Source organism: Thermococcus litoralis DSM 5473, assembly GCF_000246985.2.
Taxonomy (GTDB): domain Archaea; phylum Methanobacteriota_B; class Thermococci; order Thermococcales; family Thermococcaceae; genus Thermococcus_A; species Thermococcus_A litoralis.
Genome location: NC_022084.1, coordinates 1628548 through 2074197, shown reverse-complemented (window position 1 = coordinate 2074197; position 445650 = coordinate 1628548). Strand labels below are relative to the sequence as shown.

The window sequence follows — 445650 nt, the reverse complement described above, 5'->3', positions numbered from 1 at the left end:
CTGAGTTCGAGAGTGCGCTGTACCATATAACTAACTAGTTCTTCCTCAACCCTCATTATGTCCCACAAATCCATCCATGCTGCCTCAAGCTCAAGATGCCAGTATTCGGTGAGATGCCTCCTTGTTCTGCTCTTTTCAGCCCTAAAGCTTGGAGTTAAGCTCCACACCTTCTCAAGTCCGAATATTGCTGCCTCGAGGTAAAGCTGAGCTGACTGGCTGAGGTAGGCTTCTCTATCAAAGTACTTCAGCTTGAAGAGAGTTGAACCACCCTCAACTGCGCCGGTGACCAGAATTGGGGGGAACACCTCATACCATCCATCTTGAAGGAGCCACTCCCTTGCCGCCTGCATTAATGTACCTTTAACTTTCATGATATCGGCTACCTTAGGTGAGTGAAGGTGAAGATGTCTCACATCTAAAAGAAACTCATCGCTTGCATCTTTCGTTATCGGGAAGAACTCAACGTTTTGAATGATCTCTATCTTATCCGCCTGAATCTCCACTCCAGTTGGAGCCCTTGGATCAACCTTAACAACTCCCTCGATTATGACGCTTGACTCTATTCCAACCTGCTTTGCTTTAGTATAAGCCTCTTCGCTAAGCTCTTTTGTGAAGACTGTTTGCATTATGCCGCTTGAATCCCTAAGTACTATAAAAACCTTCTTACCTACCTCTCTCTTTCTATAGACCCATCCAGCAAGCCTTACCCTTTCTCCTTCCATTTTGGGCTTTACATCTGCACAATAAACCTTCTCGATCATCATAAAACACCCCCAATCTTGCTTGAGTTTTTAACCTTGGCTTTATTAATCTATCCCAGAAGAGTCAATTATTCCAGAGAGATTTTGCAAGGAACCTTTTGCCTTTAACCTCAAATACCACAGACATGGTTATCACATCCCTAGAATGCAGATGAATATTTAAAACCTTCGCCTCTTTCTTTGCCATTTTGCCATAGGGTTTAAATAACTCAAGCATCATAAAGTTAATCCCCACAGGGAGGTGGTAAGAGTGAAAGCCATCGTGGCCGATTATGCCCTCGATGTTGAGAGGATTAAAAAGAACGTTGCCGTTCTTATAGAGGAGGACAAAATAGCCGGAATTGTTCCCCGTGAAAAGCTTAATGAGTTTGACGTGGATGAGACCTTTGGGGGAAGTGGGTATCTTCTCATGCCCGGGCTTGTCAATGCTCATACTCACGTTGCAATGAATAAGTTTAGAGGATTTGGCGATGACATGCCCCTCGACAGGTGGCTTAAAGAGGTAATATGGCCAATGGAAAAGGAATGGACTGAAGAGGAAATCTACAAATGGGCACTAATAGGGATTGCCGAGGCAGTAGCAAACGGATCAACCGTAATAAACGACCACTACTTTTTTGCATGGAAAATAGCGGAAGCGGCTGAAAAGCTGGGCGTTAGGGCTTTTATCGGGCAGACAATGATGGATCTTGTTGAGATGCCCATAGCGGAGCCTGAACTGGGATTTAAGTTTTTCAAACGATGGAAAAAAAGCACTCTTGTGAAAGCAACGCTTGCCCCCCATGCAACGGACACCGTTTCAAGAGATTTGCTAGCGGAAGTCAAAGAGGTTGCAGAGAGAGAAAATGCATTAGTTCATATGCACGTCTCTCAAAGCAGAGAAGAAGTCCTTCGGGTCAAGAAAAGGGAAAAGATGCTACCGGTTGAATATCTAAAGGAGTTGGAAATGCTGGGAAAGAACTTCATAGGGGTTCATGGTGTTTATCTTTCAAAAGACGAAGTTAAAATTTATGCAGAGAGCGATGCAGCCCTTGTCCACTGTCCTACGAGTTTGGCAAAGCTTGAAGGGGAAATTGCCCCTATAATAGACCTGTGGGAGCTCGGCGGAAGAATTGCCCTCGGAAATGACTGTGCCGTGTCAAACAACTCCCTTGATATGATACTCGAAATGAAGTTTGCGGCAATACTCAACAAGGTGAAGAGAAAAGACCCACAAAGCCAACTGCGAAGGAAGTATTTTACTGGGCAACCGTTGGAGGGGCTGAAGCACTGGGACTAAAAGCTGGCCTCATAAAGGAAGGCTACTTAGCGGACTTAGTTCTGATAAACACAAAGAAGCTCCACTTCTTGCCAAGGGAAAACGTTCTTTCGCACATTGTTTACTCGGCAAAGGGGAGCGATGTGGAGAAGGTATTTGTGGGAGGGGAGCTGATATACGATCAAGGGAGATTCCTAAAAACAGAAGAGATTGAGAGGTTGCTCAACGACTAAAGAAGGTTGTCAAGGAAGATATTGACGTAAGCTATTACATGCGAGGTTAGATAGCTCTTCTTTCCCACACTAACTTTTTCCGCTATTCCTTCAAGAAAAGCTTCATCCTCTCTTGCTAACCCTTCGTGATCTCCAAGAACAAAGGTAACATTGCCTTTGAAGTTTACTCTCTCAATCGGCTTCCCTTCTTCATGAAGGTAGTAGAGGGTTGAATTCTTAATAGTTCTCCTTATGATGTCTTCAAACCTTAGATTGCTTACATAAACCCCTGGAAGGACGGGATATTCCTTTGCAGGCTCTTTTATGCCCTCGCCAACTTTTAGGGCTTTTATGATTATCTTCGCAAGGCTTATTTCGTCGGGATTTATTGTCTTAGGCTTGATTTCACTCCCCTCAAATCTGATGGTCTTTGGGGGATCGGGGGGTCCGTTGAGGTTGAGCCACACTCTAACGTTCTTCCTAAACCCATGGGAAAGAAGAAACGCTGAATTTAAAGACCTGCAAAGTAAATCAATCCTCCCACTCGTCCCCGGAAGGTCTTTCAGGCTAAAATCCGCTCTTGTATGGGCCTTGTTGGCCTTTATGATGAAAGTCCTCACGAGGGACACCTGAATGCAAGAAGAAAAGAAGGGTTAAAAAGGTTCACTCTAAAGCTTGGAGAAGCTTTTCGAGGAACATCTTTTCTGGGTAAGCACCTTCGAATGAAACCTTATCCTCGCCGTTGACCCTTATGACGACCTTTGGAACTGCCATGACGCTGTACTGGTCGGCCCACTCGGGGAATTCTATTGCCTCAATCATGTCTCCAAGGATTTTGCCTTTTCCTGCAAGTGAGTTCTCAATTGCAAACTTATGTGCCATTCTAACAGCCATTGGACAGTAGGGGCAGGTTGGGGTTACAAAGACGTATATTTCAACGTCTTGGTCAATGTTCCTTACTGCTTCTTTGGTGTCCTCCATGAGGTCGGTTTCGCCTTTTGAAACGTCAACAATATCCTCTAAGAACGATCCAAACTCATGTCCTGCTGGAAGGCCAAAGTACCTAACTCCAAAGTCTTTCCCATCTTGGGTTATTATGGTTACTGGGGCTTTATCGATTCTGTACTTCTCGGCAAGCTCTTTTTCACTGTCAAAATCATGCACTTCATAGCTTATAAGGTCGCTAAGCTCGCTAATTTCTTCAACAAGCTGTTTCAGCTGGTCACAGTATTGGCAGTGCTCTTTCCCTGTGAAGACGATAATCTTAACCGGATTAACGAGCTTTGAAAAGAACTCCTCTTTAATTATTTTCTTGTCCCCATCACTAATAAGCGCCATTTCCATACACCTCCAATCAGTTTCAAACTAAAGCTTTTTAACCTTTGGATGCAACATATCTACGGAAACTTTACAAATTTAGAGTTTTCAACCAAAGGTTAGGATGACGGTATATAAACTTTACGATACAGATTTGGGTAGGTGGGCAACATGTCTGAACCAGATATATTTTACATCTTAGGGAACAAGGTGAGGAGGGACTTACTCAGCCACTTGACATGTACCGAATGCTACTTCAGCCTGCTCAGCAGCAAGGTTAACGTTTCCTCCACTGCTGTTTCAAAACACCTGAAAATAATGGAAAGAGAAGGGGTTTTGAAGTCCTATGAAAAAGAGGAAGGGTTTATTGGACCTACAAGGAAATACTACTCCATAGCCGTTTCAAAAACGTTTCTTGTAACTGTCACACCCAATATATTCTGGTATAAAAGCTTGGATTTAGATTCTCCAGAGAGATTTGAAAGATTTGAAATCAGGCTTGATGAACTTAACAAATCCCCAAAAAGCTTACACTCTATGGTAACAGCTTTTATAGATGCAAACAAAAAGTTGGATCAGATAGTAGAGGCTTTGAAAACTATTGAGAGCTACAGAAACAATCTCATGAAGAACATCAAAGAGAGGTATTTGAAAGAAATCGGCGACATGACCCAGCTTGCTATACTCCACTACCTGCTTCTCTATAGAAAAGCAACAGTTGAGCAGTTAAGCGATGTTTTGAACCTCAAAGAGAGGGAAATTAAGGAAAAGGCCGAAGAACTCTCAAGGGTAATACCGTTAAACATAAAAGAAAACCTTATAGAAATTGATGAGGAAGAGCTCAAGAAAAAAGAAGTAAAGTGAGGGGATCGCTATGCCAGAGAAAATCAGAATCATCGTAAACGAAGATAGATGCTATCTTTGCGGTGGTTGTGCCGGTGTTTGTCCAACCCTTGCGATAAGGGTGTCCTCTTCAAAATGGGAGTTCTTCCAAGATAAGTGTATTTCTTGCAGAATATGTATAAACGCGTGTCCCGTGGGAGCTTTAAGCGCTGAGCCTCTGGAGGGAGAGCTATGAGATACGACGTCGTTGTTGTCGGTTCTGGTATCGCCGGTCCAATAGTTGCCAGGAACGTTGCTAAAGCCGGCTTCTCAGTCCTTCTCATCGATAAAAAGCCTGCCATAGGCACTCCAAAGCAGTGCGCCGAGGGAATAAGCATCAAGGTCTTCGACAAGTACGACATCCCCTACGATAGGAGGTACATCAACCGCGAGATTTACGGTGCTAAGCTCTACTCCCCGAGCGGCTACGAGCTGGAAATGCGCTACAAGGAAGTCAGCGGAGTGATCCTTGAGAGGAAGGTCTTCGACAAGATGCTGGCTTATTACGCGGCTAAAGCTGGAGCCGATGTTCTCGCGAGGACCGAGGCACTCGATGTCATAAGAAAGGATGGGAAGATTGCTGGAATCAAAGCCAAGCACGAGGATGAGCCTGTTGAGATTTACGCCGATATCATAGTTGCGGCCGACGGCGTTGAGAGCACCATAGCGAGGAAAGCGGGCATAAACACCTACGCTCCGCCGCATGAGTTCGACTCAGGCTACGAGTACGAGATGCTCATAGAGGGCTTTGATCCAGACTTGATTCATCTCTGGTTCGGCAACGAGGTTGCACCGAGAGGCTACGTATGGGTGTTCCCGAAGGACGAAGACAGGGCCAACGTCGGCATTGGCATCAACTCGGACAATCCAAAGACAGCTAAATACTACCTCGACAAGTGGCTCGAGGAAAACAACATTCCAGCAAAGAAGCTCCTTGAAATAAACGTAGGTGTTGTTCCCGTAGGAGGCTTTGTCAAAGAACTCGCTAAAGATAACGTGGTCGTTGTAGGGGATGCCGCTAGACAGGTAAACCCCATGCACGGCGGCGGAATGGCCGAGGCAATGGAGGCAGGAACGATAGCGAGCAAGTGGATCGTTAAAGCACTCGAGGAGGAAAACATCTCGCTCCTCCAGAACTACACCAAGGAGTGGTGGGAGAAGGATGGAAAGAGGCTCGAGAGGGTTCTTAAGGTAAGGCGCGTTACGGAGAAGCTTACGGATGAGGATCTCGACCTCTTCATACAGATCCTCAGCGGTGCCGATGCTGAGAAGATAGCCGGTGGAGACTACATCGAGGTCATCAAAGCTCTCTTGAAGCACCCGAAGGTTCTGATGAGCAAGAGAAGGATAGCGCTCCTCAAGGAACTCTTATGATTCTAACTTTTAAGTTATAACCTCTAACTTTTACCTTTTCTCCGATTTTTGTAGCAGTTCATATCAAGGCATACCTCGTATTCCCTGTTGCGTTCCTTGATCTTCACTATTGGGGCATTTCCGCACTCAGGACATGTTTTTCCCGTTGGAATTATCTCGCCCCTTTGGAGAAGGGGATAAGTAACGTCACAGTTAGGCCAATTGGAGCAGCCCACAAATCTTTTTCCTGTTTTTCTATTATATCTAACCACTAAGTCGCCGCCGCATTTAGGACACTTCCCCACTATTATAGTGTCCATAGATTTTCTCTTTTCAACAGATTTTTTGATGCTTTCCTCTTCTTCGGCAGTTAGTTCTTTTGTATCGGTGTTTTTCTTATTCTTTTTGTTTTTCTGGCTCTCTAAAAATGTTTCCAGAAGTTTTCTCCCTATTTCTCCCTCTTTCTTTTTGAATTCCTTTAGAATTCTTACTAAGGCTTCCTTGGATTCCTCAATGACCTTCTCCTTGCTTATTTTGTTCTGCATTATCTGTTCCATTTTTTCTTCGAACTCTCTCGTTAGTTCAACGCTTACTATATCAGGGACATTGTTTTCCAAGGCTTCTATCACCTTCATGCCGAGAGGGGTCACCTTTATCTTTTTCTTGCCCTCTATGTATCCCCTTGAATATAGAGTTTCTAGGATTTGAGCCCTTGTGGCCTTAGTTCCAATGCCTAGGTCTTCCATTTTCTTGATAACGCTTGCTGGAGAATACCTTGCCGGAGGTTTGGTTTTCTTCTTCTCCCTCTTTATCTGAATAACTTTAACTCTCTCTCCTTTCTCAAACTTTGGAAGCAAAACTTCATCAAATTTAACATACTTGCCGTAAATCTTCAGCCATCCCTCTTTAACTGTTCTCGAACCGCTGAGGATAAAGCGGTGGTTGTTTGAATTTATGATTACTTTCATACTCTCCCTTACGGCAGGATCAGCGAATGCAGCTAGGAATCTCCTAACTATTAAATCGTAAAGATTTTGCTCATCTTTGCTTAGATCTCCAGGTTTAGGTAGCTCACCGGTGGGATATATTGCCGGGTGAGCAGGATCATCTTTTTTGCCTTCTACGGGTTTTAAAACTCCTTTACCCAAAAGTTCATGAGCATGAGGTTTGTAGTCCGGAATTTTGGCAAGGTTATGGATAATCGATTCATAGTTCAAGTTTTTTGGAGCTTTTGAGACGAGGTTCTTGGATAGGAACAATTGTGAACTACAACACCATTAGCGATGAAGTTATGGTATGTATTAACGACAAGATCATAAACCTTGCCTCGGTAGTGGAACTTCTCAATGGATTTTATTCCGAGTATATAAACGTCTCCGGTTGCTATTCTGCGGAGATCTTGATCGATTAAGTATCTTACAATACTCCGAAGCTTGTCGAGGCTGATTCTTCTACCGTGAGCGGTTTGGTTTGACATATCAAAACTCTTCCATAAGGCATTGGTTGATAGTATTTTTCCTTCCCAACTTTTTACCTTAATGAGGCTATAATGGTGCGAATAAGGTTTTCTTTCCCTAATAGCGGTATCTTTAACACTCTCCAAATCGCGTCTTTTGATCCTCAAGCGATCTTTCATTATCTCATAAAACCTTTGAGCATCACGTGAATATATTTTAAGCTCATAAGCTATAATGCCACCATTCTTATCTTTCTTTTCCCAGAGATATGTACCAACTCCAAGAAACTGCCACATCAGTTTGACTGTGTATATCGCTTCTCGGTTTTTAGAGGTAAGAACTATCTGAGGGGAAAGGGATTTTTTGCTTCCAGTTTGCTTTGTACCAATGTGGGAGTCAGCATCATAATAACCTGCTAAAAATGCTGCCATCCATTCAGGTCTTGCCATTATTATTCCAGGAATTCTGAAAATTTCTGTTTTGTTTCCAGAAGGGCAGCCAAGCAGCTCAAGAAGTCTTGTTAACGACTTATTATTGATTGCAATTATGCGGTATTTGGGATTAAACGCGAAGGATAGTCCCAAGGAGTTTGTAACACTTTTAACGGCTTCTATTGTATCTTTTGTTCTTTCTTTTGCAGAGATCGTTATCTCTCCTCTTCTGTTCAAATGACCGTCACCTACTACAAGACCAAATAAGTACCAAAAGTCCTCACTAAATTCGAACGCAATCGGAGTGGTAGCTGTGCTATAAGAGAACCCTTTAAATGTCCTCCTTAGTTCAGAATCAGAGATGATACCTCTCTGTAGTAAGAACTTAACAAGTGGAACCGGTATTTTGCCTCGCAGATATTTATAATATGTTGGTTCTTTTATTCTGAATTTCCGCAGGATTTCTGTTTTCAAGCTTGCACTTTTTACTCTTTTCTTTATAATCTCCCCAAATTCTCGGTCGTAGATTATGTAGTCCTTCATGGAGACAGCGCTTTCAAGGAGGAAATCCAAAAGTGTTGGAGGTTCCTCATTCTCGGGAGGTTTGTCTCTATTTATGAGAAGAACAACTTGGTCATCCTCTCTTAGTTCTTCAGCTGGGACAAACATAAGCTTATCATCTCTATACACTAACACTGGATGATCTGCGGTGAGATATAGTTCTGTCCTGTCAGTTAGTGTGACCTTGTACATTGGCTCATCCGCGTCCCTCTCCAAAAGCTTATAACCGGCTTTTGATAGTTTTAGATCAAAATCAAGGGCAAAAACCTCTCCTTCTTTGGGTAGCTCCCTTATTCTCTTAATTCCTTGGGGAGTTGGTATTAGGGAATCAGGATGTAGACAATAGCCTTTTTCATACAAGCTTTGTGCTATGTCCAAAGTCTTCTTTGGGCTGTAGCCGAAGGCAGAGTAAGCTTCCCTCTGAAGTGTCCCAAGGTCAAAGGGATGAGGAGGATTTCTCTGTTGCTGTTTTATCTCCACTTTCTCTACAAATGCGGGCCCTTTTTTAGCCTCTTCAACGATTTTCTTGGCCTCTTCCTCATTAAAAATACGATCTTTCTCGTAGAGGGCTGTGTACTGTTGGCCGTTTTTTTCGAGAATCATTTTTATGACCCAGTACGGCGTGGGAACGAAATTTGCTATTTCCCTCTCCCTTTCAACCAAGAACTTCAACGTCGGCCCTTGAACCCTTCCCGTGCTTAAAACTATCCACTTGCCGCTGGCTTTTCTTATAGCCGAGCTCAATGCTCTAGAGAGGTTTACTCCCCAGTACCAGTCAAGGATATGCCTCGCTATTCCTGCATCTGCCATTCCAAAGTTAATCGTCGGCTCTAGGTTATACCACGCTCTTAGCAGGTCTTTTTTCGTAAGTGCAGAAAACTTCATTCTCTTGGCTTTTGAAGGATCAACGCCGCAGGCATATTTTAACGCCGTATACCCTATTACCTCACCTTCGGTATCGTAGTCACACGCAACGACAAACTCATCCGCTCTCTTTGCAAGTTCTCTAAGGGCTTTTATGTAATCCTTAGCGTAGCTTTTTCCCTTTTCTGCAACATAAACGGGGACCCATTCTATATCAAAAACCGGGTAGCCGTAAGTTTTTTCCTTCGGAGCGAGAGAGAAGAGGTGTCCAACGGCTGGAGCAACTATTATCTTTTTCCCATCCCTTGTCAGCTCATAGTAGGGAACTTTACCGATGGTCTTTCTTATTGGTTTCTTTTCGGCAAGTGCATAGGCTATTTTTCTGGCTACATTGGGCTTCTCTGCAATTATGAGCGTAGTCATGATACCCCTCTCAATTCCTTTAGAAGGGTGGTATAAGAATTTTTTGGAAGTTGTGGGCCGGCAACAGAGGCCCGCGTTCACTTTTCGCGCGGGTGGATGCACCGGCCCTGTGGGCTCGGCGTGAGCACGCTCCGCTCATAGAGCCCGATACCTTGCGGAGGCGGGTTTGACCGAGCCCATGCGAGGAGACTAATTGTCCCCTCGCTGTCGGCATTCTAAAATATGAATGAAAGGTTAAATTCTTTACGCTGTTGTTATTAAGATCACACCAGCAACGGCCAGTACTAATCCTAGGATTATCTTGGCGTTTGGCGGCTCTTTTAGAACTGCTATCGCAAGAAGAGAAGATATAATGGGATTTACAGCACTTACTGGGGCAGAGATTTGGGAGCCGACTAGGCTTACAGACTTAACAAATGCGTATTGCCCAATTATCAATCCAAGCAAAGCTGCTCCCGAGAGTATTGCAACTTCCCTCCGGGTAATTTCCCTAAGTTCCTCCGAATATTTAGGCAGAAATGCACTAATCCCAAATGCGGCAAATATCATTCTAATACCAGCTAAAGAGAGAGGAGAAACTTGTGAAGAAAGAAAATCGAGCAGTGTTATTGCAATACTCCATGAAATGGGTGCTAAAAGGGCGAATAAGAACCCTTTGGTATCCAGGTGCTCTTCAATCTCTCCCTTTCTGACGATGACAATTGCCAAAAATATGAGGAATGCTCCAATGGTTATCTGAGCATTTATGCTCCTACCTAAAAACAACCAGGCCCATAATATAGTCCAAAGGGGATATGAGGCGGTTATCGGGACTGTTCTTGATACCCCCATCAACCTGAGGGCACTGAAGTAGAAATAATCCCCTATAACAAAGCCAAACTGTCCAGAGATAAACGCAATCACAAGAACCTGCCAATTGAGAGATAATATCTCGGCATAGTTTCCAGTGAACAAGAACAAACAAGCGTAAAAGAGTGCCGTAATATAGAGCCTAACTATATTAACGGTGACTGCACTTTTGTTTCTCATTCCAATTTTCACTAGAACTGAAGCAGTTCCCCATCCAAATGCCGAAATCAGCGCGAGTAATGCTCCGAGTAAGGTGTTCATGTTGAGAAGAGAGACCACTTAATTTAAAAACTTAACGTTTCGAAAATTATCTTAACTCCCACACCATAGGGCTTAAAAATCCCAGATATTAAAAATAAAGTAGTGATGATCTCGGCAAATCTGAGCGTTGCTATGATGACGATCTTGAGTGCTGATCTCATCTGATCCTAATTTCGGTGTTTCTGAGCTTTATTGGTATGTTATGTTCTGCCGATACTTCTTTTGTTACTTTTTCTAGGGTTCTCGTGATATCCTCACGTACCCTTTCGTCGGAGACAATTCCTAGGAGTGTGCTCCGTTTGTCAAAACTTGCTTCGAGATCAACAAGTACTGTTCCATTTTTAAACTCCCAATCAAGGTTCATCCACCTAAATACTGAATTTGGAAGCTCTGTGAATTCTCTTTGCAGTCTCTTCCTCAACTCTTCTATTGCCGGTTCCACTTTGCTCTTTAACAATGCCTCTTCAGCTTCTTTCTTCTTCTCTTCGGTTATGTAAGAGAGTTCCTCAACTCCAGCCTCTTTAAGGAGTTTTTCTATCTCTTTTTCTAGCTCTTCTTTTTTGCTCATTATCTGCTTGGCCTTGCTTGAAACTTCCTCCTCTTCTAGATGAAGCTCCACTCTGTGGACGGTCACATATTTGTTCAACGCCTTTCCGATTTCTCTTGCGTGAGTCCTTAGAATTCTATTAACAATCCTCTCTGCTTCTTCTTTACTAACTCCCGAAGCTTTTCCCCAGAGCGTCAGGTTAATTTCATGCTCACTTCTTCCCTTTATGTCCAGGAGCATCTTATCAATATCAATGCCTGCACTTTGAATATCCTTGAAAATCACTCTGGCGTAAGTGGAAAAGTAAGGCTTGACGCTCTCATGTGCTTCCACTATTATGTTGCTTTCAACCTTGCGTGGAATGACAACCTCCTTTTTCTCTTCTTTCTCTTCTTCTGACTCTCCAGGAGCAGTTATTTTTGCCTGAGCGTTGCTTAAGATTGGCTTAAGCCCAGCTTTTCTCCAGATTATCGGAAGGTGCTTGTTGGCGAAGTATAATACCCTTCTCTCTAAGATTTCCCTTGAGCTCTTGTCCCTCTCGCTTGTTCCATGGATGTTTACGTGAAGGTAGATTACCCCAGAGCCCACTTCCCCGGTTATTCCAACTCTCTCTACAGAAACTCCGTTTAAGTTCTTTATCTCCTTTAGAATCTCTTCGGCATATTCTTGAAGAACCGGCTTGAAGATTTCCCCTCCCACCACTTTAACATCAATTTCTGGGGCACTAGGTTTCTTTTCAATTTTGGGGGCTTTTTCAAGGGGTTTCTCCTCCTTTTTTGGAGGGGCTTCTTTTTTAATCTCCTCTTGTACCTTCACTTGAGGTTCTGTTTTTGCTTCCTCTTTTTTTCTCTCAAGGGCTTTCTCTAGCAATTTCTCTTTTTCTAGTACCTCGGCACTCTCGATTTTGTTCTCTCCAAATATTTTTTCAAGCTCAACTTTCGGAGTTGAATTGTAGATTTCCAAGTTGTCAGTTATTGAAAGCTTCAAGGATATCTCATCAAGCCCGTATAAGTCCACTACGAGAGGATAGTCTATTATTCTCTTCAGAGTTTCAACGCTATCGCTTCCGATTAACTTTTTCTTGGAGTTTAGGAGGTCTATTTGAGCTGCTAGAAGTTTTTTTCTGTCCAGCAAAATCGTGGCATAGTATTTTTCTTTTTCATCTTTTGTGAACATCTTCAGAAATAGCCCGCTAAACTCCTGATTGGAGAAAGCATTGTAAATTAAATCAAGCAGTTCTTGTTTTTTGGTGCATACAATGTTCTCTTCCAGCGGTGTGATATTTGGAAGCTGCATCTCTACCACCATTAGATATATATATCAAAAGCTGAATAAAGGTTTAGGAAACCACCACAATTAAAGTCCATCTGAGCATATATTTAAGCATTATTGTCCTTATAAGGTGAGCACCATGAGAGTATTAATACTCGGTGGAGGAACGATAGGGAGAAGCATTGCACAAGTGCTTAAAGGTGAATTTGACATTGTTATTGTAGAACAGGATGATATTAGAGCGAAGTCTCTTAGCGAAAGTGGATTTCACGTTATTCATGGCGATTTCTCCTATACTGCATCTTTGTTGAAAGCTGGCATTAATAAAACGGACCTTGTCATAATAACTACAATGGACATAAGCAAGATAAAGAGAACAATACAGACAATTAAAAACAACAACCCAGAAGTGCCGATTTTAGTTCTTCTCCCTGATGATATAACCGCTGAAGAGCTGGCATCTCAAATAAAGGAAGAATTTGAAAATGAGGTCAAAATAGATTATGCCATCTCTCCAAGAGAAGCAATAATCAAGGCAATTGTTGAAATGGTAGAGGATATTGGAAAAAGGAAAAACGCCGTTTTACTTGCCAAGAAACTCTCAGAGGTAAAACAAAAGACGGATTCACTCTTAATAGTAATGCATGATAATCCCGATCCGGATGCCATGGCTAGCGCCGCTGCTCTCCAAGTCATAGCCCAAAACATGGGGCTAAAGGCGACTATTGTTTATGGAGGAGAAATAACACACCATGAAAACAGAGCTTTTGTAAACCTTCTCGGCTTGGATATGAGGAAGGTTTCTCCGGGTTCTTATGAAATTAAAAGATATTCTGCCATAGCGTTAGTTGATTGCCAGCCAAATGGAAATTTGAGCATTTTGGACGATGAGGATCTTAAGAAAATAGAGATACTCGTTGATCACCATCAGCTTCTCCAAAATCTGGAAGAAAGGCTTCCCAAGAATGCATTTTTTGATATTAGACCGGAAGTAAATGCCACATCCTCGATAATGGTGGAATACTTAAAACATCTCAACATAGAGGTCAATGAGCTACTCGGCACCAGCCTTTTCTATGGCATCTACATAGACACAAAGAAGTTCTCAAAGCTTAACCATACCGATCTTGAAGCACTAGCCTTTTTGGCAGGGAAAGTGGATTATGACATTTTGGAAAAGATAGAATCTCCAGACATCTCAACCGAGACCGCAGAGGTCTTAGCTAGGGCAATCCTAAACAGAAAAATGTACAAGAACATCGTCATCTCAAACGTGGGCTTTATAACCAACAGAGATGCCATCCCTGAATCTGCAGACTTTCTACTTAGGCTAGAAGGGGTTAATACCGTTCTAGTCTTTGGAATAGTTGATGATAGGATTGAAATCTCTGCCAGGACAAGAGATGTGAGAGTAAACGTTGGCAAGGTTCTAAAGGAAGCTTTTGGAGACATAGGCAGCGGTGGAGGGCATCCGCAATCAGGGAGAGCGAGAATTCCATTGGGGATATTCAAACTCGCTAAGGACAAGGATTCGCTCTTAAAATTGGTAGAAGAGGCAATAACAGAGAAATTCTTAGAGGCATTGAATGCCAAAGAGAGCTAGTCTTTCTTAGCTTCTATTAATATTATGTCCCCAATTGCAGTTACCCTTTCATAGGGGATTCCAACTTTTTCTCCCGGGAGTCCAAGCGCTAATATTTTTCCCTCTCCCTTGTCGATCTCTATCAATACCTCATCAACGTAACCGATGTAATATCCTTTGGTGTTGTATATCTGCTTCCCATAAAGCTTCGACAGCCTCATTACCATATCGCTCACCATTTAAAATTGGGAGTTTTTCCTTTTAAATTTTCTTACTCATCCTTGCAGTGTTTTCAAGGAAAGATTTGAGGAAAATGACTACAGTTGCAATAACAGTTCCTGCAACTCCTACCAGCACAATGCTTATTGCCGATCCTTCAATTTCCGAGATTTTGGAGTTCATGAAAAGTAAATTTGCGAGTATGAATCCACCGAAATAAGCAAAAGGAACTATGGACACATCAAGTGTGCTTTCTGCAGAAACAAGCCCCATAACAAACACAACAGCCACCAAAAGGGAGAAAGAGTAAAGCATGGAAAACTCCACTTTAAGCCAGAGGATATAAAGGATGAGGGTTAAGAAAAATCCCACAAGAAAGGCATATCCACTTGCTCTTACTTTTCCTTTGAGAACCCCAAAACTTCCACCTAGAAATAACCCAGCAATGTAAATTGGGATAAGGGTATCCATCGCAGTGTAGGGAGGATAAAAGAGGACTATCAGTAAAAAGCTTAGAGTCACTCCAAGGCCACCATACCCCAGAGAGGAAAGGATCTTCTCCTTCACTTTACTACCTCCACTTTAACTTTTGAGCCGTCCTTTAGATTAAGCTTCTCCCTAAGGCATACGGGGGCTATTATCTCTGCGACTCTTGGTGGATGTATTGTTCTGGAAGGAACAACTATCGCCCCTTCGATTCCATTTATCCTAACTCTATAAGCCTTCACATCTCCGAAAGTTCTACCTCCTTTGGTGAAACCGGGGATTATTATGGGTTCCACATTATAGAGGGCATCGTAGATCGTCTTTGGGAAGATTATCAGAAGATTTAGAGTCCCTGGATAAGGAGTGAAGCCGAGATACTCCTTTATTCTATCTTTGTACTGCTCCACATAATATCTTCCCTCTCCAATCCCGGAAACAACTTCTCCCAAGATATATTTTCCGTATAAGATCTTTCCGATCTCATCAAATATCTCTTCAAGAAGCCCCAATCCATCGGGAGTTACCTCTACAAAAGTTTTCTTTCCAGAAACCTCTCGCTTTAAATAGCCCATTTTTTCCATATTCTCGAGCTTTCTCATTACGGACTGGGGAGAAATCTCTATCTCCTTTGAAAGTTCCCTTAAGGTAATTTTAACTTTATCCCCAATAGCACCTTTCCTGGCAAGGGAAATGAGCAGTTTAATTTCTTCCATTTTCAGCACCCTTAGAGAGTTTATCCGCAATTCTCAGGGGTTTAGGATAGCCGTTTTCGTTAATTATCTCAACAATCTTCTTTGCAGAGTCAAGGTCAATTAAATTACCAACACTTACATAAGCTTTTCCCACCCTCACAAAATCCTTTGTACCATGCAAAGGACGTTTTGCAACTCCTATCGTGGGTTTGTTGATAAGCAGACCTATATGTGAAGCCAGGCCGTATCCCCTCGGATGTGCTTTTCCGTGCCCCTCCACGAGGAGGACATCAAACTCTTCACCCTTTATCAACAACAAAATTGGTCTTGTTTCTCTCAAGAAAAAGTAGGTGGGGATGTAGGGAAAATTTACCTCCGTTTCGATAACTTTTGTTTTTAACACTTGGCAGGAAGGGAAAGAGCATAAAACAAAAGCTCCTCTCGCTTGGTTTCCCTTATACGATACATCAACCGCAGCAACCCTCTTAACCTCTGAGATATCCAACGGCTTTTCTACGATTTTTCTGCTCAGCTTTCTTTGAATTTCTGCAATCTTTTTAAGGTTCATTTCTCCACTCCTCAAGCTTCTTTTCTAAATCCTTGTTAATCTTTGCCCTTGTTAAATCTTCAAGGGTCCTTTCCAGAATGTATCTTGCTTGATCTTGCTTTTGCCTTATGTTTACGAGACCCTTTGGATACTCGAGAGTAACAAGCTCATCGTAAACCTTTTCCATGAAAGCGTAAACTTCCTGAGCCTTTTCTAAGTCTCCCTTTAGCAGGAGAGTTAGAAAATATCTCCTTAGCTCCCCAATGAAGTCCCCAATTCCAAGGGCATAGTCTGCCTCAGGAATTCCAATCTCTCTCGGAGATGGAAACTCTTTTCCAAGGAGATAGCAGTAGAAAAGTAATGCCTCAACATACTCTTGATGTGCGCTCTGAACGTAGCCTGTGAAGTAAAGGTCCTCATGACCTTTAAGCTTCTCTTTTAGTTCTTTAACGAGCTCTTCGGCTTTTTCCAGCCTCTCCTTTGCAGTCTCGATCTCTCCTCTATGTAGGGCTTTTATTGAGTCTCCGCTCACTCTTACGATTTCTCTGGTAAGCTTGAGTGCTTCCTCTCTCAGCTCATCCTTTTTGTCAAGAACTTCTCTTATCTCTTCTATTATTTCAGAAATGTTCACCCTCATCACCAGAGAAATTTTGATTATCGGAATAAAAACCTTCGTATGTGGGCTTGGCTTATCCTACCGCCCTCATCGTTAGCCTTTCGGCAACCTCAAGCGGCCCCGGAGGCCAAGCCCTGTGCGCCCGGCATCGTCCCCCAGATTCACAGCTGCCCAGACGCTCCTCCGGTCGGGCTACCGGGCGTGTCGGATGCCGTTATAATATTCCACCTGTGAAATTTTAACTTTTCTCTTCTTAATAACTGTCAGTTATATATTGGCCCCAATATCATGCCGAAAAATATATAAAGGCACCTTCAGACTATGCACGTAAGAATTCATTTGGGGTGATGATCATGGTTGAAAAGAGGAGGAACATCATTGTTGAAGAGCTCGTAAGGACTCCCGTTGAGATGCAGAAGGTAGAGCTTGTAGAGAGGAAGGGAATAGGGCACCCAGACAGCATAGCCGATGGAATAGCAGAAGCCATCAGCAGGGCGCTCTCAAGGGAGTACATAAAGAGATATGGAATAATACTTCACCACAACACAGACCAGGTTGAGGTTGTAGGTGGAAGGGCTTATCCAAGGTTCGGTGGCGGAGAGGTGATAAAGCCAATATATATCCTCCTTTCTGGTAGAGCCGTTGAGTTTGTTGATAAGGAGATGTTTCCAGTTCATGAAGTTGCTATCAAAGCAGCCAAGGAGTACTTGAGGAAAGCAGTTAGACACCTAGATGTAGAAGAGCACGTAGTTATTGACTCGAGGATAGGGCAGGGAAGCGTTGATCTGGTTGGTGTTTTCAACAAAGTTAAGGAGAACCCAATCCCCCTTGCAAACGACACCTCCTTCGGTGTAGGGTATGCACCATTAAGTGAGACTGAGAAGATAGTCCTTGAAACTGAGAGGTTACTCAACAGCGAAAAGTTCAAAAAAGAATGGCCTGCTGTTGGAGAAGACATTAAGGTAATGGGGCTTAGGAAAGACGATGAAATCGACCTAACCATTGCCGCCGCCATAGTTGACAGCGAAGTTCAAAATCCACAAGAGTACATGGAAGTTAAGGAGGGAATATACAGTGCTGTTAAAGAGCTCGTTTCTCAATACACAGACAGAAAGGTCAACATTTACGTTAACACCGCCGATGATCCGGAGAAAGACATTTACTACATAACCGTTACGGGAACTTCAGCAGAGGCTGGAGATGACGGTAGCGTTGGCAGAGGAAACAGAGTAAACGGTTTAATTACTCCAAACAGGCACATGAGTATGGAGGCAGCAGCCGGTAAGAATCCGGTCAGCCATGTAGGTAAGATTTACAACATTCTTGCCAATTTAATAGCCAATGACATTGCCGAGCAAATAGAAGGTGTACAAGAGGTCTACGTGAGAATTCTAAGTCAGATAGGAAAGCCAATTGATGAACCCCTCGTGGCAAGCATCCAAGCAATTCCGAAGCCAGGCTACAAAGTGGAGCAGTTCGAAAGACAAGCCTATGAAATAGCGGATGAGTGGCTTGCAAACATAACAAAAATCCAAAAAATGATATTGGAAGACAAAATTAACGTCTTCTGATTTAACTAGTGCTCTTTTTCATCTTTTCTTGCATAAGAATTCTCAAGATTCTAGCCTCTTCAAGCAATAGCTTTTCCTTTTGCTTCTTTATGATTTCAAGCTTCTTTTGCAAAAGCCTATCATCCCTCATAGGAAATCACCAGAATGTATACGTCTTCCTTCCTTAAAAACCTTCCGCTTAATGCCTAAGTTTACATCGACAAAAGACGTAAAAAACCATATCTTTAAAAACCTTGGGTTAATAAATTAGATAGAGGTGAGAGAGAATGATAATTGCCGTGAGCGGGACACCCGGAGTTGGAAAAACAACTGTGGCAAAACTTCTGGCTGAGAGATTAGGTTATGATTACGTAGATCTCAGAGAGTTTGCCTTAAAACATGGTGTGGGCGAGATGAGAGGGGAAGAACTTGAGGTCAGCATTGATGAACTTGCGTATTATGTCGAGAGAGAGCTCAAAGGCAGAGATGTAGTACTCGATGGACACCTAAGCCACCTAATGCCAGTTGACCAGGTTATAATCCTCCGTGCCCATCCGAAACTAATAGGCGAACGTTTAAAGGAGAGGGGATACAGCAAGGGGAAAATAGCCGAGAATGTTGAGGCAGAGCTCGTAGATGTGTGTCTTTTAGAGGCTATAGAGGAGAACGAGAACATTATAGAGGTCGACACCACAGACAAATCCCCGGCGGAAATAGTGGAGGAAATCTTAGACCTTCTCAATAGGGGAATAAAAAGAAGAATCGGTATCGTTGACTGGACTAAAGTCTATGACGAAATAATTCCCTACCTAAAACTCGGAGGTGATGACGTATGGGTGTAGGGCTGTGGATTAGAACGGGAATTTTAATGGCATTCCTTACCGGCCTACTAATGGCTATAGGCTATGTTCTAGGCAACGAAACCGGAATGCTCTTTGCTTTTATCTTCGCTTTAGTTATGAACTTCTTCAGCTACTGGTACAGTGATAAAATCGTTCTCACATGGTATAGGGCAAGAATCCTGGAAGAGGACGAAGCCCCAGAGCTCTATGAGATAGTGAAAGGTCTTGGCCAAGAAGCAGGAATTCCCACGCCAAAAGTGGCAATAGTGCCAACTGAAACACCAAACGCCTTTGCAACCGGCAGGAATCCAAAGCATGCTGTGGTGGCAGTCACTCAGGGGCTGTTGAGACTCCTAAATAGGGATGAACTTGAAGGAGTAATAGCCCACGAGATAAGCCACATAAAGAATAGAGACATACTCATCCAAACTCTAGCGGCAGTATTGGCTGGAGCAATAATTATGGTGGCGAGATGGGCCGGATGGATGCTCTGGCTCGGAGGATTTGGAGGGAGAGATAGGGATAGAGATGCAGGGAGTGCCTTGGGAGCAATACTGCTAATAGTTTTAGCCCCAATAGCTGCAATGCTTATTCAAATGGCAATAAGCAGGGCAAGGGAGTACTTGGCAGACGAAACCGGAGCCAAGATAAGCGGAAAGCCGTGGGCATTGGCAAGGGCACTGGAGAAGATTGAATACGCAGTTTCAATGAGACCCCTCAAAGACGGAAACCCAGCAACGGCACACATGTTCATAGTAAATCCATTCAGAGGAGTTAGCTTTGCAGAGCTGTTCTCAACACACCCGCCAACTCAGAAGAGAATCGAAAGGCTCAGGAAGATTGCGGAAGAGATGGGAATTGCCTTTTGATTTTATTTCCATTTTCTTTGAAGTCATCGAAATTGATTTATGTTTTTAAAGTGTAAATTTTGTTGATGATCAACATGAAACGATGGGCGCTACCGGCTCTTGTGGTAGTGTTGCTTTTCTCGGCATATTACACCAGCACACTTAAGAATGATTCTAGGGATAACTCTCAAACGTGGGACGAAAACGACCTCTACCTCTGGAGGACAAAAATTGAACACTTAGCCATAAATTCAAGCTATGGAATTGGTGTAGTATGGCTTGGAAAGGACAGCATTGCGAGGGACAACTACATCCACATTGCAATAAGTCCCTATGGGGATAAAGAAGCCCTTATGAAGGCTATTGAAAAGGAAGGCATCCCTCTTGAGGCCGTTAAAATAGAAGTCCGGGGAGAATACGACGAGGATTTCACAAAACCCGAACCTCCCTGTCCCGTAAACTATACCCACAACCGAGCGGAGGACGTTGAAGGGGACGTGAGAATATACACAAGCTTTGGAACAAGCGGAATGTACTATCTCAAACTGCTTTCATGTGAAGAGGAGGGAAACAAGTTAAAGCTCACCTTCAAGCTGTGGAAGTGCAATCCTGCATCCGTTGTGTGCACTTTAGACCTCACGTTTCCATCGTTTGAAATCAAGTTTTTGAAAGACTATCAAAGAGTTCAGGTAATCGTTCTGGCAGATAGTGGAGAGGGAAAAAGAACCGGCGTTTATACGTTTGACCTTTCTCACAAGCCTCTTTGGGTTCTTTATGAAGACTCCAAGAAAAGAGAGGAGATGTATATCTATAGAGACGGGTGGATTAGAGTTCTTTTTGCTCCTCCATCAAGAGAAGCACTTGAAGGCATTGGCAGTCCTTACATCCAGCTTTATCCTTGGGAACTTTTTAGAAGGTATGGATACAACCAGACGAGGCTTAATCAGGAAGTACTAGCAATTGCAGAAGGAAAAGGGTATTCCTGGGATGAAAAAGAGCGGCTGATATTTGTTTACGTTCCAGACTTTAGTGAAGAAACTCTGCAAAAGGTGAAAGAAGATTTTGGGGAGTATGTTCAGGCAGTAGTGCTAAGGAGTGAATAGCTATTCAATTTCTCGATACTGTTAAGATAATAAGCTATAAGAGTTGAATCAAAGCTTAACTTTTGTCTCTCAATATTAATCTCTCGAAACAATGACACTTTGGAAGGAAGAAAAATAAGTTTGAGCTCTTGAAGTCACGAATTTTGAGGATACACCATGGCAAACTTAACACCCACAAATAGGGGCGTTATTAGAAAAAGAGCGGCATTTTTAAGCTGGGAATTCAAGAGGTAGTAAAATTCAATTCCGAGAGACAGTAAAAGCAACAGCAAAAATATTCCATAAATTACTACCTTCTTAACACCGTAAAGATGCAGACCAAAGACGAGAAACACTGAAAAGAAGATTGGATTAATCGGGTTTGGTGGATAAAATCCGGAATGAAGTAGAGTTACCATTATCCCTGCTGTTCCAGTAAAAATATAGAGGAGAGTGAGGATTTTTCTGTTCATTTTTAGTCCCACCATTCGTAGTATTCACAGGTATATGTTACAGATTCACAACAAGATGTTACCGCAGACCCTAGGCCAATAGAAATTAAACAAAGAACACATCCTGCACATGTTACCTTAGTTGGATCAATTATACATGCAGCACAGTCTATTGAACAACCTGTTGCTCCTGTAGCTATTGCAGCAACGCATACCCAGTTATAATCCGTACAATGCCGACAGCTACACTGTCCAAAATAAAGCCCTTGGGAAGACAAGTCAGGACAATCACTGTCAGTGTGACACGATATATCAGTACATACCGGAGACCAACCATCCATTGGTTCTACATTCCCATCCTTGCTTTTCTTTAATGTGGTAGCCAGTATGAATACTCCTTGATACGTTGTTCTCTCGAATTGAATTCTTGCTCCCACAGTCTTGATGTCTTTTACATAAATCATAAATTTGTTGTCTTCTAAGGGTATTAGGATAGCTGTTCTTTGTACTAGCCCATCATTAGTATATAATAGAGAAGCTTTAACACGTGCTTTTGAAAAATCAGTATTTTTGAGTTTTTCTTTTAATATTGAATTTTTCTCAGCTGTTCTTAAAATATCCCTTAAAGCAACTTCCTTTGCAACTCCAACTAAGTCGTCTACAATTACAGCTTTTCCCGTGGGAATTTGTCCACATGTTTTTGATTGTTCATGGACTTGAACTGTTAATTGAGGGGGGTTAGGAGTTGCCGTAGCAAAGGTACTTACTAAAAATACAACCAACATCATGCTAAATATTTTTTTCCATACTTCTTGCATAATGTACACCCCCCATATATCATTTATATAAATTGCACTTCGTATATTTAAGATTTTCCCTTTAAAGAGTAATACTGTTAGGATAGCTGTGGTATCACCTCCTGAAGCCATTCAGTAACATCACCCGGAGGCCTACCAAACCTATAAGCTTTCCAGTCTTTACCCCTGAAATTATTCCAAAAACGCTTTGTTCTTTCCTTAAACGTAAATAATGGTTTCAGTCCTCATGTTCCCCTTCTTTTTCTGAGGTATTGCCAGTAACTTAAACCTGACACCCCACAGCTTATCCTAACAGTATCCAATTTTTCGAGAGAAAGCCTTAAAAACTCTCTTCCCAGCTCAGAACGATGACCATGAAAAAGCTCAGTGACGTTTTCAAGGAACTTCTAAGGGAGAAGGACATAGATAAAGTCGGGAGCCTCTCTAGAAGAGTCCCTAAAAGGTCTTCAGAAAAACCGCTCCAAGAAATTGCCCTAGCCCTTCTTGAAGAAAAAGGGGTAATCGTAAAAGTAAGGGAGCCCACGACAATAGCATGGGACTTGGAAGGGAAGCCCACAAGAGGAGCGCTTTTTGCATACATACCTCTGAGCTCTTCTCATCTCGAAAAGTTTGAAATCATAATTACCGATAAAGACCTCAAGGAAAAGCTTTCTCAGCTTAGCTACCCTTATTTCATAATCGATCTCATGCACTGGGAGAAGCACACGGAAAAAGAAAAGAAGAAGGTTGCTCTTCAGGCGTCTCAAAGCTACGGGGTTATTAGGGACTACCTTTGGGGTGAACGCTTGGCTCTTACGTGGGTCAACGAAGAGTTCAAGGAAATGGCGAACTTTCCGTTAGACAAGATAACTGCCTACGAGGGGCCGACGTGGGAGTTCCTTCGCGAAAAAGGCATAGAAAAGGTTGTACTTCTCGATCCGTGGGCCGAGAAAGACCTGAGCAAAGAGGACTTCTCAGCAGGTGCCTTTATAATCGGCGGAATCGTCGATACCGGCGGAACGAAGAAGAAAACCACTCCAAAAATAGGGGAGGAGCTCGAAAAGAGGGGCATAAAAGTCCTGAGGAGAAAAATCTCACTAAAAGGGGACATAATTGGTGTTCCCGACAGGATAAACCTTATCCTTGAAATCCTGCTCAAAATGGTTGTGGAGGACAAACCTATGGACGATGCTGTTTTGGAGGTTCAATCGCCTCTCCACGCAAAGTGGAGGCTGAGGAAGGAGCTTCCAAAGCACAAGAAGAGGTTCTTAATAGACGGAAAGAAGTTTCTGGTTGTTGAAAAAGAGCTCTTTGATGAGTACTCAAAGTGGCTCAATATAAGGTGGGAAGACTTCGTTCAGGTCTTGAGGGAGCTCGGCTTTGTAGCCCTTGAAAGGAAGAGAATCCAGCATCTTAATAAGATCTCAACTCCCAGGCTAATCAACGGCAAGCTCTACCGGGTTATTCTGCTGAAAAAGGCCATGATGTTGTGCTATAACTGCTGAGATGTTTTTGTTTTTATTTCCGAAAACCGTATAACTTACGCCCCCGTAAGTAACTTACGGTACCACAATTTCAAAAAGCACCTTAAAAAGTAAAAAGTGTCAGAAGAAGAGGATAACAGCATCCCCAACTACTGCCGTCTCTACCTCTTCACCTTCGCTGAACACTGCCTTTCTGATAACGATGTCCTCCTTGTTAAGCTCAACCTTTTGCCCGTCCACTTCGAACTCGATCTTTCCTTGTTCCTTAAGTGCCCTTGAGACTTCTTCTGCATTTTCTTTGAGGTAAGCGGTTATCTTTGGCACGAGCTTTCCATACTTTGGCCCAACGGTCTTGAAGTTCGGCTTGATCTCTATAATTCTCTCCTCAAGCTCCGGCTCACCCTTGATTATTTCGAGCTTTTCAATGTTCATCGTTCCGGAGATGTCCTTTTCAAGGGCTTTCAGCATCTTGTAGCTGTCAGTTGCATAGATAGCCACGTGTTTAAGCTTGGCGTTCAAAGCTAAGCCGTGGGAGTTCTTGTATCTCCTCATTGCTCCAATTATTTCGCTGGCAAACTTCCCAAGCTTTTCTGCTTCTTCGTCTATTCTGTCCTCCCTATAAGCGGGCCAGCTGAGGAGGTGCACACTTTTAGCTCCAACTTTATCCCTAAACATCTCCTGGTAAAGCTCCTCCGTTATGTGCGGAGCGAAAGGCGCAAGTAAGAGTGTTATGTTGTATAGGAGCTCATATAAAGCAGCTTTAGCCTTTAGCTTGCTTTCCTCGTCCTCCCCGTAGAGGCAGTGCTTTATCATCTCGATATAATCATCCGCAACCTCGTGCCATACGAAAGTCATAAGCTCTCTTGTGAGAAGGTTGAAGCGGTACTTTTCAAGCTCTTCTGTCGCAAACTTTATCAGTCTGTGCAGTCTTGAGAGTATCCACCTGTCGAGAGGTTCGAGCTCTAAGTCCTTGTATTTCTCATAGTCAAAGCCCTTGATGTGTCTTTCGGCAAAGCGGAAGATGTTCCACAGCTTCTGGAGGAAGCGGTAGTTGTAGTCGACGATCTCCCACTTGAAGGGGTGGTCCTCTCCCGGAGGTGCCAAAGCTGTCCATAACCTTAGGGCATCTGCTCCGTACTTTGGAATCACTTCCTCTGGTGAGACAACGTTACCATAGCTCTTGCTCATCTTTCTTCCATCCGGCCCAGCTACCATACCGTTGATAAGGATGTCGTGCCAAGGTTTCTGCCCGGTGAGCATATAAGTTCTGAAGATGGTGTAGAACGCCCAGGTTCTTATGATATCTGTTCCCTGTGGTCTTAGTGAAGTCGGGAAGTTGTGCTTGAACCACTTTTCATCCCTTTGCCACTTGCTTATGACCAAGGGGGTTATGCTCGAATCTACCCAGCAGTCGAGAACGTCTTTTACGCCCTCCAGGTTTGTGCTTCCACACTTTGGACACTTTTCTACAGGGGGCTTGTTAAATCTCGGATCTACTGGGAGGTCTTCCTCTCTTGCGGGAATTATCTCGCCACAGTCCTTACAGACCCAGAAGGGGATTGGGGTTCCAAAAACTCTCTGCCTGCTTATTACCCAATCCCAATCCATGCTCTCTGCCCAGTCCTTGAGCCTTAGGAACATGTCCTCCGGATACCACTTAATCTGCTCTGCCACTTTAACTATTTCATCCGTGAAGTCCTTCACCTTGATGAACCACTGCTTCTTTGGTAACAGCTCAATTGGTGCCATACATGAGCTTCTTTCCGTGTGCCTCAATACACGGTGATGTACTTTTTCTTTCTTGTAGAGAAGACCCATTTCTTCAAGGTCTTTTGCTATTGCCTCCCTAGCTTCTTCAGCCGTTAATCCCTTGTATTTGCCAGCGTTTTCGTTCATTCTACCGTTTTCATCAATCGCTATAATCACGGGCAAGTTGTAGCGCTTCTGCCACACTACATCCTGCTCATCACCGTAAGTACAGTTGTAGACAGCCCCTGTACCAAAGTTTGGATCTACATCCTCATCCGCTAATATGGGCACTTCCCTCTCGAATATCGGGAGCTTTACCTTCTTGCCAACCTTATCTTTATAGCGCTCATCCTCAGGATGCACGAATACGGCTACACAAGCGGGCATGAGTTCTGGTCTTGTGGTGGCTATTGGTATGTAGTCGTTCTCTCCAGCTATAGGAAGCTTGATGTAGTAGAGGTAACCATCCTCCTCCACGTAGCCTACCTCTGCCTTTGCCAAGCTGGTTCTACACCTTGGGCACCAGTAAACAGGGTGCTTGTCTTGGTAAAGAAGACCCTTCTTGTAAAACTCGAGGAGGGATTTTTGCACTAAGGCTTTGTAGTCATCGTCCATCGTGTGATACTCCAAATCCCAATCTGCAGAGTAGCCTATGCGAATAAACTGATTTCTCATTGCCTCAATTGCCTGCCATGTCCACTCTATACACTTCTTGAGAAACTCCTCTGGCTGATCTTTACTTATTCCAAACTCCTTCTCCACTTTAAGCTCCGTTGGAAGGCCATGGTTATCAAAGCCCTGCGGGAAGAGGACGTTGTAGCCTCCCATTCTCTTATACCTTGCCACGATGTCAATCCAAGTATGGCTCAGCACGTGGCCCAAGTGCAGAGTACCGCTCGTGAAGGGCGGCGGGGTATCTATGGAATAAGCCGGCCTCTTTTCATCGAGCTCGTATTTGTAGATTTTCTCCTCAAGCCAGAACTTCTGCCACTTTGGCTCTATCTCATTTGGATCGTAGGTCTTCGGGAGCATTTCTATCACCTCTTTTGAAGATGTTTAACCTATCAAAAGCGTACCTTAAAAAGGTTAATCCTTCCAGCGGTGGTGAGAGAAAGTTCACTAACCAGAAAAGGAAGAACCGTTTTTCAATAAATTCAGCAATCGGTATGGCGATTGACGATATGCACCACCAGAAAATAAAACAAATTTGGAGTTTAAAAAGTTTACTTTTTCTTTCCGAAAGCCTCGCCCCTTTAGGGCGAGGATGCAGTAATTGGAAAACCAGCCTAAAGGCAGGAGAGCACTCTACCAGAACACTTAAATACTAAACCATACTACTAAATACAGGTGAGTGGAGTGGGAGTAATCACTATTTCCGTTGATGATGAGGTCGAAAAGAAATTTAGAGAACTCGTGGCGAAAAAATACGGGAAAATCCGAGGAGCATTGGGAGTTGCTGTGACTGAAGCTATGAAGCTCTGGATTAAAAAAGTTGAGAGCGAGGAAAATGAAGCGGACGGTAACCGTTAAGCTCCAGCCCTCAAAAGCCCAAGAAGAAGCCCTCAAAGAGTTAGCCCAAATTAGTTCCAAAGTCTGGAATAGAGTGAACTACTTGAGAAGACAGGAATTCTTTGAGGGGAAGCCGATAGACTTCAACAAAACCGAGAAAATAGTCTATGAAGAGTTTAAATCCGAAATAGGCTCTGCAACAGTCCAGCAAATAGCGAGAAAAAACGCTGAAAGCTGGCGTTCGTTCTTCTCTCTCATAAGGAACAAGCGGAACGGGGAACTACCCAACTGGTTCAAACCCAAACCCCCAAACGATGTTAAGGACAAAGGCTTAATCGTCCTCAGAAATGACCAATACAAGATTGAAGGGAATAAACTAATCCTCAAAGGCCTTGGAAAGTTCAAAAAGCTGAAAGTCCAGTTCAAGGGGAGAATACACTTGAAGGGAAAGCAGGGAAGATTGGAAATAACTTACGACCCAATAAGGCGGAAATGGTATGTCCACATCTCATACACTGTGAAGAAGAGACTTCAAGAGGGAGAATGGGTTGAACTCCCAAGACAACCCTTAGGAAACCTTTCAGCAGGCATAGACTTGGGAGTAAACAATTTAATGGCCGTTTACGTTGAAAACGGGGAGGGTTTCTTAGTCAATGGAAGACCGCTCAAGAGCATTGCCTTCTACTGGCAAAGAAGAATTGCTGATTACCAGTCCAAACTCAACAAGTCTGGAGCTAAAAAGAGCAGAAAGCTCTCAAGAATGCACGAGAAGGCGAAACTACAGGCAAAGCACTACATTAACACGGCAGTAAGGCAGACCGTTGAGAGGCTCTACCAGTTGAGAGTTTCCAGAATAATCGTTGGCTATCCAAAGGGCATCAGTAGGAATTCTGATAAGGGTAAAAAGCAGAATTATCTTCTCTCTCACGTCTGGCGATTTAACTACATTATTAAACGTCTAAAAGAAGTTGCTGAGGAGTATGGTATTGAGGTTATAATCACGGATGAGGCTTTCACTTCAAAAACGTGCCCCGTTTGCGGGAGGCCCCACGAGGGGGCAAGATTTGTTCGTGGATTATTTAAGTGTCCCGCAACGGGGCTTGTGTTTAATGCGGACTTAGTTGGAGCGTTTAACATTTTGAGAAAAGTAGTGAAAACGATAACCCCGAGCCTCTCGGGTTTGTCGGGAGGTAGGGGTAATTGGGGGAAGGCCCTCCCAGAGGGGTCGAAGACCCTCTTTAGTTTGGGTTTGAATGAGACCCCTCAAACCTTCCCGTCATTGGCAAGAGGTTAAGCCAAACCCTCGCCATTCACGCCGGGGAGGAGGTCAGTTAATCCCAACAAGCCAGTATCTTCTGTCATTTGGGGCAAGTTCCCTCTTTAAATTCCCGTAGATTCTAACTTCGCTAAAGTGCCCTCTTGCTAGAAGCCTCATTTCTCTTGGGGTGTAGATTTGGAGCTCGTCATCAACGAAAAACGCTTTAGTGTCTCCATTTGGCTTAATTATCTGCACGAGCCTCTTGAAGCGGAGCTTTTGGAAAGCTGGCTCTACCTCACGCCAATCTGTAATTACCAGCTTTTCTTCACCTTTTTGCTCGTCCCACACTATTGGGCCGTTGCTCCCTTCATAGAACCAGCATGGAAAGTCTGCGATGAACACTCCTCCTGGCCTAAGAGCTTTAACAACACCATTAAATAGCTTCTTAAGGTTCTCCTCATCGAAATACATGATGCTGGAGAAGAACATTGTAATAGCATCGAATTCATTCTCGAAGGTTATTTCAAGGGCATCTCCCTGAAAGAACTCAACGTCTAAACCTCTTTCTTCGGCTTTTCGTCTTGCAACTTTAAGCATTTCTTCATGCAGGTCTAAGCCAATAACATCATAGCCCCTCTCTGCGAGCTCAAGGGTTGGAATCCCCGTTCCACAGGCCAAATCGAGGATTCGCTTCACCTCTCGCTTTGCATCGTTTTTGAATATTTCCTCAACAAAGTCGATCTCCATCCTAACTCTCTCAGCCCTTTTTCGATAGATGGCATCGTAATACTCCGCCAAGACCGTGTAGAGCTCGTGCATAGGAGCCACCAGTAAATATTACCTTTTGCCTTTAAAAACTGTTGAGGAACCCTAGCTAAAAAGTTATTAACCTCTTAGCCGAATGTTAAATGGTGGTGTAAAATGGGAGTTGAAGAGCACAAAGCCAAAGCACCCAAAAAGTTCAAGTTCGCCGTTATAACCGTCAGCGACACGGCAAGTCTTGGAAAGAGGGAAGATCTAAGCGGTTATTATATCATTGAGGAGCTAAAAAAGGAAGGAAATGAAAACGTTTACTATGCGGTTGTACCAGATGAGAAGCTCAAGATAATAAAGGCTGTAATTGAAGCCCTCGAAAAGGCGGATGTTGTCATTACCACCGGGGGAACCGGAATCACAAGGAGAGACGTGACGATTGAAGCCTTAAGACCCCTCTTTGATAAAGAGCTCGTTGGCTTTGGGGAAATCTTCAGGCTAAAAAGCTACGAGGAAGTTGGAACTGCAGCGGTTCTAAGCAGGGCAACAGCCGGAATAATAAGAGACAAGGAGAGCAAAGTTGTCTTCTGCCTGCCTGGAAGCTTAAACGCAGTGAAAACAGCACTTGAAATTATCAAAAAGGAAGCCTATCACATACTCAAGCATGCGAGGGAGTGATTATAAGTTATAACTTTTAACTTAAAAGTTAGAAGGTGATAAGATGAGAGAATTCAAACAGCTCACCCCTTACAGAAAAGCCCTTGAAATGATGCTAAACGACTTAAAAGAAATTGAAGAAACTGAGGAACTTCCTCTTGACGAAGCTCTCGGAAGGGTGCTCGCTGAGGACGTTGTTTCGCCAATAGATTTGCCTCCCTTTGACCGTTCTGCCGTTGATGGATATGCCGTTAGGGCTGAAGATACATTTCAGGCGAGAGAGTACGCTCCAGTAGAGCTTGAGGTTATTGATGAGATAACAGCAGGGATGGAAAGCGAAAAGGAAGTTACAAATGGAAAAGCTGTGAAGCTAATGACAGGCAACAAAATGCCAAAGGGAGCCAATGGTGTCATAGAGCAAGAAAAGGTGAAGCGAGAAGGGAACAAAATCTATGTCCTCAGACCCGTTGCGCCCGGACAAAACGTTGCTTTCAAAAGTGAAGACGTGAAGAAGGGAGAGGTCGTCCTGAAGAAGGGACGTATTCTAAGACCTCAAGACCTCGGAATGCTCAAAGGCCTTGGGGTTAAAACTATCAAAGTAAAAAGAAAGCCCAGAGTCGGGATAATAGTTACAGGTGATGAGCTTATAGAAGAGTTTGATGAAAAAGCCTTGAACAAAGGAAAAATCCTGGAAAGCAACTCCGCAATGGTGAAAGCCCTTGTAAGGCAGTACTTTGGCAAACCTGTCTTTTATGGTGTGCTTCCGGATGATGAAGAACTAATTGGAAAAACAATCGAGAAAGCTAAAAAAGAATGCGACCTCGTTCTCATAACCGGAGGTAGTGCCTTTGGGGAGAAGGACTATGCTCACAAGTTTGTTAATCTGCTCTTCCATGGATGTACGAACAAACCGGGAAGGCCGATAGGGTATGGAGAGAGGGTCTTTGTCATGAGCGGCTATCCTGCAGCTGTCTTTGCCCAGTTCCACCTCTACGTCAAATACGCCCTTGCAAAGCTTGTCGGAGCTGATTACAAGCCACTAAAGGTCAAAGCAAAGCTCAAGGAAAAAGTCCCCTCTTCCCTCGGCAGATATGAGTTCGTGAAGGTTTACTACGAAAACGGCGAAGCTGTACCGATTAAGAAGAAGGGAAGCGGAATAATGAGCGCAATAGTTGAGAGCAATGCTTACCTCGAAATCCCGGAGGACAGCGAAGGGTATAAAGAGGGAGAAGAGGTTTGGGTTACGCTTTATTAATCCTCTTTTTTTATAATCAAGCAGAAATTCTTTTAATCTTTTGCAGCAAAAGATATGGTGGGATAGAGATGCAACTCATTGATGAACTTCGTAAAGATTTTTATCCTTTCAGAAACAAATGCATGGGCATTTTGCTTTATGGTTCTCATGCCAGTGGAGAAAGTACAAAGAGAAGTGACATAGATGTATGCCTTGTTAGACCAGAGAGAGGGACTTACGAAAAAATTCTGGAAAAGCTTGGGGGCAAATATGACATAAAAGTCTTTGAGGAGCTTCCGCTGTATATTCAGGTAGAGATAATAAAGAACCACAGAGTTATTTATGGCGATAAACTTGAGCTTTCAGAGTATTTTTATAAATTTAGAAAACTCTGGATGGATATGGAGCATAGAATAAAGGAGAACCAGTTCTCTAGTGTTAAGGAAAAAGTCCTACTCAGGAGGAGATTCCATGAGAAGGCGAAGATACTTAGAAAAGCTTGAAAGACTTGAGGAGGAATATGAGTTTATAAAATCCCACGAGATGAAAGATGAAGTTACTAAACGGGCTCTCCTATATTCTCTTCAGATATGTGTGGAAATAGCCATGGATATCGTGGCAATGCTCACCCGGGATATGGGCATAGTGGTAGAAGACGATTATACAAACATCGAAAGACTCAGAAAGGAGGAGGTTCTCACGGATGAAGAAGCTCAGCTTCTGAAAAAGTATAATGGGCTTAGAAACGCAATAGTTCATCGTTATGATCATTTAAATCTTGAAATTGTTAAAGAAGGACTTAAAAGGATAGATGAACTCTATGAGATTGTTATCAAGCTCGTTAATACATATGAAAAAATTGAAGAGAGTTAGCTCTTCATAACCATCCACACAAGGATTGGAAAGACTAGCGTGGCATCTGCCCATATCTCCACGTAATCTGCCTTTGCCTTTATCTTGCCCCAGCTCACGCCTTCACTTGGGGGAGCTCCGCTTAAAGAGCCGTCCCACGGAATTGCGGTGGTTATGTAGATTGCGTAATCTGTTCCGCCCCTAAAGAGGTTTGCGTTGATTATGGCGTGCTTTGGATAAGCCCCACCCAGAATTATTGATGCGGTCTCCTTTGCGGTAATGGCGAGGTTGTTGAGCTTCACTATGTCGTTGGCTACATCTATTATAAGCTCTCTGTCGCCTCTCTCCTCTTTGAAGAAGTAAAGCATATCCCCAAAGGAACCATCGGTCAAAGCAGGACAGAAGATCGGAATGTTGTTCTTGTATGCCCAGTAAAGGATGCTCTTTTCCTTTTCTTTGCCCAGCTTTTCGTCCATATATCTGCCGAGCTCGTAGATAACCTCACTCGCGGTTAAAGGTCTCTTCTCTTCCCTTTCAATCTCCAGGAGCCTCTCAAAGAACGGAATCATGTACTTCTCGAACTCTATATAACGGTCATTGGGCACAAAAATGTTGCCAATTCTGTTTATTCCCTTCTGTCTCATCTCGGCATCGTTGACGTTCCAGTCTCCAAGGATAAAGGGTTTCAGGGCTTTTATGAAATCCTCCTCCACTCCTCCAGCGGTGGTTACAATTACATCAACCTTCTTATGCTTCACAAGATAAGCTATAACCTCCCTCAGGCCAGAAGAAACTATGTTGGATGTGTAGCCAAGGAAAACTCTAACTTCTTCCCCGTTTTTTCTCTTTTTCTCCACTTTCTTCCAGATTTTGATAGCTTTTCCCAAATGTGTTGCTTGAAAGCCTATTCTTTCGTAATAATCAATGACTTCCTCTAAACTGCTCACGTCCTCAAGCCATGGACCGATGACAGGAATTTCCTCGATTCCCTCGGTTGATGACTCCTTAAGAACGGACTTTCTTGGATCCAAATCTCACACCTCCAAGGAGCATTGAAAAAAGAACTTAAAGTTTTTGCCCTACTCGAGTGATTTTATAACCTCCAAAAATCTCTGCACTACCTCTTTGGGAGCATCTTTCTTGGGGCTTCTCTTCATTCTCGGCAGCTCTCCATGTTTATATCTCTCAATCCACTCAAAAACCTGCTCAAGGGCTTCCTTAAAGTTGCTTACAGGTTCAAAGGGTTCATCAAGGTAATAAATTTCCTCGTTTTTGAGGTCGTATATCAGAACTGCCGGGTAAAGGGTGCCATCCTTGCACGGGCATTCAGAATCTATGCTTACTTCAATTATGAAATCTCCCACCTCAAGAAGCCCCTCCTCTTTTAAGGTTTCTTTCCATCCGCTCATACGTTTTATGAATTGGTTTTCAAGTTTTAAATTTAACCATCAAGCATTTAAGCTCTCTCATGTATTTTGTAAGGGTGGTGAGATGAGAATAATAGCGGTAACGGACATTCACGGGAGAGGAAACAAGGTTAAAGAGCTTTTAGAACACAGCAAGGAACAAGAGCCTGACCTTATTCTAATAGCCGGTGATATAACCCATTTCAGGGGTAGAGAAGCAGCTTATAATATCCTGAAGGAATTTATTAACTTTGGAAAGCCCTTCTATGCAGTTATGGGGAACTGTGATGGGAGGGATGTTCTTGAACTGCTTGAAGAACTCCACATCAGCCTTCACGACAAAAGGGTGGAGTTTAATGGTGTCGGCATTGTTGGAATAGGAGGCTCAAACATAACGCCTTTCTCGACAATATGGGAGTTCAGCGAAGAGGAGATTTGGGAAATTCTGACCAAAAATTACCAAGATGGCGATATAGTGCTTTCTCACGTTCCGCCTAAAAACACCAAGGTTGACAAAACCTTTGTGGGAACACATGCCGGAAGCAAGTCGCTGAGAAAATTCATTGAGGAAAAGCAGCCTCCACTGGTTATATGCGGTCATATACATGAGGCAATTGGAATAGACGAGATCGGAAAAACCATAATTGTAAATCCAGGTCCTCTGTCGAGGGGACACTATGCCACAATAGATTTTGATGAAGAAAAGAAAAAAGTAAAGGATATAACGCTCGAGAAGTTTTAATGCATGGAAAACTTTTTAAGTTGACTCTAAAGATAAAAATCGGGATGGGCCGGTAGCTCAGCCTGGGAGAGCGACGGCTTCGCAAGCCGTAGGCCGCGGGTTCAAATCCCGCCCGGTCCACCACTATCTTTCTAAGTTTTACAGTTTCACCTCCACTCCATCAATTTCGCTGTTGATTGATTTTTTGACATTAAGAAAGAAACTTTTACCCTTCTTTCTTATCTCAACGACAGTAGTTGCAACTTCCTCTAGGAGCGGGAGGATATTGGGAGTATTCTTCTCTAACAGCTCAGTATTAATGAAGTAGTAGCCAATTCCCTTGGGATTTCCAGTATACCCCAGAACGATATTCACAATAGACAATGCTTCTGTTCTTGAATTTATTACAAAGAAAAGTTTATCAAATCCCAAAACTAGGCTTACTATTTTATCCCCCACATCTAGAATTGACTTAACAATGCCAAATGCTTCCTTTTCCCGAACAACAGGCTCTCCAAAAGAAAGTCTTGTAATAACATTCCCCACGTGCAACCGTCCCCCAATTTTGATAACTCTAACATTGTCTAGTAAGCCAGAGTTTAGCCCTTGGAGTTCCATCTGGCTCTTATACAGGTAGAGCGTATCGAGAATGTCCACAACAACCACACCATAATCTTTTTTGTATGCCCAATTTAACAAGATTTAACAAGTGAGCAAATCCTATATGAGGAGGTGTTGATGAGTCGTGTTCGATAAGTACGTTCTCTCCAAATAGTATTGACTCCCAAACTCTTCTAATAACTTCCCTCATGACGAGCCACCTTCTCATATTTACTGTTTAATAGTTCTTAAAGATTTAGGAACAAAAAGATTAGCCGTAACGCTTATGCAACAGTAGTTTGGTAGTAGCAATTAACAAAAATCCAAACCTCTGAAGCAAAACTTTTTTAGGTGCTTTGCCTTCATGCACTAAGGTGGTGTTCATGGATAAGTATGAAGTTCTTCAAGACCTAATGAGAAGAAGGGGCTTTGCGTGGGGTAGTTTTGAAATCTATGGTGGAGCGAGAGGTTTTTATGATTACGGTCCCTTGGGAGCTACAATAAAAAGAAAAATCGAGAAGAAAATCAGAGAAGCCTTTATAAGGGAGGGCTTCTTTGAAATTGAAACTCCCGATATCACGCCGGAGGAGGTTTTTATCGCCTCTGGTCACGTGGAGAAGTTCGTTGACCCGTTAACCGAGTGTAAAAAGTGTGGCTCAAGGTTTAGAGCCGACCATTTGGTTGAAGAATCCCTTGGCATAGATACAGAGGGGCTCAGTGCAAAACACCTGACACAGCTCATAAGGGAGCACGGTATAAAGTGCCCCGAATGTGGCGGAGAGCTCAGCGATGTGTGGTACTTTAACTTGATGTTTGAAACTTACATCGGACCTTACAAGGATAAGAAGGGTTATCTGAGGCCCGAAACTGCCCAGGGAATATTCGTGAACTTCAAGAGGTTGAACAACTTTGCAAGAAACCAACTACCATTCGGGGTCTTTCAGATAGGAAAAGCCTATAGAAACGAGATTTCCCCAAGACAGGGGATGTTGAGACTCAGAGAGTTTACTCAGGCGGAGGTCGAGATTTTCTTCAATCCCAATGAGACCGAGCATCCGCACTTTGATGAAGTTAAAGACGAGATCGTCAGGCTTTATCCAATAGAACACCAGCTTAAAGACCTAGGCATGATCGAAGTTACCCTTGAAGAGGCTGTGAAGAAGGGCTACGTGATGAACACATTCTTTGCCTATTACATGGGCATGGTAAAGAGAATTCTCCTCGACATAGGCATTCCCGAGGATAAAATCAGGTTCAGACAGCAGTTGCCAGAGGAGAGGGCGCACTACTCAAGCGACACATGGGATGTGGAGATTCACAGCGAAAGGTTTGGATGGATTGAGTGCGTTGGTATAGCCTACAGGGGAGACTACGATCTAAGCAGACACATAAAAGAAAGCGGGGCAGATTTAACAGTTATGATCCACTACAAAGAACCCAAGATAGTTAAAAAGCTTAAGGTTTCCCTCAATATGAAAAAAGTTGGGCCTAAACTTAAGAAAGATGCAAAAAGGATTGACCAGAAGCTCCAGGAGATGAGCCAGGAAGAGCTCAAGAAAATAGTGGAAGGGCTTGAGCGGATTGGAAAGGTTATCATTGACGGCTATGAACTTGAAAAAGACGACTTCCTCATCAAAGAGGTTGAAGAAAAGATAACCGGCGAAAAGATAGTGCCCCACGTCTTAGAGCCGAGCTTTGGTATCGATAGACCGTTTTACCTGCTCCTTGAGAACTCCTTGGCTATGGACGAAGACGGAAGAGTTTATCTCAAGATAAAGAAGGACATGGCACCGATAGAAGTTGCCGTTTTGCCCCTCGTGGCCAAGGAGCCCCTAACGAGCATAGCCTATGACATCTTCAGAACCCTGCAAAAAGAGGGGTTCATAGTTGTCTATGACGAGAAGGACACCATTGGAAGGAGATATGCAAGGTACGACGAGATAGGAACGCCTTACTGTGTAACAGTGGATAACCAGACGCCTGAAGACAACACCGTAACGATAAGGGACAGGGACACGAGGGAGCAGATAAGGGTGAAGATAGAGGAGCTTCCAGAGAAGCTGAAGGAGATGATTTTTGGAAGCTGATTCCAATCCTTTTTTCTCTTATAAAATGAAACCTCGTGAGTTATTATGGCTAACAAAATCCACCTCCTCTACAAGCGCATTCCAAACAGAATTCTTGAGAGGGATGATGAGCTTATTGCGGACTTAGGAGATATAATCGTTGCGAAATCTAAGTTTGAAGGAATGCTAACTCCGCTTTTTGTAAACGGCGTTAAAGTTATAGAGAACGGATACACCATGATATATTTTGCCTTTATTGGCGAGAACTATGATATACTGAAGGTTTACGATAAGGAAGGCAACTTTAAGGGGTTATACGTCGATATCCTATCTTATACAAAGCGAGAGGGCAACACCTTGGAGATGCTGGATTTGTTCTTGGATATTTTCATTTTCCCCAATGGGGAGATCTTCCTTCTTGACGAGGACGAGCTTGAGATGGCACTTCTCTATGAGCTTATAGACAAAGAAACGTTTGACTTCGCATATTCAAAAGCGAGAGAGATCATAGAAAAATTCGAAAAAGGCTTGTTCCCTCCGGATGTTGTGTGGCGGTATTCACTTTCTTCTCCAAAGGATGATCAAGACTAGTCCTATAGCTACCAGTAAGCTTACGTAGGTGAGATTCTCTTCTTCTTGTGGGGATGGAGCAGAAGGAGATGAAGTGTTCAACACCAGAGAAGACCATGTTGAGCTTGTGGTAGTGTTTAATCCTTCTTTCACTGGTCCCACAATTTCATAGTTTTCCGAAGGAAAAATCAATGGATACTTATCGACTTTGAAAGGTTGCTCTATAACACCATCACCATTTTCATCGGATCCACTATAAGAATCCCAGTAGTTGCCCAAAAATCCTTCAAAAGTCTCGTTACCAAACCTATAAATGACTTTTGGAGAATTAAATACCGCAGGAGCCTCACTGGATTGTTCCATCTTAACAAATGGAGAAATATGAACGTAAAGAAAACCCACTCCTCGCCTGGCTTCGTCTTCACTTGTAAATGCCTCTAACCCATAGAAATCATTGAGAAATATTCTATTTTTCTGTCCCCAGATATAGAGACCATACACTTCTGCCGCATACTCCATACCACCACTTGAAGGAAGGTAAATTGTATTTCTAATTATCTCGTTGCCGCTGGAGCGATCTAGATAAACCGCTGCTCCTTTACAGTACCCACCAAATGCTGCTGATGGAAAGCACTTGACGGAGCTTACGAATCTATTGCCATAAATCGTGGAGTTCTTGACCATTATCAGATACACTCCGTATATGTTTGAAAAGAGGTAGGAATGGGGGACAAAGGAGTTATTTATTATGTGCAGGTTTCTTGAATAGTCAGCAAAAATTGCTCCACCTTTACAATCAGCATCCCCAGCAAATTTGCTTTTCCAATAACAGTACAGATTTCCCTTGAATGTGCTATTGGCGATCGTAATGTTCTCGGAGTTGATGATTTTTATTCCATAGCTGCATCTAACTATTCTGATATTCTCAATCCTGACGTTTTTTACATTCTCAAGAATTATTCCCGGACGCTTGTTCTCTCCCACTATGCTCACATTTTTTATTAAAAGGAATGCGCTGGTGTTTTTGATTAAAATAGCGGTGTCATTGGTGGCATTTATGAAGAGATTTCCAAGAAGGTATGGATCACCTGGAGTTCCAGAGCCAGGGAGTTCTTTTAGGCTCTCATCCCCAACAAATGTCAGCTGAGCTGCACTTGCTAAGGGAAGAAAAAGTAGCATAACAAGAAAAATTACCAGCACCCTCATTGAGCCCCCTCACCTTTAAATATCTTTCTCTTCCCAAATACTTTACGGTGATTGTAATGATAAAAAACGCCAAAGAAGGAGTGATAATCCAGATATATGTGCAACCAAATGCGAAGAAAACCGAAATTGAAGGCGTAGATGAATGGCGAAAAAGGCTGAAGGTCAAGGTAAAAGCTCCCCCTGTGGAGGGAAAGGCAAATAAGGAAGTAGTGAAGTTCTTCTCAAAGCTGCTTGGGACGGAGGTTGTCCTTTTGAGGGGAGAGACAAGTAGGGAGAAAGATTTGCTAGTTAAAGGGCTCACTGCAGAAGAAGTGAAGGAAAAACTTGGGATTTAACGGTAGCGCAAAAAGGCAATGTAATAAAAAGCTATCCCAATTAGAATGACTCCAACAACAAAGAGGTAGAGGGCTTCTTCAGGTTTCTCACTTACGCTGACCGAGTAGCACCCATCTGAGATGAGGTAATCTATGTTCGCTTTTCTAACAAAAACTTGTTCTCCCCTTGCGGTGAATATCTCTTCTCCCTTTTGGTAAACTTTCAAAAACCCATTCTGGACGCTTACCTCATAACTTCCTAGTTTTCCAAAGCTGCCCTCACAAAAAGTTCCAGAGAGAGTTTCGCTAGGGTAGAGAAAGAAAGCAATAATTAAAACCAAACCCAGAGCAATTAGATATTCTTCAGGTTCCATGAGAAAAGATCTGTAAAAGGTTATAAAAGCTTTGGCTTCACTTCAAAATCCCAAGGCTCTTGTTGGTCTTTTTGATGCTCTCCCATTTATCTGCGAGCTCAAACATTGCTCTTATTGCATCAACGTTTTCTGGAACGACGTCGCTTTCTTGATGCACCGCTTGAATGTAGAATAGCCTGTTGCCCTTCACGCTTATGCTCTCCTTCCACACCGCTATCTCGTAGAGGTTGTTCCACTCCCTGTGCAGATCCCTTGCAAACTCTATCAGCTGGGCTGTGCTGTCAAAACCTCTTTCCTTCTCAAAGAGCAGAACTCTCGTGGTGTTTTCGAAGATGTCGATGACGTCTTCCCTTGTAAGAGGCTTTTTGAGCTCTACCATTACGCTGTGGACGTGCATTAATGTGGTTGGCACAACAAATGCCATTGTCTCGATGTTTATTGGGATAACCGTCTGAACATCCGGTCCGTGATGGGATGGAACCTCTACCGTGGGCTTTATGGCATTAATGGGACCTCTCTTGACATCATTTGGATCCGCAGCCCTTCTAATCATCACGGCGTAGACGTAGTTGATGTAGTCCTTTATTGCGTTGAGGGTTCTCGTTAAGCCTGTGGTGTTGCAAGAGACAACTCTAACATAATTTTTGCCCAAAGCCTTTTCATAGTTTGCCTGTGCAACGAAGGAAACCTCCGCAACCTCCGCTTTCTCTCCCCCTTGAAATATCGCCTTAACCCCCGCTTTCTCGTAGAGGGCTTTGTTTTTCTCACCCATTCCTCCGGGTGTGGCATCTACAATTACGTCTACTTTTTCGAGCAGATCCTCAAAAGTGCCCGCTACCTCGAATCCAGCCTTTTCGAATCTAGGTAAAAATTCACTGGATGCTGCATAGACAGGTATTCCGAGCTCTTTAGCACGATAAGCCTCAAAGTCTGGCTTCGTCTTTGTAACTCCTATTAGCTCCATATCATCTTGTTTTGAAACTGCGTAAGCAACCCTCTTTCCTATAGTCCCGTAACCGTTGATTCCTACCTTGACTCTCATTTTCTCACCCCAAATTATCTTAAAAGAGTGAAATACTTAAGCATTGTTTTCACTGGGAGTGAAAAAAGAAATCAGAGGTATTTCTCAAAAAACTGCAAAACCTTTTCCTTATACTCCTCAGGCATAAGCTGAATCGTCCTTACGTGTGCCGCTTCAGTGATCCAAAGCTCAACATCCGGGTTTATCTTCTTGTTCCTTTCGTAAAACTCTTTAATTTCTTCGACCTTGACTATTGGATCTTTTTTGCCCGCTATCAAAAGGAGGGGCTTCTTGACTCTGTCGGCATATCCTATTGGGTTTACCTCCTTAGCACCGGTGATAATCTTTGATATGGGCTTCACAAAGTAGTAAAGCCATTCGGGCAGGTTTGCGAAGTACTTCAGGCTTCTGGCTCCTGTCTTGTCAAGATACATAGGGGGGCTGTCAGCAACGGCACAGCAGACTCTTTCATCTTCTGCAAGAGCCCTAATAGCCACCATAGCCCCCATGGAGTAGCCTATTAAACCAATGCGCTTGGCGCTGCTGGGTTTCTCTTTTTTAAGCCAGTCAATTGCGGAGATAAGGTCTATAAGCTCTTTGTCTCCTACGGTAGTGTATTTGCCTTCACTTTCTCCGTGGGCTCTGAAGTCAAAGGCCAGAACGTTATAGCCGCTTTTTGCGAGGGTTTCTATCATTGGAATTATGTAAAAGCCCCACCTGCTTGAGGTGTAACCATGGAGGGGAATTATAGTCTCTTCGCTTCCTCTATCTATCCACCATCCTTTGAGCTTGAGTCCGTCGGAAGTCGGTATTGTTACCTCTTCGTACTCAATCTCAGCGTCCTTAGGCGTCCAGTTCTTGATCTCTCTGGGAGGAGTGACCATCTTATAAGCCACTACAAAGATAAAAGCAAAAAACAAAATCAAGGCAAGGAGAATTATTTCCAGGATCATTTCTTGCCCACCTCAAGTTTTTCATGCTCCATATCATTGGCATTGCAACCAGCACCATGATAGCTCCTATTGGGAATAAAACCCTATAGTTTCCTCCCGCTAGATCAACGATAGCTCCACCTATTGTTCCCGCTAGCAGTACTGGCAAAGAGCGTGTTGCTTCAAAGAACCCATAATATCTTCCGGTGAAGGCCTCCTTTTCATACTGGGTCAGCAAATCTCCGATAACGGGATATGATGCCACCATCAGTATTCCCCAGCCAAGTCCAGCAAGTGCGAGTGCTATCACTATTTGAGTTTGGGTTTTTATGAACCATCCCCACAGCTGGGGTAGGGCAAATACAATCCCACCCACTATGATGCTCAATCTCCTTCCGATTTTGTCATAAATTAAACCTCCGGGCAGAGCTCCAAGCAAGACAGTCACATTGAACAGTGCCATTAAATAAAGGCCGAGTGAAGTAACGGCTTTTACGTTTTCTTCACTTGCACTTCCGTGGAGGATAAAAGCAAGTATCCCATAGAGGAATATAGCCACAAACTCAAAGCTCATCCACCAAAGAGTCTGGGCAGCATAGAATTTAAGGAAATCCCTGTTCGTAACGATGCTCTTGAGGTAGTTCACCAGGCTTTCATCTTCCATGATTTCAGGTGCCTTTGGCTCTCTAACTACGAAGTAAACGAACAAAGCAGCCCCTATGAGGAACAGTGATGTTACAATGAAAGGTATCTTAAGGTAAGGGGTTTGAGCTAGAGCCTTTATGCTCTCACTTTCGCCCGTTTCTGCCACTGCTTTTGCTATCAAAAACCCGGCTAGTCCAAAAAGGAAGAGATTGCCTGCCCATTCAAATAAGGTTATGACTCCACTGGCTTTTCCTCGCTCTCCACTCTCTATGGTGTCTGGCATTAAAGCTCTGAATTGAGCTGTGTAGATGTGCATGGAGAAGTAAAATACTGCCAATGTAAGCGCAAATCCTGCCAGAGGAACTCCAAGGGCATAGCTTGTATAGATCATTAACACCGCAATGCCAGCAAGAAGACCTCCTATCATTATGAAAGGCCTTCTCCTCCCGTGTTTTGATCTAAGGGTATCGCTGTAATAGCCAAGCAGAGGTGGGATTAGAATCCCAATGAATCCTTCGAGGGCTAATATCGTGCCTTTAATGAAGGCTGATTCTGTATAGCTGGAAAGTAAGGGGAAGGAGAGCCCCTTGTTTAATGCCCATCCTGTGCTTCTGCTGAAGCCCAACAGTGCCAATCCTATTACAACACCCCAGCTAAACTTTTTCCTCTCCATTCTCATCACCTCAGTCCATATCTGGTATCAGCTCATAAACATCGCTAACTTTTCCTTTTATGTCTCCTCTTTTAACGAATTGAACCGTTATAGTGGCTAATATGAAGAAAATTGCTGCAAAGGGCAGCAGAGTACTGTAACCAATGACATCTAAAAATGCACCTGCTAAAGGCGGAGCTACAAGGTTTGCCGCTTGGCTGAAGAAATAATATAACCCGGTGTAACCTCCAAGCTTCTCTTCCGTAGTCATGTCGACGACCATTGGGAGGGAGTTAACGTTTATCATCGCCCAGCCAATGCCGCCAAAGAAGAAGAGCACCATAAATTTAAGCACCACGGGGTCTGTAAGAGCGCTGCTCTGAGGTTTTGAAGCCTCTCCCAGAAGATAAGCCAATATCATTACAGCTGTTGTAAGCACTAAGCCCATGGTTATTGTTTTCTTTCTTCCTATCCTTCCTCCGATGAATCCAGCTGGAATTGCAAAGAGCATGAAGCTGAGGGAAACAACGCCCATCATGAACGCTCCAGTGCTTTCTTCAATCCCAAGATGGTACTTGGCATAGCTCGTGAAGAACGTCTCTACTGAGTTAAAGGCAATGAACCAAAGGAATATCGAGAGCAGAATGAATAGGAGGCTCTTTTCTTTACTTGCAAATACGTCCTTGAGGTTCTCTTTGAGTTCACCAAAGCTTTTCTTTGAGGTCTCCTTTATGAGCTTCTTGAGGTCTATCTTCTCTCCCGGGATGCGGTATTCTTCGGGCTCCGGTACAAAGAAGACCACAAGGAGGTTGGCAATGAGCATTATTGCCGCTCCTGCAAAGAACGGGTAGGCGTAGTTTATGTCATAGAGAAGCTTCCCACCAAAGTAAGCCAAAAGCGCTCCAATGCCTCCCATAAAGTTTATGATTCCATTTGCTTGGCTTCTCTTTTCACTTGGAGTTATGTCTGGCATGAAGGCTATTACAGGAGAACGGAAAAGTGCCATGAAGAAGTTCATGAAGACTATCGTACCCATGAAGAGTGCAAGGTTCTCATACCTCCTTGCCACCGGAATAAGTGCAAAGAGCAACGCTGCTGAAGGAGCTCCAAGTAGGATGTAGGGCTTTCTTCTGCCGATCCTTGTTCTTGTTTTATCGCTCAAAGCACCGAGGAAAGGCAACAGCAGTACCGCAAAGAGGTTATCGATGGTCATGACGAAACCAGTAACAGTCCTGCTCATCCTAAATGTGTCTTGAAGGAAGATCGGGATGTATGCATTGTACAGAGACCATATTATACTTATTCCAAAGAACCCAAATCCGAGCAGGAAAATGCGTTTATAGTTGAACTGGACCATTTAATCACCTTCTTAGTACATCAGCGCATTAATGCTGTACGTTAAGGAAGGTTATTATTCTTTCGGTTCATCTAACTTCTAAGTTATAACTTATATCTTATAACTGCCAAGATTTATAACTTCCAAGCTCGTAGATAATGGCATGCCGGTGATAAGTATTGCAAATCAAAAAGGTGGAGTAGGAAAGAGCACCACTGCAATAAACCTTTCAGCTGCATTGGCACTCAAAGGAAAAAGAGTTCTTCTCGTTGATATGGATCCTCAAGGAGCAACGACAGTCGGACTTGGGTTTAGAGATGCTACTCCAACTATCTACAACGTGATCTTAGACAAGGTGGACACTGAAGATGCAATAATCCCCACTGAAATAGAAGGCCTTTATTTAATCCCAAGCAACATTGCACTAAGCGGTGCTGAAATTGAGCTCAGCAGCCAAATAGGGAGGGAGTACATCCTAAGAAACAAACTTGCTAAAATTAAGGATGATTACGACTACGTCATAATAGACACCCCTCCCTCCCTCGGCATTTTAACGATGAACTCCCTTGTCGCCAGCGATGAAGTGATAATACCGATTCAGGCAGAATACTATGCTCTAGAGGGAATCGGTCTCCTGCTAAAGGCGATAAAACTTGTTAGGGAAAGATTGGGTATTCCCCTCGAGATTAGAGGGTTCTTAATCACTATGTTCGATAAAAGAACCAATTTATCCAAGGAAGTCAGGGAAGAAGTAAAGAGAATATTTGGAGAAAAGGTGTTCAGAACTATGATCCCAAGAAACGTAAAGCTGGCTGAAGCGCCTTCCCATGGAAAGCCGATTTTTCTATATGCGCCTGACAGCAGAGGTGCTAAGGCATATATGAAGCTCGCCGAGGAGGTTGATGGTGTATGAAGAAGAAAAAAGCCCTTGGAAGGGGACTGGAAGCAATAATCTCCGAGCCGATGCCCAAATTAGAGACTCCCCAAAAGGAGGAGATAAATGGGGAAGCACTCGAAAGAAGTTTGCAGGAGGCTTTAAAAAATCCAAGGATTACCTTGTGGTCTCCCGAAGCTGCGGCAGTGCTTAGATATCTGAGGAAAACTATTCCCGAATTCAGCATCTCAAACGAAGCAAGCAAGCTTTTGGAAAAAGCAATAAGGGAAAAGTATCCAGAGATATGGAGTGTAGTTGAAAAGAGATTGAAAGAGCTTGAATAGCTCTTCCTTCTAACTTTTAAGTTGTAAGTGAGAACTATGATAATAGCCCACAGAGGTCTTGGGGAACCTGAGAATAGCATGCTTTCTTTTAAAAGAGCTGTTAAAAGAGGATTTGGGATAGAGTTCGATGTTTGGAAAACTGCAGATGGGGAGCTCGTAAGCCTACATGATCCAGAGATAATCGTTGATGGGGAGAAGCACTCCGTAAAGGAACTCACTTTTAAAGAACTCAAAGCACTTGCACCTTTGGGAGTTCGTATAGCGAAGGTAGAAGAGCTATTCAGAAAATTCCCCAATGCCCTCTTCAATGCAGATGTAAAGGATGCAGAGGCAGTTGAAGATTTACCAGAGCTTATTCGCAATTACGAAGTTGAAAAAGCGATAGTATCAACAACAGAGGTCGAGATACTCAAAGCTTTGAGGGCTCGTGATAAGGGGCTAAAGTTGGCTTTTTCCATAATAGAGCGAAGCAGCGTTCCAAAAGTGCCCTTCCTAAAACGAAGTCTTGAGATATTTGCCCTCCATGTCCCGATAGATGGAATATCTTATGTGGGCTTTGCAAACTTCAGGACTCTTTTAAAATGGGTCAGGGGTATGGGAATAAAGATCGGTTTCTGGAGCTATGAAGCGGATGAACTAAGATACCTACCTTTGCTGATTGATTTAGGAGATTATTTCATCTCCAACAATCCAGTAGAAGTTAGAACCCTTTTAGCTCGTCTGAAGAAAAGTTTTTAACTCCTATTAGATTACCTCCGGTTTGGCGATAAGACATGTCCCACTGGGATACCGAGAAAGTATTGGTTATTGGGCATAGGGGAGGAATAGGTAAATACCCAGAAAACAGCCTACTTGCGTTTGTTGAAGCAATAAAAGCTGGAGCGGATGGAGTAGAACTCGATGTTTGGCTAACTAAAGACGGCAGAGTTATAGTTATGCATGACGAGAGCATAGACAGGACATCAAATCTAAGGGGGAAGCAGAAGGAAATGACATTAGATGAGCTCAAGAAAGCGGACGTTGGGCAGGGTGAGAGGATCCCGACGCTTGAAGAGGTTTTTGAGGTCATTCCGAGGAATGCGCTTGTGAACGTTGAGCTGAAGGACAGAGACGCCGCCCGCGAGGTTGCTAAAATCGTAGCAGAGAACAATCCTGAGCGGGTGATGGTGTCATCATTTGATATAGACGCCCTCCGCGAGTACAGAAAATACGACGATGAGACTACTATGGGCCTCCTCATAGACCGCGAGGAAGTGGTGCCTTTAATCCCGAAGCTCAAGGATGAGCTCAACCTCTGGTCGGTGAACGTTCCCATGGAAGCGATACCGCTCATAGGGCTTGAAAAGACCCTCCAGGCCCTTCACTGGATCCGCTCCCTGGGCCTGAAGGTTGTTCTGTGGACTGAAAACGACGTTCTCTTCTACAAGGACGACAACCTCGCCAAGCTCAAGGGGCTCTTTGAAGTGGTCATAGCGAACGACGTGGTGAGGATGATTGATTACTTAAGAAAACTTGGACTTAGGTGAAAACTTTTTAAATTTTTGTTCTTACCACTATCTATGATTCGCATGGACAAACTCATTATCCTTTCACTGCTGGGGATTGTTCTGATGGTAGGTGCGGCTATCACACCCCCTACAAGGTGTGGAGCACCTCCGGAAATTTCAGTGTTTCCTAACTTCGAGGAGTTTAGTGAAGAGCTAGAAAAGCTGAACATCAGCGAGCCTTTGCATATACCCAGTGAGCGTCTGGTGTTTGTTTGTCGAATTGAAAATGATTGGGCACTAAACAGGACTGTGGATACACTCAACGGATTTCCCCACAGTTGGATAGAACTGGAGGACGGATACGGTCATACGTATGTTTTAGTCCCGAATGGAACCTCCCTTCTTGAGGTACTCCCAGACTCTTGTATTCCTGTGGGAAAAGCGACACTAAAATCTGAAACCCTAAACAGAAAGGAGCTGGAATCTAGCCTTAGGGCATACATTGAGCTGTATGAAGTCATATCCGATACTTCTGATCGTGAGTTTATCGGTACTCGCATACTCGACATGAAGTCTCTTCTCTCGTCCGAAGAAGAGGGAACATCAAACGCGACGTGGGCGGAGGTAATCATCCTCTACTCCTGCAAAAGGAACAGCAACGTGCCGATCATGGCAATCCTGTGGCTCGGAGTCGTTCTGACGGGAATTGCGGGAGTGGTGGTAATATGGAAGGAAAGAAGGCCTTAATCCTTGCGATGGTTCCATTTATATTTTTCATACTTCTCGGTTCGATATTCCTCGGTGTTTACTCCAGGGAGGCTTTCCTCGCACGTGAGCAACTCCTGGCTATGGATGAACTCGAAAAGTTCGGTGACAGCGATGTATCGGGAGGAGGGCACTGCCACGTGGTCCATGTATATGTCACAGTAACAAGGCGCGAAGAGGCTGTAAGACTAATTAACGTCCTTACTAAGCTGAACATCTCAGTTAGATCAGACCGAATTGATCAAAGGTACGTCAACATGTATGGAAACCTTAGGCTTGGGGATATAAAAAGGTTTGAGCGGATGTGCAGGGAGAATGGATGGGTGGTTTCTTACTTCAACAATTCTAAAGCATGCTTGGAGAAGGTTTTGGAGCTTCAGAAAGAGAATGAGATAATTCTCGAACACATCAACGATCTCAACCCGGAGAGCCAGGAAATCCTTCTCAATGTCCTTGAGAGCAATAAGAGGAAAATCGAAGAGATTGAGAAGAACATGAATAACGTTGCTGACCTGAATATTTACGTTGATACTAGTCTGCCATACACACCTGTGGAATTCCATGGGCTTTCAGTCCTCCTTGCGGTGTTCGGCCTTATCTCTGCTGGTGTATATCTAATGTGGAGGTTTTTCTTAGAGGTATGACGGCATGAACTCTCATTACTCTCCAATGCTGGAATGGTTCGTAATTGTAGTTTTCTTTCGTGGTTCTGATGATATGACCTCCTCCCCGCCCTAAAGGGCGAGGCTTGATTTAATTTCTTCTTCTCTTGTTCCACATAGAAAACATCGGTTGCGGAAACCCTAATAAGTCCCGATGCTCTCTATTCTCCTTAGGTGAGGCATGGTGGAAAAGTTCGTTCTTTCTCTCGATGAGGGTACGACTTCCGCCAGGGCAATAATCTTCGACAGGGAGAGCAACATCCACGGAATAGGCCAGTACGAGTTCCCCCCAGCACTATCCAAAGCCTGGATGGGTCGAGCACAACCCCGAGGAGATATGGGACGCCCAGCTCAGGGCGATAAAAGATGCAATTCAGAGCGCTAAAATAGAGCCGAATCAGATAGCGGCGATAGGAGTTACCAACCAGCGCGAGACGACGCTTGTATGGGACAAAGATGGCAAACCGCTCTACAACGCAATAGTCTGGCAGTGCAGAAGAACCGCTGAAATGGTGGAGGAGATAAAGCGCGAATACGGGACGATGATAAAGGAGAAGACCTGCCTCGTTCCCGATGCCTACTTTTCTGCCTCGAAGCTTAAGTGGCTCCTTGACAACGTTCCAGGTTTAAGGGAGAAGGCCGAGAGAGGCGAAGTGATGTTCGGAACGGTCGATACCTTCCTCATCTACCGTCTCACAGGAGAGCACGTTACGGACTATTCCAATGCCTCAAGGACGATGCTCTTCAACATTAAGAAGCTTGACTGGGACGATGAACTCCTTGAGCTCTTTGACATTCCCGAGAGCGTTTTACCCGAGGTTAGGGAGTCTAGTGAAGTTTACGGTTACACAAAGAAGGAGCTCCTCGGCGCTGAGATTCCCGTGAGTGGAGATGCCGGAGATCAGCAAGCCGCTTTATTTGGCCAAGCTGCCTTTGAAGCCGGAATGGTCAAGGCAACATATGGGACGGGCAACTTCATACTGGTGAACACTGGAAAAATGGTGCTCTACTCGGACAATCTACTCACAACTGTTGCTTGGGGTCTCAATGGAAAGGTGAGCTACGCTCTTGAGGGCAGCATCTTTGTGACAGGAGCAGCGGTGCAGTGGCTCAGGGATGGGATAAAAATCATAAATCACGCCTCCGAGACAGAGGAACTCGCCACACAGCTCGAGAGCAACGAGGGGGTTTACTTTGTCCCGGCCTTTGTTGGTCTTGGAGCGCCTTACTGGGATCAGTTTGCAAGGGGTGTAATAATAGGCATAACCCGCGGTACCGGGAGAGAACACTTAGCGAGAGCTACTCTTGAAGCTATTGCTTATCTTACGAGAGACGTTATCGAGGAAATGGAAAAGCTTGTCCAGATTAAAGAGCTTCGTGTTGATGGAGGAGCTACATCCAACAACTTTCTCATGCAGTTCCAAGCAGATATTCTCAATAAAAATGTCATAAGGCCGGTAGTAAAGGAGACCACCGCACTAGGAGCCGCATATCTCGCCGGCTTGGCAGTTGATTATTGGAAAGACCTTGAGGAGATAAAGGAACTCTGGAGGGCTGAAAAAGTCTTTGAGCCAAAGATGGATAAAGAAACAAGAGAGAAACTCTACAGGGGCTGGAAAGAGGCAGTGAGGAGGGCACTTGGATGGGCAAGGATTGTTGAAACTCAGTAAGCTATTCATCACAAATGTCCACTAATTCAATGTTCATCCATGTTCTCTCTTTTTATGTCCAAAGCTGTTCTTTCCTTTTCGTTGAGTTGGACTAAAGCTCAGAGAAAGCTTTAAAATGGTGAAATTCTTATCCTAAGCTAAATTGGGGGATGAAGTATGAAGACCAGAGTTGCCATAATAGGTGCTGGAATAAGTGGTGCGAGTATAGCGCGCGTCTTGAGCAAATATGAGAACCTGGAAGTTCATCTAATAGAGAAGAACGCCGACGTAGGATGGGGCGTGAGCAAAGCAAACACCGCTTTGATACACGGTGGCTACGATGATGACCCAGAGAAATATCCCATGAGGGCAAAGCTTTGCATAAAGGGTAACCGCCTCTGGCATGAGTGGGTAAAAGAACTTGAGATTCCTCACATCTGGAATGGTGCACTGATAGTTGCCCTAAGGGATGAAGACTTCAAGGAACTTGAGGGGCTCTTAGAGAGGGGGAGAAAAAACGGAGTTCCTGAGATGATAATTGTAGACAAAGAAGAGCTTTTCCATCTGGAGCCTAACCTGAATCCAGAGGCTCTTGGTGGGCTTTGGGTTCCTATAGTTGGTCAGATAGGCCCAATACCAGCGGTTATTGCAATAGTAGAGAATGCCGTGGCAAATGGAGTGAAGCTTCACCTGGAAACAGAGGTTAGAGGGATAAAAGTTGAAGGAGGAGAAGTGAAAGGCGTTGAAACTAACAACGGCTTCATTGAGGCGGATATAATCATAAATGCCGCAGGGCTGTATGCGGATGAGATCTCCAGAATGGTAGGAGTGAATGACTTTGAGATTCACCCAAGAAAAGGCGAATACTGGATTTTTGATGAAGACATACCCGGCCCAAGAAGGGTTCTCTTCCCCACACCAACGCCAAAGAGCAAGGGTGTAGTTGTTACCACGGAGATAAGCGGTCATCTGATGATAGGGCCGAATGCTCAAGATTTGCCAAAAGAAGAGAAGGAAAACCTAGCAACAACTAGGGAGGGACTCGAAGAGGTCTGGAAGAAAGCCAAGGAGCTCTGGCCGAACTTGCCTCCAAGGAGCAAGGTAATAAGGACATTTGCCGGATTGAGGCCTGAACCTACAGGAGGGGACTTCATCATAAGGGCGGAAAAGGAAGTTTGGGGATTTATCAACGTTGCTGGCATTCGCTCTCCAGGTTTAACGAGCGCTCCGGCCATAGCGTACGAGGTTGTGGAGATCATCCGGCGTGACCTCGGAATTAATCTCGTGGAAAAGGGGAAGTGGAACCCGTACAGGAAGAAGATAACGCACTTCTTCATGCTCCAGCCGGAGAAGGCGAACGAGCTGGTAAAGGAGAACCCCTCCTACGGAAAGATAGTGTGTAGATGCAACCATGTCAGCGAAGGAGACATCCTTGAGGCCATCGAAAGGATGAAGTTCATAGGCGTCAAAACTCCCAGCATCGACTCAATCAAAGTAAGGACAAAAGCCACAAGCGGGACATGTCAGGGAAGCTTCTGCAGGGTAAGAATAGCCAGAATACTAGCGAGAGAATATGGAGTAGACCTTTGGAACGTGACCCTCAAAGGAAAGGGAAGCGAAATTGGTATTGGAGATGTAAAGGTTCTCCTTAGGGGTGAAGTAGAGTGATCTATGACACCATAATTATTGGTGGAGGTCCAGCGGGTTTAGCCGCTGCAGTTAAGGCAAAGAAGCTCGGCCTAAAAGTTCTTCTGTTAGATGAAAATGAATTCTTGGGAGGTATTTTGCCTCAATGCATACACCCCGGATTTGGATTGCACTACTTCAAAGAGGAACTTACCGGGCCGGAATTTGCACATAGGTTTATCAGAGAGATAAACGAACTGAACATAGAGCACTATACCAATGCATACGTTCTTGAGATTGAGAACTACTCCGACTTGGAGAAGAAGGTTGTCTTTTCTTCTCCGGAAGGCGTGAAGGAGGTGTGGGGGAAGACAATAATTTATGCTGCCGGGGCAAGGGAAAGGCACGCTTTCGAGATAGGCATTGTGGGAGATAGAGTTGCAGGCATTTATACGGCTGGAGAGGCTCAAACTTTAATGGACATTTATGGTGTAATGCCCGGAAAAGAAGTGGTTATAGTTGGCTCTGGTGACGTTGGCTTAATAATGGCGCGCCGCTTTGCCTTAGAAGGAGCAAAAGTAAAGGCGGTCATTGAGCTCATGCCCTACCCCGGCGGTCTTGCAAGGAACGTTATGATTCTCAGAGACTTTGAAATTCCTCTTTACTTGAGTCACAAGGTCGTGGAAGTTAGAGGAAGGAAAAGAGTGGAGAAAGTAAAAGTAGTTAAAGTCGATGAAAACCTGAAAGAAATCTCAGGGAGTGGATTCTGGATCGAATGTGATACACTGCTTATTTCAGCAGGGCTAATACCAAACGTGAAGCTTCTCAAAAAGATAGGGGCTCAAATAGACCCCCTAAACGGAGGACCTATAGTTAATGAACTCCTAGAAACCACCATCCCGGGAATATTTGTGGCGGGAAATGCCCTCTTGATAAACGACCTCGTGGATTACGTAGCGGAACAAGGGGAGCTGGCAGCTTTAGGTGCCAAGGAGTTCATCGAAAACCAAGGAATTCCCTCAAGAAAGTGGATAAAGCTGAAAAGAGGCTCAAATGTCAGAATTTTGGCTCCACATTACATAAGCGGGGAGAGGGACGTTTATATTTATGCGAGGGTCTCCAGACCAATGGAAAACGTTAGAGTAACTTTTCCAGAAATCAGAAAGGAACTAAGACTTCCGGTGGTTAAACCCTCCGAGATGCTCAGAATAAAGCTCAAAGCCGAGGAAATACAAAAAGCCGGGAAAGAGATAACCATGGAGGTGGAGAAGGGTGAGGTATAAGCTCACCTGCATAGTATGCCCCATGGGATGCACAGTTGAAGTGGAAGTCGAAAATGGTAGAGTTAAAGAAGTAAGCGGTCACAAATGCCCCAGGGGAAAAGAGTGGGCAATTGAAGAGGTCATAAGCCCAAAAAGGGTTGTAATGAGTGTAATAAAGGTTAAAGATGGCAAGCTGCCCACGGTGAGTGTTAAGACCGACAAGCCAGTTCCCAAAGACAAGATACCCGAGCTTATGAAACTGCTTGCAAAGATTGAGGTTAAAGCACCTGTAGAGGTTGGTCAAGTAATCTTAGAGAAACCTCTAAATTTGGACATGAAAGTAGTCGCAACCAGAGAAGTCGATTCAGCTTGATCTCTTCATTTTTTAATCCATTCTGGAGTTAAATAAGAATAGGAAAGGCTCAACTCAACTAAGGAAATTGCTGTTTTCGTTCTATTTGAGTTGCTTTCTATTGTGGTAGTGGTTATATTAACGAGGAACCTCACTGGAAGGGTGCCATTTACCCACAGCTCTCCGGTAGAGTTCCAGATGTAAACGTAGTCTTTGTCTTCCTCTTTTCTGTTGTATCTGATGGTAAAAACGTAGAGCTCATCCTTCCTTCCAACAAATTCAGCGGTCCCGTTTTTAAGAAAAACCGATAAGGTCATGAGTGGCCAGCCAAAGTAGTCCTTAAGGAAAGATGTCGTGTTCTCTGTAGATACAAGCTCTTCGAGGGGATACTCTTCAGTTACGTTTTCAAGCACTCCCTCTTCATCCCGTCTAAATCTATAACTGTGGTATTTTCCATCAAATACAGCAACTCTGTAAATCTCTCTTAACTCTCCGTTTGGGCTGTAGGTTTTCCACTCCTCAAAGCCTTCGTTCCTCTCTAAGCTCATGCCTCCGGTTATATTTTGGATAAACATTAACCTGGAATCTTCAATCTCTGAGATATGAGCTTGATATTGATATTCTCCAACTTTTTTAATCGCTTCGACTATTTCATCTGTTGTGGGAGCTCTTTCATAGAAAAGGCATCCGGAAAAGAAGAAAACAAGAAGTAAAGGAAAAATTAGTTTCTTCATTCAATCACCTTTTTGATCCATTCAGGTCTTTTGTAGGTGACTAGGTAAACTCCATCTCCTTCTGCAATTTCAAAGTTAGTCGCATTCTGAAGCATGTCTCGGATTGAATAGAGGGGGTTTCTCGCAAGGTTTGGACCTTTTAATATCTCATATTTTAATTCTTCCGGACTTTTTATGTATGTCGGACCTTTTTTCAGCTTTTCAAAGTACTCTTGAATTGTCATGTTTGCTTCGCTACTTTGCACTATTTTATTGTTCCTTTCTATCGCAAAGGAAAAGTACATAAAATCTCCGAGAAGAGTCCAATTTAAGTAAGAAACTTCATTGTTGCTCTGAATTGTAATTAGTTCCCAGAATGCCTCCTCTCTGTCATAGTTAAAGCCACCCCGAGAATGGATTGTGGTGTTGCTGAAGTTACTTATAACGACATAATCCACTGAGTACATATACTTATCAACGTCTTCGATTTCCTTAATAATCACCTCCGGCGTCGGTTCCTTTTGCATACATGCAGAAGAGCTCACTACTACAAAGAGGATTAAGGGTACAGCCAGAGGTTTTTTCAAATATCTCACCGAAATGTGTTACGCATTTAAAGATATATATATTTTTCGGTAGAAAAATTGGAAAATTTAAAAATCATCCAGTAACCTCAGCAACCCACTCTGGAGGCTGGTAAGTGTAGGCTATTTCAAACTCTATCCTAGCATTTGATGTTGTAGTGCTTTCTTCTAAGCCTTCATAGCTTGTTGTTCTTGTTATCTCTATTTCCCCTTTTGTGGGCAAGTTATTTTGGAGCCACAATTTTCCCGTTCCTTGGATCATTATAACTTTCTGCACAGAATTAATGCTTGCTCGTTCCTCCTTTGTGAAAGTAAACGTTACAAGTAAAACTATTAGAGCTTTCGCTTGCAGGAGGAGTAGAGGCTTGTGTTGTAGACTGTGTAGAGCTCTCTTTTGAAACACAAGCAGAAGTACTGACAGCTACAAGAATAACCAAAATCATACTAAAGAGTCTTTTCATATCATTCACCAAACTTATCTTAGCTTCTTGAGTATTTATCTTTTCTCATCGATTTAATAAAGAAAAAAGAAAAGTCAGCTCTTGGATTTTAAGAGTTTTGAAGTCTCCCTCAGCTGGGCATATCCAGACTCTAAGTAGGTATCTCCTTCCCTAATGTATCCATCTGCATAGGCACTCCAGGCTCTGTTTAGATGTCTTTCGGCTTTGCTAAAACTTGTCATGATTTCTCCATAGAATTTGATTCCTTTTATCCTAAGCGGCTGGGCTTTTTCCGCAAATGTTTCCAACGTCTCTAGCACTTTTCCTAGTCTCTTCCTGGCTTTTTCGAGGTCTGTCTCTTTCTCCTTAATCACTGTTTCTATCTCTGTAAGTGCGTTTTCTAAAATCTTCTTAAGCTCTACTTCTCCTCCTTCTCCTTTAGTAATGTTTCTGTGAAGTTCTTCCTTCTCTCCCTGTCTTCTAAGGACTATCCCAGCACCCATGATAAATAATGCCCCACCAACTGCAAACCAGAGTGGTGGATTTCTGGCGGAAGCTATAGCTCCTGTGATTAAACCGGCTGTGAGCATAACATTCCCAACTAGCTTCTTCATGTTCATCACCTCATGGTTGTAATACCCCAGCAACTGTGAGCACTGCGAAGAGTAGGGTCATAGCGGCTTCTCCAACCATTAATCCAGCAGCAAATGGGAGCACTTTTTCAACTATGAACTCATAGCCCTTCTTCCTCTTTGCAATCTCGTTCACAACACACCCAATTCCATAGGGAATGATGTAAAGCATTGGAAGGTACATTGAAAGTCCCACGAGAACACCAAGTCCTGGGATTCCACTGAGTGAGAGGACAAAGCCAAGTAATCCTCCCGCTATGAACTTGTCTATTGGAACATTTCCACCGAGCACTGCATCTACCATTGATTTGAGAGCCATTGCCTGAGGTGCTGGAACTTTGTCGTTTCCAATTCCATAGGCATTCCATATAAGGCCGACAACTGTTAGAGCGATTATTGGGCCGAGCCAGGCAGTTAAGAGCTCAACTTTTTGCTGTCTTGATGGAATAGCACCCACCATATGACCAGTCTTAAGGTCTTGCATCATATCTGCAGCACCTGAAATGGCAACACCAACAGTTGCTCCCATTAGTATGGTGAGCGGCACGTTCTTGTGGGTCAAATAGAGAAGTATCATAACCGAGACTAAGGAAAGACCCGATACTGGACTCCAATCAGTCATTCCGGTGGACATTGCTACGAGAAGTGAGGCTATAAAAATCCATGCAACACCGATGAGAGCTGTGAGGAGGCTCCTACCAAGTCCAAGGCCTCCAAGCTTGTATGCTGTTATTAAGAGTAAAGCAAATGCCAAAATTGCTCCACCAATTAGATAGTATATTGGAAGCTCCTCACTATTTCCATTTTTGTCTTTCACTCTGCTCGCCTGTGCAAGGCTCTTCATTGCAACAGCAATTACCGGAAGTGAGAGTATCAGTCCTGCTATTGAACCACCAAGAAGCATTCCTATACCAAGGGGTCTTGTCATAGTTCCATAAACGTAACCGCTTATAGCACTACCTTGAACATCAGCTGGAATCCATCCAAGGGCTTTAACCACTGGTGTTATGATGTAGTAGGAGAGTATACCACCAGCAAGAACTATCAGACCGTTTCTTCCAGTGATTAAACCCATACCAAATACCATGAGTGAGAGGGCTATAGTTAGGTTAATCCATTCTGGAAGGTGGAGCACTGAGCCAAGGTCAACGACCTCGGGTATTATGTGGGGTAGCCCAAATAGAGGGAACTGTTGAATGAGATAAACTAGGGCACTGAGAATCATACCAAAGAACAGCAATCTTGCCTTCTCTATACCGCTACCGGGAGTTTTGAGTATTGTAGCCACTGCAGTACCTGTTGGGAATCTAAGCCTGTCTATCTCGATCATTTGCTTCCTGAGTGGAATTATGAATGTTATACCCAAAATTGCTCCAGCGGCTGTTGCCAGGAAGAAGTACAAGGTGTTTATCTCCTGGTGAAGGCCCATTATGTAAAGTGCCGGTATTGTGAATATGACACCAGAAACGGAGATATTTACTGCTGAAGCAATTGTCTGGACTATATTATTTTCAACGACCGTACCCTTCTTGAGTAGTCCTCTAAGAATGCCCCAACCAACAATTGCCGCTATTGCAGAGCCTCCAGAGGTAAAACCCATAATCATTCCGGCGTAGGTAAAGCTTGCGGCCATAAATGCTCCCCAGAGAACCCCTAAGATTATGGCAACTGGTGTTACTTCTCTATAGCTTTCTTCCCTCTTTGTAACGCTCTGCCCGACATACCTTTCCATTTTCAACCCTCCGTACATTTTTGTACATGTGGTCTATTCTATATACCAGAGATACAAAAGCAAGACATTCTGCCTTTTTTGCACATATAAAGTTTTCTAGATCGATTATATTCGCTAACGAGAATTATAAACCAAAATAACTTACAAAAAAGCAACTATGTTGTACTTTTATCATAGGGCATGCAAAGAGCACAAGACGCAAGGAAGGGATTCATGAATGTATTTTCATAAACCATGGATGGTCAAGAATTGCTGTTATTTCAGAAAAATTTTCAAATAAAACAGAAAATTCCGAAAATTATTAGGAGAGCTTCCTCAGAGAGAACTAAACTTTTGAAGGAATATCCTTAGGTCTGTTTTAAAGGGCTCTTGGGAGTTCCTTATCTCCTCTTCCAAAGATTTTACAAAAGAGACTTCATCTTGGGCTTTTGAACTTATCTCCTCAACTTTTCTCTTTAGCTCCTCGTAGTACTCAATATATGGCCTCACCTCAAAGAGAGCTCTCTCTATTTTTTCTTTCATGCCTTCACCTCCTAACGAACCAGTACCACCACGCTCTTTCGAGGTCTTCCCTTTGTCCAAGCATTATAAAATACCTAATGAGGGCTATGTTAATAAAAATCAGCAATATCGTGAAGATGTAATACGAGGGGATTGCAAGGCTTAGAAATGCAAAATAGTCCCACAGAAAGTGGAGCAGTATTGCAAGGGCAAAATAGCTTGAAAGGCTTTGGATTTTCCCCTCCGCCTTCAACCCGTATCCAACGCCAACTATTGCACTCCAAGTGGCATGGGCGAAAGGTGTTAAGAAAGCTCTCACAATGGTGGTCCCAACCCCAAAGCCAATCCCGTACAAGAAATTCTCGGTAGCTGCAAATCCCAATCCCGCTGCAACACCGTAAACCACGCCATCCATTATTCCATCCATTTTCCCTGCCTTAAATGGAAGCCTAATGGCTAGAGCTTTTGCAGGCTCTTCCACAATGCCGGCCACAAGCGCCATATAAAATGCGGTTGCTGGTAAGAGAGCATATCCAAACTCTCCTTGTACTAAAAAGGCCTCTAAGAGCATTGCAACGCCAACAGAGAGAGTAGCTCCCAAGATAAATGTTGCCATAACATAGCGTTTTGGCTCGGGTTCATACTTATCCTCGTGATAGAAATACCAGAGCAGTGCCAAAGCTGGAGCATAGGCGAAGAATATTATAGCACTCAATACATCCATATAATCACCAGAAGAAATTTGGTTCTTTTTGATTTTAATCCTTGCGGTCAAATTCTTTGGAGTGCTCTGATTAGGTCTCCAAGCTTTCCAAAGTCCAGGAGCTCTTTGTCTAGGGGGACAAGAACCTTAAAATTGAAAAGATTGACATCTCTAAGAAAGGGAGAAACGATTTCCCTGAGAATATCGTTTCCATATGCCCATGGAGAAAAAGCTGGGAGCACTATTAGAGGCTCACCCACTAAAAATATCGGAACTTTTATTAATGCTCCAACTTCATCCCTAAGCCTTATTGCAGGATGCTCATGTCCTATTATAAACTTCTCCCCCTCGACAAGCTTGTGACCGTGAACTATTTTCCACTTCCCGATTTCAAGCTCATCAACGACCTCTACACCAAGTTCCCTGATCCAGCTTATCCCTACGTCATGGTTACCCCTTACAACAACTGTTTCCTCCACAAGAGGAATTACCTCCTCAAAAAACGCCTTGAGCTCAAGTTTTTCTCGCTTGAGGGGAATGAACGAATGCTTGAGGTCGCCGTCTATTATCAATCGTTTTGGTCGTTCTTCTTTGAGAAGGGCAACAGCGGAATTAACCATCTGTCTGAAGGCTTTTGGAAGATAGATGCCTTCTTTTGCCATGCTTTCTTCATACCCAATGTGTAGATCCGCTATTATGATGGAATTTTTAATTTTAATTGCCTTCTGAGGAAGGAGCTTATACATGGTTGGAACTACTCCTCAGAATTTTTAAACATATTGAATTTTGTTAGGCTAACCGAAAAATATTTAAATTTGGGCTGAGAGCTAAAGCTGGTGATAGTATGGCTTATATAGGATTTGCAAAGACAGATCTAGGCCCTTACGAGACCTATAGCAGAATATTAGAAGAACTGGAGCGAAGGGGCTTTAAGATAAAGTTTTCCAAACATCATTGGGCAGGAGACATGCCATTTGGTCTTGTTATAGTCGAGAGTGACAGAGGAAACATAGCGATAAGATGGGCACTTGGAAAAACCTTTGAGCTCAGAATTGAGGAGGTAAGTGATGAAGACCTTAACGAATTCATTGATGATACCCTAGAATATATAAGCGGGGATTAGCTTCTCTCGCTTTTTATCCTCTCTATCACATCAAAAATGCTCCAGAGATCTTGGATAACGTGAAGGTGCGGAATTTGATCTAAGATTTCTTTGGTAACGTATTTTGCCGTTGGAGGGAAATAGTACCAAACGTACTCCGTGTTTTCGTCTCCCCTTCCAATAAAGCGCCATGGTTTATCATCAATCCATACAAAAATCTCGTTTCCATATCTCTCTCTAACAAGCTGAAATGCCTCGCAGAGCGTCATCTCCCTTCCAAAAATTATCACATCATCAAAAAGTTCGTAAAAGCCCCCTATTTTCAGTCTGTATTCCTTCATGCCATCTAAAAAATCCTCCGCAGAAAAGGATATCACTATATGCCCCTCTTCCTTAAGCTTTTTCAGAAGTTCTTTTGAATCGTCAATTGGTTTTGAAAGTTTTGCCCTCTCCTCAAACCATGTACGAGCGAATTTGGTTTTGAAAAACCTTGGCTGTTTTATTTTGCCGGTATGCTTTCCAAATTTAGGTCTTTCAAAGTAAAGCTCTATCTTAGTGAGAATTTTAGCGAGTACCCCTTTAAAAGGGAGCCAAGGGAAGTGTTTTTTTAACGCTCTTCTAAATGCCTTCTCTATGACTGAGTAGCTGTCCACAAGCGTTCCATCAAAGTCGAAAGCTATTATCATTATTGAATCCCCCTTGTTATTCTGCCACTAGCTCAATGAATACTATTCCCTTTAAGTTTTGCCCTCCACAAAGCATATATTTTAGTGAAACAAAATATTCAGATGATAATTTCAAAAAGGTGGTGAACATGGGTAAACACTACATTCCAAACTCGGCACACAAGGAGGAAATGCTTAGAGAGATTGGCTTTAAGAACATTGAAGATCTCTTCTCTGATGTTCCGAAAGGCTTTGTCAAAGAATTTAATCTTCCAGAAGGCAAGAGCGAATATGAAGTTTTCCTTGAGATGAACGAGATTCTCAGCAAAAACAAGACTGTCCTTGAGATGCCAACTTTTCTTGGTGCTGGGGCTTACTTCCACTATGTACCAGCTCATGTAAAGTACCTCATAGAGAGGAGCGAATTCATAACTTCCTATACCCCCTATCAAGCGGAGATAAGCCAGGGAATGCTGCAGGCACTTTTTGAGTACCAGAGTTTGATCGGAGAGCTGGTCGGACTGGAGATTGTAAATGCCTCGATGTATGACTGGGGAACTGCACTCGGTGAAGCGGCAAGAATGGCAGCGAGGGTTAAGAAAAAGGACAAATTCGTGGTTCCAAAGCATCTTCATCCGGAAAGAGATAAGGTTCTCAAGACCTTTGTAGAAGGAGCGGACATGGAGATAGAATACGTAAAATGGAATGAAAAGGGACAGATTGATCTCGAGGATCTGAAGGAAAAGGTTAAAGATGCCGCCGGAGTTTACGTTGAGCTTCCCAACTTCTTTGGGATAATCGAAGAACAGGTAAAAGAAATTGGAGAGATTGCTCATGAAAACGATGCTCTATTTGTTGTAGGCGTAGACCCAACGATTCTGGGAGTAATAGAGGCACCAGGCAACTTAGGAGCTGACGTTGTGGTTGGTGAGGCGTCTTTCCTCGGAAGTGCATTAAACTTCGGAGGCCCAAGAGCGGGTATATTCGCCACTAAAAATGAAAGAGCCCTCGTAAGACAGATGCCAGGAAGAATTATTGGAATGACGAAAGATGCAGAAGGCAAAAGGGCTTTTGTCATGACACTTCAAACAAGGGAACAGCACATAAGGAGGGCAAAGGCAACATCAAACATTTGTTCAAACGAAGCTCTTGTAGCAGTTGCAGCTGCAATTCACCTAGCTTCCCTTGGGCCAAAGGGAGTGCAGAAGCTTGGAGAAATAATCCTGAAGAACACGGCGTATTTCAAGAAGAGATTAAGTGAAGTCGCTGAAATACCGTTTGATGCAATCAACTTCAAGGATATTCCAGCTAAATTCGAGATTCCCTACTCGGTAATTCATGAGAGACTCCTCGAAAAAGGAATACACGGTGGTTTCTACCTAAAACCACACTTCCCGGAGCTCGGCGAGAGTGCCCTATTGGCAGTGACTGAAACAACCAGGAAAGAATGGATAGATGCACTCATAGAGAATGTTAGAGAGATAATAAACGAGGCGGAGCTGTGAGGTGGTAAAGATGTTCAGGCAGGCTAAATGGGATGAGCCTCTAATTTTCGAACTCTCAAAGCCTGGAAGAATCGGCTTTACTCTTCCAGAACCTATTGAGGATGTTGATGTTCAAATTCCAGAAGGCTTAAGGAGGAAAAGCCTTGAGCTTCCGGAGCTTAGTGAACCGGAGATAGTCAAACACTATACAAGATTAAGCGAGATGAACTATGGCGTGGATTCCGGCATATACCCACTCGGCTCTTGTACTATGAAATATAACCCAAAGATAAACGAAGAATTTGCCAACCATCCTAAAGTGGCATTCATACATCCCTACCAAGATGAAAGAACTGTTCAAGGTGCCCTGCAGATAATGTGGGAGCTCGAGCAGTGGCTTAAAGAAATCACTGGAATGGATCGCTTCACCCTTCAGCCGGCTGCCGGTGCTAATGGTGAGTTCACGGGAGTCATGATAATCCGTGCCTATCATCTCGACCGTGGAGAGACCCAAAGGACTGAAATGCTTGTTCCCGATTCAGCTCACGGTACAAATCCAGCCTCAGCAGCGATGGCTGGCTTTAAAGTCATTGAGATACCCTCAAACGAACAGGGCATGGTAGACTTAGAGGCTTTAGAAAATGCTGTAAGCGAGAGGACAGCAGGAATAATGCTCACAAATCCCAATACTTTGGGAATTTTCGAGGAGGACATTTTGGAGATAGCAAAGATAGTCCACAAAGCTGGAGGATTACTGTACTATGATGGTGCAAACTTGAACGGAATTCTCGGAAAGATAAGACCAGGAGACATGGGCTTTGATGTTGTCCATATAAACCTTCACAAGACGTTTTCAACGCCTCACGGAGGTGGCGGCCCTGGAGCAGGGCCTGTCGGTGTAAAAGAGCATCTCGTAGACTATTTGCCAGTGCCATTAGTGGAATTCGACGGAGAAAAATACTATCTAAACTACGATCTACCAAAGAGCATTGGGAAAGTTAAGGAGTTCTATGGAAACTTCGCAGTACTTGTTAGAGCGCTTACATACCTTAAGATGATGGGAAGAGAAGGACTTAGGGAAGTTGCTGAGGTTGCCGTGTTGAATGCCAACTACCTCACACAAAAACTAAAGGGCACAAGAGGATATGAGCTACCTCACAAAGAACTTAGGAAGCACGAGGTGGTATTTTCAGCAGAACCCATGAGGAAGGAGACGGGTGTAAAGACCTTAGATGTTGCTAAGAGATTGCTCGACTTTGGACTGCATGCGCCGACGATTTACTTCCCACTCATAGTGCATGAAGCATTAATGATCGAGCCAACAGAAACTGTCAGCAAAGAGGAATTAGATGCTTACGTTGAAGCACTCAAGAAGATCAGCGAGGAGGCATACACAAACCCAGAAATCGTCAAGAGTGCTCCACATAACACGGCAGTTAGGAGAGTTGATGATGTGCTCGCAGCTAAAAAGCCAGTTATAACGTGGAGAATGTACAAAGAGCTTAAGGAAAAAGGAGAAGTTGACTACTGAGTTCCCTTTTTTCTTCTCCTTTTCCAAAAACAATATAAACCCCCTTTAGCTCTCTTCTTTGGGGGTTCTATGGAAGTTGAAAAGCTAATCAAAAAAGCCGAGGAGCTCAGTCAAAAGTATGGAATACCTTACTACGAGGTGAGAATAGCCAGAATAAGTGCAACCCATATTGAAATGCAGAACTCTCACTTTGAGGACATCTCTTCAAACATGGAAATTGGGATTGGTGTTAGAGCTTTTGACGGTTCTTGGGGTTTCTCATCGGCAAATGACATTAGAAGGGCAGAAAAAGCCCTTGAAACTGCAATGAAAATTGCAAAAGCCACAAAGGGGAACTCAAAAATCTATGTTGGAGACCCGGTTAAGGATGATGCGGAAATAAGTGTTAAGAAGCCATTTTCTGATGTGGATTTGGAAGAGAAAATAACCCTTCTAAAGGAGCTGGATTCTCTATTGGTGGAAAAAGAGCTACCCAACAGAAGGATAGCCTACGGAGATGGGGTGAAAGAGCAGTTCTACTTTAACTCCGTGGGAAGTGAAATCAGAACAGTAGTTCCCAAAATACGTTTGAGCTTCTCTGTCACTGCAAAAAAAGGCAATGACATGCAGACCTACTGGAAGGTCTTTGGAGGCACTGTGGGATGGGAAATGATAGAAGGGATAGACTTCAACTACTGGACGTCTTTTGTCAAAAATAAAGCCAAAGAACTTTTAAACGCATCCCTGCCCCCCTCGGGAGAGTTTGACGTAATAGTTGACCCCGAGCTTGCCGGAGTTTTCATTCACGAAGCCCTTGGGCATGCAGCGGAGGGAGATGCCGTTAAAAACGGGGAAAGCATACTGGAAGGAAAACTTGGGAAAGAGATAGCCGTTGAGGATCTCACCGTTGTAGATGATCCCACTTTGCCGGGAAAATTTGGCTCATACATCTACGATGATGAAGGGATTAAGGCGAGAAGAGTTGAGATAATAAAAGATGGGGTTCTCAAAGAATATCTCCTCGACAGAGAAACTGCGGCTTTCTTTGGGCTTGAGCCTAACGGTCATGGAAGGGCACAGAGCTACAACTATCAGCCCCTCGTGAGGATGAGCAACACCTATATAGAGCCCGGAGACTGGAGCTTTGAGGAGATGGTTGAAGAGGTCAAAAACGGGCTCTACCTCATAGGAGACAAAGGCGGGCAGGTGGACATAGCTAACGGAACCTTCATGTTCGGAGCAAAGGAAGGATATATAATCGAGAACGGGGAGATAAAGACCCCCATAAGAGATGTAGCGCTCTCGGGCAAGATTCTAGACGTCCTCAAGAACATAAGAGCCATAGGGAGAGACCTCAAAATCGAGTTCCCCGGCTACTGCGGAAAAGGTCAATGGGTATCCGTTGACGACGGAGGACCCCACGTTTTGACGAGGGCACTAGTGGGAGGACTTCTCTGATCCCCAGATTTTTATCTCAATTCTGCCCCAGCTCTTCCATCCACTTTCTCCAAATGCCACTATGTAAACATAATAATTCTGACCAACGTGGGTGTTTTTAGTATTGATTTCCACCTCGAAGGTCGCATTTTTCTCCGGGGAGATAAAAAGCTCTCTCGGAGTTATCTCGACGCTTATGTTTTCAATATCTCTAAGATTCTCTGCCATATGGCTCCAGCTTCCACTCATACTGGGAGTTCCCAGAAAGGCCTTTATCTTTACTTTCCCTGCATAGTAGCACGTTATGTTGCCCACTTTGTACTCCTTGGCGAAGAGTTTGCCTCTAATTCTTATAGTGGCATTGGGAGGCATTAGAAACGCTGGAGTCTGCAGCACTTTGCCGTCGAGTTTTTCAAAAAGGAGATTATTCGCGTTGAACTCCCCATAACCCGGATGAACAACTGGACACGAGAAGGATGACTCCAAGGAACTGCTCTGAGTACTTTTAGAGGTCTCATTCATCTCCAAGCATCCTGCTACAACAACCACGAGAACCAAAATCAACCAAGGAAGTCTCATTGTTTTCGCCAGTATAAATTTTACACAAAAATCTTTAATAGTCTTTTCTGGCTTATGAAAGCCGGGTGGAAAAATGATAGATGAGCTGATTAAAATCCTAAACCGCGAGAACGTCGAGTGGGAAGTTTACTGGGAGATTGGTAGGGGAAGTTCATTTAAAATTGAGAAGTGTGAGCTTGAGAGAGCCCAAAGGAAATACCATTCTGGCATTGGCCTTAGGGTGGGATACAACGGAAAACAGGGCTTTTCTTATATTACCGGGCTAACCCACTCAAAAGAAGACCTTGAAAAGTTTGTTAAAAAGACCATAAAACTTGCAAAGGTCGGAGAGGTAAAGTTTTACGGATTCCCCGAAAAAAAGTCCATTAAAAAAGTTAGCGGGATTTACGATAAGCAGATAGCGAAGCTGGAGTTTGAAGAAGCTTTAGAGCTAGGAAGAGGGATCTCTAAAAAAGAGAGCGAGCTGAGAGATAAATATGGAAGAAGCTATACTTTTTCGGGGAGATTGGCTTTTGGTGTGGCAAAAGACGGCATAGTGAATTCAAACGGAATCGAGATGAAAGAAGAAGGCACAGCAATGAGCTTTAGCGTTTACATCGTTAGAAAAGATGGAAAAGTTGGAACTGGGGATTACTACAAAGCCTCAAGAACTATGATGGACTTCGAAAGAGAGCTTGAGAAAGGGCTCGAAAAGGCTATGCAGGAGGTTGAGCTAAGCTACAATGCAAAACCGCTGGAGTCTTTTGATGGAGAGCTCGTTCTAGAGCCGCACTCAGTTGCATCAATCCTTGGACTGTTCATTTCAAACCTAAGGGGGGACAACGTATATCACAGAAGGAGCAGATTTAACAAACTGGGTGAAAGCGTTGCAAGTGAAGCATTCACCCTCATTGATGATGCCACACTGGAAGGCAAAATCGCGAGCTACTCTTTCGATGGCGAAGGAAATCCTTCTCAGAGAACTGTTCTGGTTGAAAGTGGTATTTTAAAGAACTTTATCTTGGACGAAACATATGCAAGGCTCCTTAAAATGGAGAGCACGGGAAATGCCGTGAGAGACTTTAGGACCCCCCCTCACATAGGGACGAGCAACATAATCGTGGAGGGAAGAGAAGAGAAGCTCGAGGACTTTGAGGGAGTTGTAATAAAGAAAGTCTTTGGCGAGCACACTGCAAACCAAATAAGCGGAGATTTTTCACTAACGGTTGAGCTTGGCTATGTTGTCAAAAACGGTGAAGTTATTCCATTCAAGGACAACATGTTTGTGGGAAACGTTTTTGAGTTTGTAAAGTCTATAACAGCAGTAGGGAAGAAAAAAGAGGAACTTGGGGCTTTTATATCTCCCAGAGTGCTTGGTGTGGGAAGAATTGTCTGAAGAAAAGGTTTAAGTTATTCAATTACATATTTTTTGTTTGGTGATAGCATGAGAGTTCTGGAAGAAAAGCCCGTAAAGATTAAAGTAGTTAGAACAAGAAGAGGAGCTCTTCTCCACATGATAGAAATCTCAAAGAACCATTTCTTCCTTGAACAGAATCCGCTTAAGGATTCAAAGTACGGTGTAGCTTATAGGAAAATAAAGAACAAGTTCCCCGAATTCTATATGTTCTGGGAGATCAAGAACAACCGGTACACAGGAAGACTTTTGGTAGGTTCTTTCCTTGAAAAAGAAGAAATAGACGAATTCATTACGCTGGTCGCTCAGACAGATGAGTTCAAGAAATTTGAGCACATACTTGAAGAAATCGAAGAGGAGGAAGAAGAGGAAAAGGAGGAAGAGACAACTATTTAGCCGGCTTTCTTCCCACGACAATAACATAACCGGTATAGGGGCTTTCAAAAATCTTCATTGACTCCCAGGCATTTTTCAGACCCTTTAATCCTTCTTTTCTAAGTATCTTCAGGAATATTTTCACCTCTCCCCAGAAACCAACCTCTTTTCTAATTTCTTTCATCCACTCGGGAATTAGATGGGATTTGTCAAGTACAACAACATCTATAAGACTAGCTTTCTCAAAAAGCCTTCTCCACTCGTCGGGAGTTTTCGGCTCTTCTCCCTCAATCTCCTTAAGTTTTAGCTTCAGTTTTTCGGGTGCATTCCCTCTCCAAGCAACGTCGTGTATTCCCACACAGCCATTTGGCTTAACTACACGAACCATTTCCTTTAATGCAACTTCCTTGTTAAGGAGACAGAGCGTGCACTCTGAAATGACAACATCAAAAGTGTTATCTGGAAAAGGCAATTCGTGGGCATCTGCTAAGATGAAAGTAGTTCTACCTTCCAATCCTCTCATTTTTGCTTTCTTCTTTGCTTTCTCTATCATTACAGGAGAAACGTCAATTCCCACGACTTCACAACCAAAGGTTTCCGCTAAAAAGCATGCAGTTTCGCCAGTGCCGCATGCTACATCCAAAACTTTGGATTTTTCATTAATGCCGCAGAGTTCTGCTAACTCTCTTGTAATTTCCAATCCGCCGGGATGAAGGATTTCAATTCCCAAATCTTCTTCCTCTAAAATTTCTTCCAAGCTCATAACTCATCGAAAAGGATAAGGCACAAAAGTTTATACGTTTAGCGGCTCAGGGGTTGACCATCATCACAGTTCAGATACCCTAGAGTTCTTCATCGCCTACTCTAAATCTAGAAGAGGCCTTATAAAAATTATTGGAGAAGCCGAGAAGTTAAATAAAGAAGAAACATCAGGCATTCTTCCGTTTTTCTTCCAGGTATTGCTTTATTCCCTTTGCGGCTTTTCTTCCGTCGCCCATTGCCAGAATTACCGTGGCTTCTCCCCTTATAGCATCCCCACCAGCAAAAACACCAGGGATGTTGGTCATTAGGTTCTCATCGACCTTTATTACTCCGTATTCATCAGCCTCTATTTGTGGAAGTGTCATCCTAAGGAGCTTGCTTGTTGTTTTACCTATTGCTATTACAACCGTGTCTGCCTCAAGTGTTACTGTTTCTCCGGTGGGCACGATTTTTCTCTTTCCTCTTGCGTCTCTCTCTTCAAGGGGTTTCATTTTCATGAACTTCACTGCCTTCACTCTTCCGTTTTCGTCGCCAATGAACTCAATTGGATTGAGGAAGAACTCGAACTTGACCCCTTCCTCCTTAGCATGTGCAACTTCTTCAACTCTCGCCGTAACGTCTTCCTCTCCCCTTCTATAAGCTATTGTGACCTCTGCTCCAAGCCTCCTTGCGGTTCTCGCTGCATCCATTGCAGTGTTGCCAGCTCCAATAACTATAACTTTCTTGCCCACTTTGATGGGGGTGTCGTATTCTGGGAATGCATAGGCTTTCATGAGGTTGACCCTTGTTAGGAACTCGTTCGCTGAATAGATACCATTCAGGTTTATTCCAGGAATATCTGGAAGTTTAGGAGTTCCAGCGCCGGTTCCTATGAAGATAGCATCGTACTCCTCAAGGAGTTCATCGAATGTTACAGTCCTCCCTACAATGTAGTCAGTTTTTATCTCAACGCCAAGTTTTTTGAGTTTTTCAAGCTCCTTTTCTATGGTGTCATTTGGCAATCTGAACTCGGGGATTCCGTAAACCAGAACCCCTCCCGGCTTATGGAGGGCTTCAAATATTGTAACCTGGTAGCCCTCTTTTGCCAGCTCAGCGGCACAAGTAAGCCCAGCGGGTCCAGCCCCAATAACGGCAACTTTCTCCTTCTTCTTTTCAATTTTTGGAATAATTTCCTGAAGCAGTTCCTCATCTATGCCTTTTTCCCTTGCATAATCCGCCACAAAACGCTCAAGCTTTCCGATGTTTATGGGCTCGCCAACTTTGCCCATAACACACGGAGCTTCACATTGGTCTTCTTGAGGGCAAACTCTACCGGTAATTGCGGGCAAAGTATTGCACGCCCAGATAACTTCTAATGCCTCTTTAACGGCTTTTTCTGGATTATCCTTGTTCTCGCGGAGCTTCCTTATGAAACCGGGAATGTCTATGTGAACGGGGCATCCCTGAGTGCAGGGGGCGGGATTACACTGGAGACATCTTTCCGCTTCTTTAACGGCAAGTTCAAACGTATAACCTAAATTAACTTCCATAAAACCTTTAAGCCTTTCTTCCACAGGTCTTTCTGGAGTGGGGACTCTTTCCTTGATAAGCGCCATCATTGAACACCTCCTTGTTGGAGTTTAGCAAGGTAATCCTCCAAAGCCTTCCTTTCTAAGTCAGTATAGAACCCAGACCTAGCAATAAGCTCGTCCCAGTTTACTTCATAAGCATCAAAGCTTGGACCATCTACACATGCAAATTTAACTTCCCCTCCGACGGTAACTCTACATGCACCGCACATTCCAGTCCCATCAACCATTATGGGGTGAAGATCAACTTCCATGGGCATTCCATATTCTTTAACCACTTCAAAAATAGCCTTCTGCCCTCCTGCGGGTCCAACCATGAAGACTAAATCTGGCTTTTCTTTTTCAATGAGTTCCCTTACCTTTGCTTGTCCCCTTGTGACGAGTTCTTTGGATATTTCTGGCATTCCCATGCCTTCTCTAAGCGGGAAGCTCACTACTACATGTTTTGAAACTGCATTTTCCAACTCTTCTTTAAGGAGAACCATGGGTTCTGGAGCTATGTGAAGGGTTATTACCTCGTTTCCAATTTCCTGCCACGCTTTGGCTATTGGGTAAACCTCTACTATCCCAGTCATCATCCCTATTGCCAGAATCTTCCCAAATTTTTTCATCGGCGCTGGGTTTCCAAGGGGGCCGGCTATGTTCAATATTTTGTCCCCTTCTTTTAGTTCCACGTTCATTCTAAGAGTGGTCTTTCCTCTTATGAACACTACCAGTATTATCCACCCTTCCTCAGGATCCCACATCACGGGGGTTAGGGGGATCCTTTCACCGTTCTCGAATGCCCTAACTACTACAAATTGACCTGGTTGGACTTTTCTAGCTATATGTGGAGCGTGAATCTTATACAGGACATTCTTGGCAGCTATTTCCCTCTTTTCCAATATCTCGTACATAATGAACACCTCCGTACATGAGTTCAGATTTGATCATCTACTTTTGTTCAAAACTTAAGGTATTTATAAAATTATTGTAAACCAAAGGTTGAGAAGCATACTAACAGGAGAAAGGCTAAGGGGATAAACACTCACAAAAAAGACTAATAGGGATAGAAAGAAGCAAAGACAACTTATCTTTTTCTAGCAAAGGTTATGTAGCCCGTATGGGCAAGCATGGTAGTTCTTGGCCTTATACATTCTTCCTTAACTTCCTGCTCCCTCACCAAACACTCAATTGTCTTCGGCTTCGTAAAGTGAGCTTTATGCTCCCCCAACTTTTTATACAGTCTGTCAACCTGATTTATGCAGGGAGTGTACGCAACAAAAAATCCTCCTGGCTTTAGAGCTTTTATAGCATGTTCCACAACGTTCTCTGGCTGTGGAAGATCTAGGATGATATGATCAACATTATCCTCATCAATTCCATCATAGATGTTCTTTAGCTTTATCTCGACCCTATCCGCAAAACCTGCCCACTCTATATTCCTCCATGCAAGCTTTGCGAAATCTTCCCTCACTTCATAGCCAATTATTTTTCCCTGAGGGCCAATAATGTTGGCTAAAAAAAGCGTTAATGCCCCACTCCCAACCCCCGCTTCCACTATGACATCTCCAGGGGAGATTCCAGCAAATGCTACTATTTGGGCGGCATCTTTGGGATGAATTATCTGGGGACCTCTTTTCATCTTGTCGATGTAGTCTATTATTCTTGGCTTGAGAACCCTAAATTGATATCCCTTATGAGATTCGACAAAAGTCCCAAACTCTCTCCCTAAAAGCTCGTTTAAATCTATTTTGCCCAGATCTGTATGAAATTCTCCCTCTTTTACCGTTATAAGATACCTCTTTCCCCTAGGATCAAGCAGCACAACTTTATCTCCCTGTTTTATCATTTTAACCACCAAACTACTCCTCTATTTCAAGCTTGTAGAGAGTTCCCTCTTTTTGAATCCTTACTGAGTTGCTTGCGAGCTCCCTTAAAACAGCAATTTGCTGCTTATCCAAGATATCGCTATTCACAAAATAAATAGAAGTCCAGTCTTCAAAGGGGAGCGTGCTTCTTGTAAACAAAATTGCTCTAAGTGCCTTATCTTTGCCAAAGTAGATATACTGAGATATGCCAAGGGTTATTGAATACTCAACTTTTGTTGAAGGAGAAAAAAGCTTCATCAGAGCATTGTAATAATTCCTCATGAACTCGGAGATCTCATATGTAACCGGCATCTCTTCAACTACAGAGGCGTAGCTTGTTCTACCAGGACCTATTCTTATTGCCCTTATTTTCTTTGTAGACTCCATTAAACTCTTATATTTTTCGGGAGAGCTTTTTCTTAGATAATCCCTAAACAGCAGATCACCTACACCAAAAAAGTCGTCTATCAAGATATCATGACTGGAAAATGAAGGTATAATTTCTCCCCATACCAAGTCCCCGAGAGGATAGAAGGAAGGGTATTCCACGAGAATGAAATCGCCAAGTGTGGAGTGTTTTTTTAAAAACTCAGCAAGTGAACCGACCTCCATACTCTCACCAAAGGATTTTTAACACCAGGGCTTTTAAACTTTTGTAGGTGTTCAAAATGGGCAAGTTCGTAATATGGGCAAACGAAATAGATGCCAGAATTTCGAGAAAATATGGCAGGGAAGTTCCGAAAAATCTTGCAGTGGAAAGGCCAAATATAGACGAAATAATAGATGCGGCCAAAAGTCTTGGGATTACGGTTATCGAGGTAAATAGAGACGCTCTTAATCCAAGGCTTGCAGGAGTAGACGATGAACTACGAGTCAAAGGCAGGATCATAGTAGAAAGCAAGCATGGAAAATCGAAAACTCTAAAACTAATAGCCCAAAAGGTTAGAGAATTTAGGAAAGCACGCAAGAAAAAGTAACTTTACTCCTCTGTTTCTACAACTATTGCAGTTGTTGTGTCAATTACGCCGTCTATGTTGTGTATATCGTGGAGGATTTTTCTTGTAAGTTCTCCCAAGTCTGAAGCATTAATCTCCACTATTGCATCGTACGGGCCAGTGACAGCATCGGCTTTTAAAACTCCTGGAATTGCTTTTATTTCTTCTATTACCTTCTCAACTTTCCCAATCTCGACTGTTAACAAAATGTATGCCCTAACCATTTACATCACCAGATTTTGTTGTCATTCTTTGTTAGAGACGTTCTATAATTTAAGGTTTTCGCATTTATTTTTAGCACACTCGGCAAGAATTGTTTCGTGGTTGGGTGCAAAAACATTGCTAAATAGAAAGAAACAACCAAGTTATATTGTGTTGTTTGCTGCACAATAAGTATCATGGGCGTAGAAAAATTTATTAGAACTCTATGATAGAGATATCAATGACCTACTTTGTGGAGGGAAGTAGATGAAAAAGCAACTAGCAACCATATTAGTCTTGGGTGTTTTGATTTTTGCCGTAGTGGCAAGTGGCTGTATCGGTGAATTCTGAACACGTTCCACTTTCGCATATGTCTAAGTCTTTCATCCAGAGTTCTTCCCGAAAGCTCATACACCCTTTCAAAGGTCCTCTTAAGAAATTCTTCGAGGTTTTCTTCATCAATCAGCTTTGGAAGTGGATCTTCTGCATCTCTCAGGAGGTTGCTGTCAAATTTCCTTATAAGGACACTAATGTGTTCTGCTTTCTCAACTTTTTTGGAAAAATATGCATCCAGCATAAAGCGTTTTCCCTTTACCTCGAAAACGATATATGGCACCTCAATCTTCATGAAAGACAATATCTCAAAAAGCTATATAAACGCTTTTCTCTTATGTGGACTGATGGGCTATGAGGGTGGAGGAGCTTAAATCACTGGGAGTCGATGAGAGAGTTATAAGGCTGATACGCGAGAGGGGTATAGAAGAACTGTATCCTCCTCAAGCGGAGGCTTTAAAGAGTGGTGTGCTTAACGGGAAAAACCTGATTTTGGCCATCCCTACAGCCTCTGGAAAGACCCTTGTTGCGGAAATAGTGATGATAAACAAGATTCTCCGCGAGGGAGGAAAGGCCGTATACCTTGTCCCCTTAAAGGCACTTGCCGAGGAAAAGTATAAGGAGTTCAAGTTCTGGGAAAAGCTTGGAATTAGGATAGCAGTGACAACTGGGGATTACGACAGTGCAGAGGAATGGCTTGGGAGATATGACATTATAATAGCAACATCAGAAAAATTTGACTCTCTGCTCCGTCACAAGTCTCCTTGGATAAAGGACGTCAAGCTTATAATCGCAGATGAAGTTCACCTTCTCGGCTCATACGACAGAGGAGCTACCTTGGAGATGATTCTCGCTCACTTAAGGGATAAAGCCCAGATTTTAGGGCTGAGTGCAACAATTGGAAATGCCGAAGAGCTTGCGGAGTGGTTAAATGCTGAGCTAGTGGTGAGTGAATGGCGTCCCGTAAGCCTAAAAAGGGGTGTTTTTCACCATGGACAGCTTTTCTGGGAAGATGGGAGTATTGAAAAATTCCCAAGTCAGTGGGATTCTCTCGTTATTGACGCTTTAAAAAAAGACAAACAGGTGCTTGTCTTTGTCAATACCCGAAGAAGTGCCGAAAAAGAAGCCCTTCTATTAGGGGGGAAAGTCCAGAGATTTTTAAGCAAGCCCGAAGAGAGGAGATTAAAGCAGATAGCGGATGAACTTGAGAGCACTCCAACCAACGAGAAACTTAAAGAGGCTCTGAAGAAAGGAGTAGCCTTTCATCATGCAGGCTTGGGAAGAGAAGAGCGCTCCATTGTGGAAGAAGCCTTTAGAGAAGGACTTATAAAGGTGATTACAGCCACCCCGACCCTGTCCGCTGGCGTAAATTTACCCGCGTACCGCGTCATAATTAGAGACACAAAGCGCTATTCTAACTTTGGATGGAGCGACATTCCCGTTTTGGAGATACAGCAGATGATGGGAAGGGCAGGAAGACCTAAATACGACAAAGAGGGGCAGGCAATAATAATTGCAAAGACCGAAAAGCCAGAAGACCTAATGAAGAGATACATCTTTGGCAAGCCAGAAAATCTCTTTTCAATGCTCTCAAATGAAGCCTCCTTCAGGAGCCAAATTCTTGCCCTAATAACAAACTTCGGAGTTAAAAACTTTAGAGAGCTAATAGAATTCTTGGAAAAGACCTTCTACTATCATCAGCGGAAGAACCTTGAAGCCCTCGAAGGAAAGGCCAAGGATATAGTCTACTTCCTACTTGAAAATGAGTTCATCGATATTGACCTAAACGACCAGTTCATGCCGCTCCCATTCGGAATAAGAACTTCCCAGCTGTATCTTGATCCATTAACGGCTAAAAAGTTCAAAGATGCCTTTGAGAAGCTTGAGACGAATCCAAACCCGCTAGGAGTTTTTCATCTTTTGGCTTCCACCCCTGATATGGCGTCATTAAGGATAAGACGTAAAGAACAGGAGGATATCCTTGACTATGCCTATGAGATGGAGAGCTACCTCTACCAAAACATTCCCTATTGGGAAGACTACAAATTTGAGAAGTTCCTTGGAGAGGTAAAAACAGCAAAACTTCTCCTTGACTGGATTAACGAAGTTCCCGAGGCAAGAATCTTGGAAACTTACGACATAGACACAGGAGATCTCTACAGGATACTGGAACTGGCAGATTGGCTTATGTATTCCCTAATTGAATTATACAAGCTTTCCAGCCCCAAAAAAGAGATTTTAGAATTCTTAAAGCAGCTTCATTTAAGAGTGAAATATGGAGTTAGAGAGGAGCTTCTTGAGCTCACAAGCCTTCCAATGATAGGCAGAAAGAGAGCAAGAGCCCTATACAATGCAGGATTTAAGAGTATAGAAGACATCGTAAAAGCAAAGCCCAGTGAACTCCTAAAGGTGGAGGGAATTGGAGTTGGAATCTTGGAAAAGCTATATCAACACTTTGGAGTGGAACTTCCAAAAGTCAAAGCAAAGAAAAAGCAAGAAGAGGAACGTTAGATGAGTTTTTCAAATGAGGGGCGTGTTTAGTTTCACCCCCTGTTATTTAAACAGTATTTGACTCTGAGGAGGATTTTCAGACCATAACACATTACCCCAAGCAAAATTCGGGTTACAGTAGTCTTTTTCAGAAAACAGGGGATCCTACTGCCAAACCAAGTTGTAAACGCACCCCAGAACCCCTCATGAGGATTCCTATGCCCGTACTCTTCTTCAGAAAACACTCTATCTCTCTTCTTACTACCAAAACCACCTGGAGGGTTCTTAGTTTTCTTAACAATCGGCCGATAACCCTTTTCCACCACAGTGTTCAGAACTTTCTTTGAATCATAAGCCCCATCAGCATAAAAATTCCCAGAACCCTCCGGCAGGAGTTCAATCAGCTCGTTCTCAGAAGTCGTGATCTTCACAGCAACCGGATACAGTAAACCCGGCAGGATTCTCGTTATTGCCTGAACTTCTATCCTGTCCTTTTTTTATTTGTGATAATGGTTGAGTCTGCTTGAGTGCTGGCGTAGGGTAATTTCTGGAGTTTTTTCAGGAGGTGGTTTGTCAGTTCTTCGAGGTTCAGTTTTTTCTCCCAGTTGTGGAGGGTTGAGTAGTGAATGTTTGCTCCGAAGAATTTTCTGCCATAGTGCTGGGCGTCTCTGAGGGGTAGGTTGTAGTATTGTTTGAAGAGGAGTATTGCCAGTATTGTTTTTACTGGAAATTTTTTGGATTTTGGCAGGTTCTTCAGCTTTCCTTCTGATTCGAAGTCTGCTAAAACGTCGAGGATTATGAATGCCACGCTTTCAGGGTCTTTGAGTCTGTGATCCCATCTGGGGATCACGGCAACCACCTGAAAGAATTCAGCAAAAACCCTAATAAAAGTTACTATAAACACGCCCTGGTCTCAAATTTTATTATATTTTGTTATGAGCTATAAGTTATAACTTAGACTTGATAAGTTATGAGTTTGGGACAAAAGAACACATTATCTTTCCATTCTTTTAACGCCATCCTTCGTACCAACAAGAACGATATCCGCGATATCTGCAAAGATGCCGTTTTCGACAACTCCAGGGATGTTGTTCAGCTCGATCTCCATGTCAAGAGGGTCCTCGATTTTTTCAAATTTTGCATCAAGGATAAAGTTCCCGTTGTCAGTTATCACAGGCCCGTCTTTTTTAACGCCCATCCTAAGCTCAGCCGTTGCATTGAAGACTTCAAGTTCCTCCTTAATAGCTCTCCATGCTGCAGGGATGACTTCTATGGGGACTGGCATTTTCTGGCCGAGATATTCCACAAGCTTGCTCTCATCAACGAGCACTATAAACGTTCCAGCCCTATACTCGATGATTTTTTCCATCGTTAATGCCGCACCCCTTCCTTTGATGAGATTGAGGTGAGGGTCGACTTCATCAGCGCCATCTATAGCTAAATCAATGGCATCAACTTCATCAAGGCTCACAACGGGAACTCCGCTCTCAAGAGCCAAAAGGCGTGATTGATGTGAAGTAGGGATGCCATAAACATCTTCAAGTTCCCCAGTCATGAGCTTTTTTCCAAGCATTTGAATAAAGTAAGCCGTTGTGGAACCTGTACCTAACCCGATTATCATATCATCGTCAATATATTTTAGGGCTTCCTTAGCGACCATTCTTTTCATTTCTTCCATCCTTCATCCCTTCGTTATGTTGTAGAGGAGGGATTGGTTTGAGTAAAATTTCGGTTCAGGCTGCAGGATGAGGTTATAGCTAAAGATCGTGAAGTACAGCCAGAACAGGAAGAATCCCCAAAAGCCCTTTCTAAGCAGAACTCTCTCATCTTTTAGCTCATCTGGAAGATCCTTAACGAGAGCGATGACTATCTTTGGTGAGAGCAGATAAATCAGCAAACCTGCGATGTAACCCATTTGAGCTTGAGTTGACAGGATTCCACTCACTATCCCTGCTATTGTTCCAATTGCGTAAAATATGAGCGACATCTTGTTTTCAGCATTCACCCTCTATCACCTAAAACTTAGTTTAAGGATTCATTTAAAATACTTTCCATTACTCCTCAAAGTTCTCTAGCAGTCGCTCCCCTTTTTCAGTGAGCTTATAGTAAACCCTTCTTCCCCTCTTGTACGCCTCTTCTATCAAACCAAGGGCTTCGAGTTCTTTTATGTGCTGATAAACTGCCTGATACTTCATTGGCTTTTCGAGGTTCTCCCAGATTTCATAACCATACATGGGCTTCTCTCTTAGGAGCTTTAGAATTTCCAGCTTTGTCCCACCAATTGAAAAACGCTCCCTCTCTTCTACATAGTAGCTTTTTAATCCCGAGCCCGTAACTATCAAAGCCACTTTGTCTCCTTTTTCAAAATACCCGCTTTCATGGAGCTTTACTAGGGCCGGAATAACAACGGCTGAAGAATACTCGGCAAAAACACCCTCCTTGGCAAGAGCCCTCTCTCCAAAATCAAGCTCATCTTCACTTACAACCACGGCTGTTCCATTGCTTTCTCTAACAGCTTTTATTGCAAGTTCCTTGTTTATTGGGTCTTTGACATATAATCCAAGGGCTTTGGTAAACTCCCTTCTGCTTTCTTTTCCCAATATCTCAGCCGCTATTGGAGAGCAGTTTTCAGTTTGTACTGCAATTAGTTTGGGGAGCTCTTCAATAGCCCCAATTTCTAAAAGTTCCCTAAATCCCTTGTAGATGCTGTAGATGTTGCTTCCACTTCCCGTTGGCACAATTACGTGGGTTGGGTTTATTTCTTCCCATAGCTCAAACGCGAGGGTTTTCTGTCCTTCAAGCCCGATTATATTGTTTTCAGGAGTTATGTCATAGAGACCATTTAACCGGGAGAGCTCTCTAGCATATTCTATACACTCATCCACGCTGTCTCCATAGCGAATTATCTTAGCACCAAAAGCTATCATCTGAATGAGCTTTCCCTTGTCAACTTTTTGGGAACAACAACAAAGGCCTCTTTATTGGCCCTAGCGGCGTAAGCTGCTAGGGAAGCTGCTGCATTGCCATCGCTGGCAACTATGAATCCATTACCAGCATATGGCAAGCCATATGAAACCCCTACAGTAGCAAGCCGATCCCTAAATGAGCCTGTTGGATTCCTCGTCTCGTCTTTAATAAAAACATCTATCCCGAGCTCTTCACTGAGTTTTGCTCTAACTAAAGGTGTCCCGCCTTCTTTTAGGGAAATTATCCTGGTTACATTGGGAAGTAACTCTTTGTACCTCCATACCCCTTTCTCTCTGTTTTTCCATCTTTTGACATCTACTTTAGAATAATCATATGACACCTCAAGGAAAGCCCCACATGAACATCTTGGGGTATTATCTGCTTATACTCTCTTCCACATTTGGGACACTTTATCATCATCACCCACCAAAAAATTAAAAATCACTTGAGCCTGATGGCGTCAAGGTTATTCGGGGCCCTTGTAGAAAGACCAAACTTCTTATGGATGCTTGAAGCCAAGTCAAGGCACTTCTGAGGCTCTCCGTGAACTGTTATCACCCTTTCTGGTCTCGGCTTTACCCTTGCCACATAGCTCATTAACTCCCTTCTATCGGCGTGACCTGAAAATCCGTCTATCGTGTGGATTTCCATGTTTACTTGGATAACTTCCGTCTTTCCACCTTCACCGACTGTTGGTATTTCCCTCAAGCCTCTTTGAACCTGTCTTCCCAAAGTCCCTTCTGCCTGGTAGCTTACGAATATTAGGGAGTTCCTAGGATCTGGGGCAAGATGCTTAAAGTACTCCACGCTAGGCCCACCAACCAACATACCAGAGGAAGCTATGATTATTGCCGGTTCTTCACTCTCAATTATGTCCTTCCTTTCGTTTGCATTTGCGACCGGTTTGAATATCTCGTTTAAGAACGGATTATAGCCTTCGTGGAATATCTGATTCCTGAGGTTCTTGCTTAAATATTCGGGATATGCAGTATGGATTGCCGTTGCCTCCCATATCATGCCATCCAAATATATTGGAACGTCCAAGCCCCCTACCCTCGCATAATCTTCAAGGGCTATCATTATCTCCTGAGCCCTTCCAACGGCCATTGCAGGGATAAGAACCTTTCCTTTGCGCTTGATCGTCTGAAGAATAACCTCTATAAGCCGTTTTTCAGCCTCTTCTCTCGGCATCTGATAATCTCTGCTTCCTCCATAAGTTGATTCCATTATTAGAGTCTCAAGTCTTGGGAATTTTGCGTTTGCTGGCTCAAAGAGCCTTGTTGGAATGAACTTGAAGTCTCCAGTGACAGCTATGTTGTGGAGACCGTTTCCAACGTGAAGGTGAACTATTGAAGAGCCCAGAATGTGACCCGCATTGTGCAGGGTAAGTCTCAAATCCGGTGAGATGTCCCTAACTTCTCCATAATCAAGGGTTATTGTGTGCTTAACAACCTCTTTTATGTCTCTCATTCTGTAAAGCGGATCAATACCGTTGCTCTGCTGTATTTCAATGAAGTCCTTTTGAAGAAGAACCATTAAATCTCTCGTAGGCGGAGTTGCATAGATAGGCCCATCAAATAGGTTGTACCTGAAGAGGTAAGGCAACAAACCAGAGTGGTCAAGGTGTGCGTGGGTAATTATTATCGCATCCAAAAGTCCTTCTTTAAGAACGTAAGTAAATTCTGGAGCATCAAAGTGCGGGAATCCCTTCTTGGGGTCATTTAACGCCGCAACGTTAACACCAAAGTCAACCAGCACAAAACTCTCATTTGTTTGGAGCAAGAGGGCACTTCTTCCAACTTCCCTAAATCCTCCAAGCCCCGTTATCCTTATCCAGTCGCTCTTAAGTTCTGGCTTCCTATAGATGTTTCTCCCAACCTGCCTTAGGAATTTTCTCCTATCTTTACTCTCAGACTGCAAAATTCCCCTAATAGAGTATATGGTCTGGGATTGCAGAGGGGGCGTTCTAACGACTTTTGGCGCCCAGTAAACTTTTTGGGTTATCTCTCTAAGAGTCTCCCCATTCTTTCCAATTACAAGTCCAGGCTTTTTAGCTTCAATTATTACCTCACCAACAGAAGGATCGAAACTTATATTCGTTATTTCCGCTTCTGGCGGAACTATCTGCTTAATTAACTCCTCAGCCTTCTCTGGAGGAAGAAGAACATCTGGATCAGGCCTAACACTAATCCTCTTCTTGAGAACCTTTGCAAGGTTTTTTATAAGATCTCCATCCTGCATTACAACTTCAGGGTTTTTCACATAAATAACCAGCTCCGGCCCCTCAAATTCAACTTCAGTTATCCTGGCTTCTCTAGGCACCATTTGGTTAATAATCTCCCTAATTTCCTTTAGAACTTCATCAACGTTTGTTTCTCTTTTTATCACACCAATCACCCCTAGAATCAAAGCTTCTTAATGATCTTCTCGACTTCTTCTTTAGAAAGCTCGCTATAGCCCTCTTTTGTAATAACAACAACCATTATACCATCTCCAGTAAAGACATCCCTTTTTATTGCGGTATTTATAGCCTTTATGGCCAATTTAACGCCTTTTTTAACATTCATCTTTTCATCGTATTCGTTATCCAAAACAGAGTAAGCAAACTCCATACCAGAACCTGCAGAAACATATTTATCTTCGGTAATTCCTCCAGCCATATCAATCGAATAAAGACCTGGCTTCTCGTCGTAACCTGCTACTAAAAACCAGCCAAAATAGGGGAAGTACCTTCTTCCACTTAAGATGTTAGAAGTCAGCGTTGCCAATGCCTTTGTGCTCATCTCCCTGCCAACTCTCGCTCTGTAAAGCTTTGCTTCTGCCCTTAAAAGCCTTACAAGGCTCAGAATGTCTCCTACACTTCCAGCTCCTGCTAATGCCAGATGGTCGTCTATTTGGAATATCTTGCTAACTCCCTTGGATAAGACCATGTTGCCCAGTGAAGCTCTCATGTCCGCAGCTAATACTACCCCATCCTTACAAACAATGCCTACTGTTGTTGTCCCTTTAATTTTGTCCAAAGCCAACACCCCTTTAGGATATTCGTTTTGCCTGAGAATAGAAACAAATGTTACAATGGGGGTTTGACTGAGGGAGTATTTAAAGTTTTCGCAAAGCAATATGAGTTGCTCCCTTTCAGATGGGCAGCTAAAAGAAAAAGCTTTTTATTCCATGAATTGTTTTACAATAGTGTAACCCTCAGGAGGTATGATAAAATGGGTGTCGAAAAAGTTCCCAAATACGACATACCAGTAAAGAAAGTCGAATATGTTTTTATTGAGCTGGATAAGATGAAACCTCACGAGCAGCTCGTCCAAAAAGAGCTTGAGGCATTTATTGAAAGCGTAACAGGCTCCGGTATTTTCTGGAAGCCAATGCTTTTGGCAAAAGTTCCCGGGGAAGATATGTACCTCATCGTTGATGGTCACCACAGATGGGCGGGCTTAGAGAAACTCGGAGCAAAGAGGGCTCCTTCTGTAATTCTCGACTATTTCAGCGATGATGTTAAAGTATACACCTGGTATCCGGCGTTTAAAGGAGACCTCAACAAAGTTCTGGAAAGATTAAAAGCAGAAGGCCTGGAAATAATTGAGGACGAAGAGGCTGAAGAAAAAGCCGAAAAGGGAGAAATAGCTTTTGCTCTTGTTGGCAAAGAGAAGAGCTTTGCCATCCCAGGAGCACTTGATGAACAGAAGAAGGTCAGCAAAGTGCTTGATGAAATGAGTGTTGAGGGGGAGATAGAGCTTATTTACTATGGTCTCAAAGAAGATGCTAGAGAAGATATGGACAAGGGCGAAATTGACTATGTCTTCATCAGAAAAGCCCCAAGCAAGGAAGAGGTCATGGAACTCGTAAAGAGAGGGGAAGTCTATTCTCCAAAGACAACCAGACACGTCCTACCATTTATCCCAGATAAAATTGACGTAAAGCTCGAGGATCTCTTCTGATGTTCTCTCTTTTTCTTTCATTCTGCTAGGGCTTTAAGCAACGCTTATATACATCCATACATAATCACAAAAGGGTGTATCTGTCTTGAAAGTCAAGCCGTTTCTTGTTGAAAGATTTATGGGGGAGTATGAACACCAAGTAGAGGTAAACATTGCAGAAACGTGTGTGCAGCCCTTCACTCTAGGAGAATTCCTAGAATTTGTAGGTGAACCAGATTTTCTCGAAAAGATCAAAGATTTGAAACTGACTTATGGCTACGTTGAGGGGCTTCTGGAGCTAAAAGAGGGCTTAAGCAGGTTTTATCAAAACATAAAACCCGAGAACATCTTTGTAACACACGGCGCAATAGATGCAAACTTTCAGGTTTTTTACAGCCTCGTTGAGCCCGGAGATACTGTTATCTCTATATTCCCTACCTACCAGCAACTTTATGGTGTGCCAGAATCATTTGGGGCTAAGGTGAAGTTTTGGCATCTCTATGAAGAGAAGAACTGGACACCTGATCTTGACGAGCTAAACGAACTGATAGACAAAAATACAAAGCTCATAGTAATAAACAGCCCCAACAATCCAACAGGAGCCCTCTTGGACGAGAAAATGCTGAAAGGAATTGCCGAGATAGCCGAAGATGTAGGGGCTTACGTTCTAAATGATGAATCCTACAGGGGGCTTTACATTGATCCAAAAGATCAGGTGCCGTCGATAGTGGATATCTCAGACAGAGCAATAGCAACGAGCTCTTTCTCAAAGCCTCTATCTCTAACGGGTCTACGCCTTGGATGGATAGCCACATCCAGTGAAGAGGTTGCTAAGGAATTAACCCTTCATCGGGATTATACCACGATAAGCATTAGCATTCTCATAGAAAAATTAGCCGCCCTTGCAGTCAAAAATGCGGAAAAAATATACAACCGCAACATAAAGATACTCCGCACGAACTTTAAGCTCTTGGAGGAGTGGATAAAAGAAGAGCCCCTGATAGAGTGGATTCCTCCCAAAGCTGGCACCGTTGCCTTTTTGAGATACAACCTTGAGATTCCATCGGAAGAACTTGCCATAAGGCTCATAAAAGAAAAGAGTACGTTCCTTGTCCCCGGATCGTGCTTTGGAATAGAGAGGCACCTCAGAATTGGCTACGGGAACCCAACGGAGGTTATGATAGAAGGGCTTAAACGCTTTAAAGAGTTCCTAAGGGCTTTGGAGGCAAGTTAAAGTGATTGATATTGCCAAAGAAGTTTTAGAAGCAGAGAAGAGGATTGGAAAGCACATAAGAGAGACTCCCTTGGAATATTCCCCATTTTTAAGCAAGAAAGGAGACGCAAATGTTTATTTGAAGCTTGAGAATTTTCAAGTAACGGGGTCGTTTAAAATACGAGGTGTTCTTAACAAATTACTCTCACTGAGCGAAGAAGAGAAAAGAAAAGGACTTGTTACAGCATCTAGCGGAAACCATGGAGTTGCGTTTGCCTATGCTACCAGCTTCTTAGGTCTTAGAGGAATTGTTTTTCTTCCAGAAAACGCATCCCCTGCAAAAGTTCAAGATATAAGGCAATATAGTGTGGAAATTAGGTTTTATGGAAACGATGTTGTCAAAACAGAGGAATTCGCTAGAAAGTTTGCCGAGAAAAATGGGATGATCTACGTACCTCCCTACAACGACCCGAAAATCATAGGTGGTCAAGGCACTATAGCCCTTGAACTAGAAAGACAGCTTGAAAACATTGACGTTGTTTTAGCCCCTGTTGGCGGAGGAGGTCTTATTTCCGGTATTGCCGGATATCTAAAGGAAAAAACCAAAAACATAGAAGTAATAGGAGTTCAACCAGAGAATTCTGCCGTTATGTATCATTCAATAAAAGAGGGAAAAATCGTTGAAATGGAGTCAAAGCCTACGTTGGCAGACGGCACGGCTGGAGGAGTCGAGAAAGACTCCATAACATTTGAACTCTGCAGGAGATACGTGGATGATTTCGTTCTGGTGAATGAAAATGAGATAGCAAAGGCGATTGTTTTAATGCTGGAGAAGCACCACATGCTAATTGAAGGAGCAGCGGCACTTCCAGTTGCAGCCTATTTAGAAGAGTTAGAGCGTTTTAGAGGCAGAAATATCGTTTTGGTTATCAGTGGGTGCAGAATAAGTTTGGACACCCTTAGAAAAGTCTTGGGATGTTGATAGGACAATGCCCTTTCCAAAACTTTTTATCCATCACGCCTTATATTCTTTCAATCGATGATGAAGGATCAACCGACTGAAAGATGAGGAAGTCTAGCCTATCTGAGATGCATCCGGGGGATAAGGATGTTGAAGGCATTGATATTTGACGTTGATGAAACGCTTGTTTATTATGAACACTACAACGATAGGGAATGGTTTGAAAAATGGGGGAAGAAAGAGATAGAAAAACTTGGGATAAGCGTTGACTACGAAACGTACAAAAAAATGGTTAAAGGAGAACTCCCAAGGAGCTGGGTCGAAAAGCTTGGAGTTGATCATGTAGAATTCTGGAAAGCCATAGACAGAGCAAAACTCGACTACAGAAAATGGGCCGCAGAAATGGGATTAATAAAAGCCTTTCCCGATGTGGATGCTTTGGAGAATTTCAAGCAAATGGGATTAAAAATGGCAGCTGTTAGCAATGCTTCTCAAGATTGCACGGAATTCGTGCTGGAGCTTTATGACTTGAAGAAATATTTTGATGTCATTCTTGGAAAAGACTACAGATATTTGGATGGTGCTAAGCCGAATCCGTATCTAATCAAAAAAGCCCTCGATGCCCTCGAAGTTCTTCCAAGTGAAGCTTTGGTTGTGGGGGACTCTGCATCGGATATCTTAGCAGCCCACGGTGCTGGTGTTAGTGCCGTTCAAGTGATGAGGTTCGGGAAAATAGAGGGGGCAGATTATTACGTGAAAGATTTGAAAGAACTTGTACAATTAGTGAGGTCATTAATGGATAAGGATTTATAAAGGAACTACCTAATTTATAATGCCCCTGCGCGAGGACCCACCTAATTAATGAAGGTGGGGGCGATGCGGGGGCAACAGCTCGGCCATAGCGAGGTCCCCACGGGAGAGCCTTCCGCGTCACGGAGCCCCATGACCGTGGGTAACCCTGGCCGAGTACACTCTTCTGGCCCGCCTGGGTTAAGCCGCTTGAGATTGCCTTATGGCTTCAATGAGAGCGGTCGTTACGGGCGGGCCACATTTCCATTTTCTAACCTTAACTTCGGTTAACCTCTTGATAATTGGTCACAAATTTCTAAAAAGAGCATAATTACGGTTAAGATGAAAAATTCGTAGAGCAAAGTTTCATCAAAGTTGGTGGTTCCTTTTTGTAGGGGTGGTTTGGATGGGATTTTTGAAAACGTTTCGTTTAATTGTGAATTCCAACTTTAGAGAACTAGCCTATAAGAGTTTACATTGTAAAAAGACACCCGAAGGGCGTCAAAGTAGGAGAAACTTCCCTAAGACAGCTAGTATTTGTGGAATTCCATCCCAAGAGAGCTTTTTAGAATGAAAATCCCTAGTAAAAGGGCAATTTAGAAGGAACCACAAACCTTGATCAAACTTCGCGCAGGCAAGCAAACTTTTGGAAAAAGTTTGACCAAAAGAGTTCCCTTCTTACTAACAGGCAAAAACCAGTTGTGCACTACTCAAAAGCACTTTTTAGAGGGGGTTTACTTCCTAAATACACACTTTCAATCAGGTTTCAATCCAATTTTAGCGTCCACAGAACACTTTCCTGAGTGAAACCCTCATAAAAGAGCAATGTAAATAAGAAACCCAACTCATTTAGTGTAAATCCTTAGAAAAGCACCTAACATTCCGCCAGCGCTTACGCAGGTAAGGGCTGTTATGGTGGGCCCGCGGGGATTCGAACCCCGGACCTCCACCTTGTCAGGGTGGCGTCATAACCAGTCTAGACCACGGGCCCGCCCTAAAAGTTATGGTGGACCGGCCGGGATTTGAACCCGGGGCCTCCGCCTTGCCAAGGCGGCGCTCATCCCAGGCTGAGCTACCGGCCCACTCGAATCTTTTACACAGTTCCATATGCCTAAGATGGGTTTTTAAGTTTTACGGTGCACTCCTGTTTTTAATTTCTCTAATGAAATGGTGACAAAATTTCAGATAATTATCTCTGAACAAGCATACAAAAGTGTCTTTAATTGCATAAATCCTTCTCAGAAGAGCCCAGAGTTCAGTGAAAACTAATTTTTCAGTAGATCAAAAACTTTATATAGCTTTTCTGATTAAGCAAAAAGTGGTGAAAACTATGTGGCATCTTTTGTACCCAATGAGAACTTTTTTGATAGTTTCAGGGCAGGAGAATGAGATAAACGTGATGGCAGTTGACTGGTTAACGTATCTCTCCACAAAGCCGCCGATTATCGGAGTATCTATCCACCCAGCCCATTACACCCATGGCTTAATAAAGAAGTACAAAGAGTTTGTGATTAGCGTTCCCACGATAAACATGCTCAGAGACGTTTTGATTGCCGGGAGGAAAAGCGGTTCAGAAAAGCTCAAGAAAATGAGTGTAACCTTTATTCCTTCAAAGAAAGTAAAAACGCCAAGCATAAAAGAAGCCGCAGCAAACATCGAGTGCAGGGTTGTCGAGGAGAAGTCCTACGGTAATTATACCTTCTTTGCCGCGGAGATAGTTAACTTCATCCAAAACGAAGAGGCGTTCAAAAACAACCAGCCGGACGTAAAACTCGGGTTTATGGCACATTTAGCCCCCGGAACGAACAAGTTCGTGGTGTTTGATGAGGAAATATATGAAATCCCAACCAGAGAGCTTTAGTAAGGTTAAAAAGTGAAAGGGCGATCACTTGCCCCCCTTCATCCTCTCCTGCAATTGATAAAGCTCGGCTATCCTCTGTAAGGTATCTGCATCCTCCGGTCCTTTATCCTCTCTTAGCGCAACGTATCTCGGGAACCTTAATGCAAAGCCGCTCTCGTACTTGGGGCTCTTCTGAATCTCCTGATAAGCCACTTCGATCACGATCTTAGGCTCTATTTCAACGAACTTGCCGTGTTCCTTTTTTATCAAGGGCTTAAGCATCTTTGTGAACTCTATTAGGTCTTCATCAGTAAATCCGCTCCCGACTTTACCAACCGGGACAAAATCTCCCCTTATGGGATCGTATGCACCTAAAAGGAACGAGCTCAAGACTCCACTTCTCCTCCCTTCGCCCCATTCCGCGCCTATAATAACTAAATCGAGATTCTCCATTGTTGGCTTAATCTTCAGCCACTTCTTTCCTCTGTTACCGAGCTCGTAAACTGAGTCGAGCCTTTTTGCCATTAGTCCTTCATGACCTAGGTCAAGGGCTCTGTGATAGAACTCCTCGGCCTCTTCTGGATTCTTTGTTATCAAATTCTCAGCGATTTTTATCCATTCGTTTGTGGTCACAATGCCCTCAAGGGTTTTCCTCCTCTCTATGAACTGAACGTCTATCATGCTTTTGCCATCAACGTAAAGAACATCGAAAAGGTTGAGCTCGAGGGGTATTTTTTCAATCATCTCATCTATGTTGTACTTCCTTCTAAATCTCCTCAGCACGTACTGGAACGGTCTCGGTCTTCCTTCCTCTCCAACGGCAACAAGTTCGCCCTCTACGATAACTTTCTCTGGCTTTAGAGACTCTTTAATCCTCTCAACGACCTCTGGGATTGATCTCGTGACATTTTCAAGACGCCTTGAATAAACGATAACCTTCTCTCCGTCCTTGTGAACCTGAACCCTCGCACCATCATATTTAATCTCAAACTCCGCCTCTCCACCCATTTCTATCAAGGCCTCTCTAACGTTGGCTACCATCTGGGCGAGCATCGGCTTAATTGGCTTCCCTACTTGGATTTTTACTTTCAAAAGCCCCTCGTCTCCCTCAAGCTTTGCTACTTTAGCCACAAACCCGAAGTCACTTGTAAGCATGTAAGCCCTCTCAACAAGCTCAACCTTTACCCTAAACGCCTCTGCTATTGCATCCCTCAGCAGTCCCTCCGCAACTCCCGTCCTCATAGTCCCAAGTATCGTCCTTGCCAAATACTTCCCTTCCTCTGGAGAAGCATCCATGAAGAGATTGGCGAGGTATTTCAGCTTTCTATCTTGACTTCCTTCGCCAGTGGTTTCGGCAACTTTAACTAAAGTGCTGTAAACCCTTTTTATTGTAAGCGGCTGGGAGAAAAAGCTTTTTTGCTTCCTCCTTTGAAGAGCGAGTGCAACACTTTCCCCCAAATCTCCAGTATCTTTTACGGAATTTTCTATCTCGTCACTATTTATTCCAGTGGCCATAGAAACGGCTCTTATCAATAGCTTCTCACCTACGCCAAGCTCTCTCTCGTCCCAATCCGGAAAGACCTTTCCAAGGATTAAATAGGGAACAATTTCCAACAGCTCTGGGTCTTCAACTTTCTTTAAAAAGTCCGCTACAAATTTTGTCTTAAGGGTCTTTAGGGTTGTTTTTTCAAGTCTTTTATACAGTTCAGCAAGCTCTTTGTATAGCATCAACACCACCATATTGAAGTATCGCCTCAAAAGATAAAAAGATTAGTCTCTCTGCATTGGTCTGAACCTCAGGAATTCAAAAAATATCGTTGCCACAAAGCCACCAGCAAATATAAGTGGGAGAGGATATCCACTTTTTTCAAAAGCAAATAAGAATGCAAACCCTCCAGCAAACCCAGATGCAAGGAGAGCCATTTCTCGCTGGTTGCTTTTGTTCAAGTATATTGCTAAAAGAAGGGAGAGGATTGAGAGAGTAAGATAAAACGGGTTCATTTCCCATCCCCCACCCATCTTTCAACACTAGGCCTTTGGGTGTAAACATCACATATGTGGTACTCGTCTATGGAAAGATCATCTAAGAGAAACTTTACTTTCTCTACCTCATTTTCCTTCAAAAGAGCAAATAAGCTCTTTCCCAGCATGATCATTGATGATGGCAGGTGAAGAGCCTTATCAATTTCCTTAGCAATTTCCAAGAGCTCACCAGAGAGCAGACCCGTACGCTCAGCAAACCCTCTAGCCTCTTTCATCAAAACATCAACCTTAGGATTTGAGAGAAGTGCGTTAAGGGCTTTCTCTCCCTCTTTCTTAATTAATCTAATAAAGTCGCTGTCAAGCACCTCTCTTGTGGATAGCCTTCCCATCGGCACTGCCAGAACCTTGTATCCTTCAAAAAAGATGTTATCTACTATTCCAATCCCTGGTGCACCGGGTTTTATCCTAATTTCTATCCCCCCATGAATTTGGGCTATAACATCCCCTAGTCCGCCTTTGTGAATGACCTCATGCTTATGGGCTATTTGAGCGGCTTGGAGAAAAGTTTTCTCTTTAAAGGCAAACGCCAAAGAAAGGGCAGTACCAAGAGCCCCACCGGCACTGTTTCCAAAACCATGACCATTTGGAAAGTCAAAGTACTGCCAGATTTCAACCTCTCCGATAAAATTCTCCGGGACAATCTCATTAGCGACGGAGTAGCTGATAATGGCATTTTCTTTTTTAACGGGTTCTCCATTAAAAGCAATGTGTATATGCTTCTCTAAGCCTTCCTCCAAGCTTACAAAGACGTTTGTTCCTTTGCTTAAATTTATGCCGGCTCCAAGTGAACCGGCTAAAAGAGGTTCTTCATTGAATTTGGGAACAAAAAAAGCTGTAATGTGTGCAGGAACGAAAGCCCTTATTAGCATTTTCTCACCCCTCTGAACACTTATACATCATGCTTTTAAATGTGAGCCTAAGTCTAGACTGTTAGGGCAAGTGCTGGAATATAATGCCAGAAACCTTTTTAGATTTTAGGATAAAATTTGAGTAAATTTGGTGGTACCAATGGACAGATTGTTCGATCGCGTAATTGTTAGACCACCTGGAAAAAGCTATGTGAATTGTGTTTCAACAAACCCCGAGCATGAAACTATTGATGTCCGCTTAGCTAAAAAGCAACACAGAGAATATGTTAAAATCCTGAAGGAGTATGGAATAGATGTCATTGAGCTTGAACCTCTTGAAAGCCACCCAGACAGCGTTTTTGTTCAAGATACGGCAGTTGTAGGGGTTAAGTCAAATGTTGCAGTTATCAGCAGGTTTGGGGAGCCAAGCAGAAGAGGGGAAGAAGAGAGCATTAAAGAAGTTCTGGAAAAGGAAGGATTCGAAATAAAGGCTATCAAAGCTCCAGGAACCTTAGAGGGAGGGGACGTTTTAGTAACGGATCAAGGTATTGTGTTTATCGGACTTTCTCAAAGAACCAACGAAGAGGGGATAAGTCAATTTGCTCGCTATTTTCCTCATGTAAAAGTTGTTGCTATTCCAATTACAAAAATATTCCATCTTCTCTCGGGAGTAAGTTATTTAAGAGATAAAACAGTTGCAATATCCCCTCAGGTTGTCGATGTGGATTATTTCAGAGGATTTAAACTTATCACGATACCAGAAGACGAGCTATACGCAAACAATATGCTGTATCTCGGCGATAAGAATGTTCTAATACCCGAGGGATATCCAAAAACAAAAGAGAAATTGAGAAGAGCAGGGTTTAAACCTGTTGAGGTGGATGTTTCCGAATTTTGGAAAGGGGATGGAGGTGTCACCTGTCTTAGTTCTCCGTTTTATACAGTTTTATAATAGATGATCTCACATTGAAAGCAAAGTTTTCAAAGAAAAAAAGTTCAATTGAAGAAGAAAAAGATAAAAGAGTTCACTCTTCAACAACGTATATTGGCACTTTTCCGTGCGGAATGCCGTATTTCTTGCCGTACCATTCGCTGAGGACGTACCATGCAGCTATTAAAATGACTATACCTATTGGGAGTAAAATTGGCCAGCTGTGGATTCCAATAGCAAAGAGGAGGTAAAGTATTACTCCACTTCCTGCAGCGGTTACTGCATATGGAATTTGAGTATTAACGTGGTCTATGTGGTCACTTCCAGAAAACATTGAACTCATGATTGTTGTATCGCTTATTGGTGAACAGTGGTCACCGAAAATACCGCCTGCAAAGACGGCACCTATTGATGCATACAACACTGGGCCGATTTGTCCACCTGTAATTTGGTATGCCAAGGGGATTGCGATTGGCATTAAAATACCGAATGTTCCCCATGAAGTTCCCGTTGTAAATGATATGAACATTGCAACCAAGAACACTATAAGCGGAACTATACCTGCTGGGATGTTTGCACTGGTGGCTAAGTTTACCACATAGTCTGCTGTTCCAACAGCGCTTGTGGCGCTCTTGATACTCCACGCAAGGACTAAAATTGCAGTAGCCATCATCATTTGTTTCATACCTTGTACAATTGCCGTCTCAGCCTCTTCAACTGTCATTTGCTTCCTTCCGAGTACTAATACTAGTCCAACAAGCACCATGCTAAATGATCCCCATAGAAGTGCAGTTGCAGCATCAGAATTTGAGAGTACCCCCATCAAGCCCTCCTCTGCGTATGTGGCACCTCCACCACCGGTGTACCACATTCCATAGAGTGTTACAAAGACAAGGCTGAAGATGGGTAAGATAAAGTTCCAGACGTCCCCTCCTTCTTTGGGTGCTCCCAAGTCTACTTCGGTTGTCATCAATGGCTTTGCCCCATCACGGAGGACTTTACCCGTTGTTCTAGCCCTATACTCGGCATGGAGCATTGGGCCATAGTGTCTGTGAGTATAGGCCACAGTGAGTACTAGGATTATTGCCAATATTGAGTAGAACCTGTAGGGAACACTAGAAAGCCACGCTGCGTATGAACCGAGAGTAATTCCAAGGCTATCAAAGGACTCGCCAATAAGTCCTATCTCGTAACCAATCCATGTAGAGACCAATGCCAATCCCGCTACAGGCGCTGCAGTAGAGTCATCGATGTAGGCAAGCATTTCTCTTGAAACTCTTGCCCTATCTGTTATTGGTCTCATTGTGTTACCAACAATGATTGTGTTGGTATAGTCATCAAAGAACACAAGAACACCAAGGAGCCATCCAAGTACTGAAGCTGCTCTGCTGTTATTAACTCTCTTTGTCAAAGCTCTTGCGATTGCATGAGCGCCTCCTGATTTGTAAATCAATCCAACACCAGCACCGATCAGAAAGTCAAAAACCAATATCGTTGCGTTCCAGCTGTCTGTCACATTCTCAATAACCCACTGCCAAGTTGTTATAGTACCCGTTACTGGATTCCATCCGGAGGCCATAACTCCGCCAACCCAAACACCAGCAAATAAAGCGAACAAGACTCTTTTGGACCATATAGCCAATATAATAGCTACCAGCGGTGGTAGCAGAGACAGCACTCCAAAGTCTGACACCATTTAACACCTCCATACATATTTTTCGTAAGCTCAAATTTTTCGAACTCTTTATAAGTTTTTCGCAAATATTGTTGTATTTTTGGTAATTTTCGAATTTTTTTGTATATCCAACATCCCATATCTAAATATACTCGAGACAAATTAATGTATTACTTTGTTCTTTACTGCATGCTAACGGTATGTTGTGTTTAACATTATACAATACCGCTCTCATACCATAAAAACGTTTTCCTAACGTTTTTCGATGACTTTTGAAAATTCCCACAAAAGTTATCAGGTTAAAGGGGATAATAACAAAAAAGAATTCGAAGTAAAATTACAAGGTTAAGATAAGCCCTCTAATGTTTCTTTCAGCTTTTTAAAGTCTTTTTCAAGCTCTTCTCTAAGCTGGGGTTTATAAAGAGCCACCGCTGGGTGGTACATTGGCATAATGACAATCTTCCCAAAAAGGGTTCTGGCTTCAAGTACTTTTCCATGCATTTTACTTATGGGCTCGGGCTCAAAGCCAAATTTCTTAAGAATGTAAGCCATTGAATGCCTCCCCAGGGGAACTATGACTTTCGGCCGGATTATGTCTATTTGCTTGTCCAAATATGGAGAACAAGCCTTGATTTCCTCTTCCGTTGGATCTCTATTATTGGGAGGTCTGCACTTTACAACGTTAGTAATGTACACCTCCTCCCGCCTAAGCCCAATACTTTCTAAAAGCTCATCAAGCACTTTCCCGGCTCTTCCAACAAAAGGCAAGCCCTTTTGATCTTCCCAGTAACCCGGGGCTTCTTCAACAAACATTATTTTAGCATCATAACTTCCCGAGCCGGGGACTGCGTTTGTCCTTAATTCTCCCAATGGACACTTTTTACAAGCTTTTATCTTTTCTTCAAGCTTTTTCATGACTTCATTTTTTCCCATGCCTAACACCCAGTCTCTCTTGAGATAAATAAGCCGTTAAAAGTTCTTTCCATGCCGTGTAGTATCCTTTCTCATAATCATCCCTAAATTCATGCTGGAGTATGCTCTCAAAATGTTCAAGGAGTTTTTGAGCTTTTTCATTGTCCGGATTTCTTACAAGCTGGACTATCAGGGAATCAGTGTCATTGTCCTTTAACGCAGATAAAAAGCCATTTATAGCCTTGCTGTATCCCCTACCCCACTCGTCATCTCCCACTATCTTCTCAAGTTTGTCCAGATGAGCTTTCGCCTTGGTGTAGTCCCCCCTCATCAGCGCTCTGAGGAACATTTCCATTCTCATCTCCCGTGCTGGCATTTTTCACCACCATCTTATGTGGGAGTCTTGGTGTTTTTAACCCTTTTCAAGGGATCGGGCGTGTTTATAGTAACCTTTATTAGGGTTTTTGCTGAATTCTTTCAGGTGGTTGTCGTGATCCCCAGATGGGATCACAGACTCAAAGACCCTGAAAGCGTGGCATTCGCAATTCTTGACGTTTTAGCAGACTTCGAATCAGAAGGAAAGCTGAAGAACCTACCAAAATCCAAAAAATTCCCAGTAAAAACAATACTGGCAATACTCCTCTTTAAACAATACTACAACCTACCCCTCAGAGACGCCCAGCACTACGGCAGAAAATTCTTCGGAGCAAACATTCACTACTCAACCCTCCACAACTGGGAGAAAAAGCTGAACCTCGAAGAACTGACAAACCACCTCCTGAAAAAACTCCAGAAATTACCCTACGCCAGCACTCAAGCAGACTCAACCATTATCACAAATAAAAAAAGGACAGAATAGAAGTTCAGGCAATAACGAGAATCCTGCCGGGTTTACTGTATCCGGTTGCTGTGAAGATCACAACTTCTGAGAACGAGCTGATTGAACTCCTGCCGGAGGGTTCTGGGAATTTTTATGCTGATGGGGCTTATGATTCAAAGAAAGTTCTGAACACTGTGGTGGAAAAGGGTTATCGGCCGATTGTTAAGAAGACTAAGAACCCTCCAGGTGGTTTTGGTAGTAAGAAGAGAGACAGAGTGTTTTCTGAAGAAGAGTACGGGCATAGGAATCCTCATGAGGGGTTCTGGGGTGCGTTTACAACTTGGTTTGGCAGTAGAATCCCCTGTTTTCTGAAAAAGACTACTGTAACCCGAATCCTGCTTGGGGTAATGTGTTATGGTCTGAAAATCCTCCTCAGAGTCAAATACTGTTTAAATAACAGGGGGTGAAACTAAACACGCCCTCAAGGGATCGCACATGTGAGGGGATACTCATAAATATTCTAGCAGTGTAGATGATAATAGTAGAGATCACATTACAGAACTTTTGGTACACCTATGAAAGTAAATCTTCATATTTACGCAAAAGTTTTTATACTCCATACTTGTAAAAAACTTGTAGAGGTGATTAGAATGGAAGAGATAACAGAGGGAGTACCTAGTGGGGAGAGAGAATTTGGGGAGCTTACTAAGGGGGTTCGCGATCTCATCGAATACCCCGAAATAAGCGAGGAGGAATTTCACGAGCTCCTTACAAAAGCCAGTAAGGATTACGGTGGACCTCTCCCCCATAGAACCTGGTCTCTCTGCCCCGAGACTAGAAAAGTTGTCCCTGCTGTGGTTTGGGAAAAGGATGGAAAAGTATGGATAACGAAAAAATGCCCAGAGGGCATGATAACTGATGTTTATTATGAAGACGCCGAGATGTATAAGCGTTTTGAGGAGTGGAGGTATGACTTTAAGATAAAGAGCTACAACGTTGAGAACACCGGTGTAAACTGTCCCTTTGATTGTGGTCTCTGTCCAAGGCACAGCTCTCATACTAACTTGCTCAACATAGTTCTGACAAATAGATGTAATTTGAGCTGCTGGTACTGCTTCCCAGGATATGAAGAGGCACTATTCAAGTTTGGTGGTGAAGTTAAGCTTGCAAAATTCGAAGAGATTGCAAAGATGTTTTCCTTTGAACATACAGTGCAGATAGAGGGATTTATGGGGGAGTATTCAATTCCCGAGAACCTATATGTTTTAACTTACAATAATGGAAAGGCCGAATGGACAAGAGTCACAAAATTCCTCAGAAGAAAACACTCGGGAGAAATAATGGTCATAAAGACGAGAACTGGAAGGGAAATAAGAACGACGCCAGAGCATAAGTTCTTTATATATGAAAACGGAAAGATAGTAAAAAAGAGGGCTGATAAACTTAACGTCGAAGATGATCTGATACTACTATGGAATCTTGAAACTGATGAGAGGGGAGAATTTGAAATAAACCTCTTAGAAGCTTTTAAATCATTACCAGAAGAAGAAAAGGAAAAAATATATGTCAGAGGGATATCAAAGCTGGATCTTTTGCCGCTCAAAGAGGAATACGGAGATATAATTTATCAGTGGAAGAAGAGTGATTCTATGCCTCTTTCGGCATTCTATAAATTGGGCATAACTGAAGGGGAGTTTAGACTCGGCAGGGATGCCACAAGTAATGAGCTTCCTTCTAAACTCAGAATAACCCCCGAATTTGCAAAGTTGATAGGATATTTTGTCTCGGATGGTAATTATACCAACAAGGATTTGAGAATAACTGTTGGGCATAAGGATGTTGAGGAAGAAATAATTTCAATACTCAACTTCCTCAACCTTCCATACAGCATATTGGAATGGGAAGGAAAAGCTAAGCAGATAGTTGTAGGTAGTAGGTTAATGCGGCTTGTCTTCAAGTATGTACTGGGAATCCCTGAAGGAGCACCCAATAAGAGGTTACCCAAGAATTTCCTGAACTTCCCGGTTGAAGCAAAGATAGCTCTACTTAGTGGACTCTTTAATGGAGACGGATATGTAGTAAGAGGAGACAAAGTTCTGCATATGGGATATGCAAGTGTTTCTAAAGGGCTTATTAGGGACATGCTATACTTACTGGCCTCCTTAGGGATATTCGCGAGGGTTTACATGGTTCCAAAAGAGAAAATGAATGGGGCAAACCACGACCTCTACAAGATATATATAGCGGGAACCGACCTTGTAAAACTTGTCGAAATGCTTGATCTGAGAGAAGGGCATCGTAAAAAGTTAAATAACATAGGAGACAGAAAGCCCTCCAAAGTCAAGAAGGTTTCAGACTTTTACATTGACACAATTAGCGAGATAAAGGTTGAAAACTACGAGGGATACGTATATGACCTTGAGGTTGAGAATGAGAGCCATTCATTTGTAGCATCTGATGGAATTCTAGTAAGCAATTGTTTCTTCTACGCCAAGGAGGGTCAGCCAATCTATGAGCCCACTCTCGAGCAGATACGCATGATGCTCCGCAATGCAAAGAAGGAACAACCCATTGGAGCTAATGCCGTCCAGTTCACTGGAGGGGAGCCAACACTGAGGGATGATCTCATAGAGATCATAAGGATTGCAAAGGAAGAAGGCTACGACCACGTTCAGCTTAACACGGACGGCATAAGGTTTGCCTTTGAGCCTGAGCTTGTAAGGAAGATTAGGGAAGCAGGCGTTAATACCCTATACCTAAGCTACGATGGAATGACTCCAAAAACAAATTGGAAGAACCACTGGGAGATTCCGTTAATCTTCGAAAACGTGAGAAATGCCGGCGGGCCGGGAATTGTTCTCGTGCCCACAACCATAAGAAACGTAAACGATCACGAGCTTGGAGATATAATTAACTTTGGCCTCAACCACCTCGATATAGTCAGAGGAGTCAACTTCCAACCGATTTCCCTTGTGGGAAGAGTTCCAAAGAAAGAAAGACAGCGCTTCAGGATTACCATTCCCGGAGCAATAAAGAGAATAGAGGAACAGACAAACGGTGCCATAGCAAAGGAGGACTGGTACCCAATACCAATTGCCGGGCATATTGCAAGGTTTTTTGAAGCATTTGCCGGTAGAAAATACTATATGACATCCCACTTTGGCTGTGGAGCTGCAACATATGTCTTCCTCGATGAGGACAGAGTGATCCCAATTTCGAGATTCCTCGACGTTGAGGGATTAGTGGAGTTCCTTGAGAGCAAGGCTGAGGAGATTGAAAAATGGAAAACTCTAGGAAAGCTTCAGAAGCTCAAGCTTGGGGCGGAGATATTCCTCAAGTTCAGGAGCTTCTATGACGAAAAATACGCTCCAAAGAGCTTTGATGTATTAAAGATCATGAGAGAAGCGTTCACCCACGGAACTTACGAGGCACTTGGGCAGTTCCACTACAAGACACTCTTCCTCGGAATGATGCACTTCATGGATGAGTACAACTACGATGTTGAAAGAGTAGAGCGCTGTGTAATTCACTATGCAATGCCCGACGGAAGGATTGTGCCCTTCTGTACCTTTAACGTAATACCAGAGCTCTACAGAGACAAAGTTCAAGCCCAATTCAGCTACACTTGGGAAGAATGGAAAGCCCTCCACCCAGACTGGGAGTACCAGAAGGACAAATACGTGAGAACCAAGGAGTTCATTGAAAAAATGAAGGGGAGTGAGCTCTATAGAAAGACTTACATCGACATAAAGAACTACTTCGGGTGATGGGGGATGATAAGGGTAGATCTTAAATTCGGCAAAATAACCCCAGACGAAGCCAGAGAGATGCAGTACAAACTCTCACTAGATCTAGCGGTCTACAGGGTCTTTATCAATGGATATTCCAAGAACGGGTATGTGATATTTGACGAAACAAAACTTCCAAAAGAAAAGCTTTTGGAGATGCTCAAGCCATTTGAACCAGAAGTCATCAGCGAAAAGGAGCTAACCCCACAAGAGCTCATCGAAAGCAGTTTGAGCTGGAAGAATACAATTGCTGCATAATTTCTCTATTCTAAAAATTTTAAAAAGTTAGAGGAGCTTTATTTTTATTTTTCCTGCAACATCTGGTTCTTCCAGTTTAAACGAGACTATACCGCTAAATGAGGACAGATCAATAATGTTCCTGCCGCTTTTTATTCCAATAAACTCTTCATAAGCCCTCTCGGGTGGGAGGGAAAGATCGTACTCGTATATCGCTAGCCTGTTATCCTTGCTTGAGGTTATTATTAGCTCGGCCTCTTCATATCCGTCGAGAGGTATCCCCCCAAAGGCTCTTGCCCCAAAGAGCTCACCTACTTTTGCCAGAGCGGCAGTGTTGAGGGAGATACTGAGAGCTGGAGGCTTTCTATGAATTACATCTTCGTCAAGAACAACAATATCTCTATTACCGGTATCAAACGGCGTAGCCTCTAAGGCTCCCGTATTAGGGGTGGTGTTTGTCCCTAAGAGTATTTTTCCAAAGGCTTTCTCTATGCTGGTTATCCTTGCACCAAAAACGCCCACCACCTTAACCATTGGAGGAGCCACATAAAGGAGCAAAGAGGGAGCATTTATGGTGTTTGTAAATTTTGCCATAACCCTACTCTCCTCATCAACTGGTCTGTAGATCGCATCATGATGGGCATTGTAAGCTATCAGTATCCCTCCCCCCATTGGGAGAGCGTTTGTTCTCATAGGGGCATAGAAGCTTGGAAAGTCCAGCAACCTAAAGAATGTCATCTCCTCACCGTTAAGGGGATTGCCCACAAACATTCCTCCCCTCACAAAGGCAAAAACCCTGTTGTATGCGCTTTCCATGTCACCCAGAACTGGCCTCACGGGAGGATTTCCGTCTACAGAGCTAACAGCTACTGGAAAATCTTCCCATTTTCTTGTAATCAGATCAAATGCATGCAGCTCTCTCACTCCCCAATCAAAGTTCTTTCCAACTCCGAAGAAGACGGTGTCATGTACAAGAGTCCCCTTAAGGCTTGGATTTTCATTGAGAAGCTTTGCTTGCCTAGTTTTCCTGTCAAGTTCGTATATGCCGAGGTGTGCATGCCCGTCTTCCCTTGCTATAAGGAGCTTGTCCTCATAGGGGTCGTAGATTATATCGCTCACTTCTCCCGCCCAATCTGTTTTGTGGTGGATAGAGTCTTTCCACAGAAGCCTTACTTCGTCGTTTTCCGTATCGTATTCGTGAACGTGAGAGTATTTGTTGACAAAACTTATTGTCGATTTCTCGTTCTTTCCTTCATAGACTGCCGGGGCATGAACCCAGCCCCCAAAGTAAATAAACTCATCAACAGTCTCAACCGCATTGTAGGTGTCTCCTCCCGAAGTTGGTCCTTCACCAACGAGGTCAAACTCGTATACCTTCTTTGAGTCTTCCCGTATAAAATGCGCCTGAGCCTCAAATGCCACCGTGAAGTACAAAACGCCGTTGTGATACCTCAAACCAAATATTCCACCACTTCCCCATTCGGGACCATAACGAGGTGGAAACCTGTTTAGATGTTTTAGGATTCTCACGAATATCACCGTTAAGAGTTGTATCTCTAAGATTTAAAACATTGTGCAACTCAGGAGAAACCCATCTACCATCTTTTGCCATTTTTTCAAAAAATTTGTCAAAAAACTTAAATTTTGTGCATTCTTCATGGAAATGGTGAGCAAAATGATACCAAGAACTATGAGTACTCAACATCCCGACAATGTATTTATACCTTTTTTTGCTCATGACGCTGCCCTTGGAGGAGAGGATGAAGTGGTTGAAGCGTTCTATGCTTTCAGCGTTCTTGGAGTAGACGAGCAGATGTGGGATTTCGAAGGAAAGGAGGTTGACGAATTCGTTGTAAAGAAATTACTGGAAAAATATGGAAGCTTTTTCAGAAAAAGAAAGCTTGGCAAGGACTTTAGGATCACACCCCGTGTGCCAAATCCAAGTGTGGAGAGAGCAGAGGCAAAGCTTTTGCTTGAAACGCTTGAAAGTATTCCCAGATCCGCCGACTATGCAAAGTTATTTTACGGAGAGGAAATCGCTCCAATTTTTGAAGTTATATTACCCATGACAACTTCTTCTGAAGAAATCGAAAGGGTGTACGAGCTTTACAGAAGGTATATCATAGGAAAGCAGTACAAAAGGGTGTACGACGTTAAAATCTACGAGTGGATTGGAGAATTTTATCCAGAAGAGATAAACATAATTCCCTTATTCGAGACAAAAGAGGCCATTCTGAACTCCCACGAAATCCTGGAGGAATATCTGACCGGAAAAAACTTTGAGTACCAGAGGGTATTTTTGGCCAGAAGCGACCCTGCAATGAACTATGGTCTCATAAGTGCGGTAATGTATGACAAATATGCTTTATTCAAACTCCAAGAACTTGAAGAAGAACTAAGCATCCCCATATATCCAATAATTGGTGTCGGTGGAGTCCCTTTTAGGGGACATTTCACACCCAAGAATGTTGATGCAGCAATGGAAGAATACCCCAGCGTCCAGACCTTTACTGTCCAAAGTTCATTTAAATATGATAATGAGCCTAAAGAAGTTATCAAAGCTATTGAAAAGGTAAACGATACAAAAAGAAAAGAAACGCCAGCAATTGATGAGAGGATATTTGAGATACTCGACAAATATGAAGAAGAATACACCAAGGAACTTAAGATTCTCGCCCCATATATACGAGAGGTTGCAAAGGCTGTTCCCTCAAGAAGGAAAAGGAAGCTTCACATAGGGCTCTTTGGGTATTCAAGAGAGGTCAATGGAGAAGCCCTTCCGAGGGCTATAAAGTTCACGGCATCTCTGTACTCTCTCGGAATACCTCCAGAAATCCTAGGATTAAGAGCGCTAAGTGAAAAGGAGCTGGAGACAATAAGTGAACACTACAGGGGGCTTTATAATGATATATCTTTTGCGTTAAGATTTTTTAATCCAAAAGCGGCTTCCCATTTCAAATTTTTGGAGGATATAGCTAAAATGCAAAAAGAAATGGGCATAGAAAAGGATGAAAGGCATCTAAGCATAACCACTCAGATACTGAATGGAAAAATTGAAGAGAGCCTTGTGGTAGAGGCGGCTGGTATCAGAGGATTTCTCGGCTAAGCAGTGCGATTTTTCTTCATTCTTTATGTTTCTGCACGGAGTGTTCTAGTAAGTTCTGAGAAAAATTTAAATACCTTTAGTTACTTAAATATACATCGAGAGCAAAAGGAAGGAGGGGTGAGGGACATGGCGAACATGATAATCCCCTTCCCACAACTGGAGAAGATTCTTGAGAAGACATGTGAGCTTGCACTCACAAAGCCAAGAGCAGAGGAAATGATGGACATAGTGGAGAAGAAGCTTGCTGACCTCTTTGAGGTTGCCTATGAGAACGCAATAGCGGAAGGGAGTGACACAATAAAGCTCAGGCACCTGCCACTTACCAAGGGCTTCAAGAACTCAATGAACCTTTTCAGAGCCGTAATCAGGGATGAGAAGGTTGAGATCGAGCCTATAAGAAAGTTCGTACTTGCAAGCATACCTGCCGAAATGCCCCTAGAAGAGGAGTTAGTCGATGAACTCCCTATAATTACTGGAACGCTCTTCGTCCTCATAGGGAGGGTTATCAAAGCTCTCCACCCGGAGATAAGGAACGTCTATCCTGAACACATCGAGGAAGCCAAGAGAGTGTTGGATTATACGCTTTGAGTTTTAATAACAGATAGACAATGAACCTACATCAAATTTTTTAAATTTTCAATCCAAGATTTTTACATGGGTGATGCAGACAAAATAAAAGTCATGATAAGTTCAACAATAATTGATCTAAAAGACGATCGAAAAGCTATTTTGGATGTTCTTAGAAAATATCCCTTTGTACACCCTATAGGAGCTTTTCCAATTTTATACCCCGTTCCAGGGGTGACTCCTGAAATTGGCACAATACAAATGGCTAGAGATTGTGACTTATTTATATTGATTCTTGGGGGCAGGTATGGTTACGTAACTCCACACAATAAATCAGCGACAGAGATTGAATTTGAAGCAGCATATTTTTCTGACCCCACCAAAATATTAGTTTTTGTGAAAGATGTGCCACATATAGAACCAGCTCAAAGGGTATTTATCCAAAAGGTGCTAGATTATACGCGAGGCTACTGGAAGCACAAATATAAAACTCCTGAGGAACTAAAGAATATTTTTGAAAATGCTTTCAATACCTGGATCTCAAAAAGAATTCATGGTTATGCATCAAAACCGATAGAATTTAAATTTGTTTATTTAGTCCTCGATGCACTTTCACAATATCATGTTGAAATTGAATATCAAGTTACTAAATCTGATATCGGATTTTCAGTTAAGAATAATGAGAAGAAAGAGTATGTTTTATATGTTTCAAAAGACGAAATTCGCCAAAATTTCTGGCGAGCATTGGATGAAGTAGTTTCGAAATTGCTAACATTTTTATACTATAGCCAAATAAATAATGTGTAGGCTCACTAATCTTAGTGGGGGGTATATAGCAGTGTCTCAAGTTATAATTCTTAATGACCTAGATCTTCTGATATTTAAGAACAAAATTCGAGATAGAACCCTAAATGGGGAACCTTTACAAAAATTGCTAAGAGTATTAGGCGTATTAGCAGGGGCAAAGATTTTATCACAACTTTTTGCAGAAGATATCACCCTTATAACCCCACTAAGTGCCACATATACGGGAAAAACATATCGATCTGATTTAACTGCAGTGATCATAACCAATAAAGATGACTACGAGGCCTTAGGGGAGGGATTATCTGAAGTTTTCCCTATTAGCTATAGAGGCTATTTAGATTTAGAAAGGATTTATGGAAAATCTGGCTTTACCTCCAAGGTACGAGGTGCAATTTTACCTGATGTTCCGACAGAAGTCGACATTTTAATTATAGCAAAAAGTGTATTGGCTTCAGGATGCTCCTTGATTGCTCTCACAAAGAATGCTTTAGCAAAGTATAATCCTCGTATAACAGTTATCATAGCAATATTTTATTCTAAAGAAGGATTAAATGAACTAATTAGAGAACTCCCCAATACATACTTATTTGTAATAGGGGACGCAGATAAGCTTAGAGAAGACGGAATGTTAGTTCCTGGAGTTGGGATGATAGATGAAAGACTAAAAACTTAAAAAGTATTTAGAGAAATTTCTCCATCCAGCCGACTATTAGCTCCAACCTCTTCACCCTGTGCTTGGGCTTTCCTTTTCTTGAGAGGTCGTGGTTCTCGCCTGGGAAGATTGCGAGCTCAACAGTTTTGCCAAGGTACTTAAGGGCGGTAAAGAACTGCAAAGCCTCGGGAAGCCAGCAGCGGTAGTCTTCCATTGAGTGTATTATTAAGAGAGGAGTCTCGACGTTTGGTGCGTACTTTAGGGGGCTCTTCTCCCAGTAACCTTCGGTGTTGTTCCAGGGATCACCGCCTATCTGATCTGGAGCAAAGTAGTAGCCTATGTCCGTCGTTCCAAAAAAGCTCGTCCAGTTTGAGATTGACCTTTGGGTTACAGCGGCTTTAAAGCGGTTGGTGTGTCCAACTATCCAGTTCGTCATGAAGCCGCCGTAGGAGCCGCCGGTTACTCCTATCCTCTCCGAGTCTATGAAGTCGAACCTTCTCAAAGCCTCGTCCACGACCTCCATTATGTCCTGGTAGTCCCTCTCACCGTAGTGCTCCCTTATGTCAGCAAAATCCTCCCCATAACCGTCGCTTCCCCTTGGATTGGAGAATATTACAACGAAGCCTTTGGCGGTTAAAACGTGGAACTCGTGCATAAAGGAGTAGCCGTAGGCAGTTTTTGGCCCCCCGTGGATTTCAAGAACTGCCGGGTACTTTTTACCTTCCTCAAAATCTACGGGCTTCATTATCCACGCATCTATCTCAACGCCGTCGCTCGCTTTGACTTTGAAGTGCTCCGGCTTTGAGAGCTTGTACTCCCTTATCCATGCGTTAAAGTCGGTGACTTTCCTCTCCTTTCCATCTCTGAGAATGTAAAGCTCCGTTGGAGTTGTTGCATCCTGAGTAATGAAGGCTATATACTCCCCGATGCCAAAGGTCTCAACACTTCTATCTCCGCCGATTACACGCTCTATCTCTCCATCGAGGTTGACACGGAAGAGGTTTGCCCTTGGGCCGTCTGTGGCTATGTAGTAAACCCAGCCGTCCTTGTAAACAAGCGGGTTCCGAGAGGGGCCTCTTACATCGCAGTTGAGAGAGTTGTAAGCCGAGCGGTCAAGCTTTGCCGTGAGCTTTTTGACCTCTTTCGTCTCGGGATTGAAGTGATAGATGTGAGTGTTCGTTGGAATGCCTCTCTCAAGAGTGTTCGTTCTAAGTATAAACGTGCCGTCTTCAAGAGGAACTAAATCACCAATGCGCCACTTTGAATCGGTCAGCTTTTCGACCTTCTTGCTCTTAAGATCAACAACAAAGAGGTCACTTATCATGGGCTTCTTTCCTCTATCCTCCTGGGCAACAAAGTAGATTTTGCTTCCATCTTTGCTCCATTTTAGAGTTTGAACGTTAAGGTTTCCTCTCGTCAGCTTCCTCTTTTTCCCGCTCTCAACATCGACAAGATATATGTGGTTCCGCTTTCCATAAATCCAGCCAATGCCGTTGAACCAGAAGGGGATTTCCTTGATTATGTGCACGTCGTCCTTTTTCTTTTTTCTCTCGATCTCCACTGGGGTTATAACGGCGAGTGTTTTGCCGTCAGGTGAAAACTCATAGTCATTTATTCCAAATTTAAACTTCGTGAGAAGCCTTGCCTCTCCTCCGGTGGTCGGGATTAAGTAAAGCTCAGCCTCCTTGCTTTCCTTGTGCCTTTTGGATGTGAAAGCCATGAACTTACCATCTGGCGAAAAGCGCGGATTCGAGTCTTTTGGTCCAGAGGTGAACTGCACAACCTTCCTACTGTCATAAACATAGATTTTTGAGAAGTAGTCGTCTTTTTCTATGCTGATTTCGCTTACCGTAAAGGCAACTTTTCTTCTGTATACATCAAGTCCACCGACAAGCTTAAACTTCCCCAAGTCTTTGATATCAATCTTTTTCATTAAAACCACCATATTAATTAGGCTCTTTTCGTATAAAAGCTTAGCGTTTAAATTGATATCTTAATGAAGTATAGGTTTTTAAACATCCCGGCTTTTTCATTTGTGGGGATGAAAAAATGACCGTGAAAGTGAGATTCGACAAAGAAGTGAGAGACTATGCTAAAAGTGAGGGTGTTAAGGATTCAACTCTAAAGCTCACTGAAACCGCTCTCGCTGAGGCTATTGAAGAATTCCACCGAAGAATGATAGTTTTAGCTGGGGATACAATGAAAAAAGCCACTTTGGCTGGAATTCTTGCCGGGGCTTCTGCTAAAATAATATCCTCAATTCTTGAAGAACTTATGGGGAAAAAGCTTAGGGATGAGAGCGAGGATAAGGTGGAAGTTCTTTATGCAACCGATGCCCTTGGACAGGAAACTTTTGGAAGAAAGAGGTATGAAGAATTTAGAAAGCATTTTGATGTTCTTGCCGGAGAAAATGTAAACGTTACCGCCGTTACTTTTAAACACACCCGCGATATTCTTGGGAGAACTTATGACCTGCTTGTTCTTGATCTCAGCTATGATTTCTCTCCCAATGATCTCGGTAGGATAATAGAGACTGTTAGGGGTGGAGGAGTAATATTCATCCTTGCCAACCCATTTGAAAAGTGGAAAAACATGTGGACTGGCTTCCACAAGAGCCTCGTTACTCCGCCCTACACCATAGATGACGTGAAAAAGAGGTTTAACAGGAGACTCATCAGAAAGTTTGAAGAGCACGAAGGAATTTACATCCTAAACGCCGAAAACCAAAAAATTCTAAAGGGTCCAAAAAACGAGAAGAGTCAGGCAAAGCTCCCTGAAAGGGAAAAGATCAAAATACCAGAAGAGATAAAATTTCCAAAGGAGCTCTATGAGCTCTGCCTCACAAACGGCCAGGTTGAGGTTCTTAAGGCCCTCGAAGAGCTGATAGAAAACGATGGGATGGTCGTCCTAACGGCGGATAGAGGAAGAGGAAAGAGTGTCAGCGTTGGTATAGGTTCTGTTGGTCTTGCGGTGAAATCAAAGAAAAAGCGCGTGAGGATTGTTGTCACGGCCCCAGAGCTCGAAAACGTGCAAAGCTTATTCCGCTTTGCGAAGAAAAGCCTCCAGAAGCTCGGCTACAAGCCAAAGGTCATAGAAGAAAACGGTCTCATAAAGGAAATATACGCCAAGGGAATTGGGATAAGGTATTATCCCCCAACTCAAGGGTATAGAATGAACGCAGACGTTTACGTAATTGACGAAGCCGCTGGAATTCACGTTCCGATCCTCCACCAATACCTCAAAAAGCCCAAAGTAATTTACTCCTCCACAATCCACGGATATGAGGGGGCGGGAAGGGGTTTCTCTGTCAAGTTCCTAAAAAAGGCCGAGGAGAAGAGAGAGTTCAAGGAGATACATCTCTCGGTGCCGATTAGATACGAGAGCAACGACCCGATTGAGAGGTGGCTCTTTGACGTTCTCCTGCTGGATGCCGAGCCTGTGGAGCTAACTGAGGAAGACTACGAGCTTATTAGGAGAAAAGAGGTCTACTTTGAAAAGCCCGACCTCGATGACTGGTTTGAAAACGATAGAGAAGATTTGAGGCACTTCGTCGGTATTTACGTTCTTGCTCACTACAGAAACAGACCGAGCGATGTAGCACTTTTAGCCGATGCACCACACCACGAAGCGAGGGTTTTGAGACTCAAGAATGGAAAGATAGTCTGTGCCGTGCAGATAGCCAAGGAAGGGGGAATCCCAAAGAAGGATATAGACAGAATGGCAAAGGGATACAAGCCGAGGGGGAACATAATCCCCGACATGATGGTGAAACACCACTATGCAAAAGAGTTTGCGAAGTTAAAAGGTTATAGGGTGGTTAGAATAGCCACGCACCCAGATGCGATGGATATGGGTCTTGGAAGCAAAGCACTCGAACTGTTAATTCAAGAGGCCGATAGAGAAGGCCTTGACTGGGTAGGGAGTGGATTTGGAGCTAGTGAAGAGCTCATAAGGTTCTGGATAAGAAATGGGTTTGCGGTAGTGCATCTAAGCCCCTCGAGGAATCCCGTAAGCGGAGAATACACTGCAATAGTGATAAAGCCAATAAGCAAGAAGGCTCAAGAGATAGTTAAGAAAGCCAACGATGAATTTAGAATTAGGCTTACGGAGTGGCTTGGGGACACGCATAGAGATTTGGAGCCCGAGATAGCGAGGTGGCTCTTTGAAACACCTTTTGGAGAGAGCGTCAACTACCCAATAACCCTAACAGATGTGCAGAAGAAGAGGCTTGAGATGTTCGTGGGTAAAGTCTTAACTTATGATACCGTTCTTGATGCAGTGAAGCCAGTGGTAAAGCTTTATTTCTTGGATGGCTGGATGAAGCCTTATCTCGATGAGAGACAAATCCACCTCCTCATCTATCGTGTTCTTCAAGCCCATACATGGGAAGAAACTGCCAAGTTCATCGACAGAAGCCCAATGTTCACGATGATAGAAGTTAGGGACATAATAAGGGGGCTCTGGTACTACTACAAGCACATACTCAAGTAGGCTCAGCTTCGTCGATCCCGGGCATCAGTACCCCAAAGGCCAATCCACATCATCGCCTAAGAAAAACTCCATGAGCAGTTTAAAAATCCATCTCAAAGGACGTTTAGATACTTATGCACCTGAAAGCTTAAACCAACGTTTTCTCTTCCCATTATCTTTGCAGCGATGTTGTAAAGCTTCATAAGCTGGTGTTGGGAAATATCAATCGGCTCTTTGGGCTGTATGGCAAGGGGGGCTAAGTTTTTCAACAGCTCTGCGTACCATCTCACGTTTTCTTCTTTTGTGTCTTTTGTGACCACGAGCTTTGCATAAGTTTTTGCCCCTGCTTTCTTAAGTATCCTAATGCTCTCCACTTCTCTGAGCACCAGCTCCCGCCAATTTTTACTTGCTTTGGCGGTCTCATCTTTTATATCAACACTCGCATAATCTACAAGATGGGCAACTTCTTCTACTCTTTCTGGCCTGCTTCCATTGGTCTCTAAGAAGTTTTTAAATCCCAAATCGTGCATTCTCTCCATGAGGGCGTAGAGGTTCTTCGTCTGCAGAGTTGGCTCTCCGCCGGTGTAGCTTATTGAGTGTATATCTCCGGTGTCTAGCTTTAAGATGACATCAACAACTTCTTCAAGCTTTGCAGGGTTGGGCTTGTACTCAAACTTTCCAGTAAACGGCTTCACTTCGTAGCGCCATCTTGGAACGTTAGAAGCGAGGATATAGCCTGCGGAGTCGCACCAGATGCATCTAAGGTCACAGCCAGCGAATCTAACAAAAATCTGCCTTCTACCAAAGGCACTTCCCTCTATGCTTCCCCCCTCTCCTTGCCAGCTGTTGAAGATTTCAGCTAAGAACATGGAATCACCTAAAGCTCTATGCCCCTCACCTTGTCACTCACGTATCCTTCAAGTATTTCAATCTTGACGCTTCTATTTTCTCCAGTTAGATCTGCCATAAGCTCTACTCCTCTAGCGTAGTCCCAAAGTCTTCTTTTTGCTTCTTCATCAATAGCCTCGCACATAATAATGATCTCCCTCGGATCCTCTTTGCTTGCTATTTCTATGACCTTCATAGCATCGCTAACGGTAAAGAGCCCCTTTTTCTTAAACAGCATTTCCCTCACCTACACGTACTTCATCAAAATAGAGACAGCCTCTTCCAGGACATGTCTATCTTCGGCGTCTACAACGTTCTCTAAGTAATAGAGACCCTTTATATTAAGAATTATGTAAGCCTCGTCTCTATCCAAGCCAAGGTCGTAAGCTTCATAGTAAACCCTTTCCTCTCCCAGGGCTTCGTTAAGCATTTCAACGAAATAGTTTATCTCATCCGTCGTTAAGTCCTCCCATCTGCTCTCCATTTCGTCAAAGTACCTCTCAAGGGTTCTTAGGGTTTCCAAATCAACTTTAAGCGTCCCCTCTACGTATGGGAACTCCCCAACCCTGAATATCTTCACGCCTTCTTCGTCCCTTATGCCCACATAATCCCATAGGAGAACTCCCTCTATGACATTGACTCCATATCTGCTCGCGAGATATGTGAACCTTTCCATAGCCTCTTCCATATCCTCCAAAAACTCCTCTTCATTGGTGAATCTAACTACCTTACTTACCGTTCCAGCCATACTTTACACCTTGAAAGTTCATCATTCCCTAAGGGTTATAAGTCTTTAGGGCTAATATTTATTGCCCGAGGAGTATTGGGTTGCGATGACCTCGGGACCCCCAGGGGGGCGACATCCCTAACGCCCCCCTACTAAAGTTTTTAAAACTTTGGCTGCATTAATAACTGGTGGTTATTTATGGTTATCATCCCCAAGCCCATCGATCCACGGGAAATAAAGAAGCTTAGAAAGGAACTCGGCATAACACAAGAAGAGCTTGCAAAAAAAGCGGGGGTTACGCAGGCTTATATAGCAAAACTTGAAAGCGGTAAAGTTGATCCTAGATTATCTACTTTCAATCGAATTCTCCAGGCTTTGGCTGAGTGTAAAAAGGCTCGATTTAGGGCCAAGGAAATAATGTCTTCTCCCATAATAGGGGTCAAACCATATGAAACGGTTGAAAACGTTGTTAGGCTAATGAACAAACACAACATTTCCCAAGTTCCCGTAATAGCGGGCAACAAGGTGGTAGGTTCTGTTACGGAGAAGATTCTCGTTAGGAAGAGCTTTGAATACGAAGACCTGCTTTCAAAGAAGGTTCTGGAGATTATGGATGAGCCTTTTCCAATAATAAATGAGGATGAAAGCATTGAAGTCGTAAAGTACCTCCTCGAGGAGCATCCAGCAGTTATAGTCCAGAACAGAGAAGGCAAGCCCGTAGGAATAATAACCCGCTCAGATCTGTTCAAAATAAAGTAAGAAGTCAGCTCGAAGAAGGCACAAGGGTAAACTCGAAGAGAAGTTCACCAGTTGTTGCATTGTAGACCTCAACAGTCCATTGAACGACGTACGCATCATCTGGGAATGGGAATCCCAAATTATTGGCTGGAAATGCTCCTTTTTCTATGTATTTCTCGGGATTGTCCAAGATCATTACTTTGGAATACTCTTCTACACGATACTTGGCATCTGGGATAGTATCAGGATCTCCCCAGTAAACTAGTGGGCCCTCTTCGTGGCCAAAGAAGCCTACATCGAGATCATTCGTGTACCATGTGAAGTGAACAGCAATCCAAGCCCCCTCTGGACTTCCCCACCCAAATGGGAAGTTCCAGTCCTTTGACCACTTAACAACCATCCAGGTGCTCTCATTTACTGGACTATCTCCTAGATAATACTCTTCCCATCCAACGTAAATCCTTGCTTTGGGATTTATCTCGTTTGGGACTGCCGTAATAACTTGAGCATACATCGCAAGCAGAAGTGCCAAAATCCCAAAAACAACTACCTTCCTCATTAGACCACCCCCAATGGATTCTCAGCGTTGTTAAAATAGCATTGAAAATATTTAAGGCTTCCCGCAGAAAAAAGAGAGAAAACTGGGCAAGACTTTTTTAGATCAACCGTACATAACTTCGTGTGAAGCTATCTGCTGAGCTAATCTTTCCTCTGAACCAAGAACTTTTTCAACAGCCTTTATAAAGTCCTCATGAGTTACGTATTCTCTTCTCGCCCTGATGGCAAACATTCCTGCTTCAGTTACAATTGCCTTAAGATCTGCACCGCTTGCCCCTTCTGTCATCTCCGCTATGGCTTTGAGGTCAACGCCCTTAAGGTTCATCTTTCTCGTGTGGACTTTAAGGATCTCCCATCTTCCTTTGAAGTCCGGTAGGGGAACTTCTATTAGTCTATCGAATCTTCCCGGCCTAAGTAAAGCTGGATCAAGAATGTCAGGCCTGTTTGTAGCGGCAATAACCTTAACATTGCCCCTCGGATCAAAGCCATCTAGTTCAGCCAAGAGCTGCATTAAAGTTCTGTTAACCTCCCTCTCTCCACCGGTTGTTTCGTCCAATCTTTTTGCACCTATTGCGTCTATCTCATCAATGAAAACTATTGACGGTGCTTTTTCTCTTGCCAATTCAAAGAGCTCGCTGACTAATCTAGCACCCTCTCCTATGTACTTCCTCACAAGTTCACTACCAACGACCCTTATGAAGGTTGCATTTACCTCGTGAGCTAGTGCCTTTGCCATTAGGGTCTTTCCACAGCCGGGGGGACCGTAGAGAAGTACCCCTTTAGGTGGCTCAATCCCCACCCTTTCAAAGAGCTCAGGGTGCTTGAGTGGAAGCTCTATGGCCTCTCTTAGCTCCATAAGTTGCTTTTTCAGTCCACCTATATCATTGTAGGTAACCTTAGGCCTCTCAATTACTTCAAAACCCAACACAGATGGGTCTTTTTGGGATGGTAAGAGCTCTATAACCGCCATTGTTCTTTGATCCAAGGCAACTCTGGCACCAGGCTTTAGCTTCTCCCTTTCTATCCACGGTGCAATTCTCACAACGAATCTTGGGCCATTGTAGTTTTGAACAATAGCTCTGTCTTCATCCAAAAGCTCAATTAAAGTACCAGCAAAGGCTGGAGGTTGCCTCATTCTGGACATCTCCATCCTTAAGCGTGAAAGCTCCCTCTCAAGTCTCTCCTTATCAGCCTCAAGTGTTCTCACTTGGAGTTCAAACTGTCTTATTCTACGCTTGAGATAGTAAACGTAATCGTCATACCCCTCCTCGTGCTTCACGTTGACATCTTCAACATCGCTCATAATCTAAACCCTCCTGTATATAACTATGAAGAAGAACCTTATTAACTTACCCATACACTCTCCCTGTGAGTAGGAATTCTGAAGAGCTTATAAACTTTTGGTTTATGAATGCCCTTTCAAAAAACGAACTCCTTTCTATAGACAAAGCGCCCATTTTGACCTTAATTTTGGTCGATCGCATATTAAAACGGAAAACTTCACCTTCGAATTGTTCGAAAGGTTTAAGTAATCTTTTGTTATTATTTGTACTCGGACGTTTAGGGAGGTGGTATGATGGTGAAGGTAAGGTTTCTAGGGCATGCGGCATTTGAAATAGAGGGAGAAGGAAAAAGAATACTAATAGACCCATTCTTGACCGGGAACCCAAATGCAGCAGCAAAACCTGAGGACTTTGATAAGGTTGACCTGATTCTTGTAACCCATGCACACGGAGATCACGTTGGCGATGCAGTAAAAATTGCCCAAAAAACTGGGGCAAAGATAGTAGCAATGTACGACATAGCCAATTATCTTGTAGAAAACAACAAGGGTATAACGACAATAGGAATGAACTACGGCCCAACTGAGGTTGAAGGAGTCAAAATAATTCAAGTTCCAGCATGGCATTCAAGCAGCGACGGAAAATACAGCATTGGAAACGCCTGCGGATACATCATAGAACTTGAAGGAAAGAAAATCTACCACGCTGGAGACACCTACGTTTTCAAGGACATGGAGCTCTTCGCTGAACTTTACGGAATAGATCTTGCCTTGCTTCCAATAGGGGGACACTTCACGATGGGGCCCAAAGAGGCGGCAAAGGCCGTTGAACTCCTCAAGCCGAAATACGTTATACCAATGCACTATGGAACTTTCCCACCAATAGCTAGGGATCCAGAAGAATTCAAAGAGCTTGTTGGGGACAAAGCAGAGGTCATTATACTAAAACCAGGAGAAGTCTTTGAGCTTTGAAAAACCTTTTAAACTTTCTTTTTTTAGCTTCAATGTGGTGAGTGTATTGAGGATTAAGTATATCACATTAACAATCATTACAGCCCTAATACTTGCCTTTTTCATAGCCATCCCGATTTATGCCCAGCAGGAAGAGAATAGACCTGAGTACGACTTGATAATAGTTAGAAACGATGACTTTATAGATTATATTACCGTCCAGCCCTATGCGAGACTTCTTAACATTCCTGTTCTTCCCGTTAATCCCCAAAAGTTGGATGAGAAAACATGGGCTCAGCTTTATTCATACATCCAGTTAGGGTGGAAAAAAGTCCTGATAGTTGGGAACTCAAACGCGGTTAGCAAGGAAGTTGAGGACGAGCTCCTTAAGATGGGGTACAGCGTTACGAGGATAGGAGGGGATGTGAGGACTGAAACAGCGGAAAAATTAGCTGTTCACTTTTACCCTCAAGGGTCAAAAGCAGTGGTTCTGGCTAGTGCTTTGGATTACGGCTCTGCCCTTGCTGCATCAAAGTTTGCAATGGAATATAATCTACCACTCCTATTAACTTTAGAAAACGATCTCTCAGAGCACGCAATCGCGGGATTAAACTATCTAAAGCCAAACCTTGTTATTCTGGTTGGAACAGGATTGAATGAGACTATTGAAGTAAAGCTGAAAAATATGGGATATGAAACTTACTGGCTCGGAAAGAACGTAGAAAAGCCTCCCGTGTCCCCTCCAGAAGAGCCATCTCCATACAGGTATTCTCTCATAGGTGCCATACTATCACTAACAATTGCCCTCCCGATAACACTGTACTGGGCAAAGAAGAAATGGTATTCCCACAAGATCCCCGTGGAAGTGCTGACAGAAAAGGAAAGGATTGTTGTAAAAGCCCTGATAGAACAGGGTGGAAAAGTAAAGCAAGAAGACCTCCCAGAGCTTACCGGCTACTCAAGACCAACAGTGAGCAGAATAATCCAAGAGCTTGAAAAGAAGCAGCTGGTTGAGAGAGAGAAAATCGGCAAAACCTTCATTGTCAAGCTTGTGAAGGAAATAGACCTTAAGGAATAGAGGTCAGAAAGCCCTACCGCTCATCACATCTCAGCGTCCTGACTTTTCTTCATCCCCTATATAAATGAAGGAAAGAACAAAATCAGGCCTTTCTAAAAAGATGCCCATGGGATTTGTTTATATGCCTGATGTAATCCTTGCTCTTTCTAAAGACCATCCCGCATCTTGGACATCTAAAAAAGATCTCCCCGTCCCTGTCCTTGATTTTTATTGCCTTAAGCACCGCCACTCTCCCCCACCCCCATGCTCTAATTTAGTTATTGATTTTTAAGCTTTATCCCCCTATTAAAGCCATATCCTGTTCCCTTTTACTTTCAGGTAACCCATTTTCTGCAGTTCTTTTAATATATCCTCTATTGCCTCTTCGTCAAAGTATATGTTTATCTTCTCTCTCCTCCCTTCTACGGTTAATGGCTCATGTTCCAAGAGGGTTTCGATTAATTCCATTTTTGTATCCTTCTTTTCGGCTATTGTTAGTATTGTATTTGCCAGCACAGATTTTCCAATTCCCACGAACATTGCCTCAACTAAAGATTCCTCGGTAGCATATTCCTCCGCTATTTCCAAAGCCCTCTTTATCAGTTCTTCCTCAATCTCAAGAACTTCAACAAAGTACTTTCTCATAAAGGAAAGCTCAGTTGTAAGGGTTGCATCGAGCTTATCTTCTATCTCCCCCAGCACGTCTTCAAGCTCATCAATGTTAAACCTGAGCTCAATTTCAAGTTCATCAAGTTTGGGCTTTTTAACAAGCCTGAGCCTCTCTTCCCCCTCAACATATCCGTTCTCTATCAAGGCGGTTATGAGCGTCAGCTTGGGAATATTTACCTCATCAAAGAGCTCCTTAAATTCTTTCTCTTCTCCGACATTCCATTCATCCATAAGGGCATCAAAAGTTGCTCTTATTTCTTCGAGAGTATCCTCAAGTACTTCAATACCCTCAGATTTCCTAATCAGCTCACTGAACTTGTCTTTGATTACAATGAGGTAGTGAAGCTCCCATCCAAGCTCTTCCCGGGTTTTATTCATTATCCCCTCTTTACTGAGTTCCTTCGAAAGCTTCATCATATCCTCTTTACTAAGCACCTCAAATCTCACGTTTATCCACCAAAAATAGAAAAGGGTTCCCAAGTTATAAACCTTGAGCTTAGATAACTTTTACAATTCTCTCCGCCCAAGGAGAGATTCTAACCTTTATGTAGCCTTTAAGCCTCTCATCAACTTCCCTGTCTCCAGTATAAACCCTAATCGCCCCTTTAACTTTCGAAGGAGTTGCCACAACAATAATATTTTCCTTTGGTATATGCTTCAAAACTTCCGGAGAGAACTGCTGGTTGCCCCTACCAAAAAGAAAGTTCAAACCCCCTACAACAGTCACAATAATTCTTGGGTTTCTATGGAGGTATTCCAGCAAATCTTTTTCCTGGGCGTCTTTCACGAGGAGCTTCGCTTTCCCGTTTTTTATCTCAACTATATCCACTCCTAAGAGTGTCCCGTCTATTCCAAGCATGTCTTTGAGCTTTTTTATCGTTGAGCCAGCTCCCAGAAAGTAAACCCCATCCTCAAGCTCCTCTACAATGGCCTCCACTATAGCATCAAGTTCTTCCTCTTCATCAAGTGGGATAGTCTCCTTTGCTCCCTGTACAAGGGTCTCCACATAGGGAGTTAAGGCTTTTCCATAGGGCTTTGCTTTTACTTCATCGTGCCTGTACGCATTCTCATCGAGGTCGAGAATTTCCCTCTCCACAAGCCTTGCGTTTCCTTTTGCGAACGCAACAAGAAGTTTTGCAGCATCTTCTGGAGAGGTGGCAAAAACCCCTGAGAACATCTTAACTCCGGTTGGAATTCCAAGAATGGGCTTTTCCTTGTCTATTGCTTCATATATATCCCTTGCCGTTCCATCCCCCCCTGCAAAGAGCAGTATATCTACATTGTCCTTCATCAGCCTAGCGAGTGTTTTTGTATCTTCCTTTGTGGTATCCGGAATTTTAACTCCCGATATTTCTCTATATTTGATCTCTCTGTGCTTAATAACTTTATAGGGAAAGCTGAACTCTTTAAGGGCATCCTCTCCTAGTCCATCAGGCCCTGTTAAAAATTCAACATCGACATCATAATGAGAAAGCTCATTCAAAAAAAGCTTTGTAAAATCAAGCGCCACAGGCTTTGCTCCTCGCTTTATGGCTTCCTCTACAACCCCATCAGTACCTTTAAGGGCAACTCTACCACCCATTCCAGCTATTGGATTCACTATCAAGCCTACTATCATTTTTCTCACCTTTATCTCATGTATTTCCTTGCAAAGACCGTCAGGAAGACAGCCCACATGAACATTCCAAAGAGGGCTTCAATTGAAGCAATTACCCTCCCAATGCCTATTGGATGAAGATCTCCATAACCAAGGGTTGTTGCCGTCACTACACTAAAATATTCGTAGTCAAGGAAGCTCTTCAGGGGCACACCAGAGCTTGTGACGCTTCTTGTGAAATAAAAGAGAGTCGGAAATACTAGATTGACCATAAATATCCAAATAACAATTGGCCTTTTCCAATCTGTTCCGTATTTGCACGTCAAATCAGCAAAAAACCACTCAAAAAGTCCTTCCAGAAGATGGATATAGTGTTTTATCTTGGTTCCAATTCTACCAGAGGGAATGCGAGGAAATCTTATCCCAATTCCAAGCTTGGGCAGGTATGCAATGTACCTTCCCATCTTTTGCTTTCTTCTAGCGAGCATCTCCAAATAGTAATATTGATCTGCCTTCTCTTTATCTCCGCTTTTTTCCCATGTGATCCTTGCCAGGCGGTAGAAAAATTCCTCCATTGTTGGATTGTTGAAGCTGCATCCTTCAAGAATCACGAACCCCCTCACACTCAACTCTGCCAGAAGGTTTGGAAGTACCGTTAAGTTCCATGTTGTATCTCCATAGAATACAACGCCCCTAAAGACCAGATTATTGTAAATTGTGGTGTGTACAAACTCAGGAACTTTTAACCTCCCACCTCTTATCTCCACGTGTCCCGGAACTTCAAGGTTTTCAAGTTGAAGGACCCCATCAAAGTTTCTGATGAATACCCTCACCTGCCTCTTAAACCTAGGACTGGGATCAAATTCTACATTTTTTATGAGAAAGATCTTTGCCTTTACATGCTTCCTTGATATTCCAGATAGGTTTATTCCATGTTCCTCTAAAAGTTCCTTAAGCAGGGGGTACCTAGAATTTACCCCTATCCTTCTAACGTTTTTGAGGTCTGAGAATTCTATTCTCCCGTGAATTGTTTCCTTTTCCCCATATTCTTCCTCACCTGATATAGCTCGCTCCGCATACTGAACGGAATTCATCATCAAATATCGAACCGTGCTGTTCTTCACAGAAATTGAGTTCTCAAACTTGATATCAAGAATATTAAACCCAAAAAAGACAGAGTTCTTTACCCATACTGTTCCTAGAGACGATGCCAGCAGTATAACCCTCTCAATCTCGCAGTTGAAAATAGATAGTCCTTTTAGGTTGGAATTTTCAACGATAAGCGTCTTTATCTTCGAGTTCTTAAAGACGAGAGGCTTCTCACTTGTTAGGTTAGAAATTTTAGCCTCATACAGCTGTACACCTTCAAAGTACCTAACTCCCCTTTCCAGTTTCCTCTTAAAGGCCCTCTCTTTAATTTCTTTTATTTTTTCTCCATAAAGCAACTCACCTTCATCAAAAGGAATATGGAGTGAGCAGTACTTTGAACGCGCTAAAGACTTTGTTTTGCATTTTTCACCATTTTCAAAGATATACTCGCACATGATCCCACCGAAATTACTCCTTAGCTATCACGATATCATCAAGACTTTTTAATCTTACTTTTTTCACGGATTCCTCGATTTTTGTAGGGATTTCTTTGATGGGTTTAAGGATTATTGCCTCAATTTGTGAAAAGCCCAGCTTTTTCCTAGCGTAAGCTCTGTGGTGACCGTCCAAGATATAATAGTTTCCCTTGTGCTCTAGAACTATAACGGGAGCATCGTAACCGTGAGCTATCTCTTGAAGCACTACTAACAGCTTTTTCTCACTCAGTTCCCATTGGGTCGGTATGAGAACATCAAGGGGGAGATACTTATGCTCTAGTTCAAACGGTACACCATAAAGGACTTCATTTTCTTTCTTTATCCTCTCTGCTCTTTTAAATGCCTCTTCTCTGGTCATAAGTCTAATCACCTTTAACTCCCCTAACCACTATAAATGCCCCAAAGTTCTTTAGCTTATCGCTGAACTTTTGGTCAAGCTTCTCAGCAAGCCCCAAAAAGGGGAAAAATGAAGGAAAGTATATAATCCCTCTGCTCTCCACATCTCTGAAACCCACCTCCTTCATTAGCCTTTCAAGCTCCCTTGGTGTATAAAATCTTGCATAGCGGTATGCCGTTTCCACGAAAAGACTTTTTAAGCGCTTGAAGAGAAACCATAAACTTCTACCGTTCATTGTGCCGATGATCGCTTCTCCTCCAGGTTTTAAAACACGATAAATTTCCCCAAGAGCTTTCTCGGGCCTATGTATAAATTCAAACATTGTAATGCTCAAAACTAAATCAAATGTGTTGTCTTCAAAGGGCAACGAATATGCATCTGCCCTAATGAACTTAACATTTGGGAGCTTTTTTCTTGCTATCTTTAGCATTTCTTCACTTACGTCCACTCCAACAACTTCAAACCCTCTTTTATAGAGCTCCAAGGTATAATTACCAGTTCCGCATCCAAGGTCAAGGGCTTTTCCGCTTTTGGTTTTTATCATAGAGAATACTAACCTTTTTTCCGTTTTATCAACATAGCGCCCGACTTTAGTCTTATACCACTCATCGTAGCGGGGGGCGATTTTATCGAAGTATTCCACGTTATACACCCAGCTTGCTCTCTATTGTAAGCTCTTTATCTACTCTGTCATCGATCCTTACACTTATCACAACTCTCTGAGCTCCAGTTTTAAATATTGCTTCGTGACACTTCTTAATGAGAGCGAGTATTTCATCAATGTCTCCTTCAACAACCGTTCCCATTGGGCACGTCATGTACTTTAATCCGCTTTCTTTGATCACTTCAAATACTGGCTCCAAATACTTCCCTACACTCGGTGTTTGCGTACCAAGAGGGAAAATACAAATTTCAGCTACCGCCATGTTATATCACCGGAATTCTTCTCTCTTTCTTTCCCTATTCCATATGTAGTCTAAGAGAGGCCTTATCCTCTCCCAAACCTCCTCAATTCCCCCATGTCCGTTTATCTGCACGTAAACTCCTTGTCCCTTGTAAAATTTAATGATGGGCTCCATGTTGTTGATATAAATGTCGTACCTCCTAGAAACGATCTCCGGCTTGTCGTCCTCTCTCTGAACAACCTCACCTCCACAAATATCGCATTTTCCAGGGATTTTTGGTGGGTTGTATTTTATATGGTACACAGCCCCACAGTTTTTGCATATCCTCCTCCCGGAGATTCTCGTTATGCTTTCCTCCTTTGAGATGAAAATGTCTATCGCTAGGTCTATCCTAATGCCGTGATCGTAGAGGAAGTTCTCAAGGGCTAATACTTGCTCAGCCGTTCTTGGGTAGCCGTCAATGATGAAGTTTTCCCTCTTTCTCCTCAATCTTGAAAGCACGAGGGTGTTTATAACGATATCAGGCAAAAGCTCGCCCCTTTCTATGTATTTCTTCATCTCCAAGCCAAGGGCGTTTCCTTTGTTTATCTCTGCCCGGATTATATCACCGGAGGCTATGTAATCGAGGCCGTATTTCCCAACGATTCTCCTCGAATGTGTCGACTTTCCAGAACCCGGAGGCCCAAAAATCAGAATGTTCATTCGATCACCAATATGGATATATACCTCCAGTGCATTAAAGTATTATGGTGATGTTTCATGCCCAGACTCTCAACCGGATTTGTTAGGGCGAGTGGGTATGCAAACAAAGTTAGAAAAGTTCTCTTCGCCTTAACACGCGGTAAGCTTAACCCCGAGGAAGTTGTAAGAGCGTCAGCCCAGCTAAACCAATACCTCTTTGATAAGCTCCAAGAAATGGGCGTGAAAAAAGAAGACGTCGTAAGAATTTCGATAGAGTTCAACATCAAAAATGGAGAGATAGAGTGGTACTATGACACGCTGAGAATCGAGGTCTACAAGAAAGAGGAAGAGGAAAAGCTTGCGGAGGCTATGAGAGAGGTTGAAGAAAGCGAAAAAGCCCTAGAGATTGCGATAGAGGAGTTGAGCAAACTTTCGGAGAAACTAAGAGAACTCAGCGATGAAATTGCCCAAACTATCGAGAGGCTCAAAAGGGAGCATACATCCCTAAAACTCGAGTTCGAAAAGTAGCTATTCTTCGTATCCTTCACTCTGGTAGCTTTTTCCCTCCATTTTTATCACATAATCTGCTGCATTCTGAAGTGCAATACTAAACCCAGGTTCAACTCCTATAACTACAGTCTCCTTGCCTTTTCTCTTTGCCTCGTTTATTATCGGGAGAAAGTCCGCATCCCTCGTAGCCAAGGCTATGATCTCTATATCACTGTTGTATATCAGCTCCATCGCCTCAATGGCAATCCTCACGTCTGTATCTCCGGCAACTATTATGGGCTCAAATCCTTGGTTAACAACTGCCTCAATAAGTCCCTGAGGAGCGTATTGATTTAAGACAACCTTAGCTACTCTGATTTTCCCAATCTTCTCAAGTGCCTCCTTAATATTTTCGAGCTTAATCCCAAATTCCTTTCTTAGTATATTAGGGCCATCTATTATCAACCCTATGCTCTTTTGGGGAGTTTCAACTTTTTCTCGCTTTTCTTTTTCCTTAGGCTCTCTTTCTTCTCTTTTCAGTATTCTGAACAGTGCTGTTCTCATCTACCTCACCCCTTTCAAGAATAATTACGTAATCCGCAGCATGTTTTAAAGCGGCACTAAACCCAGGCTCAATTCCAATTATGGCGGTTTCTTTTCCTTTTTCTTTTGCCTTCAAAATTATCGGAAGAAACTCCGCATTTCTCGTTGCCAAAGCAATAATATCAATGTTTGGATTGTATATTTCCCTCATAGCCTCGACGGCAAGTTTCACTCCAGTTTCTCCAGCAACGATTATCGGTTCAAAACCTTGATTTGCAACTGCTTCAATAAGCCCCTGAGGAGCATATTGGTTCAGAATGACTTTCGCTACCCTTATATTGCCGAGTTCTTCCAATGCTGCAACAATATCCTCAAGGTGCACATTGAATTCCTTTCTAAGGATATTTGGCCCATCTATAAGGAGAGCAATCCTCTTTCCTCGCTGAATTTTCTTCCTCATCATTGCAATACTCTTAACTCCTTCTTTTGTCATCGATACTATCCTCTCCCAATTACTAGGCATCGTTATCACCGCAATCATTATGAAGAGTATACATGGAACAATATAACTTTAAAGTATAAAAAACTTAAGGAAAAGGCCAGACGAAAGGGTTATAATCGATGAAAGTCTAGTAAAAAACATGAGCAGAGTCCCTTTCTACCTTAAGGAAAGGCTTGACGAGATAAGGCAGAGGGTATTGTACGAAACCTATGAAGCCCAAAAGCTCCCAAAATGGGAACAGGTAGTCCTTACCTGGATTGCACTCTTCTCCTTCTGGATAGTGATAAGTGGAAATGCACGGATAGAGAATTTATTCATCGGAGGGATAGCAACCCTGGTGATTTCTCTCTTCATGTATGAAATGCTCACCGAGGATATAAGGCAGACGGGTCATATTGTAGAGAAGATTCTTTATATAGGTCTCTTTGTTATTCCCCAGTACCTTTTTATCATGGCATTCCGGTTAATCGAAAGCAACTTTAAGGTAGCGAAACATGCTATATTAATGGACATAAACCCGGGAATAATAAAGATCAAGACCGACCTGCACTCAAATACTGGAATAACAATTTTAGCAAACTCCATAACCCTCACTCCCGGGACTTTAACCCTCGACGTCGACAAAAAACTCGGGGAAACTTATCTTTACGTGCATTGGATAGATGTTGAAACGCTCAACAGAGAGGTTGCGGGTGAAAAGATTAAGGGGGACATCGAAGCATGGTTGAAGAAAATCTTCTGGTGAGTCCTTTTGGATGGGGTGCAGTAGTGCTAGTGATTACCTCTCTGGTTTTATCGTATCGCGTACTGTTTGGCCCAACCTTAGCTGACAGAATAGTCGGCATAAACACCATAACAACAAAAACAGTTATTATACTAGCCATTTTCGGATTCATAGCAAAGGAGTACTTCTTCTTAGACCTTGCAATCGTTCTTCTCATGGTTAACGCTGTCGGAGGACTGATATTAGCAAAGTACATGGAGGGGGCAAAGTGATAGAATACCTCCTTCTTCTCCTTGGAGAGTCCATAATGATATTCGGAACTCTCGGGATACTCCGCTTTCCCGATGTGTATACTCGTCTTCATGCGGCAACAAAGTGCGACACCGGCGGAGCAATGAACATTCTCATAGCCTTAGCAATTGCTTCAGAGGCTTCCCTGCTGATTAAGCTAAAATTTCTCGTGCTGGCGTTTTTAATAGCCCTAATAAACCCCATGGTCTCCCATGCAATAGCGAGAGGAGCCTATAAGTATGGAATAAAACCAAAAGTTGTGGTGGATATGTATGCCTGGGATAATCCTTGATGTACTTCTTTTGACCATGATCCTCCTATCCATCGCCGTGGTAGAGGAAGAGAACCTAGTTAGCGCAGTTGTTAAATACGCCTTTCTCAGCCTAGCCTTTGTTCTTGTGTTGAGCCTTTTAAAGGCCCCCGACGTTGCCCTTTCTGCCATTGTTGTAGGGGCAGTTGTCATAGGCGTGTTTCTCTTTACGATTCGGGAGGTGGAAAAGTGAAGCGATTAGTTGCCATTCTTTTACTCCTAGCTCTTGCTTATGTTTTCACCGGCTTGGATTACTCCAAAAGCGAAGGGGGAAGCTACGAGTACTACATAACCAACTGGAAAGAAGTTGGAATTCCAAATCTCGTAACGGCAATCTTGGCTGATTGGAGAGCATACGACAGCTTAGGAGAAGCAACGCTTCTTTTTACCGCTGTAGCTGGGTTTTACATCCTCCTAGGAGGGAAGAAAAAATGAAAATGAGCCTAATAGTGCGAACTACGACAAAGCTCATAAGCCCGTTTCTAGTGGCTTATTCCGCTTATCTAATGGTCTATGGTCATTTAAGCCCGGGAGGAGGATTCCAGGCGGGGGTTATATTAGCGGTCAGTATTATCCTTTTAATAACCTCTCACGGTTACAACAGGGTTAGAAAAACCTTCAAATTCTGGGAGGTTCAGCTCATCGAAGGGGTCTCGGGGGAATTTTTAGCCCTCCTAGCAACAGTGGGCGTATTCTCCGGTGGATTTTTCTACAACTTTTTGCGAGGAGGAGAGCTCGGCTCCCTTATAAGCGGTGGAATAATTCCCCTATTCAACATAGGCGTGGCATTAAAGGTTGGAGCGGCATTTACGTTCATGTTTTACATCCTGCTGAGGTGGGTAGAACGTGATTAATCCCGAACTTGCTGGAATCATAATAATCCTCATAGGACTCTATGGTCTCATGACAAAGGAAAACCTAATCAAGATAGTCCTATCCATAAACGTGGTCTCCATAGGGCTTGTCCTCTTCTTTATTGGAACTGGCTATGTAGAGGGTGGAGACGTTCCAATAATGCCCAGGGAAAAAGTCGTTGATCCTTTACCCGCTACCCTTATGCTGACCACTCTCGTTGTTGATGTTGCCATAACTTCCCTTGCGTTGGCATTAATCCTAAAGATGAGGAGGGAAGAAGAATGATTCCTCTTATCGTTGCGTTTCCACTTATTATGGCATTTTTAACCTCCATCCTTCCAGCCCTAAGGAGAGAAAAGTTCTCCAAGTATTTGTTCCTGATCGGCATGCTGTCCCCGTGGCTTATTCTACCCCAAATAATCAATGATATCCCTTCCAATGAAGTTGTCGGAAACTGGAGCAGAATCTCTGGCATTGAAGTTGCCGTAGATACTTATAACGTCCCCTTTATAGTGGCAGAGCTCATTCTCTCGGCTTTTGTTGCCCTCTATGTGTGGGGCTATTACCCAAGAAAAATTGAAAACAAGGCCTATGTACTCATCCTCCTTCTTCATTCGGGACTCCTAGGAGCTTTTATAAGCAGGGATCTCTTCAATTATTACATCTACATGGAGATAGCATCGGTAGCAAGCTTTGCCCTTGTGGGAATTTCAAAGGAGAAAGGAGCAAGAAGGGCGGCTTTCAAATACGCGGTCTTTTCCCTTCTGGCTTCATACATTTTCATCTTGGGGATAGGGATTATCTACCTGAAAACAGGCTACCTGAACCTAGCCCTTATAAAAGAAAACCTGAGAATGTCGAGAGAGATTAACGCAGCTTTAGCACTATCTTTTACATCTCTGCTCTTGAAGAGTGGCATCTTCCCTCTGTACTTCTGGCTTCCAGACGCTCATTCTAAGGCAGACGCTCCAGTAAGTGCCTTGCTTTCCGGCCTTGTAGTCAAAGCTCCTGCATACGGGATGATTCTTCTCACATTGACGTTCCCAATCAATAGTTTCGTGCAAAAAACATTGCTTGCTCTGGCGTTCCTTTCTATGTTTTTTGGCATAGTAATGGCAATCTTACAGAAAAACTCCGAGAGGCTTTTGGCGTATCACACTGTATCCCAGATGGGATATGTACTTCTCGGAATAGCCCTCTTAAATCCTTTGGCCGCAGCTTACTATGCCTTAGCTCATTCTCTCTTTAAGGGAGGCCTTTTCTTAAGTGTAGGAAGCTTAGCGGAGCACTATGAAACTCGGGATTTGGAAAAACTATCGTATAGGAATAATAAGATTTTAATGCTTGCAATCATTTTGCTGAGCCTTGCTATCGGAGGTGTTAGTCCCTTTATCGGAGCATTTGGGAAGGCTATGCTAATTGAGAACCTCAAGGGATTTCTGAAATATGCTTTTTATGCGGGAGGAATCGGCACTCTGGTGTCGTTTACAAAGCTTAACTATTATCTTTCGAAAAAAGGAGAAAAAATTGAAATTCCCAAGAGAAAAGAAGTGATTTCATTGTCTCTTGGGATCCTAACACTTTTCGGAGGCATCTACCTCTATCCGCATCTCAGCGTCCTCAAAGACTCAATCAGCCTCGCCATTGCCATCTTTATCTTTTACCTGCTCAGGAAGCTGGGAGTCTTTGAGGTATCCCTTAGGGCTTTTACACCGGAGCAATTCAAAACCCTGGGCAAAGAGATAAATGCCTATATGCTCCTCTTCACTGCTGTGTTGCTATTGTTTTTATTCAATTTCCTTTAGCGAAACTTCCATAACCTCTTCAATATTTTGCAGTTCTGCGATAAGCTCTTCTTTGCTTATATCCATCTGACTTACATCAACAACTGCAACTATTGCTCCAAGACCAATTTGCTCCATTTCCTCAGCTTCGCTGAATAGGATGTTAATCCTATGCCTCCCAAGAGTGCCGGTGATTTTAGCCAGAACCCCCGGTTTGTCCTTAACAACGAGTTCAATCTCTACAAGCTCTTTTCCCGGAAGGGCTATCCTTTCGAGGTGAATTTCATTTAGATCGGTATCAATTTCCACTAAGAAGTAAGCGTCTTTAACAAGCCCTACTTCATATGCCCATTCCAGCGGTATCTCTATCTTTCCGTTCTCCTTAATCCTTAAAATTTCATAGTGCCTCATGAGGATAACTAATGCTTCACAAAATAAAAAGCTTCTTCCCTTTTAGAAAAATTTTTTAATAAAGGAAATACCAGAAAGGGTGGAGGTGCACTCGTGGAAATTGGCGTAATTGGGTATGTGTTCATTATAATCGCAATTGCAAGGCTTTTTGCTGAGATATTTGAACACTTAGGATATCCTGGTTTTCTCGGAGAGATCTCAGCAGGGCTACTTTTAGGAGCCTTTCTAACTTCAATGCCCAGGGAAGAGCTAAACCTTCTCGCAGAACTTGGTATATTTTTCCTAATGATGTACGCCGGATTGGAGCTCACTCCGGAGGAAGTTCATCTCGGCGGTAAAAAGAGCCTTCCCCTTTACATCCTGACCTATGCCTTGATGACCTTCATAACCCTCCCTTTCACAGATTATACAATCTCCCATGAGAATCTTATAGTAGGGTCAATACTCTCCGTTGCCTCTGCCCCCATAGTTCTAAGATTGTCCAGATTTTTTGGAGGGGATTTTCTGCATATAGCCCTATCGTATGCAGTAATAAGCGAAATTGGAGCCCTTGTTAGCCTGTATCTCCTAGTTAACTTTGAAGTTTATCACTTAACGTATTTCGGCTTACTTGTTGAACTATTAAAAGATGGGCTGTTCTTAGGAGTCCTCCTTGGAATAAACTATTTCTTAAACGTCAAGCACAAGGTATTGATAATTCGAGCACTCAGGAATTTAAAGAGTGATGAAGCAGTTTTTGGCCTGGTAATGATCCTTGCAACTTCAATAGCACTTGCCAGCGAAATGATCGGACTTCACTTCAGTATTGGCGCCTTTATCGTTGGACTTTTGCTTCACAGCGACTTAATGGGAACCAAGCAGTATAAGAGGGTGCACACAATAATATCCGGTGTAACCTACGGTATTTTTGCCCCAATCTTCTTTGCATGGAGAGGAATAAACTTTGAAACTGAATTTTCAGTGGAAGTGGTTTATTTCTTTATCCTAGTTTATATTATCAGACTCCTCCTGACCATGGGGTTCACCTGGAACAAGGATATTAGAAAAACGATAGTAAGGGCAAGCGGAATAGCGAGCTTTGGAGTTCTTGGACTGCTTGTGGGTGAGCTAGGATACGAATATGGAGTGTTAAGTCAGCACCTCTATGCACTGGCATCTTTGGCCAGTATCTTGGGAATGTTCGTCTCCACGACACTTGGAAGAGTTCTCTCGCCTAAAAATTCCTAGCTTTTTCTAGCCTATTTTTGGTTTTAGATCTTTTCAAGACGTTCTAAGGAGATATGGAACAATCTGTCCCTTTTTACAATTATTCTGGGCAAAGGCGAAAGGTTTATAAGCAAACCTACATGTAACACCAAATTGACAGCAGAATTCTTAGTTAAATAAGCTCAAAATCATGATTAACCAGAAAATATATGAAAAAAGAGGAGGTAAACCGGTATGAGCTGGACAACTCCAAAAAAAGCCATTTTACTCGCTGCAAGTGCTGAGGGGGGAACAAAATTAAACGCATTTGATAACGCTTTACTCAAAATGGGGATTGGAAACGTCAACTTGGTAAAGCTCAGCAGTGTCATTCCAGCCCACATCGAGTGGATTGATGAGCTCCCCAAAAATATTCCAATAGGAATGCTCCTCCCCACAGTTTACGCTCACATAGAAAGCGACGAACCAGGATCAACAATTAGCGCTGCTCTTGGTGTGGGGATTAGCGAGGACAACACGGGAGGACTGATCTACGAATACAGCGGCTACTGCACCAAAGAAGAAGCCGAAAGAATGGTAAAGAAAATGGTAGAAGAGGGCTTTAGAGTTAGGGGCTGGAAACTTAAGGAATTCAAAGCTGCCGTTGCCGAGATAACGGTTAAGGATAAACCTGCCGCTGCCGTTGCAGCCGTTGTTATGCTGCCTTATTGATCTTTCAATTTTCCAAAAAGTAGAGGGAGGTGTTGTGGATGGAGGGAGGTGAAGGCGATGGCTCAAGTAGTCGAAACCCCAATAGGGATGCACGTTGTTTTGGATCTCTACGAATGCGATCCCGAGATACTGGACGATATGGAGAAAATAGAAGAGATACTCACCAAGGCTGCTGAAGTAGCGAATGCGACTATTATTGATAAACGCTTCCACAAGTTTTCTCCTCAAGGCGTTTCTGGTGTGGTTGTCGTTTCTGAGAGCCATATAGCAATTCACACATGGCCTGAGCATGGCTATGCTGCCGTTGATGTTTACACGTGCGGGGATCATACGATGCCCCTTAAGGCGAGTGAGTATATTATCAAAGAATTAAAATGCAAAAAACCAACTGTTGTAAAGCTCGATAGGGGGCTTCTCTTTAAGGAGTGATCTCTTTTCTTTTATTATCCTCCTCAAATCTGATTTTTTGTTGAATATTAAGCAAATTGGAGGCAAAAGTTTAAAAGACATCTGATAAGCTTTCAACCGAGGTGAGCATAATGGAATTCATCGAGTGGTATCCCAAGGGATATGGCGTGGGATTTAAAGTTGTTTCAAAAATAACTGAAGTAGAGAGCGAATATCAGAAGATAGAGCTTTATGAGACTGAGGGTTTTGGAAAACTTCTTGTAATTGATGGTACCGTTCAGCTCGTTGAACATGGTGAGAGAAGTTATCACGAGCCATTGGTTCACCCTGTCATGCTCGCTCATCCAAATCCAAAGAAAGTTCTTGTCATAGGAGGGGGAGATGGGGGAACTTTAAGGGAAGTGCTTGAGCACAAGACCGTTGAAAAGGCAGTTATGGTGGAGATAGACGAGAAGGTTGTTGAGATTTCAATGAAATACTTGAAAATCGATGGAGGGCTTCTAGAGAGAGCTCTCAAAGGAGAAGAGCCGAGAGCGGAGCTCATAATAGGAGACGGCGTCGAATACATGAAGAGCCACAAAGATCACTTTGACGTCATAATCGTGGACTCAACGGACCCCGTTGGCCCTGCAAAGTTGCTGTTCAGTGAAGAGTTCTATAGAAATGCGTACGAAGCTCTGGGAGAAAAAGGTTTGTATATTACACAAGCTGGAAGCGTTTACCTCTTCACAGACGAGCTGCTTGATGCCTACAAAAACATGAAGAAGGTCTTTGACAGGGTTTACTACTTCAGCTTCCCCGTGATAGGCTATGCCTCCCCCTGGAGCTTCCTAGTTGGGGTTAAGGGCGACGTAGATTTCACAAAAATTGATTTAGATAGAGCTAAGGACCTCAACTTGCAGTACTATGATCCAGAAAGGCACGAAACTCTGTTCCAGATGCCGAAGTACGTTAGAGAACTCCTTGAGGGCAAAGCCTGAACTTTAGAGTACTTTTTTTGCTTCTTTTTGGAAATTTTCCATAAATTCTTCCATTTTGGAGAGAATGGAATTTAAGGCTTCTTTTGGTGCTTTGGCTTTGTAGATATAACCGAGCCATCCTCTGTTTACCATCTCCCTCTCCACCAGTCCAAGTTCAAGAAGGTGCTTGAGCTTTTCCCTGACAATTCTCTCGGATAAATCAAGCTTTTTTGCAATCTGTCTTGGCGTTAGCTGCTCCTTTAAGAGAAGGGAATATATTTTAATCTCCGAGCTTGTAAGCTCGAATTTTTCAAGGGTTTTTGTGAACGCTCTCAATAGCTCCTCCATTTCCATCACTATGAAGGTTTTTCTTCATACGTATTCACAATTTAGTGAAAACACTTATAAACCTTTCTGGGAAGGTGTTGAGTGGTGATGGTATGCTAAAGGCCGTAATAAAAAACACCAGGATAGTCGATGGTAAATCGTTCATAGGAATGGGCCTGCTCGGCTTGTTAATGAACTTTAGGCATAATCCCGATTTCAAAGGTGCTATTATACTTGTAATTTCATTAATATTATATGTTGCATACGCATTTGCCATAAACAATTGTTTCGATGTTGACACCGATTTAAAAAATCCCCAAAAGAGGAACAAAAACCCAGTGGCAAGTGGGGAACTTAGCTTTAGGATGGGTATTATCTCTTCAGCCCTAATTGCAGCTCTGGGAGTGTTATTTGCGTTTTTCCTTAGTTATAGAGAGTTCATGATCTACATTTTAATGTTGTTGTTGGCTACTTTTTACTCAGCACCGCCGAGACTTAAAGCAAAGCCCATCGTAGATGTAGTATCACACGGGATATTTTTCGGAGCAATGCCCTTCATTTATGGTGCATACTTCGATGGGATTTTAACAAAGTATGAAATTGCAATAGCGATAGCTCTTCTTCTGTATTCATTCGCAATGGAGCTCAGAAACCATCTTGAGGACTATGAAAGCGATTTAAAAGCAAATTTAAAGACTACTCCAATTGTCATTGGCAAGAAATTATCTGAGAAGCTTATATTGGCGTTTTCGGGTCTTTCAATAGCTCTCCTCTTAACACTTCTCAACATCCCCTTTGGAGCCCTTGGGATAGCGATTGTAGGAGTTAGGGCGAGTTATAGACTCTTTGATGTTGTTGTCGTTTTTCTGCTACTCTTTCATGCTTTGAAAGCATTGCTGGGTGTATAGTATGAACAAAAAACGGATATTTGCTCTAATTGCACTTTTAATTTCACTTGCGTATCTATACAAGAGCATTAACCTTATCGAGCTTGAATTAGCCCTAAAAACTTCATCCCATGAGTACCTTCTTGTGGCTTTTATGCTTTCTGTTTTTACCATTATCTTATCTTCTCTTAGGTGGTATCTGTTCTTAAGAGAGGTTCAGGAAACGAGCTTCAGGAAAACTCTAAGAGCCTTTTTAAGTGGATATTATCTAATGACAATTCTCCCACCAAGTGTGGGGCATATTGCAAAAGTCAAGCTCGTTGGGGGTGATTACTTCAAAGCCCTCTCTTCTCTCCTAATTGGACTGAGCACAGAACTGGTAGTGGTCTTTTTATTTGCCCTCATTTTTATCGGCTTCTTGAAGATTGGAATCCTCGGATTAATCATTATCTTGGTTGCCCTAATCTATGAAAAGGGCATTTACAAAGCTCTTGATTCTTTATTGGGTTTTTGGGAGATTTTTGGATTAAAAGGATTGGTGTCAACCCTTAGGGGTTATTTGGAGAGAATACATAAGGGATGGAGCGGAGCAAAGGAAAACAAGGCGATTTTTCTACTCTCGTTTTTGCTTTCTGTGGTGATAATTCTCCTTCAGGTCTATGGAATCATCGTAGTTGGAAAGGCATTTAATTTGGAAATTTCAATGAAACAGGCTTTATATGGGTTTTTAATGAGCGTGCTCTTTGCTTCGGTTAGCGGTATTCCAGCGGGATTTGGGGCAAACGAGTTTGGACTTGTTCTTGGAATCGGCACCTCAACAAAAGCTACTGTAACGGCTTTTATTTATAAATTCCTCTTTCAGTACGTATACTCAATATTGGGTGCAGTTCTGTTTTATGGAGCATTAGATGAAGGTGGTGAACATGAAGGTAGCATTGGTCAGTGACTGGTATTATCCCAAAATTGGGGGAGTAGCGGCCCATATGCACAATTTGGCCATAAAGCTCAGAAAAAGAGGGCATGAAGTAGCGATAGTTACAAACAACAGAACCACCGGAAAAGAAGAGGATCTTGAGAGATATGGAATAGAACTTATAAAAATTCCCGGGATTGTGAGCCCTATTTTGGATGTAAACTTAACATATGGGCTAAAGTCCTCAGAAGAGCTCAACGAATTTCTAAAGGACTTTGATGTAATTCACTCTCACCACGCATTTACCCCCCTCGCTTTAAAAGCAGTTAAGGCCGGAAGGGCAATGGGAAAAGCCACTCTGCTCACAACACACAGCATCTCTTTTGCCCATGAATCGAAGCTCTGGGAGGCCTTAGGATTCACAATTCCTCTTTTCACAAGCTATCTAAAGTATCCCCACCGAATAATAGCGGTGAGCAAGGCTGCAAAGGCTTTTATAGAGCATTTTACTTCAGTTCCAATCTCAATAGTGCCCAATGGGGTTGATGATAAACGTTTCTTCCCTGCGAAGAATAGGGAAGAGATAAAAGCCAAGTTCGGACTTGAGGGCAATATAGTGCTCTATGTGAGCAGAATGAGCTACCGCAAGGGGCCCCACGTGCTTTTGAACGCCTTTTCCAAAATAGAAGATGCCACCCTTGTAATGGCAGGGAGTGGAGAAATGCTCCCCTTCCTAAAAGCCCAAGCCAAGTTCTTGGGGATAGAAGACAGGGTTGTATTTATGGGATATGTGCCGGATGACGTCCTTCCAGAGGTTTTTAGAATGGCAGATGTATTTGTACTACCATCAGTATCTTCGGAAGCATTTGGCATAGTTGTCCTTGAAGCCATGGCTTCTGGAGTACCAGTTGTAGCTACAGACGTCGGTGGGATACCCGAAGTAGTTAAAGAAAATGAAGCCGGCCTTCTTGTACCTCCAGGAAATGAACTTGAGCTGAGAGAGGCAATCCAGAAGCTTTTGAACGATGAAGAGCTAAGAAAGCAGTATGGAAGCAAGGGAAGAAAGGCTGTTGAGGAAAAGTATTCCTGGGATAAGGTCGTTGTGGAAATAGAAAAGATTTATGAGGAAATTCTCTCAAATATCCAGAGGGGAAATTCATGAGAATGGAGAGGCTGACATGGGAAGAATTTGAAATGGCAAAAGCCAAAGCATCCGCTATTCTTCTCCCCGTGGGCAGTGTCGAAGCTCATGGAAAGCACTTACCTTTAGGCACTGATGTCTTTGCCCCCCTTGAAATTGCAAGGAGAGTTGAAAAAAAGCTGAAGGATAAAGGAATAGAAATCCTGATAGCGCCTCCGATCTGGTATGGACACAGCTTTGTGCTGAACGTTTACCCCGGGACGATAAACGTGAGGGCAGATAGTCTGAGGAGATACGTTAGGGATGTGATGAGTGAGTTCGCAGAGGAGGGTTTTAAAAAGATAATCCTCTTAAACGGGCACGGCGGAAACGTTTATCCGCTCATAGAGGCGAGTGAAGAAGTTGCAGAGAGCTACGACGTCGGGATTATCCTAATAAACTGGTGGATGGACTTCAGAAAAGAGATACTTGAAATATGCTCTTCCCAAGGGCACGCAGGAGAAGATGAGACCTCAGTAATGCTTGCAATAGCACCGGAACTCGTCAAAATGGAGAAAGCAAAGGGCGAAAAGAGAAGTACGCCGGTTAGAGTAATAAGAAGAGATGTAGGGCTTGAGCTTTTCCCAGACGGAGTCAATGATAATCCGCAAGGAGCAACAAGAGAAAAGGGAGAAAAGATTTTGGAGGTAGTTAGTGATAAAATAGCAAAAATCCTGGAAGGAATGTTATGAAAGAAGTTTTAAAAGAGATTGATACAAGGATAAAAAGACTCGAAGCGGAAATAGAGCTAGCCGAAAGCAGGTTGGAGTTTCTCGACAAAATAGGGGCGAGCTCCAGATATAAGCTCCTCGAAAAAAGGCAGAGAATTAGCGAAATGTATGTGCTCTTCTTCATGCTCTGGGGGTTTATAGGGCTAGTGCTCCTTCTATATCTCAAATACAGGTACGCAGAAATGCTGCCATTTTCACTAACTCCCTATATCCTCTTGATGGTGTTTTTCATCCTTTTGCCTGCTGGATACTATGCAATCTCTTCCAGAAAGCCCGAGGAAGAAACCCCAATTGACTATCTTAATAAAAGAGAAAGGATGGCACGCCTGCTTATAAATCGCTTTTACAAGCCTCTAAGAGAAGCCCTTGAAGAAAATGATAACGTCAAGCTAAAAGAGCTGGCGGACAGTATAAGCATGGGAGAACTCGCCAGAGCTGCTGAAGAACTCAACGAGGGCAACCCAAAAACCATGGCATATGCCCTCTACATCTACCTTGCCAGAGATACCGTAAGCTCCGAAGAGATCCAAGAAGCATTGGCACTCGTAAAGAACAAACCTCTAAAAATTCTGCTCTCAACACTCCTGAAAGAAAGCTCGAGCAAGCAATGAAAGGTTTTTAAACTCAAGGGAAAAAGAAAGAATAACCGATGATGGCAACAGGGTAGCTACCGAACTTGATGTGGAAGCCGTTCCAGTCTGAGGTTATTCACACGGCACTAAAAGGACAGGGAGCTTTGAGTCCCTAACCACCCTTTCTGCCGTGCTTCCAAGAAGGAGGTCTTTTAGAACGCTCCTACCCTTCTTGCCCATAACTATGATCGAAGAATCTTTGGCCAGGGCAGTGCCCAATATAGAATGCGAGGCTATTCCCGTGAGCACCTCAGTTTTTACCGGAACGCTAAACATCTTCGCAAATTCTGCCAGTTTTGCCTTTGCGTTTTCAATGTTCTTTTCAAGGTCTTCTGGCTTTCCATAATCCACTACGTGAATAATAACAGCTTCTTCGATTAGCTCCTCAAACATCTTTGCCGCATTTACAACTTTTTCAGAACATTCAGAAAAGTCCAAAGCAATCAAGGGCCTCTTGAAAATCTCTTTACAATTTGAGAGACATTTAATTTTCTCCTCTTCCTCATCCCATTCGTATTTTACAACCAAGACAGGTTTTTTAGTTGCCCTAACAAGGTTTGAGGCAGTGCTGCCTAGGAGCATTTGCCTGAGGATGTTTTCACCTTTAGACGGCACAACAATCAAATCCACATTGTTCTCCTGAGCTATTTCAGCTATTTCCAATGAGGGTATTCCAATTTTCACGATTGGTTCAACGTCAATTCCCTTTGCCTTCATTTCCTCGGCAAGCTTATTTAGCTCCTCCTCGTCTATTTTCATAAGCTCTATTGCCTCTATATCCGTAGCTGTGATATCAACTATATGAACTAGATAGAGCTTCTTAGCACCGACTTCAAACAGCTGGGGAATGCACTCTCTAAGGGCGTGCATAGAGACCTCAGAGAAGTCCGTTGGAAAGAGCACCTTTTCAAACATGCGACCACCAGATATATATCGTCATGAGGGTATTTAGCTCTTTAGGAAGGAAAACATTATATTTGAAGAGGCATATTTCATGGATGGTGATACTATGAAGAGGGTGCACATTTTTGACTGGCACAAGGAGCATGCAAAGAAAGTTGAAGAGTTTGCAGGCTGGGAAATGCCCATCTGGTACTCGAGCATAAAAGAGGAACACCTTGCCGTTAGGAATGGAGTCGGAGTTTTTGATGTTTCCCATATGGGAGAAATCTTCTTTAGAGGGAAGGATGCGCTCAAGTTCCTTCAATACGTGACCACAAACGACATTTCCAAACCTCCTGCAATAAGCGGAACCTACAGCTTGGTCCTCAACGAAAGGGGAGCGGTGAAAGATGAGACCCTAGTGTTCAACATGGGAAACGACACTTACATGATGATCTGCGACAGCGATGCCTTTGAAAAGCTCTACGCATGGTTCACCTCAATTAAAGGGGCAATTGAGCAGTATACAAAGCTCGATTTGGAGATAGAGAACAAAACCTATGATATGGCAATGTTCTCGGTTCAAGGGCCAAAAGCAAGAGACCTTGCCATGGATCTCTTTGGAATTGACATCAATCAGCTCTGGTGGTTCCAGGCTAAGGAAGTCGAGCTCGATGGGATTAAGATGCTCCTCTCAAGAAGTGGCTACACTGGAGAAAACGGCTTTGAGGTTTACTTTGAGGATGCAAATCCATATCATCCAAACCCGGAGAAGAGAGGAAAGCCAGAGAAAGCCCTATACGTATGGGAGAAGATACTTAAGGCTGGACAAAAGTACGGCATAAAGCCCGCTGGACTTGGTGCTAGGGATACCCTAAGGCTTGAGGCAGGTTATACCCTCTATGGCAACGAAACAAAGGAGCTCCAGCTTTTGAGCACTGACATCGATGAGGTAACTCCTCTCCAGGCAAACCTTGAGTTTGCAATCTTCTGGGACAAGGAGTTCATAGGTAAGGAGGCACTGCTCAAGCAGAAGGAAAGAGGCCTTCCAAGCAAGATGGTGCACTTCAAGATGGTGGACAAGGGCATTCCAAGGGCAGGGTACAAGGTATACGCAGACGGCAAGGGGATTGGAGAAGTTACAAGCGGAACGCTCTCACCTCTATTGGGGATCGGCATAGGTATAGCATTCGTTAAGCCAGAGTATGCAAAGCCCGGAATAGAGATAGAGATCGACATAAGAGGGCAAAAGAAGAAGGCGCTAACCGTTGCTCCACCTTTCTACGACCCCAAGAAATATGGAGCATTTAGGGAAGAGTGATTTCTATTTCTTTCCTATTATTATTCCTCCCACTATGAGGATTAAGCCAACTATGGTTGTTGGAGCTATTTCTTCTCCCACCAAGAAGTGTATAAAAAGAAGGGACAAAAAGGGAACAAGATAGGCTAAGTTTGACTTTCTAAAGGAGTGCAAAAGCTCTAACGGGACTTCCTGAACCGTTTTTGATTTTTAAGGGAACTCCAAAGAAAGTAAACTCTTTTCCAATGAGTTTTTCGAGGTTAGCCAAATTCTCGAAAATGAGAATTTCATTGGAGAGCAGAATTTTATGCACTTCAAAGCCCCCTATGGTTGGATTGTCGATTCCTACGGCTTTAATGCCCTTTTCCACCAGATATCTTGCTCCCTCTTCACTAAGGTAAATGTCTTTTCCTCCAGTGTAGAAGAAGACCATCTCTTCTACCATTTTTATGTCTCCGGGCTCTATGTTTCCCTGTAGGTGAGAAACGTCAACAACTACTCCCTTCCCAATGAACTCCTCCAGCGGCACTTGATCTATTGTCTCTCCGTAAGCAATGAAATGCGCCGGAGCGTCAACGTGCGTCCCGCTGTGCTCCCCAAGAAAGAGGGCGTTCATATAATAGCCGTCCTTCTCGATAGTAGCCCATCTTTTCACCTCAACCCTCGGGTCGCCCGGATATATGGGAGTCTCTTCGCTGAGTTCAAGGGTTAAATCAACTATCATCTAACCACCTCCAAGTACAATGTTAGGATTTCATCACTTGGCATCTTTATCAGTTCGCAAATGACAAACCCAGCTTTCAGCAGATTCAAAACAATCCAAGAGCCCACAAAATAACCCAAGATGTGAGGCCTTCCACCAATGTTTCCCTTAAAATTGGTTAAGAAATATCTCTTTGAAATTTCCTCATCAAGCTCAACATCCCATAGAGCTAAGATTTCGTTTATTATCTCATCTTTATGTTTCAGAGCATAGTTTATCTGCACTTCATTGTATCCAATGGATTTCCTAAGCTCTTCCAAGCTTAAATCGTCTTTTAAAACCAGAGGAAAGAGTGTTGCAATACCCTCGTGAACCGCAAGCTCTCCAACAGTTAAGCCTTCCACACTCCACTCTCCTAAGTGCTCACTTCTAACGAGATGTGCATATTCATGAGGAACCAGATAATCGAGAGCTTCCAAAGCGCTCGTACCACTCAACCTCCCCAGAGCTTCATACATCTCGAGACCCAAGAATATATAGGGCTTGTTTGCCTTCTTTGCTGTTCCCCCGATGCCGTTCAGCCCAACTAGAAGATAAACATCAAAATCTTCCTTTGGAGGGCAGAGCTCAACACTTCTCTCAAGCAAACTTTCAACTTTCTCAAGTCCACCATCTTTTAAAAATCGCTCGGCTATTTCCAGCGAAATTCTAAAATCAACGTGTTTTAGAAGTTCTCTAGCTTCTTCCGGCTTGATTCTGTAAATGTTTTCAAATATCGGGTCAAACACATGCTTGAACTTTGAGTAATAACACTCCCAAGTATCTTCTTCAGAGTCAGTTAAGCACTCCCTAAGCTCCCTCACCCCAAGTACAATTCGCATAAGCAACCACCAGTTGCCTCAATAATCACCTTTTTAACTCTTTAACCTTATCCTCAAAAGGTGATTGTATGGACTGCACAAAAGATTATTGCGTAAAGGACATTAAACTTGCACCAGAAGGGGAGAAAAAGATAGACTGGGTTTCAAGGTTTATGCCCGTCCTCCAGCATATAAGAAGGGAATTTGAGAAGGAAAAACCCTTTAAAGGAGTTAGAATTGCTGCAACCCTTCATCTTGAAATGAAAACAGCCTTCTTGCTCTTGACTTTAAAAGCCGCAGGAGCAGAGGTCTCAGCAGCGGCAAGCAATCCATTGAGCACACAAGACGATGTTGTTGCAGCTTTGGCAAAGAATGGGGTAAAGGTCTACGCCATAAGAGGAGAAAGCAGGGAAGAGTACTACGAGTTCATGCACAGAGCATTAGACATAAGGCCAAACATCATCATAGACGACGGAGCGGACATGGTTTCAACGGTCTTAAAGGAGAGACAAGAGCTAATCCCCGAAATATGGGGGGCTAGTGAAGAAACGACCACTGGTGTGATAAGGCTGAGGGCAATGGAAAAGGACGGAGTGCTCAAATTCCCGATTATAGCAGTTAATGATTCATATACAAAATACCTCTTTGATAACCGCTATGGAACGGGCCAATCAACATGGGACGGAATAATAAGGAGCACAAACCTCCTTGTTGCAGGTAAAAACGTCGTGGTTGTCGGCTACGGGTGGTGCGGAAGAGGAATTGCGATGCGTGCAAGGGGACTGGGAGCTACGGTTATAGTGGTCGAGGTAGACCCTATTAGGGCATTAGAGGCAAGAATGGACGGGTTTTTGGTTATGCCGATGAGTGAGGCTGCTAAAGTTGGAGATATTTTTGTCACCTCAACCGGAAACATAAACTGCATCCGCAGGGAGCACTTTGAATTTATGAAGGACGGGGCAATCATGGCAAACGCCGGTCACTTTGACGTGGAAATCTCAAAGCCCGATTTAGAGAGCTTGGCAGTAGAGATTAGCCATCCAAGGCCAAACATTACTGAGTACAAACTCAAAGATGGAAGAAGGTTATATCTCCTAGCAGAAGGTAGACTTGTTAATCTAGCAGCTGCTGATGGACATCCAGCAGAGATTATGGACATGAGCTTTGCTTTGCAGGCGAAAGCAGCAGAGTACATCAAGAACAACCGTGGAAAGCTTGAACCTAAGGTCTATGTCCTTCCAAGAGAAATCGACGAAATGGTCGCAAGGATTAAGCTCAATGCAATGGGCATTGAGATTGAAGAGCTAACCGAAGAACAGAAGAAGTACTTGGAAAGCTGGGAGCATGGGACTTAATCCTATATTTTGTTGCCTCTGGTTTCCATTTTCTCTATAGAAGTTGTTGCTTAAAAAGAAACCGAGGTTTGGAGATGGAAAAATTCAAACTAACCCCACTCGGCCGAGTTCATAAAGACGGCGAGACTTTCCTCGAAATCTACCCAGAGTTCGCTGAGGCTCTTGAAGGCCTTAACGAAGGTGATTGGATAAAGCTGATCTTATGGTTCCACAAGAGCGACACCCCGGAGAAGAGAAAAACATTGAAAGTCCATCCTCGTGGAGATCCAAAAAACCCGCTAAGAGGAGTTTTTGCAACTCGCTCGCCAGTTAGACCAAATCCAGTTGCCATTTACACCGTGAAGATTGTTAGGATAAAGGGGACAAGAATCTTTATCACTGAGATAGACGCCTTTGATGGTACTCCTATAGTGGATATAAAGCCCTTCGTGAAAGAGCTTGACTGTCCGAAAGGGATTTAAGTTTCTTTTGTTATCTCTCTTTTTGGGTGTTGGGTTTGATATATAAGGCAAAGTTCGGAACCCCCGAAAAAGGGTGGGTAGTCCTAGTTCACGGCCTTGGAGAGCACATTGGAAGATATGGCAAGCTAATAAAAACGTTAACTGAAGAGGGCTTCGCCGTCTATACCTTTGACTGGCCTGGCCATGGAAGAAGTGACGGGAAAAGAGGTCATGCGAGCATAGAGGAGGCAATGGAGATAATTGATTCCATAATTGAAGAACTAGGCGAAAAGCCCTTCCTCTTCGGTCACAGCCTTGGCGGATTAACCGTGATAAGATACGCCGAGACAAGACCTGATAGGATAAGAGGAGTTATAGCTTCCTCTCCTGCCCTCGCAAAAAGCCCGAAAACACCAAGCTTCATGGTCGCCCTCGCCAAAGTTCTCGGAAAAATAACTCCCAGTCTGACGCTTTCCAATGGTCTTGACCCGAAGCTCCTCTCTAGAAATCCCGAAGCAGTTAAACGCTACGTCGAAGATCCCCTAGTCCACGACAGGATTTCGGCAAAGCTTGGTATGAGTATCTTTGACAACATGGAGCGTGCACACAAAGAGGCCCATAAAATAATGGTGCCTGTACTTTTGCTTGTTGGCACGGGGGATGTAATAACCCCTCCAGATGGAGCAAGAAAGCTCTTCGCGGAGCTTAAAGTGGAGGACAAAGCACTGAAAGAATTCAAAGGAGCTTACCACGAGATTTTTGAAGACCCCGAATGGAGCGAGGAATTCCACAGGACAATAGTGGAGTGGCTCGTGGAGCATTCCAGGGGAGACTTGGAATGGGCGTCAGCAGAGAGAGCATCTTCTATTATGGGGGACTAATCCGTTCTGGTCAGCCGTAACTACAAAACTCCCCATAAAAATATTTAAAAATTTCGCCCTACAAACCTCAACAAACTTTACGATTTTAACTATTTACGAAACAGCCCCTCCTCACACTCCCGTGGCTCGGGACGACATGGCTAATCTTCACAGTTCTTGCCCTTATACACCGCTTCCGGGAGAGAGCTTGGGGCCTCTATCGGAAATACGGAGGCAATTTTAAAGCGTATCTGATCGTTGGTATGCTCTCCGCCTACCTAGTGGAAGTACTTGCCGTAATCAACAACCTCAAACTTCCTCCCGAGGAGAAAATACTCCTCAACCCCGATCCGCTGACCGACCTGTATCTCGCTTTCGCTACTACTTCCCCTTCGTTCTGTGGCTCTACGTTCTCCTCGTCTACGGCTCCTAAAAAGCCATTCCAGTACTCGTGGCGGAGGACTGCCTGAGGAAAAAGAGCGTGGAAGAAGCTCACCTTCGGCCTGCTGGTGAAGTTTGCGGCATTCATCTCTGCAGGAGGGTTGATAGGGTTTTCAGAGTTGTCCTGTAGCGTGAAAGCCAGCACTTACCACAATCCTTTTATAGAGCGAGGTAAAAGGAATCCAGTAAGAGGCTCGCTTTGAGGTCCGATATGGTATGCACTCTCGGGTGGCTTCGATGCTCCTCGACACATTTTCATCTTTCCTCAAACATTGGGACGGAAGTACAAGTAGTTGGATAGAGTACATCAAACAGTATCCAGAGCTTTTTGAGAAGATTAGATGGGACTATGAAAGATACAAAATGAACTGGCAGGAATTTTTAGGGCTTCTTTTAAAGAGAAATGTTGATGAGCTCAAACTCGCTTACAGAGCTCTCTTAAATTCCCTTCCCAAAGTTGAACGGAAGATTAGAGAGTACTTTGAGGTCAAGGATTACAACATTGTCATTTACGTCGGCCTCGAAAACGGAGCCGGCTGGGTAACAGAATTTATGGAGAAGCCATCAATTCTCTTCGGCTTAGAAGCAATAGCCGAGCTTAATTGGTACGACAAGCTCGAGGGATTAATCGTCCACGAGTTCGGTCACTTAGTTCACTGGCTTTTAAGGGGAGAGGATATAGAGAAACTTGAAGACGAGCAAATATTCTGGCTTTATACAGAGGGCTTCGCCCAGCGAATTGAGGATTTAATAATCGAAAGGCCTTGGCACTTTGAGGAGGATGGATGGTTCGAATGGTGTGAAGAGAACGAAGCCCTCCTCAAGCGGGAGTTTCTAAGGAGGATTAAAGAGAAAGAGCCCTTAAATCCATTCTTCGGCTCATGGTATGTACTCTTTGGAAAGCAGTTCCTGGGCTACTATTTGGGTTATAAATTTATTCGCTGGCTTGAAAGGGAGTATCCTCTTGAAGAAATTGCAAAGCTTGAAAAAGAAGAGATCAAAAGCAAAATCCTAGAGTTTCTACGCTAAATGTTTTCCCTTAAGTCAATGATGTGCTCCAACTCTGGCCCGGTCTTTATAAGGCCCACTGGCACCCCGACTTTTTCCTCTATTTCTGCAATGAAGTCTTTTGCCCTCTTTGGAAGCTTGTCAAAATCAGTCACTCCAAAGGCTTCCTTATCGTACTTGTCGAGCATAGTCACTGCCAAAATTGTCGCACCGTTGATCTTTGCAGAATACCTTGCGAATTCAAAGTCAAACCACCCTACTCTCCTTCTCCTTCCGGTAACTGTGCCGTACTCGACCAATCCCAGTCTATCGGCCTCTTCTTCGCTCATCTCCGTTGGGAACGGCCCTGCCCCAACTCTCGTTGGAAAGCTCTTGAAGACCACTATAACATCATCAACCCTTGTCGGGCCTATTCCAACGTCGCTTGCTATAGCCGATGCGGAGGTGTCTTTTGACGTAACGTAGGGATAAGTGCCGAAATAGAGGCTTAAGCCAAACCCCTGCGTTCCCTCAACCAAAACGAGCTTTCCATCGTCGAGGGCATCGTTAACTTCAGCCGCAACGTCTGTTAGGTAGGGCTCAAGTTCCTTGATGTCCTTTACCTGCCTAGCCTTCCTTAATGCCCTATCCGCATTCGCTGGACCACAGCCAGAGCCGGTAGTTCCTATCTTTCCATGGAGATAGCCGTTTGTCCTGTCAAGTTCCTTATGCTTTGGCTCTATTACAGTACAGCGATAATCGATGCCCACTCTATTTTTAACATTGAAATCTTTCAGGTGCTCAAGTTCATGGAAGAAAACCTCTAGATCCACCAAAACCCCAGCCCCAACCAAAAGCCTTGCATCTTCGTTCATAAAACCCGTGGGAAGCTGTCTTACTGCATACTTCTTTCCGTTTATAAAAACGCTGTGCCCTGCGTTTGTTCCTACTCCTCCCCTTGCTATGACCTCTGGTTTATCGTGCATAGCAAGATAAGCGATTATCGACCCTTTCCCTTCATCTCCCCATTGACCACCAACAACAATGTAGCTTGGCATGGCTCCTTACCCATAGTTAAGAGAATGACACCTTTAAAACAGTTTCGATTAAGCGATGAGATAAAAATTGACACAAAAATGCCAAATTTTGGTTGCGGCGAGTTCCCTCCTCACGTTATGAAAATAACTTCCTCCTTCATTACTTCCCTTACTGTTCTTGCGTCACACAAATACCGAAGCGGCTAAAATTAAAAGAGCAAGCATCAAGACAACCTTTCTCATATGCTATCACCCTGAACATAAAACCCAACTTCTGTATAGTTGCCGCTCTCAATGCCATAGCTCCGCGGATAAGCTGTGAAATCCTTTGCCAATTTTCTTGTACAATACCTATCCACTCCAGCTATTACAGCTATCAGGTTCCTCTCGTTCCAAGGGTTCTTTACAATTTCCACAACTCCTAAGGGGTAAGCCTGGAAGGTTCCGCTCACTTTTCTAAGCTCTCTATAAACTTCGTTCTCAATATCAAATCCCGCAAAACTCTCAAAGCCCGTTGCATTTTTCGCTAAAACCCACATGCCATTAAAAACGAATTTTATGGGGAGAAATGTTAAGTTCTTCACCAAGCCGTTGGCAGTAGGCCCTCCAACAAATATGAGATTCGTCCTCAACTCCTCTTCACCAAGCTCGTTTTCCGCTTTTACTATAATTTTTGGCTTGCCATTATAGAGCTTCCATGTGTCGTCCTTCTCAATAAGCTCCTTAAGCATGAAAGCGGTTTCTTTATCGTATTCTATTCCAGTTGGGTCTGGATTTTTTGCTCCGTAAACGATTATAATTTTTCCCTCTTCATAACCTCTATCAAAAAGCCATAGGCCACTCAAAGGCACTCGTTTTTTGAAATATTCACTAACATTCTCCGGAGTTGCCCAGCTTTTCATGTGCTCGATTAATATCGGAATGTAATCCTCAAAGGTTTCATTCGAGTCTTTAGAGTTCTCAAAATTTCTAAATTCCCTTACCAAATCATCAACCAAATAGAATCCAAGCGCATGATCCCTCAAAATGAAGTATCTGGGAAGATCATGAACAACGTTAGGCTTAAGAGACATTAGAATGTAGTTTGTAAGCGCTTCAACAAGGTTCTCGGAGATGTACAGGTAGTTTGTATCAAAGTGTGGATCGTAGGTTGTATAGGCCAACTCACTCCTCACCTGAAGGAGGTAATAATCCAACTCTGAAAACTCAGTGAGATATTCTGAAATAAGGGGATTAACAAATGAATGGGAATACTCATGAGTGGCGATATAGAGGTAAAAGATTTCAGCATATTGCTCGGGCATAAAACCCACATAACCAAAGTAATAAGCAGTGTCTCCAACAGCCTTGCTCCCGGGATGGACTCTTAAAGAATACGAAAGAGCTATATGAAAGGTTTTGTACTGCTTTCCAAAGAGTTCTTCAAACTTTTGGAAGATGTCCTGCGTGAGAGCTTCCCTTGCTGGTTTTAAAGCTTCTTCATATTCTCTCTCATGTTTTTTGTAGAATTCCATGAAGTTACTTTCCTTGGCAAAACTTATCAGAGACCTGTAGAACTCGCTCAAAGTGAAATCATTCTCGCTCATGTTGCCGAGATAGGGTTTTGAAACTAGAGAAGCTGCGAATTCATTTATCGAGTAGTCCCTTCTATAGTAAGGCAAATCCTGTGGAATAGCTTCTCTAACCGAATAAAGGGCTGGATGATTTTTATAGGGAGCAAAATAATCCAAAACATCGTTGATATAGCTTTGAGGGGCGATTATAAAGGGATCATTTCCATTAAAAGCGAGAATATATACAACAGCGAAAAGCTCAAGGTTCGGGTTCACCTCTATAATAACCTTTGGCTTTTCTGCGGCCGTTGGAGTGGCAGCGATAAGAACGAGAAGGCATAAAATTAGTGAAGCCTTTTTCATGCCACCACCATTTGTTTTTGTCATGAAAAGTTAAAAAAGATTTGCTCTCATAAGTTGCTAATCCTTGAATAACCTTTTGACAAGGAAAATTAAGGGTATCAACAGCATAAAACCAGGACCACAAATTTCTCTACTTGTAGTTGTTTGTTCAGGGGTTGCCGAAGACAGTACAAAGCTCTCCTTAGTGTTCAAAGAGGACTGTAGCTGTGAGCAATTTTGATTGTAGTACAAGAATTCTCCGTGGGCTATTAATGGAACAAAATTGATGGAAGCATTTTCAAGGGCAAGAGAAGCATTTTGGAACTCAAATTTTGATGGGATAAGTTTTGGGGATATCTCAGAGAAAACAACTTGCACATCTCTTCCAATACTCTCTGAGCCATTGACTGGAAATGCGAGGATCACATTCTTTGCGGATATAGCCAAAGAATCAGTTAACGCAACACCATTACTCGAAAAGTCTTTCGCCCATGAAAGCCCTCCGCTTTCATCAAGGAGGAGAGTTACAAAATTCCCGCCAATAAGACACTGCCCATTTAAGTTGCAATCAACATCATTGATTTTTATCGACCAAAATATGCTCTCACTTATCTTTTCAGGAAGATTCAGCGGAAGAAACTCATGCGTCCAGATAAGGTGGCCTTCTCTATCCAGCTTTATCACGAAGTATTCTCCAATCCACGGAGCGTGCTGGGAGCCAGAAACTCCTGCAACCACTGCAGAGGCATTGCTCACCTCAACTTTATCCGCAAATTCATCGCATCCGAGATCAATAGCTCTCTGCCAAAGGACGTTTCCTTCAAAATCAAAAGTACCAATCCATGCGTTATAATCCTCCCCTGGAGCAAAAGTATACCCAACAACAAAAATCTTGTCTTCACTTGCAGTTACTCCAGAAAACTCCAAGGAACTCTGATTTTGTTTCATAGCTTTTTTGACCCATTTAATTTGGCCTTCGGGAGTTAATGCTGCAACAACATTCCCAAAAACAAAGATTATCTCCCCAGTGGGAGCCACAGAAACATCAGTTACATTTAGTTTTTTCATCCATAAGAGATCCCCCGTCTGGCTAAACTTTGCAATAAACCCCTTTCCAGCCACTACTAAATCTTTTTCACTCGTGAAAGCGATCCTATGAATTTTAATATCCCTGCGTGCTGTCGTTATTGCCCACAAGGGTTCTCCTCGAAGATTAACACTTAAAACACTGCTCCCTACTGCAAAAACTCTACCGTCAGAGGTTGCAAGCACATCTTCAAAGCTTTCTCCATAGTTCCCTATCCAACAGGATGAAGCTGAAACATTTGAAAGAAAGAACAATAGGAGAAAAATCAAAATCGATAGGCGCTCCATGATCACATCCCCCTTATTCTTTAGCAAAGTACTGGGAGGGAGATTCAGCAAGGGCAAAACACCCCAACGATGCCTCTATCTCCACTTTTGCCTTCATCATAGGAAGGTCTCCACTAATCAATTATTGAGCACTCTAGCGATATAAAATTTACCATCGCATAGAGAAAAATAAATGTGATTCCAACCTTTCTTTTGAAAGTCCTACCTCTGAAGGGGATTTTCTCGGAAACAAAGGTTATAACCCAACACACCTCTACCATATAGGGAACCCAAGATGATTGCCGCTGTGCTCGCCGGAGGAAAAGCAAAGCGTTTTGGGGAAGAGAAGCTACTCTACAAAGTTAGTGGGAAGCCTCTGATACTCCACGCCATAGAGAGCGTTCTTAAAGCGGAAGGGATAGATGAAGCTGTGATAGTAACTTCAAGAGAGAAAAAAGAAGTCTTTGAAGAGCTTGGCTTCAAGGTTATCGTTGACGAACTTGAAATCGGCCCAGCTGGAGGTGTTTACACCGCTCTAAGGAAACTGGGCGACGTTTTTGTAATAGCAGGAGATATGCCATCCATAAAGCCTAAATTCGTTGACTACATCATAAAGAGGTTCTATGAGCTTAGGCCTCTTGCCTGCGTCCCAAAATGGGAAAATGGCTACCTAGAGCCCCTCCACGCTGCATATTCAAAAAACTTCCTGAAAATACTGGAGGAGCAGATAACCAAAGGCAGATATATGCTTAACGAAGCAATAAGGCTCTCTAACTCATGCTACATAGAAATAGAGCCCCTTCCCAAAGAATGGCGCGAGAGCTTCTTTAACGTAAACACCAAAAGCGATTTAAGGAAGATTAGAGGCTCTTCGAGAGTATAATAACGCTGTCAAGCACTTTGGGCTTGAATCCTTCCACAACTTCTTTTCCAATTATCGTGCGGAGCTTTTTGAAGCCAAGCTCCTTTGCTCTAGCAAGCAAAAGGGGAAAATCCTCTCCTTTGCCCCACAAGTAGCCCGTAACAACAGAGCTATCATAATAGACCTCCTCGAGAACATAATAAGACCTTCCCAGCCTTCCGCTCTCGAAATAAACCCTATCATCTATCCCTGCTATTTTATCTTTGAATGCCACGAACCAGTGGTGGTAAGAGCTTTGGAACTTTCCCGCGACCATTTCCAAGCCTTTAACGTCCTCCCACGAGAATTCAAACACCTCAGGCTCTACCCCAATGCTGGGAAAAGACTTAAGGTCAAACTCCACAAAGCTTGCACTGTAAAGGACATCCCTTATGCCGAGCTTTTCATAGAAGCCGATTGCCGATTTTTCCGGGATTACTGTAACCAGTTCACAGTCTTTCTCACGGGCTAACTCTTCGATAAATCCAACAATAGCTCTGCCCACACCTTTGCCTCTGAAGCTTTTATGCACCTCAAGCACATCTATATGGGCGATTTTTCTAATTTTGCTCCCTATGAGCTCTTCACTGATTAAGACTTCCCCGTTCCCTATTATATTGCCATTTTCTTCCGCAACTATGGGAAACTGCTCCTCTAAAAGGAGGTTGTTCATGTGGATTGCACAGGTTTCGATGCTCATCCAAGGGCCGCCGTGGAGATAACGCTCCTCTATGCTGAGTTCTTCGTAACTCGCTTCTTTACCTTCGCTTTTCTTTATCCACCTCTCAACTCCGGAGCAGTGAACATCAACTATACCTCTGCAGTCATCAAGCGTTGCAATCCTAACTTTCATAAAAACCACCAAAAAAAGAGAAAATTAAAGCTCCGCCTCGCTCAAGAACTCAAGAAGATCCAAAAGCCTCCTGTCCTTTATCTTCGTAATGTAGTCACTAACCTCCTCCCTTCCGATTTTGCCATCCTTGTACAGGGCGACAGCCTTTACTCCTTCAAAGAACTCCTTCATTTCTGGGAATGCTCTAGCAAACATGTCTATGTTGTTGTAAATCTCCTCAAACCTGTCCTCCAGCATCATCTGCCACACTACATCTATTAGAGCATCAAACGCAACGTCAAAGTACTCGCTGTCCCTTCCATAGAGCATTGCATAGAGGCATTCATGCAGGGCTGCCTCATAGTTGTCTTCATCCTCAAATATCTCCTCAAAGACAAGGTGTATCTGAGATTTCAACCTCTCGTCTAGGTTTTGTGAGAGAAGCTCAGCAAGCTCGGCCTTTGCTTTTGCTATCTCCCCCATCTCAAAGGTTATGTAAGCTTTGTAAATCCTTATCTGCTTAACATCCTCCTCTTTTCCAAGCTCCTCCAGGGCTTTTTCTGCCTTGTCCATGAGCTCCAATGCTTTTTCGTACTCTAAAAGCTCCTCATGAATGAGCCCCATGTTGTGGTATACTTTTGCGATGTTCTCCAAGTTGCCCTTTTCAGTCTCTTCTTCAAGCAGTCCTCTGTATAGGTCAAGCGCCTTTTCTAATTCACCCAGAAGGTAATATAAATCGGCAAGATGATATTTAACCTCAAAGGTATCCTCTTCTTCAGCGAGCTTCTCAAACTCCTCAACCTTGTCAACATCCAGAAACTCTAGGAAATAATAAACCACAAGCTTGTACAGCTCATAATCTCTACATTCTAAGGCGAGCTTTTCAGCTTTCTCAAGAACCTCTCGCAGCTCCTCTTCACTAAGCTCATCGGCCTTGTAATATAGCAAACTTGCCAGCTTTTTACAGTCTTTCTCCTGAATTGCCTTAAGTATCTCTTCCATTTTACTGCACCTCAAGAAAATTAGGCAATAAAACCTTTTAACCTTACGCATAAGTTGTCCCAATTCCTCAGCTTGTAGCATCTTTACTTTTCTCTGAAAGCTTTGCCCTTTAGAGGGGATGCAGTAATTGAAGACCAACCTTTAAAGAACCGAAACTTTTTTAAACTTTGCAAAGTAATAAGATCTCGAAGAGGCCAAACTTAGAACCCGATGAGACAAGGGGTTTAAGTGTCCCCTTCAAGCTAAGGGGGAGTGGACGCCGTAAGGCGTCCTTGAGAAACTGCCCTTTAGAGCAGTCGAAAACTGGAGGTTCGCCTCTCAAACCATAACCCCAATCCGCTTTGCGATAGGGGTAACGGGGGCAAGACGTGTCCTCGGGCCGAGCCGAAACCGGCAGCGGGAGTAGGTGATGGGCCCGTAAACCTTCCTGCTATTGGCGAGGGGTTAACTCGTTGGAAGCCTCGCTTTTCAAGGCGGGGTGGAGGTCAGAACAAAACATAAAAAGGCTTATGAGGGTTGAAGCTCTATACACCGATGTAGAACTCAACTCTCCAGCGAGGGATTGAAAATGAAGAAAATCCTAAGCTTGCTTTTTATCTTTCTGCTCTTTTATCCTGCTCAGGTTGAAGGACTTGAACGCTTGAAAGTTATTGAAGGAGAGTTCACAAACCCTCTTCACGCAGAAGTTTCACCCAGCTATAGAGCCGAATGGGTTGATTTCATCTTTTTGTCCAATGAAAGCTGCAACGTCTCGGCGAGCTATAAGGTTTACCAATATGGAGAGGTCGTAAAAGAGGGAACCGCAAAAATCAAATGGCTTAAAGGAACTCTTTACATAACAGTCCCTCTAGAGCTTTACGATGAGTTTATCGTTTATCTCTCTCCAAACTTCTCCTGTGAGGTAAAACCTGTAGAATATAGGGTTATTGCTGGACTAGACCTCAACAAGCTTAGAGACATCAGCGTTAAGGTTGGGAAAGCGATTGAGTTGCAATGGAATGGCACTGTATCCGAGAACTCTTCCTCAAAGCTAAGATTCAATGCCTCAGGGAGGCTTTTAGGAATTGATGTAAAGCTCTACAATTATAAGGGAAAGGAGGTTTCGGGAATAGTAGAATGGGAAAATGGAACAAGAAACTTCACAGTACCAGTAAAGGATGGGTGGACATGGATACCTGGTGAAGATATACGTGGAGAGGTAACACTAGCCTTAAACCTCCCACCCGGAACTGGAGTAAGTGCAACCGCTTATTATGCTCGGGAGAGGGAGCAAATTAACGGAGACCTCTTGATTAAAGACAAACAAAACCACACAGATCTTGATTACCCCTTCGGAGCTATGCTGTGGGACAGAGGAGGTATCGAGACATGGTTTGAAGCAAAAGGCGAAGGAGATGTCTTGGTCTTTGACTTCGGCAACGAAAAAATATCCAGAATATCAATAAAACGCAACGAAGTCTGTGCTGAGCTCTACACCCTATATTATGGCAAAAAGAAGCATTGCTCTCTGCTCCCAATGAAGAAAATACACAACTTAAAGGTATCTTTGATTAGAATCCCCGACGGAAGGCGGCTCCTGCAGATTAAGGTTGATGAAGTTGTCTTCAGCGAAATGGTAAATTCCCCAATTAGATTCTGGTATTTTGGAAATAATCTCTCCCTGATAAGTCTTGATGCATCTTTGCACAGAAACCCGGACTACTATGTAGTGCCACCTAATGAAAGAAAAACGGATATTGCCCTTGGGATTTCAACATTGGCACTGGTATTTGCCATAGCATTGTGGACACGTGAGAAAAGGAAGCAAGCGTCATGAGAATACCTTTTAAACTATCTCGCCAATCACAAATCATGCTTGAAGTGATTTTCCTCGGCACTGGTGGCATAATGCCCAACAAAGAAAGAAACGTGCCCTCTATAGCGTTAAGATACAATGGAGAGATTATTCTTTGGGATATTGGGGAGGGAACTCTAAGACAGCTGAACATAGCCAAGCTGAGCCCCATGAAGATTGAGAAGATTTTCATAACCCACTTCCACGGTGACCACTACCTTGGTCTGATGAGCCTTATTCAAACAATGACCCTCTGGAACAGGGAAAAGCCCCTCCACGTTTACGGTCCGAAGTACACCTTCGAGTTCATTCAAAACTACCTAAAAAGTGGATTTTTCAGGCCAAGCTTTGATATACATGTCCACGAGCTCGGAGAGGCAAGGCTGAAGTTTGGAGACTATGAAATATGGAGCTTCAAGGTGGAGCACGGCGTCCCTGCTTTAGGCTATGTTTTCAAGGAGAAAGACAAAAGGGGAAGCTTTGATCTTGATAAAATTAGAGAACTCGGCCTAAAGCCCGGTCCCTGGATGAAAGAGCTTGAAACCAAAGGAAAGATTGAGATTGATGGCAAGGTTATCCACCTCGAAGATGTGACTGGAAGTCCCAAGAGAGGTGCGAAAGTCGTTTATACCGGCGATACCGAGCCCTGCGAGAGGGTGAAGCTCTTTTCTGAAAAGGCGGATGTTTTAATTCACGAAGCAACTTATCTTAGTGAAGAGGATAGGGGGGAGAGCTATCATTCGACAGTTCCAGAGGCCTGCGAAGTTGCAAAAAAAGCAAAAGCTAAACTTCTAGTTCTCTTCCACAGAGCCCCCAGATATACGTACGAAGAGTATAAGCAGGGGGCGGAAAAACTTTGCAGGCATAGATTTATAATACCCAAAGACTTCGATGTGCTTAGGATTGGTGAAGAGCATGAGCTATCTTCGCTACGTTAAGGTCATAGGGACAATGCACGTTTCCCCAAAGAGCAGAAGAGAAGTCAGAAAAGTTATATTAGAAGAAAAGCCCGATGCAATTGCTATCGAACTTGACAGGCAGAGATTTTACTCCCTCCAATCCTCGGAGAGGATCACGTTTAAGGAAGCAGTAAAGCTCGGAAAGAAAGCCCTCTTGGGATACATCCTTATGAAGGTTGAGGAAAAGATTGGAGAAGAATTTGGCATGAAGCCCGGAGGAGAAATGATGGAAGCAATCCAGACAGCATCTCTTCTCGGAGTTCCGCTGTATTTAATCGATGAAGACATCCAAAGTATCATGGGAAAGCTTCTCAGAGCACCTTTGAGGGAAAAGATACTCCTCTTACTTGAGAGCTCCTTGGTTTTTCTTCCAATTGCTCCAGAAGCAGAAAGTCAAGAGGATATAATGGAGAGTTATAAGGTGATGATGCACAGATTTAAGCTCCGCTATCCCTACCTTTTTAGGATTCTCGTGGAAGAAAGAAATGAGATAATGGCAAGGAACCTAAAAGCAATTGTTGATGAGCTCAAGAGGAGAGGAGTCAAAAAGCCAAAAGTAGTAGCGGTGGTAGGTCTTGGGCACAAAAAAGGCATAGAAAAGCTTTTGAATTCTTACAGAGAAGAGAAGAACTTTTATACAATAACAACAAGATTATAGTGGGTGATATCATGGAAAGACAACACTTAAAATGCCCTCTATGCGGAGGAACAAGCTTTAAAGTTGAAGAAGGAAAGCTGGACAGCAAGTGGGGCTTTACAGCGCATAAGGTGAAGATAGTCATCTGCGAAAACTGTGGTTATGTTATGATGTTCTACAAAGGAAGAACGATATGGGACTTTGATTAACCCATGAGATATTTTTATTTTAATCTATCTATTTTCTAAATTTTGGCTTTTAAAATTGAAAATCTCAGTATCACTAAAACCTCAATTTAAACTGGCGATACCACGCTTTTGGACTTCCGATTGCAAGATAAATTGTATATTTCTCTACAATATCTTCTTCTCTAAGAAACTTGTCTATGTGGTATTTAAGCGTCTCCGGATTAGCTTCAAAAAATCTAAGTAAGACATCACATTCTCCTCCGATATATTCCGTAACTTCGTATATCCTCGGGTTCATAACTGCTTTACTAAGAAATTCTCTGATATTTTCCATTTTGGCATGTTTTTTAAATTTAACTAACACATCGGCATATGCAACATCGGCAGCTCTAAGTAATATCAACGCTATTATCTGCAGAATACCCTCCTCTTGTAACCTCATCCTGCGTCTTCTGATTGTTGTAACAGATACACCCAACTTCTCGGCTATTTTAGTATCACTCATTCTGCCATTTTCTCTCAATAACTGGTATATCTTAATGTCGAGGCCATCAAGTTTGTCTTTTAAAATACGTCTTAAAACAACGCTTTCATCTTCATACATAATATTAAATGTCTCAGTAGTATTTTAAAAGAATTTCGCTAAAGAGATAAAAGAAACGTCACAAATATTCTCACTGAGTCAATGACCTCTTTGATTTCAATATGTTCGTTAACGACATGCGCAAGGTTTTCATTTCCTGGACCGAATGTAATTGCCTTTATCCCTCTAGCTCCAAAGAGTGCCATTTCAGTAAAGCCGGTTTTGACTCCTGCTTGAGGTTTCACGCCAGTAATTCTTTCAGCGGTCGCAGAGAGCAAGTCCAAAAATCTTCCTCCGTTCTTTAACACATATGGCGGCTCGATATCCTCAACAACAATTTCGTAAGAAATGCCCAATTCCTTGCTCTTTTGCTCTATGAAATTAACCAGCTCATCGTAAGCTTCGTTTATATTTTCGTCTGGTAGAACTCTTCTGTCTATTGAAAAGCAGAATTCCTCAGGAATAACATTTGTTTTGCTGCCTCCCTTTACATAACCCCCTAGCTCCATTGTTGCTCTCCTTGATTTAGGATCATGGAAATCATATTCAGATACCCTCGAAGTAATCACTGGCTTTAGTTCCTTTAGTATGGAGTTAGCAAGCAGTATTCCCTTCTCGAATGCATTTTCTCCGAGCCAAGGCCTAGATGCATGGGCTGCTTTGCCTTTAACTTTCACCTGTAGCCATAAACCCCCTTTACATCCGATGTCTATGCTTTTCAGCAATGTTGGTTCGGTAATTATTGCATAATCCGCCGTAACAAGGTTTTCCTTCAAGAGATATTTAGTCCCAAGAGACGTCGTTTCTTCATCTGGAACTAGCGATGCGTTTATTCCAATATTCAAGCTGTCTTCAAATTCGCTGAGAATCCTCAATGTGCTGATAATACTTGCAATACCACCTTTCATATCGCTTGCTCCCCTGCCATATAATTTGCCGTCTACGATCTTTCCGGAGAATGGATTAAACTGCCAGCCCTCACCCGCGGGTACTACGTCATAATGTCCGTTAAAGTGTATTGTTGGACTTCCTTTTTTCAGTTCAGCGAGAAGGATATACCTTGGATACTCCTCGGGATTCTCTATGAACTCCTTCGCAAAGCTGTTTGGCACCTTTACAATATTTGTCCTTATACCTCTTTCCTCTAAGTAATCCTTGGCTTTCATAACAAACTCTTCGTAATTTTCTCCAGGTGGGTTTTGGGTTGGTATTTTCACGAGCTCTTTAAGTATCTGTACTATCTTATCTTTTTCTTGTTCGATTTTTTCGAAAACTTTCTTTTCAGTTTCACTAATCACAGCCCTGCCCCCTTATACTTCATAAGTACAAAAATAAAAACAGAACTCAGAAGGGACCTAGATTTATCATTACTGCAATATAGACCAAGATTATTGCTGCTATTGAGAGCTTGATTACAAGGGGTACTGCGTATTTCAGCCACCTATCGTATGGAATCTTTGCCATTGAAATTGTCGCCATGACAACTCCGCATGTTGGGTATATAATGTTGGTTATTCCATCACCAAACTGGAATGCAAGTACTGCAACTTGTCTTGTGACTCCCACTACATCGGCCAACGGAACCATTATAGGCATCGTAGCCACTGCTTGCCCGCTCCCTGAGCAGATAAGGAAGTTAATTAAGGTCTGCACAAAAAACATTCCTACACCTATTAATCCAGCTGGAAGGCCTGCGAGTGGCTGGGACAATGCATATACTATGGTGTCAAGAATCCTTCCGTCTCTCAGCACTACTGCTATTGCCCTACCAAACCCTATAATCAAAGCCCCATACGTAAGTGAAGAAGCTCCTTTTATGAAGTATCTGACTATTTGGTTGGGCTCCATTCTTGCTAAAATTCCTACGACTATTGCACCCACAAGGAATAATGCCGAAAGTTCATCTATGTACCATCCATACTTTAGAACACCCACTACTAAAACTGCAAAGGTTCCTAGGAACCCCAGCAGAGCTAGCTTTTGAGAGGAGGTTAGAGTAACTTCCTCCAATTTTTGAGTCGTTTCAAATTCTTCATAGGGAACATCTGCAACGATACTTGCTTCTGGGTTTTTCTTGACTTTTGAAGCGTAAGACATCACGTGGTGGATCGTGATTGCCATAAACACGAGCCACACTATAATCCTGAACTGCATACCCGAGAATAGCGGAAGTTCTGCTATTGTTTGGGCAACACCTATGGTGAATGGATTCATGAAAGCCCCTGCAAAGCCTGCCGCGGCACCAAGGAATGATATCGAGATTCCCACAACCCTGTCGTATCCCATAGCAACTGCAAGCCCAATCATCAAAGGCACAAAGGCTAGTGTCTCTTCTGCCATTCCGAAGACTGACCCGCCTAGTCCAAAAAGGATCATCAATGCTGGTATAAACAGCTTCTCTTTACCCCTCATCTTTAATGCCGCCGCAGAAAGCCCTGCCTGCAGTGCACCAGTAGCCTCAGTAACGCCAATTAAACCCCCAATTATGAATACAAAGAATATTATGGGGGCAGCTTCTTGAAGTCCCTTGACTATTGAGAGAAACATCTCCCACGGCCCAATAGGGTTGCCTTCCACATAGTGAAACGTATCAGGGACAATAACTGTTCTCCCATTTACTTGCGTGCGCTCGAATTCTCCTGCTGGGACAACCCATGTAGCTATTGTTGCCAGAACTATTACTACGAATATTATCACATATGCATCTGGAACCCACCTTTTCTTTTTGCTGGAGCCACAATTATTTTGCCCTTTGCACCCCATCTTTCCACCACCTTACAACAAAGTAACTTAAAAAATAATGAAGAAAACCATATGTCAGTGACTGATCCAGTGTTTTGGGGTAAACTGATCTGGAGCAATACTCGCCTTAATGCGCATAAGCAGGTAGTAAATTATTGCTGTGAAAATATATGATTGTACTGGAGGTATCCCTAATGCCATTTTTTGGTTATAATAGCCAAATATCAGACCACAGATTAATGCTATAGTAGCGATTATGTTCCATCCTTGTTTTTCTTCCCACGTTTCTTTTCTCAGTATAAAGAAGTCAGTCGTCATAATTGCTGCAATTGGCGGGAAGAGCAATGACATGAAGAGCAACCAATTCATGTATCTCTCAAGAATGCCTGCTAATGCAAGAACTATTCCTAAAACACCTACGAACACTGTGAGAATTTGTTGTTGTTTACGTTCTGTGACATTAACCATATTTCCTATAGCCAATGCAGGACTATAGACATTTACTAACTGTGTAGTCCATTGCGCAAGAAAAGTTAGGAAATATGCCCAGAATGGATACCCCAGTATAATCATGACTTGAACAATGTCCCATGAACCAACCCCTACTGCCATTATTGCTCCGGTTAGCATTAAGATAAATCCAACTAGAATCACGAGAGATGGTACTAAGATTGCATTCTTCCAACCAGGTTTTGCAACCCTTGCATAGTCTGAGATCATAACCCACTGACAGACATTTACTCCAATTATTGTGGACAAGGCTGTACTTATTGGCATAGTTTCTTTTGGTATCCAGTTAAGTATACCCTCAACTCCGTAGGACTTAATGGCGAGATATATTCCCAAGCCAAAAATTAGCATGCCTACTGGGACTCCTAGGTAATCTACTATTTTTATAGACGTATATCCTAGTACTGCAGGAAGCATAAAGACAATTCCTAATGCTATTACCATCAACGCCCATTGAAGTTTTTCTGTTGTGTAGTCAATTCCAAATCCTGCACAAAAGGCATTAGCTGCTATAGCGGTTTGTATAGCCCACCATCCTAGTCCTAAGATTATTAGGATCAGCGAAATTAAAATTCTTGACTGGAGAGCACCAAAGCTCTGTCTTGCAATAACGCCAGCTGGGAGACCTGTCTTTGAACCAATATAGGAGTTAATTGCATTCCCTACCCAAGTTATTAACAAAGCTATTGCCAATAGCAAAGCTACTTGCTGGACTCTAAATGCCCCTACTAGTCCTGCTCCGACCATCACAACTGAGAGTGTAAACTCACACCCCGCATATACTATTGCAGGACTTAGCCAAGACTGCCGCTGTTCAAGGGGTATAGGCTTTGTAGGTATGTCATAACTAAACTCCTCTCCCATTTTTGTCACCTCCAAATTCTAAAAGACAGATGCGCATTACTCCGCCCTCTTTTGATTTATTTTAACGAGTTTATGCCTACAAACTAAGCAATAGTTGTCTTTCATATCCTGAGGATTTTTTCAACCTTCTCAACTGAAAATAAGGATTTTAATTTCTCCTTTATATCTCTCAACGTCATGTACTATTCCTCCCTTGTTAATCTACAATTATTAACTCTCTTTCAGCTTCAGTAAGTCTAACACCTTTTTTATTAAGCACAACAACATCATCTTCAATTCTGATGCCAAATTTTCCATGCAGGTAAATGCCAGGCTCAATTGTAAATACCATCCCTTCTTTGAGAAGTTTCGTATTTCCTGGGGAAATATAAGGCTCTTCGTGAACATCTATTCCTAATCCATGTCCTGTTCTGTGAATAAAATATTTGTCATACCCATATTTTGCTATAACATTCCTTGCAGCTGAATCTATATCTCCTGCGGTTATTCCTTCCTTAACTTGTTGAAAAGCAGTTTCTTGAGATTCTTTGACAATTTCGTAGACTTTTTTAACTTCTTCCGATGGAGATCCTACAACTACAGTTCTTGTTATGTCAGAACAGTATCCAAGATACTTTGCTCCATAGTCAAATATTACTACGTCCCCCTTTCTAATTTTTCTGGTTGAGGGAGTGTGATGTGGATTTGCTCCATTTGGTCCAGATGCGACAATTGGATCAAAGGAAACACCATCAGCGTCAAACTCATTTTTCATCATGTACTCTATCATATTTGCCAATTCTTTTTCGGACTTTCCTTCTAGCTCTTCATCCATGAGCTTGTAAAACATTTTATCAGCTATTTTTGCTGCTTTTTTAAGTACTTTAATCTCATCTTCATCTTTTATTTCTCTTAGTTCTGATATTACTGGGCTTAGTGAATATAGAGAATACTTATCGAGTACTTTCTGCACTTTTAAAAATGTGCCAACTGGCATTGTATCATCTATCAATAATTTTTCGCTTTCTTTGAATGTCTCTCTAACCTTAGTGGCAAATATTTTGTAGGGATTTTCACTGTCACTCCAGAGGATTACTTCACCATCGAACTCTGAGAGCTCTTCTTCATATATCTGTGGAGCGATTACTGTTGGAGAGTCTTGTGAGGGAACAATAAGCACAAAAAGCCTCTCCAAGGTTCCAAGAGGGTTCAAGCCAGTCAAATAATAAAAATTAGAGCCGGGGACTATGAGAGCCCCCTCAAACCCCCTCTTTTTTACATGAGATTGAAAATTATATATTCGTCGTTTGTAGTTCATGTTTTTTGCCCCCTTTCCTCACGTAGCTTCCTTCTTAGCTGTTCTGTTGCTTGCCAGTCAATCTCTAATTTTTCAGGGTTTATAACAACACCATAAACTTCTTTTGCAGTATCTAAGGTTATTAACTCGTCTTTGTAGTCTTCGAGGACTAATTTTGGATCTCTTTCAAGTGGATCTCCCCATCCACCTCCACCTGATGTCCTAATACTTACTAAATCACCTTTCTTGAATACTTCTGCAGAAATCCTACGAACTTCTTGGGCTTTTCCATCTTTGTAGATTATCACTTTATTACCTGGTCCCGGGAGTCCTCCATCAACACCCCATGGAGGAAAGTCATGTCTGCCAACCTGAATGGTAACTAAGGCTTGACTGTTTAAAATCCTGTACTCTCTAATAACTCCAAAACCTCCTCTGAACTTTCCATGACCAACGCCGTCTTCGGTATTAAGCATATACCTCTCTACGAGGATCGGGAAGTTTCTCTCGTATACTTCTGTAGAGGCAATATATGTTTCTCCATCTCCACAGGCTACCAAACAGCTTGTTCCATCCATATCATATCCTGCACCCCATCCTCCTGGCTGAGGTTCTACTATCGCAAATGGCTCTCCTGTTCTGTCATTTACTCCTCCAACAATCGTGGCTATAATTGAAAGGAAGTGTCCAGCTGTTAATTTATCTGGAACATGAGGAGCAAGAGCCTTCCAAACTAAATCAGTAGCAAAAGCGATTGCTTCCCAGTCAGTGGAGGTGGGCGCTGGCTTAGTTGGATGGAAGATAGTACCTTCGGGAGCTATTACTTCTAAAGGCTTAAAGAATCCTCCAGTTGGATATGCATGGGGGTCTGTAACAGCCATATAAACCTCCCTTACTCCAGATACTGTTGCGGGGAATGGGGAGTTTATTGGACTCATGACTTGCTCGGAACTTCCGGTGAAATCGACAACAACTTTTTCATTTGTAATTGTGACTTTTGCTCTAACGTATACGGGCTCGTCAGTACCAGCAATCGCTGCATCAATGTAGTCCTCGGCTTCAAATTTTCCCTTAGGAAGTTCTTGTAATTTCAATTTTGCGTATCTTTCACCATCTTCTAATATTTTTTTCATAGCGAGCTTTACGTTTTCAAATCCATATTTATTGATAAGAGCTTCGACTCTCTTTGCAGCAACTCTCATAGAAGCTGCTTGTGCCTCCATGTCACCATAGGTATAATCTGGTAGTCTAGAATTCTCGAGAATTATGTCTATCACGCTCTTGTTAGGCTTTCCTTCTTCATACAGTTTTACACATGGGAGCTGCAATCCCTCCTGATATATCTCTGTTGCATTTGGATTCCAGCTTCCAAAAGCCATTCCTCCTACTTCAGTCCAATGTCCTTTGTTAAGTATTAAACCCAAAAGTTCGTCTTTGTAGAACATAGGCATTATCAAAGTAACGTCGTTCAAATGAGTTCCTGACTTGTAGGGTACATTGCTTACAAAAACGTCTCCTGGATAGATCTCATCCCCCCATTTCTCAAGCACTTCCCTAGCTGCGAAGTCAAGTACTCCAGAGAATGCTGGAACTCCAGGAGCTTGGGCCACAAGGTTTCCTTCCGCATCAGTCATTCCAACAGCAAAGTCATAAACCTCATAAATTACCGGACTTTTTGCCGTTCTAGCAAATGCCCAAAACATTTCTTCATTAGCAACGATTAGTCCATTTTTTATTATTTCTAAAGTAAAAGGATCGATACTCATCCTTTTCACCCCCTTCTACTTGTAATTATAATGTTGCCATATTTGTCTTTCACAAACTCCTGGAAGTCCAAAACAAGGACAGTTGAAGTTGGATCCTCCAAAATTGCCGGTCCTCCTATCGTTACACCTGTTGGGATTTTTTGTCTGTCAAAAACTGGAAGTACTGAATAATCTCCATTGATGAAAACTTTTCTATCTTCTTTGATAGCATCTTCTGGGTGCCCTTCAACTAAGTTTTCGTAAATCTTGGGTCTCTTAACTTTCACAACCCCCACACTGTGGAAGTTAACTATTTGAACTGGGCTTTGCGGAAGTCTAAAATCATAAGCCCTCTCATGATACTGATGGAATCTTTCAATTAACGAGTTCAGACCTTCTTCTGACAAATCTGTAGTGTGTACTGGGACTTTTACGGTATGCTCCTGTCCCTTATATCTCATATCAGCGTAATGGAAACTTATTACTTCTTCTCTTGGAATACCTTCCTCTTTTTCAAAAACATTAAGTAGTCTTTCGTCGGCATTTGAAAATAGGTCTTTTATGTCTTCTAAGTTTTCGGAATTAACTTCAACTACGTGGGTAACAAGAACATCATGCCTTATATCTGTCAAGAGCATTCCCCAAGCAGAGAAAACTCCTGGTGGTATCGCGGGGATCACTATTTTGTTAATTTCTAAGTCTTGAGCAATAAATGGAGCGAACATAGGCCCTGAACCACCATGAGCAATTAAAGTGAAGTCTCTAGGATCATAACCCTTCTGTACAGAGATAATTCTTATTGCATTTGCAGCATTTTCGTTAGCTATTTTGATTATTCCCTCTGCTGCTTCTTCTACAGAAACATTAAAGTGATCAGCTATCTTTTCTTTTACTACCTCGATTGCTAGATCCCTATATATTCTCATCTCTCCCCCAAGGAGGTAGTTCGGATTGATCAAACCATTTATAACATATGCATCGGTTACAGTCGGTTGATCCCCCACCTTTTCCATAACAAGCTGGTCCTGGATCAGCTCCCATGGCCTTTGGCCCGACTCTCAGATTTCCAACTGCATCTATCCATGCAATACTGGTTCCACCATTACCTACTTCTTCAATCTCAATAACAGGAACTTTTACTGGATAACCTGGGTTAAATCTGTCTCTTCCCACATGATATTCACTGTGCACTTTTGGAGTTAAATTCTCTACAAGGCTAGCTTTGGTTGTTGTACTACCTCCATCAAGCACTATTACGTTCTTTTCCCCAACAAGTTCTGCTATTGCTATCCCTCCTATAACTCCTGCAATTGGTCCTGACTCAACAGCGTAGATTGGATATTCTTTTACGAAATCAAAAGAAGCCATTCCACCGTTTGATAGCATTGAATAGAAAGCTCCTTTGAAGCCCATGTCCCTTATTGCCCTCTCAAGGATGTTCAGATATGCTCTCATTTTAGGTTTTACGAATGCGTTTAAAACTGCAGTGTTAGTTCTCTCGTATTCATACCACTCTCTTGTTATCTCGTGAGAAGTTGTTATTGGTATGTCAAATCCTTTTTTCTCCAACTCTTCTTGAATTATTTTTTTAGCCTCTATTTCATGAGTTGGATTTGCGTAGGAGTTTAAGAAGCTGATACATATGGATTCGACCCCTTCTTTCAGAAGCTTTTCGAGACCTTGTCTCACATCTTCTGGGTGAAGAGGTTCTATAACACCCCCATCTCCACCAATTCTTTCTCTGACTTCTACAGTAAGACGTCTAGGAACGAACGGTTCAGGTTTTTTGTATCTGAAGTTGTAAATATCTCTTCTATTTGCTCTTTGGAGAATTAAAACATCTCTATGTCCTTTTGTAGTGAAAAGACCAACCTTAGCTCCACTACGAGTTATAATTGAGTTTATCACAAGGGTCTGACCATGTAATACCATGCTTACTTTTGACATATCTAGTTTGCTCTTTTCAACTGTATTAAGAACCCCTTCTGCCGGATTTTTTGGTGTTGTTTCGCCTTTTACCCATACAAAATCTCCAGTTTCGTCGTCATAAGCGACTAGATCTGTAAACGCCCCTCCAATGTCAACTCCCAATCTATACATGGCATTTCACCTCTTGAAGAGTACATCATTATGGCATTCAAACTATAACAGTAGATAGTAAATATTTAAACTTTTTTAGTTAAATTTTTGCATTATTTAACGTTTCATTAAAGAATATTGCTTAATATTGTGTCAAAATTTGTACATCGATATATGACAAAATTATGCACAAAAGCCTTTTAAAGAGCATTAATGGATACATATGGCGGGTGATATCAATGAGTTATGAAGTACATCATTTAAACGAGATATGGGATGCTGCCAAAAATGAAGCACTCGAAATTTTCAAGAATGATCATATTCAGATTGGAATATTATTACTAACCCCAAACACTCGGTTACCAGAAACAGGATTCAGTGTACACGAAAACTTTCATGAATTTGCGTACATAATAGACGGAGAAGTTATATTTGGAACACCTAAAAAGACAACATATCTTAAAGCAGGTGATTTTATGTATAACAGACCTGGTACTCCTCACTATACTGAAAATGCTTTGGATGTCTCTGCAAAGATTTTATGGTTCCTGGTCCCAGATAGAGTTTAATTAGGGGGAATAACATGGAAAACAAAGTTGCAGCAAGTACTAGAAAATATTTATGGGCCAAAAAAGAAAATGCTGAACAGTATATCCCATATCTTAAAGAATTTGAACAATATTTGAGTCAATACTATAGCTATGCCTTGAGGTATAGAATCATCAAGCCACTCATTAATATCTCAAAAAATATTGGAAACTTACTAGAAATTACTGAAGAAGACGTTAGGACATTTTATTGGCAGTATGACAGAAAAACTAGGAGGAGACATATTTATGCATATCGACGGTATAAAGAATTTTTACAAAATAAAAAACCATGATCTTAGATATCACCTCTAGAATCATACTACCACCACTAAGAATAAGAGATGAAACAGTAAATAGGAGGAAATCAACTATGAGGGAAAAAGTTCCACGAATTGGATTGATCGTAAATGGCCCTAATGTTCTTTTGAAAAGATTCAATGTCAAGATAAAAGACATCTCATCACGTCTACTAAGCTTTGGAAAAATAGGAAAAGTTGTTCTTAGTCACAACATAAATCCCAAACTAATAGAAACTATCCTTGAGTCAGGTTTAGAACCAGTCATTATTAATGGAAGAGTAGATGTAGCTGTTGCTGTAGAAGCTATGAAAAAGATATCTTGGCATTGGCAATTAGAGATGCTCATTTTTTACCTCTTGTAATTGAAGCTAAAAAGGTAGGGAAAGATGTTATTGTCATTACCCCACGACTAAATGAACTAAGTGATGCATTACAAAATACTGCAGATATAATCATAGAGCTTTTTAAAAATCCTTTTGGAGATCCTAAAAGTCCTAAAATAAGTGTGAAGTATGTTGCAGACTAACTATATAAACTAAAACTTAATGATTCAATATCCCCTGACTCCCTTAAACTTTATATTCCCCTCGTCCAAATTTTTCTTGGGGTTGGATAATGAGGGAAGAACTGAAGCGCATGCTTAAAGTTGATATTCTCGACATTGAATACGAGGGAGACAAAGTGATCGTTTATGTTCCCAAGGATCAGGTCAGGATAGCCGTGGGGAGTGGAGGAAGCGCTGTAAAGGCAGCAGAGCTTGTACTTGGCAAGAAAATCGAGATTAGAGGTAGATGAGCAATGGCACTTGGGTTTAGGAAACAGGAGCTCGAAGACTTAGCCATATCTTTCATTGTTCTTACCCTTGTTTTTTCCCGATTTGAGCTTAGATTAATCCCCTATGTTGCCCTTGGAATATTTACGGCGTTTGTATTCCACGAAATCGCCCATCGACAGGTTGCAAGGAAGTATGGATACTACGCAGTTTATAGAAGATGGGACACAGGGATCATGCTGGCTTTGCTCTTGGGGATACTAAACAAGCTTCTAGGCCTTAGGTTCATTTTCGCAGCAGTTGGGGCCGTTCAAGTTTACTCTCTCTATGCGGGCTGGGAGGATAGAGAGATTTATGGAAAGATAAGCCTTGCCGGGCCTGTAACGAACATATTGGTGGGAGTATTTGCACTCGTTTTACTGCTATTTGGAAAATTTTCCGGTATTTTGTGGGCTTCCCTATACTATACGGCCTTCATAAATCTCTGGCTGGCATTCTTTAACCTTCTACCGATTCCTCCTTTGGATGGCTATAAGGTTTTAAGGTGGAATCCCGGCTACTGGGGAGTGGCTATAGGAGTAGCATTCCTTCTCCAGTCCCTCCTTTAGTTTCACTCTTGGTGATACAGGAGGGAAAGATTAAAATACAACAAGTCCAATCGTCTAACGGGGGTGAAAAAATGAAGTATAAGGAACCCTTCGGTGTTAAGCTCGATTTTGAAACCGGGATCATTGAGAACGCAAAGAAAAGCGTTAGAAGGCTCAGCGACATGAAGGGCTACTTCATTGATGAGGAAGCCTGGAAGAAAATGGTGGAAGAGGGAGATCCAGTGGTTTACGAGGTCTATGCAATAGAGCAGGAAGAAAAAGAGGGGGACCTCAACTTTGCAACTACTGTTCTTTACCCCGGCAAAGTGGGGAATGAGTTCTTCATGACCAAAGGCCACTATCACTCAAAAATAGACAGGGCAGAGGTCTATTTTGCCCTTAAAGGCAAGGGTGGTATGCTGCTTCAAACACCCGAAGGAGAGGCAAGGTTCATCGAGATGGAGCCAGGCACTATAGTTTACGTTCCTCCATACTGGGCTCACAGAACTATAAACACCGGGGATAAGCCGTTTATCTTCCTCGCACTGTACCCGGCAGATGCGGGCCATGACTATGGAACAATCGCCGAAAAAGGCTTTTCTAAGATAGTGGTTGAAGAGAACGGAAAGGTTGTTGTCAAGGACAACCCCAAGTGGAGGATGTAATCCCTTTTTCTCTTTTTTGAAAGCTGGATAAAATGTCCAATAGAAAGTGAGACCTTTGAATATGTAAAAGATTTTTATAGGCTTAAAACATATCCCTTTACGGTGGTGTTGATGACTTTCGATAAGAAGAAAATTGAGGAGATTAAGAAGGCCGAGCAGGAATGGGAAGAAAAGACCGTAAAGCCGTTCATTCAAAAAAGACCTGAAAGAAAGGAGAAGTTCATGACAGACGACGGCTTTGAAATTAAGAGGGTCTACACACCTGCAGACCTCGAGAACTGGGACTATTTGGAGAAGCTAAACTTCCCCGGTCAATATCCGTTCACTAGAGGAGTTTATGCTACAATGTATAGAGGGAGACTCTGGACGATGAGGCAATATGCCGGTTACGCAACCGCTGAAGAGTCAAACAAACGTTACAAATACCTTCTCGAGCAAGGGCAGACCGGTTTGAGCGTTGCCTTTGATTTACCAACCCAACTTGGCTACGATTCCGATCACCCCATGGCTGAGGGAGAAGTGGGAAAAGTAGGCGTTGCTATTGATTCTCTTTGGGATATGGAGATTCTTTTCGATGGAATTCCTCTCGATAAGGTCTCCACATCAATGACAATTAACGCCACAGCTGCCAATCTTTTGGCCATGTATATTTTAGTTGGTCAAAAGCAGGGTGTTCCCCAGGAACAGCTCAGGGGTACAGTCCAAAACGATATTCTTAAGGAGTACATAGCGAGAGGTACCTACATCTTCCCACCCCAGCCCTCCATGAGACTAACAACCGATATTATAATGTACTGTGCTGAAAACGTTCCAAAATGGAACTCGATAAGCATAAGCGGTTACCACATCAGAGAAGCCGGGGCAAATGCGGTTCAAGAGGTTGCTTTCACACTAGCGGATGGTATTGAGTACGTCAAAGCGGTGATAGCAAGGGGCATGGATGTTGACAAGTTCGCTCCAAGGTTGAGCTTCTTCTTTAATGCCCACAACAACTTCCTTGAGGAGATAGCCAAATTCAGAGCCGCAAGAAGGCTTTGGGCAAAGATTATGAAAGAGAAGTTCAACGCCAAAAACCCAAGATCAATGCTCCTAAGGTTCCACACGCAAACGGCTGGTTCAACTTTGACTGCCCAGCAGCCTGAGAACAACATAGTAAGAGTTGCTATCCAAGCCCTTGCAGCAGTTCTTGGAGGAACCCAATCCCTGCACACCAACTCATACGACGAGGCTTTAAGCCTTCCAACCGAGAAGAGCGTTAGAATAGCCTTGAGGACACAGCAGATCATAGCTTACGAAAGTGGCGTCGTTGATACAATAGATCCTCTCGGAGGAAGCTACTACATCGAATGGCTTACAGACCACATAGAGGAAGAGGCCATGAAGTACATCGAAAAGATCGAAGCTATGGGCGGCATGATGAAGGCCATTGAGAGGGGCTACATCCAGAAGGAGATTGCAGACTCAGCCTACAAATACCAGAAAGAGATCGAGGAAAAGAAGCGCATCATAGTTGGAGTAAACGAGTTTGTCGTTGACGAGCCAATAGAGGTCGAAATCCTCAAGGTAGATCCAAGCATTAGGGACAAGCAAATAGAGAGGCTAAAGAAGCTGAGAAGCACAAGAGACAACAAAAAGGTTGAAGAGGCCCTAGACAAACTCAGGAAGGCTGCAGAGACCGAAGATGAAAACCTAATGCCCTACATCATTGAGGCGCACAAGCACTTGGCAACCCTCGGCGAAGTCACTGATGTTCTAAGGGAGGTTTGGGGCGAATACAGGGCTCCACTCATCTTCTGATCTACCCCATTTTCTTTTCTAAATATACCACAACAGCAAGGAGTATCACAAGTGCTCCAATTATAAGATATACCTCCCTTGACTTCAATTCACTAACTTCAGCCCCTCTGCCTGCTTTTTCAAAGTTTAGCGTGACATTACCTTCCCCAATCACTGCTAGAGCTATGAAGTCCTCATAGCTCCTTACGCCGACTTCTCCGTCAATAACCTTGCCCTTCTCCTTAAAGGCCCCCTTGAAGTTCGTTGATAAGGGATCGAAGTTTTCTTTTTCGTTGTTTAGGGTAAAGTAATACACCCTCAGCTCCACATCCTTATCTGAGGAAAGGGAGAACTTCAGTTTCTGACCTCTGAGAGGAGTGGCATTTATTATGAAAGTTCTCAGCCCTTCGCCGAATTCCCTTCTCCTAAGCTCGAAAGTAACGTTCCTCAGCTCGTTGAGATAATCCGACACCAGCAGAACTCCCTCGAAGTAGCCTTCTCCTTCAACCATTATCATAAACTCGCTCTCATTGAACACTATGTAGTCGCTTCTCCCCCTCTCTTGCGTCGAGGATGCTATGATCTTTCCCGAAAGGTCTAGGAGATGAACTCTAAGGTCTTTTCCTTGCCGTATGTACCTCCCATAGAGGATGGCAATCTTCTCTCCGTCCCATGGCTCAAAGGCAAAAGGAGGTGTTATCTCGTTCCCCATTACCCTATAAGGCAACCCTACATGGTGGTGTTCACTTGTATAATTGACCTTGGCAAGCCAGTTGTCGCCGTAAACCGGGAGTATCCCCATTCCACTGACCTCCAGCTTTAAGGGAATCTCGATGTCGTTAACTATCACGCTGAAGTTGATGGGCTTATTGAGCATGAAACCCTGCGGTAGGCTTGGAAGCTTTAAAACTAGCGTTACCTGGGCATTTTGGACCACGTCGAGCTCCTTAACTTGAGTGTCACCATAGTAGAAGTAGCCCTTTATAGAATCCGGCAGACCTCTAATGCCAAAGTGCACCTTTCCGTTGCCAACAACAGTTATAACATAGCTCACGCTTCCTCCAAGTATGCCCTTGGCGTAAGAATTGACCGCTTTTGCGCTCAGCCCTGCCCTTAATGAAATGGGGAAAGTTGCGGAGTAGGAGCTTGAAGAGACCCCAACGGTCAAAATTTGAGCATCTTCCGGTACTTTAAACTCAAGATAAACCTCTTCGTTAGGTTTTATTGTAACATCCGCAAAGTAAGGCTCCCCTACGATAACGGAGTTCTGGTAGATAGATACCCTTCCCGAGAACGCAACTTTTCCATCGTTCCTCAGCCATATCTTCAGCCTGTCTTTCCCTTTCTCTGCTCTCACAAGAGATATCCTCGGCATTTCGAAGTAGAAGCTCTCCTGCTTTACTACGCCATAGTCAATCAAGATTGTGCCTTGAGTTGCATCCGTGTCAAAGACCACTTCCCTCTCTTCCTTTGAGTTAAGGTAAACCCCCTTCTTGTCGAAGGTCATTCCACTAACCAGAAGCTTAACGGTGACGTTAACGGGATCCCCATGGCTTCTCAGAAGAACATGAAGATTTTCATCCTTCCAGATGCGCTCAATCGTTACGAGTTCCTCAAGAGAGACTATCGCCATTGTTTTTGAGAACTTAGCCTCCTTCAGCATTAAGGTTAGCTGATTATATGAGGGGGAAACCTTCAAAGTTAGGCTTTCTCCGGGTTTGAGGACAATAGGCTGCTCCGCTATCTCCATCCCTTGAGCAAGAACCACCAGGGTGTCGTTGATTTCGTAATAACCCGTATTCTTAACCTTCACCTTTACATAGGCATCAAATGCTTCCACGAGGGACACACTGAAGTCCCTCTTTTTCAGAACCTCAACACTGGAGTAGCTACCGCTCAAATGAAGCTTGAGGATAAAGGTGTTCAAATCCAAGCTCCCAACGGTGTAGTTCACTCCTTCAAAGAAAACACTCTCGCCAAAATGCACTCCTTTGATTAGGCTTGTGTTTTCACTCTCTAGCAATAGAGAAACCAGGTTTGGATTGTTTTGGGACACATCAAAGGTTAGGGTGGTGTTATCAACTATCAAAACCTCATCTATTCCCAGCTCAACCGATAGGGCAAGAGCATTTCCGGCAAAGAGGAGAAGCATGAAAAGTGGTAAGACTTTCCTCATGGCTCATCCCCCATACTCCTTCCTGTATAATCCCACGAGAGTAAAAATAAGGCTCAGCAGGATAACACTAATGAAAAACAGAGCGCTCATAGTTGGATCTCCTTTGTAGGTGTCCAATCCAGTGTGGAGCGTAAAGCCCCTCTTTAGCAAAACCCCTATCTGATAGCTCAGGTTAAAGCGCTCTGGGTTGTCAAAAAAGGGCAACTGTGGAAGTATGAACTGGGCAGTAAACACCAGTCCAAAGCTTGCAAGAGATGCATAGAGAGGTCTTGAAAGAACTACCGAGAGGAGCATCGAAACCGCTCCAAGGCTTCCAAGAACGAGAACTGTAACCCCAAGGGCAAATAGGAAGTCGTCAAAAGTCGCCCTAAACCCTTCAAAGCCAGACTTGTAGAGGAGAACCATGTAAACCTGCATCACAAAGTATGGAATGCCAAAAATCATGAGTACGGCAGTAATTCCGGAAAAGAACTTGCCAAAGACTATCTCACTCTTCTTTATCGGCTTTACGAGGAGAAGCCTTATCGTGCCCCTGTCAATTTCACTTGCGAGCAAATCGCTCATGACAATAATAACGACCAGCTGGCCAATCACACTGGCCCAGAAGTTTATTAAAAACTGAGAAACGTTTATCTGGAATGAAATCTCTAGGGCTTTTGCACTGTATTCAGTTATCTCCTCGTGGGTGAAGAAGTAGACTATCACGGGAAGAAGCATCAACGCCAGCATTACCTTAAGTCTCCTCGATTTTAAAAGCCTATAAACCTCGTTTTGATATAGAACGCTAATCACTTTCCTCACCTATGCTGAACTTTTCCATAAGAATCCTCTCAAGCGGACTTGTGTGGGGTCTGAAGAGCTTTAAGCGAATGCCCTGAGAGGTAAGATACTTCGGGAACTGCAGGAAAAACTCATCAAGAAACCTAGGATCCACTTTAACCCTAATTATGTTCTCCTCCTCCCATACTTCCCTAACGTATGGCTTTTCCTTTAGGAACTCAATTGCTGTCTTGTTGTCCGAAGTGGAAACATCGTAATCGTTCTCCTCTATCTCCGTCAGCTCACTTATCTTCCCCTGGGCTATTAAGCGACCTTGGTTGATTAGCCCCACGTAGTTGCACATCTTCTCAACTTCGCTCACTATGTGTGAGCTTACGAAAATAGTTTTCTCCTCCTTTGCAAGGGAGAGGATTTTCCCTATGAACTCTATTCTTCCCAGAGGGTCAAGGTTTGCCGTGGGCTCGTCCAGTATTAAAAGCTCCGGATCACCAATTAGGGCTGAAGCAAAAGAAACTCTCTGCTTCTGCCCCGAGGAGAGCTCCTTTATCTTGTTCAATGCCAACTTACCAACCCCAACGTACTTCATGAGCTTCTTCGCTTGTTCTCTCGCTTCTTCCTTTTTTAAGCCGGAGAGCCTGCCCATATAAGTCAGAAAGTCAAAGATCGTCATATCATCATAGGCTATTGGAGTTTCGGGCATATAACCAACATTTTTCATTATTTCAACTCTATTTTGGGGCATCTCAAGGTTAAAAATTCTAATTTCTCCATATGTAGGCCTTAACGCTGCCGTGAGCATTTTAATAGTGGTGGTTTTACCAGCACCATTGGGCCCCAAAAAGCCATAGACAACTCCTTTAGGAACTTTAAGGTTCAAATGATAAATTATATTTCTTTTTCCGAAAAACTTTGTGAGATCTTTGGTTTCTATGACATATTCCATCTTCAACACCAGACTGTAGATAATGATCTTAACCAATAGATAATAGTCTAAAAGGAGTTAAATGTTTTTGGGTGTAGAGCTATTTTCGGAAGATTCTTTTGCAGTTACAGTTTCTTTATTTAGAGATTGTCCTCTTATAGTTCCCACTTTTCAGTTATGAGTTATAACTTCTTAGTTATAAGTCATGGCTAAAGCTAAAACGTTCTAAGGAAACTTTGCGAGGCAAAATTTCATCAAAGTTGGGGGTTCCTTTTCGTAGGGGTGGTTTGGAGGGGATTTTTGAAAACGTTTCGTTTAAGTGCAACTTAGAAGGAACCACGAACCTTGATCAAACTTCGTACAGGCAAGCAAACTTTTGGAAAAAGTTTGACCAAAAGAGCCCCCTCCATTTGTGCAAAGCACTTAACATTCCGCCAGCGCTTACGCAGGTAAGGGCTGTTATGGTGGGCCCGCGGGGATTCGAACCCCGGACCTTCGCCGTGTGAGGGCGACGTCATAACCAGGCTAGACCACGGGCCCGCCCTAGCAGCCACTCATATCTCTCCAAGCTTTGCTTATAAATTTTTCTTAGCCATATCTTTAAATACCCACCAGCTTACCTCTTCTCGGTGAGAATATGCTAAACACGATGGTTTTGATAAGGACAGACAACTTCGACAAAGCACTAATAGCGCTGGCAGACCTCGTTAGGTATGCCGGGATGGAGATAAGGGGAAAGCCAAGGATAATACCTCCAGCCCTCTCCGATTGGGCATTTGAGAAACTTGTGGGAGAAAAGCCCAAGAAGAAGTACCGCGCCCATGTTGTAGCACAGATAGATCTGCCTCCTTCAAAGGCAATAGGCAGATTAAGGGAAATTCACCCCCCAGCACACATAATAGTTATCCCTCCGGATTCACCCGTTCATAGGGAGCTCCTCAAAATGTGGGGGACTTTTGAAGTGCTGAAGGGGTTTTATCCTCCTAAGAAATCCAGAAAGGGAGAAGAAAGCGAGGAGTAATCACTTCTTTTTCTTCTTCTTGATTCTTATATTCGCGACGTCTCCAAGGGTCGGCTCGTAGTCCTTTGGAATTGTAACCTTTTCCTGCACGTTCTCCTCTACTCTTTCAATTAGGGTTATCCTAAAGTATCTTTCGAGCTTTTTTGCCTCCTCTATGGTCGGCATGTACTCCCCATGGGCTATTCTCCTAAGGAGGTTGGTAGAAAGGCCCACTTTGTGGGAAAGTTCTTCATAGCTCAAACCGCTTTTTTGAATAGCCTCCCTAACCCTCTCTGCATAATCCTCAACAATATCCTCCGTGTAAAGCGGCCTTTGCCTCCTTGGGGCTGGTTTTGGCTTTGGTCTCGGCGTGTAAGTTCTCCTCGGCTCTCTTCCAGTGGGCATTGGGCTCCATGTTCCGGGTTTTTTCCTACCGTACTTTTGATAGCATTTTCCACAAACCAAGAGCTCTGCACCCTCTATTTTTATTGTATGCCCCTGTCCCCTAATCTCTGCCCCACAGATTTCACAAATCCTTGGTTTGGCTTTTGCCATTAAAATCACCTTCAGTGCTCTCTACTCTGAGTTAAGGATTAGATTTTATAAACCCATCTGATAACCTAACACCGATGAACATGACAGATGAAATCAAAATAGAGAAGCTAAAGAAAATGGATCAAGAAATCCTCGAGACCCTCGTCGGGATCTACATGAGGGGCTATGAAGGCATGAGAGAATATGGTGGAGAGGGAGAGAGCTATGCTAAAAGGTATCTTAGATGGTGCTGGAGCAAAGCCAGCGATGGCTTCTTTGTGGCAAAAGATGGTGATAGAATAGTGGGATTTATCGTGTGCGACAACGACTGGCACAGCAGATATGAGAATAGAGTGGTAGGGGCTATACACGAGTTTGTGGTTGATAAGGGCTACCAGGGAAAAAGCGTTGGCAAGAAGCTTATGGAAAAATGTCTGGAGTATTTGAGCAAATACAACGACAGAATAGAGCTGTGGGTCGGAGAAAAAAACACCAAAGCAATTGAATTCTACAAAAAGCTCGGCTTCAAAATAGCGGGAAAGAGCGGCATATGGATAAGAATGGTAAAAGACCTAAAAGAGAAAAAGTAGTCATTTTATCGGAGGTCTGAACTTGTAGCCGTAGAGGATTATTCCGTCCTCTTCGAACTCCCTAACCTTTCTCGTGACCATTTCTACTTCCATGCCAAAGTCTATCTCCTCTGGGTCAACATCTGTGAGCTGTGCTAAAACCACCGGTCCCTCTTCGAGCTCGACTAGGGCTATGGGGTATGGCTTGTAGTATTCGTAGCCGCTTGGTGGGTTTCTCACTATAGTCCAGCTTACCACTTTGCCCTTTCCACTGAACTGGAACTCCTCTATCTCTTGACTTCCACATTCTGGACAAACAGGTCTCTTTGGAAAGTGAACGTGACCGCAGCTCTTACATTTACCTCCAATGAGGCGGTATTTCTCTTTAAAGTGTCTCCAATAACGGGCAACCTGCATTGGCCTCCCCATCTTCAAACCCTCCTCAATATGGTTACGGTTATGTTTGAACCCGTTCCACCTATGTTTTGGGTTAACCCAATCTCTGCATCAGGCACTTGGTTTGGAGCTTCTCCTCTAAGCTGCCACACTGCTTCTACGGTTTGATAAACTCCCGTAGCTCCCACAGGGTGTCCTCTAGCTTTTAGTCCACCGAGTGTTTGAATTGGGTAGTCGCCATCTATTGCTATCTGCCCTTCTTTTGCAAGCATTGCGCCTTTTCCTCTCTCAGCAGCACCTATTGACTCCAGGCTTAAGGCGGCCATTACGGTAAAGGCATCGTGAACCTCGAAGAAGTCTATGTCTTTAACTTCAATACCGGCCATCTTATATGCCCTTTCTGCAGCAACCTTTGCCGCTCTGAGGAACAAGAACTCCTTTCTGTTTGCGAGGTTTATTGTGTCAATTGCCCTTCCCATTCCCGCAACCTCGACCATCTTCGCTTTATCTACGAACTCCTTGGCCTTCTCCTCGGTGGTTATTATAACTGCAGCGGCTCCATCGGCTATTGGGGAAGCATCAAAGAGCTTCAGTGGATCGGCTACATAGGGGCTCTTCATAACGGTTTCAACTGTTATTGGCTTTTTGAACATTGCATATGGGTTTTTGGCACCATTTGTGTGAGCGTTAACTGCGAAGAGGGCTAAATCTTCCTCAGTGTAGCCGTATTCCTTCATGTAGAGCCTCATGGCAAGGGCGTTCAATGCTACAAAGCTCACACCATGGAAAAGCTCCCACTCTGCATCTGCCGCATAGGCAAGATATCTCGTAGCGTCGCTTGGCCATGCATCGGTCATCTTCTCAACACCTACAACGGCAACAACATCTTCAAGACCGCTCATAACAGCTTTTACTCCCTCTTGGACTGCAGCTCCACCGCTTGCACACGCTGCCTCAACTTTAACTGCTGGAATGTTGCCAAGACCTGCCCAATCAGCTATTAATGCCCCAAGGTTTTCCTGTTCAACAAATGAACCAGAAGCCATGTTGCCAACATAAAGTGAATCCACCTTATCAACGCCTGCATCTTCCATAGCATTGAGCAAAGCTTCAACGGCTAAATCCCTTAGGGCGAGCCTCCAGTGCTCTCCAACCGGAGTCAATCCCACACCAATAATCACTGGCTTCCTCATTTTAACCACCTCACAAGATGTACTTACCTCTGTGCTTTGCATATAAGGCATAATCGATGTATTTCTTCCTGTTTACGTAATCCATGGTCTTTGGCGCTAGGTCTCTCTTTTCTTCAATTGCATCCTGCACCACTAAGCTGAATGCATCGCTACCCGCACCGCTTCCAAAGCTTACCCAGAGAATCCTGTCTCCCGGCTTCGCTATGTCCAAAACCGCTGAAATGCCAACTAACGTAGCGCCGCTGTATGTGTTTCCTATTATTCCACTTAACAATCCCGGAAGGACTTTTTCTTTGGGGATTCCGAGAATCTTTGCGACTGTTAGCGGAAACTTAACGTTTGGCTGGTGGAAGACAGCGTAGTCAAAATCGCTTGGCGAATAGCCCAGCTCTTCCATTAAGCCCTTTGCGGCGCTTATTATCTGGTGGAAGTAAGCGGGCTCTCCAGTGAACCTATTCCCGTGCCTTGGATAGTGCTCGTGCTGTCTTCTCCAGAAATCTGGAGTGTCGGTTACGTAGGAATAGCTTCCCTCAAAATAGGCAACCGTCTCAGAGCTTTTCTCACCAACGATATAAGCGGCTCCTCCGGCGGATGCAGTAAATTCTAAGTGATCACCAGGTCTTCCTTGAGAAGTGTCGGCACCAATTGCCATTGCATATTTTGCCATTCCACTCCCAACAAAACCGATAGCTGCTTGCAAGGCTTCAGTTCCGGCTTTACATGCAAATTCGAAATCTGCGGCATCTAAATCCGGAGTTGCCCCAATTGCCTCAGCAATAACGGTTGCAGAAGGCTTAACAGCATAGGGCTTGGATTCGGTTCCAAACCACAATGCCCTAATTTCTCTTGGGTCGATTTGAGCTCTTTTAAGGGCATTTCTTGCCGCTTCAATCCCTATTGTTATGGCATCTTCATCCAAATTGTTTACGGACTTTTCCTGAATGGGGAAGCTGCTTACTCCCCAAACCCTTCCGATCTCCTCGTTTTTAATTCTATACATTGGTACATAGGCACCATAACCAACAATTCCGACATCCTTTATTGGCTTCAGCAGTCTTCTCATTGGGCATCACCTTTCCAAAAGATTAGCTTAAATGTGTTCTCTCGAAGGTTAAGGGTGTACATTATAAAAGCCTTTCGGTAAATGTGTAACGTTTTTTCGACAATTAGCGATAAGAGCATATCACTGAGTAGGTTTAAAAGCTCAACTCTTTTATACTTCTTCAACAAAGAATAAAAAAGGTGATGCTCATGAAAGCATACATAAGCGAAAATGTGCAAGGTATTTACGCCTTTAATGAAGAAGGCAACCTAATAGGAAAAAGAATCTTCACGGAAAAACCGGAGACTGCACTGGACAGGCTCCTAAAGGGAGAGGTTACAGAAGACCTCACTGCCCTCTTGGAAGAATTGAAAGAAAAAGGATACTCAAATTTTGTGTTTGAACACCCAGAGCTAAGCAGAAACGTGAGGGAACTCGGCTTCGAATCCGAATTTGAATTCCCCAACTTAGCCGGAGAGAGGCTCAGAGAAAACCCGGAGGAGTTTTTGGGAAAAGAATGGTTCGAGAGATACTTCACTGTGGGAGTGGCTTTAACTAGAATTAGAATACAGGAGCAGAGCGGTGCAAGGGATAAAATGATAATTCAGGCTATAGAAGCGTTAGATGACATTGACAAGGTCATAAACCTTCTCGTCTCTAGACTAAGGGAGTGGTACTCGCTTCACTTCCCAGAGCTTGATGAACTTTTGCCCAAACACCCCCAGTACGTGAGTTTTGTTAAGAGCATTGGACACAGAGAGAACATCACAAAAGAGAACCTAGAATCCCTTGGATTGAGTGAAAACAAGATAGCAAAGATTCTCGAAGCAAAGGAGAAAACTATGGGAGCATGGATGGATGAGAAGGACATTAGGGTTATCCAAGACTTAGCAAAAGAAATTGACGATCTGTACAAGCTGAGAAGTGAGATCGAAGATTACATAGACAAAGCAATGGACGACGTTGCTCCAAACTTAAAAGCCTTGGTAGGGGCAAAATTAGCTGCAAGGCTGATAAGCCTCGCTGGAGGATTAAAAGAACTCGCAATGATGCCTGCCTCAACGATTCAAGTTCTCGGTGCAGAGAAAGCCCTCTTCAGACACTTAAGGAGCGGTGCAAAGCCGCCAAAGCACGGGGTAATCTACCAGTATCCAGCTATTAACAAGTCCCCATGGTGGCAGAGGGGTAAAATTGCAAGGGCTTTAGCAGGTAAATTGGCAATAGCTGCTAGAGTGGATTACTTCTCCGGTGAATACATAGCTGAGAAGCTCAAGAAGGAGATTGAGGCAAGAATCAAGGAGATCAAGGAGAAATACCCCAACCCACCAAAGCGCAAGGAGAAGCCCAAGAAAGAGAAGAAAAAGAAGAGGTTCAAAAAGAAGGAAAAAGGGAAGAAGTTTAAAGGAAAAGAGAAGAAGAAAAAGAAAAGCAAAGAGGGAAGCAGAAGGAGGTGAGATAAATGAACGTTAAGAAGCACAAATTCCCCGGCGTTTATGTCGTCATCGAGGATGATGGGAGCGAGAGGATAGCAACTAAAAACCTAGTGCCCGGTCAAAAGGTTTATGGTGAGAGGGTTATCAAGTGGGAAGGAGAGGAATACAGGATATGGAACCCAAATAGATCAAAACTCGCCGCTGCGATCCTTAATGGGCTTAAGAACTTCCCAATAAAGCCCGGAACCAATGTATTATACCTCGGAATAGCAAGCGGTACGACAGCTTCACACGTAAGCGACATCGTTGGCTGGGAAGGAAAAATATTTGGTATCGAGTTTTCACCAAGAGTCCTCAGAGAGCTAGTCCCCCTTGTGGAGGAAAGAAGAAACATAGTGCCCATTTTGGGCGATGCAACAAAGCCCGAAGAATACAGGGCTTTGGTGACAAAAGTAGATGTGATCTTTGAGGATGTTGCCCAGCCAACGCAAGCCAAAATACTCATAGACAATGCAAAAGCCTACCTCAAGAGCGGCGGCTATGGAATGATTGCCATTAAGAGCAGAAGCATTGATGTCACGAAGGAGCCGGAGGAGGTGTTCAGAGAAGTTGAAAAGGAGCTCAGCGAATACTTTGAGGTCGTGGAGAGAATCTCTTTAGAGCCATACGAGAAGGACCACGCGCTGATAGTCGTGAGAAAGCCTTGAGCCTTTCTCTAATTTTTAGTTCTGCATAACAGCTCAAAGATTCACCTCACGTCCATTCCTCGGAACAAGGTATATGCGACCCCCATTGTAATCAATGCAAAAAATGTAAGCAATAACATGTGCCAAACAACATTTATTTGCACTCCCAAGAAAGATGCCCGCATCAATTCTGCTGCATATGTTAGTGGATTAAATTTCGCAATTTCTGAAACAAGTGGGGGGAGGTAGTCTGGAGGATAAAATATACCGCTAACAGCTATTATTGGGGTTGTTATTATTCTATTAAACATAGTTAGCTTGTCTGGTGTTTTCACAACTGTACTGACACAGAAAGATAAAGATGAAAATATCATTGAAGTCATAACCACAGAATAAAGAAACAAAAATGGAGTAATATAAGAAAAGGTTATCTCCTCTATTATTATTGGAATTGAAATTAGCCCCAATACTATGGCGGTTGATGAAGAAATTATAACAATTGAAAGTACTCTTGAGAGAAAATACTCCCTTCTAGAAGAAAAGCTTAAAATTTGCTCTAACATTCCATTGTATTTATCTGTCCAGAGCATCGATCCACACAATACCGAAAACTGCAGAGTGTTTATCAAGATAGCAGCAGGTATAAAAAAGGTAGAATAGCTTAAATATCTGCCATACATTGGTATAGGCTTTACAATCTTGTTGTATGCAAGTGAAACTATAAAGATATAAATGAGGGTCGGGAGGAGTAAACTAAAAAACAGATGGGGTCTTAGATCATAAGTTGTTCTTATATTTCGATATATTAAGCGTTTCATTTTTAATCACCTTAAGATACGCCTCTTCTAAATTTTCTGACCGAGTTTCTCTAATTAGAGACTTCGGAGATGCAATTGTTAGTATTTGTCCTTGATGTATAATTGCAACCCTGTCACATAGTTTCTCCGCTTCCCATAGGTTGTGGGTAGTAAAAAATATAGGTATCTCTAGCTGCCTCAAAATATTAAGAAGCTTATGCTTCGATTCTACATCCAAACCTATTGTGGGTTCATCAAGAAACAATAAATCGGGCTTATATACCAATTCTCTAGCTATTTGAAGTCTCCTTCTTTGTCCAATTGATAATTCAACAGCCTTTTTGTTTGGTTCTAAATCAAATTCATTAATAAGCTTTAATGCTCTTTCTTTTGCTTCATCTTTGCTTAATCCTTTTAAATATCCATAAAGCCAAATATTTTCAAATACTGATATATAAGGTTCAAAGCTAATTCTCTGTTGAACATAGCCAATTCTTCTTCGTTCTTCTACTGAAAGTTCGCTTGGTTTTTTTCCAAAAATTTTAACAGAGCCCCTGTTTGCATTTAAGATACCAAGAACTATTCTGATAGTGGTCGTTTTCCCAGCACCGTTAGGCCCAATAAACCCAAATATTTCACGTTTAACTTCAAAGCTTATCCCTTTGAGTACCCATTCACTGTTAAACCTCTTCCATAAATCTGAAACTGAAATAATTCTCATGACTTCCCCCCGATTGATTTAAGTATTTTCTTTTTCACAGGCAAACTTGAATACTTCAAGATTACATCCAAAGCCTCATTAAATACTCTGCATACTATTGGATCGGGGTATTCCTCTTCTAATTCATAACTCCTAAAGCCTATTCCCGGACAAACACCGCCACAAAGAGCATAATATCTGCAAGATCTACATTTTTGCAGGATACCCAAAGATGCCAACTTTTTGTATATATTCTCCCAGTCTTTGTACATGCGTTCTGAGGAAGATAAAATCTCTTCTAGTGATTTTTCTCTCAAAGATCCTAATTTCCACTCTGTCATCCTGTCACATGGAGTAATTGTCCCATCAGGTTCGATGTTTATATATGCAATATAGGGGACACAATGAAATGAGAATTGTTCGAACTCTTTGCTGTCCTGAAGTAACTCTATGTTAAATGAACCCGTAATACGAAATTCTGAATTTTTTTTATTGTAAATAGACATTAATCGCAGTGACTCCTCAATGAACTTTCGAATTTCTTCAGTATTTGGTCGAAAGTAAGTCCAATTTGCAAATCCGCATCCAACAGGCATTATCAATGTTGGGATCCACATAGAAACACCCAAATTTAACAAAAGGTCGACAAAATCTTCCATTCTTTCTATTAAATGTCCTCTCAAAGAGCTGGCTACAGCCACAGTGATGCCACTATTAGTTAATTCCTTAATTGAGGCAATAATTTTCTTATAGGCTCCCGGAACGCCAACAAACGGATCAACGTCTTGTTCGCTGATACCATGTAGTGAAACCTGAACAACAAGATTGTCAATCTCAGACAATTTTTTAATAATCTCCGGAGTTAAAAGAGTGGCGTTTGTATAAACACGTAGAGGGAATGCATATTCCCCTGCATACTGAATTAGTTGAAGAGCATCCTTTCTTAAGAACGGCTCTCCTCCTGTAAAAAATAGATAGCTCACACCATACTCAGAGAGCTGATCAATAATATCTGCCCATTTCTCAGTTGGTAGTTCTTTACGAGAGTTCCATCTGTTATCTCCTTGGAGGCAATGTTTGCACTTGAAGTTGCACCTATATGTCAAAGTTAGAAGCGCCCTGGTGCACATGCTAAACGGATAAATTTTTACAGGCTTACTTTCATACCTCTTGCTAAAAGTGATTATCCCCAAGTTGTACATTTCTAATAATGTTTCAGCAACCTTTTCTTGGGGTATCCCCAAGTCGTTAGAAACTTTTTCACACACTTCGTCAACTGTTAATTTATCTTTTGAGACTCTCATTAGAACTTCCTTGAAAACGAAGTCTCCATAATAATAGTCCTCATGATATCTAGGATCGACAAAGTAATAATTCCCTTTATACTCGTGAAGGCGCAACGGTCTAAGAAGAGATACGTACACCATTTTTCCTGCCTCCACTTCCTTGGTATAAAAATTTAAAATCAGAAGGTGGAGTTCGTAAAGGGTTTCTTTATACCTTTTACAAACTCCTTATGGTAGACTGAGATTCCTATATATTGGTGTTCTCCCGCATGAAGTCCCTTAGTATTCAACACACAACTAAATTTTCTTAATTGTTTAGGGTGGTTTCTTGCTTTCATAGTAACCACCAAAGTAAAATTAACGTTATTGTTTATTTCTTTTTCTACAACTTTTAGTTAAAAACAAAAAATTTGATATTCCTTAAGGAAGTTAGGAATAAGCCTCACAAAATTTTAAGAAAGAAAAGAATCAAAGCAGTGGGTTCCTAAACTTTTTGCCTGGGTAGTATGCAACTCCCTCAAGCTCTTCCTCAATTCTAAGGAGCTGGTTGTACTTGGCGTTTCTATCACTCCTTGCTGGAGCACCGGTTTTAATCTGGCCTGCATTGAGGGCAACGGCTATGTCGGCAATCGTTGAATCTTCCGTTTCGCCGGAGCGGTGGGACACAACAACTCCATAGCCCGCTCTAAAGGCAAGGTAAGCGGCATCAATAGCTTCGCTGAGTGTTCCAATCTGGTTTACCTTGAGGAGCAGAGCGTTTCCAGCGCCCATCTCGATGCCCTTCTTAAGCCTCTTGACGTTTGTAACGAAGATGTCATCCCCAACGAGCTGAACCTTCTTACCCAGCTCCTTTGTGACCATTGCAAAGCCCTCAAAGTCCTCTTCTTGGACTGGGTCTTCTATTGAGACTATTGGATAGGTGGAGATGAGATCCTTGTAGAGATCAATAAGCTCTTCTCTCGTGTATTCCCTGCCCCCAACGACATAAACGTTCTTCTCTTCCTCGTAGAATTCACTTGATGCAACATCAAGGGCAAAGGCTATCTCATCTCCAACCTTATAACCGCTCTCTTCAATTGCCTTTACGAGGGCATCTAAAGGCTCGGTTACCTCTTTCATCGGCGGTGCAAAACCGCCTTCATCACCAACGTTAACGGCCAACTTACCGTATTTCTCCATGAGAATCTTCTTTAGGCTGTGATATGTCTCGCTTACCATTTGAATGGCTTCTCTAAAGCTCTTCGCACCAACTGGCATGATCATGAACTCCTGAAAATCCAAATCGTTACCCGCATGTGCGCCTCCGTTGATAACATTGCTCATCGGAACGGGCAAAATGTAGGCGTTTGCTCCCCCAAGGTAGCGGTAGAGAGGCATTCCAAGGCTATTGGCTGCGGCTTTTGCAACGGCTAAAGAGACACCAAGAATAGCATTTGCACCAAGGTTGCTCTTGTTCTCTGTGCCATCGAGCTCAAGCATGAGCATGTCTATGTCTCTCTGAAGCGTAACGTCCATGCCAATTAGCTCGGGAGCGATTATCTTGTTAACGTTCTCAACAGCCCTCTTAACACCCTTTCCGTGGTATCTCTTTCCGCCGTCTCTAAGCTCTAGAGCCTCGTGAATTCCCGTTGAGGCACCGCTTGGCACTGCTGCCCTTCCCATTGCAACTGGGGTGTAGACGTCAACCTCAATTGTTGGGTTTCCTCTTGAATCCAAAATTTCCCTTGCCACAATTCCAGTAATTTCAAAGGGGTTTTCCATTGCTTTCACCTCGGGTGATATTTGGGGTTTCTCTTTAAAGCTTTTTCACATGAGTGGTGGTGTATTCATGAATTTCTTTTTAGAGCACGCGTTTCATGCAAAAGATGATAAAACCTTCCAAAAAAGAACAACTACGATATCTCATTTTGAAGAAGAAATCAGGTAAAAGAAATCCTCGCCCGACAAAGAAATTTCTGAACCCAAGATACTGAGATTGGGGGATTTAACGACGCTGAACTTGTAAACTCCCTTATTAAGTTCCCACCTAAAAACGCTAGTAACACTCTCCTCAAGAAGACCAAGAATTTCCAAGAATCTTTCTTCTAAGGTCTCTCGATTTATAAAGTACACTGCAAAACGAGTTTCATTTCCCACAAAACTCGCAATGTTGCGAACAAGTCTTCTAGCATCCTGAAGATCAAGGGACACAAAAAGCTTGTGAATACCCAAAACTGGATTGCAAACAGGTTTCTTTGGAACAACTTTCTCATAAACTTCTCTATATGCAGCAAAGTCTAAAGAGTATCTCCTAATTTCAACTTTTCCCAGAACTTTCCCAATATCTTTATTTCCACCAATTTTTATAACAGAGACTTTCAATAAATCCTCAGTTGGAAGCCCCGCGATTTTAAGCCTTGTTATGTATTCCGGAAAAGTATCAGCAATGTCATCAATTATAACTGGAATATCCCTTTTCAAGCACCCGCTTATCATGAGGTACAACAAGAATTCAGGCGATGAGATGGGAGTATACTCAACTAGTACAGTTTCTCCAGGCTTAATCCCAAGCAATATTGAATCCAATGTTATCCTTTTCTTATCTCCATTCATACAAATCCCTTTGCTTCTTTGCGATTTATGGCTATTAAAACGTTTCGGTTTCTTGGGAGATACTGTCAGGATAAGCAGTGGGACGTCAGGTTTAAATCCCAGACAATATCTCACTCTGGACTGCAATCGACGTCTCCCTCGATGATAATGGAAGGTATGTTTAGAGCAAATGAAAGGGCGTTTCGTGAAAGCAAGTGAAGTCGAGCACAAATATCCCCCACTGCTGGCGCTGTAAGAGCCCATTGATATCCGTGCCACCAATAGGTGGTTCCTCAAAGTTAGCAAGGTCAAAGACCAGACAATATCCGAGAGTGATAAGTAAAGTTACATGGTATCCAGATTGAGTAAAAACGCGCTATGACAACGGCGTAATGAACAACAGAGACAGGTGTATATCGAGGCAGAGATACTGGGAGTTCCGCTTCCCATATGGAGCGATGGAAAAGATATATACGCTGTTGGAAGCTTTAAAGAGCTTATGGAACTCACAACTGCTATTGAAGTAAAAGGCGAGCACATAGATTTTCTCCCGGAAATATGAAGAGAAACTCAAAGTGATAGAGGAAAAACTCAGCTCCGAAGACCTCCACAGACCCTACGTGGATGCGTTCGTAATAAAAGTCAATGGTAAAAAGATGCGCCGTGTAAAAGATGTGGTAGATGTTCGGTTTGACTCAGGAATAACCTCATGAGCTTCACTCAGATATCCAAGGCACGAAAAGCTCTTTGAAGAGCTCCAGCATGCAAAAGACCAGCTGAACACTAAAGAAGCCGGAGTTGCAAAGGTAGAGTGCAACATAATAGTCAACCAACCTTTATCAAATTGGGACCGTTCTGGTTAGCCATTTTTGTAAAGTTTGTAAACTCACTACGGCTAACCTTCCCCACTCCCATCTTCATTGGCTGGCTTTCGGGGGGAACGGAAACTCCCCACATCTTCAAGGCTTCCAGCAATCCCCATTCGGGCATCAGCAACAGAGGTATTTAAAGATTTCGAGGTAGAAGCAAAATAAGAATTAAGAAGATAGAGGGTTAATGTCTTCACTTTTCCAAAAAGAGGAATCTCATTGTTTCTTTTTTGTCTTTATCTTTTGCACAGATGTAGCCGATTCTTCGTTTCCTTGAATAGCCTATCACTATGTCCTTCCCATGGTAAAACACGATGTCATTATCCCAGATATTCTTTTTTAACTCTTTGATGGCTTTTTCGTTTAGTCCTTCTTTAAAAACAATGCAGGTTCCGTTCTTACATTCCCATACCTCAGTTTTCTCTGGCCACAGAAGGTTGAGCCTTAATGCATAGCTTAGAACTTCCTCCTGAAGGCTTAATTCGGGAAGAACTCCTTTAGAGCGGTTGTGGTTGAGTACCATCATGAGTCCCCTAGTTAAAGCCCATAGAGGAAAGTCGTTCTCCTCGTAGTCCCCGCCGAGATTGATGTAAGGGTTTGCATAAAGGAATTCGGGAATTCTGCGCTTCCACATCATAAACTCGGCAATCCTAGTGAGCCTTATTATCCTGTTGGAGATGACACGGTAGTCCTCAAACCACCTTATGTCATTGCCCCACTTGAGGTTCACACGTCTGAGCTTCCCAAGCCAGATGTCCTCGCTGAGCTTCGTCTTAAACAGGCTGTTCTCCTTCGCATATTCATAGGCTTTAAGAAAAATCTCGTAGGCTTCCTTAACGTGTTTGAACTTCCTTAATGCAAAGTTATAAACAGTAGCCTCGCTGAGCTTCCAGATGATATCCTGGATGGAGCCTATTGGGTCTTCAGCATTTCCACTTGCAACAAGCTCCCACTCCTTTTTAGCCTCCTCATGGAACTTCCTGCCCTTTTCATCGAATTCCCTCAGTGTTTTCTGGTACTCCTCCCAGTAATCAACCTCCTTAGGCTTAGGGAACTTGTCCAGGACTTCTATGAGCTCCTCTGGAACTTCAAAGCTGTGGGATTCGAGATAGTTCCTGATGCGGAGAAGAACTTTTGCCCTAAGCGGGAGCGTTTCTCTGGAGAGAATGGAAAGAGCTCGGGACAAAGTATTCTTTGGAATTGGCATGGACTTCTCCATGAACGACCAGAGTTCGTGGAGTGCCTCAGCTGTCTGAAGAGGGTGATAAACGTCTGGATCCTCTGTCAAGCTCAGAGAACGCTCCATGCTCAGTTTTTTGAGCTTTTCAAGGAACTTCCACGTTTCTCTCATGCCCTCCTCTTCTCCTCTTGCAAAGAATAGTTCAAAGGCGCGGGAAAAGTTTCTTGTTAAGAGAAGGATGTAATAACCCACACTCGCTTCATCCATCCCTCCAGAAAAGAGGGCTTTTGCCCATATTCTTGCCGTTGTAAACTCGGCACTGATGGTTGCAATCTGTTCGTCGAGGGTCACACTATGGACTACGCTGGGCTTAGAAATAGGAGGAATATTAAGTTCCTTCAGAACCTCCTCCGGCACTCTGCCCTTTAGGTGTTTTCGGAGGGTTGTGAATGCCTCCCTTACGAGGTCAGAAGAAACAGGATAACTACCTTTAGATAGCGCTCCTAACCTCTCCAAATCCTCCTCGGAGATTTTTTCGTTTTCCCTGATTCTCTGAAGTATCCTGCATAGGAGTTTCGCAAGTTCCAGGTGATGCTTTAAATATGGCTTTATGCAGTCCTGGAGGTTTTTCCCAGTCTTTGTTAAATGCTCCTCAAGGAGTCTGAGGTAGAAGCATGCCTCTGAACAAAGTTCCCACTCCTCAGCACCAAAAAACCCTATAACCGCATGGATAATGTCTTCTTGAATTCCTGATATCGGGTGCTTGCCCTCTCCTTTGAGGAGCTCCTCAAGGTAAATCTTTGATTTGACGTAGTTACCTAATACCGCCTGCATGCGTAGAGTGTCCATATGCATTTTTATCCTCCTCTACCCATGTATGAACGCCACGTAAAGGTTTGACTTATACATCCGGTAAACGGAGACTATGCCAGGCTGACCTTCCAGATTGCGGTAGTAGCCGTCCCTTATCAGTGAGGTGACCCTAAAAACTGTGGTTCCCTTTGCCTCCCATTTTGTCAGATCTGAAGGGATTTTTGTGCTTTTTACATAAACAAAATCAGGCCCCTTTGCGTTTGACCTTGGTGTTATGTTAACAGTGGAAGGCCCATATGCTTCGGGTTTTATTATTGCGAGGTATGCCACTGCCTCTCCTGTTGCCTCAATAATGAACCGGATTCCTTTCAAAGCCGCCAGCTCCCAGTTACCTTCCTTTAAATTCTTTACAGTAGCGTTAAGAGCAAGTTTACCCGAAGGAACCTCAACAATAACACCAACCAGTTCCCCAACGGTGACTTTGAAATCCTTGACATGTGTAAAATCCTTCACGTAAATCCTCTTAGGAAGACCGCCGTGAAACTCTCTTTCATAGATGTGGATTGTTTTTTCATCTTTTTTCGCTCTTCTATGTAGTTGTAGAAGTACTGATAAGCGCTGTCGAGCTTTTCACGAATTTCATCGCTGTATTCATAAACAGTATATGCGGCGGCGATGCCCGCTACTATTATTGCCATTGCAAGCAGAGCGGATGGGGCAGTTAGAATGAGAGAGCCTACAGAGAAAACTTCCACGATTTCCGAAAGAACCGAGCCAACTGAAGTGGTACTGACGGGTTCACTTGAGAAATCTGCGGGGAGTTCCTCATTTTGTCTCTGCTTTTTTGAAGGAACTTCCGAGATATCCACAACAACACCACTTATGAACTCTTCCTTAGTTAGATGGCTTTCAATGAATGCTTTGACTTCTTCGGGAGTTTTCAGCAAAGAGTTCTCGGCTATGCTCACTTTTGCTGGAACTCCATAAATCTCGACTTCATACGTTCTTACACCTGCTGATGCCCCCTGAACTGCATCCTTGGTGGCTAGTGCTGGGTTTACAACTAATCCGAATAGCAGGAAAATAAAAACCACACCGGCTGTTCTTTTCATTTAACCACCGTAATAATTTTTAAAATTTATACTTATAAAAATTACTACTCTTTGGATGATTCCGGAAGCCCTAGCATTTAACTTTGCAATTCTCCAAGATGTCTTATGCCCTCTCTCAGGTGCTCAATTTTCGTTACAGGCTCAATGAAAAATTTAGACCAGTCACCCCTGCTATACACCGTTATTTCTATCCTATGCTCCCCCTGAATGACGTGCCTCCCTTCCCTGAGCTTCCCAAGATAATGTCCTGCAACGGAATTAGGATGCCTGGAGAGGAGCACAATTTTATCGTTCTCAAGGTTGCGAAGGCCGGTAATCAACCTGTATTCGTCTCGTTCCGCGAGCTCACTCTCCGTGGGGTGGATAAGGCTGTCTCTTATGTGCGTTACGACTTTTCTCACGTGGGAGTAATCCTTAAGCCCTTTGATCTCTACCTCAACCCTTGGATCGTACTCACCAACCGCTCTCAGGAAGACCTTGGCCCCAAGAACATTTCCCCGCCAGGAATCCACTTCGAGCTTTGCCTTGTGAAACGTACCTTCTATTACTCCTTCGGAGAGGTTTAAGGTGCCAATAAAGTAGGGGGTGAAAGCAACTTTACGTGGGAGCAACTTTAAAAGTTCTTCCGCTTTTTCATCTTCCGGAGAGAATATCCTCTTTTTCAGTTCTTCAATATCCCCCTTTCCGGTAAAGAGTCCAATTTTGGTCTCCGGGTCATAGCTTATGTTGAATCTGCTTTTTTCGGTTTTCAGCCAGAGTTCAACATGGTTAGACCACGTTACCCTGTCCATTCCTCTGATGTCAAGAACCCCTCTGAACTTTCCAACATAGCAGTTCCTGCCCTTTATCACATGGAAGCCCTTAACATCTTCTACAAGACCGAATTCGAGAAGATAGGGATTGATAAGGCTCTCAAGTCTGCAGTTTACCCTTCCGAATCTGAGCTGGTAGTTCAGAACCCTCCTCGCGGCGAGGAGGAAGGCTCTAAACTCGGTGTCTTTGGACTTGGCAGTTCCGACAACCTTCTGGAAGTGCTTCATGAGCTTCCACGGAATGGGCTTTCCGGCAAGGATGAGCTTCGATACTTCGGCGAGGTATTTTGCGCGCTTGAATCTCTCATATGCAAGGAATTTCTTTAAAAAGGCAGGAATACTCTCGTCCAACTCTTTTAAGTATATCTCAACCTCCTGATAGAGCCTACCACACTCTAAAACCCTCTCATAATCTCCAGTGGAAAAATAGTAGAGGACGGCGGCGTTGATGAAATACTCCAGATCCTCAAGGTCTTCTCTGGTGTAGGGCTTGCCCCTTTTAATTTCTGCCGAGAGCTCAGCGGCGGCCTTAAAAAGCCCCTCGGCGAGCGCTTTAAAATCCTCCATCAACATCACCTCAATACTTTGAGCAATCCACAAGCCCACTTCTATCATACCATCCTATGAAGATGACGCTTGGATCACTGTTGAGTACCTCTTTCAATTTTTCCAGTATTACTAGAACCGAAACATAGCCTCTTTTCTCTTCCGTGTATCTTTGTATCTGACAATATCCTCTCTTAAGCTGCCCGTTCGGGCTTCTCCACCACTTGCCTTTGGCTTCCCATGGAACTTCTTCTGAGGGGAGCTCTACTCTGAAATCAGGCCCAGCTTTTCCATTTTTGCTTACTACTACAATTTTACCCTTGTATTTTTCCTGTATAACCTGTACTGCCACGAGCTCCCCAGCTATTGCTGGGAGCATGTGATCGATGAAATGAACAAAGTTTCCTTTTTTCAGAGTACTTACCGCTGGCTCAAGGGAGGGTATTGTAGAGTTTCGCAGGAGCACTTCAATGGTGCTTGCACTGAGAGCTATTCTTCCAGTAGTTTTGAAGGATCTCTTTCTAAAAGTGTTGCTGACTTCTCTGATCTCAATGCTATATCTTGTGTTTTTAATTTTCTCGTATTCGTTTTTAACCTTGTCCTCAATGTCGTCTCTGTACTCAATTATCAACACCAGAGCAATTAGAGCAGGTACTCCAATAAGGATAAGCGTAGTGCCTCCCACAGCAATTGCAGGAATTTCTACCGGCAAAGGGGGCAAAGCAAATTGGGGCATTATGGGAGCTTTCGAGGAGCTCGGGTAGCCGTTCAGTTCCAACGTGGAGGCATAGTATCCACTAAGGGAACTCCCATTAAGATAGCTTTCAAGCATTGAGATGACTTCCCCCTTAGTGGGAACTTTTCCATCTTCTCCAGGAAACGCAAAAACCACAAAAGAGATTCCCTGCACACTAACATGGTATACGGTTGAACTATCTGTTTCATTACTGTGCTGAGTTGCATCCTTGGTGGCTAGTGCTGGGTTTACAACTAATCCGAATAGCAGGAAAATAAAAACCACACCGGCTGTTCTTTTCATTTAACCACCGTAATAATTTTTAAAATTTCTACTTATAAAAATTACTACTCTTTAGACGGATACTGTCGGGGATAAGTTGTGGGGTGTCAGGTTTCTCTGACACTGCTTTAGAATAAAGAAGTCGAAAATGACGAAAAAAGGAAAGAGCTTAAGAAAGCTCAAAAGCCTTTTCAAATTCCCTATCCACAGGTTCTGCAGAAGTCAAAAGGCTAACAAGCACCATGACAACTGCTGAGACGAGTGCACCACTTACGTAAATGTACTCCCAGTAGCTGAAGCTCACTATCCCGGTTATTCCAACAACCGCCGTTAATGAACCCGCTATCATTCCAAGTAAAGCTCCTTCCTTCGTAGCCCTCTTCCAGTAGATTCCGAGTATCAGTGGCACGAAGACTCCCGAGGTATAGATGTCGTAGGAGTATATGAGAAGCTCAACTATTCCCTGAATCGTAAGCGCTGCCACAAGTGCCAAAATGCCTATGACTATTGTAGTCACTATTGAAAGCTTTAGCAACTTTTTATCCTCTGCTTCTGGTTCTATAAAGCTCTGGTAAAAGTCTTTAACTACGTGAGAGGTTGCTGCTGATAATAAGGAATCGGCCGTACTCATCACTGCAGCGAGGATTGCAGCTACGAATATCGCTCCCACTCCGCTTCCAAACACTGTGATCACTAGTTTCGGCACTGCAGTCTTTGGCGAATCTATTATCGCTTGAGGATCACTCGAAAGAGCCAATGCAAGCATCCCTGCAAGAGCTGGAAGAAATGACAAACCCATAAGCAAGATTCCACTGTAAATTGCTCCCATCCTTGCGGTTTTCTCGTCCTTTGATGCAAAGAGCCTCTGGTAAAAGTCCTGCCCTATTAGAGTATACATGACCGTCGCTGCTAACGTTAGGGCAAAGAGTGAAACCCCAAGTGACATGAAGTTGAAGTATTCTCCGCTTGCTTGAGGCAGATTTGGGATTGATGAAAGACTCACTTTTAAGCCTTCAAATCCGCCTACTTTGCTCAACCCAAGAACCACTGCAACCAAAACGCCAATGCTACCAAGTATTATTTGGATAAAATCTGTCAATGCCACAGCCCATAACCCTGAGAAGGCAGTGTAGGCTATGAAAATTAACGTGGCAAATACTGCTCCAGCAGTTCCCGGCAATCCTATGGCTTCAAACACTGCCGATGCTGCCCACACCTGCGCTCCAAGTATGCCCACAAGGGCTAAAAGCGATAGCGTTGCTGCCAAAAGCCTTATTGCTTTACTCTTATAGCGCATCTCCAAGACGTCTGGGACTGTGTACAAGGCCAAAGCACGCATAGGCTTTGCAAGGGTCAACCCCCAAGAGAAGAAGCCCCAGGCCGCAGGCAAAACCGTACCAAATTCCTCCTAACCCGTAGGTGGCTCCCCAGCTAGCTCCTCCAAGGATGAAAGCCACCACCATAGTGAGTGGCTGCCAGAGTTGCGGTAGTTAATGCTAATCCAAGCCTTCTCCCGGCCACCAAAAAGTCGGCCGAGGTTTTAATGTACTTCCTTGCATACGCTGAAACTCCTAGCATTGCTCCCATGTACAAAACAAGTGTCGTCCAAACTACGCTCATTTTTCTGCACCTCTTGAAAGTACAAACCAAAGAGCTTTGAAAGATATTTAAAGTTTTTGGAAGAAAAATCGACAAAATGACAACGAAGGTAGCTAGTAGTAGAAGCCTAAGTCAAAGTTCTAAGCACCAAAAACAGAATCAAAGTCATTATCGTTAACACGATCGTAACACCTATTCCCTCTTCCTCTCTGAGTCTGTAGTGGGCTAAAATGGCATTTGCCATTATTGCAGGAGGCATCGATGCCTCAACCAGCACCGCATAGAATATTTCAGGGCTTGTTTTTAGGGTTAAAACTACAAAAACAAACGGTATAGCTATTCTAAACGTCCCTACTTCAAGAAGCTTTCTCCATTCAAACTTCTGGAGGTTTATGCGAGAGCCGAAATAAATCAGGATTAGGGGAATGCTCCACCAACCGAGTTTGTTCATTCCGCTCAGCAGTTGAGGGGGAAGCCTAATCCTAAGCAGTACAAGAGTGAGGGCAAGTATGTTGGCACTGGTGGGTGGAAATCTGAGCGCTCTTATGATGCTTTCTCTAAGCGAGGCTTTTCCACTCGAATAATGTGCAGCAACGAACGTCGCTATTGGAAGGACTATTAAAGTATTCGTACTTGCATAGATAATTGCAGGAGTTAAATCATCTAAAAACAGGCTCGCTATCGGGAATCCCATTGCGACTGTATTTGGATACGTTGAGAGTATCATCAAAGCTCCTTGCCACTTCTTATCCTCTACAAAAAACCTCGCATAGAGGAAAGACGCCCCAAGACTGAGGGCAATGACTAAGAAGACATACAAGAACACAATCTTGATTTCCACGAGATAGGCGATATCCTTCGAGGCAACGTTTGAAAAGACATAGAATGTTAAAAGCACCTGGGATGCAAACTTATTCAAGTGAGCAAAAGGCTTCTCAGATTTTATTATCCTCCGAAGGACTAGCCCAGTGCCTATTAAAGCAAGCATTTCGTAAATGTTCATGCTCTTAGATAAAAAGAAGGTTTAAAGAATTTTTCGCTTAGCTGTTCATTTTCTCCTCTTTTTCAGGTACTCCTCGTACAGCCTTCTTAGATCTTCAAGCTCCTCAAGGTCTTCAAAAAACCCGAGCTTTTCATAAAATGTCTTTAAATTCTCGATGCTCCTAAGTGAGCTCTTAAATTCTTTGGCAAGGATGTTCTCATCAATATTCACACCAAACTCTTCTTTCAATCTTTCTTCGAAATCATCCCCAAGCTCAAAAATATCCTCCCCATGAACTCCAAAAAGCAAATAAGGGATATTAAACAGCTTAAAAGCCGCCAGAAGATATCCAAGTCTTTCTAAGTCTGGTTTATTGGATGAGGGTATGTAAAGGTACTCAAGTTTTTCATTAAAATAAACCACAAGGTACCATGATTCCGGAGATAGGAGGAACATTTCTGCCTTTTCCTTCCTTACTCTTCCCATGTTAATCACTCAGCCAGACGCTGTCTTCTCCAAAGTAGTTGAGCTTCACTACAAAGAGCTTAAATGGTTCCTCCCTTTCGTTTACGACCCAGTGAAGTGTCTTTGGCTTTACAAGGTATATATCCCCTGGTTTGGCTTCGTATTCCTTTTCCCCGATACCCAGCTTTGCCTCACCGCTGATTATGTAAAAGAGCTCGTACTGCCTCTCATGATAATGCTTTGGAACGGTTTGCTTTGGCTTTATCTCAACTATCTGGGCGTAGCTGCCTTTCGGGAGTTCACCCTCAAACAGCGGTGCCTTCCTATACGTGCCCCTATCAATAAACTCCCTGATCTCTGCCCTCATTTCAATCCCCAACTGTACATTCCGAAGTTATGTTTAAAAATCCTTCATTTAATCCCCAAACATGATTGTACTTGGAGTGCACGATGGACACGATGCAGGAGCAGTGCTGTTCAAGGGAGAAGAAATCTATGCCGTAAACGAAGAGAGATTAAACCGGATAAAAAAGTACCGTGGATTTCCAGAGCTGAGCATAAAGAAAGTCTTAGAAATGGGAGAAGTATATCCGGAAGAGGTGGAGGTAATAGCGGTAGCGGGTATTTTCAGGAAGCAATCGAGATTGTTAGAGCTTGAGAGAAATCTCAAATCCATATTTGGTAAAGATTTCAAGAAGAAAGTTCTTTTTGTTGAACATCACCTTGCCCACGCTTCTTCTGCTTATTTCACCTCTGGTTGGGGAAAAGCGTTGGCGTTAAGTATAGATGCCGCAGGAGATGGACTAAGCTCTTCCATTTATGTGGCAAGAGATGGTGAGATGATAAGAATAGCCCAGAGCACCTATTTAGACTCTCTCGGAGATTTCTATGCATCGGTTACTGAACTTTTGGGCTTTAAACCGATGAGACATGAAGGAAAAGTCATGAGCTTGGCAGCCTATGGTAAGCCAACTTACGATCTCTCCCATATAATAGAACTTAACGGGCTGAGCTTTGAGAACAAGCTGAAAGTAGTTGGGATTGAGGCTACAAAAAGGCTCGCCGAAGTTTTCAACTATCCTCTATCTAAGGCTAAAGAAATCGCCCAGGAAATGAAGAGAGGCAAGCTGGATGGAGAACTTCAAAAGAGGGCAATAGAGATAGCCGCCTCTGCTCAAGCGCATCTTGAAAAGATTATCGACGAGCTTGGGTTAAAACTTAAAAGTTATAACTTAAAACTTGCCTACGCTGGGGGAGTTGCACAAAACGTCAAGGCAAATGCAGTTTTGAGGAGGCATTTCCCCGACCTATGGGTATTTCCAGCAATGGATGATTCTGGATTAGCTTTTGGTGCTGCAGCCTTCGTCAAAGCCCAGTTTGAAAGGCTCGATAGGAAATGGAAGCCCTTTAAGCTTGAGCATGTTTACTTGGGGCCTTCCTACGATGAAGGCAAAATTGAAGCCCTCTTAAGGGCAGAGAGTCTGAAATTTGAATATCGCGAAGACGTAGAGGGATTTGTTGCAGAAATGCTTCTTGAAGGCAAAATGGTGGGCTTTTTCCAAGGAAGAATGGAATACGGTCCAAGAGCCCTAGGCAACCGCTCCATCCTCGCAGACCCAAGAAGCAAAGATGTTGTAAAAAAGCTCAACGTACCATTAAACAGAGACGTCTTCCAGCCGTTTGCCCCTTCAATGCTGGAGGAGAGAATTGAAGACTACCTCAAGGAGCCTTATCCAAACAAGTTCATGACAATGAGCTACAAGGCAACGGAAAGAATGATTGATGAAGCCCCAGCGGTTGTACACGTTGATAAAACAACAAGACCCCAAACTCTTCTTAAGGAGGATAATCCGCGCTACTACAACATAATAAAACACTTTGAAGCAGAAACGGGCGTTGGCATGGTTCTAAACACGAGCTTTAACATGCATGGGGAGCCGATAGTTTGCTCTCCAGAGGATGCCCTGAAAACTTTCAAAAAAGCCAGGCTCGATGCCCTGGTTTTGGAGAACTTTGTTGTATATCAGTGAGCTATTCTATTCATCGTTGCCAAATATTTCATGTCGGTAAAATTATAAACATCAAGGAGAAATCTCACTGGTGAAGATTATGGCGCTGAGCGATAGGCTTGAGATGGTGAACCCTTCTGAAATAAGAAAGCTTTTTGATCTTGCCCAAGGCATTGAGGGAATAATTTCACTTGGAATTGGAGAGCCAGACTTTGACACGCCAGAACACATAAAGGAATACGCAAAGGAAGCCCTTGATAAAGGACTAACGCACTATAGCCCAAATATAGGGATTTTGGAGCTTAGAGAGGCAGTTGCAGAGAAGTTCAAAAAGCATAATGGAATTGACGCAGATCCAAAAACCCAAATAATGATAACAGTTGGCACTAACCAGCAGATTCTAATGGGACTTGCAACCTTCTTGAAAGACAACGAGGAAGTTCTCATTCCCTCCCCAATGTTCGTTAGCTACGCCCCTGCAGTTATTCTAGCGGGAGGAAAGCCCGTTGAGGTTCCCACTTATGAGGAAAACGAGTTCCGCCTAAGTGTCGATGAGCTCGAAAAATACGTGACCCCAAAAACAAGGGCTTTAATAATAAACACTCCAAACAATCCCACGGGAGCAGTATTAACGAAGAAAGACCTCGAAGAGATAGCGGACTTTGCAGTTGAGCACGATCTAATGATCTTAAGCGATGAAGTTTATGAGTATTTTGTCTACGATGGGGTCAAAAACTACAGCATTGCTTCTCTGGACGGCATGTTTGAGAGGACAATAACCATGAACGGGTTCTCAAAGACCTTCGCAATGACCGGATGGCGCTTGGGCTTTTTAGCTGCCCCAGAATGGGTTGTGGAAAAAATGGTTCGCTTCCAAATGTACAATGCAACTTGCCCCGTAACCTTTATCCAGTATGCGGCTGCAAAAGCCCTAAGGGACGAAAGAAGCTGGCAAGCGGTAGAGGAGATGCGCAGAGAATATGAGAGGAGAAGAAACCTTGTTTGGAAGAGGCTGAACGAGATGGGTCTGCCAACGGTTAAGCCAAAGGGAGCCTTTTACATCTTCCCAAGGATTAAAGATACCGGTTTGAGCAGCAAGGAGTTCAGTGAGCTGATGATAAAAGAAGCAAAAGTGGTTGTAGTTCCTGGAAGCGCATTTGGGCAGGCCGGAGAAGGCTATGTGAGGATAAGCTACGCCACAGCGTACGAAAAACTTGAGGAAGCAATGGACAGAATGGAAAAAGTGCTGAAGGAAAAGAAGCTTGTTTAACACCCTCCTCAGCAATCTTTTTATCTTTTCTGTCTCACTTTGATGGGGATGAAAAATGCTTCCAGGAAAAGTTCCTCCAGAAGTGCTTGAAAAAATTGTCTTTAATCTTCTAGGGGTTGAGGATGAGAGAGTTATAATAAAATCTGGTGTGGGCATTGATGCGGCTGCAATCGACTTTGGGGAGAAGGTTCTCGTTGCATCAAGCGATCCCATAACGGGGGCGGAGAAGCATATAGGCTTTTACGCAATAAATGTGAACGCAAACGACGTTGCAACGTTTGGAGCCAAGCCGAGATGGTTCTTGGCAACAATCCTGTTGCCGGAAAATGCCGATGAGAACCTCCTCAAGGAAATAATGGAAGACATGCATAGGAGTGCTGAAAAGCTTGGCATTTCAATAGTCGGAGGTCACACAGAAGTGACGATTGGACTAAACAGGCCTATAGTCATTGGAACAATGCTTGGCGAAGTCAAAAGGGAGAAACTTGTGAGATCAAACGGTGCAAAGGCTGGAGATGCCATAATCTTGACCAAAGGCGCTGGAATCGAAGGAACCTCAATCATAGCGAGCGAAAGGGAGGAAGAGCTAAGAAAGGTATTTGGAGATGAGCTAGTAGAGAGAGCAAAGAGATTCCTTGAGAAAATCAGTGTGGTAAAAGAGGCATTAATCGCTGCAGAAATTGGGGTTCATGCTATGCATGATCCCACAGAGGGAGGAATAGCCAATGGATTCCACGAGATGGCAGACGCCGCTGGACTGGGATTTAGGGTTTACCACGATAAGATTCCCATAGCAGAAGAAACCGAAAAGCTGTGCGAATACTTCAACTTAGACCCTCTTGCTCTGATAAGCTCAGGCTCTCTTTTAATCGCGGCACCAAAGGAGAAAGCCAAAAAAATCGTAAACGCAATACAAAAAGAGGGCATTGAGGCGGCAATAGTTGGAGAGTTCCTGGAAGACAAGAATACAAAGGTTCTTGTGAAAGATGGAAAGGAGACCCCACTAAAAAGACCAGAAACAGACGAAATCTGGAAAATCTTTTAAAGGTCTTTTTTCTTACTATTTATGGTGGTTACATGGCCGATGTGGAGATGGCTAAGACCCTTATCAAAGTTGGTGGGATTTTAAGTGTCATAGAGCCCTTCCTCATAGCAGTTCTCCTTTTGCTCACGATAATAGGGATTTTGCTCGCAATACCGTTCGCTATCCTCGGCTATTGGATATTCAAAAGATCAGAAGAATGTGTTGAGCTCATTGAAAACAAAGAATACAAAAAGGCAAAAGATAAGCTTTTAGTTCCGGCAATAATTGCCCTTATTTTAACCAGCAGAGTTGGTGGGATTTTAATGCTCCTGGGCCTAGTACTGCTGCCTTCAGAGAGCACTACCTCAGCTTCCTAACCTTCCCACCCTTTATGTCTATTCGCCCTTCCTTCTCCAGCATTCTCAAAATTTCTTCAAATGCCTTTCCATTCATCACGTTTATTATCATGGTGCCCTTTTCGGTGGGTATCTCCATGGGCATTGCTTTGAGAAACGCCATGGTTAAGTCTTCTTTGGGGACTTTCTCGTTACCAAGGGCATTTAATATCTCGTTCGCAACTATCCCTCTTGAGATAAGGGCAAAATAAGCCCCCATAATCATCTCTTCTTCAAAGTACTTCGCGGCTATGTGCATAGCTCGGTTGATTTTTTCTATTTCGAGCTCCCTAATCTCTATCTCATACTCGGGGACAAGGTCAACAAACGCAAACTGCTTCGCTATCTTCTCAATTTTCTCAAGGTTTTTTGCAATTTGATACGGGAACCTGAACTGGAATTTGAGTTTTGTAACATCAACGTTTTCTTTTAACCTTGCCTTGTTCTCTTCAACGACGACTGCATCGTTTTTAAACAGCTGATCAAGAACGTCCCCCATCCAGTAGCCCTCTTGAAGGAGATGCTCTATTTCTTCACCCTCCTTAAGATGCTCAAGGGCATGGTTTATCTGCTCCTTAAACGTGAGAAAGCCCTCAAGAAGAATCTCCTTTTCTTCACCTTCAAAAGAGCTTATAGCGTTGTTTATCTCCTCCAGTGTCCCTTCAATCATGTAGCCAATAAATGCCTCGTACCCAAGTCTTTCCATAACAGCAAACTTGATTCCTTCCCTCTTAAGCTCGTTTAAGAAGGCTTCTTTCACAACTTCATTCCTTGTGACCAACCTCATGTGACCACCAGATGGAAAAGGCTAAAAGTCATTTATAGTCTTTTTGTATAGGTGGGAACATGACCGAAGAAAAACCACTTTTGCTGGACAAAACCCTCGAAACGTGGAAAGGTAAACGCGTAGCCTTAGCAGTCAGCGGAGATCATTCTTTTACTGGAGTGCTAAAAGATTTTGATGAGGAGGTAATAGTCTTAGAGAACGTTGCCGATGTGGTGGGCAACCGGGGAAAAGCCTTGGTGGTAAAGATAGATGACATAAACTGGATAATGCTCTTAGAGTGATAAAAATGAGGGCAGTTGCGTTTGTAGGGTTTAAAAAGAGCGGGAAGACAACCACGGTAGAGAGAGTCGCAAGAGAGCTCAAGAAAAGAGGATACAAAGTGGGAATAGCAAAGAGCATGCACACGAACTTTGATAGAAAGGACAGTGACACCTGGAAATTAAAAAGAGTAACTGATTATGTAATTGTGAGGGCTCAAGACACAGATGCCCTCCTTTTTGAGGCAAAGGACTTAAATGCCCTATTATCCGCAATACCAGAGGTTGATTTCCTCCTCCTTGAGGGCTTCAAAGATGCCAAGCATTTGCCTAAGATAATATGTGCCAAAAGTGAAGAGGAAGTGAAAGTATTAAACGATGGGCTTGCGATAGCCGTTAGCGGTGTTATATCAAGCGAAGCCAAAAGCATTGAAGGGCTTGAGGTAATAAACCCTCTTGAAAATCCCGAAAGGCTGGCAGATGTAATAGAGGAAAAAGCGTTTATGCTGCCGAATATTAACTGTGGATTGTGTGGGCTTGACTGTTACGAGATGGCAAAGCTCATAGTAAAAGGCGAAAAGAGCACAGAGGATTGTGTCGTATTGAGTTCAAAACCAAAGGTCATCGTTAGGGTTGATGGGAAGGAGCTTCCAATGAAAGACTGGGTTCAGGAGCTTGTTGAAAAGACCATTAAAGGCATGCTCTCCGCCATGAAAGGATACAAAGAGGGGAGGAAAATAGAGATTATAATCGAAGACTAAATTACTTCAACATTAATTTCTTTTATCTGGCCGTTTTCGAGAACAAATGCCCTATATTCTCCAGTGTTATTTACTATCAACCATATGTTTCTCCACAAGTCCATGCCTTTCAAATCCCTAGGAGAGGGATATGGGGGACAGTTAAGGTGGGAGTGAAATATCCCAATGACTTCCTTTCCTTCCTCTTCAGCTTTTTCAAGAACTTTGAGCGTTTCCAAAGGGTCTATTTCAAAGCCTACTGGAGAATTTAACCGATTCTCTGCAAAGACCACATAGTCCACAAAGGCATCTTCCCCTTTCATCGTCCCTATCAAAAATCCGCATATTTCAACTTTGCTCTCTCTGGCCTTGGTTAGAATTTCCTTCAAATGTGCACGTTTTATAAAAAGACTCCTCATGAGTGCTTCTTTTCCTCAGGTCTTTAAATCTTTTTTGTTCATCAATGAATAAATCAGTGCAGAAAAGCTTATAAATATGTTTACAATCATCAAGATTTGGTATTCCTGTATTATCACTCAAAGTGATACAAGAGGTGAAAAGCATGCTCGCGAGAATAGTCTACTACAAGAGGAATTCCATTCCCGAAGAGGAGATAGTTGTGGTTAGCAAAGTAGAGAAAGCCCTCGAAATAGCGAGAAGGAAGTTAGGGATAGAAGTTGTAGGATTTGAAGTCGAAATAATTTGATCACGATCGCCTTCTTCTTACCTTTTATTCTATGTGAAGGCTCTTATCATAGCCCCACTCATAGAGATAGCCTACCCTTTCAAGTTTTCCTTCAGAGTACTCATAAATAAGCGGCACTCCGGTAGGGATGTTAAGCTTCAAAACCTGCTCTTTAGTTAGCTTTTCTATGTGCATGACTATTGAGCGTAAGCTGTTTCCATGGGCAGAGACAAGTACGTTTTTTCCCTTTTCAAGCTCCGGGATTATCTTTTCTTTAAAATAAGGAATTGTCCTCTCGGCAGTGTCCTTAAGACTCTCCCCTCCAGGTGGGGCTATGTCGTAGCTTCTCCTCCACAACAAAACCTGCTCTTCTCCGTAGATTTTCTTTGCCTCATCCTTGTTAAAACCCTGCAGTTTGCCGTAATAGCGCTCATTGAGGTGCCACGACTTATAAACGGGGACGTAATTTTTCCCGTGTTCTCCATATACTATACCCCAGTCTTTCATTTTTCCGTTTTCATGCTCTATCTTTGGAACGCCGGAGGTGTTTTTGCTCATAACGAGCATTGCAGTCTGAATTGCTCTGACAAGTTCTGAGGTAAATACCACATCTATCTTCCACTCTTTTAGAAGTTCCCCAGCCTTTAAAGCTTCCTCAATTCCCCTTTCGCTCAAAGGCACATCAACCCAGCCTGTAAAAAGGTTTAGCTTATTCCACAGACTTTCACCATGTCTTATTAGTATAAGTTTGCTCATTAGGTTCACCTAAAAATTGTTGGTGAACTGGTATAAAGCTCTTTCTGTTCAAGGATGAGCAACAGCAGTTTTCCTTTTGACCATTGAAACTCGTAGTGCCACTACACTGGTAGAAGATTAAAATTATATAGGTGAATGCCCAATCATAAATAGCCATAGCAAAGGAGGGGCTTACATGGAAAGGAGGCTCTACAGAAGTAGAAAGAACAGAATGCTCTTCGGAGTTTGTGGGGGATTGGGGGAATACTTTAACGTAGACCCTACCCTTGTCAGGATACTCTTTATAATCCTGCTCCTGGGAAGTGTGGGAACTGCAATATTGCTATACCTTCTTTTAGCTATTGTAATACCTGAAGAACCTGAAAATGGAGGTGAGTTAAGTGGAAAAGAGGCTCAAGAGGAGTAAAAAGAATAAAATATTTTTGGGAGTTCTTGGAGGAATAGCCGAATATATCGACGTTGATCCAACTATAGTGAGGGTACTCTTCATCCTTCTCTGCCTCGTTGAGCCAGTTTTCATCCTGGCGTATTTCCTAATGGCTATAGTTATGCCCGAAGAAGAGGAAGAAGCAGTAACTGCAGAAAAAATTCCAGAAAAGATCGAAAAGCTAGCTGAAGAGGCTGGAGAAAAAGTTGAAGAACTGACCAAAAAAGCTCCAAAAGTAGAGAAAAAAGACGACACAAAGCTTTTTGGAATCGCTCTTGTCCTTTTAGGGGCAGTGCTCCTCTTAAAGGTTTTCATACCGTTTCCAATCTTCGGACTGAGAGAGATAGTTGCATTGCTTATCCTCTTACTCGGTCTATACCTGATAGCGAGGGGATGAGAAATGAAAAAGCTTCTTGGGTTATTTTTAACCTTTTTGGGTCTGTTGATTCTTTTAAAAAGCATTAGACCAGAGGTGTACAACTACCTTCTTCCATATGCTCCCTACATCAAAAAGGCATTCTGGGGAGTAGTACTCATCGTTGCAGGGCTTTATGTGCTAATCAAGAACAAAACTGCAAGAACAACCTTAGCGTTAGTCTTTATCTTATATCTGGCGCTATTCCTCGTAGCTCCTGGCTCATACTATTCATGGAGATTTTCCTTCAAAGATGCCGGAGAGATAAAGACACTTGGAAAATTTAACTCCTCGGAGATAGTAATAGAGAACATTGCCGCAGAGATAACAGTAGAACATGGAACAAATGGGATAGAGGTTCTAAGCAATCTGCCGGTGAAGATAGAAGAAGGCGAGACCTTGAGAATTTCATGTGCCGAGTGTGGAGAGTACGAAAATGGAAAACTCTTAGTAAAAGTCGGAGATAGTAAGATAACATCCTTAGCCCTAAGGAACACAGTTGGAGACGTGAAGGTTGATTTGGGAGAAATTTCTTCGCTTACATTGGACAATGTTGTTGGTGACGTCACAATTTCAGGGGCATTTAGCTCACTCGTTGCGAGGAACTTCATTGGGGATATGGAAGTAGAACTGGAGAGATGCCCGGAAAATGAGGAGTACTGTTCCCAAATTGGAATATACAGGGGAAGCGGAGAGATCAACATTTCTCCTCCAGCTGGCACCAAGGTAGTCCCCATGATTGAAGGCTCTCTAACTTCACTAACCATAAACAAGGGATTTGAAAGCGGGGAGAAAACATTAAAACTGATAGTCAAAAACTTCATTGGAAAAATAGTCGTGGAATGATGGCTATGGACAAGTGGAGAGTCGTCAAGGCCTTTTCCCTCGGCTCTCTGCTCGAAGCAACAATACCCAAGCCGGGGAACGTAAACCGATATAGAGACTTTGAAGACCTTACTCTGTACCATTTCCTTTTTGCCCATACAGCTGTCATGGATGTTCTTTTTGAGGCTGCAGAGAAGGGAGAATTAATTAGGAAAGGCAAAATTTCACCAGCAGAAGTTGGAATAGGAGCGCTGATAAGAAAAGCCATTGAAAACTCCAGGAAAGCCCAAAACTCAAACCCCAATTTTGGAATAGTCACCCTCGAGGTTCCATTTGCAATCGCACTAACTTGGGCAGGGAGCATTGATGCAGAAGAAGAGGCTAAGAAGCTTATTGCATTCTCCTCCCCCCAAGACAGTGTAGAGTTTTACAAAGCCATAAGAACCGCAAACCCAAAAGGAATTAAGAGAGGTGTAAAATATGACGTTTACGACGATGCCTCCTTTGAAGAGCTTCTCAGAGATGAAATAAACCTCAAAAAACTTGCCGAAATTTCAAGCGAGAGGGAATTAATTTTTAAGGAATGGCTCACAGGTTATAGGATTAGCTATTCAACTTTTTACAGGCTTAAAGAGCTAACCTCAAGACTTTCACTTGAAGAAGCCACTATCAAAGCATTTCTAGAGCTTCTCTCTCGCCATATAGACACTCTAATCGTAAGAAAAGCCGGAGTTGAGGAGGCGAAGCTCGTCCAAAAGAAAGCAAAAGAAACCCTTTCCGGAAAACTCACTCTTGAAGAGTTTGATGAATTCTTAAGGGAAAAGAAGGACCTAAGAAACCCTGGAAGCTTGGCAGACATAATGGCGGTTTCACTTGGCTTGCTAATCTTAAGCGGCTACTCCCTTAGTCTTTGATAATCTTAACTCTTTTTGCCCCTCCAAGACCCAAACCAAGGACTTTTGAGTCAATTACAACGGCATCTTCCCCAAATTCCTCGACAACCTTAACTTTGAGTCCGGAAATTTCAGAAACTGCATCCTCTCCCCCAAACTCCTCGTTGACCTGTGCTTTTAAAAACTCGTAAGCTTCCTTTCCAAAGAGCACCAAATCCGGCTCGAATCCATCCATCTTAAGCTCGTTAGCCTTCTCTTCAACAGCACTTAAAACCCTGATAAGTTCTCCTCTCATCCAATTCACCATAATATAATTGGAAAAAGAGACTTAAACTTTTTCCCTAATAATCTCATAAGAGTAAGTAACTTCCGTCCCGCTGAGCTTGAGATGGGCTGAAGCGGAGCAGTACTTTTCTTGGCTAAGCTCTATAGCCCTCTTCGCTTTTTCCTCATTTACATTCCCATAGATTTTATAGTGGATGTGAACTTTAGTGTAAATTTTTGGATGTTCTTCTCTCCGTTCTCCGCTTATTTCAACCTCAAGATCCTCAAGAGGCTCGCGCATCTTTTGGAGTATCATCACTACATCTATGGCCGTACATCCAGCCACGCTGAGAAGGAGTGTCTTCATCGGCGATATGCCTTTCTCCCCGAACAGTATCTTTCCACCTTCTTCTGTAAGCGCTTCAAATTTGGAATCCCCTATCCACCTAACCTTTCCTTTCATAAAACCACCACCATAGAATGGCAGGAAATTTTTAAATGTCTTTTGTGAACCTATGGTGTATGTACATAAGGCCCTTCGATCCTTGGAAGTCAAAGCTCTGCACATGCCCCTTTAAGTATACCCTTAACATTTACACGGGCTGTGATCATGCATGTGTTTACTGCTACATAACTTCTTACATTCCTAGGGCCTTTAAAGTGAGGATAAAAGAAAACCTCCTCCCAAACCTAGAAAGGGAACTCCGAAAATTTAACAGGAAATTTATAGTAGCCCTCTCCTACTCTTCAGACCCTTATCCAACAATAGACAAGGATTTGGGAATAACCCGAAAGGTGCTTGAACTCTTCAAGAGATACGATATCCCATGCTTAATTTTGACGAAATCTAACTTATTCGAGAGAGATTTGGACATTTTGAGAACCCTGAAGTGCGCTGTTGGAATCACAGTCACCACGGTAGATGAGGAAAAAGCGAAACTTCTAGAGTCAAACGCACCCTTGCCGAGGGAAAGAATCAAGGCATTGAAAAAAGCAAAGAAGGAAGGTATTCCTGTCTACGCTCGAATCGACCCGATAATACCTTTTTACACTTGGGAGGACTTTGATGAGACCCTTGATGCATTGAGCTTTGTGTCCCACATAACTGTGTCAACTTTAAAACTCCGAGCGGATTCTTGGAAGAGAATGGAGGCAAAGCTCCCTGAGCTAATGAAAAAGCTCGCACCCCTTTACAAGAAAGGGGAAAGAATAGGTGGTTATTATTACCTGCCAAAAGACATAAGATTTAAGATTCTAGAGGAGGCGAGAAAAAAGATAGAAGCGAGAGGCATAACCTTCGGCTCCTGCAGAGAGGGTTATTATTCCTACCCCAGCTGCGATGGTTCTCATCTGGTATTACAGCTCCTCCACGGGGAGATCTATTGAATTGTTTTTAGGATCTAGAAGGCCAAGTTTTTTCTTTTTGTATTCAAGAGCTTTCTTTACAAGAGCCCTAAAAAGTGGTTCCATCTCGTCAAGGTACTCAGCCAGCCACTGAACTCCTATTGCAAACCTTCCTTCCACTTCAATGGCCTCTATTATTCCATCCTCTGCATATGCCACCGGTTTTACATCATTTCCAAGTTTCTTAATAGCCTGGTGATGGAAGCTGTTAACCCCTATAAAAACCTCGCTCGTGGACTCAACATTCAGGTTTTCCCTAAGTATCTCAAAGAGCAGAGAATCCAGCTTTATCCTCACTTCATGAACCTTTGCAGCGGGATGTACCAAGAATTTTCCGTTTTTAAGCCAATTGTGCCTTATGGCTTTTGGGATTTCGCTAACGTCTTGATACAAACTACCTCCTAGGGCAACATTTATCGCCTGTGCTCCCCTACCTATTCCCAGCATGGGCAAATCTTTCTCTAAGGCGGCTTTAATTAATGTAAGTTCAAATTCATCCCTCTGTATATCAAGCCATTCTATTTTATCAGAGAGAGTGTCCCCATAGTACTTTGGGTGAATATCAGGACCTTCGGGAATTATAAGCCCATCTATCGCCTCGATAACATCTGTTATTCCCAAAAGCGGTGGAATTGCAACAGGTATCCCACCGGCTTCTCTAATCCTTTTGACGTAAGTGTCGTTTATGGTAAGGGCACCGGTTTCCCAGTCAAAGGAAGCCACAATTCCAATGATCGGTTTCATTTTCCCACCTCCAACTAAACTACATCTAGTGCCTAAATAGTTTTTCTAAAAATCACTATTCTAAAATTTCTAAGAACACAGTATGGCTTTCATCCACCTATAACCATGCGTCTATAGTCATGATTAGAAATATGCCAGAGTAAATCTTTCTAATTGGTAATTCAACAAAGAAAGTCCTTTAGAATAGTCTATTAGTTTTATTGAACACAAATCAAGACATTATTTAATTTTTCAACCACCATATTATCCGATAATTACTCCCAGAACCCCTCCTTTTTTGAATTTTATCTCTTCTATATCTAAAATTTCAACATTTTCCTTCTTGAGGCCTTCTTCTTGGAAATATTTCTCTGCAAAGACTTTTACATCACTTTCGTCATCTGCCAGCACAAGCAGAGATACATACCTGACCCCCTTTCCAAATTCGGGAACTTCTTGACTTATTTTGGCTTTAACTTTAAACACTCTTGTCATGGTATTTACATCATCATGGATCCTTAAATACTTTACTCAAAGTGGAGATACAGCGAAATAGAATAAGAAAGAAAATTTGATATTTGTTTCACTCTTCTTCAGCATCCCATAGAGCCAACCCATTTTCTCGGGGCTTTCTTATTAGAGGTTCACCAAGGAGCTCCTGAATGTAAACTTCAGCGACAAAAACTTCCCCCTCAATCAAGTGGCCGCCAAATAGTTTTCCCTCTTTATCACCTAGACTCACGTGAATATGGGCAAAGGGCTCATCGTCTTTTATGCTTATATTTCCCAAGGCAGATACCAGTTCGTAGGTTCCTTCTAACTCAATTACCTTGTATTGTCCCTTCTCCTCTTCAAAATATCCGATTTTTGGATTTTTGAGGGTTCCAATTGCACTGATAGTTCCAATCAACACGTTGTGCTTTTTTGCAAATTCATTTACAGCACTCAAAAACTCCTTTCCTTCAGGTATTCTAAACAGAAAGTTTCTACCCCTTGAAAACTTCATCTCAACCACCCCCTAAATTATGGAGCAGGGTAACTTAACTTTTTAGGTAAGAATACTTAAACACTCAATGTAATTTCGGCATAACTCCTCGGATCCTCCCAAATCCTCACCTTTATCTTCTTCACGTTCTCCCCCGCTTTTTCCGCTATCCTCTCGGCAAACCACTCCGCAATATACTCGGCTGTCACGTTTGGCTTGTTGAGGATTACAACTTCATTTTCAGGAAGCTCCAAATGTTTGCCGTTTTTTTCCACAACAACGTATCCATCCCTCTTGTCAGTTACCCAGTATTCACTGATGAGTATTTTATGATCGAGGAGCTTTATAAGATTGCTCAAATGGTTAAAGTCGAATATCATGCCGTTTTCGTTTAGCTCTCCCCATATCTCCACGTCAACATTATAAGTATGCCCGTGAATTCTAAGGCATTTGCTCTCATAAGGCAAAGCCAAGAAATGGGAGCTGTCAAAGTCTTTGTGCCATCCGATTTTTCTCTCAACTATTTTGAACATAGGCACCACCATAAATAAAAAGCAAGAAGATGCTTTTAATATTTTTGAATGAATCTAATACCTCTCACATCTTCTCTATTCAGCGTGTGTTTTTCAAGAATATGTTGCTTTAGTTCCTCTAAGCTTTTTGCCTTGTAACCGCAGAAGGGACACACGAACATTTGGGTATTTTCCATGTCTCTTCCCCCCGGAAGATTTTAGCGTCATTATAGTATAAATACCCTCCGGAATTCTTTACTACTTTAAGTGGTATTTTTGAAAAGGATGTGCCTACTTTATCTTCAACTTTTACTCGAATTTGTTACTATAAAGTGAGTTGGTGATATTTACAATATATTACAATTTGAAAAACACAAAAATAAAAAATAAATTTATTACTATTATAAGTTGCTTATTATTTAAAATTTAATAGAAAGTTTAACATTATTATTTTTGTGAATTACAAAACACAAATTTTTTACGACTTAAAGTTGTATAAATGGAAGTTTGTGCCTGCATTAGGGCGTTTGCCCTAGAAACATGGTTTCACAATGTTTGGGGAGTTGTTCTTGTATAAGCCGGAGTTATCATTAATTTTTCCCTTTACAACGACAAGTGGTAATAATTAATAAATATTCAACATGTCAGCGTATAATAAAGCGTGCGGAGCATCTGCATTAACTCCTGATCAAGTTGACCAAGTTCAAATGAGCCTACAACAATAGCTATAATCATGGTATCTCCAACTCGGACTGGTCTTTTTGGGAATCCCACAGCTTCTAGCACACACTTTTCAAGTTTTGAAAGGGATGTAACTGGAATTACAAGCTCAAGTTCTCTCGTCTTCTGATTTTCCCTAATAAATGGACGAAGGTTGCTTCTAGTTATACATGCCTCCTTAGCCTTGACTTTTAGTATTTCCACCGCTAGGGGTACAAGAGAGGGATATTTAGTGCTAATTTCGAAAAAACCCGTATTTTTTGACTCCATGTCACTCACCTCCGAAGTTTTGAGTAATACCACCTAAAAGGTTTCAGAATTTCATCTTTTTCCCATGGTGTCAACCCTAGAAATAGCTTTTGGCTCCTTATGAGGTTGTCAGCTCCCACGTGTCCCACCGTTAGGATTATCGTCGGCATTCTTTTTAACGTTTGTTATTTTTACCACTATACATAATTGTCATATAAGGCACATTATATCCAAAACTCGTGCACAAAGAAGAACATCAAAAACAAAGAAAAGCGAAAAATTTCAAGGCCCTTTATTTTCCCGCAGGGATCTCCAGAGGCCAATCACGAACGCTGGTCCAAGCAACAGTATTGGCGTAACTATACTGTTCATGTAGATGTAGAAGGACAACGCCCCTAATCCAAAGGAGACTATGTTCAAGAGGAGTATCATTCTCGCATCTCTCTTCCTGTCCTTTCTCATTATATCAGAACTTGCCTGCTCTATTGACCAAAAGGCCAGTAGTATGTATCCAAGCGCTGCTGGGAGGGCCAGTATTCTTGATATACCTCCCGAAAACGCTGCTATAAATAGGATAACAAGCGAAGCTCCAGCATAGAAAATAAAACCGAGTATGTCCAACACGTCTTATCACCTCATATTATAACACATCAGGAGTTTAAAAGCATATCTAATAGTGTACATCAACTCCAAAACAGAAGTGAGTGTCACGAAAAGCTAAATGTATGATTAGTAAGTTTTATTATTTTTGCATTAGGTAAAAATTTGCAAAATTTTACTTTAATAAAATGTAATTTACGTGCAATTTAATGTTTTAAAGTTATGTTACTCTAAGTTTTATCAACTATAATACTATTTTAAATTGTATTATATTAAAAATCATTAAAAGTAAAAAATTCGAGTCAAAGTTTGAAAGATAACATGAAACAAAGTAGTTTTATATTTATAAAACATTTAGATACTTATCGTAAGGATTTAATAAAAACGCTTTTTAGATGTTTAAACCATGATTAGCTCCGATTTGACCCCATATACTAACTAAACAAAGCTATAACACTTTGCCATCTATCTCTTGCTCTCTCAATCTTTCTTCAAAAACTCGTCAATGGGTCTAGTGAATCGTATTCTTCTCAAGAGCACTGAAGAAGAGAACCATCTATTACTTCTAAGCTTTGTTTCTTTTTCTAAAAACTCCAAAACTTCATCTAGGCTGTCTGTCTTCAAAACAGGTGGAGAATTAAACATTGCCCTAACGCTTTCCCTAACAAACCATACACCAACTGGTATCTTAAAGCCGGGATAAATCTCTCTAAGAAGTATCGCAGTGGCTTGCCGTTTTATTCTCTTCAGATATTCGAGAGTCGCAAGCATGCTTGCGTAGTAACAGCCACCTATGCTTGGATAGCTTGTCCTCCCGTGGTAATCCTCGTAATCCCCTTCGATAACAACATTATCCAAACCTGGATTCCAAGTGGAGCCGGGCCACCAAGCCTCCATCCATTCATAACTCCATTTTGCTGGGTATAAAATGGCAATAAAGAGATTCTCGTGAACTCGATATCTAAACACAAGGATCTCATTTAGTGGATTGTATTCTTTTATCTCCTTGATGAGCTTTTTACAGAGCACGCTATCCACGGCAGTAATGCTCCACCTTGTGGGGACGAGTCTTCTCTGTTTTTTAATTCCAAATGCACCGGTGCTGAATATCTTCTGTATATATGAAACAGGTAATCCCGATTCATAAAGGCTAACAACGGCATCAAATGCCGGCAAATCTGTATCATCATAGACTTTCTCTACAGGCCTTGGAATTGAGGGATTTCCAATGACCTTCATGTTTGCAAGGGGCGATCGTGGTCCCTGCGGTGGCTCTTGCTCACTGAACGTCATGAAAGGCCTCGGTGGTTTTTTAAGGGCAAGTTCAATATCAACGGGCTTGGAACTCATGGCCAAAAGTCTTAACTCCTCTATAAGTCTGTCTTCCGGCTTTTTGACGTTTGCTATTTTGATCCCCGTGATCAGGCTCCAGCGATATTCGAGAATATCCTCTATTTTTCTATTAATCCACATCTCAGGAAAATCAAAAACGCTCGTATCCCCCATCAAGGGAGGTGTCGCCGGTCCTATTCTCACGTATGGATAACCAATTCTACCAACAAAGACCGATGGAGGCGTTGAACCTTCAATAACTTTTGAAGAAACAGAGCGCCTAATTCGTAAAGTGGCCCGAGCTCTTGCTATTGCGGGGCAGTATGCAAGGCCGCACCATCCTCGGCCTCTGCACAATATACATAAACTAGGATCCAACTTCATCCACTAGCTACCCGTATCTACATAGATTCAAAGATATAATTAAAGATTATCACCGCATAGATTCAAAGATAAGAAACGAGGATATGGAGCCGGGACCGGGATTTGAACCCGGGACCTGCGGATTACGAGTCCGCCGCCCTACCGAGCTAGGCTACCCCGGCACACCCAAGTGTGATGATAAAAGAGAAATTTATAAGCTTTTTCATACCAGTTCTCTGCCCGTAGTGGTCATGACTAGCTTTCCATGCTTTACCCCTTTCAGGCTAATTAGCCTCTCGGCTATTCTCTTTATCCTGCTAGCTTTTCCCTTAACTACAATGACCTCGAGGCAATTGTGCTCGTCCATATGAACGTGAAGGCTTGAGATAATTTCATTCACATAATCGTGCTGCATGTCAAGGAGTTCTTTCACCACATCGGCCTCATCATGGTTGTAAACAATGGTTATAGTTCCGGCAACTTCCTTATCCCCTTCCTCCCACTCGTGTCTAACTATGAAATCCCTCACCAAATCCCTAATAGCCTCACTTCTGTTAGCGTATCCCTTTTCCTCTATAATGGCATCAAACTTTTCTAGGAGATCTTCCGGCATCGAGACACCAAAACGGATTATCCTCACTACAATCACCACTGTATTTTTATATCCCAGATATTTAAATTTTGGCAAAAGAAAAGTAGATAAGCATTGAGAGATAATGATAAAACATGGGGAAAAAATTTGTTGTTGATGCCAAAAAAATTCTCATTGGACTCTTCTTGGCGTATTTAATCCTCCTTTTCTGGAGCATGAGAGCTGTACAGCCTCCTCCGCAACAGATCACCCAAAGAGACCAGGAGATATATGAGATTGCCTCAAAGCTGGGGTTTCTTGATGATGGGAAGTTAAGCGAAGAAGAGAAAGACATAGCAAATAAAATATACCCTCTCTACAAATACAGGAGTACACTGCTTGATGAAGTAGAGACCGACAACTTAATTCTCCTCGCAAATTTAAGCGAAAGGGTCAGCAGAGTTCTTGAAGAAGTTTCATACCCCCTAAGAGATGACATGATTCGTTTTCTTTTTTCAGAAAGCCCCTATACGCTTGAGGAATTCTCTAAGAAGGTAACAATATTTGAGGATCAGGTAAGCGAATTCCTTGAAACTTACAACCAGTTGCCACCTAGGATTAGAAACGGCATAGAAAACTCTCAAAACATCTACGCCGCCCGTACGTTGCAGAATTATATTGCCCTAATAAAGGATCTTCACATGGCCCTCTATGAACTTCCCCCTGACGTGAAAAACGCTATAGACAACATGAATGGAATAATAGATGGATTCGAGCCTTATGAGATAGAAGAATTTCTTGAAAGCCTTGGCTCAATAGAGAGCTACCTAATCACCAACCAAACCTTTAGGGAGTGGTTCATAGAAAACTCGGCGAGATTTGAAATCACTAAGGTAAATCTCAGTTGGGAAGTTTTTCAAAAAGAGCAGAAAAGCGATAAGAAAGCTCCTAAAATATGGGGAACTATAGAAAGTGAAGGGGAGAAAGTTAAAGTTGCGTTTACAATAAGGGACAATGTGAATCCCCGAAGGAGCTCGTTATTAATGTGGAGGAGAAGGAATACAAAGTCAACATTAAAACGCAATCCCTTACCTACAGCTCAATAATAGAGTTTCCCCTGGAATGGGGGGAGTATAACATAACGATAAAAGGGAGGGATTATCATGGGAATTCCAATTCAATCCGAGTGGAGTTTTCCCACTACCCAGAAATTTTTGAGATAAAATTTGATGGAAGCGGCGAATGGTTTCAGAATGCCCATCCTTACAGCAGGAAAGAGCTGGAGCACATATGGCGATCAGCGGCTACTTACAAACCCCTCCATATATACAAGATCATTTATCCGGATTTGGGGTTTGATAGGTATGGGAAGATTAAGATGGGAGAAGCCATGAAATTCTTTTATGAAAGAGCTAAAGAAGACTTCTTCCGATTTTACAACAAACCTTTGCCTTTTTACTCCATAACCCCCCTACACATAGCCTATTTTGTAAACAGCTACGTCCACTCCTACGATTTGCCCGTAATAAAAACCCTAAGATCAGGCATATGTGGTTACGATGGAGAGACTCAAGTTGTTCTCATGAACAACCTTTTCATGGACTTCAACCTCAAAGCGTGGGCACTTCAGATTCCGGCAAGCATTAGCGGATGGAAGCTCGATCACTCAGAGATAATAGTGATATGGGATGTGCCCCTTTTGGTCGGAAGCAACTATAGAGCCCTTTACGTCCTTGGAAAAGATCCTTACATATCAAATGAGGACCTTTTTTATCCATATGATCGGGATTGGTTTAGGAGATACTATGACGATACGGTAGAGATGATGGTTCTTGGGATACTTCCTTACAGACCCGATGTTACTGCAGTGGAGGATTTTTACAAGCGCTTTAATATATCTGTAACCCCAGCGTATCCCTACAAAAACCTCATGGAAGAGCTGATCACAGGATATGAGTTCTTTGCCTCCTACGTGACTTTCAACATAAGCGAGCAATATGTGCAGAGGTTGCTGGAGATGGTAAAGGAAGGGAACTTGAGCGTTTTAGATGAACTTAACAAGCTCGAAGCGGCAAGAGCTTTATGGTACAGACTGGATGGACACAACCTCTATTATGGTCCAAAATACACCCCAGACTACGTAACAGTAACAAAAGATGGAAAATTCTACTATGTTCACAAAAACCGCTCTAAAGCTTTTTCCACATCGTAAGGGTGATCAAGAACTACTACCCCTTCTTTTCTTAACGCTTCGAGATGCTCAAGATCAATTTTGCGCGGATAGATTTTAAAGATTTCCCCGTTAGGGGCTTTGGTTTCCACAACTGGCTTGGAATCTGTTGGGATTAGTATTAACGGCACTCTACTTTTCAAGGCTTGAGATGCACAGCATGAAAGCAAAGAGTCTGCTATGCCCAATCTTATCTTTGCAACCGTGTTTGAAGTTGCGGGGGATATTACAAAGACGTCAAATTTACCCAGATTAAAAGCGCCACATGAAGGAAACGAATGCCCCTGTTTGGATTCCCTAACGAGAGGAAAGCTTCCTATCCTTTCGAGAACTCCATACATTCTGGCTACCTCTTCTCCAGCCGAGGATAGGAATATTTTGATCTCATGCTTGTCCTTTAATTTTTCTAGTACCTCAATACTTTCCAGAAGCAAGTGCCCAGCCCCACTGATTCCCCATGCCACTCTCACAACTCTTCCACCACTTGGATGTTGAGAACAAAGTTTTAAGCATTTTTGCTAAACTTCCCTGGTGGACAGAATGGAGATTCCAAACTATGGAAGGATAACCGCACGAACAGTTATATTTGACTTAAATGGAACACTAGGCCTTGAAGGAAAAGTAAGGGAAGAGGTAAAGGAGCTTTTAAGGAAACTTGGCGAAAAATACGAGATCGTTGTTCTAAGCTCCGATACATTTGGGACTCTGGAAGACGAGTTTAAGGGCATGAAGGTTAAAATAGAAAAGGTCAAAGATGGCAACGAAAAGCTCCAGAAAGCATTAAAATATGAACCCTACATTGGAGTTGGCAACGGCAATAACGACGTCAGAATGCTTGAGAATGCCGAGCTTGCCATATGCGTAATAGGGGAAGAAGGAGCCAGTGTCGAGGCATTGCTGGCAAGTGATATAGTGGTTAAGGATGTTAAAGATGCTATTAATCTGCTGCTAAATGAGAAAAGGTTAATAGCAACGCTTAGGGGTTGAGGAGTTTAGTTAATTGTACAATAATTCCGGAAAGTTATAAAGGTAATCAGGAGTAGTTAAGAGAGGCGGATGATGAGAAACTCTGGCGGAGTGATGAAGAACCCTATGAGCGCTGACGCTTCTTTCTCTTCTTTTTTGGGAGTAATCTAACCTTACTCCCGCAGTCGGGACATATGTTTTTTGGCAGTTGAGTTTTGAACTTTCTCCCACACCCAATGCAGACGTAGCGCCATTTTATGACCTTTTTTATTCCACGCTTCAGCGTTCTAAACTTTAAGCCGAGAAGTGTTGCAATGTTTTGAAGGTTGTAGTCATCGGTAAAAATCTCTCCCTTGAGTTCATAAGCTAAGGCCAAGATTTCAATATCTGCTTCGCTTAACTCTCCAAGCTCCCCACTCTCTAAAGCTTTCTTCTTAACAGCCTCTATGCTCCCCCTTGAGGGGACGAGAACCTTAACCTTTCCCGCACTAATCAAGCTTTCAATGAATACCTTGGATTCCGGGTCTTTAATCTCTTCAAGCACCTTTGGGCTTGTAACACCTTCAACATCAACCCCTTGAATGAATATTGCAGCGTCTATAACAAGCATGGTGTGTAATTGGAGAAAAGGGTTAAAGGGTTATCGCTTTATTATTGGGTGGTGGAAACAATGAGAGTAGACCTCAACTCTGACCTTGGTGAAAGCTTTGGGAGGTATAAGCTGGGTCTTGATGAAGAGGTTATGAAGTACATAACATCGGCAAACGTTGCATGCGGCTGGCATGCTGGCGATCCAATGGTAATGAGAAGAACTGTAACACTTGCCAAAGAGCTGAACGTCGCTGTTGGGGCACATCCGGGTTATCCAGACTTAATGGGTTTTGGAAGGAGGTACATGGACATAACGAGGGAGGAGGCAAGGAACTACATTCTCTACCAGGTCGGGGCATTATATGCGTTCGTGAAGGCCGAAGGGCTGGAGCTCCAGCACGTTAAGCCCCATGGAGCACTTTACAACGCTCTGGTTAAAGACGAAGAGCTTGCAAGGGGAATCCTAGAGGGAATTGCAGATTTCGACAAGAAGCTTATTTTCGTTGGGCTCTCAATGTCAAAGCCATTGGAGATTGCAGAAGAGATGGGGCTAAAAGTAGCCCACGAAGTGTTCGCCGATAGGGCATACAATCCAGATGGAACCCTCGTCTCAAGAAGAAAGCCGGGAGCAGTTATTCATGATAAAGAGCTTATAGCCGAGAGAGTAATCTCAATGGTCAAAGACGGGGGTGTTAAAGCTATTAACGGCGAATGGGTTGAGCTCAAAGCGGACACAATCTGCGTTCATGGAGACAATCCTCAAGCTGTTGAGATAACAGCATACATAAGAAAGCGCCTCGAAGAAGAGGGAGTGAAAGTCGTTCCTATGGGAAAGTTTGTTTAGGCTCCTGAAAAGTTTAATAATGAATCAACACAATAACATCTGCGGGGAAGGAATATGCCGAACATTGTTGATGCCATATATGAAAATGGAGTATTTAAGCCAGTGAAGAAGGTAAAAGCTCCAAAGAAAGTCAAGCTAGTCATAATAGATGAACTCGAAAAAGACATTGAAGAAGTATTTGGGATTATACGTGAGAAAATAGATCTCAAAAAGCTTAGAAAAGAGTGGGATCGAGATGTATCTAGTGGATACTGACATAATAATTGATATCCTTCGAGGAGTAGCTGGATCAAAGGAATTTTTACTAAAAATCTCGAAGGAAGGGATACACATTTCGACAATAACAATCGCAGAGATATTTTCAGGAAAAGAAACCAGAGACGTCGTTAAAAAAGAGAAGATACTGAGATTTCTATCCCACTTTAATGTAATTCCACTTGACGAAGAGATAGCAATCCTCGGGGGCGAGCTTCGAAGAGATTACCAAGTAGGTATTGCTGATGCATTAATAGCCGCCACTGCACTACGAAATGGACTAACAATTGTAACCTACAACACAAGGCATTTTGAAAAGATTTCTGGGCTGAATATTCTAAAACCTGACTATAGGTGATTTCTATGTTTCCAATTTTTAAACCGGCTGGCGATTCAGCCATAGCAATAATTTTTGGCGATGAAATCGATGAAGAGGTTAATAAAAAAGTCCATGCCGTTGCGGAAGCAATTGAGGAAGCAGCTCCAGAGTGGCTCATTGAAGTTGTGCCAACTTACACAAGCGTTTATATCTACTACGACCCCCTCAAAGTCTCATACTCTGAAGTTCTCGAAGCCGTAAAGCCCTTCCTTTCTGCGGAGTCCAGAGAGGAGAAAAAGAGAATCATCGAGATACCTGTTGCCTATGGAGGAGAGTTCGGCCCGGACATAGAGTTCGTTGCGGAGTACAATGGACTAACGGTTGAGGAAGTCATTGAGATACACTCAAAGCCCCTCTATAGAGTTTATATGCTTGGATTTCTACCAGGGTTTGCTTATCTTGGCGGGATGGACGAGAGGATTGCAACACCAAGGCTTGAGAAGCCGCGCTTAAAAGTTCCAGCCGGGAGTGTGGGCATAGCTGGGAAGCAAACGGGATGGTATGCCATAGAAAGCCCTGGAGGATGGCGCTTAATTGGAAGAACACCCTTGAAAACCTTTGATCCTTCTAAAAGCCCGCCAAGTATAGTAAAGGCTGGAGATTACGTTAAGTTTGTGCCTATAAGTGACGAAGAGTTCTGGGAGATTTATAAGCAAGAATGGGGCGAGAACAATGATAGAGCTTGTTAACGTTCCTTCGCTAATGACAATCCAAGACTTGGGAAGAACAGGCTATCAAAAGTTCGGAGTGCCGGTAAGTGGGGTTATGGATGAGGTCTCTGCCAGATTGGCAAACTATCTCGTAGGGAATGAGGATAATACACCTCTGCTTGAATTTGTCCTGAGGGGACCAACCATAAGGTTTCATTTTTCAGCGGTTTTCGCCATAGGAGGAGATGTTGATGCAAAACTAAACGGCATCCCTATTAACCCCTGGGAGAGCTACTGGGCAAAGAGGGGCGATGTGTTGGAGGTAGGAACTCTAAAAAGTGGCATGTACGGCTACATAGCCTTTGCCGGAGGGATAAAGTGTGAGCCAATTCTTGGCAGCTGCTCCACCTATATAAGGGCAAACTTTGGCAGGGCATTGAAAAGCGGGGATACTCTAAGCTTGGGCTACGCAATTTTAACCGAAAAGGAAGGCAAAAAGCTTCCGAAGGAGTTTGTGCCGAAATATTCGAACGAGAGTGAAGTTATGGTGATTTTAGGGCCACAAGAGGAGCACTTTACAGAGGAAGGCATTAAAACATTCCTGAGCTCAACTTATGAAGTAACAGCTGAGTCCGATAGGATGGGGTATCGCCTAGAAGGGCCGGCAATAGAGCACTCGGAAAAAGGTGCCGATATAATCACCGATGCCATTCCCCTCGGCTCTATTCAAGTCCCAAAAAGTGGCAAGCCGATAATAATGCTCGCTGATAGACAAACAACTGGAGGATATGCAAAGATTGGAGTTGTTGCTAGGATAGATGTTCCAAAAGTAGCTCAAACAAGGCCGGGAGGAAAGCTCAAATTTAGAGCCGTTAGCGTTGAAGAGGCTCAAAAGAATTTGAAAAGACGCGAGACAATCATGGAGGCCATAAAGATGTTCCTCCTCGGGAAGCTGAGGGCTTACAAATTGAAAGTGTTTGAAGAAGAGCTAATAGCCTTCACAAAAGTAGAAAAGAAGAGGTAGTCACTCTTTTTCCCGCATAACACGGGCAAGTTTGTATTTTTTCCCATCACATTCAAAATCCCCAAGAATTTCAAGAATTTTGACACTATCACCTTCAAAAAGCCCCTCGGGTCTAACAAGGTTTTGCTTCTCCGGATCACTGCAATCCACAAAGCTCAGCTTTATCTTTGATCCGACTATTGCAATTCTTGGCTCTATTGCTATTTCTATTGCCGGTTCCACTACTTCTACCACTCTTACTTTCCCCTCATGGAGGGGACAGGAGTGCTCTATGTTTCTGACCCTTACAACTTTGTACCTCCTTCCAGGTTCGAGGTTGCCTACACAGACCCTTGCCAATCTGCAGCTTTTACATGGATCTGCTGGGCCGTAATAGATGAACTCTGCCCCGGGTTTTGCAAGCTTTTCTCCAACCAGCGTGATTACCATTTTAACACCTCCTATGAAGGATAATCATATTACACCCGTTATTTTAGCCGCTTTCTCAGCCGCCTCCCTTGTGAGGCCATCTTTACCCAAAATCGTGTACCTCTCGGGCCTAATTGTGTGGGCTATTGTTAATGCCTCCACAATGTACTCTGGATCAATCCCCAACTCGTATGCATTAGTAGGTGCCCCAACCTTCTTTAAGGTTTCCCTAATCTTTTGCCACTTAAGGCCATGCAGATAAGCCATTATTATTGTTCCCACCCCACACTGCTCTCCATGAAGGGCAGGCTTTGGAGCTATTGCATCCAATGCATGGCTGAAAAGATGTTCCGCACCGCTTGCAGGTCTGGAGGAACCGGCTATACTCATTGCTACACCGCTTGAGATCAATCCCTTTATCACCTTTCTCACGCTTTCCTCGTTGCCCAATCGTATAATGTCAGCGTTCTTGATAACCATCTTTGCGCTCATAAGAGAAAGCGAAGCAGCGTATTCACTGAAATATTCTCCCTTAATTTTATGGGCCAGCTCCCAGTCCTTTACCGCTGTGAGGTTGCTTATCATATCACCAACTCCAGCTGCAAGGTACCTATAGGGAGCGGTTTTTATAACCTCAACATCTGCAATAATCGCTACAGGGGGTCGAGCCTTCACTGAGGTTTTGGTGCCGAGATCCTTTATTGAAGCGTTTGCGCTTGCAATGCCATCGTGAGAAGCAGTTGTAGGAAAGCTTATGAAGGGAATATCGGCCTTAAAAGAAGCCAGCTTTGCTACATCTATTATACTTCCTCCTCCAACACCGATAACCCAGTTTATGCCCTCATTCCGTATCACGTTGAGGGTCTTTTCAACTTCCTTCATTGAAGCTTCCTTCACTATCAGGCCCTCTACTTCAAAAAAATCCTTTAAATGCTTTTCCACATCTTTTCCGGCGATTTCCTTAGTTTTTGGACCGTAGAGAATTAGAGCCTTTTCACCCAATTTGAGCCGCTTGGCAACTTGGCTAACCTTATCCTTAAGGTTTTCACCAAGAAGAACCTCCCTTGGTAGCTCCATTAAATGCATGATCATCCCCCTTCTATTCTTCTCCCTCAGAGCTTAAAAAATAATTGGAGGAAAAAGTTTTAACTAATCCCGGAATATTCATTCAGGTGATTAAATGGGTATTGGAGAGATCTTTCAGAGATATTTCATAGACCCAATAAGGTATAATCAAGGCTACAACGTTGTGAACACCCTTACATATGCAATAATTCTTGGATTGGCGGCCCTTGGGGTTTACAAGGTTCTTAAAAAACTTGGCATAAAATATGACAACGCGTTCTTTAGGGCTTTAATCCCCTACATGATTCTGGGCGCCTTTGGGAGGGCTCTTACAGATGCGACGATAATACCTAGGACTTATCTCACAGTTACGCCGGGTATATATTTTCTCGTGTTTGCAATAACCTTCTCCGCTCTTTTAATAACCCACAAATTCTTTGAAGACTGGAGAAAAGTTTTCCTTTACTTTGGATGGACCCTCGTTGGTGGGGAAGTTCTGCTCCTGCTTTTTAATCTGGACAAAGTAAGCTTTAACTTCGAAGTTTTAAAGTACTTCATACCCTTTGCATCGCTTGCCCTGGCTGTGGTTTATCTCCTTTCCAAGAGGATAAGGCTCGTGAGAGAAAACTCCTACCTTTTCTATGCCCACTTCTACGATGCAACGACAACGTTTGTAGGGGTTGATTTTCTCGGCTACTGGGAGCAGCACGTGCTGCCGAGGTACCTCATGAGTCTAACCGGAACTGCCGCAGTTATGTACCTTTTGAAGTTTTCCGTTTTAATAGTCGCCCTCTACCTGATGGAAGAGCTTCAGGAGAGCGAAAGCGAGAAGGAGCTTATGGATTTTATAAAGATGGTAATGTTTATCCTCGGCTTTGCCCCTGGAACGAGAAATCTTTTGAGAATGCTTATGGGGGTTTAGATATGTATGAATGGAATGAAATAGCCCTAAATCTCGCAAAGGATATTGAAAGAGAAGTAATGCCTCTCTTTGGAACAAAGAAGGCTGGAGAATTCATCGGGTTTAGCCCGAGCGGGGACAAAACTAAACTCGTAGATAAAGTTGCAGAAGACGTTGTTCTGGAGTATCTCAGACCCCTTGGCGTAAACGTAGTAAGTGAGGAGATTGGGAACATAGAGGCTGGAAGTGAATACACTATTGTTGTCGACCCCATCGATGGTTCTTTCAACTTTATCCAAGGCATCCCTATCTTTGGATTCAGCTTTGCAGTTTTCAAAAATGAAAAACCCGTCTATGCTATGATTTACGAGTTCATCACAAAGAACGTTTATGAAGGAATTCCCGGTGAGGGAGCCTATCTAAACGGGGAGAGAATACGAGTTAGGCATTTAAATGAAAAGTCCATCTCAATAAGCTTCTACACAAGAGGTAGGGGAGCGAGGCTTGTTGAAAAAGTTAAGAGAACGAGGGTTTTAGGTGCTATAGCAGTTGAGCTTGCTTATCTCGCTAGAGGTTCTCTAGACGGTGTAATAGACATAAGGAACTATGTAAGGCCGACAGACATAGCAGCAGGTTACATAATCGCAAAAGAAGCTGGAGCTATTATAACCGACGATAGCGGAGAGGAAATAAAGTTTAGATTAGATGCAAGGGAAAAGCTCAACATAATAGCGGTAAATGATAAGAGACTCCTTAAGCTCATACTTGAAGTTATTTAATAAACGGCGAAAGATTTAAAAACAAAGTACAAAGAGGTATATGCGGAAGTGCCGGGGTGGCTCAGCCTGGTCAGAGCGCCCGGCTCATAGGGCTGCTCCCCTTCGGGGGAGCCTGGGAAACCGGGAGGTCGCGGGTTCAAAGCCCGCCCCCGGCACCATTAAAATTTTTCTTGGTGTTCTTATGCTGCTCACAAACCATGCCAAGGAGAGAATAATCAAACGCCTTTCAAAAAGCAGAAGATATGAAAAAATTTACTCGACTCTTTTGGATTTCATTAAAGGAGCAGAAAAAATTGAGGTTAATGATAAGATCGTTATATTCACGGATAAAAGAAAGTCTCTCGTGTGCTCCAAACTGGAATGGAGAAAACTCCCTACTGAAGAAATTTTTGAGAAAGTCAAAGACATTGAAGAAACCTACGAGTGCGTATTTTGGGGAGACAAAAAGATTGCAAAGAAAACAACTCCAAGGAAATTTTTAAAGGAAATTCCCGATGGCACCTTTTACTTCTACATAAACAGGGAGAAGAGAGTTATCTATGTGGGAGAAGAAGAACCTTTGCTAGCCATAACACTCAGGCCTGCAAAAAGGAAAGAGAGGGATTATGTGGGAATTACGAATATCTCCCCAAAGGGTTCCTCTTGAATAAGCTCGACTTTTCCCATGTTTGCTAAAAACAGCAAGTAAAGGAATGTTCTTGCTATTATCTTAGGAGTTGGGTCAAATATCAGCTCCCAGAAGGATATTTTCTCCTTTGTTTCTTCGTAGAGCTCTTTGACTATTGCATAAAGCCTGTTCACGTGCTTCTCTATGTCCACTCTGAAGTCATCAACAACGAATATCTCTTCTTCAATCTCAACTTTCTTTTTCTTCCTGGGTTTTTTCTTTTCTGCCTCTTCCAGTGCATCCATGAGGGCTTCAATGAGATCGTCAAGCGTATAATAGCGCTCCACTCTTCTCAAAGGAGGTACATAAGGTTCCACTTCAACCCTTATCCTTTCTTCTTCCTTCTCTTCTTCCTCTTCCTCATTACCGTAAAGCAGAGCTTCAGTTTTCATCCTAAGGAGGATGGAAGCAGCTAGAATAGCTCTGGCAGATATCCTTAAGTCGAGATCCTGCATCTCCCTAATCCTCTCGATGTACTTCTCTGTGAGATCAACTATGTCTATGTTCCAAGGGTCTACCTTACCCATTGTGACGAGCTGGAGGAGGATGTCAATGGGGGTTATCTCTTCCTCTCTTTTGTGTTCCATTTTCTTTCACCTAGATTGCGGCGTTTGCATTCTTCGCCCTTGCCTTCTCTAAGTATTCCATCGCTTTCTCCAAGCTTAGGCTTACAACCCTTGAAATTCCGTTGCGCATTGATACCCCTATTATCTTGTCCGCATTAGCCATCATGACGTCTCTGAGGGTTATTACTATGAACTGGCTGTCTTTAGAGGCTTCTTTTATTAGATCAGCGACCCTCTTTACGTTTGCATCGTCAAGATGGGCATCGATTTCGTCAAAGAGATAGAACGGGGCTGGCTTAAAGTGCTGAATTGCAAAGACAAAAGCCAATGCTGTCAATGCCTTTTCTCCACCGCTCATTGCCTCTATTCTCTTTACTTCCTTTCCAGCTGGCTTTGCCTCTATGTCCAGTCCACCGCTGAAGGGATCCTCGGGATTTTCGAGTATTAACCTAGCCTCTCCGCCGGGGGAAAGCTTTGCAAACAGCTCTGAAAAGTTCTTTGCAATGGCATTCAGCGTTCTCATGAAGACGTTCTTTTTCTGCGCCTCTATTTCATTTATGAACTCGACGATGCTGTCTTTTTCCGCCTCAAGTCTTTCTCTCTTTGATCTGAGCTCAAGGTAACGCCTCTCTACAACTTCATAATCTTCAATTGCTTTCATGTTCACAGGCTCAAGCCTTCTAATTTCCTCTTCCATCTCATCTATTTCCTCTCTGAGCTTCTCCAAGTCGAGTGGGATTTCTTTAACAAGCTTAACGTCATGATGCTTAAGCTCTCTGTTCTTCTCCTGGAGCTGGGCTTCGTATTGAGCGATTCTTATCTTGAGTGAATTTGCCTCAATTCTGAGTTTTTGCAGGGTATCTCTGAGCTCCTCCTTCTTTTCTCTTAACTGCGAGATTTCCTCCCTAAGTTTTTCTCTTTCATCCCTAAGATGCTTAAGCTCCTCTTTCACTTCCTCCTCTGCCTCTTGTAGCCTCTTAAGCTCTTCTTGCAGTTTGGCAATGTCTTCTTCGTTTTTGCTTATGCTGGCCTTGAAGGCGTTTATTCTGTTTATAAGCCCTTCAATCTCTTCCTCCAGATCAGCTTTTCTTGGAATTAGCTCTTCGTTAATCCTAATATCGAGGTTTTCAAGCTTTGATTCAACTTTGCTGAGCTCCTCTCTAAGGGCACTGAGCTCGTGCTCTACTTCCCTTATCTTCTGGTTAAGTTCTCTTGCCTCTGGGTTGTCGAGTGCTTTTCTCAGCTTTTCCCTCTTCTTCTCAAGTCTCTCTATTCTTCCGCTGAGCTTCGCGAGCTCACCTTTTGTCTGATGAATCAATCCTTCAAGCTCTTTTATTCTCCTTTCACCTTCTTCGATTTCCTCTTTTAGGGCATTATCTTCATTGAGCAGTCTATCCATTTCCTTTTGGAGAACCTGGAGATCTTTTGAAAGGTCGCTCTTTTTCATTCTCAGCTCAAATAACTCTCTTTCCAATCCCTTCTGCTCAATTTTGAGAGCATTTATCTGGGACTCCAGAGAGTCTTTCTCTCTTTCCAGAGCCTCCAAACGTTTCTTTATTTCATCGGTATTTATCCCAAGCTTCGCCTTTGGTCTGTAATAACCTCCGACAATTGCGCCACTTCTCTCTAAGAGCTCCCCCTCAAGGGTAACCATTCTAACCTTTCCAATTCCAACCTCTCTGGCTTCATTCATATCGGTGACTATCAAAGTATCCCCAACGGCAAATGAAACAGCGTTTCTGAATTTCGGATTGTATTCAATAACGTCCATAACGGAGGTGCCCTTTGAAGTCTCAGTAAGTTTGCGCGGCTTTATTTTATTTAATGGAAGAAACGTGAGTCTTCCAAGCTTGTTTTTCTTGAGGAAAGTTATTGCTTTCTCTGCAACTTTATCATCCTCAACAACCACGTTGTCAGCATGAGAACCGAGGGCGACTTCAACAGCAGTGAGGTAGCTCTCATCCTTGACCTTTATAAGCTCCGCCAGAGAGCCGTAAATTCCGGGGATGTTCACTTTCTTCAATGCCTCAAGTGTCCTATTGCCGCTGATTTCTCTTTGCGCCTCGGCTTTTATAAGTTCTTCATTTACTTTTTTAATCTCGGGAAGGATTTTCTCCAGCTTTTGCTGCTTTTCTTCGAGCTCCTTCTCAAGTCTTCTCAGCCTGCTGGTGATTTTTTCCATCTTACCCTCTACTTCTGACAGCTCGGCTTTTTTCTTTTCGATTTCCTTTCTGGTTTCCTCAATCTTACTCTTAAGTGCCAATCTTTTTGCAGAGTATTGAGCATTTTTGGTCTTGATTCTCTCTATCTCATCGTTCATCTTTTCGATTTCACTTTCTTTGAGGTAGTACTCCTTTTTTGAGTCTTCAAGTTCTTTTTCAACTTTGTCGAATTCCTCCTTAGCTATTGAGAAGTTTTTGTCTATTTCTGCCAGCTTTAGAACCAGTTCATTCCTTTCTTTCTCTTTTTCCTTTATGTCTTTGAGAAGCTTTTCTTTCCTCTTTTTCCATCTTTCTATTGCAGATTTGCTCTTTTCAATTTCCTCAGAAACTGCCTTAAGCTCTTCCTTCGTTTTCACGAGCCTTCTTTGACTTTCTTCAATTTCTCTATTCGCTATCTCAATGTTTCTCTTTGCCAGCTCTATTTTGGAATTAACTTCACTTATCTTCCTCGTTACTTCAAGAATGCCATCTTCACTTTTCTCTTCGAGCTCTCTTTCAATCTGGTTAAGGGTTCTTTCCTTTTCGATTATTTCCTTTGCAATCTCTTCCAGCTTTTTGCTGATCTCATTTATTTCTTCTTCGATTTCCTTGTCTCTTTTCTGGCTTTCTGCAATTAAATTCTCAAGTCTTTTCACTTCTCCCACAAGCAAAGTTGTCCTGGCTATCTCCAGCTTTTCTTTTAGGTCTAAGTACCTTAAAGCATCGTTCCTTTCTTTTTCGAGCTTGTCGAGCTGTGTTTTCACTTCCCTAATTAGAAGATCAACCCTAGCTAAGTTCTCTTCTGCTTGCCTTAGTTCTTCCAGAGCTTTCTTTTTCTTCTCATCGTATTCCGCTACTCCCGAAATCTCGTCTATTATCATTCTCCTCTCAGTTGGGCTCATTTTAATGAACTTGGTTATGTCACCTTGGAGAACTAGGTTGTAGCCATCGGGAGATATCATTGCAGCGCTCAACAAATCGAGGATATCACTTCTGCTGGTTCTCTTTCCGTTAAGCCAGTAAACACTTCTCCCGTCTGGATAGACGCGCCGCTTTATGACTACTTCGTCCTCATCTATTGGAAATCCTCTATCTTCGTTGTTGAAATATATCGCAACCTCGGCATATTTGGCCGGCTGTTCTTCCCTCGTACCGGCAAATATTAGGTCACTTATCCTTGTTGCACGCATTGCCTTCGCCGATAAACCTCCGAGAACAAAGAGAATAGCATCACCGATATTGCTTTTGCCGCTTCCATTGGCACCAACTATCGCTGTGAACCCACGAGAAAAAGGAACTACAACCTTTCTGTTTCCATATGATTTGAAACCTTTCATCTCTAGTCTCTCTACATAGGGCATATTTAACACCTAAGCCGAGTTAAGGTAAAACGTAGTTATATACCTTTCTCCGCCTTAGGAGAGCATGCCTTCAAGCTCAAGAATCTTTTTTTGTCGCAAATAGACCACAGGAATGCCGTTTTTGCGGAGCTTTCTCTTTAATGCTTTGTCATTGGTGCATACTATCACATTTGGGGTTTTTAGTGCAAACTCAAGTATCTGCTGGTCTATAGGTTTTTCTCCAAATCTGCCTATCTCCACAATATTGAACTTTTCAGCCAGTCTTTTGGCCATTCTAACAGCTATGAGATCTTTTCCTTTGACCTTGCGTTCTATTACACTGAGTTCGTCAAGAACAACGTTCGGAATGAGGATCTCAAACTTCACATCGAGGATTCTATGAAGCTCGCCCACTATATCAACTCCAAACTGACCGGGGATTAAAAGAAAATTCGTGTCTGGAATAACAATCCACTTCCTCATAAAATCACCAAAAAAGGGAAAGAATCACTCCCTTATGAAGCCATAGCCGATAAGTCTCCACCTTGAGCCTACCTGTCTGCTAATTGCAACTCTTTCTCCAGGCTCTGCACATATCGGGATTTGGAGCTTGAGTTCAATCTCGTCTTTGCTTAATCCAGTTACGAGACCCATTGTTCTTGCTGTCCCTACGTTGAGGAGGAGTATTTCCTTCCTCTTTATCGGCTCTACTTTAAGTTCTTCTTCTGTCCCAACTACCCTTTCAAGGAGGTGCACTTCTAACCTAAGATCCTGCCAAACCGGTGGAAGCTTTCCTGGCTTTCCGACAACATTACCTGCCATTAAATCTCCCTTAGTCAAGAAGGGATCAAGCTTAGTGCCAACTCCCACCAATCCACCGGGGTATGCCTCCTCTACAAATCTTCCGCCCGCTTGGAGGGAGACTATCTCAGTGGTTATGGGCTCATATTTTATCCTTCCATGCTCCTCATAGGGAACCCCGGGTCTTATTTCGATCTCATCTCCAACTTTGAGCTTTCCTTGAATAATTGAACCCCCAATAACCCCACCAACAAGCTTTTCGGGAGGAGTTCCAGGTTTATTGACGTCAAAACTTCTCAAAACGAGCATTCTTGGAGGTTTGTTTGGATCCCTTTTGGGTGTTGGAATGAAGTCCTCTATAGCCTTTATCAGCACGTCTATGTTTGCTCCGTGAAGGGCGGAGATTGGAATTATGGGAGCATTTTCCGCTACAGTGCCCTTGATGAACTCCTTGATCTGTCTGTAGTTTTCCATGGCTTGTTCCTTCGTTACGAGCTCAATCTTGTTTTGGGCGATTATTATGTTCTTGTTTCCTACTATCTGCAATGCCATTAAGTGCTCTCTCGTTTGAGGTCTTGGGCACGGCTCATTTGCGGCAATAACCAAAACTGCACCATCCATCAAAGAAGCCCCAGCCAGCATTGTGGTCATCAAAGCCTCGTGGCCCGGAGCGTCTATAAAAGAAACTCTCCTCTCGAACTCAGTTTCAGCACCACAGTATGGACATTTTGGAGAAGTAGAATACCTTCCACAGCTTGGACACTTTCTTATTTCAGCATCGGCAAAACCTATCTTAATTGTGATACCCCTTCTAAGCTCCTCGCTATGTGTGTCAGTCCAAATTCCGGTTAGAGCTTTTGTTAGTGTTGTCTTACCGTGATCAACGTGACCGACCATACCGATATTAACCTCAGCCTGCTTAAACTTCTTCTTTGCCATTTTTCCTCGCCTCCAAAATTAAGGGTTTATTCTCCCTTATTAACCTTACCACAAGGACTTTTAAATTAATCGATGACAATTAAAGATTAAAGAATGGAGAAGGAAGGTTCATGGATAGACAATTTTAACGTTTATTTGAGCAATTTCGGGGCTTATTGTGTTGCCCCTAACGGTTTTCTTCCTCCTTTCTCCCCTCTCTTGAGGCCTAAATCCAGGACCTCTTGAAAGGAGAATTCTAACCCTTCTTGGCCCATGAACGTCAGGCCTCATTGGGAAGCCATCTTTGTCAGTTCCACCGGTTATTTTAAGCTTAACATCTGCTGGAATTTCACTTCCAAAGATTTCACTCAAATTAAGCCCTAACTCCTTAGCCTCTATTTCGTCTCCTATTCTAAGTCCAATCAACTTATCTGCCTCAGCTCCAGTAATTTCGACCTGCTTTGCGATACCACTCTTTGGATCGGATATTACAAGCTTAAATGTTGCCATTTCCTCCCACCTCCACTTTCATTAGCGGGATTCATTGGGTAAACCCCTTGTCCACCATGGGCTAAGCGGCTTCATTTAAAAAGGTTTCTTCAACAAGGGCGTGTTTATAGTAACCTTTATTAGGGTTTTTGCTGAATTCTTTCAGGTGGTTGTCGTGATCCCCAGATGGGATCACAGACTCAAAGACCCTGAAAGCGTGGCATTCATAATCCTCGACGTTTTAGCAGACTTCGAATCAGAAGGAAAGCTGAAGAACCTACCAAAATCCAAAAAATTTCCAGTAAAAACAATACTGGCAATACTCCTCTTTAAACAATACTACAACCTACCCCTCAGAGACGCCCAGCACTACGGCAGAAAATTCTTCGGAGCAAACATTCACTACTCAACCCTCCACAACTGGGAGAAAAAGCTGAACCTCGAAGAACTGACAAACCACCTCCTGAAAAAACTCCAGAAATTACCCTACGCCAGCACTCAAGCAGACTCAACCATTATCACAAATAAAAAAAGGACAGGATAGAAGTTCAGGCAATAACGAGAATCCTGCCGGGTTTACTGTATCCGGTTGCTGTGAAGATCACGACTTCTGAGAACGAGCTGATTGAACTCCTGCCGGAGGGTTCTGGGAATTTTTATGCTGATGGGGCTTATGATTCAAAGAAAGTTCTGAACACTGTGGTGGAAAAGGGTTATCGGCCGATTGTTAAGAAAACTAAGAACCCTCCAGGTGGTTTTGGTAGTAAGAAGAGAGATAGAGTGTTTTCTGAAGAAGAGTACAGGTATAGGAATCCTCATGAGGGGTTCTGGGGTGCGTTTACAACTTGGTTTGGCAGTAGAATCCCCTGTTTTCTGAAAAAGACTACTGTAACCCGAATTTTGCTTGGGGTAATGTGTTATGGTCTGAAAATCCTCCTCAGAGTCAAATACTGTTTAAATAACAGGGGGTGAAACTAAACACGCCCTTTGAGACCACAAGGTTTTTAAAACCGAATTGGTGTATAGAGAAATGAAACTCCAAGCGCGGGGGTTGCCGAGCCTGGTCAAAGGCGGTGGACTCAAGATCCACTCCCGTAGGGGTTCCGGGGTTCAAATCCCCGCCCCCGCACCAAAATTCCTTTTTAGTTTGTTTGAAGTCCTTGTCACACTTACAAATATCATGCAAAATGTTTTAATTCATTTGTGAGTTTTGAAAAGTTTTTTAATAGATCTGTCATTTTTGTTAGTACTTTATTTATAATCTACACTTGAGCTCAATTTGCTTTGATATTTATCAAATATTTGATTGGCACTAAATATTTTACAAAAATTGTGACAAAATTTAAAAGTAAATAAAAATATCCTCGACGTTATGACGAACAAGTATGCAAAAAGGGTTAAATACTTAGTAATAACAACAATATGACGAAAATCTATTGGAGGGTTTAAATATGTTGCAAAGAATCTCTTTTGGGAAAAATTTGGCGTTTGGATTGATTGCTTTGGTGACCCTGTCTTTAGTGGCAGGGTGTATTGGAGGAGAAACTCAAGCCACAGGAGCCCAAACTAGTGCTCCAGCAGAAACGTATGAGCTCAAAATGGCTACGTTCTATTTAGCAGGTGATCCAGGGTTTGAAATAGCTCAACATTTCGCCGATGAAGTCGAAAAAATGTCCAATGGCAGAATAAAGATTGAAGTTTATCAGGCTGGAGAACTTGGTTTCCCAGTGACTGAGATTGTGGACTCAACTGCTAACGGTGTAGTTGACATAGCAATCTTTTACAGCAGCTATTTAGCTTCTCAAGACCCAGTATTGGCTCTTGCGGGAGGTAAACCCGGACCTATCTCAAACCCATATGAACTCTTCTATCAAGTAAAGGCCGTTGAAGACCTTGTTCAAAAGAGCTTTGAAAAGTTCGGTGTAGTATATATCGGCCCCATGATCTATGGAGAACCGGAAATTCTAGTGTCAACTAAGCCCATAACCAAGCTAGATGATGTCAAAGGTATGATACTAAGATCTTCAGGTCTAGCTGCAGTATTTTACAACACTCTCGGTGCCCAAGCTATGATGATGGCATCTGGTGAGCTCTATCAAGCCCTTCAACTTGGAACTATAGACGGGCTTGAGTGGACAGACTATGCGGCAGATTACAAGATGGGCTTCCACGAAGTGGCTAAATATATTGTGGAGCCTACAAAAGGTGTAAACTTGCACAGTGAAGCTGCAGTACATGCATTCTTGATCGTAAACCCCGAGGTATGGAACAAACTTCCAGACGACCTTAAAGAAATTATTAAAGTGGCCAACATGGAGACATATCTCTGGGGCAGCTACTATGTTAATACATTGAACAGAGAATACAGACAAAAATGGATTGATGCAGGGGCAACCCTTGTTAAGCTACCACCTGAAGACAACCAGAAGATAATTGAAACTGCTGTACAACTCCACATAGAGTATGCTAAGAAGAGTCCAGAAGCCCAAGAATACGTTAAGAGACTTGTTAAGGTTTGGAGAGACTTAGGATACGAAGAGTGGGCCAATGCATTGGAAGCTGCATTAGGATAAAGCTCAAAAGAGGTGGCTGACCGTGGATCCAATAAGTAGGCTTAATTCCAAACTTTCTTTTTTTATTATGTATTCCACCTTACTGATAACATTTGTAGTGGTTTACGAAGTAGCTACAAGATACTTTCTTAACATGGCAGACTCTCGTGCAATATTCGTCTCAGTATGGCTCTATGGAATCCTTTTCACATTAGGTGGGGCATATACTCTGCATGAAGGCGGTCATGTCTCAGTGGACATAGTTTACAGAAAAGTGCCAGAAAGGGTTAGGAAAGTGCTTGATATCATAGATATTGGAGTAGTTATGGTAAGCGGAATAATATTGATTTTGGTTGGAGCTCCTATCGCATGGAGATCTTTCATGATCAGAGAAGTAGATTCTAGTTTGGGAATAGTTTTTGCGCCTCCCATATGGTGGTTTAAGTGGGTCGCAGTAATATCGGTAGTTCTCATAACGCTCCAGACCATCCCAATGTTGCTAGAAAAGATTAAACAATGGGAGGTGAATCAACATGGCTAGTACCCTTATGCCGTTTGTAATGTTCCTGTTCCTATTTGGGCTTATATTGTTGAATATCCCCGTAGCTTTTGCGTTGTTCTTCACGTCGATAGTGTTTGGACTGATCTTCTGGGGATGGAATGGTTTATATGTTACGTTTCAAGGAATATGGAGCCTGATGAATAATTGGGCTCTTGTGGCGTTGCCCTTGTTTGTGTTCATGTCTGCAGTTCTTGAAAAAAGTGGGATTGCGGATGAATTGTTTACTACGTTCTATAAGCTTTTGGGTAGAATAAGAGGTTCTTTAGCGGTAATAGCAATTATTCTGGGTTATACAATTGGAGCAATGTCAGGAGTCATAGCAGCAGCAATAGCCAGCTTGGCACTTATTATATACCCTCTCATGGTTAGACACGGATACGACAAAAAACTTGCCATAGGTTCAATATTGGCAGCAGGTACATTACCACAAGTTGTTCCGCCGAGCTTTAACATGATCGTTTATGGTTCTGTTGCAGGAGTGTCTGTAGGAAAGCTCTTTGCCGGAGGACTTGGAGTTGGGACGGTAATGGCTATCATATTCAGTATTTACGTACTAGTGTGGAGCCACTTAAACAAGGACAAAGTACCAGTGTTTGAAGCTGGGGAGATTACACTTAAGGAAAAAATAGCTTCGCTTAAGTATCTCATTGGGCCGCTTGCTATAATATTTGGAGTTTTAGGTTCAATATTTACAGGAATAGCAACACCAACAGAGGCTTCTGGTGTTGGAGCATTCCTAAGTTTGGTGTACGTCTTCTTAAGGGGGCAAGTTAACCAAGAAGGTCATAGACGAAGCCTTGATTGTCACTTTAAAAGTCACCTCAATGGCATGCTGGATAATGGCAGGTGGTTCGGCATTTAGTTCAGTTTTCAGTGGAATAGGTGGGAAAAAGTTAGTGGTCGACCTGCTCCTCTCTCTCCCAGCGGCAAAGATCACTGTGCTAGTATTCTCACTGGCCCTAATCTTCTTCCTTGGAATGTTCGTGGATCCAGTTTCCATCATCATGATCATGACTCCAATATTAACTCCAGCAGTAACTGGGCTAGGATACGATCCCTTATGGTGGGGTGTAGCATTTACCTCAATGCTCCTAGTGTCATATCTAACTCCTCCAGTGGGGCTTGGACTCTACTACTTTAAAGGAGCCATTGAAGAAGTCTCAATGGATGAAATTTACCGGGCAGTGATACCATTTATCGTGTTGCAAGTGATAGCAATAATCGTCATAATTCTAAAGCCAGGAATAGTTCTTTGGTTTATAAACATTTTATTTAGGACCTAAGTTTAATATTTTTCATTTTTTGTTTCTGATTTTGGACACTATGTTTTTGTTTTTCCACTATAATAAAGGCTTAAAAAACAAACCCTCCTAGTTCTTGTGGTGAGAGCGATGATAATCTACGAACCGATAATGCTCGCGATGCCCCTTGCCGAAAAAATTAAAGATCAAATATTACAAGAAAAGGAAATCCCGGATGGAGAGAGTCTTCGAAAAATATTGGTCTCTCTTGGTCTCGAAGAGGTGTGTTTGGGAAGGGGACTTGCCCTATTCCGCTCTAAATACGTTCTCGCCCTTTTGATCCCATCTGCAAAGTACATAACCGTGGATGTATTCTCTTCCTCCGGAGATTTAAGCGATGCCCTGCAGCTCATGATGTATTACGACAAAACACTCAATGCTTACATAGTTGATATAATACCGGCTAATGACCTCGAATTTGAAGGAAACATTGGTTTAGAGCCTGTTATAATAGACGCAGAGACCTTTGAACTAAAGAGCATTCCTGTTTTGGGATATTTTGAAAAGGAAAATGGGGATATCTTCCTTGTAATAAGTGAGAAAACCTATGATGCATGGAAAGAAAGCGGTAAACTTGAAGTGTGCCCTGTATGTGGAGCTGATGGACTTGTGTGGCAGAAAGATGTTGCCTACTGTAGCTCCTGCGGCTTTGGGGTAAAGGTGGTGAAAAAATGAGCAGAATTGTTAAGGAGATGCTTGTTAGGTACTCCAAACTAGCTCACGAAAGAGGGCTAACCGCGGCATTTGGAGGCAATTTAAGTGTTCTTTTTAACGGAAAAGTCTTCATAAAGGCAACTGGGTCTGTTATGGATGAACTTACGCAAGAGCAAATAGCCGTGATTGACCTTGATGGGAACGTTCTAAGCTTAGTAAAGCCTTCTTCAGAATGGAAGCTTCATGTTGAAAGCTACAAGCGGAGAGGGGATATAAGAGCTATAGTCCATCTCCATCCCCCTTATTCGATAGTTGCATCTACGTTGCTTAGTGAAGAACTCCCCATAATAACACCCGAGGCTGAGATATATCTAAAAAAGATTCCCATAGCTGAGTTCAAACCAGCTGGGAGCTGGGAATTGGCTAAAGAGACTGCAAAGTATCTAGAACATTATGATGCAGTTATTTTGCAGAATCATGGAATAGTAACCGTCGGAAAAAGCTTAAGGGAAGCTTATTACAAAGCGGAATTGGTAGAAGAAAGTGCAAAGCTATGGTATCTAAAAGAAAAAGGCAAGCAAATCATTTAATCTGCTCCAAAGCGCCCAATACTTCCCAGATTATAGTTCTCGTGTGCATTGGCATGTTTGGATCCTCGCTAATCTCCTCAAGAATAGCGATAGCATCCGCGGCTCTCACGGTTGGATCTTTGCTGGCATCCATTAGGGCTTCAATTGCTTGTTCAGCAGCCCTCCTAATATTCCTCGGGACGATCGTATCCTGAACAACCTGCTCTTTCAGAACTTGGATAATCTGTTGGATCCTTTCCTCGCTCATTTCCATCACCTCCAATTTAAGTAAGAATTCGTAACTAAAATTTTCCCACCATATATTGCACATTGGTTATTAAAACCTTTTCGGTTCTTTTAGTACTCTACACCCTTTCTGGCAACCACTCCCTTAGTATAGGGATGTTTTATTTCCCTCATTTCCGTTATATAGTCTGCTAATTCATAAAGCTCTACCGGACAATATCTGCCTGTTAGGACAAGTTCAGTATTTGGAGCTTTTTCTTTTATGAGCTCTTTAACCTCTTCGATTTTTATCATCTTAAATCCCAAAGCTACACATATTTCGTCTAGAATTACGAGATCCCATTTGCCACTTTTAACAACTTCCTTAGCTCTTTCTAATGCTTTTTTTGCAGCTTCAATCTCTTCTGGCTCAGGTTTTCCGTGAACGAACTTTGGTAAACCATAGGATTCAACAACAACCCCGCATTCTTGGGCTTTTCTCTGTTCGCCATAGACATTAACTGATTTCAAAAATTGTATCATAATAACCCTTCCTCCGTTTCCAAGCATTCTTAATGCTAAGCCAAAGGCAGCTGTGGTTTTTCCTTTTCCGTTTCCTGTGTATATGTGTACCAACCCGAGTTTCTCTTTCCAGTCAACCATTTTAGTCACCAAAGAAACTTGGTGTTGGAGTATTTATCCATTGCGGAAGAGCTTTTATTTTTCGGGCGTATTCTTATTGGTGGTCTGTATGAAAGCTCCTGAACTTGGCATCAAAATTGGAGTTTCTGAACATGGAAAGAAAAACTCAATAAGTGATGTTAAAGGCGTCAAAGTTGGTCACGTCACGCTAATCCAAGGCGAAGGAAAACTTATCCCGGGTAAAGGGCCTGTAAGAACGGGAGTGACAGCGATAATCCCCCATAATGGGAATATCTATAAGGAAAAGCTTCTGGCAAATGTTTTCGTTATGAACGGTTACGCCAAACCAGTTGGCTTAGTTCAAGTGCAAGAACTGGGAACCCTTGAGACGCCGATAATACTAACTAACACTCTAAGCATCGGCACTGCTGCTGATGCCCTTATAGATTACATGCTTGAGCAAAATGAGGACATAGGAGTGAGTACAGGTTCAGTTAATCCAGTGGTCATGGAATGTAACGACTCCTACCTAAATGACATCAGAGGTAAGCACGTCAAAAGAGAGCACATATTTGAAGCAATTGAAAACGCAAAAGAAGACTTTGAAGAAGGTGCCGTTGGCGCTGGAACTGGGATGAGTGCCTTCGAGTTTAAGGGAGGTATTGGCTCTTCTTCTAGGGTTGTGCATATTGAGGGGAGAAAATACACCGTTGGAGCTTTGGTTTTGAGTAATTTTGGTAAAAGAGAGGATTTAACGATAGCTGGAGTCCCCGTAGGGCTGGAGCTGAAAGACTGGCCCGGAAAAGGGGGAGAAGGGAAAGGAAGCATAATAATTGTTGTTGCAACCGATGCTCCCCTAACTTCGAGACAACTCTATAGGATTGCCAAGAGGGGCACCTTAGGGTTGGCAAGAACTGGGGGTTATGCATACAATGGAAGCGGAGATATAGTTTTTGCCTTTTCGACTGCCCAAAGGGTAAAACACTACCAAAAAGATCCACTAAGCATAAAAGCACTCCCTGATAGCATCCTGTCACCCCTCTTTAAAGCTACAGCTGAGGCCATTGAAGAGGCGATAATTAACTCCCTTCTCCAGGCAAAGACCATGAGCGGAAGAGACAATCACATCCGCTACGCTCTTCCCAAAGAAGAGCTCATAAAAATAATGGAAAAGTATGGAAGGTTAGAAAAAAGCTGAGGTGGAAGCATGAGCATTAAACATCTCTTTCCCGGATTAAAGAATTTTAAAGCTTATTTGAACACGGCAAGTGCTGGATTTTTGCCCTTAACTGCTCTCAAAAGAATTATGGATTTTTCGTCTTATTTGGTAGATTTCAAGGAAGGGGCTGACTCGGTGGACTTTTTAGACAGAGAGATCATGGAAAAAGTCCTCGAAGAGGGAGCAAAGCTTTTTCATACCAGCAAAGAGAATCTAACCCTAACAATCCAGACAACAGAGGGGCTGAAGAGATTACTCTTATCGCTGGAGCCGAGAAAGGGCATGAATATTGTCTCCTTTGATATGGAGTTCCCCTCACTCGCCTGTCTTCTTAAAAGCTATGCAAAAAAGCACCGTCTGGAGCTCAGGATTGTCAAAAACAGAGGTGGCTGGTACTTCATTGAAGATGTTGAGAAAGCTGTAGATGATAGCACCTTTGCAGTAATCGGGAGCAGTGTCCAGTGGATCTCGGGCCAAAGGATGAACCTAAAGGAAATATCCAAAATTGCCCACGAGCATGGGGCATGGCTCATAGCGGATGCTGTTCAGCATGCTGGTGGTTTGGTATTATATCCAGAAAGAGAAGGAGTCGATGCCTTTGTTGCTGGGGGTGAGAAGTGGTTACTTAACCCCTCTATTGGTTCTGGGATTATGTATATCTCCAATGAACTTATCGAAGAAGCCTCCCCACTAGCCGGACTGTTGAATATGAAGCCCCCTATGGGAGAGTGGTCATCGTGGTGGGGAATGCCCGAAAAGAATCCTTGGGGAAAATTCGAGCTTAAAAACGATGCGAGAAAGCTTGACTTTGGTGGTGGTCCGCCTTACCTTATGGCAACAGCTCTCTGGGGAGCCCTTGAGTTGATAAATGCCCTAAACATAGAGAAAATTGAGAAGCACAACACCAAGCTCGCAGGAAAGATTAGAGATGAAGCTCTGAGCTTGGGGTTAGAGGTTATTGGTAACGAAAACTGGGAAAACTCGGCAATAGTTACAATAAAAACAGGCTTGAGCTATGAGAAAGAAGAAGAAATTTACCAACAGATGATCGCTGAAGGAATAAAGGTCAGTCACAGGGGAGCGTTGGGTCATTACGGTATACGGGCTTCTCCTCACTTGTACAACGAAATGGAGGATGTTGAGATATTTTTGAATTCCCTCGTGGATTATCTTTCTAAACTTTGATCTCCTCATATTTTTTCTTCATTAACAGAGCATCGCCCTCTATGTTGGGGCTCTCGCTTATAACGACTCCTTTGACCCTGAACTCTTTTAAAACCCTTAGCAAATCCTCCCACTTCATATCGCTTTCCTGCAGGTTCAAATGGTTCCTCTCACCCTTTTCGGAGTAGTTTATTCCACTTATGTGAATATGCATGTTATCTAAAGCCTCTCTTCCAAGTTCCTTCTCGATGAGTGACAGTATCTCCCTCCACTCTTCAGCACTGTTGTACTTTCCTTTGTTTCTCGCATGGCAATGGGCGAAATCTATGGCTGGTAAAACTTGTTCAACATCCTGGCTTAGCTTTATTATTTCTTGGAGGCTTCCAAACTGGGTTGGCTTTCCAGTCAGCTCTGGCCTTATCCACACGTCTATTCCTTTGTCCTGTAAAACTCTCACAATGTCCTTTATTTCGTTCTTAATTTTCTCATAAACCTTAGATGGATCTTGTTTTAAGTAATAACCTGCGTGGAACACCACACTCCAGCCTCCAGCCTCGTGCAAACGCTCGGCACTCTGGATTATCCTCCTTTTGCTTGCTTCTACTTTCGCTTTCTCTGTTGCGTTTAGGTTTATGTAATAAGGCGCATGTGCCGTGAGAAGAACATCGTTCTTTTGTGCGACATATTTTATTTTTTTGGCCATTTCGGGTTTTATATTAACTCCTCTCACAAACTCAAGCTCCATTGCATCTAAGCCAAGCTTTCTAACCTGTTCTATGCCAGAGATCGTTGAGGGCTTTGGTGTTGAAAGAGGTATTCCGGCTGTTCCGAATCTCAGCCTGTCAATCTTTATCATTTTCACCACCCAGAATTAGGTAATCCTAAAAATATAAAAACTTTAACTCCTCTCGATTTTTTCTCCCAAGATGCGTTCAAGTTTTGAAATGCTTTTTCTAAGCTCTTCCTCTAGCTCATGTATCTGCTTCTTGAACGACCTTATTTTCTCTTCCTTTTCTTGGATTTTTTTCTTTAGCTCCTCAATTTCCCGTTTTTTGGCTTCTTCTTCACCTATGAAAGTTGAGAGTTTCTCTTCGATTTTTGTTAATCTTTCTTTCATGGCATTTAGCTCTTGAGACTCCTTTACCAAATTTGTCTTAGCCCATTCTGCAGTTTTCTTATACTTTTTGTCAAGATTGTCTTTAATTTTATCGAGCAACTTTAGAAACTCTTCTGGATGATGAATGGCATAGGCAGAATCCTTTAAAAATTCTCTCGCAGTCGCATCTGGCATTCTCATTCTTTTTATTGGTTTTTGAAGCTTGGAAACCTTAGAACGGATCTTTATTTCTTTTTGCGATATTTCTCTTCTGAGCTTTTCTTCTGATTCTTTAAGGGCTTTAAACTCTGGCTTATTTTCGAGCTCCTCAATCTGTTCCTGAAGCCTTTTTAACTGCGTCATGAGATTTTCTTTTGAACGTTCCTCTTCTTTTATGTGGCTTTTAAGATCTTCCAATTCTTTTAGCAGCTCTTTAGCCTTCACGTTTTCAATACCAACTTTATTTATTTCTTCAAGGTATGCGGAATACTCCTTAGATAGGGACTTTAAAAGGGCGTTTATTTCGTACACTTCCTTCTCAAAGACCAAGAGTAAATGCCGCCCATGAGCAACATGAAACTTGGAGATTTCTGGCAGTATCTTTTTGACATCTTCAATGTTTTCTATCTTTTTCACCATATTTCGAAGTGCAGTTATGTATCTCTCCTTCTCAACCTCTACAATTCTTGCTAATCGGGGGTCAACCTTTTTGGGCAACTCTTTCTGCTCAAGCTTCTCAAGATTTTTGAGAATTTTTGAGACAATCTCCTTAGAGGTCTTTGTGTATTTTTCCGCTATTTTTTGTCTTTGTTTTTTGACATCTTCTTTTATTTTTTCATACTCCCGGAGTGCTTCTCTCAGTTTCAACTTTCTCCCATCCTCTTACTTTATCCCTTAGATACATTCCGACAAGGGTTGCAAGGGCTATATCGGCAATTGCTATGAGCCCTTTCTTCAGGAATTCAATTGAAGCAAAGGATACTATTGAGAGGGCATAGAGTGTAGTAACGTCAATTGTTATCCACAATGCCGGCAACAGCAAAATGCCGCTTATGTAATACCATATATGGTAATCCCTTCTCAGGTAAGAATGAACGATCTTGCCTATCATTAAAACGCCCAGTGAAACGATAAATGGGGTGTTTATGGCATTTAGAAAGATAACTGCTCCTAAGAGCTCCGTCCCAGGATACCTACCGGTTAATTGGAGTGCAATGCTTTCTAAGTTAAGATAAGCGTTCACTGCTCCAGCGAAGAGGACGAATATTGCTGCAACAGCAGAAACAAACTGTATAAATCCCTTGGTTAGGAAGTTCCCTAGAACTTCTCTTATTCGGAAAGCCTTTGCGAAGAAGTATCCTCCTATGAGAAAGAGTATTAACCCGGTAACGGTTGACGAAATTATTGCAACACTCTGTTGATATTTTATAGAAAGCAACCGGGCAATGCCATAAATAAGTAATATCATTCCAGGGAGTCCAAAGAATATTTTTGCTGCTTCAGGATCACTTAAGATTTCTTTTAGATAGCGATACAGAATGTAATACGTTGTCTCAATGCTTTCGCTTTGTTTTACTACAACCCTGCGAGTGCTTATGATAGGAATTCTTGAAGTTATTATGGGGAATATTTGCTCATCTTCTGCTCCATCTGTCACTGGTATAACTCCATCAGCGGGAAAACGCTTAAGAACCTCTTCTAACTGTTTTTGTAGTTCCAGATCGCTCTTAACACCTACATCTGGATGCCCTGTAATGAGTGCTACTTCAACATCTTCAAATTCTCCCCTTTCTTTGAGCTCGTCGTATAGCTTTACTGCAGCATATAAAACGTTGGCATCGCTGTCTTCAGGATCGGCAAGGCTAAGTTTCAGAGCGGCATCTATACATGCATCCCTTCCAATAACAGGTCCACTAACCCCAGCTTTTTTTCCAAAATCATCATCTCTATCGATGGCAAGCACCAATACTTTAATCTTTATCCCCCCGGACTTTCTCAAAAACTGATTTTACCTTATCCTCCATTTTTCTATCCTTGTCCCTTCTGTCATCAATTCTTATCGTTGTTGAAACTCTCTTTGCACCTAGTGCAAACATTGCTTCATGAGCCTCTTCAACTATCTTTAGACCCTCTCTGAGAGTTGGGACTTCAATGATTGTGCCCATAGGAGTCAATTGATATTTTACTCTCTTCCCCTCTAAAAGCTTTACTACATGGGCGATATATTTGCTTAAGCTTAGTTCTCCCAACGGAACAATGACAAATTCAATAATCACTCCCATTTTCGACACCTGGCTAAATTAGAATCGACGATTTTTTAAGCTTAACGGTGGAAAGCCTTATTTTACCCAATGAACAAAAGAGTATTGGTGAGAGAGATGTATAAGATAAAAGATGAGTGGGGAGAATTTCTAGTTAGGCTTGCCAGAAAAGCCATAGAGGAGTACTTGAAGTCTGGTAAGGAAATAGAGCCTCCTAAGGACACTCCTCCAGAACTTTGGGAAAAAATGGGAGTTTTTGTAACTCTTAACAGGGTAGGTGTTCTCCCTACGCAGGCATTACGTGGGTGCATAGGTTTCCCATATCCAATATATCCCTTAGTCAGAGCAACTATAAAAGCTGCTATTTATGCAGCTGTTGATGATCCGCGATTTCCTCCCGTAACACTTGACGAACTTGATAATCTAACGATAGAAGTCAGTGTTCTAACTCCTCCAGAGCCGGTAGAGGGGCCTCCTCACGAGAGACCTAAAAAGATAAAGGTTGGAAGGGATGGGCTTATCATTAAAAAGGGGATTTACAGCGGGCTTTTGCTTCCTCAAGTTCCTATTGAATGGGGATGGGATGAAGAGGAATTCTTGAGTGAAACATGCTGGAAGGCAGGCCTTCCACCGGACTGCTGGTTGGATGAAGATACAGAAGTTTACCGTTTTACGGCGGAGATTTTTGAGGAAGAGTATCCTAACGGGCCTGTGAAGAGAAAGCCACTTCCATAGCGTTGTTTATCTCATTATACCTTCTTTTGGAGATTTTTGTTGAATTTAAAAGGGGTAATGACCAATTACCTAAATACTTTCAGGTTCTAAATTAGACTAAAGAAGCATGGAAGGTGTGCGAATTGAAAAAGTTGATAACCCTAGGAATTGTGTTTTTGTTTTTAGCTGGTGTAGGGGGTTTTACAACTGCTCAATCTCTAACAAGGGATGCAAAACAAGAAGCTCTTGCTATTCTAAGTAAGGATTCCAGGAATACTCTCGTAAGTGCTACTTTTGAAGGAGGGGATGGTCAAATTTTTATATCCAATATTGACAAGCTGGAATTCCCAATAGAGGGAAATTCATACGTAATTTTAAGTTCTGGAATCGCAAGTAACGCAGTTAACGGCAACATTGGATCAACAGGAGGAATCTCAGTACCGAATGGACACCCAGTGTTTGGAACTGAAATAAATGACGTCGCAACTTTAACCATTAAGCTAAAAGTTCCTGCTAATGCCAAAACCTTGTCTTTCAAGTGGCTCTTTGGTTCGAATGAGATTCCATGTTGTGTGGATGAGTATAGGGATTTCTTTAGGGCATATGTTATATTACCCGATGGTTCTACTAAAGACATGGCTCTTTTGCCTAATGGGAATATACCGTATGTGGGGGATGGAATTCAAAACTATACATCTCCAGACCCAACCGTCGATATTAATGAAGTCACATCAATCTACACAGCGAGTCTAGATGTAAGTAAGTATAGAGGAAAAGTAATAACCCTGGTATTTCAAATAGCTGACGAGGATGATTACTCGGTAGACACTTTCGCATTCATTGACGACTTGAAATTTATTGGGGGTAAAGGAAAGGCGGATAAAAGGAGTTACATAATGATGATCCAGATCTGGAGCAAGTACTTTTTTAACAAATACGATCAGTTTGCAGCGCTATATGCAAAAGCGGAGGAAATTGGGGTCAGTAATGAAACTTTAAAAAAGGCGTTGGAACTCCACCTTAATGCGACCGAGCAGATGCTCTATGCTTGGCACACTGATGATCTTGAGAGCATAAGGGCAAAGATTTGGAAACAGTATGTGCCTTTACCCAGAGTTTATGCAGTAAGAAGAGCGTATCTTTATGAGAGAGATGTGATAAGCCTATTAGAAAGTGCCATCCAAGAAATAGAGTCTTAATTTTTATTTTTTCAATTTTGCAATGAAAAAGCTGTTACAGTCGTGTAAATGAGTGAAACTCCTAAAAACCTTATCTCCAATCTCAGTGACCCCCTTCTCTCCCCATGAGAATGGATAATCGACAAGCTCAAAACCTACCTTATTCATGGCGTACTTTATGTTCTCCTCATTTTCATCGACTCTTATTGAGCACGTGGAATATGTCATTTCCCCGCCTTCTCTTAGATTTTTGTAAGCGTTTCTTATCATAGCTTTTTGAACCTGAATAACCTTCTTTATCTTTTTCTCATCAAAGCGCCATTTAACTTCCGGGAATTGTCTGTATGTTCCAGAAGAAGAGCAGGGAGCATCGAGAATTATCTTGTCAAATGGCTCTTTATCTTTAAATTTCATCCCATCTGCGTGCACAAGTTTGACGTTTTTGACGCCAAGAACTTTCATTTTTGCCTTCATTTTTTGGAGCCTTTCGGCGGAATAATCAACGGCAACTATCTTTCCAGTATTTTCCATTAAATGGGCCACGTGGAAGGTTTTGCTTCCCGGGGCAGCGGCAAGATCTAAAACCCTCTCACCTTTTTCAGGAGCAAGGACGTGGGCAACATAAGCACTAGCAAGGTCTTGAATAACAAAATAGCCTTCTTTATACCAATCCAAGCGGGTTATAGGTGTTTCGTATTCCAAAATCTTTAGAACGTCATCAACTGGGGTTCTTGCCGTTCTAACGCCATGTTCTTCCAAATATTCCGCAAGTTTGTCTATGTCAGTTTTTAATGGATTGACTCTAACGTAGTATCTTTGAGGTCTGTTATTGCTCAGCAAGAGTCTTATCGCACTTTCATAGCCGAGAAGGTCAATTACGTATTCAACATACCAGCGTGGATGGGAAAATTTTACGCTTAGATACTCTATCCTATCCTTTTCTTTAAGCTTTTTTAGAGCTTTTTCCAGATCGAATTTTTCTGTCTCTCTGAGAACAGCATTTACAAATTTTGCTCTGTTTAAGTCATATTTTTCCTTTACAACTCTAACCACTGAATCAGTGGCTATTGCTGGATTAACACCCTTAAACTTCATTTCAAATATACCAATCCTAAGAAGGTTCGCAAGGTAGAGGTCGAGATCCTCGATTCTGGTTCCTTTGAGGAGAGAATTCGCGATAAAATCTATTTTCTTCCTCCATTTTTCAATTTCAAAAACGTAAGCATGAGCCAAACCTCTCGCCCTTTCTCTGTCCTTCCCGCTAACCCTCTTGAAAACTCTCTCCAAAGCATTTTTTGATGAAAGCTCACGCTCCTCTATGAGGGTCAGTATATCTGCAATGAGTTCGTGAAGGGTTATTCTGTAGAACAACTCCATGATTTTCGATTTGGATGGGGGTTTAAAAATTTGGCGGAACTTTTATTTAATTTGAACTCCAGTTTATATCTGGTGGTATTTATGATACTGGACACTGATTACATAACAAAAGATGGCAAGCCTATAATCCGAATTTTTAAGAAAGAGAACGGGGAGTTTAAAATAGAACTTGACCCTCATTTTCAGCCCTATATATATGCTCTTCTCAAAGATGACTCCGCTATTGAGGAGATAAAGGCAATAAAGGGCGAGAGACATGGAAAAACTGTGAGAGTGCTCGATGCAGTGAAAGTCAGGAAAAAATTTTTGGGAAGGGAAGTTGAAGTCTGGAAGCTCATTTTCGAGCATCCCCAAGACGTTCCAGCTATGCGGGGCAAAATAAGGGAACATCCAGCTGTGGTTGACATTTACGAATATGACATACCCTTTGCCAAGCGTTATCTCATAGACAAGGGCTTGATTCCCATGGAGGGAGACGAGGAGCTTAAGCTCCTTGCCTTTGATATTGAAACGTTTTATCATGAGGGAGATGAATTTGGAAAGGGCGAGATAATAATGATTAGTTATGCCGATGAAGAAGAGGCCAGAGTAATCACATGGAAAAATATCGATTTGCCGTATGTCGATGTTGTGTCCAATGAAAGAGAAATGATAAAGCGTTTTGTTCAAGTTGTTAAAGAAAAAGACCCCGATGTGATAATAACTTACAATGGGGACAATTTTGATTTGCCGTATCTCATAAAACGGGCAGAAAAGCTGGGAGTTCGGCTTGTCTTAGGAAGGGACAAAGAACATCCCGAACCCAAGATTCAGAGGATGGGTGATAGTTTTGCTGTGGAAATCAAGGGTAGAATCCACTTTGATCTTTTCCCAGTTGTGCGAAGGACGATAAACCTCCCAACGTATACGCTTGAGGCAGTTTATGAAGCAGTTTTAGGAAAAACCAAAAGCAAATTAGGAGCAGAGGAAATTGCCGCTATATGGGAAACAGAAGAAAGCATGAAAAAACTAGCCCAGTACTCAATGGAAGATGCTAGGGCAACGTATGAGCTCGGGAAGGAATTCTTCCCCATGGAAGCTGAGCTGGCAAAGCTGATAGGTCAAAGTGTATGGGACGTCTCGAGATCAAGCACCGGCAACCTCGTGGAGTGGTATCTTTTAAGGGTGGCATACGCGAGGAATGAACTTGCACCGAACAAACCTGATGAGGAAGAGTATAAACGGCGCTTAAGAACAACTTACCTGGGAGGATATGTAAAAGAGCCAGAAAAAGGTTTGTGGGAAAATATCATTTATTTGGATTTCCGCAGTCTGTACCCTTCAATAATAGTTACTCACAACGTATCCCCAGATACCCTTGAAAAAGAGGGCTGTAAGAATTACGATGTTGCTCCGATAGTAGGATATAGGTTCTGCAAGGACTTTCCGGGCTTTATTCCCTCCATACTCGGGGACTTAATTGCAATGAGGCAAGATATAAAGAAGAAAATGAAATCCACAATTGACCCGATCGAAAAGAAAATGCTCGATTATAGGCAAAGGGCTATTAAATTGCTTGCAAACAGCATCTTACCCAACGAGTGGTTACCAATAATTGAAAATGGAGAAATAAAATTCGTGAAAATTGGCGAGTTTATAAACTCTTACATGGAAAAACAGAAGGAAAACGTTAAAACAGTAGAGAATACTGAAGTTCTCGAAGTAAACAACCTTTTTGCATTCTCATTCAACAAAAAAATCAAAGAAAGTGAAGTCAAAAAAGTCAAAGCCCTCATAAGACATAAGTATAAAGGGAAAGCTTATGAGATTCAGCTTAGCTCTGGTAGAAAAATTAACATAACTGCTGGCCATAGTCTGTTTACAGTTAGAAATGGAGAAATAAAGGAAGTTTCTGGAGATGGGATAAAAGAAGGTGACCTTATTGTAGCACCAAAGAAAATTAAACTCAATGAAAAAGGGGTAAGCATAAACATTCCCGAGTTAATCTCAGATCTTTCCGAGGAAGAAACAGCCGACATTGTGATGACGATTTCAGCCAAGGGCAGAAAGAACTTCTTTAAAGGAATGCTGAGAACTTTAAGGTGGATGTTTGGAGAAGAAAATAGAAGGATAAGAACATTTAATCGCTATTTGTTCCATCTCGAAAAACTAGGCCTTATCAAACTACTGCCCCGCGGATATGAAGTTACTGACTGGGAGAGATTAAAGAAATATAAACAACTTTACGAGAAGCTTGCTGGAAGCGTTAAGTACAACGGAAACAAGAGAGAGTATTTAGTAATGTTCAACGAGATCAAGGATTTTATATCTTACTTCCCACAAAAAGAGCTCGAAGAATGGAAAATTGGAACTCTCAATGGCTTTAGAACGAATTGTATTCTCAAAGTCGATGAGGATTTTGGGAAGCTCCTAGGTTACTATGTTAGTGAGGGCTATGCAGGTGCACAAAAAAATAAAACTGGTGGTATCAGTTATTCGGTGAAGCTTTACAATGAGGACCCTAATGTTCTTGAGAGCATGAAAAATGTTGCAGAAAAATTCTTTGGCAAGGTTAGAGTTGACAGAAATTGCGTAAGTATATCAAAGAAGATGGCATACTTAGTTATGAAATGCCTCTGTGGAGCATTAGCCGAAAACAAGAGAATTCCTTCTGTTATACTCACCTCTCCCGAACCGGTACGGTGGTCATTTTTAGAGGCGTATTTTACAGGCGATGGAGATATACATCCATCAAAAAGGTTTAGGCTCTCAACAAAAAGCGAGCTCCTTGCAAATCAGCTTGTGTTCTTGCTGAACTCTTTGGGAATATCCTCTGTAAAGATAGGCTTTGACAGTGGGGTCTATAGAGTGTATATAAATGAAGACCTGCAATTTCCACAAACGTCTAGGGAGAAAAACACATACTACTCTAACTTAATTCCCAAAGAGATCCTTAGGGACGTGTTTGGAAAAGAGTTCCAAAAGAACATGACGTTCAAGAAATTTAAAGAGCTTGTTGACTCTGGAAAACTTAACAGGGAGAAAGCCAAGCTCTTGGAGTTCTTCATTAATGGAGATATTGTCCTTGACAGAGTCAAAAGTGTTAAAGAAAAGGACTATGAAGGGTATGTCTATGACCTAAGCGTTGAGGATAACGAGAACTTTCTTGTTGGTTTTGGTTTGCTCTATGCTCACAACAGCTATTACGGCTATATGGGGTATCCTAAGGCAAGATGGTACTCGAAGGAATGTGCTGAAAGCGTTACCGCATGGGGGAGACACTACATAGAGATGACGATAAGAGAAATAGAGGAAAAGTTCGGCTTTAAGGTTCTTTATGCGGACAGTGTCTCAGGAGAAAGTGAGATCATAATAAGGCAAAACGGAAAGATTAGATTTGTGAAAATAAAGGATCTTTTCTCTAAGGTGGACTACAGCATTGGCGAAAAAGAATACTGCATTCTCGAAGGTGTTGAAGCACTAACTCTGGACGATGACGGAAAGCTTGTCTGGAAGCCCGTCCCCTACGTGATGAGGCACAGAGCGAATAAAAGAATGTTCCGCATCTGGCTGACCAACAGCTGGTATATAGATGTTACTGAGGATCATTCTCTCATAGGCTATCTAAACACGTCAAAAACGAAAACTGCCAAAAAAATCGGGGAAAGACTAAAGGAAGTAAAGCCTTTTGAATTAGGCAAAGCAGTAAAATCGCTCATATGCCCAAATGCACCGTTAAAGGATGAGAATACCAAAACTAGCGAAATAGCAGTAAAATTCTGGGAGCTCGTAGGATTGATTGTAGGAGATGGAAACTGGGGTGGAGATTCTCGTTGGGCAGAGTATTATCTTGGACTTTCAACAGGCAAAGATGCAGAAGAGATAAAGCAAAAACTTCTGGAACCCCTAAAAACTTATGGAGTAATCTCAAACTATTACCCAAAAAACGAGAAAGGGGACTTCAACATCTTGGCAAAGAGCCTTGTAAAGTTTATGAAAAGGCACTTTAAGGACGAAAAAGGAAGACGAAAAATTCCAGAGTTCATGTATGAGCTTCCGGTTACTTACATAGAGGCATTTCTACGAGGACTGTTTTCAGCTGATGGTACTGTAACTATCAGGAAGGGAGTTCCAGAGATCAGGCTAACAAACATTGATGCTGACTTTCTAAGGGAAGTAAGGAAGCTTCTGTGGATTGTTGGAATTTCAAATTCAATATTTGCTGAGACTACTCCAAATCGCTACAATGGTGTTTCTACTGGAACCTACTCAAAGCATCTAAGGATCAAAAATAAGTGGCGTTTTGCTGAAAGGATAGGCTTTTTAATCGAGAGAAAGCAGAAGAGACTTTTAGAACATTTAAAATCAGCGAGGGTAAAAAGGAATACCATAGATTTTGGCTTTGATCTTGTGCATGTGAAAAAAGTCGAAGAGATACCATACGAGGGTTACGTTTATGACATTGAAGTCGAAGAGACGCATAGGTTCTTTGCAAACAACATCCTGGTACACAATACTGACGGCTTTTATGCCACAATACCCGGGGAAAAGCCTGAACTCATTAAAAAGAAAGCCAAGGAATTCCTAAACTACATAAACTCCAAACTTCCAGGTCTGCTTGAGCTTGAGTATGAGGGCTTTTACTTGAGAGGATTCTTTGTTACAAAAAAGCGCTATGCAGTCATAGATGAAGAGGGCAGGATAACAACAAGGGGCTTGGAAGTAGTAAGGAGAGATTGGAGTGAGATAGCTAAGGAGACTCAGGCAAAGGTTTTAGAGGCTATACTTAAAGAGGGAAGTGTTGAAAAAGCTGTAGAAGTTGTTAGAGATGTTGTAGAGAAAATAGCAAAATACAGGGTTCCACTTGAAAAGCTTGTTATCCATGAGCAGATTACCAGGGATTTAAAGGACTACAAAGCCATTGGCCCTCATGTCGCGATAGCAAAAAGACTTGCCGCAAGAGGGATAAAAGTGAAACCGGGCACAATAATAAGCTATATCGTTCTCAAAGGGAGCGGAAAGATAAGCGATAGGGTAATTTTACTTACAGAATACGATCCTAGAAAACACAAGTACGATCCGGACTACTACATAGAAAACCAAGTTTTGCCGGCAGTACTTAGGATACTCGAAGCGTTTGGATACAGAAAGGAGGATTTAAGGTATCAAAGCTCAAAACAAACCGGCTTAGATGCATGGCTCAAGAGGTAGCTCTGTTGCTTTTTAGTCCAAGTTTCTCCGCGAGTCTCTCTATCTCTCTTTTGTATTCTGCTATGTGGTTTTCATTCACTATTAAGTAGTCCGCCAAAGCCATAACGCTTCCAATTCCAAACTTGAGCTCTTTCCAGTCTCTGGCCTCAAATTCACTCCATGTTTTTGGATCGTCGCTTCTCCCTCTTCTGCTAAGCCTCTCGAATCTTTTTCTTGGCGAAGAGTGTACAGCTATGATGATTATCTCTTCCTCTGGAAACGCATCTTTAAACGTCTGAATTTCATCTAGAGACCTCACTCCGTCGATTATAACTGCCTTGTACTTCTTTAGTAGTTCTTTTACCTTTGGGATCGTTAATTTTGCCACGGCATTGTCCCCAAGCTCCTGCCTAAGCTGAATGCTCACACTGTTCATACCTTCGGGAGTTCTTGGGATCCCTCTCTTATCAGCTTCTTCCCTCACAATATCCCCCATAGAAACGTGAGGCACTCCGTACTTTCCAAAAATTTTCACTATCTGGCCTTTCCCAGAACCAGGCATTCCTACTATACAGATTATCATTGCCCACACCCATCTAAAGCTAATTGATTTAAAAAGGTTGCTCATTTGAAGGGCGTGTTTATAGTAACCTTTATTAGGGTTTTTGCTGAATTCTTTCAGGTGGTTGTCGTGATCCCCAGATGGGATCACAGACTCAAAGACCCTGAAAGCGTGGCATTCATAATCCTCGACGTTTTAGCAGACTTCGAATCAGAAGGAAAGCTGAAGAACCTACCAAAATCCAAAAAATTTCCAGTAAAAACAATACTGGCAATACTCCTCTTTAAACAATACTACAACCTACCCCTCAGAGACGCCCAGCACTACGGCAGAAAATTCTTCGGAGCAAACATTCACTACTCAACCCTCCACAACTGGGAGAAAAAACTGAACCTCGAAGAACTGAAAAACCACCTCCTGAAAAAACTCCAGAAATTACCCTACGCCAGCACTCAAGCAGACTCAACCATTATCACAAATAAAAAAAGGACAGAATAGAAGTTCAGGCAATAACGAGAATCCTGCCAGGTTTACTGTATCCGGTTGCTGTGAAGATCACGACTTCTGAGAACGAGCTGATTGAACTCCTGCCGGAGGGTTCTGGGAATTTTTATGCTGATGGGGCTTATGATTCAAAGAAAGTTCTGAACACTGTGGTGGAAAAGGGTTATCGGCCGATTGTTAAGAAGACTAAGAACCTTCCAGGTGGTTTTGGTAGTAAGAAGAGAGATAGAGTGTTTTCTGAAGAAGAGTACAGGTATAGGAATCCTCATGAGGGGTTCTGGGGTGCGTTTACAACGTGGTTTGGCAGTAGGATCCCCTGTTTTCTGAAAAAGACTACTGTAACCCGAATTTTGCTTGGGGTAATGTGTTATGGTCTGAAAATCCTCCTCAGAGTCAAATACTGTTTAAATAACAGGGGGTGAAACTAAACACGCCCCTCAAATAGAAACCCTTTTAAACTCCTACAAAGTAATGAGGCCTCGAAGAGGCCAAATTTAATAACCCGATGAGATGAGGGGTTTCGCGTTACCACTCCGCTTGGAGTGGTTTAGACACCGACAGGCGTCCTTGAAGAACTGCCCTTTAGAGCTGTCAAAGATTGAAGGTTTAGCCTCTGAAACCATAACCCCGAACTGCTTGCGGTAGGGGTAACGGGCACAAGACCGTGCCCTCGGGCTGAACCGAAAGGCGGTAACGCCGAGTAGGGAATGAGTCGCCCGTAAACTTCCCTGCCACTGGCAAGGGGTTAGCTCGTTGGAACCCTCACCGTTCACGGCGGGGAGGAGGTCAGGGTTACTGCTCGTTTCATTTTTCCTCGCTTTCGACTTTTTTAATCCAGAGTTTCATTGCTTCGGTTACCGCAACACCTAAAGCCCCTCTGATTTTCCCGTATTTTTTCTCCACGAGTTCTCTGAATTTCTTCTCGACTTCATCATCAACGGAGATGGTTATTACTCCCACGTAACTCCCCCAGTATTTAGTAGTATGGTTTAGTATTTAAGTGTTTTGGTGTAGTGCTTTCCGCCCCGAGGCTGGTCTTTCGATTACTTCATCCCCCGCCATAAAGGGCGAGGCTTTCAAAAGAAAAAAGTAAAAATTAGAAAGCCAGGATTTGGATAAAACGCTTGGCATCGTCGCACATATAGACGTTGTTGAAGTAAACGTAGCTCTCTGCCTCGTTCCACTCTTTGACTTTTTTGGCTATCGCCCTTAACTCTTCTTCACTGTATTTGTGTTTGTATATTATCCTTCCTTCCTGATAAGCTCCGTGAAGGCGGTAGTAATTGATCACTCCCCCATGAGTGGGTTCCCATATTGTAGGGTCTGCGACATCGATGAGATCAAACTCCCTAACGAATTTCTTTATCCCCTTTCACTCCAGCCTCTAAGTTCAACTGCAATTTCAAACTCTTTTCTCTCTATCTGCTCAAAGAATTTCTCTGCATTAGCAAAGCTCTCTTCACTTTCTTTAAAGCTTTTGGGAAGCTGAATCAGGATAAACCTTGCTCCTAACACCTCAGCTTCTTTAAGTGTAAGCTCCCAGTATTTAAAAACCTCCTCTGTTGGTCTTAGCAATCCTACATTCCCAGACAGCTTTACATTACTCCGTCTCCAAATGGGACTGTTTGGAGGATGTGTTATACCCTGAAATCCCTTAATAGAAAACACAAAATCTTCCGGGGCCTCTTTTCCCCATTTTTGGAGGGTCTTTTCCTGTAAGATCTTGTAAAAAGTTTGCTGAACTTCCACAGTGCTGAAGTCTTCAAAATATCTCTTCTTGGCCTCACAAAAACCACATGTTCCGACGAGTATCATGGTAAAGAATAAAGAAAAGGTAATTAAATACCTTTTTCCCTAGCTTCGGGAGGTTCTTCTATAAGGTTGTCACTGTACTTGTCGTAATCAGCAATGAGGAATTCATCGCTCATGGATAGTGCCTTTACAGCTTTTCTTCTCCTGGGAACTTTTTACCTGGACAGACGTCTACACAGAGAGCACAGAACATACAGCGGGAAACATAGTGCCTTATTTTCCTAAGCTCCGGGATCCATTCCATGGCGTTTGCAGGGCACACCATTATACACAGCCTGCACCCAATGCATCTCTCGGGATCGTAGTGCAGCTTCCCTCTAAATCCTTCTGGAACAGGGACGGGGGGATATATTTTTACTTCCCCTTTTTGGATCTTTTTAATGAGCGATGTTACGTCTTTTGGAGCGTGCTTTACTGGAAATGGGTTTGTGAACGGCCTCTGAAGCATCTGTTTTATCATTAGGAACATTGCTTTTGTTGGCATTTCACATCACCTCCGCCCATATCAGTAAAAGTCCAAGCAGGGCTATTATGTTCACATATACCCAAAAGATCCTCGATGCCTGCTCTATCCTGAACCTCGCGAAGGATGTCCTGACCAGCGTTACTGCTAGAACATAAAGCACCAGCACTTTGAAGAGGAACCACAGACCTTCAGCTATATAGAGCGCAACTCCCGAGAGATTCAAGCCAAAGAGGTAGCTTAATGTGAAGGGGAAGAACAAGACCACCTCTATTGCTATCATAGCAAAGCCCCTAACTGCATCTGAAAGGTAGAACAAGGCAAGATTTCTCCCGCTGTACTCTGCAAGCATACCTTCTGCTATTTCTGTTTCAGCCTCTGCTATATCGAACGGAAGCTTTGCAAGCTCTGCTGGAGTTACCCATAGGAATGCTATCAAGAGCAATAGAACTCCCAATCCTCCCAAAGGACCTACAATGCTCCATACGGGGGTAGAGGCTATTGTGCTCAACGAAAAGCTTTTGTAAATTAGAGCAAAGCCCGTTATAACTATTGCAAAGGGCATTTCGTAGCTCATCATTAGAACCATTTCTCTCTGTGCTCCCACTGAAGAAAACGGGCTGCCTGAGGCAAATCCTCCAATAGCCATTGCAAGCGCCTGGAGAGTTAGGAGGTACAAGATGACTACCAGATCACCGTATCCTTCTAAAGGCGCCTTTAAGATGCCGAATGGGATATAAAGGAGGAGAGTCATTGATGAAGCAAATGCCAAGATAGGCATTGCGTTGAAAATCCATCTTACTGCGTTTTCCGGTACAACGGTTTCTTTAAGGAGAAGCTTTCCAACGTCCCAGAAGGGCTGTCTTATTGGAGGCCCTATTCTCGATGTCATTCTTGCAGATACTCTCCTGTCAATACCTTTGTACACCAACCCAAGGAATACTCCTATTATTGGCATTCCTATAGCATAAAAGAGAGTTTCGGGGGTCATTTTCTCACCCCCAGCTCCTTTTCGAGTTTCCTAGTTTTTTCTACAGCTTTCTTGTGTAAGTAGGAGTAGTCAAGAATTCTTCCGCTCGAATCCTTCACGACGGCCACCCTATCGTTACAGCACATACACGGGTCTATGTAAGCCACAACCACCGGAATATCTGCCACTTCTGCTCCAAGCAACAATGGGGCCCATGAATTTATGTTGTTGTAGCTCGGCGCTATGACCTTCCAAACCGCTGGACCATCCCTTTTTCCATCATACTTGAAGTAGTGGATAACTTCTCCTCTTGGAGCTTCATGTGCTCCAATTGCCTCTCCCTCGGTCTTTTTGATCTTGTTAAGCAATGCTACGTAGTTTGGAATTGCAAGTATCTTTCCTTCTGGAAGGTTGTCAAGACAGAATTCTATTATATCCAAACTCTGCTCAATCTCGTAAAGCCTCACCATTGTAATATCGTAGGCATCTCCCCCTGCTTCTCCAACTATGTCTTGAGGAACAACCGCCTTAATGTCCATATCCGCATAAGCATCGTATGGAATATCCTGCCTAATGTCCATCCTTAAGCCAGCTGCTCTGGCTGTTGGCCCGACTACGTTGAGCTTTAATGCCATCTCCTTTGAAAGCTGTGCAACTCCCCTTGTCCTTGCCTTATAAACTGGATCAGACAAGAAGACTTCCTTCATGTGCTCTGTGAACTCCCAGTAATAGGTTATCATGTCTCTCAAGGCTTTTATGTGGCTCTCTTTCAAATCTCTCCTGACTCCTCCAATCATATACATGGAGTAGTTTATCCTGTTGCCCGTAATGGCTTCAAGAACATCAAGGACTTTTTCCCTTCCCTTCCATGTCCAAAAGAGGAGCGGATCAAAGCCTATCTCGTGTGCTATAACTCCAAGCCAGAGGATGTGAGAGTGAATTCTCTCAAGCTCGGCTATTATTGTCCTTATGTACTGAGCCCTTGGGGGAGCCTCAATGCCTAAAGCCTTTTCGCTGCCAATGACGAATGCATAAGGGTGAGATATCGAGCATATTCCACATATTCTTTCCGAGAGGTACAAAGTTTGTATTGCATTCCTTTTCATTCCCATGTACTCAATTCCCCTGTGGGCAAAGCCCCTCTTAACGTTAACCTTCACTATCTTCTCTCCCTCAACCTCCGCCTCTACTCTTATTGGTTCTTTTAATGCCGGATGAATTGGACCAATGGGAACGTAGTAAGTTGTTTTAGCCATTCTGCTCACCCCTCTGCTTTCTAATTTCTTTTACACTTTTATGCGTGTGTTTGATCATGTCTTCAACCCCATACTCATCTCTTCTCCATGGATACTTTCCTTCAGGCCAGTCATCAGGTAAGAAGAGGTGTCTCTTGTTCTTAAGCCCCTCAAACTCAATACCAAGCATCTCTCTGATTTCTCTTTCGTTAGTCTCTGCACCGATCATGAGATCCGTTATCGTGGGGAGAACAAGGTTGCTCTTCGGGAGGTCAAGCTTCATTACTATGCTCACTTCACCCCATGGGTGGGAGTGGAAGACCCCAAAGGAGTATATCATCTTGATTACCTCGCCAACGTCTTCTCCGGCTATAAAGTGCAAATGGGGATAGTCTATTTCGAATATTGCCTCAACTGCCTTCCTGAAAGCATCTTTGTTAACCTCCATCCAGATTTCCTGATAAGTTCTAGGCCTTTTAACACCCATTTTGTATTCCTTTATCTCATAGTTTAATATCGCATCTCCAAGTTTTTCCTTTAACCTCTCAAGGATTTCTTCAGCGGTTAGTGTCATTTCTCCTTCCCCTCCAGCTCCTTTTCAAGCTTCTCAATCTTGAGCCATGCTTTTACAATTCCGTCTATTATTGCCTCTGGCCTGGGAGGACACCCCGGAACATAGACGTCTACGGGTATTACCTCGTCTATTGGTCCAGCTATGTTGTAAGAGTCGTAAAAGACCCCTCCCGTGGTTCCGCAGTTTCCTATTACAACAACGGCCTTTGGGTCGGGCATCTGTTCGTAAATACGCCTAAGCTTATCAGCAAAGTCTCTTGGAATAGCCCCCGTGACAAGTAAAACATCTGCATGTCTCGGAGAACCAACGAGTTTTATTCCAAACCTCTCTGCGTCATATCTCGGAGTAAGCACAGCCACTATTTCAATATCACATGCGTTACATGAACCCCCCGAAGCATGGAAGACCCAAAGAGAGCGCTTAAAATTGGTCAGCTTGCCCATATTACACCCCTCCAATTAGTATGAATGTTATTATAGCCCCAATGCCAAGATACCACAAAATGTAATCCCTCATGTCTCCTGTGTGGATTGCTTGGAGTACTTTATAATAGCCTTTCAAAGCCTCAATGAATCCCCAATAGATGTCTCCAGCCTTTACCTGAACCTTTTCCTTTGTAGGCTCTGGATTACCGCTCAAATAGGGCTTTGCCTGTTCGGTATTCTTCTTATACGAGGGGTTGCCTCTAGAGTATATCAGATAGGCTATTATGCCAAAGAGGGCTAGGAATAGCAGCCATAGGAGTGGATTCCAAAATCCCGAAGGGGTAGTAAGTGTAAAGCTCATGCCAGACCACCCCAGCTATGGTATTGAGCAAAGTTAATTAACGCATCAACAGCCGGATAGACAAGCTTGTCAAGTACCAAGTTCGGGAAGAGACCGAAGATTATACAGAGCGCTGCTAGGATTATCATTGCAATTACCATTGGCTTAGGAACTTCTCTTGTACTCTCGAACTTTTCAAGCGGAGGACCAAGGAAGGCTGATGCAAACACCTTGACGAACGAAGCTAGAGTTAAAACACTGGTAACCATTGCAAACACTGTTAAGAGTGGATTAAGCCGGTATGATGTCTCATATATGAGAAGTTTGCTTGCAAATCCGTTAAACGGCGGCAAGCCAGATATTGCAGCGGCTCCTACCATGAAGCTTATTGCGGTTATAGGCATCTTCCTAGCCAAGCCTCCCATCTCATTAAGGTTCCTCGTTCCCGTAACGTAGAACAGAGCTCCAGCGGTCATTAGGAGTAAGCTTTTGTAGATTATGTGGTTTATTATGTGGAACACTCCACCAGCCATGGCATCTCTTCCGAACTCAGCGAGCTTTGAAGGATCATGTAAGACTGTCAAACCAACACCGACACCAAGAAGCATATAGCCGGTCTGAGATATAGCGTGGTAGCTCATTAACCTCTTAATGTCCTTCTGCACCAGAGCCATTGTAACGCCTATGAACATTGTAAGCACTCCTAGGATAGACATGATCCATCCTACTCTTGCCAGATCTACTACAACGTTTGCAAAGAGCGTGAAGCTCACCCTAAAGAGGGCATAAAGGCTTGCGTAAGTCGCTACCAGGAGGGGTGGGTTTATTCCTGCAGGAACTTCTGTATATGCATCCGGCACCCAGTAGTGCATTGGGACAGCACCACATTTCATTGCAAAGGACGTAAAGAGCAATCCAAGCGCAATCATATCAACCATGTTAAAGGACACGTTCTTGGCTATGTATGCGAGGTTTAAGTTTCCGTACTGTCCATAGAGTATACCTATTGCAAAGAGCACCATTAGAGAAGCTACAGCACTAACAATAAGGTATTTTATTCCTGCTTCGCTTGCTTCACCGCGATAGTTCCTAAATCCTACTAATGCAGATCCCGCTATACCGGCTATTTCTAGGAACACGAAGAGGTTGAAGAGATCTCCCGTAAGCACCATGCCAAGGATTCCCACCTCAAGGAGCATTAACAGGGTGTAGTATTTTTCAAGACCTGTTTCTCTCTCTACATGGCTGTAGGAGTAGAGAGCCCCTATAAAACTCATCAGCGTTGCGGATATTGCCATAAAGGCACTCATAGCGTCTACTTCAAACATGATCCTTATTGGAACAGAGTAACCAGAAGGCAACACGAGGGTTGGCTTGTCTGCTCCAAAGACGTAGACCATTATTCCCCCGGTAACCACTTCCTTGGCAAGCAGGAGGGAGAGTATTACAGTTATGCCGGTTATTATAATTGCCCATATTGAGACTTCCTTGTAGTGTTTCTTAAATAGGGGTGCTGTAAATGCTCCAAATAATGGAACGGCAATCATTAAGGCAGGTAAGTGCTCAATCATCCTCTCAACCTCCTTATCTTGGTAACGTCGAGAGTTCCATAGTGTTTGTAGATGTTAACGGCAAAAGCCAGCATTAGAGCGGTTACAGCAACACCGATAACTATGCTCGTAAGCGTTAGTGCCTGTGGCGTTGGTAAAACCATTTTTCCTGCAGCTTCAGGCGGTGCCTGAGTATAGATTGGAGCGTAGCCACCTTTTACATAACCTAACGCAACAATGAACATATTTACTGCTCCTTCAAGGATTTCAACGCCAATTACGACCTTTATGAGGTTCCGCTTGAATCCGATTGTGTAAAAGCCGAGGGCAAGCAGCACTGCAACTACGATAAACGGGAAGTTCACAAAGACGCTACCATTCATCTCTCTCCCTCCTCAGTATAAGGAAGAATATCAGAACTATACTTGTAAGACCGGCTAATACCTTTGTTCCTACAAAGATGTTTAGGTATGAAAGCGTTCCACCGGTGTTGAGATAACCCGGATTGATTCCTTTAGGTGTTGGTGCTCCAAAGAGGAATCCGCTGTCTGCAATTACGTTTTTCAAGAACGTATATCCCATAAGGCCTAATGCACCAATTCCCAAGAATCCCAAAGCTCCAAGGCTTTCTAACTGACTTAGAGGAACCTTATCGAAGAGTTCCTTGACCTTTTCTTTGTTGTTTGCCACTATCAGCAGAGCTAAGCCGCTTGCAAATACCGCCCCGCCTTGAAAACCTCCACCAGGTGTTAGATGACCATGTAGAATGATATACGAACCAAATACCAATATTAAAGGTGCTAAAATTTTTGTTGTTGTTCTTATGATTGCGGTGGTCATTTCTCCTTCCCTCCGTAGTGTCTTAATGCCATTAGAACGCCAGAAACTGCGGTGAAAAGGACTGTTGCCTCTCCCAGAGTATCAAAACCTCTGTAGTCAAATACAACACTCGTAACAACGTTGTTTGCAGAGGCTTCTTCTTGGGCATGCTCTATGAAGTAAGTGTCCATCTCCGCATGAGGAGGTTCTCCAAAAGGTCTCAAGCTTATAGCTGCAGCCAGAAGGAAGATTACGAACGATAAGAAGGCAAATAATCCGAGTGCTCTTCTCATTCTACCACCTCCTCATCGGTGGTGTTCCTGATAGCGAGAAGGTACATTGCTGTTGTAAGTCCGGCTCCAACACCTGCTTCTGCTATAGCAACATCTGGAGCCTGTAGAACGTAGAACTCCACGGAAAGAGCTAGGCTAAAGACTGCCATTGCTATTACAGCAGCAATTAAGTTCTTGAACCTAATGGCAGCTATTGAGCTTCCTATTAAGCCGATTGCAATGAAGATTTGCAGAATCCAGAAAAAGTTTTCAAAGTTCATAGTATCCCTCCAGTTCATCTATTACGGCACCATAAGGTCTTATCCCAGATTTTCTAGCTGCTCTACCAATTGCATGGGCTCCAACTGGGTTTGTTAGTACTAAGAAGATCACCACAAGTGCTGAGTGGATTCCTATTGTAATCCACCTTGCGTCATGGTTTGGAAGCCACCTGTAAATTGAGTACACTATCGTTGCTAGGACTATAAAAATCGTTCCAAAGGTAGTGCATTTTGTCGAAGCGTGGATCCTTGTGTAAACGTCTGGAAACCTCAATATTCCAACGCTGGCCAATAGATTAAATCCAACTCCAATTGCAAGGAGTATCGCCAAAACTCCTTCTATCATGCCAATCCCACCCTTCTCTTTACTAAGTACCTCGCTATATACAGAGTTGCGATATAGCTAAGAACAGCATAAACAAGTGCAACATCGATAATCACCGCTTGCTCCGTAATTACCCCATATAGAACCATAGCACCGGCAGTCGTGGTTGTTAAGGCATCCAACGCCACAACCCTGTCAGGAATTGTTGGGCCAAGTAGCATTCTTATCATCGTTAATGTGGCTGAAAGGAAGAGCAGTATCATTGCCCCCATAAACAAACTTTCAGGCGTCATTCCGCAATCCTCCTTGCCCATTTTGGTAAGTATCCACAAAGTTCTTCGGGAGTTGGCTTTTCTTTTCCAGGCGGAACGTTAATCCAGTGCACGTATAGGTTCCCTTCATCGTCAATTTCCAAAGTAAACGTTCCAGGAGTGAGGGTTATTGAATTTGCAAGAAGAGTCCTGCTTTCATCTTTAGTTAATCCCGGGGATATTTTCACTATTCCTGGCCTTATCTTTCCTGTTATAACTCTGTAAGCAACGTCAAGGTTTGCCTTTGCCATGGCATAAAAGAACGGTCCTACTGCATAAATCAGAAAAAGTACCCATCGTTTTGGATTAAAGAAATAATCAAGTCTTTCGTCCATTATGTTTCTCGTTGCGTAGCCTATGAGAGCCGCTATTACAATTCCCGCCACTAGCTCTGCCGGACTCCATAGTAAAACACTACCGGAACCTGCTGTTAAGATCAGGTACACAATCAACGACCATAGGAAAGATGTCGTAAAGGGCATTCTCCCACCTCAACTTTAGGTTTTAAACCTTTTAAGAGCATATTTCAAACTATCTCCATTATCTGCTTGTCCAAAATCCATTAAATACGTTTCTTTAACAAAAGGTTAAAAACATGTAATTTGACAAATATAAAGGTAACAAAGCTTTACATAAAATAGAACATGAAAATACAAAAATGTTCAAAAAAGTTCAGTGATGTTAAAAATCTGAGAGTTATGGCAATAAATGGACATAATTTTCAGCTAAAAACCATAAAAGTAACAGAAAAAAGAGATAACGTTCACTCTTCGTATTCTTCTATTGCACCAAAGCGACATACCGTTGCACATATCCCGCATCCAACACACTTGTTGGGGTCGATTTTATGCACTTTCCCGGGAGACCCTTCAATAGCATTTTGAGGACAGTTTCTGGCACATAGTGTACATCCCTTACATTTCTCCGCAATTATGCGATACTTCTTTGTTTTTCCTCCCTGTTTGGCAAGCATTTCTTCAATTTCCTCATTTTTGAGCCATCTGAGGTTATCGTCGTATTTATCGTAAGTAGCCAAGAGAAACTCATTGCTCATCTCTAGTGCATTTACCGGACAGACGTCGACACACTGCTGGCAAAAGACACATCTTCCCAGCCAGAGGGTCACCTTTTTGAGTTCCGGCACATATTCAAACACTCCTGCTGGGCAAACGGTGATACAGAGCTTACAGCCTATACACTTATCCACGTGATAAATTAGTTTCCCCCTAAATCCCTCTGGAGTTGGAACTGGATCACTCTGAGGAAATGGGTTTGTTGCAGGCTTTTTGAAGAGGTTGCTTAAAACTACGGAGAGAGTTGGGGGAATCTTCATGCAATCACCCCCAGAACGTCTATGACCAACAGCAATACGCCTATTAGACTCATTGGAAGTATCCTGCTCCAAAACATGCCAACTGCCTGGGTAATCCTGAGTCTTCCGGTTATAGCTCTAAATACGCTCATACTAACAAAAAGCACTGCAAAGACTTTAAGCGTATGGAATACTAAGTCAAGAACCATTGCTGCAATACCGGTTAAACCGATGTATCCGCTTATACCCCATGGGAAAAAGATAGCCACAACCAAACTGGCACTCGCGAATTCTTTTAGAGCATTGCTTAGCTTGAATAATGCCAAATGTCTTCCGCTGTATTCCGCCATGGGGCCTTCTGCTACTTCCGTTTCTGCCTCCGGAATGTTGAAGTAACCAACTTCAATCTCACTTGCAAGCCAGAGCAGGAACACTAGAAGGAGAACAAATGTGCCAACAACTGCCAAAGGAGTACCAATTTCCCAGATGTTGTACTGATAAAATGTTCCCAGGCTAAAGGGTTTTTCAACTCCGAGTTTGCTTAAGCGCCAGAGTATTGCAAAGAGCCCTAACATCATAGGCACTTCCCTGGAAGCAAGCATAATTATCTCTCTCTGAGCCCCTATTTGTGCATATGGGGAACCTGAGCTAACGGCACCGATTACTCTTATGAAAGCTATGAGACCAAGTAGATAAATGAAGACTATCACGTCACCCTTCGTTGCTAAGAGTGGCTCAAATCCAAGAGGAGTGTAAGCCAATAGAGCTATTGAAGATGCTAAAGCTAATACCGGAGCGATTTCAAAGAGTTTGTTGGCGTCTCTTGGGATTATTGACTCTTTACTTACCAGCTTTAGGAAGTCATAGAACGGTTGGAGTATAGGAGGACCCATTCTTCTCTGCATTCTAGCAACGAGCTTTCTATCCATTCCTTCCCAAAGGAGAGAAGCGGCGGAGACGTAAAGGTAAATCGCTATTAACCCTATAGTTGAATAAACGATATTCATAGCCTAACACCCCCACAAGAACCCCCAACAGGTTCTGGTTTTGCCTTTATGTTGGGATTTATTTCTCTTGTTTTCTCAATTGAAGCCTTGAGAAGATCTTTTTCTGTAAGAACTTTTTTCTTGCCGGTTTTGGCATCTATAACGGCTACTCTATCTGTACAGCTCAAGCAGGGATCTATTGACGCTATTGCAACCGGCACATCAGCAAGCTGTTCTCCTACTAGTGCTCTCGCAACCGCAAAGAGGTTTGGAAAAGTGGGTTCTCTCATTTTCCACCTTTCTGGAATCTCACTTCCAGGGTTGGCCATCACATAGTGGATGAGCTCCCCTCTTGGAGCCTCATACCTACCGATGCCCTCTCCTTCCGCTTTTTTAAGCCGGATCAAAGCTACGTTATCCTTCGGAAATGCCTTTATTTTTCCCTCTGGCATTTGATCCAAAGCCCTCTCTATGAGCTCCATACTCTGCCACAGTTCTCCAATTCTGACGACCATCCTATCAAACACGTCCCCCTTGACAACTCCCGTGAATTCCTTTGGAGTTATTGGTTTAACTCCCAAGTCTGGATAAACTCCCAGCTGCTCATTGTACCTAACGTCCTTTTCAACGCCACTTCCCCTTGCTGTTGGACCTTGAGCGCTGTACTCAATGGCTATTCTCTTTGGTATAACTCCAGCATCCCTAAGTCTAGCTTCAACAGTTGGATCATAGAGGAATATCTCCTCAATCTTTGGCATGACTTCTTCGCGGTAGTATTTTATCATCTCCAGAATCGCCCTTTTGTGCTTATCCTCTATATCCCTCCTCACGCCTCCAATTGTGTTCATAGAATAGTTTACCCTGTTCCCCCCTATTGCCTCTAGGAGATCCATAACCTTCTCCCTGGCAAGCCAGCTTAGGTGAAGGACAGTGTCATAACCTATAGCATGCCCTACAACTCCAAGATTGAGCAAATGAGAGTGGATTCTTTCCAATTCTCCTATTATCACCCTTATGTATTCGGCTCTCTCTGGTACCTCTATCCCCGCCATTTCTTCGACTGCCCTAGAATACGTATAGTTGTGAGAAAAGGAACATATCCCACACATTCTTTCAGCAAGGTAAAGTATCTGGATGTAATTCCTTCTCATGCCAATCCATTCTAGTCCTCTCAAGTTATATCCCAGTCTTACATCAACATTTACTATTCTCTCTCCATCAAGGGTAATGATGAACTTTTCAGGTTCTTCAAGTGCTGGGTGAATGGGACCAATTGGGATTTTAACCCAATATTCAACTCTATTCTCCATTTTTAACCCTCCTTTTTCATTTTGTAAGGATGACCTGCGTTCTTTATCATTTCACTGCTGATACCTTTCTCATCTTTTCTTAAAGGATAAACGCCCTCTGGAAAGTCTTCTGGTAAAAACAGCTTTCTTGGATCGGGTATCCCCTCAAAGAACAATCCCAAAAACTCTTGAACTTCTCTTTCATAGGGAAGTGCACTTGGAAACACATCTGTAACAGTGGGAAGTTTTGGGTCATCTTTGGGGCATTTAGTTCCAACTATAAGAGAAATACTAGGAGTCTGCTCGTAAAATAGTTCGAGATGATATTTAGCCTCTAAGTAATCTCCTCCATCCCTAGCTATTATTATGGAAAACTGTGCTTTAGGATCAATTTCCTTGATAAGCTTCATAAGGCCTTTAAAGTTCTCTCTTCCGACGTTTATCCAAACCCTCTTTCTTGGATGGGGAAGTTTGTTTTCACGAACTTCTCCCTCAGCATTAGGGAATTTTGTTAAAATTATCTCTAAGAACTCTTCAGGAGTCATTCTTTCTCACCTTCTATCTTTTTTATGAGCTTTTCTAATCCTAAAACCACACCATAAAGTATTGCCTCTGGTCTGGGTGGACATCCCGGAACAAAAACGTCCACAGGGATATGTTTGTCTAGGGGGGCGTTTGTAAAGGGACTCTCAAAAAACACGCTGCCACCAGTTGGGCATGCTCCTATAGCAACAACAACTTTTGGATCAGGAGTTTGTTCGTATATCAATTTAACCCTTTCAAGGCTTTGATCTGTAACTGGACCGGTTACCAATAGGATATCCGCATGTCTCGGTGTTCCAACAAGTTTTACCCCAAACCTCTCCGCATCGTATCTAGGTGTGAGAGCGGCTATTATCTCAATGTCACATCCATTGCATGAACCGCTGTTAACGTGAAACACCCACGGCGATCTCCCAAGATACTTACAGAGTTTTGAAATTTTTTTCTCAAGCATTTCTCTCTCACTCATAGCTTCACCCCCCAATGACGAGCGCTCCAAGCACTATTGCTACAGTGAGCAATAGGTATGCAACATAATCTGTAAGAAGACCAGTGTGCTCCCTTCTAAACACCAAAAACATTCTGTGGGTTCCTCTTATCAAACCCCACATTACATGTCTCCCTGTAAAATGACCTCTAAGGTGCTCAAAATGAGGGATAACCTTGTCCTGATCCTCACCACTGATGTATATCTTCGTCCCATCTCCTGCTCTCCTAGTGCCAGTGCTAACTTTTTCCGCCCATTTCATGAGTAAGTAGCTAATCACCAGGCCAATTAAGAAAGCATAAATGAAATAGAGAGCATCCCAATAACCGAACATTTCATGCACCTCCAATGAATTTTAAGAGAGCAAGTATGTACTCACCATTGAGTTGTTCAAGCATTTTCGCAGCCGGTATCATTATTTTGTCGCTTATTTGCCATGGAAACAACCCCATCACGATTATTGCTACCACTAGGATCAGCATTGGAAGTAACATACTCTTTTCTGGTTCCTTTGAGCCCCTTACTCTCTCACTCTCTTTGCCCAAGAACGTGAAGAGCACTTTAGTATATGCTGCAAGAGAGAACACCGTGCCAACAACGGCAATAGCAGCCAAGATCGGATTATACATGGCGGAGCTTTCATAAATGATCCACTTGCTCGCAAACCCATTTAGCGGTGGGAGACCTATTATCGCAGCTGCTCCAATTATAAAGAAGAACGTCGTCAACGGCATTCTTTTTGCCAGTCCACTCAATTCATTAAGGTTCTTTGTGCCAGCTTCATGGATAACAACTCCCGCCACAAGGAAGAGGAGGGCTTTTATCAATGCGTGGTTCACTATGTGATATATCGCTCCAGCCAGCGCTAATTCCCCTGCTCTAGTGCCATAAGCGAGGACTCCGATTCCAATTCCAAGCAAAATATATCCTATTTGACCTACACTTGAGAAGGCAAAAAGCCTCTTCATGTCAGTCTGCACTACCGCCATGGCATTTCCCACAAGAAGTGTTAAGCAAGCAAAGAACACTATAACCCAGCCAATTACGTCCATATTGATTGCGGGAGCATTGAATGTTCTCAAGTATGTGTGCAATCCGGGATTGAAAATGCTGAATATTATCCTTGCTATAGCGTAAACTCCACCAGCTTTGATGACTAATCCCGAAAGCATTGCAGAGATTGAACTCGGAGCTGCCGGGTGTGCATCAAGCATTGCAGAGATTGAACTCGGAGCTGCCGGGTGTGCATCAGCTAGCCACATGTGAACCGGAACTGCACCACTCTTAAAGAGCAGCCCACCAATAAGGAAAGCCAAAGCCACTTTTGCCACAAGTGTTGGATTTTCGGCTATTTTTATGGCGAGATAGCTCATTGTAAGCGTTCCATACTGACCATAAAGCAAGGCGATGCCCAAGAGAATAAAGGAACTTGCCAATGAACCAACGAACATATACTTAATACCTGCTTCAATTCCTTCCCATGTGTCGTTTCTGAAGGCAACTAAAGCATAGCTTGCAATGCTCATTATCTCCAAAAATACGTAGAAGTTGAAAATATCCCCGGTAATAACAATTCCCAGCATTCCTAGCTCTAAAACAAGCACTAGCGTGTAGTACTTCTCTAGGCCAGTGTCATGCTTCATATATCCGAGAGAATAAACTATCGCCAAAAAGCCTACAAAAGTTATTGTTAAGGCTAAGAGTGCCCCAAATAAGTCCACTTCCCACACGATCCTGATCGGGAAATTCACTCCCCGACCAATTGGATTATCGCTTCCAAGGGTATAGAGAAGGATTTCATTGTTTCTCCATACTGTGTAAAATACTTTAGCGGCAACTGCAAATGTAGCGCCGCTGATGATAACCGCCCAATACTCCTTGAGTTTCTTCCCAAGTAAGCTAACTATTGGCATTGAAAATGCCCCAAATAGTGGAAGTATAACCAGAAACGGGAGCGTCATCCTCTCAACCTCCTTAACTTGTTAACATCAAGTGTTCCGTAGTGTCTGTAGGCGTTTATTGTCAGTGCCATTGCCAATGAAAGCACACAAACTCCAATGACTATGCTTGTGAGCACCAAAGCCTGCGGTATTGGACCAACCATTGGAGTGCCCTTTAATGTTTCATACCCGGTGTAAATTGGTGCTGTGGGTAAAACTCCGTTTTCCAATCTGTATCCCAGACTTATCAGCAAGAGGTGTATGCCTGCATCAATTAAATTGAGAGCCAAGATTAGCTTGATGAGATTCCTTTTGTACAAGAACGCATAAATGCCCATGAAAATCATTAAAAATGCTGTAACAAATTGGAGAGGTATCACTTTCTCCACCTCCTAAAAAGGGCCATTGCAAAAACAGCACTTACTAGTCCAGTATAAACCTTTAAGCCCACAGCTAAGTTCATTATTGGGAGGTAACCCGCTGAGAGAAGTGTACCTGGTTCTCCATTGAAAATTGGGCCGTTGTGCCATAGTGTATTATAAAAGAACGCCACACTAAGACCAAGCATGCCTGCTGCTAGAAAAACTAGCCCTCCTAACCCCTCAAGGGCAGAATATAAGCTTTTGTTTATCTTTTCCTTGGCCTCATTGATACCAAATGCTATAAGGAACAATATCCCTGCTCCAGCAATTGTTGCTCCTCCCTGAAAGCCTCCTCCGGGGGTAAGGTGACCATGAGAGATCACGTAAGCTCCAAAGATCCCAATGAGAGGTATCGTAGCCCTCGCCATTGTTTTAACTATAAGCCCCATGTCACTCCCCATTTTCATCCCTCCATTTTCTAAGCAACGCAACAGCTCCCGCTATTGAAGTGAAAAGAACAGTAGCCTCTCCAAGGGTATCGTATCCTCTGTAATCAAAGACTATGTCAGTAACAACGTTAGTTCCTCCCACTTCTTCAACCCCATGATCTATGTAATACTGGTCGGTGTAGCGATATTTTTGCCAGTCTTCTCCACCCAAACCAAATTTTAAGCCATAATTTGGATTAGCAATTAGGAGTAATATCCCAAATATGAAGAGCAAGGATAATGCTCCGAAAGTCCTCCTCATGGACCCTCACGCTCCCATCTCTCTGTTTTTGAAATTCCATAAACAACTATTGCAGTAACAACGCCCGCACCAACCGCCGCTTCCGCTATGGCAACATCTGGTGCATGGAGCATATAGAATTCCAAACTAAGAAGGAGACTCATGGCTGCAGAGGCCAAAGCCGCTGAAAGCAAATCCCTTGTAGTTATCATCCAGTATGAGGAAAGGAGTATCCCAATAAGCAGTCCCGCCTGAATCGCCATATCAACGGTTAATACGTTCATGCTTCTTCACCTCTCAACTTCCTCTCATATGCATCGATCACAGCTTTTGCTGGTTTATAACCGCTCAAATGTGCAGCTTTCGCTATCGCATGAGCTCCTGTTGGATTTGTAAGCATCAAAGCTATCAGAGCAACCAAGCTGTGCAATGCCATTTGGAGGTACTTTGGATCACCTATTTCTTTTATCTGCCAAATCGCATGAACAATTACGGCCAAAACAGCGAATATTGTCCCAAAGGTTGTGCACTTTGTGGCTCCGTGTAATCGGGTATAAACGTCAGGGAATCTGTGAAGTGAAAAACTCCCAAGCAAGTTGAAAGTAATACTGATTGCTAGAAAAACGTAGATTATGCTTTTAATCATTCTAATCCCCCCTGAAGATACTTGGCAATTACCAAAGTCCCAATATAACTGAGCAGAGCATAAACTATAGCTATATCGATGTAGATCACCCTATCATAGGCCGCTCCTAGGAGAATCATTCCAGCTACAACAAGGGTATTCAATGTGTCAACGCCAACAACTCTATCGGGAACACTGGGGCCCAGCATGATGCGAATCAAAGTTATAAATGCTCCAAGGGCAATTGCCATCGCTCCATAGAAAAATTCAGCAAAAATCATCTCCCCAACCTCCTTGCCCATTTTTCAAAAGAACCTGCGACAGGCTCAGAGCTTTCTGGCTCTTCTTCTTTTACATAAATCCAATGAACGTAGAGGGCGTTTTCTTCTGGGCAGGCATCTACAGTCAGAGTTCCGGGAGTGAGGGTAATTGAATTGCTCAGTATAGTATATTGAGCCTCATTTTCAAGATCAACGGGTATTCTAACGATTCCAGGTTTTATTTTTCCGGTAATTACTCTATAAGCAACGTCTAAATTTGCTTTTGCCATTCCCCAGAAGAGGGGGCCAATGGCATAAACTATGAACCCAAGCCATTTTACTGGATTTAGAAATCTCCGTGTCTTTTCTCCTATAATGTTTCTTGTTGAAAACCCAATTATCATAGCGAATATAATCCCTGCTATCACCTCTTCTGCGCTCCAGAGCATTCCCTTAGTACCTACTGTAAGTACAAGCCAGAGCACGAACGACCATATAAATGCAACAATGAAACTCATTTTTCCCACCTCGAATTTCAATTTAGGCTCTAATTCTCACCAGTTTTTACTTTTGTCGATATGGATTTCAACAATTTCTTTTAAAAGGCTTTTGTAAAAGTCTAAATTAACAATAAAGGTACAAAAAACCTTGTTTTTAACCAAAGGTTATGTAGAAAAGCGTTTTTTCCTGCCAATTTACAGACTATATAGTACAATAATATGCACCAAGCAACTCTTAATTACCCCAACTATTACTATTGTACATAGTCAGAACAAAATGCAAACCTTTATAAACCTTCAAAAGAACTAAATTCAGCGCTCTTCTAGGGTGCTGAAAATTTGAAAGGAGATTGTTGGAAATGTATGGAGATAGATTTGGTGGAAGAAGATTTGAAGCTCCAGTTAAGGTCGGAGAAAGGTATAAGGTAAAGATAGAGAGTATTGGACAAGGCGGAGATGGAATTGCCAGAATCAAAGGGTTTGTAGTATTCGTTCCAAACACAAAAGTTGGGGACGAAGTAGAGATTGTGATTAACAGTGTGAAGAGAAAATTCGCCTTCGCTGAAGTTATCTGATATTGTTTACCTCTAAAACTAATTCAGAGATTCAAATTTGAGCGTTTCTCTTAATTTTTTACCTTTGAGCTACGAAAGGTTTATTTATCATACTTTAGTTATTTTTCATAGTGACAGCAATGGAGTATTACCAAGCCATTTTTATTGGGTTATTGCAAGGGGTTACGGAGTGGTTACCAATAAGCAGTTCTGGACAGGTAATGCTATTTTTAATAAACCTTCTCAAGATTCCCCCAGAGCAGGCTTATTCTTATTCCTTGATTTTGCATCTAGGGACTCTTATGGCATTATTTTTCAAGTTTAGATACGATCTGGGCAGAATTCTGCTCAAATTAATTCTCTTTAGATGGGAAGAAGAGGAAAGGTTCCTATTCTATTCCACCCTATTCACGGGAATAATAGGTCTGCCCATCTACAAAACTTTCAAGATTGTTGCATCTTCATTCAATGGAGAAGCAATTAACGGAATAATAGGTATAGCCTTAATCCTTACTGGCATAATTTTAAAGAAAGCTCAAGAAGCCCCACTAGAAAAGCTGGAAAAAGGGTTAAAAAGTAAAAAAGAAGAAGTTACAATATTCGATGCAATAGTTGCAGGAGTGGCACAGGGAATAGCAGTAATCCCGGGAATATCAAGATCGGGGATGACAGTAGGGAGTCTATTGCTCTTAGGCATAAAACAAGAAAAAGCTGTGAGGCTTAGTTTTTTAATGGCAATTCCCGCTATTACAGGAGCGCTATTTCTAGAGCTACCCGAGGTTTCAAGTACTTCTGAGCCTCTAACAATCCCATTAGCTGCAGTTATAACTGCATTTGTAGTTAGCCTCCTTATGATTGAGGTCATGCTGAAAATTGCCAAGCGGCTTGACTTTTCCAAGTTCTGCATTTTCTTTGGTTTCATAGCTTTGATAGCATCTCTTTTGGAGGTGTTGGTATGAAAGGTATAGTGCTCGCGGCTGGAAAGGGTGAAAGACTAAGACCACTCACGGATGATAGGCCAAAGGTTATGCTCAAGGTTGCAAATAAAGCGATAATAGACTATGTCTTTGAAAATATATATCCCTTTGTTGATGAGTTCATAGTAGTTGTGAGGTACCAAAAGGAAAAGCTCATGGAGTACTTAGGGGATGAATACGGTGGGAAGCCAATAACCTATGTGGAGCAAGTAGAAGGAGAGGGGACGGCAAAAGCTATCTATTCCGCAATTGAATACATCGAAAATGAGGAGTTTCTGGCAGTTAACGGGGACATCTACTTTGAGAGGGAAGGCATAAAAACTCTTTTACAGTCCTTCAAAAAAAGTAGTGCTGATGCCGCGTTGCTTGTGAAGAGGTTTGAGGATTTAAGTCATTTCGGAATGGTGGAAGTAGAGGGAGAGCTCGTAAAGAGCATTAGAGAAAAGCCCGGAGCTGTTTCCGGATATGCAAACTTAGGAATTTACTTATTCAAGCCAGAAGTTTTTGAGTTCATAGAGAACACCCCACAAAGCCAGCGCGGAGAATACGAGATAACGGACACAATAAATCTTATGATAAAAGAAGGCAAGAAGGTAACCTATGCGGTCTACGAGGGCTACTGGAACGATATAGGAAGACCGTGGAACCTCTTAGAGCTAAACGAGTACATCCTCAAAAACCATCTCCAGCACAGTATAAAGGGTATTGTGGAGGAAGGAGCAACAATTCTCCCCCCAGTGGAAATCGAGGAGGGGACGGTTGTTAGAAGCGGATCATACATCATAGGGCCAGTGAAAATCGGGAAAAACTCCAAAATAGGGCCTAATTGCTTTATAAGACCCTACACAAGCATTGGAGACAAGTGCCACATAGGAAATGCCGTTGAAATCAAAAACTCAATAATAATGGATCACAGCAACGCTCCTCATTTAAATTATGTAGGGGATTCAATTGTTGGAGAAAACACCAACCTAGGGGCTGGAACAATAACGGCTAACTTAAGACACGACAACAAAACTATAAAGGTGGAAATAAAAGGCAAATTTGAGGATAGCGGAAGAAGGAAACTGGGAGCGATAATAGGGCACAACGTGAAAACAGGAATTAACGTAACGATATATCCGGGAAGAAAAATAGGAAGCAACTCTTTTATTGGCCCAGGTGTGATAGTTGATAAGAACATTCCTCCCAACGTGCTGGTTGTCGCTAAACAGGAAAGAGAGATTATCAAAAGGTGAGGGGGAATGGCTTTCATTCCCTACCTTAATTTCCTTTCAAGATGGTTGCTTTTCCTTGCTGTGTTTTATAAAGCCGCAAAAACTAGGGAAAAAAGGTGGGGATTAATAACCGTTGCATTATTCATAAACGCCCTTGATGTGGAAAGTTATATCCTAACTCCTCTTGGTGTTTCTATTAAGCCAGAGGCATATGACGTTTTATTGAGTGCACAAAGTTTCCTAATAACTACCCTGCTAACTTGGGGAGGAATTCAGCTAAGAAAAGAGCGGAGCGAGTTTAGAGATGTTGTAACTTTAGGGACATTCGCCATTGCAGCATACATCTGGCTCTTTCTACTTGCAACGGAGTTTTTTGACAGGTTTGAACACTCATTTGCGATCAAGTCATCATTTCCAGGCTTTGCCTTTGGAGCCTCCTTAATGTATGTTGGATACGTGTTGAGGAACTATGTTATCTCCAAGAACACACTTGAGGAGCTCTTTCCGTGGGGACTAATTCTTTTGGGGGCAATAAACCTAACATACCCGTTTATAAGAAACATTGAGTCAATTGCACCAGTGGCATTTCTGCTGGCAGCAGTTTTTCGGCTAATGGCTGCAGTTGGAGCATTGAAATTTGCAATATATCCTTCAAAAATGGCAGTATTTGAAAAGCCAAAACAGCAAAAGCCTCCAGAAGTTAAGGGAGCATTTATCTTAAAAAGCAAAGAAGAACTGAAAAAACTAATCCCGAATTTCTTTGACCAAAACGTTATCATGATAACAAGAAATCCGCCAAAAGAAGGAGTTCCCGAAAATACTTTAGTTTACTGGCTCACAAAAATGGAAGAGAGTAGCATCAAAGCGGACGGGAAAATCTATCCGATCTCGCCAACAAGAATTGATATCTTGATCCATCTCCTGACCAAGAACCTTGAAAGCGGTTACAATGCAGTCTACATGGACGGATTTGAGTATTTAATAATAGAAAATGGATTTGAGAGTGCCGTTAAGTTCCTATTTGATTTGAAGGACAGAGTTGTAAGCGAGGGGAAGGTTATAGCTCTAATAATAGACCCGAGAACCCTAACCGAGAAGCAGATAGCACTTCTAGAAAGAGAATTTAGCAGATTATAAAAAGAAAACTCAGAAGCCGAGATACTCTATAAACCTCCTGGTGTGCTTTGTCTCCCTTTGAAGCTCCACTTTTTGAAGTATCTGTCTTTCTATGGCTCTTAAGGCATCGTGAACTGCCTGTATTGCTCCCCATGTTTCACCCGTGGCTATAAACTGCCCTTTGTCAGTCACGATTCTCATCCTTGCTTGGTAGAGGTGAACCCCGCGGAGTTTCTCCGGGAATCTCCTAATCCTAAGGTATATTATTCCTTCATTTCCGAGAAGGTCTTCATACCCCTCAACAAATCTCCTTATGTCGGAGATTATTCTCTCTCTTGTAAAGTCACTTAAATAGTGGGCATCTCCACCAAGCTGTAAGTAGAACCTGGCCTTCTGCTCGACCATTCTTGATATTGGGAGCAGGAGATCCTTAACCGTAAGAACTCCTCTAACTACGTTTTCATTATCAACTACAACAAGCCCATCGATGTTGTGCTCCCTTATTAACTCTACGGCTTCCCTAATGCTTGCTTCGGGCTTTATTGTTATCACTCCTCTAAACATGACTTCCCTAAGCTGAGTTGAGAACGGTGGGATTTTTTCTCCAGCCACTTCTCCAAACTGTGCTCTGAATCTGGGTTTTATAAACCTGATAATCAAGTCATGCAGTGTTACCAAGCCTTCGAGCTTTCCTTCTTCGTTTACAACCGGAATTCTCGAGATAGCATGATCTCTCATTGTTGCAAGTGCCTTAGCCACGGTGTCGTACGGTTTGAGGGTAATTACGTCACTACTCATGAACTCTTTTACGGGTCTTCTTCCAAATTCTTCCTTGGCAACCCTTTCAAGTAGGGCAATATCGCTTATTACACCAATAACATTGTTCTTATCCTCCCCAACAGGGAGTGAACGTAAGTCGGTCTCTATCATAAGTTTAGCCGCTAAACTTAGATCTTCATCAGGTTTTACAACGGGTGCGGGCTTGTATACATCCCTAACCTTAGCCTTTGTCGGATCCCACTTTAAGTGGGAGCGGATTATCAAGTCTTGGGTCAATACACCCTTATACAGCTTTCCATCAAAAACAACAATTAAATCCGGATCTTCTTTTTCAAAAATTCCAATCGCCTCAGAAAGGGGGGCGTTTATGTCGATTTTTGCAAATTTTTCTGTCATAACTTCCTGGACAGAAATCCCGACCATTCTTGACACCTCCTTCAATCTTATATTGGTTTTCATACCATTTAAACCTTTCCGAGATGAGATTTATTTACATTAGGTTAATAAAGTTTTCGATTGCTTAATGGTTCAAATCAACTTCAAATGGGTACCTTCTTTTGAGAACTAAGTACATAGCAAACAATCCCCCAAATGTGTTCATAATAATGTCCCTCAGTTTATTCCCAGCATCCTCATGAATAAACGAAATTTCGCTTTCACTAAGCTTTTCAGCAACTTCCCATCCAAAACTTAAAATGAAAAGAGCCAAAAAAGAATAAAGAACCAATTTTCTTCTTGTTAACCTTAAATATTCTCCATCTGATAGGTTAAGGAGAACTTCAGCAATTATAGCCCAAACAACCATTCCTCCAATGAAGTGGCTTATCATGTCCGCGTTTCTCCACTCTTTGTGAAAAAGATCGATTGTAGTGAAGGGAACGTTTACAAGAGAAACATGAACCGCTATAAAAACTCCCAAGAGGGCCATCGTCTTTTTGTTGTAGATTGGAGCCAAAAATTGTCTCAATCTAGGATGAGGGTTTGAGAAGTATCTCTCAACCACATCCGGGATGTAAAGGCCAATTAAGGCCACAAGAGTCCGGTATATGTGATCCACCCTTTGATAGATGAGCGCAGTTATAAATCCTAGGAAAACAATGAATCTGCTTATATTGAGAGCTGTTTTTGGATCTATATGAATCACCAAAATAGCAATACGAGGATATTCCATTTAAAAGTTTCTGAAAAATAAAAACGAAATCAGCTGATAACATTGACCTCAACCTATTAGCCCTTTTTAGATCTTTTTATTTGAACTAATTACAGCAACCTCTAGTTGGAAAAGGAAGGTTTTAAAAAAGCTTTTATTTGGTGTCACATTATTAAGATATAGTGCTACTAGATAATCAGAGGAGGTGAGCTATGTGCACATCCCCGATGGGCTGTTGAGTCTTCCCGTGATAGTGGTAACATATGCAGTGACGATTGGAATCCTTGCGTATTCATTAAGGAAGCTAAAGGACTTCCCAGAAGAGAAAATCCCCCTTTTGGGGCTGTTTGCAGCTGGCATCTTTGCTGCTCAGATGGTAAACTTCCCAATTATAGGGGGAGTGAGTGGACATTTACTTGGAGCTGTGCTTGTAGCGGTGCTCTTGGGCCCATATGCAGCAGTGCTTGTAATGACCGCAGTACTATTGATCCAAACCCTTCTCTTCGGAGACGGTGGAATAACTGCCATAGGTGCAAACATACTAAACATGGGAATAGTTGGGGCTTTTGTTGGATACTGGATATACTCCAAGCTCAAGAACTTTAATGAAGCATTTGGAATAGCCTTTGCCTCTTGGTCAGCGGTGGTTTTAGGGGCCTTCTTAGCTTCGGTGGAGATAGGCATAAGTCACAGCTTGCCTTTTGGAAAAGTATTGGGCCTGATGGTCGGTTATCATGCAGTGATAGGGATTGGAGAAGCGTTAATAACTCTCTTTGTGGTGAACGCTCTCAAGTCTAAACTCCCCGAGATAGGGGGTGTTCCAGCATGAGAAACATCGTAAAAGGATTGCTCATAATCCTTATCCTGCTCGCAATTGCCTTGCCATTTGCATCTGAAAACCCAGATGGGCTTGAAGCAACAATGGAAAAAGTACATCTGGAGGAATCTCCAGTTTACAGCGCTCCTCTCGACTACGGCGAAACGTGGGGACAAAGTCTTATAATGGGAGCAATTGGGATAACACTTGTCTTTGGAATAGCTTACGGACTTGGAAAACTGATAAAAGGTGTCTGACTTGTACCTCATTTTTATTTTTATTTACGCACTGCTGATCGTTACAAGAACAAGCTTAGTTGAGCTGTTTTATTTTCTCCCAGTGCTGATGGCTTTGATATTATTACTCAAACCAAAAAGAGCGCTTTTTAAACATTTGGGATTTCTTTTGGGCTTTGAGGGGCTACTCTTTATTCTGGCATTGTTTACACCAGGAAAGCCCGTAGTAACGACTCCCCTTGGAGTAATAACCTACGAAGGCATTCAAAGATTCTCTCTTCTACTTGGAAAGGCCTTTCTCTCATCTTCTGCTGTTGTTGTAGTTTCGAATTCTTTGGGATTCCCTTACATATTAGCCGAGATGGAAACTCTTCACTTTCCGCGAATACTGGTGCTAACTCTTGCATTCACCTATCGATATCTTGAACTTTTTGAAGAAGAAGCCCTTAGGATGAAAAGGGCACTTGATTCTAGAGCATTTAACATTGGGAAGATAGAGTACTACAAAAAGCTAGGAATGCTTATAGGCGAGATATTTGCCAGAGCATACATGAGAAGTGTGAGGATACACTGGGCAATGCTTTCGAGGGGCTTTGGAGAATTTCCTAAAGTAGCGGAAGAAAGAAGAGTTGAACCCATAGCTCTAACTCTAATCGCATTGGGGGTGGCGTTGCTTTGATAGAACTCGTGAACGTCCATTTCTCGTATAACAACCGAGAAGTGCTGAGGGGTATTTCACTTAAGATAAACGACGAGGAGGTATTTGGAATTCTGGGCCCAAATGGAGCAGGGAAATCAACTCTTATAATGCATTTAAACGGCATATTGAAACCCAAAATGGGCAAAGTTATTGTAAACGGGATAGAAGTCAATAAAAATCCAAAAGAAGTTAGAAAAATAGTTGGGATAGTGTTTCAAGACCCAAACGACCAGCTATTTTCCCCCAAGGTATTTGACGATGTTGCTTTCGGTCCCTACAATCTTGGTTTGCGGGAAAGAGAATTAGAAGAGAGGGTTGAAAAAGCCCTAAGGCTTGTTGGTATGGAGGGATATAAAAACAGAGAAACAAAAGAACTTAGCTTTGGAGAGAAAAAGAGGGTAGCAATAGCGACAGTACTTGCAATGGAACCGGAGATTTTAGTGTTTGATGAACCCTTCGCTAACCTTGATTTCCGGGGAAAGAAAATGTTGAGGGAGTTAATTGAGAAATTCAGAGGGGAAAAGACTATAATCTTATCCTCTCACGAAGCTGAGTATCTTACACTCTGTGACAGGATAGCCCTTTTAGATGGAGGCAAAGTTATAAAAGTTGGAAGTCCAGAGGAGATTTTAGGAAACGCAGATCTTCTCAGAGAGCATAATTTAGATGTTCCTCCCCTGGTAGATTTATTCTCAAGTCTTGGACTGGAAATACCCAAGAGCATAGAAGAAGCAAAAAGAAAGCTCAAAAAGGTTCTAATATGAATTCGCTCGTCGCTTTTTATTTTCTCCAAAATCCTTATAATGTATCACTGCGAATGAGTAACAAAGTTGCATAAGCTTGTGGGGTGATATCATGGAAACCGTTGTTAATCAGATAAAATCAAAACTCCCAGAAAATTTGGAAGGTCTTTTGGATCTAGCCTATAACTACTGGTGGAGCTGGAATAGGAGAGCCACAAAACTCTGGGAAAAAATAGATCCCGAACACTGGTGGGAATATAAAAATCCAGTCAAGCTTCTCCTCGATACTCCAGAGGAGAGATTAAAGGAGCTTTCAAAAGATGATGATTTTATAAACCTCTATGAACTCGTAATTGATCAGTTCAGGCATTACATGAATCCAGAAAGCACGTGGTTTTCAACCAATTATCCAAAATGGGAGGAACCCGTAATATATTTGTGTATGGAATACGGGATAAGCAAGAGCCTCCCAATTTATTCCGGTGGACTTGGAATACTTGCCGGTGATCACATAAAGACGGCAAGCGATTTGGGAATACCGCTTATAGCTATCGGTCTTCTTTACAAGCACGGATATTTCAAACAGGAAATCGACAAAGATGGGAAACAGATAGAGGTGTTTCCAGAGTACAACCCAGAGGAAATGCCGATTAAGCCCCTAACCACGGAGAAAGGAAAGCCACTCCTCATAGAAGTACCAATAGAGGATAGAATAGTGTATGCAAGAGCCTTTGAAGTCAATGTCGGTAGGGTAAAGTTGTATCTTCTCGATACCGATGTTCCTCAAAACTCTCCGGATGATAGGACCATCTGTGACTACCTCTACAACGCTGAGATAGACAAGAGAATAAAGCAGGAGATACTTCTAGGGATTGGTGGAATGAGGCTTTTAAGAATGCTGGGAATTGATCCAGCTGTTATTCACCTTAATGAAGGACATCCAGCGTTTGCAAACTTCCAAAGAATAGCATGGTATATGGAGGAGGGTCTAAACTTTTTGGAAGCTTTAACTGTCGTAAGGGGCACAACGATTTTTACAACCCACACTCCCGTGCCAGCTGGACATGACAAATTCCCAATAGCGGAGGTTGAGAAAAGACTTGCCAAATTCCTTGAAGGCCTTCCAAAGGATGAATTCCTTAATTTAGGCAGAGAGGGAGATCAGTTTAACATGACCCTTCTCTCAATAAGAACCTCGAGCTATGTAAACGCTGTGAGTAAGCTCCATTCAAAGGTAACTAAAGAAATGTGGAGACACCTCTGGAACGGTGTTCCCTTAGACGAGATTCCGGTAGAGGGCATCACAAACGGAGTTCACACAAAAACATGGCTTCATAACGAGATAAAGAAGCTCGTCGATAGGTATATTGGGAGAGTCTGGAGAGATTATGCAGAGCTCGAGGGTCTCTGGTATGGAGTGGAGAGAATTCCAGATGAGGAACTCTGGGAAGCCCATTTAAAGGCAAAAAGAGAGTTCATAGAACTCATCAAAAGGAAGATAAAAGAGAGAAACGAGCGCCTTGGAATTGAAGAACCTCTACCCGAAATAGATGAGAACGCCTTAATAATAGGCTTTGCAAGGCGTTTCGCAACCTATAAACGGGCGACGCTAATTTTAACCGATTTGGAGAGGCTGAAAAAGATAGTTAACAACCCAGAAAGACCCGTGTATATAATTTTTGGAGGAAAAGCCCATCCAAGGGATGAAGCGGGCAAGGAGTTCCTTAGGAAGGTCTATGAAGTATCCCAGATGCCCGAATTTAAGAACAAAATCATGGTGTTTGAGAACTACGATATGGGCTCTGCAAGGGCCATGGTGGCAGGGGTCGATGTGTGGCTCAACAATCCAAGAAGACCACTAGAAGCAAGCGGAACCAGTGGAATGAAAGCAGGTTTAAACGGCGTTTTGAATTTGAGCGTCTATGATGGATGGTGGGTCGAAGGTTACAACGGCAAAAACGGATGGGTCATAGGAGATGAAAGTCTCGAACCGGAAACAGAGAAAGATAACATTAGAGACGCTCAGAGCCTCTATAACCTTCTCGAAAATGAAGTAATCCCCACATACTACGAGAACAGGGCAAGATGGATTTACATGATGAAGGAGAGCATAAAGAGCATTGCACCAAGGTTCAGCACCCACAGAATGGTAAAAGAGTACGTCGACAAGTTCTACTCAAAAGCTCTGGCAAATGCTATCCTTCTCCAGAGAGACAGCTTTAAAGCAACAAGGGAAATTGCATCGTGGAAAGCGAAGATCTTCAACTCTTGGGATAAGGTAGAGATAGAGCGCATTATAACCCATGATGCCACTGGAGTTGAAGTTATAGTAAACCTCGACGGCCTAAGCCCAGAGGATGTAAAGGTTGAAATTTATTACGGAGTCAAAGCAGAAGGATACGCAATAGAAAAACCCTACGTCATAGAGCTTAAACACCCTCAAAGTCTCGGAGGCAACAGATGGCTTTATCGCTATGAAGGGAACGCACTCAAAAATCTCGGCCATCCTTGCTGGCACTATGCCGTTAGAGTTTATCCATACCATGACAAGCTTCCCCACAAGTTTTTACTTGGTCTTATCAAATGGAAGGGATTTTTTGAGCTCTGACTTTTTATTTTAATTTTGGAAAACGTTATAAAGCAAAGAGCTCCTACTTATGGAGGGTTACCATGAGGATAGTATTCGACATTGGAGGTTCTGTTCTAGTTCCCGACAAGCCTGATGTTGAATTTATAGAGGAGATTGCCTATCAGCTGACAAAAATCAGCGAAGATCACGAGGTAGCAGTCGTCGTCGGAGGAGGAAAAGTAGCAAGAGAATACATTCACGCCGCAAAGGCTTTTACTCCAAATGAAACATTCAAAGACTATATCGGAATACACATAACAAGGGCCAACGCAATGCTCTTAATAGCGGCACTCAGAGAAAAAGCGTACCCGTTTGTGGTGAGCGATTTTAGAAAAGCGTGGGAAGTAATGCAGCTCAAAAAGATACCCATAATGGGTGGAACGCATCCCGGGCATACAACAGACGCCGTTGCTGCTCTCTTAGCCGAATATCTCCAAGCAGATTTGCTTGTGGTTATAACAAACGTTGATGGCGTTTACGATAGCGACCCTAAAAAGAACCCAAACGCAAAGAAGCTGGAGAGGATTTCAACTGAAAAGCTCGTAGAGATAGCTATGCAGAGCGAGAGCAAAGCGGGTGGAAGTGGTGTTGTTGATGCGTTAGCGGCTAAATTCATTCAGAGGGGCAAAATAAGAACCCTAATTATCGGTAAGGATGATGCAAGAAACCTTTTTGATGCCATAAAGGGCAAACACAAGGGCACTCTAGTTGAACCTTGAGTTCACAATTTTTTTATACTCTCTGGCTTTTCTCCTATTTGGTGATAATTATGAGAATAGTGGTTATCGGTTCCGGAACAGCAGGAAGTAATTTTGCCCTCTTTGCAAGGAAGCTTGATAGAAAAGCGGAAATCATCGTGATAGGAAAAGAAAAAACAATGCAGTATTCTCCATGTGCGTTGCCCTTTGTTTTAAGCGGGAAGATACCAAAGCTGGAAAACATCATAGTATTTCCAAACGAATTCTACGAAAAACAGAAGATTCAGATGATGTTGGACACTGAGGCAAAGGAAATAGACAGAGAAAGGAAGGTCGTAATTACAGACAAAGGTGAAGTCCCTTATGATAAGCTCATCCTTGCCACAGGCTCTAAAGCGTTTGTTCCTCCAATAAAGGGCGTGGAAAGTGAGGGGGTCTTTACCCTAAAGACAATGGAGGACGTAAAGAAAATCCAAGCATATCTGGAGAAAAGAAAACCAAGAAAAGCCGTTGTGATCGGAGCGGGCTTGATAGGATTAGAAGGGGCGGTGGCATTTAGGGAGCTCGGACTGGAAGTTCTTGTTGTCGAACTGCTCGAGCATTTGCTCCCAACAATGCTAGACAAGGATATTGCCTCAATAGTCCAGTCCCATCTTGAGGAAAGGGGAATAGAGTTTAAATTCGGCGTTGCAGTAAGTGAGATTCTTGGAAACCCTGTGAGAGCTGTTAAGATAGGAGAAGAAGAGATTGAAGCAGATCTTGTTCTTGTGGCAACTGGTGTAAGGGCTAACGTCGATCTTGCCCAAAAAGCCGGATTGGAAGTTAACAGAGGCATTGTTGTTGATGAATACCTTAGAACAAGCGATCCCGACATCTATGCCATTGGAGACTGTGCTGAGGTCTTCGATGCGGTTACGGGAAAAAGAACGCTAAGCCAACTCGGCACTACGGCAGTAAGAATGGCAAAGGTAGCGGCGGAAAATGTCTTTGGAAAAGGCGTAAAATTCAGACCCGTTTTTAACACTGCCATAACCGAGCTCTTTGACTTAGAAATTGGGACGTTTGGTATAACTCAGGAGAGAGCAAGTAAAGAAGGTATTGACGTCGTTGTGGGCAAATTCAAGGGCTCAACAAAGCCAGAATATTACCCCGGAGGAAAGCCAATAATTGTGAAGCTGATCTTTAGAAAGGAAGACAGGAGGGTAATAGGAGCTCAGATAGTTGGTGGAGAGAGGGTATGGGGCAGAATAATGGCTCTTAGCTTTGCCGCTCAGAAGGGGGCAACGGTGGAGGATATAGCCTATGGAGAAACTGCCTACGCTCCTCCAATAAGCCCCACAATAGACCCGATTACAGTCGCAGCTGAAATGGCATTGAGAAAGTTTAAATGATCCTTTTTCTATTTTTTAAATGATGAGGGGCAAAGACGAGTTCTTAAGGAGCAGAAAAAGGATTAAAATTAGCAAACTAATGAGCTACATCTTAAGGCACGCTCCCTGGGAATTTGACGTTGAGGTAGATGAAGAAGGTTTCGCCAATATTGAAAAGGTTGTCAGGGCTGTTAAAAAGTCCTATCCATGGGTAGAAAAAGAGTACCTCCTCTGGATAATCGAGAACGACCCAAAGGACAGGTTTGAGATTAGAGGAAACAAAATAAGAGCAAGATACGGACACACTTTTGATGTTTCTTTGGATCATGAGGAAGATGTTGAAGTTAAGGTTCTCTACCATGGAACTCCTCGAAGAAACCTTGAAAAGATACTAAAAGAAGGCATAAAATCGATGAAAAGAAAGTTTGTTCATCTAACAACAAGCAAAGAAGAGGCCTACGAAACAGGGCGTAGGTATGGAAAAGATGTTGTGGTTATCTTGGTAGATGCTGAATGTCTGAGGAAAAAAGGCTACAGAATTTACAAAGCTGGGAAGAATGTTCGTATAGTCAAATTTGTTCCTCCTGAGTGCATAATTCTTTACAAATAACCAAAAACCCTTATTCAGCTTCGGCTTTTTTTGACATAATGACAAACAAAACTGGAAAATATTTTTATAGGGAAAGAATACTCTAATGCGTTGATGCCCTATGACATTCAGGAGTGAGTGTTTTTGGAAGTATAGTTGGTGAACCTCTTCTATTGTTAATTCAAGGTAGGGATTGTTTTTGGCGCTGATCCAATAAAACCTTTTGGAGGTGTAGTTTGTGGCAAGAGAAACCTGGGGAAGTAGAGTAGGATTTGTTGCAGCTGCAGTAGGAAGTGCAGTAGGGCTGGGAAACATCTGGATGTTCCCAATGAGAGTAGGCTTATACGGTGGGGCAGCATTCCTGCTTCCGTACTTAGTGTTGCTTTTTGCGATAGGAGTGGTTGCCCTTACAGTTGAGTGGACTCTGGGAAGGGCAACTAAAGGAGGGCCCATAGAGGCATTTTCCAAAACACTGCCCGGAGGAAAGTACCTCGGAATACTTGTAAACGTGACGATGCTAATGATATTCGCCTTCTACTCCTTGGTGCTCGGATGGATACTCAGATACTTCATAGCCTCCCTAACGGGAGAACTTGCAGGAGTTAATCCAGGGGCGTTTTTCGATAGCATAGCCTTCAGCAAAGAAGCGCTCCTATGGCAGTTCATCGTGATAGCAATAACAATATCCATAGTAGCTATGGGCGTTCAAAAGGGAATTGAAAGGGCTAACAAGGTCATGATGCCTGCTCTGTTTGTGTTCCTGTTGATATTAACGATAAGGAGCGTTACACTGCCAAATGCGTATGAAGGTCTGAGGTTCTATCTTCTCCCAGACTGGAGCAAAGTGATGAGTGGAAAAACTTGGATGATAGCCCTGTCGCAGATGTTCTTCTCCTTAAGTGTCTTGGGAAATACGATGGTAGTTTATGGAAGCTATCTAAAAGACGAAGATGACATCCCATTATCGGCAATAGCAACGGCATTTGGAGATACAGCGGTAGCCGTTACAGCTGGATTTCTAGTATTTCCTGCGGTTTTTTCATTTGGTCTTGAGCCTACAGCCGGTCCAGGGTTAGTTTTCGTAACGTTGCCAATGGTATTTCAGAAAATGCCTGGAGGAATGTTCTTTGGCGCATTGTTCTTCCTCTTGCTAATATTCGCCGGGCTTTCTTCAACGGTCTCAATGCTCGAAGTTTATGTAGACTCAGCTATTACAAAGCTCAACATAAGCAGAAGGAACGCTTCAATCCTCTTGGGGCTCTTAACTTTCCTAGTAGGGGCACCTTCTGCAGTTAATCCATCATACTTTGACTGGCTGATCAACATCTCAACGGTTTACATAGGGCCGTTGGGAGCTTTAATAGCCGCTCTAGCACTGATAAAGCTTGGAGTAGACAAAGCATATGAGGAACTTAAAAAAGGAGCCCTAATAGATGTGCCAGAACTCTGGAAGCCCTGGGTAAAGTTCCTATACCCAATAGTGATAGCTGTAATATATATTTCACAATTCCTGCTGGGGTGATTCAAATGGATGCAGTGTACATAATAGCCCTGTTTGTAGTGCTCATAGTCTATGGGCCTTTGATATGGGCTCTTTACAAACTTTCAAAGGCCTCAACCCCTTAATTTTTAATTTTTGGTGATATTGATGCTTCCACAGGACGTTGAAGAGATAGGTAAAGACTATGGGAAAAACCTGCCAAAAGGAAAATACTTGGACTGTGCCCTCGCTTACAACCCGTTTGGGTGCTCTAGCAGAGTGATTGAGGAGATTAAAAACATCCACCCTCAAGCTGTTTATCTCTACCCAAGGGAAGAGGAAAAGCTCAAAGAGGCTATAAAAGCATATTGGGGTGTAAAAAGCGAACAAATTTTCCTAGGGGCAGGTTCCATGGGATGTCTTCAGAAGATCAACAAGCTCCTCTCACCAGGTTCAGTCGTCCTTGGCTATGCTCCGCAGTTTCTTCCATATATCAACGACGCTCGATTAAACGGGGCAGTTTACGAGTATGTCCCCCTTAGAAAAGAAAACGACTTTACAATAGACGTTGGGGGGGATAATAGAGAAGATAACAGAAAAGACCTCATTCATTTATATCGACAATCCACATAACCCCACAGGACAGGTCTTAAAGCTAAAACAAATTGAGGAAATTGCAGAAGTAGCAGAGAAAAAAGGTGCAATCTTGATAGTAGACGAAGCTTTCGGAGAGTTCATGAGCAAGAAAAATTCGGCAATAAACCTTGAGTTTCCAAACATCCTCGTTACAAGGTCTTTCTCTAAAGGATTTGGGCTGGCTGGTCTGAGGATTGGATATTGCATTGTTAAAGGCGATGAGATGAAAAAGGCAATTTCCAAGGTTGACTTTCCTTTTTCGATAACAACGATTTCACTTGTTGCCGCTTTAAAGGCCCTAGAGGATCAAGATTTTCTAAGAAAAACGGTAGAGCAGACAAGAAAAAACAAGGAGAAGCTCATGAGAACATTAGGTAAAAGCTTTCACATCGCAAGAACTGACAAATCAACACCAATATTCCTTTGTGGTGGAAACGGCAACACTTACCAATATTTCCTCAGCAAGGGGATTTTAACAGTACCAGGTGAGGAATTCATGAACCTTGACAACAGCTATGTTCGAATAAGGATTCCCAAAAGTGCAGAAGAATTTATAAAGAAAATCAACGCCGCTTGAGCTTTATAACTGCTTCCACGTGGGGAGTATGTGGGAACATATCAACTAAAATGGCATCCTCTACCTTGTAAATCTCCTTCAAGTGGGAATAATCTTTGCTAAATGCTTGTGGGTTGCATGAGACATAAACGATGTTTTCTGGTTTCTCTCTTTTTAGGGTTTTTACACCATCTTTCAAACCTTTTCGTGGAGGATCGACAATAACTGTATTGTAATCCCCTATCGGGAAAGATTCGGCATCCCCTACCCAAAAAGTTGCTTCCACACCGTTTATTTCAGCGTTTTTATTTGCCATTTCAACTGCAAAGGGGTTTATTTCAACTCCCTTAACCTTAATTCCTTCCTTTGCTAAAAACACTCCAAAGGTTCCCACACCAGAATAAAGGTCAAGAACTTTCTCTCCTTCAACAAAATTTAAAACAGCCCTCAAAAGGATGGGAAGGGCATAGGAATTTGTCTGGAAAAAGCTGTTTGGATGTATCAAGTAAATAGTCCCCTCAATTTTCTCCTTTATAAACGGAGACCCACTTACAAGTTTTGGTATGCCTTTGGGGTCGTCTTTAGGGTCTTCTTTAAAGCTCCAATAGATGGAATCTGCGAAGTCAAAATAATCAGGGAAGCTTTGTGGGGCTTTTTCAAGGTGTGCAATTAGGTTCACCATAGTTTCCCCGGTAAACTTCCCCTCTCTAACGGAAAGATAGTGAACATCGCCGCTTTTCTTTTTTGGATCCCACGGGGAAAGTTTTTCTTCCTCCATGAACTGTTTTAAAGCCTTTATGAACCTCGAAGTACGGTTAGAAAAAACGGGGCACTGCTTAATGTTCACAATACGTTGAGAGTCCCTCTGCTTGAATCCAATGCCTTCCGTTGAAACAATAAAATTGCTTATGTTTCTAAAGCCCCAAAGCTTGGGAGAACCTTTTATTGGGGCTGTAATTCCAGTTATCTTCTCAAAGAGTTTTATCTTAAGGTTCAACTGTTCTTTGTACTTTATGTGCTGCCAAAAACAGCCTCCACACCTTCCAAAATATGGACATCTCGGATTTTGTCTCAAAGGTGACTCCTCAAGAACTGTGAAATCTTTTGCGATTAAACGTCCAAACCTTCTAAATGTTTTTCTAACCTCCACAAAATCCCCGATAACAGTGTAAGGAACATAAACCTCTTTTTCCAGCTTTAAAAGCCCATAGCCGTCTGGACTTATCTCCGTTATGTATCCCTTTCCTTTCATTACCCTCACTAATAAGCAAACTTTATTTCATTTTTAAATTCGTCGCTGGTTATCAGCACAAGGCAAATTGCCGCCAGAAAAGTTAAACTAGCAGATGCGGGCTCAAAGCTTACTAATACCCACAGTATGCCAAAGATAAGGTCCAGAAGTGTTATATATGTCCCTATTTGGACAACAATCTCCCTGCTTAGCAAAATCCCCAATAGGATAAGGAAGTGAATCAGGGCGATTATAAAAAACCCAAGCGCAGTTGATCTCTCACTTGAACTCAAAACCCCCATTCCAGCAAAATATATCCCCATTAAGAAAAAGAAGAGAGAAACAACGGGTTTAAGCCTCATCTCCGAGTTCCTCCACAGGCAGCTTCATTCTCGACACTGCTATTAAAGTCAATATTCCCAGTATTGGCATAAAAGCAAGCTCTGCGAGTGCTAATGCTTCACTATGCCTTGCCAGGGCTTCCGTTATAGAGGGAGCAATTGCATTTGCTGAGTTAGAAATTAGTCCCAAAGCAAAGGATGCCCGAGGATAAATGCTCTTTGGATAAGTCGCTGGAGCAGAAGTCCAGAATGCCGGCCCTGTACCTTGAAGAGCACCAATAAGCCATACTGAGGCTAATGCTAATGAGTAATTCCCTTGAAGCATTGCCCTAGAGTAAACGCCTAATCCAATAAACGCCACAGCGTAGGAAAGCATCATAACCTGAACGATGGCCTTAAAGAGGCCTCTTGGACTTGGATTTTTCTTGGAAAGCTGGAAACCAACGAATCCCATAAGTATTGACCAAAGGGCTTTTGATATGTTTAGGTTTGTGCTTAGAGCAGCAACTTGGTCTTTGCTCCAACCGGCTTCGTATCCCAGGGAGGATGAGAAACCAACAATTGTGAAGATAACCCATAGTGCTGGGAAGAAAGTGAATCCGAGCACCCATGTAAATTTCATCTTCCAGATGTTTACCTCGTCTCTACCTTCTTTTTTGTGAATTATCTCAAAGTCCTCCGTAAAGAGCCACCATATCAAAAGAACGGCATACATTATAGCAACCGTTATCAAGAAAGCCGTCTTCCATCCAAAGGCACTTACCAGATATTTGGCGCTCATTGAACCAAAAACGCCTCCCCAAAATATACCTGAAAGGATAATACCTTTAGCAAACGGCCTTTCTGCGACAAAGTAATTGGCTATCTGGGTGCTGAACAGAGGCACCAAGCTCACAACAAAACCCTGAATAAACCTGAGAAGGACAACTAGATACCAGTTCCCAATATAGGGGATCAAAGCTTGGGGTATCGCTGCAAAGCTGAGAGCTATGGCAACACTTCTTTTGAAACTCCCTTCGTAGAGCCTTGTGTGTCCAAGCAAGAACGCTATAAAAAGACCAAACACATATGCCACGTGCTGGAGATCATAAGCCTCGGCACTTATCCCAAAGTGGGAAATTATATCTGGCTTTGCAACACTCATCATGCTTAAAGTTCCAAATCCTGCAGTCATGACCAGCGTGTCCAATATAACGGATTTCCAGCGTTTCATATTTACCACCTCACAGCTTTCCAAGCAGCATCAGTACTCCAAATACAATGAACAAAATGCCGGCCCCCTTGTGAATAACTTCAAGGGGCAATGCATCGCCTATTTTGTCCCCTAAAACTGCCCCAATCAAATTGACCAATGCTAAGCCAAAAATTGCCCCTAAAAATGCTTTTACCCATCCATACTTAGAAGCAAAGGCAATTGTGGCTAACTGAGTCTTGTCTCCCAATTCTGCAAGGAATATTGCAACAAAGACATAAAGGATCTCCTTCACGTTACCACCTCAAAAAGAATATTAAAGAACTAAAGCTCCTCAAGAGCTTTTTTCATTCTTTCCATAGCCTCTAAGAGCTTTTCCTTACTTGTTGCATAGCTTATTCTAATGTAGCCTTCGCCATTAGGTCCAAAAGCCGTTCCTGGAATAACAACTACCTTTGCCCTTTCCAACAACCATTCTGCAAACTCCTCGCTTTTCATTCCCGTGTCCTTTATGTTGGCAAAAATATAAAATGCTCCTTTTGGCTCAAAAGCCGTTATATAGGGCATTTCTTTTAAATGCTCCAAAACGAATTTCCTTCTTTCCGCGTACTCTCTGCGCATCTCTTCCACAGCTTTCCAGCTTGCCTCTTCCCTAAGGGCCGCAACTCCCGCAACCTGGACAAAAGAGGCAACGTTTCCAATGATGTAAGCGTGGAGTTTTATCATGTCCCTTATTATCTCTTCAGGAGCTATTGCAAATCCTAAGCGCCATCCGGTCATTGCGAAAGTCTTGGAGAATGAGTTAGCGAGAATTGTATTATCCGGGGCATACCTTATCATTGGTATATGCTTTGCCCCATCGTATAGAAAGTGCTCATATGGTTCATCGCTAAGAATGTAAATGTTGTAGTCTTGAGCAATGTCCGCTATAGCCCTTGCAACTTCTTCATCCAAAACTGCACCAGTGGGATTATTCGGGTAGTTAATCACAATCATTCTCGTTCTCTTGGTAATAAGTTCAAGAAGCTCATCTGGATCAGGCTGAAAGCCGTTCTCTTCTTTCAGGGGCAGCCTAACCGGCTTCGCCTCTGCAACCTTTGCATCTTCAACATAGCACACAAAAGCCGGATCGGGGATTATCACTTCATCACCATCTTCCAGCAGGGTTTCGAAGGCAAGGTAAGTGGCTTCATAAGCTCCAGCTGTTACGATTACCCTTTCTGCTGGAACATCCAAGCCGTAGTGATTCTTATAGTAATCCGAAACTGCCTCTCTAAGCTCTGGAATACCTGCATTTGGTGTATAGTGAGTCCACCCCTCATCTAGAGCTCTCTTTGCTGCTTCCTTTATATTTTGAGGGGTTTCGAAATCTGGTTCGCCTATTCCGAGGGAAATGACGTTCTGCATCTTTGATGCCCTTTCAAAAAGCTCCCTAATCTTTGATCTCTGGATAAGATTTATACGACCCGCAACGAAATATTTATGCTTTTTATAACGCATGATTCATCCCCCCAAGAGCATTTATGAGTGATGCCGAATTCTTATAAATTTATCGAGAGAAAAGTTTCAAAACTAGGCACAAATCATAAAAATTCTTCGAAATTTTGCCAAAAAATAAGTGAACACGCCGGTATTAGAGAACATCGACTAAAGCAGCCTTTTCAAAGAGTTTTTTTACTTCCTCTTTTTCACAGTCGTTGAATGGTATCTCTTCCGCAGGTATCTTTGAAAGTATCTCCTGGAGATCCTTTTCTGCATTCTCTCCAAATGCCACCATGAAGTTTTCGCCCTTTTTTGCACCCACTGCTTTAATGGCATCTTTGATCTGAAGTGTCCCACTTGCCCTAAGAAGTATCTCCCCTTTGATTGTTTTCGCTTTGTTTGTTTTTCTTTCAAACGATTTTAGGGCCAATATAGTAGAAAAAGCTACTTGTTCCCAACATTTTATGTTTAGTATTTGGACATTATCTGGAAGAATTTCAAAAATATCTGCAGTATCCTCGAGCAAAATCTTTGCAATTGCGATCTTAATTGTGCCGTGGTTTAATACCTTCATTCTATCTCCCCAAGCTTATTGCTTCGTTGTTTATTAAATTTTTTGCTTATACAGAAATGCGTATTTGATAAAAATATTTTAATTATCTTCCAATTTTCTTAAAAATTTTTGAAATTAATAATATGTTAATATTAAAGCAGAGGCAAAAAGTATTTAACTAATTAAAACTAGATATACGTTAGATGCACTCATGTAATGGTGGGCAGAATGGCAAAGATGAGAATCATTAGTGTCCAGCTGCCACAGGGACTCATAAATGCTCTTGATGTCTTAGTCAAAAGAGGGGTGTATCCCAACAGGAGTGAAGCAATTCGGGAAGCTATCAGGGAACTCATAAAGAAGGAATTGTACACAACAGAGGCAAGAGAAAAAGAACTTCCAGAATACGTGGCTGAATAAGAATATTGGGGGAATTAAGATGGTGTTTAAACTGCTAGAACAAGCTGGTATTGATTTGAATATGGATAACAACGGTAACAAAACACAAGAGGCTCTCAGTGATCTGGAAACTTCTAAATCTTTCATTAAGATAGCAATTATAGGCGTTGGAGGTTCTGGAAATAATACAATAACAAGACTGTATGAACTGGGGGTTGAAGGAGCAGAATTAATAGCCATGAACACCGATGCACAGCATCTTTCAAGAACAAAGGCCCATAGAAGAATCCTCCTCGGAAAGAACATTACCCATGGAAAGGGCTCGGGTGGAAACCCAAGAATTGGATATTTGGCTGCAGAGGCTAGTAGAGATGAGATAGCAGAGGCAGTTAGAGATGTTGATCTCGTGTTCATAACCGCTGGTATGGGTAATGGAACAGGAACAGGAGCGGCACCTGTTGTTGCTAGAGTTATAAAAGAGGAGGCAAGAAACTCCGGAAGAATCCAAGAGCCGCTTGTTGTGAGTGTTGTGACATACCCCTTCAAAAACGAGGGGACGAGGAGACTCGAAAAAGCAAAAGCAGGTATACAGGCTCTTCTGAGGTATTCAGACACTGTTGTGATAATAGAAAACGACAAACTTCTTGAATTGGTGCCAAAGCTTCCGATTTCAGCCGCATTTAGATTTGCCGATGAAATAATAGCGAGAATGGTTAAGGGTATAACAGAAACAATAATGCTCCCCTCCATGGTAAACATAGACTTTGCGGATGTGTACAGCGTCATGAAAAACGGTGGTGCTGCGTTAATTGGAATAGGCGAGAGCGACTCAAACAAGAGAGCCGTCGATGCCGTAAATAACGCCTTGAGCAACAAAATGCTTGAAGTGGAGTTTGGAAGTGGGGAAGCCGCATTAGTGCACTTTACAGTTGGTCCAGACGTCAGCCTTGGAGAAATAAACGATGCCATGCAGATTGTATATGAAAAGCTCGGAGCAAAGTCAGAAATAAAATGGGGAGCGAGAATTGACAAAGAGCTTGGAAAGGTTGTTAGGGCAATGGTAATAATGACGGGAGTAAGATCCCCTCACATCCTCAGCAGCGATGTTAATGCATTAACAACAGAGGACAACGTGATAATCTCAAATCCAATAACCAGGAAGATAAACAAGGACTCAGAGCTTGAAAACCTATTTGACGAAGTTTCAGGAAAGAAAAAGGCCAACGTAGTTGTTAACCCCGAAATTGAGAGGATTGTAAAGGGAGCCGTAGATTACGACTTAAGTTGAATCCCTTACCATTTATAATCATCAAAGGGGTAAAATCAGAAGTTGCTAAAATCACTCGCAAAATATTTCTACTATTTTTTGAATTATTTTGCTTGTCTTAGCGACATCCGTCTTGTATGCATAGGGTATTCTAATAACTTCCGCCTCGATGCCATGCTTTCTGAGTTCTTCTTTTAGGGCACACAGGTCAAAGTTCTGATCTGGACCCAAGGCAATAACATCTGGATTAAGCTTTTTAACAAGTTCGAAGCTTATGTGCTCCGGTTCCCCAATTACAACTCCATCCACCATCTTGAGCGCCCTTAAAAGCTCAGCCCTCTCGTACATAGAGTTTATCGGTGGTCTGCCTTTTCTTTCTTTTACCGTTTCATCGTGAGCTACTATTACTATAAGCTCATCTCCCAGCTCTTTCGCCTTTTTCAGAAAGTGGATATGTCCCACATGGAGAATATCGAAAACACCTCCAACAACAACTCTTATCTTTTTCTTTTCACTCATACCGCAGTCAACTCCCAAATTTTATCTTTTGCGTGGTGTATTACTTTCACAGCCTTTCCCTTCTTTTTTTCTTTCATAGTTTTTCCGTCCATCAATGCGATCCCAATTGCCAACGGCCTACCGTATTCCTCCTCCACTACAAACACAAAATCACTCTCTTTTATCCCCTCATCCGCATCAACTATACCCGGAGCCATCACATCGGCGCCATTCAATATGTATGGAACAGCACCCTGATCGACAACAACTCTACGCTTCCATTTCCTTAAATCTTCCTTGTCGGAAATCTCGTACAGAGTTATTACCAGCGGAAATATAAGCTTCTCCCGTCGTATAAAGCGAGGCTTTCCGTTAACAAACAAAATCTGGGTAGTCTTATCAAACTCACCCACCAGAACTTGATCATTTTTTGATATTAACTTCTCAGCCACTTCTTCTCCGAAGATTCTGGCCATCTCTTCCATTATCTTCTTGACTTCTTTTTTGCTCAATGGATGCTTTATTTTCATCTCAGAACACCTCACTCAACAAGCTTTTTGATTTCTTCTGGCAATAATTCCCCTTTCAAGCTCAATGCGACATGAATTAAACTTTTCAAAGCATCTGCTTTGTTTTCAGCCCACGTAACAATCACAAGATCGCCATTCTCAACAGGGAGCTTTTTAAGATCCTCGGAGAGTTCAGGGAGGGTTTCCCTTAGAGGCCTTCCATCTTCTGGGAACACTATCTCACCGTTCTGTACTGTTAAAATCATGGCGCCCTTAGCGAAAAAACGAATTGCCTCGTCTCTAAGTTCTATACTCTTAAACTCCGGAGGGTTTCTCACGACGAGTGCATATGTCACAAAACCTTCGAGGGGAGTTACCTCCAAGGGCTCTGAGAAGAGCTTTGAAATTTCCTGGATGATTTCAACCCCCTTCTCACTTAGCGAATGTCCCTTTTGCTGAGATTCAACAAGCCCAATTGAGGAAAGCTTCTTTAAAAGCGTTCTAACAGTCCCTTCTCCAAGATTCAACTCTTCAGAAATCTGTTTTCGCCCTTTAGGTGTTTTTAATAAGAAAAGCACAGCAATAGCATCCTCAATTTTAAACTCCGGATATGCACCTCGCTTCCAATCCATCTTTTCACCTCTGTTTTCGATTTAATGGCAAAATATAAAAACTTTAGGCTAGTCAACAAAAGCATGTCCGCTCCAAAGCTCCCTAATTTCCCTTGTAGCATCCGGGTAAACTCTCTTAAACGTAATCCTCCAGTAACCTTGGGGCATTTCTTCTATGTCCTCTATGTGAATCTTTAAGCCCAAACGTTCAAAGTGGGATACCATCTTATAGGCCGTTTCTATGTGCTTTACTCTCACAGTAAAAACTTCTGCTATTTCTTCTCCAGCGCTAACGTCCCATATGCTTTCCACAAAGGGTTCCAGAAGGGCCCTCCCCAAAGCCCTTGCATATTTTTCGAATTCTTCATCTTGCACTCTCTTTTCGGCCAAATAAAAAGCAAGTCGCTTTATTCTCTGCATAAAGTATCCATGTGGAAGGTCAAAGAAAATCCTTGCTCCAATTTTAATATCATTGACATTAGCGTAGGGGGTGACGTACTTTACGATTTTCTTCATATCAGGGCTTTTCATGACTATTCCTTCTCTTTTTTCCCTGCTTAACCGCTCTATGAGTTCCTTAAGCCCATCAATTTTTGATATGTCATATACTCCAAAAACCTCAACACTTGGAATTCCGTATTCTTCCGCTATTTTAAGTCTCTCTTCCACAGTAAGAGACTTCCCGGTTTTCTTTTCTTGGATGTCAAAAAGAAAGAATTCTATGTCTTCTTTAACATAGGGTGGCCCTTCAACAAGATACGGGCTTTCTGGCCCTGCCATTTCTCCACAGAGAACCAAATTCGGATAATCTTTAAAAAACTCCATATTAACAAAATCTTCAATTCTCTCAGTAGTGAATGGACATACGAAACCACCCCTAGTAAAGGCAAAAACCCTTCCCTCAATTTGAGCAACCCTTATATTGTACCCATCGACCTTTTCTTCCACGTAGAAGGGCTTTCTCTTGAATACCCTCTTTATTCCATTTTCCAGATGAACTACCCTCTTTATGTGGGGAAAGCCAAGTATGATGTTGTGAGAATCAAAAACGACAGTCCCCCTTCTTAAGCTTCCGGCAGAATCCTTAAACCTAAGGTACCTTATTCCCTCGAACTCATCCTCCACTATGCCCCCTTTGCTTTCCAGTATCTCAATACGCTCCCTACTGATACCAAGCTCAAGAAGAAGACTTTTGAAATGGGAACTCACCATCCTCAGCACCATTATTATTTTCCGGTTTGAGGTTTATAGGTTTTTGGACGTTACTTCCAAGACCTTCCAAATGTTCAATCTCTACAAAAGCTTAGAAGAAAAGAAAAATAAACCAAAAGCACATTAGCCGTTAAAAACTGCTATCTCATTTCCCTCTGAATCAAGAACGTGAAGAACCACATTTCCGTTGAGTTCTTTCTCAAGATCAGAGAGCATTTTCTTGTATTCATTCTCTACAGAACTTACTTCTTCCCTACTTGTGAAGCCGCTCATTGCCCTTACATGATATGTATCTCCGCTTTTTTCAAGGATGATGTCCCAAGGTCCTTCTCCCACAAGAGAAAGCGCGTAGTTTAAGACTGTGTTTGCTTTGTCCTCGCCTACTTCAGAGTACCACACGTATATCCTGTTGGATGTGACGTAGTGATACTTGCTCTCCGTGGAAAAGAGAACGTTTTTCTCCTCATCAAGGAGTTGAAGCGTCACATGGGATCCTTCAAAGACCTCTTGTGACATCTCCGAGGCTATCATGGGGAGATAAAATTTGAGCAAATCTTCTATCTCTTCAGGGGAGGTATAAGTAGTCACCAACCCTACAGTATAACCGTTATCCCTTTTCACATAGGCGCTCATCTCATCGGGATTTAGAGTGTCCTTTATGAAATTTATAAGTGCCTTTGCTTCTGAGGCACTAACATCACCTGAATAGTGCACGGTTATCCCGTTCAAGGTAAGCGTTTTTTCTGCCTCAACATTCACCTCCGGACTTTCACAACCGCTCGCAAGCATTACTAGCACGAGCAGCAGAGCCGAGAGAGTGTGAACTTTCTTCATTTTCTCACCTCATTCTTTTACCAATAGATATATACCAACTGTAGCAGTGTAACTCTCGCCGGGATTCGGCGGTGCATAATCAATTCTTACTACAAATGGCTTTGCTGAGCCGTAGATTAGTTTAGTGCTATCCTCATAAGTTGAAATGATTTCCTTAGTGTCAGGATCTAGTATCTTGATGGCCTTGACGATGCCCGTTCCCCCTGCCTCGATCTTATACGTGCCAGGCTCAAGGGTGTGTGAAAGGTAAAAAACCTCTCCACTCACAGTATCGCTCTTCACTTCCACGGGAACCTTCTCGTAGAAGGTCTCGTAGTAGTACTGCATGCCGAATGCTCCAATTATCCCAAGCACGAGCAGAATGAAAAACCCTACAATAAGTTTCTTAAAAAGCCCCATTTTCACCACCTACTCCAAAACTCTACGTTTTTACCAACCACTTTATTATACGCCAGCCAGTCCACATGAGAAGGGCTAAAATTCCCAAAAGAAGAAAAAGCCCTATCAGTGGGCCAAAAACATGAAATCCCATAAGTATTTTCGTTTCAGCCCCCTCCAATGTTTGCGTACCTTATCGTTATCCTATGGGAGCAATCTCCAGTTTTCTCGTGGGAGACGAGCTCGAATGCGGTTAGGCTTCCATCGGAGTTGAGGTTCACATAGACGTGGCCCGCTTTTATCTCGCCGCTCACTTCCTCCGTTGGATAGCCAGAGGTTGGCACCTCGCTTGGGTCTAAGGTATCGAGACTCCCCTCGCCGAGGTCTATGTAGTGCCCAAGCAATGCAGGATAATCAACACACCACGGTTCGAGCATAATGTCGATGTTCTCCCACGTCAAAGATTGGTCGGAGCTCCTTAGCTCACCCGTGGAGAACTTTACCCCCACGGCCCCCTCGGTATCGAGGATCACGGTTTTAATTTCTCCCGTTTTTACATTGGAGCTCACGGAAGTTGTGGTGGTTATGAAAGACTCGTAGCAGGCTCTAGCCTTCTGGTATTTAGCGTAAGCTTCCTGAATTTCTTCGTTGCTAGCCCCCGAAGATTGAAGGGAGGTGACGTTGTTGTAGGCCTGGACGAAAAGCCTGTAAGCTTCCTCCTTGCTTGGAGCACATGTGGATTCACTACTCTCCCCGATATTTCCAACGCTTATGTGGACTATGCCGGGAAGCTCTTCTGCTGTGATTTCCCCTGAATGAAGCTTCAAGAGGTCGTCGCTTGAGGTGGAAATCGTTAAGCTCCCGTTGTCAGCGAGATAGGTTATAGAGATTTCCTTAACCCATGGAACATCTTCAAGAACTAAAAAGGCCATTGCGAAGTAATCCTTCCAGAAGCCCTTCTCGTCGGCAAGGTACTCAAGGATAACGCTGGCGGTATCATTGGTAACCGTGACGTTGTGGACGAGAACATCGAAGAGCCATAGATCCGACTCCACTTTGAATTCCGGCCTCCTTATGTCCTCGAATTCGAGATTATCAAAGTTGCCGTTGCTCACGGTGAGCCCCAAAATGGGTTCGCCGAGGTAATAAGCTTCCACCCTGACTTCTTTCGCTGGGTTGGCTTCGTAGGCCTTCTTTGCCACCTCGTAGGCCATACCCATAAGGGCCTCGTCCACGGCAGGAGCCTCGAACTGGACGAGCGTTCTCTCACTTGAGAGGGAGACGTAAGCGTCCGAAGCGCCCATATCTATCACTGTTTGTCTAAGACCCTTGGCAACTTCTCCAGTACTGAAGCTTCCCGAATTCGAACCTCCATCAGGGGGGTAGGGGTTGTTGTCGGGGCCTAAGTTATCTGGAATCTTTATGTAGTCGCTTATGTAGAGGTAACCCCCTATCAGGATGATCAATAGAAAAATGACTTTTCCCTTCATATCTTACCCTCCTCACGGAGCTTTTTGAGGTAGAACTTCAGCCTCTCCCTCTGACTCTGGTACTTCCCCTTGGACTGGGCATTCATCGTCTGAACCTGGCGGGAAAAGCTCGTCTCCTCCTCAACGTCCCTTATCGTTAAGTCAACAATATCTTCATATTTCATGCCGGCTTTTTTGTAGTACATTGCCGTCTTTGCTGTTTTTTCGAACTCCCATTTGTAGTTATTTGCTAGGTGTCGCTTGAACCCCTTCTCAAGCGCGCCAAAGGTGAACTCGAAGGGCTTGGTCAGCGGAGTCGATGGGACGAGGTTTTTGTAGGGCGACGATGCGAGCTGTCTATCTTCAATTCCGCTCATCTCATTGTAGCTTTCAGCCCCTTCCTTGCTCACGTGCAGATCCTGCATGGTCTTTTTAGTTGCCTCCTCCCCCTGGAAGAGCTGAGTATCCTTGTAGGCCTTGACGTAGTCCTTGCAAAGGCCAATCGGAGAGGGCATGAACTTTTTCACCAGATTGTCAAGGGCACCTGAGGCAGAATCAATGACCTTGTCAAGCGCCTTGCCGGTGTAATATTTGAGCTTAAACCAGAGGGAAGAGCCCTTTTTTGCTTCAACTTTCTCGTCTTTCTGGAGAACCTTGACGTTCTTTCCGTAAGGAGTTTTTACTTCAACAGTTTCAAGGCCCTCAGTACTCCCTATCCCCTTGAGCTTGTCGAGGGTTATCTCCATCCGGACATTTGCCTCTTTGCTGAGCATCCCTTCCACTCTTATCCCTCTGAAGGGATTATTGAACTTCGATGGGTCTCCAGCTTCCTGTTTCCCCTCTATTGGAGCTCTGCTTGATGGTGGTGTGCTTGTAGTGGAAGAAACGCTAGGGGTGGTAGAGCTAGTGGATGGGACTGCAGAGCTCGTAGAGATAGGTTTCTTCCGAAGGTAGACGGTTATAGTTTTTTCGACTTCATTCCCGGTAGAATCTCGGGCGTAAGCTTTTATTTTTCCTTCTCCCTCTGCAATCTCATCCGGTTGGAGGGTTACAACCTTAGACCCTGTTCCTCCGCTTGAACCGAGCTTGGGCTCAAGTTCCCCACCCACCATTATGGTTTTAGGTGTTCCGCTCTCATAGTGTGCCCCCGCATATGTCAAATCGTCATCCTTGACTGCTACTTTAATGGTAAACGTCAAAGGCTTTCCGGGTTCGAAATATAAAGTCTCACCGTCTTTTGGTGAAAGGATCTGAACTTGGGGGGGAGATCCACTATTTTTTTCAGAGCTTATTATGGAAGGGACCTTAGAAGAGACTATTGAGAGCACGTCTTTTCCTAGGGAGGGTACTGGATTCGTATTATTGAAATAACCTTCCACCCATACGTTAACCCTTGTAGCCTTCACGGCTTTTGCACCATAGTATTTCGAAGAGTGTGGAAAATCCATTCCAGTAGGATTTTCCGTTTTTGTACACTCCAATAATTTGTAGTCGTCACTCATATAGCACTGATATCCATCACTAATAAAAGAATCATAATCCCCCTTTGAGATGGATACCTCCGCATTCTCATCCGCATCCGTAATTATAGTCATTTCAATTTTTATGGAAATCCTCTGGTGCTCTGGAGAATTGAAACGAGCTGAATAAGACCAAGAATGCACTTCAGTCGGTACGCCAGCCGATGAAGAATCCATGAAATGACCATTAAATTGTATTTCAATAAGGTTTAGTCCTGCTAGTTCCTCTGGAGTAAGGATACCTTCTTCCAAGTTCATTCCTAGCGAAGAAGGTGCTTGAAGAAGCATCAGCCCTATAAGAATAATAAACCAGACTTTCTTCTTCATCTTATCACCACATCACCTTTACCGTAGCTCAGCTTTTCTCGCAGAAAAGAAAAGCGAGATAGACATAGACCAGCTTTACTTTTTCATATTTCACTTTTAATCTTAATAAAGTTTTGGTCAAAAATTGTAAAGGTTGACCAAAAATTCTTCGATTGATAGTGAATTATATCAAATCCGATAGCACAAAATGTCCAATTATCCAATGTTACTGGCAATAGAAAACCAAATAAACTAAAAAGCAAAAACCAGTTCAATCCTTCAAAAACGCCTCAACTAAGTTTCTTGTTTCCTTGAGAGCCTCTAACGGGATTCCTTTTGGTAAGCCGCCAATATCACCCTTTACATCCTTTAAAACTCCTTCTCCAGCTCCTAAGAACATTCCTTCGCTCGTTATTCCTCTGAAGTTTGCGGGGGGTAAAAGTGCCACAGCAACTCTGTGACCTTCCTTCACGGTTAAATCATTTGTAACCACAGTAACCGCCCTATCCCCTATGTTGACATTGCATACGAGAAGTTTATCTGCATTTGGATGCTTACCAGCGCTCATGACTTCCCCGACCTTTATGTCTACGGCAATGACGGGATCGTTTATCTTACCAAGTGCCAGCCTCTTATCAAGGTTAAGAATTGTGTTTAGGAAAAAGCGAACCCTTGCGATACTCTCTTCAACTTTCTCCCTCTCACTTCTATCAGCCAGCTCGAGAAACTTGATGTACCAGTCTTCACCACCTAAGGCTTCAATTATTCCCAAGGCTTTTTCCTTTAGTTCTTTCATCTGGGGAGTATCAATTAACTCCTGCGGCTCTAGATATGAGTAGCGCAACGCCTGGAGCTCGGGAATCATTTCTTTCGCCAATTTTACTGCCCTCTTTTTGTCCCACTTTCCCTTGAATTTAGCCCCTTCAATGGTTTTCAAAAACAGCTCAACTGCCTTTTCAGCAACCAGCAACCGATAATCCTTACTCGTGTCCCACATTTTCCTCACCCTCGATCGCTTTTAAAACATCTCTCTTAATATTTTCGTCGGAAATCGCCTCTGCAACCGTGATTGCCTTGAGCTTTTCACCTCTCTTTGCATAAGTTAAAGCAATTTTTTCAAAAACTCTGGATGCTATCTTATCGTCAGAGATAATTGCTCCCACCGTCAAAGCTTCCTCAATCCGGCCTATTTTTAAGAACTTTAATGCAATTTCCTCAAGCTTTTCGTCGTTTGGCTTTATTTTTCTTTCTGCAGCCATCCTAAATGCATCTTCAACAATACTCTTTGCAAGGCCCTTTTTGTCATGGAGGAAGAGCCAGTAAGCTATTTCCAAGAGCGCCAAGACCTTTTCTTCATCTGGTAGATATTTGATAACAAACACCGCGTTGTCTACATCTCTCCTCTCGAGGAACTCAGAAACAAGTCTACTGCCCTTTTCAAGCGCCATTTCTATTAAAGATGCCTTTTTTTTCAGCTCCTGTGCACTTAAGTGCCTCTTTATGTCTTCATAAATCTCTGCGGCAAGTTCGTAGAATTCCTTAGCTTCAGGGGAATGTATCTTCTCAGCGCTTTCCAGGATCTGCTGGGCTAATCGGTACAGAAATGACAGGACTTTTGAATAGGGCTCAGGAGATTTTTGAGCAGTTTCGTATGCTATATTGTAATAATAAAAGGCATCATCATACTTTCCTGCAAGTGCCATATAATATGCAAGATAGCCGTAACCCTTGGCCTTCCAAAGAGAGTAGTCAATTGCCTTAATAGCTTGATGGGCCTTTTTAAAGAAGTACTCGCCCTTTTTGTCCCCAGTGACAGTAAGAGTGTACCCAATTAGTGCCAATGCCCTAGCTTTTTCTAAAAGTCCCTCAAATGAGTCAACGATCTCAAGCATTCTCCCCAGCACAGCTTCCCTGTACTCACTTTCCTCCACGTATTGATATATGTATGAAAGGGCTTCAAGCCTTGAAAAGGGATCCTCAATCCGAAGGGCAAGTTCCAGTGCACTTGAAAAATTTCCTCTCTGGAGAAGGTCGGAAATATCTTCCATCATAAATATCACCGAGCCCCTTTAACTCTCTTATCCCATTCTTCAAGCATTAAATCCAACGCCAGAAGATTAGTAAGCTTAAGCCTAACCTTGTTGTTGCTGTAGTCTATCGAGCCACTAAACTCATTTATAAGTTCAAAAACTTTTTCAGCCTCCCTAAGATTCAGATTTCTCCCATAAAATTCCTCACCACATTCGGGGCATTTGAAGGTAAAATCCTCCAAAGCCGATAAGAATGCACCCTTATCTTTAAGCAGCTCCTGAAAGTTATCGAGGATGAGCATCTGTTCTATTAAATCCTCCCATTTAATGGTTTTCCCGCATATGGGGCATCTGGACATTAAATCACCCCAACTTCTTTAGAAACATTTCGATTTCTTTCACTAAAAACTTAACGGCTTCCTCAAGATTTCTCTTCCCGTTAGCACCTGCCGCTCCAGAGTGACCTCCACCAGAACCGTCTATAATTGGGCCAACTTTTTCCATGAGCTTTCCTAAATGAAGACCCTTCTTGACAAGGTTTTCTTTTGCCCTTGCAGAAATCCTAACCCCCTTCTTATCGCTCCCAACAATCGCAACATCAGCCCCAAGCTGAAGGAAAATCTTACAGGCTAAAGATTCATAGGCAGAAACCTTTGAAATAGCTATTATGTAATTGCCGACTTTTTTGATTTCCATTCTCTGGCAGGCCTTTAATATGGCCATTCTCTTTGCCTGGTCTATGTTCTCATCACTCACTGGAGCAACTAAATTGTATATCTCCCCCATCTGGATATCAAACCTCTCCAAGATTTTGGACACCGTTTTGAAGGTTTTCGAGTTTGCGTATCTAAAATTGGCAGTGTCTGTGACTATTCCTGCTAAAAGGACTTTTGCAGAAACTTCATCGTAGAAGTCAAAGTACTCCAAAAGCTCCCACACAATCTCTGCAGTGGAAGTCCTTGAGGAGTCAACGATTTTTATGTCAGCCCTTATTGGGTTCTCCTTTTCGATGTGATGATCGATAATGATTACATACTTATCATCCGGAACTTTAACAGGCTCCAGCTGTTCAAGGGAGGAAGTATCAAAAATTATAACCACGTCCTCTAAAACGGCTGGATTCTTTTCTACCTGAGCGAAGTTGAGAAGGCGTTTTGCATAAGATGAGACGCTTTGGGCAACACCTATTCGGTTTTTTAAGCCTAGACTTGTAAGGTATCTAGAAAAAGCTATAGCGCTACCCAAAGAGTCCGGATCGGCGTTATGATGGCACAGCAACAAAAAAGAATAATCCCTCTCCTTTGCGTTATTCAGGAAGTTCTTGAGCTTTATTTTGCCCCGCAATTTTCCTCAACCTTTTTTCAACTTTTTCATAAGCCTTCTCAAGCGCCTCATCAATCAGCTTTTCCACGTCCACTTTCACGAATATTGGCACCTCAAGATAGACCTCTATCTCCAAATCCAAGGTATCCTCCCGGTTTATCCTCGTTGTCACTTCTATGTCTTTCACTTCACTTCTCGTTAAGTGCTCAAAGATATACTCTATAATCTCCTCCTGGGCTAACTCCCCGAGAGATATTAGCTCTTCTTCACCCAGCTCTGGAAGCCCTATGTGGAATACCCTCTTCATCTACACCCCTCATAAAATGTTGAAAAAAGAACTCACCCGGCTACTCCTCTCAGAGAGCTCTGTATTTGTTGTGTGAGCTCTTTAATTTTTTCGTTGAGCTTCTGTTCCTGCCTCTCTAATGCCCTTAGACGAACCTCTAGAGTTTCTACTTTCTCTTTAAGCTCCTCTAATGCCTTTGCCTTTGTAGCTTTGATTATTAGAGTGCCAACTGTCTTGTATATTGGAGTGTCCTCTTCAACTTTTTCAATCTCTTCCAGGGCCTTTTTAGCATCGTTGAGCTCTACCTGAATTCTCTGTTTCTGCTGGATTACAAGCTGAAGCTGCTGTTGATAGTTCTCGAGCTGTCCCAACAAAGCCTGCACCTGAGGTGGAATGTTCTGCATGACAACACCTCCCTTTAGTCCGAGGCTATACTCTCAGAGAAGATTTAAATAGTTAACTAAAGCTCGACTACATCGAATGCAACTTTAATCCATCGAAGGTAAGAATTAAGGGTTCCTCTTAAGGCGGAGTTGTCCTTTGCAATGAACTCCATTATGACCTTGTTTTCCTTTAGAGAAAAGTTCATCCTGCTTCTCCGGTAGGGAACTGTTTTATGCTCAAAAAGAACACTCTCGTAAACAACTCTTGCTGTCTCATTGTTGGGGAATTCAATCTCGATTGTGCCTCTTATCATTTTTCATCCCTTTTGATGCCGAGCTTTTCTTTATAGTCCCATCTTCTTCCGTCTTCCATTATCCATATTTTAACGCTTATCAAAGGCCCCACCGGCTTCTCCCGTGAGACATCAAAGCGGTAGAAGTTTACGGCCATTCCCCTTGGGTGGCGTTCAATTACGCCCAAAACGTCCGTGTTGTATTTATCCGCTATGTACTGAAGGCTCTTTTCTCCTCTCGGGACGAATTTCCCATTGGTGAGCTCAGCAAAAACCTGACCAAAAACGATGTGATCAAGTCCAACCCTTTTAGCGGTTGTAACTATAAATGGCATTTCCTCCCTAATCGGGCGAAGGTTTCTAAACCCCATTTCTCTCTGAAGCTTGATTCCATGAAGGTAAAGATAACCCATATACCCCCAATCCTCTGGAGAAACCTTTATGAAAGTCATCTTGAGTGGATTCCCCTTCCACACATTGATTATCAGAAGCCTCTCGTAACCTCTATCGTAAGCCTCCATAAGAAGGTCTTGAATGGTTTTCTTTCCCCTAGTTAAATAAGTCGAGTTAGGAAAAACCCTCTCTAGGTCATGTCCAAAGCTTCTAGTCCTCCTTGTGGGTCTGTGGGATGTTGTTATCAGCATCATCTCTGATCACTTGGGGATTTTAGAGAAGGGGGTTATAAATCTTTTCAATAGAGAAGAGATAGGGCTCAAATTGCCTTAATCCTTCTGGCAACTTTGGGCCTAGGCTTGTAGATTATCTTTGCTCCACAGTATGGACAGCGTATTTCTCTCGTAATAGCAAGATCCATTTTAAACTCTTTTCCACATTTTGCACATTTATACAATGCCTCTACCATAACGATCACCAAAAAATGTTTTAAGGGGTTTATTGAGTTGTTACACCCCTCTTAGCAATCCTTCCAGCTGGAGTTGCGGGCAAGTAAGCGCCTCCTGCAAAAGTTGCGCCACACTTCTGGCACTGCCATATTCCGGTGCTTATTCTCTTAACGGCTTTCCTTCCACATACTGGGCAAGTATGCTTTTGTCTCATCTTTTCCTCTACTGCTGCAACTCTTCTTCTGATCTTAAGACCATATCTTGGTCCAAACCTTCCAGCGGATCCAACTTTCTTTGTTCTTGGCATGATCATCACCTCTAATGATCTTTAAGCCGATGGGTATAGCAGAGTTTTATTTAAAAGGCTTTTCCTAAAACCTAGCTTAAAGAACAAAATTTAGTTTATAAACCTTTCTTGCTAAATGCTTCTAATTTCTCTATGGGAGATTTTCCATGTTAAGATCACAAAAGCTTCTCCAACTAAGAGAGATGATCTCATCCCCAAGCATAGAATAATTGTAAATTGCACACTCCCAGCCAGCGATCCAAAGAGCTGGAAAAAGAAAACCCTTAGGTGAATTGTCCATCTCTCTAACTTTGCAGCTTTGGAAAGTGCCTTCTTTTCATGGAAAGCTACGAATGCAAAGATTAAAGTCAATACCAGAAAAATCTTGCTGTAGGCATTAATCCTACCAGAGCAAAGAACGTGAATAGCAAAAATCCAGCGATTGTAACACCCAGAAGTGTCCTTTTATAATTTATGTCAGCCAAAAGGCCAACTAATCCAAGAACGATAATGGATAACAGCAATGCAGGTATAAAAGTCCCCAGATAGTCAGAAAACGATATGCAGGCTCCAGGAGCAAAAAAGGTTAATCTAAGCAACCAAAAAGAAAAATAATGATGGGTTAAGGAGCGGTCTCTTTTTCTCTGGAGATAATTGAATCATAATACTCCCTCAAGCAAGATACACTTTTCTAAGCCGCAGTTTTGCATGGTAGTATGCAGAAACAATTCCACTGAGCCATGGAATTAAGATGAGCCAGCTATCATCCTTAGGGAGGGCAAGCCAGAAGTCAAGGAAGACTATCGCTAATAATCTTACCAACCACTTTTCATAGGGCAAAGCTTTATTAAATTCATCGCCTTTGGAGAAAGCATTAACCAGCAGTTCATAGAGGAAAATCAAAAAAGCATTAATCACTGTGTAACCAATAAGTGCTTCATAAAAGGCTTTTGATGATGTATCTTTTATATGTGGATGAGGGTGAAAAACCCTAAAGATACATAGTACAGTAAAGCCGAGCACAATCAATAGGAAGTCTTTGCTTTTGATTATTTTACTGGGAGTTGTATCAAGATATGGCATTATTATCATACCTCCATTGATAAAATCAGAAAAAAGAGGAAGATAAAAACTACAGTGTCCATAAAGCTTTAGCTGAAACTGTCCACGAGCCATCTAACAAACTTTCTGTAGCTGAAGATATAGTGTATGCTGATACACTATATACAATCCATCCTGGTGTAGCAGTAAGAGCTAATCCTAAGCTAATTGTTGCAGCAGCAAAGTTAAGCCAGGGATCATCAAGTAACGAAAAGAGATAATTTCCATAAGTGTGCTCATATACCATTGAAAACTCTACAGGAATTCCCTTAGCATTTGGATGTATTGTGTATATAATGGTAATGTATCCCTCAACAATTTCATCTTTTACTGTGTATGTTCTAGTAGTAAGTACTGTATAAACCCCATTGATATATGTTCCCCCAGGTGTTTCTTCTTCTTTCACATATGTTACTCCACTGTTATCTCCTGCTCCCAAAGTTGTGTATATTAATTGCCCATCATAGGATAAAATTCCTTTTTGATACGGGATATAAATCAAGTCTTCACTTCCCCTCCAGCCCCATTCTTCCGTTGCTGGATAACCATCTGGTGTTCTCCATTCCCAATGATAATCTACAAATACATACTCGGGCATTGACGAATAACTGTATGGAGTTACCTCCAAAGTGAGGTACATCTGCTCTCCACCCATTGGTTGGATTTCTCCACTCTTACTAGTCTTTTTTGGAAAACTGTACGTATAGGTGACAGTTTTCCCTTTCTTAATCCCATACTTAACTAGCAACCACTCAGCACGAAGTTCGTTATGCCATCCACCTTTTAAGAGCAATCTATGATATTCGTTGAATACCTCCTCAACTTCAGTCCTTGACACCCCCTCACTAACTCCAAATGGAAATGCCATTGCTGTTCCGGCTGTTGCTCCTATCATTAATAATCCAACTAATAGGGCAAAAAGTTTCTTCATGTATCCATCACCGCAAAATATTTTCAAACATCATAGTATATAAATTTTTTCATCTTAATTAGTATATCAACTATAGTTTTTGTTTGTTTTTTATTACATATTAGAACAGTACTAATTATAAATGAAAATGCGGAACAAGCAAATTTCAAGGAAAAAGAAGAAAACAAAAAAGGTCACTCTTTCTTGATGCTTTCAAGAACCACTTTTCTTATCTCTTCAGCCTTTTTATAAGCTAAATCCACGGCATAAACGACTTCTTCAAGCTTGAAGCTTCCTCCCTCGCTTTTCTGCACCGCTGAGATGTATCCATTTTCATCGGTTGTTATTGTTAGTTTGCCATCCATTACCTGTTCCTCTTCAAAGTTTGGATCTACTATCAAGGCGTTGCCTATTTTGGCGAAGCTCACTGGAATTGGGACTTTTGTTACTGGCAAGGGCTCGTATTCATCCAGAAGCTTTACTTCTCCGCTTTCCTCATCGTATTCAACTTTCGGTATTTTTGTGCTCAACAATGCTGCAATTGCACCGATTCCAGAAGCATCTAACAGATTCCCGTCGTGGTCGAGAATATGTACGTCTATGAAGATCACCCTTACAAGCTTTCCAGGCACTATTACAAGCTTGCTCAAATCTACAGCCTGGCTTTCTCTTATTCCTCTGTCTACAACTCTAGCAAGTTCTATTGCCCTCTCATCTGGCGGCCCCGGTTCAAAGGTCGGAGATGCTAACGGGACGAATTCGACGTTGGTTGTCATGACACCCATTTCCGGCAAATCTGGAAACGGCTCTCCAAAATCAACTTTTATTCCAACGAGAACTTGAGTGTTACCTAGTTTTACAAGAGCAGACCCTTCAGCCTTTTCTATGACGTTTGTTTCTATTGTCAGAGGCCTTAAATCTTCCGGCCCTCTTCCATCGATTCTTTTACCCTCTTTCAAAAGGTTGAGGATGTGGTCTCTCATTATTGATGCCATTACTTCCATTTTACTCACCTACCTCTTCCGCTATCTTGAGATACTTCTCCTTCAAAGCCTCTCTCTGTTTTTGATACACTGCCTTAGCTCCCTTTATTGCAAGCCTTACTGCTTCAAGGAATTCTTCCTTGGTGAGGTATCCGTCCATCTGAAGAAGAGTTATGTCGTTCTTAATGGGCATTATCGCAACTGGAACATCGGCTTCTCCATAGTTGTCCTCCTCTTTGTTTAGGTCAAGAACAATCTCCCCGTCTATCTTCCCAGCGGCACATGCTGCAACTAGGTCTCTCATAGGAATCCCAGCATCTGCCAAAGCAAGGGAAGCCGCAGTAATTCCAGCTACCCTTGTACCTGCATCTGCTTGAAGCACCTCTATGAACACGTCTATGGAAGTTCTCGGAAATAGTTCAAGGATAACAGCTGGTTCAAGGGCCCCTCTAATAACTTTGCTTATTTCTACGCTTCTCCTGTCCGGTCCAGGCTTCTTCCTCTCCTCAACGCTAAAGGGCGCCATATTGTACCTAACTCTCAAAATCGCTCTGTCAGGCTTCTGAAGGTGCTTTGGATGAATCTCTCTAGGCCCATAAACTGCCGCTAAAATTTTATTCTTCCCCCATTCTACGTATGCAGAACCGTCTGCGCTCTTCAAAACTCCAACTTCCATTTTAATCGGTCTCAGCTCGTACTTCTTTCTTCCATCAAGCCTCTTGCCATTCTCATCAATAAGCTTGAGTCCCTCAGGCCTTCCCATCATTTCTTTTCACCCTCTTCAATTTGGGGAACTTCTTCAATAATCCCCTGTTCTTTAAGCTCATGCAATCTCTTAATCAGCATCTCCCTAACCCTGTCAGTTAATCCCTGAGTGTGGCTTTCTCTGTCTACTTTTAGAATAGCCTCTATAGCCAGCTTTTCCAGTTCCTCGTTTCTTCCACTAACCCATACCCATCCATTCTGCCCTACTATTATCCTCGTGTTTGTAAGGTTCTTGATCATGTTTATCATTGAGCCTCCCTTGCCTATAAGGCGAGGCACTTTAGAAGGTGTTATCTTTACAAGCTGTCCTCCCTTTAGAGGTCCTCCATTGAAAGGCATTCCTTTTGTTATCAGGTCTATTTGATTGATTTCATTAAATGCCTTTACTTTTGCGTAGATTATGTCACCTATATCAAATAGTTTTCTCAAATCTGTCTTTAAAATGTCGATTTTTCCTTCAACAGCATCTTGAACCCTCAGCGTGGCTTGATAGGGAGCACCTATATCGACAACCCAGTTTGAAAACTTTACGTCAACTATTTTCCCTATTACACTATCTCCCACTTCCGGAATATACGGGCCTTCTAGCGGAACTACTGACACTGTGTCGTTTGAAATCCTAACCAATCCAACTACCGTCGAGTAAATTCTGTTTCCCTCTTTAAAAGTTCCTCTTCCATTTTTGAACGGTCCCTGGGCCAAAAGCGTTCCTGGAACCACTAATTCCCTATTTTTTACAAAAATCTTCTTCATAGTCCCTTCCTCTCTATAAGTTTAGTTATTGCAGTGCCCTTTGTGAGGGCGTTTAATTTCTCATAAAATTCTTCCTCAACTCCTCCAGGAATTTCTATTAAAAAACATCCATGAGCCATCACTTGCCCACTCTTCCCTCTTTATATTTCCAAACTTTCTAACTTCACCGTAAGCTTTTCCACTGTATTCAGAGGGTATCTTCACTGCTATGACCTTGGTTTCTATTTTAAGCGGTAGAGCTCCTCTCAAAGCCTTTATAACATCTGGAACTTGAGCTTCGGCATCTTTGAATATATCTACCCTAACCCCAACTTCTTCCATTGCCTTCAAAATTCTCTCCGGAGGATGAGGATAGCCAGTTCTCGGGTCTACAGCATGCCTGTGGATTATCATTGCTATCTGCTTTTTCTTCTCTTCCAGCATTTCTCTTCTCTGCTGTGCGGTAAGCTGTACTTCTCCCTTCTTGAGGATTATCTTTGCCACTTCATAGGGATCACTTGTCCCGAAAATCTTCTGCATTTCGTGTTCACTGGCTTTATCTCCCTTATGGGCGTCTTTAAAAACATAAGGAGTGGCAAGGATTTCTTCAATCGGAACATCTTTACCCTCTTTGAAGTCTCTGGCTAGATATGGATCCACTAGTATTTCAAAAACTTCACCATGTGTCTTCAATCGAGCAATCACTGCCTTATCGACGCTTATGGGCATGCTGATCACCTCAGTAGTTGCTGTCTAGCTCGCTGTAGTCCTCTTCCTTCTCTGGAACCTCCTCCGCTTCAGCTTCTTTTAATGCCTCCTCAAGACATTTGGCAACTTCTTCTTTGCTGATCTTCTTGAACTTCTTCTCCTTCACTGTGATTACTGCCACTTCAATGCTATCTGGAGATGGTTCTTCCATTGTCTTTGCAAGAGCGAGCACTGCAAGCTTTATGGCATCTTCGAGTGTCATGTCATCCTTGTACTTTTCCTCAAATATTGCCATTGCCGTGTTTCTTCCGCTTCCTATTGCAACGGCTTTCCATTCAAAGTAAGCTCCACTTGGGTCTGTTTCAAACAGTTCGGGCTTTTCGTTTACGCCCGCCATTAAAAGGGCAGCACCAAAAGGTCTAACTCCACCGTATTGCGTGTGCATCTGCTTTAGGTCACAAATCTTTTTCACTAAAACGGTGAGTGGAACGGGTTCTCCATAAGTAAGGCGATAAATCTGAGCCTCCAAACGTGCTCTATCAACAAGAACTCTTGCATCAGCTATTATTCCGCTTGAAGCTGCGGCTATATGGTCATCAATCTGGAAAATCTTCTCATAGCTTTCCGGCTCTATGAGCTTGCTCGTTACTCTCTTTTCTACAGCCAGAACAACACCGTCTTTACACTTTACCCCAACGGCAGTTGCTCCCCTCTTAACTGCCTCCCTAGCATACTGCACCTGGAAAAGTCTTCCATCAGGGCTGAAAACCGTTATCGCCCTATCATATCCAGCTTGCGGTGGTACAAACGCCATTTTTCATCACCTCTAAAGTTATCGTAATTGGCTATATTAGGAATTCCTCAATTCCCTTTATATACTCTCCGATGTGTAAGTTATCGGGTTGATAATTAAATTTTTCTATCTCTATTTCCATCCGAACTCCCTTAAGAATTTTAGCTTGAGCCTCCTTATAGTTCCCGACACTCCAAGTGTTCTTATTATTGCTTTTGAACCGTTTATCTCGGTAACCAAAGTGAGAGCAAATCGGAGCTCTTCAACATACTTCCTATCGCATCTAACAATCCCAGTCTGGGTTTTTTCATCGAATTTTATAAACCAGGGTTTTACCCTCGCGGTACCGAGCTCGCCCAGAGTTCTAAGAGATGCATCCCATATGGCTTTTTTTATCTCATCCTTTTTGAACTCCCTCTCCCCAATGATTTGAAAAGCTATGTAGCGGTGCTTATCCCTTAGCGTTGGAGGCAAAGTTCTCGGTCTCTCCCTCATGAGAGAGCCTTCCGCATTTTGATTTATTAAATTATCTCAAAAACTTTTAATGAGTGAAGCTTAGTTATTTATGATGAGAAGAGGAATTGCGGAGCTCCCACTTCACGGCGGACATGTGCCGAGATGGTTGGCTTTGAGAATGAAGAGGTTAGCAGAGCTTGTCTTAAAGCTTCTAGTCGATGAATACGGCACTCAAGGGGTTCTCGAAAGGCTGGCAGATCCGGTGTGGTTTCAAGCGCTTAACAATCTAATCGGCATGGATTGGGATTCATCGGGCTCAACAACCGTGACAGCTGGAATTATAAAAGAAGTTCTCTCGAGAGAAGAGCTCGGAATAAAAGCCGCTGGTGGAAAAGGAGCAAAGAGCAGACAAACCCCAGAAGAGCTGAAGAAAATAAGCGAGATCTACGAGCTAAACCCCAACGATTACATAAAGACCTCCAAGTTCGTTGCGAAGGTTGACACCGTTGCCCTGCAAAACGGCTACCAGCTCTACCATCACGTTTTCTTTGTTGATGAAGAAGGGAGATGGGCAGTTGTGCAACAGGGAATGAACCCTTCGGTCAAACTCGCGAGAAGATATCACTGGTTTTCCGAGAAGGTGGAGTCCTTTACCCTTGAGCCTCACAAGGGCATAAGCGGGATAAAAAGTGAATATGCTCTGAACACAATAGCTAAAGAGGCAAAAGAATATCAGAAAACTCTACTCGACCTAATAGGTGAAAGTCCAGCAAAGATTGAAAGAGAAGTCAAAAGCGTGGAAGCCATAACAAGGGGATACGTACCGTTTTACAAGCCCTATGAAAAAAGAAAGATTCTGCCCCTGGTGGAGAGGTACCAGAGCCTTGGAAAGCTTGAGCTCAACAAGAGGGCATTGGAGCTGGCAAGAGAGCTGAGTGTGAAGAATTATGATGAACTTTTACTGATTAAAGGCTTAGGGCCGAGCACCTTAAGGGCACTGTCTCTTGTTCTTGAGCTTATCTATGATGTCCACCCATCATGGAAAGATCCGGTAACTCACCCGCTGATCCATTCAAGTTCGCCTATGCTGTCGGTGGGAAGGATAAAGTACCCTTCCCCGTTGAAAGAGGGACTTATGACGACTTGATATCATTTCTTGAGAAGCTCCTCGAAAAGGGCAAAGAGGAAAGGGAGCTCGTTAAACAGGTGACGAAGATAAGCAAGAAGTGGAGGTTTCCCGAGGAAGAGAAGAGGGCGACTTGAGCAATATGCTTTATCAAGAAAAGTTAGTTGTATAAGTAAAAATCAAGGATTTTTATTGCATGTTTTAAACTCATTCAATTGGAAGAAGGTTGTTGGAAAGATTATTCATTTTTTTCTCTTCTTTCAAAACAAAAGAAATCTTCAATCTCTTTCAAGAGATTAGTATACCATAATTCCTCCCTAAACCACTCTTCTTTCACACTTTTTCCGATTAGTTCATCTTTAGTAATACCAATTATACCAGCAATATTTTCTAGTGCATCATGAGGATCATCCTCTAGTAATGTCCCATATTTTTGGTGAACCTCAGTAAAGTGAACACTTTGGGATACTATTTGCTTTTCCAGACTTTGAGGAATTAAGTAGACACGAATTCGAATTTTGTAATTATCGTTGGCAGTCGAGACAATTAGGATTTCATTTGATGTAGAGTTTTGTATTCTGGCATCAGGTATACGTCTATTGGTTATTTCTTTGCATATTTTTCTGAGAGTTTGAGACAAAGGAACACCGTCTTCATCAAGGATTGTTAGAAGTCTTATTTCCTCAGGGATTTTACCTAATAAATCCCGAACTAGTCTTGGTAATACCTTGGAGATTACATTTTGTTTACCATTATCTCCGTATACAATAACGCCAAAAGATGTTTTGATATACCTATATTCTCTAGGATTGCGTAACATTTTCATTAAGCTGGCTATTCCTCTTTGAAAATGTGTATCATGGGCAGTAGGGACACGCTCTTTATCAAAATGGAACTCCAATAGGGCTTTAACAAAAACCAAATCATTGAAGCCCTCTAGGACAAAAATATTCATGTGCTTACCCCCAGCCTCAAGTATACCTTAAATCAGTCCCAATTTCGTCGATTTCATTTTTCGCATCTATTCCATCAAAAACTTCTGCATATACCTTTTTTGTATCCTCTCTATAATGGAGGCGTATAACATTAATATCATGGAGCTTATCTTCCTCTTCAGCCTTCTCCAAGAGGGAGTTTAGCAAGTCTAAACTGTGAGTTGAGATGAAAAACTGGACATTTTTTGAGTTAGCTACAATATCTTCAGCTACTATCTCCATAAAATAGGGGTGCAAAGAGACTTCAGGTTCCTCCAAAATAATTATTCCACTCTCCGCTAGAGCTATTAAAAAACTTAACTTAAGCAATGTAACGAATCCATCACCCATAGATGAAAGAGGTATTGGGGCATTATGATGTGAAACAAGCACGTACATTCCTTGTTCAATTTTTCGAATATCTTCGATATATGGGATTCTTTCTTTAAGTATTTCAAGTGCATTCTTAATTTTTCCTTTTGATACGACTAGGTCGTATAAATTACCAACATTGGATGCCACAGCAGATTTCTGGAAATTAAGTACAACATTAAAGGGAGGTATATCTAATTTAGGTTTAGGACGAACAATAGTGTATATTCCTCCAATGTAAATTGGAGGGGAATAATATCTCAAGGTTCTGATAGATACCCTTGATCTTATTCGCTCTGGTATATACAAATACAACCCCGCTATTTCGTTATTTGGATTATATATTGTGATCACAATTTTTGGGGAAGACAGCATATAAGCTGATAATTCATCTGTGAGTTGTTCAATTAGTTTTTGATACTCATCGGGAGTACCTACCTCTGTGTACCCTCTGATCTCTCGTGGTAGATATTTTCTTAGAAAATCACGTTTCAATTCTTCTACTTTTGCCTCATCTATATATTTTTTAATCGATTCAATGAAATATTCTGATGCTTCTCTCAATAACCGATATTCTCTACCAAGCTCTCTATCCACTATACGCTTTGCATATTTCTCCAAGTACTCCATAACTAATCCATATCGCTCGTCATCTGGAAGCCCTTTTGGATAATATTCTATTATAATAGAAGAAGTAGTATATCTTTTTTTCTTGTCCTCTAAGACAACCTGTATTCTGGCTATATTTTCATTTATATGCGTGATATACCTAGGATCATATTTTTTTAATTCGAACAAATACTTAAGAAGATTAAATTCAATTGAATCGTTAAATTTGCTTCCAGCAGTCATTGCTAGGCCAATAGCCTCTAAAATAGAAGATTTACCTGTGTTATTTGGACCAACAATTATATTAATTGACTTTGGGGTAAATTTGACATGCTTAAGCCCTCTATAGTTTTTAATTTCTATTTCTTTTAGTATTTCCATCCTTTATCCCTACTTGTTTGTTAGCCATTTCATCTTATTAATCTTTCTCCATTTGATACTCTTTTCTACACGTGTTTTTTACTATAACCCTTCTCCAAACGCTATCTCTGGAAATACCAAATTTTAGACTAAAAATCCCCTACAAACTAACACAATTGCAGAAACAGACAAACAAACCCAAACCTCGTACAAACATGTTTCCGAGCGTCAAGGTTATTCCGGAAAAAGCTTTCCATAAAGCTTGAATCCCTAGTAAAAGGGCAACTTAGAAGGAACCACAAACCTTGATCAAACCTCGCGCAGGCAAGCAAACTTTTGGAAAAAGTTTGACCAAAAGAGTTCCCTTCTTACTAACAGGCAAAAAACCAGTTGTGCACTACCCAAAAGCACTTTTAGAGGGGTTTACTTCCCAAATACACACTTTCAATTAGGTTTCAATCCAATTTTAGCGTCCACAGGACGCTTTCCTGAGTGAAACCCTCATAAAAGAGCATGTAAATAAGAAACCCCGCTCATTTAGTGTAAATCCTTAGAAAAGCACTTAACATTCCGCCAGCGCTGAAACTTTGCCTCGCAAAGTTTCATTAAAGTTGGTGGTTCCTTTTTGTAGGGATGGTTTGGAGGGGGATTTTTGAAAACGTTTCGTTTAATTGTGAATTCCAACTTTAGAGAACTANCCTATAAGAGTTTACATTGTAAAAAGACNCCCGAAGGGCGTCAAAGTANGAGAAACTTCCCTAAGACAGCTAGTATTTGTGGAATTCCATCCCAAGAGAGCTTTTTAGAATGAAAATCCCTAGTAAAAGGGCAACTTAGAAGGAACCACAAACCTTGATCAAACCTCGCGCAGGCGAAGTTTGTACTGGTGGGCCCGCGGGGATTCGAACCCCGGACCTCCACCTCGTAAGGGTGGCGTCATAACCAGCTAGACCACGGGCCCGCCCAAAGCATTAAAGTTGAAGTTTAAATATAAATCTTTCGCTCATGGGGTTTTCTTGAGCATCTCTTTAACAACTTCCGCTATAGCCCTTGCAACCGTCGGTGGAACCGACTCCCCAACGCTGTCATACTGGACATTTCTCCCTCCAAGGAAGATGTGATAGTCCGGATAACCCATAAGCCTCGCCTGCTCTCTAACCGTCAAAAGCCTATCCTCAAAGGGATGAATAAACCTGCTCGTCCCCCTAACAGTTGGGGCGGGCTTATAAGGGTGTAGTCTTATCCAGTTCTTAAATCTACCTCCAAAGGAGTGCAAAGCCTCTCCCCATCCAAGCTTCGCAATTGCTCTTCTTTTCTTGGCCGAAAGTGGAACGTATTCATGGTTTGGAATTTCTTTTTCAGAGAATCGTGGATCGGGAAGATCGCCTATTGCATCCCAGACCGTAAGCTTCTCTCTGACCTTCGGAGGATTCAAAGGAACGTTGGATATGAAGACCCTCTTTCTTATCTGGGGCGTTCTATAATCATAGGCATCCAATATGTTGAAATAAACCTCATAACCAGCTTTTTTGAACTCCTTTTGGAGGGCTTCTCTCAGAGGGCCTTCCATAACCTGAGGAACTTCCTCCATAACGAAAATTGCTGGCTTAAAAGCCTTCAAAAATCTGATGAAATGGAGAACCAATCTGCCAATTGGATCATTGTAGAGCCTATCGAGGGGGTTCTCCTTTCTCTTCAGGTTTATTGCGGTAAAGGGCTCACACGGAGGACCGCCTATAATCACTTCAACTTCTCCAATCTCCTTTTTGAGCTTCTCCGCATCAAGTCTCTTGATGTCCTCCACAAAGACAAACGTTTCGGGAAAATTGATCTGATAGGTCTTTGCTTTTGGAGGAAAATTCTCTACAGCGGCGACTATTTCAAATCCCTCTTCTTTAAACCCTCTGCTGAATCCCCCCGCACCTGCGAAGAGATCTATTACCTTCATCCATCCACCGAAAAGGGTATAAAAGCTAAGCTTTATAAGGTTTTCAAAGTACTCAAGAGAGGCGAGACCGGTGGAGCGAGAGATCACCGAAGAGAAGCTTAAAAAGTATTTTGAAATCACAAGGGAAGCCCTTGAGAAGCTTGAGATAGCAGTCCATGAAAAAAGCCTCCTCTTCTCTGTAGCGCAAGACTTTTTAACCATGGCAAAAAGCTACTATAGCGACGCTGAATACTACTACAAGAAAGGGGACTACGTCACAGCATTTGCCGCTTTGAACTACGCACATGGCTTTATTGACGCAGGAGTAAGGCTTGGAGTGTTTAAAGGTGAAGATGATAGACTATTTGCATTCGGGTGAGGAAGATGGGAGATTATATAGTCGTCCTTGAGGCTCCAATAATAGTGAGAGACGTTGAAAGTGCCGAAGATGCGATAAACGTTGCCGTATCAAAGGTGGCAAAGGCACTAAACAAGGAAAAACTCGACTTTGTGAGGGTTGAAATCGGTTATTCACAATGCCCTGTTTGTGGGTCACCATTTGAGAGCGCGTTTGTTATTGGAAATGTGGGCTTGGTTGGAATTTACCTAACGCTTAAGGTGTTCAATGCTCAAAGCCTTGAGCACGCGGAGAGGATAGCCAAAGCCGTTGTTGGAAAAGCTCTGAAAAAAGTGCCTCTAAAGGTTTTTGAGATTAAAGAGCTCCATAACGGAAAAGAAGAAGAGGGGATAGAGATAAACGATAACAACGGCGTTTGAGTTTTACAGCCTTTTTTCATTTTTCGCTGGGATTTATAATTTGGAGTTTATCGTTTTTAGCTTTTTTAAAACTAAAGACAACTTTTGTTTAGTAGTCTTCTGAACACATTTTTTACTATTAACAAGCGTAACAGTAAGTTTACATTATATCAAGTACTTAATTTGACATCCATATGTTAAATGTAGGCATGAGTCATATATGGAATAGTAAAAAATTTGATCAGTTAAGTGTAAGTTATTAGCGGTGGATATTCGTGTCAACTATAATTTTAGAACCTAGAAAAACTTCTAATTCATTGCTGGAACGGTACTATAACCTACTACATCAAGCCAAAGAGCTACTCGTTTCTTGTAAAAGTGAAATTAGAAGGTATAAAAGACTACTCAGACACACAAAAGACCCTGATGCAATATCAAAAATTCAGGAACAGCTGGATGCTCTTGAAGACCTAAAATGGTTCTTGCAGGATGCAATCAAGTATGCTCGCTTGTGTAGATGGCATAGTTGCATTGAAAAAGGTATCCAGCACCTAGAGAAGACTCTAAAGACAAGCAGGAATTCTTTCCGAAAACTTAATCGTTTATAACTCTAACGACATGAATATAGGGTACTCGTGGTGTGTTCCAAAAATTCAAGAGCTTCATAATAGTTTGGAAGCTTGTACGTTAAAGCTTATGATGACACTCTCAAGCTTTTCCTAAGGTTATCACTTTATCCGCCGCATTCTGCAAAGCCTCGCTCAAACCTTCTCTAGGCCCTACAACTATTACTTCCTTGCCAACCCGCTTGGCTTCAAAAAGTATTGGTAAGAAGTGAGCATCCCTAATTGCTAGAGCCAAAGCATTGATTTTTGGATTGTAAATCAGTCTCATGGCTTCAACTGTGAAAGCAACATCCACACGGCCATTCACTACAATTGGTTCTAAGCCAAGGCTAATCACGGCTTCAACTAATTTTAGAGGAGCGTTATGATTGAGAACAACTTTACCAACGATAATCCTACCTAAACCTTTCACAGCGCTTAAAATATTCCCCAAGTTAAAATCGAACTTTTTCAGCAAAACATTAGGTTCATTAACAAGCAAAGCAATCAACTTGCTCATGAGCATTCAACCCCCTAACGAGTTTAACTTCACTCCTCATCGTTTGAGTTCTATTATTTTTTGGCTTAAATACTATTAGGATATACTGAGCGGTGGTTTAGGACTGTTAAGGAAAGAACAAAGCGTTTCTGGAATAATTTCAGGAGTGAGGACTGGANGAGNGTTCATAGGTTTGTTTTTCTGTTTGCCTTCTGGTANAATTTTGTCAGAATTCATTCTAGGTTTGGTGGTCCGCCTGGTGATTTTGCTGAATGGCTTCAGGAGGTGATGCCCCAGTTATCCTAACAGTATCGTTCAGAGCAACAAAACTGTTTTATACATATATCTGGCAAGTCCTTTTTCATTGGATTATATAAATACAAAAATAATTAACTCTGAAAGAAGGAAGGAGAAAAGAGTAAACTATACTTTGCAGCAAGAGCAAGCCCCTTTCGCATGAACATAATTTTGTATTACAAAATTCAAGCCATTTTTAACCGAAATGGTAATTGTTGAGTGAAGTTTTTATAGTAACTAATGGTTATCAAAAACCTTATAAGTTGCCACCCACATAAAATAACACGTATACGTTTTATGATTAACTAATTGCCTAATACAATAACTCAGTTTGGGTATAATAGGTTAACAGAATTGCTTTGGTGATAACAATGGAAGATCCAAATGTTGAAAAGAAGAGTAATGAAGTGGAGATTCCTAAAGCTCCCAACTTTGTAGAACGTTTTGTTACAAGTGTGGTGATTAATCATACACCCGATGAGTTGTTCATTATAGAGTTTCTCAGACCAGAATTATCTGCTTATGCTGAAAAGAATAGTGGAAAGATTTTAGGTCACAAAGGAATGTTAATATCTGACGTCAGGATATACATGACTCCCAAAGTGGCTAAGAGACTTCTCAACGCATTAAAGGAGAATATTGCTAAGTATGAGGAAAAATTTGGCCCTATTATTCTAGAAGAAGAAACGAAGAAATAAGGATAAGCACGAAGGCTTAAATTTTGAGTTGAATGGGGTGATTGGTAATGGAAAGATATACTGAAGATTTTCCAATGCCATCTGATAATCAAACTAACTGGCATCCATCCAAGTACCAGGTGTTGCCTATTTCTCAAGATTATATCCGTTTTCAGCCAAAATATTACCTAAAGGAGCCTAGTACTGCCGACAAATCTTCAAAATTAAAGTTGATCAGCCCCTCATTTCAAACACAACAATCTAGAATGAGAGTACCGATTTCTTTCAGACCATTTTCAGTACTGGAAATTAAAAAGCATATAGAGACATTTTTAAAAGAAGAATTTAGAAGAGTACCCTTAATAAGGGTTGCCAAATACCATAGCCCGGAAGATGGAAAAGAAGAAATCCTTGTGTTCATCAAAGTTGAGAGACATCCATATAGAACCATAAAAGAAATCTATAAAAAGCTCCAAGAGAAAGATCCCGAACTTGCTGAAATTGTCCAAATTCTACCGTCATTCGATTGAAGAGGGTTAGCCATGGAGCCCAAAGCTTTTCTTGAGTTTTCTAAAGAACTTCGTAATCTCTGCCAGAATCCTAATTCAGGCTTTTCTAAATCATTTCAAACTAGACAAGATTATCCTGAGATAGTGTACAGGACTATGGCAAACAGAAGTTACTACTATCTCTACCATGAAGTGAAACCTATCCTAATAAACCTAATAAAGAGTGATTTCGACATCCTTCAAGAACTCGACAAGATAGGCATAACACCAGAGGGAATAGATGAGATTTTCAGTCACCACTCAAAAATAATTAGATTCTTTGAGGACTTGGAAAGGTTATTTAAAAAATATAATCTCAAAAACCTTAAATACGAAGCGCAACAAGTAGCTAAAACACTCAAATCATATAAAACCCTTAGAGAACTCGCGGATTATTATATAAATATCACAGAAGGAGAAGTAGACACTTCAATAGGTTCACTTCAAATAAACTTCAACAAGCCCTCTCAAGCGGTCATTGACTATCTCACGGAAGATGTAGAAAAGGCAAAAGAAGATATTATTGAAGTAATAAAAGATATTTTTGAAAAAATCAAACATATTACAGATTTTTATTATGTACAAGAGATAAGGGACATTGTTGAGAAGCTCTCAAAGAGACCTTGGTTCTTAACTAAGTTCCCTTAAAGGCAAACCCTATAAATAATTAACACAAAGTTATGATATCGTATCACAATAGTGAAATCAGTTCCACGGGAGGAGGCAGGCTCTGATGGTTGGGCAGGAAGTCATTGAACCACTAGCGAAATTTCATGCACAGATAGACGGAGGTTCAATTAATGGTATGGGATGAACTAACTCCTGAACAGCGGGAATTGTTAGTAGAACAATACCTGATCCTCCTCATTGGAGTAGTAGATACCCCTATCCCCACTAATCTACATTTGCATAAAGAATTCTTCATCCTTCGTAATGTTGCTCCCGATTTATCAAAAATCATTAAGTTCGAGAAGCATATGTATGGCCCATATTCTCCAGACCTAAATGAAGCCTTGAAGAACCCGGTATACTATCCTGAAGCATTTGAGTTCTATGTTGAAGATCTTCCATTAGTGAAACGAATGATTACTAAGATATCTTTAACTTCTGAAGGCAGAGCTGTTTTCAGAAAGCTCACTGAAGAGTATTCACATGAGGAATCTTTCAAGGAGTTTTTAGCCATAGCAAAAGCCATTAGATTAATGTACGATTCATTGAGTGTTGAAGAGCTTCTCTTATTAATCTACTCAACCTTCAAGGACTGGACTAAATACTCTTCAGTTTATACGTCTCTAATGGCGCCCTCCCGCAGAAAACGGCTTGCATATGAATTATACAGAAAGGGAATAATTAGCAAGAGCAAATACCAAGAGATTTTGGAGGCAAAACCATGATAGATACAAAGGTTATAAGCGATTCAACATTCTACATCTGTTTCTTAGATGATATAAGTTATCCAGAAGGCCTCAAAAAGATAATCTGCAGTGGGAAATTTAAATTTGTCATCGGACCTATAGTGATGAGTGAAATAGAAAAATCCCCTAACTATCATTTCATTAAACCCGATCTATCAAAGGTTCAAGAAAATCCCTTACCCTTTAATTATGGAGAAATAGTGCGTCCATTTCTAGGAATTGAGGAAATTAAAAAGGGAGAACATGAAGTTATTGGCATTGCTATTGTATACTATCTCATGGGGAGAGAATTCATTTTAATCCTTGATGAAGATGGTCCCCGGGAGATTATAGAGAAAAAATTATCCGGTCTAAAATCAAAAATGACCGGGACAATTGGATTTATAAAATTATGCTATTATCCATACGCAATATACACTCGGGAAGAAGCAATAAGTATTTTAGAGAAAATTAGGAAATCTAAATTTAGAGTTACTTCCAACATTATAGACAATGCACTCAAAGAAATTAGAGGTGTAACATATGACAACTGCTCTTAACATTAAAGAATCAATCCTTGACAAAAACTCTGAATTTAACATTAAACGATTTACATTAGGAGGCATTAAGATAGAGAGACCTATCAAAGTCCTAAATGTGAACAACATAACCCTCAAAACTTATGAAGAACAAAAAAGAGGTCTTGAGAAATACACGCTCTTTTATGAGGTCTCTTCAACACTCCAAGAAAGTACAGTTAACGCCATACTCGATGAAACTGAAAATGGAAACATAACTCGTCTTTTTAAATACAAGAGATGGGCCTCTCCGCTAATCTTAACATATACCCTAAGCTTCAACCCACTCCGGCCACAAATTTTGGACGGTCTAAAGGATCTTTCGGGATTCCTCTCATATTATTACGCATACTCATCAATAGCCCTCTTAGTTCCCAATATAAAAGTCAAAAAGAGCATTCCTGTCAAAAAAGATCCTGAAACTGGAAAAGTAAAATACAGACCCATAAAAATAGCTAATTTGGATGACTATATCAAATACGTTGACTGGAGCGTTGAAAAACTTGACAGTAAAAACAACAAACCTATATTCGTCCCGGTTTCCCTCAAATTCGGAATGAGGGACCTTGCAAAACTCGCGGAGCACTATCTCAAAAAAGAATACTTCAACATCTGGATAGATTTTGAAAGTGGATTGCCCTCACCCCAAAACATAGGAAAAATCCGCCAGTTCCTTGAGGTCTTTAGAGAAAACGAGAGATTAGAAGATATCGTTGTCTACACAACCAATCTCAACAGAGAATTCGAATCAAGTCCCCAACTAACGTTAACCCCTGGAACCGACCCCGTGACAACCCTAACTGGAGCTAACTTCGTAGGAGGCAACAAAGGAAAAGGAGTGCCTGGAGACAACCTTCCAAAACCCGAAAAGCCAGGAGAACTCTTAGAATACAAAGCAAGACTCTTTGATCCCGATACCTACTATTATCTTCATCCTAAGCTAATAAATGACCCAACGCTCCAAGAGATTTTATTAATAAAGGAGTATAACATTATGCTCAACACACTAAGAATTAATGTGGAACTCATAAATCAAGCTGAGTACTTCTTAGAAAATCAAGAAATCCAACCATACGCCGAGCAAAAACAGATGCTCAAAGAATACAGGGAGGGGGAGCTATTAAAAGCCCTATTCTCTCCAATCAAAAGAGGATTCAAGACAAAATCAACTAAACCCTCAGAACTTCCAAAAGTTAACCTCCTCTCATTCCTACCCAAGAAAGAGGGGTGAGTCAATGAGCCAAGAACTTATCGAACCACTAGCGAAATTTCACGCTTTCTTTTTGGAGGAGTGTTTAGATTTGGCTTTGAGGATATTCAAATAAGCTCTCCAGAGTTCTTTGATTATGTTTTCAATCTCCATAATTTCCTTCTTGAAGACTTTAACCTCAATGACAGAGGAAAATGGAAATACTAGCCATGACTCTGGATAAGAATGGACGAAAGTGCTGTACTCGTCATATTTAGCTTTTAATCCTTTAACCCCGGACCATTTCTCAACGAGGATCATCACCAAATCATTGGCAGGATACGGTGGGATAATAAATGCTGAATTCTTATTAGCCCCGTTTCTCATTCTACCTATAGCCTCTATGACATCTTTTCCAAATGTATCAGGGTTAGGCAGGTTGAGAACTTCTCCAATATGCTCAAAATCCTTAGTAGCATAGGGCGTTATCTGTGCATGGAGGAGATAGCGTGGAACTTCTCTCGGGAGACTCTCACCACATATCTCTTTACCAAAGAGAAAGACAAATGATGGGAATGTTACCTCTGATATAACGATACTCCAGAATTTGTCCTTTCCAGGAAGATTTGGATACTTTTCTTTGAGTCTATTATAAAGTTCATTTACTATCTTTCTAGCATTTACCAAGTTAAGCATGAGCTTTTTATTGTCCCTCCATTCGTACCATTCTTTTGAGACTAATAAGGCATAACTAGGAGAAGGAAGACCATACCTTCTGTAAGCCTTGAGTAGAAGGTAATCGCCGAAAAAAGCCCAACTAAAGTCCTCTAAGAACTTACGAAACTCCCTATAGCAACTTGGAAATAGGCCACTCTTTACCATCTGACGAATTGTTTCTATAATCACTCTCGCCTCAATCATGTATGCTGGCATGGCAAGAGGGATTTTCCTCCTGTTCGAGAGTCTTCAGAGTTTCTCTCGCGTTGTTTCAATTATTTCTAGTATTCCATTTAAGCTATTGTCAATAGCTTCTAGATCGTGCTTGCATAGATTCTTAACAGTCCTCTGAACTCTCTCCATATCTCTTTGGCGTTTCTCCTGATTCCTATGCAAAAGTATTTCAATAGTTGGCAAACGGCTTGAAGAGACATAATTGTATTTTTCCCAAATTGGAGTACTTCCACTGGAGAACTCCTCTACATAATCCATAAATTTATCCCACTTTATCAAGATTTTTAAACCGTAAGGCTTTTTCATAAATTTGTTTGTACCGAAAATCTCAACCATGGGATGCCTTCTTTATTCAGTATGTCATTTACTGCGTTTATGAACATTTTTGCCCTTTCGTAAAATTCTTCTTTTGTTTTGGATGTTTCACTAATATATCCTAACCTCTCAATTACGTATTCGATTGCTTCATTTGGAAAGTCAACATAGAGTGTTGAAGATTGGCCTCGAAATAGCTTGAAATAGGGATTGGGCTTGACAACGATGGTTCCAAAGAAAGGCCACATATCTTTGGAACATTCATATAAAATTTGTTTAACATTTTCTATATTTTCATTTTCAGAAAATTATCTGTAATACCAATTCTTTCCAGAACCTTGGAAACTTCCTCAGCCTCAATTTGACGGATCCTCTGAATGATTTCATGTGGATTTTTCTCTTCGGGATACATCATTTGGATCCTTTTTACTCTCTCACAAGCATCACTTAGCAGAAACTCCTTTGATTGCCTAATTGGGTATTTCGAAGAAAGGCTGTTTTTGAGTATAACTTCATACACTTCGTCTGGATATGAAACCTCTCGAAGTATATCCTCCATTGTAATTTTACTTTTACGTGTCCAAAGTCTCCATATCGCCCACGCTACCATCCTACGGGTTGAATTCCTAACGCTTTTCCTGAGTACGTTATAAATTTCCTCAAGCTCAAACTCTACTTCTACATGACTTTCAAATTGGGATTGAACCATTAGATTTTCTTCTACAAGAAGTGTAAGTACATCATCTAAGATTACTTTCAATGCATCTAATGAGAGGCCTGAGAGGGACAACAACTTTTCAAGAAGTTCATGTTTTTTCTCCTCTTCTTGTTTGAAAAGATCCATTCGAATTGCAAGAAAAATATTCCAGTATCCGTCCAAAACAAAACGAGGAGGTAACTTTTCAAAAATATAAAACAATTCACTAGTTCGCATTGTTCCTCCTCTCCCAAATATTCTCTGTCTGTATTCACCAGAATTCCATGAGTTGTTGATATAGTGCCTTCATTTCCTTTGCAGAACCATAGAGTTGAACTTTTGTTTTACCATGGATTTCTATGATCCCTTCTTCCCAATGATACCTTGTTCATTATATTTTAATCCTTGAATTTCCTCTAATTTCCACGACACTACATCATCACTCTTAAAGAGAAGACCTCTCTTGGCATAGAGGATCAACCGCTTGTCGGTAAGTATCACTTGATACAACTTATCTCCATAACCCACATAAGTATTGCTTTGAAACCTAATTTCCTCATTTGGCATTAAATAATCTTCAAGCGCCATATATATCACCATACAAATTACGATGTTATCCCTTAAATATTTTCCGTACGTAAATATTATGCTTGTTTAGTGTTCTAATTTTACTTCCCTACACGGTCACAACTGGCTGAATTTTTTTACCTTTGCTCAAATGCCTCTCTATCCCTTTATTATCTTAGTTGCAAGATTAGAGAGAATAGCTGCGATGATAGCACTAATTGGATCTGATTGGATCTGCCAAAAGTATTAACTCATCTATATTGGCCAGATTCTAGGAGCCTAAAATGAAACTTTATTCTCTTAGACTCATAAGGGGCAAGTTTGAAGGGTTCTGAGAAAGCAGTGTTAAATTTAGAGTATTTTTCAACTCTTGCTTCAATCATAAGATACTCATTTTCCCCTAGAGGATACAAAGTACTGTCATGGTTTTCGATCTGAATTGTTACGGAAATCTCCTTACCACTACGACATGTCCACGGCATTTTGATTTGAACAAAAATAGAAGAAGGGATAGTCATACTCACCACCTGAAAACTTCTTGGTTCTCACTCATACCGATCCTAACTATTAACAACAAAAGAAGAATGAAAATGTTCAGTAGTACTGATGCAGTAGGTAATTGGAGAACAGGAATCGAAGGCATAATTTGGTGTATTAGCGAAAAACACCAATATAGAAGACCGTAACCAAATATCCTACCAAGTACATAAGCCACAGATGCAAAGAGACCTATCATTCCAAGAGCAAAAACTCCAACAATATCTAATGCGCTAATTACCAAGAGAAACAAACCCCACGTTTGCAAAGTCCAAGATGCAGCCTCTAGAACATTCAGCTGAATAGCAACGTTGACAAGAATTGTAACTACCATACCCCAAATTCCAACGAATATTGAGATTAAGACTCCCCCAATAACATCCTCAAGACTATCTCCAATTCCGGAAAGTGGATCCTTTCTCATAGTTACCACCCTTCTACAATCCATCACCTCATTAACTTTCAAAATCTTTTGAAAAAACAAAAGAAAAACATCTCTCACCTATTCATACTACCTGTTTTCCTTAATATTTTTCTATGTTTTTCTAATAAAAATTTTCTGATTAACACCTTTACGGTGATTGTATTAGTGCTCCTTTCTTGCTAATTGTTGAGAGCTAAATCCATGTTCAGAACTGAGTTTCGAATAGTTCTCCGATCTTCCCCCATCTTTACTACTATATATCCATCAAGAGGGTTACTTAGTCATCTTCGCATAAGTTTGGGAATCTTGAAGAGTTTAAGAAAGATAAGAAGACTTACCAAAGCAAGAGTTACAAAAATCGAGAGAGCAGAGTTATAAACTCCAAAAATATTAGAAAATTTTAGTCAAAAATCCTCAGTAACTTGTTTGCAATTCTCGAATACTACTCATCCGCTTGCTTAACTTTGGCTAAATAATGCATTGAACCAACAGTTATTGGAGCCCTTCCTTGAATGAAATCTGCAACGGGCTCTGGAACTCAGTTAAGAATCAAGAAGTTGTAGTTCCACTCTCTTAAGTACTTTCCCGGCATGCTAAAGATACTGTTAGGATAAGCTGTGGGGTGTCAGGTTTAAGTTACTGGCAGTACTTCAGAAAAAGAAGGGGGAACATGAAGTCTGAAACCATTATTTACTGGGTAGTCTCAGCCTTAAAACCCTTTCGTCGCAACAAAATCCCACCAGAAAAGAAAATCAGGGGAGTAGAACTATACCTGCAAGGCCTCAGTTACCGGCAAATCGCCAGAATCCTCAGAATCAGTCACGTAACAGTCTGGGAGGCAGTCCAAAAACTCGCAGAAGCAGTTTACAAGCCAAAAATCCTCGCAGTCAAAAAACAGCGAAACTTCATCGCAGTTGACGAAACAGTAATAAAAATCAACGGGAAGAAAAGATACCTCTGGGCTGCAATTGACGTTGAGAGCAAGGAGGTTTTGGCAGTCTGGATTACAACTGTTAGAAACTGGTGGGTTGCCAGGGATTTCATTTTGGTTGTTTTGAAGTCCTGTGAAGGGCAGCCTGTTTTTCTGGTTGACAGGGCGAGCTGGTATAAGTCAGCGTTTAAGAGTCTGGGGTTGGGTTATCTGCATGTGACTTTCGGGCCGAGGAACAGTGTTGAGCGCTGGTTTAGGACGTTGAAGGAAAGAACAAAGCGTTTTTGGAATAATTTCAGGAGTGAGGACTGGAGGAGGGTTCATAGGTTTGTTTTTCTGTTTGCCTTCTGGTACAATTTTGTCAGAATTCATTCTAGGTTTGGTGGTCCGCCTGGTGATTTTGCTGAATGGCTTCAGGAGGTGATACCCCAGTTATCCTAACAGTATCGCATGCTAAAAGCACAAATTCTGTTTATTATTGCCTTGCTAGTCAAGTCAATCCTCTTTGACTCTAAATCAAAATTCTAGGCATGTATGCATAGTAGACGTTCTTAGTTCCCCTGAGCATTGATGAGGATATTGGCAATGTTGTTATTTTAATTATTATTTATCATTCAATAAATTAGAGTCCTCAAAATTAGATACAAGGGCAGATGCTTCTACTATCCTTATTTCAGAAAACGCCAAAAGTTTGAATATCATCTTAGTTTCTTCTTTCTTAATTTTTCTGTATGCATTTAACACTTCCTCATCAGAGGGAACATAGTTATCACTTCCAGCTTTTGGAATCTTAACACTTTTCCTAGACTTGGCAAGAGCATGTTAGCAATTCATGGGAGTGTCTCCTATTCAAAAAATTAAACAAAAAATAAAAGATTTAACCTCCGAGCAAGTTAGTAGTGAATTCTGATTCGCTTTCAGCCAAAGTAAAGACTAACTCTCTGCCACCAACTTCAATAACTGGTTGCAAAATTACCCTAACCTTAGTTCTTTCACCATTCTTTATGTGGCTAACCCACCACTCATCAAGCATTCTGTTGTCCAATTTAGTAACAAATGTAAGCGTTGCATCAGACTTTGGCTGTATAATGGTTGCAACATTACTCGAACCTTCGGCAATCTTAATCCCATTCATCTCAACTAAATAGCGAAGTTTTGTTATTGGCACTGGTATCAAATTGTCGTTGTAGATTGTGGCTAATGTTATGATTTCCGTATAATCAGCAGTAACATCTCCCCAATGCGACTTTATTGACTCGATTGTAAGGGTAATCGGACCAATACTAACTTTTTGCGGAGTATCCGAATTCAATCCCGCTAGTATGCTAGTCTTTAGTGGACTTGAAAACTCAATTGGGAACTGAACTTTTGTAACTTTCAGATTAAAGGTCAAGAACCCCTTAATCCTCATTATTGATTTCTCTCCATTCTTTATATGGGAAACCCACCATTCAGGAATTTTACTGTTGTCAAACTTTGTTGAAATAACTATTGTTGATTCTGACTTTGCTTTAATCTCTCCAATTGTTGAAGAACCTGCACCCAGTTTTATGTCATTCATGTAAACTTCTACTAGGGCATTCTCTATTGGAATTGGGACTGCATTAGGGTTGTAGATTGTGATTTCGGTAATTATTTCAGTTGTTGAATGGGTTATTTCTCTCCATTTATGCTTTATGAGTTTTATTTCTGGCTTTTCTAATATTTGTGTAGTAGTTGTTGATGAGGTATTTAAGGAAGTTCCTTTTTGTGTACACCCAGCAAAGGCAACACTCAACAATAACACAACAACCAGACCACAAGTCAATTTCATTTTCTCCATTTTTACCCCTCCGATGGAGTAGAGAGTATAAAAAGGAAAATCAAGATTTCTTAGCTAACCACAGGAGAACTCCTTTAATAAATGGCCAATTTGTCTTGATATAAGCTCCATTCTGTTCATCACTGAGTGCCATACTGGAACCATAAGCCACTACTCTGCCATTGCCAACTTCCACTGCAGCTGCAACTATTGGCTTAGAACCCTTTCCTTTGCTGACAACTCCCGCATCAGAGACTGCATACGAGCTCTCATAACCTCTTATTAACCACACTGCACTTCCACTTATATCTAAAGTATCACCGCAGTAATAGAGTTGATGATCCTCACTAAGAAATCTTGTTGTGGGGTGTTCGAGGTTAAATTCGCCAATAAGTGGATAATAAGATTCTCCAGTGTTGTGTTCGTCATCTATGAGCTCATCATCATTAAACTTAATTCCAAACTCCTCAGTTACCTTATTAAGACTTCGGTAGTAGACATACTTGTACCAGTCCCCCGCAATCAGGAGACCACCTCCGTTCTTGATCCATTCCTTAATTGCTTGAGCTTCCTCATTAGAAATATCAGATTTCGGATTAGGTATAATTAGCACATTGTAGTTGGAGAGTACGCTAGATGTTATCGGTTGATAGTTCACATCAACTGACCATCCGAGCTCTTCTTTTATCTTGTTTATAAGCCCAGTAAGCCTCTGATCATTGAAATATTGATTATGTGATGCATCTATGAGAACTTTGATTGTTCTACTCTTTCCCATTGTCTGGTTTGAGATAATATTCTCGCCTCCGCTAGTTCCTATTTGGGGAATATTAAGGAGTTGATATAAAAGTTGATAGTAATCTATATCTAATGAATCTAGGTATTCGATGATTTTTCCCGCTGTCAGATATCTATCCTCCCCCGCAATTACAATAACGAGTTGAGGTTTTGTCCAAACGTTTGCTTTTACAAATATTCTTTGCTTTCCTTCAATTACAAATTCTTGTTCTTTTTCATCTAGAACCTCCTGAACCACCTCACCAACTCCATCATAAGCTTTTGGACCTCCGAGTATTATGATAAGTCGCTCAGTTTTATACTTGTCGAAATCTTTTGCATAAACATGAATAACTTGAAATCCTACCTTTTGGAGAGATTCTGCAAGTGTTTTTCCTTTAAGTTGCCAGTCTATATCATTAGCAAGTATGACGACACTTCTTAAAGCTGGTTTATACTCAAAACTGCTTGCCCATTCCACTGCATTCTTCAGTAATTTATGCGAATTCTCATCCTCCCCTGCTTCCACCTCAAAACTGAAATATACAGTTCTAATGCCACATTCTAAATAGGGTTCGTCTCTCACTACAATCCCTGCTCTACCATCATCAGAAACAGCTACTGCTCTCGCTAGACCAAGCTCTCCTGCGAGTTTGAGTATTCTTCCCTTTTCAAGAATCTCTTTTGGTGCTGGAATCGTTTTCTTGTTCCCTAAGATTTCAATAGTGAAGTCTTTTTCTCCGAACTGGAGTTTTGAGATCGAATCTATGAGCTCTCCATTCAATGCTCTTTCTTGATATTTTAATGATGACTTTCCAATAATTCTCTTTTGGTATTCCGAGAGTTTGTTTAGGAATTCTTGGCTCTCACTCTTAATGCTTCTCCATCTCTCCCTGCTCCTGTAGAGGATCTCGGATGGTAAGACAAATTGCCATCCGAAGAGTGTATAACCATTCTGTCCAATTTTTTCATAAGCACTTGGGATTTTAATTTTGAACTCGGTCAGCAGACCACTTAATATCGGATGTGCTTCTCTTACCTCAAGCTTACCTGAGAATGGGGCGTAAACTGGAAATAGTGGCATTGAGCCAACTACTGTAGCAACCTCTACCTGCCCGGCCATATAGAGGCCATCAGCTAGTGTTTTCTTTGCTTGCTCTATAAGTGGAGCAAGTTTAAAGCCTAGAACTGTCGCAAGAGTCTCCTTCTTTGCCTCTACTATGTCGCATAAATTTTTACTCTCAAGAAGTGCTTGGGGGAGGTTTGCATTGACATACAACACGCTTAAGTTTCCGACGTGCTTTGGAACTCCAACTTCTACTTGCTTCTCTGGAGATTCATAGATAATTGAATCATGGAGACTACCATGTGTGACTATAAGTCCTCCGTTATGCTCTCGCAGATACCTTATAAGGTTGTTCTGTTCGTCTAAGGAGAGTTCCCATGGATTAAGCCAGATATTAGAAAGGATAACTACTTTTGGCTCAAAGGACGTTATTTGTTCGAAGTCAAATTTGGTAATTATCTTAAGTTGGTAATCTTTGGCAAGAACACTCCAATAGTGTTTCGGGAACAAGTATCCTTCGTATTCTTTTGCAAGAGTCATATTTTCTAAGAGTTCTTGTATCCTAGCCCTGATAGGTGATTTTAGGGGATAATTCTCTTCAATATTGTTTAATAACTCCTGCATCCAAGGGACTAAGGACTTTCCGTACCAAGAAGGATATGAAGGGTCTACAATTAGTACTTTCTTTCCTTGTGGATTATCAACGATGTAATATCTAGGAACACTTTCAAATGAGTTACCGCTTTTGTCTGTTGCGATTATTTTGTACCATACTTCAGAACCCGCCTGCTGAGAGGGTATCTGCCCTTTATATCGGCTATAAGTCATGGGAAGAACGTTGAAAATATTAAGCAAGTCTTCTAGTCCTCCTAGTAAGCTCTCCTTTTTCATTTGGACTTCCTGCCAGTTTCCATTGTTGACCTTGTAGAGAAGAGATACCTTTTCAATTCCACTGTTATCTGCAACAAGAACTTCTACAGAATATGGACTGCCTTCATGCACTATTATTGGCTCCAATATTGTCCCTTGAATCAAGTCTTCCTCCACCACAAGAGGGGGTATATTGTCCCCAAAGATGTCAAATGCTACTACTGGATTGCTCAAAAACAGGAGACTAATCAAGAGTGCTATTACCCTTTTCATTCTTATTCCCCTCCTTTAGAGGAATAAGAATGACTTGGACAATATCTCCCTCATTTAACCCCAAAGCACTTCTTTCTTCTTCGGGAATTTTAATTCTCCCACCTTTTTGAACTCTTGCCTTGTAAACAGCAGTTTGATTAAAGAATGTTATTACAACATCGCGCAGTGTATTCTGGAGATCTTTCCATTTAATTTGGGCTAATGCTGTAATCAGATTCAAAACATTTCTAGTGTGTTCGTCTGTCATATACTTTTACCTCCTTTCAAAGACATTTATAGTATTTTAAAGTACTTAGAATATTTAACTTTTACGGAACACAAAAGTTGACATATGTATAACAAAGGTGAAACTAATGTATATAATAAGGGAAGGCTTTAACCAGGAGGTACTGGGTTGAGGGCAAGAATAGGGAATGTTCTTAGGTTTTCAGCTTCTGGAACTGATAAGTTGACAAACCAAAGCTGAAACTTTTAATAGTGAAAACCCAGTAGGCTGTTATCTTCGAGATTGTAGGTGTTACATAGGAAAAGCGTATGAAGAAAAGGAGGTCAGTGTTGCACCTTTATCTCGCTTTAGAGTATGCGGAGCAAAAGACTATTGGGCTATATTCTATGAAAGTGTGGAAGAAGGTTTAAGAAAAACCAAACATAAGGAATGACTTCCAGTTCTGGTTTTATTATAACTAGAGGATTAGAGGAATAGAACAAGTTTCAAAGGAAAAAAGATGATTGAAGAAGGAAAAATTCGTCAAAAGAAATATAAATGGATGTAAGGCACTAATTGTAGTTTAGATTATTATCAAAACTCACTTAGACTTTTTTATAAAGAAGTTTCTCGGCAGAAAGACGAGATTGCAGAATTTCCCCTGTTCCTATGACTCTTAGAACTTCTTTTATTTTTTAATACCACACTAAAAAAAGTTCACTTTTTTACTAAAGAAAAAAAGAAGTTCTGAAAAAAAGTTTATAGAAGAGAACAGTGTCGTCAGAAGTCTTACATATCTTAGGACTTTTTTTGAGATCGGTAAAAAACGTTTTGCATAGAGCAGACGATACTCTCAAATAGATAACAACACAAATACCTCTCCCTTCCTTGATGCTTAGCTCTTACATAGCAAAAAAGTATAAAGACTTTCTAGTACCCTTGCTCTATCTGTGAGAATAATCTTTGGATTGCTTTAGATGTCTTTATGTCTCTTTTTGTTAGTTAATGTAGCTATATATTAGTACAAAACCATAAGAATAGAGTATCCTAAGTTGGTACTACTAACAAAAAATATTTGACTCTTTGTTACGTAATTTTAAATGACAGTGACAATGTGTAAAGTTATAACGGGTGGTGGATATGGCTAGGAAATTTATCACAACTAAGGAATTCGCGGAAATGTATGGGGTAAAAATTGGAACGGTTCAAGCATGGTGCAGGAACAAACGGCTCAAAGCCATAAAGCTTGGGAAGGAGTGGAGGATTCCACTCTCAGAACTCGAGAAATTAGGTATAAAAATCGATACAGGGAAATAAGGTGGTTAGAATGTCAGACAACGAGGTAACTTCAAACTTACGCGACCTTGCTTTCGAGATAGGAGAACTTAAGGGTTACCTGCAGGCCAACTTTAAGTTCCTCAGGGAGATAGTTGACGAAATGATTCAGATTCTTGATGATCTCATTCAATCCAACAACTCCCACACTAGTGTGGAAGGTGATAAAAAGACGAAGAACAAGGGAGAAAAAGTTATATACAAAAAGGAAAAAACTCTAAATAGGGATTGGGAAAATGACTGACTATATTCTTGCTCTACCTCCACGCTCAGGCGGAACAACTATGTCCCTAGCACTCGGAATCCATCTTGGCAAAGTTCTCTACCTTAATAACCGATATGCAAATATTGAGCAAGCTTGTCGTAATTTGGAAAAACTAGACTTAGATCCAAACTTCAAAGGAGTTCTTATCATGGGGCAAAATAGAATTGAAGAAATTAGACAATATTATCTAAAGATGCCTATATACAGTCAAATTTTAACGCCAGCTGACGCAATTGCCTTCGGCATGTTGGAAAATAAGCATCCCTATTATCTACTTTTGGAATGGGCTAAAAATTCCAGCATCACCCTTACTGTTCCACAAATAGCATGGAGGGATCTTTCACCAGACCAATATGATGTGCTAATTATTGATGAAGATAGAACTTTGGACACATTTTATCCAGAGGACGTAGAGCTAATTAAAATAACAATTTCAAAATTTCAGTTCTCCATCGAGATTCCAATTTTGGGACTTTTGGATTTTATTCCCAACAAAATCAAAAAAGAGTATCCTGAATTCTTAGATTGGCTCAACGAACTTGCGGAACTAAAACAAAATAACAACTTCTGGGACTACTATAATGAAGCCGTCCAGAATGGCTCCAGTGAACCTATTATCGATGCATTGGAAAGCCTAATGGAGGACATTCCAGAACCACCATTCACAAGCTGGGCGTTAGACGAAAAAATCAGAACAGCAGAAGAGCTCCTAAGAAAAGGCTGGAAAGAAGAGGAGTATGACGTTATCAGGTTCTTTGTTGCGTCTTTGTTCTACTTGGGATATTACCTTGAACGCCACAGAAAACCACCTAATGGGAAAATCATCTACTTAGTAGCCGACAGGGTTTTACTCTTTAAAGATTGGCTGAATGGGTTCAAGCATATTATAATCAGGGGTAATGACCGTGGGAAAGCAGAAGCATTCTTTAACGCTCTTGGCAGAACTAAGGTAGGCATAATTGAAGATCAAAACTTCCGTTATGCTCGTAACTTCATAGTAGTTCACTCAGATATTTTCGAAGTAGGAAAACTGCTTGATTCTCAAAACGTTCCGTTTCTTGTCTTCGCTGGAACTAAGGAGATAGCTGAGAAAGTCCTTCAAAAGTTCAGGGAAATAGGCATTCACAATATTGAGTTAGTGGATAACTTAACGCCCTACGAGTATATAAAGGAATGCTACATGACAGGTCGGTCACTTGTATTCTACGCAAACAGCACAATTTCCAGAGGGGTGGATTTACCATTCTACGATGTAGTTCTGGTGTATCACTTTGGTTTCGCAACGCCTTTTGAGGAAATAACTAACCCTGACTTAGCTACAGAAACACTGATTAACGAACTAGAACAATCAATCCTTAGAATCTCACCTATTCCGTTTTATCGTGAGGAAAGTCCTAAACTCGTAATCTTCCACTCTAACATTCCAAAACTACGTTACTTAGCAGACAGAATCTTTGGAGTCGTAGAACCGAGTAAACTAAAAACAATTATACCCTTTTTGTCTAAAGTAGAAAAGAAGGAATTCAAGGAATCTTTAGGAAAATATCTCGGTTTTAAGGAGACTAAAATTTCGGGTAGATTATACTTATTAATCAGTCCGAAAATTAAGTCTCTGAATATCGGGGAAATTCTGTTTTACTCGGTTCTAATGTCCCAAAATCCAAAAATATTCAAAAGGGTATTTTTGTTAGGCATTAGACCTGAGGATTTGGAGCTTTGGTTTAGACACATCGAGGGCTTTGAATTCAGGAAATGGAAGGAACTCAGGGAAGACCTGAGGAAAGTCGAGAAGAAGAAGGAGAAAATTGAATGGTTCATCAGCTTCCTCAAAGAGTTGGATGCTTTTGATGAAGTTGGGAGCGGTGTCAATCTTAGAACGGGCAGGCATTACAGGATCCTCAAGGTCAAAAAATTTGACAAGCTGAAGGAGGGTGCCCTCCTGCTTTTGTAGTGAGTCATACATAGGTGAACTTGCGAAAACTATTTAGGTCTAAAGAGGACTCAAAGTATGGGGAAGTAAAGTTGATAAGGGCTCTGGTTAAACTCATGTTTTCGATTTTGATACGTGTAATGTTGTTATTAGCGCTTCCAGTACTTGCCTTTCTTAAGCTCGGATGGGGTTCAGATTTCCTAATGGTTATTATAATTTATGCTCAATTGCTCGTTATCTGGAGGCAGGCTGAAATTTATGAGAGACAAAATCTTTTGTTGCTTAATCAGTTTGAACCATCATTTAGTGTTAGAATAAACGATAACATGCTAATTATAGAGAATGTGAGCCAAAATCCTGCTTATGATGTTGGAATAGTAAGAGTATTACGGGAAGACGGTAAGCCAATTCCTCCTGAAAAATGGAGAGAGTATATAAGTTTCCCCGAAGAATATCTCATTCAATGTTTAAGTCCAAAAGAAAGTGGTATTCTTAGTGATTTTATAGATGAAACTTATTTTTTTTGGAAAGAGTATTGAGGTTTCATATCGCACAAGACTTGGTGAAGAGAGAAGTTTTTTCATAATTCCATTACCTGGAAGACATCCCCTAGTTGAATATCCAAGACAGAAATTACCTGGTTTTCTTTATAGATTATTTGAAACATTGGAGGTATTTGCAAAACTCCTTGATTACTCTTGGAAGTCAAGAAAATATAAAAAGAACAAAGAGAAACCTAAGTCTAACTAGGCACGAACCATCAAAAAGCGTCCATCATTTAGTACTTTCGCAAGATCCCATCCGTTGAGCAGGTAGAACTGGAGTTCATCTTCATCCACAATGGCGTATTCCTTCTTTTTGGCAGATTTACTGATTTCTTCTTTGATTAGGTTGCCTATTGCGGTGGCAATGTCGTAGAACCCCTGACCTCTGTGCTCTTCAAGGACTGTGTCCAACCTTTCTTCGTTTACACCGAGTGCTTTGGCTATCAATTTCAGAATTTCCATCTTGTCAGCAGTTGTTTTCTCAAAGATGGTGAGTCTGGGGATTGCTATTTGTTTGTATTCTTCTCCAGCCCTTTCAACATTTTGACGTAGGTAGCTCCTATCTAAGTATCCCTCGTGCCCCATCAAAGCATGGGTTAGAGCGTCGGGAAGTCCGCAGTTAGACCTGAAAAACTTACGAGTGCTATGGATGTGAATGAGTCTCCTGCCTGTCCTTGGATCCCTTTCGTCGAGTCCAGCACGCTTGAGAGCTTCCCAGAGGATAGCTTGAGCTGTAGAAACTGAGATTGGCCAGACTCTGTTGTCGTCTTTTTCTGTGTAGTATGCATATCTACCGTGCTTTGGAATGTAATAACGTTTTGGAGCACGCTTGTTGAGTATTAGTCTTAGCTTCAGCCATTCTTCTATAGCATCCCTTGCCTCGTATGTGAAAAAGACTACACGTCCACCGTAACCTCCCTTCGTGTACTCGGGTCGGATGTAGGCACGGGGTGGGTCTTTTTCAAGGTCTAAATCCGAGATTTTCAACTGTAAGGCTTCTCCGATACGGCAACCAGTGCTTAGAAGGAACAGAAACAGGCTTCTCCCAGCTAAACTCATATGGGTTAGTATACGTTTCCACTCATCGTGACTTCCTGCTTTATCAAAGGTTGAGGGTTTGCTTGGTGGTAGAATTCTCCTTCTAATTCGTCTCCATGTTTCCTCAGGAATAACAATTCCCTGATCCCGATAATAAGACAGCACTGCAGTTACGTAGTTGTTGATGGTTTTTGGTGTATAGCCCTCGGTTCTAAGGTCACGAATCCATGTTGTTATAGCATCCAGAAGTTCATCTGGAGTAGTCATGTAACCAAATTTGTCGTGGAATTGCCTTAGTGCAGATAGGTATGTTTTCTGGGTGTGCTCCGACGTAAAATATGTTTCGATCCATTTTTCATAGTGTTCCATATTGCATCACCTATTAGTAATAACGTTACAATTGTTCTTATCGTTTACGCTAAACAAAACATAAGGTTTTTAAAGCTTTTTCTAAACAAAGCTTTTAAGCTTCCTTGCTGCAAAGGACAACATAACTTTTGGAGGTTTTGACATGGCAAAGTTCATCTTTGTAACCGGTGGGGTTGTGAGTGGACTTGGAAAGGGAATAACGAGCGCTTCACTGGGCATGCTCATGAAATCTAGAGGATTCAGAACTACAAACATCAAAATTGACCCATACATCAACTACGATGCCGGAACAATGAGTCCATACCAACATGGAGAGGTCTTCGTGCTCGACGATGGAGGAGAGGTTGACCTCGACCTTGGAAACTACGAGCGCTTTTTGGACACAAACCTAACATTTGACCACAACATTACAACTGGAAAGGTATACTCCACGGTTATAGAAAAAGAGAGAAGAGGAGACTATTTAGGCGCAACCGTGCAGGTTATACCCCACATTACCAACGAGATTAAGGAACGCATAAGGAGAATAGCCGAGGAGTATGATGTTGTCGTCGTTGAAATAGGAGGTACAGTTGGAGACATAGAGAGCATGCCCTTCCTTGAGGCAGCCCGTCAGATGCAGCTTGAAGAAGGGAGAGAAAACGTTGCTTTTGTTCATGTAACCTACGTTCCAAAGCTTAAAGTTGTTGGAGAGCAAAAAACAAAGCCTACACAACACAGCGTTAAAGAGCTCCGCTCCCTTGGAATTCAGCCTGATGCAATAATAGCTAGAAGCGAGGATCCGCTGGAAGAGGGGGCTAGAAAGAAGATAAGTCTCTTCACAAACGTGCCAGAAGAGGCGGTAATAAGTGCCTATGACGTTGAAGACACCTACGAAGTTCCTCTCCTCCTTGAGAGGGAAGGGCTTGGCAAATACTTGACCAAAAGGCTTGGACTAGAAGAGAGGGAGCCAGAGTTAAGGGCATGGGAAGAAATGGTCAGGAAATACAAGGGATTGAAAGATGAGGTGGAGATAGCGATTGTAGGGAAGTACGTTAAGCTTGCCGACTCATATCTCAGCATAAAAGAAGCATTGAAGCATTCAAGTGTTGCCAATGATGTTAAGGTAAAGATAAGGTGGATTGAGGCAGAGGACTTAGAAAAAGAGGGCTTCAAGCTCCTTGAAGGGGTTCACGGTATAATAGTGCCCGGCGGATTTGGTGCAAGGGGAAGCGAGGGCAAGATTATGGCCATCCAGTATGCGAGAGAAAATGATATCCCCTTCCTTGGCATCTGCTTTGGATTCCAGCTAACCGTTGTGGAGTTTGCAAGACACGTTCTCGGTCTTGAAGGAGCAAATTCAACCGAGATAAATCCGCAAACGCCGTATCCAGTTGTTGACCTCATGCCGGAGCAGAGGGGGCTTGACAAGCTCGGCGGCACGATGAGGCTTGGGGCATATCCAATCAAGATAAAAGAGGGTACTCTTGCCCACAGGCTCTACGGTAGGGAGCTTATATACGAACGCCACAGGCACCGCTGGGAGGTAAGCCCTGAGTACATCGAACGGCTCGAAAAGGCTGGTCTTGTCTTCAGCGGCATAGCTGGAGACGATGAAAGGAGGATGGAGATCCTTGAGTTGCCGGATAAGCGCTATTTCATAGCGACTCAGTTCCATCCAGAGTTTAAGTCAAGACCTATGAAACCTGCACCTGTGTTTAGAGGATTGGTAAAAGCGGCAAAAGAAATGAAAGGCTAAAATTCAAACTCCAATAGTTTTTCTTCTTTTTCCTTCTCCGAAAGCTCAAGATAGAGCATCAAACCCCCAATGGCTACTAAAGCTTGAATTATCGCCTGGAATGGAGCTTGTAAAAGGTTGGCTATTAAATTCGCCATAAAGTCGGTTCTCCCAAAAAACAGCACACCAATGAAAGATGCTGGAACCGCTAAAAGGAAAAAGATCGATACAGCAAGCAACGCTCCAAAAGTTACGGAAGAGAGTTTATTTCTAAACGCCAGTGAAAAACAGGCTAAGGAGGCACTGATGGAATTGCTCATAACATAGATAGGCACTGCCATCGAGCTTGCCCCTATCACAAATAAAACGAGTGGGATTTCAACTAAGAATAGGAGAAAGACTAATGCCGGATTTCCTCCAGAGATGAAGAGCAAAACTCCGAAGACGAAGAGGGGGATTGAGAGTACTGCGAAGCTTATAATTCCAACGATCAAAATCGTCAAAAACACCTGAAAGACGTGCATTATTCCCTCGTATATTAGGTCAACGAGGGAGTATTCTCTTCCTTCCTCTGCCATTAAAGCCCCTTTTATCATGGCATACTCACTCAACGCCTGGAGGAGAAGGGAGATAACCATGAAAATCAGTAAAAACTTGAAAAAATTTGCAAACTCAGCAAGCATCTCTTCAGAAAACGCGCCATGCTCCTCAAAGATAACGCTCTCATTGCCACCTTCTTGAAATTCAGAAAAGCTTCCAAACATCGGCATCTCCTTGACAAGGTAAGCTGAAACCGGGCTTAAAATAATCGAGATAATCAGCGGAATTAGCAAGAGCTTGGGATTTTTTGTAATAACTACAATGGTTCTGGCGAAGGCATTTACAGCTCCCATTCCTACCACCAAGCGAGATAGGGGGTCATGGTTTTAAGGATTTTGGAAAGGGAGGGCGTGTTTAGTTTCACCCCCTGTTATTTAAACAGTATTTGACTCTGAGGAGGATTTTCAGACCATAACACATTACCCCAAGCAAAATTCGGGTTACAGTAGTCTTTTTCAGAAAACAGGGGATCCTACTGCCAAACCACGTTGTAAACGCACCCCAGAACCCCTCATGAGGATTCCTATACCTGTACTCTTCTTCAGAAAACACTCTATCTCTCTTCTTACTGCCAAAACCACCTGGAAGGTTCTTAGTCTTCTTAACAATCGGCCGATAACCCTTTTCCACCACAGTGTTCAGAACTTTCTTTGAATCATAAGCCCCATCAGCATAAAAATTCCCAGAACCCTCCGGCAGGAGTTCAATCAGCTCGTTCTCAGAAGTCGTGATCTTCACAGCAACCGGATACAGTAAACCCGGCAGGATTCTCGTTATTGCCTGAACTTCTATCCTGTCCTTTTTTTATTTGTGATAATGGTTGAGTCTGCTTGAGTGCTGGCGTAGGGTAATTTCTGGAGTTTTTTCAGGAGGTGGTTTGTCAGTTCTTCGAGGTTCAGCTTTTTCTCCCAGTTGTGGAGGGTTGAGTAGTGAATGTTTGCTCCGAAGAATTTTCTGCCGTAGTGCTGGGCGTCTCTGAGGGGTAGGTTGTAGTATTGTTTAAAGAGGAGTATTGCCAGTATTGTTTTTACTGGAAATTTTTTGGATTTTGGCAGGTTCTTCAGCTTTCCTTCTGATTCAAAGTCTGCTAAAACGTCGAGGATTATGAATGCCACGCTTTCAGGGTCTTTGAGTCTGTGATCCCATCTGGGGATCACGACAACCACCTGAAAGAATTCAGCAAAAACCCTAATAAAGGTTACTATAAACACGCCCTGGAAAGGGAAAAGATTTATAAGCAAATCCCTAAAATGCCCATAGGGTTAAGATCATCATGAGGTGAGAGTTATGGCTATCTGGCAGGGAAGATCACTCAAAAAGCCTTCAGGTGGAAGGATTATACTCGCAAGAAAGAAGAGAAAGAGGGAACTCGGAAGAGAACCAGCCTTTACAAGGGTAGTTGAAGACAAAGAAGAGAGGAAGATAATCAGAACATACGGCGGCAACAGAAAGGTCAGACTCGTAAAGGCACTCTATGCAAACGTTTTCGAAAACGGAAAGGGTAAGAAGGTAAAGATAATCAGCGTAGTTGAGAACCCAGCCAACAGGCAGTACGTAAGAAGAAACATCATCACAAAGGGTGCAATAATCCAGACAGAGATTGGAAAGGCAATCGTTACCTCAAGACCAGGCCAAGATGGTGTTGTAAACGCAGTTCTCATTAAGGAAGAAAACGCATGAGTTCTTCTCTTTTTCTGCGAACCTTTTATATATTCTGAACCCCTATTTATTCCGGTGTGAGTAATGGAATACTCGCGCATTGAAAAGATACTCGCAAGTTTATTTGTCGTTTTTCTTCTTCTGGCGAGCATAAACTTTCTCAGGGAGCTTGAGAACATTCCCCAAAGACCAAATTATGAATATTATCAAGAGAAGTATGGGATAAAGGCTCTTCTCGAAAACCAAAGCCGCTTAATGGAACTTGACAGACAGCTATTTGAGGTATATCAAAAGGCAGAGAGCAACCTAACCGAAGCTGAGAGAGTTTACCTCTTCAAAAGAGAAGAATATAGAGTTGCACTCGAGAGCGGGAACGCAACAGAGGAACTAAAGACAGAATACCTAAAAGCCAAAGAAGAATACGAGAGAGTCTACTTCCAATACCTTGGGGCAAAAAGTGCATACGAACAAACGCATGAAAAACTGGAAGAGCTTAATTCAAAAATCCAAGAGCTCATGCAGAAGGCAAATGAGGAATATAGAAGAGCTTACAACGCCTACAGGCTTAAAGTTCTAATTTTAAAGCTTTTATTTGCCGTTCCGATTTTCATAGCATCGCTTTTACTCCTTCGGAGGTACAAAAACATCTACACTTCATCTTTGATAGCGTATTCTTCGCTGTTGCTTATCTATCTCCTCCTCTCTGCAATATGGAGTACAGTTCAGCTTATAGGCTTAAGTCTCTTTGGAGCATTTGCAACGCTTTTAGCACTCTATTACTTGAGAAAGGAATACTTCAAGCCTGAAAGAGTGTATAAAAGGAGAATCGCCCAAAACAAGTGCTACAACTGCGGCTTTCCTGTAAAGGATGATTATCTCTACTGCCCCAACTGTGGAGCAAAACTAAAAGAAAAGTGCGAGCACTGTGGAGCCCTAAAGCCTATTCACCTTCAATTTTGCCCATACTGTGGGCAATAGCTTCCATCTCCGGTTTTAGTATTTTTATTACCCTTTCCTTTAGTTCTTCTATTCCAATTCCCTTTTCAGCAGAAATCCTTAGGGGTTCGATTCCCTTAGCTCTGAGGAATTCCTCGATCTTCTTTATCTTTTCCTCATCTGCAATGTCTATTTTGTTGAGCACCACTATAAACGGGAACTCCCCAAATTCCTCGTAGATTTCCTCAAAAAGGTGCATTTGCTCCTCTATTGGGAAACCACAGTACTCACTCGGATCAAAGATGTAGATTATCAGCTTACCGAGATGCTTTAACGCTAAAATCGCCTGCTTCTCTATTTCATTTCTCTCGCTCAATGGTCTGTCCAAGAGACCTGGAGTGTCTATAACCTGATACTTCATCCAGTGCTCCTCGAACTGCCCAACGTTTATACCCTTCGTCGTGAAAGGATAACTCGCCACTTCAGGCTTGGCGTTTGTGAGTTTTCTAAGCAGTGTGGACTTTCCAACGTTTGGGTGACCGGCTATCACTATAGTAGGAAGGCTGAGGTCAATTACGGGCATATCTTTGAGAACGTCCCTGGCTTTGTTTAGGTATTCGAGGTTTTCGGCTATGTCCTTTATAACGCTTGCAACCCTGCCGTAAAATTCCCTTCTCAGCTGTGCAATCTCCTTTGGATCCCTGGAATACCTAATCTTTTCTACGTATCTCTCTTCAAGTGTCCTTATGGTCTTTATCGCCCAGTTTATTGAAGCAAGAGCCTTATGGAAGGTTCTCTTATCAACCAGCGTGTCAAGAAGCTCCTGATAAAAAGGAGGTAGCGTTGAAACCCCCGGAGTCCTGTCAAGGACTTTCTTTAGGTTGTCCCTAATAACGTTTGAGACGGTTCTTATTCTAAGCTCCTCCCTCTGCCTAGCTTTACTAACTACACCCCCCCTTGGATTAAAGGCAGAGGCAACTTTCTCAGCTCGCCTAAAAGCCTTGTCAATGATCTCATCCGCAAGAAGTATTGTTGGCATCTTTTCAAATGGATTTTTCATGATCTCTCACCTTTCCTATTTTTCTCGCCGTTAGTGACTTTCTCAATAGGTTTTTAAAGATGTTGATCAAATTTTTTAAGAGGGAGAGAAATGCGGGAAGATATTGTTCTTGACAACTACCTTGAAAAAGTCGTGAGCTCACTTGAGAAAAAGTCCCAAAGGAGATTCTAAGCTATGCCATTTTTAATGAAGAGGAAGAGGCTAAATACTATGCCGAACTTTCCAAGAAAGCCAAGAGGGGGAGCATTAAACTCCTGTTTATCCAGATGAGCGAAGAGAGTGAAGAACACAGAAACAGACTTTACACCCTTTTCAAAAAGCTTTATCCCAATGATGAACCGGTTAAAGTAGAGGCTCCTCCTATTGAAGTCCTTCCATTCTACTCAGAGTTTGAAACTGTAGATGATTACCTGAAAGCTCTCGAGTACTGCATGGAAAGTGAGCTCTTCGCAAAGAAGGCTTACGAACTGCTCGCTCAAAAAGCCGAAGATGAGGATGTCAAAGCCTTAGCCCTACAGCTGGCACTCTTTGAAGAAGGTCATTACGAAAGAATCAAAAAGGCTTACGAGCTCTTTACAGCCGTTAAACAGGGGAGTATTGACTTAACAGGTCTTTCTCCCATGGGTTATCTTTTTAGTGACAAAATAAAAGCTAGATATTTGTTTTTGGAGCTCTTAAATGATCTTAAAGGGGTCATTTTTTCAAGGGATTCACCAGAGGAAATCAAAAGATGGATGAAAAAAGAGATAATCTCTTTTTGGATAACCTCCAAAACGTGCCAGCAGTGCATAACGCCCAGAAAACTGCTGGAGTCTTTAGAAGACATTCCCAAAGAGGAAAATCTTGCGATCTTGATAGAGAATATAGAGACACTTAGAATAGCAGCGGATAGCTTTGAAGAGTTCTACACAAACATATCAAAGCTTAAGGACGAGGCGACAGCAAAGAAGTGCTACGTTATTTTATGCGGAAACAAAAGGGCATTTGAAGATAAAGAATGGGCTATACTGGAATCGGAGTTCAAGTACGTCTCATAATCTCTCAAGTATTTTTGGAATCTCTTGAGGCTCTAGGGCTGTCTCTACAATGTAGCCCTTTTCCACTAAGATTTTGTTGAAAAGTCCTTCTCTCTTCCAGCCATCTAAAGTGAAATCTCCATAAAACATGACCTCTGGGAGGAAAATTACTCCCAAATCCACCTCTGGCAGTTTTTCAACTTCTCTAAGGACGTCATGAGCTGTTAGTAATCCAGCAGTGCCTATGTTTCCTCCGAAGAAGTCGTTCTTAACCATGACAACCTTGATTTTTGGGAAGAGGCGCTTGATTTCTGGATAAGCGAGCTCTCCGGTGAGAATGTAAGTTGGTAAAGATGGCTCAATGTCAAAGGGCTCCAGTGGAGTTTTGAACTCCCCAAGCAGAGCCTGGAATATAGGTGGGATGACTATCTTTAGGCTCAGCTCTTTCTGCTTCTCAAGGGCGACGTTTTTAACAAAAAGAAGCTCCTCCCTTGTTAAAGCTCTAGTCCTCGAGTACTTCGTAACCCCAATTGGGAAGAGCCTAACTTCATGGACACCAAATCTATCCAAATCATCCAGAATCTCACCTATATCGGAGACGTTGTAGCCGGGAGTTAAGATTATGTCCGCTATGACCCTAAAGTTCTCCACGACCTTTGGTAAAAGATCAATGACTTTTCCGGCGTTTCTGTTCTTCATGAGCTTAATCCTAACGTCCTTTTTTGTTGTGTGGAGAGATATTTGGATTTCATCCAGCCCAGCTGAGTGGAGGCTTTCGATCCTCTTTTCGTCAAAGCGGACGTTTGCACTTGTATCTGTAACCCTTATCCACAAATCGTAGTGCTTCCTTGCATAGGCTATTCTGTCCTCAAGCTCCGGATCGTTGAGGGTATCATGTTTGGAAACTCTGTATATCATCTGGGGAGGATTTTGCATAAGGTAACAAAAAACGCAATCATTACCACATGAGCCCGCCTTAGAGGACGGAGGAATTATCAGCAGGTCTTCCCTCTCATCTACCATGTCAAGCTCATATTTGGTAATCTTCCTGAGCTTGTAATCCTCTGTTAGCTCATACATGTGGGAAAAATTAAAATGAGGGTTTAAAAAGGATTGGATGGATAAATTATCCTACTTCCCCGCTATTCTAACGTTCTCGAAGGCCATAGCAGGCACAACCATGCTTCCTCCGAAGGGCAGCACTTTTTGCTCTTTGCTTACCGCGTAGAGGTCTGGCAACAGCTCATAGACGTTGCCGCTCATCATGAACACTGTAGCACCCTTTACCTCCCCATTCTCAATTAGGAATGCTGGATTAGCTACAACGGCAAAGTTCCCATTATCCGGGTTGCTTGAATGAGCTCCCTGGAAGCCATCCACAAGATAGCCGTGCTCTATTTCCCCGATAATCTCTTCGAGGCTCCTCTTTCCGTTCTCAATCACGACGTTGTGGAACCCTATGCTTATTCCTCCGGTAGACAGGTTCCTCTTTCCATTTCCAGTGCTTTCAACTCCGTGAATCTTTGCCCAGTAGTTATCCCATATAAAGCCTTTGAAAATTCCTTTCTCCACTATTACATTTCTCCTCGTTGGAACGCCTTCATCGTCCGCTATAACCGGGTTTATGCTGAGCTCGTGAAGCGGGTCGTCGTATATTGTAAGGAGGTCGTTTGAAACCTTCTCGCCCACTTTGTTAGCTAACGGAGTTGTGCCCTTGACAAGTCTCTCTCCGCTGAATGCCGGGAATAGTGCATAGGATAAAAGGCTCGAAACTGCCCATGGTTCTACTACTACTTTTGCTTCCTCTGTCTTGCTTTTTTCGGTTTTAAATGCCCATTTAACTTTTTGCAAAGCGTTTTTAACGACGCTTTCTACATCAAGCTTGAGGGAAAGCTTAGCATCGAAGTCAAAAATGCCGGGGGTCACTTTTCCTTCCTTCATCCCAACGAGTTCAATGTAAAAGAAAGCCCCTCCGCCTTCTTGAAATACGTTAACGCCGTGGGAATTCATTATCAAGCTTTCTCCCCATTCTGCTCCGCCACCGCCACCTGCAACGACAATTCCCTCTTCCGACGCCATTCCAATGCCTTCTCTCGCGAGCTCCACGAAGTAGTCTGGAGAAACTTCTCTAAGTTCTTTATCAACTTTTCTTGGCTCTCTGTACTTTCCAGGCTCTGGGAATGAAACCCACTTTTCATCGGGCTTGTTGAGCTTTGCCATTTTATATGCTCTCTCTACAGCCTCTTTGACTTTCTCTTTATCTCCAGTGTCAACGATGGCAACTCCAAGCCTTTTGTCTTTAATACCTCTAACAACGGTAACAACTCTCTCCCTCAAGGCTGAAGTGGAGACCTCATTGAGCTCAATTTGAACACCTGCCTCCCTGCTCTTGTACATGGCAATCTCAAGCTCATCAAAGAATTTTTCTCCAAAACGAATTAGCTCTTCCATCTTTATCACCCTATTATTATTCCCCCATCAAAGCGCATATGTGGCCCACCAGAACTTACAAAAGCCGTCTGTCCTTTTCCACATCTCCCCATTTCGAGACCAAAGTCATCTCCTACGGCACTTATCTTCTTTAATGCTTCGATGGCAATTCCGCTTATCGAAGTGTCCCTTATGGGCTTTGTTATCTCACCGTTCTCAATCATGTAGCCCTCTTGAACTCCTACTTGGAAGGCTGAGTTGAGCTGTGCCTGGCCTCCTCTGAAATCAACTACATAATAGCCGAACTTGATGTCCTCTATCATTTCCTCAAACTTCCAGTCTCCCGGCTCAAAGATTGTGTTACGCATTCTTATTATTGGGGGATATGTGTAGTTTTCAGCCCTCGCGTGGCCGTTGGGTTCCATATTCCACTTGTGGGCATATCCTCTGTTGAGCATTATCTCCTTCAAAATTCCGTTTTCAATTATGTGAATGTCTTTGACCGGAACGCCCTCATCGTCATAGCGGTCGTTTCCAAAGCCCCCTTCAACTATGCGCTCGCTCATTGTAACGTATTCCGGAGCAATCTGCTTTCCAACCAACTCTTTAAACGGAGAGTTTATTGTCAAATCCGCCTCCGCAAGGTGTCCAAGGGCTTCGTGAGCTATAATGCCCACCACTATCGGCCCGGCAACTATCGGGAATTCTCCCCTCTTTGGCGCAACACCCTCTAACTGTGCATGAACCTTTCTAATGACCCTCTTGGAGACCTCTTCATTGGGCTCTTTTTCTTTGAAAAGCTCCCAGCCATAATCCACTGCTCCAACCTCATCTCTTGCAGCGGCAAGCTTTTCGCCTTCTTTGCCAGTCGCCCAGACATACTGCCATACGTAGTTCAAATCCCACTTTATCTTTGTACCCTCGTTTGTTATGAGGATCTTTTCCCCGCTTGCGTCTTCATAGCGAAGCCACGTTGATTTTATAGCTTCGTCTTCTTTGAGAAGAGCCTCCAAGTCCATTAGCCTCTCAACTTTTTCCTCTATTGGGACTTCTCTGGGCTTTATTTTCATCTTGCTCTTCACTACATCCTCGTGAGTCTTTATCTCTGCAAGCTGGATTTTCTCCTTTTTGGCTTTTGCCGTTGCTTTTGCAAGTCTGTATGCGCTTTCTATGGCTTTTTCAAAGTTTTCAAGTCTGTTTGTTGAGGCAAATCCCCAAGCTCCATCTGCTAGAACCCTAATAGCAACCCCCATTTGTCCCTTGCCTGCAAAAGTCGTGAAAGTTCCATCCTTGAGCTCCAGAGTGTTCTTGCTGATGTTTTCATAGCGGATTTCTATGTAGTCCGCTTTGAAGTTTTCGAGGGCCCAGTTAAGGGCTTTTTCTAATCTATCTTCCATGCATATCACCCACAATCTAAAGGTTTAGATAATCATTTAAATTAACACCCAGGACTATAAAAGCGTTATCTCGAGCAAAGATGTATACAAAAGAACGTTTAGAGGAGAAAAATATAAATCGGTCAAGCGGGGAAGATGTTAGAGGTGAGAGAATGTTTGATGTAATTGCAATAGGAAACCTCAACTATGATATAACCCTCCTCGTGGAGAGATTTCCCGAGTTTCACGAGAAGGTAATTGCCAAGAGAGCCCACTTCGGATTGGGAGGTGCTGCAGGCAACACCGCTTCTTGGTTAGCCCATATGGGAGTTAAGGTGGGATTTATTGGAGCAGTCGGTAACGATGAGATTGGCGAGGCACACATAAACTACTTTAAGAAGATTGGCGTTGATGTGGGGGGCATTAAAGTCGTTAACGAGCACTCGGGAATAGCTATCTCCCTGATAAAAGGAGAGGACAAGAGGATAGTAAAGCACCTCGGTGCTAACGCATACAGAGACGTTGATTTTGAGTACCTTTCCAAAGCTAGGCACATCCACATGTCATCAAACCCAAAAGAGCTCATTGAAAAGACTGCTAACTTTGCCTTCGAGAATGGAATTTCCGTTTCGTTGGATATAGGTGAGGCTGAGGTACCAAAGTCTGTTGAGGACAGAATAACCTACCTGCTGATGAACGAAGATGAGTTCAAGCGAAAGTATGGAAGCCTGGAGAAAATCCATGATGTTAAAGCTAAAAACGTCATCATAACATTAAACGGCGGTGGAGCGATGGTTAGAGATGATAAAGGGAAGGTTTTTGAGATTAGAGGGCTGAGTGCTGAAGTAGTAGATTCCACCGGAGCCGGAGATGCCTTTGATGCTGGATTTATTTATGGGATTCTTAAAGGATGGGAGCTGAGGGATGCGGCAAAACTTGGAACTCTACTAGCATATCTAACGGTACAGAAAGTTGGTGCCAGAAGCGCAATTATCCCACTGGAGGAGATCAAAAAAATAGCAGAAGAGCTGAACTTAGGACTTCCCTTTTAGTAGCTCTTCAAGCCTACGGTTTTTGCTTGCTTTTCGCTCCACTTGTATCCCAAGTACCCTAAAAGGGCATAGAGCAGAGAAAGGACTATAAGATAGGAAATCTCTCCAACAGCTTTTTCATAGCCATAGGCAACAACTTTTCTTACGGCTTCACTAGTTGGGGCATAGGGGAGGATTTTCGCCATTATCTGTAATCCCTTAGGCAAGATTGAAATTGGATACATCGCACCGCTTAAAGCAAAGACCAGCATTTCAAGAATCGTTATAAACGGACCCGGGTCTTTTAAATAAAGAACGATGCCAGCGGCAGCCATTCCCATCCCTATCATTCCCACCGTACCCACAAGCAACACTGGAAGGGCTTTGATAAAATTGAAGAAGTTAAAGCTAATGTCAAATATCACGACAAAAAGGGGAATGTAAATTGCCATGTAGATTAGTGACAAGAAAATTCTGGTAAGAACGCTGCCCATGAAAAACGTCAGCCTTCTTATTGGGGCTGCAAAGGAGTACTCAAGAGTGCCCGCATAGAGCTCATCAACAACGCTCCACACAAAGCCGCTTAGAAAAGTCAAGCCAAATCCCAATACCATAAATCCCAAGACTGCAAAAGTCACGTAGTCTGAGTATCCAGTAAGCTGTTGAAGTGCGGGGGAATTTCTCTCTCCGGTGAGACCTATTCCTATCAGCAGAGCCTGACCCACGAAGAAAAACCCCAACATGACATCGCTGATAAACCACACCCTATAACTCAAGAAGATTCTCCAGCTCTTAACTGCAACACCGTAAAGCGCTCTGAGTTCGTTAGTAACCTCCATAACCAATCACCCGGGTTATCTTTTCAGCCCATTTGAAAATGATATATCCACTCATCCAGTAAAGGGGAACTAAAAAGAGAAGCCACGCTATTTCTCCCTGTATTTCTGCATAGGTTTTTCCAACAAAGATTGCCCTAACAGCGGAGGCAGCATGGGTAAGTGGGAACACCTTTGAAAAAGCAACCAGCCATCTGGGCATCACGCTAAGGGGAAAAAAGACGCCGGAGAAAAAGAGCATTCCAAACTCAAATATCTGAGCAAAAGGCCCTATGTTCTTTAGAAGCATCACAAGCCCAGCAAAGATGAACCCAAATCCCAAAAAAGCCAATAGTGATGCCAGAATAATTGGAATAGACTTCAGGATTATTGCAAACGTGAGAGGAATATCAAATATCAGGGCACCAATTACAAAGACGATTCCCATGAGGGCAGAATCCATTAAAAGCCAGCTAAGGGCCAATCCGGAGAGGAGCTCTAAAATCCTCGCTGGAGAAAGAACATTCATCTCAAAGGTTCCCTCTGGAGCTCTCTCCTTACTCCCCATACATAAGCTTCCATCGGCGAAACTGAAACCCACCACAAAACGTAGCCAATCAAAGCGTACGTTGGATAATCTCCCATGCCCGTAGAGCTCGCCAAAAGCTGTGAATATCTCCCTCCAAGGACAGCCTGTCCAAAGAAGACAAACTGAAGAAGGAAAACTAACCCAACGAGAATAGAGCTTATTACCCTCAAAGGATACCTGAAAAACATCCTAAATTCCTTCTCTATTACAGCGGACAATATCAATCCCTCAACCCCCTTCCGGTGAGCTTTATAAAAACGTCCTCAAGAGTTGGCTCCTTCTGCTCTACGCTTATTATTTTCGCTCCCTTTTTTACAAGCCACTCGACTAGCTTGGGAAGCTCTTCCTCATCCACCTGGCCTCTTAAGGTTATAATTCCCCTTTCGGAATCCTCATCTACAACCGCCATTCTCCAAGGTAAGCTATCAAAAGTACCCTCCCATTTGAGGCGTATTTCCACGGCATCTTCGTCTTTAACAAGCTTTTTAAGCCCATCCGGAGTATCGAGGGCTATAATCTTACCGTGGTCTATTATGGCTATCCTATCACAGAGCTGCTCCGCCTCGATCATGTAGTGGGTCGTTAGGAGGACGGTTTTTCCTTTCTCGTCAACAAGCTTCCTTATAAATTCCCTAACGAATATAGAGCTCTGCACATCTAAGCCTAGGGTAGGTTCGTCCAAAAACAGGACTTCCGGGTCGTTTATCAAAGCCTTTGCTATAGCCAGCCTCTGCTTCATCCCCCTTGAGTAGTTCATAACCAAATCATCTTTCCTCTCCCCCAGTCCAACCAATCTGAGGAGTTCTTCAATTCTTTCCTTTTCCTCTCTCTTGGGGACATAATAAATCCTCGCAAAATATTTCAGGTTTTCGTACGCACTCAAACGCCAGTAAAGAGTTCTCTCTCCCTCTGCCACAAGGTTTATTCTCTTTCTAATTTCCCTTGCATCTTTCCTTATGTCATATCCCAAGATTTTCGCTTCTCCTTCAGTAGGCTCAAGCAGAGTGGTTAGCATTTTTATTGTAGTGGTTTTTCCAGCCCCATTGGGCCCAAGAAGGCCAAAAAGTTCGCCCTTTTTAACCTTAAAGCTGATGCCTTTAACCGCCTCAACCCATTCTACCTTTCTTAACGGGAGAGGAATATTTTTAGGATACCTCTTCTTCAAATCAAAGACTTCAACTGCATACATAACTGTTCCCCTAAGATACTCATGCTGATCAGAATACATAAAGATAGTGGTTTTTAACATGCAAAGGCTTAAAAATGGTAACAGAGATAAACCATAAAAAAGACTACAAAAGGCTTAAAGGGCAACTGTATCATGGAGGTGGCTTCATTGGAAATAACAATTGAGAAATTCAAGCCGAAAGTTACCCGGCCTTTTAAGAGGAAAAACGAATACTGGGTAAAGCTCATAGATGAGAGTGGCGAGTATATAATGAAGTTCAAAACCCCTCTAGAGGCTGAAGATGCAATATACGGGCTTCTTGATCTTCAGGTTTATGGTGGCAAGGTTAAGCTGAAGCTTAGAGAAGGGAACGTCATAGAAGACATCCAAATTCTTGAACTCTATAAGCCCTCTGCAAAGGAGCTTGTTGATGAGTATTTTAGCGAATAGCTAAAGTCCTTTTTTGTACATTAAGCTTCTTTTTTCGACAAAAACCTATATATACTACGGAGCCCAAATCTATAATTAGTGGGTTCATACAGCGTTCACAAAATCAATTTTCAAGATAAAATCCAAAGACTTGGAGGTCTTACTTATGGCCAGAAGAAAAAACAAAGAACTCCTGAAATTCGCAGAGGAGATAGGCGGAGAAGAGGCGATTGAGGTAATCAAGGCTCTCGAAAAGAAGAAAGAGGCAACCGATGAAGAGATAGCGGAGATGACTGGAATTAGGGTAAATACCGTCAGAAAAATCTTATATGCCCTCTACGATAATCAGCTTGCAGAATTTAGAAGGGTTAGGGACAAAGATACGGGATGGTACTACTATTACTGGCGCCTCGAAACAAAAAGATTGCCGGAAATCATAAGGGCAAGAAAAATGCAGGAGCTCAAAAGATTAAAAGAGATGCTTGAGGAGGAAACTAAAGAAGTTTACTACCACTGCGGAACTCCCGGTCATCCAAGACTGACTTTTGATGAGGCAATGGAGTATGAGTTCAGATGCCCTCTGTGCGGTGAAATGCTTATGCAGTACGACAACAGCGAAATAGTTAAAGAGCTCCAAGAAAAAATCAAGAAGCTTGAAAAGGAACTGGGAATAAAGGCGTGATTTTTAACTTTAATGAACTGCGGGGATGATAAGATGGAGATTGTTATTCTTGAGAAGATATATGGCGATAGGAGTGGCTTTGAAAAGCTCAATAAAAAGCTTAAATCTCTTATTGGAGATCTGGAAGTTTCGTGGAAGATAAGGATCACTCAAAAACAATGGGCTAAAATATCCCTAGAAGGAGAAGATGAAGAAGTTTCTGCAAATCTCATACGGGAGGAGTTTGGAGAAGTTCCATATAAGCTAAGCAAGGTAAAGGAAGGGGAAACATACAGGGGAAAGTTTATTGACCTTGGAAAAGTAGGTTATGGAGTCTACGTTGACATTGGAGTATTCTCGCCGACCCCAAAGGATGTTTTGATTCCCCTTTATTATCTCAAGTCCACCTTTGGAGACAAGCCGGCTAGACAGCTCATAAGAGAGTTTGGCTGGATAGATCATTTGCCGGTAGAATTAGAAATCACAAAAGTGGAGTTTGGGGCTAGAGAGATGGAAGGAAAATTCAGCGAAAGACAGCTAAAACAAATAGAAAAGTGGACAACCGATGGATATGACAAGATATTCGTTGCCGGCACAATAAGTGAAAAGGTCGAAGAAGCACTAATAAAAACAGGACATTCAAGAGATGTAAAAAGACTCGAAGAGCTTGGACTTATGGAAACTCTTTTGGTTCTTAAAAAGGGCACACAAGCCCCTGGAATTATTAAAGAGATAGGGCCCCATCTAAAAGCCGCGGTGTTTGGGGCAATTAAGTTTGAAGAGTGAGCTCACATATCAGTCTAACTGCAAGAGCTGAAGAGATGTACTGAACCATTGGGAAAAGCTGAGAAGAGTAAGCCAATAACGGAATAAAGACAACTAGAAGCCAGAAGAACAATGCCTTTCCCCCTCTCATATTTAATACTGATCTTCTGAAGTTAAACAACAGATAGGATATTAAAATCAGTTGAAGAATGCCCTCCCTCAAAAAGACGAGAAGAGAGCTAGGATCAAAAGATAGGGAAATAGTTGGAATTGAAAAAACATTTATTCCCAAAATAAAGAAGGTAATGCTCAGACCAACGTAAATGGAATTTCTTATAGACTTTGTTGGAAAGACAAAAAACGTGAAAAATGGAAAAACAATCAGATAAGGCCACACCAAACTGCCCGCCGCAACTATAAGTGAGAGGAGAAAGACGTGCCCTATTACCTTAGGGCTTTCTTCCGTGAATTTTGCATTTAGTGTAAGCGCCGCAACAAGGACTAAGAGAAACACGCTGATACTCGTGGAAAGATCTGTAATAGAGCCCCTGAAAGAGGGAGACGCAAACATAAGTCCAAAAACTAGAAAGCCGAGCTCCCTATATGGCTTTGGAGCTGTAAAAAATATCAGAGTGGACGTGAAGAAGAGGATAAATAAATGAAGAACAAGGAGGGCTTCTTCCGTCGGAGAATAGACTTGGAAATATGAATTGAGAGCAAAAGATAGAAGCGAGCCTTTATTCCCTAGCAGGGCACTTTGAAAGGTATTCTTAAGGAAGTCTTCGCCAATAGTAAAGGGCATCGAGTTTGAAATCCAGAGTGCAAAGAGAGACATCACAAGAAGGTAGAAAAAGTGAGTATACGTCCCATGCCTGGAGAACAAAAACGCAAAGAAAAGCGATAAGAGAATACCTGCGAATAAGAGAGTATATTCCTCTCTGTTTCTGAATCTGTAATGCTGTGAAAATGCCTTTTCTATAAGATATATGTTATTTTCATCTCCCGTGAGGAACACGAGGTTGTTGAGAACTATAACGGATGGTTTCAAGGAAGCCTCTGGAGGTAATTCCGTTAAATTCCAGAGCTTTTTCATCTCTGGATTGTCGTACACATTTCCAACAAGAACCAGAACTTCATCCCCCTTATCTTTAAACCGAGAAAGCTTCTCATCAACGTACCATCCCCATGCTTTAGAATAGTCGCTCTCTCCGGTGATCACATAATATGTCTTCCCATCAGATAAAAACTCTTCAAAGGCATTTTCATTGGGATAGAACTCTAACTGAGACGCAGAAGCAAGGGGAAGCATAAAGAGGAGCATCATGATTAAAAATTTCTTCATTTCCTCCACCGGATAAAATTATGTAGCCAGGTCCAGCGCGGCATCATGGTTTCGGCCCATGCCGATCTCAGCCGCGCATCGATAGATAATAATTCAAAAGAGATTTAAGCTTTACTCTTTTTTCTTCAGCTCTTCCAGTTTTGTAACAAGTTTTTGGGCTATTTCCATAAATTCTTTTGCCGCCGGAGTGTCTTCATAGAGGACTATGGGTATACCGTTGTCGCTTGCTTCTCTAGCCTTCAAATCTATGGGTACTTTTCCAAGAAAGTCAACCCCTTCCTTCTTTGCTAACTTTTCTCCGCCGCCCTCTCCAAAGAGATCTATTTTGTTTCCACAATGGGGACATATTAGATAGCTCATGTTCTCAATGACCGCTATGTAAGGAACGTTCATCTGCTTCATCATATTTACCGCTTTACCGGTATCAAGCAAAGCCACCTCTTGAGGGGTGGTGACTATTATAGCAGCATCGAGCTGGATTGTCTGGGTAACCGTTAAAATTTGATCTCCCGTTCCTGGAGGAAAGTCCACGATCATGAAGTCCAAGCTTCCCCACTTTACATCACCGAGAAGCTGTTTAATAGCCTTTGTGACGAGAGAGCCTCTCCATATTATTGGCTGGTCTTCAGGAACCATGAGCCCCATACTCATGACCTTAATTGGAGTTGTTTGACCCAGAAAGTCGTTCATTGGGGGTATCATTTCAAAATGTCCATCCTCAAACTCCTCTGCAAGAACTTCAGCATTTTCAACACCAAGCATTTTTGCCACGTTTGGGCCATGTACATCTGCATCCAAAATGCCCACGAAATAGCCCTGCTTTGCAAGGGCCGTCGCTAGGTTTACCGCAACTGTAGATTTTCCAACGCCCCCTTTTCCACTTAGGACCGCTACTTTGTATTTCCACTGCTTCTCTTTTTCCTTTATCCTCTGGGTGAGAGGATCAACACCCAATCCGGGCACGTTAAAACTAGGTGGAGTTTTTATCGTCATTTCTATCACCTCTGGTTTAGGCTAGTCTAAAAATGCTTATAAGTTTTGCTCACAAAATACACAATATTACACAAAAATGGGTAACAAAAAAGGGGAAAATTCATGGAAGTTCGACTTCTTTACCGAGAATCCTCCATAGCTCCTTTATCTGGTTCTTGAGCTCCTGTATCGCTTCGGGTCTCTTGAAGAGGTGCTTAAATCTTCCTTGCAACCTAAGGTAGTCTTCAATTGGCTTCTTGAACTTTCCATCCTTGGGGAACCTCTGGAACTTTATGTTGTGGAAGTCTCCGTTCTCAATCTCAAATAGTGGCCAAAGACCTGTTTCAATCGCTAGCTTGGCTACTTCAACTGTCTTCTCCGGTGGAATCCTCCATCCGGGGACACATGGCGCCAAAACTTGAACAAACGCTGGCCCATCAACACTAGCTGCCTTCTTCATCTTCCTGTAGAAATCATATGGGTCCCCAATGCTAGCCGTTGCAACGTATGGAATTTGGTGGGCTGCAGCTATTAATGCCACCCACTTCTTTGGCTTGTCCTCACCAATTGAGTACTTCCCTGGAGGTGAGGTGGTTGTCCATGCTCCATATGGGGTTGAACTTGATCTTTGAATACCGGTATTCATGTAAGCCTCGTTATCATACATGAGGTAGACCACGTTGTGCCTTCTCTCAAGCATTCCGGAGAGTGCTTGGAGACCAATGTCAGCTGTACCACCATCTCCACCAATAGCAAGTATCTTTCCTTTTCTGCCGAGCTTCTTCCATGCAGCTTCAACACCGCTGGCTACAGCAGCAGCGTTTTCAAAAGCTACGTGAATCCACGGGGCTTTCCAAGATGTGTATGGGAAAACACCAGAGACAACTTCCATACATCCCGTGGCGTGAGCTATTGCAAAAGCGTTTGGATCACCGTACTTTTCTTCCATAGCCTCGCTAAATGCCTTTGTGGCAAGCCTCATGACTATGGCCGGTCCACAACCGGCACATGCAGCGTGACCAGGTGCCCAGTATTCGCGAGTTGTGATAGGGGGCTTTCTAACGGCCATCATAATCACCTCACAAAATCTCCTTCCTCAATCCTATCCAGTTGATTTCCTCAACTTTCTCTCCTTCAAGGGCTTTCTTTGATATTTCAACGACTTCCTCAAGGTTCTCGAATGTGACGTCTCTTCCACCAAGGCCGAGTATGAAGTCAAGCATTATTGGCTTCTCTTTCTCATTTATGAGTGCCCTGCTGGTGTCTGCAAAGACCGCACCGCCAATTCCAAAGCTGATGTCCTTTTCGAGAATTGCAAGAACCTTTGCCTTCTTAGCGAGGGCTCTAATTTCCTCAATTGGGAATGGTCTGTAAACCGTCATCTTTGCTGCTCCGATCTTTATGCCCTCTTCCCTCTTTTTATCCACGAACTCTTTGAGTGTTCCGGCAAGTGAGCCCATAGTGAGGAGAATTATCTCAGCATCGTCTGTCTTGTATTCCTCAATCATGTGATACCTTCTACCAAACTTCTTCTCGAACTCGTCAAATACTTCCTTGATAACTTTTCTCGCGTTTTCCATAGCCTCCCAAACTGTGTATCTTGCCTCCATGTAGTGAGCCGGGAACCCAAGGGCACCCTGAGTAATTGGTCTAGCCGGATCAAGGTAAGCGTGCTTTGGAACGTACTCCCCAAGGAACTCGTCAACTACCTCTTGATCTGGGATCTCAACTGGCTCTACTGTGTGGGTCAATATGAACGCATCGAATCCAACCATTGCTGGGAGCAAAACGCGTTCATCTTCTGCAACCTTAAAGGCGATTAATATCAAGTCAAGTGCCTCTTGGTTGTTCTCCGCATAGAACTGCATCCAACCGGTGTCTCTCTCACTTATCGTGTCCTGCCAGTCGTTCCAGATGTTAATTGGGGCTGAGAGAGCTCTATTACCAATTGCCATAACAATTGGGAGCCTCATTCCTGCAGCTATGAAGAGAACCTCATGCATCAAAGCCAAACCTTGGGAAGCAGTTGCTGTAAAGGTTCTAACTCCTGCAGCAGAGGCACCAACACATGCAGAAATTGCTGAGTGCTCGCTCTCAACTTTTATGAACTCGGCATCCATTTCTCCATCGGCGACGAATTCACTAATCTTTTCGGGAACGAGAGTTGATGGTGTAATTGGGAATGCAGCCACAACCTTTGGCTTTGCAAGCTTAGCTGCCCAAGCAGCAGCTTCATTACCCTTCATAACTTTCTTCATTGGCATTCACACCACCTCACTTAGATTCTCTAACCATCTCAATTGCTTTGGTTGGGCATTCGTTTGCACAGATTCCACAACCCTTACAATAGTCGTAATCAAACACTGGATAGCTTTCTTCGTCGAGATAAATTGCAGGCTCTGGACAGAGTGTGTAGCACATGAAACATCTGACGCACTTATCTTTGTTAAACTTTGGCATGAAAACTCTCCAACCACCGGTCTTGTTAACGACGCTGCTTCCGGGAATATAGACTATTGCACCTGGTGTCATTTTTTCGCTATACTCCTTTTGGACTCTTTCAATATCAGCCTTGAAAGGACTTTCCGCCATACATACCACCCCGAGTGAGTTATCAAACTTTTCTTTAAACTTTTCGCAAAAAGAAATAAAAATCAGCCGAAGAGCTCAGCCTTCTTCTTAAGCTCTTCCCACTCCTTGAGCACCCATTCTTGGAGTATCTCCATATCCTCCTTTGTCATGTACTTAAATCTTCCCTGGAGCTTGAGGTACTCTTCGAGGGGCTTTGGTTCTTTGTTTGGTGAAGGCATGTTTATCTTGTATTTTCCGTTCTCGTATTCAAAGAGGGGGAAGTATGCAGTCTGAACCGCTAGGCGAGCAAGTTCTATTGTCTTGTCTGTTGGGCTTCTCCATCCGGTTGGGCATGGGGCAAAGAGCTGAATGAAAGAGGGCCCCTTAATTGTTTGGGCCTTTTTGAGCTTTCTCATGAAGTCCTCTGGATAGGCAATGCTCGCAGTTGCTGCATAAGCCGGCTTGTGGGCTATGACAATATCAATAACCTTCTTCTTTGGCCTCTGCTCAAGGAAGTGCTTCTTTCCACCCGGAGTATTGGTTGTCCAAGCACCGTATGGGGTTGAGGAACTCCTCTGGATACCGGTATTCATGTAAGCCTCGTTATCGTACATGATGTAAAGGGCATCGTGCCCCCTCTCAAGGAAACCGCTCAAGGCCTGAAGACCAATGTCAGCTGTACCACCATCTCCAGCCCATCCAATGACCATTATTCCATCTTCGCCCTTTACCTTGTATCCTTTTGCCTTTAATGCCGCCTCAATACCACTAATTACTGCACCCGTTGTCTCGAATGCAGTGTGGAAGAGAGGAGCATTTAAAGCAGTGTAGGGCCATGGGCCGGCTATGATTGTAGAACAGCATGCTGGAATTGTGAATATTGCTTTTCCTCCATAGGCTTTAAGGACGTATCTCAAACCCAAGGATGCACCACAGCCTTGGCAAGCAGTGTGCCCAGCGTAAAAGTGCTCTTCAAAGGGAAGGGTTAATCTTTTCTTAACATCAGCAGGAAGCTCCATTTTTCTCACCTCTTCAAGTGGTACCATTCAATTTCCCTATCGAGCTTGCCCTTTTGGATTATCTCCTTCATGTTCTTGGCTATTGCTTTCACATCGTTCACTGTAAGGTCTCTTCCACCGATTCCAACGATGTAGTTCTTCATTATTGGCTTTGCATCAGTGTTGTAGAGGACACCCTTAGCCTCGTTGAAGAGAATTCCCTCTTGCCCAAAGGAGAAGTTCCTATCGAGAACTGCTATTCCTTCAACGTTCTTTGCCAATTCGTAGAGCTCTTCCTTCGGGAACGGTCTGAACCATCTAACCTTGGCTGCTCCGACCTTATAGCCCTCTTTCCTCAGGAGGTCAACTGCCTCTTTTACGGTTCCCATAAGAGACCCCATTCCCATGAAGACTATCTCAGCGTCGTCGGTCTTGTAGAGCTCTATCATCTGACTGTAATCCCTTCCAAATCTCTCGCCGTATTCCTTTCCAACCTCTTTGATTACCTTCTTTGCCTCTTCCATTGCCTTGGCTATCTTGTACCTAAACTCATAATAGTCAGCTGGAGTTCCTAAGGCACCAACTGAGAATGGGTTTTCAAAGTCAGTAAGTGTGTATAATGGCTTCCTCGGTGGGAGGAACTCATCTATCTCTTCCTGCTCTGGCATGTCAACTACATCGTAAGTGTGACTGAGGATGAAGGCACTCTCAACTACCATTACAGGAAGGTTGACCTTCTCATGTTCCCCAATCTTGAATGCCATCAATACTCCATCATAAACCTCTTGGTTGTTTTCGGCGTAGAATTGAAGCCATCCTGTGTCTCTCTGAGCTAAGGAATCAGTTTGATCATCCCAAACGCTCCATGGAGGAGCCATAGCTCTGTTAACATCGACCATGACAATTGGGAGTCTTGCTCCAGCCGCCCAGTGGAGCATCTCGTGCATTAAAGCTAAACCTTGGGCTGAAGTAGCGGTAAAAGCCCTAGCACCTGTCGCTGAAGCCCCTATACAGGCAGCCATTGCAGAGTGCTCACTCTCAACGGGCACATATTGAAGGTTTTCAACTTCCCCATTAGCAATGAACTCGGCTATTTTCTCAATAATTGAGGTTTGAGGTGTGATAGGATAAGCGGCTACAACCTCAACTCTAGCATGTTTAGCAGCATAAGCAGCTGCATAATTACCACTCACAACTTTTTTTGGCATTTTACCACCTCACTTCTCTTCTCTTACCATGCTTATTGCCTTTGTTGGGCACTCGTTTGCACAGATTCCGCAACCCTTGCAGTAGTCATAATCTACCGCAGTGTATCCGTCTTCCTTGATGTATATTGCTGGCTCCGGACAGAACTTCCAGCAGATGTAGCACTTTATGCACTTGCTCTCGTCGATAACTGGCATGAAAGTTCTCCAATCGCCTGTGAAGTTTGATAGTGTCGTCCCTAGTGTTATTGGAGCTTCCGGATACTCATCAACGGACTTAAATACCATTTTTTCAGCTTTTGCCTTCTTCTCCCCGAATAAAGTATTCAAGACGTTTCACCCCTAAATGGATTTTAAAGGAAGGAAAAATTAAAGCTCGTAAACAACAGTCTTCTCAAAGGCTTCCCTTGCAGCCTTGGCGTTCTTTTTGCCAAGCTCTCCGGAGAAAGTATCCTTGATAGCCTCTTCCACGCTTTCTATCTTAACTATCCCAGTTGCTTTTGCAACAGCACCGAGAATTGAGGTATTTGTAATTGGCAGGCCAAGAATTTCAAGGGCTATTGTTGTAGCGTCAACGAGTGCCAGTTTGGCTGGCTTCTTCTTGAGCTTCTCGAGGACTTCCTCCTTGGTTTTCTCGGTGTTTACAATTACCATTCCTCCCTCTTTAAGACCGGCCGTAACGTCAACCGTATCCAAGAGAGAGGGATCAAGGACAACTACAACATCTGGCTCATAAATCTGGGTCTTGATTCTAATTGGCTTGTCGTCAATTCTTGTGAAAGCTGTAACTGGAGCACCTCTTCTTTCAACACCAAAGAACGGGAACGCTTGGACGTACTTGCCCTCTAAGAAAGCTGCCTCGGCTAGAATGTTTGCGGCTGTAACTGCACCTTGTCCACCTCTACCGTGAAAACGAATCTCTATCATCGTCTCTTCCTCCCAAGTTTTGTCGGTATTATTTCACCTAGTGCATTTATTTAGTTTTCGGTATGGCAAGAAACCTCTTTCGGCATCTGTCTTTGAGTAAAAGTGAACAAATAGTATGTTCAATGGATAATATGATACACCAGCAGACACAAAAAATACCTTTACGTATGTAAAACATGGAACTAGGAAAGCACAAGAGTTAATTTTTTTAAGCTCTCCTCCACTATATAGACTATATAGATGGTGAAGGCAATGGAGGCAATAGTAATAGCGGCAATTGCAATTACATTCTACATAGCATGGAACATAGGAGCCAACGATAGCGCAAATGCAATGGGAACTGCAGTAGGGGCTGGATTGCTAAGCTTCCATCAGGCAACATTAACCATAGCAATATTCGTCATGCTTGGGGCTTACCTGAAGGGTTACAAGGTCATGAAAACAATAGGCAAAGGTATTGTTCCTCCAGAGTGCCTCACACTCAAAATTGCCATAATAGCCCTCCTTGCGGCTGGTATTTGGGTCACTATAGCAACTATAAAAGGGCTCCCCGTGTCCACCACCCAAGCCATAGTTGGAGGGGTTGTGGGGTTGGAATAGCGGTAAATGCTCCGATAAAATGGGAGACTCTATTGAAAATAGCCGGAGCCTGGGTGTTTTCCCCTATTTTAGCGGGTTTATTTGCCCTGATACTCTTTAGGTTTTATGGAAGGATAATAAACAGCATTAAAAGCTTGGGGAGAATTGAGTTTCTTTACAAGTGGCTTGCTGTTCTCGGAGGATCCTACATGGCATTTAACTTTGGGGCAAATGAGGTGGCAAATGCAACGGGTCTTCTCGTTGGGGCAGGCTTCTTTAGTCCAAAAACTGCTGGGATGTTCGGGGCGTTAAGTCTAGCCTTGGGTTCTTTAACGTTCAGCTACGCCGTAATGTACACGGTGGGTAAAAAGATTACATCCCTCGGCCCCATCTCGGCTTTTTCAGCCCAATTCGGCTCAGCTATAGCGGTTAGCTTGGCGAACATGTTTGGGCTCCCAGTTAGCTCAAGCCAGGCTATAGTGGGAGGAGTTGTTGGGGTAGGACTTGCGGCAGGAAGGGGAGTAGAGAAGAAAGTTATATGGGAGATAGCGTTTGGATGGATCGCTACACCAACAGTTAGCATAGCCTTAGCCCTCGGAATCTTCAAGCTTTTCCAATTCTCAGGATTAATTTAAAAAAGAAAATTACCCTCTTCTCCTAAATCTTAGCTTTGCCGTGAGGATTTTTTCTGTTGTGAAAAACCTTGCGGTTACAAAGAGCGTCAGTACTGATATAGCTCCTAAATAGATTGCACTGGCATACATTGTGGAATATTCTCCCATAAGCATTGCCCTAGAAGCCAATATCGGGTGGCTGAAGGGGATTGCTAGCAAAAGATACTTGATTGCCAAAGGCAAAGTTTCTATGTCTGCAAACATGAGTATGAACGTAGGAAATGCCAGCGGCATTATTCCCGCACTTACTACGGTGTTTGCGCTCTTTGTGTCCTCTGCAAAAACAGCAAGCAGCATCGCGAAGCTCAAGGCGAATATCATCGCTAGGAACATTATAAGAACAAAAAGTGCCGCCCCTTGTGGAGTAACCGTCAGTCCAAGGTCTTCAAGGGAAATCCCAACTTGGGCTGAAGAAGTCAAGCTCCCGAGATAGTTTCTCATACCTATCATATAGGCTATTGCCGCTATTATGCCTATTACAGCCGTTCCTACCATTTTTCCAGCCACAATAGTTATCCTTTTCACGGGCAGAGTTAGGAGGGTTTCGAGAGTTTTGTTCTCCTTTTCCATAGCCATGCTCCCGGCTGACATTTGAGCAACCAATATTATCATTATGAATATTACGATAGGCATAGAAAAAGACTGAGATGCTATAATGTTCGCTACCAACGAGGGTGGAACGGCAACAATGCGCCCCTTAATTACGGTGAAGCTTTTTGCGTCTATTGGTCTTAGAATAGCCTCCGGGTCACCTTCTATGTTCTGCTGTATCTTTAGCTTCGCGAGATACTCGTTGAGAACTGTCAGCACAGCGTTTATTCTACCTTCGCTTACCGCTTCCCTCATGCCTCCACTTATCCCCTTGATTATGCCGTACACCTCAACTTGAGCTTTTTGGTTGTTTTCTATAGCCTTTGAAAAGTTCTTCGGAATTATTACAATCATGTTGTAGTTTTTCTCTTGAGCTTTCCTGATAGCTTCATCAATGCTCAAGGCATCTATCTTGGTTAAAGTCACATTGGGGGCAGTTTCTAAAGCTTTGATCAGCAGATCGCCGTATTGACCTTCATCAAGGTTCACCAATACAACTTTAGTTTCCTCTTGAGCCTGTTCAAAACCTACCTGCATCATCTGTCCCAAGGCGGGATATATGATTAGAGGAACTATTATTATGCCAAAGATGAGCCCCTTGTCCCTCAGAAGGTCTTTGAGTTCTTTCATTACAAGTATCCAGAAGTCGCTCATTCAAACACCTCCACCGCCCGTTTGGATTATGGACATAAAGACCTCTTCGAGGTTTTCCGCTTCGTATTTTTCCTTCAGCTCTTTTGGGGTTCCGATCTCAACTATCACACCACGGTTTATCAGAGCAACCCTATCACAGAGAAACTCTACCTCAAGCATGTTGTGACTCGAGACTAGAAATGTTATCCCCTCCTCTCTTGCAAAGCTCTTTATCGTCTGCCTTATGGAGTATGCGTTTATTATGTCCAGCCCGCTTGCCGGCTCATCCAGAATGGCAAGCTTAGGCTCAACCATCAAAGCCCTCGCAAGCAAAAGCTTTCTCGTCATACCCTTTGAGTACGTGGAAATTTTGTCGTTCAGCCTATCTCCAAGACCACTAAGCTTTATACCAAGCTTAAGCATCTCTTCATGGCTCTTTCCCGTTTTAGCATAGAGCTTTGCCATGAACTGGAGGTACTCAATCCCCTTGAGGTTCTTATAAGCCCCGGCTTCCTCCGGAAGGTAGCTTATGAGCTTCCTTACTTCATCCCCCTCTTTAACTACATCGTGGCCAAAAACTTCAGCCCTTCCTCCCGTTGGAGTTAATAAAGTTGCTAGAATCTTGAGCGTTGTGCTCTTTCCAGCGCCGTTGGGGCCAATGAGACCGAAGATTTCTCCCTCTTTAATCTCGAAGCTTATTCCTTTGAGAGCTTTGACTTTTCCGTAGTCCTTCTCAAGGTTTTCTACGAGAACTGCCTTCATTTCAATCCCCCCAGTTTGTAAAGAATTATGCCCAGAGTCGCAAGTGCCGCCCCGAAAATGACTATCCCCTTCAGCCCGGCATAGCCTCCAACGAAAGCTATTCCAAGCCCGCTCGCCACTCCAAGCCACCCATTAAGTTGGCGGGCGTTTTTGAATGGGTAGCCGAGAGCAACGAAGAGAGAGCCCGCCATCACGAGCCCGACTTCGAGTGTGAGAAAGAACGGGTTAATAGCTTCGCAGACTTCTCCACCCGGAAGCACCGTGCATGCGGCCCTATCCATGGGAGGTCTCAAAATTGCAAGTATTAATCCAAGGGCATAGAGCACTCCGCCTGCAACCTTTTCACCTATCCTCATTTTTCCCACCCTCGTAGATGAAAATATCTTCAATCTTAACGTTAAAAAACCTCGCTATCTTAAAGGCTAACCTTAAAGATGGGTCGTATTTTCCCCTTTCGATTGCTATTATCGTCTGCCTCGTGACGCCAAGGGCTTTGGCAAGCTCCTCTTGCGTTAGTCCTCTCTCTTCCCTGAGCTCGCGGAGACGGTTCTTCATGCTCACATCCTCCTAGCGTAATAATGCCTTAGAATGAAATGTAGGAAAAGCATTCCAGCAAGTGTGAGTCCTATGGCAGCAAAAGCCCCCGCAAACTTCGGATCACTCAGCTTTCCTGTGAGAGCTATCATAGCGATAGCCAAAGTTACTTCTACAATTTGAATAGTTCTTACTGCGGCAATTTCGCTTATCCTTTTTGTACGCTCGTCCTCGAAGACATGACCTCTCCTTTCAAGGATTGAATAATAACTGTGAATGAAAAACGCTCCTAAGACAAAAACCGCCACGGATACTTCAACTTTTCCCTCTGGGAGTGCCCAACCCATTATCCATCCCATTGCCATAACACCAACTAGTGGTGGAAGATGGACAAGCTTGCTCATCCTCCTCACCATGTAAAGTTTCCTTTACGTAAAGTTTCCTTTACATCCTTATAAACCTTTTCTCCACACACCTGTTCCCAACTTCAATATTTCAAAGCCTTCCTACTTTTTAAGCCAGTAATAGAGCCTTGCAGCTAGAATAGAGTATACAAAGAGTTGAACCACAACAAAAAAGTATCCACTGAGGATTTCAAACTCCTTTGTCCCATAACTGCTCGCTAACTTCCATACGGAGAATGCCGTTATTATCGGAAAGGAAATCTCAAAGGTTAAAGTTAAAACTTCCATTTCCTTAATTCTCTCATCTTCGCTCCTTTCAATTCCTGCAAGTTTCATTCCCAAATATATGGAACAAAACGCCAGAATCACAGATATCGCAGCTTTATCGGGATTTTTAGATTTTATAAAGTGAACCGTGAGAATTACAAATAAAATCATGAAGACAAAAGCAGATATCCAAACACCCCAGCGCTTAACCTCCATGCAATCACCAGATGATTCTCAAAATTAGAAAAAGCAGAAAGGATCAAGGTCTTTGAAGTCTCTCCTTTATCATTGAAATCCTTCTTAGCTTGGACTTTACAGCGAGTTTGCTGTGATCAATAACAATAAATTCTCCGATGCTCTTAACGGCTTTCATCGGTATGAGGAGAAGGCCTTCATGATCGGTAACAAACTCACTCGTGTCTAGGTCTTCATCCGGCTCAGCAACAATCACCAAAATTTCTCCGGTTTCCTCATCAAAACTCAGATCGTAAAGCCATCCGAGTCTTACTCCAGTGTCAGTTATAAGTTCCATATCCCTAAGCTTTGATGCCTTGATTTTCACCATCTTAGTCCCCTCCAATTTTTGCCTACATAAAAAATCGCCTTTTTTCTATAAAATCTTTTCTGAAAATGAAAGATCAAAGGGTGAAGTAATCAACCTCCTTACGTTTTCCTCCGGTAGCTTTCCTGCTCTCCTCAAATTGCTTGTAATAATCGAGCATATACCTTGTTATACTCGGCTTAATTTTTTTCATTGCCTCTTCAAAGTCCCTCTTTGAAACACGGAGCTTCTCAAGGAACTCTTCAGCTTGTTCTTCTATTAGCTCCTTAGGAGTTCTGGAAACAGCCCTTCTAAGGGCGATCAAGGCTGCTTCTCTAACCAATGCAGCTAAATCTGCACCGCTGTATCCTTCGGTTTTCTTTGCGAGCTCTTCTAAGCTAACATCACTTGCAAGAGGAACCCTCCTTGTGTGAACCTTGAGAATCTCAAGCCTTGCCTCTTCATCCGGAGCTGGAACAAGGATGAGCCTATCAAAGCGCCCCGGCCTGAGTAAAGCCGGATCAAGAATGTCAGGCCTGTTTGTGGCAGCAATAACCACAACACCACTGTTCTCCTCAATCCCGTCCATCTCCGTGAGCAGCTGGTTAATAAGCCTATCAGTAACTCTGTTAATGTCGCTTCCCCTCATTGGGGCTATTGCGTCAATCTCGTCAATGAACACCACCGTAGGAGCGGCTTGTCTTGCCTTTCTAAAAATTTCTCTAACCCTTTTTTCGCTCTCTCCAACCCATTTGCTAAGCACTTCTGGCCCTCTGATGCCAATGAAGTTGGCCTCACTTTCGTTAGCGACGGCTTTAGCTAATAAAGTCTTACCAGTTCCTGGGGGACCATAGAGGAGGATTCCCTTCGGTGGGGTAATGCCAAGCCTCTGGAAGGCCTTAGGATACTTGAGGGGCCACTCCACTGCTTCCCTCAGTTCCTGCTTAACGTTCTCAAGACCTCCAATGTCTTCCCACCTAACGTTGGGAACCTCTATGAGGACTTCCCTTAAAGCCGAAGGTTCAATCATCTTCAATGCCTCATAGAAATCATTCTTTGTGACCTTAAGTTCCTGGAGCACCTCCGGTGGGATCCTTTCTTCCTCAGGGTTTATCTTCCCTTCTGTTATTAGCCTCCTCAGGACAACCATTGCGGCTTCTCTCGCTAATGCTGCCAAGTCAGCACCAACGAAGCCATGAGTCTTCTCAGCAAGCTCCTCAAGGAGAAGGTCAATCAAACGATGCCTAACTTCTTTGTATATCTCGCCGTCCTCTTTTAGAATCTCCTTGATCTCGTTTTCGTCCTTTGCTCCCTCAACTTTCTTAATAATTTCATCGAGCTTTGCCTTCTCGAAAGAGGATTTCCTTTTCAGCTCATTTAACACCCTCAAGACACTCTTCTTATCATAATCTGGCTCAAGGGGCATTCCTCTTGTGTGGATTTGGAGTATTTCCTTTCTTCCCTGCTTGTCTGGAACNCCAACNTCAATCTCCCTATCAAACCTACCAGGCCTTCTAAGGGCAGGATCTAAAGCATCGGGTCTGTTAGTAGCGGCTATTACTATGACCTTGCCCCTGCTCTTCAAGCCGTCCATCAAGGTTAAAAGCTGAGAAACAACTCTCTTCTCAACTTCGCCTGTAACTTCTTCTCTCTTTGGAGCTATTGCGTCAACCTCGTCAATGAAGATTATGCTCGGAGCGTTTTCCTCTGCCTCCTTAAAGATCTCCCTTAGCCTCTCTTCGCTTTCTCCGTAGTATTTGCTCATGATTTCTGGACCATTAATCGCTATAAAATGAGCATTAGCCTCATTGGCAACAGCCTTAGCCAACAAAGTCTTACCAGTACCAGGAGGGCCATAGAGCAAAACACCCTTAGGCGGCTCAATGCCAAGTCTCTCAAATAGCTCCGGATGCTTAAGAGGAAGCTCTACCATTTCTCTAATCTTTTGGATGGCTTCTTTAAGGCCTCCAATGTCCTCATAGGTAACTTCAGGTACTTTTTCCTCTTTAACCTCTACCGCCTGTGGAAGAACTTCTATTTCGGTGTTGTAGGTTATCTGAACGATCCCTTTTGGATTAGTGTTCACAACGATGAACTTAAGCTCGCCAAATCCCAAAGGAAGGCTCTCAAAGAAGCCCCTAAACAGCTCATCAAATGGGGAGCCGGTATAGAATTCTGTCTCCCTTCCACTTGCCACGATTAGGTCTCCTTTAACTACTGGCCTTCCGAGGAGGTTTCTTTTAACGAGCTCACCCGGAATCTGGAGATAGACCCCCTTTTGTGCCGGCGCCAAAACGACCCTCTTTGCTTCTTGAACCTCCGCTTTCCTTACCGTGACGTAATCCCCTATGCTAACTCCCGCATTTCTCCTAATATAGCCGTCCATTCTTATTATGTCAAGGCCTCTATCGTCAGGATGAGCATTTTCAACTATTGCTGCGGTTTTCCTCTCTCCTTCCAGCTCCACTATATCTCCGGGTTCAACACCAAGCTGCTTTTGATACTTTCTATCAAACCTAACTATCCCCCTACCAACATCTCGCTTTAACGCTTCAGCAACCCTCAATTTTATTTCTTCTTTGGTTTCTTCCTTCCCAAAAATCATTTTTTATCACCCTTTTTCTTTTTATGAATTTCAATCGCTTCTTCCAGGGTCAAATTTCCCTTAGCCACTTCTCTCGCAAGCTTCGACGAGATTGTTATTTTACCATTACTCAATTCTCGGCTCCGGGTTTTTATATACTCAATTTCACCCTTTGTAGGTTCACCAGCATGGATGAGCTCCCCCAATTTAACCTCTCTTCCATCTCTTAAAGCTATGTTTATCGAGGCAACTATATCCTGCACCTGAGAGATTTCTATCCCACCAACCTTTGGGGTTGTGCCCCTCTCATTCACGAGTATAATTGGAAAATCCTCACCAAGCACTGAAGCGAGGCTTTTAAGCATTAATATTCGATGTCTTTTTGCCCCATGTCCTATCTTAATCTTTGCCTTGGGATACTTCTCCAAAAGCTCTAAGATCGTGCCAACGTCCTTAGGATTTTTGAGATGATAGACCTCAATTACCCGGTTGTCTGCAACAACGGCCACTCCCGGCCTCTCCCCGGGATCTATGGCAATGTATATGTTCTTAAACCTTTTTCTCCCTTCAAGCCTCGCCAGCAGTTCGTCTATGAAGTTCTCATTTACAACCGCTATCTTGACCGGGAAATTTATTTTATCGTACTCCTCCAAGCTCGTCAGAACGACCTCAACATCAAAGGGGATCCTATCTGTAAGCTTAAGGCTGTAAAAAGGGATTTTATACTCACGTAAGACCTTTGTTGCAAGGTAGTACACCCTCGCATTTTCAGTAACAACCGCAACCCTCATGATTGATAAATCACGTGAGGACATTAAAAACATTAAGGAAAACACAAAAAAGCAGGAAAACTGGTTGAATTTGGAAACAAAGCTGTAAAACTTGAAAAATTTTTTGATAAAGTTTATAAACCTTGGCTGCAGAGATAAGAATGCCCCTAGAGGGGGCGGAGGTGATAAACATGCAACCTCCCAAGAAAAAGAAAGTCGAGGATTATGAAGAGGAAGAGGAGCTCTTCGAAGAGGAAGAATGGGAAGAAGATTGGGATGAGGACTGGGATGAAGAAGAATGGGAAGAGGAAGACTGGGAGGAAGATTTTGAAGAGGAGTGGGACGAAGACTGGGACGAGGAAGAAGAGTGGTAACCCTCTCATCCAACAATTTTATTAATCCTTTTCTCCTTCTTTATCCGGGTGATAAAATGGCATTTTTGAAGGTTGTTCCTCTTGAGGAAGCACTAAAAATCATTAACTCCCTACCGCTCAAGCCGAAAATTGAAGAAGTTGCCCTGGAAGAAGCTCTTGGAAGGGTTCTTGCGGAAGATATACACTCCCCCATAGATGTTCCGCCCTTTGATAGGGCAACGGTAGATGGATACGCGGTTAGGAGTCAAGACACCTGGAACGCGAGTGAGAGCAATCCGGTAGTTCTTAAGGTAATTGGAGAAATTCATGCCGGGGAAGAGCCCCAAATTGAGCTCGGCGAAGGAGAAGCCGCATACATCTCAACCGGAGCGGTGTTACCAAAAGGAGCCGATGCTGTAATAGAGTTCGAGATAGTGGAAAGAAAAGGAGACGAGGTAATAATCACCAAGCCTACGTATCCCCAAGCGGGTGTAATGAAAGCGGGGACAGATATTCCAAAGGGAACTCTTCTTTTAAAGAAGGGGACAAAACTTGGCTTCAAGGAAACTGCCCTTCTCTCTGCCGTAGGGATAAGCAAGGTGAAGGTCTTTGCAAAACCCAAAGTTGCAGTGATCAGCACAGGGAATGAGGTCATCTTACCCGGAGAAGACCTCAAACGGGGAAAAATTTACGATATTAACGGAAGGGCTGTAAGCGATGCCGTTAGAGAACTTGGAGGCGAAGCATACTTCCTCGGAATAGCAAGGGACAATGAGGAGAGCTTGAAAGAGAAAATACTTGAGGGGCTTAAGTATGACATAGTAATCCTCTCTGGCGGAGCAAGTGGAGGGACGAGGGACTTAACGGCATCAATAATAGAAGAGCTTGGGGAGATAAAAGTGCATGGAATAGCCATACAGCCCGGCAAACCAACAATAATCGGGGTTATAGATGGAAAACCTATTTTTGGACTTCCGGGATATCCAACTTCTTGTCTAACGAACTTCACCCTTCTCGTTGCCCCACTGATTAGGAAGCTCCTAGGCGGAGAGTTTGAAACCCAAAGAATCAAAAAGAAGTTGGCCCATAAGGTGTTTTCCGTCAAAGGTAGAAGACAGTTTTTACCGGTTAAGCTAGAAGGAGAAATCGCAAAACCGATCTTAAAAGGCAGTGGAGCGGTCACAAGCTTTATAGAAGCAGATGGGTTTGTTGATATTCCAGAAAACGTTGAGATACTCGAGGAAGGGGAGGAGGTAGAGGTTATCCTGTTCCGCTTTTAATTTCCAAATAACTTTTAAATGATCTCCTCATTATTAGGGTAGGTGAAAAGGATGCTCGATATAAAGCTCATCCGTGAAAACCCGGATCTGGTAAAGGGTGACCTAATAAAGCGTGGAGAATTAGAAAAGCTCAAATGGATAGACGAGATTCTTGAACTCGATGAAAAGTGGAGAGAAAACTTAAAGAAAATTAATCTCCTCAGAAGAGAAAGAAACAGGCTTGCTGTGGAGATAGGCAAGAGAAAAAAGGCAGGAGAGCCTGTGGAAGAGCTTTTAGCAAAGAGCAACGAAATAGTGAGACAAATTGAGGAAATCGAGAAAGAAAATAGGGAAATCAAAGAAAAAATCGACTATTATCTCTGGCGCCTTCCCAATATAACCCACGAAAGCGTCCCCATAGGAAAGGACGATACAGAGAATGTTCCAATAAAATTCTGGGGCAAGGCAAGGGTATGGAAAGGTCACTTAGAGAGCTTTCTAGAGCAGAGCCAAGGAAAGATGGAGTATGAAGTGATTGAGTGGAAACCACAGCTTCATGCTGATCTTTTACCTAAACTTGGAGGAGCGGACTTTGAAAGGGCCGCAAAGGTAAGCGGTTCAAGGTTCTTCTACCTCCTAAACGAAATCGTCATCCTTGACCTTGCATTGATAAGGTTTGCCCTCGACAAGCTCATTGAAAAAGGATTTATCCCTGTAATACCGCCGTACATGGTCAGAAGATACGTGGAAGAAGGAGTTACCAGCTTTGATGACTTTGAAAACGTGATCTACAAAGTAGAGGGAGAAGACCTCTACCTAATACCAACCTCAGAGCATCCACTTGCTGGTCTTCACGCAAACGAGATTCTTGATGGGAACGATTTACCTCTCCTCTACGCTGGGGTAAGCCCATGTTTCAGGAAAGAGGCAGGAACTGCTGGAAAAGACACTAAGGGAATTTTTAGGGTACACCAGTTCCATAAAGTTGAGCAGTTCGTATATTCAAGGCCAGAAGAAAGCTGGGAATGGCACGAAAAGCTCCTCCAGAATGCGGAAGAAATCTTTCAAGCCCTTGAGATTCCATACAGAGTTGTCAACATATGTACCGGAGACTTAGGCTACGTTGCGGCAAAGAAGTATGACATTGAAGCGTGGATGAGTGCACAAGGAAAGTTCAGAGAGGTTGTAAGCTGTTCAAACTGTACAGAATGGCAAGCGAGGAGGCTAAACATAAGGTTTAGGGACAAGCCAAACGAAAAGCCGCGCTTCGTTCACACACTCAACTCAACGGCAATAGCTACATCAAGGGCTATAGTGGCAATAATAGAGAACTTCCAAGAGGAAGATGGAACAGTAAAGATACCAAAGGTTCTCTGGCCCTACACAGGGTTTAAAGAGATAGTTCCGGTAGAGAAAAAGGAGAAGTGCTGCAAAGGTTAATCTCTGCTTTGGCTTTCCTTTAACAATTTCATTCTCTCTTTTACATCAACTTCGCCTTCAAAGCTATCCAGCTCAAGGTTCATGGCTTTGAGAACCTTAAATTGAAGAACCGAGCCACGTTTGCTTACCCTTACCACGGTTGTGGCAGCAAGAAGCAAATGGCTTTTGAATTATTAAAGCCAAGTTTTGAAATTGTAAGGGGATTGAAGAGGTTTCTTTAAAAATCCGAAGAGATAATGAGTGGAGAATGGAGAAGGCATCAGTGTGATGCATTGGCATCTTTCTTTTTCCTCCGTTCTTTCTTCTCTCTCAAATAAGGGTACCTCATTATATGCCCACATTCCAAGCATTTTATAACAACGTGAGGCATTCTTTTCTGTCTTAACCTAACCCGAGCATTAACGCCGGGGACAAGAAAGGAATGACACCTCTTACAGTACCTCCTTTTCCATTTCCTCGGCATTCTAACCTTGGCCTTTTGTTGTACCGCCAAGGCTACCTCAACGTACCGATTTGCCAGTTCTTTGTAATAGGGAAAGACTCTCTCAGCTAGGCTAAAGAGGATATCTATTCTTTCGAGGGCTATCCTTTTCTTTTCCCTCTGTTCCCTGCGCTTTATGAACTTTTTTGACATTTTTCCACTACTCCGGCTTTATCATCTTTAACCTACCTATGAACGGCTCATAAAGGTATCCATCTGCAATAAGGCGTTCTATGACCTCCTCTGCATAGGAAGGCTTGAATCCATACTCCACCAGTGCCTTGTAAAACTCCTCCCTGCTAACAGTGCCATCTATTGAAGTAGCCTCCAAATCCATAAAGACTCTCAAAGCCATTACCAAGCGTTTGTTTCTAAAGTCCCGCTCGATGTATTTCTCATAAATCTCCAACACCTTCAACATCTCTCTTTCTGAGATTTCGTTTATCCACATGTCCACTATCTCTTGGTTCATATTTATAACGGCGCTTATGATGTGGGTGTTTACCTCGCCTTCAAATCGTGCCATTGAGCCGAGGAGGCGGAGGCTTAGGAGGTACCTCGTGTTTGTTTCGAATATCATCCCCTTAAGCCTTAAAGCATCGAATTTTTCCCCATATTCCCGAACATTTCTAAAGATCCATCTTTCAAATCTTTCTCTAAACTTCTCTATCATTTTATCAGAAGGGTTAAGCGAGGGTATTTTTTCTTTTTCCAGAAATATTGTGGCTAGGAGATTGGGGATAAGTTGCTCCAGCTCCCGGTTTTTCTCCCACCCTATGGGTTCATTCACAATAAAAGGCGTTTCGGAAGTGTAAGCCAAAGGATCCTCTGGAGAAATCCGTTTGTACACTTTTGGGGTCAGAAATACTGCTTGCTTTTTCTCAAAATATCCTCTAGCCCACTCTGCAACTGGAATTTCTTTTTTGAGTAGACTTTTGGTCGAAGGGGAATAGTACCTACCCCCTTCAAAGAAGAAGGGAAAGTCAAGATCAAGATTATCATCTACAAAGGATTTTGCTTTTCCTTTTTTCAAGATAAGCTCTTCAGGAAAAAGATTGATTAAGTATTTCGAGGCTTCCCAAAGAGATTTTACAATTTTGAGGTCATTTTTGAGGGCAGAAAACGTCACGCCCTCTCCCCAGAATCTTCCACTACCAACTACCGAAGGAGAGGCAAAGAGAGAATAAAGAATAGCCTGCCTGAGCTCGTAATTGGCATTGATTGTCCCCTCTATGAGATTCTCCAGCTCTTCCTTTTTAAGGGCAAGCTCCTTATACTGAAGCCAGTAATTCTCAACACTGGCTTTTTCCAGAGAGATAATATGTATAAGGCGCATGTTTCCGAAGGGATACGCATCCATAATTCCTTCAATTTTAACGTACTCCCCACTTTTCAGTTCTGCATTTATCCTGCTCTTTTCGGTTATCTTTATAGCCACGTAGGGTCTAATATCGCTCTTTGAGAGCTCACTTGGAGAGAGGGGAGAGAGAAGATAGTATACACCATCTTTCGGCACATTTGGAGGCGGTCTTAGGATCAAGAACCCCTCTACCTCTATAGGTTCCCCATTTTTATAGGATTGAATAACCCTCTGAAAGTCCCTAGCCCTCTTTGACGGGCTTATTGCCAATCTCTCAACACTTCTAAGCAATGCGTAGATCATCAGAGGAAATTCAACCGTAAACTTTATAAAGCCTGTGCTGAGAGTTAGTATCGGTACGGCGGTCATAGCGGCGGGGTCACACCCGGACTCGTTTCGACCCCGGAAGTTAAGCCCGCCAGCGATCCCGGGTGTACTGCCCTCCGAGAGGGGGCGGGAAACCGGGGACGCCGCCGGCCACCTAACAAACTTTTCTGAGAGTTCTCAAGAACAGATGAAACAAATTAGAAACACGGTGTTGCTTTTTGGAAAAATTGTAAAAATTAAAAAGAAGTCACTCTTCTCTTTCACAAAGCTCAAGTAGAACTCCACCAACACTCTTGGGGTGTACAAAAGCTATCTTAGCGCCGCCTGCTCCTATTCTAGGCTTTTCATCAATGAGTCTGAACCCCTTTTCTTTGAGCTTCTCTAGGTGCTCCTCAATGTTGTCAACGCCGAGAGCAATGTGGTGTATGCCTTCCCCTCTCTTCTCAATGAACTTCGCTATTGGTGAGTCCTCTGCAGTTGCCTCTAAGAGCTCAATCCTCGTTTCACCGGCGTGGAAAATAGCCGTCCTAACTTTTTGATCCGGAACTTCCTCAATCTCCTCAACCTTTAACCCGAGATTTTCCCAAATCTTAATAGCTTCCTCAAGGTTCCTAACGGCAATTCCAATATGGTCAACTTTCTTTATCATACTTTCACCCCCAAAGCTTTCTCTAAAACAAGATCAGCAGCAGAATAAGGATCAATCTCTCTGTTGGCAATCTTCTCTATGAGCTGAGATATCTCATTATCCCCCATCATTTCCCCAATTTTCCTTGCGATAGTGCTTGAAACAATTGCTTTGATCTCTTCCTCCACTCTGAATTTTATTTTCTTTTCGATTTCTCCACTCTCCAACAAAAAGTCCCTGTGTTTGTTGATGGCTTCCCAAAGCTGATCAATCCCTTTATTGGTAAAAGCAACGGTGGAAACTATTGGCGGTCTCCAGCCCCTTTTCTCCCATTTCCCCTTTTCAAGATCGAGCATCAGCTCAAGTTCGAATATTGTAGCCTCCGCGCCTTCTTTATCAGCTTTGTTGACCACAAAGATATCCGCTATCTCCATAAGGCCCGCTTTTATGGCTTGAATGTCATCTCCTAGGCCTGGAACGGTGACTAAAACTACCGTATCGGCGGTTTTTACAATATCCACCTCAATCTGCCCCACACCAACGGTTTCTACAAAAATGACATCACAGCCGTAGGCATCAAGTATTTTTATAGCATCGTTGGTTGCCTTTGCCAATCCCCCGAGAGAACCCCTTGTTGCCATGCTCCTTATAAATACACCCGGGTCTGTGGAGTGCCTCTGCATTCTTATCCTATCTCCAAGAAGAGCCCCTCCAGTGAACGGAGATGTAGGGTCTATGGCTATAACCCCCACTATTTTCCCTTCGTCCCTGGCTTTTTTTATGAGCTTATCAACTAGAGTTGACTTTCCAGAGCCAGGGGGGCCGGTTATTCCAACGATATAGGCGTTTCCGGTGTATGGATACACCTTCTTGACTATTTCCCTTGCTTTTTCTTCATCGTTTTCTACTAAAGTTATCAGCCTTGCAGTTGCCCTCTTATCTCCTTTAAGCATTCTCTCAATTAGCTCGTCTATCATATTTATCACTTGGATTAATTATCCAAAAAAGAAAATATAAACCTTAGCTTTCTCCCCTGAACTTCTTGAGCTTTGGAACGTTCTCATCGATGAACTTGATGATCTCTTCAATTGGGCTTCCAGGGCCGAAAACCCTTGCAACGCCCATTTTTTCAAGCTCTTGGGCATCGTCAGGGGGTATTATCCCGCCAGCAAGCACGAGTATATCTTCATTCGGTTTTATGCCTTTCTCCTCAAGAAGCCTGAGAATCTTTGGGATGAGAACCATGTGTGCTCCGGAAAGAATGCTCAACCCAAGAACATCTATATCCTCTTGTATGACGCTTTCTACTATCTGCTCGGGCGTTTGTCTTATTCCAGTATAGATGACCTCAAAACCCGCATCCCTAAGTGCTCTAGCTATAACCTTTGCCCCTCTATCGTGACCATCCAGTCCCGGCTTTGCTATTAGAACCCTAACCTTAGAACGCTCGACCATATTCACCACCGACTTTCATTAGAGTGAAATAGTATTTAAAGGTTGTCAAACCTAAAGGTTGAGGTTTACATTGGATATTTTATCCAAAAAAGTGCAAGGCTTTTAAATTTTTAAGCAGATGAGATACGGGAGCTAAGATGATGGACCTCCACACCCATACAAGGTTTTCTGATGGAATCGGCTACATAAGAGACAATATTGCCGAGGCTGAGAAGAAAGGATTGAAGATTGTTGGAATCAGCGATCACGTGCATTTCTTTACTCCCCATCTGCTCAACTCATACCTTTCCCTTATAGATCAAGCCAAAAAAGAAAGCGAGATAACTGTTCTGGCTGGAATAGAGGCCAATATTCTCCCGGAAGGGGTTGATATAAACGACGACTTTAGAAAAAAGCTTGACTATGTAATAGCCTCCGTTCACCTTTACTTCGATCTAGGGAGGTATGATGAATATCTCGAACTCATAAAACTCGCCCTTCAGGATGAAAACATCGATATAATAGGACACTTTGGGAATGTCTTTCCCTATGTAGGATATCCTTCGATTGATGAATATAAAGAGATAGTCGAGCTGGCAGAAGAGCATGGGAAGGCTTTTGAGATAAGCTCCCGATACAGAGTGCCGGAGTTAGACTTCATAAAGCTGTGCATCCAGAAGGGAGTAAAACTAACCTTCGCAAGCGATGCCCATCAGCCGAGAGATGTTGGAAACATAAGCTGGAGCTTAAAAGCGTTCAAAAAAGCCGGAGGCAAAAAAGAGGATTTACTCTTTTCAGAGCTCTTATGATCAGTTAAGCCTGTCACAGAAACCTTAAATATTTTTCCCCGCAATAGTATCTATAAGGTGAGGGAATCATGAAAGCTAGGTTTCTTCTTATAGTACTCATTGTAATAACTCTCAGTTCTGCCTGTATTCAAAGCACCGAACAAGCAACTACTCAACAGACTATAACTTCCCACTCTCCATTAATTGAGTCTAATTCCACTCAACCAGAAGACAATGATGGGTTAACCTTTGAAGAAGAACAAAAATATGGGACAGACCCCTTTAATCCAGATACAGATGGGGACAGAATAAACGATGGAGAGGAGGTCAATAAATATAAAACAAATCCTCTCAAATTCGATTCAGATGGGGATGGACTATCAGATTGGGAAGAAATTTTTAGTTATAACACAAACCCTCTGGAACCCGATACCGACAAGGATAGTATAATTGACGGGGAGGAAGCCAACCTTTACCAAACAAACCCACTATCAAAAGACACAGACAAAGACAGCCTCACAGACTTTGAGGAGTTATTCACGTACAACACAAGCCCCACAAGAAAAGATACTGATAACGATGGTCTTTATGATGGAGAAGAACTACAATTAGGAACTAATCCGCTTAAGGAAGACACTGACAGGGACAGACTTTGGGATGGAGAAGAGCTCATAAAGTATTTCACAGATTCTCTAAATCCCGATTCTGATAATGATGGACTATTAGACGGAGAAGAAGTGATAGATTTTCTCACGAACCCCTTAGAGAAAGATACAGACAAAGATTATTTACCAGATGGATATGAGATAGAAATCGGAACCGACCCCACCTATGATTGGAGAACTTACTATAACTCAGAAGCATTCAAAGCAGGACTGAGTAAACTCCTTAGAAGCAAGATAAGCCCCCTTTCAGAACAATTCACAGAATACAATAACACACTAGAAAAAGTTTGGGCAATTCTTGAATGGATTGACAACACTATACAATACAACGATACAAAGGCCAATTATGTCGATATATTGGTAACTAATTGGAGCACTTTATCGGATTACCAACGAGAACTTTATGACAACCTGACAAAATTACAAGCGGCTAATGATACTATATACTACAAAAGCGGAATTTGTGGTGACTATGCAATCCTTACGGCGAGCTTACTTCTAGAGTCAAATATAACTCCTATCTATATGCTTGACATTACTTTTAAAGATAAGAAACCAAGTCATGCGGCAGTAGCTGTAAAGATTGGTAGCGAATACTTCGTTATAGACCAGCACATTCCTCCAATTCATATAGGGAGTTATTATTGGAAATGGGTAGATGATGATATGGAGATTTCAAACATAACCTTTTACGCAATTAGGCTTAATGAAAATGGAGAACCAATAATCTACTCAAACTGGACATGGGCGGAGAATCAAATAAAAGAGAAAACATACTACATGAACGAAAAAGATATCGAGATAATTACTGAAATTGTAAAACAAAAATTTTTGGAAATATATCCAGGATACACAGAAGACGACAGATTGAAGAAACTTGCTGAAAAAGACCTAGAAGCTATAAAAACAACCAACCAGACTTCCAATGCATTCCTACCCTATGGATTTACAAAAGGATTGGTATTATGGTGGCACAGTGAATATTTAGGACTATACTATCACCCCCAAATAGCAAGAATTCTTCTGGAAAGATATTGGCCAATTCCAGGTTTCTTTAGAGATGACTGGAAGGATGTTATTGAGCTATGTGACAAGTTTTATCTTGTTGTAGATTTCGATGAAAACAATAAACTAATTATTCGGGACTCTAGCGGAGATACATATGAAATCCCAAGAATAATCATGGTACTAGAAATCGCTAATTAACCTCCAACTTTATTTTTTGTTTTATGTTGAGAGCTTAAATCCAAGGTTTTTAAGCTCAAGGATTATTTTCATCGGAAAGCCGACAACATTGTAGTAATCCCCTTTTATCCATTCTACCAGAATTCCTCCTTTTCCTTGGATTCCATAGGCACCTGCCTTGTCAAGGGGTTCGCCTGTAGAGACGTACCATTTTATCTCTTCTTCGCTGAGCTCCCTAAACTTAACCTCCGTGACCACATGACCTGTAATCTCCCTCCCTTCATGGATAATGCAGTAGCCAGTTATAACCTTGTGTATTCTTCCGCTTAAAGCTCTGAGCATTTCTTTTGCTTCTTCCTTATTTTCTGGCTTTCCGAGGATTTTGTTGTCCAAGACGACGATGGTATCCGCCCCTATTACCGTGCCTCCATATCGGGAATAAACATCACGGGCTTTTTTCTTTGCCACCTCTACAGCATGCTCTGCCGGGTCTAAAGCTTTAGAGTCCTCACTAACGTTGCTCGGGATGACATCAAAAGCATCAAAGAACTTTGCAAGTATTTCCCTTCTCCTTGGACTTTGAGACGCTAAGATTAGCCTCATCAAAAGGCACTTAAAGGATGAAAATATAAAAATTTCGGGCGATGAGGACAATTTCGCTAGCTGACTGACCTCCTCCCCGCCTTGAAAGGCGAAGGTTAAGCTTTAATCCCTCGCTAAGGACGGGAAGGTTTACGGGCGACTCATTCCCTACTCCCGTTGCCGGTTTCGGTTCAGCCCGAGGGGACGGTCTCGCCCCCGTTACCCCTACCGCAAAGCGGTTCGGGGTTATGGTTTCAGAGGCTAAACCCTTCGTTTTTAACTGCTCAAGGTGGTTTTTGAAGGACGCCTGTCGGCGTCCAAACCACTCCAAACGGAGTGGTAACGTGAAACCCCTGCTTTGGGCTTGTTTTCAGTGGCCTCTTCGAGGCCTTACTACACTATGAAGTTTAAAAGGGTTTTGGTTTAAAGGGCTGAATTTCCGAATACTGCATCCCCGCCCTAAAGGGCGAGGCTTTCAGAAGAGAAAAGTAATGATGAGTACTCTCGCAACCGAGCCAAAAAGAGAATTAAAGAGAAGCCCAGAGCTCTATTCCTGCATCTAGTACTCTCTTGAGTTCTTTACCAATTGGTGTGTTTTTGTTAACCTTTACAAGCCCCTTTCTTGAAGGCGTTGCGGTGAATATGTACTGCTCACCTGCAAAGAACTTAAGGGGTTTCTTAGCAAAATCGGGTGAAACTCTAAGGACTATTTGCTTTTTCTTTTCTTCTGCTTCCACAGGTATCTTTTCTTTGGGCATTTCCGCGAGCTTTTCGTCAAAGCTTCTTACATCGATACTTATGCCAAGCTTTTTCTCTATTTCGCTTATTCTCTTGCCCTTCTTCCCTATTATTGCCGGGATGTCAAACTCATCCGCGTATATTATAGCCTTGTGTGGACTTGCAAGCTCAACTTCCGTGTAAACGTCGGGAAGGAACTTCTTGATCTCCTGTTTAAGCTTTTTCTCCGCAAGTTTCATTGCCGGTGGCTTCTCTTTTTTCTTTACTGGAACAACGCTTATCTCCTCTCCATAGGTGTAAATCTCGTATTCAAGTTCACCCGTCATGAAGTCCCTGACCTCTATAACCGGTCTCGCTAAGTCCTCTTCCGTCATCCCACTTGGCACCTTAACCTTATACTCCAGAGTCAGTACTTTATCAACATTCCCCGCTTTTATGAATATCACTGTATCAACTATTTGAGGGATCATTCCAAGCTCCACCCTTCCAATGAACCTCTGAATGGCATCTATGGGCTTTGTAGCGTGTACAACGCCTATCATTCCAACTCCCGCAAGCCTTAGGTCAGCATAGATCTTGAAGTCACTCGTCTTTCTCATCTCGTCGAATATGGTGTAATCTGGTCTCACAAGCAATAGAACATCTCCAGTTTTCTCCATTCTTCCCCCAAGTGCTGTATACTGGGTTATCTCTTCACTAACCTGAAGGTCTCTGGGTTTTTCCATCGTCTTGACTATCTTACCCATGGAGGCATAGTACTCAGCTAAAGCTTGAGCGAAGGTGGAATTGTGGACTATCACAGGGAGTATACCAGCAATGAAGTTGTGATTGGGCACAGTTACGTCATAAACGTCGAATTCTCCTATCATGGTTTCAACAGAGGCAACCTTGTCCCATAGAATATTGGAATCAAGCATGAGCAGCATGTGTGCAAGATGTTCTTCAACAAGCTCTGCTTTATGATAATACTCCGAGACTACTTCTTCGATTAGCCTTAGCATGCGATCCACATTAAGCTCTGCACCATTCAGAAAGAGGCTTATCATTGACTGAGAAACCGTACTCTGAGAATTCTGACCAAGGAGCGCAAAAAGAGATTTCATGAGTTCTCTGATTTCTTTTACTGCCTTATTCCACAACTCTGACTCCCTAGCCAAAAGCCCTGTTTCATATGCAAACGCTGAAAGCAACTTAGCTACTGTTGACATCATGGGCTTTCTCTTACCCTCCAGCCAAAGTTTAGGAGCAACATGATCTATATGGTTTCTTCTGTAAAATTCGATATTAACGTTTTTATCAATAAATTCCACGAGTTCTCTCCATTTTGAGATATACTTTGAGTACTCGACTAGTTTCTTGACGGTTGGTTCGAGGGCAAGGTATTCTCTGTAAACACTCAAGAAGTTTTGATACACTTTTGAAAGTCTTTCACGAGAGTAAGTAGTTTTAGTAGCCCCCTTAACTCTATATCCCGTTAGAACACCAAGAGATTTCACAAGTTCTCCAGCAGGAATAGTATCAATATTTGGATTTGAATTTTTTGTTAGATGTTTTTCAAAGCCTTTAACCTTGAACCTCGGCTTTACAACCTCGTAGAACTTTCTTATCGATCTAGAGTCCTTTAGAACAACTTTATAGTAGACCTTGCCATTTATTGTTTTTTCTTTGAAGAGTGCCTGGATACCTAATCTAAGGAGAAGATATTGTAATCCAGCTGCGAATTCTTCACTAGCAGTTGAAATTTCCAGTTCTTTCCCAATATAACCATCACCTTCAAATACCCCCCTAATAAAAGCCGCTATTCTTTTCTCGTCCGATTTCATAACAATTTCAGGTACTCTTAATGAAGATGCTTTGTTCCGCTCTGGATATCCAAAAGCACGCAGTATTTTTTCTATTGTCTTCGAATTCCGGAGTCTTAGTCTTCCTGGAGCAACAAAGTAAAACTCCTCGCTCTTAACCCCAAATATGTTTGAAACCAGATTTTTGAAGTGTTCAATAAGTTTCTCATCGAAGTTATTAAACTCGAAGACACTCCCTGATCCCTCAGCCCACATAAGGCCTAGAAACTCAAAGAACTCTTCGCTAAGAGTAAGATGGGCAGGCACATCTCTAGACTTTCTGTGATTTCTGCCCTTGTAAAACACTGTCACTGTGTCTTCAGGATTGGCCTTCACAAGCGGAACAATGTTACCATCTTTGGTTGTTGCAAAGAATCCTTCTTTTACTAACTCTCCGATCCAAATACTTTCTGGCAGGTTGCCCTTAATTGGTAGCATTCTAGGAACCGCTATTGGATCACCTTTTTTTAGAGAGCCTGCATCCATCCACATAACGAAGCCGTTTTTTATCGTGAGAACTGGGTGGTTGGGGGTGAGAATTATTTTTCTTCCAGTAGCTGTTTTTAGCTTTATCAAGGCAGTTTCATTTCTCTTATAAACTCTGAGGATGGGTTGGACTTCTACCTTCTCGTGTGAAAAAGTAACAACTTTCATTCCGGGCTTAACATCTTTAATCTGAACAAACGAACCATCTCCAAGAAGAATGGGGGTTTCTGGGGGTAAGCACTTCCCCTCTCCAGGCGCACCAGCTATAAGTATTCCCTCGGCTTTGTCGGTTAAACGTTCTAAGAGCTTTTCTGGGAGGTCGTAGTCCTCTATGCTCAATTTGGTTATTGGCCTTACAGCTGTAATCTCTATTCTATCGGCAAACGGAGGCTTTGCTATGACTATACGATAGTTTCTCAGCTGAACAACAGTAGCTCCTGGTTCATCAAGCTCTATAAACGACTCTGGGTCTCTCTTAGCCCTCTCGACTATGTCATCCGCTATCTCCTCAAGCTCCTCATCCGTAAGCTCCTCATCCCTTATGGGAACAAGCCTCCATTGACCGGGCTTTCCTTTCTTTGCCAATGGCTTTACTCCGGCTTTAAGGTGAACGCTCATCGTGTGCTCATCAAAAAAGTCCTCAAGTCTGTGCTTGACCTCTTTTCTGCTCTCCAAGTAGATTACCTCAATGCCTTTGGCTATGGCGATGTCCCTCTGCACCTGATCACCGGTTATAAGGATTGCGTTAAGCTCTCTGGCAACTTCCCTTATCATGTGGTCAATTTCTCCAGCCTTTGCCCTTCTAATTTGCCACAGATCCGGCCTTTCGCCATAGAATTCTAAAAGGATCTTATCTTCATCGGCAAGCTTTCTAAGTTTTTTTAACTCTTCCAATCCAGTGTGCCCTATAGCCTTGCCTTCATTTGCCTGATGCTCAATCTCAGCAACGACAGCCTCAGGAATAATCACCTTAACCTTTTCGTTAATCCTATTAAGGTATTGGGTGAGCCTCCCATCAACTATAACACTCGTGTCTGCAACAAATACCCTCATTTTTCTCACCTTCCCATTGCTGGTCTCTCCACTTATAACCTTTTGGTAAAAGTTCATAAAGGTTTAGGAGAATTATAGTGGGGAATAAACATGGGGAGAATAATCTCAATAGCTTCTGGAAAAGGAGGTACCGGAAAAACAACCATTACAGCAAACCTTGCGATTGCTCTAGGAAAGTTAGGGAGAAAAGTGTGTGCAGTTGATGCGGATTTGACTATGGCAAACCTAAGCCTGCATTTTGGATTAGACGATGCTGGAAGAACTATCCACGATGTGCTAATTGAAGGGGAAGATATAAGAAAAGCTGTCCATACCACGAGGTACGAGCTCGTGTACGTAGTTCCAGCTGCAGTGGACTGGGAGCACGTTGCTAAAGCAGACCCCAGAGATCTACCAAAGGTGATCCCCAAGCTAAAAGAAGATTTTGATTACATCCTCATAGACTGTCCAGCGGGGCTACAAATAGATGCCATGAGTGCCATGCTAAGTGGGGAGGAGATTATCCTAGTAACTAATCCGGAGATAGCAAGCCTCAGCGACACAATGAAAGTAGGGATAGTGCTGAAGAAAGCTGGGCGAGAGGTTTTGGGGTTTGTACTTAACAGGTACGGTGGACATAAAAACGACATACCCCCAGAAGCCGCCGAAGAGGTTATGGAATTCCCGCTTTTGGCAGTTATTCCTGAAGATCCAAAAGTAAGGGAAGCAGCACTGGAAGGAATGCCCGTAGTGGTATATGCTCCAGATTCAAAAGCCTCAAAAGCATTTTTTGAACTTGCGGAGAAGATTGTAGGGATGGAATCAGGGAGACAATGGTGGATGGAGTGATAGTGGTATTCGTTGGAACCGCTGGAAGCGGAAAAACCACTCTAACAGGAGAATTCGGGAAGTTTTTAGAAAAGAACGAAAAGAGGGTAGCATATATAAACCTAGATACGGGAGTCAAGACCCTTCCCTACACCCCCACGGTAGATGTTAGAGAGCATATAACCGTGGAAGAGCTTATGAAAAAGGGTTACGGACCCAATGGAGCTATTGTGGAAAGCTATGACTTTTTGATGGACTACCTCAACGAATACGTTGAAAAAATACTAGAGCTGGAAAAAGAAAACGACTACGTTCTTATAGATACCCCAGGCCAGATGGAAACATTTCTCTTCCATGATTTTGGGGTTAAGCTAATGGAAAATCTCCCAAGTCCGCTTGTTGTATACTTATTCGACCCCACAATACTAAGAAAACCCCACGATTACTGCTTTGTTAGGTTCTTTGCCCTTTTGATAGACCTTCGGCTTGGTGCAACAACCGTACCAGCTCTTAACAAGGTGGACCTTATCAGAGATTTGGAAAAGATAAAAAGGTATCTAGAGGATGTTGAATATCTCTCAGCTCGTTTAAAGCTTGACAGTTCAATGCAAGGGCTCTTGGCATACAAGCTATGTAAATTTTTACCCGAAGTCTCACCTCCGGTTAGGGTGCTCTATTTATCAGCAAAAACGAGAATCGGATTCGATGAACTTGAGACGGTGGCTTATGAACACTACTGCACCTGTGGGGATTTAACATAAGTTCAGCAGAAAAAATTAGAACAGAACTTTCATTCAAGAAATTTTTCCTAAAATGAATTCTTCTTCAGGAAGAAACCGGGAAGGTTTTTATTGGCAGATAAACAAGAGATTCTGGTGAGAAAAGTGTGCCTCATCGCGGGAGGGATAGGAAGGCATCTAAAACCCAAGCTTATAGCAATGATGCGGTCTGGAAAACATAGGGGTAGAGACTCTTTTGGTGTGTGGACTGATGAAGGGGTGTTGAAGAGCGAGGATTTTTCTAAAGTTGGTGAAATTCCAGACGGCAGTATAGGGCTCCTCCAGTGCCGTTTAGCCATGACAGGTTCAAAGAGCTTTACTCAACCATTTTTCAATAATTTTGTCCTAGTCCACAATGGAGAGATATACAACCACAGGCAAATAAGGGAGTTTTTGGAGAGAAGGGGGGTTGGATTCGAGAGTGATGTCGATACGGAAGTGATTCTGCGCTTCTTGGAGTTTCAAATTGAGAGAGGCAATTCCATAGCTGAGAGCGTGAAAAGCTTAATGAGAATCTTAAACGGAGATTACGCCTTAGCATTTTCCGATAAAGAAAACATATATCTTTTTAGAGACCCAATTGGGATTAGACCCCTCTATTATTCTCAGAACGGCTTCTTTGCCTCGGAAAAGAAAGTTCTTTGGAGCATAGGAGAAAGAGCAATCCCCGTAAATCCAGGAGAACTCGTTAAAATATCTAGGAAGGGCATTGAACGAGTTCAGCTCTTTACACTCTCAGAGCTAAAAGGAGAACCTTTTTCCTATGAAAGGGCAAAGCTAAGCATAAGGAAAAGCCTAGAATATGCAGTAAGAATTAGGAGTGCAAAAAAGGTAGGGGTGTTGTTTTCAGGAGGGCTAGATAGTTCTTTAATAGCCCTTCTTGCTTCAAAATACTCAGATGTCACCCTTTACACGGCGGGGGCAGAAGGGAGTCAAGACTTAGAGTGGGCTAGAAAAGTTAGTGAGAAACTTGGCCTGAAGCTTAGGGAGTACGTATTTGATCTCGATGACGTAAAAAACTCTCTTGAAAAAGTTATGTTTGCCATAGAAGAGCCCAACCCCATGAACCTCGCGATAGGAATCCCAATCTACTTCGCAACAAAACTTGCCGGTGAAGACAACACCAAAGTTCTTTTAACCGGTCAAGGAGCCGATGAACTTTTTGGAGGGTATGCAAAATACCTTAGAGATCCTTCGCTAATGGAGAAAGATATTTTGGAGATGGGGGAAAAGAACCTCGCCAGAGATGACAAAATTGCCATGTTGAACAGCGTTGAAGGAAGGTTTCCGTTCTTAGATCTCAACGTCGTCAGAAGCGGGCTAAGAACACCTTTAGAGTACAAAATCCACAATGGGGTAAGAAAAGCCATCCTGAGGGAAGTAGCCATTGAAATAGGTCTTCCCAAAGAAGTCGCATACAGAGAAAAGAAAGCCTGTCAGTATGGAAGCAATGCACAGAAGATTCTCGAAAAGATAGCAAAGAAAGAGGGCCTGAGGTTATCTCAATTTGCCGAAAAAGTCTTTTATGGGGTATTTGAACATACATAAACGGTTTTAAACTTTTTTTAACCCTCACAAAGTCAAAAAGAGTTTTCATGGCATTTGGATAAACAAACAAAGACAGAACAAAACGATTTCATGAAAAAAGCTTAAATAGGAGTTTTTCACTATAATAAAGTGAGGTGATAAACCATGGTGGCGAAAAAAGTGTTTGCATTGTTGTTTGGTGCCTTGCTCTTAGCGAGCATAATACCACCATCACAGGCACAGAGTCTTGCAATAGTTATCCTCGTAAGCGACAACGAGGCAGATTCAGTACTTGCAGAGGAACTTGCAGAAGTGTTAAACGCAACCGTAGTAGTCACAACCTGGGGAGTGCATGATCCCAATGTCACGGCAGAGATTATGGAGAATGCCCCAGATAAAGTTATAATCATAGGAGGCTCCGATGCTGTGCCAAAAGACTACGAAACGGACCTAGGCGAGCTAGGAGTTTCATATGTTAGGTGGTATGGTGAAAACAGGTACGAAACCAATTTAGAAGTGCTTAAAAAGGCTATTGAAGAGTACCCAGAGCTTTTTGAAGGCGTCAAAATAGTAATCGCCCACGGAAGAGACTTAGGAGCAATAAAACAAGCTAAAGGCATAGAAGGGAAGAAGTTTGTCCTATACGTGGATAACAATCTAACAAACACAACTGAAATAATCGGCACTCTGCTCAAAACCAAGAGCGTAATAATAATCAAGAGCCCATTAATGGACAATGAAACTGCCGAGGAAATAAGAGAACGTGTTAGGGAGAGGATCAGAGACGGAAACGTAACCGAAGAAGACGTAAACGTGACAGCTGAGATGGCATGGGAGGCAATAAAATTGGCTATTAACAGAACCGAAACGGCAAAAGAAATGCTCGATGATCTTCCAGTTCCAGCCGCTAAAAGACTAATTGAAATTGCCGAAAAGAAAATACAAATCGCAAACGAGAGCTACAACGAAGGAAACTATGGAAAAGCGTATGGACAAGCAATAGCCGCAAAGGCTCACGCAGAGGCGGTGATTAAGCTGGCCAGCAAGGAGTGGCAGAAGGTGATTCATGCAAGCCCTAAAGTCCAGCTCGAAAAGGAAGTACACAGGCTCGAAGTTAAAATAAAAGTTCTCGAAAAAGCTGGAATTGATGTGACTCAAATAAAAGAGAAGATAGATGCCGCAAAAGCCGCAATCCAGAATGATGACTATGACACTGCTAGAGAACTCATCGAAGATGCCAAAAACATGTTAAGGGAAGCATTTATGCAAGGAAAGGGCAAGATAAAGGAAAAGCATCTGCCAGTAAATCCACCACGTGGAAAAGGTAGAGGCAGACCATAGAAAGGCTTTTTACTTCTCTTCTACATTTTTTATTCATGAGAATTTTGATTGTGGGACACTATCCTCCTCACAAAGGAGGGGTTGCAAATCATACTGATAGCTTAGTTAAAGAGCTCAGAAAGCGGCATGAGGTTTATGTTCTCACATATGGGCCCATAAAACCCAGAGAGTTTGAGAAAGAGAGAGTTTATCAGGTTAAAGTTCCCCCGATCTTTGGTTTGAGAGGAATCTTATTTGTTCTCCTAGCTTTCTTGAAGATAGTTAAACTCCACAAAAAGCTGAATTTTGAGCTCATCCATACCCACTACATTGGAACAACCAGCTACGCCGGGGTTCTCGCAAAGAAGAAACTGGGAATCCCCCTAATTGTAACGGCCCATGGAAGTGACCTCGACTTTATGTCAAACCTTCCGTTGGGGAGGTACTTTGTTAAGGATAGCATAGCAAAGGGCGATGTTATAATAGCTGTGAGCCACTACCTGAAAAAGAGAGCCCTCTCTCTTGGAGCAAAAAGGGTAAAAGTCATCCCAAACGGAATAAGGGCACTAAAGCTAAGGAGAGCAGCAAAACGATACATCACGTTCATCGGGGCACTAACCTCCTATAAAGACCCAAAAACGTTTATACGCCTTGCAGAATACTTTCCGGATGAGAAATTCCTAGTGGTTGGCGATGGTCCACTGATGGAAGAACTGAAAACCATGGCCCCTCCTAACGTCAAGTTTCTCGGTTATAGGGAGGATATTGATACCATACTCGCGGAGAGCAAAATACTAATAGTTCCTTCCCTGAGAGAGGGATTTGGGCTTGTGGTTGTTGAAGCTAATTCCCTTGGGGTGCCCGTAATTGGAAGGGCTGTTGGGGGAATAAAGGAGCTCATAAGGGATGGAAAAAATGGGTATCTCTTTAAAGACTTTGACGAGCTTATAGAAAGGGTGGAGCTTTTGCTCGATAACAAAAAAGCTTTAAAAATGGGTAAAATTGGAAGAAGAATCGGTGAAAAGTACACGTGGGAAAAAGTCGCTGAGAGAGTTGAGAGGGTTTACACGGAAGTTTTAGGTGAGGGACATGACGATAGTGATAAACATGCGAGAAGGCGTTGACTGGGAGAAAATCAAGATAGCTGCTAGGTTTATTAGAGAGGGGAAGCTTGTTGCGTTTCCTACGGAGACGGTTTATGGATTGGGTGCAGATGCTCTAAATGAAAACGCTGTCAAAAGAATCTTCGAGGCAAAGGGGAGACCTCCGGATAATCCTTTGATAATTCACATAGCCGAGTTTGATCAGGTTTATGAGCTCGCAAGAGAAGTCCCTGAGAAAGCTAAAATGCTTGCAGAGAAGTTCTGGCCGGGGCCGTTGACAATAGTGCTCCCCAAAGGGGACAAAGTTCCCTATGCAACCACAGGCGGGTTAGAGACTGTGGCGATAAGAATGCCCGCTCATGAGATTGCCCTTGCGTTGATAAAGACAAGCAAAAGACCCATTGCTGCGCCTTCAGCCAATATAAGCGGAAAGCCAAGCCCCACTCTAGCGGAACACGTTGCCGACGACTTTTATGGAAGGATAGAGTGCATAATAGATGGGGGCGAGACAAAGATAGGGGTAGAATCAACGGTAATAGATCTAACCACAGAGCCTCCGATGCTCTTAAGACCTGGTGGGTTGCCTCTTGAGGAAATAGAGAGGGTAATCGGAAAAATAAAGATTCATCCAGCCGTAAAAGGGAAACCGGTAAAGCTGGCAAAAGCTCCCGGAATGAAGTACAAACACTACGCCCCAGATGCTCAGGTTATAGTCATCGAAGGAGAGCGTGAGAGGGTTAAAGAGAAAATCAATGAGCTCATCAAGAGGTATAAAGCCCAAGGTATGAGGGTCGGTGTAATGGCCACCGGGGACTTCTACAAGGCAGATGCATATTTCAACATGGGCGAAAGCGAGGAAGAGATAGCAAGGAACCTGTTTAAAGCCCTCAGAGAACTCGACAAGTCCGGAGTAGATGTAATATTGGCCGAGGGGATTGAAGAAAAGGGACTGGGGCTTGCAGTTATGAACAGGCTTAGGAAGGCGGCGGGATATAGAGTGATAAAAGTCTAATTTTTTCGAAATTTTTTGAATTTTAGTGTGCTCTGTTGTTCATCAGAGAAAGCGTTAAATACATCGAGGTAAAATAAACATTCGTTAAAACCAAGTGGGGTGGCCCTTTTGATAGCGGGTATAATAAGGTCCAGTCCAGGTGAGCTTGAACTAGCTGGGAAAAGCTTGGTGACTAAGGGAGAGCTGAAAACCGGTATAAGACTTCTTATAAAGTCCGCGAGAGAGTATGAAAAACAAAAAAGAATTTTAGATGCTGCTCGGATTTACAGATACATTGGAGACCTCATTCTTAGTGCCAATCCACAGGCTTTGAAAGATGCCAGACCTTTTCTCCTTAAGAGTGCGTATTATTATTTGGATATTCTGGAAAGAGAAGTCGAAGCTGAGGATCCCAATTTAGAACTTCTTGACGAATTTTGCTCCAATATCCTCAGAATATTTGAAATTCTCGGTGAGAAAAATAAATTTGAAAAATACGCAAAGGAATTCGCAGTGATGTACAAATCCATGGGTGACACTCAAATGAAAAGGAAGAAAATCCAGAAGGCAATTGAGTCTTATGAAGCAGCATATAGATACTACAAGATAATTCACGATTCAGCTGGCATTGAGGACATGGCAAGTATTTTGCTTGACCTCTATGGAAAAGGAGCGGAAATATTTGTAGCCAAGAAAGAATATCAAAAAGCGGGGGACACCTTTTTCAAGCTCGCCTTTATCGTCAAGGACGTTTTTGGTTATGATGAACACTTCATGGAGCTCATGGAGAACGCGGGAAGAAACTACGAGAGAGCGGGAAGGGAATGGTACGCTGATGGAAATCTCTACTATACTTCAAAATCTTTTCTTAGCGCTGAGTATTCCTATTTATTGGCAGGGAACTCTCAAAGAACAAAGCTCATAGGTTTAAATACCACAAAAATGCTCTATCAGCTCGCAGGAGAATATAGAAAAGAGGGCTTCATGGAGGAACTTGGAGACACCCTGCTAATGCTTGCTCAATCCCTCTTCGCTCTTGATAAGCTTCTGGAAGGCTTAAAGACTTACAAGAACCTCATCTTGGAGGTGGAAGCAACACTAGAACACAGATACAGAATAAGAAAAGCCCTTCTCCTCTATCTAGCCGCTAAGGAAAGAAGCAGAAACTACCTAGAATTTGTTGAACATATGGACTTCTATGCAAAGAGAGAGGCTTACGCACAGGCAATAGAACTGGCAGAGCTCATCTTCGAGACGAGATATCCAGAAATTAAAAAAGGATTGCAAAAAGTAGAAGGATTCAGCCCAGAATAACTTTCCTTCTGTAGCCCTCTTTCTGGCATCCCTCAAGAAAAATATCTCTTCAACAAGCTCTTTCTCCTTAAGAATCTTCAGAGCATAGCGAACAGTTCTTTCAGAAAGGTTTGTTTTTCGTGCAAGCTCTTTAGAAGATACTGGTCTGTCTTCTAAGGCATTAAATACCTGAAGCGCTGATTTTGGCAAAGCAAAGTAAATCCCCCCTCATCACAACCACCAAAAAAGGAAGGAAAAGAGAGTTTATAAGAGTTTTGATAGAGGCAATTTCAAGTCTGCTGCCTTATGGTTACTCTTGGAAGAGGAATTGGATACGGAATTCTCATTTCTTTGGAAATTACCATTATCAGGGGGGTTATTTCATTAGTTACAAAGTTCACTATCTCCGCAAACATTTCTGGAGGGATTTTCTTTTCTTTTTCCCAACCATCAAGGATTTCGTCTATCTGCTCTTTTTTGGGTGGTAGGTAAAACACCGCTCCCTTTATTAGCGCCCTCGCAATCTCAGGGTTGTATCCGATCTGATAAGTGAAGAACACCTCAATACCGTTTACTTTCCCAGAAGGAGTCTTTACTTCTCCCAATCTAACCTCCTCAATTTTTGGAGAGAGATTCACCTCAACCTTGCCAAGTACTCCTCCCTGCTTTTCAACTTCAATGTTCGTTATGTTAACACCTACAACTGGCATTTTTCCACCTCCTCCTAAAGATAAACATTGCCCTATTAAAGATTACCGATCGAATTTAAAAAGAACAATGACAAAAAGGATATCATGCCAAGAGAAAAGGTCGTCAGAGTGTGGGACGAGAGGGAAGTTGTGTATTCACCCAAGCGATGGAGAATCTTAAAAGAAAAGCGTGAAAAAGCCCTAAAAATAATGGAGAGACTGGAGCAATTTGAGCCTCATGTTTACGGGAGTGTGGCAAGGGGAGACGTCAGGAAAGATAGTGATATCGACATCGTGATCCCATATAAGGTTCCCAGCTTCTTAATCGAGTTGAGCTTGGAGGGAATCCCATTTGAAAAGCGGAGAATTGTTATGGCTACACCCTGGCACTTAATAAAGGGGCATATAGAGATCGACGAAGAAACCACGATAACGTTTCCCCTTGTTGAGCCCAAGGATAGAGAGATCGAATTCTATAAATGGGGGGGTATGGTTGACCTCTGGGGGCTCAAAACAAACCTCCGGGTGCCGGGAGTTAACAAAAAGCTAATACTAATAGTTCCAACAGAAAAAGGACACATAGAGAGGGAAGTCATTGGGAGAGAGAGCGAGGTTGCAAAAATTCTTGGAGTGAGCATAGATATAGTCCAAGAAAGGGTTAAGATCCTAACCAGAAGGGATTCCATTGGGAGAACCGGAATCTACCTCAATGAGGAAGTTCCCGACTGGATGAGCTTTGAGGAAGCATTGAAAAGGATAGCAGATAGAGATCCGAACGTTAGGAAAAGAGTCAGGGAAAGCGGTGGAATTTAAAAACACCTTGGCGAAAAATTTATAAAGCGTCTGCAATTGATTATCTACCGGGCTTGTGCGGTGGTAGTCTAGCCTGGCCTAGGACAGCGGCCTGCCACGCCGCGGGCCCGGGTTCAAATCCCGGCCACCGCACCACAAACCAATTCTACCTCCCCCAAAACCCCACTCTGAAAACAAGACGCCTAAAATTTGTGTCGTTTTGTTTCTATTATGAGTGTTTCGTAAATGCTAATCTCCCTTACTTCTCAATGTCGCAAGCTCAGACATCAGCACATAAGAGGGTTCTAAAGCCTTGGGACAATGTTCTACCCCTTTGGTACAACCGCCATCTCTCCCTCATGTAAAACCATACCTTCCTTGTACGCATAGAATAGCTCATCTCATTTGTGTGCTTAGACCAGTGATACTCACTACCGAAAAAGTGTCTTACCTGATATAAACTCTATCAACCTAATTGGATTTCTTCTACAGAGCTTGCAATTCTCTGCAGTATGACAAGTTCCTTTTTCTCCCATGCATTCTCATCAAGAACTCCAATTACTGCGCCATTGTATAGAAGAGCGTAATCTCTCAAGGACGACAAAAACTTTGCGATAGCTTCAAAGCCGTTATACATTTTCAAATATTCAAGACAGTCAAAGATGACAATACCCCGTGTTCCTTTTTCTTCGGCCTCTTTTAGATACTGCACTACCCTAGCACTCATTAAGGGTAATGCCGTCGGGAATATTATATCAGACTCATGCTCATGTATTGATGTAACAAAAAATGTTTTCCACGTTTCTGGGAAGTTTTGATATCTCACAAAAGCCAACACAGGGAAATCTTTTAGTAACTGCTTTAACTCTTCATATTTTTTTGGAGAGATGAACAAAAGACCCGGTTTCATTTTAACTTTAAGAATTGGAATGTCCCGTGTAATGAACTCTCTTGACAGTGTAAACTTCCCCATTTCATAGATAGCCAGCGCCACAAGAAAGACAGAAATTACAAAAGTGAACGGGAGAAGTTTAGTAGCAACTCTCGTAAATGGGTAAAGCATTTGATGAAACCCATAGAACAAAAGAAGTACCCCCAAAAATCTAGCTTTTTGGTTATATTCCTCCCTCAATAGCGAAAAAATGAAGAAACCGGATAAAACAATAGCAAATCCTGAAATAGCATATGGTATACCAACACTCACAAACCAGTCTTGAGAATACCCAAATACCCTTCCAAGTTCTACATAGCCTGTTACAATGAGAGGAACCAACGACAGTATCCTGAAGTGTTTACTTAATACTATCTTTTCCTCCTCCAATAATCCAATAGTGCCATAAAGAACCAACATCCCGAATAGTGCTCTTGAGAGTACCTGAACATCCACCAGGTTTATAGTTTCTGAAGCGAGAGAAACAAATAATAAAAGCAACGCCAATCCCCACCATAAAGCTGGATCCCGTTTATATTTTATATACACATAGGTCAATAAAAAGAACCCAAATAGACTCATGAATATCATCCAAAATTGGGTCGTTGTTAAAAAAACCGATGTTCCCATCCCACTCCCAGTTATTGTTTAATGAAGTCATAAATTAAAAACATTTCCATTAGATAGCTACTGTCAGGATAACTCTGACCTCCTCCTCGCCCTAAAGGGCGAGGCTTTCGAAAGAAAAAAGCAAAAGCTCTAATACCAAAATTGGGTAGCAAATAGTGGTTTCTAGTCCTATATTTTCTCTTCTTGTTCTGAAGTTGTATCGGAGATTTAAATCTAATGCTCTCACCACCTAGTTTTAATAGTATCTGCAAAAAGAATTAAACATCAACAAGCATACTTGGCCTAACTTCCAAAGAAGTTTTGGAGAGCAAAAGGAGAATAAACTCAACCAGTAGCACCTTTTAGAGCATCCTTACATGCACATCTCCTGACCTTTGGAATGTACTCCACAGCCTTCATCAAAAGGAGCTTAATCTCCTCGCTTTTTTGTTGCATGAGTTCCACAACTTCCGAATGGGTGAGCTTGGTCTTACTTATGCCAGCGGCATAGTTGGTAACAATGGCAACACTCGCATAGCACATCTCAAGTTCTCTAGCCAAGATCGCCTCAGGAGATTGAGTCATCCCTACCACATCAGCACCGAGGATTTTCAGCGCTCTAATCTCCGCCCTTGTTTCAAATCTTGGTCCCTCCATAGCAGCATAAGTTCCCCTTGGGTGATAGCTAAAACCTAGCTCCCTAGCAGCTCTTATTAAAGCTTCTCTAAGCTCCGGGCAGTAAGGGTCAGTAAAATCAATGTGGGCAACAAACTTCCTTTCATGGGGTGAATCCTCTCCATCATAGAAGGTATAAACCCTGTTTTTTGTAAAATCAATTAGCTGATCAAGTATAACAAAATCTCCCGGCTTCATAGTCTCGTTTAAAGATCCTACTGCCGATGTCGCGAGTATTCTCTCAACACCCAACTTATACAAGCCCCATATGTTGGCACGGTAGTTTATCTTATGTGGCGGAACGCTGTGCTTCTCTCCATGCCTTGCTAAAAACGCAATCTCTTCGCCCTTATACGTTCCAATTTTTACCTTAATGTCCCCATAAGGAGTCTCAACCCTCTCTTCCCTAACGTTTTCCAGAAGCTTTGGATCGTAAACCCCAGATCCACCTATTATCGCTATCCTGACCACAAGCATCACCAGAAAAAGTTGGAAGAAAAGAATTTAAACCTAATGTCCTCCTTCAGATTCCTCTTTGGCTGCAAGCCTTAGAACCTTAATCAATATCTCTGCCAAAAGTCTTGAATTCCATTTTAGGTCTCTGACATTCTTTACGGTCTCTATGGCTTTATCCAGGTCGTCTTCCTTTAGGTAACCCAAGGCAATTTCTCCGAATGCCAAGGAGCGCAGATAGCTGTCTTGTATTTTGTTTGCGTATTTTAATGCTTTCTCTTTTTCCCCAGCCCTCGTTAAAAATGAAACCACCTTTACCTGCACGCTCTCATCAGGTACTTTTTCTGCAATTCTCTCCACTAGCTCGATGTACTCTCTCCTCGGGGACTTTATTAGAATGTCGAGCAATTTCTTTGCAGCACTTACCAGTTCTTCCTCTTTTAGAAGTTCAAAGAACTTTGAAACGTGTTCTGGAGAGTCAACAAGCTCTTCTATGATCTCGTTGATGAATCTCTCCCTGTTTCCCTCAACAGTGTTAAAGATATCCAGGGCATTCATGACTTCTCCGCCCTTGATGTAGTACTTTATTATCTCTGACTTTGCAATTGAGCTCCAAGGTTCTTCGAGCAGTTCTTTTGAAACTTTGATTGCTTTAGCAAGCTGACCTTCAGATAGGTATCCTCTAATAATTGGAATAAGCATGCTGTTTCTCACTCTACCGTCTTTGATTTTCATTGCATAAGAAACAGCTAAATCATAGAGCTTGAGTTTTAGTGCAGCTTCTATCATCTTTTCCAGAGCCCTATTCCGGATTTTAGAAGGCATGCGTTCAACCAGTTCAAGAACTCTATTAAAAAACCCTCGCAGCAGCGGCTTTGTTTGTTTCTCCCAGATAAGTAGCAAGTTGAATAAGCAAAAAAGCGAGCTCAGCTGCATCTTCAATTTCTTCTGCAGTCTCTAACGCTCTTCTAAAGGCATCCTTGTACTTTTCGTTACCCATGCGGAAAAGCTCAACTCCAATATTGGCATAGGTGAGTGCCCTAATTTTCGGGTCTGCTATTATATCGACGAGATCGAAAATATCGTTAATTGTACTCTCTTTCATTGTTCATCATCACAAAAAATTTGATAAAGGAATATTTAACCATTTTGACAATTTTATTTTATACTCATAAAACAAAAGTCGGAAAGGAATTCGTCAAAAAACGAATCAGCTGAGTTCATCATAAACTACACTGACGACCTCACCATCGTCCAATGAGACAAAGCTCACTTTTATCTTTTTGCCAGTTTTGGGGTCCACTACAACAAAATCGGGCTTCTTAAGGTATTCACTTGAGGGAACATGCCAGACATCGTCGTAATGAAGTTTTAGTTCCTTCATGAATTTTTTCAAATCCTTTTTAATCATCGTCGGCATAGGTACCACCATTATATTCTACAACTTTAAAGTATAAAAGCCTTTCTAATCGATGCTTGTCAAAAATAATATCGTCAAATGTCTATATACACAGCATGCTCCCTTGAGGCACCCCCAACTCCCTCGCTACCGGGCGGCATTTAGCCTTTAGAAGATAGAAAACGCGCTCATCCTTAATCTCGCTGAGAGTTTCAAAGTTCCCCTGCCCTTTTGCTATAATGACATCCGCTCTTCTAAAAATATCCATGAATTCCTCCGAGACTTCTCCAAAGGGAATACCCACAATTCCAGAACCCGTTGAAATTATTGTTCCGACCTCATCAAATTTAGCAGCTTTTAAATCCTCTACAGTTGCATCGTTTATTATCGGGGCTTCCTTTCCGGCGATGTAGATATCTAAGTGAGGGAAATTTTCCCGAATCTTTTTCAAGAAGAGCTTATCAAAGTATATCTCACCACAATTATCGGTAAGGTACAGTAAAACTTTGGCATTTTCAAGCTTTTTGAAGAGCTCTTCAGAGCAGTCTATGTAAAGGTCTCCTTTAATGAGGCTCATTATGTCTTCTTCAATCTTTTCCGGGGAGTATCCAACGGCAAAATCAATCACGTTACCCACTATTGCAAGCTTTAACGCTGTTTTAAGGTCAACTTCCATGATAGCTTCAATCTCATTTAAGACTCTCTCCGCCAACTTGTTGGAGGACTCTTTGTAGGCTTTAAACGGATCACGAACTCCAAGGAATTCGTAGAGATCAAAAAATATCTTGCTGGACACTATTGCAGGTATCGAATCTTCTTCAAGCTTTCCCATAAGCTTTGCACAGAAAACAGCGGCTTTCTTTCTTTTTGCTAAGTCTTCTGTGCTCATTTCAATTATCCTCTGGCACTGATTCGCGATACATGTGAAACATTCATAGTGGATCTTCATACCTATCCCATTAAAGTTTGCAATAGATTTAAAAAGGATTAACCGAACATTTGTTCGGTGAGGACGATGGAGGTAATAGACAAGGCAAAACTCGGAAGGTTTCATTACATCCTTCTGGCAATCCTCGGAACGGTGTGGGCATTCATAGCAATAAACACCCTCTCTGTTAGCTTTGTGATTCCTTTACTAAGCAAAGAACAGGCGTTTCAGGGAAGCCTGAGCAAGCTCGGAGCCATGGGATCCGCAGCACTATGGGGGATGCTCTTCGGTGCATGGTTTTTCGGGACAGTTGCCGACTACATAGGAAGAAAAAACGCCTTAACATTGGCAGTTTCGCTTTTTGGGTTGGGAAGCATTGCGAGTAGTTTCGCTAATAGCTTGAATCAGCTTATAGCACTTAGGTTTATAGTTGGGCTTGGTCTAGGGGGAGCTCTGCCGGTTGCAAGCTCCTATTTTGCCGAGTTCATGCCCGCAAAAATTAGGGGAGCTATGATATCTATCCTAGAAAGCTTCTGGGCTATTGGTACTATGATAATTGGAATAGTCGCAATCCTCCTAAAAGCCAGCTGGAGAAGCATTCTCCTGTTTGGGGGAAGTGTGTTGCTGTTGCTCCCAATAATACTCTGGCTTCCAGAGTCCCCGAGGTTTTTGGCTCTTAAAGGAAAAACAAAAGAAGCTAAAAGGGTTATAGAAAGAATACTTGGGAGAAAAGCAGAGATCAAGGTGCAAGAGGGCAAGCAAGCAAAGATAACAATAATAGAGCTCTGGAAAAAGTACGGCAAAATAACTTTAATGCTCTCAATTGCATGGTTCAGCATAGCCTTTGCTTACTATGGCTTTTTCATATGGCTTCCAAGGTTCTTAGCAGCGACTTTGAAGATAACTGTCTTCAAAAGCTTCCAGTACTTTATAATAACCGCCGTAGCCCAGCTACCGGGATACTGGAGTGCAGCTTATCTTCTCGAGAGGATAGGGAGGAAGAAAACCCTCTCTACATATTTGATACTCTCTGGCTTGGCTGGAGTTATGTTTTACCACTATGCAAGTTCAGGAAACGTTTACATGATACTGACAAGCGCGGTCCTCTTCAGCTTCTTCAACCTCGGAGCATGGGGGGCTATATACGCCTATACCCCCGAACTCTATCCAACAGAAGTTAGAGGAACTGGAACAGGATGGGCAGGGGCAATGGCAAGAATTGGAGGAGGATTGGCACCAATATTGGCAGGAAAGATCATGGAGACTTCAACCGTTGGGGTGGCTGTGCTTGTAATTGCTGTGATCTCAATTATAGGAGCCTTGGATGTCCTTACTCTCGGAAAAGAGACCAAAGGAACAGAGCTAGTATAGGTAATCAAGGAATGCAAGCTCCTCAACTACAGGCTTTCTTTTTCTCTTTTCGAACTCCCTCATGTAAAGGTAATCATAAAGCTTTGATATCATCTCCATTTCTCTCACCTCCTTTCTTTTTTGAGTTTTCACTCGAATATAAATAAATTAATTCCCTTTAAAAACATTTTCAGCCCTTTTTTAGCTATGAATGAGCAGAAGAATGCAAAATTCTCAGAAAAACGGCTGAATGACCGCGTTTAAAGTTTAATGTACATATATGATCAGTTAAAGCGACTTTCCAAGGGTTTCTTTTCTTAAATGGACACATCAGTGCAAAGATCAAAGAGCTAAGGATTATAAACCTAGGGACAGCTCTACATATGGTGGAGGAAAATGGTATTAGATAAGCTCGGTCAGTCACTCAACAACGCCCTAAGAAAACTTGCGCGTGCAAGTACCGTTGATGAAGCTCTTGTAAGAGAGGTAGTTAGGGACATTCAGAGGGCTTTACTTACGAGTGATGTTAACGTTCGTCTAGTTCTTGATCTCACCAAGAAAATTGAGAAGAGAGCTTTAGAAGAAAAGCCGCCCGCTGGAGTTTCCAAAAAGGAACACATAATCAAGATAGTCTATGAAGAGCTGACCAGTTTTTTGGGAAAAGAGGCAAAGCCCATAGAGATAAAAGAAAAGCCGACTATTCTCCTAACGGTTGGTATTCAGGGATCAGGGAAAACCACAAGCGTGGCAAAGCTTGCGAGATATTTCCAAAAGCATGGATATAAAGTAGGGTTGGTATGTTCGGACACTTGGCGTCCGGGTGCTTATTTCCAGTTAAAACAATTGGTAGAGCCGTATGGAATTGAGGTTTTTGGAGACCCCGAAGAAAAAGACGCAGTAAAGCTTGCTAAAGAGGGAGTGGAGTACTTCAAAAAGAAGGGCGTAGATGTGATAATAGTGGACTCCGCAGGAAGGCACAAGGAAGAGAAAGGGCTTATAGAAGAGATGAAGCAAATAAGCAATGCTATAAATCCCCACGAGGTTATCCTCGTAATCGACGGAACAATTGGACAGCAGGCATATAATCAGGCATTGGCTTTTAAGGAGGCAACTCCCATAGGGTCGATAATTGTAACCAAGCTGGACGGTTCAGCCAAAGGTGGAGGGGCTCTTTCCGCTGTTGTAGCAACTGGAGCCCCAATAAAGTTCATTGGTGTTGGTGAGAAGATAGATGACTTAGAACCTTTTGATCCAAAGCGCTTTGTTTCAAGGCTCTTAGGATTGGGGGACATTCAAGGGTTGCTGGAGAAGTTCGAGGAACTTAGCAAGGAGACTGAATTCACAGAGGAGGATGTTGAAAAGTTCTTGAGGGGGAAGTTTAACCTCAAAGACATGTACGCCCAGTTAGAGGCTATGAGAAAAATGGGGCCACTCCAGCAGATACTGAAGATGATCCCGGGAATGGGTTATTCTATCCCAGACGAAGTAATTAAGGTGAGTGAAGAGAGACTAAAAAAATTCAAGGTAATCATGGATTCCATGACTGAAGAAGAGCTCGAAAATCCCGAGATAATAAACTACTCAAGGATCAAGAGAATAGCAAGGGGTTCTGGCACTAGCACAAAAGATGTAAAAGAACTGCTCAACCAGTATAAACAGATGAAAAAATTCTTTAAGGGTATGGACAAAAGAAAATTGGCTAAGATGGCCAAGAAGTTTAACTTTGGAGGGTTGGGCATATGATGGAGGCATTTGTTTTAATTATTGTAAAGCCCGGAAATGAAGACCTGGTATATGAAAAGCTGAATGACATCCCCCAAGTGAAGGAGATATACAAAGTCTATGGAGAGTACGACATAATTATACGGATTGAAATTGAGAACATTAAAGAGCTAGACAGCTTCCATGACGAGATTTTAAGGAAAATAAGGGAAATCGAGATGACCGAAACATTAATAGCAAGCTCTTACAGGAGCTGAGGTGATAAAAAAGTGGAGAAGAGGTGGGTAGCGACAATAAATTTAGAAACCCTGCAAATTAAAAGCGATCCCTCTTTTAAATTTAAATGCCTCCAGTGTGCCAGCTGCTGCATAAACCTTGAGATACCCCTCAGAGATGAAGATATAACAAGAATAGAGGATTTGGGATTTAACGCGTGGGAGTTCGTGGATTATGAGAAAATGTTCTACAGGGGAGATAAGTTTTTGGGATACGGACTTAAGAAAAGACCGTTTGACGATGGCTGTGTCTTCCTTAGGGAAAATGGAAAGTGCAAGATCTACTCCAAACGGCCATTGGCATGTAAGCTTTACCCCTTTATTCTAATCAAGCACGGACTCGTTATCGAGGTGTACGTAAAGGAAGATCCATTCTGTAAGGGGATTAATCATCCAGATGGAGAGCATATAGATTTAGATTTTGTCATGCGGTATTTTGGTGAGGTAATTTCGGAATACCGGCAAAAAATGGGAATCTCCAATCACCAGAATAAACCAGCAAATCTTATAATTTGACCATAAACCGAAACCTATTTATACATTTTCTTGTCAATATTATCCCACCAGCAGGAGGTGGGAGCTTGAGTCAGATAGAGGCAGTTAAAGAGAAACTCCGTGTCATCAGGATTTTAAGGCTCTTAAAAAAGAGCTATACATATGAAGAACTCTCAAGGATCACTGGACTTCCAATAACGGTGCTCAACAGATACGTGAGGGGAAAAGTCCTTCCAAGCACGCAGCGTGCCAAAGAGCTAATAAAGGTTCTCTCCCCATACGTAAACCTTGAAGAGGAGGTTAAGAAGAGAATAGTTTTTGATAAACATGGATTGTTTGATAATTTGAAAATTCTCAGCGATACAGACCTAATGAGCCTTATTGCTGAGAGTGTTGCCTCAAGGTACATGGAGATGGAGATAGACAAAATACTAACGGCGGCTACGGATGGAATCCCTCTGGCAATTCACATCGGAAACGAACTTGGGGTGGATGTGATCTACGCAAAGAAGAAGAAAGAAGTTGGAGTAGAAAAGTTCTACGAGGTAAATTATGTCTCAAGCTCTTCAGGAAGCGTTATGACGCTGTACCTCCCTTCTTGGGCAATTAAAAAGGGAGAGAGAGTTTTAATAGTTGACGATGTTGTGAGGAGTGGAGAAACCCAAAGGGCTCTCATAGAGATGTGCAAGCAGGCAAATGCAACACCTGCAGGAATGTTCTTCCTTATAAGTGCCGGCAATGCAATAGACAGGATAAAAGAGGAATACAACATCCCCGTGGACGTTATGGTAAAGCTTTGACCTTTATTATTTATTTGGAGGACTTAATATGGAAAATTTGGAGAATGAAGACAGGTTTATGATATACAATGTGGCTGGAAAGAGCATAATGGTGGAGGCAAAGCTTGGGGAGGAGTTTGACTTTATCTGCAGTAAGAAGGAATGTGGAGAGAGATTAGAGCTACACGGCGTTATAAAGGTTGTAACCCCTCAAGAATATCGAAAAGTTCTGAAGGAGACACTAAACGAACATGAGGAGTTTCAGGTTATAGAAACTCTAAATCCAATTCCCCTGATATTTGAAGGCACGGTGAACGGAGAAAAAGTAAAGCTGCCCGCTGAGACTGTACAAAACTTGGCGAGGAGATTTGTGAGGAACTTCCTAGACCTCTAGCGTTAAATCTTCCTTTACTATGTCCATTGCAACATGAGTGTAAGTCTTTTCCACCCCATCTATCCTCAAAAGCTTCTTGACAAACCTGTTCATATCCTCTCTTCCCCTGAATTTTGCGATGACTATTATATCGTATTCCCCCGTAACATCGTAAACACAAGCAACATGGGGATCTTTGGCTATTTCCCTCTCAATCTCAATTATCCTCTTTCCCTGAGCCTTAACCCCGATTATCGTCGTAAGGTCATAGCCAAGTTTAGCATAATCTAATTTTGGAGCAAACCCTCGGATAATCCCCTCTTCTTCAAGCCTCTTTATTCTGTTATACACCGTTCCCACAGCAACTCCCACTTTTTTCGCTATCTCCCTATATGAAAGTCGGGCATCTTCCTGAAGAATGGAGATTATTTTTCTGTCCAGCTCATCCACCATCAGCCACACCAGAGAAAGTTTTGAAGGGAAGTTTAAATACCCTTTGATTTCCGTTAAACTATTTTGTTTAACAAAAGATTTATAAGCCAGTGAGAGAGGATAGGAAACGGGAGTGGACCGGTAGCCTAGCCAGGATAGGGCATCGGCCTCCTAAGCCGAGGGTCCGGGGTTCAAATCCCCGCCGGTCCGCCACAAATTGGGTCTATTCTTCAATTCCTAAGACTCTCCTCAAGGTGTTCCATTCTCTCTCGTCCCAAGCGTTCTTGTCCGCTACAACTATAAGAGCTCCATTGTTGGAAACCACGTAGTCTCTAACTGCGCTCAGCATCTTTGCTATTGAAGGGAATCCGTTGTAAATCCTAAGGTACTCCAACCCCTCTATTACAACAATCCCCCTAAGATTGCTCCTTTTCATCTCGAAGATGTACCTATTGACCATGTCGGCTATCTTGTACAGATCGGTGGGATGGACTGCATTTGGCATGTTAATATTATCTAATGTTGTAAAGAAGAGAAAATTCCACTTTTCAGAGGGTTTTAAGTTCCGCAGAAAAGCAAGAACTGGATAGTTCTCCAGCTGTGCTTTAATTTCTTTAAACTCTTCTGGTGAGATAATAAGAACTCCCTCAAGCTCCGGAAACTCTGCAACTTCTACAGTTTCATTTTTGATGAAACGCGGACTGGAAACTATTTTGTAATAAAAGTAGAACAAACTTGCACCAACTGCCAAAGCGGCTATCTGACCTATAGTCAACAATTGAGGAGATGAAACAACTCGTGGATACACTGCAGAGGCAACACCTGAAATCATAAGAATAATTCCCAATCCCTTCCCATCTCTGCCGTAATATGGGGAGAGAGTTTCAGCCACTATAGCGCCAAGTATCACCGTCAAAAGTCCTCCAAATATATACCCATCTTCAGGGTTTCTTTCAATAATGCTCTCCCCTATGCCAAAAAGGGCTATAACAAGAGGCTGAACTATAACACCTGCCTTGGGAATTGGAACATTACCCTCTTCCTTAAGCATAGAGAAGATACCAAGGTTGAAGAGAGCAAAAGCTAAAGAGACTAGAGCGTTTTCGATCTTTATATTAATAAGCTCAAAGGTCGCCGTTGGAATTGCAGAAAGCCACGAAAGTGCGAAGAAGAGAGCAGACTTCCGTCTACTTTTGTAATAGGCATACAAAAACAGTAAAACCGCTCCAATCCTTATTACAAATGTCCCGATAATACTTACTTCAAGTGGGTGTATCATGAAGTTCCCCTAAACGCCAAATAAATGTCCGAGGTTATAAGAGTTTCCATTTTGTCTCAGGTGTGATGGCCCTCATCACCCTTCAGTGCCGGGCCTCGACCATCATCGACGTTTATATATCCTTCAGAAACTTAAAGAGTTTTTCGACAAAGTTAAAAACCCACACAGGAATTCTTCTCCGGTGATGCTCATGATCAAAGTGAGGGTAATCGGGAGAAAAATCGAGAGAGAGCTGGAGTATCAGAAGGGAATGAAAGTCAAAGACGTCCTTAGGGCTGTTGGATTCAACACGGAAAGTGCCATAGCAAAGGTAAACGGAAAAGTTGCTTTGGAAGATGATCCGATTAACGACAACGACTACGTCGAAGTAATTCCAGTTGTCTCAGGAGGGTAAAAAAGAAAGATCATCCAAGCCTTTCTTTCATAAACTTCTCCAGGTTGTCCATGGCTTCTTCTAACACTGGAACCGGAGCTAAGAATATTGAACGGAAGTGCATTTCGCCACCTTCGCCAAATCCAGAGCCGTGGACAAAGAGCACATGGGCGTTGTGGAGGACATCAAGGACGAACTCTTTGTCGCTCTTCCATGGGCCTTCCTCAATCTTGGGGAATATGTAGAATGCTCCCTGTGGCTTCTGGGTGCTTATTCCTGGCATCTCATTAAGGCGCTTGTAGATGTAGTCCCTTCTCTCCTTCAGTTTTGCCATGTATTCCTCAAGGTAGTCCATTGGACCCCTAAGGCCAGCGATTGCCGCTTTTTGAGCCGGAGTGTTTGGACAGAGCCTTATCCTTGCGAGCTTCCCTATTGCTTCTCTAACCTCAGCAAGCTTGTTCTCTGGGTCTACAAAGTACATATAGCCCAATCTCCATCCTGTTGCGAAGTAGACCTTTGAGAGACCGTTCATGACTATTACAGGCACGTCCTTAGTTAATGAACCCGGAGAAACGTGCTTTCCTTCATATGTCATGAGGTCATAAATCTCATCGCTTATTATTGGCAAGTCATACTCACCAGCAAGGTCTATTATCTCTTGAAGGGTCTTCTTTTCATAGAGGGCTCCAGTGGGGTTGTTTGGATTTATAACGGCTATTGCTTTCGTTTTTTCGGTTATCTTTTTCCTCATGTCATCTATATCCGGCTGCCATCCCTCTTCCTCAACTGTTCTATAAGCCTTGGGAACACCACCGTAGAACTTCACAAGTCCAACGTATGGCGGATAGCTCGGCCCGGGGATTAGTATCTCCTCGCCTCCATCGATAAGTGCCCCAAAAATGAACTGCAATGCCTCGGTAACGGCAGCTGTAACTTGGACATCCTCTGGAGTAATATCCACACCGTTCTTTTTCTTTTCCCTCTCCACAATAGCCTCTCTAAGTTCCCTATCCCCCTCGCTGTCCCCGTAATAGTTGTGACCCTCCATTATTGCTTCGCAATAAGCTTTTTTCATGTGCTCTGGGGGCTGAAAGTCAAACTTCACGGGATCACCGATGTTGAGCTTGATGATTTTTATTCCCTGCTTTTCAAGCTCCCTTGCAGGCAGAACAACGTCCCTAATGGCATACTCAATACTCATCGCTCTTTTTGACGCTTTAACCATAACAACACCTCCGTATAAATCAGAGAAATGTTGTTTTACAAGCATAAAAATTTTTCCTAACATAAGGTTTCACGTTTTGGAGATAGCTTTAAAAGAGAGAAAGCGTAGCTACTTCAGGCGATGACGATTAGCAAGCATGCTGAGGAGTGATGACGTGAACACCCTCCGAGCCCTTTTCTAACCCTAGGCAATATCGGAAATAAAAATTGCAAAAATCAAAAGAGCGCCCCATATTTGTAGAATATCTGGCACGTTCCCTCATAGGAAACCATGCACGGCCCAACCGGGTTTCTTGGAGTACACTTCTTTCCAAAGAGGGGGCACTGTGTTGGCAGCGCCAGTCCTCTAAGCACAGCCCCACATATGCATCCCTTCTCCAGATCGGGCAGCTCTGGAGGCTTTACCCTGTAAAATGTTCTTACTTCATAATCCTTATACTCTTTTTTGAGCTCCAACCCACTTTTTGGTATTACACCCAAAGCTCTCCACTTTGCGTCAACGACATCAAAGAGAGCCTCTATCGTTCTCTGAGCCTCAACGTTGCCCTCGTATTTCACAACCCTTGTGTACTGGTTTTCTATTTTTGCCTCTCCCTTTCTTATCATTCTCAAGAGCATGAATATTCCCATGAGAAAATCAACCGGCTCAAATCCCGCAACTACCTGGGGAACTCCATATTCTTTTGTTATGTACTCCCATCCTTTCACGCCGATTATTGTCGAAACGTGTCCAGGGTCTATAAGCCCATCAAAAACCGTCCCTTGTTTAATCAACGCCTCAACGGCGGGAGGAGTTAAGCGGTGAACTGAATATATTTTGAAGTTTTCTATTCCTTTCTCTATAACCTCCTTCAGTATGCCCGCAGCGGGAGCAGTTGTGGTTTCAAACCCCGGAGAAAAATGAACTACTAGCTTGTCCTTCTCTTTGAGTGCTATCTTATAGGAATCGTAAATCGAATAAACAACTCTAACATCAAACCCCTCACTTTTCAGATCGGCAAAGCTTCCCACTGCTGTGGGGATCTTATACATGTCCCCAAAGGTCGTGAGGATTATCTCCTCTCCCTCTTCTTTTGCTTTGCGCATTATCTCCATCATTGCCGCAATGTCTTCTGCGGGGGTTATGCAGACAGGACATCCAGGACCGCTCATAACTTTAACGTTTTCGGGAAGAAGAGACCTTATCCCGCTTCTCGTCACGGTGTCTTCATGAGTACCACAAACGTGCATCAGCTTTACTTCCCTACCTATTCTCTCCGCCTCTCGTTTTATCCCTTGGAGTATCTTCTGAGCTAACTCTCTATCTTGAAAAATCGAAAGTTCCATGTTCACTCCTCCACGAGTTTCATGACCTCTTCCCAAGCTTTCAAACTCTCAAGGGCGGCTTTTTCGTCCAGTTTTTCAATGGCAAATCCCGTGTGAACTATAACGTAATCACCAACTTTAACGTCCTTCACAAAATCTATGCGAGCTTCTCTCCTAACTCCGCCAAAATCAACTATTGCAACGTTATCCTTAATTTCAACCACCTTAGCGGGCATTGCTAAACACATTTTCCTCACCTAATCAAAACTACAGAAAGGAGTTTTTAATTCTTTTTTAAACCATAGGTTGTTCACAAAGTTGTGTATCATAAAAGGCCTATCTCAATCAAAGCCCGTTCTATGTCTTCTAGAGCCTTTTCATCAAGGGGCAAAGCCGGCATCCTCGGGTAACCCACTTCAAAGCCGAGCATCCTCATAGCCTCTTTTATTGCACTTATCTGGTTGTATTTCTTGACGACAACTTCATTGAGGTAGTTTATCATGAGCTGGAGCTTTCTTGCCCTTTCATACCTTTTCTCAAGAAATGCATTGTAAAGTTCAACACAAAGTCTCGGAGCAACGTTTGCAACTGCCACGACAGCCCCATGTGCCCCCAGCATCCACGAAGGATACATAACATCCGCGGTTCCGGCTAGGATATTTATCTTATCTCCTACCCTTCTTACAAGCTCTGCTATTCTCCCTATTGACCCGCTTGAATCCTTTATACCAACGATGTTGGAGTGCTCCTCCACAAGCTTCTCGACTACATCCAGATCTATGTTGATTGTGGTAAACTTTGGAACGTTGTAAAGCAAAATTGGAGCCTCTACCTCGTAGGCAATTCTGGAATAATGAGCGAAAAGTTCCCTCTTGTCAGGCTTGAAGTAGTACGGTGGGGCTATTAAGAGAGCATCCACCCCTATATCCCAAGCTTCTTTCGCAAGCCTTATAGTTTCCTTGGTAGAGTTCTCGGCAACGCCGGCTATAACTGGAACTGGAGACTCGTCTCGCACAATCTTAAGAACCCTAAGCTTCTCCTCAAAGCTCAAATAAGGGAACTCTCCATTGCTCCCCAAAGTTACTAAGCCGTTTAAACCAGCATCTGCAAAGTAGTGGACGAGATCACGCAGCATTTCTTCATTTATTTCTTCTTCATCATCAAATGGGGTTATATGGGGGACAAAAACTCCTTCAAACATAGGCATCAATTTAAAAAGGAGCTTTACCTAATTAAACCTTGCGGTGAGAGGAATGAGATGTTTGGTGATTGGACATTTAACCCACGACATCATAGTAAAAGATGGAAGAAAAACCGAGAGAATCGGCGGCGGAGCATATTATTCATCCCTTGCACTCTCAAAGTTCTGCGAAGTTGTCGTTTTGACTAAAATCGGAAAGGACTTTCCAATTGAGTGGCTTGAAGAGCTCGAATCTTACGGAATATCAACGATAATAATTCCCTCTGAAAAAAGCACAACTTATGAACTCCTCTACCTAGACGAAGAGAACAGACAACTCAAGCTCCTCTCCAAGGCTGATCCCTTCACCCTTGATGAAATCCCCCAAGAAAAGTTCGACATCATCTTGCTAAATCCCGTTGCAAATGAGATTCCTCCAAATGCCTTGGAGCTTGTAAAAGCCAAGGAAGTTGCCGTGGATATTCAAGGGTTTATTAGAGATTTTAAAAACGGCAGGGTTGGGTTAAAAGAGATAAACGGAGAGTTTTTAAAAAATGCACATGTTGTCCATGCAGACGTCAATGAGTTCCAACACGTAAAAAACCTAAACCCGGATGATCTTGAGGTTCTTTTGGTCTCAAACGGTTCCGAAAGTGGAGTAGCTTATCATAAGGGAGAGAAGTACATTTATTACCCCCTCAAAATAGATGCAAAGGAGCCCACAGGAGCTGGAGATGTTTTCCTCGCAAGCTTTGCATATTTCTATAGGGAATGTCCCTTCATTCAAGCCCTAAAGAGAGCTAATGCCTTTACAGCAGCGTTTCTAGAGAGACGAACAATTGACTTCCCCATTGCTGAAGCCATGGAAAAGACTAAATTCGTGAAAGTAGAAAAAGTAAACACCGATGAGGAAACGTCAGCACGCTGAGGGGTGATGAGAAGGGACTTGACCGAGGTGATTATATGGAGCGATACGTCCTCCTCCTAAAATCCCCCAAGGGATACAACATAAATCCAATCAAGGAAGAGATAGAAAAGCTCATACAAAGCAAATATCCCGAGGTTAAAGCCGAGCTTCATAGGTGCATAAGCTTAACCGTAGACCTCGTAATACTGCACAAAGACGGTATAGTGCTCATAAAGAGGCGCAATGAGCCGTATAAGGGCTACTGGGCACTGCCGGGAGGATTTGTGGAGTATGGGGAGAGAGTAGAAGATGCTGCCATAAGGGAAGCAAAGGAGGAAACCGGGCTGGATGTCGAGCTTTTAGACCTGATAGGTGTTTACAGCGATCCGAAGAGAGACCCGAGGGGGCATACGGTTACAATAGCGTTCTTAGCCAAAGGAAAGGGAACGCTGAAAGGGGGAGACGATGCGAGCGAAGCAAGGGTCTTTAAGCTTGACGAGGTAAAAGATTTGAAACTCGCTTTTGACCACGGAAAGATTATAGAAGATGCATTCCGTGTTTTTAGGTGATTACAATGATAGACAAAGTTGAGTTTGGGAGAATAAGTGTGAATGGAAAAGAATACTCTCACGACATCGTTATCTACCCCTCGGGAAAAGTTGAAAGGCGCAAAAAGTGGATTTCAAAAGAAAAACACGGAACAAGCCACAAGCTCGACCCGGAGGAGCTGAAGGAGTACTTAAAAGAAGACTTCGAAGTTCTCGTCGTTGGAACGGGCATCTATGGAATGCTTTCACTCCTTCCAGAAAGCAAGAAGCTAATAGAGGGGAAGGAGGTAATCGAAAAGCCTACTCCTGAGGCGGCAAAAGTCTTCAACGAGCTTAAGGGAAAGAAAAGAATCCTCGGAATATTCCACATCACCTGCTGAGCCTTCCAAGGAGGAATGCCAGAGTTAAAGAAGTCACAAGGGCTATCACCTCGCTCCCAATTACATTAAAGCCTACAAAAATCGGAAGGGCAATGATGCCGAAAACTATACCAACGATTATGAACATGAGGATTATCTGCGGCCATCTAAGCTCGGGAATACCAATCTCTTCTCCCCTATACCTGAAAAAATAAAGCATCGTTATGGAAGAGGCTATAAACGGAAGGAAAAGAGCGTAGGGCAATAAAACAAAAGCCTCTGAGCCATAAAAGACGCCGAGAGTTACTAAGGAAAGTCCCAAGAAAGTCGGGATAAGAGTCATTGACATAACTTTTGCAATGACAAAGTCTCTCTTTTTTATGGGGAGAGTCCTGAGAAAGTCTAGATTCTTTCCCTCAACTTTGAGAACTGCATCAGCACCCGGAACGGAAAACAGACCAATCATAAAAAGCACTGGTAAAAGATCTTCTAATCCCAATTCCCCCCTCTGAAGTGCAGATACAAGTGTTGGAAAAATTACGTAAATGGGGAAGAGAAAAGCTACAAGCATCGCCGGTTTTCTAACGAATATCTTGAAATCTTTTAAAACCAGAGTTAAGATTTTGCCCCTTGGCGATGCCCTGAACTTTGAGATGCTACGCCTTTCCGAAACCACAGGAGGTTCGAGAATCTTTTTCCATACTCCTTTGAGGGTTAGATGATACACGAGTCCAAAGATACTCAAATAAGCAAGAAAAAGTGCCATACTCCGCAGAGGGTCAAAGATAGAGGAGACGGCAAAAGGATACGCAATAAAGTACTTTTCCACTATTCCAGCAACCTGTTCAGAGTGCTCCCTTATGTAGTACTGAAGGTAGTTCATCATCATGAACATGCCTATGAAAAGCAGAAACATCACAACCCTAGCAAAGCTCTTCAAAGAATGCCCCTTTCCTGCCCTTTGATGTATCCTGAGAGAGAAAAAGTTAACCAAAAGCAATCCAAGTGTGTGCCCTAAAAATAACCCTAGCAGCAGCCAGAGGACTGCAAGAAGCCCCGATAAAGGGTATTTCACCATAAGGAAGAGGGCACTTGGGAGGACTGTAGCTAAGGAAGGAGAAATTTCAAGAAGCAAAAGACCGCTGAGATATCTGGAGCCCATTTTTATTGGGAGGAGCTTTAAAGGTTCAAACAACCCCACCGAAAGAACATAGGAGGTCTGCACTGCAGTAACGTACATCGCGAAGACAAACGGTATCAGCGCAAGGGATACCATTAGAGAAGAAAGAACCAGCTTCTCATTGGTAAAAGCAAAGGTAGACGCCATCAACAAGCCAAATGGAAGAAAACCAAGTACCTGAACTCCAATGCTCCTTTTAATGTTCATCGCATTTTTAATTGCCCTTTGGAACTGTTTCTCATCGTTTGCTACCAGAGGGTTTCTCTTTGCTATCTGGTAATGAAGCTCGCGATAAAGGATTTCCAGCATAAGACCACCTATAAAGCTTCTTTCAGAGCCTGCAAAATATTTTCCACTTCTCCTTTGCTCTCCGTCAGCTTGAGGAAAATATCTTCCAAGTTTTCTTCATGAACTTTCTCTTTTAACTCCTCCATTGTTCCTTCCACAATAAGCTCTCCCTTATAGATAAGCCCAATTCTGTCGCATATCATCTCTGCTAAGGGCAACACATGAGTGGAAAACACTATGCTCTTCCCCTCTTCCTTGAATTCGAGCAAAAGCTCCCTTAATATCCTAGCACTTTTAGGATCAAGGCCGTTCATGGCTTCATCAAGAATAAGAACCCGTGGGTCGTGAAGCAGGGCAGAGATGAGAGAAATTTTCTGCTGTGTGCCAAAGCTCAGCGTTCCGATAAACTGATCGAGGTACTCCTCGATCCCAAAGGCTTTGACAAGATAGTTAACCCTCTCCTCCAGCTTTTCTTTAGCAATTCCCCTAACACTCCCAACAAAATTAAAGAACTCTTCTGGCGTTAAGCTTTCATACAGAACAGGGGTTTCGGGCACAAATCCCACGACCTCTTTCACCTTTACGGGGTCTCTTAAAGGGTCAATGCCCGCTATACTTACACTTCCAGAAGTCGGTTTGAGTATACCAACCAGAATCTTCATTGTGGTCGATTTTCCACTTCCGTTGGGGCCTAGAAGTCCATAAATTTCGCCATCATTAACCCTAAAGCTTATCCCGTTGAGTACTGTTTTCTCGCCAAACCTCTTAGTGAGATTTTCCACCACGATCATAAGCTTGCCTCGATTAATTGAGAACCACTGCTCTAATAAACCTTTTGAGAGAGATTTATAACCATGAAATGCAAAAATGATAACATGAAAATCCTACTCGTCACGGGAATCCTCGCAGAGCCTCTGGTTAGGAAGTACGGAGAAGGATGTGATGTCTTTGTATGTCCCGTTAGTGTGGCAGCTTTTCTCACTCCAAGAATGATTGTAAACTGTTTAAAAAAAGCCCGTATAAGGGATTACGATCTCATACTAATCCCCGGACTCGTGAGAGGGTCGGCACAGGAGATAGAAGATGCCACTGGAATTCCGACGTTTAAAGGCTCGAGAAACGCTTACGACATTCCTCAGGTGATAGAGGCAGTTAAAAAAGGGTTCAAGCTGAGCAAAGAAATCCCCGCCGATGATCTGTTCGAAATAGATGCCCTCAAGAAAGTCGAAGACATTAAAAACCAAACAAAAAACAAGAAATACATTGAAAAAGCCCTCAAGAAGCCCTATAACTTCCTTATAGGAAATTTGCCAGTTGGACTTGACTTTCCGCAGAGAATAATAGCCGAAATCGTAGATGCCCCAAAGCTCAGCTTCGAGGAGCTTTTTAATAAAGCCCTCTATTACCTCAAAAGTGGGGCAGATATAATTGATCTGGGGATGGTGAGTGGGGAAGAAAACCCCGAATTCGCTGAGATAATTCCAGGGCTTAGAGAAGCCCTAAAAAGCTCAGGCTATAGGGTTCCGATAAGCTTCGATTCCCTAAACCCAAGAGAACTTGAAAGAGCCCTTGACTTTGCTGACTTATTTTTAAGCGTTGATGAGAGCAACCTAGAGGCTATGATAACTGAAAAGCCCGTCGTTTTGATTCCAACTAACCAAGAAAAAGGCTACTTTCCCATCAATCCCAAAGAGAGGGTTGAATTCTTAGAGAAGCTTAAAGAAAAAGCACTTTCCTTGGGGTATAAGAGGGTCATTGCAGACTTGATTCTTGAGCATGTGCCCAATTTAGCCCGTTCCATCTCAGCCTTCCAGCTCTACAGAGAAAAGCATAAGGAAGATGTCCTCTTAGCTGGAGTTGGAAACGCTGTGGAGATGATAGACGCGGACAGCGTAGGAATTAACGCCCTATTGGCAGGAGCTGCGAAGGAATTGAACATTTCACTCCTCCTCACTACAGAGGTGAGTCCTAAGTGCAGAGGAAGCGTCAAGGAGCTAAGAAGGGCTTTGGACATGATGTTCTTCGAGATTCCCAAGGATCTTGGCTTTGACCTACTGCTCTTAAAAGAAAAGAAAAGCGGAAGTGTTACCTATGAAGTAAAATCCCCCGTTGTGAATGCCAAGGAAAAAGGCGTGGAGCTTGAGGATATCTACTTCAGGATCTTCCTTAAGGATGATAAGATATGGGTGATAGCCCACAAGGGCACTAAACAGCTTCTAACGGTGGTTGGGGAAGAACCAAACGCAATAATTGACACAATCTTGGAACACTTTGAAATTTCACCCAGACACGCTTTTTATCTCGGAAGAGAGCTAGAAAGGGCAAAAACTGCTCTCAAACTAAGGAGAAGTTATATGCAAGAGGGCGAACTATTCAAGGACTTCTACTGAGGAAAAGTATTAAAACCAAAAATGACAACCCATAACGAGGGTGATGAAAGCCTATCCCGAGCCCTATGGCAATGAGGAGTACAGCCAGGGCTGATCAGGGATTTTCAAAGAGCGGAACTCTCGGCTTCTTAAACTTCTCTTCCAGTTCTGATCTTTTTGCCCTAACCTTCTCCAAAAGCTCACCTATTTTTTCGTTTTCATGCTTTCTTGAAAGACTTACCAGAATCCCCTCGATAAAGCCCAGTATGGAAACGTTTATGAAATCCTCCCCTTTTTTGCTCGAGAGCTCCTTCTGAAGGGATACAAAGGAATCAATAGCCTTAAGGAGATGCTCTTCATTAAGCTCCTTACACAATGCCTTAACCTTCTCAACTTCCTCCATAGGAATCACCTCAGATTCAGCTTAAAGAACCTAACAGCGTTTTTATGAGCTGTTCTCTCTACCTCCTTAACAGGCATGTCCTTTATTTTAGCTATTTCCTCGATGGCGAACTTCACATAATACGGCTTATTCTTCTCGCCCTTGAAAGGACTCATATATGGAGCATCGGTCTCAACGAGAATGTTCTCAACGTCCAAAGCCTCTACAACTTTCCTCACTTCGGGGATGAAAGCCACCCCAGTGCTTATACCTATGAAATGCCCGTTCTCAGCGATCTCTTTAGCTGTTTCAACGTCCCCAGTATAGGAGTGGAAGTAGCCATGGATGCCTCTCCTCTGAATTGCCCCATAAACTTCTCTTTCAGCATCCCTCGCGTGAAGAACAACAGGCTTGCCAAGCTCAGCAGCGAGCTCAAGGAAATGGCTGAATATCTCACGCTGGTTCTTTCGTTCTTCTTCCGTTTTGGCATAGTGGTAGTCAAGCCCAATCTCACCAACGGCGACGATTTCATCCTTATGCTCTATTATAAATCCCTTAACCCTCCTGACCTTCTCCCAGTTGCCCCTCCTAGCTTCGTTTGGGGCAAATCCTAAGGTTGGAAATATGAAGCCAAAATAGGGCTTTAGAAGCTCCCAGCTTTTCCATACGTGGAATTTCCGATATTCAGTTATAGAATCCACTATGGCGTCAAGGTGTTTTTGGCTCTCTTCAACGATTGCAGGGATTTCCTTTTTAAACATCTCCACATGAGCGTGAGCGTCTATCACTTGAACCCCCTTCCATCATAAAGAAGGGAATAGAAAAGCTTTTCTATTTAAACTCTACAAAAATTATGGGTGGTAAAATGGAATGGGAAGATATTATTCAGGATGATCAAATTATCAGGTACCTTTGGGAAAAATCACCCAAAGAAGCCTTGGGCTTTCTGATTTTCAACAAAGAACATGAAGCCAAATTTTACAAAGAACTTTCTGAAAACTGCAGTTTAGAAAGTGTTAAGACGCTGTTTTCTTCATTTTCAGAAGAGAGCCTCAAGGAGAAAAATGAGCTTTATGGAAAGTTCCAGCTTCTGTATCCAGGGGAAGAGCCAAAGTTTCCTGAACTCTCATTTTTCCAGAACAAAAGGGTCACAAAAGATCTTAACACTATTAGAGAGCATCTTAAAATTCTCAGAACGTGCATGGACTTGGAGCTTTCTATGAAAGAAACCTATGAGATTGTCTCAAAGGTGATAAAAGATGACAACCTAAAATCAACCCTATCTAAGCTTTCCCACATTGAAGGAGAGTACTATGACAAGCTGAGGGAGCTTTACGAGCTTTTACTTGCACTTTCCGAAGATGAAGTTAAGCTCAAGGAACTTGTACCGGGAGGCTATCTTTTCTCCACCAAGTTCAAAGCACGCTATTTCCTTTTGAATCTCACCGATAAACATAGAATGGCAATCATAACAAGGGACTCCCCAGATGAAGTCAAAAAATTGTTTAAGGATAACGTTGAAGTGTATTGGTTAACAAACATCCCGACAGTTGGCTCAATCTCTCCAGACAGGTTCGACGAAGCGAGAAAATTCATGATTGATTTCCTGAAACAGGGGCACTCTATTTTGGCTATAGAGGGAATAGAGCACCTGAATGCAAAACTTGGATTTAAAAAGTTCTTTGAAGTACTGACTTACCTCAAAGACTACGCAATAATAAACCAAAGCTACGTAATCTTATCCGGTGATTTGAATGCTTTTAACGAAAGTGAAAAAGGCATTTTGAGCTCAGAATTTCACCTCATCTCCTAGCCCTCTCTTTTTCCAAACAACCTTTCCGTCTTTCCTAACGACAGCCAGTATTCTATGGTATGGAATCTGGGTATCTTCAATGAAGAAATAGCCATGGCCAAGCTCTATGAGCTTTACGGGGATCTTTTTAACATTTCCATATGCTCCCCGATGCTCAATAACAATGTAGTAGTCCTCCTCATTTTCCCTAGGGTCGTATTTAATTTTGGAGAGAACCTCCTTAACGAAGCCCTTTCTCACTCAAAGACCCCCAAAACCTTTTTGATTAATTCAAAATTCTCTTCCCAGTTTGTTATAGGCTTTCCATGTCCGGGCAAGGCAATGTAAACATCCAGTGCTTCCAGCTTCTTTAGGCTTCTTACCAATTCTTCAAAGCTCCCCGTGGGCAAGTCAGTCCTTCCAACCGTGCCCTTAAACACAGTATCCCCTGTAAAAAGGACTTTTTCCTCTGGCTCATATAGACAGAGGCTTCCTGCAGTATGGCCGGGCGTATAAATAACTTTAAGCTCCTTACTTCCGACCTTCAAAACGCTTCCATCATCAAGCCTTATATCAACATTATGCGGCATAAACCGTCTTCCATAGGCGTATGAGAGAATGACGTAATCGTTTCCCTTTTCAAGAGCCTCCGCTGTGAGAGTGTGGGCAGCAAAGAAAACTTCAATATCTCTCTCCTCCAAAAACTCCTTAAACTTTCTATTTCCTCCAATGTGGTCGAAGTGCTCATGCGTATTCAGAATCGTGACTTTTTCTAAACCCTCAAGGTAGCCTTCCCTATCAAACACCTCAAAATACCTGTGCCAGTAAACCCCTGTTCCAGTATCAACTATCAAGCCTTCTCTCCGATCTCGAAACAAATAGATGTTTGAATCATACCCTATCCCCTTGAGCATTACCGTGTTTGGTGGGATTTCTATGGGAATCATTGTAATCACCTCAAAAAGGCTCGAGGGGGGACCGCCTCTTCATCTCGGGGGAGCAAGTCCCGTCAGGAGGGATGAATCTCTTCATCGCCCAATTTAACTAAAAACTAGATCAGAGCAGGGATTTATCACCTAATCTTTGGGTCTATCATCCTACTTTAAAAGAGAATACAAATCTCTCTTTAAAAAGGTTTGTCTCACAAACAGATACTTCCTTAATTTAAATTTAATCAAATCAACAAGTTGATACTCAGGAAGTGATTAAATTATTTTCTATTAGATACAAAGAGTTGCAATACAAAAGAACGTCCCCATGGCAATAAATTCACAAAAAAAGAAATCTAAAAGGACATAACTTGCTTTGCCAATTTTTTTAGTTTTGGATGGACATATTCGCCTTTTTCAATTATTTTTGTACTATCTCCAACCACAGTAGGACTCAAGCAAATTCCATCCGTATGACTCTTTGCTGCCCCAACTTTACCTCTAAAACTCGCAGCTTGGTTTCCAAGTCCCCACTCTACTGCTCCCCAGATTCGTTCATCCTCTAGTATGTTTCCCGTTAACTTCGCACCAGGATTGCATCCATAAGAGATATGTGCAATTTTGAACATATTTGGATCTTTAAAGCTCTTTAACCACTTCTCAAATATCTTGGCCTCTTGTCCACCTTCTATTCTAACTACCGTGCCCTGTTCAACTTCTAGGATAATTGGCTCCCTTAGCACACCAAGTTCTTGGGGAGGCCATACTGAACCGTCAAATACTATTGTTCCGTTAATTGTCTCCTCCACTGGTGCCCAATCCACTTGTCCTACGAGCATGTAGTCCCCCGGGCCGCGGACATCTCCTTCTGTAAATATCGGCCTTGAAGGGTCGTTTTCAAACTCAACACTAGTTCCTGCCGGGGTTGTAATTTTCATTTTCTTTGTGTTTTTTGTAATTTCTGCCAAAACTCTCTGGAATTCAAGCAACTTTGGAATATTCACTCTACCTACAGTTCTAACGATCATATCTGAATCCATCCCAACTAAACAAATGTATCTGACAGTTCCTTCCTCCATTACACGATCCCAAGGGGTGGAATATAGTAACCAGCTCTTGTTGAACTCAATCCATACGTCTGCGTTTTTTAGTGCGGCTTCTAGAGGTTTTAAAGGTAGATAAGGATCTGCGGCTTTCCCAACGTGTGGAGGCATTGGATACCAAAGGACTAGGGGTTTTGCCCCCAAAAGCTTGGCTGCTTTGGCAGTTGCTTCAACTACGTTAAAATCGCTTCCAGTATCTGCTGTTATAACAACAGTTTCGTTAGCCTGAACTTTCATTATTTTGTTTAACAACTTATGAGCACTTTCCAAGACTTCAATTGACAAATAGCCTAACATAAAAATCCCCCCTTTTAAGAAAAATACCGTTTTTTGCTATGGCTTAATTTAAGGGATACCAAATTCTCCGCTATTTTTACTGCAGCTCCAGCAGGGTCAATAATAGGTATAGCCATATGTTTTTGAAGCCTTTCTGCTAAGCCTGCAAACCCTGTACACCCGAGTACTATTACTTCCGCCCCGTCTTTCTCTGCTTTTTTACACTCTTCTAAGAGCAGATTAACTGTTTTTTGCAAATTTTTTTCAATTTCTGGCACAGAAATGCCTATAGCTCGTATCGATACTACGAACTCCTCGAAGTTTAGTTTTTTTACTAGCTCTTCGAATATTGGAATTCCCGTCTTAGAAACAGTTACAATTCCAATTTTCTTACCAAGAACAGAAGCTAGAGCTAACGACGCTTCGCAAGGGCCAACGACAGGTTTGTCAAGGAGTGACCTTATAATATCAACTCCTGGATCTGCGCAGCAGTTTACTATTATAGCATCATAACTCTCATGATTCTTTAGCGCTGTTTCCACGATTCTTGGTATAGCATCGGCTTCAGTTTTTCTAGTTTCGATTGAAATTGGGCCCTCCCCTAAACTAATTACCTCTATCTCTGTCTCTAGAGAAGCAAAGCTCTGGTATATTTTTTTGTCTGTTTCATCCCATCTCGAAGTTCCAACAGGGTTTATTACAAGAATTTTCATAATTTTCACCTCCAAAACAAGAAAAAGTAAAAGTACCTACCTGGAATATTTCTTCTCAATTGGTGTGTACTCTATATCCAAACCAAGATATTTTGGGCCGAAAATTTCAAGCCCTTTTGGTGTTCTCCATATTTCTGGTGCTGGAAACCCAACGACTGCGTATTCTTTTCCTTCCTTTACGTTTGGGTTAGTAACTGGATATCCATCTAGTGTTAATACAGAGATTAAATCGGGGATTGTTACGTCCACCTTTCCGTTTTTCCATGAAATAAGGTTCTCATTTTTGAAAAAGACTTTGTAAACTTGGCCTTTGAATTCGTCAACACCTTCAAGCTCGAATTCCCCAATTGTAAATCCACTTTCATCTCTCCAAGTGGATCTTGTTACAACTCCTTTAAAGAGCAAGAATCCGTTTCCTGTCTTTATAAGTGACTGTATTGGATCTCCTCCATTCTCTCTTGCAGTCCTTAGAGCTCTTCCTAATTTGAGAGCATAAGTTATTGCATCTGGGACTACAGAACTCTTGAGTGTCTTTCCATCGATGGGATGGGATGTTACTCCTACGTTGGTTCCCGTAGCGGCAACAATGCCCCTCACTATCTTTTCAGCTTGTACATCGTCTTTTACCTTAGGGATAATAATTTCATCTCCAAAAGGTGTAACTACAGAAAATGGCGTCATTTGAATTCCAAGGATATAGTAGGTAGTATGTTGTAACTCCGGCACTGACCTTCCAGCGGGATCTCCATCAACAATAGGTCTCCCTAACATAGCGGCTGTTACAAGGGCTGCAGCAGTATTTGCTCCACCAAGCTCAGTTGAGATGACACCCTCGAATTTCTTACCCATGTACTCCTCAAGAACTTCATATGAACGTGCGGCCTCTCCATGCGGATATGCGGATTCAACTTTTTTCCCAGAAACTGAACCCACAAAATATGGCATCGGTACGATACCGTCAGGATGTATATCTTCAAGCTTTACTAGTTTGAACTCTCTTCCTTCTTTTAACGCCTTTTCTATCATTTCCCATCCTTCTTCAGGGTTTCCTCCGCCTCCGGTTCCTAAAACTGTGCAACCCTCTACAATGTCCCTAAGTTCGACTTCATTCAATACTTTCATCTTCAACCCTCCCTGAAAACAACCCTCTTTTTCCATGCCTAAAAACTAAAGACAAAGAGCGTGCAACGGAATAAGTAACTAACAATGGTTCCAAAACTGGAATTTGAAACTCTTCCCATATTTCTTCTCTTAGCCTTTTGGCTATTGTCATGAAGCCTGTACATCCCAAAACAATAACATCCGCACCTTTGTCTATTGCTTCGAGGCATGCATCCTTTGTAGCCTTGTACAGCCTTTCATCAGCCTCTAAGATATCGTCTACTGAAAATTTAATTTTGTGAACCGAGACTAGCTTATCAAATATTCCATACTCCCTTGCTTGAATTCTAGTCCAAGAAATCATGTTATCTCCTGGACCAATAACTGAAAACTCTCCGAGCATAGCCGCTATATGCATAGTGGTTTCTCCTACCCCGAAAATCGGAACGTTTAGATTTTCCCTAAGCTCAAAGAGACAAGGATCGGCAAAGCAGTTTATTACTATCGCGTTAGCGTTCTTTAGCATGTCCAGATTTTCAAGAAGCCTAGAACACGCTAGTGTTTTGTCAGTAAAGCTTTCTATTGTTTTTGGCCCCTCTTTTAGAGATAATACTGAAAATTCATCATTTGGGAAATATTTAGAGATGTACTCTTTTGTTGCTTTGTCTAGTCCTCCTTTTATAGGATCAACAATTAATATCATCTCACATCTCCTCCGCAAAATGGCACCTAACAAAATGGCCTCTTTCGAGTTCGATCATTTCAGGTTCCTCTTTCTTGCAAATATCTTTTGCATATGGACATCTTGGGTGGAATCTGCAACCCGATGGTGGGGTTAATGGGCTTGGAATCTCTCCACGGACAATTTTATGTCTTCTTATAGAACGAACTTTTGGATCAGGGATAGGTATTGACTCAAGTAACATTTTTGTATAGGGGTGTTTTGGATGATCAAAAACTTGATTAATATCTCCGCTCTCAACTATTTTCCCGAGGTACATGACTCCTACTTTGTCTGCCAGATACCTAACTACTCCCAAGTCGTGAGAAATAAACAAATATGTGAGTCTAAGGTCTTTTTTAAGATCTTCCAAGAGATTTAATACTTGAGCTTGAACAGAAACGTCTAATGCAGAAGTTGGCTCATCTAGAACTATAAATTCAGGATCTAATGCAAGAGCCCTAGCTATTGCAACTCTTTGACACTGACCTCCGCTAAGTTCGTCCGGATACTTGTTGGCATGTTCTTCACTTAGTCCAACCGCTTCTAATAGCTCTAAGATTCTATCCCTAACATGCTCATAACCATGCTCCTTTAGCGGTTCTGCGATAATATCAAATACCGTCAGCCTAGGATTCAAAGAAGAATAAGGGTCTTGGTATATCATCTGCATCTTTGGTCGTATCTTTTTTAATTCCTCTTTTGGAAGTGCTGTTATCTCAGTTTCTCCAAAATACACCTTACCAGAGGTTGGTTCATAAAGTCTTAAGATCGTTCTTCCTAGTGTAGATTTTCCACTTCCACTCTCTCCCACTAATCCGAATGTTTCTCCTTTTTTTATTTCAAATGAAACATCATCAACTGCTTTTAGCCACATAGTCCTTTTTCGTAAGAATCCTTGTTTTATTGCGAAATATTTCTTTAAATGTTCTACTCTAATCATCGGAATTCCCCCCATAGAGATGACAGGCTACAAAGTGATTTGGAGAATACTCACATAGTATAGGCTTTTTTTGTTTGCAAATCTCACTAGCATAGTTACATCTTGGATGAAACCTACAACCAGTAGGTGGATTCAACAAACTTGGTACACTTCCTTTGAGGGGTTCGAGCTTTTTCCTGTATCTGGGATCTGGAACTACGGAAAGTAGCCCTTGGGTATATGGGTGTAAGGGGGTTTCAAATAACTCTTCAGTTGTTGCTATTTCAACAATGTTCCCTGCATACATAACACCAACCCGATCACATATTTCTGCAACAACCCCCAGATCATGAGTTATAAACAGAACTGAAAATTCGTATTGATCCTTTAGCTCGAGTATTAATTCGAGTATTTGTTTCTGAATGGTAACATCAAGAGCTGTTGTTGGTTCATCTGCTATAAGGAGTGAAGGATTAGAAGATAAAGCCATTGCAATCATAACTCTTTGTCGCATCCCTCCGCTGAGTTCATGTGGGTAAGAATTGAGAATTCTCTCTGGATCTGGAAGTCCCACACTTTTTAGGAGTTCCTTTGCATGTTTCTCGGCCTCTTCTTTTGAGAGATTATTGTGAAGAGTGATTATATCGAGCATTTGATCTCTTATTTTAAAGAGAGGGTTTAAAGATGTCATTGGATCTTGGAAGATTATTGAAATTTCCCTTCCTCTAATTTTTCTCATTTCTTCCTCGGATTTTTCAAGAAGGTTTTCTCCTTTAAATAATACTTCGCCAGAAACTTCCGAATTTGGGGGTAAAAGCCTGAGTATAGTGCTGGCAGTTACACTCTTTCCGCAACCTGTTTCTCCAACGAGCCCAAAAATTTCTCCTTTTCTAATTGTAAAGTTTACCCCATTTAGAACCTTTGCGATTCCCCATAATGTTCTGAAATTTACATATAACTCCCTTATCTCGAGGAGATTTTTCATAGCAACCTCCTCCTGAGTCTTGGATCAATAACCTCTCTCACAGCGTCTCCAACTAAGTTGAACGCAATAACTGTAACAAATATTGCAAGGCCTGGAAATACTGGGTACCACCAGTAATTTAGAAAGTAATTTTTCCCTTCACTAATCATTAGCCCCAGTCTGGTGTTGGAGGTTGAACACCCAGACCAAGAAAACTTAGGGCTGCTGCTTCCAATATGGCAGAGCCAATATCCATCGTTGCTTGGACAATTAAGGGGGAGATAGAATTTGGAAGAATATGTCTTAGCATTATTTTCCAATCTGCTATTCCCATTGCTTTTGCAGCCTCTACATATGGTCTGTTTTTCACTGAAATTGCCATTCCTCTTGCTAGTCGTGTATACCATGGCCACCAGCTTATAGCTAAAGCTAGAATTGCATTTAACATTCCTCTTCCTAAGGTACTTGCAATTAATAACGCTAAAAGCAGAGGCGGAAATGCTAGAAATACGTCAGTAATCCTCATAATCACTATATCAAACTTCCCTCCAAGATATCCTGCTATTAGACCTAAGAAAAGGCCTATAATAACAGCGATAGTGACTACTGAAAACCCGATGATAAGAGAGGTTCTAGCTCCATAAATTACTCTACTAAGAATGTCCCTTCCCATGTGGTCTGTTCCAAAAGGATGTTTCAGACTTGGAGGCTGTAGTCTTTCTTTAAGATTTGGTTCTCCCTTAGCCTGCTCGGGATAAGGAGCTAAAAATGGTGCAAAAATTGCAGTTATAACGAGTAACAATATTATCATCATACCTATTACAGAAAGTTTATTCCTGAACAGAATTCTTATGTATTCTTCTTTTCGCATTTAACCCACCTCACAATTCTATTCTCGGATCAAGATATACTTGAATTAAATCAACAATGAGGTTAATGAAGACATATGCAATTGCTGCAATTATTGTGACCCCCAAGATTGCAGGATAATCCATACTAAGGATAGAGTATGCAGCATACCTACCAAGACCTGGCCAATTGAAGATTAACTCAACTAAAAATGCTCCAATTAGAGTGTACGCAAATGATAGACCAACAGTTATTAAGGCGGGAGCTATGGCATTTTTTAAGGCATATTTAAAATAAATCTTCTTGGGCGGGATTCCATAAGCCCAAGCGGTTCTTATATAATTTTCTTGAAGGACCTCTATCATCATTGAGCGAACTTGCCTTGTTATAAGCCCAATTGGATACATTGCAAGCGTGATAGCTGGCAGAATAATATGTTTTAGTGCATCTACAAAAACCACAAAGTTGCCAGTAATTAATGAGTCTAATAGATAGAATCCTGTTATCGTTCTTAGGGGATGCTCCAAGATGACAACACTATCTACCCTACCTGCTAAGGGCAAAATTTCTAGGTATTTAAAGAATATCAGCTGCAAAATCATTCCAAACCAGAAAGTTGGTAAAGACACACCGCTTATTGCGAGTATTCTACTTAAATTGTCCAACCAAGAATCTTTTTTAACTGCAGAGTAGACCCCCAAAATAATGCCAATTATTATTGCAATAAATTCAGAGACAAGTATTAATTCAAAAGTAGCGGTGAATGCTGATTTTAGGTCTTGTGTGACGGGATTATGAGTCCTTATGGATACTCCCAAATCCCCATGGAGAAGCGAGGACAAATAATAAAAATATTGTTTTATTACTGGTTCATTTAAATGCAATTCTTCCCTGGCTTTCTCAATAGCCTCTTTAGTAGGGTGAGCCCCAACCCATAAAGCTGCTGGATCGGAGGGAATTATCCTTGACACAAAAAACACAACTGTGATAACTCCCAAAATAACGAATATTGCCAATACAACTCTGTATGCAATGTACTCTCCGAATTTCCTAGCCACTTTACTCGCCCCCTTTCTGTAATAAATAGAAAAAGAAAGACAAATCATATCTTTCTTAGTTCATAAAAGAAAACTACTTCCGGATATGCAGGATATGCTTTGAATCCTTTGATACTTTTATGGACGGCGTAGATATAGTTTGGCGAATAGAAGAAAATCGCTGGAGCATCGTCAATTAGGAGCTCTATTGCTTGTTTGTATAACTGTTCAGCTTTTTGCGGATTAGAAGCTTCTAAGACTACAGCTTGATCAATAAGGTTGTCGAATTCAGGGTTACAATAGTAGCACAAGTTGAACAGGGTCTCATTTTCGCAATGGAACATGTTAAAGAGATAATCGTATGGTGTGGGATATGTGGGCCACCAATAGAATAAGAGGATGTCTTGAGCATTTTGTGGATCGCTCCTAGCTAGTGCCCACTGCTGTTCCCAGTTCATTGGACGGATTTCTACCTCTATTCCAAGCTTCTGCCACTCAGCCTTAAGAACTTCAGCAACTTTTCCTTCTGCTTCATCACCTTGCGTGTATGTAAGGAGTAATTTAAATCCTCCATTAGGATATCCTGCTTCAGTAAGAAGCTGTTTTGCTTTTTCAATATCATAAGTATAAGTTGGGAGATCTTCAAAGTATCCCATTATTCCCTTTGGAATTGGACCCTTCGCTATGTATCCATGACCGCCAAGAACGTAGTCTACAATATCCTTGTATGGGACTGCATAACTTAGAGCTTTTCTAACGAGCTTATTGTTCAATGGTTCTTTTTTTGTATTTAGCATTCCATAAAGAACACGGAAAGAAGGCTCTTCATGTAGCACTATATTTGGATTCTGTTGTAGCTGAGGTATATCATCAAGTGGAAGGTTTTTGGCTATATGTACTTCTCCACTTGTTACCATCTGTTCCCTAAGAGCTGGGTCAGGGACTATTTTTATTATCGCCGTGTCAAACTGATCTTTTTCCCATCCACCCCAATACTCATCAAATTTTTTGAAAACTACCTCTGTTTTTGGATCATACTTCACTATTGCATATGGGCCTGTTCCTGCATCATGTCCTTGATTAAGATATTCTGTGATAGCTTTATCGTCTCCAATCTTTGAAAGAAAGGCACTGTCCATGATATATGCCCCATATGCAGAGGAAGCAATCAAAGGAAGATTCGCTGGATACTTGAGTTTGAATTTAACTGTATAATCATCTATGATCTCTATACTCTCAATTGGATCCCAAATAAAAGCTGGGCCCATGCCCATTCTAATTGTTCGTTCTATGCTCCATTTTACATCTTTTGCTGTCATCTCATTACCACTATGGAATTTCACTCCCTTCCTCAGGTGAAATACCCACTCGGTACCATTTTCATTGTGTTCCCATGAAGTTGCAAGCCAAGGTTCTAATCCCTTATCAGTATACTTCACAAGGCATTCGTATAAGTTAGCTAACATTATTATTGAATTAGAAAACTCAATACTGGGATCTAACGTGATCATTTCAGACTCGTAGCCATATATCACAACGTTGGAAACTTGAGATTCAGTTTCTGTAGAGGATGGGGTCTCTTTGGAGGATTGAACAGTGGAAGTTGTTTCTCCCCCAATACATCCACTGGCAATAACTCCTAATATTACCAGACTCATTAAAAATATACTAATAGCAACTTTTTTCATCTTATATTTCCTCCCATATATTTATTTATGTTAAGTTGGAGTTTTTAAGTGACAGACTAATTGTTTTTGCCTGAATTACAGAGACTTAGGAATGGTCGTGCCATTTTATCCAAAATACCGCGCAAGTTTGTTGTTATTTTGCCTTTTTGTCAATTCACTGAGATATTATGTAGTTCTTTATCAATTAGGCTTATTGATTTTTAAAATATATAAAGTTTATTATTAAAATTTATCAAACAATATTGAAAAATATTGTAAAAGAGAGATACCATGCACCTTCTTCAAATGAGGTTATGTTTCAAATTTTTTCATCACTGAATAAATAAAGACATTAATCGACCAAACTTAGTAAGAGGCTCTATTTTTGTTTACTACCGTGTTTATATGTCATTTTCTTTGAGAATAACTTTGGACTCGCAACAACTGGAAGAATTATGTATTTCTCTATTATCTCTCTACTTGTCAAAAACGAGTCTATTGTATGCTTGAGTTCTTTGAAATTTTTGTCAAAAAACTTTATCACCAAGTCGTATTCTCCAATATATTCATCCACTTCGAACACTTTTGGATTTTCACACGCTTCTTTTATAAAAAGGGTTATGTTCTCTTTCTTGATGTTTTTCTGAAATTTTATTATAACATCAGCCGACGCCATATCAAACTCCTCAAAAAGCAACAGCCCTATTATCTGGAGACCTTTTTCCTGTAATGCCAAACGTCTTCTCCTTGCAGTTGGAACTGAAACCCCAACAATATTTGCTAGGTCAGTATCTGATAATCTACCGTCTTCTCTTAATGCGAGATAGATTTTCACGTCAATAGTATCAAGTTTACCCCCACTGATCTCTTTCCAAAATTTTATTTCCTCTTCATCCAAGTTTATACTTCTTTCTCTGTTCTTTCCCATAATGTTCACCCAAAATATTTTCTTGTTATTGAATTTGTTTTGCTATAGAAATATTTTAAAATATTATGCATTCATACTGCTCTTTCCTTTTTTAAACTCGAATAGTAGTAAAGTTAGTTGTCAGATAATCATATCTAGAAGATGAGGTAATCTTTATAACTTTATCCGCAGTATTTTGAATAGCTTCACTTAACCCCTCTTCTGGTGCTATGACTATAACCTTTTTTCCAACTTTTTTTGCTTCAAAAAGAATCGGCATGAAGTGAGTATCCCTGACACCCAGTGCTATGACGTCTATTCCCGAATTGTAGAGGAGTTTCATAGACTCAACAGCAACAGCAACATCGACTCGCCCATTAACAATAACTGGCTCTAAGCCATAATTAACAACAGCTTCAATAAGTTTTGGAGTTGCATTGTGATTAAGAATAACTTTTCCTATGGCAATTCTACCCTCTTTTCTTAAGATTTCTAAAATTTCCTCTAGACTAAGATTAAACCTTCTAACTAAAATGTTAGGACCATTAACAATTAAACCAATTTGAGTCTTTTCTTTTATTTCCATGCGTTGCTCCTCCTCAATAAAAATAAACAAATAAAGGGGAAGTCATAATGGAATCTTTATATCATCTCTATCTTTCTCTAAATAGTCTAGACTAACTTTCACCGCCAGTTCTATTGCCTTTATTTCAGCTTCTAGACACATACTGGGGGTATTTTTTCCTAAAAGGAAAAATTTATTAACAACCTGATCTGGAGTGTATGGGACATGAATGAATCCTGCTTTAAGTGGATATCCTTCAATTTTTGAGAAGTGTAATGTCTTGAACATCACGTAATTGCAAAGATACGTGCCGGCACTATATGAAATTGTAGCTGGAATACCATTATCCCTGAGTGTCTTTGTAATGGCTCTAACTGGAAGTGTGGCCATATATGCAAGAGGTGCGTCTTCTTCAATTTTCTCATCTATAGGCTGATACCCATCATTATCTGGGATTCGAGCATCAATGATGTTTACAGCTATTCTTTCTACTGTAATATTGCTATATGTTGGGGCCAATCCTAAATTAATCACTATTTCCGGTTTTATTTCTTCTAAATATCTCTTTAGCTCAATAGTGGCCCGTTTTACAGATACTGGCAAAACTCTTCCATAAACCATTGCATTGCCGATTTGTTTTCTGTCAAAATATTTAGCAATTTGTTCGGTTGGGTTTTTGCTATCCCCACCAAATGGTTCAAATCCTGTTATCAATACTTTTTTCATATTCTGCCCTCCAAGTACTTGTATGCCAAAAGCGAATATATTGCACTTCCTATCCAAAGGACATCTTCGTCAACATTGAATTTCGGATGATGGTGAGGATAAATTATTCCTTTCTCTTCATTTCGTATTCCTAAAAGGATGAAGAGTCCTGGACTTTTTGTGGTATAAAAGGCAAAATCTTCAGCCCCCATAGTTGGCCTAGGTTCTACCACTTTTCCAATGTCGGAAAGCACATCTTTTGCAAATTTAGCAAGGTTTTCATCATTTATAGTGGGAGGGATATACTCCATAGTCAATTCAAATTTTCCTTCAGTTCTCATACCTTTTGAGTATTCCTCTGTTATCTGTTCCATCCTTTCAATTATATAATTTCTTACTTCTTCACTAAATGTTCGTATAGTTCCCAAAAGCTCCGCAGTTTCTGGAATTACATTAAAAGTAGTCCCAGCTTTTATGCTAGTAACACTAATAACTGCAGGCTGAAGAGGGTCAATTTCTCTAGATATAATCTTTTGGTAAGCGTTTACTAAATCAACTGAAGCTGCAATAGGGTCAATTGAGAGATGGGGAACAGCACCATGGCCTCCTTTTCCCTTTATTATCACTCTAAAAGCATCTGCCGATGCTAAAAGTGGACCACTCTTTATGCCTATTGCTCCCGAAGGTAGTTCCGCCCATACATGAATACCAAATACTGCATCTACATCATCTAAGTGTCCCTCCTCTACAATTTTTTTAGCTCCAAGACCACCTTCCTCAGCGGGTTGGAAAATGAGTTTTACAGTTCCATTCAAGTTATCTTTTATTTCAGCCAATATTCTTGCTGCTCCGAGGAGCATTGCTACATGAGCATCGTGTCCACAAGCGTGCATTTTTCCCAGAATTCTGGACTTATAGGGAACGTCATTCTCCTCCTGAACAGGCAAAGCATCCATATCAGCCCTCAAAGCCACAGTTTTTCCCTCTTTACTTCCCCTTAGAATCCCTATGACACCAGTTTTGGCAGTTCTAATAACCTCATAACCAAGTTTTTTAAGTTCTTCAGTAACTATCTGAGATGTTCTCTCTTCTTCATATTTAAGTTCAGGATACATATGGAAATCACGACGTTTTTCGATAATGTAATTCTCCAATTCCTTAGCTTTCTTTATTATTTCCTCTTTCATGCCTTCACCTCCAAAAATATTAAATTCAAAATAATCGAAAAATAAAAACTGTATGAGTCATAAAGAAACTACAGCTTCCTTGAATTTCTGGAAAATTTCTTCCTCTGGTTTTGTAACTAATGCCACTACTACAGTCACAATGACATTTACAAGTACACCCCAAAGACCAAAGTGAATTCCTAATGGATTTGTTTTTAGTACAAGACGTAAGTATGTAATTGTTATCAACCCTGCAATCATCCCTGCCCCAGCGGCATATTTGTTCATTCTCTTCCAAAATAGTCCAAACACCGCAGCTGGAAACATTTGTGTCATTCCTGCATATGCCAAGAGCAACAATGAAACGAGCCTCCCAGGGGTATACAAGGCCAAAAGCATTGCTAAAGTACCAAGAATAACAACTGAGGCTCTACTTGCTATAACAAGCTCCTTATCTGATGCATTAGGCTTTACAATCGTGTACAAGTTCTTGGACAACAGTCCTGCCAATGAAAGGAGTATTGCACTTGCTGTCGATGCTGCTGCTGCAAATCCAGCAGCACCTACTATCCCCAATACCCACGATGGATACGTAATTTCGACAGCTTTTAAAACGGCTTCATCAGGAGCCCCAAGTTTTAGACCTAAAGCAGCTACTGTAAAGCCTGCTAAAATTACAGGAATCATGAATATTGAATAGATCGGCAAAAGGACATAATTTCTTTTTAGAGTCTTAAGGTCTCTTGCTCCGTATATGGACGGATACATTTGGGGGTACATAAAGAAGCCTAGGCCACTAAGAATTAGCGTAGAAACATACCACGCTATCCCCATTGGAGGATGAAGAATTAAATGATCGGGTTTTGTTTGTGCTAGAGTTTTGAACAGCTCACTAATTCCTCCAAACTGTTTGAAAGGAATTGCAAATAGAACTGCCCATGCAACTATGAACATGAGAGTCGCTTGAAGCAGGTTTGTCCAAGAAATTCCCCTTAATCCACTTGTATATACGTAGATCATCATAATGACCATTCCAATTATTATCCCTGCCCTTGTAGAAATACTCCCAAGAGATCCTACATTAACAATATAACCCAGTCCTTGTAGCTGTAACTGGAGATATGGAATATTAAATATAATTCCAATCAATGCAACTATTACTGCAAGAGTTTTGCTGTTGTATCTTACCTGGAAATAGTCCGCTTGAGTTACACACCCAAATGCCTTACCTGCTTTCCATACATATCTTGCATAAAAGTAGCCGAATGAATAAGCTAGGGCTCCATACCCAATTGCATACATTATTGGCATACCATACGAATATGCCCAGCCTCCAGTTCCTAGGAATGCGTATGCACTGTAAATTTCACCGGCCATAAGTACATATAAAAAGATCAATCCGAGACCTCTTCCTGAAACTAGATATCCTTCAAGAGTAAACTTCCTTTTGATTCCTGCCATTACACCCACTATGAGGCTTAACAGAACCCACCCTAACACTAATAGCAATGGGACTGTTGCACTACTCAAGTAATCCACCTCCTAGCTCAAATTTGTACGCCCCATATAGACATAAAGATGTCAATATCAACCATAGGGTGTTCCAAAACATCAGTGGAGGCATTCCTAGGATCAGTGGCTCTGCTTTGTTGAAAAATGGCGAGATAACGACATATGCTATCCAGGGTATTGTTCCCAACAATATTGCATAAGTATATGCTTTTGTTTTTTCCATAAGGTAGCACCTCCTAATTGAAAACATAATCATAAAGTAGATAAAAAATGTAATATTTATACCTTTTTGTTTAAAATCTTACATCATACTAAGACAAATTTGTTCATCTTTATACTGTAATCTATAGAACTTCCAAACTTTATCACATTACTTTTATCTATTGTATTTAAAGAATCTGAAGTATAGTGACGAATAGTATCAATCTTGGCTTGTCAAACAGAGAAGATACCACTAACTCTAAAAAATTAACATAAACTTAAAAAGTGAGAGATAACATAATCAAAATTTCAGTTTAAATGATTTATACCATGCCTTGGGGCTCCCTATTGCAGGATACACTTGGTACTTTTCTATGATTCTTTTTTGTCTATTTCTGAGAAACTTGTCAATGTGATATCTAAGTCTTTCAAGATTTGTTTCAAAGAATCTTAGTAAGATATCATAATCCCCTCCAATGTATTCGGTTACTTCATATATTCTTGGATTGCTAAGAGCTTCATTGATAAATTCATTAATCTCTTCGATTCGAGCTTCTTTATCTAATTTGACTAATACATCAGCATATACAACATTTGCTGCTTTCAAAAGTAACAGACCAACTATTTGTAAAATTCCTTCTTCTTGAAGCTTTAGACGACGACGTCTAATAGTGGTAACTGAAACACCTAGTTTTTCAGCTATTTTTGTGTCACTCATCCGACCATCTTCTCGTAATAGTTGATAAATTTTGATATCTAAATCGTCTAGTCTTCCTTTGAAAATCTTCTTTAAAACTGCTATTTCCGTGTCATTTTCCTCCATTTTTGAGTCCTCCTCAGTTTTTTATTGTTTTTTAATTATCTCTGCTAGTTTTTTTGAAAGATCATCCAAAAATTTGATGAACTCTTCCTCGTCGTACATTACCAAGTCCTTCTTTTCTTCAATCAGCTTTTGCAGTTCTATTATCTCGGGAATTGCTTTTCCTTCTTTCTTCATTATCTCAACAAGTCTTGCCGCAGCGTCTACCAATCTTAACGGGCCGTACAAGGGAGGTTCACCAACGCAGCCCCTAGCGCTTGTTATTAAAAAGGCTAAAAGTTTGAAGTGATCATCATTCAAGATGCTTTCCGTACTCTTCAACGTACACCACCTCCTTTAACGGCCGTCTTTTCGGCGGTTTGGGCCAGAATTCGGGATAGCCGAAACTTATCATAAGTATCGGCTCCACATCTTTGGGAATATTCAAAAGTTCTTTTAGTGCAATCTTGTTAAATGAAACTATTGGGCAGGAACCTATTCCAAGTGAGTAAGCCATTAACATCATGTTTTGAGCAGCCATCGAAACATCCATTAGTGCTGTGTTTTCTCCTGCTCTGCCTCCTTTTTCTGCTCTTTTTTTGTTGATGCAGCATATTATTAAGGCTGTAGGGTTTCCGAAGAGGCCTGGGGATATTAGTTTTATCTTCTCTATTGTTGGTTCTTGAGTTATTAGTATGAATTCCCAAGGTTGGATGTTACTTCCGCTTGGGGCCCAGATTCCTGCTTCAAGGATTTTAAGGAGGTGTTCTTTTGGAATCTTCTTGTCTTTGAACTTTCTCACAGCCCTACGACCCTTAACTGCTTTCATTACTTCCATTCTTATCACCACTTTTGAAGTTTGGTATTTCTATATGCTCTCTCATTGTTAAAACATCCCTACTATCATAAGATTTACAATTTCAACTACAAAAAAGAAGAAAAAATAAAAGTTCAAAGCAAAATCACCATGGTGCCTTCCCAGTATCCCATCCAAACAAGCCTGGGAATGCCTTTACCATAGCTGCAAATACTGCAAACTGGAACAATGGATATACTATCCCACTATACCATCCCAATGTAAACGGCCATGTTGGATAAAATGGGTAAATCTTGTAGATAAAGGCGTTTGCTGCAATGAACATTGGGGCCTCCACAAAGAATTGCAGGAACCATGTCATAAATGCGAAGAATAACCACCTTTTCTTTGTATCCTTGACTCTTAGTATGATATACTTCCAGACGTATGCCCAATATATTCCCTTAATTGGTTGGGCCCACAAATCTACGGCAGGCAATCCAGAGGGAATACCTCTAGCTATTCCTACAATTGCACCGACTAATGGGCCTCCTGCCATACCTGCTAGACATGGCATTAGTGCTCCAGGATCCATTACTAATGGAGGTACTAATGGAATGGCTATTCCTAGTGCTCTAAATGCAAATGCTGCTCCACCAAATGCTGCTATTAGTCCCATTTGTCTAGATGTTAAGAGAGGTTTTTTCTTACTTTCACTTCCTTTTTCCATATCTTATCACCTCCTAATTAGGTATTCTAAAGTGGAAGTATACTCCAAATATCCTTTACTTTTCAAGATAGCTATACAAATTACAAAAACAAAAGTTAATATTATCATCCCTTTATCTTCCATTTTTAGCTTTAGTTCACGTCTATATGTTCTATTCCTAGGATCGTACATGAAACCCCTTGCTTCTATTACTTTCGCTATTTCTCTACCTCTAATTATTGAAATGAACATTGCGGGGACTATTACGGGAATTAGCAGGTAGATCTTTTTGAGTGGATTCTTTGTTTCAAAATTCGCACCCCTTGACCGTTGAGCTTCGATGATTGTCTCGAATTCCTTGACAAGTACAGGGATGTATGAAAATGCTATCCCAATAGATATGGCTATTTCTGGCGGCATTTTGAGTTTTACTAGAGCACGGACTAAGTCTGCGGTTGGAGTAGTCTCAGTAAGTAGGGTTGCTACTAAGATGAAAAATGCGAATCTTAATGCATTAGCAATTCCTTGAGCAAGATTGGAGATAGCCACTGGAACATGATCTGGAGGTATAAGATAAAGGAGTATCTCTTCTCCAGGTTTTGGTTTTACAAATGGGAAGTTTAGTAGGAATAGGAGTATCATAGCTATCCAAATAGTTCCCATCAGCTTTTTCAGTCTCTCTGTAAGACCAATTTTTACATAAATTGCAATAACCCCAAGCAGTAGTACTAGTACTATTATCGGATCCTGAATAAGCACGCCTCCGATTATAAATCCTAGTAACATTAGCATTTTCGTTCTAGGGTCTAGCTTATACAGCAAGCTTTTATTGCTGTTATTCATCTTTCTCCCTCCATAGTTGGGAAAAAATTTCAAAACATTCCTGAACATTAAGTGGGATACAAGGGAGTCCAAGTTCAAGAGCAAGCTGAGTAACTTGGGGAGGTTCTAGATGGGCTTTTTTCAGAAGATTTAGATTAGAGAATACTTCTCTGGGAGTGCCCTCTGTGAGTTTCTTTCCATTATTAATCACAATTATTCTGTCGGAATACTCTGCTGCAAGATTCATATCGTGTGTAATTACAATTATTGTTTTTCCTTGCTGGTTTAATGATTTCATAAGATCCATGATTTTTCGCGCGCCTTTTGGATCTTGTCCAGTAGTTGGTTCATCTACTATTAGAATTTCTGGTTCCATTACTAGAACTGAGGCTACTGCAAGAATTTGTCTTTGCCCCATGCTCAGTTCAAATGGATTTTTATCAAGTAACTCATATAGTCCAAGTTCTTTGGAAACTTTGGTTACTAACTCCTCAATCTTCTCAGGAGGATACCCTAAGTTCTTAGGGCCATAAGCCAGCTCATCCCTGACTCTAGATGCGAATATCTGTTCATCTGGGTTCTGAAAACAATATGCAACTTTCTTTACTAATTGAATCATTTTTACTTCTTTGGTATCCATTCCATCAACTATTACTCTTCCCGAAGTTGGTTTTAAAAGACCATTAAAGTGCTTTACTAAGGTTGTTTTTCCAGAGCCATTCTGTCCAAGAATTGACACAAATTCTCCTCTGTATATTTCTAGAGATATTCCATTTAGTGCTTTTACCCCATTAGGATATACAAAATGCACATCTTCAACTTTGATAATAGGTTCTTTTCTGTTTTGAGTGTATTTGTCCTGGAAAGTATATTTTAGGCATGCATCTTTTATTCTTTCTTGGTTTTGTAAATCAATATATCTTGCAAAGACGTCTCTTGCTTCAGGAACTTTTAGAGGAATCTTTGACGAGTTTATTTTATTGCTCTTCTTGAACAATGCGTATAGTTGTGTAACTTGTGGAATCGGTACTCCAAGATTTATTATTTCTTCGTACTTATTGATGTCATCTAGAATGCCTTCAAATGGACCATTGTAGACTATTTCTCCTTTATTCATTACGATTAGACGGTCGACGATATCAATTACCTTTTCTAGTTTATGTTCTACTAAAATTAAGGTCTTAGCTCTTTCTTTGGCGATCCTATGTATTACTTTAAATACCATTTCTGAATTTATAGGGTCTAAATTCGAGGTTGGTTCATCGAGTACATAGATTTCGGGTTCCATAGCAAGAACTGCAGCTAGAGCTACCAATTGTTGTTGTCCCCCAGAAAGGTGTTGAGGTGTTCTTCCCTTTAAGTGCTCAATTCCTAGGTACCTAAGATAATAGTCTACGAGTTTCTCTATCTCTTCAGGGGACACTCCTTTATTCTCTAGTCCAAATGCTACTTCATCTTCTACTGTTGGGGAGATTAATTGGGAGGAGGGGTCTTGAAATAGTAAACCTGCTATAAATGCTAGTTCGCCAATAGTCGCTTCTGTTATATCTCTTCCACTTACTATAGCTCTCCCCTCTAATTCTCCTCCATAGTGATGGGGAACTAGGCCGTTAAATATACTACAGAGTGTAGTCTTACCTGCTCCAGAAGGTCCAGTTATTAGTACCCTTTCGCCTTTCTTGATTCTTAAGTTTATATTTTTGATAGCATACTCTGAACTTCCGGGATACTTGTATGACACATTTTCCAATTCTATTATGTATTCCGACATTTTAACTCCACCCTGATTTTTTTAACTATGCTAGGTTGCTTCAAGGTTTCATCTTAGGCTTGCTTTAATAATTTAGGCCTCTTCGGATCCTTTCTTTTGTAACTTATACATCGCATAACCCAAGAGACTAAACAATACTACTAATCCGATCCAGTCCCACGGATGGTAGTTTGCTAATAGTTTTCTACCCTTTTGGTAGTATACTCTAAATAACACAAACACGACAAACATTACTGCTATTATAACACCCATTTTTTTCGTATCGTCTTCCATTTCACAACACCTCCTCTTTTATTGTATGAAGCTTAGGTATTAAACAAGTTTTTTATTCTCGTAGGATTCTCTATTTTGAGTTCTTCTCTTTTTATCTCTAAATCAAGCCGAGATTCTATTTTTGCCGGTAGTAGTGGCTTGTATTCCCACTCTAAACTTTTTTTTCTCATTTTGAATTCTTCCCATGCCCTAGCTACAACATCTGGGTTCAGGAGGATATCTACTAGCGAAAGCGCCATTACCTTAGCTGCTGTTATCATGCCCTCATATCCCACAGACCTACCGGAATACTTGGTAAACTCTATACTGTGAGTTGGAGTCCCAATAGGAGCACATGCTGTTGTAAGCTGGCCTGAAGTTGGGACTAGCCAGCTAACATCTCCAACATCTGTTGACGCTGTCATTCCTCTCCATTCTTCCCCTATTTCCCAACCTTCAAACTTACTGATATTTGTATGGAGCTTTTCTCTTTTTAGAATGTCTTTTGTAAATTTCGGAGGACCTACAATCCTCAAATTTTCATACACTACCGAAGACAACACCTTGTTGGGGAGTATGGGATAACAGGCACCTTTGCTAAATATCTCTACTTTTGTCCCAGTGCTGAGAGTTGATCCAATTGCGCACTTGTCAATTCTTTCTGATAGCTCTACAAAGTGTTTCATGTCGTATGATCTGATACCAACCGCGACTTCGGCAAAGTCTGGAACTATATTTGGAGCATCACCTCCTTTGGTGATTATGTAATGAATCCTATCCTTCTCCCAAATGTGCTCTCTCAGGAACTCTATTGAATTTAAGAACAAGAGTGCGGCATCGAGAGCACTTTTTCCTTCCCAAGGGGTGCCTCCGGCGTGAGCTGATTTCCCGTAGAATCTGTAAACTTTTATCTCTGCGGCGTTTGAACTGTCATAGCGGATTGCATTTTCCCAGTAAGGGTGCCACTGAATTACTGCGTCTAAACCGTTAAATACCCCTCTTGCTGCCATTATAACTTTTCCTAGCACCACTTCTTCGGCAGGGCATCCAAAGACCTTTATTGTACCCTTTAATCCATATTTTTCCATTGCTCGTTTGACTGCTATCCCCGCAGCAACGCTTGCAGTTCCAAGTAAATTGTGCCCACAGCCATGGCCTGGTTTACCAGAACCATCAGCAGCCAAACCTGGTAGGGCATCATACTCGGCTAAAAGACCTAATACCGGTTTTCCCTCTCCCCATGTGCCTACAAAGGCTGTTGGCAAGTCGGCTATACCTCTTTCAACTTCAAAGCCAAATTCTTTTAGAGTATCTGCGAGTATTTTTGATGATTTAAATTCTTCAAAAGCGAGTTCCGGATTCTCCCAAATGTACTGAGCTATCTCTACAAATCTTTTTTTGTTGTTTTCCAAGAAGGAAACTATTTCTTCTTTGATTTTACTCTTCATTTTTGCCACCTTGTAACGCTCCATCTCTAAACAAATATTTCCCATCAATCAAAACTGTTGGGGTTTTAATAATCCCATCCAAATGGATGGGAGCTTTTACACGTCCTCCAAAATCGTAGTTGCTTCCTAATGCAATGTGTACTGTTCCAAAGACTTTCTCATCTTCCAAAATATTCCCACTTATTCTTGCATTGGGATTCGTCCCTATTCCGAATTCTGCTATGTTTCTTGCTTCCTTTCCGTATTTTGACAAAATTTCCTCCAGCTTTCTTGCTTCATCACCTCCTTCAATTTTTTCAACTAAACCTTCACGAATTGTGAGCTTGATTGGACTATTCAAAATTCCAATTCCAGCCATAGAGCCATCAATAACTGCAACACCATTTGCCGTTCCTTCTACAGGAGCTATGTACGCTTCGGCTCCAGGGAGATTCCCACATTCACCCGGGTTCCTGTAAATCCCTGTGCTTCTTTTAGCTTTTCTACCCTCTATTGAGAACTCCAAATCTGTACCAAGGCTAGTCGTGATACGTACAATTCTTCCATGATCCAAAATATCGGCTATTCTATTTGTGAGTTCTAGTATCTCCTCATAATCAGCGCTCATTGTTCTGATAAAAATCTCTTCGGTGATGCCAGGTAGAGTCGCCACTCTTGTTCCTTTTTCGCATGCTTCCTTTTTTGCTAGTGTATGAGTTATTGACTTTGAGGTTGGAGCAATTACAACGTTCGCTGCTTTCATAGCTTCGGCAACAGGCTTTGGTGGTTCTTCTCCATGCATTTTCCTAGGGATAATTTCTATGTAAACTGCCTCCGCGTTTAATTCCTTAGCTTTCATCCAGAGATGGTATCCAATTTTGCGCTCTGGTTCATCTGCAATTACAACTACTGATTCGCCTTCTCGAACTCCAAGACACTGTTTTAATGCGATTTCACATGCCTTGTAGAGCTCAGGATTAATATCAAAAAGTGCCATAAGCTCATTCCTCCAAAAGTTCTCCAATAACCCGAGCCATTAGGGTTCTTGGTAGAACAACGGGTGTTTTTGTAATCTTTTTTACGAGTTTCTTGGCATTAAAATTATATCCAATGCAGTCCAGTACAATAAGGTCGCAATCTTTTAGCTCTTGTGCGGCTCTTATGAGTTCATCTTTTTCTCCAAGGTAAGGAGAAACGCTTTGAACTTTGATTGTGTCTGCAATATTGCTCCACTTTCTTTTGGTCATCTCTATTTGATCTGGATCGGGAACCACAACCCCAAGCTTTGAAACTCCTAGCGATTCCACTGTTTTTAAAAGAAGTAAAGAAGGTTCAACAAGCAGTTTTTTTGAAGTCAATTCCGGAAATTCTCCAGTACAGAGAACCCCAATGATGTCAACCTCCTTTTCCAGTTTCTTGATACACTCTTGAAGTCTTTTAACTATCTTTTCCCTGCTGAGTCTTACTTGAGTGCCGTCCCTAAGTCTGCTTACCAGAACGTATTCTCCCTCTTTTGGAGCCAATTCTTTGATCTCCTCTAATGTTAATCCGTCCAAAGCTCCACATTCAATAATCTCTATGTCACCTAGATAGGGTTCTATCTCTGGAACAACATCTACTCTAGGTGATTGTCCTATTGTTATGAACCCAACTTTCATTACTTCCTCCTCCCTAGTGTCTGAAGGTGATTCATTGGCCCATAGAGCTTAACTAAGTGTTTGAACTCTTCTTCATCGTAGAACCTCACCTTACCCTTACCAAATCCTTTTGCAACTTCAATACAGAATCTTGCAGCTTGTTCTATGTCAACTTCATGACTTGCGCCCGTTGCACATCCGGGAACTGGAACCTCGGCTGTTATGGCAACACCAACTACTGGCGCGTTTGTAGCTGTTGCTGGTTGTAAAATGCTGTTGATGTGGTGGACACCATTTCCATATGGGGTTATATCTTGCATAGTTATAGGAACAACCGCAGGCATTTTTCCAGTTACATACTGCATTATATCCAACAAATCATCACTTACTTTTAGTATCCATCCCTCTTTTACTGTTGGGGTTATTGCGAACCCCTTAACGTTTATTATCCTGTTCCCTCTTGTAGTGTCCACTGAGAGAATTGCATCCATCATTGGGTCAACTTCGTACTTGTTCATTGTTGCCATGTCAACAGGGGAGCCCATGAAGGGAACGGGGTCGTGGGGCTGGGTTGGTGCATTTGGGCATATATGGGTGGCAATTATAACATCCCCATCTAGCATATCCCCATTTTTTATCATGTCTGCAAGCTTTAGGGCAACGGCTATTGCAGTTATTGCACCATCTGCGTCTGAAACTAAGCCAATCATTTCAGGCCTTGCCCCAATTCCCCCAAGCCTGCCGATTATTCCAAGTGTTGGAGCGTTGCCACCAGAAAGCTTTCCATTTTTTCCAGGCACTATTATTTTAATGAAGTCTGTATAACCTTTTTCTCCTTCTATCCTGCGAACTTCAACTCTATCGAGACCTCTTTCCTTTAGAATTTGGGCAACTTTCTCTCCATCCACATATGCACTGTCCAGCAGTTCGTAAGCCTCTATCACTTGCTTTAGCATCCTAATCACCTTTAAACAATCTTCTTTCCAATAACTTGTTCCACCAGCTTCAAAACATCGGGGTCCTTAACTCCAGTCCCCAAGATAATGTGTTCTTTGGGTATTGTAACTAAGAGAACTTTATCCCCTCGTTTTACCTCTGCAGAGGTTAGGGGAAGTCCTGTCTGGAGATCCACCATAACTATCAAGTCTGGAAAAGTTCCATATCTCCTTCCTTCGGCATCTTCGAGAGTCATAAATTCATTCCAGAAGGTTATTTCGTATTTTTCGACTGTGCTTCCCTTCACGATAATCCTTCCGATGTCAAAGCCCCCTTTTGTTTCCAAGGCTACCTGCTTAACTTCGCCCTTGTCTATAACTTCCCCGCCTCCAAGATATTGTACTATTCTTTCAACCATTTGCTCGGGATTGGAGATATTCTCCTGCATTATTTTACCAACTTCTATTGCCTGTGAAATTGCCCCTACTGCGGCATTCTCTTTTACGTAATCTGGAGCTACAGGATTCCTCGTTACTGCAACTAATCCTCCTGCCTGAACTGCTGCTTCTCTGATCATCTTTGCTGCTCTTTCTAAAGACCCTTTTACAATAACTTCGATGTATTTTCCCTTCTCTTTGTTTCCTCCAACAGCAGTTTGAATTGAGAGATAATTTGGAAGCTTATGCAAGCCCATAGAGCCCATAACCGCCGCAGGATGTGCCCTTCCATCTGTTGGAGCATCTACAATTGGAATCCCCAATACTGCGGATTGTATCCAGCCATTTATAGTTGAATAACCTCCATTTTCTGAGGAAATTAGGCCTCCGAGCGGAACTCTGGCCACGTTCATAAAGAGTTCTGTAGATTTTATTGCGTGAACCGGGAGGAGATATCTCTCTTTTGCTGCAGGAGCTCCTACCATAGAAGCTGTAGCTATGTATTTGTCTTCAGGAATACTATCCACATCTACTATTACCACTTCACCCATCTCAATAGCGAGTTTAGCATGCTTTAATCCCAATCTTAAATCGCCTCCTCCCCCACCTCCAAAAAAAGCTCCACCAAGAACAGCCGCTTCAGCTAGTTTTTCATCAACCCTTATTCTCATTAAGATCACCCCATGCCTCCACTCTTCTAAGGGAGTGTAAAGCCACTGCTCCCGCAGCAATTACCGGATCAATAACTGAGATCCCAACCTCTTCTTCAAGAATAGGAGCAATCATAATCGTTGACATTCCGGTGCATCCAAGAACTATTACTTCAGTACCCTTTTCTTTTAATCTCTTTGCAGCTCGTATTGCTTCTTCTCTTCCCCAGTCTGTCATTAAGTCGAGGGTATTGGTGACTTCATTAGGATGATCTTCTGCAACTAAGTTCTTACCGAGAATTTCCTTTATTACCCTTGGAGTTTCTTCAGTTAAGTTAAGAACCCCAATTTTTCTGCCATATGCCAAGGCCAATGCTGAAGCAGCAGATCCAGCCCCAATGACTGGAATTGAAACTAATTTTCTGGCTTCTTCAACAGCAGGGTCAGCTGCACAACTTATGATGATCGCATCAACACCATCACTTTCAAACTCTTTTACCAAGCGCAAAATTTTTGGTTTTGCTTCTTCCTCAGTTTTTTCATCGTATATCCCTTTAGGTTGGTTTTCAATGCACCTGCTGATTACTTTTAGCTCTGGGAAGGCTTTCTCAATAATTTTCCCGTGACGGTTAAGGAGTTCTTCATCTTGAATTGTTAGCACTCTAATTAGTCCAATCGTGTATTTTTTCATTCATTACACCCAGAAAGTGAGGACGACTACCAGTATATATCTGTTGTTGAACCAAAAATATGGAGAAATGCTTATCCTATTGAACAATAATTTGGCATGATTATTAGCCAAGGGACTAAAAATTTAATAAGTTAAAATACAATAAACAAAAATGGGGGTATCAAAATGAAGAAAAGGTTATCAAAAACAGATTGGCAAATTATAAGGCTTTTAAAAGAAAACGCTAGAATGAGTGATGCGGAAATTGGAAGACGAATAGGCCTCTCAAAATCCGCCGTTAGGTGGAGAAGAATAAATTTACAAAAGAAAGGATGTCTCTTTATATCAGCTTATTTAAGATTTGACAAACTTGGATATAGCTATGCGTTCGTACTTATCAAGCTGAAGCCTGAAACTCCAAAGAACCAAATTATAGCCTTTAAGAAAAAGCTCATGGAGAATGAAAACACATTTGAAGTATATGAAATATGGGGTGGCTATGACCTCTTAATAGGGATGTTTGGGGAAGATGTCTCAGATCTTAGAAAGAGCGTTGAAGAGGTTATACAAGGAGAAAGTTGCATACATGACTACAGAATCCTATTTGGTGTGAAGACACTGAAAGGTCTCGAAGTTCCTTTTAAGGATGCATTGAGTGAACTTTAGGTTGATCTCATAATAAAAGAGCAAGATTTCAATGCCAAACAGATTGTAGTAAAAGAACCTTAAAGCTTAAGTTATCCTGATAATTAACATTAGTTTTCAGTATATTATGTTCTCTTTCTAAGTTATCGTTCAAGAAGTTAAAACCTGAAGCCTTAATTATTTTATCCTATTATTTTTATTGCTTAAGATTTAAACCCCAATTAAAGGTTAAAGTTTAATAAAACTTTTTTGATACTTTTTAAATTATACGACAATTTATGAAAAACTTTAATTGGAAAATTATTTATATTGGTAATATTCCTTTAACATTTTGACATGTTACTCCACAATGCTAGTACAGGAGGTATGAACATGAAAAGAAATCGACTCTTAAGTTTGATTTTAGTTGGTATGACATTATTTTCAATATTGTTGCCAGTAAGTAGTGCAGACACAAACAAGGCGAACATATTCAATTATATTCATAGAGAATCAGGAATAAAACCAGGAGGAACTTTCAAATGGCCCATGATGGGTGAGGCAAATACTCTGAATCCATTTACCTACACCTCCTCATGGGAGGCAATGATTTTAGATAATGTGTATGATACATTAACAATAATGACTCCCGACATGAAATATGCTGGAAGACTAGCTGAAGATTGGAGTGTTTCTGAAGATGGTAAAGTGTGGACTTTCAAGATCTTTAAGAATGCTACATGGCATGATGGAAAACCAGTAACAGCAGAAGATGTTGCATTTACATATAACTTACTTGCAGAGATTGGTAATCAAACAAGGTTTGCAGATGTTGCTGCAGTAATTGACAAAGCTGAAGCCGTAGATACGTAATACTGTAAAGATTTACTTAAAAGAACCTTATGCACCCTTCTTATATATGATAGCTTCTTCAATTTATATAGTCCCCAAACATCTCTGGGAGAATGTAGACAAGAACTCCATTCTCCAGTATAAAAATGAAAAGCCAATAGGATCAGGACCCTTTATTTTTGTTGAACACAAGCCACAACAATATTATAAACTTAAAGCCAATCCTAATTATCATCTCGGAAGGCCTCTTATAGATGAAATTGTAATGCCAATAATATCCAATCCTGATGCAATGCTTATGGCATTTAAAAAAGGAGAAGTCGACGTAATGACTTGGAGTATTCCATATAGTTCAATTCCCCAAGTTGAAAAGATTCCTGATGCCCATTTGCATGCAGTAACCGAATTTGGAGCTAGATTCATGTATTTTAACTGTCAGAGATGGCCAATGAGTGAAGTAAAGTTCAGGCAAGCAGTTCATCATGCTATTAACCAAACTGAAGTCGTAAAAGTGGTGTATCAAGGGCATGCATTACCGGGTTCCCTCGGCAGGATTCCACCAACCCTAAAAGAATGGTACAATCCAAACTTACCTTCAAAAGAAGAGAAATATCCATTTAACTTACAAAAAGCTGCTCAATTATTAGACGAAATTGGATTCAAAGATGTAGACGGAGATGGATGGAGAGAAACCCCAGATGGGTCAGATATTACTTTAACCATATACTCACCTTCCTACGATCCATTAAGAGTTAGATGGGGACAGATGATAGCTGAAAACTTGAAAAAAATTGGAGTTAACGTTAAATATCAACCATTGGAATGGACAACTCTTTCAAATTACCTTGATTCAGGGAACTTTGACATGCTAATAATAGGTGGAATTGGCTCACTTGACCCAGATATTCTAAGAATGTTGTTCCACTCACAAGGTGGATGGAATGAAGGTCATTGTGTTATCCCGGGATTAGATGAACTACTTGATAAGCAAAGATACACTGTGGACTATGAAAAAAGAAAGAAAATAGTATATAAAATTCAGGAAATACTCACGGAGAATGTTCCACTTCTTAACATGGTTCATCAACAGTTTATATTCGCATATAGTACTAAAAACTGGGAAGGATGGGTGCTTTCAGACATAATGGGCCCAGATAACTGGTTCAGTCTCATGAATCTTTATAACAAAGAGATAAACAAACAACAATCCATCCAAACAAGCGAAGTAAAACAAAGTGTAAGCTCCTCAACATCCACAAAATCCCAAACTCCAAGTGAGAGTAAGGGAGGCATATGTGGACCAGCATCACTAATTGGATTAGCACTACTACCAATAATACTCAGAAAGAGAAAGTGAATGAACTAATTTTTAGCTTTATTTTTGCTCTAAGTAATGTTTGGAAGATTTTTCAAATAATAAGGAGGGCATAAAATGGATAAAGGCTGGATATATAGAGTCCTACGAAAAATAATAATAAGAGGAATAGTTTTTTACATAATAGTAAGCATTACCTTTGTAATCCCAAGATTATTACCTGGAGGTGCATTTGCTTATTTAGCAGAAAATCCAAATATTTCACCAGAATTAAGAGAAGCTCTTATTAAAGAGTTTAAATTAGATCAACCTTTGTGGGAACAGTATAAAACCTTTATAAAAGAGTTTTTCCTTCATGGTAATCTCGGAATCTCCTTTAGCCGGCTTGAGCCAGTATCTGAAGTTATTAAGGAAGCTCTGCCATGGACTATTGTTCTTGTTACGACATCCATTATTGTTTCAGCGTTAGTTGGTATATTTCTCGGTGCCATGGCAGCTTACAAGAGAGGATCAGCATTTGATTCCTTTTTAGTGTCTCTTGTTATGTTTATTAGGTCAATGCCAAGTTTTTGGCTTGGAATTGTATTATTAATAATATTTGGATATTATTTTGGACTAGCTCCGCTCTATGGAGCGTATTCATATGGAATGGAGTATACCAGTCGTCTAGAGTTTTTAAAAGATGTAATATCACATTTGTGGCTTCCATTTATAACCTTAGTTATTCTGGGCTTTGCAGGATATTTCATGCTCATGCGAAATACAATGATAGATATCCTTGGGGAAGATTTTATTTTAGTGGCTAAAGCAAAAGGGATGCCAGATAGGACAATTCTTT

At 42.3% G+C, this 445650-nt stretch carries 502 protein-coding genes, 10 tRNA genes, 1 rRNA gene and 15 pseudogenes (2 of these 528 cut by a window edge); 211 read left to right on the top strand and 317 right to left on the bottom strand.

The features are described 5' to 3' along the window. Both asnS and OCC_RS12655 read right to left on the bottom strand, forming a co-directional pair. Positions 1–761 carry the 5' portion of an asparagine--tRNA ligase gene (asnS, locus tag OCC_RS11385; RefSeq protein WP_004066804.1) on the bottom strand. The gene continues 532 nt to the left of window position 1, outside the view, so 761 of the gene's 1293 nt are visible here — the first part of the coding sequence; its start codon is at positions 759–761; its stop codon lies beyond the left edge, outside the window. A gap of 64 nt (positions 762–825) precedes the next feature. Then, positions 826–981 (bottom strand): hypothetical protein, encoded by a 156-nt coding sequence (locus tag OCC_RS12655; protein ID WP_004066805.1) that lies wholly within the window; start codon positions 979–981, stop codon positions 826–828. 30 nt (positions 982–1011) lie between these two features. On the opposite strand from OCC_RS12655, the gene OCC_RS11380 reads away from it, so the two are divergent. Next, a complete protein-coding gene (locus OCC_RS11380; RefSeq protein WP_020953829.1) occupies positions 1012–2040 on the top strand; it encodes an amidohydrolase family protein in 1029 nt (342 codons plus the stop codon). Continuing rightward, a pseudogene (locus tag OCC_RS13120) lies at positions 2031–2132 on the top strand (hypothetical protein); the annotation flags it as partial. The gene OCC_RS11380 and the pseudogene OCC_RS13120, both read left to right, overlap by 10 nt. 116 nt (positions 2133–2248) lie before the next feature. Here OCC_RS13120 and trmY read toward each other — a convergent pair. Further along, complete coding sequence (trmY, locus tag OCC_RS11375; RefSeq protein WP_004066806.1) at positions 2249–2851, bottom strand: tRNA (pseudouridine(54)-N(1))-methyltransferase TrmY; 603 nt, start codon at positions 2849–2851, stop codon at positions 2249–2251. Positions 2852–2894: 43 nt separating this feature from the next. Next, positions 2895–3569, bottom strand: a complete 675-nt coding sequence (pdo, locus tag OCC_RS11370; RefSeq protein ID WP_004066807.1) for a protein disulfide oxidoreductase — start codon at positions 3567–3569, stop codon at positions 2895–2897. Between the two features lie 150 nt (positions 3570–3719). Between pdo and surR the strand changes: the two genes are divergently transcribed. Genes surR through OCC_RS11355 form a run of 3 tightly spaced genes read left to right on the top strand, consistent with a single transcriptional unit; the run spans position 3720 to position 5804 of the window. Continuing rightward, positions 3720–4412 carry a sulfur metabolism transcriptional regulator SurR gene (gene surR / locus OCC_RS11365; protein ID WP_004066808.1) on the top strand — a complete coding sequence of 231 codons (693 nt, stop codon included), beginning with the start codon at positions 3720–3722 and terminating at the stop codon, positions 4410–4412. A gap of 10 nt (positions 4413–4422) precedes the next feature. Further along, positions 4423–4626, top strand: coding sequence for a DUF362 domain-containing protein (locus OCC_RS11360; RefSeq protein WP_004066809.1), 204 nt, complete (start codon positions 4423–4425; stop codon positions 4624–4626). Further along, positions 4623–5804, top strand: a complete 1182-nt coding sequence (locus OCC_RS11355; protein ID WP_004066810.1) for an NAD(P)/FAD-dependent oxidoreductase — start codon at positions 4623–4625, stop codon at positions 5802–5804. The genes OCC_RS11360 and OCC_RS11355 overlap by 4 nt, the downstream gene beginning before the upstream one ends. Before the next feature lie 23 nt (positions 5805–5827). On the opposite strand, the pseudogene topA reads toward OCC_RS11355, so the two are convergent. The 3 genes and pseudogenes from topA to OCC_RS11340 all read right to left on the bottom strand — a co-directional run bounded on the left by topA (position 5828) and on the right by OCC_RS11340 (position 12484). Beyond that, a pseudogene (gene topA, locus OCC_RS11350) lies at positions 5828–9519 on the bottom strand (DNA topoisomerase I). A 243-nt stretch (positions 9520–9762) separates the two neighbouring features. Then, a complete protein-coding gene (locus OCC_RS11345; RefSeq protein ID WP_004066813.1) occupies positions 9763–10629 on the bottom strand; it encodes a DMT family transporter in 867 nt (288 codons plus the stop codon). Positions 10630–10786: 157 nt separating this feature from the next. Further along, positions 10787–12484 (bottom strand): hypothetical protein, encoded by a 1698-nt coding sequence (locus OCC_RS11340; RefSeq protein WP_238565061.1) that lies wholly within the window; start codon positions 12482–12484, stop codon positions 10787–10789. A 103-nt stretch (positions 12485–12587) separates the two neighbouring features. Between OCC_RS11340 and OCC_RS11335 the strand changes: the two genes are divergently transcribed. Continuing rightward, positions 12588–14051 carry a DHH family phosphoesterase gene (locus tag OCC_RS11335; protein ID WP_004066815.1) on the top strand — a complete coding sequence of 488 codons (1464 nt, stop codon included), beginning with the start codon at positions 12588–12590 and terminating at the stop codon, positions 14049–14051. Here OCC_RS11335 and OCC_RS11330 read toward each other — a convergent pair. The 5 genes from OCC_RS11330 to OCC_RS11310 are packed head-to-tail and all read right to left on the bottom strand — an operon-like array spanning position 14048 to position 16605. Further along, positions 14048–14257: a PRC-barrel domain-containing protein gene (locus OCC_RS11330; protein ID WP_004066816.1), complete on the bottom strand. Its 210-nt coding sequence runs from the start codon at positions 14255–14257 to the stop codon at positions 14048–14050. The two genes, OCC_RS11335 and OCC_RS11330, sit on opposite strands and share 4 nt — an antisense overlap. A 34-nt stretch (positions 14258–14291) precedes the next feature. Next, positions 14292–14816, bottom strand: coding sequence for a hypothetical protein (locus OCC_RS11325; RefSeq protein WP_004066817.1), 525 nt, complete (start codon positions 14814–14816; stop codon positions 14292–14294). Further along, a complete protein-coding gene (locus OCC_RS11320; protein WP_004066818.1) occupies positions 14813–15448 on the bottom strand; it encodes a DUF120 domain-containing protein in 636 nt (211 codons plus the stop codon). The genes OCC_RS11325 and OCC_RS11320 overlap by 4 nt, the downstream gene beginning before the upstream one ends. Further along, positions 15435–15995, bottom strand: a complete 561-nt coding sequence (locus OCC_RS11315) for an endonuclease V (RefSeq protein WP_004066819.1) — start codon at positions 15993–15995, stop codon at positions 15435–15437. The genes OCC_RS11320 and OCC_RS11315 overlap by 14 nt, the downstream gene beginning before the upstream one ends. After that, entirely contained in the window at positions 15985–16605 is a 621-nt protein-coding gene (locus OCC_RS11310; protein ID WP_004066820.1) for a translin family protein, read from the bottom strand. The genes OCC_RS11315 and OCC_RS11310 overlap by 11 nt, the downstream gene beginning before the upstream one ends. Positions 16606–16943: 338 nt before the next feature. On the opposite strand from OCC_RS11310, the gene OCC_RS11305 reads away from it, so the two are divergent. Continuing rightward, entirely contained in the window at positions 16944–18161 is a 1218-nt protein-coding gene (locus tag OCC_RS11305) for a methionine adenosyltransferase (protein ID WP_004066821.1), read from the top strand. Position 18162: 1 nt separating this feature from the next. On the opposite strand, the gene OCC_RS13055 is transcribed toward OCC_RS11305, so the two are convergent. After that, positions 18163–18291 (bottom strand): hypothetical protein, encoded by a 129-nt coding sequence (locus OCC_RS13055; protein WP_004066822.1) that lies wholly within the window; start codon positions 18289–18291, stop codon positions 18163–18165. A 136-nt stretch (positions 18292–18427) separates the two neighbouring features. On the opposite strand from OCC_RS13055, the gene OCC_RS11300 reads away from it, so the two are divergent. From OCC_RS11300 to OCC_RS11290, 3 genes are all read left to right on the top strand, one after another. Then, the gene (locus tag OCC_RS11300) at positions 18428–18982 is read left to right on the top strand and encodes an adenylate kinase family protein (protein ID WP_004066823.1); all 555 of its coding nucleotides are present in this window, start codon (positions 18428–18430) and stop codon (positions 18980–18982) included. Further along, the gene (gene htpX / locus OCC_RS11295) at positions 18973–19851 is read left to right on the top strand and encodes a zinc metalloprotease HtpX (protein WP_004066824.1); all 879 of its coding nucleotides are present in this window, start codon (positions 18973–18975) and stop codon (positions 19849–19851) included. Before OCC_RS11300 ends, htpX begins: the two co-directional genes overlap by 10 nt. Positions 19852–19925: 74 nt before the next feature. Beyond that, the gene (locus OCC_RS11290; RefSeq protein ID WP_004066825.1) at positions 19926–20933 is read left to right on the top strand and encodes a hypothetical protein; all 1008 of its coding nucleotides are present in this window, start codon (positions 19926–19928) and stop codon (positions 20931–20933) included. A 134-nt stretch (positions 20934–21067) separates the two neighbouring features. Here the strand turns inward: OCC_RS11290 and OCC_RS11285 are convergent, their stop codons facing one another. From OCC_RS11285 to OCC_RS12345, 3 genes and pseudogenes are all read right to left on the bottom strand, one after another. Next, a complete protein-coding gene (locus OCC_RS11285; RefSeq protein ID WP_004066826.1) occupies positions 21068–21385 on the bottom strand; it encodes a hypothetical protein in 318 nt (105 codons plus the stop codon). 2 nt (positions 21386–21387) lie between these two features. After that, the gene (locus tag OCC_RS11280) at positions 21388–22182 is read right to left on the bottom strand and encodes a hypothetical protein (RefSeq protein WP_148290457.1); all 795 of its coding nucleotides are present in this window, start codon (positions 22180–22182) and stop codon (positions 21388–21390) included. 77 nt (positions 22183–22259) lie between these two features. After that, a pseudogene (locus OCC_RS12345) lies at positions 22260–22388 on the bottom strand (IS6 family transposase); the annotation flags it as partial. A gap of 147 nt (positions 22389–22535) precedes the next feature. Between OCC_RS12345 and trm10 the strand changes: the two are divergent. Further along, entirely contained in the window at positions 22536–23666 is a 1131-nt protein-coding gene (gene trm10 / locus OCC_RS11275; RefSeq protein WP_004068045.1) for a tRNA (guanine(9)-/adenine(9)-N1)-methyltransferase, read from the top strand. A gap of 99 nt (positions 23667–23765) precedes the next feature. Here trm10 and OCC_RS11270 read toward each other — a convergent pair whose 3' ends face one another. Continuing rightward, a complete protein-coding gene (locus tag OCC_RS11270) occupies positions 23766–26426 on the bottom strand; it encodes a valine--tRNA ligase (protein WP_004068044.1) in 2661 nt (886 codons plus the stop codon). A 315-nt stretch (positions 26427–26741) separates the two neighbouring features. On the opposite strand from OCC_RS11270, the gene OCC_RS12480 reads away from it, so the two are divergent. Beyond that, positions 26742–26924 (top strand): hypothetical protein, encoded by a 183-nt coding sequence (locus tag OCC_RS12480; protein ID WP_087038233.1) that lies wholly within the window; start codon positions 26742–26744, stop codon positions 26922–26924. Next, a complete protein-coding gene (locus OCC_RS11265) occupies positions 26902–28197 on the top strand; it encodes an RNA-guided endonuclease InsQ/TnpB family protein (protein WP_020953825.1) in 1296 nt (431 codons plus the stop codon). Before OCC_RS12480 ends, OCC_RS11265 begins: the two co-directional genes overlap by 23 nt. Before the next feature lie 33 nt (positions 28198–28230). Here OCC_RS11265 and OCC_RS11260 read toward each other — a convergent pair whose 3' ends face one another. After that, positions 28231–28980 carry a class I SAM-dependent methyltransferase gene (locus OCC_RS11260; protein WP_004067879.1) on the bottom strand — a complete coding sequence of 250 codons (750 nt, stop codon included), beginning with the start codon at positions 28978–28980 and terminating at the stop codon, positions 28231–28233. Positions 28981–29082: 102 nt separating this feature from the next. On the opposite strand from OCC_RS11260, the gene OCC_RS11255 reads away from it, so the two are divergent. From OCC_RS11255 to hepT, 4 genes are all read left to right on the top strand, one after another. Continuing rightward, positions 29083–29592: a MogA/MoaB family molybdenum cofactor biosynthesis protein gene (locus tag OCC_RS11255; protein ID WP_004067877.1), complete on the top strand. Its 510-nt coding sequence runs from the start codon at positions 29083–29085 to the stop codon at positions 29590–29592. A gap of 43 nt (positions 29593–29635) precedes the next feature. Next, positions 29636–30826, top strand: coding sequence for a molybdopterin molybdotransferase MoeA (locus tag OCC_RS11250; protein ID WP_004067875.1), 1191 nt, complete (start codon positions 29636–29638; stop codon positions 30824–30826). 68 nt (positions 30827–30894) lie between these two features. After that, the gene (locus OCC_RS11245) at positions 30895–31308 is read left to right on the top strand and encodes a nucleotidyltransferase domain-containing protein (protein WP_048874722.1); all 414 of its coding nucleotides are present in this window, start codon (positions 30895–30897) and stop codon (positions 31306–31308) included. Continuing rightward, positions 31277–31678, top strand: a complete 402-nt coding sequence (gene hepT / locus OCC_RS11240) for a type VII toxin-antitoxin system HepT family RNase toxin (protein ID WP_004067870.1) — start codon at positions 31277–31279, stop codon at positions 31676–31678. The genes OCC_RS11245 and hepT overlap by 32 nt, the downstream gene beginning before the upstream one ends. On the opposite strand, the gene OCC_RS11235 is transcribed toward hepT, so the two are convergent. Together OCC_RS11235 and OCC_RS11230 are read right to left on the bottom strand one after the other, a co-directional pair. Further along, positions 31675–32688, bottom strand: a complete 1014-nt coding sequence (locus tag OCC_RS11235; protein WP_004067868.1) for a deoxyhypusine synthase — start codon at positions 32686–32688, stop codon at positions 31675–31677. The two genes, hepT and OCC_RS11235, sit on opposite strands and share 4 nt — an antisense overlap. A 48-nt stretch (positions 32689–32736) precedes the next feature. Further along, a complete protein-coding gene (locus OCC_RS11230; protein ID WP_004067866.1) occupies positions 32737–33066 on the bottom strand; it encodes a hypothetical protein in 330 nt (109 codons plus the stop codon). A gap of 82 nt (positions 33067–33148) precedes the next feature. Here OCC_RS11230 and OCC_RS11225 point away from each other — a divergent pair, with 82 nt between their 5' ends. Both OCC_RS11225 and OCC_RS11220 read left to right on the top strand, forming a co-directional pair. After that, the gene (locus OCC_RS11225; protein WP_004067864.1) at positions 33149–33805 is read left to right on the top strand and encodes a metallophosphoesterase family protein; all 657 of its coding nucleotides are present in this window, start codon (positions 33149–33151) and stop codon (positions 33803–33805) included. A 46-nt stretch (positions 33806–33851) separates the two neighbouring features. Beyond that, a tRNA-Ala gene (locus OCC_RS11220) sits at positions 33852–33928 on the top strand. Positions 33929–33943: 15 nt separating this feature from the next. Here the strand turns inward: OCC_RS11220 and OCC_RS11215 are convergent. After that, positions 33944–34441, bottom strand: a complete 498-nt coding sequence (locus OCC_RS11215; protein WP_004067862.1) for a DUF257 family protein — start codon at positions 34439–34441, stop codon at positions 33944–33946. A gap of 320 nt (positions 34442–34761) precedes the next feature. Between OCC_RS11215 and glyS the strand changes: the two genes are divergently transcribed. Together glyS and OCC_RS11205 are read left to right on the top strand one after the other, a co-directional pair. After that, positions 34762–36471: a glycine--tRNA ligase gene (gene glyS / locus OCC_RS11210; RefSeq protein WP_171814854.1), complete on the top strand. Its 1710-nt coding sequence runs from the start codon at positions 34762–34764 to the stop codon at positions 36469–36471. 45 nt (positions 36472–36516) lie between these two features. Further along, positions 36517–37041, top strand: a complete 525-nt coding sequence (locus OCC_RS11205) for a DUF402 domain-containing protein (protein WP_004067858.1) — start codon at positions 36517–36519, stop codon at positions 37039–37041. Here OCC_RS11205 and OCC_RS11200 read toward each other — a convergent pair. After that, on the bottom strand, positions 37009–38226 hold the full coding sequence (locus OCC_RS11200) for a right-handed parallel beta-helix repeat-containing protein (RefSeq protein ID WP_004067855.1): 1218 nt from the start codon (positions 38224–38226) through the stop codon (positions 37009–37011). The genes OCC_RS11205 and OCC_RS11200 overlap by 33 nt on opposite strands. A gap of 56 nt (positions 38227–38282) precedes the next feature. Here OCC_RS11200 and OCC_RS11195 point away from each other — a divergent pair, with 56 nt between their 5' ends. Then, positions 38283–38561: a DUF167 domain-containing protein gene (locus OCC_RS11195; protein WP_004067854.1), complete on the top strand. Its 279-nt coding sequence runs from the start codon at positions 38283–38285 to the stop codon at positions 38559–38561. On the opposite strand, the gene OCC_RS11190 is transcribed toward OCC_RS11195, so the two are convergent. From OCC_RS11190 to OCC_RS11170, 5 genes are all read right to left on the bottom strand, one after another. Beyond that, entirely contained in the window at positions 38558–38914 is a 357-nt protein-coding gene (locus OCC_RS11190) for a hypothetical protein (RefSeq protein WP_004067853.1), read from the bottom strand. The genes OCC_RS11195 and OCC_RS11190 overlap by 4 nt on opposite strands. A gap of 37 nt (positions 38915–38951) precedes the next feature. Beyond that, positions 38952–39956 carry a phosphorylating glyceraldehyde-3-phosphate dehydrogenase gene (locus OCC_RS11185; RefSeq protein WP_004067852.1) on the bottom strand — a complete coding sequence of 335 codons (1005 nt, stop codon included), beginning with the start codon at positions 39954–39956 and terminating at the stop codon, positions 38952–38954. 71 nt (positions 39957–40027) lie between these two features. Continuing rightward, entirely contained in the window at positions 40028–40888 is an 861-nt protein-coding gene (locus OCC_RS11180; protein WP_004067851.1) for an alpha/beta hydrolase, read from the bottom strand. Continuing rightward, a complete protein-coding gene (locus tag OCC_RS11175; protein WP_004067850.1) occupies positions 40821–42185 on the bottom strand; it encodes an MFS transporter in 1365 nt (454 codons plus the stop codon). The genes OCC_RS11180 and OCC_RS11175 overlap by 68 nt, the downstream gene beginning before the upstream one ends. Positions 42186–42195: 10 nt before the next feature. Then, on the bottom strand, positions 42196–43521 hold the full coding sequence (locus OCC_RS11170) for an SLC45 family MFS transporter (RefSeq protein ID WP_004067849.1): 1326 nt from the start codon (positions 43519–43521) through the stop codon (positions 42196–42198). A gap of 142 nt (positions 43522–43663) precedes the next feature. Here OCC_RS11170 and OCC_RS11165 point away from each other — a divergent pair, with 142 nt between their 5' ends. The 10 genes and pseudogenes from OCC_RS11165 to OCC_RS11120 all read left to right on the top strand — a co-directional run bounded on the left by OCC_RS11165 (position 43664) and on the right by OCC_RS11120 (position 52542). Then, entirely contained in the window at positions 43664–44413 is a 750-nt protein-coding gene (locus tag OCC_RS11165) for a ParA family protein (RefSeq protein ID WP_004067847.1), read from the top strand. Continuing rightward, on the top strand, positions 44410–44718 hold the full coding sequence (locus tag OCC_RS11160) for a hypothetical protein (RefSeq protein ID WP_004067841.1): 309 nt from the start codon (positions 44410–44412) through the stop codon (positions 44716–44718). Before OCC_RS11165 ends, OCC_RS11160 begins: the two co-directional genes overlap by 4 nt. A gap of 36 nt (positions 44719–44754) precedes the next feature. Then, a complete protein-coding gene (locus tag OCC_RS11155) occupies positions 44755–45456 on the top strand; it encodes a glycerophosphodiester phosphodiesterase family protein (protein WP_004067838.1) in 702 nt (233 codons plus the stop codon). 35 nt (positions 45457–45491) lie between these two features. Then, entirely contained in the window at positions 45492–46244 is a 753-nt protein-coding gene (locus OCC_RS11150) for a glycerophosphodiester phosphodiesterase family protein (protein WP_004067836.1), read from the top strand. A gap of 33 nt (positions 46245–46277) precedes the next feature. Next, positions 46278–46952: a hypothetical protein gene (locus OCC_RS11145; protein ID WP_020953824.1), complete on the top strand. Its 675-nt coding sequence runs from the start codon at positions 46278–46280 to the stop codon at positions 46950–46952. Further along, positions 46931–47614, top strand: coding sequence for a hypothetical protein (locus OCC_RS11140; RefSeq protein WP_004067833.1), 684 nt, complete (start codon positions 46931–46933; stop codon positions 47612–47614). The genes OCC_RS11145 and OCC_RS11140 overlap by 22 nt, the downstream gene beginning before the upstream one ends. 199 nt (positions 47615–47813) lie before the next feature. Continuing rightward, positions 47814–49302 (top strand): annotated as a pseudogene (glpK, locus tag OCC_RS11135) (glycerol kinase GlpK). Between the two features lie 156 nt (positions 49303–49458). Then, positions 49459–50949 (top strand): NAD(P)/FAD-dependent oxidoreductase, encoded by a 1491-nt coding sequence (locus OCC_RS11130; RefSeq protein WP_004067831.1) that lies wholly within the window; start codon positions 49459–49461, stop codon positions 50947–50949. Beyond that, on the top strand, positions 50949–52190 hold the full coding sequence (locus tag OCC_RS11125) for an NAD(P)/FAD-dependent oxidoreductase (protein WP_148290498.1): 1242 nt from the start codon (positions 50949–50951) through the stop codon (positions 52188–52190). The genes OCC_RS11130 and OCC_RS11125 overlap by 1 nt, the downstream gene beginning before the upstream one ends. 22 nt (positions 52191–52212) lie before the next feature. Next, positions 52213–52542, top strand: a complete 330-nt coding sequence (locus OCC_RS11120) for a DUF1667 domain-containing protein (protein ID WP_171814853.1) — start codon at positions 52213–52215, stop codon at positions 52540–52542. 5 nt (positions 52543–52547) lie between these two features. Here OCC_RS11120 and OCC_RS11115 read toward each other — a convergent pair whose 3' ends face one another. From OCC_RS11115 to OCC_RS11080, 8 genes are all read right to left on the bottom strand, one after another. Further along, positions 52548–53255, bottom strand: a complete 708-nt coding sequence (locus tag OCC_RS11115; RefSeq protein ID WP_004067826.1) for a hypothetical protein — start codon at positions 53253–53255, stop codon at positions 52548–52550. Beyond that, a complete protein-coding gene (locus OCC_RS11110; RefSeq protein WP_143592395.1) occupies positions 53252–53830 on the bottom strand; it encodes a hypothetical protein in 579 nt (192 codons plus the stop codon). The genes OCC_RS11115 and OCC_RS11110 overlap by 4 nt, the downstream gene beginning before the upstream one ends. Positions 53831–53894: 64 nt before the next feature. Beyond that, positions 53895–54095 carry a hypothetical protein gene (locus OCC_RS11105; protein WP_004067822.1) on the bottom strand — a complete coding sequence of 67 codons (201 nt, stop codon included), beginning with the start codon at positions 54093–54095 and terminating at the stop codon, positions 53895–53897. Between the two features lie 258 nt (positions 54096–54353). Then, positions 54354–54872 carry a hypothetical protein gene (locus OCC_RS11100; RefSeq protein WP_004067820.1) on the bottom strand — a complete coding sequence of 173 codons (519 nt, stop codon included), beginning with the start codon at positions 54870–54872 and terminating at the stop codon, positions 54354–54356. Between the two features lie 10 nt (positions 54873–54882). Continuing rightward, complete coding sequence (locus OCC_RS11095; protein ID WP_004067819.1) at positions 54883–56622, bottom strand: OPT family oligopeptide transporter; 1740 nt, start codon at positions 56620–56622, stop codon at positions 54883–54885. A gap of 315 nt (positions 56623–56937) precedes the next feature. After that, positions 56938–57144, bottom strand: coding sequence for a hypothetical protein (locus OCC_RS11090; RefSeq protein WP_004067817.1), 207 nt, complete (start codon positions 57142–57144; stop codon positions 56938–56940). Positions 57145–57148: 4 nt separating this feature from the next. Beyond that, positions 57149–57847: a PrsW family intramembrane metalloprotease gene (locus OCC_RS11085; protein WP_004067816.1), complete on the bottom strand. Its 699-nt coding sequence runs from the start codon at positions 57845–57847 to the stop codon at positions 57149–57151. 47 nt (positions 57848–57894) lie between these two features. Further along, positions 57895–58572 carry a metallophosphoesterase gene (locus tag OCC_RS11080; protein ID WP_004067815.1) on the bottom strand — a complete coding sequence of 226 codons (678 nt, stop codon included), beginning with the start codon at positions 58570–58572 and terminating at the stop codon, positions 57895–57897. Between the two features lie 98 nt (positions 58573–58670). Between OCC_RS11080 and OCC_RS11075 the strand changes: the two genes are divergently transcribed. Then, a complete protein-coding gene (locus OCC_RS11075; protein ID WP_004067813.1) occupies positions 58671–58949 on the top strand; it encodes a hypothetical protein in 279 nt (92 codons plus the stop codon). Here OCC_RS11075 and OCC_RS11070 read toward each other — a convergent pair. After that, on the bottom strand, positions 58946–59614 hold the full coding sequence (locus OCC_RS11070) for an HAD family hydrolase (RefSeq protein ID WP_004067812.1): 669 nt from the start codon (positions 59612–59614) through the stop codon (positions 58946–58948). The genes OCC_RS11075 and OCC_RS11070 overlap by 4 nt on opposite strands. A gap of 128 nt (positions 59615–59742) precedes the next feature. Here OCC_RS11070 and gcvPA point away from each other — a divergent pair, with 128 nt between their 5' ends. From gcvPA to OCC_RS11055, 3 genes are all read left to right on the top strand, one after another. Continuing rightward, positions 59743–61098, top strand: coding sequence for an aminomethyl-transferring glycine dehydrogenase subunit GcvPA (gcvPA, locus tag OCC_RS11065; protein WP_004067810.1), 1356 nt, complete (start codon positions 59743–59745; stop codon positions 61096–61098). 10 nt (positions 61099–61108) lie between these two features. Further along, a complete protein-coding gene (gene gcvPB / locus OCC_RS11060; RefSeq protein ID WP_004067808.1) occupies positions 61109–62608 on the top strand; it encodes an aminomethyl-transferring glycine dehydrogenase subunit GcvPB in 1500 nt (499 codons plus the stop codon). Positions 62609–62677: 69 nt separating this feature from the next. Beyond that, positions 62678–64045 (top strand): TldD/PmbA family protein, encoded by a 1368-nt coding sequence (locus OCC_RS11055; RefSeq protein ID WP_004067807.1) that lies wholly within the window; start codon positions 62678–62680, stop codon positions 64043–64045. Here OCC_RS11055 and OCC_RS11050 read toward each other — a convergent pair. Next, entirely contained in the window at positions 64025–64603 is a 579-nt protein-coding gene (locus tag OCC_RS11050) for a hypothetical protein (RefSeq protein ID WP_004067805.1), read from the bottom strand. The genes OCC_RS11055 and OCC_RS11050 overlap by 21 nt on opposite strands. Positions 64604–64676: 73 nt before the next feature. Here OCC_RS11050 and OCC_RS11045 point away from each other — a divergent pair, with 73 nt between their 5' ends. Together OCC_RS11045 and OCC_RS11040 are read left to right on the top strand one after the other, a co-directional pair. Further along, a complete protein-coding gene (locus OCC_RS11045) occupies positions 64677–65978 on the top strand; it encodes a TldD/PmbA family protein (RefSeq protein ID WP_004067803.1) in 1302 nt (433 codons plus the stop codon). 48 nt (positions 65979–66026) lie between these two features. Continuing rightward, complete coding sequence (locus tag OCC_RS11040; RefSeq protein ID WP_004067800.1) at positions 66027–66392, top strand: DUF7132 family protein; 366 nt, start codon at positions 66027–66029, stop codon at positions 66390–66392. On the opposite strand, the gene OCC_RS11035 is transcribed toward OCC_RS11040, so the two are convergent. The 5 genes from OCC_RS11035 to OCC_RS11015 all read right to left on the bottom strand — a co-directional run bounded on the left by OCC_RS11035 (position 66385) and on the right by OCC_RS11015 (position 71163). Further along, positions 66385–67134 carry a class I SAM-dependent methyltransferase gene (locus tag OCC_RS11035; RefSeq protein ID WP_004067799.1) on the bottom strand — a complete coding sequence of 250 codons (750 nt, stop codon included), beginning with the start codon at positions 67132–67134 and terminating at the stop codon, positions 66385–66387. The two genes, OCC_RS11040 and OCC_RS11035, sit on opposite strands and share 8 nt — an antisense overlap. A gap of 166 nt (positions 67135–67300) precedes the next feature. Next, the gene (gene gltA / locus OCC_RS11030) at positions 67301–68731 is read right to left on the bottom strand and encodes an NADPH-dependent glutamate synthase (RefSeq protein WP_004067797.1); all 1431 of its coding nucleotides are present in this window, start codon (positions 68729–68731) and stop codon (positions 67301–67303) included. Beyond that, a complete protein-coding gene (locus tag OCC_RS11025; RefSeq protein ID WP_004067795.1) occupies positions 68728–69597 on the bottom strand; it encodes a sulfide/dihydroorotate dehydrogenase-like FAD/NAD-binding protein in 870 nt (289 codons plus the stop codon). The genes gltA and OCC_RS11025 overlap by 4 nt, the downstream gene beginning before the upstream one ends. Positions 69598–69770: 173 nt before the next feature. Next, entirely contained in the window at positions 69771–70532 is a 762-nt protein-coding gene (locus OCC_RS11020; RefSeq protein ID WP_004067793.1) for a tRNA (adenine-N1)-methyltransferase, read from the bottom strand. 13 nt (positions 70533–70545) lie between these two features. Continuing rightward, a complete protein-coding gene (locus OCC_RS11015) occupies positions 70546–71163 on the bottom strand; it encodes a DUF257 family protein (RefSeq protein ID WP_004067783.1) in 618 nt (205 codons plus the stop codon). A gap of 56 nt (positions 71164–71219) precedes the next feature. Here OCC_RS11015 and OCC_RS11010 point away from each other — a divergent pair, with 56 nt between their 5' ends. After that, positions 71220–71528, top strand: a complete 309-nt coding sequence (locus tag OCC_RS11010; protein WP_004067781.1) for a signal recognition particle protein Srp19 — start codon at positions 71220–71222, stop codon at positions 71526–71528. Between the two features lie 2 nt (positions 71529–71530). Here the strand turns inward: OCC_RS11010 and OCC_RS11005 are convergent, their stop codons facing one another. Together OCC_RS11005 and OCC_RS11000 are read right to left on the bottom strand one after the other, a co-directional pair. Continuing rightward, a complete protein-coding gene (locus tag OCC_RS11005; protein ID WP_004067779.1) occupies positions 71531–71770 on the bottom strand; it encodes an Lrp/AsnC family transcriptional regulator in 240 nt (79 codons plus the stop codon). 215 nt (positions 71771–71985) lie between these two features. Continuing rightward, the gene (locus tag OCC_RS11000; RefSeq protein WP_004067777.1) at positions 71986–72375 is read right to left on the bottom strand and encodes a hypothetical protein; all 390 of its coding nucleotides are present in this window, start codon (positions 72373–72375) and stop codon (positions 71986–71988) included. Between the two features lie 59 nt (positions 72376–72434). Between OCC_RS11000 and OCC_RS10995 the strand changes: the two are divergent. Further along, positions 72435–74608, top strand: a pseudogene (locus OCC_RS10995) (ATP-dependent DNA helicase). A gap of 15 nt (positions 74609–74623) precedes the next feature. On the opposite strand, the gene OCC_RS10990 reads toward OCC_RS10995, so the two are convergent. From OCC_RS10990 to psmB, 7 genes and pseudogenes are all read right to left on the bottom strand, one after another. Then, positions 74624–75001 (bottom strand): hypothetical protein, encoded by a 378-nt coding sequence (locus OCC_RS10990; protein ID WP_020953604.1) that lies wholly within the window; start codon positions 74999–75001, stop codon positions 74624–74626. A gap of 50 nt (positions 75002–75051) precedes the next feature. Further along, a complete protein-coding gene (locus OCC_RS10985) occupies positions 75052–75429 on the bottom strand; it encodes a hypothetical protein (protein ID WP_148290455.1) in 378 nt (125 codons plus the stop codon). Between the two features lie 135 nt (positions 75430–75564). After that, a complete protein-coding gene (rpiA, locus tag OCC_RS10980) occupies positions 75565–76248 on the bottom strand; it encodes a ribose-5-phosphate isomerase RpiA (RefSeq protein ID WP_004067968.1) in 684 nt (227 codons plus the stop codon). A 3-nt stretch (positions 76249–76251) separates the two neighbouring features. Beyond that, positions 76252–76575, bottom strand: a complete 324-nt coding sequence (locus OCC_RS10975; RefSeq protein ID WP_004067967.1) for a hypothetical protein — start codon at positions 76573–76575, stop codon at positions 76252–76254. A gap of 49 nt (positions 76576–76624) precedes the next feature. Further along, a pseudogene (locus tag OCC_RS10970) lies at positions 76625–77957 on the bottom strand (pyridoxal-phosphate dependent enzyme). 21 nt (positions 77958–77978) lie between these two features. Further along, positions 77979–79925, bottom strand: coding sequence for a beta-CASP ribonuclease aCPSF1 (locus tag OCC_RS10965; protein ID WP_020953821.1), 1947 nt, complete (start codon positions 79923–79925; stop codon positions 77979–77981). Positions 79926–79942: 17 nt separating this feature from the next. After that, positions 79943–80566 (bottom strand): archaeal proteasome endopeptidase complex subunit beta, encoded by a 624-nt coding sequence (gene psmB / locus OCC_RS10960; protein ID WP_048874720.1) that lies wholly within the window; start codon positions 80564–80566, stop codon positions 79943–79945. Between the two features lie 186 nt (positions 80567–80752). Between psmB and serK the strand changes: the two genes are divergently transcribed. The 4 genes from serK (at position 80753) to OCC_RS10940 (ending at position 84450) form a co-directional block, all read left to right on the top strand. Then, a complete protein-coding gene (gene serK / locus OCC_RS10955; RefSeq protein ID WP_004067964.1) occupies positions 80753–81484 on the top strand; it encodes an L-serine kinase SerK in 732 nt (243 codons plus the stop codon). Between the two features lie 85 nt (positions 81485–81569). Continuing rightward, positions 81570–82697, top strand: a complete 1128-nt coding sequence (locus OCC_RS10950; RefSeq protein ID WP_004067963.1) for an aminotransferase class I/II-fold pyridoxal phosphate-dependent enzyme — start codon at positions 81570–81572, stop codon at positions 82695–82697. Between the two features lies 1 nt (position 82698). After that, positions 82699–83658 (top strand): threonine/serine dehydratase, encoded by a 960-nt coding sequence (locus OCC_RS10945; protein WP_004067962.1) that lies wholly within the window; start codon positions 82699–82701, stop codon positions 83656–83658. A 126-nt stretch (positions 83659–83784) separates the two neighbouring features. Next, the gene (locus OCC_RS10940; RefSeq protein WP_004067961.1) at positions 83785–84450 is read left to right on the top strand and encodes an HAD family hydrolase; all 666 of its coding nucleotides are present in this window, start codon (positions 83785–83787) and stop codon (positions 84448–84450) included. Positions 84451–85339: 889 nt separating this feature from the next. Here the strand turns inward: OCC_RS10940 and OCC_RS10935 are convergent. Beyond that, positions 85340–85417, bottom strand: a tRNA-Val gene (locus OCC_RS10935). A gap of 13 nt (positions 85418–85430) precedes the next feature. Continuing rightward, positions 85431–85508 (bottom strand) — tRNA-Ala (locus OCC_RS10930). A 248-nt stretch (positions 85509–85756) separates the two neighbouring features. On the opposite strand from OCC_RS10930, the gene OCC_RS10925 reads away from it, so the two are divergent. Then, entirely contained in the window at positions 85757–86287 is a 531-nt protein-coding gene (locus tag OCC_RS10925; protein WP_004068089.1) for a flavin reductase family protein, read from the top strand. A 24-nt stretch (positions 86288–86311) separates the two neighbouring features. On the opposite strand, the gene OCC_RS10920 is transcribed toward OCC_RS10925, so the two are convergent. From OCC_RS10920 to OCC_RS10910, 3 genes are read right to left on the bottom strand one after another with little or no spacing between them, the layout of a single operon-like run. Continuing rightward, positions 86312–87994 carry an ATP-dependent DNA ligase gene (locus OCC_RS10920; RefSeq protein WP_004068090.1) on the bottom strand — a complete coding sequence of 561 codons (1683 nt, stop codon included), beginning with the start codon at positions 87992–87994 and terminating at the stop codon, positions 86312–86314. A gap of 42 nt (positions 87995–88036) precedes the next feature. Further along, positions 88037–88267: a hypothetical protein gene (locus OCC_RS10915; protein ID WP_004068091.1), complete on the bottom strand. Its 231-nt coding sequence runs from the start codon at positions 88265–88267 to the stop codon at positions 88037–88039. After that, on the bottom strand, positions 88264–89178 hold the full coding sequence (locus OCC_RS10910; RefSeq protein WP_004068092.1) for a pantoate kinase: 915 nt from the start codon (positions 89176–89178) through the stop codon (positions 88264–88266). Before OCC_RS10910 ends, OCC_RS10915 begins: the two co-directional genes overlap by 4 nt. Before the next feature lie 139 nt (positions 89179–89317). Between OCC_RS10910 and OCC_RS10905 the strand changes: the two genes are divergently transcribed. Then, the gene (locus OCC_RS10905; protein WP_004068093.1) at positions 89318–90109 is read left to right on the top strand and encodes a dimethylarginine dimethylaminohydrolase family protein; all 792 of its coding nucleotides are present in this window, start codon (positions 89318–89320) and stop codon (positions 90107–90109) included. Positions 90110–90182: 73 nt separating this feature from the next. Here the strand turns inward: OCC_RS10905 and OCC_RS10900 are convergent, their stop codons facing one another. From OCC_RS10900 to OCC_RS10890, 3 genes are all read right to left on the bottom strand, one after another. Then, positions 90183–91781, bottom strand: a complete 1599-nt coding sequence (locus OCC_RS10900) for a Na+/H+ antiporter NhaC family protein (RefSeq protein ID WP_004068094.1) — start codon at positions 91779–91781, stop codon at positions 90183–90185. A gap of 327 nt (positions 91782–92108) precedes the next feature. Further along, positions 92109–92696: a type-4 uracil-DNA glycosylase gene (gene udg / locus OCC_RS10895; protein WP_004068095.1), complete on the bottom strand. Its 588-nt coding sequence runs from the start codon at positions 92694–92696 to the stop codon at positions 92109–92111. After that, positions 92683–93051: a hypothetical protein gene (locus OCC_RS10890; RefSeq protein ID WP_004068096.1), complete on the bottom strand. Its 369-nt coding sequence runs from the start codon at positions 93049–93051 to the stop codon at positions 92683–92685. Before OCC_RS10890 ends, udg begins: the two co-directional genes overlap by 14 nt. A gap of 105 nt (positions 93052–93156) precedes the next feature. On the opposite strand from OCC_RS10890, the gene OCC_RS10885 reads away from it, so the two are divergent. From OCC_RS10885 to OCC_RS10870, 4 genes are all read left to right on the top strand, one after another. Beyond that, entirely contained in the window at positions 93157–93534 is a 378-nt protein-coding gene (locus tag OCC_RS10885) for a hypothetical protein (protein WP_148290382.1), read from the top strand. 50 nt (positions 93535–93584) lie between these two features. Continuing rightward, positions 93585–93962 (top strand): hypothetical protein, encoded by a 378-nt coding sequence (locus OCC_RS10880; protein WP_020953604.1) that lies wholly within the window; start codon positions 93585–93587, stop codon positions 93960–93962. Between the two features lie 183 nt (positions 93963–94145). Continuing rightward, positions 94146–97262: a tetraether lipid synthase Tes, intein-containing gene (gene tes-int, locus OCC_RS10875; protein WP_004066266.1), complete on the top strand. Its 3117-nt coding sequence runs from the start codon at positions 94146–94148 to the stop codon at positions 97260–97262. A gap of 6 nt (positions 97263–97268) precedes the next feature. After that, entirely contained in the window at positions 97269–97541 is a 273-nt protein-coding gene (locus OCC_RS10870; protein ID WP_004066263.1) for a DUF3213 domain-containing protein, read from the top strand. A gap of 27 nt (positions 97542–97568) precedes the next feature. Here the strand turns inward: OCC_RS10870 and OCC_RS10865 are convergent, their stop codons facing one another. Beyond that, complete coding sequence (locus tag OCC_RS10865; RefSeq protein ID WP_004066253.1) at positions 97569–99050, bottom strand: DUF2139 domain-containing protein; 1482 nt, start codon at positions 99048–99050, stop codon at positions 97569–97571. 145 nt (positions 99051–99195) lie between these two features. Here OCC_RS10865 and ppcA point away from each other — a divergent pair, with 145 nt between their 5' ends. From ppcA to OCC_RS10845, 4 genes are all read left to right on the top strand, one after another. Next, positions 99196–100626 carry a phosphoenolpyruvate carboxylase gene (ppcA, locus tag OCC_RS10860; RefSeq protein WP_004066251.1) on the top strand — a complete coding sequence of 477 codons (1431 nt, stop codon included), beginning with the start codon at positions 99196–99198 and terminating at the stop codon, positions 100624–100626. A gap of 126 nt (positions 100627–100752) precedes the next feature. After that, positions 100753–101214: a DUF1931 family protein gene (locus OCC_RS10855; protein ID WP_004066249.1), complete on the top strand. Its 462-nt coding sequence runs from the start codon at positions 100753–100755 to the stop codon at positions 101212–101214. Positions 101215–101280: 66 nt separating this feature from the next. Beyond that, positions 101281–102000 (top strand): DUF4062 domain-containing protein, encoded by a 720-nt coding sequence (locus OCC_RS10850; RefSeq protein WP_084684331.1) that lies wholly within the window; start codon positions 101281–101283, stop codon positions 101998–102000. 31 nt (positions 102001–102031) lie between these two features. Beyond that, on the top strand, positions 102032–102673 hold the full coding sequence (locus OCC_RS10845; RefSeq protein ID WP_004066246.1) for a uracil phosphoribosyltransferase: 642 nt from the start codon (positions 102032–102034) through the stop codon (positions 102671–102673). 7 nt (positions 102674–102680) lie between these two features. Here the strand turns inward: OCC_RS10845 and OCC_RS10840 are convergent, their stop codons facing one another. Further along, a complete protein-coding gene (locus OCC_RS10840) occupies positions 102681–104585 on the bottom strand; it encodes a S9 family peptidase (protein ID WP_004066244.1) in 1905 nt (634 codons plus the stop codon). 116 nt (positions 104586–104701) lie between these two features. Between OCC_RS10840 and OCC_RS10835 the strand changes: the two genes are divergently transcribed. Next, positions 104702–107143 carry a tRNA(Met) cytidine acetyltransferase TmcA gene (locus OCC_RS10835; RefSeq protein ID WP_004066236.1) on the top strand — a complete coding sequence of 814 codons (2442 nt, stop codon included), beginning with the start codon at positions 104702–104704 and terminating at the stop codon, positions 107141–107143. Positions 107144–107235: 92 nt separating this feature from the next. Here OCC_RS10835 and OCC_RS10830 read toward each other — a convergent pair whose 3' ends face one another. From OCC_RS10830 to OCC_RS10820, 3 genes are read right to left on the bottom strand one after another with little or no spacing between them, the layout of a single operon-like run. After that, positions 107236–107991, bottom strand: coding sequence for a 7-carboxy-7-deazaguanine synthase QueE (locus OCC_RS10830; RefSeq protein WP_004066235.1), 756 nt, complete (start codon positions 107989–107991; stop codon positions 107236–107238). Between the two features lie 8 nt (positions 107992–107999). Next, positions 108000–108248 carry a hypothetical protein gene (locus tag OCC_RS10825; RefSeq protein ID WP_004066229.1) on the bottom strand — a complete coding sequence of 83 codons (249 nt, stop codon included), beginning with the start codon at positions 108246–108248 and terminating at the stop codon, positions 108000–108002. A 9-nt stretch (positions 108249–108257) separates the two neighbouring features. Then, positions 108258–108758 carry a hypothetical protein gene (locus tag OCC_RS10820; protein ID WP_004066227.1) on the bottom strand — a complete coding sequence of 167 codons (501 nt, stop codon included), beginning with the start codon at positions 108756–108758 and terminating at the stop codon, positions 108258–108260. A gap of 177 nt (positions 108759–108935) precedes the next feature. Between OCC_RS10820 and OCC_RS10815 the strand changes: the two genes are divergently transcribed. Further along, positions 108936–109496, top strand: a complete 561-nt coding sequence (locus OCC_RS10815) for a CBS domain-containing protein (protein WP_004066226.1) — start codon at positions 108936–108938, stop codon at positions 109494–109496. Positions 109497–109500: 4 nt separating this feature from the next. Here OCC_RS10815 and OCC_RS10810 read toward each other — a convergent pair whose 3' ends face one another. Next, positions 109501–110034 carry a hypothetical protein gene (locus tag OCC_RS10810; protein ID WP_004066225.1) on the bottom strand — a complete coding sequence of 178 codons (534 nt, stop codon included), beginning with the start codon at positions 110032–110034 and terminating at the stop codon, positions 109501–109503. 102 nt (positions 110035–110136) lie between these two features. After that, the gene (locus OCC_RS10805; protein ID WP_004066224.1) at positions 110137–111336 is read right to left on the bottom strand and encodes a proteasome-activating nucleotidase; all 1200 of its coding nucleotides are present in this window, start codon (positions 111334–111336) and stop codon (positions 110137–110139) included. Positions 111337–111609: 273 nt separating this feature from the next. On the opposite strand from OCC_RS10805, the gene OCC_RS10800 reads away from it, so the two are divergent. Both OCC_RS10800 and OCC_RS10795 read left to right on the top strand, forming a co-directional pair. Next, positions 111610–112287 (top strand): metal-dependent hydrolase, encoded by a 678-nt coding sequence (locus OCC_RS10800; protein WP_004066223.1) that lies wholly within the window; start codon positions 111610–111612, stop codon positions 112285–112287. A 37-nt stretch (positions 112288–112324) separates the two neighbouring features. Further along, complete coding sequence (locus OCC_RS10795) at positions 112325–113344, top strand: cell wall-binding repeat-containing protein (RefSeq protein ID WP_338010716.1); 1020 nt, start codon at positions 112325–112327, stop codon at positions 113342–113344. An 82-nt stretch (positions 113345–113426) separates the two neighbouring features. On the opposite strand, the gene OCC_RS10790 is transcribed toward OCC_RS10795, so the two are convergent. From OCC_RS10790 to OCC_RS10755, 8 genes are read right to left on the bottom strand one after another with little or no spacing between them, the layout of a single operon-like run. Next, positions 113427–113573 (bottom strand): C2H2-type zinc finger protein, encoded by a 147-nt coding sequence (locus OCC_RS10790; protein ID WP_004066221.1) that lies wholly within the window; start codon positions 113571–113573, stop codon positions 113427–113429. Between the two features lie 56 nt (positions 113574–113629). Continuing rightward, entirely contained in the window at positions 113630–114439 is an 810-nt protein-coding gene (locus OCC_RS10785; protein ID WP_004066220.1) for a hypothetical protein, read from the bottom strand. A 49-nt stretch (positions 114440–114488) separates the two neighbouring features. Next, positions 114489–115610: an ATP-NAD kinase family protein gene (locus tag OCC_RS10780; protein WP_004066219.1), complete on the bottom strand. Its 1122-nt coding sequence runs from the start codon at positions 115608–115610 to the stop codon at positions 114489–114491. Between the two features lie 11 nt (positions 115611–115621). Next, positions 115622–117133, bottom strand: a complete 1512-nt coding sequence (locus OCC_RS10775) for a potassium channel family protein (RefSeq protein WP_004066218.1) — start codon at positions 117131–117133, stop codon at positions 115622–115624. Positions 117134–117146: 13 nt separating this feature from the next. Continuing rightward, the gene (locus tag OCC_RS10770; RefSeq protein WP_048874643.1) at positions 117147–117545 is read right to left on the bottom strand and encodes a ParB/RepB/Spo0J family partition protein; all 399 of its coding nucleotides are present in this window, start codon (positions 117543–117545) and stop codon (positions 117147–117149) included. Further along, positions 117538–118215 carry a class I SAM-dependent methyltransferase gene (locus OCC_RS10765; protein WP_004066216.1) on the bottom strand — a complete coding sequence of 226 codons (678 nt, stop codon included), beginning with the start codon at positions 118213–118215 and terminating at the stop codon, positions 117538–117540. Before OCC_RS10765 ends, OCC_RS10770 begins: the two co-directional genes overlap by 8 nt. 1 nt (position 118216) lies before the next feature. After that, positions 118217–118498 (bottom strand): MTH1187 family thiamine-binding protein, encoded by a 282-nt coding sequence (locus tag OCC_RS10760; RefSeq protein WP_004066215.1) that lies wholly within the window; start codon positions 118496–118498, stop codon positions 118217–118219. 6 nt (positions 118499–118504) lie between these two features. After that, positions 118505–119179 carry an adenylate kinase gene (locus tag OCC_RS10755; protein ID WP_004066214.1) on the bottom strand — a complete coding sequence of 225 codons (675 nt, stop codon included), beginning with the start codon at positions 119177–119179 and terminating at the stop codon, positions 118505–118507. A gap of 57 nt (positions 119180–119236) precedes the next feature. Between OCC_RS10755 and OCC_RS10750 the strand changes: the two genes are divergently transcribed. Then, positions 119237–119686 carry a single- stranded DNA-binding family protein gene (locus OCC_RS10750; RefSeq protein ID WP_004066213.1) on the top strand — a complete coding sequence of 150 codons (450 nt, stop codon included), beginning with the start codon at positions 119237–119239 and terminating at the stop codon, positions 119684–119686. Here the strand turns inward: OCC_RS10750 and OCC_RS10745 are convergent, their stop codons facing one another. Beyond that, entirely contained in the window at positions 119687–120211 is a 525-nt protein-coding gene (locus OCC_RS10745; protein WP_004066212.1) for a TIGR00288 family NYN domain-containing protein, read from the bottom strand. Further along, on the bottom strand, positions 120162–120713 hold the full coding sequence (locus tag OCC_RS10740) for a TIGR00288 family NYN domain-containing protein (protein ID WP_004066211.1): 552 nt from the start codon (positions 120711–120713) through the stop codon (positions 120162–120164). The genes OCC_RS10745 and OCC_RS10740 overlap by 50 nt, the downstream gene beginning before the upstream one ends. A gap of 118 nt (positions 120714–120831) precedes the next feature. Between OCC_RS10740 and OCC_RS10735 the strand changes: the two genes are divergently transcribed. Genes OCC_RS10735 through OCC_RS10700 form a run of 8 tightly spaced genes read left to right on the top strand, consistent with a single transcriptional unit; the run spans position 120832 to position 124677 of the window. Continuing rightward, a complete protein-coding gene (locus OCC_RS10735; protein ID WP_004066210.1) occupies positions 120832–121437 on the top strand; it encodes a Na+/H+ antiporter subunit E in 606 nt (201 codons plus the stop codon). Then, a complete protein-coding gene (locus OCC_RS10730; protein WP_004066209.1) occupies positions 121413–121688 on the top strand; it encodes a monovalent cation/H+ antiporter complex subunit F in 276 nt (91 codons plus the stop codon). The genes OCC_RS10735 and OCC_RS10730 overlap by 25 nt, the downstream gene beginning before the upstream one ends. Then, the gene (gene mnhG, locus OCC_RS10725; protein WP_004066208.1) at positions 121685–121999 is read left to right on the top strand and encodes a monovalent cation/H(+) antiporter subunit G; all 315 of its coding nucleotides are present in this window, start codon (positions 121685–121687) and stop codon (positions 121997–121999) included. The genes OCC_RS10730 and mnhG (OCC_RS10725) overlap by 4 nt, the downstream gene beginning before the upstream one ends. Next, positions 121980–122210 (top strand): hydrogenase subunit MbhD domain-containing protein, encoded by a 231-nt coding sequence (locus OCC_RS10720; protein ID WP_004066207.1) that lies wholly within the window; start codon positions 121980–121982, stop codon positions 122208–122210. The genes mnhG (OCC_RS10725) and OCC_RS10720 overlap by 20 nt, the downstream gene beginning before the upstream one ends. Beyond that, complete coding sequence (locus OCC_RS10715; RefSeq protein ID WP_004066206.1) at positions 122207–122452, top strand: hypothetical protein; 246 nt, start codon at positions 122207–122209, stop codon at positions 122450–122452. The genes OCC_RS10720 and OCC_RS10715 overlap by 4 nt, the downstream gene beginning before the upstream one ends. After that, positions 122449–122871, top strand: coding sequence for a Na(+)/H(+) antiporter subunit B (locus tag OCC_RS10710; RefSeq protein WP_004066205.1), 423 nt, complete (start codon positions 122449–122451; stop codon positions 122869–122871). The genes OCC_RS10715 and OCC_RS10710 overlap by 4 nt, the downstream gene beginning before the upstream one ends. Further along, positions 122864–123157 carry a cation:proton antiporter subunit C gene (locus OCC_RS10705; RefSeq protein WP_004066204.1) on the top strand — a complete coding sequence of 98 codons (294 nt, stop codon included), beginning with the start codon at positions 122864–122866 and terminating at the stop codon, positions 123155–123157. Before OCC_RS10710 ends, OCC_RS10705 begins: the two co-directional genes overlap by 8 nt. Next, entirely contained in the window at positions 123154–124677 is a 1524-nt protein-coding gene (locus tag OCC_RS10700) for a proton-conducting transporter transmembrane domain-containing protein (protein ID WP_004066202.1), read from the top strand. Before OCC_RS10705 ends, OCC_RS10700 begins: the two co-directional genes overlap by 4 nt. On the opposite strand, the gene OCC_RS10695 is transcribed toward OCC_RS10700, so the two are convergent. Next, complete coding sequence (locus tag OCC_RS10695; RefSeq protein WP_004066201.1) at positions 124660–125067, bottom strand: ACT domain-containing protein; 408 nt, start codon at positions 125065–125067, stop codon at positions 124660–124662. The genes OCC_RS10700 and OCC_RS10695 overlap by 18 nt on opposite strands. 93 nt (positions 125068–125160) lie before the next feature. Between OCC_RS10695 and OCC_RS10690 the strand changes: the two genes are divergently transcribed. The 4 genes from OCC_RS10690 (at position 125161) to speE (ending at position 128372) form a co-directional block, all read left to right on the top strand. Then, complete coding sequence (locus OCC_RS10690) at positions 125161–126294, top strand: cation:proton antiporter (RefSeq protein WP_004066200.1); 1134 nt, start codon at positions 125161–125163, stop codon at positions 126292–126294. A gap of 213 nt (positions 126295–126507) precedes the next feature. Then, on the top strand, positions 126508–126984 hold the full coding sequence (locus OCC_RS10685) for a pyruvoyl-dependent arginine decarboxylase (protein ID WP_004066199.1): 477 nt from the start codon (positions 126508–126510) through the stop codon (positions 126982–126984). Positions 126985–127041: 57 nt separating this feature from the next. Continuing rightward, positions 127042–127413 (top strand): adenosylmethionine decarboxylase, encoded by a 372-nt coding sequence (speD, locus tag OCC_RS10680; RefSeq protein ID WP_004066198.1) that lies wholly within the window; start codon positions 127042–127044, stop codon positions 127411–127413. A gap of 110 nt (positions 127414–127523) precedes the next feature. Continuing rightward, the gene (speE, locus tag OCC_RS10675; protein ID WP_004066197.1) at positions 127524–128372 is read left to right on the top strand and encodes a polyamine aminopropyltransferase; all 849 of its coding nucleotides are present in this window, start codon (positions 127524–127526) and stop codon (positions 128370–128372) included. Positions 128373–128375: 3 nt separating this feature from the next. Here the strand turns inward: speE and OCC_RS10670 are convergent, their stop codons facing one another. Beyond that, positions 128376–128705: a helix-turn-helix domain-containing protein gene (locus OCC_RS10670; RefSeq protein WP_232194566.1), complete on the bottom strand. Its 330-nt coding sequence runs from the start codon at positions 128703–128705 to the stop codon at positions 128376–128378. Between the two features lie 86 nt (positions 128706–128791). Between OCC_RS10670 and OCC_RS10665 the strand changes: the two genes are divergently transcribed. Genes OCC_RS10665 through OCC_RS10645 form a run of 5 tightly spaced genes read left to right on the top strand, consistent with a single transcriptional unit; the run spans position 128792 to position 133000 of the window. Further along, entirely contained in the window at positions 128792–129586 is a 795-nt protein-coding gene (locus tag OCC_RS10665; RefSeq protein ID WP_004066195.1) for a UbiA prenyltransferase family protein, read from the top strand. Between the two features lies 1 nt (position 129587). After that, the gene (locus OCC_RS10660; protein WP_004066194.1) at positions 129588–130511 is read left to right on the top strand and encodes a lysylphosphatidylglycerol synthase transmembrane domain-containing protein; all 924 of its coding nucleotides are present in this window, start codon (positions 129588–129590) and stop codon (positions 130509–130511) included. Further along, complete coding sequence (locus OCC_RS10655) at positions 130489–131640, top strand: glycosyltransferase family 4 protein (protein WP_004066193.1); 1152 nt, start codon at positions 130489–130491, stop codon at positions 131638–131640. The genes OCC_RS10660 and OCC_RS10655 overlap by 23 nt, the downstream gene beginning before the upstream one ends. Further along, positions 131637–132350, top strand: a complete 714-nt coding sequence (locus OCC_RS10650) for a creatininase family protein (protein ID WP_004066192.1) — start codon at positions 131637–131639, stop codon at positions 132348–132350. Before OCC_RS10655 ends, OCC_RS10650 begins: the two co-directional genes overlap by 4 nt. Continuing rightward, the gene (locus tag OCC_RS10645; RefSeq protein ID WP_004066191.1) at positions 132347–133000 is read left to right on the top strand and encodes a hypothetical protein; all 654 of its coding nucleotides are present in this window, start codon (positions 132347–132349) and stop codon (positions 132998–133000) included. The genes OCC_RS10650 and OCC_RS10645 overlap by 4 nt, the downstream gene beginning before the upstream one ends. A 93-nt stretch (positions 133001–133093) precedes the next feature. On the opposite strand, the gene OCC_RS10640 is transcribed toward OCC_RS10645, so the two are convergent. Continuing rightward, entirely contained in the window at positions 133094–133936 is an 843-nt protein-coding gene (locus OCC_RS10640; RefSeq protein WP_004066190.1) for a universal stress protein, read from the bottom strand. Positions 133937–134030: 94 nt separating this feature from the next. On the opposite strand from OCC_RS10640, the gene gcvT reads away from it, so the two are divergent. Continuing rightward, the gene (gcvT, locus tag OCC_RS10635; protein WP_004066189.1) at positions 134031–135224 is read left to right on the top strand and encodes a glycine cleavage system aminomethyltransferase GcvT; all 1194 of its coding nucleotides are present in this window, start codon (positions 134031–134033) and stop codon (positions 135222–135224) included. Between the two features lie 139 nt (positions 135225–135363). Here gcvT and OCC_RS10630 read toward each other — a convergent pair whose 3' ends face one another. Together OCC_RS10630 and OCC_RS10625 are read right to left on the bottom strand one after the other, a co-directional pair. Further along, positions 135364–135927, bottom strand: coding sequence for a cyclase family protein (locus OCC_RS10630; RefSeq protein ID WP_004066187.1), 564 nt, complete (start codon positions 135925–135927; stop codon positions 135364–135366). After that, the gene (locus OCC_RS10625) at positions 135924–136787 is read right to left on the bottom strand and encodes a DUF2268 domain-containing putative Zn-dependent protease (RefSeq protein WP_004066186.1); all 864 of its coding nucleotides are present in this window, start codon (positions 136785–136787) and stop codon (positions 135924–135926) included. Before OCC_RS10625 ends, OCC_RS10630 begins: the two co-directional genes overlap by 4 nt. A gap of 68 nt (positions 136788–136855) precedes the next feature. On the opposite strand from OCC_RS10625, the gene OCC_RS10620 reads away from it, so the two are divergent. The 3 genes from OCC_RS10620 (at position 136856) to OCC_RS10610 (ending at position 139442) form a co-directional block, all read left to right on the top strand. Then, entirely contained in the window at positions 136856–138121 is a 1266-nt protein-coding gene (locus tag OCC_RS10620; protein ID WP_004066185.1) for an adenosylhomocysteinase, read from the top strand. Positions 138122–138195: 74 nt separating this feature from the next. Continuing rightward, positions 138196–138582: a tRNA (N6-threonylcarbamoyladenosine(37)-N6)-methyltransferase TrmO gene (gene tsaA / locus OCC_RS10615; RefSeq protein ID WP_004066184.1), complete on the top strand. Its 387-nt coding sequence runs from the start codon at positions 138196–138198 to the stop codon at positions 138580–138582. 35 nt (positions 138583–138617) lie between these two features. After that, positions 138618–139442 carry an alpha/beta hydrolase gene (locus tag OCC_RS10610; RefSeq protein WP_004066183.1) on the top strand — a complete coding sequence of 275 codons (825 nt, stop codon included), beginning with the start codon at positions 138618–138620 and terminating at the stop codon, positions 139440–139442. A 253-nt stretch (positions 139443–139695) separates the two neighbouring features. Here the strand turns inward: OCC_RS10610 and OCC_RS10605 are convergent, their stop codons facing one another. Further along, complete coding sequence (locus tag OCC_RS10605) at positions 139696–139950, bottom strand: hypothetical protein (RefSeq protein WP_148290452.1); 255 nt, start codon at positions 139948–139950, stop codon at positions 139696–139698. 149 nt (positions 139951–140099) lie between these two features. On the opposite strand from OCC_RS10605, the gene OCC_RS10600 reads away from it, so the two are divergent. Then, complete coding sequence (locus OCC_RS10600; RefSeq protein WP_004066181.1) at positions 140100–140891, top strand: hypothetical protein; 792 nt, start codon at positions 140100–140102, stop codon at positions 140889–140891. On the opposite strand, the gene OCC_RS10595 is transcribed toward OCC_RS10600, so the two are convergent. The 3 genes from OCC_RS10595 to OCC_RS10585 form a co-directional block, all read right to left on the bottom strand. Continuing rightward, complete coding sequence (locus tag OCC_RS10595; protein WP_004066180.1) at positions 140888–141907, bottom strand: adenylosuccinate synthetase; 1020 nt, start codon at positions 141905–141907, stop codon at positions 140888–140890. The genes OCC_RS10600 and OCC_RS10595 overlap by 4 nt on opposite strands. Before the next feature lie 218 nt (positions 141908–142125). Then, complete coding sequence (locus OCC_RS10590) at positions 142126–143802, bottom strand: DUF4932 domain-containing protein (protein ID WP_004066179.1); 1677 nt, start codon at positions 143800–143802, stop codon at positions 142126–142128. A gap of 57 nt (positions 143803–143859) precedes the next feature. Then, positions 143860–145155 carry a hypothetical protein gene (locus tag OCC_RS10585; RefSeq protein ID WP_004066178.1) on the bottom strand — a complete coding sequence of 432 codons (1296 nt, stop codon included), beginning with the start codon at positions 145153–145155 and terminating at the stop codon, positions 143860–143862. 274 nt (positions 145156–145429) lie between these two features. Between OCC_RS10585 and mobA the strand changes: the two genes are divergently transcribed. Continuing rightward, positions 145430–146017 carry a molybdenum cofactor guanylyltransferase MobA gene (mobA, locus tag OCC_RS10580; protein ID WP_004066177.1) on the top strand — a complete coding sequence of 196 codons (588 nt, stop codon included), beginning with the start codon at positions 145430–145432 and terminating at the stop codon, positions 146015–146017. On the opposite strand, the gene OCC_RS10575 is transcribed toward mobA, so the two are convergent. Further along, positions 145995–146888: a GNAT family N-acetyltransferase gene (locus tag OCC_RS10575; RefSeq protein ID WP_004066176.1), complete on the bottom strand. Its 894-nt coding sequence runs from the start codon at positions 146886–146888 to the stop codon at positions 145995–145997. The genes mobA and OCC_RS10575 overlap by 23 nt on opposite strands. 24 nt (positions 146889–146912) lie before the next feature. Continuing rightward, positions 146913–147869 carry a tetratricopeptide repeat protein gene (locus tag OCC_RS10570; RefSeq protein WP_004066175.1) on the bottom strand — a complete coding sequence of 319 codons (957 nt, stop codon included), beginning with the start codon at positions 147867–147869 and terminating at the stop codon, positions 146913–146915. Between the two features lie 568 nt (positions 147870–148437). Here OCC_RS10570 and OCC_RS10565 point away from each other — a divergent pair. Genes OCC_RS10565 through OCC_RS12650 form a run of 4 tightly spaced genes read left to right on the top strand, consistent with a single transcriptional unit; the run spans position 148438 to position 151508 of the window. Next, positions 148438–149685, top strand: coding sequence for a hypothetical protein (locus tag OCC_RS10565; protein WP_004067959.1), 1248 nt, complete (start codon positions 148438–148440; stop codon positions 149683–149685). A 35-nt stretch (positions 149686–149720) separates the two neighbouring features. Beyond that, on the top strand, positions 149721–150641 hold the full coding sequence (locus tag OCC_RS10560; protein ID WP_048874642.1) for a ribonuclease Z: 921 nt from the start codon (positions 149721–149723) through the stop codon (positions 150639–150641). Continuing rightward, on the top strand, positions 150619–151320 hold the full coding sequence (locus OCC_RS10555) for a TraB domain-containing protein (protein ID WP_004067957.1): 702 nt from the start codon (positions 150619–150621) through the stop codon (positions 151318–151320). The genes OCC_RS10560 and OCC_RS10555 overlap by 23 nt, the downstream gene beginning before the upstream one ends. An 11-nt stretch (positions 151321–151331) precedes the next feature. Then, positions 151332–151508, top strand: a complete 177-nt coding sequence (locus OCC_RS12650; protein ID WP_004067956.1) for a zinc ribbon domain-containing protein — start codon at positions 151332–151334, stop codon at positions 151506–151508. Positions 151509–151581: 73 nt separating this feature from the next. Here the strand turns inward: OCC_RS12650 and OCC_RS10550 are convergent, their stop codons facing one another. The 8 genes from OCC_RS10550 to OCC_RS10520 form a co-directional block, all read right to left on the bottom strand. Further along, a complete protein-coding gene (locus OCC_RS10550) occupies positions 151582–152091 on the bottom strand; it encodes an Lrp/AsnC family transcriptional regulator (RefSeq protein WP_004067955.1) in 510 nt (169 codons plus the stop codon). A gap of 38 nt (positions 152092–152129) precedes the next feature. Further along, positions 152130–153368, bottom strand: coding sequence for a M20 family metallopeptidase (locus OCC_RS10545; RefSeq protein WP_004067954.1), 1239 nt, complete (start codon positions 153366–153368; stop codon positions 152130–152132). Positions 153369–153414: 46 nt separating this feature from the next. Further along, entirely contained in the window at positions 153415–154833 is a 1419-nt protein-coding gene (locus OCC_RS10540; RefSeq protein WP_004067953.1) for a YfcC family protein, read from the bottom strand. Positions 154834–154887: 54 nt separating this feature from the next. Further along, positions 154888–156186 carry a cytosine permease gene (locus OCC_RS10535; RefSeq protein ID WP_004067952.1) on the bottom strand — a complete coding sequence of 433 codons (1299 nt, stop codon included), beginning with the start codon at positions 156184–156186 and terminating at the stop codon, positions 154888–154890. 196 nt (positions 156187–156382) lie between these two features. Further along, positions 156383–157483, bottom strand: a complete 1101-nt coding sequence (locus tag OCC_RS10530) for a M24 family metallopeptidase (protein ID WP_004067951.1) — start codon at positions 157481–157483, stop codon at positions 156383–156385. After that, positions 157480–159228, bottom strand: coding sequence for a hydantoinase B/oxoprolinase family protein (locus tag OCC_RS10525; protein WP_004067950.1), 1749 nt, complete (start codon positions 159226–159228; stop codon positions 157480–157482). Before OCC_RS10525 ends, OCC_RS10530 begins: the two co-directional genes overlap by 4 nt. 5 nt (positions 159229–159233) lie before the next feature. Further along, entirely contained in the window at positions 159234–160220 is a 987-nt protein-coding gene (locus OCC_RS13050; RefSeq protein WP_274517770.1) for a hydantoinase/oxoprolinase family protein, read from the bottom strand. Next, a complete protein-coding gene (locus tag OCC_RS10520) occupies positions 160120–161307 on the bottom strand; it encodes a hydantoinase/oxoprolinase N-terminal domain-containing protein (RefSeq protein WP_020953813.1) in 1188 nt (395 codons plus the stop codon). The genes OCC_RS13050 and OCC_RS10520 overlap by 101 nt, the downstream gene beginning before the upstream one ends. A gap of 218 nt (positions 161308–161525) precedes the next feature. Here OCC_RS10520 and OCC_RS10515 point away from each other — a divergent pair, with 218 nt between their 5' ends. From OCC_RS10515 to OCC_RS10485, 7 genes are all read left to right on the top strand, one after another. After that, complete coding sequence (locus tag OCC_RS10515; protein WP_004067949.1) at positions 161526–161855, top strand: cupin domain-containing protein; 330 nt, start codon at positions 161526–161528, stop codon at positions 161853–161855. 14 nt (positions 161856–161869) lie between these two features. Beyond that, positions 161870–162169, top strand: coding sequence for a hypothetical protein (locus OCC_RS10510; protein ID WP_004067948.1), 300 nt, complete (start codon positions 161870–161872; stop codon positions 162167–162169). Then, positions 162166–162537 carry a PIN domain-containing protein gene (locus OCC_RS12915; RefSeq protein ID WP_238565059.1) on the top strand — a complete coding sequence of 124 codons (372 nt, stop codon included), beginning with the start codon at positions 162166–162168 and terminating at the stop codon, positions 162535–162537. Before OCC_RS10510 ends, OCC_RS12915 begins: the two co-directional genes overlap by 4 nt. 253 nt (positions 162538–162790) lie before the next feature. Next, complete coding sequence (locus OCC_RS10500) at positions 162791–162970, top strand: KH domain-containing protein (protein ID WP_004067946.1); 180 nt, start codon at positions 162791–162793, stop codon at positions 162968–162970. Between the two features lie 3 nt (positions 162971–162973). After that, positions 162974–163555 (top strand): site-2 protease family protein, encoded by a 582-nt coding sequence (locus OCC_RS10495; RefSeq protein WP_004067945.1) that lies wholly within the window; start codon positions 162974–162976, stop codon positions 163553–163555. Positions 163556–163626: 71 nt separating this feature from the next. Continuing rightward, on the top strand, positions 163627–164199 hold the full coding sequence (pgiA, locus tag OCC_RS10490; RefSeq protein ID WP_004067944.1) for a glucose-6-phosphate isomerase: 573 nt from the start codon (positions 163627–163629) through the stop codon (positions 164197–164199). Positions 164200–164310: 111 nt separating this feature from the next. Then, complete coding sequence (locus OCC_RS10485) at positions 164311–165996, top strand: acyl-CoA mutase large subunit family protein (protein WP_004067943.1); 1686 nt, start codon at positions 164311–164313, stop codon at positions 165994–165996. A gap of 1 nt (position 165997) precedes the next feature. Here the strand turns inward: OCC_RS10485 and OCC_RS10480 are convergent, their stop codons facing one another. The 4 genes from OCC_RS10480 to OCC_RS10465 all read right to left on the bottom strand — a co-directional run bounded on the left by OCC_RS10480 (position 165998) and on the right by OCC_RS10465 (position 170393). After that, positions 165998–168151 carry a hypothetical protein gene (locus OCC_RS10480; protein ID WP_004067942.1) on the bottom strand — a complete coding sequence of 718 codons (2154 nt, stop codon included), beginning with the start codon at positions 168149–168151 and terminating at the stop codon, positions 165998–166000. Between the two features lie 3 nt (positions 168152–168154). Beyond that, positions 168155–168943, bottom strand: a complete 789-nt coding sequence (locus tag OCC_RS10475; RefSeq protein ID WP_004067941.1) for an ABC transporter permease — start codon at positions 168941–168943, stop codon at positions 168155–168157. After that, entirely contained in the window at positions 168936–169874 is a 939-nt protein-coding gene (locus OCC_RS10470) for an ABC transporter ATP-binding protein (RefSeq protein WP_004067940.1), read from the bottom strand. Before OCC_RS10470 ends, OCC_RS10475 begins: the two co-directional genes overlap by 8 nt. Positions 169875–170315: 441 nt before the next feature. Next, positions 170316–170393: transfer RNA gene (locus OCC_RS10465), tRNA-Val, on the bottom strand. A gap of 97 nt (positions 170394–170490) precedes the next feature. Here OCC_RS10465 and OCC_RS10460 point away from each other — a divergent pair. Continuing rightward, positions 170491–170874, top strand: a complete 384-nt coding sequence (locus OCC_RS10460) for a DUF356 domain-containing protein (protein WP_004068231.1) — start codon at positions 170491–170493, stop codon at positions 170872–170874. Here the strand turns inward: OCC_RS10460 and OCC_RS10455 are convergent, their stop codons facing one another. Further along, positions 170875–171408 (bottom strand): multiprotein bridging factor aMBF1, encoded by a 534-nt coding sequence (locus OCC_RS10455; protein ID WP_004068232.1) that lies wholly within the window; start codon positions 171406–171408, stop codon positions 170875–170877. A gap of 80 nt (positions 171409–171488) precedes the next feature. Between OCC_RS10455 and OCC_RS10450 the strand changes: the two genes are divergently transcribed. Then, the gene (locus tag OCC_RS10450; protein ID WP_004068233.1) at positions 171489–171977 is read left to right on the top strand and encodes a GNAT family N-acetyltransferase; all 489 of its coding nucleotides are present in this window, start codon (positions 171489–171491) and stop codon (positions 171975–171977) included. Here the strand turns inward: OCC_RS10450 and OCC_RS10445 are convergent, their stop codons facing one another. The 3 genes from OCC_RS10445 to OCC_RS10435 are packed head-to-tail and all read right to left on the bottom strand — an operon-like array spanning position 171978 to position 174608. After that, entirely contained in the window at positions 171978–172385 is a 408-nt protein-coding gene (locus OCC_RS10445) for a Zn-ribbon domain-containing OB-fold protein (protein WP_004068234.1), read from the bottom strand. Between the two features lie 2 nt (positions 172386–172387). Then, on the bottom strand, positions 172388–173545 hold the full coding sequence (locus OCC_RS10440) for a thiolase domain-containing protein (RefSeq protein WP_004068235.1): 1158 nt from the start codon (positions 173543–173545) through the stop codon (positions 172388–172390). Positions 173546–173555: 10 nt separating this feature from the next. Continuing rightward, a complete protein-coding gene (locus tag OCC_RS10435; RefSeq protein WP_004068236.1) occupies positions 173556–174608 on the bottom strand; it encodes a hydroxymethylglutaryl-CoA synthase in 1053 nt (350 codons plus the stop codon). A gap of 188 nt (positions 174609–174796) precedes the next feature. On the opposite strand from OCC_RS10435, the gene OCC_RS10430 reads away from it, so the two are divergent. Together OCC_RS10430 and OCC_RS10425 are read left to right on the top strand one after the other, a co-directional pair. Then, entirely contained in the window at positions 174797–176041 is a 1245-nt protein-coding gene (locus tag OCC_RS10430; RefSeq protein WP_004068237.1) for a hypothetical protein, read from the top strand. 5 nt (positions 176042–176046) lie between these two features. After that, on the top strand, positions 176047–176727 hold the full coding sequence (locus OCC_RS10425; protein ID WP_004068238.1) for a fibrillarin-like rRNA/tRNA 2'-O-methyltransferase: 681 nt from the start codon (positions 176047–176049) through the stop codon (positions 176725–176727). A gap of 41 nt (positions 176728–176768) precedes the next feature. Here OCC_RS10425 and OCC_RS10420 read toward each other — a convergent pair whose 3' ends face one another. From OCC_RS10420 to OCC_RS10400, 5 genes are all read right to left on the bottom strand, one after another. Then, the gene (locus tag OCC_RS10420) at positions 176769–177524 is read right to left on the bottom strand and encodes an ABC transporter permease (protein WP_004068239.1); all 756 of its coding nucleotides are present in this window, start codon (positions 177522–177524) and stop codon (positions 176769–176771) included. After that, positions 177484–178224, bottom strand: a complete 741-nt coding sequence (locus tag OCC_RS10415; protein ID WP_004068240.1) for an ABC transporter ATP-binding protein — start codon at positions 178222–178224, stop codon at positions 177484–177486. The genes OCC_RS10420 and OCC_RS10415 overlap by 41 nt, the downstream gene beginning before the upstream one ends. Next, positions 178221–179645 (bottom strand): radical SAM/SPASM domain-containing protein, encoded by a 1425-nt coding sequence (locus OCC_RS10410; RefSeq protein ID WP_143592389.1) that lies wholly within the window; start codon positions 179643–179645, stop codon positions 178221–178223. The genes OCC_RS10415 and OCC_RS10410 overlap by 4 nt, the downstream gene beginning before the upstream one ends. Before the next feature lie 312 nt (positions 179646–179957). Then, positions 179958–181250, bottom strand: a complete 1293-nt coding sequence (gene eno, locus OCC_RS10405) for a phosphopyruvate hydratase (protein WP_004068242.1) — start codon at positions 181248–181250, stop codon at positions 179958–179960. Between the two features lie 141 nt (positions 181251–181391). Beyond that, complete coding sequence (locus OCC_RS10400; RefSeq protein WP_004068243.1) at positions 181392–182081, bottom strand: DUF257 family protein; 690 nt, start codon at positions 182079–182081, stop codon at positions 181392–181394. 172 nt (positions 182082–182253) lie between these two features. Between OCC_RS10400 and OCC_RS12335 the strand changes: the two are divergent. Beyond that, positions 182254–182770 (top strand): annotated as a pseudogene (locus OCC_RS12335) (class I tRNA ligase family protein); the annotation flags it as partial. Positions 182771–182885: 115 nt separating this feature from the next. On the opposite strand, the gene OCC_RS12645 reads toward OCC_RS12335, so the two are convergent. The 11 genes from OCC_RS12645 to OCC_RS10350 all read right to left on the bottom strand — a co-directional run bounded on the left by OCC_RS12645 (position 182886) and on the right by OCC_RS10350 (position 191823). After that, positions 182886–183050 (bottom strand): hypothetical protein, encoded by a 165-nt coding sequence (locus tag OCC_RS12645; protein ID WP_171814844.1) that lies wholly within the window; start codon positions 183048–183050, stop codon positions 182886–182888. A gap of 72 nt (positions 183051–183122) precedes the next feature. Beyond that, positions 183123–184964: a hypothetical protein gene (locus tag OCC_RS10395; protein ID WP_004069201.1), complete on the bottom strand. Its 1842-nt coding sequence runs from the start codon at positions 184962–184964 to the stop codon at positions 183123–183125. Positions 184965–184976: 12 nt separating this feature from the next. Continuing rightward, entirely contained in the window at positions 184977–185435 is a 459-nt protein-coding gene (locus OCC_RS10390) for a hypothetical protein (RefSeq protein WP_004069202.1), read from the bottom strand. Then, positions 185432–186034: a hypothetical protein gene (locus OCC_RS10385; protein WP_004069203.1), complete on the bottom strand. Its 603-nt coding sequence runs from the start codon at positions 186032–186034 to the stop codon at positions 185432–185434. The genes OCC_RS10390 and OCC_RS10385 overlap by 4 nt, the downstream gene beginning before the upstream one ends. A gap of 77 nt (positions 186035–186111) precedes the next feature. Then, complete coding sequence (locus OCC_RS10380; protein WP_004069204.1) at positions 186112–187413, bottom strand: hypothetical protein; 1302 nt, start codon at positions 187411–187413, stop codon at positions 186112–186114. 10 nt (positions 187414–187423) lie between these two features. Continuing rightward, positions 187424–188431: a hypothetical protein gene (locus OCC_RS10375; protein ID WP_004069205.1), complete on the bottom strand. Its 1008-nt coding sequence runs from the start codon at positions 188429–188431 to the stop codon at positions 187424–187426. 148 nt (positions 188432–188579) lie between these two features. After that, a complete protein-coding gene (locus OCC_RS10370) occupies positions 188580–189800 on the bottom strand; it encodes a sodium:solute symporter family protein (protein ID WP_020953808.1) in 1221 nt (406 codons plus the stop codon). 41 nt (positions 189801–189841) lie between these two features. Further along, the gene (locus OCC_RS10365) at positions 189842–190030 is read right to left on the bottom strand and encodes a hypothetical protein (RefSeq protein WP_004069207.1); all 189 of its coding nucleotides are present in this window, start codon (positions 190028–190030) and stop codon (positions 189842–189844) included. Positions 190031–190136: 106 nt separating this feature from the next. After that, positions 190137–191012 (bottom strand): AEC family transporter, encoded by an 876-nt coding sequence (locus tag OCC_RS10360; RefSeq protein WP_004069208.1) that lies wholly within the window; start codon positions 191010–191012, stop codon positions 190137–190139. A 45-nt stretch (positions 191013–191057) separates the two neighbouring features. After that, positions 191058–191477 (bottom strand): hypothetical protein, encoded by a 420-nt coding sequence (locus OCC_RS10355; RefSeq protein WP_004069209.1) that lies wholly within the window; start codon positions 191475–191477, stop codon positions 191058–191060. Position 191478: 1 nt separating this feature from the next. Further along, positions 191479–191823 (bottom strand): cupin domain-containing protein, encoded by a 345-nt coding sequence (locus OCC_RS10350; protein WP_004069210.1) that lies wholly within the window; start codon positions 191821–191823, stop codon positions 191479–191481. Positions 191824–191884: 61 nt separating this feature from the next. On the opposite strand from OCC_RS10350, the gene OCC_RS10345 reads away from it, so the two are divergent. The 4 genes from OCC_RS10345 to OCC_RS10330 all read left to right on the top strand — a co-directional run bounded on the left by OCC_RS10345 (position 191885) and on the right by OCC_RS10330 (position 196136). Next, complete coding sequence (locus tag OCC_RS10345) at positions 191885–193486, top strand: carbamoyltransferase family protein (RefSeq protein WP_004069211.1); 1602 nt, start codon at positions 191885–191887, stop codon at positions 193484–193486. Between the two features lie 79 nt (positions 193487–193565). Next, positions 193566–194735 (top strand): pyridoxal phosphate-dependent aminotransferase, encoded by a 1170-nt coding sequence (locus tag OCC_RS10340; RefSeq protein WP_004069212.1) that lies wholly within the window; start codon positions 193566–193568, stop codon positions 194733–194735. A gap of 55 nt (positions 194736–194790) precedes the next feature. After that, entirely contained in the window at positions 194791–195780 is a 990-nt protein-coding gene (locus OCC_RS10335) for an AIR synthase family protein (protein ID WP_004069214.1), read from the top strand. Between the two features lie 32 nt (positions 195781–195812). Beyond that, positions 195813–196136 (top strand): hypothetical protein, encoded by a 324-nt coding sequence (locus tag OCC_RS10330; RefSeq protein ID WP_004069215.1) that lies wholly within the window; start codon positions 195813–195815, stop codon positions 196134–196136. Here the strand turns inward: OCC_RS10330 and OCC_RS10325 are convergent. Continuing rightward, positions 196120–196941, bottom strand: coding sequence for a hypothetical protein (locus OCC_RS10325; RefSeq protein ID WP_004069217.1), 822 nt, complete (start codon positions 196939–196941; stop codon positions 196120–196122). The two genes, OCC_RS10330 and OCC_RS10325, sit on opposite strands and share 17 nt — an antisense overlap. A gap of 59 nt (positions 196942–197000) precedes the next feature. Between OCC_RS10325 and OCC_RS10320 the strand changes: the two genes are divergently transcribed. Continuing rightward, a complete protein-coding gene (locus OCC_RS10320) occupies positions 197001–197222 on the top strand; it encodes an LSm family protein (RefSeq protein ID WP_004069219.1) in 222 nt (73 codons plus the stop codon). A 5-nt stretch (positions 197223–197227) separates the two neighbouring features. Further along, the gene (mobB, locus tag OCC_RS10315) at positions 197228–197959 is read left to right on the top strand and encodes a molybdopterin-guanine dinucleotide biosynthesis protein B (protein WP_004069221.1); all 732 of its coding nucleotides are present in this window, start codon (positions 197228–197230) and stop codon (positions 197957–197959) included. Here mobB and OCC_RS10310 read toward each other — a convergent pair. Further along, positions 197956–198357, bottom strand: coding sequence for a M67 family metallopeptidase (locus OCC_RS10310; protein ID WP_004069222.1), 402 nt, complete (start codon positions 198355–198357; stop codon positions 197956–197958). The genes mobB and OCC_RS10310 overlap by 4 nt on opposite strands. A 143-nt stretch (positions 198358–198500) precedes the next feature. On the opposite strand from OCC_RS10310, the gene OCC_RS12640 reads away from it, so the two are divergent. Further along, positions 198501–198644: a hypothetical protein gene (locus OCC_RS12640; RefSeq protein WP_004069223.1), complete on the top strand. Its 144-nt coding sequence runs from the start codon at positions 198501–198503 to the stop codon at positions 198642–198644. A 24-nt stretch (positions 198645–198668) separates the two neighbouring features. Here the strand turns inward: OCC_RS12640 and OCC_RS10305 are convergent, their stop codons facing one another. Next, entirely contained in the window at positions 198669–199379 is a 711-nt protein-coding gene (locus tag OCC_RS10305; protein WP_004069226.1) for a 2,3-bisphosphoglycerate-dependent phosphoglycerate mutase, read from the bottom strand. A 175-nt stretch (positions 199380–199554) separates the two neighbouring features. Here OCC_RS10305 and OCC_RS10300 point away from each other — a divergent pair, with 175 nt between their 5' ends. From OCC_RS10300 to OCC_RS10285, 4 genes are read left to right on the top strand one after another with little or no spacing between them, the layout of a single operon-like run. Then, entirely contained in the window at positions 199555–199785 is a 231-nt protein-coding gene (locus OCC_RS10300; RefSeq protein ID WP_004069229.1) for a PspC domain-containing protein, read from the top strand. Continuing rightward, positions 199760–200203 (top strand): PspC domain-containing protein, encoded by a 444-nt coding sequence (locus OCC_RS10295; protein ID WP_004069232.1) that lies wholly within the window; start codon positions 199760–199762, stop codon positions 200201–200203. The genes OCC_RS10300 and OCC_RS10295 overlap by 26 nt, the downstream gene beginning before the upstream one ends. Before the next feature lie 3 nt (positions 200204–200206). Further along, positions 200207–201067 carry a DUF4097 family beta strand repeat-containing protein gene (locus tag OCC_RS10290; protein ID WP_004069233.1) on the top strand — a complete coding sequence of 287 codons (861 nt, stop codon included), beginning with the start codon at positions 200207–200209 and terminating at the stop codon, positions 201065–201067. 5 nt (positions 201068–201072) lie between these two features. Beyond that, entirely contained in the window at positions 201073–201960 is an 888-nt protein-coding gene (locus tag OCC_RS10285; RefSeq protein WP_048874717.1) for a triphosphoribosyl-dephospho-CoA synthase, read from the top strand. On the opposite strand, the gene OCC_RS10280 is transcribed toward OCC_RS10285, so the two are convergent. After that, positions 201950–202234, bottom strand: coding sequence for a family 4A encapsulin nanocompartment shell protein (locus tag OCC_RS10280; protein WP_004069236.1), 285 nt, complete (start codon positions 202232–202234; stop codon positions 201950–201952). The genes OCC_RS10285 and OCC_RS10280 overlap by 11 nt on opposite strands. A 33-nt stretch (positions 202235–202267) precedes the next feature. Continuing rightward, complete coding sequence (locus tag OCC_RS10275) at positions 202268–202666, bottom strand: OsmC family protein (protein ID WP_004069238.1); 399 nt, start codon at positions 202664–202666, stop codon at positions 202268–202270. Positions 202667–202725: 59 nt separating this feature from the next. Between OCC_RS10275 and OCC_RS10270 the strand changes: the two genes are divergently transcribed. Next, positions 202726–203589: an SPL family radical SAM protein gene (locus OCC_RS10270; RefSeq protein WP_004069240.1), complete on the top strand. Its 864-nt coding sequence runs from the start codon at positions 202726–202728 to the stop codon at positions 203587–203589. Here the strand turns inward: OCC_RS10270 and OCC_RS10265 are convergent. The 11 genes from OCC_RS10265 to nikR form a co-directional block, all read right to left on the bottom strand. Beyond that, entirely contained in the window at positions 203560–204351 is a 792-nt protein-coding gene (locus tag OCC_RS10265; RefSeq protein WP_004069242.1) for a gamma-glutamyl-gamma-aminobutyrate hydrolase family protein, read from the bottom strand. The genes OCC_RS10270 and OCC_RS10265 overlap by 30 nt on opposite strands. A 243-nt stretch (positions 204352–204594) precedes the next feature. Then, complete coding sequence (locus OCC_RS10260; RefSeq protein ID WP_004069243.1) at positions 204595–204825, bottom strand: hypothetical protein; 231 nt, start codon at positions 204823–204825, stop codon at positions 204595–204597. An 88-nt stretch (positions 204826–204913) separates the two neighbouring features. After that, positions 204914–205336: a PPC domain-containing DNA-binding protein gene (locus OCC_RS10255; protein ID WP_004069245.1), complete on the bottom strand. Its 423-nt coding sequence runs from the start codon at positions 205334–205336 to the stop codon at positions 204914–204916. 56 nt (positions 205337–205392) lie between these two features. After that, positions 205393–205848, bottom strand: a complete 456-nt coding sequence (locus OCC_RS10250) for a 6-carboxytetrahydropterin synthase (RefSeq protein ID WP_004069247.1) — start codon at positions 205846–205848, stop codon at positions 205393–205395. Between the two features lie 35 nt (positions 205849–205883). Then, a complete protein-coding gene (locus OCC_RS12635; protein WP_004069249.1) occupies positions 205884–206024 on the bottom strand; it encodes a hypothetical protein in 141 nt (46 codons plus the stop codon). Between the two features lie 439 nt (positions 206025–206463). Next, a complete protein-coding gene (locus tag OCC_RS10245) occupies positions 206464–206826 on the bottom strand; it encodes a hypothetical protein (RefSeq protein ID WP_148290450.1) in 363 nt (120 codons plus the stop codon). Then, on the bottom strand, positions 206823–206966 hold the full coding sequence (locus OCC_RS12630) for a hypothetical protein (RefSeq protein WP_171814842.1): 144 nt from the start codon (positions 206964–206966) through the stop codon (positions 206823–206825). Before OCC_RS12630 ends, OCC_RS10245 begins: the two co-directional genes overlap by 4 nt. A 112-nt stretch (positions 206967–207078) precedes the next feature. Beyond that, positions 207079–207420, bottom strand: coding sequence for a hypothetical protein (locus tag OCC_RS10240; RefSeq protein ID WP_004069252.1), 342 nt, complete (start codon positions 207418–207420; stop codon positions 207079–207081). A gap of 456 nt (positions 207421–207876) precedes the next feature. Continuing rightward, positions 207877–209112: an Nre family DNA repair protein gene (locus tag OCC_RS10235; protein WP_048874641.1), complete on the bottom strand. Its 1236-nt coding sequence runs from the start codon at positions 209110–209112 to the stop codon at positions 207877–207879. 84 nt (positions 209113–209196) lie between these two features. Beyond that, positions 209197–209273 (bottom strand) — tRNA-Thr (locus OCC_RS10230). A gap of 41 nt (positions 209274–209314) precedes the next feature. After that, positions 209315–209731, bottom strand: coding sequence for a nickel-responsive transcriptional regulator NikR (gene nikR, locus OCC_RS10225; RefSeq protein WP_004069256.1), 417 nt, complete (start codon positions 209729–209731; stop codon positions 209315–209317). A gap of 86 nt (positions 209732–209817) precedes the next feature. Here nikR and OCC_RS10220 point away from each other — a divergent pair, with 86 nt between their 5' ends. Continuing rightward, positions 209818–210768, top strand: coding sequence for a hypothetical protein (locus OCC_RS10220; protein WP_020953806.1), 951 nt, complete (start codon positions 209818–209820; stop codon positions 210766–210768). Continuing rightward, positions 210708–211874, top strand: a complete 1167-nt coding sequence (locus OCC_RS10215; protein WP_020953805.1) for a hypothetical protein — start codon at positions 210708–210710, stop codon at positions 211872–211874. Before OCC_RS10220 ends, OCC_RS10215 begins: the two co-directional genes overlap by 61 nt. Here OCC_RS10215 and OCC_RS10210 read toward each other — a convergent pair. Next, entirely contained in the window at positions 211838–212362 is a 525-nt protein-coding gene (locus OCC_RS10210) for a flavoprotein (protein ID WP_004069258.1), read from the bottom strand. The two genes, OCC_RS10215 and OCC_RS10210, sit on opposite strands and share 37 nt — an antisense overlap. 70 nt (positions 212363–212432) lie before the next feature. Here OCC_RS10210 and OCC_RS10205 point away from each other — a divergent pair, with 70 nt between their 5' ends. Further along, on the top strand, positions 212433–212879 hold the full coding sequence (locus OCC_RS10205; RefSeq protein WP_004069259.1) for an HAD family hydrolase: 447 nt from the start codon (positions 212433–212435) through the stop codon (positions 212877–212879). 103 nt (positions 212880–212982) lie between these two features. On the opposite strand, the gene OCC_RS10200 is transcribed toward OCC_RS10205, so the two are convergent. Continuing rightward, entirely contained in the window at positions 212983–213468 is a 486-nt protein-coding gene (locus tag OCC_RS10200; RefSeq protein WP_004069261.1) for a type II toxin-antitoxin system VapC family toxin, read from the bottom strand. 60 nt (positions 213469–213528) lie between these two features. On the opposite strand from OCC_RS10200, the gene OCC_RS10195 reads away from it, so the two are divergent. From OCC_RS10195 to OCC_RS10175, 5 genes are read left to right on the top strand one after another with little or no spacing between them, the layout of a single operon-like run. Then, complete coding sequence (locus tag OCC_RS10195; RefSeq protein WP_004069263.1) at positions 213529–214293, top strand: LamB/YcsF family protein; 765 nt, start codon at positions 213529–213531, stop codon at positions 214291–214293. 54 nt (positions 214294–214347) lie between these two features. Then, on the top strand, positions 214348–214548 hold the full coding sequence (locus tag OCC_RS10190; RefSeq protein WP_004069265.1) for an antitoxin AF2212-like protein: 201 nt from the start codon (positions 214348–214350) through the stop codon (positions 214546–214548). Continuing rightward, the gene (locus OCC_RS10185; protein ID WP_004069267.1) at positions 214529–214906 is read left to right on the top strand and encodes a type II toxin-antitoxin system VapC family toxin; all 378 of its coding nucleotides are present in this window, start codon (positions 214529–214531) and stop codon (positions 214904–214906) included. The genes OCC_RS10190 and OCC_RS10185 overlap by 20 nt, the downstream gene beginning before the upstream one ends. 5 nt (positions 214907–214911) lie before the next feature. Then, on the top strand, positions 214912–215616 hold the full coding sequence (pxpB, locus tag OCC_RS10180; RefSeq protein ID WP_004069269.1) for a 5-oxoprolinase subunit PxpB: 705 nt from the start codon (positions 214912–214914) through the stop codon (positions 215614–215616). Further along, positions 215600–216601: a 5-oxoprolinase subunit C family protein gene (locus OCC_RS10175; RefSeq protein ID WP_004069271.1), complete on the top strand. Its 1002-nt coding sequence runs from the start codon at positions 215600–215602 to the stop codon at positions 216599–216601. Before pxpB ends, OCC_RS10175 begins: the two co-directional genes overlap by 17 nt. Here OCC_RS10175 and OCC_RS10170 read toward each other — a convergent pair whose 3' ends face one another. Beyond that, positions 216602–217030, bottom strand: a complete 429-nt coding sequence (locus OCC_RS10170) for a UPF0179 family protein (protein WP_004069274.1) — start codon at positions 217028–217030, stop codon at positions 216602–216604. 24 nt (positions 217031–217054) lie between these two features. After that, a complete protein-coding gene (locus OCC_RS10165; protein WP_004069275.1) occupies positions 217055–218095 on the bottom strand; it encodes an NAD(P)-dependent glycerol-1-phosphate dehydrogenase in 1041 nt (346 codons plus the stop codon). Between the two features lie 94 nt (positions 218096–218189). Here OCC_RS10165 and OCC_RS10160 point away from each other — a divergent pair, with 94 nt between their 5' ends. The 4 genes from OCC_RS10160 (at position 218190) to OCC_RS10145 (ending at position 220400) form a co-directional block, all read left to right on the top strand. After that, positions 218190–218996 carry a DUF63 family protein gene (locus OCC_RS10160; RefSeq protein WP_004069276.1) on the top strand — a complete coding sequence of 269 codons (807 nt, stop codon included), beginning with the start codon at positions 218190–218192 and terminating at the stop codon, positions 218994–218996. Between the two features lie 2 nt (positions 218997–218998). Further along, on the top strand, positions 218999–219754 hold the full coding sequence (locus OCC_RS10155; RefSeq protein ID WP_004069281.1) for a bifunctional fructose-bisphosphatase/inositol-phosphate phosphatase: 756 nt from the start codon (positions 218999–219001) through the stop codon (positions 219752–219754). A 50-nt stretch (positions 219755–219804) separates the two neighbouring features. Beyond that, a tRNA-Met gene (locus tag OCC_RS10150) sits at positions 219805–219912 on the top strand. Between the two features lie 23 nt (positions 219913–219935). Further along, positions 219936–220400 (top strand): hypothetical protein, encoded by a 465-nt coding sequence (locus OCC_RS10145; protein WP_004069282.1) that lies wholly within the window; start codon positions 219936–219938, stop codon positions 220398–220400. Here OCC_RS10145 and OCC_RS10140 read toward each other — a convergent pair. The 5 genes from OCC_RS10140 to OCC_RS10120 form a co-directional block, all read right to left on the bottom strand. Further along, complete coding sequence (locus OCC_RS10140) at positions 220358–221008, bottom strand: segregation and condensation protein A (protein ID WP_004069283.1); 651 nt, start codon at positions 221006–221008, stop codon at positions 220358–220360. The two genes, OCC_RS10145 and OCC_RS10140, sit on opposite strands and share 43 nt — an antisense overlap. Positions 221009–221018: 10 nt before the next feature. Further along, a complete protein-coding gene (smc, locus tag OCC_RS10135; protein WP_004069285.1) occupies positions 221019–224549 on the bottom strand; it encodes a chromosome segregation protein SMC in 3531 nt (1176 codons plus the stop codon). 54 nt (positions 224550–224603) lie between these two features. Next, positions 224604–225011 carry a PIN domain-containing protein gene (locus OCC_RS10130; RefSeq protein ID WP_004069287.1) on the bottom strand — a complete coding sequence of 136 codons (408 nt, stop codon included), beginning with the start codon at positions 225009–225011 and terminating at the stop codon, positions 224604–224606. Positions 225012–225035: 24 nt separating this feature from the next. Further along, positions 225036–226268 (bottom strand): translation initiation factor IF-2 subunit gamma, encoded by a 1233-nt coding sequence (locus tag OCC_RS10125; RefSeq protein ID WP_004069289.1) that lies wholly within the window; start codon positions 226266–226268, stop codon positions 225036–225038. A 108-nt stretch (positions 226269–226376) separates the two neighbouring features. Further along, positions 226377–226757 carry a 30S ribosomal protein S6e gene (locus tag OCC_RS10120; protein ID WP_004069291.1) on the bottom strand — a complete coding sequence of 127 codons (381 nt, stop codon included), beginning with the start codon at positions 226755–226757 and terminating at the stop codon, positions 226377–226379. A gap of 145 nt (positions 226758–226902) precedes the next feature. On the opposite strand from OCC_RS10120, the gene OCC_RS10115 reads away from it, so the two are divergent. The 9 genes from OCC_RS10115 to OCC_RS10080 all read left to right on the top strand — a co-directional run bounded on the left by OCC_RS10115 (position 226903) and on the right by OCC_RS10080 (position 232395). Further along, positions 226903–227280 (top strand): hypothetical protein, encoded by a 378-nt coding sequence (locus tag OCC_RS10115; protein WP_148290407.1) that lies wholly within the window; start codon positions 226903–226905, stop codon positions 227278–227280. A 50-nt stretch (positions 227281–227330) separates the two neighbouring features. Next, a complete protein-coding gene (locus tag OCC_RS10110) occupies positions 227331–227708 on the top strand; it encodes a hypothetical protein (RefSeq protein ID WP_020953804.1) in 378 nt (125 codons plus the stop codon). Between the two features lie 72 nt (positions 227709–227780). Next, positions 227781–227868: transfer RNA gene (locus OCC_RS10105), tRNA-Leu, on the top strand. Positions 227869–228187: 319 nt separating this feature from the next. Next, on the top strand, positions 228188–229309 hold the full coding sequence (locus tag OCC_RS10100; protein WP_004067132.1) for a TRAP transporter substrate-binding protein: 1122 nt from the start codon (positions 228188–228190) through the stop codon (positions 229307–229309). A 22-nt stretch (positions 229310–229331) separates the two neighbouring features. After that, positions 229332–229829: a TRAP transporter small permease subunit gene (locus OCC_RS10095; protein WP_004067130.1), complete on the top strand. Its 498-nt coding sequence runs from the start codon at positions 229332–229334 to the stop codon at positions 229827–229829. Then, positions 229822–230712 (top strand): TRAP transporter large permease subunit, encoded by an 891-nt coding sequence (locus OCC_RS12725; RefSeq protein ID WP_020953803.1) that lies wholly within the window; start codon positions 229822–229824, stop codon positions 230710–230712. The genes OCC_RS10095 and OCC_RS12725 overlap by 8 nt, the downstream gene beginning before the upstream one ends. After that, complete coding sequence (locus OCC_RS12720) at positions 230675–231133, top strand: TRAP transporter large permease subunit (RefSeq protein ID WP_238565058.1); 459 nt, start codon at positions 230675–230677, stop codon at positions 231131–231133. The genes OCC_RS12725 and OCC_RS12720 overlap by 38 nt, the downstream gene beginning before the upstream one ends. Before the next feature lie 108 nt (positions 231134–231241). Further along, entirely contained in the window at positions 231242–231826 is a 585-nt protein-coding gene (locus tag OCC_RS10085; RefSeq protein WP_004067128.1) for a hypothetical protein, read from the top strand. Then, complete coding sequence (locus OCC_RS10080; protein WP_004067126.1) at positions 231823–232395, top strand: aldolase; 573 nt, start codon at positions 231823–231825, stop codon at positions 232393–232395. The genes OCC_RS10085 and OCC_RS10080 overlap by 4 nt, the downstream gene beginning before the upstream one ends. Here OCC_RS10080 and OCC_RS10075 read toward each other — a convergent pair. Together OCC_RS10075 and cobO are read right to left on the bottom strand one after the other, a co-directional pair. Beyond that, a complete protein-coding gene (locus tag OCC_RS10075; RefSeq protein WP_004067124.1) occupies positions 232388–232642 on the bottom strand; it encodes a UPF0147 family protein in 255 nt (84 codons plus the stop codon). The two genes, OCC_RS10080 and OCC_RS10075, sit on opposite strands and share 8 nt — an antisense overlap. Before the next feature lie 89 nt (positions 232643–232731). Further along, positions 232732–233262 (bottom strand): cob(I)yrinic acid a,c-diamide adenosyltransferase, encoded by a 531-nt coding sequence (cobO, locus tag OCC_RS10070; RefSeq protein WP_004067122.1) that lies wholly within the window; start codon positions 233260–233262, stop codon positions 232732–232734. An 88-nt stretch (positions 233263–233350) separates the two neighbouring features. On the opposite strand from cobO, the gene OCC_RS10065 reads away from it, so the two are divergent. Together OCC_RS10065 and OCC_RS10060 are read left to right on the top strand one after the other, a co-directional pair. Continuing rightward, positions 233351–234439: a DmpA family aminopeptidase gene (locus OCC_RS10065; protein ID WP_004067121.1), complete on the top strand. Its 1089-nt coding sequence runs from the start codon at positions 233351–233353 to the stop codon at positions 234437–234439. A 9-nt stretch (positions 234440–234448) separates the two neighbouring features. Beyond that, a complete protein-coding gene (locus tag OCC_RS10060; protein ID WP_004067120.1) occupies positions 234449–235645 on the top strand; it encodes an aminotransferase class V-fold PLP-dependent enzyme in 1197 nt (398 codons plus the stop codon). On the opposite strand, the gene OCC_RS10055 is transcribed toward OCC_RS10060, so the two are convergent. Genes OCC_RS10055 through OCC_RS10040 form a run of 4 tightly spaced genes read right to left on the bottom strand, consistent with a single transcriptional unit; the run spans position 235635 to position 239002 of the window. Then, entirely contained in the window at positions 235635–236480 is an 846-nt protein-coding gene (locus OCC_RS10055; RefSeq protein ID WP_004067119.1) for a deoxyribonuclease IV, read from the bottom strand. The genes OCC_RS10060 and OCC_RS10055 overlap by 11 nt on opposite strands. Positions 236481–236522: 42 nt before the next feature. Further along, positions 236523–237587 (bottom strand): hypothetical protein, encoded by a 1065-nt coding sequence (locus OCC_RS10050; protein WP_004067118.1) that lies wholly within the window; start codon positions 237585–237587, stop codon positions 236523–236525. After that, on the bottom strand, positions 237556–238683 hold the full coding sequence (locus tag OCC_RS10045; RefSeq protein WP_004067116.1) for a DUF373 family protein: 1128 nt from the start codon (positions 238681–238683) through the stop codon (positions 237556–237558). The genes OCC_RS10050 and OCC_RS10045 overlap by 32 nt, the downstream gene beginning before the upstream one ends. A 7-nt stretch (positions 238684–238690) precedes the next feature. After that, complete coding sequence (locus OCC_RS10040) at positions 238691–239002, bottom strand: MTH1187 family thiamine-binding protein (RefSeq protein ID WP_004067114.1); 312 nt, start codon at positions 239000–239002, stop codon at positions 238691–238693. Positions 239003–239098: 96 nt separating this feature from the next. Between OCC_RS10040 and OCC_RS10035 the strand changes: the two genes are divergently transcribed. Further along, positions 239099–239716: a TIGR00296 family protein gene (locus tag OCC_RS10035; protein WP_004067113.1), complete on the top strand. Its 618-nt coding sequence runs from the start codon at positions 239099–239101 to the stop codon at positions 239714–239716. A gap of 113 nt (positions 239717–239829) precedes the next feature. Next, positions 239830–240894, top strand: coding sequence for a choice-of-anchor L domain-containing protein (locus OCC_RS10030; protein WP_143592387.1), 1065 nt, complete (start codon positions 239830–239832; stop codon positions 240892–240894). A 3-nt stretch (positions 240895–240897) separates the two neighbouring features. Here the strand turns inward: OCC_RS10030 and OCC_RS10025 are convergent, their stop codons facing one another. Further along, positions 240898–242250, bottom strand: coding sequence for an RsmB/NOP family class I SAM-dependent RNA methyltransferase (locus OCC_RS10025; RefSeq protein WP_004067111.1), 1353 nt, complete (start codon positions 242248–242250; stop codon positions 240898–240900). An 81-nt stretch (positions 242251–242331) separates the two neighbouring features. Here OCC_RS10025 and pol point away from each other — a divergent pair, with 81 nt between their 5' ends. Beyond that, complete coding sequence (gene pol, locus OCC_RS10020) at positions 242332–247440, top strand: DNA polymerase (protein ID WP_004067109.1); 5109 nt, start codon at positions 242332–242334, stop codon at positions 247438–247440. Here pol and OCC_RS10015 read toward each other — a convergent pair. Further along, positions 247430–248002: a dephospho-CoA kinase gene (locus OCC_RS10015; protein ID WP_004067107.1), complete on the bottom strand. Its 573-nt coding sequence runs from the start codon at positions 248000–248002 to the stop codon at positions 247430–247432. The genes pol and OCC_RS10015 overlap by 11 nt on opposite strands. Positions 248003–248101: 99 nt before the next feature. Between OCC_RS10015 and OCC_RS10010 the strand changes: the two genes are divergently transcribed. Both OCC_RS10010 and OCC_RS10005 read left to right on the top strand, forming a co-directional pair. Further along, positions 248102–248479, top strand: coding sequence for a hypothetical protein (locus tag OCC_RS10010; protein WP_148290449.1), 378 nt, complete (start codon positions 248102–248104; stop codon positions 248477–248479). A 50-nt stretch (positions 248480–248529) separates the two neighbouring features. Next, a complete protein-coding gene (locus tag OCC_RS10005; protein ID WP_020953784.1) occupies positions 248530–248907 on the top strand; it encodes a hypothetical protein in 378 nt (125 codons plus the stop codon). Positions 248908–249289: 382 nt separating this feature from the next. Here OCC_RS10005 and OCC_RS12625 read toward each other — a convergent pair whose 3' ends face one another. From OCC_RS12625 to OCC_RS09860, 30 genes and pseudogenes are all read right to left on the bottom strand, one after another. Next, positions 249290–249445: a hypothetical protein gene (locus OCC_RS12625; RefSeq protein WP_004066431.1), complete on the bottom strand. Its 156-nt coding sequence runs from the start codon at positions 249443–249445 to the stop codon at positions 249290–249292. A gap of 136 nt (positions 249446–249581) precedes the next feature. Further along, positions 249582–250300, bottom strand: a pseudogene (locus tag OCC_RS10000) (DUF72 domain-containing protein). A 124-nt stretch (positions 250301–250424) separates the two neighbouring features. Next, positions 250425–250781 (bottom strand): 4Fe-4S dicluster domain-containing protein, encoded by a 357-nt coding sequence (locus tag OCC_RS09995; protein WP_004066433.1) that lies wholly within the window; start codon positions 250779–250781, stop codon positions 250425–250427. A 1-nt stretch (position 250782) separates the two neighbouring features. Then, positions 250783–251751, bottom strand: coding sequence for a respiratory chain complex I subunit 1 family protein (locus OCC_RS09990; protein WP_004066435.1), 969 nt, complete (start codon positions 251749–251751; stop codon positions 250783–250785). Beyond that, positions 251748–252986, bottom strand: a complete 1239-nt coding sequence (locus OCC_RS09985) for a hydrogenase large subunit (RefSeq protein WP_004066437.1) — start codon at positions 252984–252986, stop codon at positions 251748–251750. Before OCC_RS09985 ends, OCC_RS09990 begins: the two co-directional genes overlap by 4 nt. Further along, entirely contained in the window at positions 252979–253539 is a 561-nt protein-coding gene (locus OCC_RS09980) for an NADH-quinone oxidoreductase subunit C (RefSeq protein ID WP_004066439.1), read from the bottom strand. Before OCC_RS09980 ends, OCC_RS09985 begins: the two co-directional genes overlap by 8 nt. Further along, entirely contained in the window at positions 253536–253982 is a 447-nt protein-coding gene (locus OCC_RS09975; RefSeq protein ID WP_004066440.1) for an NADH-quinone oxidoreductase subunit B family protein, read from the bottom strand. The genes OCC_RS09980 and OCC_RS09975 overlap by 4 nt, the downstream gene beginning before the upstream one ends. 1 nt (position 253983) lies before the next feature. Then, positions 253984–254325: a hypothetical protein gene (locus OCC_RS09970; protein ID WP_004066442.1), complete on the bottom strand. Its 342-nt coding sequence runs from the start codon at positions 254323–254325 to the stop codon at positions 253984–253986. Then, on the bottom strand, positions 254322–255875 hold the full coding sequence (locus tag OCC_RS09965; RefSeq protein WP_004066445.1) for a proton-conducting transporter transmembrane domain-containing protein: 1554 nt from the start codon (positions 255873–255875) through the stop codon (positions 254322–254324). Before OCC_RS09965 ends, OCC_RS09970 begins: the two co-directional genes overlap by 4 nt. Then, entirely contained in the window at positions 255872–256237 is a 366-nt protein-coding gene (locus tag OCC_RS09960) for a sodium:proton antiporter (RefSeq protein WP_004066448.1), read from the bottom strand. Before OCC_RS09960 ends, OCC_RS09965 begins: the two co-directional genes overlap by 4 nt. Further along, a complete protein-coding gene (locus OCC_RS09955; protein WP_004066449.1) occupies positions 256227–256694 on the bottom strand; it encodes an MnhB domain-containing protein in 468 nt (155 codons plus the stop codon). The genes OCC_RS09960 and OCC_RS09955 overlap by 11 nt, the downstream gene beginning before the upstream one ends. Further along, entirely contained in the window at positions 256691–256966 is a 276-nt protein-coding gene (gene mbhE, locus OCC_RS09950; RefSeq protein WP_004066451.1) for a hydrogen gas-evolving membrane-bound hydrogenase subunit E, read from the bottom strand. The genes OCC_RS09955 and mbhE (OCC_RS09950) overlap by 4 nt, the downstream gene beginning before the upstream one ends. Beyond that, on the bottom strand, positions 256963–257226 hold the full coding sequence (locus tag OCC_RS09945; protein WP_004066452.1) for a hydrogenase subunit MbhD domain-containing protein: 264 nt from the start codon (positions 257224–257226) through the stop codon (positions 256963–256965). Before OCC_RS09945 ends, mbhE (OCC_RS09950) begins: the two co-directional genes overlap by 4 nt. After that, positions 257216–257572, bottom strand: a complete 357-nt coding sequence (gene mnhG / locus OCC_RS09940; RefSeq protein ID WP_004066453.1) for a monovalent cation/H(+) antiporter subunit G — start codon at positions 257570–257572, stop codon at positions 257216–257218. The genes OCC_RS09945 and mnhG (OCC_RS09940) overlap by 11 nt, the downstream gene beginning before the upstream one ends. Continuing rightward, the gene (locus OCC_RS09935) at positions 257569–257844 is read right to left on the bottom strand and encodes a cation:proton antiporter (protein WP_004066454.1); all 276 of its coding nucleotides are present in this window, start codon (positions 257842–257844) and stop codon (positions 257569–257571) included. The genes mnhG (OCC_RS09940) and OCC_RS09935 overlap by 4 nt, the downstream gene beginning before the upstream one ends. Next, positions 257841–258344, bottom strand: coding sequence for a Na+/H+ antiporter subunit E (locus OCC_RS09930; RefSeq protein ID WP_020953797.1), 504 nt, complete (start codon positions 258342–258344; stop codon positions 257841–257843). Before OCC_RS09930 ends, OCC_RS09935 begins: the two co-directional genes overlap by 4 nt. A 281-nt stretch (positions 258345–258625) precedes the next feature. Next, on the bottom strand, positions 258626–259195 hold the full coding sequence (locus tag OCC_RS09925; RefSeq protein WP_004066456.1) for a 4Fe-4S binding protein: 570 nt from the start codon (positions 259193–259195) through the stop codon (positions 258626–258628). Continuing rightward, a complete protein-coding gene (locus OCC_RS09920; RefSeq protein ID WP_004066457.1) occupies positions 259192–260181 on the bottom strand; it encodes a respiratory chain complex I subunit 1 family protein in 990 nt (329 codons plus the stop codon). The genes OCC_RS09925 and OCC_RS09920 overlap by 4 nt, the downstream gene beginning before the upstream one ends. After that, positions 260178–261470 (bottom strand): hydrogenase large subunit, encoded by a 1293-nt coding sequence (locus OCC_RS09915; protein ID WP_004066458.1) that lies wholly within the window; start codon positions 261468–261470, stop codon positions 260178–260180. Before OCC_RS09915 ends, OCC_RS09920 begins: the two co-directional genes overlap by 4 nt. A 2-nt stretch (positions 261471–261472) precedes the next feature. After that, positions 261473–261994, bottom strand: coding sequence for an NADH-quinone oxidoreductase subunit C (locus OCC_RS09910; protein WP_004066459.1), 522 nt, complete (start codon positions 261992–261994; stop codon positions 261473–261475). After that, positions 261991–262461 (bottom strand): NADH-quinone oxidoreductase subunit B family protein, encoded by a 471-nt coding sequence (locus OCC_RS09905; protein ID WP_004066460.1) that lies wholly within the window; start codon positions 262459–262461, stop codon positions 261991–261993. The genes OCC_RS09910 and OCC_RS09905 overlap by 4 nt, the downstream gene beginning before the upstream one ends. Before the next feature lie 4 nt (positions 262462–262465). Then, positions 262466–262813 (bottom strand): hypothetical protein, encoded by a 348-nt coding sequence (locus OCC_RS09900; RefSeq protein ID WP_023843734.1) that lies wholly within the window; start codon positions 262811–262813, stop codon positions 262466–262468. A 1-nt stretch (position 262814) separates the two neighbouring features. Next, positions 262815–264440, bottom strand: coding sequence for a proton-conducting transporter transmembrane domain-containing protein (locus OCC_RS09895; RefSeq protein WP_004066470.1), 1626 nt, complete (start codon positions 264438–264440; stop codon positions 262815–262817). After that, positions 264437–264799 (bottom strand): NADH-quinone oxidoreductase subunit K, encoded by a 363-nt coding sequence (locus OCC_RS09890; protein ID WP_004066472.1) that lies wholly within the window; start codon positions 264797–264799, stop codon positions 264437–264439. The genes OCC_RS09895 and OCC_RS09890 overlap by 4 nt, the downstream gene beginning before the upstream one ends. Continuing rightward, the gene (locus tag OCC_RS09885) at positions 264796–265242 is read right to left on the bottom strand and encodes a Na(+)/H(+) antiporter subunit B (protein WP_004066474.1); all 447 of its coding nucleotides are present in this window, start codon (positions 265240–265242) and stop codon (positions 264796–264798) included. The genes OCC_RS09890 and OCC_RS09885 overlap by 4 nt, the downstream gene beginning before the upstream one ends. Further along, positions 265232–265531, bottom strand: coding sequence for a hydrogen gas-evolving membrane-bound hydrogenase subunit E (mbhE, locus tag OCC_RS09880; protein ID WP_004066476.1), 300 nt, complete (start codon positions 265529–265531; stop codon positions 265232–265234). The genes OCC_RS09885 and mbhE (OCC_RS09880) overlap by 11 nt, the downstream gene beginning before the upstream one ends. Beyond that, entirely contained in the window at positions 265528–265794 is a 267-nt protein-coding gene (locus tag OCC_RS09875; protein ID WP_004066478.1) for a DUF4040 domain-containing protein, read from the bottom strand. The genes mbhE (OCC_RS09880) and OCC_RS09875 overlap by 4 nt, the downstream gene beginning before the upstream one ends. Continuing rightward, a complete protein-coding gene (gene mnhG / locus OCC_RS09870; protein WP_004066480.1) occupies positions 265791–266156 on the bottom strand; it encodes a monovalent cation/H(+) antiporter subunit G in 366 nt (121 codons plus the stop codon). Before mnhG (OCC_RS09870) ends, OCC_RS09875 begins: the two co-directional genes overlap by 4 nt. Further along, positions 266153–266416: a cation:proton antiporter gene (locus tag OCC_RS09865; protein WP_004066482.1), complete on the bottom strand. Its 264-nt coding sequence runs from the start codon at positions 266414–266416 to the stop codon at positions 266153–266155. The genes mnhG (OCC_RS09870) and OCC_RS09865 overlap by 4 nt, the downstream gene beginning before the upstream one ends. Then, positions 266413–266913 carry a monovalent cation/H+ antiporter subunit E gene (locus OCC_RS09860; protein WP_004066488.1) on the bottom strand — a complete coding sequence of 167 codons (501 nt, stop codon included), beginning with the start codon at positions 266911–266913 and terminating at the stop codon, positions 266413–266415. The genes OCC_RS09865 and OCC_RS09860 overlap by 4 nt, the downstream gene beginning before the upstream one ends. Positions 266914–267254: 341 nt before the next feature. Here OCC_RS09860 and OCC_RS09855 point away from each other — a divergent pair, with 341 nt between their 5' ends. The 4 genes from OCC_RS09855 (at position 267255) to OCC_RS09840 (ending at position 270780) form a co-directional block, all read left to right on the top strand. Next, positions 267255–267470, top strand: a complete 216-nt coding sequence (locus tag OCC_RS09855; RefSeq protein ID WP_004066496.1) for a TRAM domain-containing protein — start codon at positions 267255–267257, stop codon at positions 267468–267470. A 119-nt stretch (positions 267471–267589) separates the two neighbouring features. Continuing rightward, complete coding sequence (locus OCC_RS09850) at positions 267590–268408, top strand: undecaprenyl-diphosphate phosphatase (RefSeq protein WP_004066499.1); 819 nt, start codon at positions 267590–267592, stop codon at positions 268406–268408. Continuing rightward, positions 268405–269664 carry a bifunctional sugar-1-phosphate nucleotidylyltransferase/acetyltransferase gene (gene glmU, locus OCC_RS09845; RefSeq protein ID WP_004066502.1) on the top strand — a complete coding sequence of 420 codons (1260 nt, stop codon included), beginning with the start codon at positions 268405–268407 and terminating at the stop codon, positions 269662–269664. The genes OCC_RS09850 and glmU overlap by 4 nt, the downstream gene beginning before the upstream one ends. A gap of 6 nt (positions 269665–269670) precedes the next feature. After that, on the top strand, positions 269671–270780 hold the full coding sequence (locus tag OCC_RS09840) for a DUF835 domain-containing protein (protein ID WP_004066504.1): 1110 nt from the start codon (positions 269671–269673) through the stop codon (positions 270778–270780). 9 nt (positions 270781–270789) lie between these two features. Here the strand turns inward: OCC_RS09840 and OCC_RS09835 are convergent, their stop codons facing one another. After that, positions 270790–271962, bottom strand: coding sequence for a CBS domain-containing protein (locus OCC_RS09835; RefSeq protein ID WP_004066506.1), 1173 nt, complete (start codon positions 271960–271962; stop codon positions 270790–270792). Positions 271963–272059: 97 nt separating this feature from the next. Continuing rightward, positions 272060–272683 (bottom strand): hypothetical protein, encoded by a 624-nt coding sequence (locus OCC_RS09830; RefSeq protein WP_238565105.1) that lies wholly within the window; start codon positions 272681–272683, stop codon positions 272060–272062. A 220-nt stretch (positions 272684–272903) separates the two neighbouring features. On the opposite strand from OCC_RS09830, the gene OCC_RS09825 reads away from it, so the two are divergent. The 11 genes from OCC_RS09825 to OCC_RS13040 all read left to right on the top strand — a co-directional run bounded on the left by OCC_RS09825 (position 272904) and on the right by OCC_RS13040 (position 283164). Next, on the top strand, positions 272904–273518 hold the full coding sequence (locus OCC_RS09825) for an energy-coupling factor ABC transporter permease (protein ID WP_004066510.1): 615 nt from the start codon (positions 272904–272906) through the stop codon (positions 273516–273518). After that, positions 273515–273763 carry a PDGLE domain-containing protein gene (locus tag OCC_RS09820; RefSeq protein WP_004066511.1) on the top strand — a complete coding sequence of 83 codons (249 nt, stop codon included), beginning with the start codon at positions 273515–273517 and terminating at the stop codon, positions 273761–273763. Before OCC_RS09825 ends, OCC_RS09820 begins: the two co-directional genes overlap by 4 nt. A gap of 1 nt (position 273764) precedes the next feature. Beyond that, positions 273765–274421, top strand: a complete 657-nt coding sequence (locus OCC_RS09815; protein WP_004066512.1) for an energy-coupling factor transporter transmembrane component T family protein — start codon at positions 273765–273767, stop codon at positions 274419–274421. Then, positions 274418–275206 (top strand): energy-coupling factor ABC transporter ATP-binding protein, encoded by a 789-nt coding sequence (locus OCC_RS09810; RefSeq protein ID WP_004066513.1) that lies wholly within the window; start codon positions 274418–274420, stop codon positions 275204–275206. Before OCC_RS09815 ends, OCC_RS09810 begins: the two co-directional genes overlap by 4 nt. A gap of 91 nt (positions 275207–275297) precedes the next feature. After that, complete coding sequence (gene malP, locus OCC_RS09805; protein ID WP_004066514.1) at positions 275298–277793, top strand: maltodextrin phosphorylase; 2496 nt, start codon at positions 275298–275300, stop codon at positions 277791–277793. A gap of 62 nt (positions 277794–277855) precedes the next feature. After that, positions 277856–278533, top strand: a complete 678-nt coding sequence (pyrH, locus tag OCC_RS09800) for a UMP kinase (protein ID WP_004066515.1) — start codon at positions 277856–277858, stop codon at positions 278531–278533. 50 nt (positions 278534–278583) lie between these two features. Further along, complete coding sequence (locus tag OCC_RS09795) at positions 278584–279903, top strand: NAD(P)/FAD-dependent oxidoreductase (RefSeq protein ID WP_004066516.1); 1320 nt, start codon at positions 278584–278586, stop codon at positions 279901–279903. A gap of 19 nt (positions 279904–279922) precedes the next feature. Beyond that, complete coding sequence (locus tag OCC_RS09790) at positions 279923–280492, top strand: RNA 2'-phosphotransferase (protein WP_004066517.1); 570 nt, start codon at positions 279923–279925, stop codon at positions 280490–280492. Positions 280493–280709: 217 nt separating this feature from the next. Beyond that, on the top strand, positions 280710–281993 hold the full coding sequence (locus tag OCC_RS09785; protein WP_004066518.1) for a sodium-dependent transporter: 1284 nt from the start codon (positions 280710–280712) through the stop codon (positions 281991–281993). Positions 281994–282119: 126 nt separating this feature from the next. Further along, positions 282120–282584: an aminotransferase class I/II-fold pyridoxal phosphate-dependent enzyme gene (locus OCC_RS13045; protein ID WP_020953796.1), complete on the top strand. Its 465-nt coding sequence runs from the start codon at positions 282120–282122 to the stop codon at positions 282582–282584. Further along, the gene (locus OCC_RS13040) at positions 282520–283164 is read left to right on the top strand and encodes an aminotransferase class I/II-fold pyridoxal phosphate-dependent enzyme (protein WP_084684326.1); all 645 of its coding nucleotides are present in this window, start codon (positions 282520–282522) and stop codon (positions 283162–283164) included. Before OCC_RS13045 ends, OCC_RS13040 begins: the two co-directional genes overlap by 65 nt. On the opposite strand, the gene rlmD is transcribed toward OCC_RS13040, so the two are convergent. From rlmD to cgi121, 6 genes are all read right to left on the bottom strand, one after another. Further along, on the bottom strand, positions 283151–284395 hold the full coding sequence (rlmD, locus tag OCC_RS09770; RefSeq protein ID WP_004066520.1) for a 23S rRNA (uracil(1939)-C(5))-methyltransferase RlmD: 1245 nt from the start codon (positions 284393–284395) through the stop codon (positions 283151–283153). The two genes, OCC_RS13040 and rlmD, sit on opposite strands and share 14 nt — an antisense overlap. Positions 284396–284403: 8 nt before the next feature. After that, positions 284404–284736 (bottom strand): hypothetical protein, encoded by a 333-nt coding sequence (locus OCC_RS09765; RefSeq protein ID WP_004066521.1) that lies wholly within the window; start codon positions 284734–284736, stop codon positions 284404–284406. Next, complete coding sequence (locus OCC_RS09760) at positions 284726–285928, bottom strand: MFS transporter (RefSeq protein WP_004066525.1); 1203 nt, start codon at positions 285926–285928, stop codon at positions 284726–284728. Before OCC_RS09760 ends, OCC_RS09765 begins: the two co-directional genes overlap by 11 nt. 10 nt (positions 285929–285938) lie before the next feature. Continuing rightward, positions 285939–286202, bottom strand: a complete 264-nt coding sequence (locus OCC_RS09755) for a TMEM165/GDT1 family protein (RefSeq protein ID WP_004066527.1) — start codon at positions 286200–286202, stop codon at positions 285939–285941. Positions 286203–286231: 29 nt separating this feature from the next. Continuing rightward, a complete protein-coding gene (locus OCC_RS09750) occupies positions 286232–287407 on the bottom strand; it encodes an aminotransferase class I/II-fold pyridoxal phosphate-dependent enzyme (protein ID WP_004066529.1) in 1176 nt (391 codons plus the stop codon). A gap of 133 nt (positions 287408–287540) precedes the next feature. Further along, positions 287541–287963 (bottom strand): KEOPS complex subunit Cgi121, encoded by a 423-nt coding sequence (gene cgi121, locus OCC_RS09745; protein ID WP_004066531.1) that lies wholly within the window; start codon positions 287961–287963, stop codon positions 287541–287543. A gap of 207 nt (positions 287964–288170) precedes the next feature. On the opposite strand from cgi121, the gene OCC_RS09740 reads away from it, so the two are divergent. Then, the gene (locus tag OCC_RS09740; RefSeq protein ID WP_004066533.1) at positions 288171–288362 is read left to right on the top strand and encodes a ribbon-helix-helix domain-containing protein; all 192 of its coding nucleotides are present in this window, start codon (positions 288171–288173) and stop codon (positions 288360–288362) included. A gap of 19 nt (positions 288363–288381) precedes the next feature. Then, complete coding sequence (ftsZ, locus tag OCC_RS09735; protein WP_004066535.1) at positions 288382–289629, top strand: cell division protein FtsZ; 1248 nt, start codon at positions 288382–288384, stop codon at positions 289627–289629. A gap of 51 nt (positions 289630–289680) precedes the next feature. Here ftsZ and OCC_RS09730 read toward each other — a convergent pair whose 3' ends face one another. The 26 genes and pseudogenes from OCC_RS09730 to OCC_RS09600 all read right to left on the bottom strand — a co-directional run bounded on the left by OCC_RS09730 (position 289681) and on the right by OCC_RS09600 (position 308875). Further along, entirely contained in the window at positions 289681–290127 is a 447-nt protein-coding gene (locus OCC_RS09730; RefSeq protein WP_004066537.1) for an adenylyltransferase/cytidyltransferase family protein, read from the bottom strand. Next, positions 290124–290636, bottom strand: coding sequence for an RNA-binding protein (locus tag OCC_RS09725; protein WP_004066539.1), 513 nt, complete (start codon positions 290634–290636; stop codon positions 290124–290126). Before OCC_RS09725 ends, OCC_RS09730 begins: the two co-directional genes overlap by 4 nt. An 11-nt stretch (positions 290637–290647) precedes the next feature. Then, positions 290648–291247, bottom strand: coding sequence for a DUF4443 domain-containing protein (locus tag OCC_RS09720; RefSeq protein WP_004066540.1), 600 nt, complete (start codon positions 291245–291247; stop codon positions 290648–290650). A gap of 48 nt (positions 291248–291295) precedes the next feature. Beyond that, complete coding sequence (locus tag OCC_RS09715; protein ID WP_004066541.1) at positions 291296–292438, bottom strand: RNA ligase; 1143 nt, start codon at positions 292436–292438, stop codon at positions 291296–291298. Positions 292439–292561: 123 nt separating this feature from the next. Beyond that, positions 292562–293272 (bottom strand): hypothetical protein, encoded by a 711-nt coding sequence (locus tag OCC_RS09710; RefSeq protein WP_004066542.1) that lies wholly within the window; start codon positions 293270–293272, stop codon positions 292562–292564. A 9-nt stretch (positions 293273–293281) separates the two neighbouring features. Beyond that, positions 293282–293671 (bottom strand): hypothetical protein, encoded by a 390-nt coding sequence (locus OCC_RS09705; RefSeq protein WP_004066543.1) that lies wholly within the window; start codon positions 293669–293671, stop codon positions 293282–293284. A gap of 146 nt (positions 293672–293817) precedes the next feature. Then, positions 293818–295140, bottom strand: coding sequence for a hypothetical protein (locus tag OCC_RS12670; protein ID WP_004066544.1), 1323 nt, complete (start codon positions 295138–295140; stop codon positions 293818–293820). Continuing rightward, positions 295137–296966: a hypothetical protein gene (locus tag OCC_RS09695; RefSeq protein ID WP_020953793.1), complete on the bottom strand. Its 1830-nt coding sequence runs from the start codon at positions 296964–296966 to the stop codon at positions 295137–295139. The genes OCC_RS12670 and OCC_RS09695 overlap by 4 nt, the downstream gene beginning before the upstream one ends. A gap of 250 nt (positions 296967–297216) precedes the next feature. After that, complete coding sequence (locus tag OCC_RS09690; protein WP_004066545.1) at positions 297217–297942, bottom strand: tRNA-binding protein; 726 nt, start codon at positions 297940–297942, stop codon at positions 297217–297219. Further along, positions 297926–298996: a hypothetical protein gene (locus OCC_RS09685; protein ID WP_004066546.1), complete on the bottom strand. Its 1071-nt coding sequence runs from the start codon at positions 298994–298996 to the stop codon at positions 297926–297928. The genes OCC_RS09690 and OCC_RS09685 overlap by 17 nt, the downstream gene beginning before the upstream one ends. A gap of 5 nt (positions 298997–299001) precedes the next feature. Continuing rightward, the gene (locus tag OCC_RS09680) at positions 299002–299334 is read right to left on the bottom strand and encodes a hypothetical protein (protein ID WP_004066549.1); all 333 of its coding nucleotides are present in this window, start codon (positions 299332–299334) and stop codon (positions 299002–299004) included. Positions 299335–299338: 4 nt separating this feature from the next. Beyond that, positions 299339–300319, bottom strand: coding sequence for a DHH family phosphoesterase (locus OCC_RS09675; RefSeq protein WP_004066550.1), 981 nt, complete (start codon positions 300317–300319; stop codon positions 299339–299341). Next, positions 300282–300605, bottom strand: a complete 324-nt coding sequence (locus OCC_RS09670; protein ID WP_004066552.1) for a DUF3194 domain-containing protein — start codon at positions 300603–300605, stop codon at positions 300282–300284. Before OCC_RS09670 ends, OCC_RS09675 begins: the two co-directional genes overlap by 38 nt. A 32-nt stretch (positions 300606–300637) precedes the next feature. Next, positions 300638–300988: a prefoldin subunit beta gene (locus OCC_RS09665; RefSeq protein ID WP_004066561.1), complete on the bottom strand. Its 351-nt coding sequence runs from the start codon at positions 300986–300988 to the stop codon at positions 300638–300640. A 56-nt stretch (positions 300989–301044) separates the two neighbouring features. Next, positions 301045–301281 (bottom strand): KEOPS complex subunit Pcc1, encoded by a 237-nt coding sequence (gene pcc1, locus OCC_RS09660; RefSeq protein ID WP_004066563.1) that lies wholly within the window; start codon positions 301279–301281, stop codon positions 301045–301047. Beyond that, positions 301278–301907 (bottom strand): ribosomal biogenesis protein, encoded by a 630-nt coding sequence (locus tag OCC_RS09655; RefSeq protein WP_004066565.1) that lies wholly within the window; start codon positions 301905–301907, stop codon positions 301278–301280. Before OCC_RS09655 ends, pcc1 begins: the two co-directional genes overlap by 4 nt. Positions 301908–301972: 65 nt before the next feature. After that, positions 301973–302122, bottom strand: a complete 150-nt coding sequence (locus OCC_RS09650; protein ID WP_004066568.1) for a DNA-directed RNA polymerase subunit P — start codon at positions 302120–302122, stop codon at positions 301973–301975. A gap of 29 nt (positions 302123–302151) precedes the next feature. Next, positions 302152–302409 carry a 50S ribosomal protein L37ae gene (locus OCC_RS09645; protein ID WP_004066570.1) on the bottom strand — a complete coding sequence of 86 codons (258 nt, stop codon included), beginning with the start codon at positions 302407–302409 and terminating at the stop codon, positions 302152–302154. Positions 302410–303060: 651 nt separating this feature from the next. Then, on the bottom strand, positions 303061–303471 hold the full coding sequence (locus tag OCC_RS09635; protein ID WP_004066572.1) for a hypothetical protein: 411 nt from the start codon (positions 303469–303471) through the stop codon (positions 303061–303063). 49 nt (positions 303472–303520) lie between these two features. After that, the gene (locus tag OCC_RS09630; RefSeq protein WP_020953791.1) at positions 303521–304420 is read right to left on the bottom strand and encodes a hypothetical protein; all 900 of its coding nucleotides are present in this window, start codon (positions 304418–304420) and stop codon (positions 303521–303523) included. Positions 304421–304593: 173 nt separating this feature from the next. Continuing rightward, positions 304594–305403 (bottom strand): exosome complex protein Rrp42, encoded by an 810-nt coding sequence (gene rrp42, locus OCC_RS09625; protein WP_004066573.1) that lies wholly within the window; start codon positions 305401–305403, stop codon positions 304594–304596. Position 305404: 1 nt separating this feature from the next. Further along, a complete protein-coding gene (gene rrp41, locus OCC_RS09620; RefSeq protein ID WP_004066574.1) occupies positions 305405–306148 on the bottom strand; it encodes an exosome complex exonuclease Rrp41 in 744 nt (247 codons plus the stop codon). Continuing rightward, positions 306145–306900 carry an exosome complex RNA-binding protein Rrp4 gene (gene rrp4, locus OCC_RS09615; RefSeq protein WP_004066575.1) on the bottom strand — a complete coding sequence of 252 codons (756 nt, stop codon included), beginning with the start codon at positions 306898–306900 and terminating at the stop codon, positions 306145–306147. Before rrp4 ends, rrp41 begins: the two co-directional genes overlap by 4 nt. Then, a pseudogene (locus tag OCC_RS09610) lies at positions 306897–307608 on the bottom strand (ribosome assembly factor SBDS). The gene rrp4 and the pseudogene OCC_RS09610 overlap by 4 nt, the downstream one beginning before the upstream one ends. A gap of 10 nt (positions 307609–307618) precedes the next feature. Then, the gene (gene psmA / locus OCC_RS09605) at positions 307619–308401 is read right to left on the bottom strand and encodes an archaeal proteasome endopeptidase complex subunit alpha (RefSeq protein WP_004066576.1); all 783 of its coding nucleotides are present in this window, start codon (positions 308399–308401) and stop codon (positions 307619–307621) included. A gap of 111 nt (positions 308402–308512) precedes the next feature. Next, the gene (locus tag OCC_RS09600) at positions 308513–308875 is read right to left on the bottom strand and encodes a ribonuclease P protein component 2 (RefSeq protein WP_004066577.1); all 363 of its coding nucleotides are present in this window, start codon (positions 308873–308875) and stop codon (positions 308513–308515) included. 70 nt (positions 308876–308945) lie between these two features. On the opposite strand from OCC_RS09600, the pseudogene OCC_RS09595 reads away from it, so the two are divergent. Beyond that, positions 308946–310099, top strand: a pseudogene (locus tag OCC_RS09595) (DUF763 domain-containing protein). Between the two features lie 101 nt (positions 310100–310200). On the opposite strand, the gene OCC_RS09590 reads toward OCC_RS09595, so the two are convergent. The 4 genes from OCC_RS09590 to OCC_RS09575 all read right to left on the bottom strand — a co-directional run bounded on the left by OCC_RS09590 (position 310201) and on the right by OCC_RS09575 (position 314225). After that, positions 310201–310917: a hypothetical protein gene (locus OCC_RS09590; RefSeq protein ID WP_004066578.1), complete on the bottom strand. Its 717-nt coding sequence runs from the start codon at positions 310915–310917 to the stop codon at positions 310201–310203. 16 nt (positions 310918–310933) lie between these two features. Continuing rightward, a complete protein-coding gene (locus OCC_RS09585) occupies positions 310934–312298 on the bottom strand; it encodes an AAA family ATPase (RefSeq protein WP_004066579.1) in 1365 nt (454 codons plus the stop codon). An 863-nt stretch (positions 312299–313161) separates the two neighbouring features. Further along, positions 313162–313238: transfer RNA gene (locus tag OCC_RS09580), tRNA-Val, on the bottom strand. A gap of 42 nt (positions 313239–313280) precedes the next feature. Continuing rightward, positions 313281–314225 carry a DNA cytosine methyltransferase gene (locus OCC_RS09575; protein WP_004066876.1) on the bottom strand — a complete coding sequence of 315 codons (945 nt, stop codon included), beginning with the start codon at positions 314223–314225 and terminating at the stop codon, positions 313281–313283. Between the two features lie 70 nt (positions 314226–314295). On the opposite strand from OCC_RS09575, the gene OCC_RS09570 reads away from it, so the two are divergent. Continuing rightward, positions 314296–314583, top strand: a complete 288-nt coding sequence (locus OCC_RS09570) for a DUF357 domain-containing protein (protein ID WP_004066878.1) — start codon at positions 314296–314298, stop codon at positions 314581–314583. A 5-nt stretch (positions 314584–314588) separates the two neighbouring features. Continuing rightward, the gene (locus tag OCC_RS09565) at positions 314589–314981 is read left to right on the top strand and encodes a DUF555 domain-containing protein (RefSeq protein ID WP_004066880.1); all 393 of its coding nucleotides are present in this window, start codon (positions 314589–314591) and stop codon (positions 314979–314981) included. Between the two features lie 687 nt (positions 314982–315668). Here OCC_RS09565 and OCC_RS09555 read toward each other — a convergent pair. Continuing rightward, positions 315669–316091, bottom strand: coding sequence for an NYN domain-containing protein (locus tag OCC_RS09555; RefSeq protein ID WP_004066883.1), 423 nt, complete (start codon positions 316089–316091; stop codon positions 315669–315671). Between the two features lie 81 nt (positions 316092–316172). Here OCC_RS09555 and OCC_RS12475 point away from each other — a divergent pair. From OCC_RS12475 to OCC_RS09525, 7 genes and pseudogenes are all read left to right on the top strand, one after another. Then, positions 316173–316370, top strand: a pseudogene (locus tag OCC_RS12475) (IS6 family transposase); the annotation flags it as partial. Between the two features lie 362 nt (positions 316371–316732). Continuing rightward, complete coding sequence (locus OCC_RS09550) at positions 316733–317059, top strand: DUF3467 domain-containing protein (protein ID WP_004066885.1); 327 nt, start codon at positions 316733–316735, stop codon at positions 317057–317059. A 47-nt stretch (positions 317060–317106) separates the two neighbouring features. Beyond that, entirely contained in the window at positions 317107–317568 is a 462-nt protein-coding gene (locus tag OCC_RS09545) for a hypothetical protein (RefSeq protein WP_004066887.1), read from the top strand. Positions 317569–317580: 12 nt separating this feature from the next. Next, the gene (locus tag OCC_RS09540; protein ID WP_004066889.1) at positions 317581–318234 is read left to right on the top strand and encodes a hypothetical protein; all 654 of its coding nucleotides are present in this window, start codon (positions 317581–317583) and stop codon (positions 318232–318234) included. A 152-nt stretch (positions 318235–318386) separates the two neighbouring features. Then, positions 318387–318980, top strand: coding sequence for a hypothetical protein (locus OCC_RS09535; protein ID WP_004066891.1), 594 nt, complete (start codon positions 318387–318389; stop codon positions 318978–318980). Continuing rightward, on the top strand, positions 318977–319540 hold the full coding sequence (locus tag OCC_RS09530; protein ID WP_004066893.1) for a hypothetical protein: 564 nt from the start codon (positions 318977–318979) through the stop codon (positions 319538–319540). Before OCC_RS09535 ends, OCC_RS09530 begins: the two co-directional genes overlap by 4 nt. Next, the gene (locus OCC_RS09525) at positions 319524–320789 is read left to right on the top strand and encodes a hypothetical protein (RefSeq protein ID WP_004066895.1); all 1266 of its coding nucleotides are present in this window, start codon (positions 319524–319526) and stop codon (positions 320787–320789) included. The genes OCC_RS09530 and OCC_RS09525 overlap by 17 nt, the downstream gene beginning before the upstream one ends. Positions 320790–320828: 39 nt before the next feature. Here OCC_RS09525 and OCC_RS09520 read toward each other — a convergent pair whose 3' ends face one another. The 7 genes and pseudogenes from OCC_RS09520 to OCC_RS13175 form a co-directional block, all read right to left on the bottom strand. After that, positions 320829–321680, bottom strand: a complete 852-nt coding sequence (locus OCC_RS09520) for a hypothetical protein (RefSeq protein ID WP_004066896.1) — start codon at positions 321678–321680, stop codon at positions 320829–320831. Positions 321681–321713: 33 nt separating this feature from the next. Continuing rightward, on the bottom strand, positions 321714–321977 hold the full coding sequence (locus OCC_RS09515; RefSeq protein ID WP_148290448.1) for a hypothetical protein: 264 nt from the start codon (positions 321975–321977) through the stop codon (positions 321714–321716). A 23-nt stretch (positions 321978–322000) separates the two neighbouring features. Then, positions 322001–322261, bottom strand: coding sequence for a hypothetical protein (locus tag OCC_RS09510; RefSeq protein WP_004066901.1), 261 nt, complete (start codon positions 322259–322261; stop codon positions 322001–322003). A gap of 38 nt (positions 322262–322299) precedes the next feature. Then, on the bottom strand, positions 322300–322947 hold the full coding sequence (locus OCC_RS09505) for a hypothetical protein (protein ID WP_004066903.1): 648 nt from the start codon (positions 322945–322947) through the stop codon (positions 322300–322302). Between the two features lie 120 nt (positions 322948–323067). Then, positions 323068–323298: a hypothetical protein gene (locus tag OCC_RS09500; protein WP_004066905.1), complete on the bottom strand. Its 231-nt coding sequence runs from the start codon at positions 323296–323298 to the stop codon at positions 323068–323070. Between the two features lie 499 nt (positions 323299–323797). Next, complete coding sequence (locus OCC_RS09490) at positions 323798–324238, bottom strand: hypothetical protein (RefSeq protein WP_004066909.1); 441 nt, start codon at positions 324236–324238, stop codon at positions 323798–323800. A 442-nt stretch (positions 324239–324680) separates the two neighbouring features. After that, a pseudogene (locus OCC_RS13175) lies at positions 324681–324764 on the bottom strand (integrase); the annotation flags it as partial. A gap of 144 nt (positions 324765–324908) precedes the next feature. Between OCC_RS13175 and OCC_RS09485 the strand changes: the two are divergent. Continuing rightward, entirely contained in the window at positions 324909–325610 is a 702-nt protein-coding gene (locus OCC_RS09485; RefSeq protein WP_004066911.1) for an IS6 family transposase, read from the top strand. 162 nt (positions 325611–325772) lie between these two features. Here the strand turns inward: OCC_RS09485 and OCC_RS13170 are convergent, their stop codons facing one another. From OCC_RS13170 to OCC_RS09470, 4 genes are all read right to left on the bottom strand, one after another. Beyond that, positions 325773–325958 (bottom strand): integrase, encoded by a 186-nt coding sequence (locus OCC_RS13170; protein ID WP_084684324.1) that lies wholly within the window; start codon positions 325956–325958, stop codon positions 325773–325775. 88 nt (positions 325959–326046) lie between these two features. Then, on the bottom strand, positions 326047–326991 hold the full coding sequence (locus OCC_RS09480; protein WP_004066913.1) for an LEA type 2 family protein: 945 nt from the start codon (positions 326989–326991) through the stop codon (positions 326047–326049). A 40-nt stretch (positions 326992–327031) separates the two neighbouring features. After that, positions 327032–329956: a motility-associated ABC transporter substrate-binding family protein gene (locus OCC_RS09475; protein WP_004066914.1), complete on the bottom strand. Its 2925-nt coding sequence runs from the start codon at positions 329954–329956 to the stop codon at positions 327032–327034. After that, positions 329928–330203: an AbrB/MazE/SpoVT family DNA-binding domain-containing protein gene (locus OCC_RS09470; protein WP_004066916.1), complete on the bottom strand. Its 276-nt coding sequence runs from the start codon at positions 330201–330203 to the stop codon at positions 329928–329930. Before OCC_RS09470 ends, OCC_RS09475 begins: the two co-directional genes overlap by 29 nt. Positions 330204–331301: 1098 nt before the next feature. On the opposite strand from OCC_RS09470, the gene OCC_RS12320 reads away from it, so the two are divergent. The 4 genes from OCC_RS12320 (at position 331302) to OCC_RS09455 (ending at position 334230) form a co-directional block, all read left to right on the top strand. Continuing rightward, positions 331302–331478, top strand: a complete 177-nt coding sequence (locus OCC_RS12320) for a helix-turn-helix domain-containing protein (RefSeq protein ID WP_004066918.1) — start codon at positions 331302–331304, stop codon at positions 331476–331478. 10 nt (positions 331479–331488) lie between these two features. Next, entirely contained in the window at positions 331489–331740 is a 252-nt protein-coding gene (locus OCC_RS09465) for a hypothetical protein (protein WP_004066920.1), read from the top strand. Beyond that, a complete protein-coding gene (locus OCC_RS09460) occupies positions 331733–333712 on the top strand; it encodes a type 2 periplasmic-binding domain-containing protein (protein ID WP_148290447.1) in 1980 nt (659 codons plus the stop codon). Before OCC_RS09465 ends, OCC_RS09460 begins: the two co-directional genes overlap by 8 nt. Before the next feature lie 71 nt (positions 333713–333783). Beyond that, positions 333784–334230, top strand: coding sequence for a DUF2244 domain-containing protein (locus OCC_RS09455; RefSeq protein WP_148290446.1), 447 nt, complete (start codon positions 333784–333786; stop codon positions 334228–334230). A 207-nt stretch (positions 334231–334437) separates the two neighbouring features. On the opposite strand, the gene OCC_RS09445 is transcribed toward OCC_RS09455, so the two are convergent. Further along, the gene (locus tag OCC_RS09445; RefSeq protein ID WP_004066928.1) at positions 334438–335643 is read right to left on the bottom strand and encodes a tyrosine-type recombinase/integrase; all 1206 of its coding nucleotides are present in this window, start codon (positions 335641–335643) and stop codon (positions 334438–334440) included. 142 nt (positions 335644–335785) lie between these two features. On the opposite strand from OCC_RS09445, the gene pyrG reads away from it, so the two are divergent. Then, positions 335786–337381 carry a glutamine hydrolyzing CTP synthase gene (gene pyrG / locus OCC_RS09440; RefSeq protein ID WP_004066931.1) on the top strand — a complete coding sequence of 532 codons (1596 nt, stop codon included), beginning with the start codon at positions 335786–335788 and terminating at the stop codon, positions 337379–337381. Here the strand turns inward: pyrG and OCC_RS09435 are convergent. From OCC_RS09435 to OCC_RS09425, 3 genes are read right to left on the bottom strand one after another with little or no spacing between them, the layout of a single operon-like run. Continuing rightward, positions 337378–338262, bottom strand: coding sequence for a hypothetical protein (locus OCC_RS09435; RefSeq protein WP_148290445.1), 885 nt, complete (start codon positions 338260–338262; stop codon positions 337378–337380). The genes pyrG and OCC_RS09435 overlap by 4 nt on opposite strands. Positions 338263–338320: 58 nt before the next feature. Then, positions 338321–338698 (bottom strand): hypothetical protein, encoded by a 378-nt coding sequence (locus OCC_RS09430; protein WP_020953784.1) that lies wholly within the window; start codon positions 338696–338698, stop codon positions 338321–338323. A 50-nt stretch (positions 338699–338748) separates the two neighbouring features. Further along, positions 338749–339126, bottom strand: coding sequence for a hypothetical protein (locus OCC_RS09425; protein WP_148290407.1), 378 nt, complete (start codon positions 339124–339126; stop codon positions 338749–338751). Positions 339127–339247: 121 nt separating this feature from the next. Here OCC_RS09425 and OCC_RS09420 point away from each other — a divergent pair, with 121 nt between their 5' ends. Both OCC_RS09420 and OCC_RS09415 read left to right on the top strand, forming a co-directional pair. Further along, a complete protein-coding gene (locus OCC_RS09420; RefSeq protein ID WP_004067041.1) occupies positions 339248–339640 on the top strand; it encodes a 30S ribosomal protein S8e in 393 nt (130 codons plus the stop codon). A 63-nt stretch (positions 339641–339703) separates the two neighbouring features. Next, a complete protein-coding gene (locus tag OCC_RS09415) occupies positions 339704–340597 on the top strand; it encodes a zinc ribbon domain-containing protein (protein ID WP_004067043.1) in 894 nt (297 codons plus the stop codon). Here the strand turns inward: OCC_RS09415 and OCC_RS09410 are convergent. Next, the gene (locus tag OCC_RS09410) at positions 340560–341615 is read right to left on the bottom strand and encodes an NOG1 family protein (RefSeq protein WP_004067045.1); all 1056 of its coding nucleotides are present in this window, start codon (positions 341613–341615) and stop codon (positions 340560–340562) included. The two genes, OCC_RS09415 and OCC_RS09410, sit on opposite strands and share 38 nt — an antisense overlap. A 164-nt stretch (positions 341616–341779) precedes the next feature. Between OCC_RS09410 and OCC_RS09405 the strand changes: the two genes are divergently transcribed. Continuing rightward, positions 341780–342652, top strand: a complete 873-nt coding sequence (locus OCC_RS09405) for a DUF835 domain-containing protein (protein ID WP_338010727.1) — start codon at positions 341780–341782, stop codon at positions 342650–342652. On the opposite strand, the gene OCC_RS09400 is transcribed toward OCC_RS09405, so the two are convergent. From OCC_RS09400 to OCC_RS09390, 3 genes are read right to left on the bottom strand one after another with little or no spacing between them, the layout of a single operon-like run. Continuing rightward, the gene (locus tag OCC_RS09400; RefSeq protein WP_004067050.1) at positions 342647–343711 is read right to left on the bottom strand and encodes a radical SAM protein; all 1065 of its coding nucleotides are present in this window, start codon (positions 343709–343711) and stop codon (positions 342647–342649) included. The two genes, OCC_RS09405 and OCC_RS09400, sit on opposite strands and share 6 nt — an antisense overlap. 51 nt (positions 343712–343762) lie before the next feature. Then, positions 343763–345082: a TldD/PmbA family protein gene (locus tag OCC_RS09395; protein WP_004067053.1), complete on the bottom strand. Its 1320-nt coding sequence runs from the start codon at positions 345080–345082 to the stop codon at positions 343763–343765. 5 nt (positions 345083–345087) lie between these two features. Further along, positions 345088–346458: a TldD/PmbA family protein gene (locus OCC_RS09390; RefSeq protein WP_004067055.1), complete on the bottom strand. Its 1371-nt coding sequence runs from the start codon at positions 346456–346458 to the stop codon at positions 345088–345090. A gap of 152 nt (positions 346459–346610) precedes the next feature. Between OCC_RS09390 and OCC_RS09385 the strand changes: the two genes are divergently transcribed. Beyond that, positions 346611–347489 (top strand): ADP-dependent ribose-1-phosphate kinase, encoded by an 879-nt coding sequence (locus OCC_RS09385; RefSeq protein ID WP_004067058.1) that lies wholly within the window; start codon positions 346611–346613, stop codon positions 347487–347489. On the opposite strand, the gene OCC_RS09380 is transcribed toward OCC_RS09385, so the two are convergent. From OCC_RS09380 to OCC_RS09370, 3 genes and pseudogenes are all read right to left on the bottom strand, one after another. After that, entirely contained in the window at positions 347486–348307 is an 822-nt protein-coding gene (locus tag OCC_RS09380) for an ABC transporter permease (RefSeq protein WP_004067060.1), read from the bottom strand. The genes OCC_RS09385 and OCC_RS09380 overlap by 4 nt on opposite strands. Next, a pseudogene (locus tag OCC_RS09375) lies at positions 348294–349060 on the bottom strand (ABC transporter permease). The gene OCC_RS09380 and the pseudogene OCC_RS09375 overlap by 14 nt, the downstream one beginning before the upstream one ends. A 32-nt stretch (positions 349061–349092) precedes the next feature. After that, positions 349093–350061: a daunorubicin resistance protein DrrA family ABC transporter ATP-binding protein gene (locus tag OCC_RS09370; RefSeq protein ID WP_004067062.1), complete on the bottom strand. Its 969-nt coding sequence runs from the start codon at positions 350059–350061 to the stop codon at positions 349093–349095. A gap of 147 nt (positions 350062–350208) precedes the next feature. Here OCC_RS09370 and OCC_RS09365 point away from each other — a divergent pair, with 147 nt between their 5' ends. The 3 genes from OCC_RS09365 (at position 350209) to OCC_RS09355 (ending at position 351916) form a co-directional block, all read left to right on the top strand. Continuing rightward, complete coding sequence (locus OCC_RS09365) at positions 350209–350490, top strand: hypothetical protein (protein WP_004067064.1); 282 nt, start codon at positions 350209–350211, stop codon at positions 350488–350490. A 130-nt stretch (positions 350491–350620) separates the two neighbouring features. Next, positions 350621–351151: a transcription factor E gene (gene tfe, locus OCC_RS09360; RefSeq protein WP_083965006.1), complete on the top strand. Its 531-nt coding sequence runs from the start codon at positions 350621–350623 to the stop codon at positions 351149–351151. Positions 351152–351184: 33 nt separating this feature from the next. Then, complete coding sequence (locus tag OCC_RS09355; protein WP_004067068.1) at positions 351185–351916, top strand: DUF2110 family protein; 732 nt, start codon at positions 351185–351187, stop codon at positions 351914–351916. On the opposite strand, the gene OCC_RS09350 is transcribed toward OCC_RS09355, so the two are convergent. The 9 genes from OCC_RS09350 to OCC_RS09310 form a co-directional block, all read right to left on the bottom strand. Then, positions 351900–353237, bottom strand: coding sequence for a hypothetical protein (locus OCC_RS09350; RefSeq protein ID WP_004067071.1), 1338 nt, complete (start codon positions 353235–353237; stop codon positions 351900–351902). The two genes, OCC_RS09355 and OCC_RS09350, sit on opposite strands and share 17 nt — an antisense overlap. 111 nt (positions 353238–353348) lie before the next feature. Continuing rightward, entirely contained in the window at positions 353349–354230 is an 882-nt protein-coding gene (locus OCC_RS09345; RefSeq protein WP_004067074.1) for an Mrp/NBP35 family ATP-binding protein, read from the bottom strand. 100 nt (positions 354231–354330) lie between these two features. Beyond that, positions 354331–355278, bottom strand: a complete 948-nt coding sequence (gene porB / locus OCC_RS09340; protein ID WP_004067076.1) for a pyruvate synthase subunit PorB — start codon at positions 355276–355278, stop codon at positions 354331–354333. A gap of 10 nt (positions 355279–355288) precedes the next feature. Continuing rightward, a complete protein-coding gene (gene porA, locus OCC_RS09335; protein ID WP_004067078.1) occupies positions 355289–356473 on the bottom strand; it encodes a pyruvate synthase subunit PorA in 1185 nt (394 codons plus the stop codon). A gap of 10 nt (positions 356474–356483) precedes the next feature. Continuing rightward, the gene (gene porD / locus OCC_RS09330; RefSeq protein ID WP_004067080.1) at positions 356484–356801 is read right to left on the bottom strand and encodes a pyruvate synthase subunit PorD; all 318 of its coding nucleotides are present in this window, start codon (positions 356799–356801) and stop codon (positions 356484–356486) included. A 62-nt stretch (positions 356802–356863) separates the two neighbouring features. Further along, positions 356864–357799, bottom strand: coding sequence for a 3-methyl-2-oxobutanoate dehydrogenase subunit beta (locus OCC_RS09325; RefSeq protein ID WP_004067082.1), 936 nt, complete (start codon positions 357797–357799; stop codon positions 356864–356866). 5 nt (positions 357800–357804) lie between these two features. Further along, the gene (gene porA, locus OCC_RS09320) at positions 357805–358986 is read right to left on the bottom strand and encodes a 2-ketoisovalerate ferredoxin oxidoreductase subunit alpha (protein WP_004067083.1); all 1182 of its coding nucleotides are present in this window, start codon (positions 358984–358986) and stop codon (positions 357805–357807) included. A gap of 9 nt (positions 358987–358995) precedes the next feature. Next, complete coding sequence (locus OCC_RS09315) at positions 358996–359313, bottom strand: 3-methyl-2-oxobutanoate dehydrogenase subunit delta (protein WP_004067085.1); 318 nt, start codon at positions 359311–359313, stop codon at positions 358996–358998. A 39-nt stretch (positions 359314–359352) separates the two neighbouring features. Further along, positions 359353–359910: a pyruvate/ketoisovalerate ferredoxin oxidoreductase subunit gamma gene (locus OCC_RS09310; protein WP_004067087.1), complete on the bottom strand. Its 558-nt coding sequence runs from the start codon at positions 359908–359910 to the stop codon at positions 359353–359355. A gap of 252 nt (positions 359911–360162) precedes the next feature. Here OCC_RS09310 and OCC_RS09305 point away from each other — a divergent pair. Next, positions 360163–361124, top strand: a pseudogene (locus OCC_RS09305) (anion permease). Positions 361125–361133: 9 nt separating this feature from the next. On the opposite strand, the gene OCC_RS09300 reads toward OCC_RS09305, so the two are convergent. The 9 genes from OCC_RS09300 to OCC_RS09260 form a co-directional block, all read right to left on the bottom strand. After that, positions 361134–362408 carry an ABC transporter permease gene (locus tag OCC_RS09300; RefSeq protein ID WP_004067089.1) on the bottom strand — a complete coding sequence of 425 codons (1275 nt, stop codon included), beginning with the start codon at positions 362406–362408 and terminating at the stop codon, positions 361134–361136. After that, positions 362409–363149: an ABC transporter ATP-binding protein gene (locus OCC_RS09295; protein WP_004067092.1), complete on the bottom strand. Its 741-nt coding sequence runs from the start codon at positions 363147–363149 to the stop codon at positions 362409–362411. After that, positions 363146–363505 (bottom strand): hypothetical protein, encoded by a 360-nt coding sequence (locus tag OCC_RS09290; RefSeq protein ID WP_004067094.1) that lies wholly within the window; start codon positions 363503–363505, stop codon positions 363146–363148. The genes OCC_RS09295 and OCC_RS09290 overlap by 4 nt, the downstream gene beginning before the upstream one ends. Further along, positions 363492–363704, bottom strand: a complete 213-nt coding sequence (locus OCC_RS09285; RefSeq protein WP_004067095.1) for a helix-turn-helix transcriptional regulator — start codon at positions 363702–363704, stop codon at positions 363492–363494. The genes OCC_RS09290 and OCC_RS09285 overlap by 14 nt, the downstream gene beginning before the upstream one ends. A 2-nt stretch (positions 363705–363706) precedes the next feature. Beyond that, positions 363707–364087 (bottom strand): DUF2178 domain-containing protein, encoded by a 381-nt coding sequence (locus tag OCC_RS09280; RefSeq protein ID WP_004067098.1) that lies wholly within the window; start codon positions 364085–364087, stop codon positions 363707–363709. 102 nt (positions 364088–364189) lie between these two features. Further along, a complete protein-coding gene (locus OCC_RS09275; RefSeq protein WP_004067099.1) occupies positions 364190–364570 on the bottom strand; it encodes a hypothetical protein in 381 nt (126 codons plus the stop codon). 43 nt (positions 364571–364613) lie between these two features. Then, complete coding sequence (locus tag OCC_RS09270) at positions 364614–364919, bottom strand: PRC-barrel domain-containing protein (protein ID WP_004067100.1); 306 nt, start codon at positions 364917–364919, stop codon at positions 364614–364616. Positions 364920–364992: 73 nt separating this feature from the next. After that, a complete protein-coding gene (locus tag OCC_RS09265; RefSeq protein ID WP_020953777.1) occupies positions 364993–367500 on the bottom strand; it encodes a CDC48 family AAA ATPase in 2508 nt (835 codons plus the stop codon). After that, positions 367497–368270: a RuvC family protein gene (locus OCC_RS09260; RefSeq protein WP_020953776.1), complete on the bottom strand. Its 774-nt coding sequence runs from the start codon at positions 368268–368270 to the stop codon at positions 367497–367499. Before OCC_RS09260 ends, OCC_RS09265 begins: the two co-directional genes overlap by 4 nt. Before the next feature lie 170 nt (positions 368271–368440). Between OCC_RS09260 and OCC_RS09255 the strand changes: the two genes are divergently transcribed. Genes OCC_RS09255 through serS form a run of 3 tightly spaced genes read left to right on the top strand, consistent with a single transcriptional unit; the run spans position 368441 to position 371301 of the window. Continuing rightward, positions 368441–368623 (top strand): hypothetical protein, encoded by a 183-nt coding sequence (locus OCC_RS09255; protein WP_004068111.1) that lies wholly within the window; start codon positions 368441–368443, stop codon positions 368621–368623. Between the two features lie 56 nt (positions 368624–368679). Further along, positions 368680–369882 carry a molybdenum cofactor synthesis domain-containing protein gene (locus OCC_RS09250; protein ID WP_004068110.1) on the top strand — a complete coding sequence of 401 codons (1203 nt, stop codon included), beginning with the start codon at positions 368680–368682 and terminating at the stop codon, positions 369880–369882. 51 nt (positions 369883–369933) lie between these two features. Then, on the top strand, positions 369934–371301 hold the full coding sequence (gene serS, locus OCC_RS09245; RefSeq protein ID WP_004068109.1) for a serine--tRNA ligase: 1368 nt from the start codon (positions 369934–369936) through the stop codon (positions 371299–371301). Positions 371302–371560: 259 nt separating this feature from the next. On the opposite strand, the gene OCC_RS09240 is transcribed toward serS, so the two are convergent. Both OCC_RS09240 and OCC_RS09235 read right to left on the bottom strand, forming a co-directional pair. Continuing rightward, the gene (locus tag OCC_RS09240) at positions 371561–371935 is read right to left on the bottom strand and encodes a ribonuclease P protein component 4 (RefSeq protein ID WP_004068107.1); all 375 of its coding nucleotides are present in this window, start codon (positions 371933–371935) and stop codon (positions 371561–371563) included. Positions 371936–371942: 7 nt separating this feature from the next. Continuing rightward, positions 371943–373445: a hypothetical protein gene (locus tag OCC_RS09235; RefSeq protein ID WP_048874639.1), complete on the bottom strand. Its 1503-nt coding sequence runs from the start codon at positions 373443–373445 to the stop codon at positions 371943–371945. Between the two features lie 54 nt (positions 373446–373499). Here OCC_RS09235 and rrf point away from each other — a divergent pair. Then, positions 373500–373621: ribosomal RNA gene (rrf, locus tag OCC_RS09230) — 5S ribosomal RNA — on the top strand. 95 nt (positions 373622–373716) lie between these two features. Here the strand turns inward: rrf and mce are convergent. Genes mce through OCC_RS09215 form a run of 3 tightly spaced genes read right to left on the bottom strand, consistent with a single transcriptional unit; the run spans position 373717 to position 375552 of the window. Then, positions 373717–374118: a methylmalonyl-CoA epimerase gene (gene mce, locus OCC_RS09225; RefSeq protein WP_004068105.1), complete on the bottom strand. Its 402-nt coding sequence runs from the start codon at positions 374116–374118 to the stop codon at positions 373717–373719. Then, positions 374115–375074 carry a methylmalonyl Co-A mutase-associated GTPase MeaB gene (gene meaB / locus OCC_RS09220; RefSeq protein WP_004068104.1) on the bottom strand — a complete coding sequence of 320 codons (960 nt, stop codon included), beginning with the start codon at positions 375072–375074 and terminating at the stop codon, positions 374115–374117. Before meaB ends, mce begins: the two co-directional genes overlap by 4 nt. A gap of 43 nt (positions 375075–375117) precedes the next feature. After that, a complete protein-coding gene (locus OCC_RS09215; protein ID WP_004068103.1) occupies positions 375118–375552 on the bottom strand; it encodes a cobalamin B12-binding domain-containing protein in 435 nt (144 codons plus the stop codon). A 140-nt stretch (positions 375553–375692) separates the two neighbouring features. On the opposite strand from OCC_RS09215, the gene OCC_RS09210 reads away from it, so the two are divergent. Both OCC_RS09210 and OCC_RS09205 read left to right on the top strand, forming a co-directional pair. Next, positions 375693–376340, top strand: coding sequence for a PHP domain-containing protein (locus OCC_RS09210; protein WP_004068102.1), 648 nt, complete (start codon positions 375693–375695; stop codon positions 376338–376340). Between the two features lie 68 nt (positions 376341–376408). Beyond that, a complete protein-coding gene (locus OCC_RS09205) occupies positions 376409–378190 on the top strand; it encodes a transglutaminase-like domain-containing protein (RefSeq protein WP_004068101.1) in 1782 nt (593 codons plus the stop codon). Between the two features lie 21 nt (positions 378191–378211). Here OCC_RS09205 and OCC_RS09200 read toward each other — a convergent pair whose 3' ends face one another. After that, positions 378212–378772: a Maf-like protein gene (locus OCC_RS09200; protein WP_004068100.1), complete on the bottom strand. Its 561-nt coding sequence runs from the start codon at positions 378770–378772 to the stop codon at positions 378212–378214. Between the two features lie 506 nt (positions 378773–379278). Then, a complete protein-coding gene (locus OCC_RS09195; RefSeq protein ID WP_004069652.1) occupies positions 379279–382869 on the bottom strand; it encodes an LAGLIDADG family homing endonuclease in 3591 nt (1196 codons plus the stop codon). A gap of 90 nt (positions 382870–382959) precedes the next feature. Between OCC_RS09195 and minD the strand changes: the two genes are divergently transcribed. From minD to OCC_RS09160, 7 genes are all read left to right on the top strand, one after another. Then, on the top strand, positions 382960–383697 hold the full coding sequence (minD, locus tag OCC_RS09190) for a cell division ATPase MinD (RefSeq protein WP_004069650.1): 738 nt from the start codon (positions 382960–382962) through the stop codon (positions 383695–383697). After that, entirely contained in the window at positions 383694–384437 is a 744-nt protein-coding gene (locus tag OCC_RS09185) for an ATP/GTP-binding protein (RefSeq protein ID WP_004069647.1), read from the top strand. The genes minD and OCC_RS09185 overlap by 4 nt, the downstream gene beginning before the upstream one ends. A gap of 123 nt (positions 384438–384560) precedes the next feature. Next, the gene (asnB, locus tag OCC_RS09180) at positions 384561–386003 is read left to right on the top strand and encodes an asparagine synthase (glutamine-hydrolyzing) (RefSeq protein ID WP_004069645.1); all 1443 of its coding nucleotides are present in this window, start codon (positions 384561–384563) and stop codon (positions 386001–386003) included. Between the two features lie 144 nt (positions 386004–386147). After that, positions 386148–387323, top strand: a complete 1176-nt coding sequence (locus tag OCC_RS09175) for a cell wall-binding repeat-containing protein (RefSeq protein ID WP_004068778.1) — start codon at positions 386148–386150, stop codon at positions 387321–387323. 35 nt (positions 387324–387358) lie between these two features. Beyond that, positions 387359–388426: a glycosyltransferase family 4 protein gene (locus OCC_RS09170; RefSeq protein ID WP_048874638.1), complete on the top strand. Its 1068-nt coding sequence runs from the start codon at positions 387359–387361 to the stop codon at positions 388424–388426. Beyond that, the gene (locus OCC_RS09165; protein ID WP_004068789.1) at positions 388392–389417 is read left to right on the top strand and encodes an L-threonylcarbamoyladenylate synthase; all 1026 of its coding nucleotides are present in this window, start codon (positions 388392–388394) and stop codon (positions 389415–389417) included. The genes OCC_RS09170 and OCC_RS09165 overlap by 35 nt, the downstream gene beginning before the upstream one ends. 108 nt (positions 389418–389525) lie before the next feature. Further along, entirely contained in the window at positions 389526–390710 is a 1185-nt protein-coding gene (locus OCC_RS09160; protein ID WP_004068791.1) for a hypothetical protein, read from the top strand. A gap of 33 nt (positions 390711–390743) precedes the next feature. Here OCC_RS09160 and OCC_RS12905 read toward each other — a convergent pair. Next, a pseudogene (locus tag OCC_RS12905) lies at positions 390744–390899 on the bottom strand (winged helix-turn-helix domain-containing protein); the annotation flags it as partial. An 80-nt stretch (positions 390900–390979) separates the two neighbouring features. After that, positions 390980–391399, bottom strand: a complete 420-nt coding sequence (locus OCC_RS09155; RefSeq protein ID WP_004068794.1) for a hypothetical protein — start codon at positions 391397–391399, stop codon at positions 390980–390982. Positions 391400–391483: 84 nt separating this feature from the next. Between OCC_RS09155 and OCC_RS09150 the strand changes: the two genes are divergently transcribed. Both OCC_RS09150 and OCC_RS09145 read left to right on the top strand, forming a co-directional pair. Further along, positions 391484–392191: a nucleotidyltransferase domain-containing protein gene (locus OCC_RS09150; RefSeq protein ID WP_004068796.1), complete on the top strand. Its 708-nt coding sequence runs from the start codon at positions 391484–391486 to the stop codon at positions 392189–392191. A gap of 57 nt (positions 392192–392248) precedes the next feature. Further along, positions 392249–392326 (top strand) — tRNA-Gly (locus OCC_RS09145). Between the two features lie 310 nt (positions 392327–392636). On the opposite strand, the gene OCC_RS09140 is transcribed toward OCC_RS09145, so the two are convergent. The 6 genes from OCC_RS09140 to OCC_RS09115 form a co-directional block, all read right to left on the bottom strand. Beyond that, positions 392637–393557 (bottom strand): DUF835 domain-containing protein, encoded by a 921-nt coding sequence (locus OCC_RS09140; RefSeq protein WP_171814841.1) that lies wholly within the window; start codon positions 393555–393557, stop codon positions 392637–392639. Between the two features lie 498 nt (positions 393558–394055). After that, positions 394056–394856 carry an S-methyl-5'-thioadenosine phosphorylase gene (gene mtnP, locus OCC_RS09135; RefSeq protein WP_004068800.1) on the bottom strand — a complete coding sequence of 267 codons (801 nt, stop codon included), beginning with the start codon at positions 394854–394856 and terminating at the stop codon, positions 394056–394058. A 39-nt stretch (positions 394857–394895) separates the two neighbouring features. After that, the gene (locus OCC_RS09130; protein ID WP_020953773.1) at positions 394896–395663 is read right to left on the bottom strand and encodes a tetratricopeptide repeat protein; all 768 of its coding nucleotides are present in this window, start codon (positions 395661–395663) and stop codon (positions 394896–394898) included. A 25-nt stretch (positions 395664–395688) separates the two neighbouring features. Beyond that, complete coding sequence (locus tag OCC_RS09125) at positions 395689–395943, bottom strand: hypothetical protein (protein ID WP_020953772.1); 255 nt, start codon at positions 395941–395943, stop codon at positions 395689–395691. 105 nt (positions 395944–396048) lie between these two features. Then, on the bottom strand, positions 396049–396258 hold the full coding sequence (locus tag OCC_RS09120; protein WP_004068802.1) for a hypothetical protein: 210 nt from the start codon (positions 396256–396258) through the stop codon (positions 396049–396051). A gap of 82 nt (positions 396259–396340) precedes the next feature. Further along, positions 396341–397186, bottom strand: coding sequence for a damage-control phosphatase (locus OCC_RS09115; RefSeq protein ID WP_048874637.1), 846 nt, complete (start codon positions 397184–397186; stop codon positions 396341–396343). A 66-nt stretch (positions 397187–397252) separates the two neighbouring features. Here OCC_RS09115 and OCC_RS09110 point away from each other — a divergent pair, with 66 nt between their 5' ends. From OCC_RS09110 to OCC_RS09085, 6 genes are all read left to right on the top strand, one after another. Next, the gene (locus OCC_RS09110) at positions 397253–398536 is read left to right on the top strand and encodes an MFS transporter (RefSeq protein ID WP_004068806.1); all 1284 of its coding nucleotides are present in this window, start codon (positions 397253–397255) and stop codon (positions 398534–398536) included. A 375-nt stretch (positions 398537–398911) separates the two neighbouring features. Next, positions 398912–400258: a signal recognition particle protein Srp54 gene (locus OCC_RS09105; protein ID WP_004068811.1), complete on the top strand. Its 1347-nt coding sequence runs from the start codon at positions 398912–398914 to the stop codon at positions 400256–400258. Continuing rightward, on the top strand, positions 400255–400494 hold the full coding sequence (locus tag OCC_RS09100; RefSeq protein ID WP_004068814.1) for an Lrp/AsnC family transcriptional regulator: 240 nt from the start codon (positions 400255–400257) through the stop codon (positions 400492–400494). Before OCC_RS09105 ends, OCC_RS09100 begins: the two co-directional genes overlap by 4 nt. A gap of 12 nt (positions 400495–400506) precedes the next feature. Then, on the top strand, positions 400507–401028 hold the full coding sequence (locus OCC_RS09095) for a YkgJ family cysteine cluster protein (protein WP_004068816.1): 522 nt from the start codon (positions 400507–400509) through the stop codon (positions 401026–401028). A gap of 65 nt (positions 401029–401093) precedes the next feature. After that, positions 401094–401807, top strand: a complete 714-nt coding sequence (locus OCC_RS09090; protein ID WP_004068818.1) for a phosphoribosyltransferase family protein — start codon at positions 401094–401096, stop codon at positions 401805–401807. 28 nt (positions 401808–401835) lie between these two features. Continuing rightward, complete coding sequence (locus tag OCC_RS09085) at positions 401836–402180, top strand: hypothetical protein (protein WP_004068821.1); 345 nt, start codon at positions 401836–401838, stop codon at positions 402178–402180. Here OCC_RS09085 and OCC_RS09080 read toward each other — a convergent pair. Next, entirely contained in the window at positions 402169–402615 is a 447-nt protein-coding gene (locus OCC_RS09080) for an Lrp/AsnC family transcriptional regulator (RefSeq protein ID WP_048874713.1), read from the bottom strand. The genes OCC_RS09085 and OCC_RS09080 overlap by 12 nt on opposite strands. Positions 402616–402726: 111 nt before the next feature. Between OCC_RS09080 and OCC_RS09075 the strand changes: the two genes are divergently transcribed. Further along, a tRNA-Arg gene (locus OCC_RS09075) sits at positions 402727–402804 on the top strand. Positions 402805–402814: 10 nt separating this feature from the next. Here the strand turns inward: OCC_RS09075 and OCC_RS09070 are convergent. Then, positions 402815–403870: a DUF835 domain-containing protein gene (locus tag OCC_RS09070; RefSeq protein WP_004068826.1), complete on the bottom strand. Its 1056-nt coding sequence runs from the start codon at positions 403868–403870 to the stop codon at positions 402815–402817. Positions 403871–404060: 190 nt separating this feature from the next. Between OCC_RS09070 and OCC_RS09065 the strand changes: the two genes are divergently transcribed. Then, positions 404061–404264, top strand: coding sequence for a MoaD/ThiS family protein (locus OCC_RS09065; RefSeq protein ID WP_004068828.1), 204 nt, complete (start codon positions 404061–404063; stop codon positions 404262–404264). A 10-nt stretch (positions 404265–404274) separates the two neighbouring features. On the opposite strand, the gene OCC_RS09060 is transcribed toward OCC_RS09065, so the two are convergent. The 4 genes from OCC_RS09060 to dapA form a co-directional block, all read right to left on the bottom strand. Continuing rightward, the gene (locus OCC_RS09060; RefSeq protein WP_004068831.1) at positions 404275–405468 is read right to left on the bottom strand and encodes a pyridoxal phosphate-dependent aminotransferase; all 1194 of its coding nucleotides are present in this window, start codon (positions 405466–405468) and stop codon (positions 404275–404277) included. 215 nt (positions 405469–405683) lie between these two features. Then, positions 405684–406793 carry a hydrogenase formation protein HypD gene (gene hypD, locus OCC_RS09055; RefSeq protein WP_004068833.1) on the bottom strand — a complete coding sequence of 370 codons (1110 nt, stop codon included), beginning with the start codon at positions 406791–406793 and terminating at the stop codon, positions 405684–405686. Between the two features lie 2 nt (positions 406794–406795). Beyond that, on the bottom strand, positions 406796–407020 hold the full coding sequence (locus OCC_RS09050) for a HypC/HybG/HupF family hydrogenase formation chaperone (protein ID WP_004068835.1): 225 nt from the start codon (positions 407018–407020) through the stop codon (positions 406796–406798). A gap of 77 nt (positions 407021–407097) precedes the next feature. Beyond that, positions 407098–407979: a 4-hydroxy-tetrahydrodipicolinate synthase gene (gene dapA, locus OCC_RS09045; protein ID WP_238565056.1), complete on the bottom strand. Its 882-nt coding sequence runs from the start codon at positions 407977–407979 to the stop codon at positions 407098–407100. A 46-nt stretch (positions 407980–408025) separates the two neighbouring features. On the opposite strand from dapA, the gene OCC_RS09040 reads away from it, so the two are divergent. Genes OCC_RS09040 through OCC_RS09030 form a run of 3 tightly spaced genes read left to right on the top strand, consistent with a single transcriptional unit; the run spans position 408026 to position 409787 of the window. Then, positions 408026–408880 carry a PfkB family carbohydrate kinase gene (locus OCC_RS09040; protein WP_004068839.1) on the top strand — a complete coding sequence of 285 codons (855 nt, stop codon included), beginning with the start codon at positions 408026–408028 and terminating at the stop codon, positions 408878–408880. A 35-nt stretch (positions 408881–408915) separates the two neighbouring features. After that, entirely contained in the window at positions 408916–409428 is a 513-nt protein-coding gene (locus OCC_RS09035) for an NUDIX domain-containing protein (RefSeq protein ID WP_004068841.1), read from the top strand. A 5-nt stretch (positions 409429–409433) separates the two neighbouring features. Then, the gene (locus OCC_RS09030) at positions 409434–409787 is read left to right on the top strand and encodes an Mth938-like domain-containing protein (RefSeq protein WP_004068843.1); all 354 of its coding nucleotides are present in this window, start codon (positions 409434–409436) and stop codon (positions 409785–409787) included. Here the strand turns inward: OCC_RS09030 and OCC_RS09025 are convergent. Next, the gene (locus OCC_RS09025) at positions 409777–411255 is read right to left on the bottom strand and encodes a hypothetical protein (protein WP_004068844.1); all 1479 of its coding nucleotides are present in this window, start codon (positions 411253–411255) and stop codon (positions 409777–409779) included. The genes OCC_RS09030 and OCC_RS09025 overlap by 11 nt on opposite strands. Before the next feature lie 8 nt (positions 411256–411263). Further along, entirely contained in the window at positions 411264–412025 is a 762-nt protein-coding gene (locus OCC_RS09020) for an ABC transporter ATP-binding protein (protein WP_004068846.1), read from the bottom strand. A gap of 84 nt (positions 412026–412109) precedes the next feature. On the opposite strand from OCC_RS09020, the gene OCC_RS09015 reads away from it, so the two are divergent. Next, positions 412110–413624 carry a dihydropteroate synthase-like protein gene (locus OCC_RS09015; protein ID WP_048874712.1) on the top strand — a complete coding sequence of 505 codons (1515 nt, stop codon included), beginning with the start codon at positions 412110–412112 and terminating at the stop codon, positions 413622–413624. Between the two features lie 94 nt (positions 413625–413718). Here OCC_RS09015 and OCC_RS09010 read toward each other — a convergent pair whose 3' ends face one another. Both OCC_RS09010 and OCC_RS09005 read right to left on the bottom strand, forming a co-directional pair. Continuing rightward, positions 413719–414006: a DUF3216 domain-containing protein gene (locus tag OCC_RS09010; protein WP_004068850.1), complete on the bottom strand. Its 288-nt coding sequence runs from the start codon at positions 414004–414006 to the stop codon at positions 413719–413721. A gap of 5 nt (positions 414007–414011) precedes the next feature. Further along, entirely contained in the window at positions 414012–414773 is a 762-nt protein-coding gene (locus OCC_RS09005) for a YchF/TatD family DNA exonuclease (protein ID WP_004068853.1), read from the bottom strand. A 77-nt stretch (positions 414774–414850) separates the two neighbouring features. Here OCC_RS09005 and OCC_RS09000 point away from each other — a divergent pair, with 77 nt between their 5' ends. Then, positions 414851–415798, top strand: a complete 948-nt coding sequence (locus OCC_RS09000) for a DUF835 domain-containing protein (protein ID WP_004068855.1) — start codon at positions 414851–414853, stop codon at positions 415796–415798. On the opposite strand, the gene OCC_RS08995 is transcribed toward OCC_RS09000, so the two are convergent. The 31 genes from OCC_RS08995 to OCC_RS08850 all read right to left on the bottom strand — a co-directional run bounded on the left by OCC_RS08995 (position 415775) and on the right by OCC_RS08850 (position 442042). Beyond that, positions 415775–416038: a DUF504 domain-containing protein gene (locus OCC_RS08995; protein ID WP_004068857.1), complete on the bottom strand. Its 264-nt coding sequence runs from the start codon at positions 416036–416038 to the stop codon at positions 415775–415777. The two genes, OCC_RS09000 and OCC_RS08995, sit on opposite strands and share 24 nt — an antisense overlap. Then, complete coding sequence (locus OCC_RS08990; protein WP_004068859.1) at positions 416035–416724, bottom strand: MBL fold metallo-hydrolase; 690 nt, start codon at positions 416722–416724, stop codon at positions 416035–416037. The genes OCC_RS08995 and OCC_RS08990 overlap by 4 nt, the downstream gene beginning before the upstream one ends. 338 nt (positions 416725–417062) lie before the next feature. After that, complete coding sequence (locus OCC_RS08985) at positions 417063–418106, bottom strand: aminopeptidase (RefSeq protein WP_004068862.1); 1044 nt, start codon at positions 418104–418106, stop codon at positions 417063–417065. 14 nt (positions 418107–418120) lie between these two features. Then, positions 418121–418798 (bottom strand): aspartate/glutamate racemase family protein, encoded by a 678-nt coding sequence (locus OCC_RS08980; RefSeq protein ID WP_004068864.1) that lies wholly within the window; start codon positions 418796–418798, stop codon positions 418121–418123. 36 nt (positions 418799–418834) lie between these two features. Beyond that, a complete protein-coding gene (locus tag OCC_RS08975) occupies positions 418835–419956 on the bottom strand; it encodes a DUF917 domain-containing protein (RefSeq protein ID WP_238565055.1) in 1122 nt (373 codons plus the stop codon). Beyond that, on the bottom strand, positions 419904–420602 hold the full coding sequence (locus tag OCC_RS08970) for an aspartate/glutamate racemase family protein (protein WP_004068868.1): 699 nt from the start codon (positions 420600–420602) through the stop codon (positions 419904–419906). The genes OCC_RS08975 and OCC_RS08970 overlap by 53 nt, the downstream gene beginning before the upstream one ends. A 1-nt stretch (position 420603) precedes the next feature. Next, positions 420604–421563, bottom strand: a complete 960-nt coding sequence (locus OCC_RS08965; protein WP_004068871.1) for an ABC transporter ATP-binding protein — start codon at positions 421561–421563, stop codon at positions 420604–420606. Next, positions 421556–422527: an ABC transporter ATP-binding protein gene (locus OCC_RS08960; protein ID WP_004068873.1), complete on the bottom strand. Its 972-nt coding sequence runs from the start codon at positions 422525–422527 to the stop codon at positions 421556–421558. Before OCC_RS08960 ends, OCC_RS08965 begins: the two co-directional genes overlap by 8 nt. Next, a complete protein-coding gene (locus OCC_RS12715) occupies positions 422524–422676 on the bottom strand; it encodes a hypothetical protein (RefSeq protein ID WP_020953770.1) in 153 nt (50 codons plus the stop codon). The genes OCC_RS08960 and OCC_RS12715 overlap by 4 nt, the downstream gene beginning before the upstream one ends. Further along, the gene (locus OCC_RS08955; RefSeq protein ID WP_020953769.1) at positions 422676–423377 is read right to left on the bottom strand and encodes an ABC transporter permease; all 702 of its coding nucleotides are present in this window, start codon (positions 423375–423377) and stop codon (positions 422676–422678) included. The genes OCC_RS12715 and OCC_RS08955 overlap by 1 nt, the downstream gene beginning before the upstream one ends. A gap of 10 nt (positions 423378–423387) precedes the next feature. Then, complete coding sequence (locus OCC_RS08950) at positions 423388–424413, bottom strand: ABC transporter permease (protein WP_004068875.1); 1026 nt, start codon at positions 424411–424413, stop codon at positions 423388–423390. Positions 424414–424457: 44 nt separating this feature from the next. Next, positions 424458–426080, bottom strand: a complete 1623-nt coding sequence (locus OCC_RS08945) for an ABC transporter substrate-binding protein (RefSeq protein WP_004068877.1) — start codon at positions 426078–426080, stop codon at positions 424458–424460. 358 nt (positions 426081–426438) lie between these two features. Further along, positions 426439–426987 (bottom strand): Lrp/AsnC family transcriptional regulator, encoded by a 549-nt coding sequence (locus tag OCC_RS08940; RefSeq protein WP_004068879.1) that lies wholly within the window; start codon positions 426985–426987, stop codon positions 426439–426441. A gap of 91 nt (positions 426988–427078) precedes the next feature. Then, positions 427079–427552, bottom strand: coding sequence for an NYN domain-containing protein (locus tag OCC_RS08935; protein WP_004068881.1), 474 nt, complete (start codon positions 427550–427552; stop codon positions 427079–427081). A gap of 42 nt (positions 427553–427594) precedes the next feature. Continuing rightward, positions 427595–428257, bottom strand: a complete 663-nt coding sequence (locus OCC_RS08930) for a pyroglutamyl-peptidase I (protein WP_004068885.1) — start codon at positions 428255–428257, stop codon at positions 427595–427597. Beyond that, positions 428254–429423 (bottom strand): carboxypeptidase CpsA, encoded by a 1170-nt coding sequence (gene cpsA, locus OCC_RS08925; RefSeq protein WP_004068887.1) that lies wholly within the window; start codon positions 429421–429423, stop codon positions 428254–428256. The genes OCC_RS08930 and cpsA overlap by 4 nt, the downstream gene beginning before the upstream one ends. A gap of 57 nt (positions 429424–429480) precedes the next feature. Continuing rightward, complete coding sequence (locus OCC_RS08920; protein ID WP_148290440.1) at positions 429481–430941, bottom strand: sodium:solute symporter family protein; 1461 nt, start codon at positions 430939–430941, stop codon at positions 429481–429483. Continuing rightward, positions 430925–431170: a DUF3311 domain-containing protein gene (locus OCC_RS08915; protein WP_238565054.1), complete on the bottom strand. Its 246-nt coding sequence runs from the start codon at positions 431168–431170 to the stop codon at positions 430925–430927. The genes OCC_RS08920 and OCC_RS08915 overlap by 17 nt, the downstream gene beginning before the upstream one ends. Before the next feature lie 246 nt (positions 431171–431416). Further along, entirely contained in the window at positions 431417–431938 is a 522-nt protein-coding gene (locus tag OCC_RS08910; protein WP_004068893.1) for an Lrp/AsnC family transcriptional regulator, read from the bottom strand. 21 nt (positions 431939–431959) lie between these two features. Next, positions 431960–432256 (bottom strand): DUF6092 family protein, encoded by a 297-nt coding sequence (locus OCC_RS08905; RefSeq protein ID WP_004068895.1) that lies wholly within the window; start codon positions 432254–432256, stop codon positions 431960–431962. Then, positions 432228–432752 (bottom strand): nitroreductase family protein, encoded by a 525-nt coding sequence (locus OCC_RS08900; protein ID WP_004068898.1) that lies wholly within the window; start codon positions 432750–432752, stop codon positions 432228–432230. The genes OCC_RS08905 and OCC_RS08900 overlap by 29 nt, the downstream gene beginning before the upstream one ends. Positions 432753–432876: 124 nt before the next feature. Next, a complete protein-coding gene (locus tag OCC_RS08895) occupies positions 432877–433389 on the bottom strand; it encodes a hypothetical protein (RefSeq protein WP_148290439.1) in 513 nt (170 codons plus the stop codon). A gap of 57 nt (positions 433390–433446) precedes the next feature. After that, positions 433447–434262, bottom strand: coding sequence for an energy-coupling factor transporter transmembrane component T family protein (locus tag OCC_RS08890; protein ID WP_004068901.1), 816 nt, complete (start codon positions 434260–434262; stop codon positions 433447–433449). Next, positions 434255–436012 (bottom strand): ABC transporter ATP-binding protein, encoded by a 1758-nt coding sequence (locus OCC_RS08885; RefSeq protein ID WP_004068903.1) that lies wholly within the window; start codon positions 436010–436012, stop codon positions 434255–434257. The genes OCC_RS08890 and OCC_RS08885 overlap by 8 nt, the downstream gene beginning before the upstream one ends. 72 nt (positions 436013–436084) lie before the next feature. Then, positions 436085–436285 carry a hypothetical protein gene (locus tag OCC_RS08880; RefSeq protein ID WP_004068905.1) on the bottom strand — a complete coding sequence of 67 codons (201 nt, stop codon included), beginning with the start codon at positions 436283–436285 and terminating at the stop codon, positions 436085–436087. A gap of 32 nt (positions 436286–436317) precedes the next feature. Further along, on the bottom strand, positions 436318–437712 hold the full coding sequence (locus OCC_RS08875) for an amidohydrolase (RefSeq protein WP_004068908.1): 1395 nt from the start codon (positions 437710–437712) through the stop codon (positions 436318–436320). Then, the gene (locus OCC_RS08870) at positions 437702–438688 is read right to left on the bottom strand and encodes an aminopeptidase (protein WP_004068909.1); all 987 of its coding nucleotides are present in this window, start codon (positions 438686–438688) and stop codon (positions 437702–437704) included. Before OCC_RS08870 ends, OCC_RS08875 begins: the two co-directional genes overlap by 11 nt. Before the next feature lie 4 nt (positions 438689–438692). After that, entirely contained in the window at positions 438693–439349 is a 657-nt protein-coding gene (locus OCC_RS08865; protein WP_004068910.1) for an AroM family protein, read from the bottom strand. After that, entirely contained in the window at positions 439349–440284 is a 936-nt protein-coding gene (locus OCC_RS08860) for a DUF1177 domain-containing protein (RefSeq protein ID WP_004068912.1), read from the bottom strand. Before OCC_RS08860 ends, OCC_RS08865 begins: the two co-directional genes overlap by 1 nt. A gap of 11 nt (positions 440285–440295) precedes the next feature. Continuing rightward, positions 440296–441372 carry a DUF917 domain-containing protein gene (locus OCC_RS08855; protein ID WP_004068915.1) on the bottom strand — a complete coding sequence of 359 codons (1077 nt, stop codon included), beginning with the start codon at positions 441370–441372 and terminating at the stop codon, positions 440296–440298. Then, positions 441356–442042 (bottom strand): aspartate/glutamate racemase family protein, encoded by a 687-nt coding sequence (locus tag OCC_RS08850; RefSeq protein ID WP_004068916.1) that lies wholly within the window; start codon positions 442040–442042, stop codon positions 441356–441358. Before OCC_RS08850 ends, OCC_RS08855 begins: the two co-directional genes overlap by 17 nt. 165 nt (positions 442043–442207) lie before the next feature. On the opposite strand from OCC_RS08850, the gene OCC_RS08845 reads away from it, so the two are divergent. The 4 genes from OCC_RS08845 to OCC_RS08830 all read left to right on the top strand — a co-directional run. Continuing rightward, positions 442208–442687, top strand: a complete 480-nt coding sequence (locus tag OCC_RS08845) for an Lrp/AsnC family transcriptional regulator (protein ID WP_004068917.1) — start codon at positions 442208–442210, stop codon at positions 442685–442687. 351 nt (positions 442688–443038) lie between these two features. Continuing rightward, entirely contained in the window at positions 443039–443518 is a 480-nt protein-coding gene (locus OCC_RS13035; RefSeq protein WP_004068919.1) for an ABC transporter substrate-binding protein, read from the top strand. Beyond that, the gene (locus OCC_RS13030) at positions 443511–444854 is read left to right on the top strand and encodes an ABC transporter substrate-binding protein (RefSeq protein WP_338010726.1); all 1344 of its coding nucleotides are present in this window, start codon (positions 443511–443513) and stop codon (positions 444852–444854) included. Before OCC_RS13035 ends, OCC_RS13030 begins: the two co-directional genes overlap by 8 nt. Positions 444855–444929: 75 nt before the next feature. Continuing rightward, a protein-coding gene (locus OCC_RS08830) for an ABC transporter permease (protein WP_004068923.1) crosses the window boundary here: on the top strand, positions 444930–445650 show its 5' portion. 263 nt of this gene lie beyond the right edge of the window; the window shows 721 of its 984 coding nt (coding positions 1–721); it begins with the start codon at positions 444930–444932; its stop codon lies off the right edge, out of view.

Bases quoted from the DNA above. Each gene is read 5' to 3' on its own strand.
- OCC_RS12640 (WP_004069223.1), top strand. From the start codon at position 198,501: ATGCTCGCGAGAATAGTCTACTACAAGAGGAATTCCATTCCCGAAGAG.
- OCC_RS10830 (WP_004066235.1), bottom strand. From the start codon at position 107,991: ATGTTCTTAGCTGAAATCTTCAACAGCTGGCAAGGAGAGGGGGGAAGC.
- OCC_RS10540 (WP_004067953.1), bottom strand. From the start codon at position 154,833: ATGGGGTGCAAAGGGCAAAATAATTGTGGCTCCAGCAAAAAGAAAAGG.
- OCC_RS11200 (WP_004067855.1), bottom strand. From the start codon at position 38,226: ATGAGGGTGCTGGTAATTTTTCTTGTTATGCTACTTTTTCTTCCCTTA.
- OCC_RS10455 (WP_004068232.1), bottom strand. From the start codon at position 171,408: ATGGCAAAAGCCAAACCAAGGATTTGTGAAATCTGTGGGGCAGAGATT.
- OCC_RS10435 (WP_004068236.1), bottom strand. From the start codon at position 174,608: ATGAGAAGACTGCTGAAGCCAATAAAGGATGTCGGAATTGTTGGTTAT.
- OCC_RS09015 (WP_048874712.1), top strand. From the start codon at position 412,110: ATGAAAATCCTACTCGTCACGGGAATCCTCGCAGAGCCTCTGGTTAGG.
- OCC_RS10570 (WP_004066175.1), bottom strand. From the start codon at position 147,869: ATGGAAGAGATACTTAAGGCAATTCAGGAGAAAGACTGTAAAAAGCTG.
- OCC_RS11160 (WP_004067841.1), top strand. From the start codon at position 44,410: ATGAAGAAGAAAAAAGCCCTTGGAAGGGGACTGGAAGCAATAATCTCC.
- OCC_RS09915 (WP_004066458.1), bottom strand. From the start codon at position 261,470: ATGGAGAATAGAGTTGAATATTGGGTTAAAATCCCAATTGGTCCCATT.
- OCC_RS09720 (WP_004066540.1), bottom strand. From the start codon at position 291,247: ATGGATTGGAAGCGAGGTGCATATCCGGAGTTTAAAATTGAGGATGCT.
- OCC_RS10185 (WP_004069267.1), top strand. From the start codon at position 214,529: ATGTATCTAGTGGATACTGACATAATAATTGATATCCTTCGAGGAGTA.
- OCC_RS10085 (WP_004067128.1), top strand. From the start codon at position 231,242: ATGATAATCTACGAACCGATAATGCTCGCGATGCCCCTTGCCGAAAAA.
- OCC_RS11305 (WP_004066821.1), top strand. From the start codon at position 16,944: ATGGTTGAAAAGAGGAGGAACATCATTGTTGAAGAGCTCGTAAGGACT.
- OCC_RS12645 (WP_171814844.1), bottom strand. From the start codon at position 183,050: ATGCCCGAATGGGGATTGCTGGAAGCCTTGAAGATGTGGGGAGTTTCC.
- OCC_RS11090 (WP_004067817.1), bottom strand. From the start codon at position 57,144: ATGAAAGAAAAAATAGAGAGAGCTCTCTTTGAGGTGAGGCCATATATT.
- OCC_RS10815 (WP_004066226.1), top strand. From the start codon at position 108,936: ATGGTTATCATCCCCAAGCCCATCGATCCACGGGAAATAAAGAAGCTT.
- OCC_RS11335 (WP_004066815.1), top strand. From the start codon at position 12,588: ATGAGAGTATTAATACTCGGTGGAGGAACGATAGGGAGAAGCATTGCA.
- OCC_RS09100 (WP_004068814.1), top strand. From the start codon at position 400,255: ATGATGGAGGCATTTGTTTTAATTATTGTAAAGCCCGGAAATGAAGAC.
- OCC_RS09795 (WP_004066516.1), top strand. From the start codon at position 278,584: ATGAGAATAGTGGTTATCGGTTCCGGAACAGCAGGAAGTAATTTTGCC.
- OCC_RS10800 (WP_004066223.1), top strand. From the start codon at position 111,610: ATGGTGAAGGTAAGGTTTCTAGGGCATGCGGCATTTGAAATAGAGGGA.
- mobA (WP_004066177.1), top strand. From the start codon at position 145,430: ATGATTGCCGCTGTGCTCGCCGGAGGAAAAGCAAAGCGTTTTGGGGAA.
- OCC_RS10810 (WP_004066225.1), bottom strand. From the start codon at position 110,034: ATGAGGAAGGTAGTTGTTTTTGGGATTTTGGCACTTCTGCTTGCGATG.
- OCC_RS09480 (WP_004066913.1), bottom strand. From the start codon at position 326,991: ATGGAGAAAATGAAATTGACTTGTGGTCTGGTTGTTGTGTTATTGTTG.
- OCC_RS09420 (WP_004067041.1), top strand. From the start codon at position 339,248: ATGGCTATCTGGCAGGGAAGATCACTCAAAAAGCCTTCAGGTGGAAGG.
- pol (WP_004067109.1), top strand. From the start codon at position 242,332: ATGATACTGGACACTGATTACATAACAAAAGATGGCAAGCCTATAATC.
- OCC_RS09970 (WP_004066442.1), bottom strand. From the start codon at position 254,325: ATGAGCTTTACACTTACTACCCCTTCGGGATTTTGGAATCCACTCCTA.
- OCC_RS11130 (WP_004067831.1), top strand. From the start codon at position 49,459: ATGAAGACCAGAGTTGCCATAATAGGTGCTGGAATAAGTGGTGCGAGT.
- OCC_RS09705 (WP_004066543.1), bottom strand. From the start codon at position 293,671: ATGGGGCTTTTTAAGAAACTTATTGTAGGGTTTTTCATTCTGCTCGTG.
- mbhE (WP_004066476.1), bottom strand. From the start codon at position 265,531: ATGAGGAGGACTTTCGGAGCATTATCCTTGCTCTTCATATTTGGGATA.
- OCC_RS09855 (WP_004066496.1), top strand. From the start codon at position 267,255: ATGTATGGAGATAGATTTGGTGGAAGAAGATTTGAAGCTCCAGTTAAG.
- OCC_RS10665 (WP_004066195.1), top strand. From the start codon at position 128,792: ATGCTAAAGGCCGTAATAAAAAACACCAGGATAGTCGATGGTAAATCG.
- OCC_RS11000 (WP_004067777.1), bottom strand. From the start codon at position 72,375: ATGAAGATTGAGGTGCCATATATCGTTTTCGAGGTAAAGGGAAAACGC.
- OCC_RS11085 (WP_004067816.1), bottom strand. From the start codon at position 57,847: ATGGATGTATTGAGTGCTATAATATTCTTCGCCTATGCTCCAGCTTTG.
- OCC_RS09935 (WP_004066454.1), bottom strand. From the start codon at position 257,844: ATGACGCCTGAAAGTTTGTTTATGGGGGCAATGATACTGCTCTTCCTT.
- OCC_RS09235 (WP_048874639.1), bottom strand. From the start codon at position 373,445: ATGATCTACGCATTGCTTAGAAGTGTTGAGAGATTGGCAATAAGCCCG.
- OCC_RS09535 (WP_004066891.1), top strand. From the start codon at position 318,387: ATGGTATGGGATGAACTAACTCCTGAACAGCGGGAATTGTTAGTAGAA.
- mnhG (WP_004066480.1), bottom strand. From the start codon at position 266,156: ATGATTAAAAGCATAATCTACGTTTTTCTAGCAATCAGTATTACTTTC.
- OCC_RS10100 (WP_004067132.1), top strand. From the start codon at position 228,188: ATGTTGCAAAGAATCTCTTTTGGGAAAAATTTGGCGTTTGGATTGATT.
- OCC_RS11265 (WP_020953825.1), top strand. From the start codon at position 26,902: ATGAAGCGGACGGTAACCGTTAAGCTCCAGCCCTCAAAAGCCCAAGAA.
- glmU (WP_004066502.1), top strand. From the start codon at position 268,405: ATGAAAGGTATAGTGCTCGCGGCTGGAAAGGGTGAAAGACTAAGACCA.
- rlmD (WP_004066520.1), bottom strand. From the start codon at position 284,395: ATGAAAGGAAAGGGATACATAACGGAGATAAGTCCAGACGGCTATGGG.
- OCC_RS09085 (WP_004068821.1), top strand. From the start codon at position 401,836: ATGGAAAATTTGGAGAATGAAGACAGGTTTATGATATACAATGTGGCT.
- OCC_RS11230 (WP_004067866.1), bottom strand. From the start codon at position 33,066: ATGAGCGGATGGAAAGAAACCTTAAAAGAGGAGGGGCTTCTTGAGGTG.
- tsaA (WP_004066184.1), top strand. From the start codon at position 138,196: ATGGAAAAATTCAAACTAACCCCACTCGGCCGAGTTCATAAAGACGGC.
- OCC_RS09680 (WP_004066549.1), bottom strand. From the start codon at position 299,334: ATGTCCAGATGCCCCATATGCGGGAAAACCATTAAATGGGAGGATTTA.
- OCC_RS09030 (WP_004068843.1), top strand. From the start codon at position 409,434: ATGATAGACAAAGTTGAGTTTGGGAGAATAAGTGTGAATGGAAAAGAA.
- OCC_RS11290 (WP_004066825.1), top strand. From the start codon at position 19,926: ATGAAACGATGGGCGCTACCGGCTCTTGTGGTAGTGTTGCTTTTCTCG.
- OCC_RS09345 (WP_004067074.1), bottom strand. From the start codon at position 354,230: ATGACGATAAAAACTCCACCTAGTTTTAACGTGCCCGGATTGGGTGTT.
- OCC_RS10040 (WP_004067114.1), bottom strand. From the start codon at position 239,002: ATGGGAGTGATTATTGAATTTGTCATTGTTCCGTTGGGAGAACTAAGC.
- OCC_RS10645 (WP_004066191.1), top strand. From the start codon at position 132,347: ATGAAAGAAGTTTTAAAAGAGATTGATACAAGGATAAAAAGACTCGAA.
- OCC_RS10190 (WP_004069265.1), top strand. From the start codon at position 214,348: ATGCCGAACATTGTTGATGCCATATATGAAAATGGAGTATTTAAGCCA.
- smc (WP_004069285.1), bottom strand. From the start codon at position 224,549: ATGCCCTATGTAGAGAGACTAGAGATGAAAGGTTTCAAATCATATGGA.
- OCC_RS11300 (WP_004066823.1), top strand. From the start codon at position 18,428: ATGATAATTGCCGTGAGCGGGACACCCGGAGTTGGAAAAACAACTGTG.
- OCC_RS10620 (WP_004066185.1), top strand. From the start codon at position 136,856: ATGGACTGCACAAAAGATTATTGCGTAAAGGACATTAAACTTGCACCA.
- OCC_RS10720 (WP_004066207.1), top strand. From the start codon at position 121,980: ATGCCTGGGATAATCCTTGATGTACTTCTTTTGACCATGATCCTCCTA.
- OCC_RS10870 (WP_004066263.1), top strand. From the start codon at position 97,269: ATGATAAGGGTAGATCTTAAATTCGGCAAAATAACCCCAGACGAAGCC.
- OCC_RS10660 (WP_004066194.1), top strand. From the start codon at position 129,588: ATGAACAAAAAACGGATATTTGCTCTAATTGCACTTTTAATTTCACTT.
- OCC_RS10035 (WP_004067113.1), top strand. From the start codon at position 239,099: ATGTATAAGATAAAAGATGAGTGGGGAGAATTTCTAGTTAGGCTTGCC.
- OCC_RS08865 (WP_004068910.1), bottom strand. From the start codon at position 439,349: ATGAAAGTTGGGTTCATAACAATAGGACAATCACCTAGAGTAGATGTT.
- OCC_RS09995 (WP_004066433.1), bottom strand. From the start codon at position 250,781: ATGCCAACAAAAGCAATGTTCCTAATGATAAAACAGATGCTTCAGAGG.
- OCC_RS10235 (WP_048874641.1), bottom strand. From the start codon at position 209,112: ATGAAGTTGGATCCTAGTTTATGTATATTGTGCAGAGGCCGAGGATGG.
- OCC_RS11175 (WP_004067850.1), bottom strand. From the start codon at position 42,185: ATGGAGAGGAAAAAGTTTAGCTGGGGTGTTGTAATAGGATTGGCACTG.
- rpiA (WP_004067968.1), bottom strand. From the start codon at position 76,248: ATGGAAGAAATGAAAAGAATGGTCGCTAAGGAAGCCCTAAAATATATT.
- OCC_RS11025 (WP_004067795.1), bottom strand. From the start codon at position 69,597: ATGTACGAGATATTGGAAAAGAGGGAAATAGCTGCCAAGAATGTCCTG.
- OCC_RS09115 (WP_048874637.1), bottom strand. From the start codon at position 397,186: ATGAAGATCCACTATGAATGTTTCACATGTATCGCGAATCAGTGCCAG.
- OCC_RS09355 (WP_004067068.1), top strand. From the start codon at position 351,185: ATGGAGATTGTTATTCTTGAGAAGATATATGGCGATAGGAGTGGCTTT.
- OCC_RS09835 (WP_004066506.1), bottom strand. From the start codon at position 271,962: ATGGTCGGGATTTCTGTCCAGGAAGTTATGACAGAAAAATTTGCAAAA.
- OCC_RS10310 (WP_004069222.1), bottom strand. From the start codon at position 198,357: ATGAGGAGTCTTTTTATAAAACGTGCACATTTGAAGGAAATTCTAACC.
- OCC_RS09400 (WP_004067050.1), bottom strand. From the start codon at position 343,711: ATGTATGAGCTAACAGAGGATTACAAGCTCAGGAAGATTACCAAATAT.
- OCC_RS09290 (WP_004067094.1), bottom strand. From the start codon at position 363,505: ATGAGGATAGGTGAAAAGGTTGCAGGCGGAGTGCTCTATGCCCTTGGA.
- OCC_RS10575 (WP_004066176.1), bottom strand. From the start codon at position 146,888: ATGAAAGTTAGGATTGCAACGCTTGATGACTGCAGAGGTATAGTTGAT.
- OCC_RS11250 (WP_004067875.1), top strand. From the start codon at position 29,636: ATGAGAGAATTCAAACAGCTCACCCCTTACAGAAAAGCCCTTGAAATG.
- OCC_RS09110 (WP_004068806.1), top strand. From the start codon at position 397,253: ATGGAGGTAATAGACAAGGCAAAACTCGGAAGGTTTCATTACATCCTT.
- OCC_RS11345 (WP_004066813.1), bottom strand. From the start codon at position 10,629: ATGAACACCTTACTCGGAGCATTACTCGCGCTGATTTCGGCATTTGGA.
- OCC_RS10430 (WP_004068237.1), top strand. From the start codon at position 174,797: ATGAAAGCATACATAAGCGAAAATGTGCAAGGTATTTACGCCTTTAAT.
- OCC_RS09470 (WP_004066916.1), bottom strand. From the start codon at position 330,203: ATGACAGACGAACACACTAGAAATGTTTTGAATCTGATTACAGCATTA.
- cgi121 (WP_004066531.1), bottom strand. From the start codon at position 287,963: ATGAAGGTATTAAACCACGGCACAATTAAGATCGCAATTGCAAAGATT.
- OCC_RS09730 (WP_004066537.1), bottom strand. From the start codon at position 290,127: ATGAGTGAAAAGAAAAAGATAAGAGTTGTTGTTGGAGGTGTTTTCGAT.
- OCC_RS09860 (WP_004066488.1), bottom strand. From the start codon at position 266,913: ATGAGTTTCATTGTTGCATTTATATGGTCGTTCGTGCTCTGGCTTGTA.
- cobO (WP_004067122.1), bottom strand. From the start codon at position 233,262: ATGGTTGACTGGAAAGAGAAACTCGGGTTGGTACACATATACACAGGA.
- OCC_RS09250 (WP_004068110.1), top strand. From the start codon at position 368,680: ATGGCATTTTTGAAGGTTGTTCCTCTTGAGGAAGCACTAAAAATCATT.
- OCC_RS09925 (WP_004066456.1), bottom strand. From the start codon at position 259,195: ATGAAGATTCCCCCAACTCTCTCCGTAGTTTTAAGCAACCTCTTCAAA.
- OCC_RS10650 (WP_004066192.1), top strand. From the start codon at position 131,637: ATGAGAATGGAGAGGCTGACATGGGAAGAATTTGAAATGGCAAAAGCC.
- OCC_RS10345 (WP_004069211.1), top strand. From the start codon at position 191,885: ATGATTGTACTTGGAGTGCACGATGGACACGATGCAGGAGCAGTGCTG.
- OCC_RS10380 (WP_004069204.1), bottom strand. From the start codon at position 187,413: ATGGAGGATTTTAAAGCGCTCGCCGAGGGGCTTTTTAAGGCCGCCGCT.
- OCC_RS11035 (WP_004067799.1), bottom strand. From the start codon at position 67,134: ATGAGCTTGGAAGAAATTTTAGAGGAAGAAGATTTGGGAATTGAAATC.
- OCC_RS10515 (WP_004067949.1), top strand. From the start codon at position 161,526: ATGAGTTATGAAGTACATCATTTAAACGAGATATGGGATGCTGCCAAA.
- OCC_RS09820 (WP_004066511.1), top strand. From the start codon at position 273,515: ATGAGAAACATCGTAAAAGGATTGCTCATAATCCTTATCCTGCTCGCA.
- OCC_RS12650 (WP_004067956.1), top strand. From the start codon at position 151,332: ATGGAAAGACAACACTTAAAATGCCCTCTATGCGGAGGAACAAGCTTT.
- OCC_RS10590 (WP_004066179.1), bottom strand. From the start codon at position 143,802: ATGAAAAAGGCTTCACTAATTTTATGCCTTCTCGTTCTTATCGCTGCC.
- psmA (WP_004066576.1), bottom strand. From the start codon at position 308,401: ATGGCGTTTGTACCACCGCAAGCTGGATATGATAGGGCGATAACGGTT.
- OCC_RS10710 (WP_004066205.1), top strand. From the start codon at position 122,449: ATGAAAATGAGCCTAATAGTGCGAACTACGACAAAGCTCATAAGCCCG.
- OCC_RS10365 (WP_004069207.1), bottom strand. From the start codon at position 190,030: ATGAGCGTAGTTTGGACGACACTTGTTTTGTACATGGGAGCAATGCTA.
- OCC_RS09585 (WP_004066579.1), bottom strand. From the start codon at position 312,298: ATGGAAATACTAAAAGAAATAGAAATTAAAAACTATAGAGGGCTTAAG.
- OCC_RS09550 (WP_004066885.1), top strand. From the start codon at position 316,733: ATGGAAGATCCAAATGTTGAAAAGAAGAGTAATGAAGTGGAGATTCCT.
- OCC_RS09490 (WP_004066909.1), bottom strand. From the start codon at position 324,238: ATGAGAAAGGATCCACTTTCCGGAATTGGAGATAGTCTTGAGGATGTT.
- OCC_RS10160 (WP_004069276.1), top strand. From the start codon at position 218,190: ATGGGTATTGGAGAGATCTTTCAGAGATATTTCATAGACCCAATAAGG.
- OCC_RS11010 (WP_004067781.1), top strand. From the start codon at position 71,220: ATGGGCAAGTTCGTAATATGGGCAAACGAAATAGATGCCAGAATTTCG.
- OCC_RS08890 (WP_004068901.1), bottom strand. From the start codon at position 434,262: ATGAATAACAGCAATAAAAGCTTGCTGTATAAGCTAGACCCTAGAACG.
- OCC_RS09035 (WP_004068841.1), top strand. From the start codon at position 408,916: ATGGAGCGATACGTCCTCCTCCTAAAATCCCCCAAGGGATACAACATA.
- OCC_RS10250 (WP_004069247.1), bottom strand. From the start codon at position 205,848: ATGTTCAAAATAGTTGAGAGAAAAATCGGATGGCACAAAGACTTTGAC.
- pcc1 (WP_004066563.1), bottom strand. From the start codon at position 301,281: ATGATAAGAGGCACAATCGAGATTGAATTCCCCAACAATGAGACAGCA.
- OCC_RS10565 (WP_004067959.1), top strand. From the start codon at position 148,438: ATGAAGAAAATCCTAAGCTTGCTTTTTATCTTTCTGCTCTTTTATCCT.
- OCC_RS09655 (WP_004066565.1), bottom strand. From the start codon at position 301,907: ATGATGCTGATAACAACATCCCACAGACCCACAAGGAGGACTAGAAGC.
- OCC_RS09350 (WP_004067071.1), bottom strand. From the start codon at position 353,237: ATGAAGAAATTTTTAATCATGATGCTCCTCTTTATGCTTCCCCTTGCT.
- OCC_RS10395 (WP_004069201.1), bottom strand. From the start codon at position 184,964: ATGCATATGGACACTCTACGCATGCAGGCGGTATTAGGTAACTACGTC.
- OCC_RS08990 (WP_004068859.1), bottom strand. From the start codon at position 416,724: ATGATTCCCATAGAAATCCCACCAAACACGGTAATGCTCAAGGGGATA.
- htpX (WP_004066824.1), top strand. From the start codon at position 18,973: ATGGGTGTAGGGCTGTGGATTAGAACGGGAATTTTAATGGCATTCCTT.
- OCC_RS10080 (WP_004067126.1), top strand. From the start codon at position 231,823: ATGAGCAGAATTGTTAAGGAGATGCTTGTTAGGTACTCCAAACTAGCT.
- OCC_RS08940 (WP_004068879.1), bottom strand. From the start codon at position 426,987: ATGGGAAAGAACAGAGAAAGAAGTATAAACTTGGATGAAGAGGAAATA.
- OCC_RS09510 (WP_004066901.1), bottom strand. From the start codon at position 322,261: ATGTGGCCTTTCTTTGGAACCATCGTTGTCAAGCCCAATCCCTATTTC.
- OCC_RS08945 (WP_004068877.1), bottom strand. From the start codon at position 426,080: ATGAAAAAAGTTGCTATTAGTATATTTTTAATGAGTCTGGTAATATTA.
- OCC_RS09555 (WP_004066883.1), bottom strand. From the start codon at position 316,091: ATGCTCATGAGCAAGTTGATTGCTTTGCTTGTTAATGAACCTAATGTT.
- gcvT (WP_004066189.1), top strand. From the start codon at position 134,031: ATGAAGAGGGTGCACATTTTTGACTGGCACAAGGAGCATGCAAAGAAA.
- OCC_RS08965 (WP_004068871.1), bottom strand. From the start codon at position 421,563: ATGATTAGAGTAGAACATTTAAAGAAATATTTCGCAATAAAACAAGGA.
- OCC_RS10280 (WP_004069236.1), bottom strand. From the start codon at position 202,234: ATGAGAGGAGAACTTATCAGGGTTTTAAGTGCTGTTGAAGAGAAGGCT.
- OCC_RS09960 (WP_004066448.1), bottom strand. From the start codon at position 256,237: ATGAATGGTAGCGTCTTTGTGAACTTCCCGTTTATCGTAGTTGCAGTG.
- OCC_RS10630 (WP_004066187.1), bottom strand. From the start codon at position 135,927: ATGATAGTTGATTTAACCCTTGAACTCAGCGAAGAGACTCCCATATAT.
- OCC_RS11145 (WP_020953824.1), top strand. From the start codon at position 46,278: ATGATTCGCATGGACAAACTCATTATCCTTTCACTGCTGGGGATTGTT.
- OCC_RS11285 (WP_004066826.1), bottom strand. From the start codon at position 21,385: ATGAACAGAAAAATCCTCACTCTCCTCTATATTTTTACTGGAACAGCA.
- OCC_RS10670 (WP_232194566.1), bottom strand. From the start codon at position 128,705: ATGGAAATGGAGGAGCTATTGAGAGCGTTCACAAAAACCCTTGAAAAA.
- OCC_RS10425 (WP_004068238.1), top strand. From the start codon at position 176,047: ATGAACGTTAAGAAGCACAAATTCCCCGGCGTTTATGTCGTCATCGAG.
- OCC_RS11280 (WP_148290457.1), bottom strand. From the start codon at position 22,182: ATGCAAGAAGTATGGAAAAAAATATTTAGCATGATGTTGGTTGTATTT.
- minD (WP_004069650.1), top strand. From the start codon at position 382,960: ATGGGGAGAATAATCTCAATAGCTTCTGGAAAAGGAGGTACCGGAAAA.
- OCC_RS09410 (WP_004067045.1), bottom strand. From the start codon at position 341,615: ATGAAAAATCCATTTGAAAAGATGCCAACAATACTTCTTGCGGATGAG.
- OCC_RS09710 (WP_004066542.1), bottom strand. From the start codon at position 293,272: ATGAAGAAAGTTCACACTCTCTCGGCTCTGCTGCTCGTGCTAGTAATG.
- OCC_RS09210 (WP_004068102.1), top strand. From the start codon at position 375,693: ATGGACCTCCACACCCATACAAGGTTTTCTGATGGAATCGGCTACATA.
- OCC_RS10330 (WP_004069215.1), top strand. From the start codon at position 195,813: ATGGCCGATGTGGAGATGGCTAAGACCCTTATCAAAGTTGGTGGGATT.
- OCC_RS08935 (WP_004068881.1), bottom strand. From the start codon at position 427,552: ATGGAAATAAAAGAAAAGACTCAAATTGGTTTAATTGTTAATGGTCCT.
- OCC_RS10890 (WP_004068096.1), bottom strand. From the start codon at position 93,051: ATGCCAGCACGGGAGATGAGAATGGAAATGTTCCTCAGAGCGCTGATG.
- OCC_RS10600 (WP_004066181.1), top strand. From the start codon at position 140,100: ATGCTCCTCGACACATTTTCATCTTTCCTCAAACATTGGGACGGAAGT.
- OCC_RS09955 (WP_004066449.1), bottom strand. From the start codon at position 256,694: ATGACCACCGCAATCATAAGAACAACAACAAAAATTTTAGCACCTTTA.
- OCC_RS12715 (WP_020953770.1), bottom strand. From the start codon at position 422,676: ATGATTAGTGAAGGGAAAAATTACTTTCTAAATTACTGGTGGTACCCA.
- OCC_RS11255 (WP_004067877.1), top strand. From the start codon at position 29,083: ATGGGAGTTGAAGAGCACAAAGCCAAAGCACCCAAAAAGTTCAAGTTC.
- OCC_RS10500 (WP_004067946.1), top strand. From the start codon at position 162,791: ATGAGGGAAGAACTGAAGCGCATGCTTAAAGTTGATATTCTCGACATT.
- OCC_RS10025 (WP_004067111.1), bottom strand. From the start codon at position 242,250: ATGGAGTTGTTCTACAGAATAACCCTTCACGAACTCATTGCAGATATA.
- OCC_RS10060 (WP_004067120.1), top strand. From the start codon at position 234,449: ATGAGCATTAAACATCTCTTTCCCGGATTAAAGAATTTTAAAGCTTAT.
- OCC_RS09750 (WP_004066529.1), bottom strand. From the start codon at position 287,407: ATGCGTTATAAAAAGCATAAATATTTCGTTGCGGGTCGTATAAATCTT.
- OCC_RS10595 (WP_004066180.1), bottom strand. From the start codon at position 141,907: ATGCCAAGCTACATTGTTGTTGGTGGTCAATGGGGAGATGAAGGGAAA.
- serK (WP_004067964.1), top strand. From the start codon at position 80,753: ATGGGTGTCGAAAAAGTTCCCAAATACGACATACCAGTAAAGAAAGTC.
- OCC_RS08970 (WP_004068868.1), bottom strand. From the start codon at position 420,602: ATGATATTAATTGTTGATCCTATAAAAGGAGGACTAGACAAAGCAACA.
- OCC_RS10270 (WP_004069240.1), top strand. From the start codon at position 202,726: ATGTACATAAGGCCCTTCGATCCTTGGAAGTCAAAGCTCTGCACATGC.
- OCC_RS12655 (WP_004066805.1), bottom strand. From the start codon at position 981: ATGATGCTTGAGTTATTTAAACCCTATGGCAAAATGGCAAAGAAAGAG.
- OCC_RS11050 (WP_004067805.1), bottom strand. From the start codon at position 64,603: ATGAGACTTCCTTGGTTGATTTTGGTTCTCGTGGTTGTTGTAGCAGGA.
- OCC_RS11120 (WP_171814853.1), top strand. From the start codon at position 52,213: ATGGGATGCACAGTTGAAGTGGAAGTCGAAAATGGTAGAGTTAAAGAA.
- OCC_RS11260 (WP_004067879.1), bottom strand. From the start codon at position 28,980: ATGCACGAGCTCTACACGGTCTTGGCGGAGTATTACGATGCCATCTAT.
- OCC_RS10125 (WP_004069289.1), bottom strand. From the start codon at position 226,268: ATGGCAAAGAAGAAGTTTAAGCAGGCTGAGGTTAATATCGGTATGGTC.
- dapA (WP_238565056.1), bottom strand. From the start codon at position 407,979: ATGCCTATGTTTGAAGGAGTTTTTGTCCCCCATATAACCCCATTTGAT.
- OCC_RS10550 (WP_004067955.1), bottom strand. From the start codon at position 152,091: ATGTATGAAGATGAAAGCGTTGTTTTAAGACGTATTTTAAAAGACAAA.
- OCC_RS10535 (WP_004067952.1), bottom strand. From the start codon at position 156,186: ATGGGAGAGGAGTTTAGTTATGACATACCTACAAAGCCTATACCCCTT.
- OCC_RS12725 (WP_020953803.1), top strand. From the start codon at position 229,822: ATGGCTAGTACCCTTATGCCGTTTGTAATGTTCCTGTTCCTATTTGGG.
- pyrG (WP_004066931.1), top strand. From the start codon at position 335,786: ATGGCAAAGTTCATCTTTGTAACCGGTGGGGTTGTGAGTGGACTTGGA.
- OCC_RS11270 (WP_004068044.1), bottom strand. From the start codon at position 26,426: ATGCTCCCGAAGACCTACGATCCAAATGAGATAGAGCCAAAGTGGCAG.
- OCC_RS10655 (WP_004066193.1), top strand. From the start codon at position 130,489: ATGAAGGTAGCATTGGTCAGTGACTGGTATTATCCCAAAATTGGGGGA.
- OCC_RS11165 (WP_004067847.1), top strand. From the start codon at position 43,664: ATGCCGGTGATAAGTATTGCAAATCAAAAAGGTGGAGTAGGAAAGAGC.
- surR (WP_004066808.1), top strand. From the start codon at position 3,720: ATGTCTGAACCAGATATATTTTACATCTTAGGGAACAAGGTGAGGAGG.
- malP (WP_004066514.1), top strand. From the start codon at position 275,298: ATGGAAACCGTTGTTAATCAGATAAAATCAAAACTCCCAGAAAATTTG.
- OCC_RS09040 (WP_004068839.1), top strand. From the start codon at position 408,026: ATGAGATGTTTGGTGATTGGACATTTAACCCACGACATCATAGTAAAA.
- OCC_RS09280 (WP_004067098.1), bottom strand. From the start codon at position 364,087: ATGAGCAAGCTTGTCCATCTTCCACCACTAGTTGGTGTTATGGCAATG.
- OCC_RS10555 (WP_004067957.1), top strand. From the start codon at position 150,619: ATGAGCTATCTTCGCTACGTTAAGGTCATAGGGACAATGCACGTTTCC.
- OCC_RS08980 (WP_004068864.1), bottom strand. From the start codon at position 418,798: ATGAAAATTCTTGTAATAAACCCTGTTGGAACTTCGAGATGGGATGAA.
- OCC_RS10375 (WP_004069205.1), bottom strand. From the start codon at position 188,431: ATGAAAAGAACAGCCGGTGTGGTTTTTATTTTCCTGCTATTCGGATTA.
- OCC_RS10415 (WP_004068240.1), bottom strand. From the start codon at position 178,224: ATGAGAATTATTTCAGTTTCAGATTTATGGAAGAGGTTTAACAGTGAA.
- OCC_RS12670 (WP_004066544.1), bottom strand. From the start codon at position 295,140: ATGAAGGGAAAAGTCATTTTTCTATTGATCATCCTGATAGGGGGTTAC.
- OCC_RS11115 (WP_004067826.1), bottom strand. From the start codon at position 53,255: ATGAAGAAACTAATTTTTCCTTTACTTCTTGTTTTCTTCTTTTCCGGA.
- OCC_RS10175 (WP_004069271.1), top strand. From the start codon at position 215,600: ATGATAGAGCTTGTTAACGTTCCTTCGCTAATGACAATCCAAGACTTG.
- tes-int (WP_004066266.1), top strand. From the start codon at position 94,146: ATGGAAGAGATAACAGAGGGAGTACCTAGTGGGGAGAGAGAATTTGGG.
- OCC_RS09025 (WP_004068844.1), bottom strand. From the start codon at position 411,255: ATGCTGGAAATCCTTTATCGCGAGCTTCATTACCAGATAGCAAAGAGA.
- OCC_RS09665 (WP_004066561.1), bottom strand. From the start codon at position 300,988: ATGCAGAACATTCCACCTCAGGTGCAGGCTTTGTTGGGACAGCTCGAG.
- OCC_RS09670 (WP_004066552.1), bottom strand. From the start codon at position 300,605: ATGAAGAGGGTATTCCACATAGGGCTTCCAGAGCTGGGTGAAGAAGAG.
- porB (WP_004067076.1), bottom strand. From the start codon at position 355,278: ATGGCCGTTAGAAAGCCCCCTATCACAACTCGCGAATACTGGGCACCT.
- pdo (WP_004066807.1), bottom strand. From the start codon at position 3,569: ATGGCGCTTATTAGTGATGGGGACAAGAAAATAATTAAAGAGGAGTTC.
- mobB (WP_004069221.1), top strand. From the start codon at position 197,228: ATGAGGGCAGTTGCGTTTGTAGGGTTTAAAAAGAGCGGGAAGACAACC.
- OCC_RS09445 (WP_004066928.1), bottom strand. From the start codon at position 335,643: ATGGAACACTATGAAAAATGGATCGAAACATATTTTACGTCGGAGCAC.
- OCC_RS10290 (WP_004069233.1), top strand. From the start codon at position 200,207: ATGAAAAAGCTTCTTGGGTTATTTTTAACCTTTTTGGGTCTGTTGATT.
- OCC_RS08955 (WP_020953769.1), bottom strand. From the start codon at position 423,377: ATGCGAAAAGAAGAATACATAAGAATTCTGTTCAGGAATAAACTTTCT.
- OCC_RS10840 (WP_004066244.1), bottom strand. From the start codon at position 104,585: ATGAAAAAGATTGATATCAAAGACTTGGGGAAGTTTAAGCTTGTCGGT.
- OCC_RS09900 (WP_023843734.1), bottom strand. From the start codon at position 262,813: ATGTTCGGTTATTGGGATGCTCTCTATTTCATTTATGCTTTCTTAATT.
- porD (WP_004067080.1), bottom strand. From the start codon at position 356,801: ATGGCGGAAAGTCCTTTCAAGGCTGATATTGAAAGAGTCCAAAAGGAG.
- OCC_RS09525 (WP_004066895.1), top strand. From the start codon at position 319,524: ATGACAACTGCTCTTAACATTAAAGAATCAATCCTTGACAAAAACTCT.
- OCC_RS08880 (WP_004068905.1), bottom strand. From the start codon at position 436,285: ATGGAAGACGATACGAAAAAAATGGGTGTTATAATAGCAGTAATGTTT.
- OCC_RS09215 (WP_004068103.1), bottom strand. From the start codon at position 375,552: ATGGTCGAGCGTTCTAAGGTTAGGGTTCTAATAGCAAAGCCGGGACTG.
- OCC_RS10445 (WP_004068234.1), bottom strand. From the start codon at position 172,385: ATGGGGAGGCCAATGCAGGTTGCCCGTTATTGGAGACACTTTAAAGAG.
- rrp41 (WP_004066574.1), bottom strand. From the start codon at position 306,148: ATGATGGGAAGGCCTGAGGGACTCAAGCTTATTGATGAGAATGGCAAG.
- OCC_RS12320 (WP_004066918.1), top strand. From the start codon at position 331,302: ATGGCTAGGAAATTTATCACAACTAAGGAATTCGCGGAAATGTATGGG.
- OCC_RS09465 (WP_004066920.1), top strand. From the start codon at position 331,489: ATGTCAGACAACGAGGTAACTTCAAACTTACGCGACCTTGCTTTCGAG.
- OCC_RS08985 (WP_004068862.1), bottom strand. From the start codon at position 418,106: ATGTTAGGCTATTTGTCAATTGAAGTCTTGGAAAGTGCTCATAAGTTG.
- OCC_RS10485 (WP_004067943.1), top strand. From the start codon at position 164,311: ATGACTTTCGATAAGAAGAAAATTGAGGAGATTAAGAAGGCCGAGCAG.
- OCC_RS09460 (WP_148290447.1), top strand. From the start codon at position 331,733: ATGACTGACTATATTCTTGCTCTACCTCCACGCTCAGGCGGAACAACT.
- OCC_RS09905 (WP_004066460.1), bottom strand. From the start codon at position 262,461: ATGAGTGAGAGAGAAATGCTTGAGAAAAAAATTTCAAAACTCTGTAAG.
- OCC_RS09725 (WP_004066539.1), bottom strand. From the start codon at position 290,636: ATGAAAATAAAGCATCCATTGAGCAAAAAAGAAGTCAAGAAGATAATG.
- OCC_RS09415 (WP_004067043.1), top strand. From the start codon at position 339,704: ATGGAATACTCGCGCATTGAAAAGATACTCGCAAGTTTATTTGTCGTT.
- OCC_RS09875 (WP_004066478.1), bottom strand. From the start codon at position 265,794: ATGAACGTATTAACCGTTGATATGGCGATTCAGGCGGGACTGCTTATT.
- OCC_RS09300 (WP_004067089.1), bottom strand. From the start codon at position 362,408: ATGAGCGACTTCTGGATACTTGTAATGAAAGAACTCAAAGACCTTCTG.
- OCC_RS13050 (WP_274517770.1), bottom strand. From the start codon at position 160,220: ATGGAAAAGGTGGGGGATCAACCGACTGTAACCGATGCATATGTTATA.
- OCC_RS09695 (WP_020953793.1), bottom strand. From the start codon at position 296,966: ATGAAGAAGAAAGTCTGGTTTATTATTCTTATAGGGCTGATGCTTCTT.
- OCC_RS10075 (WP_004067124.1), bottom strand. From the start codon at position 232,642: ATGAGCGAGGAAAGGATCCAACAGATTATCCAAGTTCTGAAAGAGCAG.
- OCC_RS09255 (WP_004068111.1), top strand. From the start codon at position 368,441: ATGCAACCTCCCAAGAAAAAGAAAGTCGAGGATTATGAAGAGGAAGAG.
- OCC_RS09930 (WP_020953797.1), bottom strand. From the start codon at position 258,344: ATGCCCTTTACGACATCTTTCCTATGGTCGTTGATTGTGTACCTGATC.
- OCC_RS11040 (WP_004067800.1), top strand. From the start codon at position 66,027: ATGAGAGTTCTGGAAGAAAAGCCCGTAAAGATTAAAGTAGTTAGAACA.
- OCC_RS09260 (WP_020953776.1), bottom strand. From the start codon at position 368,270: ATGAGGGTTGCGGTTGTTACTGAAAATGCGAGGGTGTACTACCTTGCA.
- trm10 (WP_004068045.1), top strand. From the start codon at position 22,536: ATGAAAAAGCTCAGTGACGTTTTCAAGGAACTTCTAAGGGAGAAGGAC.
- OCC_RS10305 (WP_004069226.1), bottom strand. From the start codon at position 199,379: ATGAGCAAACTTATACTAATAAGACATGGTGAAAGTCTGTGGAATAAG.
- OCC_RS08845 (WP_004068917.1), top strand. From the start codon at position 442,208: ATGAAGAAAAGGTTATCAAAAACAGATTGGCAAATTATAAGGCTTTTA.
- OCC_RS10835 (WP_004066236.1), top strand. From the start codon at position 104,702: ATGACCGTGAAAGTGAGATTCGACAAAGAAGTGAGAGACTATGCTAAA.
- OCC_RS09475 (WP_004066914.1), bottom strand. From the start codon at position 329,956: ATGAAAAGGGTAATAGCACTCTTGATTAGTCTCCTGTTTTTGAGCAAT.
- OCC_RS11190 (WP_004067853.1), bottom strand. From the start codon at position 38,914: ATGGAACCTGAAGAATATCTAATTGCTCTGGGTTTGGTTTTAATTATT.
- OCC_RS10850 (WP_084684331.1), top strand. From the start codon at position 101,281: ATGGGTGATGCAGACAAAATAAAAGTCATGATAAGTTCAACAATAATT.
- OCC_RS10260 (WP_004069243.1), bottom strand. From the start codon at position 204,825: ATGACAAGAGTGTTTAAAGTTAAAGCCAAAATAAGTCAAGAAGTTCCC.
- OCC_RS09850 (WP_004066499.1), top strand. From the start codon at position 267,590: ATGGAGTATTACCAAGCCATTTTTATTGGGTTATTGCAAGGGGTTACG.
- OCC_RS10855 (WP_004066249.1), top strand. From the start codon at position 100,753: ATGGCGAACATGATAATCCCCTTCCCACAACTGGAGAAGATTCTTGAG.
- OCC_RS10440 (WP_004068235.1), bottom strand. From the start codon at position 173,545: ATGAGGAAGCCAGTGATTATTGGTGTGGGATTGACTCCGGTTGGAGAG.
- OCC_RS10450 (WP_004068233.1), top strand. From the start codon at position 171,489: ATGACAGATGAAATCAAAATAGAGAAGCTAAAGAAAATGGATCAAGAA.
- OCC_RS09010 (WP_004068850.1), bottom strand. From the start codon at position 414,006: ATGGAGGAAGTTGAGAAGGTTAAGGCATTGTGTAAGGAGCTTAATGAA.
- OCC_RS11100 (WP_004067820.1), bottom strand. From the start codon at position 54,872: ATGAAGAAGCTAGTTGGGAATGTTATGCTCACAGCCGGTTTAATCACA.
- OCC_RS10140 (WP_004069283.1), bottom strand. From the start codon at position 221,008: ATGGAACACAAAAGAGAGGAAGAGATAACCCCCATTGACATCCTCCTC.
- OCC_RS10300 (WP_004069229.1), top strand. From the start codon at position 199,555: ATGGAAAGGAGGCTCTACAGAAGTAGAAAGAACAGAATGCTCTTCGGA.
- OCC_RS10510 (WP_004067948.1), top strand. From the start codon at position 161,870: ATGGAAAACAAAGTTGCAGCAAGTACTAGAAAATATTTATGGGCCAAA.
- OCC_RS09205 (WP_004068101.1), top strand. From the start codon at position 376,409: ATGAAAGCTAGGTTTCTTCTTATAGTACTCATTGTAATAACTCTCAGT.
- OCC_RS09165 (WP_004068789.1), top strand. From the start codon at position 388,392: ATGACGATAGTGATAAACATGCGAGAAGGCGTTGACTGGGAGAAAATC.
- OCC_RS08885 (WP_004068903.1), bottom strand. From the start codon at position 436,012: ATGTCGGAATACATAATAGAATTGGAAAATGTGTCATACAAGTATCCC.
- OCC_RS11070 (WP_004067812.1), bottom strand. From the start codon at position 59,614: ATGATAATAGCTTTCGACTTTGATGGAACGCTTGTGGACAGCTACTCA.
- OCC_RS09715 (WP_004066541.1), bottom strand. From the start codon at position 292,438: ATGGTGAGTTCCCATTTCAAAAGTCTTCTTCTTGAGCTTGGTATCAGT.
- OCC_RS09990 (WP_004066435.1), bottom strand. From the start codon at position 251,751: ATGACCCCCGAAACTCTCTTTTATGCTATAGGAATGCCAATAATAGGA.
- OCC_RS12720 (WP_238565058.1), top strand. From the start codon at position 230,675: ATGGCATGCTGGATAATGGCAGGTGGTTCGGCATTTAGTTCAGTTTTC.
- OCC_RS10460 (WP_004068231.1), top strand. From the start codon at position 170,491: ATGCTAAACACGATGGTTTTGATAAGGACAGACAACTTCGACAAAGCA.
- gcvPA (WP_004067810.1), top strand. From the start codon at position 59,743: ATGGGTAAACACTACATTCCAAACTCGGCACACAAGGAGGAAATGCTT.
- OCC_RS09650 (WP_004066568.1), bottom strand. From the start codon at position 302,122: ATGGTAGAGGCATTGTATAAATGTGCAAAATGTGGAAAAGAGTTTAAA.
- ppcA (WP_004066251.1), top strand. From the start codon at position 99,196: ATGATACCAAGAACTATGAGTACTCAACATCCCGACAATGTATTTATA.
- OCC_RS09740 (WP_004066533.1), top strand. From the start codon at position 288,171: ATGGCAAAGATGAGAATCATTAGTGTCCAGCTGCCACAGGGACTCATA.
- OCC_RS10165 (WP_004069275.1), bottom strand. From the start codon at position 218,095: ATGCATTTAATGGAGCTACCAAGGGAGGTTCTTCTTGGTGAAAACCTT.
- OCC_RS10145 (WP_004069282.1), top strand. From the start codon at position 219,936: ATGCTGCTCACAAACCATGCCAAGGAGAGAATAATCAAACGCCTTTCA.
- OCC_RS08870 (WP_004068909.1), bottom strand. From the start codon at position 438,688: ATGGCACTTTTTGATATTAATCCTGAGCTCTACAAGGCATGTGAAATC.
- OCC_RS09325 (WP_004067082.1), bottom strand. From the start codon at position 357,799: ATGGAGCTTCCTGCTGATGTTAAGAAAAGATTAACCCTTCCCTTTGAA.
- OCC_RS11020 (WP_004067793.1), bottom strand. From the start codon at position 70,532: ATGATAAAACAGGGAGATAAAGTTGTGCTGCTTGATCCTAGGGGAAAG.
- OCC_RS10385 (WP_004069203.1), bottom strand. From the start codon at position 186,034: ATGAAAAGAACAGCCGGTGTGGTTTTTATTTTCCTGCTATTCGGATTA.
- rrp4 (WP_004066575.1), bottom strand. From the start codon at position 306,900: ATGAAGAAGATTTTTGTAAAAAATAGGGAATTAGTGGTTCCAGGAACG.
- OCC_RS09645 (WP_004066570.1), bottom strand. From the start codon at position 302,409: ATGCCAAGAACAAAGAAAGTTGGATCCGCTGGAAGGTTTGGACCAAGA.
- OCC_RS11340 (WP_238565061.1), bottom strand. From the start codon at position 12,484: ATGGTGGTAGAGATGCAGCTTCCAAATATCACACCGCTGGAAGAGAAC.
- OCC_RS08855 (WP_004068915.1), bottom strand. From the start codon at position 441,372: ATGAGAATAAGGGTTGATGAAAAACTAGCTGAAGCGGCTGTTCTTGGT.
- OCC_RS11075 (WP_004067813.1), top strand. From the start codon at position 58,671: ATGGCTTATATAGGATTTGCAAAGACAGATCTAGGCCCTTACGAGACC.
- OCC_RS09155 (WP_004068794.1), bottom strand. From the start codon at position 391,399: ATGCCAGTTGTAGGTGTTAACATAACGAACATTGAAGTTGAAAAGCAG.
- OCC_RS09385 (WP_004067058.1), top strand. From the start codon at position 346,611: ATGTTTGATGTAATTGCAATAGGAAACCTCAACTATGATATAACCCTC.
- OCC_RS09390 (WP_004067055.1), bottom strand. From the start codon at position 346,458: ATGGAAGATAGATTAGAAAAAGCCCTTAACTGGGCCCTCGAAAACTTC.
- OCC_RS10065 (WP_004067121.1), top strand. From the start codon at position 233,351: ATGAAAGCTCCTGAACTTGGCATCAAAATTGGAGTTTCTGAACATGGA.
- OCC_RS09910 (WP_004066459.1), bottom strand. From the start codon at position 261,994: ATGACTCCTGAAGAGTTCTTAGAGATAATTTTAACAAAATTCCCTAAT.
- OCC_RS09985 (WP_004066437.1), bottom strand. From the start codon at position 252,986: ATGGCTAAAACAACTTACTACGTTCCCATTGGTCCAATTCATCCGGCA.
- OCC_RS09790 (WP_004066517.1), top strand. From the start codon at position 279,923: ATGATGAGGGGCAAAGACGAGTTCTTAAGGAGCAGAAAAAGGATTAAA.
- OCC_RS12915 (WP_238565059.1), top strand. From the start codon at position 162,166: ATGATCTTAGATATCACCTCTAGAATCATACTACCACCACTAAGAATA.
- mce (WP_004068105.1), bottom strand. From the start codon at position 374,118: ATGATAAAGAAAGTTGACCATATTGGAATTGCCGTTAGGAACCTTGAG.
- OCC_RS11315 (WP_004066819.1), bottom strand. From the start codon at position 15,995: ATGAACCTTAAAAAGATTGCAGAAATTCAAAGAAAGCTGAGCAGAAAA.
- OCC_RS10055 (WP_004067119.1), bottom strand. From the start codon at position 236,480: ATGATAAAGATTGACAGGCTGAGATTCGGAACAGCCGGAATACCTCTT.
- OCC_RS10520 (WP_020953813.1), bottom strand. From the start codon at position 161,307: ATGTATAGATTGGGAGTTGACATTGGAGGGGCGTTTACAGATCTAGTC.
- OCC_RS08860 (WP_004068912.1), bottom strand. From the start codon at position 440,284: ATGCTAAAGCAAGTGATAGAGGCTTACGAACTGCTGGACAGTGCATAT.
- OCC_RS10495 (WP_004067945.1), top strand. From the start codon at position 162,974: ATGGCACTTGGGTTTAGGAAACAGGAGCTCGAAGACTTAGCCATATCT.
- OCC_RS09865 (WP_004066482.1), bottom strand. From the start codon at position 266,416: ATGATTTTTGCTGAATTTTTCTATGGAGCGATGGCAATTGCCCTTGGA.
- OCC_RS11005 (WP_004067779.1), bottom strand. From the start codon at position 71,770: ATGGTTAGGGCATACATTTTGTTAACAGTCGAGATTGGGAAAGTTGAG.
- OCC_RS10640 (WP_004066190.1), bottom strand. From the start codon at position 133,936: ATGTTTGAAAAGGTGCTCTTTCCAACGGACTTCTCTGAGGTCTCTATG.
- OCC_RS10920 (WP_004068090.1), bottom strand. From the start codon at position 87,994: ATGCTATACAAAGAGCTTGCTGAACTGTATAAAAGACTTGAAAAAACA.
- OCC_RS11245 (WP_048874722.1), top strand. From the start codon at position 30,895: ATGCAACTCATTGATGAACTTCGTAAAGATTTTTATCCTTTCAGAAAC.
- OCC_RS10480 (WP_004067942.1), bottom strand. From the start codon at position 168,151: ATGAGGAAAGTCTTACCACTTTTCATGCTTCTCCTCTTTGCCGGAAAT.
- OCC_RS11355 (WP_004066810.1), top strand. From the start codon at position 4,623: ATGAGATACGACGTCGTTGTTGTCGGTTCTGGTATCGCCGGTCCAATA.
- OCC_RS10205 (WP_004069259.1), top strand. From the start codon at position 212,433: ATGGAGATTCCAAACTATGGAAGGATAACCGCACGAACAGTTATATTT.
- OCC_RS09105 (WP_004068811.1), top strand. From the start codon at position 398,912: ATGGTATTAGATAAGCTCGGTCAGTCACTCAACAACGCCCTAAGAAAA.
- OCC_RS09275 (WP_004067099.1), bottom strand. From the start codon at position 364,570: ATGGAGGTTAAGCGCTGGGGTGTTTGGATATCTGCTTTTGTCTTCATG.
- OCC_RS10805 (WP_004066224.1), bottom strand. From the start codon at position 111,336: ATGAGCGATGTTGAAGATGTCAACGTGAAGCACGAGGAGGGGTATGAC.
- OCC_RS12635 (WP_004069249.1), bottom strand. From the start codon at position 206,024: ATGGAAAATACCCAAATGTTCGTGTGTCCCTTCTGCGGTTACAAGGCA.
- ftsZ (WP_004066535.1), top strand. From the start codon at position 288,382: ATGGTGTTTAAACTGCTAGAACAAGCTGGTATTGATTTGAATATGGAT.
- OCC_RS08975 (WP_238565055.1), bottom strand. From the start codon at position 419,956: ATGGAAAAAGAGGGTTGTTTTCAGGGAGGGTTGAAGATGAAAGTATTG.
- OCC_RS11045 (WP_004067803.1), top strand. From the start codon at position 64,677: ATGATAGATGAGCTGATTAAAATCCTAAACCGCGAGAACGTCGAGTGG.
- OCC_RS11180 (WP_004067851.1), bottom strand. From the start codon at position 40,888: ATGATCCTGGAAATAATTCTCCTTGCCTTGATTTTGTTTTTTGCTTTT.
- OCC_RS10335 (WP_004069214.1), top strand. From the start codon at position 194,791: ATGCTTCCAGGAAAAGTTCCTCCAGAAGTGCTTGAAAAAATTGTCTTT.
- OCC_RS09540 (WP_004066889.1), top strand. From the start codon at position 317,581: ATGGAGCCCAAAGCTTTTCTTGAGTTTTCTAAAGAACTTCGTAATCTC.
- OCC_RS10325 (WP_004069217.1), bottom strand. From the start codon at position 196,941: ATGAGGTTGGTCACAAGGAATGAAGTTGTGAAAGAAGCCTTCTTAAAC.
- OCC_RS09500 (WP_004066905.1), bottom strand. From the start codon at position 323,298: ATGGCGCTTGAAGATTATTTAATGCCAAATGAGGAAATTAGGTTTCAA.
- OCC_RS09590 (WP_004066578.1), bottom strand. From the start codon at position 310,917: ATGAATATTTTTGTCCTAGAGGGCTTCAATGATTTGGTTTTTGTTAAA.
- OCC_RS08895 (WP_148290439.1), bottom strand. From the start codon at position 433,389: ATGGGACTAATAGCAGCATTTGGTGGAGCAGCATTTGCATTTAGAGCA.
- OCC_RS10220 (WP_020953806.1), top strand. From the start codon at position 209,818: ATGGGGAAAAAATTTGTTGTTGATGCCAAAAAAATTCTCATTGGACTC.
- OCC_RS10155 (WP_004069281.1), top strand. From the start codon at position 218,999: ATGTATGAATGGAATGAAATAGCCCTAAATCTCGCAAAGGATATTGAA.
- OCC_RS09125 (WP_020953772.1), bottom strand. From the start codon at position 395,943: ATGAAAGAGAGTACAATTAACGATATTTTCGATCTCGTCGATATAATA.
- OCC_RS10825 (WP_004066229.1), bottom strand. From the start codon at position 108,248: ATGCTGTTTAAGAAAAAGGGGCTCTTTACCGTTAGCGATGCTATGAAG.
- OCC_RS09920 (WP_004066457.1), bottom strand. From the start codon at position 260,181: ATGAATATCGTTTATTCAACTATAGGGTTAATAGCGATTTACCTTTAC.
- mnhG (WP_004066453.1), bottom strand. From the start codon at position 257,572: ATGATAGAAGGAGTTTTGGCGATACTCCTTGCAATTGGAGTTGGATTT.
- OCC_RS11170 (WP_004067849.1), bottom strand. From the start codon at position 43,521: ATGGTCCAGTTCAACTATAAACGCATTTTCCTGCTCGGATTTGGGTTC.
- OCC_RS11195 (WP_004067854.1), top strand. From the start codon at position 38,283: ATGATAAAAAACGCCAAAGAAGGAGTGATAATCCAGATATATGTGCAA.
- OCC_RS10355 (WP_004069209.1), bottom strand. From the start codon at position 191,477: ATGGGAAGAGTAAGGAAGGAAAAGGCAGAAATGTTCCTCCTATCTCCG.
- OCC_RS09975 (WP_004066440.1), bottom strand. From the start codon at position 253,982: ATGGGCAAGCTGACCAATTTTAAGCGCTCTCTTTGGGTCTTCCATGCT.
- OCC_RS13035 (WP_004068919.1), top strand. From the start codon at position 443,039: ATGAAAAGAAATCGACTCTTAAGTTTGATTTTAGTTGGTATGACATTA.
- OCC_RS10560 (WP_048874642.1), top strand. From the start codon at position 149,721: ATGCTTGAAGTGATTTTCCTCGGCACTGGTGGCATAATGCCCAACAAA.
- OCC_RS09050 (WP_004068835.1), bottom strand. From the start codon at position 407,020: ATGTGTTTAGCAATGCCCGCTAAGGTGGTTGAAATTAAGGATAACGTT.
- OCC_RS08850 (WP_004068916.1), bottom strand. From the start codon at position 442,042: ATGAAAAAATACACGATTGGACTAATTAGAGTGCTAACAATTCAAGAT.
- OCC_RS08910 (WP_004068893.1), bottom strand. From the start codon at position 431,938: ATGGAGGAAAATGACACGGAAATAGCAGTTTTAAAGAAGATTTTCAAA.
- OCC_RS10625 (WP_004066186.1), bottom strand. From the start codon at position 136,787: ATGCGAATTGTACTTGGGGTGAGGGAGCTTAGGGAGTGCTTAACTGAC.
- OCC_RS10360 (WP_004069208.1), bottom strand. From the start codon at position 191,012: ATGAACATTTACGAAATGCTTGCTTTAATAGGCACTGGGCTAGTCCTT.
- OCC_RS09965 (WP_004066445.1), bottom strand. From the start codon at position 255,875: ATGATTGAGCACTTACCTGCCTTAATGATTGCCGTTCCATTATTTGGA.
- OCC_RS10130 (WP_004069287.1), bottom strand. From the start codon at position 225,011: ATGAGGAAGTGGATTGTTATTCCAGACACGAATTTTCTTTTAATCCCC.
- OCC_RS11225 (WP_004067864.1), top strand. From the start codon at position 33,149: ATGAGAATAATAGCGGTAACGGACATTCACGGGAGAGGAAACAAGGTT.
- udg (WP_004068095.1), bottom strand. From the start codon at position 92,696: ATGGGAAAAAATGAAGTCATGAAAAAGCTTGAAGAAAAGATAAAAGCT.
- OCC_RS10910 (WP_004068092.1), bottom strand. From the start codon at position 89,178: ATGCTAATAAGGGCTTTCGTTCCTGCACACATTACAGCTTTTTTTGTT.
- OCC_RS10195 (WP_004069263.1), top strand. From the start codon at position 213,529: ATGAGAGTAGACCTCAACTCTGACCTTGGTGAAAGCTTTGGGAGGTAT.
- OCC_RS09310 (WP_004067087.1), bottom strand. From the start codon at position 359,910: ATGATAGAGATTCGTTTTCACGGTAGAGGTGGACAAGGTGCAGTTACA.
- OCC_RS09520 (WP_004066896.1), bottom strand. From the start codon at position 321,680: ATGCCAGCATACATGATTGAGGCGAGAGTGATTATAGAAACAATTCGT.
- OCC_RS11155 (WP_004067838.1), top strand. From the start codon at position 44,755: ATGATAATAGCCCACAGAGGTCTTGGGGAACCTGAGAATAGCATGCTT.
- OCC_RS09600 (WP_004066577.1), bottom strand. From the start codon at position 308,875: ATGAGGGAGAGACCGAGAACTTTGCCTCCAACGCTAAGGGATAAGCAC.
- OCC_RS10525 (WP_004067950.1), bottom strand. From the start codon at position 159,228: ATGAGTATCGATCCTTTTACTTTAGAAATAATAAAAAATGGACTAATC.
- OCC_RS10905 (WP_004068093.1), top strand. From the start codon at position 89,318: ATGGACAGATTGTTCGATCGCGTAATTGTTAGACCACCTGGAAAAAGC.
- OCC_RS10775 (WP_004066218.1), bottom strand. From the start codon at position 117,133: ATGTGCGAGTATATCTTTGAAAATGGTGAAAAATGCAAAACAAAGTCT.
- speE (WP_004066197.1), top strand. From the start codon at position 127,524: ATGGAATTCATCGAGTGGTATCCCAAGGGATATGGCGTGGGATTTAAA.
- OCC_RS10200 (WP_004069261.1), bottom strand. From the start codon at position 213,468: ATGCTTGTTATAGACGCTGCAATATTCATTCAAGGGGTTGATGTTGAA.
- OCC_RS09575 (WP_004066876.1), bottom strand. From the start codon at position 314,225: ATGAAGGTAATAGATCTCTTCGCAGGTGCGGGGGGATTCAGCAGAGGG.
- OCC_RS10740 (WP_004066211.1), bottom strand. From the start codon at position 120,713: ATGCCTAGTAATTGGGAGAGGATAGTATCGATGACAAAAGAAGGAGTT.
- OCC_RS09760 (WP_004066525.1), bottom strand. From the start codon at position 285,928: ATGAAACGCTGGAAATCCGTTATATTGGACACGCTGGTCATGACTGCA.
- OCC_RS13055 (WP_004066822.1), bottom strand. From the start codon at position 18,291: ATGAGGGATGATAGGCTTTTGCAAAAGAAGCTTGAAATCATAAAGAAG.
- OCC_RS11330 (WP_004066816.1), bottom strand. From the start codon at position 14,257: ATGGTAATGAGGCTGTCGAAGCTTTATGGGAAGCAGATATACAACACC.
- OCC_RS09635 (WP_004066572.1), bottom strand. From the start codon at position 303,471: ATGCCATATCTTGATACAACTCCCAGTAAAATAATCAAAAGCAAAGAC.
- pxpB (WP_004069269.1), top strand. From the start codon at position 214,912: ATGTTTCCAATTTTTAAACCGGCTGGCGATTCAGCCATAGCAATAATT.
- gcvPB (WP_004067808.1), top strand. From the start codon at position 61,109: ATGTTCAGGCAGGCTAAATGGGATGAGCCTCTAATTTTCGAACTCTCA.
- OCC_RS09630 (WP_020953791.1), bottom strand. From the start codon at position 304,420: ATGAAGAAACTTTTTGCCCTATTAGTTGGATTATTAATGATAGGAGCA.
- porA (WP_004067078.1), bottom strand. From the start codon at position 356,473: ATGCCAATGAAGAAAGTTATGAAGGGTAATGAAGCTGCTGCTTGGGCA.
- OCC_RS09285 (WP_004067095.1), bottom strand. From the start codon at position 363,704: ATGAAGAACCGTCTCCGCGAGCTCAGGGAAGAGAGAGGACTAACGCAA.
- OCC_RS10265 (WP_004069242.1), bottom strand. From the start codon at position 204,351: ATGAAACCGATCATTGGAATTGTGGCTTCCTTTGACTGGGAAACCGGT.
- eno (WP_004068242.1), bottom strand. From the start codon at position 181,250: ATGGAAAACCCCTTTGAAATTACTGGAATTGTGGCAAGGGAAATTTTG.
- gltA (WP_004067797.1), bottom strand. From the start codon at position 68,731: ATGATGGCGCTTATCAAGGAAAGAGTCCCCACTCCAGAAAGACCTGTG.
- OCC_RS10015 (WP_004067107.1), bottom strand. From the start codon at position 248,002: ATGATAATCTGTATAGTAGGAATGCCTGGTTCTGGGAAAGGCCAGATA.
- OCC_RS10915 (WP_004068091.1), bottom strand. From the start codon at position 88,267: ATGAACCCGTTTTATCTTACTCTCTCAATCCTCTCCCTTCTTTTAGCA.
- OCC_RS10120 (WP_004069291.1), bottom strand. From the start codon at position 226,757: ATGGCAACATTTAAGCTTGTAATATCCGATCCAAAGAGTGGTATCGCA.
- OCC_RS10605 (WP_148290452.1), bottom strand. From the start codon at position 139,950: ATGAATGCCGCAAACTTCACCAGCAGGCCGAAGGTGAGCTTCTTCCAC.
- porA (WP_004067083.1), bottom strand. From the start codon at position 358,986: ATGCCAAAAAAAGTTGTGAGTGGTAATTATGCAGCTGCTTATGCTGCT.
- OCC_RS09020 (WP_004068846.1), bottom strand. From the start codon at position 412,025: ATGATCGTGGTGGAAAATCTCACTAAGAGGTTTGGCGAGAAAACAGTA.
- OCC_RS09120 (WP_004068802.1), bottom strand. From the start codon at position 396,258: ATGCCGACGATGATTAAAAAGGATTTGAAAAAATTCATGAAGGAACTA.
- OCC_RS10350 (WP_004069210.1), bottom strand. From the start codon at position 191,823: ATGAGGGCAGAGATCAGGGAGTTTATTGATAGGGGCACGTATAGGAAG.
- OCC_RS09685 (WP_004066546.1), bottom strand. From the start codon at position 298,996: ATGATGGAAGATATTTCCGACCTTCTCCAGAGAGGAAATTTTTCAAGT.
- OCC_RS10685 (WP_004066199.1), top strand. From the start codon at position 126,508: ATGAGCTGGACAACTCCAAAAAAAGCCATTTTACTCGCTGCAAGTGCT.
- pyrH (WP_004066515.1), top strand. From the start codon at position 277,856: ATGAGGATAGTATTCGACATTGGAGGTTCTGTTCTAGTTCCCGACAAG.
- OCC_RS10700 (WP_004066202.1), top strand. From the start codon at position 123,154: ATGATTCCTCTTATCGTTGCGTTTCCACTTATTATGGCATTTTTAACC.
- OCC_RS09765 (WP_004066521.1), bottom strand. From the start codon at position 284,736: ATGAGGCTTAAACCCGTTGTTTCTCTCTTCTTTTTCTTAATGGGGATA.
- OCC_RS09885 (WP_004066474.1), bottom strand. From the start codon at position 265,242: ATGGGGAGTGACATGGGGCTTATAGTTAAAACAATGGCGAGGGCTACG.
- OCC_RS09485 (WP_004066911.1), top strand. From the start codon at position 324,909: ATGAAGTCTGAAACCATTATTTACTGGGTAGTCTCAGCCTTAAAACCC.
- OCC_RS12630 (WP_171814842.1), bottom strand. From the start codon at position 206,966: ATGCCGACGATAATCCTAACGGTGGGACACGTGGGAGCTGACAACCTC.
- OCC_RS09195 (WP_004069652.1), bottom strand. From the start codon at position 382,869: ATGAGGGTATTTGTTGCAGACACGAGTGTTATAGTTGATGGGAGGCTC.
- OCC_RS09370 (WP_004067062.1), bottom strand. From the start codon at position 350,061: ATGTATGCAGTTGAAGTCTTTGATTTGAAGAAGAGGTATCCTAAAAAT.
- OCC_RS09530 (WP_004066893.1), top strand. From the start codon at position 318,977: ATGATAGATACAAAGGTTATAAGCGATTCAACATTCTACATCTGTTTC.
- OCC_RS10925 (WP_004068089.1), top strand. From the start codon at position 85,757: ATGTGGCATCTTTTGTACCCAATGAGAACTTTTTTGATAGTTTCAGGG.
- OCC_RS10585 (WP_004066178.1), bottom strand. From the start codon at position 145,155: ATGGAGCGCCTATCGATTTTGATTTTTCTCCTATTGTTCTTTCTTTCA.
- OCC_RS08960 (WP_004068873.1), bottom strand. From the start codon at position 422,527: ATGAAAAATCTCCTCGAGATAAGGGAGTTATATGTAAATTTCAGAACA.
- OCC_RS09130 (WP_020953773.1), bottom strand. From the start codon at position 395,663: ATGCCTTCTAAAATCCGGAATAGGGCTCTGGAAAAGATGATAGAAGCT.
- OCC_RS08900 (WP_004068898.1), bottom strand. From the start codon at position 432,752: ATGGAAGTAATGAAAGCAGTTAAGGGTCGTAGGGCTGTGAGAAAGTTC.
- OCC_RS10745 (WP_004066212.1), bottom strand. From the start codon at position 120,211: ATGAGAACAGCACTGTTCAGAATACTGAAAAGAGAAGAAAGAGAGCCT.
- OCC_RS10255 (WP_004069245.1), bottom strand. From the start codon at position 205,336: ATGAAGTTTTCAAGGGGTAGAAACTTTCTGTTTAGAATACCTGAAGGA.
- OCC_RS10340 (WP_004069212.1), top strand. From the start codon at position 193,566: ATGGCGCTGAGCGATAGGCTTGAGATGGTGAACCCTTCTGAAATAAGA.
- OCC_RS10530 (WP_004067951.1), bottom strand. From the start codon at position 157,483: ATGAACTACAAACGACGAATATATAATTTTCAATCTCATGTAAAAAAG.
- OCC_RS09505 (WP_004066903.1), bottom strand. From the start codon at position 322,947: ATGCGAACTAGTGAATTGTTTTATATTTTTGAAAAGTTACCTCCTCGT.
- hypD (WP_004068833.1), bottom strand. From the start codon at position 406,793: ATGGAACTTTCGATTTTTCAAGATAGAGAGTTAGCTCAGAAGATACTC.
- OCC_RS11320 (WP_004066818.1), bottom strand. From the start codon at position 15,448: ATGGAAGAAATTAAACTGCTCATTTCCCTTGCCAGGAAAGGTGCTATT.
- OCC_RS08930 (WP_004068885.1), bottom strand. From the start codon at position 428,257: ATGAAAAAAGTATTGATAACAGGATTTGAACCATTTGGTGGGGATAGC.
- OCC_RS10750 (WP_004066213.1), top strand. From the start codon at position 119,237: ATGCCCAGACTCTCAACCGGATTTGTTAGGGCGAGTGGGTATGCAAAC.
- speD (WP_004066198.1), top strand. From the start codon at position 127,042: ATGGCTCAAGTAGTCGAAACCCCAATAGGGATGCACGTTGTTTTGGAT.
- OCC_RS09200 (WP_004068100.1), bottom strand. From the start codon at position 378,772: ATGAGGCTAATCTTAGCGTCTCAAAGTCCAAGGAGAAGGGAAATACTT.
- OCC_RS10470 (WP_004067940.1), bottom strand. From the start codon at position 169,874: ATGGAATATGTCATAGAAACCAAAGATCTCACAAAGTTTTTCGGAAAA.
- rrp42 (WP_004066573.1), bottom strand. From the start codon at position 305,403: ATGGAAGTAATGGCATCAATAATGAGAGACCACATCCTCAACCTTTTG.
- OCC_RS10735 (WP_004066210.1), top strand. From the start codon at position 120,832: ATGAGCAGAGTCCCTTTCTACCTTAAGGAAAGGCTTGACGAGATAAGG.
- OCC_RS10820 (WP_004066227.1), bottom strand. From the start codon at position 108,758: ATGGCTGGAACGGTAAGTAAGGTAGTTAGATTCACCAATGAAGAGGAG.
- OCC_RS09840 (WP_004066504.1), top strand. From the start codon at position 269,671: ATGGCTTTCATTCCCTACCTTAATTTCCTTTCAAGATGGTTGCTTTTC.
- OCC_RS09945 (WP_004066452.1), bottom strand. From the start codon at position 257,226: ATGAACTTTGAAAACTTTTTCTGGATTCTGCAAATCTTCATTGCAATC.
- OCC_RS13045 (WP_020953796.1), top strand. From the start codon at position 282,120: ATGCTTCCACAGGACGTTGAAGAGATAGGTAAAGACTATGGGAAAAAC.
- OCC_RS11140 (WP_004067833.1), top strand. From the start codon at position 46,931: ATGGAAGGAAAGAAGGCCTTAATCCTTGCGATGGTTCCATTTATATTT.
- pgiA (WP_004067944.1), top strand. From the start codon at position 163,627: ATGAAGTATAAGGAACCCTTCGGTGTTAAGCTCGATTTTGAAACCGGG.
- OCC_RS10320 (WP_004069219.1), top strand. From the start codon at position 197,001: ATGACCGAAGAAAAACCACTTTTGCTGGACAAAACCCTCGAAACGTGG.
- OCC_RS09270 (WP_004067100.1), bottom strand. From the start codon at position 364,919: ATGGTGAAAATCAAGGCATCAAAGCTTAGGGATATGGAACTTATAACT.
- OCC_RS10730 (WP_004066209.1), top strand. From the start codon at position 121,413: ATGGTTGAAGAAAATCTTCTGGTGAGTCCTTTTGGATGGGGTGCAGTA.
- OCC_RS09690 (WP_004066545.1), bottom strand. From the start codon at position 297,942: ATGTGGGACACGAGTAAGGATTATCGGTTGCTGGTTGCTGAAAAGGCA.
- OCC_RS09380 (WP_004067060.1), bottom strand. From the start codon at position 348,307: ATGGAGGTTACTAACGAACTCAGAGCGCTTTACGGTGTTGCAGTTAAG.
- OCC_RS09060 (WP_004068831.1), bottom strand. From the start codon at position 405,468: ATGGTTAAAGCGTCAAAAAGAGCGATGAGTATTGAGTATGCCATTAGG.
- OCC_RS11150 (WP_004067836.1), top strand. From the start codon at position 45,492: ATGTCCCACTGGGATACCGAGAAAGTATTGGTTATTGGGCATAGGGGA.
- OCC_RS10760 (WP_004066215.1), bottom strand. From the start codon at position 118,498: ATGGCGGTAGCTGAAATTTGTATTTTCCCTCTTGGTACGCAAACACCG.
- OCC_RS10940 (WP_004067961.1), top strand. From the start codon at position 83,785: ATGTTGAAGGCATTGATATTTGACGTTGATGAAACGCTTGTTTATTAT.
- OCC_RS11055 (WP_004067807.1), top strand. From the start codon at position 62,678: ATGGAAGTTGAAAAGCTAATCAAAAAAGCCGAGGAGCTCAGTCAAAAG.
- OCC_RS11080 (WP_004067815.1), bottom strand. From the start codon at position 58,572: ATGTATAAGCTCCTTCCTCAGAAGGCAATTAAAATTAAAAATTCCATC.
- mbhE (WP_004066451.1), bottom strand. From the start codon at position 256,966: ATGAGAAGAGCACTCGGATTATTTGCCTTCTTATCGTTCGTAATCTTC.
- OCC_RS09295 (WP_004067092.1), bottom strand. From the start codon at position 363,149: ATGAAGGCAGTTCTCGTAGAAAACCTTGAGAAGGACTACGGAAAAGTC.
- OCC_RS09070 (WP_004068826.1), bottom strand. From the start codon at position 403,870: ATGATACACCCACTTGAAGTAAGTATTATCGGGACATTTGTAATAAGG.
- OCC_RS11095 (WP_004067819.1), bottom strand. From the start codon at position 56,622: ATGGAAAGGTATGTCGGGCAGAGCGTTACAAAGAGGGAAGAAAGCTAT.
- OCC_RS11185 (WP_004067852.1), bottom strand. From the start codon at position 39,956: ATGAGAGTCAAGGTAGGAATCAACGGTTACGGGACTATAGGAAAGAGG.
- OCC_RS09240 (WP_004068107.1), bottom strand. From the start codon at position 371,935: ATGTCAAAAAAGTTCATAAAGCGCAGGGAACAGAGGGAAAAGAAAAGG.
- OCC_RS08875 (WP_004068908.1), bottom strand. From the start codon at position 437,712: ATGAAGAGTAAAATCAAAGAAGAAATAGTTTCCTTCTTGGAAAACAAC.
- cpsA (WP_004068887.1), bottom strand. From the start codon at position 429,423: ATGAAAGAGGAAATAATAAAGAAAGCTAAGGAATTGGAGAATTACATT.
- OCC_RS10400 (WP_004068243.1), bottom strand. From the start codon at position 182,081: ATGAATGGAGATAAGAAAAGGATAACATTGGATTCAATATTGCTTGGG.
- OCC_RS08915 (WP_238565054.1), bottom strand. From the start codon at position 431,170: ATGATTATGTTTTCAATTAGGAGGTGCTACCTTATGGAAAAAACAAAA.
- OCC_RS10695 (WP_004066201.1), bottom strand. From the start codon at position 125,067: ATGAGGCACTATGAAATTTTAAGGATTAAGGAGAACGGAAAGATAGAG.
- OCC_RS09565 (WP_004066880.1), top strand. From the start codon at position 314,589: ATGGGAGATTATATAGTCGTCCTTGAGGCTCCAATAATAGTGAGAGAC.
- OCC_RS09065 (WP_004068828.1), top strand. From the start codon at position 404,061: ATGATCAAAGTGAGGGTAATCGGGAGAAAAATCGAGAGAGAGCTGGAG.
- OCC_RS09545 (WP_004066887.1), top strand. From the start codon at position 317,107: ATGGAAAGATATACTGAAGATTTTCCAATGCCATCTGATAATCAAACT.
- OCC_RS11015 (WP_004067783.1), bottom strand. From the start codon at position 71,163: ATGGAGGTCGGTTCACTTGCTGAGTTTTTAAAAAAACACTCCACACTT.
- OCC_RS10285 (WP_048874717.1), top strand. From the start codon at position 201,073: ATGGACAAGTGGAGAGTCGTCAAGGCCTTTTCCCTCGGCTCTCTGCTC.
- hepT (WP_004067870.1), top strand. From the start codon at position 31,277: ATGAGAAGGCGAAGATACTTAGAAAAGCTTGAAAGACTTGAGGAGGAA.
- OCC_RS09175 (WP_004068778.1), top strand. From the start codon at position 386,148: ATGGTGGCGAAAAAAGTGTTTGCATTGTTGTTTGGTGCCTTGCTCTTA.
- OCC_RS09895 (WP_004066470.1), bottom strand. From the start codon at position 264,440: ATGACGCTCCCGTTTCTGGTTATACTTCCACTATTTGGGGCATTTTCA.
- OCC_RS10755 (WP_004066214.1), bottom strand. From the start codon at position 119,179: ATGAACATTCTGATTTTTGGGCCTCCGGGTTCTGGAAAGTCGACACAT.
- OCC_RS10780 (WP_004066219.1), bottom strand. From the start codon at position 115,610: ATGATAGTAGGCTTGATAGTGAATCCAATAGCTGGAATGGGTGGTAGA.
- OCC_RS10170 (WP_004069274.1), bottom strand. From the start codon at position 217,030: ATGGTAATCACGCTGGTTGGAGAAAAGCTTGCAAAACCCGGGGCAGAG.
- OCC_RS10275 (WP_004069238.1), bottom strand. From the start codon at position 202,666: ATGAAAGGAAAGGTTAGGTGGATAGGGGATTCCAAATTTGAAGCGCTT.
- OCC_RS11360 (WP_004066809.1), top strand. From the start codon at position 4,423: ATGCCAGAGAAAATCAGAATCATCGTAAACGAAGATAGATGCTATCTT.
- OCC_RS11205 (WP_004067858.1), top strand. From the start codon at position 36,517: ATGGCTAACAAAATCCACCTCCTCTACAAGCGCATTCCAAACAGAATT.
- serS (WP_004068109.1), top strand. From the start codon at position 369,934: ATGCTCGATATAAAGCTCATCCGTGAAAACCCGGATCTGGTAAAGGGT.
- OCC_RS09395 (WP_004067053.1), bottom strand. From the start codon at position 345,082: ATGGAAGAGCTAATTCGTTTTGGAGAAAAATTCTTTGATGAGCTTGAG.
- OCC_RS09150 (WP_004068796.1), top strand. From the start codon at position 391,484: ATGCCAAGAGAAAAGGTCGTCAGAGTGTGGGACGAGAGGGAAGTTGTG.
- OCC_RS10420 (WP_004068239.1), bottom strand. From the start codon at position 177,524: ATGAAACGCTTAATATATCGAAATATAAGAACAACTTATGATCTAAGA.
- OCC_RS09980 (WP_004066439.1), bottom strand. From the start codon at position 253,539: ATGACACTAACCGCTGAAGAAATCCTTGAGAGGTTAAAGGAAAAACTT.
- OCC_RS09000 (WP_004068855.1), top strand. From the start codon at position 414,851: ATGGAATGGGAAGATATTATTCAGGATGATCAAATTATCAGGTACCTT.
- meaB (WP_004068104.1), bottom strand. From the start codon at position 375,074: ATGATAGACGAGCTAATTGAGAGAATGCTTAAAGGAGATAAGAGGGCA.
- OCC_RS09170 (WP_048874638.1), top strand. From the start codon at position 387,359: ATGAGAATTTTGATTGTGGGACACTATCCTCCTCACAAAGGAGGGGTT.